Annotated in this window: 308 protein-coding genes, 3 tRNA genes, 1 other RNA gene and 19 pseudogenes (1 of these 331 running past the window's edge); 145 read left to right on the forward strand and 186 right to left on the reverse strand. The window is 68.1% G+C overall.

Annotation, left to right across the window (positions count from 1 at the left end):
- On the forward strand, window positions 1-468 hold the 3' portion of the coding sequence (locus F1643_RS00270) for a CocE/NonD family hydrolase (protein ID WP_194909711.1). Its footprint begins 909 nt before the window's first position; the window shows 468 of its 1,377 coding nt (coding positions 910-1,377); its start codon lies off the left edge, out of view; its stop codon occupies window positions 466-468.
- 69 nt (window positions 469-537) lie between these two features.
- On the opposite strand, the gene infC is transcribed toward F1643_RS00270, so the two are convergent.
- Together infC and thrS are read right to left on the reverse strand one after the other, a co-directional pair.
- Window positions 538-1,101, reverse strand: a complete 564-nt coding sequence (gene infC, locus F1643_RS00275; RefSeq protein ID WP_370540421.1) for a translation initiation factor IF-3 — start codon at window positions 1,099-1,101, stop codon at window positions 538-540.
- A 48-nt stretch (window positions 1,102-1,149) separates the two neighbouring features.
- A complete protein-coding gene (gene thrS, locus F1643_RS00280) occupies window positions 1,150-3,114 on the reverse strand; it encodes a threonine--tRNA ligase (protein WP_194909712.1) in 1,965 nt (654 codons plus the stop codon).
- 202 nt (window positions 3,115-3,316) lie between these two features.
- Here thrS and F1643_RS00285 point away from each other — a divergent pair, with 202 nt between their 5' ends.
- Window positions 3,317-3,562 (forward strand): AbrB/MazE/SpoVT family DNA-binding domain-containing protein, encoded by a 246-nt coding sequence (locus tag F1643_RS00285; RefSeq protein ID WP_194909720.1) that lies wholly within the window; start codon window positions 3,317-3,319, stop codon window positions 3,560-3,562.
- Window positions 3,559-3,906 (forward strand): type II toxin-antitoxin system PemK/MazF family toxin, encoded by a 348-nt coding sequence (locus F1643_RS00290; protein ID WP_194909728.1) that lies wholly within the window; start codon window positions 3,559-3,561, stop codon window positions 3,904-3,906. Before F1643_RS00285 ends, F1643_RS00290 begins: the two co-directional genes overlap by 4 nt.
- 10 nt (window positions 3,907-3,916) lie before the next feature.
- On the opposite strand, the gene F1643_RS00295 is transcribed toward F1643_RS00290, so the two are convergent.
- From F1643_RS00295 to F1643_RS00305, 3 genes are read right to left on the reverse strand one after another with little or no spacing between them, the layout of a single operon-like run.
- On the reverse strand, window positions 3,917-5,140 hold the full coding sequence (locus F1643_RS00295; RefSeq protein ID WP_194909729.1) for an EAL domain-containing protein: 1,224 nt from the start codon (window positions 5,138-5,140) through the stop codon (window positions 3,917-3,919).
- A gap of 36 nt (window positions 5,141-5,176) precedes the next feature.
- The gene (locus F1643_RS00300; RefSeq protein WP_194909730.1) at window positions 5,177-6,250 is read right to left on the reverse strand and encodes a quinone-dependent dihydroorotate dehydrogenase; all 1,074 of its coding nucleotides are present in this window, start codon (window positions 6,248-6,250) and stop codon (window positions 5,177-5,179) included.
- Window positions 6,247-6,621 carry a DUF952 domain-containing protein gene (locus F1643_RS00305; RefSeq protein WP_194909731.1) on the reverse strand — a complete coding sequence of 125 codons (375 nt, stop codon included), beginning with the start codon at window positions 6,619-6,621 and terminating at the stop codon, window positions 6,247-6,249. The genes F1643_RS00300 and F1643_RS00305 overlap by 4 nt, the downstream gene beginning before the upstream one ends.
- Window positions 6,622-6,976: 355 nt before the next feature.
- On the opposite strand from F1643_RS00305, the gene F1643_RS00310 reads away from it, so the two are divergent.
- Window positions 6,977-7,195 carry a hypothetical protein gene (locus F1643_RS00310; protein WP_063635317.1) on the forward strand — a complete coding sequence of 73 codons (219 nt, stop codon included), beginning with the start codon at window positions 6,977-6,979 and terminating at the stop codon, window positions 7,193-7,195.
- Between the two features lie 29 nt (window positions 7,196-7,224).
- On the opposite strand, the gene F1643_RS00315 is transcribed toward F1643_RS00310, so the two are convergent.
- The 10 genes from F1643_RS00315 to F1643_RS00360 all read right to left on the reverse strand — a co-directional run bounded on the left by F1643_RS00315 (window position 7,225) and on the right by F1643_RS00360 (window position 16,789).
- Complete coding sequence (locus tag F1643_RS00315) at window positions 7,225-7,545, reverse strand: hypothetical protein (protein WP_149222382.1); 321 nt, start codon at window positions 7,543-7,545, stop codon at window positions 7,225-7,227.
- Between the two features lie 233 nt (window positions 7,546-7,778).
- Window positions 7,779-9,299 carry a phage terminase large subunit gene (gene terL, locus F1643_RS00320; protein WP_194909733.1) on the reverse strand — a complete coding sequence of 507 codons (1,521 nt, stop codon included), beginning with the start codon at window positions 9,297-9,299 and terminating at the stop codon, window positions 7,779-7,781.
- The gene (locus F1643_RS00325; RefSeq protein WP_194909735.1) at window positions 9,296-11,326 is read right to left on the reverse strand and encodes a glycosyl hydrolase family 28-related protein; all 2,031 of its coding nucleotides are present in this window, start codon (window positions 11,324-11,326) and stop codon (window positions 9,296-9,298) included. The genes terL and F1643_RS00325 overlap by 4 nt, the downstream gene beginning before the upstream one ends.
- A gap of 32 nt (window positions 11,327-11,358) precedes the next feature.
- Complete coding sequence (locus F1643_RS00330; protein ID WP_194909737.1) at window positions 11,359-12,129, reverse strand: hypothetical protein; 771 nt, start codon at window positions 12,127-12,129, stop codon at window positions 11,359-11,361.
- A gap of 20 nt (window positions 12,130-12,149) precedes the next feature.
- Window positions 12,150-14,045, reverse strand: coding sequence for a hypothetical protein (locus F1643_RS00335; RefSeq protein WP_194909738.1), 1,896 nt, complete (start codon window positions 14,043-14,045; stop codon window positions 12,150-12,152).
- Window positions 14,046-14,058: 13 nt separating this feature from the next.
- Window positions 14,059-14,628 carry a hypothetical protein gene (locus F1643_RS00340; protein WP_194909740.1) on the reverse strand — a complete coding sequence of 190 codons (570 nt, stop codon included), beginning with the start codon at window positions 14,626-14,628 and terminating at the stop codon, window positions 14,059-14,061.
- 78 nt (window positions 14,629-14,706) lie between these two features.
- On the reverse strand, window positions 14,707-14,979 hold the full coding sequence (locus F1643_RS00345; protein ID WP_194909742.1) for a hypothetical protein: 273 nt from the start codon (window positions 14,977-14,979) through the stop codon (window positions 14,707-14,709).
- A 57-nt stretch (window positions 14,980-15,036) separates the two neighbouring features.
- On the reverse strand, window positions 15,037-15,855 hold the full coding sequence (locus F1643_RS00350) for a phage capsid protein (RefSeq protein ID WP_194909743.1): 819 nt from the start codon (window positions 15,853-15,855) through the stop codon (window positions 15,037-15,039).
- A 290-nt stretch (window positions 15,856-16,145) separates the two neighbouring features.
- On the reverse strand, window positions 16,146-16,370 hold the full coding sequence (locus tag F1643_RS00355; protein WP_194909746.1) for a hypothetical protein: 225 nt from the start codon (window positions 16,368-16,370) through the stop codon (window positions 16,146-16,148).
- On the reverse strand, window positions 16,367-16,789 hold the full coding sequence (locus F1643_RS00360) for a Fur family transcriptional regulator (protein WP_149222391.1): 423 nt from the start codon (window positions 16,787-16,789) through the stop codon (window positions 16,367-16,369). Before F1643_RS00360 ends, F1643_RS00355 begins: the two co-directional genes overlap by 4 nt.
- Before the next feature lie 142 nt (window positions 16,790-16,931).
- Between F1643_RS00360 and F1643_RS00365 the strand changes: the two genes are divergently transcribed.
- On the forward strand, window positions 16,932-17,486 hold the full coding sequence (locus F1643_RS00365; RefSeq protein ID WP_194909748.1) for a superoxide dismutase family protein: 555 nt from the start codon (window positions 16,932-16,934) through the stop codon (window positions 17,484-17,486).
- 296 nt (window positions 17,487-17,782) lie between these two features.
- Entirely contained in the window at window positions 17,783-19,318 is a 1,536-nt protein-coding gene (locus F1643_RS00370; protein WP_194909751.1) for a DEAD/DEAH box helicase, read from the forward strand.
- 175 nt (window positions 19,319-19,493) lie between these two features.
- Here the strand turns inward: F1643_RS00370 and F1643_RS00375 are convergent, their stop codons facing one another.
- The 6 genes from F1643_RS00375 to F1643_RS00400 all read right to left on the reverse strand — a co-directional run bounded on the left by F1643_RS00375 (window position 19,494) and on the right by F1643_RS00400 (window position 25,719).
- A complete protein-coding gene (locus tag F1643_RS00375; RefSeq protein WP_194909754.1) occupies window positions 19,494-20,315 on the reverse strand; it encodes an acyl-ACP desaturase in 822 nt (273 codons plus the stop codon).
- Between the two features lie 259 nt (window positions 20,316-20,574).
- Complete coding sequence (locus tag F1643_RS00380; protein ID WP_194909756.1) at window positions 20,575-20,991, reverse strand: F0F1 ATP synthase subunit epsilon; 417 nt, start codon at window positions 20,989-20,991, stop codon at window positions 20,575-20,577.
- A gap of 146 nt (window positions 20,992-21,137) precedes the next feature.
- Window positions 21,138-22,559: a F0F1 ATP synthase subunit beta gene (gene atpD / locus F1643_RS00385; RefSeq protein ID WP_109075929.1), complete on the reverse strand. Its 1,422-nt coding sequence runs from the start codon at window positions 22,557-22,559 to the stop codon at window positions 21,138-21,140.
- A gap of 86 nt (window positions 22,560-22,645) precedes the next feature.
- Window positions 22,646-23,533, reverse strand: a complete 888-nt coding sequence (locus F1643_RS00390; protein ID WP_194909758.1) for a F0F1 ATP synthase subunit gamma — start codon at window positions 23,531-23,533, stop codon at window positions 22,646-22,648.
- A gap of 87 nt (window positions 23,534-23,620) precedes the next feature.
- Entirely contained in the window at window positions 23,621-25,150 is a 1,530-nt protein-coding gene (gene atpA, locus F1643_RS00395; protein WP_014248784.1) for a F0F1 ATP synthase subunit alpha, read from the reverse strand.
- Complete coding sequence (locus F1643_RS00400) at window positions 25,150-25,719, reverse strand: F0F1 ATP synthase subunit delta (RefSeq protein WP_194909760.1); 570 nt, start codon at window positions 25,717-25,719, stop codon at window positions 25,150-25,152. Before F1643_RS00400 ends, atpA begins: the two co-directional genes overlap by 1 nt.
- A gap of 383 nt (window positions 25,720-26,102) precedes the next feature.
- On the opposite strand from F1643_RS00400, the gene F1643_RS00405 reads away from it, so the two are divergent.
- Window positions 26,103-26,498 (forward strand): hypothetical protein, encoded by a 396-nt coding sequence (locus tag F1643_RS00405; RefSeq protein ID WP_194909762.1) that lies wholly within the window; start codon window positions 26,103-26,105, stop codon window positions 26,496-26,498.
- A gap of 141 nt (window positions 26,499-26,639) precedes the next feature.
- On the opposite strand, the gene F1643_RS00410 is transcribed toward F1643_RS00405, so the two are convergent.
- Together F1643_RS00410 and F1643_RS00415 are read right to left on the reverse strand one after the other, a co-directional pair.
- Entirely contained in the window at window positions 26,640-27,155 is a 516-nt protein-coding gene (locus tag F1643_RS00410) for a cache domain-containing protein (RefSeq protein WP_194909770.1), read from the reverse strand.
- A 187-nt stretch (window positions 27,156-27,342) separates the two neighbouring features.
- Window positions 27,343-29,559 (reverse strand): primosomal protein N', encoded by a 2,217-nt coding sequence (locus F1643_RS00415; protein ID WP_194909772.1) that lies wholly within the window; start codon window positions 29,557-29,559, stop codon window positions 27,343-27,345.
- Window positions 29,560-29,753: 194 nt separating this feature from the next.
- On the opposite strand from F1643_RS00415, the gene fsa reads away from it, so the two are divergent.
- The 4 genes from fsa (at window position 29,754) to F1643_RS00435 (ending at window position 34,591) form a co-directional block, all read left to right on the forward strand.
- Window positions 29,754-30,410 (forward strand): fructose-6-phosphate aldolase, encoded by a 657-nt coding sequence (gene fsa / locus F1643_RS00420; protein ID WP_085090287.1) that lies wholly within the window; start codon window positions 29,754-29,756, stop codon window positions 30,408-30,410.
- 17 nt (window positions 30,411-30,427) lie between these two features.
- Window positions 30,428-31,150: a DUF484 family protein gene (locus F1643_RS00425; protein ID WP_194909774.1), complete on the forward strand. Its 723-nt coding sequence runs from the start codon at window positions 30,428-30,430 to the stop codon at window positions 31,148-31,150.
- The gene (locus F1643_RS00430; RefSeq protein WP_194909775.1) at window positions 31,147-32,097 is read left to right on the forward strand and encodes a tyrosine recombinase XerC; all 951 of its coding nucleotides are present in this window, start codon (window positions 31,147-31,149) and stop codon (window positions 32,095-32,097) included. The genes F1643_RS00425 and F1643_RS00430 overlap by 4 nt, the downstream gene beginning before the upstream one ends.
- Window positions 32,098-32,410: 313 nt before the next feature.
- On the forward strand, window positions 32,411-34,591 hold the full coding sequence (locus F1643_RS00435) for a methyl-accepting chemotaxis protein (RefSeq protein WP_194909777.1): 2,181 nt from the start codon (window positions 32,411-32,413) through the stop codon (window positions 34,589-34,591).
- A 103-nt stretch (window positions 34,592-34,694) separates the two neighbouring features.
- Here the strand turns inward: F1643_RS00435 and lpdA are convergent, their stop codons facing one another.
- Window positions 34,695-36,092 carry a dihydrolipoyl dehydrogenase gene (gene lpdA, locus F1643_RS00440; protein WP_194909779.1) on the reverse strand — a complete coding sequence of 466 codons (1,398 nt, stop codon included), beginning with the start codon at window positions 36,090-36,092 and terminating at the stop codon, window positions 34,695-34,697.
- A gap of 264 nt (window positions 36,093-36,356) precedes the next feature.
- Between lpdA and F1643_RS00445 the strand changes: the two genes are divergently transcribed.
- Window positions 36,357-36,515, forward strand: a complete 159-nt coding sequence (locus tag F1643_RS00445; protein ID WP_014248797.1) for an entericidin A/B family lipoprotein — start codon at window positions 36,357-36,359, stop codon at window positions 36,513-36,515.
- 174 nt (window positions 36,516-36,689) lie between these two features.
- Here F1643_RS00445 and F1643_RS00450 read toward each other — a convergent pair whose 3' ends face one another.
- The 3 genes from F1643_RS00450 to rfaE1 form a co-directional block, all read right to left on the reverse strand.
- Window positions 36,690-37,064, reverse strand: coding sequence for a DUF6481 family protein (locus tag F1643_RS00450; protein ID WP_255542262.1), 375 nt, complete (start codon window positions 37,062-37,064; stop codon window positions 36,690-36,692).
- A 188-nt stretch (window positions 37,065-37,252) separates the two neighbouring features.
- A complete protein-coding gene (locus F1643_RS00455) occupies window positions 37,253-37,462 on the reverse strand; it encodes a cold-shock protein (RefSeq protein ID WP_194909781.1) in 210 nt (69 codons plus the stop codon).
- A 196-nt stretch (window positions 37,463-37,658) separates the two neighbouring features.
- The gene (rfaE1, locus tag F1643_RS00460) at window positions 37,659-39,104 is read right to left on the reverse strand and encodes a D-glycero-beta-D-manno-heptose-7-phosphate kinase (protein ID WP_194909783.1); all 1,446 of its coding nucleotides are present in this window, start codon (window positions 39,102-39,104) and stop codon (window positions 37,659-37,661) included.
- Window positions 39,105-39,227: 123 nt separating this feature from the next.
- Here rfaE1 and F1643_RS00465 point away from each other — a divergent pair, with 123 nt between their 5' ends.
- From F1643_RS00465 to F1643_RS00475, 3 genes are all read left to right on the forward strand, one after another.
- Entirely contained in the window at window positions 39,228-40,703 is a 1,476-nt protein-coding gene (locus tag F1643_RS00465; RefSeq protein ID WP_194909784.1) for a HAMP domain-containing sensor histidine kinase, read from the forward strand.
- Window positions 40,704-40,822: 119 nt separating this feature from the next.
- On the forward strand, window positions 40,823-41,011 hold the full coding sequence (locus F1643_RS00470; protein ID WP_194909785.1) for a hypothetical protein: 189 nt from the start codon (window positions 40,823-40,825) through the stop codon (window positions 41,009-41,011).
- Window positions 41,012-41,103: 92 nt separating this feature from the next.
- Window positions 41,104-41,886, forward strand: a complete 783-nt coding sequence (locus F1643_RS00475) for a methyltransferase domain-containing protein (protein WP_194910126.1) — start codon at window positions 41,104-41,106, stop codon at window positions 41,884-41,886.
- Window positions 41,887-42,108: 222 nt separating this feature from the next.
- On the opposite strand, the gene F1643_RS00480 is transcribed toward F1643_RS00475, so the two are convergent.
- Both F1643_RS00480 and F1643_RS00485 read right to left on the reverse strand, forming a co-directional pair.
- A complete protein-coding gene (locus tag F1643_RS00480; protein ID WP_194909787.1) occupies window positions 42,109-42,732 on the reverse strand; it encodes a ParA family protein in 624 nt (207 codons plus the stop codon).
- 11 nt (window positions 42,733-42,743) lie between these two features.
- Window positions 42,744-44,348 carry a CYTH and CHAD domain-containing protein gene (locus tag F1643_RS00485; RefSeq protein ID WP_194909788.1) on the reverse strand — a complete coding sequence of 535 codons (1,605 nt, stop codon included), beginning with the start codon at window positions 44,346-44,348 and terminating at the stop codon, window positions 42,744-42,746.
- Window positions 44,349-44,641: 293 nt separating this feature from the next.
- On the opposite strand from F1643_RS00485, the gene pgk reads away from it, so the two are divergent.
- From pgk to F1643_RS21925, 9 genes are all read left to right on the forward strand, one after another.
- Window positions 44,642-45,835: a phosphoglycerate kinase gene (gene pgk / locus F1643_RS00490; protein ID WP_194909789.1), complete on the forward strand. Its 1,194-nt coding sequence runs from the start codon at window positions 44,642-44,644 to the stop codon at window positions 45,833-45,835.
- A gap of 215 nt (window positions 45,836-46,050) precedes the next feature.
- Window positions 46,051-46,479 (forward strand): hypothetical protein, encoded by a 429-nt coding sequence (locus F1643_RS00495; protein WP_194909790.1) that lies wholly within the window; start codon window positions 46,051-46,053, stop codon window positions 46,477-46,479.
- Complete coding sequence (locus tag F1643_RS00500) at window positions 46,454-47,236, forward strand: hypothetical protein (RefSeq protein WP_194909791.1); 783 nt, start codon at window positions 46,454-46,456, stop codon at window positions 47,234-47,236. The genes F1643_RS00495 and F1643_RS00500 overlap by 26 nt, the downstream gene beginning before the upstream one ends.
- A 151-nt stretch (window positions 47,237-47,387) precedes the next feature.
- Window positions 47,388-47,485: signal recognition particle sRNA small type (ffs, locus tag F1643_RS00505), an RNA gene on the forward strand.
- Window positions 47,486-47,589: 104 nt separating this feature from the next.
- Entirely contained in the window at window positions 47,590-49,464 is a 1,875-nt protein-coding gene (locus F1643_RS00510) for a DNA polymerase III subunit gamma/tau (RefSeq protein WP_194909798.1), read from the forward strand.
- 3 nt (window positions 49,465-49,467) lie between these two features.
- On the forward strand, window positions 49,468-49,791 hold the full coding sequence (locus F1643_RS00515; RefSeq protein WP_085090301.1) for a YbaB/EbfC family nucleoid-associated protein: 324 nt from the start codon (window positions 49,468-49,470) through the stop codon (window positions 49,789-49,791).
- A 181-nt stretch (window positions 49,792-49,972) separates the two neighbouring features.
- Window positions 49,973-50,566, forward strand: coding sequence for a recombination mediator RecR (gene recR, locus F1643_RS00520; RefSeq protein WP_149224030.1), 594 nt, complete (start codon window positions 49,973-49,975; stop codon window positions 50,564-50,566).
- 335 nt (window positions 50,567-50,901) lie between these two features.
- The gene (locus tag F1643_RS24210; RefSeq protein ID WP_304488765.1) at window positions 50,902-52,539 is read left to right on the forward strand and encodes an NAD(P)/FAD-dependent oxidoreductase; all 1,638 of its coding nucleotides are present in this window, start codon (window positions 50,902-50,904) and stop codon (window positions 52,537-52,539) included.
- Complete coding sequence (locus tag F1643_RS21925) at window positions 52,470-53,069, forward strand: NAD(P)/FAD-dependent oxidoreductase (RefSeq protein ID WP_255542263.1); 600 nt, start codon at window positions 52,470-52,472, stop codon at window positions 53,067-53,069. The genes F1643_RS24210 and F1643_RS21925 overlap by 70 nt, the downstream gene beginning before the upstream one ends.
- Window positions 53,070-53,202: 133 nt before the next feature.
- Here the strand turns inward: F1643_RS21925 and gluQRS are convergent, their stop codons facing one another.
- Together gluQRS and F1643_RS00535 are read right to left on the reverse strand one after the other, a co-directional pair.
- Complete coding sequence (gene gluQRS / locus F1643_RS00530) at window positions 53,203-54,069, reverse strand: tRNA glutamyl-Q(34) synthetase GluQRS (RefSeq protein ID WP_194909800.1); 867 nt, start codon at window positions 54,067-54,069, stop codon at window positions 53,203-53,205.
- 60 nt (window positions 54,070-54,129) lie between these two features.
- Window positions 54,130-54,297, reverse strand: coding sequence for a hypothetical protein (locus tag F1643_RS00535; protein ID WP_014248815.1), 168 nt, complete (start codon window positions 54,295-54,297; stop codon window positions 54,130-54,132).
- A gap of 411 nt (window positions 54,298-54,708) precedes the next feature.
- Here F1643_RS00535 and F1643_RS00540 point away from each other — a divergent pair, with 411 nt between their 5' ends.
- Window positions 54,709-55,272 carry an HNH endonuclease gene (locus F1643_RS00540; RefSeq protein WP_194909802.1) on the forward strand — a complete coding sequence of 188 codons (564 nt, stop codon included), beginning with the start codon at window positions 54,709-54,711 and terminating at the stop codon, window positions 55,270-55,272.
- A gap of 44 nt (window positions 55,273-55,316) precedes the next feature.
- On the opposite strand, the gene F1643_RS00545 is transcribed toward F1643_RS00540, so the two are convergent.
- Entirely contained in the window at window positions 55,317-56,069 is a 753-nt protein-coding gene (locus F1643_RS00545) for a class I SAM-dependent methyltransferase (protein ID WP_194909804.1), read from the reverse strand.
- A gap of 184 nt (window positions 56,070-56,253) precedes the next feature.
- Here F1643_RS00545 and F1643_RS00550 point away from each other — a divergent pair, with 184 nt between their 5' ends.
- Window positions 56,254-57,210, forward strand: coding sequence for an acetyl-CoA carboxylase carboxyltransferase subunit alpha (locus F1643_RS00550; protein ID WP_149224026.1), 957 nt, complete (start codon window positions 56,254-56,256; stop codon window positions 57,208-57,210).
- Window positions 57,211-57,369: 159 nt separating this feature from the next.
- Here the strand turns inward: F1643_RS00550 and F1643_RS00555 are convergent, their stop codons facing one another.
- On the reverse strand, window positions 57,370-58,830 hold the full coding sequence (locus F1643_RS00555; RefSeq protein WP_255542264.1) for a DNA polymerase Y family protein: 1,461 nt from the start codon (window positions 58,828-58,830) through the stop codon (window positions 57,370-57,372).
- A 257-nt stretch (window positions 58,831-59,087) separates the two neighbouring features.
- On the opposite strand from F1643_RS00555, the gene F1643_RS00560 reads away from it, so the two are divergent.
- From F1643_RS00560 to F1643_RS00600, 9 genes are all read left to right on the forward strand, one after another.
- Complete coding sequence (locus F1643_RS00560; protein ID WP_194909806.1) at window positions 59,088-59,651, forward strand: hypothetical protein; 564 nt, start codon at window positions 59,088-59,090, stop codon at window positions 59,649-59,651.
- 122 nt (window positions 59,652-59,773) lie between these two features.
- The gene (locus F1643_RS00565; protein WP_194909808.1) at window positions 59,774-60,268 is read left to right on the forward strand and encodes a HupE/UreJ family protein; all 495 of its coding nucleotides are present in this window, start codon (window positions 59,774-59,776) and stop codon (window positions 60,266-60,268) included.
- A 95-nt stretch (window positions 60,269-60,363) separates the two neighbouring features.
- Window positions 60,364-61,608, forward strand: coding sequence for a TAXI family TRAP transporter solute-binding subunit (locus tag F1643_RS00570; protein ID WP_194909809.1), 1,245 nt, complete (start codon window positions 60,364-60,366; stop codon window positions 61,606-61,608).
- Between the two features lie 117 nt (window positions 61,609-61,725).
- Window positions 61,726-62,187, forward strand: coding sequence for a GNAT family N-acetyltransferase (locus tag F1643_RS00575; protein ID WP_194909811.1), 462 nt, complete (start codon window positions 61,726-61,728; stop codon window positions 62,185-62,187).
- A gap of 134 nt (window positions 62,188-62,321) precedes the next feature.
- Complete coding sequence (locus F1643_RS00580) at window positions 62,322-62,990, forward strand: glutathione S-transferase family protein (protein ID WP_194909813.1); 669 nt, start codon at window positions 62,322-62,324, stop codon at window positions 62,988-62,990.
- Between the two features lie 95 nt (window positions 62,991-63,085).
- Window positions 63,086-64,735 (forward strand): hypothetical protein, encoded by a 1,650-nt coding sequence (locus F1643_RS00585; RefSeq protein WP_194909815.1) that lies wholly within the window; start codon window positions 63,086-63,088, stop codon window positions 64,733-64,735.
- A 280-nt stretch (window positions 64,736-65,015) separates the two neighbouring features.
- Window positions 65,016-66,896: a molecular chaperone HtpG gene (htpG, locus tag F1643_RS00590; protein ID WP_194909817.1), complete on the forward strand. Its 1,881-nt coding sequence runs from the start codon at window positions 65,016-65,018 to the stop codon at window positions 66,894-66,896.
- Window positions 66,897-67,137: 241 nt separating this feature from the next.
- Window positions 67,138-67,389, forward strand: a complete 252-nt coding sequence (locus F1643_RS00595) for a hypothetical protein (RefSeq protein ID WP_194909819.1) — start codon at window positions 67,138-67,140, stop codon at window positions 67,387-67,389.
- Window positions 67,390-67,470: 81 nt separating this feature from the next.
- Window positions 67,471-68,007: a hypothetical protein gene (locus tag F1643_RS00600; RefSeq protein ID WP_194909820.1), complete on the forward strand. Its 537-nt coding sequence runs from the start codon at window positions 67,471-67,473 to the stop codon at window positions 68,005-68,007.
- 3 nt (window positions 68,008-68,010) lie between these two features.
- On the opposite strand, the gene F1643_RS00605 is transcribed toward F1643_RS00600, so the two are convergent.
- On the reverse strand, window positions 68,011-69,219 hold the full coding sequence (locus F1643_RS00605) for an ATP-binding protein (RefSeq protein ID WP_194909824.1): 1,209 nt from the start codon (window positions 69,217-69,219) through the stop codon (window positions 68,011-68,013).
- A gap of 382 nt (window positions 69,220-69,601) precedes the next feature.
- On the opposite strand from F1643_RS00605, the gene F1643_RS00610 reads away from it, so the two are divergent.
- The 4 genes from F1643_RS00610 to F1643_RS00625 all read left to right on the forward strand — a co-directional run bounded on the left by F1643_RS00610 (window position 69,602) and on the right by F1643_RS00625 (window position 71,904).
- Complete coding sequence (locus tag F1643_RS00610) at window positions 69,602-70,033, forward strand: Fur family transcriptional regulator (protein WP_194910129.1); 432 nt, start codon at window positions 69,602-69,604, stop codon at window positions 70,031-70,033.
- Window positions 70,034-70,229: 196 nt separating this feature from the next.
- A complete protein-coding gene (locus F1643_RS00615) occupies window positions 70,230-70,613 on the forward strand; it encodes a hypothetical protein (protein WP_194909826.1) in 384 nt (127 codons plus the stop codon).
- Window positions 70,614-70,705: 92 nt separating this feature from the next.
- Window positions 70,706-71,452 carry an HAD family phosphatase gene (locus F1643_RS00620; protein ID WP_194909828.1) on the forward strand — a complete coding sequence of 249 codons (747 nt, stop codon included), beginning with the start codon at window positions 70,706-70,708 and terminating at the stop codon, window positions 71,450-71,452.
- 77 nt (window positions 71,453-71,529) lie between these two features.
- The gene (locus tag F1643_RS00625; RefSeq protein ID WP_194909830.1) at window positions 71,530-71,904 is read left to right on the forward strand and encodes a response regulator; all 375 of its coding nucleotides are present in this window, start codon (window positions 71,530-71,532) and stop codon (window positions 71,902-71,904) included.
- A 28-nt stretch (window positions 71,905-71,932) separates the two neighbouring features.
- Here F1643_RS00625 and sigJ read toward each other — a convergent pair whose 3' ends face one another.
- The 8 genes and pseudogenes from sigJ to F1643_RS00665 all read right to left on the reverse strand — a co-directional run bounded on the left by sigJ (window position 71,933) and on the right by F1643_RS00665 (window position 77,610).
- A complete protein-coding gene (sigJ, locus tag F1643_RS00630; RefSeq protein ID WP_194909832.1) occupies window positions 71,933-72,832 on the reverse strand; it encodes an RNA polymerase sigma factor SigJ in 900 nt (299 codons plus the stop codon).
- The gene (locus tag F1643_RS00635; RefSeq protein ID WP_194909834.1) at window positions 72,829-73,281 is read right to left on the reverse strand and encodes a carboxymuconolactone decarboxylase family protein; all 453 of its coding nucleotides are present in this window, start codon (window positions 73,279-73,281) and stop codon (window positions 72,829-72,831) included. The genes sigJ and F1643_RS00635 overlap by 4 nt, the downstream gene beginning before the upstream one ends.
- A gap of 105 nt (window positions 73,282-73,386) precedes the next feature.
- Window positions 73,387-73,644 carry a hypothetical protein gene (locus tag F1643_RS00640; RefSeq protein ID WP_194909836.1) on the reverse strand — a complete coding sequence of 86 codons (258 nt, stop codon included), beginning with the start codon at window positions 73,642-73,644 and terminating at the stop codon, window positions 73,387-73,389.
- 42 nt (window positions 73,645-73,686) lie between these two features.
- Window positions 73,687-74,166 (reverse strand): DsrE family protein, encoded by a 480-nt coding sequence (locus tag F1643_RS00645; RefSeq protein WP_194909838.1) that lies wholly within the window; start codon window positions 74,164-74,166, stop codon window positions 73,687-73,689.
- 34 nt (window positions 74,167-74,200) lie between these two features.
- Complete coding sequence (locus F1643_RS00650; protein WP_194909840.1) at window positions 74,201-74,989, reverse strand: molybdopterin-synthase adenylyltransferase MoeB; 789 nt, start codon at window positions 74,987-74,989, stop codon at window positions 74,201-74,203.
- 94 nt (window positions 74,990-75,083) lie between these two features.
- Window positions 75,084-75,875, reverse strand: coding sequence for a hypothetical protein (locus tag F1643_RS00655; RefSeq protein ID WP_194909842.1), 792 nt, complete (start codon window positions 75,873-75,875; stop codon window positions 75,084-75,086).
- Window positions 75,876-76,028: 153 nt separating this feature from the next.
- A pseudogene (gene cysK / locus F1643_RS00660) lies at window positions 76,029-76,989 on the reverse strand (cysteine synthase A).
- Window positions 76,990-77,154: 165 nt separating this feature from the next.
- A complete protein-coding gene (locus tag F1643_RS00665) occupies window positions 77,155-77,610 on the reverse strand; it encodes an Rrf2 family transcriptional regulator (protein WP_111067213.1) in 456 nt (151 codons plus the stop codon).
- Window positions 77,611-77,968: 358 nt separating this feature from the next.
- On the opposite strand from F1643_RS00665, the gene F1643_RS00670 reads away from it, so the two are divergent.
- The 6 genes and pseudogenes from F1643_RS00670 to F1643_RS00695 all read left to right on the forward strand — a co-directional run bounded on the left by F1643_RS00670 (window position 77,969) and on the right by F1643_RS00695 (window position 84,794).
- Window positions 77,969-79,897: a hypothetical protein gene (locus F1643_RS00670; protein ID WP_194909843.1), complete on the forward strand. Its 1,929-nt coding sequence runs from the start codon at window positions 77,969-77,971 to the stop codon at window positions 79,895-79,897.
- Between the two features lie 25 nt (window positions 79,898-79,922).
- Window positions 79,923-80,954, forward strand: a complete 1,032-nt coding sequence (gene trxB / locus F1643_RS00675; RefSeq protein WP_255542295.1) for a thioredoxin-disulfide reductase — start codon at window positions 79,923-79,925, stop codon at window positions 80,952-80,954.
- A 282-nt stretch (window positions 80,955-81,236) separates the two neighbouring features.
- Window positions 81,237-82,247 carry an ABC transporter permease gene (locus F1643_RS00680; RefSeq protein ID WP_194909845.1) on the forward strand — a complete coding sequence of 337 codons (1,011 nt, stop codon included), beginning with the start codon at window positions 81,237-81,239 and terminating at the stop codon, window positions 82,245-82,247.
- Window positions 82,244-83,165: pseudogene (gene nikC / locus F1643_RS00685) on the forward strand (nickel transporter permease). The gene F1643_RS00680 and the pseudogene nikC overlap by 4 nt, the downstream one beginning before the upstream one ends.
- Before the next feature lie 2 nt (window positions 83,166-83,167).
- Window positions 83,168-84,013, forward strand: coding sequence for an ABC transporter ATP-binding protein (locus tag F1643_RS00690; RefSeq protein WP_194909846.1), 846 nt, complete (start codon window positions 83,168-83,170; stop codon window positions 84,011-84,013).
- 1 nt (window position 84,014) lies between these two features.
- Window positions 84,015-84,794: an ABC transporter ATP-binding protein gene (locus F1643_RS00695; protein ID WP_194909847.1), complete on the forward strand. Its 780-nt coding sequence runs from the start codon at window positions 84,015-84,017 to the stop codon at window positions 84,792-84,794.
- A gap of 28 nt (window positions 84,795-84,822) precedes the next feature.
- Here the strand turns inward: F1643_RS00695 and F1643_RS00700 are convergent, their stop codons facing one another.
- On the reverse strand, window positions 84,823-86,691 hold the full coding sequence (locus F1643_RS00700) for a GGDEF domain-containing protein (protein WP_194909848.1): 1,869 nt from the start codon (window positions 86,689-86,691) through the stop codon (window positions 84,823-84,825).
- 218 nt (window positions 86,692-86,909) lie between these two features.
- Here F1643_RS00700 and F1643_RS00705 point away from each other — a divergent pair, with 218 nt between their 5' ends.
- Both F1643_RS00705 and F1643_RS00710 read left to right on the forward strand, forming a co-directional pair.
- Window positions 86,910-87,047: a hypothetical protein gene (locus F1643_RS00705; protein ID WP_194909849.1), complete on the forward strand. Its 138-nt coding sequence runs from the start codon at window positions 86,910-86,912 to the stop codon at window positions 87,045-87,047.
- Window positions 87,048-87,302: 255 nt separating this feature from the next.
- Window positions 87,303-88,856 carry an ATP-binding protein gene (locus F1643_RS00710; protein ID WP_194909850.1) on the forward strand — a complete coding sequence of 518 codons (1,554 nt, stop codon included), beginning with the start codon at window positions 87,303-87,305 and terminating at the stop codon, window positions 88,854-88,856.
- Between the two features lie 21 nt (window positions 88,857-88,877).
- Here F1643_RS00710 and F1643_RS00715 read toward each other — a convergent pair whose 3' ends face one another.
- A complete protein-coding gene (locus F1643_RS00715) occupies window positions 88,878-89,396 on the reverse strand; it encodes a substrate-binding domain-containing protein (RefSeq protein WP_149223999.1) in 519 nt (172 codons plus the stop codon).
- Between the two features lie 182 nt (window positions 89,397-89,578).
- Between F1643_RS00715 and F1643_RS00720 the strand changes: the two genes are divergently transcribed.
- A complete protein-coding gene (locus F1643_RS00720) occupies window positions 89,579-90,472 on the forward strand; it encodes a LysR substrate-binding domain-containing protein (RefSeq protein WP_194909851.1) in 894 nt (297 codons plus the stop codon).
- A gap of 22 nt (window positions 90,473-90,494) precedes the next feature.
- On the opposite strand, the gene F1643_RS00725 is transcribed toward F1643_RS00720, so the two are convergent.
- From F1643_RS00725 to groES, 7 genes are all read right to left on the reverse strand, one after another.
- Window positions 90,495-91,520, reverse strand: coding sequence for a zinc-binding alcohol dehydrogenase family protein (locus F1643_RS00725; protein ID WP_194910131.1), 1,026 nt, complete (start codon window positions 91,518-91,520; stop codon window positions 90,495-90,497).
- Window positions 91,521-92,161: 641 nt separating this feature from the next.
- The gene (locus tag F1643_RS00730; RefSeq protein ID WP_194909852.1) at window positions 92,162-93,313 is read right to left on the reverse strand and encodes a hypothetical protein; all 1,152 of its coding nucleotides are present in this window, start codon (window positions 93,311-93,313) and stop codon (window positions 92,162-92,164) included.
- 155 nt (window positions 93,314-93,468) lie between these two features.
- Window positions 93,469-94,173 carry a response regulator transcription factor gene (locus tag F1643_RS00735; RefSeq protein ID WP_194909854.1) on the reverse strand — a complete coding sequence of 235 codons (705 nt, stop codon included), beginning with the start codon at window positions 94,171-94,173 and terminating at the stop codon, window positions 93,469-93,471.
- 397 nt (window positions 94,174-94,570) lie between these two features.
- A complete protein-coding gene (locus tag F1643_RS00740; RefSeq protein WP_194909856.1) occupies window positions 94,571-95,488 on the reverse strand; it encodes a DMT family transporter in 918 nt (305 codons plus the stop codon).
- Window positions 95,489-95,502: 14 nt separating this feature from the next.
- Window positions 95,503-95,844: a hypothetical protein gene (locus F1643_RS00745; protein ID WP_194909857.1), complete on the reverse strand. Its 342-nt coding sequence runs from the start codon at window positions 95,842-95,844 to the stop codon at window positions 95,503-95,505.
- 276 nt (window positions 95,845-96,120) lie between these two features.
- Window positions 96,121-97,764 (reverse strand): chaperonin GroEL, encoded by a 1,644-nt coding sequence (gene groL / locus F1643_RS00750; protein WP_194909858.1) that lies wholly within the window; start codon window positions 97,762-97,764, stop codon window positions 96,121-96,123.
- Between the two features lie 48 nt (window positions 97,765-97,812).
- Complete coding sequence (gene groES, locus F1643_RS00755; RefSeq protein ID WP_014248860.1) at window positions 97,813-98,103, reverse strand: co-chaperone GroES; 291 nt, start codon at window positions 98,101-98,103, stop codon at window positions 97,813-97,815.
- Between the two features lie 358 nt (window positions 98,104-98,461).
- Here groES and F1643_RS00760 point away from each other — a divergent pair, with 358 nt between their 5' ends.
- The 4 genes from F1643_RS00760 to F1643_RS00775 all read left to right on the forward strand — a co-directional run bounded on the left by F1643_RS00760 (window position 98,462) and on the right by F1643_RS00775 (window position 100,951).
- The gene (locus F1643_RS00760) at window positions 98,462-98,725 is read left to right on the forward strand and encodes a Usg family protein (protein WP_194909859.1); all 264 of its coding nucleotides are present in this window, start codon (window positions 98,462-98,464) and stop codon (window positions 98,723-98,725) included.
- A gap of 111 nt (window positions 98,726-98,836) precedes the next feature.
- Window positions 98,837-99,145, forward strand: coding sequence for a hypothetical protein (locus F1643_RS00765; protein ID WP_194909860.1), 309 nt, complete (start codon window positions 98,837-98,839; stop codon window positions 99,143-99,145).
- A 136-nt stretch (window positions 99,146-99,281) separates the two neighbouring features.
- Window positions 99,282-99,776, forward strand: coding sequence for a lysozyme (locus F1643_RS00770; protein ID WP_194909861.1), 495 nt, complete (start codon window positions 99,282-99,284; stop codon window positions 99,774-99,776).
- Window positions 99,777-99,877: 101 nt separating this feature from the next.
- Window positions 99,878-100,951 carry a COX15/CtaA family protein gene (locus F1643_RS00775; RefSeq protein WP_194909862.1) on the forward strand — a complete coding sequence of 358 codons (1,074 nt, stop codon included), beginning with the start codon at window positions 99,878-99,880 and terminating at the stop codon, window positions 100,949-100,951.
- A gap of 223 nt (window positions 100,952-101,174) precedes the next feature.
- Here the strand turns inward: F1643_RS00775 and F1643_RS00780 are convergent, their stop codons facing one another.
- From F1643_RS00780 to ccoN, 8 genes and pseudogenes are all read right to left on the reverse strand, one after another.
- A complete protein-coding gene (locus F1643_RS00780) occupies window positions 101,175-101,861 on the reverse strand; it encodes a Crp/Fnr family transcriptional regulator (RefSeq protein ID WP_149223987.1) in 687 nt (228 codons plus the stop codon).
- 158 nt (window positions 101,862-102,019) lie between these two features.
- A complete protein-coding gene (ccoS, locus tag F1643_RS21930) occupies window positions 102,020-102,220 on the reverse strand; it encodes a cbb3-type cytochrome oxidase assembly protein CcoS (RefSeq protein WP_255542266.1) in 201 nt (66 codons plus the stop codon).
- Window positions 102,126-104,576 (reverse strand): heavy metal translocating P-type ATPase, encoded by a 2,451-nt coding sequence (locus F1643_RS00785; RefSeq protein ID WP_194909863.1) that lies wholly within the window; start codon window positions 104,574-104,576, stop codon window positions 102,126-102,128. The genes ccoS and F1643_RS00785 overlap by 95 nt, the downstream gene beginning before the upstream one ends.
- Before the next feature lie 143 nt (window positions 104,577-104,719).
- Window positions 104,720-105,250, reverse strand: a complete 531-nt coding sequence (locus F1643_RS00790; protein ID WP_194909864.1) for a FixH family protein — start codon at window positions 105,248-105,250, stop codon at window positions 104,720-104,722.
- Between the two features lie 231 nt (window positions 105,251-105,481).
- On the reverse strand, window positions 105,482-106,372 hold the full coding sequence (ccoP, locus tag F1643_RS00795) for a cytochrome-c oxidase, cbb3-type subunit III (RefSeq protein ID WP_194909865.1): 891 nt from the start codon (window positions 106,370-106,372) through the stop codon (window positions 105,482-105,484).
- A gap of 3 nt (window positions 106,373-106,375) precedes the next feature.
- The gene (locus F1643_RS00800) at window positions 106,376-106,537 is read right to left on the reverse strand and encodes a cbb3-type cytochrome c oxidase subunit 3 (RefSeq protein WP_014248870.1); all 162 of its coding nucleotides are present in this window, start codon (window positions 106,535-106,537) and stop codon (window positions 106,376-106,378) included.
- A 15-nt stretch (window positions 106,538-106,552) separates the two neighbouring features.
- Window positions 106,553-107,355 (reverse strand): annotated as a pseudogene (gene ccoO, locus F1643_RS00805) (cytochrome-c oxidase, cbb3-type subunit II).
- Window positions 107,315-108,813: pseudogene (gene ccoN / locus F1643_RS00810) on the reverse strand (cytochrome-c oxidase, cbb3-type subunit I). Before ccoN ends, ccoO begins: the two co-directional pseudogenes overlap by 41 nt.
- Window positions 108,814-109,328: 515 nt before the next feature.
- Between ccoN and F1643_RS00815 the strand changes: the two are divergent.
- Window positions 109,329-109,613 carry a hypothetical protein gene (locus F1643_RS00815; RefSeq protein WP_194909866.1) on the forward strand — a complete coding sequence of 95 codons (285 nt, stop codon included), beginning with the start codon at window positions 109,329-109,331 and terminating at the stop codon, window positions 109,611-109,613.
- A gap of 156 nt (window positions 109,614-109,769) precedes the next feature.
- A pseudogene (locus F1643_RS00820) lies at window positions 109,770-110,905 on the forward strand (class I SAM-dependent rRNA methyltransferase).
- A gap of 82 nt (window positions 110,906-110,987) precedes the next feature.
- Here the strand turns inward: F1643_RS00820 and F1643_RS00825 are convergent.
- Window positions 110,988-112,229 (reverse strand): methyltransferase, encoded by a 1,242-nt coding sequence (locus F1643_RS00825; RefSeq protein ID WP_194909868.1) that lies wholly within the window; start codon window positions 112,227-112,229, stop codon window positions 110,988-110,990.
- Window positions 112,230-112,359: 130 nt separating this feature from the next.
- Window positions 112,360-112,782 carry a thioesterase family protein gene (locus F1643_RS00830; RefSeq protein WP_194909870.1) on the reverse strand — a complete coding sequence of 141 codons (423 nt, stop codon included), beginning with the start codon at window positions 112,780-112,782 and terminating at the stop codon, window positions 112,360-112,362.
- Window positions 112,783-112,960: 178 nt separating this feature from the next.
- Here F1643_RS00830 and F1643_RS00835 point away from each other — a divergent pair, with 178 nt between their 5' ends.
- A complete protein-coding gene (locus F1643_RS00835; protein WP_014248877.1) occupies window positions 112,961-113,206 on the forward strand; it encodes a hypothetical protein in 246 nt (81 codons plus the stop codon).
- Between the two features lie 232 nt (window positions 113,207-113,438).
- Here F1643_RS00835 and F1643_RS00840 read toward each other — a convergent pair.
- The 7 genes and pseudogenes from F1643_RS00840 to upp all read right to left on the reverse strand — a co-directional run.
- Window positions 113,439-114,041, reverse strand: a pseudogene (locus F1643_RS00840) (ABC transporter permease); the annotation flags it as partial.
- On the reverse strand, window positions 114,038-114,952 hold the full coding sequence (locus F1643_RS00845) for an ABC transporter permease (RefSeq protein WP_194909872.1): 915 nt from the start codon (window positions 114,950-114,952) through the stop codon (window positions 114,038-114,040). The gene F1643_RS00845 and the pseudogene F1643_RS00840, both read right to left, overlap by 4 nt.
- 120 nt (window positions 114,953-115,072) lie before the next feature.
- Window positions 115,073-115,477 carry a PleD family two-component system response regulator gene (locus F1643_RS24290; RefSeq protein ID WP_370540434.1) on the reverse strand — a complete coding sequence of 135 codons (405 nt, stop codon included), beginning with the start codon at window positions 115,475-115,477 and terminating at the stop codon, window positions 115,073-115,075.
- Between the two features lie 106 nt (window positions 115,478-115,583).
- A pseudogene (locus tag F1643_RS24295) lies at window positions 115,584-115,850 on the reverse strand (Hpt domain-containing protein); the annotation flags it as partial.
- Between the two features lie 130 nt (window positions 115,851-115,980).
- Window positions 115,981-116,538, reverse strand: coding sequence for a hypothetical protein (locus F1643_RS00855; RefSeq protein WP_149223973.1), 558 nt, complete (start codon window positions 116,536-116,538; stop codon window positions 115,981-115,983).
- A 180-nt stretch (window positions 116,539-116,718) separates the two neighbouring features.
- The gene (gene hemA, locus F1643_RS00860) at window positions 116,719-117,933 is read right to left on the reverse strand and encodes a 5-aminolevulinate synthase (protein ID WP_194909874.1); all 1,215 of its coding nucleotides are present in this window, start codon (window positions 117,931-117,933) and stop codon (window positions 116,719-116,721) included.
- A gap of 545 nt (window positions 117,934-118,478) precedes the next feature.
- Window positions 118,479-119,129, reverse strand: a complete 651-nt coding sequence (upp, locus tag F1643_RS00865; RefSeq protein WP_194909876.1) for a uracil phosphoribosyltransferase — start codon at window positions 119,127-119,129, stop codon at window positions 118,479-118,481.
- A gap of 323 nt (window positions 119,130-119,452) precedes the next feature.
- Between upp and F1643_RS00870 the strand changes: the two genes are divergently transcribed.
- On the forward strand, window positions 119,453-120,553 hold the full coding sequence (locus F1643_RS00870; RefSeq protein ID WP_206692252.1) for an AAA family ATPase: 1,101 nt from the start codon (window positions 119,453-119,455) through the stop codon (window positions 120,551-120,553).
- Window positions 120,546-121,256 (forward strand): hypothetical protein, encoded by a 711-nt coding sequence (locus tag F1643_RS00875; RefSeq protein WP_194909879.1) that lies wholly within the window; start codon window positions 120,546-120,548, stop codon window positions 121,254-121,256. The genes F1643_RS00870 and F1643_RS00875 overlap by 8 nt, the downstream gene beginning before the upstream one ends.
- Here the strand turns inward: F1643_RS00875 and F1643_RS00880 are convergent.
- From F1643_RS00880 to F1643_RS00900, 5 genes and pseudogenes are all read right to left on the reverse strand, one after another.
- A complete protein-coding gene (locus tag F1643_RS00880) occupies window positions 121,240-122,211 on the reverse strand; it encodes a diguanylate cyclase (protein ID WP_255542267.1) in 972 nt (323 codons plus the stop codon). The two genes, F1643_RS00875 and F1643_RS00880, sit on opposite strands and share 17 nt — an antisense overlap.
- A gap of 95 nt (window positions 122,212-122,306) precedes the next feature.
- Window positions 122,307-122,951, reverse strand: a complete 645-nt coding sequence (locus F1643_RS00885) for a phosphoribosylanthranilate isomerase (protein ID WP_194909881.1) — start codon at window positions 122,949-122,951, stop codon at window positions 122,307-122,309.
- Window positions 122,948-123,674: pseudogene (pyrF, locus tag F1643_RS00890) on the reverse strand (orotidine-5'-phosphate decarboxylase). The gene F1643_RS00885 and the pseudogene pyrF overlap by 4 nt, the downstream one beginning before the upstream one ends.
- Window positions 123,671-124,312, reverse strand: coding sequence for a biliverdin-producing heme oxygenase (locus F1643_RS00895; RefSeq protein ID WP_255542268.1), 642 nt, complete (start codon window positions 124,310-124,312; stop codon window positions 123,671-123,673). The pseudogene pyrF and the gene F1643_RS00895 overlap by 4 nt, the downstream one beginning before the upstream one ends.
- A gap of 23 nt (window positions 124,313-124,335) precedes the next feature.
- Complete coding sequence (locus F1643_RS00900; protein ID WP_194909883.1) at window positions 124,336-126,228, reverse strand: ABC transporter ATP-binding protein/permease; 1,893 nt, start codon at window positions 126,226-126,228, stop codon at window positions 124,336-124,338.
- Window positions 126,229-126,503: 275 nt separating this feature from the next.
- On the opposite strand from F1643_RS00900, the gene F1643_RS00905 reads away from it, so the two are divergent.
- Together F1643_RS00905 and F1643_RS00910 are read left to right on the forward strand one after the other, a co-directional pair.
- Entirely contained in the window at window positions 126,504-129,026 is a 2,523-nt protein-coding gene (locus F1643_RS00905) for a methyl-accepting chemotaxis protein (RefSeq protein ID WP_194909884.1), read from the forward strand.
- Between the two features lie 114 nt (window positions 129,027-129,140).
- Window positions 129,141-129,332, forward strand: coding sequence for a hypothetical protein (locus F1643_RS00910; RefSeq protein WP_194909885.1), 192 nt, complete (start codon window positions 129,141-129,143; stop codon window positions 129,330-129,332).
- 141 nt (window positions 129,333-129,473) lie between these two features.
- Here the strand turns inward: F1643_RS00910 and F1643_RS00915 are convergent, their stop codons facing one another.
- The 3 genes from F1643_RS00915 to F1643_RS00925 form a co-directional block, all read right to left on the reverse strand.
- Window positions 129,474-130,055, reverse strand: coding sequence for a tyrosine phosphatase family protein (locus F1643_RS00915; RefSeq protein WP_255542269.1), 582 nt, complete (start codon window positions 130,053-130,055; stop codon window positions 129,474-129,476).
- A gap of 125 nt (window positions 130,056-130,180) precedes the next feature.
- A complete protein-coding gene (locus F1643_RS00920; protein ID WP_194910179.1) occupies window positions 130,181-130,339 on the reverse strand; it encodes a hypothetical protein in 159 nt (52 codons plus the stop codon).
- A 66-nt stretch (window positions 130,340-130,405) separates the two neighbouring features.
- Window positions 130,406-131,059, reverse strand: a complete 654-nt coding sequence (locus F1643_RS00925; RefSeq protein ID WP_370540422.1) for a DTW domain-containing protein — start codon at window positions 131,057-131,059, stop codon at window positions 130,406-130,408.
- Window positions 131,060-131,491: 432 nt separating this feature from the next.
- Between F1643_RS00925 and F1643_RS00930 the strand changes: the two genes are divergently transcribed.
- Window positions 131,492-131,674 carry a hypothetical protein gene (locus tag F1643_RS00930; RefSeq protein WP_194909887.1) on the forward strand — a complete coding sequence of 61 codons (183 nt, stop codon included), beginning with the start codon at window positions 131,492-131,494 and terminating at the stop codon, window positions 131,672-131,674.
- A gap of 20 nt (window positions 131,675-131,694) precedes the next feature.
- Here F1643_RS00930 and F1643_RS00935 read toward each other — a convergent pair whose 3' ends face one another.
- From F1643_RS00935 to F1643_RS00950, 4 genes are all read right to left on the reverse strand, one after another.
- Entirely contained in the window at window positions 131,695-132,573 is an 879-nt protein-coding gene (locus tag F1643_RS00935) for an ImuA family protein (protein ID WP_194909888.1), read from the reverse strand.
- Between the two features lie 135 nt (window positions 132,574-132,708).
- Entirely contained in the window at window positions 132,709-133,149 is a 441-nt protein-coding gene (locus tag F1643_RS00940) for an SH3 domain-containing protein (protein WP_244442478.1), read from the reverse strand.
- A gap of 382 nt (window positions 133,150-133,531) precedes the next feature.
- Window positions 133,532-134,959 (reverse strand): oxygen-independent coproporphyrinogen III oxidase, encoded by a 1,428-nt coding sequence (gene hemN, locus F1643_RS00945; RefSeq protein ID WP_194909889.1) that lies wholly within the window; start codon window positions 134,957-134,959, stop codon window positions 133,532-133,534.
- 67 nt (window positions 134,960-135,026) lie between these two features.
- Window positions 135,027-135,464, reverse strand: a complete 438-nt coding sequence (locus F1643_RS00950) for a DUF4112 domain-containing protein (RefSeq protein ID WP_194909890.1) — start codon at window positions 135,462-135,464, stop codon at window positions 135,027-135,029.
- 450 nt (window positions 135,465-135,914) lie between these two features.
- Between F1643_RS00950 and F1643_RS00955 the strand changes: the two genes are divergently transcribed.
- Window positions 135,915-136,133 carry a hypothetical protein gene (locus F1643_RS00955; RefSeq protein WP_194909892.1) on the forward strand — a complete coding sequence of 73 codons (219 nt, stop codon included), beginning with the start codon at window positions 135,915-135,917 and terminating at the stop codon, window positions 136,131-136,133.
- A 209-nt stretch (window positions 136,134-136,342) separates the two neighbouring features.
- A complete protein-coding gene (locus tag F1643_RS00960; RefSeq protein ID WP_194909893.1) occupies window positions 136,343-137,062 on the forward strand; it encodes a TerC family protein in 720 nt (239 codons plus the stop codon).
- A 51-nt stretch (window positions 137,063-137,113) separates the two neighbouring features.
- On the opposite strand, the gene F1643_RS00965 is transcribed toward F1643_RS00960, so the two are convergent.
- Both F1643_RS00965 and F1643_RS00970 read right to left on the reverse strand, forming a co-directional pair.
- The gene (locus F1643_RS00965; protein WP_255542270.1) at window positions 137,114-137,524 is read right to left on the reverse strand and encodes a cyclic nucleotide-binding/CBS domain-containing protein; all 411 of its coding nucleotides are present in this window, start codon (window positions 137,522-137,524) and stop codon (window positions 137,114-137,116) included.
- Window positions 137,525-137,642: 118 nt separating this feature from the next.
- Window positions 137,643-138,932 carry a YbfB/YjiJ family MFS transporter gene (locus F1643_RS00970; RefSeq protein ID WP_255542271.1) on the reverse strand — a complete coding sequence of 430 codons (1,290 nt, stop codon included), beginning with the start codon at window positions 138,930-138,932 and terminating at the stop codon, window positions 137,643-137,645.
- Between the two features lie 172 nt (window positions 138,933-139,104).
- Between F1643_RS00970 and F1643_RS00975 the strand changes: the two genes are divergently transcribed.
- The 5 genes from F1643_RS00975 to F1643_RS00995 all read left to right on the forward strand — a co-directional run bounded on the left by F1643_RS00975 (window position 139,105) and on the right by F1643_RS00995 (window position 143,809).
- Window positions 139,105-140,037, forward strand: coding sequence for a LysR family transcriptional regulator (locus F1643_RS00975; RefSeq protein ID WP_194909895.1), 933 nt, complete (start codon window positions 139,105-139,107; stop codon window positions 140,035-140,037).
- A gap of 148 nt (window positions 140,038-140,185) precedes the next feature.
- A complete protein-coding gene (gene fdxA / locus F1643_RS00980; protein WP_042693590.1) occupies window positions 140,186-140,518 on the forward strand; it encodes a ferredoxin FdxA in 333 nt (110 codons plus the stop codon).
- 386 nt (window positions 140,519-140,904) lie between these two features.
- Window positions 140,905-141,405 carry a CarD family transcriptional regulator gene (locus F1643_RS00985; RefSeq protein ID WP_014248912.1) on the forward strand — a complete coding sequence of 167 codons (501 nt, stop codon included), beginning with the start codon at window positions 140,905-140,907 and terminating at the stop codon, window positions 141,403-141,405.
- Between the two features lie 212 nt (window positions 141,406-141,617).
- Entirely contained in the window at window positions 141,618-142,571 is a 954-nt protein-coding gene (locus F1643_RS00990) for a hypothetical protein (RefSeq protein ID WP_194909897.1), read from the forward strand.
- Window positions 142,572-142,912: 341 nt separating this feature from the next.
- The gene (locus tag F1643_RS00995) at window positions 142,913-143,809 is read left to right on the forward strand and encodes an RNA polymerase factor sigma-32 (protein ID WP_014248914.1); all 897 of its coding nucleotides are present in this window, start codon (window positions 142,913-142,915) and stop codon (window positions 143,807-143,809) included.
- Between the two features lie 116 nt (window positions 143,810-143,925).
- On the opposite strand, the gene purH is transcribed toward F1643_RS00995, so the two are convergent.
- From purH to F1643_RS01015, 4 genes are all read right to left on the reverse strand, one after another.
- Window positions 143,926-145,530, reverse strand: a complete 1,605-nt coding sequence (gene purH, locus F1643_RS01000; protein WP_194909899.1) for a bifunctional phosphoribosylaminoimidazolecarboxamide formyltransferase/IMP cyclohydrolase — start codon at window positions 145,528-145,530, stop codon at window positions 143,926-143,928.
- A gap of 274 nt (window positions 145,531-145,804) precedes the next feature.
- A complete protein-coding gene (locus tag F1643_RS01005) occupies window positions 145,805-147,472 on the reverse strand; it encodes a heparinase II/III family protein (protein ID WP_194909904.1) in 1,668 nt (555 codons plus the stop codon).
- 195 nt (window positions 147,473-147,667) lie between these two features.
- Entirely contained in the window at window positions 147,668-148,963 is a 1,296-nt protein-coding gene (locus F1643_RS01010) for an RsmB/NOP family class I SAM-dependent RNA methyltransferase (protein WP_194909906.1), read from the reverse strand.
- A 164-nt stretch (window positions 148,964-149,127) separates the two neighbouring features.
- Window positions 149,128-149,202: transfer RNA gene (locus tag F1643_RS01015), tRNA-Gly, on the reverse strand.
- A gap of 188 nt (window positions 149,203-149,390) precedes the next feature.
- Here F1643_RS01015 and F1643_RS21935 point away from each other — a divergent pair.
- From F1643_RS21935 to F1643_RS01030, 4 genes and pseudogenes are all read left to right on the forward strand, one after another.
- A pseudogene (locus F1643_RS21935) lies at window positions 149,391-149,768 on the forward strand (enoyl-CoA hydratase/isomerase family protein); the annotation flags it as partial.
- Window positions 149,769-149,826: 58 nt separating this feature from the next.
- On the forward strand, window positions 149,827-150,183 hold the full coding sequence (locus F1643_RS21940) for an enoyl-CoA hydratase-related protein (RefSeq protein ID WP_255542272.1): 357 nt from the start codon (window positions 149,827-149,829) through the stop codon (window positions 150,181-150,183).
- A gap of 318 nt (window positions 150,184-150,501) precedes the next feature.
- Window positions 150,502-151,959, forward strand: a complete 1,458-nt coding sequence (locus tag F1643_RS01025; RefSeq protein WP_194909908.1) for a DHA2 family efflux MFS transporter permease subunit — start codon at window positions 150,502-150,504, stop codon at window positions 151,957-151,959.
- Between the two features lie 282 nt (window positions 151,960-152,241).
- Complete coding sequence (locus tag F1643_RS01030; protein WP_194910142.1) at window positions 152,242-153,132, forward strand: LysR family transcriptional regulator; 891 nt, start codon at window positions 152,242-152,244, stop codon at window positions 153,130-153,132.
- Window positions 153,133-153,467: 335 nt separating this feature from the next.
- Here the strand turns inward: F1643_RS01030 and F1643_RS01035 are convergent, their stop codons facing one another.
- Entirely contained in the window at window positions 153,468-153,656 is a 189-nt protein-coding gene (locus F1643_RS01035; RefSeq protein ID WP_194909910.1) for a hypothetical protein, read from the reverse strand.
- 162 nt (window positions 153,657-153,818) lie between these two features.
- Between F1643_RS01035 and F1643_RS01040 the strand changes: the two genes are divergently transcribed.
- The 4 genes from F1643_RS01040 to F1643_RS01055 all read left to right on the forward strand — a co-directional run bounded on the left by F1643_RS01040 (window position 153,819) and on the right by F1643_RS01055 (window position 157,155).
- Complete coding sequence (locus F1643_RS01040) at window positions 153,819-154,088, forward strand: ribbon-helix-helix domain-containing protein (RefSeq protein WP_194909912.1); 270 nt, start codon at window positions 153,819-153,821, stop codon at window positions 154,086-154,088.
- Window positions 154,089-154,272: 184 nt separating this feature from the next.
- Window positions 154,273-154,920 carry a hemolysin III family protein gene (locus F1643_RS01045; RefSeq protein ID WP_206692223.1) on the forward strand — a complete coding sequence of 216 codons (648 nt, stop codon included), beginning with the start codon at window positions 154,273-154,275 and terminating at the stop codon, window positions 154,918-154,920.
- Window positions 154,921-155,009: 89 nt separating this feature from the next.
- Window positions 155,010-156,560 carry a lysozyme inhibitor LprI family protein gene (locus F1643_RS01050; RefSeq protein WP_255542273.1) on the forward strand — a complete coding sequence of 517 codons (1,551 nt, stop codon included), beginning with the start codon at window positions 155,010-155,012 and terminating at the stop codon, window positions 156,558-156,560.
- A gap of 151 nt (window positions 156,561-156,711) precedes the next feature.
- Complete coding sequence (locus F1643_RS01055; protein WP_194909929.1) at window positions 156,712-157,155, forward strand: MarR family transcriptional regulator; 444 nt, start codon at window positions 156,712-156,714, stop codon at window positions 157,153-157,155.
- Window positions 157,156-157,376: 221 nt separating this feature from the next.
- Here the strand turns inward: F1643_RS01055 and F1643_RS01060 are convergent, their stop codons facing one another.
- On the reverse strand, window positions 157,377-158,366 hold the full coding sequence (locus F1643_RS01060) for a D-glycerate dehydrogenase (protein ID WP_149223941.1): 990 nt from the start codon (window positions 158,364-158,366) through the stop codon (window positions 157,377-157,379).
- 251 nt (window positions 158,367-158,617) lie between these two features.
- Here F1643_RS01060 and F1643_RS01065 point away from each other — a divergent pair, with 251 nt between their 5' ends.
- On the forward strand, window positions 158,618-159,169 hold the full coding sequence (locus tag F1643_RS01065; protein WP_255542274.1) for an SH3 domain-containing protein: 552 nt from the start codon (window positions 158,618-158,620) through the stop codon (window positions 159,167-159,169).
- 109 nt (window positions 159,170-159,278) lie between these two features.
- Window positions 159,279-160,514: an argininosuccinate synthase gene (locus F1643_RS01070; RefSeq protein ID WP_109075188.1), complete on the forward strand. Its 1,236-nt coding sequence runs from the start codon at window positions 159,279-159,281 to the stop codon at window positions 160,512-160,514.
- Window positions 160,515-160,583: 69 nt separating this feature from the next.
- On the opposite strand, the gene F1643_RS01075 is transcribed toward F1643_RS01070, so the two are convergent.
- The 4 genes from F1643_RS01075 to F1643_RS01090 all read right to left on the reverse strand — a co-directional run bounded on the left by F1643_RS01075 (window position 160,584) and on the right by F1643_RS01090 (window position 163,420).
- Window positions 160,584-161,327: an RES family NAD+ phosphorylase gene (locus F1643_RS01075; RefSeq protein ID WP_194909931.1), complete on the reverse strand. Its 744-nt coding sequence runs from the start codon at window positions 161,325-161,327 to the stop codon at window positions 160,584-160,586.
- Complete coding sequence (locus tag F1643_RS01080) at window positions 161,287-161,667, reverse strand: antitoxin Xre/MbcA/ParS toxin-binding domain-containing protein (RefSeq protein ID WP_194909932.1); 381 nt, start codon at window positions 161,665-161,667, stop codon at window positions 161,287-161,289. The genes F1643_RS01075 and F1643_RS01080 overlap by 41 nt, the downstream gene beginning before the upstream one ends.
- Window positions 161,668-161,784: 117 nt before the next feature.
- On the reverse strand, window positions 161,785-162,339 hold the full coding sequence (locus tag F1643_RS01085) for an NADPH-dependent FMN reductase (RefSeq protein ID WP_194909934.1): 555 nt from the start codon (window positions 162,337-162,339) through the stop codon (window positions 161,785-161,787).
- Window positions 162,340-162,379: 40 nt separating this feature from the next.
- A complete protein-coding gene (locus tag F1643_RS01090) occupies window positions 162,380-163,420 on the reverse strand; it encodes an aldo/keto reductase (protein WP_206692224.1) in 1,041 nt (346 codons plus the stop codon).
- 246 nt (window positions 163,421-163,666) lie between these two features.
- Here F1643_RS01090 and F1643_RS01095 point away from each other — a divergent pair, with 246 nt between their 5' ends.
- Window positions 163,667-163,864, forward strand: a complete 198-nt coding sequence (locus tag F1643_RS01095; protein ID WP_194909936.1) for a hypothetical protein — start codon at window positions 163,667-163,669, stop codon at window positions 163,862-163,864.
- Window positions 163,865-163,927: 63 nt separating this feature from the next.
- On the opposite strand, the gene F1643_RS01100 is transcribed toward F1643_RS01095, so the two are convergent.
- Window positions 163,928-164,689 carry an SDR family NAD(P)-dependent oxidoreductase gene (locus tag F1643_RS01100; RefSeq protein ID WP_149223935.1) on the reverse strand — a complete coding sequence of 254 codons (762 nt, stop codon included), beginning with the start codon at window positions 164,687-164,689 and terminating at the stop codon, window positions 163,928-163,930.
- Between the two features lie 221 nt (window positions 164,690-164,910).
- Here F1643_RS01100 and F1643_RS01105 point away from each other — a divergent pair, with 221 nt between their 5' ends.
- The gene (locus F1643_RS01105) at window positions 164,911-165,312 is read left to right on the forward strand and encodes a YkvA family protein (protein WP_194909938.1); all 402 of its coding nucleotides are present in this window, start codon (window positions 164,911-164,913) and stop codon (window positions 165,310-165,312) included.
- Here F1643_RS01105 and F1643_RS01110 read toward each other — a convergent pair.
- The 7 genes from F1643_RS01110 to F1643_RS01140 all read right to left on the reverse strand — a co-directional run bounded on the left by F1643_RS01110 (window position 165,309) and on the right by F1643_RS01140 (window position 172,754).
- The gene (locus F1643_RS01110; protein WP_370540423.1) at window positions 165,309-166,253 is read right to left on the reverse strand and encodes a DMT family transporter; all 945 of its coding nucleotides are present in this window, start codon (window positions 166,251-166,253) and stop codon (window positions 165,309-165,311) included. The two genes, F1643_RS01105 and F1643_RS01110, sit on opposite strands and share 4 nt — an antisense overlap.
- A 240-nt stretch (window positions 166,254-166,493) precedes the next feature.
- Window positions 166,494-168,281, reverse strand: a complete 1,788-nt coding sequence (locus F1643_RS01115) for a sensor histidine kinase (protein ID WP_194909940.1) — start codon at window positions 168,279-168,281, stop codon at window positions 166,494-166,496.
- A 153-nt stretch (window positions 168,282-168,434) separates the two neighbouring features.
- Entirely contained in the window at window positions 168,435-169,115 is a 681-nt protein-coding gene (locus F1643_RS01120) for an ornithine cyclodeaminase family protein (RefSeq protein WP_370540424.1), read from the reverse strand.
- A 370-nt stretch (window positions 169,116-169,485) separates the two neighbouring features.
- Window positions 169,486-169,881, reverse strand: a complete 396-nt coding sequence (locus F1643_RS01125) for a lipopolysaccharide assembly protein LapA domain-containing protein (RefSeq protein ID WP_194909943.1) — start codon at window positions 169,879-169,881, stop codon at window positions 169,486-169,488.
- Between the two features lie 49 nt (window positions 169,882-169,930).
- On the reverse strand, window positions 169,931-170,212 hold the full coding sequence (ihfB, locus tag F1643_RS01130) for an integration host factor subunit beta (RefSeq protein WP_012972825.1): 282 nt from the start codon (window positions 170,210-170,212) through the stop codon (window positions 169,931-169,933).
- Window positions 170,213-170,507: 295 nt separating this feature from the next.
- Window positions 170,508-171,782, reverse strand: a complete 1,275-nt coding sequence (locus tag F1643_RS01135; RefSeq protein ID WP_194909945.1) for a pentapeptide repeat-containing protein — start codon at window positions 171,780-171,782, stop codon at window positions 170,508-170,510.
- A gap of 6 nt (window positions 171,783-171,788) precedes the next feature.
- Entirely contained in the window at window positions 171,789-172,754 is a 966-nt protein-coding gene (locus F1643_RS01140) for a hypothetical protein (RefSeq protein ID WP_194909947.1), read from the reverse strand.
- 258 nt (window positions 172,755-173,012) lie between these two features.
- On the opposite strand from F1643_RS01140, the gene F1643_RS01145 reads away from it, so the two are divergent.
- Together F1643_RS01145 and F1643_RS01150 are read left to right on the forward strand one after the other, a co-directional pair.
- Window positions 173,013-174,155, forward strand: coding sequence for a Do family serine endopeptidase (locus F1643_RS01145; RefSeq protein WP_206692225.1), 1,143 nt, complete (start codon window positions 173,013-173,015; stop codon window positions 174,153-174,155).
- Window positions 174,156-174,217: 62 nt separating this feature from the next.
- Window positions 174,218-174,988, forward strand: coding sequence for a hypothetical protein (locus F1643_RS01150; RefSeq protein WP_149223927.1), 771 nt, complete (start codon window positions 174,218-174,220; stop codon window positions 174,986-174,988).
- Window positions 174,989-175,055: 67 nt separating this feature from the next.
- On the opposite strand, the gene F1643_RS01155 is transcribed toward F1643_RS01150, so the two are convergent.
- Entirely contained in the window at window positions 175,056-175,334 is a 279-nt protein-coding gene (locus tag F1643_RS01155; RefSeq protein ID WP_149223926.1) for a hypothetical protein, read from the reverse strand.
- Window positions 175,335-175,775: 441 nt separating this feature from the next.
- Here F1643_RS01155 and F1643_RS01160 point away from each other — a divergent pair, with 441 nt between their 5' ends.
- Window positions 175,776-176,033 (forward strand): hypothetical protein, encoded by a 258-nt coding sequence (locus tag F1643_RS01160; RefSeq protein WP_194909949.1) that lies wholly within the window; start codon window positions 175,776-175,778, stop codon window positions 176,031-176,033.
- A 138-nt stretch (window positions 176,034-176,171) separates the two neighbouring features.
- Entirely contained in the window at window positions 176,172-176,375 is a 204-nt protein-coding gene (locus F1643_RS01165) for a hypothetical protein (protein WP_194909951.1), read from the forward strand.
- A 26-nt stretch (window positions 176,376-176,401) separates the two neighbouring features.
- On the opposite strand, the pseudogene mtnA reads toward F1643_RS01165, so the two are convergent.
- Window positions 176,402-177,493, reverse strand: a pseudogene (gene mtnA, locus F1643_RS01170) (S-methyl-5-thioribose-1-phosphate isomerase).
- Window positions 177,494-177,665: 172 nt separating this feature from the next.
- Here mtnA and F1643_RS01175 point away from each other — a divergent pair.
- Window positions 177,666-179,312 carry a sensor histidine kinase gene (locus tag F1643_RS01175; protein ID WP_194909953.1) on the forward strand — a complete coding sequence of 549 codons (1,647 nt, stop codon included), beginning with the start codon at window positions 177,666-177,668 and terminating at the stop codon, window positions 179,310-179,312.
- Window positions 179,313-179,410: 98 nt separating this feature from the next.
- Here the strand turns inward: F1643_RS01175 and F1643_RS01180 are convergent, their stop codons facing one another.
- The 3 genes from F1643_RS01180 to F1643_RS01190 form a co-directional block, all read right to left on the reverse strand.
- Window positions 179,411-179,878, reverse strand: a complete 468-nt coding sequence (locus tag F1643_RS01180; protein ID WP_149223921.1) for a Dps family protein — start codon at window positions 179,876-179,878, stop codon at window positions 179,411-179,413.
- 197 nt (window positions 179,879-180,075) lie between these two features.
- Window positions 180,076-181,788 (reverse strand): methyl-accepting chemotaxis protein, encoded by a 1,713-nt coding sequence (locus F1643_RS01185; protein ID WP_194909955.1) that lies wholly within the window; start codon window positions 181,786-181,788, stop codon window positions 180,076-180,078.
- Between the two features lie 65 nt (window positions 181,789-181,853).
- Window positions 181,854-182,336, reverse strand: coding sequence for a cache domain-containing protein (locus tag F1643_RS01190; protein ID WP_194909956.1), 483 nt, complete (start codon window positions 182,334-182,336; stop codon window positions 181,854-181,856).
- A gap of 645 nt (window positions 182,337-182,981) precedes the next feature.
- Here F1643_RS01190 and F1643_RS01195 point away from each other — a divergent pair.
- Window positions 182,982-185,021: an elongation factor G gene (locus tag F1643_RS01195; protein WP_194909957.1), complete on the forward strand. Its 2,040-nt coding sequence runs from the start codon at window positions 182,982-182,984 to the stop codon at window positions 185,019-185,021.
- Window positions 185,022-185,132: 111 nt separating this feature from the next.
- Here F1643_RS01195 and F1643_RS01200 read toward each other — a convergent pair whose 3' ends face one another.
- A complete protein-coding gene (locus F1643_RS01200) occupies window positions 185,133-186,335 on the reverse strand; it encodes an aspartate transaminase (protein WP_194909958.1) in 1,203 nt (400 codons plus the stop codon).
- 435 nt (window positions 186,336-186,770) lie between these two features.
- Here F1643_RS01200 and F1643_RS01205 point away from each other — a divergent pair, with 435 nt between their 5' ends.
- A complete protein-coding gene (locus tag F1643_RS01205; RefSeq protein ID WP_149223915.1) occupies window positions 186,771-187,199 on the forward strand; it encodes a cytochrome c in 429 nt (142 codons plus the stop codon).
- A gap of 94 nt (window positions 187,200-187,293) precedes the next feature.
- Here the strand turns inward: F1643_RS01205 and F1643_RS01210 are convergent, their stop codons facing one another.
- Both F1643_RS01210 and F1643_RS01215 read right to left on the reverse strand, forming a co-directional pair.
- Window positions 187,294-188,397 (reverse strand): cytochrome-c peroxidase, encoded by a 1,104-nt coding sequence (locus F1643_RS01210; protein ID WP_194909959.1) that lies wholly within the window; start codon window positions 188,395-188,397, stop codon window positions 187,294-187,296.
- A 232-nt stretch (window positions 188,398-188,629) separates the two neighbouring features.
- A complete protein-coding gene (locus F1643_RS01215; protein ID WP_370540432.1) occupies window positions 188,630-189,373 on the reverse strand; it encodes a cytochrome b/b6 domain-containing protein in 744 nt (247 codons plus the stop codon).
- A 196-nt stretch (window positions 189,374-189,569) separates the two neighbouring features.
- Between F1643_RS01215 and F1643_RS01220 the strand changes: the two genes are divergently transcribed.
- Entirely contained in the window at window positions 189,570-189,806 is a 237-nt protein-coding gene (locus F1643_RS01220) for a DUF4170 domain-containing protein (protein WP_085090438.1), read from the forward strand.
- Window positions 189,807-189,882: 76 nt separating this feature from the next.
- On the forward strand, window positions 189,883-190,416 hold the full coding sequence (locus F1643_RS01225) for a metallophosphoesterase family protein (RefSeq protein ID WP_194909962.1): 534 nt from the start codon (window positions 189,883-189,885) through the stop codon (window positions 190,414-190,416).
- Here F1643_RS01225 and F1643_RS01230 read toward each other — a convergent pair whose 3' ends face one another.
- The 6 genes from F1643_RS01230 to F1643_RS01255 all read right to left on the reverse strand — a co-directional run bounded on the left by F1643_RS01230 (window position 190,417) and on the right by F1643_RS01255 (window position 196,529).
- Window positions 190,417-192,798 carry a bifunctional diguanylate cyclase/phosphodiesterase gene (locus F1643_RS01230; RefSeq protein WP_194909965.1) on the reverse strand — a complete coding sequence of 794 codons (2,382 nt, stop codon included), beginning with the start codon at window positions 192,796-192,798 and terminating at the stop codon, window positions 190,417-190,419.
- Window positions 192,799-193,100: 302 nt separating this feature from the next.
- The gene (locus tag F1643_RS01235; protein WP_194910151.1) at window positions 193,101-193,880 is read right to left on the reverse strand and encodes a hypothetical protein; all 780 of its coding nucleotides are present in this window, start codon (window positions 193,878-193,880) and stop codon (window positions 193,101-193,103) included.
- A 46-nt stretch (window positions 193,881-193,926) separates the two neighbouring features.
- The gene (locus tag F1643_RS01240) at window positions 193,927-194,211 is read right to left on the reverse strand and encodes a hypothetical protein (RefSeq protein ID WP_149223909.1); all 285 of its coding nucleotides are present in this window, start codon (window positions 194,209-194,211) and stop codon (window positions 193,927-193,929) included.
- Window positions 194,204-195,757, reverse strand: coding sequence for a portal protein (locus tag F1643_RS01245; protein ID WP_206692226.1), 1,554 nt, complete (start codon window positions 195,755-195,757; stop codon window positions 194,204-194,206). Before F1643_RS01245 ends, F1643_RS01240 begins: the two co-directional genes overlap by 8 nt.
- Window positions 195,736-196,128 carry a hypothetical protein gene (locus F1643_RS01250; protein WP_194909967.1) on the reverse strand — a complete coding sequence of 131 codons (393 nt, stop codon included), beginning with the start codon at window positions 196,126-196,128 and terminating at the stop codon, window positions 195,736-195,738. Before F1643_RS01250 ends, F1643_RS01245 begins: the two co-directional genes overlap by 22 nt.
- Window positions 196,125-196,529 (reverse strand): hypothetical protein, encoded by a 405-nt coding sequence (locus F1643_RS01255; protein WP_194909968.1) that lies wholly within the window; start codon window positions 196,527-196,529, stop codon window positions 196,125-196,127. The genes F1643_RS01250 and F1643_RS01255 overlap by 4 nt, the downstream gene beginning before the upstream one ends.
- Window positions 196,530-196,691: 162 nt before the next feature.
- Between F1643_RS01255 and F1643_RS01260 the strand changes: the two genes are divergently transcribed.
- Entirely contained in the window at window positions 196,692-197,324 is a 633-nt protein-coding gene (locus F1643_RS01260; protein WP_194909970.1) for a helix-turn-helix transcriptional regulator, read from the forward strand.
- 216 nt (window positions 197,325-197,540) lie between these two features.
- Window positions 197,541-197,846 carry a hypothetical protein gene (locus F1643_RS01265; RefSeq protein WP_194909971.1) on the forward strand — a complete coding sequence of 102 codons (306 nt, stop codon included), beginning with the start codon at window positions 197,541-197,543 and terminating at the stop codon, window positions 197,844-197,846.
- Here F1643_RS01265 and F1643_RS01270 read toward each other — a convergent pair.
- Window positions 197,822-198,670 (reverse strand): branched-chain amino acid aminotransferase, encoded by an 849-nt coding sequence (locus tag F1643_RS01270; RefSeq protein ID WP_255542276.1) that lies wholly within the window; start codon window positions 198,668-198,670, stop codon window positions 197,822-197,824. The genes F1643_RS01265 and F1643_RS01270 overlap by 25 nt on opposite strands.
- Before the next feature lie 230 nt (window positions 198,671-198,900).
- On the opposite strand from F1643_RS01270, the gene F1643_RS01275 reads away from it, so the two are divergent.
- Window positions 198,901-199,110, forward strand: a complete 210-nt coding sequence (locus F1643_RS01275; RefSeq protein WP_149223903.1) for a hypothetical protein — start codon at window positions 198,901-198,903, stop codon at window positions 199,108-199,110.
- A 66-nt stretch (window positions 199,111-199,176) separates the two neighbouring features.
- On the opposite strand, the gene F1643_RS01280 is transcribed toward F1643_RS01275, so the two are convergent.
- The 5 genes from F1643_RS01280 to F1643_RS01300 all read right to left on the reverse strand — a co-directional run bounded on the left by F1643_RS01280 (window position 199,177) and on the right by F1643_RS01300 (window position 203,105).
- Window positions 199,177-199,953 carry a succinate dehydrogenase iron-sulfur subunit gene (locus F1643_RS01280; RefSeq protein ID WP_014248975.1) on the reverse strand — a complete coding sequence of 259 codons (777 nt, stop codon included), beginning with the start codon at window positions 199,951-199,953 and terminating at the stop codon, window positions 199,177-199,179.
- A gap of 26 nt (window positions 199,954-199,979) precedes the next feature.
- Window positions 199,980-201,764, reverse strand: coding sequence for a succinate dehydrogenase flavoprotein subunit (gene sdhA, locus F1643_RS01285; RefSeq protein WP_194909972.1), 1,785 nt, complete (start codon window positions 201,762-201,764; stop codon window positions 199,980-199,982).
- A 5-nt stretch (window positions 201,765-201,769) separates the two neighbouring features.
- Complete coding sequence (sdhD, locus tag F1643_RS01290; protein WP_111067317.1) at window positions 201,770-202,165, reverse strand: succinate dehydrogenase, hydrophobic membrane anchor protein; 396 nt, start codon at window positions 202,163-202,165, stop codon at window positions 201,770-201,772.
- Between the two features lie 11 nt (window positions 202,166-202,176).
- A complete protein-coding gene (sdhC, locus tag F1643_RS01295) occupies window positions 202,177-202,566 on the reverse strand; it encodes a succinate dehydrogenase, cytochrome b556 subunit (protein ID WP_194909973.1) in 390 nt (129 codons plus the stop codon).
- Between the two features lie 275 nt (window positions 202,567-202,841).
- Complete coding sequence (locus F1643_RS01300) at window positions 202,842-203,105, reverse strand: hypothetical protein (RefSeq protein WP_014248979.1); 264 nt, start codon at window positions 203,103-203,105, stop codon at window positions 202,842-202,844.
- Between the two features lie 199 nt (window positions 203,106-203,304).
- Here F1643_RS01300 and F1643_RS01305 point away from each other — a divergent pair, with 199 nt between their 5' ends.
- Window positions 203,305-203,595, forward strand: a complete 291-nt coding sequence (locus F1643_RS01305) for a DUF6516 family protein (protein WP_370540425.1) — start codon at window positions 203,305-203,307, stop codon at window positions 203,593-203,595.
- Window positions 203,595-203,948 carry a hypothetical protein gene (locus F1643_RS01310; protein ID WP_194909974.1) on the forward strand — a complete coding sequence of 118 codons (354 nt, stop codon included), beginning with the start codon at window positions 203,595-203,597 and terminating at the stop codon, window positions 203,946-203,948. Before F1643_RS01305 ends, F1643_RS01310 begins: the two co-directional genes overlap by 1 nt.
- A 6-nt stretch (window positions 203,949-203,954) precedes the next feature.
- Here the strand turns inward: F1643_RS01310 and rlmN are convergent, their stop codons facing one another.
- Both rlmN and F1643_RS01320 read right to left on the reverse strand, forming a co-directional pair.
- Entirely contained in the window at window positions 203,955-205,124 is a 1,170-nt protein-coding gene (rlmN, locus tag F1643_RS01315; RefSeq protein ID WP_014248981.1) for a 23S rRNA (adenine(2503)-C(2))-methyltransferase RlmN, read from the reverse strand.
- 77 nt (window positions 205,125-205,201) lie between these two features.
- On the reverse strand, window positions 205,202-205,753 hold the full coding sequence (locus F1643_RS01320; RefSeq protein ID WP_194909975.1) for an invasion associated locus B family protein: 552 nt from the start codon (window positions 205,751-205,753) through the stop codon (window positions 205,202-205,204).
- Between the two features lie 232 nt (window positions 205,754-205,985).
- Here F1643_RS01320 and F1643_RS01325 point away from each other — a divergent pair, with 232 nt between their 5' ends.
- The 5 genes from F1643_RS01325 (at window position 205,986) to F1643_RS21945 (ending at window position 211,020) form a co-directional block, all read left to right on the forward strand.
- Window positions 205,986-206,360 carry a response regulator gene (locus F1643_RS01325; protein ID WP_194909976.1) on the forward strand — a complete coding sequence of 125 codons (375 nt, stop codon included), beginning with the start codon at window positions 205,986-205,988 and terminating at the stop codon, window positions 206,358-206,360.
- Window positions 206,361-206,531: 171 nt separating this feature from the next.
- Window positions 206,532-208,544 (forward strand): DUF1272 domain-containing protein, encoded by a 2,013-nt coding sequence (locus F1643_RS01330; protein ID WP_255542277.1) that lies wholly within the window; start codon window positions 206,532-206,534, stop codon window positions 208,542-208,544.
- Between the two features lie 107 nt (window positions 208,545-208,651).
- Window positions 208,652-209,287, forward strand: coding sequence for a glutathione S-transferase family protein (locus F1643_RS01340; RefSeq protein ID WP_194909978.1), 636 nt, complete (start codon window positions 208,652-208,654; stop codon window positions 209,285-209,287).
- A gap of 75 nt (window positions 209,288-209,362) precedes the next feature.
- Window positions 209,363-210,544, forward strand: a complete 1,182-nt coding sequence (locus tag F1643_RS01345) for a M20 aminoacylase family protein (RefSeq protein ID WP_194909979.1) — start codon at window positions 209,363-209,365, stop codon at window positions 210,542-210,544.
- Between the two features lie 326 nt (window positions 210,545-210,870).
- Complete coding sequence (locus tag F1643_RS21945) at window positions 210,871-211,020, forward strand: hypothetical protein (protein WP_255542278.1); 150 nt, start codon at window positions 210,871-210,873, stop codon at window positions 211,018-211,020.
- 208 nt (window positions 211,021-211,228) lie between these two features.
- Here F1643_RS21945 and F1643_RS01355 read toward each other — a convergent pair whose 3' ends face one another.
- Window positions 211,229-212,974: a bifunctional diguanylate cyclase/phosphodiesterase gene (locus F1643_RS01355; protein ID WP_194909981.1), complete on the reverse strand. Its 1,746-nt coding sequence runs from the start codon at window positions 212,972-212,974 to the stop codon at window positions 211,229-211,231.
- A gap of 534 nt (window positions 212,975-213,508) precedes the next feature.
- Between F1643_RS01355 and F1643_RS01360 the strand changes: the two genes are divergently transcribed.
- From F1643_RS01360 to F1643_RS01370, 3 genes are all read left to right on the forward strand, one after another.
- Window positions 213,509-214,348, forward strand: a complete 840-nt coding sequence (locus tag F1643_RS01360) for a universal stress protein (RefSeq protein ID WP_149223890.1) — start codon at window positions 213,509-213,511, stop codon at window positions 214,346-214,348.
- A gap of 327 nt (window positions 214,349-214,675) precedes the next feature.
- Window positions 214,676-215,596: a replication protein RepA gene (locus F1643_RS01365; protein WP_063635493.1), complete on the forward strand. Its 921-nt coding sequence runs from the start codon at window positions 214,676-214,678 to the stop codon at window positions 215,594-215,596.
- Window positions 215,597-215,938: 342 nt separating this feature from the next.
- The gene (locus F1643_RS01370) at window positions 215,939-216,709 is read left to right on the forward strand and encodes a sulfite exporter TauE/SafE family protein (protein ID WP_194909983.1); all 771 of its coding nucleotides are present in this window, start codon (window positions 215,939-215,941) and stop codon (window positions 216,707-216,709) included.
- 19 nt (window positions 216,710-216,728) lie between these two features.
- Here F1643_RS01370 and F1643_RS01375 read toward each other — a convergent pair whose 3' ends face one another.
- A complete protein-coding gene (locus F1643_RS01375; RefSeq protein ID WP_194909985.1) occupies window positions 216,729-217,628 on the reverse strand; it encodes a methyltransferase domain-containing protein in 900 nt (299 codons plus the stop codon).
- Window positions 217,629-217,740: 112 nt separating this feature from the next.
- Here F1643_RS01375 and F1643_RS01380 point away from each other — a divergent pair, with 112 nt between their 5' ends.
- The 4 genes from F1643_RS01380 to F1643_RS01395 all read left to right on the forward strand — a co-directional run bounded on the left by F1643_RS01380 (window position 217,741) and on the right by F1643_RS01395 (window position 220,020).
- A complete protein-coding gene (locus F1643_RS01380; protein ID WP_194909987.1) occupies window positions 217,741-218,007 on the forward strand; it encodes a flagellar biosynthetic protein FliQ in 267 nt (88 codons plus the stop codon).
- A 13-nt stretch (window positions 218,008-218,020) separates the two neighbouring features.
- Window positions 218,021-218,788 (forward strand): ComF family protein, encoded by a 768-nt coding sequence (locus tag F1643_RS01385; protein ID WP_255542279.1) that lies wholly within the window; start codon window positions 218,021-218,023, stop codon window positions 218,786-218,788.
- Window positions 218,789-218,905: 117 nt separating this feature from the next.
- The gene (gene grxC, locus F1643_RS01390) at window positions 218,906-219,169 is read left to right on the forward strand and encodes a glutaredoxin 3 (protein WP_014248998.1); all 264 of its coding nucleotides are present in this window, start codon (window positions 218,906-218,908) and stop codon (window positions 219,167-219,169) included.
- Window positions 219,166-220,020 carry a carbon-nitrogen hydrolase family protein gene (locus F1643_RS01395; RefSeq protein ID WP_194909989.1) on the forward strand — a complete coding sequence of 285 codons (855 nt, stop codon included), beginning with the start codon at window positions 219,166-219,168 and terminating at the stop codon, window positions 220,018-220,020. Before grxC ends, F1643_RS01395 begins: the two co-directional genes overlap by 4 nt.
- 18 nt (window positions 220,021-220,038) lie before the next feature.
- On the opposite strand, the gene F1643_RS01400 is transcribed toward F1643_RS01395, so the two are convergent.
- The 5 genes from F1643_RS01400 to F1643_RS01420 form a co-directional block, all read right to left on the reverse strand.
- Entirely contained in the window at window positions 220,039-220,530 is a 492-nt protein-coding gene (locus F1643_RS01400; RefSeq protein WP_194909991.1) for a DNA polymerase III, read from the reverse strand.
- 7 nt (window positions 220,531-220,537) lie between these two features.
- A complete protein-coding gene (locus F1643_RS01405; RefSeq protein WP_194910002.1) occupies window positions 220,538-222,409 on the reverse strand; it encodes a DUF294 nucleotidyltransferase-like domain-containing protein in 1,872 nt (623 codons plus the stop codon).
- A gap of 267 nt (window positions 222,410-222,676) precedes the next feature.
- Window positions 222,677-224,350, reverse strand: a complete 1,674-nt coding sequence (locus F1643_RS01410) for a cation acetate symporter (protein ID WP_194910161.1) — start codon at window positions 224,348-224,350, stop codon at window positions 222,677-222,679.
- Between the two features lie 50 nt (window positions 224,351-224,400).
- Entirely contained in the window at window positions 224,401-224,703 is a 303-nt protein-coding gene (locus tag F1643_RS01415; protein WP_194910004.1) for a DUF485 domain-containing protein, read from the reverse strand.
- A gap of 366 nt (window positions 224,704-225,069) precedes the next feature.
- Complete coding sequence (locus tag F1643_RS01420; protein WP_194910007.1) at window positions 225,070-225,669, reverse strand: DUF1178 family protein; 600 nt, start codon at window positions 225,667-225,669, stop codon at window positions 225,070-225,072.
- A gap of 200 nt (window positions 225,670-225,869) precedes the next feature.
- Here F1643_RS01420 and F1643_RS01425 point away from each other — a divergent pair, with 200 nt between their 5' ends.
- Window positions 225,870-226,430 (forward strand): bifunctional 2-polyprenyl-6-hydroxyphenol methylase/3-demethylubiquinol 3-O-methyltransferase UbiG, encoded by a 561-nt coding sequence (locus F1643_RS01425; RefSeq protein ID WP_194910009.1) that lies wholly within the window; start codon window positions 225,870-225,872, stop codon window positions 226,428-226,430.
- A gap of 7 nt (window positions 226,431-226,437) precedes the next feature.
- Here the strand turns inward: F1643_RS01425 and F1643_RS01430 are convergent, their stop codons facing one another.
- A complete protein-coding gene (locus tag F1643_RS01430) occupies window positions 226,438-227,019 on the reverse strand; it encodes an RNA methyltransferase (RefSeq protein ID WP_194910011.1) in 582 nt (193 codons plus the stop codon).
- A 79-nt stretch (window positions 227,020-227,098) separates the two neighbouring features.
- Between F1643_RS01430 and F1643_RS01435 the strand changes: the two are divergent.
- Together F1643_RS01435 and F1643_RS01440 are read left to right on the forward strand one after the other, a co-directional pair.
- Window positions 227,099-228,234, forward strand: a pseudogene (locus F1643_RS01435) (asparaginase).
- A gap of 86 nt (window positions 228,235-228,320) precedes the next feature.
- The gene (locus tag F1643_RS01440) at window positions 228,321-229,547 is read left to right on the forward strand and encodes a bifunctional 2-polyprenyl-6-hydroxyphenol methylase/3-demethylubiquinol 3-O-methyltransferase UbiG (protein WP_194910013.1); all 1,227 of its coding nucleotides are present in this window, start codon (window positions 228,321-228,323) and stop codon (window positions 229,545-229,547) included.
- 155 nt (window positions 229,548-229,702) lie between these two features.
- Here F1643_RS01440 and F1643_RS01445 read toward each other — a convergent pair whose 3' ends face one another.
- Window positions 229,703-231,085: an aspartate aminotransferase family protein gene (locus F1643_RS01445; protein ID WP_194910015.1), complete on the reverse strand. Its 1,383-nt coding sequence runs from the start codon at window positions 231,083-231,085 to the stop codon at window positions 229,703-229,705.
- Window positions 231,086-231,308: 223 nt separating this feature from the next.
- Here F1643_RS01445 and F1643_RS01450 point away from each other — a divergent pair, with 223 nt between their 5' ends.
- Window positions 231,309-231,959, forward strand: a complete 651-nt coding sequence (locus tag F1643_RS01450; RefSeq protein ID WP_255542280.1) for a glutathione S-transferase family protein — start codon at window positions 231,309-231,311, stop codon at window positions 231,957-231,959.
- A 167-nt stretch (window positions 231,960-232,126) separates the two neighbouring features.
- On the opposite strand, the gene clpB is transcribed toward F1643_RS01450, so the two are convergent.
- A complete protein-coding gene (gene clpB / locus F1643_RS01455; RefSeq protein ID WP_194910017.1) occupies window positions 232,127-234,730 on the reverse strand; it encodes an ATP-dependent chaperone ClpB in 2,604 nt (867 codons plus the stop codon).
- Between the two features lie 304 nt (window positions 234,731-235,034).
- On the opposite strand from clpB, the gene F1643_RS01460 reads away from it, so the two are divergent.
- Window positions 235,035-235,610, forward strand: coding sequence for an NUDIX domain-containing protein (locus F1643_RS01460; protein WP_194910018.1), 576 nt, complete (start codon window positions 235,035-235,037; stop codon window positions 235,608-235,610).
- 130 nt (window positions 235,611-235,740) lie between these two features.
- Complete coding sequence (locus F1643_RS01465; RefSeq protein WP_194910019.1) at window positions 235,741-236,505, forward strand: MOSC domain-containing protein; 765 nt, start codon at window positions 235,741-235,743, stop codon at window positions 236,503-236,505.
- 10 nt (window positions 236,506-236,515) lie between these two features.
- Here F1643_RS01465 and F1643_RS01470 read toward each other — a convergent pair whose 3' ends face one another.
- The gene (locus F1643_RS01470; RefSeq protein ID WP_194910020.1) at window positions 236,516-236,956 is read right to left on the reverse strand and encodes a DUF4167 domain-containing protein; all 441 of its coding nucleotides are present in this window, start codon (window positions 236,954-236,956) and stop codon (window positions 236,516-236,518) included.
- Window positions 236,957-237,239: 283 nt separating this feature from the next.
- Complete coding sequence (gene prmC, locus F1643_RS01475) at window positions 237,240-238,088, reverse strand: peptide chain release factor N(5)-glutamine methyltransferase (RefSeq protein WP_194910021.1); 849 nt, start codon at window positions 238,086-238,088, stop codon at window positions 237,240-237,242.
- A 134-nt stretch (window positions 238,089-238,222) separates the two neighbouring features.
- On the opposite strand from prmC, the gene F1643_RS21950 reads away from it, so the two are divergent.
- Both F1643_RS21950 and F1643_RS21955 read left to right on the forward strand, forming a co-directional pair.
- The gene (locus F1643_RS21950) at window positions 238,223-238,426 is read left to right on the forward strand and encodes a DUF559 domain-containing protein (protein ID WP_255542282.1); all 204 of its coding nucleotides are present in this window, start codon (window positions 238,223-238,225) and stop codon (window positions 238,424-238,426) included.
- Window positions 238,345-238,584 (forward strand): endonuclease domain-containing protein, encoded by a 240-nt coding sequence (locus F1643_RS21955; protein WP_255542300.1) that lies wholly within the window; start codon window positions 238,345-238,347, stop codon window positions 238,582-238,584. The genes F1643_RS21950 and F1643_RS21955 overlap by 82 nt, the downstream gene beginning before the upstream one ends.
- Before the next feature lie 20 nt (window positions 238,585-238,604).
- On the opposite strand, the gene prfA is transcribed toward F1643_RS21955, so the two are convergent.
- From prfA to F1643_RS01515, 7 genes and pseudogenes are all read right to left on the reverse strand, one after another.
- Entirely contained in the window at window positions 238,605-239,678 is a 1,074-nt protein-coding gene (gene prfA / locus F1643_RS01485) for a peptide chain release factor 1 (RefSeq protein ID WP_194910022.1), read from the reverse strand.
- A complete protein-coding gene (gene hemA, locus F1643_RS01490) occupies window positions 239,653-241,014 on the reverse strand; it encodes a glutamyl-tRNA reductase (RefSeq protein ID WP_194910023.1) in 1,362 nt (453 codons plus the stop codon). The genes prfA and hemA (F1643_RS01490) overlap by 26 nt, the downstream gene beginning before the upstream one ends.
- Before the next feature lie 37 nt (window positions 241,015-241,051).
- The gene (gene ispG, locus F1643_RS01495; RefSeq protein WP_194910024.1) at window positions 241,052-242,221 is read right to left on the reverse strand and encodes a flavodoxin-dependent (E)-4-hydroxy-3-methylbut-2-enyl-diphosphate synthase; all 1,170 of its coding nucleotides are present in this window, start codon (window positions 242,219-242,221) and stop codon (window positions 241,052-241,054) included.
- Between the two features lie 149 nt (window positions 242,222-242,370).
- Window positions 242,371-243,651 carry a helix-turn-helix domain-containing protein gene (locus F1643_RS01500; RefSeq protein ID WP_194910025.1) on the reverse strand — a complete coding sequence of 427 codons (1,281 nt, stop codon included), beginning with the start codon at window positions 243,649-243,651 and terminating at the stop codon, window positions 242,371-242,373.
- A 176-nt stretch (window positions 243,652-243,827) separates the two neighbouring features.
- Entirely contained in the window at window positions 243,828-246,107 is a 2,280-nt protein-coding gene (gene ptsP / locus F1643_RS01505; RefSeq protein ID WP_194910164.1) for a phosphoenolpyruvate--protein phosphotransferase, read from the reverse strand.
- 99 nt (window positions 246,108-246,206) lie between these two features.
- Window positions 246,207-247,233, reverse strand: a pseudogene (locus F1643_RS01510) (NAD(P)H-dependent flavin oxidoreductase); the annotation flags it as partial.
- Between the two features lie 53 nt (window positions 247,234-247,286).
- A complete protein-coding gene (locus F1643_RS01515; protein WP_194910026.1) occupies window positions 247,287-248,522 on the reverse strand; it encodes an aspartate kinase in 1,236 nt (411 codons plus the stop codon).
- Window positions 248,523-248,691: 169 nt separating this feature from the next.
- Here F1643_RS01515 and ubiG point away from each other — a divergent pair.
- A pseudogene (gene ubiG / locus F1643_RS01520) lies at window positions 248,692-249,485 on the forward strand (bifunctional 2-polyprenyl-6-hydroxyphenol methylase/3-demethylubiquinol 3-O-methyltransferase UbiG).
- Window positions 249,486-249,621: 136 nt separating this feature from the next.
- Here ubiG and F1643_RS01525 read toward each other — a convergent pair.
- From F1643_RS01525 to F1643_RS01570, 10 genes and pseudogenes are all read right to left on the reverse strand, one after another.
- Window positions 249,622-250,188, reverse strand: a complete 567-nt coding sequence (locus F1643_RS01525) for a Uma2 family endonuclease (RefSeq protein ID WP_255542283.1) — start codon at window positions 250,186-250,188, stop codon at window positions 249,622-249,624.
- A gap of 150 nt (window positions 250,189-250,338) precedes the next feature.
- Complete coding sequence (gene ptsN / locus F1643_RS01530; protein ID WP_014249030.1) at window positions 250,339-250,797, reverse strand: PTS IIA-like nitrogen regulatory protein PtsN; 459 nt, start codon at window positions 250,795-250,797, stop codon at window positions 250,339-250,341.
- Window positions 250,798-250,831: 34 nt separating this feature from the next.
- The gene (hpf, locus tag F1643_RS01535; protein ID WP_194910027.1) at window positions 250,832-251,422 is read right to left on the reverse strand and encodes a ribosome hibernation-promoting factor, HPF/YfiA family; all 591 of its coding nucleotides are present in this window, start codon (window positions 251,420-251,422) and stop codon (window positions 250,832-250,834) included.
- Between the two features lie 137 nt (window positions 251,423-251,559).
- A pseudogene (gene rpoN, locus F1643_RS01540) lies at window positions 251,560-253,175 on the reverse strand (RNA polymerase factor sigma-54).
- Window positions 253,176-253,208: 33 nt separating this feature from the next.
- Window positions 253,209-254,000 (reverse strand): annotated as a pseudogene (gene lptB / locus F1643_RS01545) (LPS export ABC transporter ATP-binding protein).
- Between the two features lie 165 nt (window positions 254,001-254,165).
- A pseudogene (locus tag F1643_RS01550) lies at window positions 254,166-254,747 on the reverse strand (LptA/OstA family protein); the annotation flags it as partial.
- Between the two features lie 117 nt (window positions 254,748-254,864).
- Complete coding sequence (gene lptC, locus F1643_RS01555; protein WP_194910028.1) at window positions 254,865-255,611, reverse strand: LPS export ABC transporter periplasmic protein LptC; 747 nt, start codon at window positions 255,609-255,611, stop codon at window positions 254,865-254,867.
- Between the two features lie 52 nt (window positions 255,612-255,663).
- Window positions 255,664-256,682: pseudogene (locus tag F1643_RS01560) on the reverse strand (SIS domain-containing protein).
- A gap of 308 nt (window positions 256,683-256,990) precedes the next feature.
- Window positions 256,991-257,617: a ribonuclease D gene (locus F1643_RS01565; RefSeq protein ID WP_194910030.1), complete on the reverse strand. Its 627-nt coding sequence runs from the start codon at window positions 257,615-257,617 to the stop codon at window positions 256,991-256,993.
- Between the two features lie 119 nt (window positions 257,618-257,736).
- Window positions 257,737-257,823 (reverse strand) — tRNA-Leu (locus F1643_RS01570).
- A 288-nt stretch (window positions 257,824-258,111) separates the two neighbouring features.
- Here F1643_RS01570 and F1643_RS01575 point away from each other — a divergent pair.
- The 5 genes from F1643_RS01575 (at window position 258,112) to F1643_RS01595 (ending at window position 262,233) form a co-directional block, all read left to right on the forward strand.
- Window positions 258,112-259,083, forward strand: a complete 972-nt coding sequence (locus F1643_RS01575; protein WP_194910032.1) for a complex I NDUFA9 subunit family protein — start codon at window positions 258,112-258,114, stop codon at window positions 259,081-259,083.
- 73 nt (window positions 259,084-259,156) lie between these two features.
- Window positions 259,157-259,939, forward strand: a complete 783-nt coding sequence (locus F1643_RS01580; protein WP_255542284.1) for a sulfite exporter TauE/SafE family protein — start codon at window positions 259,157-259,159, stop codon at window positions 259,937-259,939.
- 247 nt (window positions 259,940-260,186) lie between these two features.
- Window positions 260,187-261,236, forward strand: coding sequence for an MFS transporter (locus F1643_RS01585; protein WP_255542301.1), 1,050 nt, complete (start codon window positions 260,187-260,189; stop codon window positions 261,234-261,236).
- A 161-nt stretch (window positions 261,237-261,397) separates the two neighbouring features.
- Window positions 261,398-261,754: a hypothetical protein gene (locus tag F1643_RS01590; protein WP_194910034.1), complete on the forward strand. Its 357-nt coding sequence runs from the start codon at window positions 261,398-261,400 to the stop codon at window positions 261,752-261,754.
- 167 nt (window positions 261,755-261,921) lie between these two features.
- Window positions 261,922-262,233: a hypothetical protein gene (locus F1643_RS01595; protein WP_149223851.1), complete on the forward strand. Its 312-nt coding sequence runs from the start codon at window positions 261,922-261,924 to the stop codon at window positions 262,231-262,233.
- A 46-nt stretch (window positions 262,234-262,279) separates the two neighbouring features.
- On the opposite strand, the pseudogene F1643_RS01600 reads toward F1643_RS01595, so the two are convergent.
- Window positions 262,280-263,079: pseudogene (locus F1643_RS01600) on the reverse strand (undecaprenyl-diphosphate phosphatase).
- Window positions 263,080-263,465: 386 nt separating this feature from the next.
- Here F1643_RS01600 and F1643_RS01605 point away from each other — a divergent pair.
- On the forward strand, window positions 263,466-264,914 hold the full coding sequence (locus F1643_RS01605; protein WP_194910036.1) for an NAD(P)-dependent oxidoreductase: 1,449 nt from the start codon (window positions 263,466-263,468) through the stop codon (window positions 264,912-264,914).
- 318 nt (window positions 264,915-265,232) lie between these two features.
- The gene (gltB, locus tag F1643_RS01610) at window positions 265,233-269,759 is read left to right on the forward strand and encodes a glutamate synthase large subunit (protein ID WP_194910037.1); all 4,527 of its coding nucleotides are present in this window, start codon (window positions 265,233-265,235) and stop codon (window positions 269,757-269,759) included.
- Between the two features lie 210 nt (window positions 269,760-269,969).
- Here the strand turns inward: gltB and F1643_RS01615 are convergent, their stop codons facing one another.
- Window positions 269,970-270,500, reverse strand: coding sequence for a GNAT family N-acetyltransferase (locus F1643_RS01615; protein WP_370540426.1), 531 nt, complete (start codon window positions 270,498-270,500; stop codon window positions 269,970-269,972).
- On the reverse strand, window positions 270,497-271,147 hold the full coding sequence (locus tag F1643_RS01620; protein WP_194910038.1) for a glutathione S-transferase family protein: 651 nt from the start codon (window positions 271,145-271,147) through the stop codon (window positions 270,497-270,499). Before F1643_RS01620 ends, F1643_RS01615 begins: the two co-directional genes overlap by 4 nt.
- A 224-nt stretch (window positions 271,148-271,371) precedes the next feature.
- On the opposite strand from F1643_RS01620, the gene F1643_RS01625 reads away from it, so the two are divergent.
- The 7 genes and pseudogenes from F1643_RS01625 to F1643_RS01645 all read left to right on the forward strand — a co-directional run bounded on the left by F1643_RS01625 (window position 271,372) and on the right by F1643_RS01645 (window position 276,494).
- Complete coding sequence (locus tag F1643_RS01625) at window positions 271,372-271,950, forward strand: alanyl-tRNA editing protein (RefSeq protein ID WP_255542285.1); 579 nt, start codon at window positions 271,372-271,374, stop codon at window positions 271,948-271,950.
- Window positions 271,938-272,048, forward strand: a complete 111-nt coding sequence (locus tag F1643_RS21960; RefSeq protein WP_370540433.1) for a hypothetical protein — start codon at window positions 271,938-271,940, stop codon at window positions 272,046-272,048. Before F1643_RS01625 ends, F1643_RS21960 begins: the two co-directional genes overlap by 13 nt.
- Window positions 272,049-272,525: 477 nt before the next feature.
- On the forward strand, window positions 272,526-273,905 hold the full coding sequence (locus F1643_RS01630; RefSeq protein WP_194910039.1) for a M17 family metallopeptidase: 1,380 nt from the start codon (window positions 272,526-272,528) through the stop codon (window positions 273,903-273,905).
- A 190-nt stretch (window positions 273,906-274,095) separates the two neighbouring features.
- Entirely contained in the window at window positions 274,096-275,118 is a 1,023-nt protein-coding gene (fliG, locus tag F1643_RS01635) for a flagellar motor switch protein FliG (protein ID WP_194910040.1), read from the forward strand.
- Between the two features lie 36 nt (window positions 275,119-275,154).
- Window positions 275,155-275,531: pseudogene (locus F1643_RS21965) on the forward strand (AraC family ligand binding domain-containing protein); the annotation flags it as partial.
- A 180-nt stretch (window positions 275,532-275,711) separates the two neighbouring features.
- Window positions 275,712-275,996 (forward strand): helix-turn-helix domain-containing protein, encoded by a 285-nt coding sequence (locus F1643_RS21970; protein WP_255542305.1) that lies wholly within the window; start codon window positions 275,712-275,714, stop codon window positions 275,994-275,996.
- A 42-nt stretch (window positions 275,997-276,038) separates the two neighbouring features.
- Window positions 276,039-276,494: a DUF2000 domain-containing protein gene (locus F1643_RS01645; protein ID WP_255542286.1), complete on the forward strand. Its 456-nt coding sequence runs from the start codon at window positions 276,039-276,041 to the stop codon at window positions 276,492-276,494.
- Between the two features lie 22 nt (window positions 276,495-276,516).
- Here F1643_RS01645 and F1643_RS01650 read toward each other — a convergent pair whose 3' ends face one another.
- Together F1643_RS01650 and F1643_RS01655 are read right to left on the reverse strand one after the other, a co-directional pair.
- A complete protein-coding gene (locus F1643_RS01650) occupies window positions 276,517-277,713 on the reverse strand; it encodes a sensor histidine kinase (RefSeq protein WP_194910041.1) in 1,197 nt (398 codons plus the stop codon).
- A gap of 68 nt (window positions 277,714-277,781) precedes the next feature.
- The gene (locus F1643_RS01655) at window positions 277,782-278,279 is read right to left on the reverse strand and encodes a low molecular weight protein-tyrosine-phosphatase (RefSeq protein ID WP_194910042.1); all 498 of its coding nucleotides are present in this window, start codon (window positions 278,277-278,279) and stop codon (window positions 277,782-277,784) included.
- Window positions 278,280-278,445: 166 nt separating this feature from the next.
- Here F1643_RS01655 and F1643_RS01660 point away from each other — a divergent pair, with 166 nt between their 5' ends.
- Entirely contained in the window at window positions 278,446-279,189 is a 744-nt protein-coding gene (locus F1643_RS01660) for an NAD-dependent deacylase (RefSeq protein ID WP_194910043.1), read from the forward strand.
- Window position 279,190: 1 nt separating this feature from the next.
- Window positions 279,191-279,790, forward strand: coding sequence for a uracil-DNA glycosylase family protein (locus F1643_RS01665; RefSeq protein WP_194910173.1), 600 nt, complete (start codon window positions 279,191-279,193; stop codon window positions 279,788-279,790).
- Between the two features lie 38 nt (window positions 279,791-279,828).
- Here the strand turns inward: F1643_RS01665 and F1643_RS01670 are convergent, their stop codons facing one another.
- The gene (locus F1643_RS01670; protein WP_014249055.1) at window positions 279,829-280,179 is read right to left on the reverse strand and encodes a metallopeptidase family protein; all 351 of its coding nucleotides are present in this window, start codon (window positions 280,177-280,179) and stop codon (window positions 279,829-279,831) included.
- A 141-nt stretch (window positions 280,180-280,320) separates the two neighbouring features.
- On the opposite strand from F1643_RS01670, the gene F1643_RS01675 reads away from it, so the two are divergent.
- Window positions 280,321-280,623: a 4a-hydroxytetrahydrobiopterin dehydratase gene (locus F1643_RS01675; protein WP_194910044.1), complete on the forward strand. Its 303-nt coding sequence runs from the start codon at window positions 280,321-280,323 to the stop codon at window positions 280,621-280,623.
- 51 nt (window positions 280,624-280,674) lie between these two features.
- Here F1643_RS01675 and F1643_RS01680 read toward each other — a convergent pair whose 3' ends face one another.
- Window positions 280,675-282,651 (reverse strand): methyl-accepting chemotaxis protein, encoded by a 1,977-nt coding sequence (locus F1643_RS01680; RefSeq protein ID WP_370540427.1) that lies wholly within the window; start codon window positions 282,649-282,651, stop codon window positions 280,675-280,677.
- A 238-nt stretch (window positions 282,652-282,889) separates the two neighbouring features.
- Complete coding sequence (locus tag F1643_RS01685; protein WP_194910046.1) at window positions 282,890-284,722, reverse strand: extracellular solute-binding protein; 1,833 nt, start codon at window positions 284,720-284,722, stop codon at window positions 282,890-282,892.
- A gap of 164 nt (window positions 284,723-284,886) precedes the next feature.
- Between F1643_RS01685 and ppa the strand changes: the two genes are divergently transcribed.
- Window positions 284,887-285,444: an inorganic diphosphatase gene (ppa, locus tag F1643_RS01690; RefSeq protein ID WP_149223834.1), complete on the forward strand. Its 558-nt coding sequence runs from the start codon at window positions 284,887-284,889 to the stop codon at window positions 285,442-285,444.
- A gap of 23 nt (window positions 285,445-285,467) precedes the next feature.
- Here the strand turns inward: ppa and F1643_RS01695 are convergent, their stop codons facing one another.
- Window positions 285,468-286,535 carry an NAD(P)H-binding protein gene (locus F1643_RS01695; RefSeq protein ID WP_255542288.1) on the reverse strand — a complete coding sequence of 356 codons (1,068 nt, stop codon included), beginning with the start codon at window positions 286,533-286,535 and terminating at the stop codon, window positions 285,468-285,470.
- 43 nt (window positions 286,536-286,578) lie between these two features.
- On the opposite strand from F1643_RS01695, the gene F1643_RS01700 reads away from it, so the two are divergent.
- Window positions 286,579-287,514, forward strand: coding sequence for a LysR family transcriptional regulator (locus tag F1643_RS01700; RefSeq protein WP_255542289.1), 936 nt, complete (start codon window positions 286,579-286,581; stop codon window positions 287,512-287,514).
- Between the two features lie 2 nt (window positions 287,515-287,516).
- On the opposite strand, the gene F1643_RS01705 is transcribed toward F1643_RS01700, so the two are convergent.
- Window positions 287,517-288,467 (reverse strand): L-lactate dehydrogenase, encoded by a 951-nt coding sequence (locus F1643_RS01705; RefSeq protein ID WP_194910048.1) that lies wholly within the window; start codon window positions 288,465-288,467, stop codon window positions 287,517-287,519.
- A 267-nt stretch (window positions 288,468-288,734) separates the two neighbouring features.
- On the opposite strand from F1643_RS01705, the gene F1643_RS01710 reads away from it, so the two are divergent.
- Window positions 288,735-291,431, forward strand: a complete 2,697-nt coding sequence (locus F1643_RS01710; RefSeq protein WP_194910050.1) for a bifunctional acetate--CoA ligase family protein/GNAT family N-acetyltransferase — start codon at window positions 288,735-288,737, stop codon at window positions 291,429-291,431.
- A gap of 363 nt (window positions 291,432-291,794) precedes the next feature.
- On the opposite strand, the gene F1643_RS01715 is transcribed toward F1643_RS01710, so the two are convergent.
- From F1643_RS01715 to F1643_RS01730, 4 genes are read right to left on the reverse strand one after another with little or no spacing between them, the layout of a single operon-like run.
- Window positions 291,795-292,790 (reverse strand): magnesium transporter CorA family protein, encoded by a 996-nt coding sequence (locus F1643_RS01715; RefSeq protein ID WP_194910051.1) that lies wholly within the window; start codon window positions 292,788-292,790, stop codon window positions 291,795-291,797.
- Window positions 292,787-293,704, reverse strand: coding sequence for a bifunctional methylenetetrahydrofolate dehydrogenase/methenyltetrahydrofolate cyclohydrolase FolD (gene folD, locus F1643_RS01720; RefSeq protein WP_194910053.1), 918 nt, complete (start codon window positions 293,702-293,704; stop codon window positions 292,787-292,789). The genes F1643_RS01715 and folD overlap by 4 nt, the downstream gene beginning before the upstream one ends.
- Window position 293,705: 1 nt before the next feature.
- Window positions 293,706-294,047, reverse strand: coding sequence for a DUF167 family protein (locus tag F1643_RS01725; protein WP_188092305.1), 342 nt, complete (start codon window positions 294,045-294,047; stop codon window positions 293,706-293,708).
- Between the two features lie 2 nt (window positions 294,048-294,049).
- Entirely contained in the window at window positions 294,050-294,334 is a 285-nt protein-coding gene (locus F1643_RS01730; protein ID WP_149223829.1) for a YggT family protein, read from the reverse strand.
- A 295-nt stretch (window positions 294,335-294,629) separates the two neighbouring features.
- Between F1643_RS01730 and F1643_RS01735 the strand changes: the two genes are divergently transcribed.
- Window positions 294,630-294,705, forward strand: a tRNA-Ala gene (locus tag F1643_RS01735).
- A gap of 176 nt (window positions 294,706-294,881) precedes the next feature.
- Window positions 294,882-296,423: a site-specific integrase gene (locus F1643_RS01740; RefSeq protein WP_194910055.1), complete on the forward strand. Its 1,542-nt coding sequence runs from the start codon at window positions 294,882-294,884 to the stop codon at window positions 296,421-296,423.
- A gap of 277 nt (window positions 296,424-296,700) precedes the next feature.
- On the opposite strand, the gene F1643_RS01745 is transcribed toward F1643_RS01740, so the two are convergent.
- The 9 genes from F1643_RS01745 to F1643_RS01785 all read right to left on the reverse strand — a co-directional run bounded on the left by F1643_RS01745 (window position 296,701) and on the right by F1643_RS01785 (window position 306,297).
- Window positions 296,701-297,201, reverse strand: coding sequence for a hypothetical protein (locus tag F1643_RS01745; protein WP_194910059.1), 501 nt, complete (start codon window positions 297,199-297,201; stop codon window positions 296,701-296,703).
- Between the two features lie 266 nt (window positions 297,202-297,467).
- Window positions 297,468-297,800, reverse strand: a complete 333-nt coding sequence (locus F1643_RS01750; RefSeq protein ID WP_194910060.1) for a winged helix-turn-helix domain-containing protein — start codon at window positions 297,798-297,800, stop codon at window positions 297,468-297,470.
- The gene (locus F1643_RS01755; RefSeq protein ID WP_194910061.1) at window positions 297,800-298,540 is read right to left on the reverse strand and encodes a M48 family metallopeptidase; all 741 of its coding nucleotides are present in this window, start codon (window positions 298,538-298,540) and stop codon (window positions 297,800-297,802) included. Before F1643_RS01755 ends, F1643_RS01750 begins: the two co-directional genes overlap by 1 nt.
- Before the next feature lie 3 nt (window positions 298,541-298,543).
- Window positions 298,544-301,570, reverse strand: a complete 3,027-nt coding sequence (locus F1643_RS01760; RefSeq protein WP_194910062.1) for a type I restriction endonuclease subunit R — start codon at window positions 301,568-301,570, stop codon at window positions 298,544-298,546.
- A gap of 165 nt (window positions 301,571-301,735) precedes the next feature.
- Entirely contained in the window at window positions 301,736-302,521 is a 786-nt protein-coding gene (locus F1643_RS01765) for a DUF3800 domain-containing protein (RefSeq protein WP_206692230.1), read from the reverse strand.
- Window positions 302,522-302,687: 166 nt separating this feature from the next.
- Window positions 302,688-303,893, reverse strand: coding sequence for a restriction endonuclease subunit S (locus F1643_RS01770; protein WP_194910064.1), 1,206 nt, complete (start codon window positions 303,891-303,893; stop codon window positions 302,688-302,690).
- Window positions 303,890-304,231: a hypothetical protein gene (locus tag F1643_RS01775; RefSeq protein WP_194910066.1), complete on the reverse strand. Its 342-nt coding sequence runs from the start codon at window positions 304,229-304,231 to the stop codon at window positions 303,890-303,892. The genes F1643_RS01770 and F1643_RS01775 overlap by 4 nt, the downstream gene beginning before the upstream one ends.
- A gap of 7 nt (window positions 304,232-304,238) precedes the next feature.
- Entirely contained in the window at window positions 304,239-305,738 is a 1,500-nt protein-coding gene (locus F1643_RS01780) for a type I restriction-modification system subunit M (protein WP_194910068.1), read from the reverse strand.
- A gap of 109 nt (window positions 305,739-305,847) precedes the next feature.
- Entirely contained in the window at window positions 305,848-306,297 is a 450-nt protein-coding gene (locus F1643_RS01785; RefSeq protein ID WP_194910070.1) for a hypothetical protein, read from the reverse strand.
- Window positions 306,298-306,752: 455 nt separating this feature from the next.
- Between F1643_RS01785 and F1643_RS01790 the strand changes: the two genes are divergently transcribed.
- Window positions 306,753-306,971, forward strand: coding sequence for a hypothetical protein (locus F1643_RS01790; RefSeq protein WP_194910071.1), 219 nt, complete (start codon window positions 306,753-306,755; stop codon window positions 306,969-306,971).
- A 271-nt stretch (window positions 306,972-307,242) separates the two neighbouring features.
- Here F1643_RS01790 and F1643_RS01795 read toward each other — a convergent pair whose 3' ends face one another.
- From F1643_RS01795 to trpB, 7 genes are read right to left on the reverse strand one after another with little or no spacing between them, the layout of a single operon-like run.
- A complete protein-coding gene (locus tag F1643_RS01795; protein WP_194910073.1) occupies window positions 307,243-308,325 on the reverse strand; it encodes a DMT family transporter in 1,083 nt (360 codons plus the stop codon).
- 55 nt (window positions 308,326-308,380) lie between these two features.
- Window positions 308,381-309,754, reverse strand: coding sequence for a folylpolyglutamate synthase/dihydrofolate synthase family protein (locus tag F1643_RS01800; protein WP_194910075.1), 1,374 nt, complete (start codon window positions 309,752-309,754; stop codon window positions 308,381-308,383).
- A gap of 34 nt (window positions 309,755-309,788) precedes the next feature.
- On the reverse strand, window positions 309,789-310,802 hold the full coding sequence (gene accD / locus F1643_RS01805; protein WP_194910076.1) for an acetyl-CoA carboxylase, carboxyltransferase subunit beta: 1,014 nt from the start codon (window positions 310,800-310,802) through the stop codon (window positions 309,789-309,791).
- Window positions 310,799-311,263 carry a HEPN domain-containing protein gene (locus F1643_RS01810; RefSeq protein WP_194910078.1) on the reverse strand — a complete coding sequence of 155 codons (465 nt, stop codon included), beginning with the start codon at window positions 311,261-311,263 and terminating at the stop codon, window positions 310,799-310,801. Before F1643_RS01810 ends, accD begins: the two co-directional genes overlap by 4 nt.
- On the reverse strand, window positions 311,260-311,730 hold the full coding sequence (locus F1643_RS01815) for a hypothetical protein (RefSeq protein WP_194910080.1): 471 nt from the start codon (window positions 311,728-311,730) through the stop codon (window positions 311,260-311,262). The genes F1643_RS01810 and F1643_RS01815 overlap by 4 nt, the downstream gene beginning before the upstream one ends.
- Window positions 311,731-311,765: 35 nt before the next feature.
- Complete coding sequence (gene trpA, locus F1643_RS01820; RefSeq protein WP_194910082.1) at window positions 311,766-312,611, reverse strand: tryptophan synthase subunit alpha; 846 nt, start codon at window positions 312,609-312,611, stop codon at window positions 311,766-311,768.
- 8 nt (window positions 312,612-312,619) lie between these two features.
- Window positions 312,620-313,837 carry a tryptophan synthase subunit beta gene (gene trpB, locus F1643_RS01825; RefSeq protein ID WP_194910083.1) on the reverse strand — a complete coding sequence of 406 codons (1,218 nt, stop codon included), beginning with the start codon at window positions 313,835-313,837 and terminating at the stop codon, window positions 312,620-312,622.
- A 237-nt stretch (window positions 313,838-314,074) separates the two neighbouring features.
- On the opposite strand from trpB, the gene F1643_RS01830 reads away from it, so the two are divergent.
- Window positions 314,075-314,953 (forward strand): hybrid sensor histidine kinase/response regulator, encoded by an 879-nt coding sequence (locus tag F1643_RS01830; RefSeq protein ID WP_194910085.1) that lies wholly within the window; start codon window positions 314,075-314,077, stop codon window positions 314,951-314,953.
- Between the two features lie 15 nt (window positions 314,954-314,968).
- Here F1643_RS01830 and F1643_RS01835 read toward each other — a convergent pair whose 3' ends face one another.
- Window positions 314,969-315,178 (reverse strand): cold-shock protein, encoded by a 210-nt coding sequence (locus tag F1643_RS01835; protein WP_109152670.1) that lies wholly within the window; start codon window positions 315,176-315,178, stop codon window positions 314,969-314,971.
- Between the two features lie 288 nt (window positions 315,179-315,466).
- Window positions 315,467-316,888 (reverse strand): sigma-54 dependent transcriptional regulator, encoded by a 1,422-nt coding sequence (locus F1643_RS01840; RefSeq protein WP_194910087.1) that lies wholly within the window; start codon window positions 316,886-316,888, stop codon window positions 315,467-315,469.
- A gap of 207 nt (window positions 316,889-317,095) precedes the next feature.
- Here F1643_RS01840 and coaBC point away from each other — a divergent pair, with 207 nt between their 5' ends.
- The 6 genes from coaBC to F1643_RS01865 all read left to right on the forward strand — a co-directional run bounded on the left by coaBC (window position 317,096) and on the right by F1643_RS01865 (window position 325,455).
- Complete coding sequence (gene coaBC, locus F1643_RS01845; protein ID WP_194910100.1) at window positions 317,096-318,319, forward strand: bifunctional phosphopantothenoylcysteine decarboxylase/phosphopantothenate--cysteine ligase CoaBC; 1,224 nt, start codon at window positions 317,096-317,098, stop codon at window positions 318,317-318,319.
- Window positions 318,320-318,365: 46 nt separating this feature from the next.
- Window positions 318,366-318,821, forward strand: a complete 456-nt coding sequence (dut, locus tag F1643_RS01850) for a dUTP diphosphatase (RefSeq protein ID WP_194910102.1) — start codon at window positions 318,366-318,368, stop codon at window positions 318,819-318,821.
- A gap of 131 nt (window positions 318,822-318,952) precedes the next feature.
- Window positions 318,953-322,315, forward strand: a complete 3,363-nt coding sequence (locus F1643_RS21975) for an ATP-binding protein (RefSeq protein ID WP_370540428.1) — start codon at window positions 318,953-318,955, stop codon at window positions 322,313-322,315.
- Window positions 322,237-322,620: an Hpt domain-containing protein gene (locus tag F1643_RS21980; protein ID WP_370540429.1), complete on the forward strand. Its 384-nt coding sequence runs from the start codon at window positions 322,237-322,239 to the stop codon at window positions 322,618-322,620. Before F1643_RS21975 ends, F1643_RS21980 begins: the two co-directional genes overlap by 79 nt.
- Window positions 322,621-322,793: 173 nt before the next feature.
- Entirely contained in the window at window positions 322,794-325,073 is a 2,280-nt protein-coding gene (locus tag F1643_RS01860; RefSeq protein ID WP_370540430.1) for a PAS-domain containing protein, read from the forward strand.
- Window positions 325,074-325,143: 70 nt separating this feature from the next.
- Entirely contained in the window at window positions 325,144-325,455 is a 312-nt protein-coding gene (locus F1643_RS01865) for a polyhydroxyalkanoic acid system family protein (RefSeq protein WP_194910113.1), read from the forward strand.
- A gap of 230 nt (window positions 325,456-325,685) precedes the next feature.
- Here the strand turns inward: F1643_RS01865 and F1643_RS01870 are convergent, their stop codons facing one another.
- Genes F1643_RS01870 through F1643_RS01880 form a run of 3 tightly spaced genes read right to left on the reverse strand, consistent with a single transcriptional unit; the run spans window position 325,686 to window position 328,792 of the window.
- Complete coding sequence (locus F1643_RS01870) at window positions 325,686-326,687, reverse strand: site-specific tyrosine recombinase XerD (RefSeq protein WP_255542291.1); 1,002 nt, start codon at window positions 326,685-326,687, stop codon at window positions 325,686-325,688.
- Between the two features lie 28 nt (window positions 326,688-326,715).
- Window positions 326,716-328,671 (reverse strand): hypothetical protein, encoded by a 1,956-nt coding sequence (locus tag F1643_RS01875; RefSeq protein WP_194910117.1) that lies wholly within the window; start codon window positions 328,669-328,671, stop codon window positions 326,716-326,718.
- Window positions 328,652-328,792, reverse strand: coding sequence for a hypothetical protein (locus F1643_RS01880; protein WP_167331734.1), 141 nt, complete (start codon window positions 328,790-328,792; stop codon window positions 328,652-328,654). The genes F1643_RS01875 and F1643_RS01880 overlap by 20 nt, the downstream gene beginning before the upstream one ends.
- A gap of 381 nt (window positions 328,793-329,173) precedes the next feature.
- Between F1643_RS01880 and F1643_RS01885 the strand changes: the two genes are divergently transcribed.
- A partial coding sequence (locus tag F1643_RS01885; RefSeq protein WP_370540431.1) for a shikimate kinase occupies window positions 329,174-329,536 on the forward strand: 363 nt, incomplete at its 3' end.

A 329,536-nucleotide genomic window follows, 5' to 3' on the forward strand; every position in this document is an offset into this window, starting at 1 on the left:
GCCAAGTTCCCCACCTATGTCGCGGCCGGCGGCAACAAGGCCTTCGCCGTGTCGCCCGATGGCGCCTATGGCTGGAAATCCGGCCTGCGCAGCCTGGACGCGGCGCAGGAGGGCGCACTGGAGACCTGCGCGAAGCATACCCGCCAAAGCTGCCGCATCGCCTACGTGAACGACCGCCCTGCCGGTGCCGGTGCCGATATGGCCGCCGCGCCGCAGGAAGGACCGCTCGGCACGCAAGTCAGGCTGGAGCCACCGCCCGAACTGTCCGACGCCAATCGGCCGAAATTCAGCGCCTATCTCGGAGCCGCCGGCCGCAAGGCCTTCGCGGTGTCGCGGGACGGCGCCTTCGGATGGAAGTCCGGCATGGCCAACGAGGACGCCGCCCGCCGCGGCGCCCTGGACAACTGCGCCAAATACACCCGCCACACCTGCTATGTGGTGATCGTCGACGACCGGCCGCTGCGCTGAGGCATGAAGCAAAGAAAAAGGCCCGTCCGGCATCCCGGACGAGCCTTTTCCTCAACAATCGCCCCCTCGTCAGCGCGGAGCCAGCACCATGACCATCTGGCGGCCTTCGAGCTTCGGCATCTGCTCGACCTTCGCCAGTTCGGTCAGCTCGTCGCGGACGCGGACAAGCACATTCATACCCAGATCCTGGTGCGCCATTTCCCGGCCGCGGAAGCGCAGGGTCACCTTGACCTTGTCACCCTCCTCGAGGAATCGGCGCGCCGAGCGCATCTTCACGTCATAGTCGTTGTCATCGATGTTCGGCCGGAGCTTGATCTCCTTGACCTCGATGATCTTCTGCTTCTTGCGGGCCTCGTTCGCCTTCTTCTGCGCCTCGTACTTGAACTTGCCATAGTCGAGGATCTTGCAGACGGGCGGTTCGGCCTGGGGAGCGATCTCGACCAGGTCGAGGCCGGCATCCTCGGCGGCCAGCAGAGCATCGCGCAACGACACCACCCCGATCATCTCGCCGTCTGCACCGACGAGACGAACGGAACGAGCCGAGATCTCCCGGTTAACCCGCGGGCCATCGCGGGTCGGGGCGGCTTCGGACGGGATCCTGGCTATGGACGCTTCTCCATGGTCTGAAACCACGTGGAAGCCGGCCGTCCGGAGGAGCAGCCGGCGGCGTCGCGTGGTCGGTTAAAACGGCGAGTCGGTCACGGTTTCGCCGGCGGGCGATCTCGCTTCCTCAACCAGTTTAGCCACGGCGGCGTCGAGGGCAAGAATTTCCTGATCCTTGCCGCCCAGCACGCGGAGCGCGACCGTCCGCTCGTCCGCCTCGCGCTTTCCGACAACCAGCATCAGCGGCACCTTCTGCAGGCTGTGCTCACGGACCTTCAGGTTGATCTTCTCGTTGCGGGTGTCGAGTTCGACGCGCAGGCCCTTGCGCTTCAGCAGCTTGGCCACTTCCTCGGCATAGCCGTCGGCCTCGCTGGTGATGGTGGCGACGGTCACCTGGACCGGCGACAGCCACAGCGGGAACTTGCCGGCGTAATGCTCGATCAGCATGCCGACGAAACGCTCCATCGACCCGAGGATCGCCCGGTGCAGCATGATCGGACGATGGCGGGCGCCATCCTCGCCGATATAGCTGGCATCGAGTCGCTCCGGCAGGTTCGGATCGTACTGCAGCGTGCCGCACTGCCAGGTCCGGCCGATGGCGTCAGTCAGGTGGAATTCCACCTTCGGGCCGTAGAAGGCACCCTCGCCCGGCAGCTCCTCATACTCCAGCCCGGCGTCGCGCAGCGCCTGGGCCAGCGCGCCTTCGGCGCGGTCCCACAGCTCGTCGGCACCGGTGCGCACGTCCGGACGCAGAGCCAGCTTCACCGAGATCTTGTCGAAGCCCAGGTCCTTGTAGACGCCGAGCTGCAGCTTGAAATACTCGGCCGCCTCGCTCTGCACCTGATCCTCGGTGCAGAAGATGTGGGCGTCGTCCTGGGTGAAGGCGCGGACGCGCATGATGCCGTGCAGCGCGCCCGACGGCTCGTTGCGGTGGCAGGCGCCGAACTCCGCCATGCGGATCGGCAGGTCGCGGTAGGAGCGCAGGCCATGGCGGAAGATCTGGACATGGCCGGGGCAGTTCATCGGCTTGATGCCCAGCAGCTTCTCGCCGCCATCGGCCTCCACCTTGAACATGTTGTCGCCATACATGTCCCAGTGGCCCGACGCCTTGAACAGCGAGCTGTCGATCAGCTGCGGCGTCTTGACCTCGACATAGCCGGCACCCTTCAGCTTGGTGCGGATGTAGGTTTCCAGCGTCTGGTAGAGCGTCCAGCCCTTCGGATGCCAAAAGACCGAGCCGACCGCCTCCTCCTGCACATGGAACAGGTCCAGTTCCTTGCCCAGCTTGCGGTGGTCGCGCTTCTCCGCCTCCTCGATCTGGTGCAGGTAGGCCTTCAGCTCCTTCTCGTCGCGCCAGGCGGTGCCGTAGATGCGCTGGAGCATGGGGTTGCGGCTGTCGCCGCGCCAATAGGCGCCGGCAACCTTCATCAGCTTGAAGCCCTGGCCGACCTTGCCCGTGGTCATGGCGTGGGGGCCGCGGCACAGATCCAGCCAGTCGCCCTGGCGGTAGATCGACACCGGCTCGCCCTGCGGGATCGCCTCGATCAGCTCGGCCTTGTAGTGCTCGCCGAGCTTCTTGAAGTAGGCGACCGCCTCGTCGCGGTCCCAGACCTCGCGGACGATCGGGATGTCGGCCCCGACGATCTCGCGCATCTTCGCCTCGATCTTCTCCAGATCCTCGGGCGTGAACGGCTCGTCACGCGCGAAGTCATAGTAGAAGCCGGTGGCGATCGACGGGCCGATCGTAACCTGCGTGCCGGGATACAGCTTCTGCACCGCATCGGCCAGCACATGGGCGGCGTCGTGGCGGATGACCTCGAGGGCGTCGGCGTGGTTGCGCGTGACGACCTCGATCTTGGCGTTGGTAGTGACGGTGGTGGTGAGGTCCTTCACCGTGCCGTCGACCTTGACGGCAAGCGCATCTTTGGCAAGGCGCGAACCGATGGACTGGGCGATCTCAAGCCCCGTCACCGGCCGGTCGAACTCCCGCACGCTGCCGTCGGGCAGCGTGATGGCGATGTTGGACGTCACCGAAGTCACCATTTACTAGTGTTGCGTATCACCCGCATCGGGTGCCCGGACTTGGCCGGGAACGCGAAATTTCCATCGCCGCGTGGGGGAATGTCAAGCGCGGTGGCGGAAATCAAGGGCTCCGGGCAACTCATGGCTTTATTTTTGCCACGCCCGCCGTATATCCTGTGAATATCCGGCATACAGCCATCGCAGCGGCAAGGAGGCCACGCGCATGCAGGTCCAACTCGCAAGATGGGGCAACAGCCTGGGCATCCGCATTCCCAAGGACATCGCCAGTCAGGTGGGGCTGCGCGACGGCGCAAGGGTGGACATTCACGCCGAAGGCGACCGGATCGTCATCACCGCAGATCGCCCCCGTTACAGCCTTGATGAACTCATGAAAGGCGTCACGCCGGAGGCGATGCGGGAGGCGTTCGACTGGGGTCCCGATGTTGGTCGTGAGGTCGTTGAGGAATGACTGAAGAGGACTGGGAACCAGAAGCCGGCGATCTCATCTGGACTGACTTCGATCCACGGACGGGGCGTGAGCAGGGCGGGCGCAGACCGGCACTGATCGTGTCACCCCGTGCATTTTGGCAGGCGACACGCTTTGCAATCGTATGCCCGATCACCACGCGCGTTCGCCCATTTCCAAGCAGTGCCGTATTACCGCCGGGCCCGCCGATCTCCGGCGAAATCCTGACCAGTCATGTTCGCAGCATCGACACCATGGCCCGGCCGCTGCTGTTTTCCGGCGCACGCGCTCCATCGGCAATCCTGGCCGAAGTCCGAGGAAAGCTCGCCGCGCTTATTGGACTTTAGAAACCCAGCCTCACTCCGGCTTCCGGCTCAGCCGCGGTTCGCCGAACAGATAGCCCTGGCCGAAGTCGAAGCCGGTGTCGAGCACCTCGACCAGTTGGTTCTCGGTCTCGATCTTCTCGACGATCAGGTCGATGCCGTCTGCGGCACAGCGGTGGCGCAGTTCGCGGATGCGCCCTGCATTGGCGGGATCCAGCACCAGCGCGCGGTCCAGCTTGATGCAGCGGAACTCGTGCCGCAGCAGGCGGTCCAGGTCGATGGAAAGGTCGGTCACCTGATCCATCGAGAAGCGGAAGCCCAGCCGCGCCAGTTGCGACAGGATGCCCATCGTCACCGCCCCGCCGGCGCGCAGATCGTGCTGGCTCAGCTCGAACACCAGCTTCGGGACCAGAGCGTGGTTCTGCGCCATCATGTTCAGGAACTGGCGCATGAACTCCGCATCGGCCAGCGTCGCGGCGGAGATGTTGGCGAAGAAGCCGATGGCGTGCTGGCGCCGCTCCGTCTCGCGGATCAGCTGGACGCAGCGGACCAGTTGCAGGTTGTCGATGGTGGCGATCAGTCCCTCGCGCTCGGCGATGTCGAGATAGCGGTCGGGCATGATCTGCTGCCCATCGGCGGACCGGACGCGCGAGAACACCTCGTAGAAGCGGTGCTTGCGCTGGGGCAGGCTGACGATGGGCTGGAGATAGACGTCGATGCGGTCGGCCTTCAGCGCGTCGCGCACCGCCTCCAGCACCGCGGCGTCGTCCATCGGGGCGGCGGAGGGGGGAGTCGGCTCCGGAACCGGGGACGGCATCGCCGCCGGACGCCGGACTCCGCTGGGGACGCCGCTGGGGACGCCGCTGGGGGCGCTGCCGGGTGCCGGCGGGCGCGGGGCGCGCCGTTCGGTCAGGCGGGCGACCAGCGACTGCAGGAGCTTCACCTCCTGCATCACCGCATCATAGCGGACGGTGCTTTCCGGCGCGGCGCCCGCATCGGAAGCAAGGCGCTGCTCCAGCAGGTGGGCCAGTTCTTCCACCCGGTCGTTCAGGCGGGCGATGCGGCGGGCGGCCTTGCGCTCGCGCTCCAGCCGGGTCACCACGTCATGGAGCAGCGCCCCAGCCAGCACCACCAGCGCCCCGGCCAGCCACGCCACAAGCGGATCGGCCTCCGGGCGCAGCGCCCAAAGGGCGGCACCGGTCGATATTCCGGCGATCAGGTAAGCCAGCGCATAGACGAGGTGCGTCAGCAGGGTCATCGCGGAAACCACGGTGGTGGAAACGACAGTGCAGGATCAGCGGTGATCCGCCCCCACCGCCTCGGCGACCGAGCGGAAGCCGTCGCGGCGCAGCAGTTCCGCCAGTTCGCGGCGGATGCGGTGGACCACCGCCGGCCCGGCATAGACCATCGCCGAATAGAGCTGAACCAGCGAGGCGCCGGCCCGGATCTTGGCATAGGCGTCCTCGCCGGCCGCCACGCCGCCCACCCCGACGATCGGCAGCTTGCCGCCGGTCAGCGCGTAGATCTCGCGCAGGACGGAGGTCGATGGCTCGAACAGCGGACGGCCGGACAGGCCGCCGGCCTCGCTGCGCATCGCCGCCGGGATGCCGTCGGGCCGGGCGATGGTGGTGTTGGAGACGATCAGCCCGTCGATGCCGGACTCCAGCGCCACCGCGGCGATGTCGCTCTTGTCCTCCACCGTCAGGTCGGGGGCGATCTTCAGCAGAAGCGGCGGATTGCGGGTCAGGCCGCAGGCGGCCCGCGCCTCCAACACCCGCTCCAGCAGGGCGCGCAAGGGATCGCGGCCCTGCAGCGCGCGCAGGCCCGGCGTGTTGGGGGAAGAGACGTTGACGACCAGATAGTCGGCCAGCGGCGCCAGCCGGCGCACGCCGATCACGTAATCGTCGGCGGCGTCCGCGGTGTCCTTGTTCTTGCCCAGGTTGGCGCCGACGATGCCGGGCGCGCGCTTGGCCGCCGCGCGGCGGCGCTCCAGACGCTGGGCGAAGGCTTCCAGCCCCTCGTTGTTGAAGCCCATGCGGTTGATGACCGCCCGCTGCTCCACCAGCCGGAACAGGCGGGGGCGCGGGTTGCCGGGCTGCGGCCGCGGGGTGACGCTGCCGGGCTCGACGAAGCCGAAGCCCAGGTTCAGCATGGCGTCGACCACTTCGGCGTTCTTGTCGAAGCCGGCGGCGAGCCCGACCGGATTGGTGAAGTCCAGCCCCCAGACGCGGGTGTGCAGCGCCGGTTCGTCCTTGCCACGGGCCGGCGGGACCAGTCCGGTCTTCAGCGCCTTGATGGTCAGGCCATGCGCGGTCTCGGGGTCGAAGCGGAACAGCAGTGGCCCGGCAAGCGGATAGAGGTCGATCACGGAACGAGATCCTGGAGGGTAAAGGGAAAGCCGGCCGGGAAGTCGTGGCGCCCATCCGGCCCCAGCGGCAGCGGGTCGGCCCGCAGCACGGCATCCACCGGCAGCGGCCCGTAAAGATGCGGGAACAGCTGTCCGCCGCGCGAGGGTTCCCAACGCAGGGCGGCACCCAGCCGGTCGGCGTCCACCGTCAGCAGCAGCAGGCCGTCCTGGCCGGCGCGATGCTTGGCGGCGCTCTCCACCACCTGTCCGGCGGTGGAGAAATGGATGAAGCCGTCCCGGACATCCTGCGACGAACCCGGGTAGCTGCCGGCCGGGCGGGCGGCGTCCCACTCGTCCGCGCGGCACATGTGGTGGATAATTCGGTCGGTCATGATGGTCGGACACTATCCCAAGGCGCGGCCACCGGCCAGACGCATCAAAGCCGCAGCCCGAAAGCCGCAGCGTCTCCCGGCGCGGCGCGTCCCATGCCTTGGGGTCCGCAAGGAGACGGCCACAACGCAAGATCGACTCCCCGATTGCAATTCCGCACGCGTCGCGCGTTGCATTTTGCAAAGCACACTCGAAACTATTCGGCATTTTGCGGGTATTTTTGAGTTTCCGCCGCCTCCATTCCTGCCGAAACGGCGTGCCATCCAGTTCACCCCCCGCGATTCCAAGGGCCGGAGCCGCTTTCGCCGGTTGGCATTGCTTTTGCTGTGACAGAAGCAAGTCAACGGAGGACCCGTCATGAACGCGATTTCCATGAGCCTGATGAAGAAGACCCAGTCCTGCGACACGGACCTGGGCGCCTCGGTCACCGCCATGGGCGCGCTGTGCGAGCCGGGTCAGACCGCGGTCCCGCTGAAGCCGAGCGCCACCATGCTGGCGGCAGGCGCGCGGGCCGGCGGCGTGTCGGTCGAGGTGGCCTGGAAGATCTACCAGGCGATGATCCACCACGCCGACTGAGCCGCCTCGCCCATTGCGGCCGTTGACGGTCAGCGCCGTCCGCCCTCGAAGGGCATGAAGCCGGAATCGAGCTTGGTCTCGATTCGCAGCAGATGGTCGGTCAGGCGCTGTTCCACATCCTTGAGCGTCGCGAAGGAGACGTAGGTCTTCGCGACCTCCAGCTTGTAAGCGGCAAGATTCTCGCGCACCTGCGCCTGAGCCTCCTCCGCCCGGGCGCGCAATTCGTCCAGCGCGCTGTCGGCATCCTTGCGCACCCGCGCGATCAGCCAGAACAGCCCGCCCATCGCCGGCAGTTCGACCGCGGTGATCCACCAGGCGAGATCCAGGCCTCCGGTCAGGGTGTCGTGCATCGGGGTCTCCTGTGGTTGAGGTGAGTGAAGATCGGAAAGGCCGTTTTGTCGAAGGCACGCCATCGAAGCCGGAACCGCTCATGATCGACCGTCATCCCCGCGAAGGCGGGGATCCAGGTTTTCGATCCAAGCGCCTGTTTCGGATGGATTCCCGCATTCGCGGGAATGACGGTCCGCAAGGGCGAATCGATGGCTTTGACGAAAGAGTCCGGTATCGGCCGCGACAGCCGCTCTCAAAGCTCCCAGTCCGACGGCGCCACCACCGTGCCGACACCCCGCCAGTCGGGGCGGCGTTTGGGGGCAGCGGTCGCTTCTTCGAAGCGGAAAGGTTCGGCATTGAGGCAGCCGGCCACCGCGTCCAAGCCGTCGTCGGACCCGCGGTAGCGGCCGTCCGGACGCCAGTCGCGCATTTCCCGGATCAGCGGCGTGTCCCATACCGACCGGTGGGCCAGCAGGCGGCGGTCGGCCATCAGGGCGTTGAAGGCCTCGGTGATGCGCTGGGCCTTGGGCTTGCGGCTGGTCTGCTCCACCACGCCGACGGGCAGCCGGTCATGGCGCAGCCGCTCGCGCAGCAGGCCGGGCAGGAAGCGGCCCAAGCCGTTGATTTCGATATGGATCGACGACAGATGGTTCTCGGCGAGAAGGCGGGAGACCTGTCCGCACTGCTGATCGGCCTCCGTCTCTTCCAAACGCGGGTCGACCGTCAGATACAGCACCCTGTGCAGGTAGAACATGTTGTCGGTGCCGCCGAAAACCACGGCCACCACGCTGCCGTCGCCGCTTTTCGTCTTGCCGTCCACGTCCAGCCGGGCGAAGGCCGGGTCCCACCAGCAGGAGGCGGAGACCAGCCGTACCCCGTCCAGCGTCAGCACCGCCCGACCCAGAGCCTCGCGATACACCAGCTCCGCGTCGTAGCGGCCGAGCTTTGCGACATCCAGCATGCCATCGGCGACGCTGACCGGGCGCAGCAGCATCTGGCTGGTGAACTTGTTGGGGCCGGTGGATTTGCGAATGCGGGCGACATGGGCCTCGCCGAAGCGCTCCTTCCAGGTGTAGGTGCGCTTGCCGCCCTCATCCTCGGTATAGACCGGCAGGACCAGCCGCTCGAATCCGTCCAGGAACGGCGGGCTGCCGTCGTCGGTCTCCTCGGCATAGAGGCTGTCCTGCGCATGCGGCGTCCCGACATAGAGCTGCGCCCCACCCGGCACCAGCACATATTCCAGCTCCGACAGACGTTCACGCAATGCTGCGCGCTTGACCGCGGTGTCGGCATTGCGCGGCACCTCCACGTCGTCGCAGATCACCACGTCGGCACGGCTGCCGGTGATGTTGCCGCCGATGCCAGCCGCCGCCATCGACGGATCGCGCAGTTCCATCGGCCGCACGACCGTGAACTGGTCGGCCGCCCACTGGTCGCGCTCCCTGGCCGGCGGTTTCAGGTGGCTGCAATCGGGATGGCGTTCCAGGATGCGCTTGACGTTGCGCACCATCTTGGTCGCCAGCCGCATGTCGGCGGCCAGCACCAGCAGCCGGCGGTTGGGATCGCGCAGCAGAAGCCACGCCGCGAACAGCCCGACCAGGGTCGATTTGCCCGACCCGCGGAAGGCCATCAGCAGCATGCGCCGGTTCTGCCCGGCCATGCATGCCTCCAGCCACCCCGCCATCCGCCCATGGTGGGCGGGGGTCTTCAGCTCCACCATCTCGTTCCAGCCCCGAACGAAGGCGCGAAAGCTGTCCTCCTTCCCCGCTCTCATGGATTCCGCCCCAGGATGTGCCAGCCGGCGCCGTTCGACATCACCGTCACCGCATGGCCCTGGGCGGCCAGCGCGATGGACTCGCTGTCCGGTCCGCCGCCGCCGGCCTGGGTGACGGTGACGCGGTTGCCGCCGGTGTCGGACTTCTTGATGGTGACCGTCCGCCCGACCGCATGCGACGCCGAGGGCGCCGGCAGCCGCACCTCCACCGCGCCGCTCCAGGCGCTGACCAGATAGAGCTGCTGGTTCAGATCCGGCTCGAACAGGCCGGGGGTGTCGTGATAGTGGGCATTGCCCGGCTGGCTGTTGCCGGCAACGATCCACCAGCCTGCCCCGTTCGACACCAGCGTCACGAAGTCGTAGCGGTTGCCGAGCGACAGCACCCGCCCGTCCGGCCCCGGCCCGCCGGTCTCCGTCACCGTCAGCGGGTTTGCGGAGGCATCGGTGCGCTTGATCGTCACCGCATGGCCGTTGGCGGTCTCGGCCTTGGGTAGACGCAACTCCACCGGCCCACCATAGGCACTGGCCAGATAGACGGAACTGCGCAGGTCCAGCGCCACCACCCCGCCCTGGACCGGCTCCACATAGTCGGTGTCGTAACGCAGCGCCTCCACCACCAGTTCGGTGATGCGGCTGCGCTGAAACCGGTTCTTCTCCGGATAGCCGGCATTGACCGCGGTGTATTGCCCGCCCGAGCGGTCGAGGATCGCCGGCCCGGCGGCGGCGGAGAACAGGTTGACGATCGCCGTCTCCACCGACCCGGCATCCAGCTGCAGGTTCGGCAGGGCGCCCAGCGACTCGGCATAGAAATTCACGATCAGCGTCTTGTCGGTGACGGCACCGACGCGGAAGCAGGCCTCCGCCCCCGGCCAAAGGTTGGCCTCGCAGTCGAAGAAGGCGTTGTTGTAGCGCCCCTGCTCCACGAAGAAGCCGCAGCCGGTCATCGGCGCCGACAGCGAATAGACCCGCACCGCATGAAACCGGTTGGCGTTCGGCGTGTCGCCCGCTCCCGTCCGCGTCAGCCACACCCCATGGCGCGACGGCCGCGCCACCAGCACGCGGGCGATGTTGTTCCAGTAGCAGGGCAGGTTCGGGTCGATGGAACCGTCGAAGACCAGCCCCACCTCCGGCTCCCACAGGGTCAGGTCGGTCAGGCTGTTCTGCACGCAAGGCCCGTCGCGCCCGAACAGCCGCACCCCCGCCCTGCCCTGCTCCAGCCGCAAGCCCGACAGGGTGGCGTAGCCGTCCGGCAGGTGGACGAGGTCGAAGCCGTTTGACGCCCCGCGGATCACCGATGACTGCCCCGCCCCGTACAGCGTCTGTCCGTGGCCGAGCGTCAGCGTGTTGGCGATACGATAGGTCCCCGGTGGCACGAACACGGCACGGGCGGAGGTCAGCGCCGTTTGCAGCGCCAGCGTGTCGTCGATCAGCCCGTCGCCCACCGCGCCAAAATCCTTGACCGACACGAGGTCGGCCAGCTTGTCGCGCACCGGCCGCGCGGTGGCCCCGGCCCCTGGCGGCACATAGGTCGCCAGCGCCTCCTCGTCCACCGGCGGGCGGACGGTGGGGTTGCCGGCGCTGTCGAAGGCCAGCAGTTTGCCCTGGCGCAGGCCCCGCTCGGGCAGCAGGGGGGAGGCCGGCAGGTCGCTGTCGCCATAGCGCAGCATCAGCTCCTGGTCGCCCGCCACCTGCTGGAGCATTGCGGTCAGCCGGTCCAACTCGCCATTGAGGGCGGAGGCCGGCAGCGGTCCGCTCTCGCCGAAATCGCTGCGCCGTTCGATGGGCAGGCGGCGGCGCAGCAGGACCACGGTCCCCTCGGCCGGTGCCGCGGCGAAGGTCACCGCCCCGCCTGCGGTCGTCCCGGCCCCGGCGACCGCATAGCCGGTGCTCTGGAGTGCGGCGCCCAGGAAGACCTGGAGATCCTCGTCGGCGAAGATCGGAAACGGGTAGGTGAAGACCCGTTGCGCGCCGTCGGCAAGATACTGCACGCGCGGGGTTCCGCGCGGGATGAGAAGCGACGTGGACATCGGGGGCTCCGCGAAAACGGACACAAGCTCGCTCAGAAGAACTTGCTCATGTATTCCAGCCGCTGGCGGTCGGCGAGTTGCGACAACTCCAGCAGGTTGCGGCGCTTGGCCTCGTCCAGGCTCTGCTGGATCGCGGCGCGTTTCAGCTGGTCGGTGGCCTGCGCGTCCTTGCGTTCGGTCTCGCTGGAGTTGGTCAGCCCCAGCAGGATCGCCTCGCCCGAGCCGTCCTGCGCAGTGACGCCGCGCGCGCCCAGCCCGGCGCGGGTCTTGCTGACCGCCTGACGCAACGCGGCCATACGGCGCTGTTCGGCGGCGTCCGCCGCGGCGGTCAGCTGGGCAAGCTGGGTCTGGGCGTCGGTTTCCTTGGAGCGGACGGTCTGCTCCTGGCTGGCGCGCAGTTGGGCCAGCGTCTGCTCCTGGGCGGAGCGGAAGTCGTCCATTTCCTTCGCCCGTGCCGCCGCCGCCGCAGCAGCGGCCGCCTCGTCCTTCTGGCGCTGAAGCTCCTGCTCCCGTTGACGCAACTCGGCATCATGCGCCCACTGGCGGGCCTGCGCTTCGGCCTCCAGCTGGGCCTGCTGCTGGCGGGCGACGGCTGCGGCCTGGGCGTTGCGTTCGGCCGCCGCCGCTTCCTCGCGGTACTTCTGTTCCAGGGCCGCCTGTGCCGCTGCGGCCTGTGCCGCGTCCTGCTGGCGCTTGTACTCCAGTTCAGCAGCGGCCTGTTGTGCGGCGGCACCGGACTGGCCGGCATTGGCGCTGCGCACGGTGCCGATGACCGAGTTCGCCAGCGGCAGTGCCGTGGTCACGAGGGGAGCAATTCCACCCATCAGTCGTTCACCTTCAATTCCATGGTCACGGAAAGCAGCGTGAAGGGCAGCGGCGCGTCCTGTTCGATGCGCCACAGCGGGACATCGGTGTCGTGGCGCCAGCCGAGCGCCCGCAGCCGGCGGTCGCCGGACACGCGCGGCGGTACCCCACCGGTGGGTTGCGGCCCCAACCGGTGAAGCGAAAGTTCCTGCAACCCACGCCCCAAATCGACGCGCAGCGCCGCCGTCTCCTCCAGCCGGAAGGTGACGGCGACCAGCCTGACGATGTCGGCCCCGGTCGCCTGCCCCAGCAGGTTGGGCGGCAGCGGTTCGATCCGGTGGGTGTAGGGCAGTCCGATCTCGACCCTGCGCGCCGGCGGGTCGAGCGTGACGCTGCCGGCCTGGACGGTGGCGGGGCTGCGAATCACCCCGTCGGCGACGATTGCGACCGCCCGCCCCTCCAGATGCGCCATCCCGCCCCAGACTGCGGTTGCGTCCCCCCGCTCTCCGGTGATCGCCGCGTCGAGATTCAGCGCATCGTCGAACCGCTCGACGGACCACACGCCCTGCCGCTCCACCAGCGTATAGACCTCGTCCCCCACCGCGGCGACGGAGCGCACGGCCCCATCGGTTTCCAGCAGGGTCCAGGCGGTGACGTTCTCCGCCCGATAGGCGGTCAGCGCCCCCAGCGTGCCGTCCTCCATCGCCACGAACAGCAGCCGGCGGTTCTGGTCGTAGTCCTGGTCGCGCGGGCTGGACAGCAGATGACGGGCCAGCAGGGCGAGGTCGTTCGCCTGATAGGCCGCCTCGGTGTCGGTATAGAGGAACTCGCGGATTTCGCGCCGGTTGCGCGGCACGAACAGCGTCGCCCCCTCCACGTCGCGCGGCGGGATGGAGCGGTCCATCGGCGAGCCGATGCGCGTCTGGCGGTTGACCTGCATGCTCTGCGGGGTCAGCGGGTCGCCGGTCACCATATATTCGGCGCCCGACGTGAAGACCTGCAGATGCCGGCCGGAGAAGACGGCGCGCACCGCGTTCACCTGATCGGACAGGATGCCGAATTCGATGGCCTGATCGTCCAGCCCCTCGCCCAGATCGAAGTTCCAGATCTGGGCGGAGCGCGACAGCCACAGCCGGTTGGGCAGGTCGCGCGATCCGCCGATGACCAGCCGGTCCTGATGAAAGGCGGCCGACACCGGCCAACCGCGCATTGCCGAAAAGGCCTGCTCCTCCCATTGCGTCGTCGGCGTGGCGTCTGCCAGCGTTTCCTTGACCGTCGCGTTGACCTGGGTGCCCGACACCACGCCGGTCACCTGCAGCTGCTTGCCCTTGATGCGGATGCGGGTGCCGTCATGACGCGGGTCGAACACCGGGGCCGACGCTGTGACGGTGATTGCCCCGCCGGTGCCGGACGGGGTCACCGTCACCGCTGGGTCGCCGAAGCGATGGAAGGGCGTGCGCAGCAACTCCCCCTCCACCGCGAAGGCCCACTCAGACAAAGTCCAAGTCCCGTCATCGCCGCGCGTCAGCTTGCGCGGCGGCAGGTCGGGATGGCAGACCAGCAACGTGTCGGCGCTCTGCGTCCAGGTGATCTGCGCCAGTTGCGTCAACGTCCAGGGTGCGGCAACCGACGCCAGCCTGCTCCCGCCCTGGAACACGTCGATCCAGGCGTCGGTGAAGACCAGCAGATAGGTCTGTTCGCTGTTCCGCTCGAACGCCACCAGCCGCCCGTCGCCGCGGGCCAGCGCGGCGAAGGCGAGGCCGGACCGCCGCGTCACTCCGCCGGTCGGGTCGATGAACAGGTTGCGCAGGGCCAGCGCGCCGTTGTCGTAGGCCTTGAGGTCGCCGCGCCCGAGCAGGCGGCGTGACACCTCGCCGGCGGTGAAGTTGGTCTTGACCTGATGCAGCCGTCCCATCACACCCTCCCCATCATGCTCTGGCGTCGATCAGGGTGAAGTCCTCGAAACCGGGTTGGCTGTCCTGCTGGGCATCGATCTGGCGGGCGCGGCGGAACTCGCTTTCGGCCAGCTGGGCCAGCAGTTCCGCCCGCGTCGAGCTTTCGGTCAGCGGCAGGCAGAACTCGGCGGCGAGCCGGGCGATCAGCGCCTGATCGAAGAAGGCGGGAAACTCCTCCTCCGCCGGACGGCCGATGTAGGACAGGGTGATGGCGCCGGCATCGCACAGCAGCGTCCGCCCGGCGATACGGTAGGACAATCCACGCCCCCGCCCGCCGCCGCCCGCCGCCAGCGCCCGCAGGAAATCGGCCGGCAGTTGGAAGGCGCAGGCATAGTCGGCGACCGGCGGTTCTGCCAGCCGCGGCAGCGTCGCCTGGACGCTGGCGAAGCTCCAGGCGTTGGCCGACAGCAGCGCGTCGCGCGTCGGCGCATAGAGGGCGGCGGCCACCTCCGCCTCGGCTGAGCCGTCGTCGAAGGAGGCGATGGCGGTGGCGCCGAGCTTGATCAGCGCGCGGCCGCACAGGCCGATGGCGGTCAGGGCCATGGGCGGTCTCCCTTTCCAGGGTTTCGGAAAGGCGCCGCCCTCGACGGTCGATGTGCGGCGCCCTTCCCATTCGGCGGATCAGTCGCTGTTGGCGCTGCCGAACGGCGTCAGGTTGGCGACGTCGACCGCCCCGTTGGCGCTGGCCGCCACCACCAGTACGCCGGTCGCCGGCGTGGCGGCGCCGACCGCGCAGTTCGCCAGCAGCATGTCGCCCACCCGCAGCAGGTCGGCCGCTCCGTTGAAATAGCCGATGGTGTCGATGTCGGTCGCCGCATCGGTCGTGGTGTAGTGCCAGAGCGTGAAGCCGTTCGCGTAGGCGAGCACGCTCAAATCCTTGGACGCATAAGCCATGGATCGAAGACTCCGGAATGTGGGGGATGCGAGTGAGAGGGGGGATCGCCCCCCCGCTCAGCTCTCCAGGCAGCGCAGGGTCACCACGCCGGTGGTGTCGATCAGCGCGGCGCCCTGGCTCATCATGTTGTTGACGAAATGCGCTGCACGGTCGCCGTGCCAGGTGATGTCGGTCTTCACGTCGGCACCCGCCGCATGGCCGACCGCCGTCTTGTGATACCAGTGGCAGAGCCGGACATTGCCGCTCAGCGTCAGGCCGGAATGCGGCAGCCACAGCGTGCCGAGCCAGCGCTTGGCCTGGGTGCCGCGCCAGGGCAGCTCGTCGGAACCGACATAGTCGGAGCTGGCGAACTCCTCGATGCCCAGCAGCTGGCTCCACTGCTTCCAGCCGACGACGGCGAAGCGCTGGCCGTCGTCCGGCACATCGGCCTCGCCCATCATCTCGAAGGCGGCCAGGATCTTGGCCTTGGTCAGCCCGTCGGCGGCGCTGCCGGCATAGTTGACGGACTTGTTCAGTTCGGCGATCAGCAGCTCGTCGGTCTTGCGGCCCAGCGCATAGGCGCCGGCATTGGCGATGATCTGCCGCTCGTCGATGTTGGTCTTCAGCTCGTCCAGCCGGTCGACCCAGTCGCCGGCATAGAAATCATACAGCGCGCATTCGACGGGGGTGTGGTCCAGGTTCATCACCGGGACCGCACCGTGGCGCGACTTGGTGGAGGCGGCGCCCTTGCCGACCTTCTGGAAGACGGTGGAGGCGCCCTGCACGTTGTTCTTGCTGCGCACCGTGTTGCGCAGCTTCGAACCCATGCGCTGGTAGGCCTCGTGGACCTCGCGCTCGAACTGCTTGACGAACGCCTGGGCAATGCTGGTCGACATAAGGATTTTTTCCTTTCGCGTTCCTGCGGATCCCGCGACGGCGTGGCGGGAGGAATCGTTCCGCCACCCGGTTGTCGGGACCGCGCGCAAGGCGCAGCGCCGGCCGCGGGCGAAACGCGAAAACGAAAAGGGCCGGCCGGACTTTCGAGTGTCCAACCGGCCCTTTTCGGACCGAAGCGAGGGGAGAGCTTTGGGTCTGTCGGGCATCGAGATCCGGGGGCGGACCTGTCGCCTTGACGAGATTGGTTCTAGGATTTTATTCGGTAATGATCAAGGAGTATTTTCACATATCAGTGCCGGACCGGCCCCGCCACCCAATGGCTGACGATGGTTTCCGCCTGGGCCGGAGGGATTTCCGGATGGTGGTAGCGGTAGACGGTGACCGCAGCCTCCAGCGCATAGCGTTCCGGCTGGCCGCAGCGGCACAGACCGGAATAGCAGCGCTGAACCGCATCGCGGCAGGCGATGGCGTCGACGATCGGCTGCTCCGCCTCGGGAAAACGGGGATCGGTCATGGACGCTCCTCCTCATCCAGGGGCACGCCGTAAATCTCCAGCCGGTGGCCGACGATCCTGTAGCCGAGCTCGCGGGCGATGCGTTCCTTCAGCGCCTCCAGCTCCGGGCTGGCGAACTCGATGATTCGCCCGGTGCGGGTGTCGATCAGGTGGTGATGGTGGTCGGCCGACGCCTCCTCGTACCGCGCACGGCCATCGCCCAGGTCGACACGCTCGATCACCTGCGCGTCTTCCAGCAGCCGCATGGTGCGGTACACCGTGGCGATCGAAATGCGCGGGTCGATCTGCACGGCCCGGCGGTGCACCTCCTCCACATCGGGATGGTCGTCGGCGTCCGACAACACCTGCGAGATGACGCGGCGCTGCCCGGTCATCTTCAGCCCCTTCTCCATACACAACGCTTCCAGACGCGACGTCATCACCCCAACCCTGGTCTTTGCTTCCCGAGACCCCCATCATACTGAAAACCGTTCGCAATCCCAGAGCGGTTTCGCAGCGACGGAAAGTCGCTGAACCCGCCGGCGCCACCCCTGGCCCGGCCAAGATGGAGGACTCACCCGCATGACCCGTGCCCACCCGCCCCGGATCGGGACGACGCAGGCCCTGCTGATCGCCGGCTTGTCGCTGTTCGCCGCCCCGGCCCTGGCCCAGCAGTCGGCCCCGGCTCCCGCTCCCGCCGCCCAGGCCGCCGTCGCCGATGCCCAGGGCAAGCCGCTGGGGACCGTCACCTTCACCCGCTTCCCGCACGGCATCCTGGTCCACGGCCAGCTCGAAGGACTGCCGCCGGGCTGGCACGGCATCCACATCCACGAAAACGGCGCCTGCACGCCCGACTTCAAGGCGGCCGGCGGCCATTTCGCCGCCCAGGGCTCCAAGCACGGGCTCGAGGCCGAAAAGATGCATTACGGCGAGCTTCCCAACATCTGGGCCAACGAGGCCGGCAAGGCCGGGTTCGAGGCTATCACCCACATGGTCACACTGACCGACGGGCCGGACGGCCTGTTCAAGCAGGGCGGCACCTCCATCGTCGTCCATGCCCAGCCCGACGACTATCTCAGCCAGCCCGCCGGCAATTCGGGCGACCGCATCGCCTGCGGCGTCATCAAGAAGCCGTAAGCACCTCCTGAGCAGCTCCGGGGCGCGACTGTTTGCCGCGGCGTCGCGGCGAAGATTCGCGCCCCTTTCCCGCACGCCCCGACCCGCGCACCCCTGCCGCGCGCCGAGTTCGCTTGCCAAATCAAGCCACCGGCCCTATCTGTCCGGGGTCGGACGGCGCCCGGCGCCGCGCAGGACTTGCGCGCGCCCGATCGCCCGCCGCCCGACGGCTCCGCGCCAACCCGCCGCGGAGCGCGCAAGCCCGGCCGCTCCCTCCTGGCGCGGCCCCCATTCTGGTGACCAGGACCATCGCTTCCATGACCGAATTTTCCGGCCTCGGCCTGATCGAGCCTCTTCTGCGCGCCGTCGCGGAGGAGGGATACTCCACGGCCACGCCGATCCAGGCCGGCGCCATCCCGCTCCTGCTGGCCGGCCGCGACGTTCTGGGCCTCGCCCAGACCGGCACCGGCAAGACCGCAGCCTTCACGCTGCCGATCCTGCAGCGGCTGTTCCAGAACAAGAAGCGCGTGGCCGCCAAGTCGCCGCGCACGCTGATCCTGACCCCGACGCGGGAACTGGCGCTGCAAATCGGTGATAGCTTCACCACCTACGGCCGCCATCTGCCGATCCGCCGCACCGTCATCCATGGCGGCGTCGGCCAAAGCCCGCAGGTCGCCGCCATCGCCCGCGGCGTCGAGGTGCTGATCGCCACCCCCGGCCGCCTGCTCGACCTGATGGCGCAGAACCACGTCAATCTCGGCGCGATCGAGGTGTTCGTCCTCGACGAAGCCGACCGCATGCTCGACATGGGCTTCATCCGCGACGTGCGAAAAGTGGTCGCGGTGCTGCCGAAGGAACGGCAGACCCTGCTGTTCTCCGCCACCATGCCCGACGCGGTGGTCGAGCTGGCGCACAGCATCCTGACCGATCCCGAGCGCATCGAAGTGACGCCGCAATCGACCACGGTGGAGCGCATCAACCAGCGCGTCCTGTTCGTGGAGCGCAGCGACAAGCGCCGCCTGCTGGCCGACCTGCTCGAAGATTCGGCGATGGCCCGCACCATCGTCTTCGCCCGCACCAAGCACGGCGCCGACCGCATCGCCGACCATCTGAAGAAGGCCGGCATCGCCGCCGACGCCATCCATGGCGACAAGTCGCAGTCGGCCCGCGTCCGCGCGCTGGAAAGCTTCCGCGCCGGCGAGTTGCGGGCGCTGGTGGCGACCGACATCGCCGCCCGCGGCATCGACATCGACGGCATCAGTCACGTCATCAACTTCGACCTGCCGAACGAGCCGGAAAGCTACGTCCACCGCATCGGCCGGACCGCCCGCGCCGGCACCGACGGCAGCGCGGTGTCCTTCTGCGACCATGAAGAGGTCGGCTACCTGAAGGACATCGAGAAGACGATCCGTCAGCCGATCCCGGCCGACACCGACCATCCCTACCACGCGGTCGACGTGGCTCAGATCCACGCCTCCAGCAAGCCGCCGCCCCGCCCCAAGGCGCCGGGCAGCAACCGCAACCAGAACAACCGCAACCAGCAGCAGGCCCGCCCCAGAAACGCTGGCTCCACCGCCGCGCCGAAGCCGGCGGCCCCCGCCAAGGCTGCACAGCCGAAGCCTGTCGCGTCGGCCGCCAAGGTCCCGCAGAAGGCCGGCAAGCCGACCGGCGCGCCGCGGCCGGATGCCGCCCGCAACGACCAGAACCGGCATGACCGCCGCCCGGCTCCGCATGCCGTTTCGCACGGCAACACCCATGGCAACAACAACCATGGGGGCGGCAAGCAGGCCCCGCGCGCGGCCGACACCCCCGGCGGCAACACGCCGATGCGCCGCAAGCCCAGCGCCGCCTGATCCGGACAGCGTCGGATACGAAAAAGGCCCCGTCTCTCGCCGAGACGGGGCCTTTTTCGTTCAGAAACGCAGTCGTCGGCCCTGGGCTTCCGCGGCATGCACCTCCCACGGCTCGCCTGCGCGGTCCGCCGGTCACTGCCTGGATGTCGGCAACCGACGTGTTGGCTTGACGCGGTCAGACCTGCGCCGCCAGCTTCCGAGCCTGTCGGTCGATAAACCACCAGGCGCCACGCGAGGCCACGCTGCACAGCCGCGTGTGGGGCTTCAGGCCACAGGCCTTGAACACCATGGCGATGGCGCGGTCGACGTGCTTGCGGCGGTAGCGGCCGAATGCGCGGCGTTTGTAGGCGGCGTTGTAGACCTTGTGCTCGTACGCGGCGTCGGCCGGGGCGTTGGCGGCGTAATAGGCGTAGGCCAGTTCGTCATCCTCGGACTCGCCGATGCGCGACAGCGCCACCTTCAGGCGCTGGACCTTGTTCAGCCCTTCACGGTCCAGGTACTTCTTGGCGTAGGTGTAGAAGATCTTGTAGTGGCGCAGTTCGTCGGCAGCGATGTTGCGGCAGATCTCCTTCAGAACCGGCTCGTCGGTCGAGTCGCCGATGGCGGCGTAGTAGGAACTGGTGCCGGTCTCCACCATGCAGCGGGCGATCATCTCGCCAGTGCGCGATCCACGGACCGAGGCGTCCAGATCGATGGGCACGCGGTAGCCGGCGCGGAAGCGCTCCACCGCCGCCCGGAAATCGAAGGTCGGGTCGACCAGCTCGGCCCAGCGGCCCAGCGCCTCGCCATGCTGGACCTCCTCGACCGCCCAGCCGCGGGCGACCTCCTGGAACTCCGGATCGTCGTTGAAGACGTTGCACAGATAAGCGGTGTAGTCGTCGGCGTTGAATTCGACCAGAGCCGCCGCCTTGATCAGAGGGACCAGATCGGGATCCACCCGGCCGGCATCGAAACGGTCCCAGGGAAGCTCATCGATCCGCCAATGCGCACGCGCCATGATCCGCTCTGCCGCCTCGTCTTGGGCCGCCCTGCCGGCGGCCGTGTCCAATATCGGGTAAGGTCTGTTCCCCGTGTCCCCACCAATGCCGTCGGGGTGCGGCGGGGTTTGCGGTTCAGGCCTTCGAATGTAAGTCGTCTTTTCGGCGATGCAACCGAGTCGCAACGGAAACGGGCGGCCTGGAAGCCCAAGCCGCCCGTTCGACCGAAGAGATGCATGCCGCCTGCCCCGGAAAACCCTGGGCCGACGGACTTTCCGCTCAGTGAGCGGAGGACTGGCTCAGCGCGTCCAGCTTTGCGCGCGCGACGGCCAGCTTGGACTCCGCGGCGGCACGCTCGGCGTCCGACTTGCTGTCGTCCAGATCCTCGGACAGGTCCTTGATCTGCTTCTCGACCGCGGCGCGGTCCAGCTCGGTCAGCGCCACCGCTTCCTCGGCCAGCACGGTGCAGCGGGCCTCGGTGACCTCGGCGAAGCCGCCGGCGACGAAGACGCGGTCGACCACGCGGTCGCCCTCATAGACGTCGATGACACCCGGACGCACGGTCGAGATCATCGGCGAATGACCGGCGAGCACGCCGAAATCGCCTTCCGAACCCGGCACCACGACCATGTCCACGGGCTGCGACTTCAGCAGCTTTTCCGGCGAGACCAGCTCGAATTCGACTTTATCGGCCATGGGTTTCCTGGTGCCTCTTCATAGGAACCCCCTCCCCCGATGACGGGGGGAGGGGGTGTGCTGATGTCGATTTCCACCCGGCCCTCTCACGCCTCTTCACAAGGGCGATGGGGCCGGGTCGGAATGCCGCAATCCCTGGTGAGGGATCAGGCGGCGGCCAGCTTCTTGGCCTTGGCGATCGCCTCGTCGATGGTGCCGACCATGTAGAAGGCGGCCTCCGGCAGGTGATCGTAGTCGCCGTTCACGATGCCCTTGAAGCCCTTGATGGTGTCTTCCAGGCTGACCAGCACGCCCGGCGTGCCGGTGAACACCTCGGCGACGTGGAACGGCTGCGACAGGAAGCGCTGGATCTTGCGGGCGCGGGCGACGACCAGCTTGTCCTCTTCCGACAGCTCGTCCATGCCCAGGATGGCGATGATGTCCTGCAGCGACTTGTAGGTCTGCAGAACCTTCTGCACCGAACGTGCGACCTGGTAGTGCTCCTCACCGACGACGCGCGGGTCGAGGATGCGGCTGGTCGAGTCGAGCGGGTCCACGGCCGGGAAGATGGCCATTTCGGCGATCGAGCGCGACAGCACCGTGGTGGCGTCGAGGTGGGCGAAGGAGGCGGCCGGGGCCGGGTCGGTCAGATCGTCGGCGGGCACGTAGATGGCCTGCACCGAGGTGATCGAACCCTTCTTGGTCGAGGTGATGCGCTCCTGCAGGGCGCCCATGTCGGTGCCCAGCGTCGGCTGGTAACCCACCGCCGACGGGATGCGGCCCAGCAGAGCCGACACTTCCGAACCGGCCTGGGTGAAGCGGAAGATGTTGTCCACGAAGAACAGCACGTCCTGACCTTCCTCGTCGCGGAAATATTCCGCGAGGGTCAGGCCGCTCAGCGCGACGCGGGCGCGGGCGCCCGGCGGCTCGTTCATCTGGCCGTACACCAGGGCCACCTTCGAACCCGGGCCGTCGAGCTTGATGACGCCCGACTCGATCATCTCGTGGTAGAGGTCGTTGCCCTCGCGGGTACGCTCACCCACGCCGGCGAACACCGACACGCCGCCGTGCGCCTTGGCGACGTTGTTGATCAGCTCCATGATCGTCACGGTCTTGCCGACGCCGGCGCCGCCGAACAGGCCGATCTTGCCGCCCTTGGCGTAGGGAGCCAGCAGGTCGATGACCTTGATGCCGGTGATCAGCACTTCGGCGTCAGTCGACTGGTCGACGAAGTCCGGGGCCTGACGGTGGATCGGCAGGGAGCGGGCGGCGTTGACCGCGCCGCGCTCGTCGATCGGCTCGCCGATGACGTTGATGATGCGGCCGAGCGTCTCCGGGCCGACCGGCACGGCGATCGGGGCGCCGGTATCCGACACCTCGGCGCCACGCACCAGACCGTCGGTGCTGTCCATGGCGATGGTGCGGACCGTGCTCTCGCCCAGGTGCTGCGCCACTTCCAGAACGAGGGTCTTGCCGTCGTTCTGGGTGTGCAGCGCGTTCAGGATCGCCGGCAGGTCGCCGTCGAACTGCACGTCCACGACGGCGCCCGTGACCTGCGTGATCTTGCCGACAGAATTGGTGGTGGCCATGGAGTAAAGCTCCCTAGGAACTCGGTAAGTGTCGGTATGCCGTCGCCGGCGCAAATAGGCTGGGCCCTACGTGTCGGATGCGGCCGTTACAGGGCTTCGGCACCGGAGATGATCTCGATCAGCTCCTTGGTGATGTAGGCCTGGCGCGTCCGGTTGTAGGTGATCGTCAGCTTGTTGATCATGTCGCCGGCGTTGCGCGTCGCGTTGTCCATCGCGGTCATCCGGGCGCCCTGTTCGGACGCGGCGCTCTCCAGGAGGGCGCGGTAGATCTGGATGGACAGGTTGCGCGGCAGCAGTTCGGCGAGAATCTGCTCCTCGTCCGGCTCGAACTCGTACATCGCCTTGGCTTCCGAGCCGGCGGCCTCGGCGGCCTCGGTGGCGACGGCGAAGGGGATGAGCTGCTGAACCGTGACGACCTGCGAGATCGCCGACTTGAACTTGTTGAAGATGACCGAGCAGACGTCGAACTCGCCGGCGTCGAACATCGACAGCACCTTCGTCGCCACCATGTCGGCGTCGCTGAAGCCGAGCCGGCGGCGGCCGACATCCTCGTAGCTCTCGACGATCAGGGAGGCGAACTCGCGCTTCAGCTGGTCGCGGCCCTTGCGGCCGACGGTCAGCAGCTTCACGGTCTTGCCCTCGCCCTGCAGGCGAACGATCTGGCGCTTGGCCTCGCGGACGATGGAGCCGTTGAAGGCGCCGCACAGACCGCGGTCGGAGCTGATGACGACCAGCAGATGCACCTTGTCGGCGCCCGTTCCGGTCATCAGCTTCGGGCCGTTGCCGCTGTCCTGCACGTTGGCGGCCAGGGAGGACAGCATGCGGCCCATACGCTCCGCGTAGGGACCGCTGGCCTCCGCCTGCTCCTGGGCGCGGCGCAGCTTGGAGGCCGCGACCATCTTCATGGCCGAGGTGATCTTGCGCGTCGACTGGACGCTCGCGATCCGGTTCTTTAGGTCCTTGAGGTTAGGCATGCCGGCCCTTCAATTCCGCTCGAGGTCGTTCCGTGCCCGTCTCTGCAAGACGGTGGGGGGCGGTTTCCCGCCCCCGCGCGCGGTCGGTCAGGCGAAGACCTTGGCGAAGCCGTCGAGGAACGCCTTCAGCTTCTCTTCGGTCGCCGAGGTGATCTGCTTGTCGGTGCGGATCGCCGCCAGGATATCGGCGCCCTTGGCGCGGATTTCCGACAGGAACTTGGCCTCGAAGCGGTTCACGTCCTCGACGCGGATGGCGTCCAGGTAGCCCTTCACGCCGGCGAAGATCGACACGACCTGCTCTTCGACGGGCAGCGGCTGGAACTGGCCCTGCTTCAGCAGCTCGGTCAGACGGGCGCCGCGGGCCAGCAGGCGCTGGGTCGAGGCGTCCAGGTCCGAGGCGAACTGGGCGAAGGCGGCCATCTCGCGGTACTGGGCGAGTTCCATCTTGATGGTGCCGGCGACCTGCTTCATCGCCTTGATCTGGGCGGCGGAACCGACGCGGCTCACCGACAGACCGACGTTGATGGCAGGGCGGATGCCCTTATAGAACAGGCCGGTTTCCAGGAAGATCTGACCGTCGGTGATCGAGATCACGTTGGTCGGGATGTAGGCGGACACGTCGCCGGCCTGGGTTTCGATGACCGGCAGGGCGGTCAGCGAGCCGTTGCCATGGGCGTCGCCCATCTTGGCGGCGCGCTCCAGCAGGCGGCTGTGGAGATAGAACACGTCGCCCGGATAGGCTTCGCGGCCCGGCGGACGGCGGAGCAGCAGCGACATCTGGCGGTAGGCGACGGCCTGCTTGGACAGGTCATCGTACACGATCAGGGCGTGCATGCCGTTGTCGCGGAAATACTCGCCCATCGTGCAGCCGGTATACGGCGCCAGGAACTGCAGCGGAGCCGGCTCCGACGCGGTGGCGGCGACGACGATGGAGTATTCCATGGCGCCGGCGTCTTCCAGGGTCTTGACGATCTGGGCGACGGTCGAACGCTTCTGGCCGACGGCGACGTAGATGCAGTAGAGCTTCTTGCTCTCGTCGTCGCCCTGGTTGATCGGCTTCTGGTTCAGGAAGGTGTCGATGACGACGGCGGTCTTGCCGGTCTGACGGTCACCGATGATCAGCTCGCGCTGGCCGCGCCCGATCGGAACCAGGCTGTCGACGGCCTTCAGGCCGGTCTGCATCGGCTCGTGCACCGACTTGCGCGGGATGATGCCGGGGGCCTTCACCTCGACGCGCTTGCGCTCGACGTTGACCAGCGGCCCCTTGCCGTCGATCGGGTTGCCGAGGCCGTCGACCACGCGGCCCAGCAGGCCACGGCCGACCGGAACGTCGACGATGGTGCCGGTGCGCTTGACGGTGTCGCCTTCCTTGATGCCGCGGTCGTCGCCGAAGATCACGATACCGACATTGTCGGTCTCGAGGTTCAGCGCCATGCCCTGCAGGCCACCCGGGAACTCGACCATTTCGCCGGCGCGGACGTTGTCCAGGCCGTGCACGCGGGCGACGCCGTCACCCACCGACAGGACCTGACCAACCTCGGCGACATCCGCCTCGGTCCCGAAATTCGCGATCTGCTGCTTGAGGATCGCAGAGATTTCTGCGGCGCGGATATCCATCAGACTGATCCCCCTGAGGCCTTCATGGCGAGTTGCAATTTGTTCAGCTTCGTGCGCACCGAGGTATCGACCATGCGCGAGCCGAACTTAACGATCATGCCGCCGATCAACTCCGGATCGACGGAGGTGTTCACCAGCACCTTGGAACCGATGGACGCCTTGAGCGCGTCGATGACGGCGTCGCGCTGGGCGTCGTTCAGCGGCTGGGCCGTCGTGACATGCGCCGTGACCTCGCCGCGGCGCCGGGCCAGCTCGGCCAGGAAGCCTTCGATCATCCCGTCGATCGAGAACAGGCGGCGGTTGGCCGCCACCAGCCCGATGAAGCGCTTGGTCAGATCGGACACGCCGGCGCTGTCCAGGACAGCGGCCATGGCCCTGCCCTGATCGGCGCGGCTGATGACGGGGCTGCGGACGAGGCGACGGAGGTCAGCGCTCTCGGCCAGGATCTGCTTCAGCGTGGTCAGGTCGCTCGCGACCGTGTCCAACGCCTGGTTTTCGTCCGCAAGCTCGAACAGCGCGATGGAGTAACGCGCGGCGAGTTCGGATACGCCTGTTCCTTCGGATGCCACCTGATCCCTCGAATTGAGTTCGGTAGACGGTGAATTCGGCGGCCTTATAGGGTGTCAACCCGAGGCACAAACACCCCGGCCGCGAAAGCGAGCGGTCCAATATCACAGGAATCGCGCCTACGCAACGGGGTCTGGACAATTTGACTGCGGCGTTTTGAGCAACTGCGGAATCATTGGTCGCAACTGCGTTCGCCAATGACTCGAGTCGGCCTCGACTGGTCATACCGGCTGTGACTTCGATGTGGCCCCAATCTCGGCTTAATTCAAGGTTAACCAATCTGATCCACGGTCGTATCGAACCGCCCAGCCGGCCGATCCGCCACCGTTTCCGGTCGTTTCGCCATGCTCGAGGCCGGTCCAGAGAGACCAGGGGCCCTTCCGCCATGACCATCATGCCGACGTCCGATCCTAGTGCCGATGCCGTTGCCGACACCGTTGCGATCGCCGATGCCGGCACCGGATCCCGGCGGTCGAACGTCATCCAATTCTGCCGCGCCCGTTTCACTCCGGAAGACCTGGACGCCTTCTCCGCGGTCGCCGAAGCGAAGCTGAGCCACGGCCATTGGGCCGGTCTGCTGCGCGAGTCGGGCCGCGACCACGACCGCCTGCTGGTGCTTCTGCCCGAGGTGGACCGCCCCGTCTTCCGCTTCGAACGCGACGCCAAGGGGCGCTACAGCCTGTCCTTCCACGACCGTTCCGGCTGGTACGGCATCGGGGCTGGCGACAGCGCCGCGGAATGCCTGTCGATCTGGCGCCCGCGTCGCCCGCGGACGCCGTGACCACCGGACGGACTCCGGCCGGCTTCCGAACGCCGTCCGCTGAATTCCACCATGTAAAAAAGTGACGTGCGGCAGGATGCCGCACAAGTTCCACTGACAAGGCGGACCGTCGAACCGGACATTCGTCCGGCCGGTCTCCTCTTATCGATAGACCCCGACCGCCAGCATGTAGGGCTTGCCGTTCAGCACCAAGCGGCGGGCGTGCATCGTCTTGCGCGCGACCTGTCCGGTCAGCGGATCGATCCACTGATAGGTGACGTCGGTGCGCCCGTCGCGCGCCACCCCGGCCAGCGCCTCGCGGATGAAGGGCTTCCCGTCGACGTCGCGCAGATCCTGCAGGTCCGACCCGTTGAGCGTCGCGGTCCAGCCATGGGCGATCATCACGCCCTTGTCGTCCAGCAGCATCGGGTAGAGGTCGCGGTCGATGTAAGCGCTATCATGGCCGGCAAAGGCTTCGGCCGCAGCGTCCGGACCGATGCGCTCCAGCAGATGCTGAGCACGGTCGATCATGGTCAGCGCCTCCGCATCGGTGCCGCGGGTGTGGGCCGGCGCGCCGGCGGCGAAGGCGATGACCACCAGCAGCAGCAGAACCGGCAGCACGGTCAGCAGGGTTTGACGCTGTACGCGCAGACGAAGCTTGGAGATCATGCCGACCATCAGCCTGAACCTGTGCCTGTGGTGTTTGGGTCCGGGAAGGATGTTTCGATTCGGAACCATCCCGGCCGTGGTAATACCGTGCCCGCCGCCGCGCAATGGGCCAAACGTCACAGGTGCCATGCCCGGCCGTCGCGGCGACCAATTCGGGTCAATTCGCCGCAGCTTCGCCGGACGGCACTAAGGACGCCTAAAGGAAGCTGTAGGGGTCGACATCGATCTGCACCCGAATGGCCGGCGGGATCTCCACCCGGTCCAGCCATTCCGCGATCAGCGGCTGCACCTGGGTGCTGCGCGGCGCCTTCAGCAGCAGGCGGCGGCGGTGCCGTCCGCGCAGCAGGGCCAGCGGCGCCGGGGCGGGTCCCAGCACATGGACGTCGTCGCTGCGCGGAGCCGCGCGGCCCAGCGCCATCGCCACCCGCTCCACCAGCGTCGGATCCTCGCCCGACACGATCAGCGCGGCCAGCCGGCCGAAGGGCGGCATGCCGGCCTCCAGCCGCATCTCCGCCTCCAGCTGGTAGAAGCCGTCGCGGTCGCCGGCGGCCAGAGCCTGCATCACCGGATGTTCGGGCATGAAGGTCTGCAGCATCACCCGTCCCGGCCGCTCGCCGCGCCCGGCGCGCCCGGCCACCTGATGCAAAAGCTGGTAGGTGCGCTCCGCCGCCCGCAGGTCGCCGCCGTTGAGGCCGAGGTCGGCATCGACCACCCCCACCAGGGTCAGCATCGGAAAATGGTGGCCCTTCGCCATCACCTGGGTGCCGATGATGATGTCCAGTTCGTGCCGGCCGATGCTCTCCACCATCTCCTGGATGGCGCGCGGGCCGTGCAGGGTGTCGGACGCCATGATGGCGGCGCGGGCCTCGGGGAACAGCTCCGCCACCTCCTCGGCGATGCGCTCCACCCCGGGGCCGCAGGCCGCCATCGTGCCCTCCTCCCCGCATTCCGGGCAGGCATGGGGCAAGGGCTGCTGCAGGCCGCAATGGTGGCATTGCAGCTTGCGGGCGAGCCGGTGCTCGACCAGCCACGCCGTGCAGTTCGGGCACTGCATGCGGTGGCCGCAGGCGCGGCACAGGGTCAGCGGGGCATAGCCGCGGCGGTTCAGGAACAGCATCGCCTGCTCGCCCCCCGCCAGCGTGTCGGTCAGCGCCTTGCGCAGGCTGGGTGCCAGCCAATGGCGGGCCGGCGGGCGGTCGCGCCGCAGGTCGACCAGCTCGACGTCGGGCAGCACGGCGCCGCCATGGCGGGCCGGCAGGGCAATGCGGGCATAGCGGTGGCTGTCGGCGTTGACCTTGGTCTCCAGCGACGGCGTGGCCGAGACCAGCGCGATGGGCACCCCCCCCAGATGCGCTCGCGCCACCGCCATGTCGCGGGCGTGGTAGATCGCCCCCTCCTCCTGCTTGTAGGCGGAGTCGTGCTCCTCGTCGACGATGATGACGCCGAGGTCGGGATAGGGCAGGAACAGGGCCGAGCGCGCGCCGACCACCACCGGCACCTCGCCCTTCGACACCGCGCGCCAGGTGTCGCGGCGCTGCGCCCCGGTCAATTCCGAATGCCATTCCGCCGGCGGCGCGCCGAAGCGCCGGGCGAAGCGGTCGAGCCACTGCGCCGACAGCGCGATTTCCGGCAGCAGCACCAGCGCCTGTTTGCCCTGCTCCAACGCCGCCGAGATCGCCTCGTAATAGACCTCCGTCTTGCCCGACCCGGTGACCCCGTCGAGCAGCACGGTGGAGTAGCGGCCCGACGCCACCCGTTCGCGCAAATCGTCGGCCGCCGCCCGCTGGTCGGCGGACAGGGTGGGTCCGGGCCGCTGCCAGTCCGGCCGGCCGAGCCGCGTCGGCTGCAGCATGACGGGCTCCAGCAGCCCGGCCTCCGCCAGCCCGCGCACCACGGTGACGCCACAGCCGGCCTCGTCGGCCAGTTCCGCCGGGGTGCGCGGCGGTCCATCCTCCAGCAAGGCCAGGATGCGCTTGCGCGGGTCGGTCATCTTGAAGCCGGGCGGCGGCTCCGCGCCCTGCCTGCGCAGATAGGCCAGCATCGCCTTGGGCGGCTCCAGCGCCGCCGGCACGCTGACCGCCATGCGCAGAACGAAGCCCGGCGGCGTCATGGTGTAGGCGGCGACCCAGTCGACGAAGCGGCGGCCGACCTCGGTCATCGGCGGCACGTCGAAGCGACGCACCACCGCCTTCAGCCGGCCGGACTCCAGGGTCCCGGCGCCCGGCCCCCAGACGACGCCGATGACCCGGCGCGGCCCCAGCGGCACCTCGACGTAATCGCCGGCGACAAGCTCCATCCCGTCCGGCACGCGGTAGTCGTAGGCCTCGCGCAGCGGCAGCGGCAGCAGGACGGCGACGCGGCGGTCCGGCCCGCGAAGCTGCGGCTTTGCCGGAAAATCCGTGGTTTCGCGCATGGAATCGCCTTCGGGCTGCCCCGTTTCGGGCGTGTCCCCAAGAAGATCCCCCTGAATGCCCGGGCGGAACTGGCGGAAGTCGAACGCATCGGCTAGAGTGGCCTCATGTCCCGGGCACCGGGCGGGACGGCGCGTCGGTCAGCTTTCCGGCGCGGCCGGTTCCGGTCAACATCAGCAAGCATGGACCCTTCGTCATGAAGTTCTTCGTCGACACCGCCGACATCGCCGAGATCCGCGATCTGGCCGATACCGGTCTGCTGGACGGTGTTACCACCAACCCCTCCCTGATCGCCAAGTCCGGCCGTCAATTCCTCGACCTCGTGGCCGAGATTTGCGACGTCGTCAACGGTCCGGTCAGCGCCGAGGTGGCATCCACCGACTTCGAGACCATGCTCGCCGAGGCCCACAAGATCGCCAAGATCTCCCACCGCGTCGCGGTGAAGGTGCCCCTGACCCCGGCCGGCCTGAAGGTCTGCAAGATCATCTCGTCCGAAGGGACGATGGTCAACGTCACGCTGTGCTTCTCCCCCGCCCAGGCGATCCTGGCGGCCAAGGCCGGCGCCAGCTTCGTGTCGCCCTTCGTCGGCCGGCTGGACGACATCGGCCAGGACGGCATGGGCATCATCAAGGACATCTGCGAGATCTATAACAACTACGACGCCTTCAAGACCGAGGTGCTGGTCGCCTCGATCCGCAACCCGATGCACATCGTCAAGGCCGCCCGCCTGGGCGCCCATGTGGTGACCGCCCCGGCGTCGGTGCTGAAGCAGCTGTTCAACCACCCGCTGACCGACAAGGGTCTCTCCCAGTTCGTCGATGACTGGAAGAAGACCGGTCAGTCGATCCTGTAAGGCGGGCCGGAGCGATCATGGCCGACAGGGGCCGCGAACCGGGCCACCCCCCGCGTCAGGCGTCGACGCTCTCCTCGGAGGATGTGCGCGCCTATCTGCGGAGCCACCCGGACTTCCTGGCCCAGAACGCCGATCTGGTCCACCACCTGACCCCGCCGTCGGTCGACCGTGGGCGTGGGGTGGTGGACCTCCAGGCCTTCATGGTCGACCGGCTGCGCGCCGAGGTCCGCACCCTCAAGGACCAGCAGCGCGAGTTGATCGGCACCAGCCGGGCCAACCTGAACAGCCAGAACCGCATCCATGCCGCGGTGCTGTTCCTGCTCGACGCCCAGAGCTTCGAACAGCTGATCCAGACCATCACCACCGACCTCGCGGTCCTGCTCGACCTCGACGTCGCCTGTCTGGTCATCGAATCCAACGGCAGCGACATCCCCCATGTCCACCGCTCCGGCGTGCGGGTGGTGGAGCCGGGCGCCATCGCCGAGCGGCTGGGCCGCGCCGACGTGGTGCTGAACACCGACATCCAGGGCGATCCCGAGATCTACGGCCCCGGCGCCGGCCTCGTCCGGTCGGAGGCGCTGATCCGCATCCAGGTCTCCAGCGAGACGCCCGACGGCCTGCTCGCCTTCGGCAGCCGCGAGCCCGACACCTTCCACAGCGGCCAGGGCACCGAACTGGTCGGCTTCCTCGCCCGCGTCATCGAGCGGGTGATCCGCGGCTGGCTGGAGCTGCCGGCGTGACCGAGCCTGTTCTGGGTTTCTCCGCCAAGCCCGACGTTCAGGACGCGCTCGTCCACTGGCGGCGCTGGATGGAGAGCGAAAAGGCGGTTTCCCGCCACACCCTGTCGGCCTACACCGCCGACGTTGCTGAGTTCCTGCGCTTCCTCACCGAATTCCGCGGCGGCACCCCGCCCTCGCTGAACGATCTGGGCGACCTGAAGGCGGCGGATTTCCGCGCCTGGATGTCCAGGCTGGCGATGGATGGGCTGGTCGGGGCCAGCCGGGCGCGGAAGCTGGCGGCGGTGCGCAACCTGTTCCGCTGGATGGACCGCAGCGGCCGCCTGCACAATCCCGCCATCGCCACGCTCGCCACACCGAAGGTCAAGCGCCCGGCCCCGCGCCCGCTGACGGAGATCGACGCCGACCGCCTGCTGGAGGAGGCCGAACGCGACCGCGAGGAGCCCTGGATCGGCAAGCGTGACCGCGCCCTGTTCACACTTCTCTACGGCTGCGGCCTGCGCATTTCGGAGGCGCTGGGTCTGGCCCGACAGGACGCACCGCTGGGCGACACGCTGCGCGTCACCGGCAAGGGCCGCAAGGACCGCATGATCCCCGTGCTGCCGGCGGTGACGGAGGCTGTGCGCGCCTATATCGACAGCTGCCCCTTCACGCTGGCGCCGGACGGCCCGCTGTTCGTCGGCACCCGCGGCGGCCGGCTGAACGCCAGCGTGGCCCAGCACCAGATGCAGAAGCTGCGCGCCCTGATGGGCATGCCGGACAGTGCCACCCCGCACGCCCTGCGACATAGTTTCGCGACCCATCTTTTGGCGGACGGCGGCGACCTGCGTGCCATCCAGGACCTGCTCGGCCACGCTTCACTTTCCACAACCCAGCGTTACACGGATGTGGAGAACGAGCAGTTGATGAACGTGTACCGCAACGCCCATCCTCGGGCGCGCAAGGGCTGACCGACGCCGGATTGCTCAACCCAATCGGCATATTCCAGTATGCGCCCCAACGTCTGGCCGAACTCTCCATCGAAGCACTCGCGGTCACGCTGCAAACCGCGCAACAATCGAACTGACGGCATTCACTTTGCCGTCAATCAAACGTGTTCTGCACATTGCAAGAATACCCAATGATAATGATTGTCAAGCTCTCTGAGCCTATCAGACTTTTGTACAGGATATCGGTGATAAACCCTTACAAGCTGTTATCTGTTGTTTAATATTTCAATTTTCTAATGCTATCCCAGCGCGCAGCTCACGCGGGGAAACCGACATGCAAATAAAATCAATCCAATCGAAGATATCCATCCTATCTGGACTTTGCTTGGCCGGCACGGTTGCCGTACTCGTCGGTTTCGGAATCCTGTCGACACGCTCCAGCAACGAATTCGTCACGGACAACGTAGAGCGAATTCTTGAGAGCAAGACGACGGAATCCCTGCAGAACCTCGCCGCCACCCAGGCCGGTCTGCTTCGGTCGGAGTTCGACACCGCATTGAACGCCGCCCGGACCATGGCCGCCAGCTTCTCCAGCCTCGCCGATGGCAGCGCGGGCGGCCATGTCCCGTCCGACCGGCGCCGCGACGCCTTCAACGGCGTGCTTCTGTCGGTGCTGAAGCGCAACCCGCTGTTCAACGGCACCTATTCGGCATGGGAGCCCAACGCCCTTGATGGCCGGGACGAGGAGTTCCGCAACCGCCGCGAAACCGGCACCGACGCTACCGGCCGCTTCATTCCCTACTGGAACCGCGACCAGAGCGGCCACATCGCCATGCAGCCCCTGGTCGAGTATGACAGCCGCGAACGCCATCCCAACGGCGTCATGAAGGGCGGCTGGTACATCGGCCCGCAGGAGAACGGGCGTGAAAGCGTGCTCGACCCCCTGCCCTACATCGTGCAGGGCAAGCAGGTGTTCCTGGCGACCCTGTCGGTGCCGGTGGTGATCGACGGCAAGTTCCGCGGCGTGGCCGGCGCCGACTTCAACCTCGATTTCGTCCAGCAGCTGTCGACCAAGGTCAGCGCCGCGGTGTTCGACGGCCGCAGCCAGGTCGTCATCATCAGCAACATGGGCCTGATCGTCGCCCACAGCGCCCGGCCCGACCTGATCGGCCAGCCGATCTCCACCTTCGACACCTCCTGGCAGGCCGATCTGGCGAATGTCCAGGCCGGCAAGGCCCATGTCGACATCGAATCCTCCACCAACATGCTGCGCAGCTTCGCCCCCATCACCATGGGTAACACCGAGAAGCCGTGGGCGGTGCTGGTCCAGGTGCCTAAGGACATCGTGCTGGCCGACGGCATGGCGCTGTCCTCCGCGCTCGGCGAGCGCGCCAACTCCAACATCCTGTGGCAGGTGACCGTCGGCGCCCTGGTCGCGCTTGGCGCCGTCGCGGTGATGTGGATTGTCGCCGGCGGCGTCGCCCGGCCGATCCGCGCCAGCGTCGCCTTCGCCGAGGGCATCGCCGCCGGCCGCTTCGACCAGACGCTCGACATCCGCCAGTCCGACGAGATCGGCGCCCTGGCCGATGCCCTGCGCAAGATGCTGGCCGACCTGAAGCGGATGATCGACCAGCGGGCGGAGGATCAGGCCAAGGCCGACGCCGAACGCCGCGCCGCCATGCTGCAACTGGCCGACACCCTGGAGGCCCAGGTTATGAATGTGGTCGACGGCGTCGACCGTGCGGCCCAATCGATGACCGGCACGGCCCAGACCATGACCGCCACCGCGACCCAGACCAGCCAGCAGGCCGGCGTGGTCGCCAACGCGTCCCAGGATGCCAGCAGCAACGTCCAGACCGTCGCCAGCGCCACCGAAGAGCTGTCGGCGTCGATCCAGGAGATCGGCGAGCGGGTCAACCGCTCCGCCCAGATCGCCCGCGAGGCGGTGGAGGCCGCCCAACAGGCCAACGGGCAGGTGCTGAGCCTGACGGAGGCGGCAGAGAAGATCGGCACGGTGGTGCAGTTGATCCAGGACATCGCCAGCCAGACCAACCTGCTGGCGCTGAACGCCACCATCGAGGCCGCCCGCGCCGGGGAGGCCGGCAAGGGCTTCGCCGTCGTGGCGCAGGAGGTGAAGAGCCTCGCCAGCCAGACCGCCCGGGCGACGGAGGAGATCGCCGGCCACGTCACCGGCATGCAGCGCGTCACCGACGAAACTGCCGGCGCGATCAAGGGCATCGGCGGCATCATCGCCCAGATCGACGAGATCTCCACCGCCATCGCCGCTGCGGTGGAGGAACAGGGATCGGCCACCGCCGAGATCGCCCGCAACGTCCAGCAGGCCGCCAGCGGCACCCAGGAAGTGACCAGGACCATCGCCGACGTTCGCAGCGCCGCCGTCGAGGCCGGCCATTCCGCCGAGAACGTCCTGTCGGTCTCCGGTCAGCTCGCCGGCGACGCCGGCCGCCTGCGCACCGCGGTGAACGGCTTCCTGTCGACCATCCGCGCGGCCTGACGAGCGACCCGGGCGCCGGAACGGAAAAGGCTCCCCCGCCAAACGGCGAGGGAGCCTTTCGTCGTTACGGACCTTGCGGACCGCGGATCAGATGGGCAGGAAATCAGATGTGCAGCGGACGCCCGTCCACCGCCAGCGCCGCTTCCTTGACCGCTTCCGACAAGGTCGGGTGGGCGTGGCAGGTGCGGGCGACGTCTTCGGCGGACGCGCTGAACTCCATGGCCAGAACCAGCTCGCCGATCATCTCCGACACGTTCGGGCCGATCATGTGGACGCCCAGCACCTGGTCGGTGGAGGCATCCGACAGGATCTTCACGAAGCCGTCGGTGTTGCCGCCGGCACGCGCGCGGCCGTTGGCGGTGAACGGGAACTTGCCGGTCTTGTAGGCGACGCCCGCGGCCTTCAGCTGCTCCTCGGTCTTTCCGACGGCGGCGACTTCCGGCCAGGTGTAGACGACGCCGGGGACGAGGTCGTGGTTGACGTGGCTCTTCTGGCCGGCCAGCTGCTCGGCCAGCGCCACGCCCTCTTCCTCGGCCTTGTGGGCCAGCATCGGGCCTTCCACCACGTCACCGATGGCGTAGATGCCCGGCACGTTGGTCTGGAAATGGTGGTCGATCTTGACGCGGCCGCGCTCCAGCTCGACACCCACCGCCTCCAGGCCGAGACCCTCGGTGTAGGGACGGCGGCCGATGGCGACCAGCACGGTGTCGGCCTCGATGGTCTGCGCCTCGCCGCCGGCGGCGGGCTCGACCGTCAGGGCCACGCCGGTCTCGGTCATCGACGCGCCGGTCACCTTGGTGCTCAGCTTGAAGTCCATACCCTGCTTGGCGAAGATGCGCTGGGCCTGCTTCGACAGCTCGTTGTCCATGGTCGGCAGGACGCGGTCGAGATACTCGACCACCGTCACCTTGGCGCCCAGCCGGCCCCAGACGGAGCCCAGCTCCAGCCCGATCACGCCGCCGCCGATGACGACCAGATGCTTCGGAACCTCCGGCAGCGACAGGGCGCCGGTGGAGGACACCACGCGCTTCTCGTCGATGGCGATGCCCGGCAGCGGGGTCACGTCCGAACCGGTGGCGATGACGATCGCCTTCGACGCGGTGATGGAACCGACGCCCTCGACCTCGACGGTGTTCGGGGCGGTGATCTTGCCCGCACCCTTCAGCCAGGCGACCTTGTTCTTCTTGAACAGGAATTCGATGCCGCCGACGTTGTCCTTAACGACCTTGTCCTTGTGGGCCAGCATGCCCGGCAGGTCGAGCTCGACGCCGCCGACCTTGATGCCGAACTTGGCGAGACCGTGGGCCGCTTCCTCGAACTTCTCCGACGCCGCCAGCAGAGCCTTGGACGGGATGCAGCCGACATTCAGGCAGGTGCCGCCCAGCGTCCCCCGCTTCTCGACGCAGGCGACCCTGAAGCCGAGCTGCGCCGCGCGGATCGCGCAGACATACCCGCCGGGGCCGCCGCCGATCACAACGACGTCAAAAGTGCTTTCAGCCATGAGAGGCTTTCCTTTCGCCATTCTTGCTCGTTGCCAAAAGCCGTCCCATCCAGCGGGGAGGGCAAGCGGGATGTTCCGCGGGGCGATTTATGCCCGCGCTCACGCCCGGTGGCAACGGGACACTTCGTCTCTGCGGCTACGGACGATGCGCAAGCGAAGGGCACCCCTTTTGAACAAGCCCCCTCCCCCATCGGATCGGGAAACCTTTACGGCTCCGCTTGCGTTCCAGTGGACATCACACAGCCACCGCAACGGAGACCGACCATGACCACCGTCAAGAAGTTCGCCCTGCTCGCCGTCCTGGGCACGCTGCTGGGCACCACGCTGGCCGCCTGCAACACCATGGAAGGGGCCGGCCAGGACGTGCAGGCCGGCGGCCGCGCCATCGAGCGTGGCGCCGACAACGTCCAGAAGAAGATGTGAGTCGTTAGTCAGGACGGCTCCGGAAACCGATCCACCCGGAGCCGACAATGAAAAAGCCAGGGGCCCCATGCGTTCGATCCGAACCGCATGGGGGCCCTGGCTTTGTTCAACGACCGCTTTGTTCAACGACCGGATTCGCGGTTCAGTCCGATTTCCGACTTTCCGCGATCCGATTCAGCGGTTCCTGGCCTTGCGGGCGGCATAGCGGGCGTCGCGGGCGGCTTTCGCCTCCGCTGCCGCCGCCACTTGGCGCTTGGCCTGCTCGGCAAGTTCCTGAACCGCCAGCGCCTCGCGGGCGGCCAACTCGGCCTGTTCGGCCTGCAACATTTCCTGTTCGGCTGCCTTGCGGGCTTCGCGCGCTGCATTGCGTTCGGCCTCGCGGGCCTCACGGGCGACGCGGATGGCCAGTCGCGCCTCTTCGCGCTCGGCGAAGACCGGATCGTTCACACCGGGTTGCGCCTTGAACTTTTCCAGCAGTGCCTTTTTCGCGCCGGCGGCCGCGCTCAGACGCTCCGAAAGCCCTGCATTCTTAAAGCCGTTCATATCCATCCATTTCGTGAATTCGGTCGTGATTCGGCCGTGCCCGCAGGCAGGCCATCAAGCAAGTCCCGTATCGGACGGGGCCGCCAAAGACGGCGATGCGGCGCCGGGGATCGGTGATCCCGGCTGCGGCGCTCCCGATTTCCGGTACGAAAAAGGGCGGCCGGAGCCGCCCTTCCTCTTCGAAGCTGCTGCGCTCAGAGCGCGCGCAGGTTCTCGGCCGCAACCTTGCCGCGGCGCGGATCGCGAACGGCATCGAAGGACAGCTTCTGGCCTTCACCGAGGTTGTTGATCCCGGCGCGCTCCACCGCGGAGATGTGGACGAACACGTCGGCCGTGCCGTCTTCCGGCTGAATGAAGCCAAAGCCCTTGGTGGAATTGAAAAACTTGACGGTACCGATAGCCATGGGTCAGTTCCCTTCCTGGCGTTGCCCTGCGCGAGAGTGCGCAGGCGCATCAATTTCACTTCGGGAAGAGACCCAAATCCGTGTGAGGGACCGGGATAACAAAGCCCAGAGCAACGTCGATCGCCCTTAGATGGGCCATGCATCGGCAGCATACAAGTGACAATCGATACCGGCGGCGATGGCCCGCCGGATTGTCTCAGCTCTTCATGCGCTTGATGGTGTTGGTCGTACTCTGGCCCTGGACCAGATCGGCCAGCACCACTTTTCCGCCATAGCTCTGGACGAAATCCGCCCCCACCACGGTCGCGATGGTGTAATCGGCGCCCTTGACCAGCACGTCGGGGCGCAGCGCGCGGATCAGCGTTTCCGGCGTGTCCTCGCCGAAGATCACCACCAGATCGACGCAACCCAGCGACGCCAGCACCGTGGCGCGCGCCGTCTCGTTCTGCACCGGCCGGCTTTCGCCCTTCAGCCGCTTCACCGAGTCGTCGCTGTTCAGCCCGACGACCAGAATGTCGCAGGCCGCCCGCGCCTGCTTCAGCAGCGCGATATGGCCGGGGTGCAGCAGGTCGAAGCAGCCGTTGGTGAAGCCGACGCGCTTGCCGCGCAGCCGCCAGCGCTCCGCCCGCTCGGCCGCGGTGTCGCGGGTCGCCACCTTCTCCTCGCCCTGGCGCCACTCCTGCTCGTGCAGGCCGGACAAGAGCTCGGCCGAGCGGACGACCGCGGTGCCGACCTTGCCCACCACGATGCCGGCGGCCAGATTGGCCAGCCGCGCCGAATCCACCAGATCGATCCCCACCGACAGCGCGGCGGTCAGCGTCGCCACCACGGTGTCGCCGGCACCGGAAACGTCGAACACCTCGCGCGCCTCGGCCGGCAGATGCACCGCGTCCCCGGCCGTGACCACCGACATGCCCTGCTCGCTGCGGGTGGCGACGACGGCGCCGATGCCGCAGGTGGCGATCAGGTGGCGGGCGGCGGCGATCACCTCCTTGTCGGTGCGCGCCGGCAGGCCGGTGGCCTCCATCAGCTCCTTGCGGTTGGGCGTCACGATGTCGGCGCCGCGATAGCGGCGGTAGTCGCGCCCCTTGGGGTCGATCACCACCGTGCGCCCTGCCTCCCGCGCGGCGGCGATCACCGCCGTCACCAGGTCGTCGGTCAACACGCCCTTGCCGTAGTCGGACAGGATGACGCCGCCCACGTCGGGCAGCAATTCGCGCACCCGTTCCAGCACGCGGTCGGCGACGGTGATCGGCACCACCGTCTCGATGTCCGTGCGCAGAAGCTGCTGCTGGCCGGCGATGAAACGGGTCTTCACCGTGGTCTGGCGCCCGTCCTCGATCACGATTGCGCCGTCGCTGACACCTTCGCGCCGCAGCAGGGCCAGCAGGTCGGAGCCGATGCCGTCGCGCCCGACCACCGAGACGAAGCGGCAGGCCGCCTCCAGCGCCACGAGGTTGGCGGCGACATTGCCGGCGCCACCCAGCTTGGGCACATCGCGGTCCACGCGCAGGACAGGGATCGGCGCCTCCGGCGACACCCGGTCCACCGAACCATAGACGAAACGGTCGAGCATCACGTCGCCAATGCACAGCACGTTGGCGCGCGACAGGGAGTCGATGTGACGGGCAAGGTCGCTCATGGCGCCTGTCTTACCAACGCCAAAGCGGTAACGCCAGCGGATCGGGGGCTTGGCGGGGGTGACGCTCGTTTGTCACCGTCGTAGGATGGCGTTCCTGCAACACACGCGCCGTTCCCCCCGCCCATGCCCCGTCCCACCATCGCGACCAGCCTGTCGGCCAAACTGCTGGTGCTGACCATCCTGTTCGTGCTTCTGGCGGAGGTGCTGATCTACACCCCCTCCATCGCCCGCTTCCGCATGGGCTATCTGGAGGAGCGGCTGGCCACCGCCCACATCGCCGCATTGTCGGTGGAGGCCGCCCCCGACCTGATGGTGACGAAGGAGCTGCAGGCGAAGCTGCTGGCCTACACCGGCACCCATGTCATCGACCTGATCCAGCCGGGCGCGCGGGTCTACATGCTGTCGCGCCCGATGCCGCCGCAGGTCGATGCCGTGTACGACCTGCGCACCACCGGCATGGGCATGCAGATCGTCGATGCCGGCCACGCCCTGCGCCTTGCCCTGGAAGGCGCCTTCGGCCAGCCGCGCGACCGGGTGATCCGGGTGATCGACCGTTCGCCCAACGACCCGGCCCAGCGCGTCGAGGTGACGATGGACGAGCGGCCGCTGATCGATGCGATGGTGGAGTTCTCCCGCCGCATCCTGGCAGTGTCGGTCGCCATCTCGGTGATCGCTGCGCTCCTGGTCTATCTCACGCTCCATGCACTGCTGGTGCGGCCGATGCGGCGGCTGACCGCGGAGGTCGTCGCCTTCCGCCGCGATCCCGACGGCGCTCCGCCGCTGGTGCCCGGCAGCCGCAGCGACGAGATCGGCGTGGCGGAGCGCGAGCTTGCCGCCATGCAGGGCACGGTGCGCGCGGCCCTGCGCCAGCGTGAACGGCTCGCCACGCTGGGCACCGCGGTGGCGAAGATCAACCACGACCTGCGCGGCATCCTGTCCACCGCCTCCCTCCTGTCGGAGCGGCTGACGGAGAGCGCCGACCCGGAGGTGCGGCGGGTGACGCCGCGGCTGGTCGCCTCGCTGGACCGTGCGGTGGAGCTGTGCGGACAGACGCTGTCCTTCACCCGCGACGGCGTCCTGCCGCTGTCCCCCGCACCGGTCGACCTGCACCGTGTGGCGGAGGAGGCCGGCGCGGAGGTCCTCGCCACCGTCCACCCCGATGGCGGACGGGTCGAAGCGGAGTGGATCAACGACATCCCCGCCGGCACGCCGGCACCGGTGGATGCGGCACAGCTTGGCCGCGCGCTGGTCAATCTCGGCCGCAACGCGGTGCAGGCCGGCGCCGGCCGGGTGCGGATTGCGGTCGAGACGGGTGTCGGACCCGCGGGCCTGCTGATCCTGACGGTCGCCGACAACGGCCCCGGACTGGCGCCGCGGGCACGGGAAAACCTGTTCCAGCCCTTTGCCGGATCGGCCCGGGCCGGCGGGATCGGGCTCGGTCTCGCCATCGCGCGGGAGGTGCTGCGCGCCCATGGCGGGGAGTTGCGGCTGGTGCGCAGCGATGCGGCCGGAACGGTCTTCGCGCTTGACATACCGCAAGGCAACAAGGAAACCGATCCGGTAGATGTTGCATGGCACAAGTCGTTTGTGTCGCATTGATTCCGCGGGTTCCGTCCCGCAGAATCCCTTCAATGACGAAGCGTTCGCGGGAAGCCCGGCGGGGCGGGAGGCGGGCGCTTTCCCTCCACCAATGCCTTGTTCTGAAAGGACTTCGGGACGTGAAAGCCTTCTCCTACTGGATCAATCCCATCCTCGCCGGCATCATGGCTTTCGTCGGTCTGCTCGCCTCTTCGCGGGCGGCGGACGATGCTTTCGCCATCGGTGGCCTGATCGTCTTCCTCGGCTGCGTGCTTTTCATCTTCGCGTCGATCGGCCGTTATTTCGACCGCATGGGCTCCGCCCACTGACCTGAAGGGGCTTCCATCGGCGAAGCCCCGCCGGTCGACGCGATGGCTGGAGGGCATGAGCCCAACAGAGCGGGTGCCACATGACACACAGCATGGCATGGGAACCTGACGCCTTCGCGACGCTCGATGTCCTGCGCCGCCGTCCCGTCATCGACCTGACGGCGGCGCTTCCCTCCTCCCTCACACCACGCTCGGTCGTCGATCTCGGCTGCGGTGCCGGGCAGTTGTCCCGGCTGCTGGCGGCGCGCTGGCCCCAGGCCGACGTGCTGGCGGTCGACCATTCCCGGGCGATGCTGCGCTGGGCCGCCGACACGCCGTCCTCCGTGCGCTACCTCCACGCCGATCTGGCGGTCTGGCGTCCGCACTGGCCGACGGATCTCGTCATCTCGGCCGGCGGGCTACAGCATGTGGCCGGGCATGACCGGCTGTTTCCCGAACTGCTGCAATCGCTCGGCCCCGGCGGCGTGCTGGCCGTCGCCCTGCCCCGCCCGCAGGACCAGGCCACCCACAGCCTGCTTCTGGAAACCGCCGCCGACGGCCCCTGGGCGGACCGGCTGCATGGCGCCTGGCCCGCAGCTCCGCTGACCGAGGGCCGGGGGTACGATGCCCAGGACTATTACGACTGGCTCGGCCCGGAAGGAGCGTCCATCGAGCTGTGGGAGACGGAGTATTTCCACGTCCTCGACGGCGACGTTCCGCTTCTGCAATGGCTGCATCAGGCGGCACTGGCGCCGGTGATGCATCGGTTGACCGGTCCCGAACTCGACCGATTCCTCGCCGCCTACCGCCGCCGCCTGGAGGCCGCCTATCCGGAGCATTCCAGCGGCAACACGCTGATCCCGACCAAATGGCTGTTCGTTGTGGTGCGGGTGTAGGGGAGAAGGCCTCTCCGCTGCAAGAAGCCCTTCTCCCCTTGCGGGGCGGGATCGGCCAAACGCCAACGGCGTTTTGCCGACCCGCGGGTTGGGATGAGGGGTGCGGCGGCCGCAGGCCGGAGGGAATATTAATTTGCGCCCCTCACCCCAACCCCTCTCCCGCAAGGGGAGAGGGGCTTGTCACGGAGCATCCATCACAAACTGAATGGTATCGGCCCCCGCTCAAACCCCGTCGATGTAGCTCAGCAGCGGCTGCCAGTCGCCGCGATGCTCGGCGGCGCGCTTGCCCGGCATGTCGAACAGGCTGAGGCCGCTTTCGGCCGCGTCGGCGTAGATCTGGCTGTCGCGCAGGCGGGTCACCACCTGATGGCCGATGCCGTCGAGGAAGCGGTCCAGCCGGTCGGCGGCCCTGGTGCGGGCACGCATGCGGTTGCCGACCACCGCCACCGTGGTCTTCTTCTTGGCGATGCGCTTCAACTCATCGAGCTTGCCGAGGAAGCGCTGCGTCGCCTGCTCGTCGAAGGCGCCGGGCAGCACCGGCAGCACGACGACGTCGGCCATCTTCACCAGATCCTCGATCTGCTTGGTCTTCAGCGCGGCGGGCGCGTCGATCACCAGCCGCTTGGTGCCGCGCGGCGTGTCGGTGAAGTCCTTGGCCCAGTCGAGCCCGACCAGCGCCGGCGCCTGTCCCGGCCGGCGCTCCAGCCAGCCGAGCGAGGAGTGCTGACGGTCCACGTCGGCCAGCACGGTGGGCAGGCCCGCCGCGGCGGAGGCGGCGGCGAGGTGGGTGGCGACGGTCGTCTTGCCGCAGCCGCCCTTGATGTTGGCGACGAGGATCGTGAGCATAGCTGCGGACTCTACACCGCAGGGTCCGGCTTCGACCAGAAATGCTTGGTGTCGATGAAATCATGCCACAGGGCGACCAGCGCCGCTTCGGTGTCGGCGACGCCGCGGGCATGCCAGCCGATGACGATGCCGGCGGCGCGCGGCTCGCCGGGGGCGGAGCGGCTGCCGTCGTCATGCAGCTCGTGCAGAAGCCGCGTCGCCGTCGCCACGTCGTTCAGATGCCCCAGCGCATCCTGGAAGGCGGCAAGCTGCTGGATATAGCGGCGCACCGGCTTGTCGTCATACAGGCTGCGGAAGAACTCCACGGCATAGCGCAGCTTCTTCAAGGCGATTCGCAGCTGGTGGCGCTGGGCCACCGGCAGATGGGCGAAGCCGTGCCCGGCCCGCTTCGCCTTCTTGTGGCGCTTGTTCAACAGATGGTCGGCCAGCCCGATCACCGGCTGGAACAGCCGCACCGATTCCTCGCTGACCGGCTGGTCGCGCCAGCCGCGCTTCTCCACCCAGCTGCCGACGCCCAGCAGGAAGGCGGTGTAGCGGTCCGAGCGGATCGCCTCGCGCACCCCCTCATAGGCGCGCAGCCGCTTCGCCTCGGCAGCGGCGGCCAGCGTGTCCAGATCCTCCACCGCCGAGCGGCCATGCCCGTCGGCCTTGTGGAAGGCGTCGCGCACCGGGGCCAGCAGTTCCTCGCCGAACACGTCCCAGTCGCGCGCCGGCCCCAGGCTGCCGGCCAGCCATTTGATCTCGCCGACCAGCCAGAGATATTGCGCGGCCGGAATGAATGGCCGGAACAGCGCGATGGCCGAGCGGAGCCGGCGCAGCGCGACGCGCATCTGGTGCACGCCCTCCGGATCGTCGCCGGCCAGCGTCACCGCCTCGTTCGCGACCATGTGGGCAAGGCAGGCGCGCACGATGCGGGCGACCGCCCCTTCCACCGTCGTCTCGGGATCGAGCAGCAGCTTTTCCGCCTTCAGCGCCTTTTCGGTCGCTCCATTCGCCAGCGCGTGGCCGCGCTCCGCCTTGCTGCGCATCTCCAGCCGCAGCGGTGCCGCCTTCGTCAATTCCTGCGCCAGATCGTAGAGCGCGGCGGGCTGACCGCTCTTCAGCTCCAGTTCCACCTCGCACAGATCACTGGACCGGCCATCGGGCAGCTGGATGCGGCCACGGTCGAAGGCGACCTCGATGGAGGCGGCGTCATCCCCCTCGCCCAGCGTCACATCCTGGATCGTCCGTTCGACGACCGAGGTGAAGACCGGCTGCAGCTCCGATTCGCCGAGCGTGCCCAGCAACTCGATTGCGGCGGCGTCGGTGATCAGCGTCAGGTCGGGCACGGCGGAGGTCACCGCGCATTCCCATTCCCCGCGTCCCAGCCCGTCCTCGTCCGGCGCGGACTTGACCGTCTGGACATAGCCGTCGCCGGTCTTGCGCACCCGCAACGTCACCTTGCGCGCGGCGAGCCGGCGGTCTTCGGTGTCGTAATAGGTGCTTTCCAGGGTCTTCGCCGTTGCCGGTCCGGTCGTCCGGTCCGCAATGGCGGGAGCGGCACGCAGCGTGTCGAAGTCTTCAGGCTTCGCCGCCAGCTTCAATTCCGTCTCGCGGTTGATGTCCGCCTCAGCCATCGCCTGCGCTTCAACCCCCGTTTTGCGGCCCACCGGCCTACAGTTGGGTGTTTGCACAGGCAATGGACAGGGTCAAGTTACGGAAATGTTGCAGAAGCCTGGGGTTGCAGTACCCATCGTCCCCGCATCTTCCTTTCGTTCGCAGCGCTTTGACAGGGGTTGCAGGGTCAATATGCCCCATTTCACCCCACCCTTGGGGCGTTGCAATGCGGTCGGCGCTGTGATTGGGTTTCGGCAAATCGACCGAGGGCCGATCCCGGACGGGAAACGGCCATATTAGGGGAAGTGTGAAGATGACCGATTTCAACACGATCGACGACCTCGAGGTCAGCGGCAAGACGGTGCTGGTGCGCGCCGACCTGAACGTCCCGATGCAGGACGGCAAGGTGTCCGACACCACCCGCATCGACCGCCTCGCCCCGACCCTGAAGGAGCTGTCCTCCAAGGGCGCCAAGGTCGTCGTCCTGTCGCATTTCGGTCGTCCGAAGAACGGCCCGGACGCCAAGAACTCGCTGCGCAACGTGGTGGACGCGCTGAGCGCCGCCGTCGGCCAGAAGGTCGCCTTCGCCGAGGATTGCGTCGGCGAGAAGGCCAAGGAGGCCATCGCCAAGGTGCATGACGGCGCCATCGTGCTGCTGGAGAACACCCGCTTCCACGCCGAAGAGGAAAAGAACGATCCGGCTTTCGCCAAGCAGATGGCCGATCTGGGCGACATCTACGTCAACGACGCCTTCTCCGCCGCCCACCGCGCCCATGCCTCGACCGAGGGCGTCGCCCGCCTGCTGCCGAACGCCGCCGGCCGCCTGATGGAAGCGGAACTGAAGGCGCTGACGCTCGCGCTGGAGAAGCCGGAGCGCCCGGTGGCCGCCGTCGTCGGCGGCGCGAAGATCTCCACCAAGCTGGAACTGCTCGGCAACATGGTCCGCAAGGTGGACCTGCTGGTTCTCGGCGGCGGCATGGCCAACACCTTCCTGTTCGCCCAGGGCACCGACGTCGGCGCCTCGCTGTGCGAGAAGGACATGGCCGACCAGGCCCGCGCCATCATGGCGACCGCCAAGGAAGCCAACTGCGAGATCCTGCTGCCGAAGGACTTCGTCGTCGCCAAGGAGTTCAAGGCCGGCGCCGCCAACCGCGTCGTCGCCTTCGACGCCATCGGCGCCGACGAGATGGCTCTCGACATCGGCCCGGCCACCGTGGAGTTCCTGGGCGTGAAGCTGCAGGGCGCCAAGACCGTCGTGTGGAACGGCCCGCTCGGCGCCTTCGAAATCCAGCCCTTCGACGCCGGCACCAACGCGGTGGCCGGCCTGGTCGCCGCCCGCACCGAGGCCGGCGGCCTGCTGTCGGTCGCCGGCGGCGGCGACACCGTCGCGGCGATGGCCCATGCCGGGGTCGAGGACAAGTTCACCTACGTGTCCGCCGCCGGCGGCGCCTTCCTGGAATGGCTGGAAGGCAAGGAACTGCCGGGTGTGGCGGCGCTGAAGAAGTAAGCGGTTTCAGGAGAAGCGTAACCGAATTTGAGCTACGCTTCTCCCCCATGTTTTTGCCTGTAACTCGATATTTGACCGATTCATAGCCAGTTTGGCGGAATTCAGCTTATATCGCAGAAATTCCCGGTGGGTTGTTCGGGTATCACCGAATTGCGTTCCCCTAAGGTTCTTATTTATGCTAAGATTTCTTTCTTATCAAGCCAAGGAGGGACCAGATGAATCGCGAGGAAATTGTGCTGGCTGCCCTCGCCGCAGGGGGAGAGAACGCCATCTTTGAACCAGTCCATGTTCAAAAGTTGCTTTATATAATTGACCGGGAGGCGCCACATCTCACTGGCGGCCCACATTTTAACTTTGCTCCATATGACTACGGTCCTTTTGATAAGGAAGTATACGACACTTTGGATCGTCTAAACTGTCAAAATACAGTAAATATAATGAATAATGGAAGATACAGAATTTACACCCTTAACGGAAATGGATATCAAGTTGGAAGAAATATTCTCGCGCAAACCAGCCCAGCCACACAGAAATATTTGCAGGAATTGGCTTATTGGGTAAAAAGTCTTCCATTTGAAAAACTCGTTTCTGCTATATACTCACGGTATCCAGAAATGCGTGCAAACAGCGTTTTTCGAGGGTGATTTTATGACTATTGTTATTGCCTTCTTATGCTCCGATGGGATTGTTATAGCTGCTGACAGCATGCTAACTCCTTCAGTAAATGGAATTAGCGTTGGACACCACAAAGGAAAGAAAGTCGATATTTTAGATTCTGAGCAAATATTTGCCTTCGCAGGCGATCATGGACAGGCCAATAGATTTAAGTTCATCGCCGAAAAATGTAAAGGTAGATCAGACTCTTACGAGAACGCTTTTGAATTTACAATAGCAATTTCCGCAGAAATCCTTGGTAATTTTAATGACACTGGCATTGCCGACCTGGTGGATGTCAACACTGCGCTTGGATTTGCCCATAACGGTAAATATGATTGCTGCATATTTGAAGGCAACCTACAACCAAGACTTCTTGATGCAAATCATTACTTTGCCGCTTTGGGTTCGGGAAAAATGTCAGCCGATCCATTTTTGCGATTTCTTGTAGACACTTTTTGCCAATCATCTCCACCAACCGTTCGGTTGGCGCTATTGATGAGCGTATGGACCATACAACATGTGATAGAAACTACTCCAGGCGGAGTTTCTGGTCCAATAAGAGCTGCAAAGCTGACGCAAGATTCAGGGCAAACAAAATGCCATGAGCTTACGGAAAGAGAAATTGAAGACCATAGACAGGCCATGGAAAGCGCTATAGGCGCCTTAAGGAATTGGTATAATTCCCCAATGATGCCGGGCAATATTCACGACACACCAAGCATGCCTGAGCCGCCGCCAGAATAGTTAATTTAGCGTTAATTATATTGATTTCAAATTTTACGTTGCCGCCCGGATATTTACGAAAAAATTCTTTCAAGAAAGCTCTATGGCAGGCAGATAGCGAGTTTGAATTTCTCCCTTGCATCCGCCCGCGCAAATGCCCATAACAGCGGCGGGAGACTGGCGTCGGACGAGTCCCTCGCCAACCCGGTCAGGTCCGGAAGGAAGCAGCCGCAACGAGTTACGGCTCGGGTCGTTCGTCCAGTCTCCCACCCTCTTCAAAAATTGCCAGCACGAAACAGACGGCGACAGCGCGGCGCCGGGACGCTATCCTGCGGCCCGAAATTCCCCTCCCGTCGTTTCGACAGGCCAGCCGCGTGACCGATACCACAGTCGACACTCCCGCTTCCGCACCCGCCACGGCTCCTGCCACCGGGCAAGCCTATCGGGTGCTCGCGCGCAAATACCGGCCGAAGACCTTCGACGAGCTGATCGGGCAGGACGCGCTGGTCCGCACCCTGACCAATGCCATCCAGTCCGGCCGCATCGCCCAGGCCTTCATGCTGACCGGCGTGCGCGGCGTCGGCAAGACCACCACCGCCCGCATCATCGCCCGCGCGCTGAACTGCACCGGCCCCGACGGCAAGGGCGGGCCGACGGTCAGCCCCTGCGGCGTCTGCGACAATTGCCGCGCCATCGCCGAGGATCGCCACGTCGACGTGATGGAGATGGACGCCGCCAGCCACACCGGCGTCGACGATATCCGCGAGATCATCGACGGCGTGCGCTACTCCCCCGTCTCGGCCCGCTACAAGCTCTACATCATCGACGAGGTCCACATGCTGTCGAAGAGCGCGTTCAACGCGCTCCTGAAGACGCTTGAGGAACCGCCGAGCCATGTGAAGTTCGTCTTCGCCACCACCGAGATCCGCAAGGTGCCGGTCACGGTGCTGTCGCGCTGCCAGCGCTTCGACCTGCGCCGCGTCGACGCCCAGGTGCTGAAGGATCATTTCACCCGCGTCACCGCCATGGAAGGCGCCGACATCGAAGGGGATGCCGCGGCCCTGATCGCGCGCGCCGCCGACGGATCGGTGCGCGACGGGCTGTCGCTGCTCGATCAGGCGATCGCGCTCGCCGCCGGCACCGTCACGGCGCAGCAGGTGCGCGACATGCTGGGTCTGGCCGACCGCACCCGCGTGATCGACCTGTTCGAGGCCGCGGTTTCCGCCCGTCCCGCCGAGGCGATGGACATCCTGGCCGACCTGCACCGTGTCGGCGCCGATCCGGTGGTGATCCTGCAGGACCTGCTGGACCTCGTCCACAATCTGACCCGGCTGAAGGTGGTGCCGGACAGCGCCAACGACCCCTCCCTGCCGGAGGCGGAGCGCACGCGCGGCGCCACTCTGTCGGGCAAGCTCGGCATGCCGGCGCTGACCCGCGCCTGGCAGCTTCTGTTGAAGGGGCTGAACGAGGTACAGGCCGCCCCGGTGCCGCAGCAGGCGCTGGAGATGGTGATCGTCCGCCTGTCCTACGCCGCCGATTTGCCGACACCGGGCGAGTTGATCCGTCAGTTCCAGGCCCAGCAGGCCAACGGGGGAGGCGGCGCGCCGATGGGCCGCGGTCCCGGCGGTGGCGGCGGTCCCGTCGCGGTCGCCAGCCAGTCGACGCACGCGGTTGCCCGCTCCGTGGGCTCGACCCAGCCGCAGAGCGCCCCCGTTGCGCAGGTTGCCACCACCCCTGCCCCCGCAGCCGCTCCCGCCGGCGAGGAGCTGTCGCCGATGCCGCACGACTTCCGTGCGCTGGTGCAGCTGTTCTCCGACCGGCGCGAGGGCGCGCTTTACGGCTACCTGATGGAGACGGTGCAACTGGTCCGCATGGAGCCGGGCCGGCTGGAGCTGAAGCTCCGCCCCGCCGCTCCGCCGACGCTGCCGGCCAAGGTCGGGCAGCTCCTGACCGAATGGACCGGCCACCGCTGGATCGTCGCCCTGTCGGAAGGCCACGCCCAGCCGACGCTGGCCGAGCAGGGCCAGGCCGAAAAGCGCCGCGCGCTGTCGGAGGCGGAAACCAACCCGGTGGTGCGCGCCGTGCTCGACGCCTTTACCGGTGCGAAGATCATCGACATCCGCGACCTCGCCGAAGTTGCCGCGGCGGAGAGTGCGGCGGTTGCGGATGACGGCGAGACACCCGATTTCATGGTTCAGCAGCAGGACGACGGGGTCTACTACCCCCTCGACGACGAAGGAGAGTACTGACCGATGAAGAATATCGGCAACATGATGAAGCAGGCCCAGCAGATGCAGGCCAAGATGCAGGAAATGCAGGCGAGCCTGGAGCAGGTCGAAGTGACCGGCCAGAGCGCCGCCGGCATGGTCGTCGTGACCGTCAACGGCAAGAGCGAGATGAAGAAGGTCAAGCTCGACAAGTCGGTGGTCGATCCCGAGGACGTCGAGGTTCTGGAGGACCTGATCGTCGCCGCCTTCAACGACGCCAAGAAGAAGGTCGAACAGCACGTCGCCGAGGAGACCTCGAAGATGATGGGCGGCCTGAAGCTGCCGCCGGGCATGAAGCTGCCGTTCTGATCTTTCTTGCCCTCTCCCGCCCCGGGAGAGGGAGGGGACCCGCCGCAGGCGGGGAGGGTGAGGGGCAATCCGGAAATGGAGCCCCTGATTCTCGCATCACCCCTCACCCTTCCCAAGCTCCGCTTGGGCCCCTTCCCTCTCCCGGGGCGGGAGAGGGAGATATGTGTCGGCCGCCAAGTGAATGATCGGACCTGAAATCGAACGCCTGATCCAGTTGCTGTCCAAGCTGCCGGGGCTCGGTCCCCGGTCGGCGCGTCGGGCGGCGCTGCATCTGATGAAGCGGCGTGACAGCCTGCTGGTGCCCCTGTCGGAAGCGATGGCGGCGGCCGGCGAATCGATCCGCGCCTGCTCCATCTGCGGCAACCTGGACAGCCGCGATCCCTGCACCGTCTGCTCCGACCCCACCCGCGACCGCTCGGTCATCTGCGTGGTGGAGGATGCCGGCGACCTGTGGGCGCTGGAACGCACCCGCGCCTTCCGCGGCACCTACCATGTGCTGGGCGGCCTGCTGTCGGCCCTGCAGGGTGTCGGACCCGACGACCTGAACATCGCCGGCCTCGCCGAACGCGCCAAGGACCCGGCGGTGCGCGAGGTCATCCTGGCGCTGAACGCCACCGTCGACGGCCAGACCACCGCCCATGTGGTGACCGACCGCCTGACCGACTCCGACGTGTCCGTCTCGCGTCTGGCGCATGGCGTCCCGGTCGGCGGTGAGTTGGACTATCTCGACGACGGCACGCTGACCGCGGCGTTGAAGGCACGGCGGCCGTTGTAGCCGCGGCCGCGCGGCCCCTCCCTAACCCTCCCCCGCCCTTGGCGGGAGAGGGGACTGCCGCCTCATTGCGAATCTTCCCCTCTCCCGCGATCGGATCGACCTGCGGTCGACCGAGGGCGGGGGAGGGAGGGACCCGCGGCAAAGCCGTGGGAGGGAGGGGGCACGCGTACACACCAGCTACACCCCGTACACCCCCGCACTTCACGCATCGCGAACCGCCGTACGCCGCAGTTCACGAAGCCGACCCTGCGCCCGGCGTACCCGCGCTGGCACGTACACCCGCCTCCCGCCGATGGTCCTTCGCAACACCCACCACCCGCGAAGGCACCATCCCCATGCACAGGCCCGCCAAGCTCCCCATCGCGTTCCGTATCCTGCTGGGCTTCTCTCCCTGGATGCTGTTCGGCGCCGTCCTGCCGCTCGCCGGGCTGTTGCCGGCCTCCCTCACGGCGCTGGCGGCCAGCCTCGCCCTCTGCGTCCTCGACAGGCTGCGCGGCTCCCTCAAGGCGCCCGAGCTGGTGGCCGCCGCCTTCTTCGCTATCCTGCCCGTCTGCGGTCCGCTGGGCTGGGACTGGCCGGTCCACAATCTCGGCCTCGCCATCCATCTGGCTCTGTCGTCCATGGCCTTCGGCAGCATCGCCGCCGGCAGCCCTTTCACCTTGCAATATGCCCGCGACGACTGGCCGCGCGAGTATTGGCACCTGCCGCAGTTCGTCGCCGTTAACCGGCTGATGACGGCGGTCTGGGGCGTGCTGTTCCTGATCGGCGGTCTCGGCTTCGCCGCCCTGCCCGGCTGGGAGGCCGCTTTCTCCATCGGCAGCAGCGCACTGGGCATTGTCGCCAACCGGCTGCTGCCGGATTTGATCGTCGGGCGGGCAATGCGCCGCCGGCTGGCGGAGGCCGATCCGCACCCCTGGCCAGCTCCCGCGATCCTGAACCGCACGCGTACCGTCCCGAATGAGCGCGACGTGGTGGTGGTCGGTTCCGGCATCGGCGGCCTGACGGCGGCGGCGCTGCTGGCGCGGGCCGGCGCGCGGGTGACGGTGCTGGAGGCGCATGACCGCCCCGGCGGCTTCTGCACCTCCTGGACGGTCAAGGCGCGCAACCGCCGCGAACCGGGCACCGAGCCTTTCTGTTACGTCTTCGATGCCGGCGTCCACGACATCAGCGGCGCCCATCCCGGCGGTCCGGTCGACCATCTGCTGCGCTCGCTGGGGGTCGCGGACCGGGTGGACTGGCAACCGGTGAACCGCGGCGTCGCGCTGGACGGCAAGTTGCGTCTACTGGCCGACGATGCCGATGGACTGGCCGCCCAGATCGCCGCCGACCACCCGCCCAGCGCCGCCGGAGCCGCCGCCTTCCTGGCAGAGATGCGGGCGGTCTATGACGACATGTATCGCGGCTGCACCGAACGCGGCCTGCCCAACATCCCGCAATCGGTGGCTGCAATGCGGCGCTATGTGACGGAAAGCCCGCACGCCATGCGCTGGATGGCCCGGCCGTTCCATGAGATGCTGGACCATTACATCCCCGACCGCGCCGGCCAACGCCTGCTGACCGTGCTGACCGGCTATCTCAGCGACCGGGCGGAGTTGCTGACCGTCGGCCAGATGGCGCCGATCTTCGGCTATTGGTTCTCCGGCGGCTTCTATCCGGCCGGCGGGTCGCAGGCGCTGGCCGACGCACTGGCCCAGTCGATCCGCGCCGACGGCGGTGAGGTCCGGCTGCGCACCCCCGTCACCCGCATCCTGATCGAGAACGGCCGCGCCGCCGGGGTGGAGACCGCAGATGGCCGCGTCTTCCGCGCTCCCGCCGTGATCTCCAACGCCGACGTGCGGCGGACCATGCTGGAACTGGTGGGGACGGAACATCTGCCGGCTGCCTATGCCGCCCGCTGCGCGCGATGCGTCCGTCCGCCTCGGCCTTCATGGTCACGCTTGGGCTGGACATCGTCCCCGACCTGCCGGCGATGACCTTCCTGCCGCGGGATGAGGCCGGCTTCGGCATGGCCATCGCCGTTCCCTCGGTCCACGACCGCAGCCTCGCACCCGAAGGGCATGCCGCGGTGGCGCTGCTGCGGCTGGCCCCGGCCGATGCCGGCTGGAACCGCGCCGATCCGTCCTACAAGGCGCGCAAGCGCGCGGAGGGCGACGCGATGGTCGCCGCCGCATCCCGCCTGATCCCCGATCTGGAACGGCACATCACCACCCGGCAGGAGGCCAGCGCCGCCACCTTCGCCCGCTATGCCCACACCAGCGCCGGTAGCATCTACGGCATCGCTCCCGACCAACGGCGCCTGACCCGCCGCAGTCCGATCCCCGGCCTGTGCCTGACCGGCGCCGGCGTGTTCCCCGGTCCCGGCGTGGAGGCCTGCGTCATCTCCGGCCGGCTGGCCGCCGAAGCCCTGCTGGGCAAGGAGAGCCTGACGCCCGAGTCCCTGCGCAACGCCGCCGGGCGGAGCGCCGCCTGCGCGTCTACTCTGCCGGTGGCGCAGATGGGGTGACGCTGAAAAAGGCTGGCGGAAATCCCTCTCGGCCGTCATTCCCGCGAAGGCGGGAATCCAGCTTACCCACTGATCCAGCTATGGAAGCGCCTGGATCCCCGCCTTCGCGGGGATGACGGCCGAGGAACCTTGCTCAAAAAGCGGCTATGTCAGGCGTTCCCGCAAACCCCGCCAGCGCCCGGACCTCGGCCGGGCTGCGGCCTTCGTCGCGGAGCGAGCGCAGGGTCTGGGCGCGGTCGCGCTTGGCCAGCCGCTCGCCCGCCGCGTTCCGCAGCAGGCCGTGATGGTGGTAGTCGGGCGGATCGTAGCCCAGCAAAGCCTGCAGCAGGCGATGCAGATGGGTGGCGAAGAACAGATCCTCGCCACGGGTGACCAGCGTCACGCCCTGCAGATGGTCGTCCACGGTGACGCTGAGATGGTAGCTGGTCGGCGTGTCCTTGCGGGCCAGCACCACGTCGCCCAGCAGTTCCGGTGTCGCGTCCTGCCAGCCCTTGGCGCGGTCGTGCCAGCGCAGCGGTCCGGTCAGCCGGCAGGCGGCGGCCACGTCCAGCCGCAGTGCCCAGGCATCGCCACGGGCGATCCGCTCCGCCCGCTCATCGGGCGAGCGATGGCGGCAGGTGCCGGGATAAAGGGGACCGTCGGGGCCGTGCGGCGCTGCACCGGCCCGCGCGATCTCGGCGGCGATGTCCTTGCGGGTGCAGAAGCAGGGGTAGAGCACGCCCAGCGACTCGAGCCGGGCGAGTGCCGCGCGGAAATCATCGAAATGATCGGACTGGCGCCGAACCGGGCCGTCCCAGTCGAGGCCGAGCCAAGCCAGATCCTCGATCAGGTCGCGCTCGTATTCGGGGCGGCAGCGGTTGGGATCGATGTCCTCGATCCGCAACAGGAAGCGGCCGGCGGCGCTGCGGGCGGTGGTCCAGCCGAACAGCGCGGAATGGGCATGCCCCAGATGCAGGTGCCCGGTGGGGCTCGGGGCGAAGCGGGTGACGAGATCGCTCATTCCCGCTTTATAGCGGATCGCGCGCCGGACAGGGCGCGGGATGTAACGATCCGGTTGGTCTCAGATGTAGGGATTGTCGCGGATCGGCTCGACCGGGATCTCTTCGCCTTCCAGATACAGCGCCAGACGGCGGCGCAGCTCGCGGTCGAAAGCGTCGATGCGGATCTGGCGCTCACGCTCCTCGCGTTCACGGCGCTTCTGGGCGAGGTCGATGATGACGGCGGTCATGGCGGACTTTCCTCGGGGTCGCTTCCGGCCAGCTCGGGCCGGCAGGATTGGCTTGGATCAACGAGCCCCACCATGGCTCCGGTATGGTTAACGAGGGGTAAGCGTGCAAGGCAAGCGCGAGTCTTTTTTCCCGATGTCACAGCCGCCGCGCGTGGTGCCGGATGACCGGTTCCCGCCCCTGCCGGTAATGCCCTCAGCGCGAAAAAGGTTACACAACGGTGAAGAAATTCGGCCGCGCCGGGTCAAGATGTTGAGTCCGGGCCGCCGATCCACTATGTATCTGGTTGTCCCGGATCGGCGATCCAGCAGTTGGGCCGGCCGCCGGGGCGGAGTAGACACGCCCCCGCGCACAAAGCCGCCTCAGTGTCGCGTGCCGGGATCCAGACACGGTTTCAGACAAGGGAGTGGCCATTGGCTCCACCACCCGATCACTGTCCGGCTCTGGTGCTGAACGCGGATTTCCGCCCGCTCAGTTACTTCCCCTTGTCGCTATGGTCCTGGCAGGAAGCGGTCAAGGCGGTCTTTCTGGAACGGGTCAACATCGTATCGCACTATGACCGGGTCGTCAGATCCCCAAGTTTCGAAGTCCGGTTGCCCAGCGTCATCTCTCTGAAAGAGTTCATCCCGGCAACGCGCCGCCCGGCCTTCACCCGCTTCAACGTCTTCCTGCGCGACCGCTTCACCTGCCAGTATTGCGGCCGCCCCTTCCCCACCCACGATCTGACCTTCGACCATGTGGTTCCGCGCTCCCGCGGCGGTCGGACGACGTGGGAAAACGTCATCACCTCCTGTTCCGCCTGCAACCTGGCGAAGGGCGACCGCCTTCCCCATGTCTGCGGCATGATCCCGCTCAGTCCGCCCTTCCAGCCCACCGCCTACGAGCTGCAGGAGAACGGACGCGCCTTCCCGCCAAACTTCCTTCACGAGAGTTGGCGGGATTTTCTTTATTGGGATTCGGAACTGGACCCGATGTAGGGCCGCGATACGGGTGGGAGTGGGGGCGGGGCCGCGCCTCCACTCTACTCCACCCGCCCCAGCCTGACCGTCAGCGGCCAGCGGATCCGCCGCTCGCGTTCCGGCTCGCCCCACAGCGGCGCGATCTCCTCCGCGAACGCCTCCAGCGGGTTGCGGCCGAACGCCCGGGTCGCCGCCTTCACACCCGACCAGGTGTTCATGTAGCCGAGCAGCCGGGGCAGCGACCACGCCGCCTCCATCGCCAGCGGCGGCGCCGGCACTGTCGCGAACGGAAAATCCAGGTCGCGGTAGCCGTTCACCACCTTCCAGCGGTCGGCCGGCCAGTGGGGGCCCAGCATGTCGTTGTGAAAACACTCCACCACCGCATCCAGAACCGGATCATCCAACTTCTGCAGCGCGTAGCAGACCAGCGCCACCGCCGCCCCCGGCTTCGCCACCCGCCGCACCTCGGCATAGAAGCGGTCGAGATCGAACCAGTGCGCCGCCTGCGCCGCGACGATCAGGTCGCAGCAATCGTCGGGCAGGCCGCTGTCTTCCGCCGGGGCGACGGCATAGCGGAGATTGGGATGCGGTTCGGCCTGGGCGATCTGCTCCGCGCTGGCGTCGGTGGCGTGGACCGTTTGGAAGCGGGCGGCGAGCGCGACGGAGAACTGCCCGTTGCCGCAACCGACGTCCCAGGCCAGCCCGCGGGCCGGAGCCGCATCGGCCAGCGCCGCCGCCAGCCCATCCGGGTAGGTCGGCCGGAAGGCGCGGTAATCGCCGACATGGCCGGAGAAATGGTCCTTGAAGGAGGTCATCGGTCTGGAGTCGCCCCGGAATGATTAGGGTTGGAATTCCGCGGCGGATGAGGATAAACCCTGTGGGTTCGTCGCGGAACCCTTCCCAGGCCGTCCCGCATCTTTCCGCTGTGGCGCAGGCGCGCCGGGCGTGCTAACCAAGCGCGCGCTTTTTCGTGCGCCCCGCCAACCACCCGTGTCCGGCATGCAGACCTTCCTGGAATTCGAAAAGCCGATCGCCGAGCTTGAAGGCAAGATCGAGGAGTTGCGGCACCTGACCAACGCCGGCGACATCAACATCGCCGACGAGGTCGCAAAGCTGCAGGCCAAGGTCGACAAGCTCCTGCGGCAGACCTACGCCAAGCTCACGCCCGCGCAGAAGGTTCAGGTGGCCCGCCACCCCAATCGTCCGCACTGCCTGGACTATGTGCACGGCCTGATCGAGGACTTCACGCCCCTGGCCGGCGACCGCCATTTCGCCGAGGACCGCGCGGTCATCGGCGGGCTGGGTCGCTTCCGCGGCCGCTCGGTGGTGGTGATCGGCCAGGAAAAGGGCAACGACACCGAATCGCGCGTCCGCCACAATTTCGGCATGGCGAAGCCGGAAGGCTACCGCAAGGCCCAGCGTCTGATGGATCTGGCCGACCGCTTCAAGCTGCCGGTCGTCTCGCTGGTCGACACCGCCGGCGCCTTCCCCGGCGTCCAGGCGGAGGAGCGCGGCCAGGCCGAGGCCATCGCCAAGAGCATCGAGCGCTGCCTGCGGCTGAACGTGCCGATGGTGTCCTCGGTCATCGGCGAAGGCGGATCGGGCGGCGCCATCGCGATTGCCACCGCCGACCGCGTGCTGATGCTGGAACACGCCATCTATTCGGTGATCTCGCCGGAAGGCTGCGCGTCGATCCTGTGGCGCAGTTCCGACATGGCGGGCGAGGCGGCCATCGCGCTGCGCCTGATCAGCCAGGACCTGAAGGAACTGGGTGTCATCGACCGCGTGGTGAGCGAGCCGATCGGCGGCGCCCACCGCGACCCGGCCGAGACCATCAAGAAGCTCGGCGACTGCATCGAGGAGTCGCTGGGCGAACTTGACGGCCTCGACGGCGTCACGCTCCGCGCCAAGCGCCGCGAGAAGTTCCTGGAGATGGGGCAGAAGGGGCTGGGGTGATCTGATCCCTGTACTGGTGCCCTGGCATTGCCCCCACCTAACCTCCCCCGCTGGGCGGGGGAGGGTCTGCCGCCACTCCGCACACAAGCACTTGTCCCCTCCCCCGCCCAGCGGGGGAGGGTTAGGGTGGGGGTCTAACGCCTCCATCCCAAAAGCACCTCACCCCAGAAACCCGTGCAGGAACCAGCGCGGCCATTCCCCCGGCCGGTACAGTCCGGCGCGGAACAGCCAGAAGCGGCGGCCGGCGCCATCCTCCACGCGGTAGTAGTCGCGCACGGCCAGCCCCAGCGATCCTTCCGGACGCCACCATTCGCATTCGATCCGTTCCGGCCCCTCGGCCCGGCTCACCCGGTGGCGCAGGCCGCGCCAGACGAACTGCAGTGGCGGGTCGTCGGGCAGCGGGGCGGTGGCCTCGATCGGTTCGGGCGGGGTCAGCAGGCGCAGGGGCCGCGGCCGGCCGGCCGGCCAGGGCTTCGGCAGCGGGAAGACCTCCACCGGCGGCAACGGCGCTACACAGCGCTCCGGCAGCCAGCTTTCCCGCGGCACCAGCCGCAGCACCGCCCGCTCCCCCAGACGCAGAGCCAGCCGGTCGACCAGTGCGGCCAATCCGCCGTCAATCCCCTCGCCGTCGATTCCGGTCTGGATGGCGGTGAGCGGCCCCGTCTCCGTCGCGGACAGCACCAGCGTCTCCAGCCCCGGACCGGGTTCGATCCGCTCCAGCAGCGGGGCGGCAAGCCGGGCCAGTGCCGCCGGATCGCGGGTCGGGCGGCTGGTGCCGAGCGTCAGGCTCTGCGGTTCGTCGTCCACCCGCTGGTCGGTGCGGTGAGCGTCCAGCCGCAGCCGGCGCACCCCCTGCCCCGCCGCCTCCAGCCCCTTGCACAGCCGGCCCAGCAGATGGCGGAGCGCCCCGGCGATCGATTCGGGCGTGGCGATCGGTTCGGCGAAGGTCAGGCGCTCGCGGTGCTCCGGCACCGGCCGGCCCGGGGAGATCGGCTCGTCCAGCCGGCCGAAGGCCTGATCGTGGCGTTGCAGCAACCTGACCCCGAACCGCGCCGCCAGCCCGGCCCGCGGCATGGCGTGCAGGTCGCCGATCCGGCGCAATCCCAGCGCATGCAGCCCCTCCACCGTCTCGGCAGGCAGCCGCAGGGCGGCCAGCGGCAGACCGTCCAACCGCTCCTGCCGCCGATCCTCCGGGCTGCCGAACCGCACCAGCCCCCAGGCGGCGGCAGGGGTATCGGCGACGGCGGCGCGGGAACTGAAGCCGGCGGCGCGCAGCCGGCCGGTCAGGTCGGCGACCAGCGCCGCCTCGCCCTCGCATAGATGGTTGGCGAACAGATGGGCACAGCCGGTGATGTCGATCACCACCCCGTCCGGTTCGTCCGCCGCGGTCCAGGGGCTGTAGCGCCGCGCCCAGTCGGCGATGCGGCCGAGCAGGGCCGAATCGGCCTCCGGCGTCGCCTCCGCCACCTCCAGCGCGGGCTCCAGGGCACGGGCGTCGCTGAGGGTATCGCCGGGGCCGATGCCGGCCGCCGCAGCCGCCCGGTTGACCGCGACCACCATCCGGCGCTGGCGCTCCGTCCGCAGCAGGGCGAAGGGGCGCGCCCGCAACTCGGGCGGCATGCTCCGCTCCCGCGCGTCGGTGGGAAGGCGTGGCAGCCACAGGGCGAGGATACGGCGGCGTCCCTTCTCCCTCGCATCTTGAAATCCCCTCTCCCCCCGGGGAGAGGGGGATAAGGGCGGGTGGCGAGGGAAGCGCGTCATACGGGAACCAACAATCGGAACAAAGAAAGAACACTCTAGCGCCAGCTTGGCTGCGGGGGGAGTCCCTCCTTTAGGGTCATCTTGCCGAAACGTTCGGCAGTGCCGACATTCCGTTCATGACCCCACATCTCCCGCCTCTCGCCGTCCGCCGTCTGGCACCGCTGGCTTTTCTGCTGGCCGCAGGCGCCTGTGCACCGTCGGAGTGGCGCGACGATACCCCCGGCCGCGCCCAGGCCTTCCCGCCGGTCTACAATCAGACGGTCATCCCCGGCGGTGGAGAGCGGCGGACCTGGAGCCAAATCCAGGCGGATCAGTCGCCTGCCGACTCGAGGTCAGGCACTACCGCCCGGCCGCGGCAGGCAGAGGAGCCGCAGCCCCGCGCCAACTCCAGAGACACCGACTCGAGAGACACCGACCGGCCGCCTCCCAAACGTCCCCGCGGCAGTTCGTCGCCCCCGCCCGACCCGGCGGCCCTGCCGCAGCCGCCGCGCCCGATACCGGTACCGCCCCCGCCCTCGTCGCAGAGCGCCACCGATGCCTTCAAGCGCGACCTGATCCGGCCGGAGGTGGACCGTATGCGCACCGACGACGCCATGGGGCGGCTCGACCCGCTGGGCCAGCGCGATCTGATGAAGCGCGAGAACGACCTGCGCCAATGGGGCGACCCGCTGGCGCGCTGATCTCCTGGCAGCATCCCTTCGGCAGCACCTTCCCGGCAACCTCCGCCCTGGCGGCTTGACCCCGCACCCGCTCTGCCGCCATACCGGCCCCGTGATTCGGAACGGACGGAGGATGCGGGCGCATGACGACGGTGACGGGGGCCTTCGGCAACGGGCTGACCACGCCGGTGTGGGTGCTGCAGCATCTGCTGGGCATCCTCGGCATCGGCCTATGGGCGGGACAGGCCGGCGGCACCGCGGTCTGGCAGGTGCCGGCCGCCGCCGTGACCGCGGCGCTGGCGGCGGGCTTCGCGGCGCAGATGGGGCTGCGGCTGCCCTATGCCGGGCCGGGGCTGGCGGCGTCGCTGGTCGTGATCGGATCGCTGGTGGCGCTGGGGGTGCGGGCGCCGGCCGTGCTGGCGGTTCCGGTCGCCGCGGTCGCCGCGGTGTTCCACGGCCACGCCCACCAGGGGCCGCCGCTCTACTGGGCCGGCTTCGCCGCCGGGCTGATGCTGGTGGCCTGCGGCGGGCTCGGCCTGTCGATCGCGGTGACGCAGGCCGAATCGGAGCGGGCGGTGCGCGTGTGTGGCGGTGCGGTAGCAGTCGCGGGCGTTCTCGACCTCGTCGGCGTGATTTGACCGGTTGCGCCTTGAAATGACGGGGTTGCGCGGAAATCTTTGAAGGCACCCCCTTCCCAGCCCGGATGACCGGGCCAGACGAACGGAACGCCCCGGTGCCCCGCGCAGCCGCCAAAGCCTGCCTTACCCCGCCGGGGCTCCCCTCTCCGGGGCTTCAGACGCATTCCGATGCGGCTCCCCTGAGCCGCCAGTTAACCCGCCGCCGCCTGCTGGGCCGCCTGCTGGGCGGGTTGGCGCTGCCGCCGCTGCTGGCCTGCGCCGGCGGTCTGGCGTTGGGCGGAGGACGGCCGGCGGCGGCGCAGGACCTGCGCTATTTCCGCATCGGCACCGGCACCACCGCCGGCACCTATTTCCCGATCGGCGGGCTGATCGCCAACGCCATCTCCAACCCGCCGGGATCCCGCCCCTGCGACAAGGGCGGAAGCTGCGGCATCCCCGGCCTGATCGTGGTGGCGCAGGCCAGCAACGGCTCCGTCGACAACATCGAGCTGCTGCGCGCCGGCACGGTGGAGGCCGGCTTCGCCCAGGCCGACGTCGCCTTCTGGGCCTACAGCGGCACCGGCAACTTCACCGGCAAGCGCCCCTTCGCGGAGCTGCGGTCGCTCGGCATGCTCTATGCGGAAGCGATCCAGATCGTCGTCCGTTCCGACGGCTTCATCGACCGCATGGCCGACCTGAAGGGCCGCAGCATCTCGCTGGGCGAGGAAGGATCGGGCACGCTGGTGGAGGCGCGGCTGATCCTGGACGCCTACGGCCTGTCTGAGACGACGATCACGCCGCACTACCTCAAGCCCGGCATGGCGGCCGACCGGCTGGCGAAGGGCGAACTGGACGGCTTCTTCATGGTCGGCGGCTATCCGGTGTCGGCGGTCGCGGACGTGGCGGCGCGCGTGCCGATCCGGCTGGTGCCGCTGGACGGCGAGCCGGCCGACCGGCTGCTGCGCACCCAGCGCTTCTATATCGAGGACGAGATCCCCGCCAACGCCTATCCCGGCAGCGCCCCCACCCCGACGCTGAGCCTGGGGGCGGAGCTGCTGACCCGTGCCGACCGCGACCCGAACCTGATCTATGGCATCGTCCGCGCGCTGTGGCACGAGAACACCCGCCGTCTCCTGGCCGACGGACATCCGCAGGGCCGGAATTTCGACCCCGCCCGCGCGGTCGCCAACGTCTCGGTCCCCCTGCATCCGGGAGCGGAGCGCTATTACCGGGAGGTCGGCCTCCTGGGCAATGCCGCCAACGAGGAGAACCGCGCGCCCGCATCCACGCCGGAGACCGGCGCCGGCACCGGGGATAAAGCCGTCAGAGACAAGCCGGCCGGGGAGAAGACGGCACGCTGAGGCTCCGTTCTCGGGACGAGACGAAAGGAGCGTTCCCCGCCGCCCCACCGAGGGAATATCCTGTTTCCCATCCGGTCGATCCAGACGATCGATCGCAACGGGCAGAGGGGAGGAGGCATGCCGGCCGGCGAAGGGAGGGGCATCGCGATCCGTTCCGTCCGCAGCGCCGACGCGCCGCGTTGCGCCGAGATCTTCCTGCATGGCCGCCGCCAAGCCTTTTCCTGGCAGCCCGCCGACCGCTTCGGACTGGACGATTATTACGACTGCGTGCGCGAGGATGCGGTGCTGGTCGCCGAGGCGGACGGGACGGTGGTCGGCTTCGTCTCCCTCGATCCGCAGGCCCGCATCATCCACAACCTGTTCATCGACCCCGGATGGCACAAGCGCGGCATCGGTTCCGCCCTGCTGCGCGAGGCTCTGGGCCTGCTGCGCGGCGGCCAGCGCCCCGCCGAACTTGCCTGCGCCGCCCGCAACGCCGCCGCCCGCGCCTTCTACGAACGCAACGGCTGGACACCGGTGGACGCGCCGTCCAACGAAGGGGACGCACTGGTGCTCTACCGCCTGTCGCGGGCGGGGTGAGGCGCCTGCTCTTCCGCCATCTTTCCTTGCCGCCCCTCTTGCCGGAATCCCCGGCAACCCTCCCCCAACGAGATGAGCAAGCGCCGATGCGCGGACTGTTTTCGCGTGCCGCATTGCGGTAAAGTCCCGCCGCCATGCGAACCCTGTACCACCACCCGATCCACCCCCTGTCGCGCGTCGCGCGCGTCATGCTCGCCGAGAAGGGACTTCCCTTCGACCCCGTGGTCGAAAAACCATGGGAGAGGCGCGCCGATTTCCTGAAGATGAACCCCGCCGGCGAGGTGCCGGTGCTGGTGGAGGAGGATGGGACCGTCGTCGCCGGCGGCCTTGCCGTGATCGAATATCTGGAGGAGGCCTATCCCGACACGCCCCTGCTGCCGCGGGAGGTTGCGGCGCGGGCGGAGGTGCGGCGGATCGCCGACTGGTTCCTGCACAAGTTCGAACGCGAGGTGGGTGAGAATCTGGTGGGCGAGAAGCTGATCAAGCGGCTGTCCGGCCAGGGCCATCCCTTCGCGCCGGCGATTCGCGCCGGTCTGGCCAACATCACGTATCATCTCGACTACATCGCCTTCCTGTCCGAACGGAGGCCCTGGCTGGCCGGAACCGCCTTCACGCTGGCCGACATCGCCGCCGCGTCCCAACTGTCCTGCCTGGACTATATCGACAACGTGCCGTGGGACCGCAGCCCGGAAGCCAAGGACTGGTACGCCCGGATCAAGTCGCGCCCCAGCTTCCGCGCCCTGCTGGCCGACAACATCACCGGTTGCCCGCCACCCCGGCACTACGCCGACCTGGATTTTTGACGCCATCTTGGGAACCGACGCATCAGAGGCATGGACCGGCCTCGCGTATCAGGCTTAACGTGCTCCCAAAATCGTAAGTTGGGAGTGGTTCCTCGATGCGTCTGCGCCGTCTTTCGTCCGTCCCGGCCCTGCCGGTCCGTTCCCTGCGGCCCGCCCTGATCGCCGGCGGCATGCTGGCACTGGTGGCCGGCTGGCCACTCTCCCAGGCCGCCCATGCCGCCCCCGCGGTCGACGAGGCCGGCGCCAAGGCGCTCGCCGCGTCGCTGAAGAAGGATCTGCCCCGCTGGTTCCCGCCGCCCACCGAGGACGGCGAGGGCATCGGTTTCGAATGGCAGGGCGACCCGACCGTCAAGCCGGCCGGCGACCATTACGACGTCGCCCTGCCGCGCCTGTCGGCCGAGGATGCCGAAGGCACCCTGTTCGACATCGGCACCGTCCTCTTGTCGGTGACGCCGAAGGACGACGGCCAGTATGGCGTCTCTATCACGCTGCCCAGCGCGATCAAGGTGCAGAACCTGGACGACAACGACGAGTATGTCGACGCGGCCACCATCTCCATCGGCAAGCAGTCCTTCACCAGCACCTGGTCCGGCACGCTGGAGACCCTGCTGGCCGTGGACGGCGCCTTCAACGACATCGCCGTCAGCGCCGCAGACGGCAAGGGCAAGATCTCCATCGCCTCCATGACCATGGTCCAGGACCTGAAGCCGGAGGCCGGCGCCGGCGGCGCCACGCTGTGGAGCGGCCCGGCCGCCTTCGCCTTCGGCGGCCTGTCGGTGCTGGACGAGAAGAACAAGGAACTGATGAGGATCGGCGGGGTCACCGCCGAGGCCGCCTACAGCCGGGTCGACCTGACCAAGGTCAGCGCGCTGCAGAAGCTGTCGGAGCAGGCCGCCGCCCGCGGCGTGCCGCCGACGCCTTCGGAGCTGCTGCCGAAGATGCAGGGCATGTTCGGCGGCATCACCGGCGCGATGCGCATGTCCAACCTGTCGGTCGTCAATCCCGAGGACGGCATGACGATCACGCTGGGCCAGCTCGCCTTCCGCAGCGGCCTGACCGATCTGGACCAGGCGCAGTCGACCGTCAGCATGGGCATCGAGGCCCGCGACTTCGTCATGACGCCGTCGCCGGCCCCGGCCGCCTTCACCCCGCGTGCCTTCGAGATGAAGCTGTCGGTCGCCAAGCTGCCGAACACCGCCCTGTGGAAGGCCTTCACCGAACTCGCCAAGACCGCCGAGGCGGAAGAGGCCCCGCCGCCGAAGAAGGGCGCCAAGCCGGCCAAGGCCCCGCCGCCGCCGTCGTCCGAGGTCATCATGCAGCAGGCGATGGCCGCGATGGGCGAGGCCGGAACCGAGCTGCGCATCGACGCGCTGAACCTCGACACCCCCGCCACCGCCGGCACCGCCACCGGCGCCCTGAAGGTCGCCACCCCGGCCGCCTTCGGCGTCACCGGCGGCGCCACCGTCCTGCTGCGCGGCATCGACGCCGCGGTGAAGGCGATGCAGCCGGCGCCGGGCACCAAGCCCGACCAGGAGACGCAGGATCTGCTGGCCGGTCTGGCGATGGTCCAGGCCCTGGGCCAGGCCGGCAAGGACGACACCGGCGCCGAGATCCGCACCTACAAGATCGACGTGACGGAGGCCGGCCAGCTGCTGCTGAACGGCGCCGACATGACCCCGCTGCTGGCCGGCGGTGCCGAGCCCGAGCCGGCTCCGGCGCCGGCACCGGCACCGAAGAAGAAGTAAGGGAAAGTTAGACCCCCACCTAACCTCCCCCGCCCAGCTCTCGCACAAAGCTATGCTTTGTGCTGACGCGACAGGCGGACCGAAGGTCCGCTGAGAGCGGGGGAGGGTCAGGGTGGGGGCATCGTCAGCCGACACCTCCCCACTTCCACACTCCCTACCGCGACACCCCGCCGCACACCTCCCGCGGTTGCACGGCACAAGCCTCTTGAACGGCCGGGACGCTTTCACATATCTCCGCCGTCTTGACGCCCACCCGTGCAAAACCAACGAAGGTGCCCCCATGACCGAGGAACGGCTCAGTTTTCAAGCCGAGGTCAGCCGTCTGCTCGACATCGTCGCCCACTCGCTCTACAGCGAGAAGGAAGTGTTCCTGCGCGAACTGGTCTCCAACGCGTCGGACGCCTGCGACCGCCTGCGCTACGCGGCCCTGACCCAGCCGGAACTCTCGGCCGACGATCCGAACCTCAAGGTCCGCCTGCTGGTCGACAAGGACGCGCGGACCCTGACCGTCGCCGACAACGGCATCGGCATGAACCGCGAGGATCTGGTCGAGAATCTCGGAACCATCGCCCGCTCCGGCACCGCCGCCTTCATGAAGTCGCTGGAAGGTGCGGAGAAGGGTGACGGCAAGAAGGACGTCAACCTGATCGGCCAGTTCGGCGTCGGCTTCTATTCCGCCTTCATGGCCGCCGACAAGGTCACCGTCCTGACCCGCAAGGCCGGCGAGGCCCATGGCTGGCGTTGGGAATCCGACGGCAAGGGCGAGTTCACCATCGCCGAGGCCGACGGCCTGCCGCGCGGCACGAAGATCGTCCTGCACCTGCGCGACGGCGACGACGAGTATCTCGACGAAGCGCGCCTGGGCGGCATCGTCCGTAAATATTCCGACCACATCGCCATCCCGATCCTGTTCGGCGAGGGCGAGGACGCCAAGGCGCTGAACAGTGCTTCGGCCCTGTGGACCCGGTCGAAGTCGGAGATCACCGCCGACCAGTACAAGGAATTCTACCACCATGTCGGCCACGCCTTCGACGACCCGTGGCTGACCCTGCATTGGCGGGCCGAAGGGGCGCTGGAATACACCAACCTGCTCTATGTGCCCTCGACCAAGCCCTTCGACCTGTTCGATCCGAAGCGCGCCCACCGGGTGAAGCTGTACGTCAAGCGCGTCTTCATCACCGACGCGGCGGAGGGGCTGATCCCGCCCTATCTGCGCTTCCTGCGCGGCGTGGTCGACAGCGAGGATCTGCCGCTGAACATCAGCCGCGAGATGCTGCAGCACAACCCGATGCTGGCCAAGATCAAGGCCGGCATCACCCGGCGCGTCCTGTCGGAGCTGTCGAAGAAGGCCAAGGACAGCGAGAACGCGGCCGAATACGACAGCTTCTGGGAGAATTTCGGCGCGGTGCTGAAGGAAGGCCTCTATGAGGACTACGAGCACCGGGACGAGCTGCTGAAGCTGCTGCGCTTCCGCACCACCGCCGGCGAGGATCTGGTCTCGCTGGAGCAGTATGTCGCCCGCATGAAGGAGGGCCAGGACGCCATCTACACCATCAGCGGCGACGACATCGACACCCTGCTGCGCAGCCCGCAACTGGAAGGCTTCAAGGCCAAGGGCGTCGAGGTCCTGCTGCTGACCGACCCGGTGGACGAGTTCTGGATGCCGTCGGTCGGCGTCTATGACGGCAAGCCGTTCAAGTCGGTGACCCGCGGCGGCGCCGATCTCGGCAAGATCAAGGGCGAGGAGCCCGAGAAGCCGGAGGAGAAGACGCCGGAGAGCGAACTGACCGACCTGCTGGCCCTGCTGAAGCTGACCCTGTCCGACGTGGTGAAGGATGTCCGCAAGTCCGAACGCCTGACCGACAGTGCCGTCTGTCTGGTCGCCGACGACAACGACATGGACATGCATCTGGAACGCCTGCTGAAGCAGCACAAGCAGCTGAACGGCGAGGTCGGCAAGCGCATTCTGGAGATCAACCCGTCCCACGCCCTGATCAAGCGGCTGGCCGAACGGGCCAAGGGCAGCGGCGCCACCGACGCGCTGGAGGATGCGGCCTGGCTGCTGCTGGATCAGGCCCGCATCGTCGAGGGCGAACCCCTGCCCGACCCCGCCGCCTTCGCCCGCCGCCTGGCGAGCGCGATGGAGAAGGGACTGGCGTAAGGCAGCGTCACCAAGTCATATGGCGGCGGCATCGGCCCCTGCGGTATCGATGCCGCCGCCATACATACCGAGGAATTTTCATCCAGCGCCCCAATGTATGTATTTCGCGAGTTCTTCGCGCAATGAATGGCCTACATGGATGTTCACTTCATTTCGAGTGAGGGCACGCTCTCCAACTGGGTTGTTCATTAAACTAATGTCTTGAATCCTCTCCTGACCTTCTCTATAAGAGAGGGGTAAAGTGATCGGCTTTGTGACGGGGGACGATTCACTCTGTTCCCGGGTTACTTTTCCAGCAGCATCGGTCAAACTCATGCCCCACGACACTCCCAAGCCCGCAGCGGCTGATCGCCGGGAGCGCACTCTCGACGATCTGAAGATGAAGAATTTCTCGCGGGAGCATGACGATGATCGCGTCCTGGATTATCTGGCACGCAACAGGCAAAAGCTGATTGAAGCTGGTTTGCGCCGCTATGATGAGATCACGAATTAATACGTCGCGTATTTAATTCAACGTGCAAATGGCAGCCCATTACGGCTGCCATTTTTGCAAATAGGCTCAGGAATCCTACACTTGTGTTCTGTCGACGATTTCAAGCCGTCTGACTCCAAGCGCCTTAAGCGCATCCAGGCTGTTCGGGAAACAGCAGAAATCGCCTTGGAGTTGTACAATGCGATCTCCACAAGAGACCGCAAGCTAGGCGAACCAATTCTACTGAAAGAAAGCGGAATTGAAGCGCTTGTCGAAAAATACTTTCGAAATGTTGCAGCATTCAAAATCAGAAATGATTACAAGCTGACTGACCGCATTAATCAGGAAAAAATATGCGCCCTTCTTCTAAGGACATGCGCTCACGGAAGATGGGATGATATCTTCGGTATTAAGCAAAAATACCCTCCACATGACTTTATGGAAAAGCTGTATAATGAATTTTCCTTTATACTGATATGTGCCTTTGCAGGGGTTCCGGATACTGCAGGCATGGGGTCTATACAACGAGACTTTCAAATCTGCATGCACCAGAAACAATTCATGCCTGACGAATGGGCCTGCCTGATGATGACGGCGTTTGTCAAAGCTTACGGCCAGCGACTCGACAATACCGACTGATAATTACCCCCGCCCGACCCGCTCCGGCGGGAAGACCAGCGACATGACGGTGCCCTCGTCGCGGCGGCTGACGACGTCCAGGCGGCCGCCATGCAGTTCGATCAGGCGCTTGGTCAGCGGCAGGCCCAGCCCGGTACCGACCTGGGTGCGAGCCAGCGCGCTGTCGATCTGGCCCCAGGGTTCCAGCGCCTTAGCCAACTCCTCCCCGCTCATGCCGATGCCGGTGTCGTGCACCGACAGCCACAGCGTGCCGTCGGCCGCCACGCGGGCGCCCAGCGTCACCACCCCGTCGACCGGCGTGAACTTCACCGCATTCGACAGCAGGTTCAGCAGCATCTGGCGCAGCTTGCGTTCATCCGCGCGCAACGGCGGCAAGTCCGTGGGCACGGCGGTGACGATGCGGACGCCATGGCGCCCCGCCCGTTCGGCCAGCAGCCGCCCCGTGCCGATCGCCACCCGCACCACGTCCACCGTCCCGTCCACCAGCTCCAGCCGGTCGGCATCGGCCTTGGACAGGTCGAGCAGGTCGTTGATCAGCTCCATCAGGTGCCGGCCGCTCTCGGCGATGTCGCGGGCATAGTCGCGGTAGAGCGGGATGGCGTGCGGTCCTGCCACCTCCTGCTCCAGCAGCTCGGCGAATCCCATCATCGCGGTCAGCGGCGTGCGGATCTCGTGGCTCATGTTGGCGAGGAAGGCGGTCTTGGCCCGGATCGCCCGTTCAGCCTGCCGGCGCGCCTCCTCCAGCTGGCGGGCACGCAGATCCGTCTGTTCGGCGGAGCGCGCCATCAGCCCGGTCACCGTGCCGACCCCCAGATAGCGGCCCTGGTCCACCACCAGGAAGCCGGTCACCAGCGCCGCCGGCTTCAGCCGGGCCAGCCGCCGTCCGATCTCCGCCAGCGGGGTCGTCCCCTCCACCAGCAGGGGATGCCGGTCCATGAGAGCGGACACCTCTACAATCGTGGCATCCATTCCCCCGTCCGGCGGAAGACGGCTGCGCTCCAGCAGGCCGACAACGCAGCCCTCGCCGTCGACCACCGGCAGGGCGGGCAAATCGGGCTGGCGGTTGAAACGGGCGGCGGCGGCGGCACAATCCTGTCCGTGCACCAGCGGCGGCACCGGAACCGCCAACCCGGCGGCGGTGAAGGCGGGTTCGTCCATGTGCGCCTCCGGCATGGCGGCCGCGGCGGGAAGCGGCGGATCGAATGGCGTCACGGCGTCTCACCCCCTCCCGTCTCCGGCGCGATCATGCCCGGTCGGCACCGGTCGCAGGATGCGCGGCGCTCCACCGGCAAAACCTAGCAGCGGATTATGAGCAATTGGTTTCCGCTCCGACCATCCACGCCGCCACAGGCCCATACAAAAGTCCTATAACCATGGAAGGAAAGGCTTTTGCACGTTCGTCCGTCCGGCCGTGACCTGGGCATTTGAGAATGGTTCCGAAACACAGTATGATGGTCGGGTATTCGGGGTGCCGCGTTCGGCCGACCGGGCTTGTCCGTCCGGCCGGCCTTCGCTGTCGGCATCCCGGGCATCAGGGAGACCCGGAGGGGCGATCCGCCGCCCGTCACACAGAACAGGATTACAGGGGATGTCCATGCCCTCGCGCCTCGAAGAATTGTGCGTGAAGAAGGGATTGAAGATGACCGACCAGCGCCGCGTGATCTCGCGCGTGCTGTCGGAGGCGACGGACCATCCCGACGTGGAGGAGGTGCATCGCCGCGCATCCGCCATCGACCCGCGCATTTCCATCGCCACCGTCTACCGGACGATGCGGCTGTTCGAGGAAGCGCATGTGATCGACCGCCTCGATTTCGGCGATGGACGCGCGCGCTATGAGGAAGCAAGAACCGATCACCACCATCATCTGATCGATGTCGATTCCGGTGAAGTCATAGAGTTCACCAATGATGAAATGGAACGGCTGAAGGAAAGCATTGCCCGCGAATTGGGCTATGACCTGATCGGCCATCGGCTGGAACTGTACGGCGTCCCGCGCAAGCGACGTGGCGATAAATCTGAGTCTTAACTATACACCGGGCTCTGCGGCGTTGCGCACAAGGGGTGGCGGCTGATTTCGCCCCCACCCGGAATCGCCACACGCGCAACGGGCGGGTCAGGCGGCCATCGCTTGCGGGGTGCATCGGGTGCCGGTCTGGACCTTGCGGGCCGACGGCCCAAGGTTAGGCGAGGAGCAAACCTCACTGACCGGAACCGGCCGCACCATGGATGACCGCCACGACGACCGCCCCGACACCCGGCCCGAAAGCCCGCCGATCCCGTCCGGGGCTGAACCGATCAACGCCCAAATCACCGCCGCGGCTCCTGTTGGCCCGGATCCCGTTCTCGAACGGCTGGACCGCCTGTCGGACCTGCTGCTGCGCCGCATCGACCGGCTGGAGGAGCGGGTCCGCAGCCTGGAGCAGGACAATGGCGAGATCATCAACCTGCTGATCGCCGTCAAGGCCGGTCTGGAGGAGGCTTCCGGCGACCTGATCGCTCAGCTTGAGGACGCCGAGGATGCCGCAGAGGGCGATGAGGGGAGCGAGGACGGGGCTGAGGACGGCCCGCTGTTCGAAACGCCCTGCGGCCCGACGATGCTGCATTGACGGCTCTGCGGCTCGCGGCAGACCGGGATCCGTCCCCAGGGTTGCCGTAAAAGACCTTGCCCGCCGTGCCACGGCGGCCGGATAAACGGCGCATGCAGACCACCCACCTTCCCGATCCCGCGCCCCGGACCAGCCTCGCGCAGCCGGCGCTCCTGCCGGCGCAGCATCTCGAATTGCCGGCCTCCGATTCGCCGGCCTCCGATTCGCCGGTATGCGGCCCGTCCGGCGTCGCGTTCTTCGACTTCGACGGCACGCTGATCCACGGCGACAGCCTGCCGATGTTCGTCGGCGAGGTGATCGGCCGGCGCCGCGCCGCGCTGGCTCTGGCCGACGCCATCCGCTCTGCGATGCACCGTCATGTCCGCGGTCGCGGGCCGGGCTGCGATTTTCCCGGATCGGTGAAGGCCATCTATCTGAAGCGTACCCTGCGCGGCCTGCCGGTGGCCGACGCGCTGGCCGCGGCGGAGCGGATGGTCCCCCGCGTCCGCTGGCACCAGCCCATGCTGGAGGTGCTGAAGGAGCATCGCCGGCAGGGGCGCCGGGTGGTGGTCGCCACCGGCGCGCTCGACCTCTACATGCCCGCACTTCTGCGCGGGCTGGAGGTGGACGACCTGCTGGCCACGGGGATGGAGGTGGCGGACGGCAAGCTGACCGGCAGGCTCAGCACCGCCAACTGCGTGCGACTGGACAAGGCGGAGCGGGTGACCGCCTGGATCGCCGGCAACGGCCCGGTAGCCGCCACCTGGGGCTACGGCAACCACCCCAGCGATCTGCCGATGCTGGCCCTGATGCACAAGGGCGAAGTGATCCGCATTCGACGAAGGTCGAACCGCAGGTAGCAGCCGTTTACAACCCGCCTGCCGCCCCGCATACTCCCAGACGTCCATAAAGAAAACATGATGGACGGAGGGGAAACGTGAGCTTCAGCATCGATGCCGACATCCGGATGCCGGGCTATGGCGGGCGCCGGGCCGTGGTGGCCGATGCCGACCGCATCCAACGCGAGGCGCTGGCCGGCCATCTGTCCGGCCGCGGTTTCCAGGTTTCGCAGACCGACGACGCACTGGAGGCGCTGACCATCATCGGTGCGGAGGCGCCGGTCGTCGCATTGCTGCCGCTGGAGCATGAAGGCGACGAGGGCGACCGTGCCGCGGCGCTGGCGGCGATGCTTTATCCGCAGACGCGCATCCTGATGACAGGCCGGCGCGTGCAGAATGCCCCCTTCCCCATCCTGCCCCGCCCCGTCGACCTGACCGCACTCGACCGCTGGCTGGACGAGACGACGGCATAGGCACAGCCATGAGCCCTGCCGCTTTTCCCTATTGGACGCCGGTGTCTCCGAATCCCGCCACATGCTCCAGCTTTTGCGGGTTGGCGATCTGGTAGATCCGCCGGATGCGGCCGCCGGCTATGTCGAAGGCCAGCACGCTGCGGAAGGATCCGCCCAGTTCGGCCAGCAGCCCCGGTCCGCCATTCACCCGCACCGGCACGAAGCCGAATCCGACACCCCGCTTGCGCTGGACGCCCATCAGGAAGCGGGCGATGCGGTCGGCGCCGAAGAGCGGATTGACCGCCGTCCGCACCATGCCGCCGCCGTCGCTCAGCCATTGGGCATCGTCCGACAACAGGGCCACGATGGCGGCGTAGTCGCGCCGGACGCTGGCCTCGGCGAAGGCATCGGCCAGACGGCGCCCCGCATCCGGATCGCTTATCGTCGCGGCCGGTTCTGCCAGCCGGGCTCGGGCGCGCCGCATGATCTGGCGGCAGGCCTCCACCGACTTGCCGAGGATCGTCGCGATCTCCGCATAGTCGAGGTCCATCGCCTCGCGCAGGACGAAGACCGCCCGCTGGTCCGATGCCAGCCGTTCCAGCAGCAGCAGCATCGCCAGCGGCACCGACTCGGGATCGGCCCCGTCATGCGTGCCGCTCTCCCAACCGGACACCTCCGGTTCGGGCAGCCAAAGCCCGTAATAGCGTTCCCGCGCCACCCGGGCGGAGCGCAGCCGGTCGAGCGCCAGCCGAGTCACCAGGGTGGTCAGAAAGGCGGGGGCCGACCCGACGCTGCCGGGAGCCACCGCGGACCAGCGCAGCCAGGCGTCCTGCAGCGTGTCCTCCGCCTCCGCCACCGACCCGAGCAGCCGGTAGGCCAAGGCGCGCAGCCGCGCCCGCTCGCCCGCGAAGGCGGCGAGCGCAGTCTCCGGGTCGGCCAGCGCCGTCACGCCGCCATCCCCACGGCGGTGCCCTCGATATGCTGGGCGATGCCGATGCGGTTCCAGGCGTTGATCTGCGCAGCCGTCACCGTCAGTTGGGCGATCTGCTCGGCGCTGAAATGGCGTTGCAGTTCCCGGTAGGCTTCGTCGATGCGGTCATGCTGGGCGCGGGTCAGCACCTCGGCCCAGGCGAAGGCGGCGCGTTCGTCGGGCAGAAACAGATCCGACCGCTCCCACTCGGCAAGGGCGGCGATGCGCTGTTCCGACTGGCCGTCGTGGCAGGCTTCCTTGCTGTGCATGTCGATGCAATAGGCGCAGCCGTTGATCTGCGACACGCGCAGGTCGATCAGATGGATCAAGCCGGTCGGCAGGCCGCTGCCGCGGATGGTCTTGGCTGTGGCGTACAGCGTGGCGAACAGGGACGGGGCGTCGGTGGCGACGGTGAAACGGAAAGCCATGGTTCGCATCCTCGTATGGAGTGTCATCGCCCCCATGACGGGGCGACCCGCTCCGGCGTGACGCATGGCAGCCTCGCGCCACGATCAAGGCTGCCATCGCGGTCCTCAGCTCTCCGTCAGCAATTCCACGGCTTCCTGCAGGATGGCGATCTTGGCGGCGAAGCGGCCTTCGGGATCGCTTTCGCCGATCAGCCGTATCATCACGCCCAGGGCATGGGCGACCTGCGGCGCCAGCCCGGCATGGCCCCGCACATGATGGGCAAGACCGGCCAGCGCCGTCCGGTAGGAGCGCCCTTCGAACCCGTCGGTGGCGATCGACTCGAAACGGTTGGCGAGGTCGAGGATCTCGCGGTTGTCATTCATGGTCTTTCCGCCAGATCGGATGAACAGATTCGGAGAATGGTGTCAGACGAACAGCATGGCGCCGCCCTTCGGCGCGTCGTTCAGGAAGGTGACGACCCCGCCGGTGGCGACCGGCACGTCGGCGCGCATCTGCACGCCCTGCGGCAGGCCGAGAGCGCGCAGCCCCATCTCGCAGGCCATCACCGTCACGCCCATGGCGACGCAGGCCTCCAGCAGTTCCTCGAAGGTGGCGAGGCCGTGGGCAGCGAAATAGCGGTCGCGCGCCACCGGCGAGCTGCCGTCGTCGGCGGGGTCCAGATCGTGCCAGCCCAGCACCCCCGGCTCGCTCTCATGCACCAGGGCGCGGAGCGCACGGCCGGTGAAGAACAGCGTGACCTTGCGGTTGGTGGCCGCCGCGGCGCTGGCCATCACCAGCGCGTAATGGACGCGGTCGAAGCCGCCGGCGAACAGGACGATCGACAGGGCCGAGGTGCTCTCGGCCAAGGTGCTCTCAGCCGAGGATTGCGACATGGTGGTGGACATGGTGGGCCGCCTCCCGTCTTTCCCGTCGCGCCCGTCAGTGGGCGGAGAGGTCGTGGATGGTCGGATGATCGCCGCAAAGCGCGCAGTCGGGATCCCGCTTGATGGCGATGCGCTGATAGGACGCATAGAGCGTGTCCATCATCAGCAGACTGCCCGACAGGCTCTCGCCCAATCCCAGCAGTTCCTTCAGCACCTCCGTCGCCTGCAGCGAACCGACGAAACCGGCCAGCGCCCCCAGCACCCCGCCTTCCGAACAGGACGGCACGGTGCCGCGCGGCGGCGGTTCCGGGAACAGGCAGCGATAGCAGGGGTGCGGCGCGCCCAGATGGGCCTTGAAGGTGCTCAGCTGTCCGTCGAAGCGCAGGATCGCCGCCGACACCAGCGTCTTGCCGGCCAGGAAGCAGGCGTCGTTCAGCAGGAAGCGCGTGGCGAAATTGTCCGACCCGTCGGCGACCAGGTCATAGCCGCCGATCAGGTCCATCGCGTTGTCGCGGTTCAGCCGCATCCGGTGGGCTTCCACCCGGACATCGGGGTTCAGCGCGTGGATGCGGGCGGCGGCACTCTCCACCTTCGGGTGGCCGAGCGTCGATTCGTCGTGGATCACCTGCCGCTGCAGGTTCGACAGGTCGACCGTGTCGTCATCGACGATGCCGATGGTGCCGACGCCGGCCGCCGCCAGATACAGGAGAAGGGGCGCGCCAAGGCCGCCGGCGCCGACGACCAGCACCTTGGATCGCAGAAGCCGCTCCTGCCCGATGCCGCCGACTTCCGGCAGCACGATGTGGCGGGAATAGCGGTGAAGCTGGGTGTCCGTGAAGTCCATGGCCGGCAGCATAGCGCAAGGCCGCACCGTTGCGGCAACATTCGATGCGGCATTTTCCAACCGTGGGCGCAGGCCGGCTGCCTTGATGGCCGTGTCAGACCCTGGTCGAAGTGGGCTTCGCTTCCGACGCCCATTGCCGCAGCCGGGTCTGCCGTTCGCGCAGAGTCTTGGAAATGGCGCTTTCCTGGTTCAGTCCCGTCTCGGACAGCTCCGTATTGCGCGGCACGAGGCTCAGCATGAAGTCGGACGGCGACTTCAGGTCGGAAGGCGGGACCACCACCATCGTGTATTGGCCGGGCTCCAGCTTGTAGGTCGGCTTCTGCAGGAAGGTCTGCTGGGAATCGGGCTTGCCCGAGTCGCTGGCGGCGACGACCTTGCCGTCCTTGTCCATCATCGCCCAGCGCGTGTTGGGAAGCGATATGTTGGCGGTGAAGCTGCCGCCCTGCAGGACGTTGAAGGTGTGCTTCTGCACGCCGGTGTCGCCGTTGCCCGGCGGCTGGGCGGTGCCCTTCAGCGTCGCGCCGGCCCCGGTCACCAGGATGTTCTGCCGTTCCGTGACGTCCAGCGAATAATCGCGCACGCCCGCCGCCCGGTTGGCCTGCGAAATGGTCGCCGTATAGGTGCCCGGCCCCAGCCGCGCGGTGGCGTCCGACGCCGATTCCTTCGACCGGATGGTCGTAACCACCTCGTTCCGGTCGTTGCGGATCTCGACGTTGGTGAAGGTGTTGTTGACCTTGAAATTGAACTCGCCGGCCTTGCTGACCGTGAAGGTCTGGGTGTCGGCATTGGCCCCGTCGGCGCCGATCTTGGTCGTCTGCCCCTTCAACTGCGAGAAGGAACTGCTCGACAGGTTCGGGACATAGGTGGCGGCGGTCACATCCGACATGGCGGTCACTCCCCGGCGGCGCGGACGGAAATTGCTCTGCTGACGCCGGAGAGAATAGCGCAAGCCGCGAATTCCGTCAAATTTCGGGCCGGAATTTCGCGGATAGGCTGCGGAGCGGGAGGCGGCATTGCCCCCGCTCCGCAGCGTCGGCGGTTACTCCAACCCTTCGAACAGGGCGGTCGACAGATAGCGCTCGGCGAAGGACGGCAGGATCACGACGATCTGCTTGCCCTCGTTCTCAGGACGCGCGCCGACCTCCAGCGCCGCGGCGAGCGCCGCACCCGACGAGATGCCGACCGGAACGCCTTCCAGGCGGGCGACCTTGCGGGCGGTTTCGAAGGCGCGCTGGTTGGAGATGCGCACCACCTCGTCGATCAGCTCCTTCTTCAGGATGTCGGGAACGAAGCCGGCGCCGATGCCCTGGATCTTGTGCGGGCCCGGCATGCCGCCGGACAGGACCGGGCTGTCCTCCGGCTCCACCGCCACGGCCTTGAAGGAGGGCTTGCGCGACTTGATGACCTCGGCGGTGCCGGTCAGGGGTGCCGCCGGTGCCGACGCCGGAGATCAGGAAATCGACCTGACCGTCGGTGTCCTTCCAGATTTCCTCCGCCGTGGTGGCGCGGTGGACGGCCGGGTTGGCGGTGTTCTTGAACTGCTGCAGCAGGTAGGCGTTCGGGTCGGCGGCCAGGATTTCCTCCGCCTTGCGGATGGCGCCCTTCATGCCTTCCGACGCCGGGGTCAGCACCAGCTCGGCACCCAGCAGCTTCAGCATCTTGCGCCGCTCGACCGACATGCTTTCCGGCATGGTCAGGATCAGCTTGTAGCCCTTGGCGGCGGCGACGAAGGCCAGCGCGATGCCGGTGTTGCCGGAGGTGGGCTCGACCAGCGTCGTGCGGCCGGGGGCGATGGTGCCGGCGGCCTCCGCAGCCTCGATCATGGCGCGGCCGATGCGGTCCTTGACGCTGGCCAGCGGGTTGAAGAACTCCAGCTTGCCGAGGATCTGGGCCTTGACCCCGGCATCCTCGGCGAGGCGGTTCAGCCGCACCAGCGGCGTGGCGCCGATCGTATCGAGGATGCTGTCATAGATCTTGCCACGGAATTCGGGTGCAGCCATGATTCCACCTCTGCGATTTGTGTTATAAGTGAGTTCAACACCCCGGGCCGAGCATTATCCAGCGCGGGTGGCCTGTCAAACGGGAAGTAGGGTTCAAACGGGAAGTGGGGTCGCCGGCCCGGCCGTGCGACCCTGCTGATTCCAGTTGAAGCCCCAGCCGAGGTTTCAGATCGTGAAGTCGATCCGGTCTTCGGTTTCGCTTTCCACCCCGGCGCGTCGGGCGCGCATGCACAGATCCTCCACCGTGATGGTGTCGAGCTTCGCCATGCATTCCTCCTGCAGCTCGCCCCACAGCGGACGCACGACCTGATGGCCGAGGATCGAGCCCGCCGGCTCCTCGATCGGGTCGGTGGCGGTCTCCATCGACCGGACCACCCGCACGATCTCGCCCAGCGTGATCCGCCGCCGCTCGCGCGCCAGCCGGTAACCGCCGCGCGGCCCCCGCACGCCGGCCAGCACGCCTTCGCGCACCAGCTGCTGCAGCACCTGCTCCAGGTAACGCTTCGGGATGCCCTGGCGCCGGGTGATCTCCCCGGACTGAACCGGCTCGGTGCCCGCGTTGTAGGCGATGTCGAGGACCGCCTCGATGGCGAACATCAGCTTCTTGGAGATGCGGAGCATCACGAGCGACTCCCGGTATTCTGACTGTGCGTGTCGCGGCAGCAAGGGAACCGACGGATCCTGCCGGCACCGGCCTCGTACCGGTCCGCAGGTGGAAACGTCGTCATCTCCCCCAATCCCGCCTGTTGGTTAAAAGCGTTTTACACCTCGGATGCGGGAATTCACAACAGGATTTGTCGCAGACAGACTCGGGAAAAAGCCCTCCTACACACACGGCACGTCCGGCAGTGCCGCCGTCACGGTACGGCGGTCAAGATGCGCTCCGACAAATTCCGGTCGCCTGCAAATCACTGTCGCCTACCCGGCCGAAGGGGCTATAACCGACGCCCCGGCTTTGCTATCGCGCGTGTGTGCCCTGATGTCCCTTCGGATCGAGACCTTTTCCAACGTCACCGGCGGCTCCAGCTTCTTCAAGGCGGTGGGCCATCCGCTGGCGGCGCCCAAGGCCGCGATCCTGATATCGCGGCTGGCCTCCTACGGCCCGGTGGCCGTCTATGATCCGTTGGGCCTGCTGTCCGGTCTGACCGAGTTCTACGACCTGTCGGCGGTGCCGGTTTGCGGCATCTATGTCCAGGACGTGGAGCAGGTGGGGAAGGAGGTGTTCGGCCACGCCGCCCGCCCGGTGACCGACCTGCCGGCCAGCGGCGCCCGCACCGTCTTCATCGTCGCCTTCGATTCGCAGCGCTTGGAAGGCCACATCGCCCACCTGATCCCGAAGCAGGCGGGTGTCGTCTCGCTGGACGCCATGCGCGTGCCGGAAGACATGCTGAACGATCCCGGCCATTATCTGTCGAAGTTCAACTGGGCGACCAATTTCGCCTGGTTCCGCGACGGAGACGGCCACCATACCCGCGTGGTGTCGGCCAACTACTGGCCGCGCTACGGAGCCAAGGGCACCCGGCTGTGGGCCTGCCTGTTCGACGGCGAGGGACGCCCGATCGCCGACTGGACGGAGCCGATGCCGCCGACCGACGGCACGGTGGTGATCGACAGCCGGCAGGTGCGCGAGCGCTTCAACCTGTCTCCCTTCTGCGGGTCGCTGTTCCTCCACATCATCGGCGCCGCCGGGCATGACGTGGTGAAATACGCCCTCGACACCTATGGCGACGACGAGACGGTGCTGTCCTGCACCCACGACGCCAACGCCTGGCCGGCCGATCTCTATGCCGGCCTGCCCGCCCCGCGCGAGGGCGAGCGGGTGTCGTTGTGGGTCCAGAACAGCCACCCCACCCCGATCCCGGCCGGCGCTGTCGGGCTGAACCTGATGGGGTCGCCGGAGATCCGCGTGCTCGACCGCGCCGTCCCGGCCTTCGCCACCATCGAACTGGACACCGCCAGCCTGTTCCCCGAAGCACGCTGGCCCCAGCAGTTCGAGGTGCAGGCCGGCAAGCATTTCGTTCGTCCGCGTTACGAGATCGTCGCCGCAGACGGCCGCCGCCGCATGGCCCACGCCAATGTGGAACGCACCGATCTGAAGCCGGACCCCAAGCTGCCGCTGCTGACCGGCGGCGCGGTGGACAAGGGCGTGGTCGGCAAGGGCCACATCCTGCCGGCGCCGCTGCTGCCGATGGGCCGTTGGCGCACCACCCTGCTGCCGACGCCGATGAGCACGGCGCAGATCGAACTTCCGGTGAAGGCCGTGGTCTACGACCGCAACGGCGCCGCGGTGGCGGAACACCGCTTCGGCAACCTCAAGCGCTCCGACAGCAGGGCGCTGGACGTCACCGGGCTGGTTGCCGACAAGACTGTCGTCGATGGCTGGGGCCACGTCGAACTGGTCTATGATTTCGAGGCCGGAACGGTTGCCGACGGCTGGCTGCACGCGCTGGTCCGTTACGAGGACGTAAAGACCGGCCATGTGGCCGAGACCAGCTTCGGCAGCCACATGTTCAACATGGCGATGGTCTACCGCGACGAACCCCAGAGCTACCATGGCCGCCCGCCCGGCCTGTCGACCCGCCTGTTCCTGCGGCTGGGCACCGATCCGTGGGACACGCTCTGCCACCTCGTCTACCCTGCCTCGACGCCATGGCATGCCCTGTCGGACACCAAGCTGATCCTGCGGCGCCGCGACGGCGTGGAGGTGGCGCGGAAGCGGCTGGAAATCCCCTGTGGCGGCTCACGTTTCTGGCGCTATCACGAGATGTTTTCGGAAGCGGAACGGATTGCGGCGGGCGATCATGCCTATGTGCTGATCCGCGACACCACCTGCCGCCTGTTCGGCTACCATGGCTGCCTTGCTGCCGGTGAAAGCGCCTTCAGCCTCGACCATATGTTCGGTTTCTAGAACCGTTCCAATCGCAAACTCCCTTCTGCCGATCACTGCGGGATCAGACCCATGGCCACCACGCACCACACCAAGGGTCCTCATCATCGGCGCCGGCCCGGCCGGCTACACCGCCGCCATCTATGCCGCGCGCGCCAATCTGGAACCGCTGATGGTCCAGGGCATGCAGCCGGGCGGGCAGCTGATGATCACCACCGATGTGGAGAATTTCCCCGGCTTCGCCGATCCGATCCAGGGCCCCTGGCTGATGGAGCAGATGCAGAAGCAGGCGGAGCATGTCGGGACGAAGATGGTGTTCGACCTGATCACCGACGTCGACTTCACCCGGCGCCCCTTCGTCTGCAAGGGCGACAGCGGCGACACCTACACCGCCGACAGCGTCATCATCGCCACCGGCGCCCAGGCGCGCTGGCTCGGCATCTCGACCGAGGAGATCTATCGCGGCTTCGGCGTGTCGGCCTGCGCCACCTGCGACGGCTTCTTCTTCCGCGGCAAGGAGGTGGCGGTCATCGGCGGCGGCAACTCCGCCGTCGAAGAAGCGCTGTACCTGACCAACCACGCCACCAAGGTGACGGTCATCCACCGCCGCGACAGCTTCCGCGCCGAACGCATCATGCAGGACCGCCTGTTCCGCCATCCGAAGATCGAGGTGGTGTGGGACAGCACGGTCGAGGAGATCGTCGGCGAGGGCGACGGGACGATGGGCAACCCGCGCGCCGTCACCGGCGTGCGCATCAAGAACGTCAAGTCGGGCGAGGAGCGCGTGATCCCGGTGGCCGGCGTCTTCGTCGCCATCGGCCATGTGCCGGCGACCGGCATCTTCCAGGGCAAGGTGGAGATGGACGAAGCGGGCTACATCGTCACCGTCCCCGATTCGACCGCCACCGACATCCCCGGCGTCTTCGCCGCCGGCGACGTGAAGGACAAGGTCTATCGTCAGGCGGTCACCGCCGCCGGCATGGGCTGCATGGCCGCGCTGGAGGCCGAGCGCTGGCTTGCCCACCACGAACCGGCCGCCGGTGCCCATGGCGATCCCAGCCCGGCCGGGACGTGGTGAGCTGAGGGGGCGTTAGACCCCCACCTAACCTCCCCCGCTCTCAGCGGACCTATGGTCCGCCTGTCGCGTCAGCACAAAGCATAGCTTTGTGCGAGAGCTGGGCGGGGGAGGGACTGCCTCCACTCTCCCGCATCTGCACTTGTCCCCTCCCCCGCCCAGCGGGGGAGGGTTAAGGGTGGGGGCACGTACGACCACCTCCCCATACCCCCCTATGCCCTTGACGGGCTTTGCACAAAGCCCCGACTGTGATCCCCTAGCGCGTCCAACCGCGAGGGAGTCCTCTTGCCTACGCTGAAACGCGGCCTGACCCTGCTGGTCACGGTGGCCGCCACCCTGCTGGGCCTGCTGCTGGTCACATTCCTGATCGGGCGCGTGGTGCCGACCGACCCGGTCCTGTCGGCGCTCGGCGACCGGGCGAATGCCGAAAGCTATGCGCAGATGCGCACGCAGCTGGGCCTCGACCTGCCGCTGTGGCAGCAGTTCCTCCGTTATGTCGGCGACGTGGCTCAGGGCGACCTCGGCACCTCGGTGCTGACCTCCCGCCCGGTGCTGGAGGATGTGCTGCGCGTCTTCCCGGCGACTCTCGAACTGGCGACGGTCGCGGTCGTCATCGGCGCGGTGCTGGGCGTACCGGCCGGGGTGTTCGCCGCCGTCAATCGCGGGCGCTGGCCCGACCATGCCATCCGCCTCCTCGGCCTGATCGGTCATTCGCTGCCGATCTTCTGGCTGGGACTGATGGCACTGCTGCTGTTCTACGCCAAGCTGGACTGGGTGCCTGGACCGGGCCGGGTCGACGTCTTCTATGAGGGAATGGTCGATACGGTGACCGGCATCGTCACCGTCGACGCCCTGCTGGCCGGCGAAACCGACATCTTCTGGAATGCCGTCCAGCATCTGGTGCTGCCGTCCGCCATCCTCGGCCTCTACAGCGTCGCCTACATCGCGCGGATGACGCGCGGCTTCATGCTGGACCAACTGCGCCAGGAATACATCACCACCGCCCGGGTGAAAGGAATGTCGGAGACCCGCGTGGTCTGGGGCCATGCGCTGCGCAACATCGCGGTGCCGCTGATCACCGTCATCGCCCTGTCCTATGCCGGGCTGCTGGAGGGGTCGGTGCTGACCGAGACGGTGTTCGCCTGGCCCGGACTGGGGCTCTACATCACCAATTCGCTGCTCAGCGCCGACATGAACGCGGTGCTGGGCGGGACGCTGGTGGTCGGCGCCGTCTTCATCGCGCTGAACCTGCTGTCCGACCTGCTCTACCGCCTTCTGGATCCCCGAGCCCGATGACCGCGCGCACCGACACCCGATCCGCCGGCTGGCGCGACTGGCTGACCACCGACACGCCGCAGTCCCGCACCCAGGCCCGGCTCGGCCGCGCCTGGGCCGGTTGGACCGCCTTCCGCCGCAACCGGCTGGCCGTCGCCGGGCTGCTGATCGTGCTGGCCCTGGTCGTCGTCGCGGCACTGGCCCCGGTGCTGGCGCCCTACCACCCCTATGCCCAGGATCTGAACAACCGGCTGCTGCCGCCGAGCGCCGCCCATTGGCTGGGCACCGATGCCTTCGGGCGCGACATCCTCTCCCGCCTGATCCACGGCGCACGGCTGACGCTGATGATCGTGGCGCTGGTGGCGGCGACGGCGCCGCTGGCCGGGGCTGGTGATCGGCACGGTCGCCGGCTATTTCGGCGGCTGGGTCGATACCGTGCTGATGCGCATCACCGACATCGCGCTGGCCTTCCCCAAGCTGATCCTGGCGCTGGCCTTCGTCGCCGCGCTCGGCCCCGGCATCGAGAATGCGGTGATCGCCATAGCCATCACCTCCTGGCCGCCCTATGCCCGCATCGCGCGGGCGGAGACGCTGACCGTCCGCCGCGCCGACTTCATCAGCGCCGCCCGGCTGCAGGGCGCGTCCAGCCTGCGCATCATCCTCGGCCACATCATGCCGCTGTGCGTCGCCTCACTGATCGTGCGGACGACGCTGGACATGGCCGGGGTGATCCTGACCGCCGCCGGCCTCGGCTTCCTCGGCCTCGGCGCCCAGCCGCCGCTGCCGGAATGGGGGGCGATGATCGCCAGCGGCCGGCAATATGTGCTGGAGCAATGGTGGGTCGCCGCCATGCCGGGATTCGCCATCTTCATCGTCAGCCTGGGTTTCAACCTGCTGGGCGACGGGCTGCGCGACGTGCTGGACCCGAAGGGGGACTGACGATGACCGATGACACTCCCCTGCTCGAAGTCTCCAACCTCCGCGTCGCCTTCCCCACCCGCACCGGCATGGCCGAGGCGGTGCGCGGCGTCTCCTTCACCCTGGGCCGGGAGAAGCTGGGCATCGTCGGCGAGTCGGGATCCGGCAAGTCGATGACCGGCCGCTCCATCCTGCGCCTCGTGCCGCCGCCGGGCCGGGTCACCGCCGACCGGCTGGCCTTCGACGGCGGGGATCTGCTGGCGGCGTCACCCAAGCGCATGCGCGACATCCGCGGCCGGCGCATCGCCATGGTGATGCAGGATCCGAAATACTCGCTGAACCCGGTGATGACCGTCGGCCGCCAGATCGCCGAGGCCTACCGCGTCCACAGCAAGGCCGGCGCCGCCGAGGCGAAGCGCCGCGCGCTGGAGATGCTGGCCGCCGTGCGCATCCGCGATCCGGAGCGGGTCTATGACCGCTACCCGCACGAGGTGTCGGGCGGCATGGGCCAGCGCATCATGATCGCGATGATGCTGATCCCCGACCCCGACCTGCTGATCGCCGACGAGCCGACCTCGGCGCTGGACGTCACCGTGCAGATGCAGGTGCTGGCGATCCTGGACGACCTCTGTTCCCAGCGCGGCATGGGCATGATCTTCGTCAGCCACGACCTGAACCTCGTCGCCTCCTTCTGCGACCGCATCCTCATCATGTATGCCGGCCGGGTGGTGGAGAGCTGCCGCGCGTCGGAGCTGCACGCCGCCCAACACCCCTACACCCGCGGCCTGCTGGCCAGCCTGCCGAAGATCGACGAGCCGCCGGGCGACCTGCCGGTGCTGAGCCGCGACCCCGCCTGGCTGGAGGCGTAGGATGATGATCGATATCCAAGATTTGCGGGTCAGTTTCGGCGATGGCGCCGACGCCGTCACCGCGGTGGACGGCGTCACCCTGTCGGTGCGGGAGGGGGAAAGCTTCGGACTGGTCGGCGAGTCCGGCTCCGGCAAGTCCACCGTCCTGCGCGCGGTCAGCGGCCTGAACGACGATTGGACCGGCCGCATCGCCGTCGCCGGCGCGGAGCAGGGGCCGAAGAGGCAAAAGGGCTTCTACAAACTCTGCCAGATGGTATTCCAGGACCCCTACGGCTCGCTGCACCCGCGCCACACCGTGGACCGCATCCTGGCGGAACCGATCGCCATCCATGGGCTGGGCGATGCCGATGCCCGCATCGACCGGGTGCTGCGCGATGTCGGTCTGGGTCCCTCCTTCCGCTTCCGCTACCCGCACCAGCTGTCGGGCGGCCAGCGCCAGCGCGTCGCCATCGCCCGCGCCCTGGTGCTGGAGCCTCGCGTCCTGCTGCTGGACGAGCCGACCTCGGCACTCGACGTCTCGGTCCAGGCGGAGATCCTGAACCTGCTGCGCCGCCTGCGGGCCGAACATGGCCTGACCCTGGTGCTGGTCACCCATAACCTCGCCGTCGTCGCCAACCTGTGCGACCGGCTGGCGGTGATGAACCGCGGCCGGCTGGTGGAGGAAATGACGGTGGAGGATTTGCGCCGCGGCGCCGCGCGCGAGCCCTACACGTTGCAACTCCTGCGCGCCAGCCAGGGCTACGACCGCGCCACTGCGGAGAGCTTCCGGGATTATGCGTGAGGGAGGGGCAACCGCACCCTGACTCCCCTCACGCCAGCCGCACCACGCACAGCTTGTCCTCCGCCCCCTTGGCGGTGGCCTTGTGGTCGGCGATGGCGGCGTTGACGGCGTCCGGGGTCAGGCCGTGGCAGCCGGGCGGGATCACCACGGCGACGCCGCTGGCCGCCAGCAGCGGAAAACGCCGCACCGCCCCGTAGCGGTCCTTCGCCAGGAACCCGCCGCTGACCCGCGTTTCGGCGTCGTACAGGCTTTCGGCGTCGGAGCGGAACAGGGCCAGCAGCTCCGCCAGCCGGGCCAGCACCTCCCCCTCCTCCCCACCACTGACGCCCAGGAAGAAGTCGTCGCCGCCGATGTGGCCGGCGAAGGCGTCGGCGTCGATGGCCGCCCCGGCGCTGCCGGCCCAGGCTTTCAGCCGCTCGCTGAACATCAGGATGGCGCGGTCGCCCTGGCGGAAGCCGAAATTGTCGTTGAACGGCTTGAAGTTATCGAAATCCAGATAGGCCAGCACATGGCCGCGCGCACCATCGGCCAGCGCCCCTTCGATGTGGCGCAGGATGGCGGCGTTGCCGGGCAGGCGCGTCAGCGGGTTCTGGTCCGTCGCCATCGCAAGGTTGCGCTCATGCACCAGCCGCAGCAGCGCGCCGCCCGACAGCACGCCGGCATACGCGCCGCCCTCCACGATCACGATGCCATCGGCGGCGGACTCGGTGGAGAAGGCTTCGATCACCCGGTCCAGCGGCATGGAGATGTCGCAGACCGGCGAGCGGATGACCAGATCGTCCAGCCGATCGCCCAGCCCACGATTGCGCAGCAGCTCTCCACCGAAGCGTGAATAGACGAAGCGCTTGAGATCGCGTTCCCGGATCAGCCCCAGTGGCCGGTCTTGTTCGTCCACGATCGGGGCGATGGAGGCGCTGCCGTCGCGGCGGAAATAGTCCAGCAGCTCGGTCTTGCGCGAATCGACCCGCAGCGGCGGCAGCCGCTCGATCACCTCCGACAGGCGGCGGTGCGATTCGCTGGGCTGGCGCCGGTCCTGGCGGTTGAGATCCTCGACGATCGCATAGCGGTTGGGCAGCCCGGTCAAATCCACCCGCGGCCGGGCGATCAGGAAGCCCTGGGCGAAGTCGCAGCCGAGATCCCGGCAGGTATAAAACTCGGCGACGGTCTCCACCCCCTCCGCCACGATCTGGATGCCCAACGCATGGGCGTGCCCGGCCAACGCCGCCACCAGTGCCCGCTTGCGCGAATCCGCGTCGATGCCGGCGATGAAGAAGCGGTCGATCTTCACATAGTCCGGCCGCGCCTCGTACAGGGTCCGCAGGCCGGAATGGCCGACGCCGAAATCGTCGATGGCGATGCCGACCCCGCCATGGCGGTAGCGGTCCACCGCCGCATCCACCGCGACGCCGCTGGCGACCGGACGGCTTTCCGACAGCTCCAGCACGATGCCGCTGCTGCGCGCGGCGGCCGGATCGCGGGACAGCCAGGGCGAGTCCGGCTGCCCGATCAGCCGGGCGTCCAGGTTCAGGAACAGCTTCGCCTCGCTCCAGCCCGCAAGCGCGCGGTAGGCGGCGACTGCCTTGGCGTGCAGCGCGGTCTCCACCGTCGCCAGCAATCCCGCGGTCTCGGCGGCATCCAGCAACTCGCCGGCATTGGCGAAGCCGGTATGCTCGAACCCGCGCAGCAGCGCCTCGTAACCGTGGCAGCGGCCGGAGCGCAGTTGGACGATGGGCTGGAAGGCATAGCGCAGGGCACCGACCGCAGACGCCCAGTCGAACGCCGCAGCATCGCCGTCGGCGGAGCGAACGGCGTTCCAGCGTGCACCATGGGACTCGGCACGGTCGCTTTCCGTCAGTCCCGCCATGGTCCCGGCCTTGGTGGTGGTCAGCACAGTCATCGCTTGGTCCGCCAGCGCCGATCCCGCAGTAAATCGGCATCTGCTTGTAACAGAGCTTGTTTGCGTTTTCATGACCACAGCCCGGCGTTGTCGCGCGACACCGTCACCCGCTGCAGACGCGGATGGCTCAAACCCTCTGGAGCACGGGTTGACTGCGGAATACATCCCACACGGTGCGGTGGAATGCGCGTTGCCCGCACCACTATGCATCGCTATGCATGCAGCGGTGGGAACCGGGCGGCGGACAGGCCACCGCCCGGTTCCCACCTACCTGGGAGCACGGAGTGGAAAAAGCACTCGTCCTCCTGGTCCTGGTGCTTCAGCAGATCAAGGCGATCCTCGATCTGCTGAAGTAACCGGACCGGACGGGGGGTGCGGCTGGCACCGCACCCTCCTGTCCGCCAGAATATGGTCAAACCGCCCTCCGCCGCAAGACCCACCCCACCACCGGAACGCTCATCCGGACCATCGCCGCTCAATCGGCCGGAGAGTAGTTTCCCCTCCGCCGCCCGCCCGTCCCGAATCGAATCCTCGTATCGCCGCGCCCGCCTGCGCTATAGGAAGGCCCCGCCAGCGTTGGAGGCGGTTCGGGCGAGTGGGAGGCGAGCGGGATGAAGGTCGGCATCGACATGGGGGCGACGAACGCGGGCGGTGCCGCGACGCTCGACCTGGAGGAGCTGCTGGCGACCCGTCTGCTGGTCCAGGGCAATTCCGGCTCCGGCAAGTCGCACCTGCTGCGCCGGCTGATCGAACAGAGCGCCCAATGGGTGCAGCAGGCGGTGATCGACCCGGAAGGCGACTTCGTCACCCTGGCCGAACGCTTCGGCCATGTGGTGGTGGAAGCCGACGAGCACAGCGAGGCCGCGCTGCAATCGGTCGCCGCCCGCGTGCGCCAGCACCGCGTCTCCGTCGTCCTGAACCTGGAAGGGCTGGATGCGGAAATGCAGATGCGCCATGCCGCCGCCTTCCTGGGCGGGCTGTTCGATGCCGACCGCGACTTCTGGTATCCGATGCTGGTGGTGGTGGACGAGGCGCAGCTGTTCGCCCCTTCGGCCGCCGGCGAGGTGTCGGACGAGGCGCGCAAGGTCTCGCTCGGCGCCATGACCAACCTGATGTGCCGCGGGCGCAAGCGCGGGCTTGCCGGGGTGATCGCCACCCAGCGTCTGGCGAAGCTGGCGAAGAATGTCGCCGCCGAGGCGTCCAACTTCCTGATGGGCCGCACCTTCCTCGACATCGACATGGCACGCGCCGCCGACCTGCTGGGCATGGAGCGCCGGCAGGCGGAGATGTTCCGCGATCTGGAGCGCGGGCATTTCATCGCGCTCGGCCCCGCTTTGTCGCGCCGGCCGCTGCCGCTGCGCATCGGCGCGGTGGAGACCCAGGGCCGCACCGGCAGCCCGACCCTGATGCCACCCCCCGCCACCCCGGTGGCGGACGCCCGCGACCTGATCTTCACCACCACCGAACCTGAGCCGCCGCGCTATGTCCGCCGCCCCTCGACCTCCGCCAGCGCCGACCTGATGGCGCAGCTGGCGCGTGGCCGTCCCGCCGCCCCGCCGCCGTCAACCGACGACAGCGCCGCCGAACAGCCGGCCCTGCTGCCCCTGGAGCCGGAGGAAACCGCCGAACAGGCTGCCGAGCGCGAGGCGCAATACGATCAGGTTCTGGCCGAGGTGCTGGCCGATCCGGAGGCGCCCTACCGCTCGCTGGCCGTGCTGTACCAGGATTTCCTGGTGCGCTGCCGGGGCCGCGGGGTGGATGGCGACCGGCTGGCGCTGCCCGCCTTCCGCCGTCGTCTGGCGACCGCCCGCGCCGGGGCCGGCAGCGGCGACGATCCCGCCTGGCAGCGCGCGACGGAGGTCGCCGCCACCCTGGCGGAGGACATCCAGCCGGTCTTCCTGCTGCTGGCCCGCGCCGCCCTCGACCACGCCCCCTGCCCATCGGATGCCGACGTGGCCCGCGCCTGCGGCAGCCGGTCGAAGGGACGCGGCCGCCGCCTGCTGACCTACATGGAACAGCGCGGCTTCATCACCAGCCGCAGCGGCCTCGGCAACACCCGCGCCATCAGCCTGCCGGCACTGGGGTGGGAAACCGCGCTCGGCGATCCGAACGCCGACGACGCGGCCGACGCCCCCGACGAGGGCGGATTGTTCGCGGCGGGGTAATCCTCCCTCGACCTCCGCCTCTCAGCTCCCCGCGGTCGGCGCGCTCACCGGCTTGCCGCTCTGGCCCCAGCTGGCGACGAAGTCGTTCACGCCGGGGACAGCCATCATGTGCGAGTCCTTGACGTAGACGAAGCGCTTCGGCCCGAAGGCGTATTCGGTCAGCGTGATGCCGGCGGTGCGGCAGCGCTGGTATTCGGCCGCGCCGATCGGGCGGTCGGAGGCCACCATGTCGGGATGGTCCAGCCCGACCCCGCCGCAGAAGGCGCGGAAGCCGGCGGCGGTGCCGCGGGCATCAAGACGCGGCTTGGTGTCGGGTCCGCCGTCATACTTGGCTGCCGCCTGATCAACGGTGCCGCGCAGGGCCGGGCTGCCGACGATCCAGATACCGCGGGCCTCGGGCGGCGGCTTCGGCACTGCCGGCGGCGGGAGGGCGGCGGTCTGTTGCGGCGGCATGGTGCCCGGCATCTGGCAGCCGGCAAGCAGGACCGCGGCGGCGAATGCGAGGGCCAAACTACCGGCCGGCGCGGGAAAACGGGTCATCGGACGTCTCTCTCCTCGGGATCATCGGGCATCCGGGCGGCAAGGCCCGGAGGGCTGACAATGAGAATGCCCACGTCCCGGTTCAACGGCTTGGCCGCCGCTTGTCCCAATGCGCCGCTCGCCATCCATGAACGATGCCGATAGGATGCGCACTAACGATCATTGTTCGGAATGAATCTCTCATGTCCCTGCCCGACCTGGAGATCGACGCGCTGCGCGCCTTCGTCACCGTGGCGGAGGCCGGCGGCTTCACCGCGGCGGCCGAACGGCTGGGCCGGACGCAGTCGGCGATCAGCGTCAAGATCAAGAAGCTGGAGGACATGCTCGGCCGCCGGGTGTTCGAGCGGACCAGCCGGTCGCTGGCGCTGACCCATGACGGCGAGCTGCTGATGGGCTATGCCCGCCGCCTGCTGGACCTGAACGACGAAACGGTGCGCCGCTTCGCCGAACCGGCGGCGGAGGGCGAACTGCGCCTGGGCGTGGCGGAGTATTTCCTGTCCGACCATCTTCCCCATGTCCTGCGCCGCTTCGCCAAGCTGCACCCGCGCCTGCACATCGACGTACGGGTGGGTCTGTGCGGCGAACTGGTCTCGGCGCTGGATGGGGGTGACCTGGACCTCGTCATCTCCCGCCGCGACGCGGGCGACAGCCGGGGACGCGGCATCTGGACCGAACCGATGCGCTGGGTCGCGGCCCCCGGGCTGGAGATCCCTGCCGACGGCCCCCTTCCCTTCTGCGCCCTGCCCGCACCTTGCGTCTTCCGCAACCGCGGGCTGGCGGCGCTGGGCGAGGCCGGGCGCCCCTGGCGGGTGGTCTACACCAGCGGCAGTGTCATGGGGGTTCAGGCCGCCGTCCGCGCCGGGCTGGGCGTGGCGGTGCTGAGCGAATCCTCCATACCGGAGGGCGTCCGCCGGCTGGGCGTGGAGGACGGCCTGCCCGAACTGGGCAACGTCGAAATGGCGATCTTCGGCGAGACGGCGCGCAACCGCCGCCTCGCCGAACCTCTGGTCGGCTTCATTCTGGACAGTCTGTCGACCATGTACCCGGCCCGCCCGCCGCTTGCCCTGGCGGGTTGAACGGGCAGGGCGAGCCGGCCGGTCAGAAGCCTTCCAGCACCACCTTGCCGCGGGCCTTGCCCGACTCGATCAGAGCATGGGCCTTGCGCAGGGTTGCGGCATCGATGCGTCCGAGCGTCTCCGTCAGCGTCGTGCGCAGAATGCCGGCATCGACCAGACGCGACACCTCGGTCAGCAGCTCATGCTGGGCGATCATGTCGTCGGTCTGGAACAGCGGACGGGTGAACATCAGCTCCCAATGGAGCGAGACGCTCTTGCGCTTCAGCAGGCGGACGTCGATGGGCTCGGGGTCGTCGATCAGGCCGATGCGGCCCTGCGGCGCCACCAGTTCCACCAGATCCTGGAAATGGCGGTCGGTGGCGTTGGTGGAGAAGACGCAATCGACGCCGGCCAGCCCCAGCGCCTTCACCTGCTCCGCCATCGGCCGGCTGTGGTCGATCACGTCATGGGCGCCCAGCTCGCGCACCCAGTCGGCGGTCTCCTGACGGGACGCGGTGGCCAGCACGCGAACCTTGGTCAGCCGGCGGGCCAGCTGGATGGCGATGGAGCCGACGCCGCCGGCCCCGCCGACGATCAGCAACGATTTGCCCTCACCATTATTTTGGGCGCCCCCGTCGCGCGGAAGGCCCAGGCGGTGGAACAGCATCTCCCAGGCGGTGATGGCGGTCAGCGGCAGGGCGGCGGCCTCGGCCACGCTCAGGCTGGCCGGACGCGCGCCGACGATGCGCTCGTCGACCAGATGGAACTCGGCGTTGGTGCCCGGGCGGTCGATGGAGCCGGCATGGAACACGGCGTCGCCTGGGCGGAACAGGGTGACATCCGGTCCGACCGCCTCGACGATACCGGCGGCGTCGAAGCCCAGGATGCGCAGATCGCCATCGGCGGGAGCGGCGTTGCGGCGCAGCTTGGTGTCGACGGGATTGACGGAAACCGCCTCCACCCGGACCAGCAGGTCGCGGCCGGTGGGGGTCGGGCGGTCGATCTCGACATCGATCAGCGCGTCGACGTCGGTGACGGGCAGGCTCTTGCGGTAACCGATGGCTTTCATGATGGCCTCGCCTTCAAGGATGGAGAAGAAGTCGAGGCGCAGGATGGCGGCGTCCACAGGATATGTTAAATTCATAGTTCTTGTTTCATCCATCCCTTTCCATGATCCATCGCTCCATGAATCGCCCGATGAACCGCTGGGCGAACGGATTGACGCCAAGGGGGTATGGAATAGCCGGGCGCGCTGAGGTGTTTGTACCGATGACCAGCCTCACCGCCGAGTCCGGTCCCTGCACTACGGAAAGCAAGGCCATGAGCATCGTCCGCCCCAAGATCCTGACCGCCCTGCTCCTGCCGCGAGCGCCGCCGCACTGTCGGGCTGCGTCGCCACGGGCGGGTACGATCCCTACTACCCGGCCTATGGCGAGACCGTGGTGGTGCCGCCTCCGACCGTATACGCGGTTCCGCCGCCGGTCGTCGTGCAGCCCGGCTATCGCTATCGCACATGGGATGACAACCGCAGCTGGCGCGGGCGGGGCTGGGAAAATCGCAGGGATTGGGGAAACCGCGGGGATCGGGGCAATCGAGGGGATTGGGGCAACCGGGGGAATTGGGGCAACCGGGGCGGAGGCGACCATAACGGCGACCCGCATGCGTGGGAACGCCCCGGCGGCCCGCACGGCTGGGGCCGCTGACGGACACTCAGCCGACGGAAGCGGAAACGCGGTCGACGCGGTTTCGCAGGACCAGGATGGTGTGGTCGTCGTCGCGCACGACACCGTCGCGCAGCAGGACGAGTGCCGCCAGGGTGGGATCGACCTTGTGCAGGTCGCGGTGGATGAACAGGGCCGGCAGCCGGGCGCATCCGCTGGTGTAGAGGACCACATGATCGCCCGGTCCCCACAGCAGATGGACCGACGCCGGAGCCCGCGGATTGAATCCCACCATCGCCCAGCGGGCACCGAGCGCCAGCATCTCCTGCGGGCGCACCACCGCGCCGGCCAGGGTGCCGAGCGCCGTGTAATCGACCGCCTTGCCGTCGAATCGCAGAATCGCCAGGGCGGACCGGCCGATCCGTTTCAGGACCGGATCGTGGGACAGCCCCAACTCGGGCCGAATCCTCAGGTCGCGCCGGATGGCGTTGACCACCACGGGGGCGGGCAGATCGGGCACCGTCGCGGCGACCACCGTCTCGACCTGCGCGATCACCTCCGGCGTCATCCTGGTCAACGGCCCGGCCGGCGCCTTCTCACCGGCTCCGCCTGCCTCCTGATCGGCCGCCTGATCATCCGGCTCGGTCTCGCCGTCGATCATCAGCGCGATTCCACAGGGACCGTCCGGCCCGCGGGCGGAGGAGCAGCGGACGAACCAGTGGTCGATGAAGGGCCCGCGCCGGACGGTTTCGCCACCCTGTCGCTCGACCATCACCGCTCCGGCCTCCGCCATGGCGTCGGCGGGCGGCGAATCGTCGGCACCGGGGCGCAGCACGCGGACCAGCAGCGCCGACCCGATGCCCGGCGTGGCGTGGATGTGGAAACGGTCGGCCAGCCGCCGCGCCGCCTCCAGATCGGCGCCAAGCCCCTGGACCGGGTCCGGCGGCAGTTCGGTCGTTGCGGGATCGCGGTCGTACGCCAAGCACTCGACCCCGGCTCCGGACCGCATGCGGGCGATCAGCAGCGTCCCATCGGGACGGTTCAGCGCATATCCGCACAGCGACGCCACAAGACGGTCCAAACGGGCCGCCTCTTCGGCAGCCAGCACGCCATCGGCCCGCTCCGCCGCGATCCGCCGCGCCGTGGCGATATCGTCGGGCGACGCCACGGAAATGCGACGGTGACCATGGTCGGGGAACATCGGACCGCTCCTGTCGGCGTTCTGGTTGCTCTTCTCCAGAACTTTACAATCCTCTGGCCGCCGATCCCAACGAGAAGGACCGGACCGGCACCGATTTTCGAAGCTTCGGTCCCGGCAACGTCATTCCGCCCGGAAAGCCGCACCCGGATGGACTGTCAGGATGCGATCGCTTCCATCATCGCCGGCTGGCGGATGGGCAGCGCACGCGGCAGGTCGCGGCCGCGCAGCATCTCCGCCGCTTCCCACAGGCGGCCCAGCCCGACGATGGACCGGCAGCCGGTCTTCTCCATGATGCGGGCGCGGTGGACCTCCACCGTCTTGATGCTGATGCCCAGTTCCCAGGCGATGGTCTTGCTCTGCTTGCCGTCGACGATCAGTTCCAGCACCTCCGACTCGCGGCGGCTCAGCAGGGCGAGCCGGCGGACGGCGTCGCGGCTGCGGTCGCGCCGCTCTGCATGGGGATTGCCCGACGCCAGGCAGGCGCGCAGCCGATCCAGGAAGGCCGGGACCGCGAAGGGCCGGGCGATGCAGTCGGACGCCCCGGCCTTCATCGCGGCCACGGCGGCGTCGACATCGCCCTGTCCGGTGACGACCAGAACCGGCAGGTCATGGCCGTGCAGCGATGCCTCGGCCATGAACTCGATGGCGGTCATGTCCGGCAAGTCGTTGCGCACGACGATGCAGGAGGAGGCGGTGCCCAGCACGGCCAGCGCGTCGGCGCCGGTGCTGTGGACGCGGCAGGCAATGCCGACGGCACCCAATGCCCGCGAGAGAGTGCTGCGCGACAGCAGGTCCCCGTCGACGATATGAACGAGGCAGGCGGTATTCACGGAAACCGGCACAGGCATTTGCAGGGGCATCTTGGGACCTCCACCACGGCGGACCGGCGGACAGCGCCGGCTCCTCATGGCGACCGATCGATCTGCGAACCGCCGCCATGACCTGCATTTTAGCGGTCATCCCTTATTGACCGCCGCTGGCGCGAGGGATAGCGGGTGTGTCTAAAAGGATATCGGGGATAGTATACGCGCGAACATCCGCTCGGCACACCCAATCGGGGCACTATCCCACCACATACCGTAAAACCAATCGGCGAGATTCAAGAATATCTTCGCTAAAATCCAGACGATCCGAAGAACCGATGGAAGAATACCACCGGGCCGACGCCGCCTTGCGAGACAGAACAACTCTCGAACAATATCGTTTCGATACGGAATAAAGAAAATTACTCGGCGCCGGAAACGATCCGGCAATCCGTCAGACGCGGCGGCGGGTCGCCAGGACGATGCCGGCGGCGATCAGGGCGATGCCGATCCCGTGATAGAGATGCGGCTGCTCGCCCAGGAACAGAATGGCAAGCAGGCTGCCGAAGACGGGCACCAGATGGATGGCGAGACCCGCCGTGTTGGGGCCGAGCAGTTCCACCGCCCGGTTGAAGCAGAGATAGGCGGCGATGGACGGGAACAGCACGGTATAGCCGACCGCCAGCAGCGTGATGCCGCTCGCCTGCACCGGATGCCCGCTCAGGCTTTCCCAGATGTAGAAGGGCAGCAGCTCCACGGCACCGATGGCGAAGGTGACGACGACGAAGCTCAGGCCATGGATCGCCGGCCGGCGGCGCAGCAGCGTGGTATAGGCGGCATAGATCACCACCGCCGCCAGCATCCAGACATCGCCTGCGTTCAACTCCAGTCCCAGCAGCGTCGCCGGATCGCCATGGGAGATCAGCGTCATCGCACCGACCAGCGAGACGGCGATGCCCAGCCCCTGCATCGCCCCGATCCGGTCGCGGAACAGGACGAGGCTCATCAGGACGATCATCACGGGCATCGACGACTGCAGCATCACGCAGTTCAGCGCGGTCGTCGTGTTCAGCGCGATGTATTGGAAGGTGTTGTAGATGCCGATGCCCAGCGTGCCCAGCAGCAGCACGCTCTTCCACCGCGCCAGGATCGGCGTGATGTCATGGCGCAGGTGCGGCCAGGCGAAGGGCAGCACGATCAGCACGCCCAGGCACCAGCGCCAGAAGGCCAACCCGATGGGCGGCACGGCCCCGGCGACCGCACGCCCCAGGACCGCGTTGCCGGCCCAGAACAGAGGCGGCAGCATCATCAGCAGCCAGGCCTGATCGGCGAGACGGGATCCTTTGACGGGAGCGGTGCGGTCGGCAGGCATGGCGCTGTCCGTCCTCAGCTGCGGCGGCGGGGTGAGGCGAAGACGCTGGATGCGGACACCGCGGCGCTGCGGTCGGCACTGTCTTCGGCACGGAAGACGCTGGGACGCGATTCGCGACGGGGGGGACGCGGCGCGTCCTCGCGACCCTCGCGGCCCTCGCGGGGAGGCTTGGCAGGCTGGCGCAGTTCGGCGTCGAGTTCGGCGATGCGCTTGACCAGCGCTTCACGGATGGCGGGGGCCGCGTGGGCTTTCAGCGTCGCCAGCTGCTCCTTGAGCTGAACCAGCTGGCGCTGCTTCTGCTCGCGGGTGCGCTTGATGGCGACGTTGTCGGAATGCTGGCCCTCGAAGGAGCGCATGGAACAAGCCCTCGTTAAAAATACGGAAGTCAGAGGCCGGCGCCCCCCATTGGGGCGCCCGGCGAGAGGGGCGGATTATTGGGAGGCGCCCGCGCCAAAGCAAGGCGGACTTCGCCTTGACTTTTCCGGATGGCGGAGGGTGGCTGCAACCTGCCAACGTATCCCCGGCGCATCCCCGGGGCATCCACGGCCCCAAAAGAAAAAGGACGCCCCCTTGCGGAGGCGCCCCTTTCCCGAACCGCGGAACGGTCGGCAGATAGACGGACTGCGGGCTGATTAGAAGCCCATGTCGTCCATGCCGCCCATGCCACCCGGCATGCCGCCCGGAGCAGCCTTCTTCTCCGGCTTCTCGGCGATCATCGCCTCGGTGGTGATCAGCAGGCCGGCGATCGAGGCCGCATCCTGCAGGGCGGTGCGGACCACCTTCACCGGGTCGATGATGCCGGCGGCGACCAGATCGGTGAACTCACCCTTCTGGGCGTCGTAGCCGTAGTTGGCGTCGTTCTGGTCCAGCAGCTTGCCGACCACGATCGAACCGTCGGTGCCCGCGTTGTAGGCGATCTGACGGACCGGGGCCTGCAGGGCGCGGCGGATGATGTCGATGCCGACGCGCTGCTCGTCGTTGACCGGGACGAGCTTGTCCAGCGCCTTGCCGGCGTACAGCAGGGCCGAACCGCCACCGGCGACCACACCCTCTTCCACCGCGGCGCGGGTGGCGTGCATGGCATCGTCAACGCGATCCTTGCGCTCCTTCACCTCGACCTCGGTCGCACCGCCGACGCGGATGACCGCGACGCCGCCGGCCAGCTTGGCCAGACGCTCCTGCAGCTTCTCGCGGTCGTAGTCCGAGGTGGTCTCCTCGGCCTGGGCGCGGATCTGGCCGCAACGGGCTTCGATGTCGGCCTTCTCGCCGGCGCCGTCGACGATCGTGGTGGTCTCCTTGGAGATCACGACCTTCTTGGCGGTGCCCAGCATGTCGAGGGTGACGTTCTCGAGCTTGATGCCGAGGTCTTCCGAGATGACCTGGCCGCCGGTCAGGATGGCCATGTCCTCAAGCATCGCCTTGCGGCGGTCGCCGAAGCCCGGGGCCTTGACGGCGGCGATCTTCAGGCCGCCGCGCAGCTTGTTGACGACCAGGGTGGCCAGGGCCTCGCCCTCGATGTCCTCGGCGATGATCAGCAGCGGACGCGACGACTGAACGACGGCCTCGAGGACCGGCAGCAGCGGCTGGAGGCCCGACAGCTTCTTCTCGTGCAGCAGGATGAACGGGTTTTCGAGGTCCGCGATCATCTTGTCGGCGTTGGTGATGAAGTACGGCGACAGGTAGCCGCGGTCGAACTGCATGCCCTCGACGACGTCCAGTTCGGTGTCCAGGCTCTTGGCCTCTTCCACCGTGATGACGCCTTCGTTGCCGACGCGCTCCATCGCCTGGGCGATCATCTTGCCGATTTCGGCTTCGCCGTTGGCGGAGATGGTGCCGACCTGGGCGATCTCGTCGTTGGTCGTGACCTTCTTGGCGCGGGCCTGGATGTCGGCGACGACGGCGGCGACGGCGATGTCGATGCCGCGCTTCAGGTCCATCGGGTTCAGGCCGGCGGCGACCTTCGTCACGCCTTCGCGGACGATGGCCTGGGCCAGGACGGTGGCGGTGGTGGTGCCGTCACCGGCCAGGTCGTTGGTCTTCGAGGCGACCTCGCGGACCATCTGGGCGCCCATGTTCTCGAACTTGTCCGACAGTTCGATTTCCTTGGCGACCGACACGCCGTCCTTGGTGATGCGCGGAGCGCCGAAGGACTTCTCGATCACGACGTTGCGGCCCTTCGGGCCCAGCGTGACCTTCACGGCGTCGGCGAGGATGTCAACGCCACGCAGCAGCTTTTCGCGCGCGGTGGGGCCGAACTTGACGTCTTTGGCAGCCATGTCTCGATTCCTTTAACTTGCAAATTTCGAAGGATACGGGCGGAGGACTTAGGCCTCGATGACGCCCATGATGTCGGATTCCTTCATGATCAGGTAATCGACGCCTTCGATCTTCACTTCCGTGCCCGACCACTTGCCGAACAGGATGCGGTCGCCGGCCTTGACGTCCAGCGCCACGACCTTGCCGGCCTCGTCACGGGCGCCGGGGCCGACGGCGATGATCTCGCCTTCCTGCGGCTTTTCCTTGGCCGTGTCGGGGATGATGATCCCACCCTTGGTCTTGGTGTCGGACTCCAGACGCTTGACGACGACGCGGTCGTGCAGCGGGCGGAACTTCATGGAATGCCTCCTTGGATCAAGGCTTGGTTCTGAATGACGTGATTTGGCGCGGGCGGCGGCTGTTAGCACTCCCACCCGGCGAGTGCCAGACAGCTAATCGAAGCAGTTTGGGGATTCAAGAGGCTCGTTTCGGAATTTGGCGCAAATGCCGGCGGCACTCGTCGCTCCATGCTTCTAACATATTGTCGGAGAACGATTTTCCGTCTTGCGGGAGGGATCGCCGCCGGGCAAGATTTCTTCAAAGGGTCACATGGGGATCCGACCTTCCCGGTATCGGCGCACCGCCATCGGGATCGCATGAGAGCAACCGGACACCGCGCAGTCCCGACCGATCAGCCGACCGCATGGGAGACCACGCATGGCCAATCTCGTCCGCCAGCTCCGTGATTTCCGCCTGACCACGGCCGAGATCCTCTATCACATGCCGGAGTATCCCGGCCTTCTGCAGTGCTATCTCTGGCCGGATCTGGATCAGGCGCCGGAGTATCCCGTCCTGCGGCGCTCCCTCGATTTCTGGCAGCGCAACCTCGACGGCAAGCTGCATTCGGTGCGGCTGGCGACACAGACCCTGATCACCCCCGGCGCTCTGCGTCACGCCGCCGTGGATTTCCGTATTCATTGACGCCCTTCCGGGCTTTTGCAGCAGCCCCCGACGTCACGCCCTCCGCGCCCCTGTGACAGCCGTCACAGCGCCCGCCATCCCGGATCGCTAAAATTTTAGCGAATTCCGGCGATGGAGATTGCGGAGGGCGCGATGATGGCGGAGCGCAGGACAAAGTCCTGGAACGAAGGCTGGAGCGATCGTGATGCAGCCGGCAGCCTGTCCGGCGAGGTGGCGGACGAGGCGGCAAACGGCACCGGCGCCAGTCCCGCCATCGGGCAGCGGACTTGCAAGCCTCCGAGTTTTAGGCTTCCGACCTGCCAGGATCGCGAGGGCAGGCTGGTGGAGGCGCTGCTGGAATGCACGACCATCGCCGGACTGTCCGCGCTCCTGTTCGTCCTGTTCGTGCTGTTCGGGGCGGCCCACACCCTCGCGCCCTGAGCCTCACGCCTCGCCCCGGTAGCCGTTTGCGACAATTTGAAATCTATACTTCCCGCTTCGCGAGCATTTTGCCTAAAATAGCCTCCTTTGAGGGCGTATGTTGCCCTCCTGGCGCGCGAAGCGGGAGTTCTCAATCATGACCACCAAGCCGGTCTGCCAAGCCGCGGTCGACCTCGTGAAGCATTTCGAAGGTCTGTATCTCAAAGCCTATCGCTGCCCGGCGGGCGTCCCCACCATCGGCTACGGTCACACGGCGGGCGTGAAGATGGGCCAGACCATCACTGCCGATCAGGCCGACAGCTTCCTCGCCTCCGACCTGACGGATGCCGCCGGCCGCGTCGACGCGTTGGTGAAGGTGCCCCTCAACGACGACCAGCGCGGCGCCCTGTCCTCCTTCGTCTTCAATCTGGGGGCCGGCAGTCTGCAAAGCTCGACCCTGCTGAAGCTGCTGAACGCCGGCGACTATGCCGGGGCCGCAGGCCAGTTCGGCCGCTGGGTCTACGCCACGGTGAACGGCAAGCCGACCCAGCTGCCGGGCCTCGTCGCCCGCCGTGCGGCCGAGGCGGCACTGTTCCAGAGCCAGACCGCCCAGGCCCAGGGCGGCATCGCCACGGTCGACGGAACCGCCTGAGCGGACACCGCCCGCCCCATACGGGACAAGAGGCGTTTGACGGAGCGGGATGTTCGCACCACATTGGCGAACATCCCACCGCCGTGCTCCGGATTACCGCCGTGACCGCCTTTGCCTCCGACAGCCTCGCCTCCTCCGCCCGCCCCAACCCGAATCGGCCGATCGCCGTCTGGCTTCTGGTCTGCGCCGCCATGGTGCTGGCCATGGCCGTGATCGGCGCCATCACCCGGCTGACCGAATCCGGCCTGTCGATGGTGGAGTGGAAACCGTTGATCGGTATCCTGCCGCCCTTGTCGGAGGCGGAGTGGAACCGGGTCTTCGACCTCTACAAGCAGACGCCGGAGTTCCGCATCTACAACAGCCACATGGATCTGGCGGGGTTCCAGTCGATCTTCTGGTGGGAATGGTTCCACCGGCTGTGGGGCCAACTGATCGGGTTCGTCTTCCTCATCCCCTTCCTGCGCTTCTGGATGCAGGGCCGCATCTCGGCCGAACTGTGGCCGAAACTGATGGGCCTGTTCCTGCTGGGCGGGCTGCAGGGCGGCATCGGCTGGTTCATGGTGAAGAGCGGGCTGGTCGATGCGCCGAACGTCAGCCATTACCGGCTGGCCCTGCATCTCGGCACCGCGATCCTGATCTACGCCTTGCTGCTGCGCACTGCGCTGGGGTTGCTCGACCCGCTGCCGCTGGCGGGGTGGCGTCCGGAGGCTGCCGGCCTGCGCCGCCTTGCCGGCTGGGCGCTTGGGCTGGTCGCCGTCACCATCGTCTGGGGCGCCTTCGTCGCCGGATCGGACGCCGGCCTCGCCTACAACACCTTCCCGCTGATGGCCGGCCACTGGATTCCGCCGGAGGTGAACACGCTGACCCCCTGGTGGCTCAATCCGTTCGAGAACACCGCGTCGATCCAGCTCATCCACCGCGCGCTGGCGATCCTGACCGGAGTCGTGGTCCTGGTGCTGTCCGCCCGCATCCTGAACGCCCGCCTGCCCGGCCGGGCCAGCCGCGCCGCTGTGGCGTCGGCCGCCATGATCCTGCTGCAGATCGCGCTGGGCATCGTCACGCTGCTGACCGTGGTGTGGCTCCCGGTCGCCGCCGCCCACCAGGCCGGCGCGATCCTGGTGGTGTCGATGCTGGTGTGGCTGCAGTTCGAGCTGCGGCCGGTGCGGCGGGAGTAACGCGCGCCGTAGTCTTGCCGGCGCGCGGACAAGCGATGGCAAGATTTACACGGATGTCACGGATTTAGACACGGATTACACGGATTTTCCTATGGCTTGCCGAAGCGGATGCTCTCAGGAAGGCCAAGGCCTTGCAGAAGAACATCCGTGACATCCGTGTTCAAATCCGTGACATCCGTGGAAAAATTGTCGAACACACCCGCATCCCGCAAAAGCGCGAGGCTCACGCCCCTTCGGCCAGATCGTACATCGCGTCGATGTCCGCGATCAGGACCTTGTTGCCTTCCTGCAGCGAGATGACGCCCGCGGTCTTCAACTGGGTGAAGGTGCGGCTGACCGTCTCGGTGGTCAGGCCCAGATAATCGGCGATGTCGGCGCGGCTCATCGGCACGAAGACCGGGTTTTCCTTGTGACCGCGGCGGGCGGCCCGCTGGGACAGCATCAGCAGGAAGGAGCAGATCTTCTCCTTCGCCGTCTTGCGGCCGAGCAGGAGCATCTGGTCCTGCGCGGCGGCCAGCTCGTTCGACGCCATGGAGAACAGGCGCCGCTGCATCTTGGGGAATTCCTCCAGCAGAGCGTCGATCTTCTTGCGCGGAAAGCGGCAGAGCGAGGCGCTGGTGACGGTCTCTGCGGTGTAGGCATAGCTGTCGTTGACGGCCAGCCCCAGGAAGTCGCCGGTCACCAGGAAGCCGGTGATCTGGCGCCGGCCGTCCGGCAGCAGCTTGTACAGCTTCACCGTACCGGAGGTGACGTTGTAGAGCGCGTCGGCCGCGTCGCCTTCGGCGAACAGGGTGTGGCCGGCATCGATGCGCACATTCTGCAGAATGTCGGCAAGACGGCGCAGCTCCTCCGGTTCCAGCGCGGCGCAAACCGTCAGGCTGCGCACGGGACAGGCCCCGCAGGGATTCATTTCCGTCGCAGCGCTCTTTTCCCGAGCGCGAACCGTATCAAAAGGTGGCATGGACGAACCCAGCCTTTCATTCCGCATGGGCTCATATTGGTGGCAATCGCCGAGAATCGCAACCTCGCACGCATACAACCTTTTCTTTGCCCATACGGGCTTTGGCACTATTGCCTCCGGACAGCCTCCGGGGCGGGCGGCTCGGTCCCGGACCGGGGAGCCGCCGGCAGGTCGTCGTCGAACAGGACGCGGTGCGCCGCGCCGTCGAGATCGTCAAACTGGCCGGACTTCAGCGCCCACAGAAAGGCCGCCAGCCCCAGACCGCCCAGGCTGAGCGCGATCGCGATCAGATAGAGAAGCTCGTCCATCACCCGAATCCTTACCCGGCAGATCCCGCACAGTCATATCCTGGACGGGAACATCCTTGACGACGGCACCGCGGGCCAGCCGCAGCGCGTTGAGAATGACGATCAGCGACGACGACGACATGGCGAGCGCCGCCAGCAGCGGCGTCAGCATTCCGCCCATCGCGAGCGGCACCGCGAAGAGGTTATACACCAGTGCGATGCCGAAATTCTGCCGGACCAGGCGGCCGGACCGGCGGGCGACCTCCACCGTCTCGACGATCGGGCGCAGCAGGCGGCCCTGGAACACCACGTCGGCCGCGGTCTGGCTGACGTCCACCGCGGTGGAGGGCGACATCGACACCGCCGCCGCGGCCAGCGCCGGGGCGTCGTTCAGCCCGTCGCCCACCATCAGAACGGTGCGTCCCTCGTCGGCCAGTTCCGCCAGCACGGCGGTCTTGTCGGCAGGCGTCTGCTCGGCCCGCCAGTCGGCGATGCCCAGCCGCTCCGCCACCGCCGCAACAGCGCCACGGCGGTCGCCCGACAGCAGCCGCACCTCCAGCCCGCGGGCCTTCAGCGCCGCCACCACGGCCGCGGCGTCCGGCCGCGGAGCGTCGAGGAACACGATTCGCCGCGGCTCCTCGCCCGGACGGGCGAGCCACAGCTCCGGACCGGCGGCGTCCTCCGCCTCCAGCGGCGCACCGGTGAAACGGCGGCTGCCGAGCCGAACCTCCCCATCCGGGGTATGCAGCGACAGGCCGGCACCGGCGATCTCGCGGACGCCTGCGGCCACCGGCACCTGTGGCGCGGCTGCAGCGAGGGCGCGGGCGAGCGGATGGCGGCTTGCCGCGGCGAGCGAGGCCGCCAGCGCCAGATCCTCGGCCGCCAGCCCGTCCAGCTGCGGAACCGGGCGCCCTTCGGTCAGGGTTCCGGTCTTGTCGAACACCACCGTGTCGATGGCGGCTAGTCGTTCCAACGCGGTCGGGCTCTTCAACAGGGTGCCCTGGCGCATCAGGCGACCGCTGGCGATCACTTGCACCACCGGCACCGCCAGCGCCAGCGCGCAGGGGCAGGTGATGATCAGCACGGCGATGGCATTCATCAGCGCGTCCTGCCACATCGCCCCGCCCAGCAGCATCCAGGCGGCGAAGGTGCTCAGGGCGGCCAGATGCACCACCGGGGCATAGAGCCGCGACACCCGGTCGGCGATGGCGACATATTTGGCGCGCCCCTGCTCCGCCACCTCCATCAGCCGGACGATCTCGGCCAGCAGCGTGCCCTCCCCCACCGCGGTGACGGTCAGGCGCAGCGGCGCGGTCAGGTTCAGCGTTCCGGCGAAGACCTGGTCGCCCGGCCTTGCGGTGCCCGGCACCGTCTCGCCGGTGATCAGGCCGGTGTCGAGGTCGGAGATGCCGTCGGACACCCGGCCGTCCACCGGGATGCGCTCGCCGGCCGCGACCAGGATGGTGGATCCGCTGGTGACCTGTTCCGGCGGAACGACGGCGCTGGTGCCGTCCTCGCGCAGGATGGTGACGGCGTTGGCGCGCAGTCCCAGCAGCTGTTCCGCCGCCGAACGCGCCCGGCCACGCGCCCGCTGGTCGAGATAGCGGCCGACCAGCAGGAAGAACAGCAGCATCACGCCGCCGTCGAAGTAGGCATGGTCGCCGCTGTGGATCGTCTCGAACAGGCTCATGCCGGTGGCGAGCAGGACGCCGATGGTGATCGGCACGTCCATGTTGGTGCGGCCGTGGCGCAGCGCCGACAGCGCCGAGCGCGCGAAGGGACGCAGCGCATAGGCGATGGCCGGCATGCAGATCAGCGCCGAAATCCAGTGCATCAGGTCGCGGGTGGCGCTGCCCATGCCCTGGCTGTGTCCGGCCCAGACCGACACCGACAGCAGCATGACGTTGCCCATGGCGAAGCCGGCGACGGCCATGGCGCGCAGAAGCTCCTTCTCGCTCCTCGCCTGGGCACTGCCCAGCCGGTCCGGATCGAAGGGCACGGCGCGATAGCCCAGCTGCGCGACGGTGCCGACCACCGTGTTGGCATTGGTGACCTTGGGGTCCCAGCGCACCGTCAGCCGGCGCGTGGTCATGTTCATGCGGGCGTGGCCGACGCCCGGCTGGCGGCTGAGCGCCGATTCGATCAGCCAGACGCAGGCGGCGCACTGCATGCCATCGACCATCAGGTGCAGGCTGCGGGTGCCATCGGACTCCTCGCGCGCATGCGGTTCGTAATCCACCGTCGGGGCGTCGTCGGGGCGCAGCGGGCGCGCGGTGGGATCGACGCTGCGGCGCTCGTAATAGCGCTCCAGCCCCAGGCCGCGGACGAGATCGTAGGCGGCGGCGCAGCCTGTGCAGCAGAAGGGGCCCGGTCCCATCGGTGGCGGTCGTGGCGGCGTTGGAGTTGGCAGCAGCGGCGGCTTGCTCGCCCAGTTCCTGTCCGCAATGGAGGCAGACGCTCATCTCACAGCACCCCGATGATCCCGGCCCGGCAATCGCTGCCGATTGGCCCCTTCAAAGCTCACTGCACCCAGACGCGCTTCTGGTCCTGATAATCTCCGGTGGAGTGGGTGATGACGAAGCGCATGTCCCACTGGCCTTCCAGGTCCAGTTCCACCGGAGCGCCGTAACGGCCTTCGCCCAGATACGGCAGGGTCAGCGTCTTGTCGTGGCCGACGGTGGTCGGACGGATCATCGACACGGTGACGCCGGCATCCTTCAGGACGCGGCCTTCCTTGTCGCGGGCGGTGATGGCGACCAGGGCCTTGCGAGGCTCGGTGCTGGTGAACTCCGCCTGCACCTGCCAGCCGCGTTCGGCCTGGGCGCGGGCGCCGGCGAGATCCTTGTTGTAGCTGATGCCCTTGATGAAGTGGTTCTCGGTCTGCACCCCGGTCCAGCTCGACATGGCGAAATGGACCATGATCGCGTTCACCGACAGAACGATCATGAAGAGGCCGACGAAGATCCAGGGGATGTACCATCCCTTCTGGCGCGGCGGCTTGACACGCTTCGGAGCGGTGGGGCGGTTTCCGGTGGTCGTGCTGATGGTCATGGTCGCTGGCTGCCCTTCGACTGGTCGGCGGCTTCTGGTCGGCAAATCCTGCTGGCCGGTCGGGGCACTATGGCGACCGATTGCCGCAGGTACATTGCGCTGGATCAAATGACAGGAAGTTCACGGAACCGCCAGCCGGCAGGCCGTTTCCCATAGGAAAAGGGCGCCGGGGAGCGAACTCCCCGACGCCCTCCCGGTCGGTTCCGAACCTGTTCCCGGATCAGGATCGGCTTACTTGCCGCCGCCCAGGTTGTGGACGTAGACCGCCAGCGACTTGATCGTCGCGTCGTCCAGACGCTTCGACCAAGCCGGCATCATGCCGGCACGGCCGTTGGTCACCGTGTCCATCAGCGTGGCCTTGTCGCTGCCATAGAGCCAGTTGGCCTGCTTCAGCGGAGGAGCGCCGACGCCGTCGAGACCGGCGGCGACCGAACCCTGGCCCGCGTCGCCATGGCAGGCGGCGCAGTTCTCGTCATAGACGGTCTTGCCCTTGGCGACCTTGCCCGCATCGGCGGTCTTGCCGTTCAGCGACAGCACATAGTCCGTGACCTGGTCGATCTGGTCGCGGTTGAGGATGCCGTCCTTGCCGAAGGCGGTCATGCCGACGTTCGGCACACCACGGGTGTCGCCGTCGTCGGCGCGGATGCCGTGCTGGATGGTCTTGTAGATGTCGGCCGAGGAGCCGCCCCACAGCCAAACGTCGTCGGCCAGCGTCGGGAAGCCCTTGGCACCCTGACCGCCGGCGCCGTGGCAGGCGGCGCAGTTCTCGTTGAAGTAGGACCGGCCGCCGGCCATGGCGAAGCCCAGCAGGTCCTTGTCCTTCTGGATTTCGTCGACCGACTTGGCGGCGATGGCGGTCAGGAACTTCGCCTGGCCGGCCTTCGCCTCCGCCATCCTGGTATCGAGTTCCTCACGCTGCGAATAGCCGAGGATGCCCTTCGTGTAGGTCTTGCCCAGCGGCCAGGCCGGGTAGAACACGTAGTACACCAGCGACCAGGCGATGCAGACGTAGAAGAGGTACAGCCACCACTTGGGCAGCGGGTTGTTCAGTTCGCGCAGTCCATCCCACTCGTGGCCGGTGGTCTCGACGCCGGACAGCTCGTCCTTGTAATTCTGTGCCATGGTCTAAAGCTCCTGACCATCATCCTTGAGCGGGATCTGGGCGGCGTCGTCGAAGGTGCGGCGGTTGCCGGGCCACATGGCGTAAACCAGGATGCCCGTCAGCAGCAGCGTCAACCACACCGTCCAGAAGGACCGAAGCATCACCGTGATCGAATCCAAGTCCATGGATTCCTCCCCCGATTACTGCTGCAGCTGCTTCGGCGACTGGTACTTGGTGAAGTCCACCATGGTGCCCAGCACCTGCAGGTAGGCGACGAGAGCGTCCATTTCGGTGACGGTCTTGTTGCCGGTGAAGTTCGCGACCACGGCCTTCGGATAGCGCTTGGCCAGGCCGGCGGTGTCGCCGTCCGGGTTCTTCTGCGCTTCCAGGTCGGCCTTGGCGTTGGCGATCTGCTCGTCGGTGTAGGGAACGCCGACGATCTTCAGCGCCTTCAGTGATCGGCGATGTCGCCGTAGCTCAGCGGACGGTCCTTCATCCAGGCATAGCCCGGCATGATGGACTCCGGCACGACCGCGCGCGGGTCGACCAGATGGGCGACCTGCCAGTCGTTGGAGTACTTGCCGCCGACGCGGGCCAGGTCCGGACCCGTGCGCTTGGAGCCCCACTGGAACGGATGGTCGTACATCGACTCCGCGGCCAGCGAGTAGTGGCCATAGCGCTCGACCTCGTCACGGAACGGACGGATCTGCTGGCTGTGGCAGTTGTAGCAGCCTTCACGGTAGTAGATGTTCTGCCCGGCCAGTTCGAGTGGGGAGTAGGGACGGACCCCCTCCACCTTCTCGATGGTCGATTCGATGGTGAAGAGCGGAACGATCTGGACCAGACCGCCGATCGACACGGTGATCAGCACGAGCACGATCAGAAGAAGCGTGTTCCGCTCGATCAGATCGTGGCTGAATCCCTTTTTTTTCCTGAGCCATTTCTCGCATCCTTCCCTAGCGTCAGGCCGCGCCGACCGCCGCCTTGTGCGGGGTGGTGACATAGGGCTTCTCGATGCGGACATCGCCCTTCGCCGTGCGCCACAGGTTGTAGACCATGATGAGAGCGCCGATGACGAACAGGACGCCGCCCATCGCGCGGATCACGTAGAACGGGTGCATCGCCGCGACGGTCTCCACGAAGGAGTACTGCAGGAAGCCCAGGTTGTCGTAGGCGCGCCACATCAGACCCTGCATGATGCCCGACACCCACATGGCGGTGATGTAGAGCACGATGCCGATGGTGGCGGTCCAGAAGTGGTAGCTGACCAGACGCATGCTGTAGAGCTGCGAGCGCTTCCACAGCACCGGCACGAGATAGTAGATCGCGCCGAAGAGACGAAGGCGACCCAGCCGAGAGCACCGGAGTGCACGTGGCCGACGGTCCAGTCGGTGTAGTGCGACAGGGCGTTGACCGGCTTCACCGACATCAGCGGGCCTTCGAAGGTCGACATGCCGTAGAAGGCGACCGAGGTGACCAGGAAACGCAGGACCGGGTCGGTGCGCAGCTTATCCCAGGCGCCCGACAGGGTCATGATGCCGTTGATCATGCCGCCCCAGGACGGCATCCACAGCATGACGGAGAAGGTCATGCCCAGCGTCTGCGCCCAGTCCGGGCAGGGAGGTGTAGTGCAGGTGGTGCGGGCCGGCCCAGATGTAGAGGAAGATCAGGGTCCAGAAGTGGACGATCGACAGGCGGTAGGAATAGACCGGCCGCTCGGCGCGCTTGGGCACGAAGTAGTACATGATGCCCAGGAAGCCGGCGGTCAGGAAGAAGCCGACCGCATTGTGGCCGTACCACCACTGCACCATCGCGCTCTGCACGCCCGACACGAAGCTGTAGGACTTCATGCCGAACAGCGACACCGGGATGTTGACGTTGTTGCCGATGTGCAGGGATGGCGACGGTCAGGATGAACGCCATGAAGAACCAGTTCGCCACGTAGATGTGCGACTCGCGCCGCGTCATCACGGTGCCGATGAACTGGACCGCATAGAGCACCCAGACGACCGTCAGGTACAGGTCGAGGATCCACTCGGCTCGGCGTATTCCTTGCCCTGGGTGTAGCCCAGGACATAGCTCAATGCCGCGAGCACGATGAAGACGTTGTAGTTCCAGAAAACGAACTTCGCCAGCCCTTCGCCCCCGAAGAGATGCTGACGGCAAGTCCGTTGAACCGAATAGAGCGAGGGTGGCGAAACAGCACATTGCCGCCGAACGCGAAAATCACGGCCGAGGTGTGGACGGGGCGCAGGCGCCCGAAGCTCGTCCACTCCAACCCGAGATTCAGCGCCGGGAAGGCCAGCTGCAGAGCGATGAAGGTGCCGGCCAGGAAAACCGACCACGCCCAGAACACTGCAGCGATCACGAAGAGTCGGATGGCGTCCTCATGGTAACGCACGTCTTCCGACACCCGCTGGCTGCCCAGGGTGGCCCCTGAAGTCAGAGTCGCTGATGTCATACAATCTCTCCCGTTTGCCCCGGGCGGCCGTGAGGCCGCGCCGTCTGGGTTGCCACCACCACTGGGTACGTACTGTTAAGGAGCGGGACAGGTTGCACTCGGGAATGCCAAGAGGGACGCCGGGCGCGCCTGTCTCCAATGGGCCCCCACTATTGTGTAGGGGGGGCTTGTACAACATTGATCTACGTCAACGACCCTGGCGGGCCCGCCCTGCCATCGTTCAGTGTCCTTGCAATCGGCCGGACTGAAATGGACGATAGTTTCATCGCGAAACCCCTTGGTCGACGCCAGATCGACCAGGCCTACCCGCTGGTCTGCGCAATCTCGCCTGGACTGGGGGTCGAGCAATGGCGCGCATTTGCCGCAGCGGTGTTGGGCACCGCAAGCAAGGGTGGTGGCGCCGGACGCTCCGGGCCTGCCCGCGGATGCCGGCATCATCACCGTGCAGAACGCCCAGGGCTACATGCACGGCCTGTTTTCCTACGCGGTGGAGCCGCACCTGCGCCACGGCCGGGGTGCTGAGCGTCGACAACTTCGTGGTGCTGGACCTGTTCGACGTGGCCGGGCATCGCCGAGACCCTGCTGCGGGCGATGGAGGCGCTGGCCCGGCGGCTCGGCTGCTCCGCCATCCACACCACCCTGCCGGAGCGCCATATCCCGCTGGACACCCGGCGCAGCCCGATCCCGACTGTTTCCGCACCGAAGGGCACCGGCAGGAGACGATCCGCTTCTGCAAGGACCTGGCCGTGGTCAACGACAATGCCCCTGCCGTGGCGGAGGGCCTGCGCGGGGTGGAATAGCCACCGGCCTCCGGGACTTTCAGGGATCCGTTGCCAGCGATCCGTTGCGCGGCGGCGATTTGCCGTTAGGATGCGGCCCCATGAGCGACCACCGGCACCAAACCCGTCAAGAAGTACCCGCCGATCCACCTGCAGGCCGGCCGCCAGCGGCGCGTCATGCAGGGGCATCCCTGGGTCTATTCCAACGAAGTCCAGATGGACAGCATCGCCAAGGCGGTTCGCCCGGCAGCCCGGTGCGGCTACTGGACCCCGGCGGGACGCCGTTGGGCATCTACACCTTCAATCCGCACACGCTGATCGCCGCGCGGCTGCTGTCGAGCGATCCGGCGACCGTGGTGGATCACGCCTTCATCACAGACCGGCTGCGCCGCGCGGTCGAGCTGCGCGAGCGGCTGTTCTCCCGTCCCTTCTACCGCGTGGTCCATGCCGAGGCCGACGGTCTGCCCGGCCTGATCGTCGACCGTTTCGACGACGTGGTGACGGTGCAGGCCAACTCCGTGTTCATGGACAACCATATCGACGACATCCTGGCCGCCGTCGACGAGGTGATGGCGCCGCGCGCGGTCATCCTGCGCAACGACGGCAGCCAGCGCGCGCTGGAAGGGCTGGCGGAGGAGACCCGGCTGGCGAAGGGCGAGCTCGACGGCCCGATCCGGCTGGAAGAGAACGGCGTGACTTTCTTCGCCAATCCGCTGGACGGCCAGAAGACCGGCTGGTTCTATGACCAGCGCGACAATCGCGCCTTCATCGCCTCGCTGGCAAAGGGCGGGCGGGCCATCGACTTCTACAGCTACAATGGCGGCTTCGGCATCCAGTGCGCGGTGGCCGGCGCCACCCAGGCGATCGCGGTCGACCGCTCCGCCCTGGCGCTGGAGAACGCCACCCGCGCCGCCGAGGCCAACGGCGTCGCCGACCGCTTCGAGGCGCGCAAGGCCGACGCCTTCCAGGAGATGGAGCGGCTGGGCGCCGCCGGCGAAACCTTCCAGGTGGTGGTGACCGACCCGCCGGCCTTCGTGAAATCGAAGAAGGATCTGGGAGCCGGTTGCCGCGCCTATCGCAAGATGGCGCGTCTGGCCGCAAAGATCACCGCGCCCGGCGGCTTTCTGCTGTGCGGGTCGTGCAGCCACAATGTCGATCCACCGACTTTTGCCGAACAGGTCGCCCGCGGCCTGCACGATGCCGGCCGCACCGGCCGCATCCTGCGCAGCGCCGGTGCCGGCCCGGACCACCCGGTCCACCCGAACCTGCCGGAATCGGCCTATCTCAAGGCGATCGTTCTGCAGCTGGATTGATGGCGTTCGGCTTCGATTGTCCCCCACCTATCCTCCCCCGCCCAAGAGGGGGGAAGATTAGGTGGGGGCTAACGCCGTACCCTCACCGTTCGAACAGGCCCACCACTTCCACATGGGCCGACCACAGGAACTGGTCGACCGGCCAGACCTTCACCAGACGATAGCCGCCATCCACCAGCACCCGCGCGTCGCGGGCGAAGCTGGCGGGGTTGCAGGACACGCCCACCGCCCGCGGCACCTTGCTGCCGGCGAGCGCCGCCGCCTGGGCCGCGGCACCGGCGCGCGGCGGGTCGAACACCACCGCGTCGTAGCGGTTGAGCTCCTTGGCGCTCAACGGATTCTCGAACAGGTCGCGACGCTCCACCGTCAGCCGCAACCCCTGCACCGAGCGGCCGAGCGCCGCCACCGCAGGCTCGTCGCCTTCCACCGCATGAACCGCGGCTTGTTGAGCAAGAGGAATGGAAAAGGTGCCGATGCCCGCGAACAGGTCGGCGATGCGGGCCGCCGGCCCCACCCCCTCGCGCACCGCGGCGACCAGGGCGGCTTCCCCCTCGGCACTGGCCTGCAGGAAGGCGCCGGGCGGCGGCTGGATCGGAACGCCTGCGAAACGAATGAAGGCCGGGCGGCGGTTCGCCACCGGTTCCGGCGCCGCGCGGTCGGTGGGTTGCCAAGCGATGCGGGCGACGCGCTCCGGCTCGAAGGCGACCAGTGCTTCACGGGCGGCACGGTCGAGGCTGCGCGGCCCGACCAGCAGCAGGTCGGTCCCGCCCTCCAGATCGGTCAGCACCACATCGGCATCCCCGCCATCCGGCAGCAGGTCGGACAGCAGGATGCGCAGGGGCTCCACCAGGGCGAACAGGCGGGGCGCCAGGATCGGGCATTCCTCCAGATCAACCAGCCGGTGGCTCTGCCGCTCGTTGAAGCCGAACCAGACCCGCTTGCCGCGCTTCAGCGCGGCAAAACGGGCACGGCGACGGGCGGCGGTAGGCGTACGCGCCAACGGCTCCAGAGCGACATCGCCAAGCCCGACCCGCTCCAGCGCGCCGCGCACCACACCGGCATTCCAGGCGGCGTACGTCGGATCGTCCATCTGCTGGAGCGTACAGCCGCCGCAACGGCCGAAATGGCGGCAGGGCGGCGTTTGGCGATCGGGGCCGGGTTCAAGAACCTCAAGCAGGTCCGCCCGTACGCCCTCCCCTTTGCCGTCGCCATCGGCCGCACGTACACGCACGCGGTCGCCGGTCACCGTGTAGGGAACGAACAGACGCAAGCCTTCGACAAAGGCAATCCCGTCACCGCGCGCACCGACATCGGTGATGGTCACCTCAAGTTCCCGCGTTTCGGCGGGAGCATGGGCGGGCTTGCGGGCGGGCTGGCGTCCCTTGGCGTAGGGGCGCTTTTGCGGGGCGCGTCATGTTGAAGGTCCGTTGGATGCGGGTCTACAGCGCCCCCCTTTACGCCTCCAGCAGCTTGGCGCGCAACGGTTCCGGGATCGGGGTCGGGCGATGGGCTGCCTTGTCGACGATCACCGCCACCGCCTCCTGGGTGGCGGTGCAGCGGTCGCCCAGGAAGATGGCGCAGCCCAGCGTGATGGAGCTGGTTCCCAGCCGCAGGGTCCGCGCGCCGATGCGCACCGTGTTGGGGTAGAGCAGCTCGGCCTTGTATTCGATCAGGCTGCGGGCCAGCACGACGGTCCAGGGGTCCTCCTCGCGGAAGCCGCCCGCCCCGTGCAGCAGGGCGATGCGCGCCTGTTCGAAATAGACGCCGATGGCGTTGTTGTTGACGTGCCCGACCGCGTCCAGATCGTTGAAGCGCACGCGCTCCTCCCACCAGAAGCGATAGAGGTCGGGGCTGGTCAGGTCGGGCGTGCCGGTCATGCTGTTCCCTTGCCGTATAGGTCAATCCGCTTCCGGACTGTGGCGTATGGTCGGGGGGCGGCGCAAGCCCGGCTTCCGTTTACGGGCTCTATTTGCGGCGGACCCCGCGAATTCCCGCGCCAATCGCCGATTGGGCGTGTTATTGGAGTCGGACCAACCCTCCGCAACGGACCGGACGATGAGCAAGGACACCACCAACCAGACGGCCGAGGCGCTGTTCGAAAAGGCGCTGTCGATCGCCGAAAAGCATCTGGATGAGGCGATCAAGGAAGGTGGCCCGCTCGGCCCCTACATCGCCGTCGCCATGATCGAGGCTGCGGTGAACGCCGCCGTGGACGAGACCAGCCACGAAGACGTGATCGACATGCTGCGCGACCTCGCCGCCCAGATCGAGGCGGACGCCGACGAGGCGGAAGAGGACTAAGTCTCAGGCCGACTCCAAGGCTGCTGCGGACCCTGCCTGCCGGCGCGCCTCGCGCCGGCGCAGGATCTCGTAGGCGACGGCGCCCAGGATGGTCAGCGCGATCAGCACCAGCGACCAGCGCGTTGACCGCCGGGGTCAGGCCGGTGCGCACCTTGGTCGCGATGTAGACGGTCAGGGTGGTGTCCAGCCCGCGCACGAACAGCGTGGTGTTGTAGTTCTCGAAGCTCTGCAGGAAGGCCAGCAGGGACGCCGACAGGATCGCCGGCATCAGGTACGGCAGCGTGATGCGCCGGAACACCTGCCCATGCGTGGCGCCGAGGTCGAGCGCAGCCTCCTCCAGCACCGGGTCGAACCGCTCCAGCCTTGCCGAAAACAGCAGCATGGCGTAGGCGGCAATGAAGCTCGATTGCGCGACCACGGTCAGGAACAACCCGCCGCTGACCCCGAACCACTCCCGCCAGAACACCAGGGTGGAGATGCCGACGATCACCCCAGGCGTCAGCAGCGGCGACACCATCAGCGCATAGAGGAAGGTCCTGGCCCGGCTGTGCAGCCGGTCGAGCAGCAGCGCCGCCGCCAGCCCCAGCGGCACGGCCAGCGCGATCACCCCCGCCCCCACCACCAGGCTGGTGCCCCAGCGCCCGCCCACATGCGCTGGTCGTCCCACAGCGCCTGGAACCAGCTCAGCGTGAAGCCCATCCACGGCGTCACCGTGGGAAAGCGGCTGCTGTTGAAGGTGGCCGCCCGCCATGATCCCGAGCGGCAGGAACAGATAGCCGAAGAACAGCACCAGATAGGCGCCGGTCAGCAGACGGCGGAGGCGGGCGGCGGTCATGTCTGCCTTCCCATGGACGGCGGGCTCACTTCGCGATATCCGCCAGCCCCGACGCGGAACAGCCGCATCGCGCCCAGGATGAAGCCGATGCACAGCACCAGCAGGATGAAGGCGTAGGCCGCCCCCTGGTTCCAGTTCCCGCCCTCGAAGAACCAGTTGTAGATGATCTCGGTGAACCAGCGGCTGTTCGGCCCGCCCAGCAGGGCCGGCACGGCGTAGCTGCCGGCCGCCAGCATGAAGGTCATGATGCAGCCGACTGCGATGCCGGGCTTGGCATGGGGAAGCACGATGCGGCGGTGGATGCGCAGCCAGCCGGCGCCGAGATCCCGTGCCGCCTCGATCTGGTTGCGGTCCAGCGATTCGATGGCGTTGTAGAGCGGGAAGACCATGAACAGGATGTAGACATACACCATGCCGACGATCACCCCGCCGTCGCCGCCCAGGAAGCGCCGCGGCTCGTCGATGATGCCGAGATTCAGCAGGATCGCGTTCAGCGGCCCGTTGAAGGCCAGGATGATGTACCAGGAGAAGGTGCGCAGCAGCTCGTTGATCCAGAAGGGAACGACCAGCATCAGGATCAGCAGCGGCAGCCGCCGCTTCGGCGCCACCTGCGCCAGATAGAAGGCGACCGGATAGCAGACGGCCAGCGTGGTCGCCGTGACCAGGGCGCTGGCCCAGATCGTCTTGAGGAAGATCGCCAGATGGATGCTGTTGGTCCACAGGGTCAGGTAATTCCTGACCGTGAACACGTCCTCCGGCCCGCCGAGCTTGGACGGCGGCAGCGACGGCCGGAAGGAGAAGCCGATCATCATCAGCTGCGGCAGCACCACCAGCAGCGCCAGCCACAGCGCCACCGCCAGCAGGATCGCCCCGGTCAGGACCGGGCCGTACCGGCGAAGAACCTCCGTCATTCGGGCGCTGCTCCAGCCTGTTGGACCGGTCCGACGCCTAACATGGGGATTCCCGCCGGCGCAAGCGCGGCTATATGACGATGACGTTCAGACGAGGGGCAGCTTGGCCGATTTGGTCGGTCAGCCGAGATTGTGCTTGGCCACCACCGCGGCGAAATCGTCGCCGAAATGCTCGCCGACGCGGATGACGGAGACGCCGTGCGGGATCTCCTTCAGCGACGGGTGGTCGAGGTTCAGCGAGGTCAGCAGCGCCATCGGCACATGGTGGGTCACGCTCATGGCACGCAGGCCGCGGATCAGGTCGAGGCCGGACAGGCCGTCCATAACCATCGACGCGATGACCATGTCCGGGGGCACGCGGACGGCAAGGCTGATCGACTCGATCGGGTCGGTCACCGTCATGGTGCGGAAGCCGCAGGCCGCCAGTTCCGTCCCCAGCTTCTTGGCGACGACCTTGGACGGGGTGACCAGCATGATCTCGACGTTGCGGACTTCGACGTCGGTGATCTGGAACTCGTAGCGCACCGGCAGCGCGCGGATGATCCGGTTGGTCTCTGCCAGCAGCGGGCTGTTCGGCGCGGTCGACCAGTTCGGAGATGCGGTCGATGAAGATCTGGGCGTCGATCAGCTGCTTCTCGTCCAGCCGCTTCAGGCCGCTGAGGTAATCCTCCAGACGGTGGGCGACGAGGCTGACGGTGGGATAGCCGAAGCTGGTGCCCATGCCCTTGAAGTTGTGGGCTTCCAGCCGCAGGACGCCGATGGTCTCTGCATCGCTGCGCTGGCCCTTCACGCGGTCGCCCAGCGTCGCGTTCATCAGCTCCAGCCGATCGCGCGCGTCGTCCACGAACTCCATGCGCAAGCGGTCTTCGAGGTCGTCGGTCGACAGGTACGAGGCCATGGAGCGGATTCCGGCGCGAGGAAAGAGGTACCCCGAACGTACACCAAAACCGTGCGCCGAAACAGACGCGGCGCGCCCCTATGTGCAAGGGCGCGCCGCGCGTAACGAAATCACCGGGTCGTGTAGGATGTCAGAGCCGCGCCAGCAGCCCCTGGAACCAGGTCAGGCGGTCTTCGGCCTGGGCGATATCCAGATCGAGCCAGGAGGCGAAGTGGGTGTCGCTGCCGACGTCGCTGCCGACATCCGCCCGCTTCAGGTCGCCCAGCCGGGCCAGTTCGGTCTCGCAGAGCGCCACGAGATTGTCGATCTGGTCACGCTGCGACTCGACGTCCAGGAGGTGCAGGAAGCGCAGCTTCAGCGCGATGACCAGCTTGTTCAGCCCATCGGCCGAGGGCGCGCGGACATTGGCGCGCATCAGCGTCTCGAACTCCGCCCGGCCGGTCTCGGTCGGCCCCAGCAGGGCGTTGTCTTCCATGCCGCTGCCGTCCAGCGCCTCGATCAGCCCCTCGTAGCGCAGCATCTCCAGCGAGGTGCCCATCAGATCCAGCGACGGACCCATGATGCGGTCGAGGAAATGACGCACGGAGCCGGCCAGATCGGCGTAGCGCAGCGGCCCGCCCTGGATCAGGGTGCCCAGGACGACGAGGCGCACAGCCTCCTTCGGCATCAGCGAGTTGTCACGGTACATGGCGAACCCCCTGGGCGATGCCCCGGAAAGACAAAAGGACGGCACGGCCGCAGCCGGCCCGCAGCGAAGAAACTGCGAACCGGTCGCAACACTATCCCTAAGTTAGGGATGGTCGATCCATATGTCCAGAGGACAAAATGTCCCCACCGCCAAAGGGGGCTTCTGAGGGGAGCTTTCGCCTCAGGCCGCGAGGCGCAGATCCAGCCGGCTCCACACGTCCAGCAGCGCGTCCACCAGCATGCCCATCTGCGTATCGGTGTGCAGCGGGGTCGGAGTGAAGCGCAGCCGCTCCGTCCCGCGCGGGACGGTGGGATAGTTGATCGGCTGGACATAGATGCCATGCCGCTCCAGCAGCTCGTCCGAGGCGCGCTTGCAGCGGTGTGCATCGCCGACCATCAGCGGAACGATGTGGCTGACCGACGGCATCACCGGCAGGCCGGCGTCGGCGAACATCCGCTTCAGCGTCGCCGCACGCTCCTGATGCTTCGTCCGCTCGGTGTCGCTGTTCTTCAGGTGACGGATGGAGGCCAGCGCGCCCGCCGCCAGGACCGGCGACAGCGAGGTGGAGAATATGAAGCCGGCGGCGAAGCTGCGGACGCAGTCGATCAGCGCGGTGGAGCCGGTGATGTAGCCGCCCTGCACGCCGAACGCCTTGCCCAGCGTGCCTTCGACGATGGTCAGCCGGTCCATGGCCCCGTCGCGCTCGGCCACGCCGGCGCCGCGGGCGCCGTACATGCCGACGGCGTGCACCTCGTCGAGATAGGTCATGGCGCCGTGCTTGTCGGCGACGTCGCACAGGTCATGGATGGGGGCGATGTCGCCGTCCATCGAATAGACGCTTTCGAACGCCACCACCTTCGGCCGGCCGGGAGCGATGCCGGACAGCAGTTCGTCCAGGTGCTTGGGGTCGTTGTGGCGGAAGATGTGCTTCTCGGCGCCGGAATTGCGGATGCCGGTGATCATCGAGTTGTGGTTCAGCGCGTCCGACAGGATCACGCAATTGGGCAGGATCTTGCCCAGCGTGGTCAGCGTCGCATCGTTCGACACGTAGCCGGACGTGAAGAGCAGCGCCGCTTCCTTGCGGTGCAGGTCGGCCAACTCGCGTTCCAGCAGCACATGGTAGATGTTGGTGCCGGAGATGTTGCGGGTGCCGCCGGCACCGGCGCCGACCTGGTCCAGCGCGTCGTGCATCGCCTTCAGCACGTTGGGGTGCTGGCCCATGCCGAGATAGTCGTTGGAGCACCAGACCGTGACCGGACGCTCGCGCCCGTTGGAATCGCGGAAGGTCGCCGTCGGGAAATTGCCCGCATGGCGTTCCAGATTGGCGAACACCCGATAGCGGCCGTCCTGCTTCAGGGTCGCAATCTGGTTGCGGAAGAAAGTTTCGTAATCCATCGCGCGTTCCCGTTCGCGTTCATTCACACGGTCGGCTGCACCGGTTGAAGGCATATGGGCTAGGCCATTCGGTCGGCGCATCGAAGAGGATGGCATGATCCTTACCGTCACGCCACCCGGCATTGATCGAAATCAAGCCGCCGTCGCATGGGACCTTCGCACAAGTGGGATGATACCATGCCCTGTGGATGGCGCATGGCCGCTTCCCGCAATCAGGCCGGCAATTCATCAGGACTTGGAACCGACACGGCAAATGTGGGCTGTACTTCCGCAATGACCATGTGCTCCGTGCGGGAATACGTGCGCATGCCCGCCTTGACCCGCCGGTCACTGGGCCGGTCACTGAAAGAGTTGCAGGATCGCCCATACCGGCAGAATGGCATGGCCCCCGTTGCAACAGGGTGCCGGACGCGAGAAACCAGCGCAAAAAGCCCCCATCGCGCGCATCCGCCGGATCTGCCCCAAGGCAGCCGGCCCCAAGGCAGCCGGCCCCAAGGCAGCCGGCCCCAAGGCAACCGGCCCGGCGGATGCGGACGGGGTTATCCTTACTTGGTGCCGAACATGCGGTCACCGGCATCGCCAAGGCCGGGGACGATGTAGGCGTTCTCGTCCAGATGGCTGTCGAGAGCGGCGGTGAAGACCTTCACGTCCGGGTGCGATTCGTGGAAGCGGCGCACGCCTTCCGGTGCCGCGACCAGTGCCATGAAGCGGATGTCGTGGTCGTCCACGCCATGGCGGTTCAGCACGTCGCAGGCATGGGCGGCGGAGTTGCCGGTCGCCAGCATCGGGTCGACGACGATGAACAGCCGCCCCTCGGCCGGCGGCAGCTTCACCAGATATTCGTGCGGCTGCTTGGTCTCATGGTCGCGGTAGAGGCCGATATGCCCCTCGCGCGCCGACGGCACCAGTTCCAGCAGGCCGGCCGACATGCCGAGCCCGGCGCGCAGCACCGGCACGACCGCCAGCTTCTTGCCCAGGATCACCGGCGCGTCCATCGGCTGCAGCGGCGTCTCGATCCGCTCGGTGGTCAGCGGGATGTCGCGCGTCAGTTCATAGCCCATCAGCAGCGAGATCTCGCGCAGCAGGGTGCGGAACCCGCCGGTCGACCGTTCCTTGTTCCGCATATGGGTCAGCTTGTGCTGGATCAGCGGATGGTCGAGGATGAACAGGTTGGGGAATTCGGGCTGAGTGCGCATGGAATCCGGATCGCGGCTGACGGTTGGGTTGGCCCGATCCTAGCGCGCCCGGGGTGTCGGGGCCAAGCCCATGCCTCATCACCCGAAAGGCGTCCCGATGCGAAAGCGGTCATCGCCTGGAAACACCTTTGATTTCACGGTCGCTTGTTCCAAGCTTGCCGAAACGGTACACAGCCGTCTCTGCCGACCATCAGGCCTCTGAAGAGTATGCGCAGCGAGGAGAAATCGAGGAATGCTGCGAAACATAAAAATCACGAACTTCAAGTCGCTGGCGAAAATCGAGATCGAACTTGGGCGTGTGAATTTATTCATCGGCGCCAACGGTGCCGGCAAAAAGCAACCTTCTCGAAGCGCTCGGAGTGCTCAGCGCGGCAGCGTCGGGGCGCGTCGACGATGAATCGCTTTTACGTCGCGGCGTTCGTCCCGGCGTCCCCAGGCTCTACAAATCAGCTTTTCCGCAAACCAGCCTGGCACAGCACATCGCTTTCGCCGGAGAGGACACGAACGGCGCATCCTATAGCGTCACTCTGTGGAATCCGTCGACGGATCCGAGCCCGGCCTGGAAGTTCAAGCATGAGAATCTGATCCAGCCCGGCAATGAAAAGGCGCTGACCCGTGGTCCGCGAAGCAACACCGGGCTGGAGTTCCAGCAGGGGCTGGCGGCGCTGAAAGTCGCCGATCTTCCCGCGGACTCTCCGGCGGTGCATCTGATGCAGCGGTTGCGGCACTTCGCCATCTACAGTCCGAACACGCCAACCCTGCGCATGCAGGTCACGGATATCCAGTCGCGCGCTCCGGTCGGCCTGTCCGGCGGACGGCTGCCCGAAGCCGTGAACGAACTGCTCCTATCGGCCCGGCGGTCGGACAGCACGGCCCAACTGCTGGACGACGTCGTGGAAATGGTCGATTGGAGCCAGGATTTCTCCGTTGTGCCGTCGACATCGGTCCCTCTGTCCCCTTCGGCGGCGCGGTCGCCTCTGGTCGTCCAGTTCGTGGACCGCTACATGGCGAATACACGCAACCGCCTGTCCGGATACGACGCAAGCGAGGGCGCGCTCTACATCCTGTTCTGCGCCGTCCTGGCCCTGCATCACAGGGCCCCGGAGCTTCTGGCAATCGATAATTTCGATCAGGCGCTCAATCCACTCCTGGCGCGCAAGTTGACCTCGGCGCTGTGCAGGTGGACGGCGTCCTCCAGTTTGCAACGGCAGTGGCTGTTGACGGCCCACAACCCCTCCGTGCTCGACGGTCTGCCTCTGGGCCAGCCGGATGTCAGGCTGTTCGCCATCGAACGTGACAGCAACGGTCACACATGCGTCAATCGGATCGATCTGGCCGAGGCCCTTCGCCGCCGCCCGAACGATGAATGGACCTTGTCGCGGATGTGGGTGAACGGCTATCTGGGAGCCGTTCCCAATGTCTGAACCGTTACGGATCGGCCTCATCGTCGAAGGTCCGACGGACCAGATCGTCATCGAAGCGGTATTGGCCACGGTGCTGCGGGAACGCAGCCGGATCGTCACGCGGCTTCAGCCGGAAGTTTCAGAGGCGTTCGGAGAGCGAGGCACCGGATGGCCCGGTGTCTACAAATGGTGCCGTCAAACCGCCGTCCAGGCTGGCGGAAGCATATCGGGGAACAAGCTGCTCCTCCATTACGATCTCCTGATCATTCATCTCGATGCCGATGTCGCCGACTTGGACTATAGAAGCGGCAACATCGATCCGGACCCCACCGATCTGGCCTTGCCATGCGCGCGCCCGTGTCCCCCGCCGGCTGCGACGACCGATGAATTGCGCCGGGTTTTGCTCAGCTGGTGCGGTGAACCGGCGGTACCCGGGACGACGGTCATCTGCATGCCGTCAAAGAGCACGGAAGCCTGGGTCGTCGCCTCGCTTTTTCCCACCGACCGGGAACTTCTCAGGGTCAATCCCTTCGACTGCTTCGCCAATCCCGAAGGACGGCTGGGCCAGCAGCCCAAGAGACAGCGCATTCGCAAGAGCGTAAGCGACTACCGCACCCACCAGTCGGAACTCGTGAGCCAGTGGCCGCGGATTGCGGGACCGGGTGGTTTGATCGAAGCCGCCCGCTTCGATGGAGAGCTCAGGTCCGCTATAGCCCGGCTTTAACTCCGACGATCCTCGCCCGATCCTCCTCGCCGATGACCGTCGGCATCACCCCCGACCCGCCTTCACCGGAACGGGCTTCGGCTCCGGACGGTCGATGCCGTAGCGGATCACGCGGTTGCGGCCGGAATTCTTGGCCTGATAGAGCGCCCGGTCGGCGCAGACCACCAGATCGTCGACGGTGAAGGTCGGACACCGCCTCCACCAGCCCGAAGGAGGCGGTGACGGGGATCACCCGGCCGTCGGGCAGCATCACCGGCGAGCGCATCAGATCGACGCGCAGCCGCTCGATCACCGCATAGCCCTCGTCCAGCCCGGTTTCCTTCAAACAGACCAGGAACTCCTCGCCGCCCATGCGGAAGGCCTCGTCGAAGCTGCGGACGCCGCGGCTGATGACGGCGGCGGTTGCGGCCAGCACCCGGTCGCCGATGTCGTGGCCGTAGCTGTCGTTGATGCCCTTGAACTTGTCGATGTCGCACAGCGCGACGCAGAAGGGCTGTCCGGTGCGGCGGTAGCGGTTGTGCTCACGCTCCAGCGCCTCGCCCATGCCGCGCCGCGTGCGCAGACCGGTCAGCGGATCCAGGCCGGAGGCGGCGGCGGCGAAGGCGCGCTCCATCCGGCGCAGATGCAGCATGAACTCCTCGAACCGGCCGATCACCCCTTCATACTCGGCCTCGGTCGGCGGCTCGCCGCCGGACGCCTTCAGCAGGATCAGCCGGGCCTGCCGGTGCATCTGCTCGTGCAGGTTGGCCAGCTTCTGCACCGCCGGCTGCTGCAACAGGTCGTCGCGGCTGGCAGCCTGACACCAGGCGGCGAAGGAGGCCGGGGCCGACGACCGCTCCCCGCCGCGGCCCTCACGGTAGAATACGGCGCGCTGCCACTGGCCGATCCAGCGCAGGTGCTCGTCGAGCACGGCGCCGAGCGCCTCGGTTGTGGACGGAGTGGTCGAATCGCTCATGGGCGCATCCTACCCGATGGCGCAAGGTCCCGCCATGCGATCAAGATAAGCCGAAGCATTCGTCTAAAACAGGTCGCTTTCGGGCAAGACCGGCCCTAAAGCCCGGCGACCGTCGACAGGAAGGCGCGGACCAGCGCCGGATCCTTGCGGCCGGGACGATCCTCCACGCCCGAGGACACGTCGACCTCGGTGGCGCCGGTGACGCGCACCGCCTCCGCCACATTCTCCGCCGTCAGGCCGCCCGACAGCATCCAGGGGCGCGGCCAGCTGCGGCCGGCCAGGATCGTCCAGTCGAAGGCGATGCCGTTGCCGCCGGGCAGCGCCGACACCTTGGCCGGCGGCTTGGCGTCGAACAGCAGCCGGTCGGCCACCTCCGCCGCCTCCAGCGCCGCGGTCAGGTCTTCCGGCCCGCCGACCCGGATCGCCTTCATCACCGGCAAGGCATAGCGGGCCTTGATCTCGGCGATGCGGCGCGGCGTCTCGGCGCCATGCAGCTGGATCAGGTCGAGCGGGACCTGCCCGGTGACATGCTCCAGAAACTCGTCGTCGGGATCGACGAACAGCCCGACGGAGCGCACGCCGGTCGGCAGCAGCCGCGCCAGTTCCGCCGCCATCGGTGGGGCGATGGCACGTGGACTGCGCGGATAGAAGACGAAGCCGACATAGCGCGCCCCACCGGCGACGGCGGCGCGCAGGCTCTCGGGCTCGGTCAGGCCACAGATCTTGGCGGCGACGGTCATGCGGTCCCCCCAAAATTGTCATGGATTTCTGCAACGATGCGGCGGGCGGCGGCGGCCGGGTCGGGATCGGCGGTGATCGGGCGGCCGATGACCAGATGGTCGGCGGCCGGCAGCCAGCGCCTCCGCCGGGGTCATGATGCGCTTCTGGTCGTTGGTGGCGGCCCAGGCCGGGCGGATGCCGGGCACCATCAGGATGAAATCGGGTCCGCAGGCCGCGCGGACCAGCGCCACCTCGGCCGGAGAGCAGACGACGCCGTCGACCCCGGACGCCTTGGCGAGCTTGGCCAGCCGCACCACCTGATCGGCCACCGGCACCGACTGCCCGACCGCACCGAGGTCACCCTCGTCCAGGCTGGTCAGGACGGTGACGGCCAGGATCTTCGGCCGATCGGCACCGGCGCTCGCCGCCGTCTCCGCCGCCGCGCGCATCATCGCCGGCCCGCCGGAGCTGTGGATGGTCATGAAGGCCGGCTTCAGCGGCAGCGCCGCGCGCACGCCGCCCGCCACCGTGTTGGGGATGTCGTGCAGCTTCAGGTCGAGGAACAGCGGCGGCCCGTCCTCCCCCACCACGGCGCGGACGCCGGCCGGCCCCTGGGCGATGAAGAACTCCAGCCCCAGCTTGATGCCGCCGACGGCCCCGGCCACCTGCCCGGCGATGCGGCGGGCGGCTTCGATTTCGGTGGTGTCGACGGAGCAATAGATGCGCGAGGCTGGCGCGGTCATGGGAAGGCGGTCTCCAGAACCCGGATGCGGATGGTCCGGCACCCTAGCAAGGGATGGGGCGATGCGCCAGTTTCAACCCTCTGCTCCCCCATCCGCTGCTCCGCCATCCACCGCTCCAGCGCCGCGAACAGGCCGGCGGCGGTGGCGCAGGCGACCGCAAGTGCCGCCGGATCGGCAAGCTCCCGCTCCAGCCTCACCACCAGGGCTTTCCAGGCGCCCGCCATGTCCAACCCGTCCGACGCCAGGAAACGGGCTCCGCGCCGGGCGTCATACCCCAGCGCGCGGGTGATCCCCGGCAGCATCGCCCGCCCACCATGGGCCGAGCCGTCCAGCACGTAGCGCGCCGCCAGCCGGGCCGGCGCACTGTCCAGCGGCGGCAGCCCCACCATGTCCGGCAGCGTATCCGGATCGGTGCCGAGCACCCGCAGATCCTCGCGCAGCAGCGCCATCCGCGCCGAACCAGCCTCCCCCAGCGCCCGTTCGACCGGCGCGTTGAAGCCGTAGAGCAAGGCCAGCGCGCGGGCATACTGGTCGGCCGTGATGTCCGGCCGGACCAGCGGCTGCAGCACTGCCGCCTTATCCAGCCGGTCGTGGCTTTCCCGCGTCGCGGCGCGCAGCGCCTGCCTTGCCGGTCCCATGTTTCCTCGATTCCCAGTTCCGGTCAGGTCGGCGCCAGCACGCCGGGCAGCGGCGTCGGATCCCCGGTCGAGCCCTGGCTGGATTCCTGCTGCCGCGCCCACAGGGCGGCATAGGCGCCGCGGGCGGCCAGCAGGTCGGCGTGGCGGCCGCGTTCGATCACCCGGCCGGCCTCCAGCACCAGGATCTCGTCGGCGTCGATCACGGTGGACAGCCGGTGGGCGATCACCAGCGTTGTGCGGCCGCGGCTGACTTCGCGCAGGTTGGCCTGGATTTCCCGCTCGGTGTGGGTGTCCAGCGCGCTCGTCGCCTCGTCGAACAGCAGGATCGCCGGGTCCTTCAGGATGGTGCGGGCGATGGCGACGCGCTGCTTCTCGCCTCCGGACAGCTTCAGCCCGCGCTCGCCCACCGTGGTCTGATAGCCATCGGGAAGCGCCATGATGAAGTCGTGGATGTGGGCCAGCCTTGCCGCCCGCTCCACCTCCGCCGGGCTGGCGCCGGGGCGGCCATAGGCGATGTTGTAGAAGACGGTGTCGTTGAACAGCACGGTGTCCTGCGGGACGATGCCGATGGACGCCCGCAGCGAGGCCTGTGTGACGTCGCGGATGTCCTGCCCGTCGATCGTCACCCTGCCGCCGTTGACGTCGTAGAAGCGGAACAGCAGCCGGCTGATGGTGGACTTGCCCGCCCCGGACGGGCCGACGATGGCGACCGTCTTGCCGGCCGGCACGGTGAAGCTGACATCCTTCAGGATCGCCCGGCGCGGATCGTAGCCGAACTCCACCCCCTCGAAGCGGAGTTCCGCCCCGTCGACCTCCAACGGCTTCGCGTCGGGACCGTCGGCCACCTCGCGGTCGACCGCCAGCAGGGTCACCATCGATTCGATGTCGATCAGCGACTGCTTGATCTCGCGATAGACGACGCCGAAGAAATTCAGGGGCTGGTAGAGCTGCAGCAGATAGGTGTTCACCAGCACGAAGTCGCCCAGCGACATGCTGCCGTCGACGATGCCCTTGGCGGCCATGCCCATCACCACCGCCAGCCCCAGCGAGATGATCGCCGACTGGCCGACATTCAGCAGCGACAGGCTCTGCTGGCTGCGCACCGCCGCCGCCTCATAGCTCTGCAGGGCTCCGTCGTAGCGGCGGGCCTCATGCTCCTCGTTGCCGAAATACTTGACCGTCTCGTAGTTCAGCAGGCTGTCGATGGCCTTGGTGTTGGCCTTGCTGTCGGTGTCGTTCATCAGGCGGCGGAACTTGATCCGCCATTCCGACACGAAGAAGGTGTAGAGGATGTAGCCCATCACCGTGACGAAGGTAGCCAGCGCGAACCAGATGCTGAACAGCTTCCACAGGATGGCGCAGACCAGGGCGATCTCCACCAGCGTCGGCACGATGGAGAACAGGGTGTAGCGCAGCAGCGATTCGATCGCCCGCGTTCCGCGCTCCAGCGAGCGGGTCAGGCCGCCGGTCTGGCGTTCCAGGTGGAAGCGCAATGACAGCGCATGCAGGTGCCGGAACACCGACAGCGCCACCTTGCGGATGGTGCGTTGCGCCACCGTGGCGAAGACGGCGTCGCGCAGTTCGGCGAAGATCAGCGAGGTCACGCGGGCAAGGCCGTATGCGACGATCAGTCCCAGGGGGATGGCGACAACCGCATTCACCCCCGGCACCGCCCCGCCGGCCGGCGTCAGGGCGTCCACCGCATGCTTGTAGAAGATCGGCACATAGACGTTGGCGACCTTCGCCCCCACCAGCAGGAGCATCGCCAGCACCACCCGCACCCGCGTTTCCATCGAATCGTGCGGCCAGATGTAGGGTGCCAGCGAGCGGATCGCCGCGCGCAGATCGCCGGAAGGACGGGAGAATGCGCCGGAATCGGAGCTGGCCGGGGTGCTTGGCGGAAGACTGCGGCGCATCGGTCTGTTCGGGTCTCGGGGACTGTTCGGGAAATCGCGGCGGGGATGGCGCCGTTCCGAAGAGCCGTCGCAAGGGATTGGGGTCAGGCGACCTAACCTAGGAACCCGTGCGGCGTCGTCAAAGGGGCATGTCGCCTCTTTGGCACGTTTTTGGCGCGGCCCTGGTCAGCCTGCGGTGCATTTCCTGTCGCCATGGCAACGGACTGGAAACCATCTTCCTCTACCCTGCCGGGCGTATCGCGTTCGATCCGCACCGCAGACCAAGGCATTTGACCATGCAGAACGCCAGTTTCGCCGGCCGATTCAAGGTGGGCACCCGCATCCAGGTGGGTTTCCTTCTGATCCTCGCCCTTCTCACCCTGGTGGCCGCACTGGGCGTCCGGTCGCTGTCGACGGTGGAGGAGGGCTTCACCCGTTATGCGTCGATTTCCGACAACTCGATCAAAATCTCGGACATCGACAGCCTGGTCGCGAACATGCGGCGCAACGTGGTCAACTATTCCTTCTCCGGGAACAACGCCCTGGTCGCGCCGATCCAGGCGCAGCAGAGGACTCTGTCGGAGATGCTGAGGACCTCGCGGGACACTACGCTGGATGAAGGGCGCCGCGCCCTCATCGCGCGCATGTCGCAGAAGGTCGACAGCTACAGCGCCAACTTCGCCCAGCTGGTGAAGCTGCGCGAGCAGCGCGACCGGCTGGTGTCGGACGAGCTGGTGCCGCTGGGCGTCAAGGCGCGCGAAGAACTGAGCCAGGTGATGGCCGCAGGGATCGCCACCGGCGACTTCGAGGCCTCCGCCTACGCCGGCCAGGCGCAGGAATCGCTGATCCTCGCCCGCCTCAGCGCCCAGCGATTCCTGACCGATCCGACGGCGAAGGCCGAGGAGGAGGTGCGCACCCGCATGGAAGGTTTCATCAAGACCGCCGGCGCGCTGGCCGCCCGCCTGACCGATCCGGCGCAGAAGCGCGCCGCGGAGGATGCGGTGCAGAGCGCAACCCGTTACCTGGACAGCTTCAAGCGCGTTGTCACCGCCGTCGGCGACGCCCAGACGCTGGCCTTCGTCACCATGGTGAAGGAGGCGGAGGAGTTCGGCGAACTGGTTGAGAAGACCGTCGCCTCGCAGTCCGATGCGCGCAAGGCGGTGCTGACCGGCGCGCAGACCGACATGGAGCGCACCTCCACCCTGCTGATCGGCATGGCGGTCGGCGCGTTCGCCATCGGCATCCTGATCGCCCTGGTCACCGCCCGCTCCATCGTCCGCCCGGTGGTGCAGATGACCGGCACGATGACGGAGCTGGCCGCCGGCAACCTCGCCGTCGACGTTCCCGCCCTTGAGAACCGCGACGAGATCGGCCGCATGGCCAAGGCGGTCCTGGTGTTCAAGGAGAACGCCATCGAGAAGAAGCGGATGGACGAGGCCGAGCGCGAAAGGCTGGAGGCCGAACGCCGCACCGCCGAGGCCCAGCGCGCCCGCGAGCAGGCCATCGGCGAGGAGATCGCCGGCCTGATCGACGCCGTGTCGAAGGGCGACCTGGAACGCCGCATCGATCTGGCCGGCAAGGACGGCTTCTACAAGACGATGTCGGAGGGCATCAACCGCCTGACCGACACGGTGGAGGCGGTCATCGCCGACCTGGGCGAGGTGCTGAGCGCGCTGGCCCAGGGCGACCTGAACCGCCGCGTCACCCGCGACTACCAGGGTGCCTTCGAGCGGGTGAAGACCGACGTCAACGCCACCTCCACCCGGCTGGCCGAGATCGTCGGGCAGATCACCCAGGCGGCCGAGACCATCGCCGCCGCCGCCGCCGAGGTGTCGCTCGGCTCCTCCGACCTCGCCGACCGGACCGAGCAGCAGGCCTCCTCGCTGGAGGAGACCGCGGCCAGCATGGAAGAGCTGGGGGCGACCGTGCGTTCCAACGCCGACAATGCCCAGCGCGCCAACGTGATGGCGACCCAGGCCCGCGGCTCCGCCGAGTCGGGCGGCGGCGTCGCCGGCTCCGCCATCGAGGCGATGCGCCGGATCGAGGAATCCAGCCGCAAGATCACCGACATCATCGGCGTGATCGACGAGATCGCCTTCCAGACCAATCTGCTGGCGCTGAACGCGGCGGTCGAGGCGGCGCGCGCCGGCGATGCCGGCCGCGGCTTTGCCGTGGTGGCGCAGGAGGTGCGGCAGCTCGCCCAGCGCTCCGCCCAGGCGTCGAAGGAGATCAAGGGCCTGATCCTGGACAGCGACGCCCAGGTGAAGGACGGCGTCGATCTGGTCAGCAAGGCCGGCGACGCGCTGCAAGGCATCGTGTCGGGCGTGCAGCAGGTGGCGACCCTGATCGCCGAGATGGCCTCGGCCTCGGCCGAGCAGGCGACCGCGCTGGACGAGATCAACTCGACCGTCGCCAACATGGACGAGATGACGCAGAAGAACGCCGCCCTGGTGGAGGAGACCACCGCCGCCGCCCAGGCGATGAGCGGTCAGGCCGGCGACCTGAAGGCGCTGGTCGGCTTCTTCAAGTTCGATCAGGCCGTCGGTTCCGGCTATGCCGCGGCACCCCACGCCATGACCGGCGCCTACTCCGCCCCGACCACCCGCCGCACCCCGGCCCAGCCCCCCACCCAGGCCTCGGCCCGCGGTACGGCCGCCAAACCGGCGGCGAAGCCTGCCGCCCGCGGCGCCGGCACCGCCCACGGCAATGTTTCGGCCAAGCCCGCCGCCCGCACCGACGCCCCGGCGCGCGGCACGGCGACGGCGGTCCCGGTGCTGAAGCACAGCGTCAGCGACGACGACGACTGGAAGGAATTCTGAGCGGAGAAGATCAGCCGGCCTTTGCGCTAAAAGCCTGGATTAACGAATCGGTGGGGATTGCGTGCTGCAATTCCCGCCGATTTCTTTTTTGCGCTTTCGTCCTTGGAGGACTCCATGTCCCGCCGCCCCCTCAGGCACCGCCTTCTCCCCCTCGCCGCCCTGCTGCTGCTCGGCGGTCCGCTGGCCGGCTGCGGTGCCGTCACCGGCGTGGCCGGCGGCGCCGTAAGCCTCGCCGACACCGCCGTGGACGTCATCGGCACGGTGGCCGAGACGTCGGTCGACGTGGTGACCGCGCCGCTGCGGTAAAGGGCTGTGGGTTTTCAGGCGGTACTTTTCCATCGTCATCCCCGCGAAGGCGGGGATCCAGGCTTACCCATTGGTTTTCACTGGGAAAACTGGATTCCCGCCTTCGCGGGAATGACGGCCGAGAGAGTTCCCACGCTCTTCTCAGTCGATCAAATCCTCGACCTCGCGGATGCGGCCGTTGTCGATCATGAACTGGACCAGTTCGGGGCGCTGCTTGCCCAGCGTGAAATGGCGCTGGCGCACGGCGGCGACCAGTTCGCCCCGGCGGCCGAGGATGTCGTCGGCGAATTCGGTCATGCGCAGGTTGGGCCAGGTCTGGGCGCGGATGGCGACCACGGCGGCGACCGCGTCGGCGGCCGGGCGGTCGGGCTGGGCCTGGGCCAGGATCATGGTCAGGGCGGCGGTGGAACGCGACACGCCGGCATGGCAATGGACCAGCAGGTGCCGGCAGTCCACCGGATCGGCCAGCAGGTCGCGGCCGAAGGCCAGGATGCGTTCGACGTCCGCGCGTTCCGGCGCGATCTGGCCGCGGGTCGGCTCGATGATGTCATGGAAGCGCAGTTCCAGCCGCTCATGCTCGCCGTAATCGCCGAAGTCGCTCGGCTCGGTCATCTCGGGATCGAGGATGGACAGCACATGGCTGACCTTGCCGCCGCCGAAATTGCAAAGCTCGCGGAGACCGCAGACGGTCAGGCCGAAGGGAACGAAATCGCTGGCCATCATTCTCTCGTTCGATTGCGGATAAGGGGGAAAGCGCGGGGCCGGGGGCCGCATTTGGCACCCCGCGCCGCGCCCCCGTCAACCCGGCAACCGTTCGTATGCGGGCCACTTCGCCCGGATAAGGCCGATCAGAACACGTTGAACAGGTACAGCAGGATGATGATCGGGATCGGAATGCCGACCAGCCACAGCAGGATGCCTCGCATGGCGCGTCTCCTTCCTTCGCTCTGATGGATGTCTTGGCCGGTGCTCTTGGCCGGTGCGGTCCCGGCCGTCTCATCCATCATCAACAGCCCAGGTGCCGGTTCGTTGCAGCGGCGCGACCGACTGATAAGGAGATGCGCCGAAGGAGATCAGTCCTCCCCGCCTCCATCAGCGCCATCCGCCTCGCCGCCATCCGCAGCGCCGCCGGCATCGTCGCGCGGGGGCTGCGCGGCAGGGCGCGGGCGGGGCTGGCGCAGCTTCTTCAGCAGCAGGGAGAAGGGCTTCAGCGCGGTGTCGAGGATCGCCTGATCGCCCTCCAGCCGCGACAGCAGGAAGGCGCCGGCCTCCAGGGTGGAGACGCTGTCGCGCCGCGGCTCCTTGCGCGCCTGCCCGTAGAGCGAGCGGAACTGCGGGTTCAGCACGATGCGGCGGCATTTCAGCAGCCAGGCATTGCGCCACCACAGGGTCTTGGCCTGGCTCCAGGTGCCGTCCAGGACGATGACGCCCTCCAGGTCCTCCAGGATCTCGGCGCTGTCGCGGAGCGGCTGGCCGTTCTTGTCGACCACCGCCACCTCGGCCCGCGGGGCGCCGCCCTCCTGCACCGGGCCGAGATACAGCACGCCCCAGCGCTTGGGATCGACCTCGCGCCCCAGGATGCGCTTCAGCCCCGGCCAGCTCAGCCCGACCTTCACCATCGAATTGGCGAACTGCAGATGGGCGATCTGGGCGGTGCCGAGATTCTCCCGCTTCTCCTGCGGGTGCTGCAGGATCAGCAGGAACACGCCGTTGTCGATCGGCTGCACTGCCTCGCAAATGCACAGGTGATTAGGTTTTAGGCAGTTGGGGCAAGACTCGGGGGCGGGGGCGCTGTGCATGGGAGGTACGCATTCCTTGAAGAGGATTGGCCGCGAATATGGGTTGGAATGGCGCGGAAGGGAACACATCTCACTCGCAGAGCGGCGGCTGCCAACCGAACGGTGACCGCCGCCACGGCATGTACGACAGATCCCCCCGACCACACCCCGTGTCATACCGGTTCATCTGGGTTCAAAGTGGCTTCGTATAAACCGTTTGTAGAGACTTATTCGTGTGTCATGGACCTCGTGTGACGCGCTTAACAGCTGGCCTGGAACTTGCGTAATTAGTATCCAGGCAAACAGGACGACGGGTGGGCCAGGACCGGCCTTTGTCAGGCTGATCCACGGTGCCATCCGGCGCTCAGAAGGAGACCTGCCATGCTGCCCGCCCACCTTGCCGACCGCCTGCTGAAGCAGCGCCGCGATGCCGACACGGCGGAATTCGCCCGCCAGCTGCCGCTCTATGCGCCGCTGGACGCTGACGATCCCCGCTGGATGACCGAGCCGGACGACTCGGAGCAGGCCGCCCGCCGCGAGCCCGATTGGGCGACCGACTACTGAGCGGCACCTCCTGACGGCACTCACCGGCCGGCGGCAGCCGGGCGGTGACCCGACGGGCCGCTTTCCCGGCTTGACTGTCGGGTGTCGGACATCTGCCACCGGTTTCCGACCCTGGGATCTCCGATGTCGGGATCTCCGGCATCGCGCCAACCCTCCTCCTCCCGGACGAGGGTCCAGCGGCCCGGACGTCCGCCGCGGCAACGTTCCAGCGCGACGGACCAGCGCGGCGCCCCCAATCCTGGCAGGCCTCCGGCCGGGCGCGGGGCCCTATCCTCCTCCTCATCCGAACTGGGTGCCGCATCCAGCCGCCAGCGCGTCACCGCGGCGCTGAGCCCTTCCGGCCTTCCGCCTCTGCGGCCCGGCATGCCTGCGCCGAGATCCAGCAGGAAACCGGTCACCCCCGACGACTCGGCGGCCAGCTGCAGCCGCCGGCTGGCGGTGAGGTCCAGCCCCTCCAACTCGCCCAGCACCGCCGACAGGGCGGAACAGCGCAGCGCCTCCTCCATCGCCCACAGCGCGTCGACCGCCCGCACCGCCCGCACCGCCACCAGCCGGTCCGGTGTCAGCCCATAGGCCGCCAGACCCGGCGCATGGAGGTCGCGTCCCCGCAGGATCCACAATGCCGGAGCCTTCGGCGTCGCCAGCCGGCCCAGCAGAGTGGCGGCGAAGCCGGTGCCCGCACCCGGATCCTCCGCCGTCACCGCATGCAGGCAGCCCAGCGGCAGGCCGCCGTCGGGCAGATGCGCGTCGATGGCCTCCACCCCGAACGGCAGGGTCCGCCCTCCTTCACCGCCCGCCCCCTCGATCCGCCGGATGCGCGCGCGCAGGTCGGCCAGCACGCCGGCACGGTCGCGCGGCGCAGACTCAGCGGGCACGGAAGGGGACGGCAGGCTGGACATGACTCGGCTCCGCTCGACAGGCATATGTTCCTGATATGTTCTATCACGAAGCCTTGTCGAGGGGGAGTCTGCGACTCCTGTCTTGTGATGGGATAGGATCCTGGGACCGGATGTGCCGGGACCAGAGCGCCCGGGTCAGTTGGCGATGGGCGTGGCGCCGATCTTGCCGCGCGGTGCCGCCTTGATGGTCGGGCCGGCATTGTCGACGGGCTTTTCCAGGGTGGTTGAGGTGCCGCGGCTGCCGCGCGGCGTGTTGCCCTTCAGGCTGAGCAGGTGCAGCCGGACATAGGCGGTGGAGCCGCCGGCCTTCACCGCGACCCAATCGCTGTTGCGCACCCGGCCCAGCGTGCTGACCGCCTGCCCGGCGCCCAGCGTGGCGACGACGCCCGACCCGGCGGCGGGCTTTGCATAGACCGGTGTCGGTCTGTCCACCTGCCATTCCCCATACATCGGCTCCAGCCCGGCCCCGCTGTCGGGCGCGGTGCGCACGGTCGGGGGGTTGGGGATGCGCTGGTACGGCATGCAGCCGGGAACCGTCAGCGTGACCAGGGCCACCATCAGCGGAAGGGTACGCACGCGCCGGATCATCGCTCACCTTGAACGGGGCAGAGTGAAGGCAGGAAGGCCATCGGCCTTCGGCGCGACCCATACAGGAGGCGGGGCTTCCTTCGCTACCGCAGCGCAACCGGGATCGCCATGCGCTTTTTGGGGCGGCCGGACCCGGAGCCCGACCCGAAGCCGGAGCGCAGGAGTTCACCCCCGGCCTGCGTATCTCGACAATCGGGCACAGCTCCGACACCGGCCGGACAGCCATGTCGCAGAGCGAACTTCGATACAGGGCATCGACGAGGTTGCCGCGTAGACGTGTGGGTTCGGATGCGCGGCACGGGAAAAGGCGGTCGGCGGGTGGCGCCGGCCGCCTTTTCTTTTGAAGAGCGCCCGTCAGAGCGCCCGGCCCTCAAACCGCCCGGCTGTGCCGGCCGGCGCCCTTGGACAGGTGGGTGTCGAAGCGGGCGGCGACGATGCGCATCAGGGGGCGGGCGCTCTCCGGCACATGGACGCGCCGTCCCTCAACCACCGCGACGCCATCGGCGATCAGATCGGCCATGCCCTCCAGTTCGGCGTCGAAGGCGGACTCGTCCAGGCCGTGGCTGCTGGCAATGGCGGCGGTGTCGACCGACAGGTCGCACATCAGCCGCATGATCAGGTCGCGCCGTACCTTGTCGTCCTGCGTCAGCGCAATGCCCTTGCCGGTGGGCAGGCGGCCTTCCTCGACGGCGGCGGCATAGTGGTCGAAGGGCACGGCGTTCTGCACATAGCCCTGCGGCAGCGCGCCGATGGAAGAGGAGCCGAAGCCCAGCAGGACCTCGGCGTCGTCGGTGGTGTAGCCCTGGAAGTTGCGGCCCAGCCGCCCTTCCTCCTGCTGCACCGCCAGCTCGTCGCCGGGACGGGCGAAATGGTCCAGACCGATGGCGCTGTAGCCGGCGGCGGCCAGCGTGTCGCCGATGGCGGCGAACTGCTCCCACCGGCCGAGCGAGCCGGCCAGCACGGATTCGTCGATCTTCTTCTGGTGGGTCTTCATCCACGGCACATGGGCGTAGCCGAAGACCGACAGCCGGTCGGGCGCCATCTCCAGCGCGATCTCGGCGGAGCGGGTGACGCTCTCCACCGATTGGTGCGGCAGGCCGTACATCAGGTCGAGGTTGACGCTGGCGATACCGGCCTCCTTCAGCCAGGCCAGCGCCTGTTCGGTCACGGCGCGCGGTTGGACGCGGTTGATCGCCTGCTGCACCGTCTCGTCGAAATCCTGCACGCCCAGCGAGGCGCGGTTGACCCCGGCGCGGCCAAGCGCCGCCGCCATCTCCGCCGTCAGGGTGCGGGGGTCGATCTCCACCGCCAGCTCGGCATCGGCGGCGACGTCGAAGCGGGTGCGCAACAGCGCGATCATCGCCTCGAAATCGTCGGGCGCCATCATGGTCGGGGTGCCGCCGCCGAAATGGATGTGGCGCACCGCCAGCCGGCCGGGAATTCGGTCGGCCACCATGGCGATCTCGCGCCGCATATGGCCGAGATACTCGGCGATCGGCTCATAGCGCGCGACGATCTTGGTGTGGCAGCCGCAGTACCAGCACATCTTCTGGCAGAAGGGCACATGCAGGTAGAGCGACCCGGAGCGCGCGGGATCGATCGCCTCCAGCCAGCCGCCATAGACCTCGCCGTTCACCTCGGGCGTGAAGTGCGGTGCGGTCGGGTAGCTGGTGTAGCGCGGCACCCGCAGCCCGTCATACTTGGCGAGCAGCGCGGCATCCACTCCGTGGGCGACACCATGGGAATGGGACGGATTGGCGGGGGCCGGCTGTACGGCCAGGGCGGTGATGGCGTTCATGAGCGACAGAGTGCCGCAGCCACCCCACCCCCGCCTTGATCCACGTCAAGACCGCAGGGGCCGTCCTTCAGCGCTTCGCTGCCGCGGCGGCCAGACGCTGCTCCAGATGCTCGTGCAGCAGGTTCAGGTTGGCCCGGTTGGCCTTGAAGGCGATGTCGAACACGGTCCCCACCACCGGGATCGACCCGGCCGCCCAGTCCAGCGCGACGTTGAAGGCCATGCGGGCCAGCAGCGACTTGGGCAGGTCGAAGCGGGCCGCTTCCATGATGATGTAGGCCGAGACCACGGCGGTCGCGGTATCCCCCGCCACCGGCACGATGCTGGCGATTCCGTCCAGCCCGATGGGGATGCGGGTGAAGGGAATGCGCCAGCGGCTGTCCATCAGACGGGACAGGCGGCGAAGCCGCTCCAGCCGCTGGAAATCGATGGGGACGCTGCTGCCGGAACCGCCCGGCGGGAGGTCTTCGGCAAGGTTGCGCCGGCGTGTGCGGATGGCGTCGATCATCGCAAGTCCCCCGATCAGTCGGTCCCGCGCCTGACGCGCGAATCCCCGCAAGGGAAGAACCCCTCACCGCCCCCGCGGGTTCCGCACGCGACGCGCAAAGTTCGCACTCCCAGCAGATACCATGGCCGGATATCCTTGCCGACAATCTTCAACCGCTGCGGCCTTCAACCGCTGCGGCTTCAGATGTCGGTGGCCGCCGGGACGGCAATGCCGCCCCCGACAGACACGACGCGGCGAATTGACGCGCAAGATCATCTAAGCCTCTGCCTCTGCTCGGATTTTCCGAATCGAATACTTTCCGCTCCCGCGGCTTATGCCCTTTGAACGCTGGCAGCGCCCGCAACCCCTGGACACAATACAGCCAACGCATCAGCAAGGCCGCGGGGACGTTCAATCCCGCGGCGCGGGGGCAAGGCCGGCAAACGGCCGCCCGTTTCGGAGGAAACGACCATGACCACTCTCTATTGCGCCTGCTGCGGCAGGCCGTTCGTCCGCACATCCGCGCGCGGTCCGGCGCCGCGCTACTGTTCTCAGGACTGCCGCCTGCAGATGGCGGTGCGTCGCCGTGCCTGGACTCCCCGGACGGAGGCCGGCAGGACCGACAGCGGACGGATGGAGACCAACCGGACGGAGGCTGCGGCCTGGGGGCACCGGGCCTTCGGATCCTGATCGGCCCCCGCATCATTCCTCTTGCATCAGCCGCCCGGCATCCCATCTCCGCCGGACAGGCTATAACCGAATTCCTGCGGCTAAATCGCTCCCGCCCCTCTTGCAGCGGGCGGGAGGCGACCTCATCTGCGCGCGGTCACGCTGGCGCCTTACGGTGCCGGCGCACAATCCCCTGACTGCGCCAACGGCCGCCGGAGCCCCGCTTCTTCATGCTCGACCTGCTCGCAGACCCGAATGTCTGGGCCAGCCTTCTGACGTTGACCGCGTTGGAAATCGTGCTGGGCATCGACAACATCATCTTCATCTCGATCATGGCGTCGAAGCTGCCGCCCGAACAGCAGCAGCGCGCCCGTCAGGTCGGTCTGGCGCTGGCGCTGCTGACTCGCCTGGCCCTGCTCGCTTCCATCGCCTGGGTGGCGCAGTTGACCCAGCCGCTGTTCACCGTCGCCGGATGGGACGTGTCGGGCCGCGATCTGATCCTCGTCCTGGGCGGCCTGTTCCTGCTGGCCAAGGGCACGCTGGAGATCCACCACACCGTCGAAGGCCACGAGGAAGGGGGCACGGCGCCGAAGCACGCCACCTTCACCTCGGTGGTCGTCCAGATCATGTTCCTGGACATCGTCTTCTCGCTCGACAGCGTCATCACCGCGGTCGGCATGTCCGACCATCTGCCGGTGATGGTCACGGCCGTGGTCATCGCCATGGCGGTGATGCTGTTCGCCTCCGGCCCGGTCGGCGACTTCGTCAACCGTCACGTCACGGTGAAGATGCTGGCGCTGTCCTTCCTGCTTCTGGTCGGCGTGGCGCTGGTGGCGGACGGCCTGGGCTTCCACATCCCCAAGGGCTACCTGTACTTCGCCATCGCCTTCTCCACCCTGGTGGAGGCGCTGAACCTGCTGGCCAAGCGCAAGGCAACCCCAAAGCATTGAGTGAAGAGGGGCGCCTTGCGCGGCGCCCCCTCTTCTCCCATCACGCCGCCATCACGCCTCGGCGCGTTCGGCCATCATGTGCTCGTAGGCGACCTTGAACAGGTCGCGGATCGACACGATGCCGACCGCGCGCTTGCCCTGGGTGATGGGCAGGTGCCGGTAATGCTTGTCGTGCATCAGCTTCAGCGCATCGACCGCGTCGGCGTCGGGCGGCAGGCTGTCCGGGTTGCGGGTCATCACCGCCCCCACCTCCACCGCCGACGGGTCGAGGTCCTTCGACAGCACCTTGTTGTTCAGGTCGCGCTCGGTGACGATGCCGATCAGCGCGCCATGGTTCACCACCAGCACCGCGCCGATGTTCTTGTCGGCCATCATCTTCGACACGGTGGCGACGGAGGTATCCTCCGGCACCAGGATCAGTTCCTGCGCCTTCACGACGTCCGGAACCAGCTTGCGTTTCATGGAGTCCCCCGGGATCTCGTTGTTGTGGGCCAGACTGTAGCCAAAGCGGACGATGGGGGAGAACAGCGGTATTGCTGCGGGCGCGGCGCCGATTGTCGCAGGCAAGCCTTACGAATACTTACGAAGCATTGGGCGAAGCATTGGGCGACGCATTGGGCGAAGCATTGGGCGAAGCATTGGGCGAAGCATTGGGCGAAGCATTGGGAGCGTCCAGCGCCGGCCCCGCCGACGACCGCCGCCCGGCGATCACCATGCCGACCGCCAGCAGCAGCGCGCCGAGCAGCACGGCGGCGGCGGCCCCCAGCAGCGCGGCGTTGAAGCTGCCGGTGTGCGTCACCACCAGCCCGGCGGGCAGCGGCCCGATGATCTGGCCCAGCCCATAGGCGGCGGTCAGCGCTCCCACCACCTTGGCCGATGCGCCGGCCGACAGCTGCCGTCCCAGCGCGAAGGCCTGCGACACGATGCCGACGAAGGTGCCGCCGAACAGCAGGGCGGAGATGACGGCGACCGTCGGCGAACCGGTCATCGGCAGCAGGATGGTGACGGCCTGCGTCAGGTGCGCCAGGATCAGCGCCCACCAGCTGCCGGTCCGCCGGGCGACCGCGGCCCAGAACACTCCGGCGCCGATCGCCCCCAGCCCGGCCACCATCCAGGCCGCCTCGCCCACCGCTGCGGTGCCGGGATCGGTCTTCAGGATCGACACCAGGAAGGTGGCGGACACGATGTAGCCGCCGCCCTCCAGGAAATAGGCCAGAGTCAGCAGCAGAAGCGGGGCCGACAGCCCGCCCGCCCGCGCCGCCGCGGCGTTCCCCGCCGTCCCTGCCGCGGCGGCTTGCGGCTGCGGCGCCGGATCGCGCACCCAGAGGCCGGGCAGCAGCCCCAGCACCGCGCAGATCGCCCCCAGCGCCAGCCAGTCGCCGGCCCAGCCCAGCCGTCCGCCGAACAGCGCCACGAACAGCCCCGACGAAGCGATGCCGAGCCCCACCCCGGTGTAGAGCCAGCCGGCGAAGCGTTCCCCGCCCTGGCGTGCCAGCGTGTCCAGCACCATGGCGATGCCCAGGATGAAGATGCCCGCGCTCGACACCCCCGACAGGAAGCGCAGGACCAGCCAGACCGGCATCGCCTGCCCGGCATCGCCCAGGTCGAGCCCCATCGCCGCGGTGGTGGCGACGCTGAGCAGCAGCGACAGCCGGAACACGGCGGTGCGCGCGGCACCATGCGGCACGAGACCCATCCCCAGCGCGCCGACGAAATATCCCAGATAGTTCAGCGAGGCGAGCAGCCCGGCGCCATCGGCCCCCAACCCGGTGGCCGCCTGCATCGCCGGCAGGATCGGGGTGAAGGCGAAGCGCGCAACCCCCATCGCGATGGCAAGCCCGATCACGCCGCCGACCAGCACCCGAACCATGATCCACGCCCTCTCGGTTTTCGGCCGGCTCGTTGGACTAGGGACTGTTCGGCCAGCCGATTGATTTGATCGTTCATCATGGCTGCGGCCCGGCCCTCATTTCCAATGAATTGTTCTGATGATAAGCTCCACTTCCAGTGATGGGTGCCATGCGTTTGCAGGAGGCGTCGCGATGGATCTCGCCGGTTTGCGGGTGGTGAAGGCGGTGGCCGATACCGGCAGCGTCAGCCGTGCGGCCGAGGCGCTGAACTGCGTGCAGTCCAACGTCACCGCGCGGGTCAAGCGGCTGGAGGAGGATTTGGGCGTCGACCTGTTCTTGCGCCTCAGCCGCGGGATGGAGCCGACGCCGGCCGGGCGCGTGCTGGCCGGCTATGCCGACCGGGTGCTGCGGCTGGTCGCCCAGGCCCGCGACGCGGTGGCGGAGGCCGCCGGGCGCGGCGGGCGGCTGGCGGTGGGCAGCATGGAATCGACCGCCGCGGTACGGCTGCCGCCGATCCTGGCCCGCTTCCACCGCGATCATCCCGACGTGGAACTGACCATCGCCCCCGGCCCGACCGAGACCCTGCTGGCCGAGGTGCTGGCCGGGCGGCTGGACGGCGCCTTCGTCGGCGGCGCGGTGGAGCATCCCGACCTGATAGCCCGGCGCATCTTCGACGAGGAACTGGTGCTGGCCGAACCCGCCGCCGGCCTGACCACCGACAGCGCGCGGCGCACCCTGATCGTCTTCGGCCGCGCCTGCGCCTATCGCGGCCGGGCCGAGATGGCGATGCGCGAGGCCGGGCGCGTGCCCTTCCGCGTCATGGAATTCGGTGCGCTCGACGCCATCCTGGGCTGCGTCGGCGCCGGCATGGGGGTGACGGTGATGCCGCGGTCGGTGGTGGAGCGCGAACCCTGGCGCGAGTTGCTGGCGGCCCGGCCGCTGCCCGACGCGCTGGCGCGCATGCCCACCCAGTTCGTCCGCCGCGCCGACTCCATCGAGACGGGCAGCCTGCGCGCCTTCCTGGCGGCGGTGTCGGACGGTGCCCCCCTAAATGACGCCATTGGCGGTGCGACAGGGTCGCCCACATCACGCGCAGGGTTGAACGGCTTGTCGGCGGCGTGCTAGGCAGGCGCGGGTTGGCCATCCGGCCCGGTGCCACGCGCGTGACCTTTTGGAAACGGCTTCGATCCGCCCCCCAGGAATGTCCTTTGGGGCGATACCGGAACAGCGACGCGCGGCCGACACCGCAGGCCGGAACAGCGGAGAAGAGATCATGCCCTACGTCGTCACCGACGGCTGCATCAAGTGCAAGTACACCGACTGCGTCGAAGTCTGCCCCGTGGATTGCTTCTACGAGGGTGAGAACATGCTGGTCATCCACCCCGACGAGTGCATCGACTGCGGCGTGTGCGAGCCGGAATGCCCGGCCGAGGCGATCGTCCCCGACACCGACGACCGCGCGACCAAGTGGCTGGAGCTGAACCGCGACTATTCGGGCCAGTGGCCGAACATCACCCGCAAGAAGGACGCGCCGGCGGACGCCGACGAGTTCAAGGGCGTGGACGGCAAGTTCGAGAAGTTCTTCTCGCCCAAGGCGGGCGGCTGAGACCGGACCAGCGGATGCGGCCCGGCTCGCCGGGCTCTCCCTTAGGGGAAAACCCGCGACTCTTCCGAGTCGGGCCGCATCAACCGATTGCACCCGCCGATGTTGCCATGCAAAATCGACGGGTCGGCCATGGCCGGGCGATGGACGATTTCCGCCCGGGTGCTTGCGCGTTCCCTTTGTAACTCGGGCGTAACATCGCTATAATACGCGCCCGGAGCCGGCCTCCGCGCCATTGCCGGTTTTCCCTTCGCTCAAGGACTCGTGGCTTTTGTGATCGTCGTGGATGGGCACCACCCCCACGGCGCCATAACTGTCCGGGGTCCTTTTTCGTCCCTTCCACCGGGACGGCAAAATGGCGTGATCGCGAGAAGTGAGAGCCAATCCAAATGTCGAACAAGCTTGACTTCGAAGCCGGTGACTTCGTCGTTTATCCGGCTCATGGCGTCGGTCGGGTCGAAGGGATCGAGACCCACAGCATCGCCGGACTCGAGGTTCAACTCTACGCGATCACGTTCGAGAAAGAGCGGATGACGCTCAAGGTTCCCGTCACCAAGGCCCGCAACGCCGGCCTGCGCCGCCTGTCCTCCAAGGACCGCATCAAGGTCGCGCTGGAGACCCTGCAGGGCCGTTCGCGCGTCCGCCGCACGATGTGGAGCCGCCGCGCCCAGGAGTATGAGGCCAAGATCAACTCCGGCGACCCGGTGTCCATCGCCGAGGTGGTGCGCGACCTCTACCGCGGCGCCGACCAGTCCGACCAGTCCTACAGCGAGCGCCAGATCTATCAGGCCGCCCTGGAGCGTCTGGCCCGCGAACTGGCCGCCGTCGAGAAGATCGACGAGACCAAGGCGACGGAGCGTCTGGAGTCGGTGCTGTCCAAGGCGGCCTGACGCCGGATCGGGATACGTCCCGAAAATCCGTCCGTGACACGAACGGGCGCGCGGCTGCTACGTCAAGCCGCGCGCCCGTCTCGTTTTTTCACCTTTGTTTCGGCGGCATGACACGCCTAAACTCCCCGCCGCCTTCCGGTCCCGCCATTTGCCGGCACCACCGGGCGGGCCGCCGGCAACGGCTTCGCGAACGACGTCGAAGGGGATCGAGTTTGGGTCTGCCGCCGCGCCTTGGTCATCCCGCCCGCCATGCCGGGACCATCGTCGCCGCCGTCGAGGACGACAGCCGCTTCGCGTCGCTCGGCCGTCCGCGCCGCGTCTGGGCGATCGGCGCGATCCATGCCCAGCCCGACCGGCTGGACGTGATCCACCATGCCATCGCCCAGCGCTTCCGCCCCGGCGACCGTCTGGTCTATCTCGGCAACATGATCGGCTTCGGCGACGAGGTGGTGGAGACCATCGACCGGCTGCTGGCCTTCCGCATCGCACTGCTGGCGATGCCGGGCATGATCGCGTCGGACATCGTCTACCTCCGCGGCCAGCAGGAGGAGATGTGGCAGAAGTTGCAGCAACTTCACTTCGCCCCCGATCCCCGCACCGTGCTGGACTGGATGCTGCGCCAGGGCGTGGCGCCGACGCTGGCGGCCTATGGGGGCACCCTGGAGGCGGGAATGGCGGCGGCGCGCGGCGGCGCCGTGATGCTCGGCCGCTGGACGCGCGAACTGCGCCAGTCGATGGCCGCCCATCCCGGACACGAGGCGCTGTTCAACGCCCTGCGCCGTGCCGCCTACACCGGCGGCCCGGTCGGAAGCCCGGCCTCTGGCGACGGGACGGATGACGGAACTCCCGGCGCCGACAGCCGGAGCGCCGGCAGCAGGGGCGGCAGCCTGCTTCTGGTCAGCGCCGGCATCGACCCGCGGCGTCCGCTGACCGGCCAGGGCGATGCCTTCTGGTGGGGCGGCGCCGCCTTCGCCCGACTGGATCAACCCTATGGCGCTTTCCGCCGCCTCGTGCGCGGCTACAACCCTCTCTGGTCGCCCGAAGACCCAAGCGTCGATGTCGGCCCGGTGACGGTGACGCTGGACGGCGGCTGCGGCCGCGGTGGGCACCTCGTCTGCGCCTGCTTCGATTCTTTCGGCGAGATGCTGGACCTTTTCCAGGTGTGATCCACCCTTAGGTCCAGCCCAGACCTTCCGCCCGTCCACCTTCCGCCCGTCCACCTTCCGCCCGTCCACCTTCCGCCCGTCCACCTTCCGCCCGTCCATCCTGCCCGCGCATACCGCTCCCGCCATCCTCCGGAACGCCATGGAATAGGCCACCGGCAAAAATCGTCCATCCCTTGTGATCCGTTCCCCCTACACCTGCGTATGATTCCGCAACAGGGCGCGCTCATGCTTGTTGTGTAACCCGACGGCATCGACCGGGGGCAGGCGGCAACGGCGAAGACCCGAAAGTACGGGGATATGCAAAGGAACACGATGCCGCCCAGACGGGAAGGAAGGGACGGATGGCATACATCGACGATCCGGAGACTCAGCGTGCGAATCTGAGCTTCATCAAGGCATCCATGCGCGAACCGTTGCTGTCGCGCGACCATGAATTCGACCTCGCCCGAAAATGGCGCGAGGGCAACGACGAACGTGCCCTGCATCAGCTGGTCCGGGCTTACACCCGTCTGGTGGTGGCCACCGCGTCCCGTTTCCGCAACTACGGCCTGCCGATGGGCGATCTCGTCCAGGAGGGCAATGTCGGCCTGATGCAGGCGGCCAGCCGCTTCGAGCCCGACCGCGAGGTGCGTTTCTCCACCTATGCCGCCTGGTGGATCCGCTCGGCCATGCAGGATTACATCCTGCGCAACTGGTCGATCGTGCGGACCGGCACCACCGCCGCGCAGAAATCGCTGTTCTTCAACCTGCGCCGCCTGCGCGCCAAGATCGACAGCGCCACCCGGAACGGCAGCGGCGCGCCCCTGACCAGGGAAGGCCGCGAGTGGATCGCGGGCGAACTGAATGTCGACGTCGCCGAGGTCGAGGCGATGGAGATGCGGCTGTCCGGGTCAGACCAGTCGCTGAACACCCCGGTGGCCGACGGCTCCGACGACGACTGGCAGGATTTCCTGGCCGACCAGCGCCCCTCTCCGGAGGACGTGGTGATCGGCATGCGCGACGCCAACACGCGGTCGCAATGGCTGGCGGAGGCGTTGGGCGAACTGAGCCCGCGCGAGCGCACCATCATCCGCGAACGCCGGCTGCGCGAGGAAGGCGCCACGCTGGAGGAGTTGGGCCGCGAACTGGGGGTCAGCAAGGAGCGCGTGCGCCAGCTGGAGCACCGGGCGCTGCTGAAACTGCGCCAGTCGATGCTGAAGCGGGTCGAGGATTCCGACGACCTGCTGGCGGAGGCGTGAGGGTTTCGCGCTGGTTGCCCCCACCCCGACCCTCCCCCGCCCTCGGCCGGCCAAAGGCCGGTCCGATCGCGGGGGAGGGTTAGGGTGGGGGTCTAACCTCCCCACCCCCCATCACCTCAATGCCGGAAGTGCCGCATTCCGGTCAGCACCATCGCCAGACCCTTCTCATCCGCGGCGGCGATCACGTCGTTGTCGCGGATCGAGCCGCCCGGCTGGATCACCGCAGTCACACCCGCTTCCGCCGCGGCCAGCAGGCCGTCCGCAAACGGGAAGAAGGCGTCCGACGCGACGACCGAGCCTTTGGTCAGCGGCTCCGACAGGCCGGCGGCCTTGGCGGCCTCCGCCGACTTGATGGCGGCGATGCGGGCCGAGTCGACGCGGCTCATCTGGCCGGCGCCGACACCCACCGTGGCGCCGTTCTTGGCATAGACGATGGCGTTCGACTTGACGTGCTTGGCGACGCGGAAGGCGAACAGCAGGTCGGCCAGTTCCCGTTCGGTCGGCGCGCGCTTGGTGACGACCTTCAGCTCGGCCGGGTTGACGCGGCCGCTGTCGCGGTTCTGCAGCAGGAAGCCGCCCGACAGCTGCTTGATCATCATGCCGGGCTCGGCCGGGTTCGGCACGTCCTTGGTCAGCAGCACGCGCAGGTTCTTCTTGGTCGCCAGCAGCGCGCGGGCGGCCTCGTCGGCGTCCGGGGCGATCACCACCTCGGCGAACAGCTTGGAGATCTCCTCGGCCGTCTCGGCGTCCAGGCTGCGGTTGACGGCGATGATGCCGCCGAAGGCGCTGACCGGGTCGCACAGCAGGGCCGACTTGTAGGCCTCCAGCAGGTTGGACCCTTGCGCCACGCCGCAGGGGTTGGCGTGCTTGATGATGGCGACGGCCGGCTGCTCGAACTCCGCCACCAGCTCGAAGGCGGCGTCGGTGTCGTTCAGGTTGTTGTAGGACAGCTCCTTGCCCTGCAGCTGCACGGCGGTGGCGACGCCCGGACGCTTCTCGCCGGTGACGTAGAAGGCCGCCTGCTGGTGCGGGTTCTCGCCATAGCGCAGGGTCTGGGCCAGCGCGCCCGACAGGGTGGTGCGCGGCGGGAAGGTCTCGCCCAGCTGGCCGGCCAGCCAGGTGGAGATGGCGGCGTCGTAGGCGGCGGTGCGGGCATAGGCGCGCTGGGCCAGCTTGCGGCGCAGGGCCAGCGTGACGCAGCCGTCATGGGTCGCCAGCTCGTCCATCACCGCCTCGTAGTCGGACGGCTCGGTGACGATGGCGACGAAATCGTGGTTCTTGGCGGCGGCGCGGATCATCGCCGGCCCGCCGATGTCGATGTTCTCGACGCAGTCGTCATAGGCCGCGCCCTTGGCGACCGTGGCCTCGAACGGGTAGAGGTTGACCACCACCAGATCGATGCCGGGGATGTCGTGCTGGGCCATCGCGTCGGCATGGATATCGCGGCGGGCCAGGATGCCGCCATGGACGCGCGGGTGCAGCGTCTTGACGCGGCCGTCCATGATCTCCGGGAAGCCGGTGTGGTCGGAGACCTCCTTCACCGGCACGCCGGCCTCGGCCAGACGCTGGGCCGAACCGCCGGTCGACAGGATCTCGACGCCGCGGGCGGCGAGCGCCTTGCCCAGTTCCACCAGACCGGCCTTGTCGGACACGGAGATCAGGGCGCGGGCGATGCGGACCTTGTCGGGGGCGGGGGCGTGGTTGGGTTTGGGCGGGCTCATGGCGTCATCCTGATCGCTGCGGGTGTTGCGCAAGGCCGCAGGCAACCGGGGAGACCCGGACAAGCACGGAAGAAGAAAAGCACGGACGGCCACGGAAATGCCGCTCATCCGTGCTTATCCCCGCCCGTCCGCCCGCACACTGTCGGCCCGGACGGACATGGATAAGCACGGCGTGAAGAGTCCCGTGGTCGTCCGTGCTCCAAATTCCGTGTTCATCCGTGTTTCCACGCCTCTCCCGAAGGGTATAGGCCCGGCCACCGCGGATGCGCGCGATTTACGCCGCCTTGCGCTCGCGGCGCAAGGCCCATTTCACCGTCAGCCCCTCGGGGCCGCATTGTCCCTGCATCATGATCTGCCGGGTGCGGCGCGGCTCGTCCCCGCTGCCGAGATAGACGCTCTCCGCCACCTCCAGCACGGCGCCGGTCACCCGCATGCGCCAGGCATTGCCGCTGGGCAGGCGCAGAAGCACCTGGTCGTTGCTTCCATTCCCCTGCGCCTGAACCGGCACCACCTCGACATTCGGATGCAGGTGGAAGCGGATGGCGTAGGGCTGCGGCTGCGGCGTGGCGCCGATCACCGGTTCCAGCGTGTCCTCGCCGCGCAGATCCTCGCCATTGTCGGCCAGATAGACGCGGCGGCGGTGCAGCAGGCCGAATCCCTTGCTGTAGCCGTTGTGGCTGGCGACCACCAGCATGGCGCCGTCGGATTCCTGCCGCTCGCAATTGACGTTCGTCGGCCGGCGGCCCAGCCCGCCCTTCTCCAGAACCTCCGACGAGTTGGTGTCGGCGACCACCATGGTCGAATGCGCCGATGTCCCGGCCAGCGCCGCGCGCCAGGCGCCGCGCTGGGACGGGTGGCTGCCGCAATTGACGATCAGCCGCTCCTTGTTGACGGAGACCTCCATCGACAGGGTGCCGGCGTGGGCGCTGCGGTCCAGCCCCACCGGCGGCGGCGCGCCGGTGTCGAGCAGAACCAGGGTGCGCCCGGCAAGCAACCGCTCGAACCCGGTGTGCGGCGCGCTCTTCAGCGGACGGCCGCGGGCGTCGGCCTGGGCCAGAACCGTGTCGATCAGCGCCGGGTCCTCCTCCCGCCCGCCGTTGAACAGGGCGAGCCCGCCATCGACATGACGGAAGAAGCGCAGCGCCGGCGTCATGCGGTCGATGGCATGCTGGAGGCTTTCCGGCACCTCCTCCCGCGCGACGCGCAGAACGGCGCGCATGTCGATCAGGTCGCGCAGCACCCGCATCTGGATCGACGGGTTGCGCTCCACATGGCCGCCGTCCGGCAGGATCTGGCGCGGCAGTTCCTTGTCGAGCAGGCGCAGGGCCTCCCGCGCCGCCTTGTCCTGGTCGGGCAGGCAATAGCCGCCATAGAGCAGCCCCTTGATCGCGCCGATCAGCCGCTCGCCGTCCAGCTTGGCCGGCGCCACGCGCAGCAGATGGCGGAGCTGGCGCGCCATGCTCTCGAACACGCGGGCACGGAACTCGTCGTCGGCCGAGGCGCAGTAGAAGTCATGCAGGCCGATCCAGCTGGCCAGCCGCGTGCCCAGCACGTCGGGCGCCCAGCTCTGCGCGTGCCAGCCGCCATTCTGGTCCAGCCACGACCACACCAGCACCCGCGCCCGCCGCCGCGCCGTGTCGCCGCCGACCGCGCGCAGGTCGCGCAGCCATTCGAAGCCATGGGCGGCGCGCAGCCAGCCGGGGCTGGCGCCCTGGGGCCGCCAGTTGGGCGCGCCGTTGGGATCGACCATGATAGCCTGCCCGGCGAAGCCCATCCGTCCGGCCAGAATGGCGTTGCCGTTGCCGGCGTCGCCCGGCCAGGGATCGGGCGGGACCACCGCCAGCGCCCCCGGCGCCTTGCCGCCCAGCATCAGGGCGTAGAGGGGGTTCCCATAGGCAAGGCGCGCCATGCCGCTGCGAAACCGTCCGTTCCCGTCGCCCATCAGCGCCGACTCCTTCAGGACCGCGAGCGGCGTCGGCGGCCGGCGGAGGGTGATGATGCGGTGCGGGAGAACACGGACGAAAGCATAGGTCGTGTCGTATCAATTCGCCGCCCGCACCGCAAGACGGGCCTGGGATTTATCCCTCGCTGCGGAACGGATACGGCCTCAGTCCGGGCGCCGTTAGTTTGGGCGCCGTTAGTTTGGGCGCCGGCGCAGCCTTGCGACGAAGAAGCCGTCGATCCCACCGAGATCGGCCAGCATCCCCGGGAGGCTGCGGACCTCGCCGGCCTCGTTGATCGGCTCCGACAGGCCGCCAAGCTCCTCGGCGGTGACCGGCCAGCGCTCCACCCGCTTGTCCTGCTGCAGCAGGCGGGCGATCTGCACCTCCCCCTCATCCGGCTGGATGGAGCAGGTGCAGTAGATCAGCGTGCCGCCGGGCTTGACCAGCTCGACCGAGCGCGCGAGCAGCCGCGCCTGGGCGCGGGCCAGCTTGGCGATGTCGTCGGGCGTCTTGACGCGCAGGATGTCGGGATGGCGCCGGATCGCCCCGGTCGCCGAGCAGGGCGCGTCGAGCAGCACGGCGTCGGCCGGCTCCTCCGGCTCCCAGGTCGCAGCGTCGGCGGCCAGCACCTCTGCCTGCAGCTTGAGGCGCTTCAGGTTCTCGGTGACCCGCTCCAGCCGGCGGGCGGAGCGGTCGATGGCGGTGACCTGCGCGCCCTGCACCACCAGCTGCGCCGTCTTGCCGCCGGGGGCGGCGCACAGGTCGAACACCCGCTTGGCCCGAAGATCGCCGAACAGCTTGGCCGGCAGCGAGGCGGCGAGGTCCTGGATCCACCACTCCCCGTCCTCGAAGCCCGGAAGCTCGATCACCGATCCGCCGGGCGGGCGGCGCAGCGATCCGGTCGGCAGCAGGGTGGCGCCCAGCCGCTCGGCCCAGCCCTCCGGGTCGGACTTGACCGTGATGTCCAGCGGCGCCTCGTGCAGGTGCGCCTCGACGATGCCGCGGGTGCGGGCGGTGCCGTAGGCGGAGCGCCAGGACAGCCACAGCCAGTCCGGCGTGTTCAGCCGCCCGGCATCCTGCCGCGCCGCCATCTCCACCCCTTCGCGTCCGATTCGGCGCAGCACGGCGTTGATCAGCCCCTTGTAGGGAGCCGCGTTGCGCGCCGCCGCCAGTTCCACCGCGGTGTCGACCGCGGCATGGGCAGGGGTGTTCAGGAACACCAGCTGCGCCGTTCCCAGCCGCAGCATGTCGTGGATGGCGGCCTTGGGCAGGCCCGGCTTGGCGAGGCTGGACTGGATCAGCTCGTCGATCTGGCCCAGGCGGCGCAGGACGGTGGCGACCAGCAGGCGGACGAAGCCGCGGTCGCGCGGCTGCAGCGCCGCCAGTTCGGGATGCGCGTCGAACGCGTCGTCGAAGGGAACGGACTTGCGCAGCACGTCGCGCAGCAAGTCGAGCGCAACGCCGCGGGCGGCGAGGGAAGTGTCGGTCATGGATTAGGATCTAGCGCGCCGGACGGCCGGTGTCGATACGGGATACCCTGCGATTTCAAACAGCCCGTGGCGAGCCTATGGGAAGGAAAAGACAGGGCCGGAAAAAGCGAAGGGCCGGTGCGTCGCCGCCCGGCCCTTTGAACTTCGCTTCATCACCGGAGAACTGGAGCGGGCGAAGGGATTCGAACCCTCGACCCCAACCTTGGCAAGGTTGTGCTCTACCCCTGAGCTACGCCCGCGCTCCCGTCGTCCGGGAGCCGCTTTCTACGGAAACACGGCCTCCGCCGCAAGAGGAAAATTCACCGTCCCATCACTTTTTTCGTGGAGGTCCCATCCGTCTTTGCCGCGCTGCGGCGCCGGGCGTCTTGCGTCCCTTCGGCAGGGCGCTATGGTGTGCGGCCATACGGCAACGGATGGAGATTGCGGCATGGCCGGCACCATCACCCTGACCCGCGATGGAGCGGTCGCGACCCTGACCCTGTCCAACCCGGACAAGCTGAACGCCTTCGACAAGCCGATGTGGCACGCGCTGATCGGCCATTTGGGCGCGCTGGAAGCCGACGAGGGAACCCGCGTCGTGGTGATGCGCGGCGGCCCCGGTTCCACCGGCGCCCGCACCTTCTCCCCCGGCGCCGACATCTCGGAGTTCGAGAGCGAGCGCAACAGCCCCGAACAGGGCGCCGACTACGGCGACCTGATGGACGAGGGGCTGGACGGACTGCGCGGCCTTCGCCACCCGGTGCTGGCCGCAATCGACGGCCCCTGCTGCGGCATCGGGCTGGCGGTGGCGCTGGCCTGCGACCTCAGGGTCTGTTCGGAGAGCAGCCGCTTCGGCGTGCCCGTCAGCCGGCTCGGCATTTCCCATGGGCCCGACGGAGCTGAAGCTGGTCGCCGACGTGGCCGGCGGTCCGGCGGCGCTGGAGATCCTGCTGGAAGGCCGCGTCTTCGGTTCGGCGGAGGCCAAGGACAAGAACCTCGTCCACCGGGTCGTCGCCGACGAAAACTTCGAGGCGGAGATCGCCGCCACCGTCCAGCGCATCGCCGCCGGCGCGCCGTTGGCCGCCACCCTGCACAAGCGCTATGTCCGCCGCCTGTCCGACCCGGCCCCGCTGACCGAGGCCGAGATCGCCGAATGCTACCGCTGCTTCGGCACGCAAGACTTCCGCGAGGGCTACCGCGCTTTCCTGGAGAAGCGGAAGCCGGTGTTCACGGGGCGCTGATTTTGGGGAAAGTGCAGTTGCGGTTCACAAGATTCACACGGATGTCACGGATTTAGACACGGATTACACGGATTTTTCTTGAACATGGCGACGTTCCGGCCGTTCCCGGCAGGCATGGACCCGGGCAACGCCGCATCCGTGACATCCGTATCGAAATCCGTGACATCCGTGTCGATCTTGCCCGCCGATCCCGCACTTCCCAAAAGACGGTCTATCTCCGACCGCGCTTACGCATGGCAGGGCTTTCGCACGCGCGATGGTCATGGCGGCGGAGCGGCTCACATTCGTAGGGTTCCGCTTCCTGCCTGACGGTCCGTCATGTCGCGTGTCACCCCGCTGATCATCGCCTGCGCCCTGTTCATGGAGAATCTCGACGCGACGGTGATCGCCACCGCGCTGCCGGCGATCGCGCGGTCGATGGGCGAGGATCCCCTGCGGCTCAGTCTGGCGATGACCTCCTACATGCTGGCACTGGCGGTGTTCCTGCCGGTCAGCGGCTGGGCGGCGGACCGCTACGGCGCGCGCACCGTCTTCGCCAGCGCCATCGGCGTCTTCACGCTGGGCTCTGTCGCCTGCGGCCTGTCGAACGGGCTGGCGGAGCTGGTCGCCGCCCGCATCGTCCAGGGCATCGGCGGAGCGATGATGGTGCCGGTCGGCCGGCTGATCCTGCTGCGCACGGTGCCTAAGGACCAGCTGGTGACGGCCATGGCGCGGATGACCCTGCCGGCGCTGATCGGCCCGGCGCTGGGGCCGCTGGTGGGCGGAGCGATCACCACCTACGCCTCCTGGCGTTGGATCTTCTTCATCAACGTGCCGATCGGGCTGGTCGGCATCGCGCTCGTTCTGGCGCTGATCCCCAACCTGAAGGAGGAGCAGCGCGACCCCTTCGACGCCCGCGGCTTCCTGTGGAGTTCCATCGCGCTGGCCGCCTTCATGTTCGGCTTCGAGAACATCGGGCGCGACCTGCTGCCGGCCTTTGCCGTGGCGGGGCTGCTGGGGGCGGCGCTGCTGGCGACGCTGGCATATCTGCGCCATGCCCGGCGGGTGGCGCGGCCGGTGCTGGATCCGTCGCTGTTCCGGCTGCCGACCTACCGCGCCTCGGTTTTGGGCGGCACGCTGTTCCGCATCGGCATCGGTGCCGTCCCCTTCCTGATGCCGGTGATGCTGCAGATCGGCTTCGGCCTGACCGCCTTCGAGTCGGGTGCCCTGACCTTCGCCGGGGCGGCGGGGGCGCTGACGATGAAGGCGCTGGCCGGCCCGATCCTGCGGCGCTTCGGCTTCCGTCTGGTGCTTGGGCTGAACGCGCTGGTCAGCGGCGTCATCCTGGCCGGCTACGGCGCCTTCCGGCCCGACACGCCGCATCTGGTGATCCTGGGCGCGCTGCTGCTGGGCGGCTTCTTCCGGTCGCTGCAATTCACCGGCATGAACACGCTGAGCTATGCCGAGGTGCCGCAGGCGATGACCAGCCGGGCCAACACGCTGGCCAGTGTCATGCAGCAGCTGTCGCTGAGCCTCGGCGTCGCCGTCGGCGCCACGGCTCTGCACCTGACCGTGCAGTGGAGCGGCGGCGCCCTGACCCCGGCCTCCTTCGTTCCGGCCTTCCTGACGGTGGGGCTGATGGCCTGCGCCTCCAGCCTGCCCTTCTGGCGCCTGCCCGCCGATGCCGGCGACGAGATCAGCGGGCACATAGGCGGCGGCCGCAAGGCGGTCGTGGCCGACGGGAATTCCCGCGGCGCGGCGGTCAAGACCGCCGCCTTGACCGATGCGGCGGATTAGCGCCGCCCTGACGGGCGCGGCGGATTAGCAAAACTGGGTCGAACAGCCGGCCGGCCATTTCCGAGCATCGGCAACAGCCCTATCCATTCTACGGATATCCCCGGATCGCTGAGACTTCGGATGAGAATAATTCCGGCGATCATGATTAATTTTCGTGCGAGTCCCTTTCGGTAGAGCGTGCGTTCCGGGCGCGTTCCCGCTATAAACATGCATGGCGGCCATGCGCCGTCCTCAAGATAATGGGAGGCTCCGGGCGGCTGCGCACCGGGGCGGGACAGCATGATGGATTGGGACAAGCTGCGGGTTTTCCACGCGGTGGCCGAAGCCGGCAGCTTCACGCATGCCGGCGAGACGTTGAACCTCAGCCAGTCGGCGGTCAGCCGCCAGATCAGCGCGCTTGAGGAAAGCCTGGGCGTTCCGCTGTTTCACCGCCACGCCCGCGGGCTGATCCTGACCGAACAGGGCGAGTTGCTTCACCGCACCGCCCGCGACGTCTTCGCCAAGCTGTCGATGACCGAGGCGATGCTGACCGAAAGCCGGGAGCATCCCAAGGGCCCTCTGCGGGTGACGACGACCGTCGCCTTCGGATCGACCTGGCTGACGCCGCGCATCAACGAGTTCATGTCGATCTACCCCGACATCCAGTTGACGCTTCTGATCGACGACGACGAGCTGGACCTGGCGATGCGGGAGGCGGACATCGCCATCCGCATGAACACGCCGCGCCAGCCGGACCTGATCCAGCGGCACCTGATGTCGATTCGCTTCCATCTCTATGCCAGCCAGAGCTACCTGAAGAAGAAGGGTACGCCCAAGACGCCGGCCGAGTTGGACAGCCACGACCTGATCACCTATCCGCCCGACGTGCGGGCGCCGATCCCCAACGTCAACTGGATCATGGAGATGGGCGATCCCTCGCCCAACCGGAAGCCGATCCTGCAGGTCAACAGCGTCTACGCCATCTACCGCGCGGTGGAGAGCGGGCTGGGCATCGGCGCGCTGCCCGACTTCCTGGTCGACAGCTTTTCCAAGGACGTGACCCGCGTCCTGCCCGATGTCGACGGCCCGAAGGTCGACGCCTACTTCGTTTATGCCGAAGAATTGCGCCATTCCAAGCGCATCGCGGTCTTCCGCGACTTCCTGGTTAAAAAAGTGGCAGAAACGTCGTTCTGATCCGGGGCGCTTTCCGACAGTTTGCAAGAGAGTTGCCGAAATCGACCGCGCTGCACCATCTTTCGAGGGCAGCCCAGCCGATTTCGGCATTTTTATTAGCCTTCTAAGCGTTCTTTCAAGCCATGCGTGGCTTGCATGGTAGATTTATTCATTTGTGCCTGGAAAGTTGGCAGCAGAATGGTCAAATTTTGACCGTTGGATGCTGCGACGCAGCACCCGATGTTTCGTCCCGGAGGTCTCCCCTCCGGGGTTGGGTCCTAGGACCCAGCGTCTCCCAGACGTGAAGCCTCCCTGTTCAACTCGCCGCTAATCCATCGGATTAGCGGCGGTTTTTTTTATGGGCAGGGCGTCCGGCGGACACTTTGGGCGGGGTGCGGCATTTCGTCCCCCTCTTCCTCCTCCAGCGCTGCCCGTGCGATGGCCAGGATGTTGTCCAGGCGGATGACCAATTCGTTCTCGCACAGGGCCGAACGCGCTGCGGCGGCTTCTTCCATGATGGAACACAGGGCATTACGTCGGGTCATCGCAACCTCCGATCTAATGGAGCGGGCCGGCATCCACCCGGCCGTCCGCTGCTCCTGTAACGTGTCCAGCCCACCGTCGTTTTCTCGCCTGTGAAAAACTTCACAGCAAGGTCGCAGCAGTTTCGCATACCTGTTTATGCACCAGCAACGGAGGGCTCCCACATGCAGATGCGCAACATCAGGGTGAACGGCAAGCGGACCAGCATGAAGCTGATGCCGGTGGAGTGGGAGTCGCTGGAGGAAATCTGCACCCGCGAGCACATGACGATGAGCGAGTTGGTGTCGAAGATCGATGCCGAACGCCAGGACTGCGACAATCTCACCGGCTGCGTCCGCGTCTACGCGCTCTGCTACTTCCGCAAGGCCGCCACTCTGTCGGAGCCGATGCCGCGCCATCGCGCGCCGGAAACCATCGCCTACGCGGCTGAATAAAGACGCCAAGCAACGACGCCGGGAAGCCAGCCGCATCTTCCCGCATAAACGGTTGGCCCAAACACTCCACGTCCGCACCCCACCATCGGACGGTGGCGCAGGTGCGGCAGGCACACCATTTTCGACGCAGGGCCCCTTTCCGGCGGCCGCCTTCCCTCCACGCGTCGATCGAGGTGATGTGCCGATGCCGGATGCCCACCAGTTTCCCGTCTACAGCGTCGGCGAGCGGCGGGCGGATGCGGCCGTTCATGCCGTCGGCGTCACGGCCGGGATCGCCGGATTCGTCTGGCTGCTGAATGCCGCGGTCCTCTCCGGCGCATTGCCGGTCCGGACCGCTCTGGCCCTGGCGATCTATGGGCTGGGGCTGGTCGGCATGCTCACCGCGTCGGCCGCCTACAACCTCGCCCCGCCCGGCTTCGGCAAGGCACTGCTGCGGCGGGTCGACCATGCCATGATCTTCGTGATGATCGCCGGCACCTACACCCCATTCACGCTGGGGCTGGGCCAGGGCGTCGTGCTGGGCGGGGCCGTCTGGGGCGGGGCCGCCTTCGGGGCGGCGCTGAAACTGCGCTTTCCCGGACGATTCCACCGGCTGGGACTGGCGCTGTATCTCGGGCTGGGCTGGGCGATCGTCACCGCGCTGGAGCCGCTGGGGTCGGTGCTGTCGGCACCCGCGCTGTGGCTGCTGGTTGCCGGCGGTCTGATCTATACCGTGGGCGTCGTCTTTCACCTGATGGAGCGGATGCCCTACAACAACGCGGTCTGGCACCTGCTGGTGCTGGCCGCCGCCAGCTGCCATTTCGCCGCCGTCTCGGTTGCCTTCCTGCCCTGAGATCTTCCTGCACCGAGATCTTCCTGCCCTGGGACGGGACAAACGGTTAGGGATTCCGTATCTTCCCCGGGCCACAATCCCAGGGAGAGATGATGGGCCAGCTGGACCTTACGGGACCGTCGAGCCGCCTGACGCTGCGGCCGCATGGACGGATCGCGCTCGCCGGCGCGGCGCTAGCCCTGTCGGTCATGGTCGCGGGCGGTACGGCCCGGGCACAGCCGTCCTTCGACTGCAAGGCGGCCTCCACGCCGGTGGAAAAGGCGATCTGCGCCGACCCCAAGCTGGCCGATGCCGACACTGAGATCGCCGACGCCTACAAGACTCTGCAGGCCCTGTCCGGCACCGCCGACCGCGAGCGGCTGCGGGCGGAGCAGAAAGCATGGCTGGCCCAGCGCAACCAGTGCGCCACGGCGGGCTCCGGCCTCGCCGCGTGCCTCGCTCCGGTCCTCGACGCCCGGCGCACCGCGTTGGCCGAGTCGGTGCCCAAGGCGGTCGCCGCGCTGTCGGCCATCGTCGACGGCATCGCCGCCGACCCGGCCGGTGCCGGGAAGCGGCTGGCCGAGATCCGCGGCGGGCTGGGCAAGGGGTGGACCGCTTATGCGCTGCGCTTCGGCCCCTCCCCCGACCGCGCCAAGGCCGACGCCCTGCTGCGCGACGCCATCGAGGGCATCGAGGATCCCTATTCGCGCGAAACCGCGTCGGGTGTCGACCTGACGACCGACGAAGGCTTCCTCACCGCCCTGCGGGTGGTCAGCGACGATGTCGAGATGGCGTGGCCCTGCTCTGTGATGGAGCGGCGCGGTGCGGCGGCCTGGAAGGCGATGGAGCCACTCTACGGCAGCAGCCGCGACAATTTCGGCGCCCATCCCGCCTGCCCGGACGACGACGCCCTGCTCGCCTCCCCCGCCTGGAAGGCGGTGGACGACCTGCTCGCCCCGATGCTGGAGGCCGCGTCCAACCGCACCGGCACCATCCGCTTCGCCACCTACCGCCAGATGGGCATCGACCGCATGAAATCGGCGGTCGACCCGCGCCTGTTCCTCGCCGACGCGCCGGAACTGGCGGCGCTGGTCAAGGATGCCGCCGGCTGGAGCAACCCGCGCTGGATCGCGCCAGGCTGGGGCGAGCGTCTCCGCGCCGCGGTGGACGGGGCGGTGACGGCCTGGACGCCGCAGATCACGGGGCGCTACGCCATCGGCACCGCCGAGGCCCGGCGCATCGCCGAGGCGGTGGCCGCCCAGGGGTTGGGCGGCAGCATCGGCCTGATCGCCGACAATCTCGAACTCCAGAAGGACACCCGCCTCCCCGATTGGCTGCGCGGCCACTGGAGCTGGACAGGCGCTGCGGAGGACACGCCCTTCAACGCTCCCGCCGGCAAGGCCCGCATCGACTCCACCAGCATCTGCGTCGGCAGCGAGTGCGGCGGCTATGAGGTCGCCGGCCAGGGCGAGGACGCTCCCTTCGACCCGAAGGAGGTCAAGGCGGCCGGCGTCTCCCCCGCCCCCAATGCGGCGAAGCAGGCGGTCAGCCTCGCGCCCGTGTCGGCCGGCTTCAGCCTGACCATGGTCCCGCTGACCGGCGGCAACCTGCTGGTCACCGGCACGACGAAGCCGCTGCTGTTGAAGCGCGAAGGAAAGTAGAAGCGGAATGGAACAAAGGGGATTGGGCGGCCGGCCGCGCGGCTTCTCCTGCCCGGTGAACGCGAATCTCTTGCCTGCATCGTTCGGGTAGGCGACACTTCCCGGCGCGTGCTCCGGTTGCGGAGCCGGGCGCGGCTTTCCGGGGGGAGGCATGGCACGGAACCTGAAGGCGCTTGGGTTGTGGCGCACGGCGCTGGTCGCCAGCGTCCGCCAGGACGGGCCTGACCTGTCGGCGCGACAGCTGGCGATCCTGCTCCAAGTCTATCTGACCGATCCGCCGCACACCGTGCGCGGCCTCGCATCCCTGCTGAACATCTCCAAGCCCGCCGTGACCCGCGCGCTGGACCGGCTGTCGGTGCTGGGTTTCGTCAAGCGCAAGCGCGATGCGGAGGACAAGCGCAACGTGCTGGTCCAGCGCACGGTGAAGGGCAGCGTCTATCTGTCGGACTTCGCCGAACTGGTGATCGCCGCCGGCGCCGTGACGCCGGAGGACATGAGCCGCATCCAGGCCGACGAGGAACTCGCCGCCGCCGCCAAGGCCAGGCTGGAGGCTGAACTGCAGGACGTGCCGGCGCTGGAGACGTCGTCACTGTAATCAGCCGCGTTCCCCACTCAACGAACTGCTGCTGACTTCAAGGCAGCAGGTCTTAGCGCCAAAGCCCTCTCCCGCCCCGGGAGAGGGAGGGGACCCGCCGAAGGCGGGGAGGGTGAGGGGAATGGCAAAAATCCCGAACCGCATGGTTCCTTGGATCACCCCTCACCCTTCCCAAGCTGCGCTTGGGCCCCTTCCCTCTCCCGGGACGGGAGAGGGAGCTTTTACAGCAGCGCTTCCAGCACGCGGTCGGGCGGGGTGTGGCCGTCAATGAAGGTCTTGATGTTGATCACCACCTTCTCGCCCATGTCGATGCGGCCCTCGATGGTGGCGGAGCCCATGTGGGGCAGCAGGACGACATTGTCCAGCCGCAGAAGCTTCGGATTGACGGCCGGTTCATGTTCGAACACGTCCAGGCCGGCCCCGGCGATCTCGCCCTTCGACAGCATGCGGGTCAGCGCCACCTCGTCGATCACCTCGCCGCGCGAGGTGTTGACGATGTAGCAGTGCGGCCGCAGCAGCTTCAGCCGGCGTTCCGACAACAGATGATAAGTGGCCGGCGTGTGCGGGCAGTTGATCGACACGATGTCCATCCGCGCCAGCATCTGGTCCAGGCTGGACCAGTAGGTCGCCTCCAGCTCCTGCTCCAGCTCGGGATGGACGCGGCGGCGGTTGTGGTAGTGGATCGACATGCCGAAGGCGCGCGCCCGGCGCGCCAGGGCCGAGCCGATGCGGCCCATGCCCAGGATGCCCAGCCGCTTGCCGCTGATGCGGTGGCCCAGCATGGTGGTGGGCCCCCAGCCGGTCCACTGGCCGGAGCGGACCAGCCGCTCGCCTTCCGCCACGCGCCGCGCGGTCGCCAGCAGCAGCGCCATGGTCATGTCGGCCGTGTCGTCGGTCAGGACGCCGGGGGTGTTGGTGACGATGATGCCTCGCTCGCGCGCCGCCTTCAGGTCGATGTGGTCGACGCCGGTGCCGAAGGAGGCGATCAGCCGCAGCTGAGATCCGGCGGACTCGATCAGGGCGCGGTCGATGCGGTCGGTGACGGTGGGCACCAGAACCTCGGCGACGGCCATCGCCTCCTGCATCTGGGCGGGGGTCAGCGGAACGTCGTCCGGATTGAGCCGGGTGTCGAACAGCTCCATCATCCGCGTCTCGATGACGTCCGGCAGCTTGCGGGTGACGACAACGAGCGGCTTCTTCTTGTCGGTCATCGGTGCTGGTCCTCCCTTGCCCCGGCCCGCCCGCATCCCAGGTTCTGCGCGGCTGCTCCGGTCCATGGTTGCCATACCAAGCGGTCGTTGGACTGTCCAGAAGTCCGTCGCGAATGCCCGTCCTGCGGCAGGGCGCCCGAGGGTCGGACCGCATCCTGCGATTGGGGGTGGCGGCGCTTGCCCTATCGAACGGGTGGTCTCTATAGTGCGGCCCGATTTCGCCGCTCCCTTCCGTCAACACCGGTGCCGTCATGCTCGTCCGCCGCTCCGTCCTCGCCATGCTGGCCCTGATGATGGGGCTGGGCGCGGCCTGCGGCAGTTCGGCCTATGGCGGCACTGCCTGGGCCGCGGAGAAAGGCACGGAGAATCGTAAGGACCCGACCCACGCGTCGGGCCTGCCGATCCCCCGCTTCGTCACCGTGCGCGTCGGCGAGGTGAACCTGCGCTCCGGCCCCAACGGCAGCTACCCCATCGAATGGGTGTTCCGCCGCAAGGACATGCCGGTGGAGATCATCCAGGAATTCGACACCTGGCGCCGCATCCGCGACTGGGAGGGGGCGGAAGGATGGGTGCACCAGAGCGCCCTGTCCGGCCGCCGCGGCGTTCTGATCGTCGGCCAGACCCGCAGCGTGCACGAGGCGCCGCGCGGCGACAGCGCGGTGGTGGCGCGGGCCGAGCCGGGCGTGATCGGATCGCTGAAGAAGTGCCGCGACGACTGGTGCGAGGTGGAGTTGAAAGGCTATCGCGGCTGGATGAAGCGTGCCGATTTCTGGGGCACCTACGCCGGCGAGAAGATCGAGTAGGCGCTCTCCATAACCGTTCGGCGCCTGAACGGCGCCCGCGGGGCTTGAAGGTGGGCGGGAAAGGCCGTACGGTCGCGGCCTTACCTTTCTCTACTGCAAGAGCAGTCCCATGAGCGGCGCGTCCGGCAAACAGATCAAGAAAGTGGTGCTCGCCTATTCGGGCGGCCTCGACACCTCGGTCATCCTGAAGTGGCTGCAGGAGACCTATTCCTGCGAGGTGGTGACCTTCACCGCCGACCTCGGCCAGGGCGAGGAGCTGGAGCCCGCCCGCAAGAAGGCCGAGCTTCTGGGCATCAAGCCGGAAAACATCTTCATCGACGATCTGCGCGAGGAATTCGTGCGGGATTTCGTCTTCCCGATGTTCCGCGCCAACACGCTCTATGAAGGCACCTACCTGCTCGGCACCTCGATCGCCCGGCCGCTGATCGCCAAGCGCCAGATCGAGATCGCCAACATGGTCGGCGCCGATGCCGTCGCCCATGGCGCCACCGGCAAGGGCAACGACCAGGTCCGCTTCGAGCTGGGCTATTACGCCCTGCGCCCGGACATCACGGTCATCGCGCCGTGGCGCGAATGGACCCTGAACAGCCGCACCACGCTGCTGGACTACGCCGAGAAGAACCAGATTCCGATCGCGAAGGACAAGCGCGGCGAGGCCCCCTACTCCACCGACGCCAACCTCCTGCACATCTCCTACGAGGGCAAGGCGCTGGAGGACCCGTGGGTCGAGCCGGACGAGGACATGTACACCCGCTCCGTCGCCCCGGAAAAGGCGCCGGACACCCCGACCTACATCGAGGTCGAGTTCAAGAACGGTGACGCGGTCGCCATCGACGGCAAGGCGCTGTCCCCGGCGGCCCTGCTGACCGAGCTGAACCGCCTGGGCGGCGAGAACGGCATCGGCCGCCTCGATCTGGTCGAGAACCGCTATGTCGGCATGAAGTCGCGCGGCGTCTACGAGACCCCGGGCGGCAGCATCCTGCTGGTGGCGCATCGCGCGATGGAGAGCATCACGCTCGACCGCGGCGCCGGCCACCTGAAGGACGAACTGATGCCGCGCTACGCCGAGCTGATCTATTGCGGCTATTGGTGGAGCCCGGAGCGTCTGGCCATCCAGGCGCTGATCGACCAGACCCAGTCGCTGGTCAACGGCACGGTCCGCCTGAAGCTGTTCAAGGGCAACGTCACGGTCGTCGGCCGCAAGTCGCCGAACTCGCTGTACCGCATGGACTATGTGACCTTCGAGCAGGACAGCGTCTACAACCAGAAGGACGCGGAAGGCTTCATCAAGCTGAACGCGCTCCGCCTGCGTCTGGGCGCGATGGCCAAGCAGAAGATCGGGTAAGTCATCGGAGTTGCGGGAGGGCCGGTGGCTCTCCCGCAGTTGTTTTTTTCTGCCGGCCGGTTCCAGTCTTTACAGGCGCGGGTCGTTGAAGCCGGATTTTTCGAAATGCAGGGTCTGGTGCGGGAATTCGCACAGGGCCTGCACACTGTCGCGGCGCAGAAAAAGCCGCCAGCTCTGCCAAGCCGTCGGCTCCGATTTGCGGAACACCGCACAGTCCAGCAGCGCCAGATTGGCGCCTCCCCGAGGATCGCGGATCGACGCATAACGGATGGCCTGGACGCCCGCAGCCCGCGCCGCCTCGGCCAGATCCTGGCACGCACCATAGTCGGTGGGATGGGTCCAGCGGGCGCCATCCTCGTTCAGCGGTTCCGCCGTCAGGTCCAGCCCGCCATCGGTTCCATAGAGGACGCAGAAGGCCGTGTACTCGCCCGGGTTGGCCGGCAGCGGGGTATCAGGGGAGTCGGCGAAGAACAGCAGCCGGTAGAAGGCCAGTTCGGCCACGGCGCTTGCCACCGCCTCCGCGGCATAGAACACGCCGGGCGTCCGCCCAGCCCGGCGGAAGCGCGATCCGACCGGATACTCGGCATCGTAGCGGAACGGCGACGACAGCAGGAAATGCAGCCCCCGGCAACCGGCGGGAACCGGCGGCTTGGTCTGTTCCAGCAACTCCTCCAAAAGCCCCTGCTCCTCCCAGTCATCGACCAGCTTGAGGGTGGAGACCCTGTGCTGCGCCTCGACCAGCCGCCACGCCTCGCCCGCCAGCGGGCGCCGCTCAGACGACAGCGCGCCGGCTGTCCAGATACGCGATGACATTCATCAATCCGGGAATGGTCTGGATCTGCTCCAGCGGTTTGCCGCCCAGCGCCCGGTTGTCGTTGCGCAGCCACGCGGCGGCGACCTCCGCCTCGCCGCCGACGATGCTGTCGAGCGAGCGGTAGAGCCGGATGAACAGAAGCGCCAGTTCGAATTCCTTGCTGCGCTCGGACAAGGGCAGGCCCTTGGTCCGCATGCGCGACAGGGTCGGTTCGGATACGCCGATGACCTTGCCAAGCACGCTGTTGGAAACGCGCAACTGCTCCGCAGCCCGCAACACCGCCTTGGTGACGACGGAAGCCGCCGCGGGAGCCCTGGTCGCCTGCACCTGAGAGGTCATGGCACGCCTCCTTCTCTTGAAAGAAATACTTACATTTCTTTCAAGAGAAGGCAACGACCCATCATTGATGAGGTTCCGGGCAGCATGACGGCGAAGACACCCGGCACCCCTGTCCGGTCACTTCCCCGCCGCCGCAACCACCTTGTCGATGGCGCCCAGCGCGAATTTCAGCACCGCCTCGTCGGCCAGCTTGCCGTCCCTGATCTTCTCGCCGACGGTGCCGATGACCACCTGGGCGCCGCCGATCAGCTTGGCCGGGATCGCCAGCAGCGTGTCGTTCACCTGCTGGTGCGCGCGCACGCCGCCGGTGAAGGCGGGGGAGTTGGAGATGACCAGCACCGGCTTGCCGTTCAGCGCCGACTTGCCGTAGGGACGCGATGCCCAGTCGAGCGCGTTCTTCAGCACGCCCGGCATGCCGTAATTATACTCCGGCGTGACGATGACCACCCCATCGGCCTCGGCGATGGCCTGACGGAAGGCCTGGACCTCCGCCGGGGCGTCGGGGGTGTCGATGTCCTGGTCGTAGAGCGGCAGGCGCAGGTCGCGGATGTCCATGCTGAGGCCGGCCGGCAGGGTGTCCTGCAGCCCGCGCAGGACGGCCAGCGAGTTGGAGTTGCTGCGCAGGCTGCCGGGAAGGCCCAGCAGTTTGGCACGCACCGTTGCATCGGTCATGAAGCGGTTGCCTTTCCTCTTATGGTCGAACCCGTCGATATCAGGCGCGGTTGGGATGCGACGGGCCGCTGCCCGCCCCGGTCCGGGCGATGGAGTCGGCGATCTCGTCGAGATCCTCCGGCGTCAGGGTCAGGGTTGCGGCGTCCAGCCAGCCGTCAACCTGGGCCGGCGTGCGGGCGCCGACAATGGCACCGGTGATCGCCGGCCAGGACAGCACCCAGGCCACCGCGACGGCGGCGATGGTGGTGTCGTGCCGCTCCGCGATCGGCGCGAAGGATTGCGCCAGCGCCAGATTGCGCTCCAGCGCCTCGCCGGTGAAGTTGGCGTTGCTGGACCGCCAGTCGTCGGCCGGCAGGGCCTTCGCCCGCTCCACCGTGAAGCGGCCCGTCAGCAAACCCGCCTGCATCGGGCTGTAGACGATGACGCCGGTGCGGTGCGACAGGCACCAGGGCAGCTCCGACGCGGCGACGTCGCGGCGGATCGCCGAGAAGGGCGGCTGCAGCGTGTCGACATGGCCCAGCCGCTCCGCCGCCTCCAACTGGGTGGCGTTGTGGTTGGACAGGCCGACGGCGCGGACCTTGCCCTCCGTCTTCAGGTCCAGCAGGGTCTGCCAATACTCCTCGACCGCCTCATGTTCGGCCGGCCAGTGCATCTGGTAGAGGTCGATCCGCTCGACGCCCAGCCGCTTCAGCGACGCTTCCAGTTCGCGGCGGATGCTGTCGGGCTTGCCGATCCGGCGCGGCATCGCCTTGCGGTCGGCCTCGTCCCATACCAGACCGCATTTGGTGAAGACATAGGGGCGCTCGGCCTCGGGCATTTCGGCCAGAGCGCGCCGCACGATCTCTTCGGAATGGCCGAGACCGTAGACGGCGGCAGTGTCGATCCAGTTGATGCCGCGTTCCACCGCATGGCGGATGGCGGTGACCGACTGGCTGTCGTCCTGCGCGCCCCAGCCGGCGGCCCAATCCGGCCCGCCGATCGCCCAGGCGCCGAAGCCGACGCGGGTGATCGCCATGTCGGTGGTGCCGAAGCGGCGGGTCGGCAATCCCGTCCTGCTGACGCCGTTGCTTGTGGTGCTCATGGTTGCCTCCTCGATGATGGCGCTGACATGGGCTCGACCAGCTCAGCTTTCCAACAGGTCATGGCCGACTTGCACCCGGGCGGGGTTGGCGCACGCTGGCGCTCCCCTTGTGACCATCTTGGGCTCTGACTGTTGGTGGAGGCGACGGCTACCTAATTTGAGGCTACACAAAGGGTGCCCAGCCGATGCCGGCGGGCACCGACTGGGTTGACGACAGGCTCGACCGGAGCGGAGACGGGAGGCGACATGGCGACGCGGCGACTGGATCGGGAAGACCACGTCCGGAAACATCTGGCGCTGATGCTGCAGGATTGGCAGGAGCAGACCGGCCGCGACATGGCGACTGCGACCGCCGACCAGCGGCTCCAGCACTGCACCACCCTGCTGATCGACCTGCTGGGTGAAGCGGAGCGGGCGGACGAAGCCGCCGTTGCCGAAAGCTGAGATTTCAGGAAGCGAAGGAACGGCCCCGGTGCGGGGCCGCTCCTTGAATTGCGCTCCCGATCCTTACTGCGGCGCCATGCGGATGGCGCCGTCCAGGCGGATGACGTCGCCGTTCAGCATCTCGTTCTCCAGGATGTGCTGGACGAGACGGGCATACTCCTCCGGCTTGCCGAAGCGCTTGGGGAAGGGGACGGTGGCGGCGAGGCTGTCCTGCACCTCCTGCGGCATGTTCAGCAGCATCGGCGTGCCGATCAGGCCGGGGGCCACCGTCATCACGCGGATGCCGTTGCGGGCGAGGTCGCGCGCCGCGCAGATGGTCAGGGCGACGATGCCGCCCTTCGACGCGGCATAGGCGGCCTGCCCGATCTGCCCCTCATAGGCGGCGACGGAGGCGGTGTTGACGATCACCCCGCGCTCGCCGCTGTCCAGCGGATCCAGCTTCGCCATGTCGGCCGCCGCCAGCCGCAGGATGTTGAAGCTGCCGATCAGGTTCACCTCGATCACCGAGCGGAAATTCTCCAGCGGCATCGGGCCGTCGCGGCCGACGATGCGCTGGGCCGGCGCGATGCCGGCGCAATTCACCGCGATGCGGGCCGGCCCATGGGCGGAGCGCGCCTGATCGAGCGCCCGCTCGGCGGAAGCGCCGTCGGTGACATCGCAGACCAGGCCCAGCCCGCCGATCTCGTGCGCGGTCTTCAGCACCGCGTCCTCGTTGACGTCCAGCACGGTCACCTTGGCGCCGAGCCCGGCCAGATGACGCGCCGTCGCCGCTCCCATGCCCGAGGCGCCGCCGGTGACGATGGCGGACAGACCCTGGATGTTCATGGCATCTCCTCCTTAATTGCGGCCGGTCCGTACGGGGCGCCGGCCTTGTGTCCAACAGGCTGTGATCGCACTTGTTGTTTGCCGGATGGCTTTGTTTACCAGATGGCCGCCCGACCATACCACACCGTATGGTCGGGACGCATCAGGGTGGCGATCCGCGCCGGCTATGACGCCGGCGGTTTTCTCGAGAAGGGACCAGATCCCGGAGGGTTTCAGCGTCCATGACAGCATCCGTTCCCACCAGCACCGCGCTGACGATTCCCGATCCCGAGCGGGTCGAGCAGGACGAGCGGCTGGTCCGCCGCCGCTTCTGGCCGAAGCTGCGCGCCAACCTGCACCGCATTCCTTTCCTGGAAGAGCTGCTGGCCGCCTATTTCTGCGCGACCGATCCGGCGACGCCCTACCGGGCGAAGGGGATCTTGCTGGCCGCCTTGGCCTATTTCGTGCTGCCTGTGGATGCCCTGCCCGACTGGCTGCTGATCGCCGGCTTCACCGACGATGCCGCGGTGCTGGCTGCCGCCATCCAGACGGTGCGCGCCAACCTGACCCCGGCGCACTGGACCCGCGCGAAGGAGACGCTGCGCGCCGAGGCGGCCGGCGGCGAAACGGCACAGCCCGGCTAACCGGCCGCCGTCCTTGCGGCCTTGCGCCCGTCCGCCGCGTCGCGGTGCATGGTGTAGAGCGCGGAACCGGCGATCACCAGCGCACCCACCCAGCCCCACGGATCCATGGTCTGGCCGAAGGCGAGCCACGCCACCAGCGCGGTGAAGGGCAGCCGGGCATAATCGTAGGGCATCATCGCCGAGGATTCGGCCAGCGACAGCGCCTTCGTCATCGCCAGCTGGCCCGCGGTCAGCAGCCCGCCCAGAAGCGCCAGCGCGCCCAGCACGCTCCAGCTTGGCCAAGTCCAGACGAACAGCGCCGGCACCAGCGCCATCGGGGTGACCAGCAGGCCGAGAAAGGTGACGATGACCGGCGCGCTGTCCCTGCGGCTGAGCATCCGCATCTGCAGCACGGTGGCGGCGGCGGCAAGGCAATGCGCGAACAGAGCCAGGAAAGCCAGATCGACCGGAGTGGCGCCCGGCCGCAGCACGATCAGGACCCCGGCGAAGCCGGCACACACCGCCGCCCAGCGCCGCAGCCGCACCCGCTCCCCCAGGATCAGCGCCGCACCCACTGTGACGAACAGCGGAATGGCGAAACTGACCGATGTCGCGGTCGGCAAAGGGATATGGGCGATGGCGTAGAACCAGCCGGCCATCGCGCACAGGCTGGTCACCGCCCGCGTCACGTAGGGACGCAGCCGCCCTTCCGCCAGCACCGACCGGCAGGCCGGCGCCCCCGCCGTCAGCGCCCAGGGCAGCATCCACAGCAGGCTGAACAGGTTGCGGAAGAACACGACCTCCAGCGGGTCCATGACGGTGGAGGCCCATCGCACGGCCGAATTGCCGATCCCGAACAGCAGCGCCGACAGCAGCATGAAGCCGGCACCCAGCAGCAGACGGTTCGTCGGCGCCCGCAGACCGGGCCCCGCATTCATGGGGGGAGAGGCTGAGACGGTCACGGTCAGTCGTCCCTGGAGAGCCGCTTTGGTGGACGGCGTTCGGTGGAAGCTGTTTGGGGCCGGTTGCGGCAGCAGGGTCGGGGCCGGTCCGCCGTCTGGCGCGTTAGCGCAAACATGAACCGCGCAGAACAACCCCCACCTCCTGTGCCGAGGCGATGATCCTCCGACGATAACCGGGGTGACGCAAGCGAAATGCAACCGACCCTTACGTCCATACTCCCGTATGACGTGTGGCGGTCTTCACGATATGGAGCCCGATTGGACCGGCCGGTGCGGCAGGCAGATGGTGAACCGCACGCCGGGGCTGGTGTTCTCCACCGTCAGGGTGGCGCCCAGCTGCTTGGACAGGGTGTGGATCAGGCGCATGCCCAGGCTGCGGCTGCGGCGCCAGTCGAAGTCGGGCGGCAGCCCGACGCCGCGGTCGCCGACGACCAGGCGCAACGCATCGCCATCCGACCGCAGGCTCACGGAAATGACGTTGGCGGCCTCGCAGCCGCTCCCATCCGGCCGGCCGTCACCGTTGCCCGCCTCGGCGGATACCGGGGTGGCGAGCAGCCGGTAGGCATGCTTGATGGCGTTCATCACCAGCTCGTTGGCGAGCAGGCCCAGCGGCACGGCATGATCGGTCGGCACCTCCGCCGGCTCCACCGCCAGTTCCAGCCGCCAGTCGCCGCCTTCGGACCGGGCGGAGCGCTCCAGCTCCCGGCACAACTCGGTCAGATAGTCGTGGAAGGGGATGAAATGGACGTCGTCGACGCGGTAGAGCAGCCGGTGGATGTCGGCGATGGCCTGTACGCGCCGCCCCGCCTCCAGCAGATGGTCGCTCAGCCGCGGATCGCCCACCGCCTGTCCCTGCAGGCCCAGCAGGCTGGACACCACCTGCAGGCTGTTCTTGATGCGGTGGTTGACCTCGCGCATCAGCAGGTCCTTCTGCGCCAAGGCCGCGTCGCGCTCGCCGATGGTGCGCTGGAGCGACGCGGTCCGCTCGACCACCCGGCGCTCCAGTTCGCGCTGCACCTGCCGGGCGGCGCCGGCCTGCCGGAAGCCGAAGACCGACAGCGCCGCCAGCGCCAGCGCCGCCGCCGCACCCAGGCCGGCATAGGGCGCGATCAACCGGTGCCACGACGCCAGGACCGGGGCCGTATCAAGCCGGACGACCACATGCACCGGCCAGCTGTCGACCCGGCGATGGGCGACGATGACCGTGTCGTCGCGCGCCGCCCCGCCTTCCGGCCGCGTCTGGATAGCCCGGCGGGCCAGATCCGACAGCGGTGCCGGATCGGCGGCATCGTCGGGCTCGCGCACCAGGACGTCGAGATCGCCGGCCCGCACCAGGATGGTCACCGGCCGATGGGGGACGTCCAACTCCTTGTAGAAGCCCGACAGATAGGAGGGATCGATGGTGACCGAAGCCATGCCGCGGAAACGGCCGTCCGGTTCCGACAGCCGGCGGCTGAGCAGGAAGGTCGCCTTGTTGGTCACCCGGCCGATGATGCGCGGGCCGATATGGGGCTGGTCCACCGCATCGCCCACCCCGGTCGCCCGGCTGTGGAACAGGAAGACATCGCGGTCGGACGCATCGGAAAAGGGCGCCGGAAAGGCCAGCGTCGTCAGCCGCAGCAGCCCCGCCCCGTCGTTCAGCCAGATCGCATCCAGGAAAGGCAGGCGGGCGCGCTGGCCGTTCAGCTTGTCCCACAGGGCACGCGACCGGGCGATCTCGTCCCACGGGCGCCCGGCGGTTTCCTGGGCGGCATATTCCACCAGAAGGTCGGCTGCGTCGAACAGGCGGGCCGCATGTTCCGCCAGCACCCGGACGGCGGCCTCGGCGCGCTCCTGAGCCCCGTTCAACGCCCGCTCGCGCGATTGCACCCCGACCACCGCAGTCACCACCGCGAGGAACAGGAAGCCGCAGGCCGCCAGCCAGCCGATGGCCGCCTCCAGCCGCGGCTTGCGGTAGGGATGGACGATGTCCGCGGCCGGAGTCGGGCTCCCGGCGGGCTCGTCGGATGAGTGGGCAGGCGGAACCATGAAAGCGGCCGTTCCCTTTCCGCAGTTGCGGATCGCCGCGCCGGACGGCGGGCAAGCGGCAAGAATCGCGGAATAGTAGCGCAGGACGGACCGCCGGTAACCCTGTCTTTCTGAGACGCAGGTCCCGATGCCGGGCGGCCCTGTTCTGCCCGCTCAGCGAATGGAATCGTTGTGCAGAACCATCTCCACCGCCATCTGGGCGGCGCAGAGGTCGGCCAGCGCCGTGCCCACCGATTTGAACAGGGTGATCTGGTCGTAGAAGCGCCGGCCCGCCCGCTCGCCTCGGCTGAGGTCGAACAGGTCGCCGGCGATGTCGTCCGCGGTCAGCAGACCGGATGCCAGCGGTTGGGCGATGTCTCCCGCCTCCACCGGCGTGCGGTCGCGGCAATCGACGAAAACGCGGGAGCGGCGGATGCAGCCGTCGTCGGCCTCACGCATCTCCTGAGTCACCCCGCCCAGCAGGTCCAGATGCTGGCCCGGCCGCAGCCAGTCGCCGCGGATCAGCGACTCGCGCGCCGTGGTGGCGCAGGCGACGATGTCGGCGCCGCGCACCGCCCCCTCCAGGTCGCCGGTCGCCTCGATCCGGAACTTCGGCCGGTGGAACCGGGCGGCGAGGCGGTTGGCCTTCTGCAGGTCGCGGCCCCAGACCAGCACATGGCGGATCGTCCGCACGGCGGTGTGGGCCTCCACCAACTCAAGCGCGAGAGGGCCGGTGCCGACCACCAGCAGGCGCTCCGCATCCGGCCGCGCCAGATAGGAGGCGGCGAGTGCCGAGGACGCGGCACCGCTGCGCCGGCCAAGCGCCGCGGAGGACTCCAGCAGCGCCTGCGGCACCCCGGTCTTGCCGTCGGCCAGCAGATAGACGCCCTGGGTGGTCGCAGGTCTCCGCCGGCATTGTCGGGAAAGACCGTGTCGATCCGCAAGCCGACCGACTGGTTCACCTGCCAGGCCGGCGCCAGCAGCAGGGTGGCGTCGCCGGACCCGTAGGTCTCCACCCGGTGGCGATGCGGCGGCGGAGCCTCCACGCCGGCGCGGAAACTCTGCCGCAGCCGTTCGATCAGCATGCGGTGGTGCAGGACGGACCGAAGCTCGGCGGCGCTGACCGTGCGCATGGGACCTCCTCCCGCCGACCGGCACCCTCCCCCGGCCCCTCGTAATGAGACGGGCTGGGAGAGGTGGAAAACGACCTCCGGCTACGCCGGCCTCAATGCACCGTCGGCGCGCTGGTCTCGGCGGCCGGGACCGGCAGCCCGCCGCTGGAGCCCGGCAGCGGGCCGGAAACCGGACGGGTGCTCTCGGCCAGCCGCTTCTCGGCGGCGGCGGCGCGGGCCTGCGCCTCTTTCAGTTCGCGTTCCAGATACAGCACGCGGTTGCTCTCGCGCCGGGCGCGGCGGCGGTGGCGGCGCTGGCTGTTCCAGACGATGAAGCCGCCGGCCAGGAAGCCCAGCACCAGCGCCACCAGCGCGGCCAGATAGACCGGGGTGTCGAGCGTGAAGGGCAGCGGCCACAGCGACAGGGTCACGATGCCGCGGTTGGAGATCGCGAACAGGATCGCGACGAGGGCCACCGGCAGGGTGACGATCCAGGAAATATGGCGCAAAGCGAAGGTTCCTCAGAAATTCGGCGGGGAGAGACGGCCGGCCCGGCGCTCAGTCCGTGTTCAGGCGTTCCCGGAGCTGCTTGCCGGTCTTGAAGAAAGGGATGCATTTCTCGCCGACGTCAACCGATTCTCCGGTCCGGGGGTTGCGACCCGTGCGCGCGTCCCGCTTCTTGATGGAGAAGGCGCCGAAGCCGCGCAGTTCCACCCGGTCGCCGCGCGCCAGAGCTTCCGTGATCTCGTCGAAGATGGTGCCGACGATCTTCTCGATGTCGCGCTGGTAGAGATGCGGATTGCGTTCCGCCAGCCGTTGGATCAGTTCCGACTTGGTCATGACCGTTGACGTTCCCCCATTCGGTGCGGGCGCTTATGGTCGCGGTGCGCCGCGCTTGAGCATCAGCGTGCCACCGGCCCGCCAAGGCGTCAAGCCCCACCCATGGCGCTAAACCGTTACGGTACAACCCTTTTTCAGTTCTCCATCTGCCCGGTCAGGGAAGAAGCCGCCTCTTGCGGACAGTGCCGTCCGCGGCAGCGGCGGCAATCTCCGGTACGGATCGTGACGGAAATTTGAAAGCAATCAACGGCTTCGCGAAAGGAATCCCGCTGGTCGGAACGCTCCGCCGAAGGGATCAGGCCCCGCCAAGCCGCGTCCCCTCCAGGATGGCGCCCTCCAGCACCGCCGACGAGCGGTCGCAGCCGCTAAGGTCGGCCAGCGTCAGGTCGCTGCCCTTCAGGTTGGTCTCGGCCAGCGAGGCGCCGGCCAGCCGCGCCCGCACCAGCGACGCCCGCATCACCTTGGCCCCGGCGCTGACCAGCAGCATGCCGAGATTGGCGCCGTCCAGCCGGCTGTCGATCAGGATGGCGCGGTCCAGCTTCACCCCGCGCAGGTCGGCGGAGCGCAGGTCGGCGGAACGCAGGTCGGCGCCGTCGAACTGGGCCGCCTGCAACTGGGCGCCGTTCAGCCGGGCATGGCGCAGCCGGGCACCTGTGCCCTTCGCCAGGGTCAGGATCTTGCCCGTCAGGTCGGCCCCCTCCAGGTTCAACCCGGTCAGGTCGAGCTGGCATCCCTGCTTGCCGCTGGTGCCCAGCCAGATCATGTGCTGGCGCAGCATGCCGTCCAGTTGTTCGGCCGGCAGGGCCGGCAGTTCGGCGGCGGCAGACTCTTCCGGTTCCGGTTCGGCCGCCGCTGCCTGCGGCTGCGCCTGCCGGGCGGCATGGGCCTGCTCGTCGGTGCGGATCGCCTGCTCCAGCCCGCCGTCGTCCAGGCTGGCCCCGTCCAGGATGGCGCCGCGCAGGTCGGAGCCGTTGAGGTCCGCCCCGCGCAGGTCGGCGCCGGAGAAATTGGCGTCGCGCAGGTCGGTGCGGTCCAGCCGGGCGCCGGCCAGCCGGGTGTTGGTGAAGTCGGCCGCCCGCGCAAAGCTGCCCGACAGCTTGGCCCGCGCCATGTCGGCGTTGGTCAGCCGGGCGGACGCCATGTCGGCCGGGCCGGGGTCGAAGCCCACCACCTTCAGCTCGCCGGCGCTGTTGCGGTTGACCATGCTGCCGTCGCGCAGATCGACCTCCACCATGGTGGCGCCGTCCAGCCGGGCGCCGCGCACGTTGGCGCCGCGCATGTCGGTGCGGAACAGCCGCGCCTCCGACAAATCGGCCCCGCGCAGGTCGGCGCCATAGAGATCGGCATGGTCCAGCACCGTCCCGCGCAGGTCGGCGTCGCGCAGGATGGCGCCGGCAAGATGGGCGCCGGTCAGGTTGCGGCCGGCCAGCGACAGGCCGGACAGGTCGAAGAAGGGAAGGTTGGCGCGGGCGCCGTTCGGGCGCCCCTCGGCGAACCGGACATGGCGCTCGCACACGCGGTCGAGCTGGTCCTGGGTCAGGCGGATGCGGGATTTGCCGTCTTGCGCCATGGCCGGTCACGCGAACAGGGCGTCGATGTCGGCCTGGGAGATCGCACCGCCGCCATCGCCGCCGCCGGTATCGGCAGGCGGAGGGGGCGGCGGCGGGGCCGGCTTCGCGACAGGGGGCGGAGGAGGTGGGGGTGGGGGTGGGGGTGGCGGAGGAGGAGAGGGCTCCACGCCGGCCGGTAGCGGCTCCGCCCGTTCCGCCACCTCGGGCACGCTGGCGAACAGCGCGTCGATGGCGTCCTGGCTGACCTCCGGTCCGCCCAGCTGCGGCCCGTTCAGCAGATGCGCATCGGGACGGGTGTCGCCCATCTTGCGGTGCGAGGCGACCTCTCCATGATGCTGCTCCGGGGCGGCGGTCAGGCGTTCGACGCCCCAGATCTCGATCATCGTGTTCACGCGCTCTTCGATGTAGCGCAGCGTGTTGACGACCTTGGTGGTGCGCTGGCCGGTGATGTCCTGGAAGGAACAGGCGGTCATGATCTCGATGCACCACGCCTCGATCGCGTCGATCCGCTCGGCCAGATCGTCGTCGTCGCGCGGCATCGACATGGTGATTTCCTGGATCTTCTCCGTCGCGTTCAGGATGTCGGTGGTGGCGCGTTCGGTGGCGGCGACGATCTCGTCCAACTCACCGGTCGCCGCCTCGATCCGGTTGGATCCGGTGTCGGTGGCCTTCAGCGCGGCGATGTCGCTGCGCGCCTCGCGCACGACCTGGGTGATGGCGGTCAGTTCCTGCTGGATGCGCGGGTCCTCGCCCGGCGCCAAGGCGGTGAAGGCGCTGGGAGAGGCGCCGCTCAGCCGGTCGACCTGGGTTTCCAGCTTGTCGACCAGCCGGTGGAAATCGTCGGAGGCGACGACGCGGCTGCGCCGGTCGCGCATGCGCAGGAAGGCCCGGCCCCGTGCCGTCTGCGACAGGGCCTCCTCCATCTGCAGATACTCTTGCTCGGTCAGTTCGAGCAGTGACCCGCCGCTCATCGCGCTCAACCCATCGTCCTGCCGCCACGCCTCCCCGCCATCCCGGGGGCTGCGCCGGCCCTGTCCTATACCACCGAATTTCTTTACCGGGAGTTTCCGCCGCCGCCACGCTATCATTCCTCCCTGTGGATTCGATCATCGGCGGATGCCGGAAGCGCCGGGGGACGGACAGGCTTGAACCCCCTTCCCTTTTGTCCCAAATCAGCCCGGTCGATGACGGTCTTTGACAAAAATTCCCCTCCAAGAAAGGAAGAAGCCATGAAAGCGGTGGTGCGTCCGGTGGTGTTTGCGGCTGCGGTCGGGATGGCTGCGCTGGCCGGCGGCGCGCTGGTCGCACCGGTCGATTCGGCCCTGGGCCGGGCCGCGTCCGCGGTCGGGCTGGGCGCTTCGCCCGCGGCGGCGGCGCTGCCGCTGGGTGCGGTCGGCGGCGGCACCATCGCCCCGATGCTGGAGCAGGTGACCCCGGCGGTGGTGAACATCTCGGTGCTGAGCCAGGCGCCCCAGGCGGAAAACCCGCTGCTGCGCGACCCGTTCTTCCGCCGCTTCTTCAACCTGCCGGACCAAATGCCGCAAGGCCGCCCGCAGGTCAGCGCCGGGTCCGGCGTGATCGTCGACGCCGCCAACGGCTATGTCGTCACCAACAGCCATGTGGTGGAGAACGCGCAGGAGATCGCCGTCACGCTGAAGGACCGCCGCCGCCTGCGCGCCAAGCTGATCGGCCGCGACGCCGCCACCGACATCGCGCTGCTGCAGATCAAGGCGGAGAGCCTGACCGCCCTGCCGCTCGGCGACTCGGACCGCGCCAAGGTCGGCGATTTCGTCGTCGCCATCGGCAACCCCTTCGGGCTGGGCCAGACCGTGACCTCCGGCATCGTCTCGGCGCTCGGCCGCAGCGGGCTCAAGATCGAGGGGTACGAGGACTTCATCCAGACCGATGCCTCGATCAACCCCGGCAATTCCGGCGGCGCGCTGGTCAATTTCCAGGGCGAGCTGATCGGCATCAACACCGCCATCATCGGTCCGGCCGGCGGATCGGTCGGCATCGGCTTCGCCGTGCCCGTCACCATCGTCCGCTCGGTGATGGAACAGCTGCGCGAATATGGCGAGGTGCGGCGCGGCCGACTGGGCGTCGCCATCCAGGACCTGACGCCCGATCTGGCGGAAAGCCTGAACCTGAAGGGCGACGAGGGCGCGCTGATCGCCAAGATCGAGCGCGGATCGCCCGCCGACAGCGGCGGCCTGCGCAGCGGCGACGTGGTGGTGGCGGTCGACGGCCGCGCCATCCGCAGCGCCACAGATTTCCGCAATCGCATCGGTCTTCTGCGCGTCGGCACGCCGGTGCAGTTGACGGTGGTGCGCGGGGGCGGGCAAAAGTCGGTGACCGTCCGCACCCAGCGCTAGGGCCTGACCGGCAGAGGCCCGGCGCCGGGTCGCGGACAGCAGAGGAGCCACCCCGTACCGGCATGATGCGTTCCAACCCACCCCGCCGCCCGGCCGCCCCGCCGGCACCCACGCCCGGCCGCAGCGCCGCCCAGCGCCAGCGCGAGATCGCGACGCTGCTGATGCGGCTCGACGCCATGCTGAAGCAGTCGGCGGAGCTGGCCCAGACGGCGCGCGAGCGGGTGTCGGTCGGCGGGCTGGCCCGCTACCGCCGTTTCAGCCGGCGGGTGCGCGACTTCTTCGCGCTGGCGGCGCTGACGCAGGAACGGCTGGATGCCGCGCCGGAGGAGATGGAGGATCTGATCGATCCCATGACCACCGCGCTGGAACGTCTGCACGCCCGCATGGTGGTCCAGTTCGTGGAGGGCAGCGCCGGCTTCTTCTCCAGCTTCGCCCGGGTGAAGGCCCTGCCCATCGGCACCCACGAGATGTGCGGGGTGGAGCTGCGCGGCGTCCTGGAAATCCGCAAGTTCCTCGACGATCCGCTCTATGAGGGGGAGCGCGGGCAGGCCCTGCGTGCCGAGACCGACCGCATCGCCGCCCTGATCCGCCGCGTGATGGACCGCATCCCGCCGCTGCCCGACTTCGGCGACGAACCCAGCATCGGCCCGCGCGGCACGCTGAACAGTCCGTTGAAGGGCCCCAATGCCCATATGCCCGCCGGCCGCAGCGTCGCCCGGCCGGCCGCGCCCCGGCCCGCCGGCATGCCGCCCGCAGCCCCGCCGGCCCCCAACCCCAGCACCGAGGTCCGGTCGCTGAGCCTCGACCAGTTCGAGGACGACGAGGACGAGTGAGCGCGAGGACGAGTGAGCGGCAGAGGGGAGCAGGAGTACCGCCCTTCGGCCGCTCACCGTCGATGCCTCAGCGGCGATGCTTTTTCCCGTCCTCCGCGGTCAGGGCGCCGACAGCAGCGCCGGCGGCACCGCCCAGCAGTCCGCCGTAGACCGCACTGCCGCCGGTGACCGCACCGATGGCGGCACCACCGGCCGCACCGATCGCTCCGCCCGTCAGGGCACGGTTTTCGCGGTGGTTCAGGTTCGAACAGCCGCCGAGCAGGGTCGCACCGATCAGCAGCGCCATCGCTCCGGTGGTGGCCCTGGTGGTGGCCCTGGCGGTGAATGTCCGCATGGTCGTCTTCATCGCTCTTTTCCTTCAAACACAGGCGTGGCCTTCGGGTGCCCTTCCCAGGCTCCCTCTGCGGCCATGCTTATGTTTGGTGAGCGGCGCCGGGCGTTGCTGTGACCATTTCGGGGTAACGGCGCTACCCGTTCGGCGAGACTCACGTCGTTTGCGTAAGAATGATTTTCAAAGACGACGGGGAATGGACGGCAAGATTTCCCGGAGCCAAAACGACCCTTTTTCCCTGTTTTCAATATGGTTACCGAAAGGTGTGGTAAGACCATTCGGATTGCTTCCCTTAGACAACAAATAATTACAACTTTCCGAATGAAATTCCGGCGCGACTTGGTTAGGACATTGCTTTCCCTCTGAAGCATCGTGCTCATGGGGAGACAGAGATCGGCTCGTTGCGCGGGCATGTCGAAGCCACGCAAAGAAAGGCCGGCACAGGGAAGTGCAGAGATGACGTTCAACGAAAAGCACCATGACGATGCCCGTCCACCCGATCGGGACCGGTCTACAGCCCGACCGATGGGCCGAATCATCGAGATGGCGTTCAGCGGCCTGTGGGTGATCAAGCGGCAGGGAGTGCTGACGGAGGCCGGCGGCCGCCTCTATTGGCCCGACCGCCAGTCTCTGGAGCGGGCAGCCTCGCAGGCCGGCATTCCGCTGTCGGATGTCGTGGTCCATACCGGACGCCTCGATGCCGACTCCCGATAGGGGGACGGGCTCCACCCCTTCCGGGGGATGGAACCGCGACGAAGGGACAGTTGCACGGGCAGGGGGCTTCTTCCAATATCCGGAGTGCGGACAAACATCCGGTATGGACCGTCCACAATCTCCGTTTCATTGGGGCCCATGGAAGACATCGACCGCCAAAGAACGCTGGATTATTTCGAAAGGCTGGGGAAAAAGCGCGTGCGCCTTTACACCGCCATCGACTGCGAACGTTTCCTCGGCGACTGGCAGGTCCGCGAGCTGGCGGACCAGTGGCTCGATGCCAAAAATGCGGAAGACATGCCGCAGCCGCTGTGGCGGCGGCTGCTCTCCGACCGCCGCTGACGCTTTCCCCTCCCCCCCTGTCCGGCCTACGCCCGTTCCGGAAACAGCCCGAGCAGCCCGTCGCGCGTTGCGGCGCAGACGCCGCGTTCGGTGATCAGGCCGGTCACCAGCCGGGCCGGCGTCACGTCGAAGGCGTAATTGGCGACCGGACTGCCCTCGGGGTGACGCGCACCGTCTCGATCCGGCCATCGGCGGTGCGGCCGGTCAATTCGCTGACCTCGCGGCCGTCGCGCTCCTCGATGGGAATCTCCCGCACGCCATCGGCGATGGTCCAGTCGATGGTCGGCGACGGCAGCCCGACATAGAAGGGAACGCCGTTGTCGTACGCGGCCAACGCCTTCAGATAGGTGCCGATCTTGTTGCAGACGTCGCCGGTCGCCGCGGTGCGGTCGGTGCCGACGATGCACAGGTCGACCTTGCCATGCTGCATCAGATGGCCGCCGACATTGTCGGCGATGACGGTGTGGGGAACGCCGTGGTGCTTCAGCTCCCAGGCGGTCAGGCTGGCGCCCTGGTTGCGCGGGCGCGTCTCGTCCACCCAGACATGCAGCGGGATGCCCTGCTCGAAGGCTGCATAGACCGGGGCCAGCGCCGTGCCCCAATCGACCGTGGCGAGCCAGCCGGCATTGCAGTGGGTCAACACATTCACCGGCTCGCCCGGCTTTTTTGCGCTCCGCCGCGGCCCGGATCAATGCTGCGCCATGCAGGCCGATGGCGCGGTTGATCTCCACATCCTCGTCGGCAATGGCCGCCGCTTCCGCCTCGGCCGCATCGACGCGCTGCGACTCGGGGAGCGGCGCCAGCAGGCCGCGCATGCGCTCCAGCGCCCAGCGCAGGTTGACCGCGGTCGGCCGGGTCGCCATCAGGGTGGCGCAGGCGCGCTCCAGCCCCCGGTCGCTCGCGTCGCTGCGCAGGGCCAGCGCCACGCCATAGGCCGCGGCGGCACCGATCAGCGGGGCGCCGCGCACCAGCATGGCGCGGATGGCGTGGGCGGCCTCCTCCAGGCTGGTCAGGCGGACGACGGCGAAATCATGCGGCAGCTTGGTCTGGTCGATGATGGCGACGGTTCCCCCGCCTTCCGGCCAGATGGTGCGATAGGCCGTCCCGTCGATCCGCATAACACCATCCTCCAGCTACCTGCCGTTACACCCGACAAAGCAGGATGACTTTGTCGGCACCTCACAATAGGTGGTGGCCGCTGCCGCTTCAACACGGGTAGCGTTCGGCGGAACCGTCACCCGCCGGACGGTGTTACCGTTTCCGGCCAAGCATGAATGGCCGCACCCCCACATGGTTTCCGACACGATGCCGTTGCGCGCGCTGCGTTCCCAATCCTCCCCGCTCTACCGGCTGCCCGGTTCGGCGCTGGTCCTGATCGCCTGCACGGCGGCCGTTCTGCTGACCGTCGGGCTGTCCGCCGTCTTCGCCTGGCGCGACCGCAACGAGGCGGTGCAGCAGGCGACCGGAGTCGCCGGCAACATCGGACTGCTGGCGGCGGAACATGCCGCCCGGCTGATCGAGTCGGGCGACCTGCTGCTGACCCAGACGGCGACTCTGGCCGGCGCGGCCGGTACGCCGCTGCCCGACGACCAGGCGACCCGCGACCGCATGGCCCTGCTGGCGGCCAGCGCCCCCCATGTCGTGGGGCTGGAGATCCGCGACCCGTCCGGCGCCCTGCGCCTGTCCAGCCTGCCGGATGCGCCGCCCGCCGCCGCACCGGCGTTGATGCCCGATGGCCGGGCCATCGGCGACGGTCGGATGGGCGGCCGGGCGGTGGTCACGCTGGCACAGCCGCTTCCCGGCAACACGCCGCGCGGCTGGGCGGTCGCCGGGCTGGACGCGCGCGCCTTCCGCGACGTCTACCGCGCGCTCGACGTCGGCTATGGCCACAGCATCTCCCTCCTGAAGTCGGACGGCACGCCGCTGCTGCGCGAGCCGGAGGGTGGCGGCACCATGGGTGGGCGCAATGGCGACGACGATACGGCCAGCCATGCCGACGACATCACCGTGACGCGCCCGATCGGCGACACCGGCCTGTCGGCGGTGGTGACCATCGCCACCGGCAGCGTTCTGCAGCGCTGGACGGAGAGGCTGTGGATTTACGCCGCCTTCGCTGCGGCGGCCTGCGCCACGGTGGCGGTGATCGGCGCGCTCGCCATCCAGCGGGCCCGGCGCGAACGCGAGGCGGAGGACGCTCTTCAGCACGCCTACGACACGCTGGAGGAGCATGTCCACCAGCGCACCGCCCAGTTGGAGCGTGCCAATGCCCAGCTGGAGGCCGCGGTGACCGACAAGGAGGTGCTGTTGAAGGAGGTCCAGCACCGGGTGAAGAACAACCTTCAGGTCATCTGCAGCCTGCTGCGCCTGCAGGCGGCCCGCATCGACGAACATGCCCGCCGCGGCTTCGACGAAAGCCTGCGTCGCATCCAGACCATGAGCCTGCTGCACGAACTGCTCCACCGGTCCGACGAGCCGGCCCACATCAACTTCGCCGACGCGTTGCGCCAGATGTGCGACGGGCTGGTCCGTTCCGACAACCCGACCGCCGCCCGGCTGGAGCTGGAGACGCAGGACTGGATCGTCGATGCCGACCGAGCCACGCCGCTGGCCATCGCCACCAGCGAACTGGTGTCGAACGCGCTGCTGCATGCCTTCCCGCACGGCCATCCCGGCACCGTGCGCGTGATGCTGGAGCGCGAAGAAAACGGAATGCGGCTGATCGTGCGCGACAACGGCGTCGGCCTGCCCGCCGGCATGCCGAGCCAGCACAAGCGACCCAGCCGCGGCGCCGCCAGCAGCGGGCTCGGCCTGAACCTGGTGCAGGCCCTGTCGCATCAGGCCGGCGCCACCCTGAAGATCGAGCGCGACGGCGGCACCATCTTCACCCTGACCATCCCCAACCTGCCGGTGCGCCAGCAGGCCCGGAACGCGGCGTAGGGCAAGAAGCGGCCCGAGTTCAAACGGAAAGGGCCTCCCCGTCCATCCGACGGGGAGGCCCTTTCCGTTAACGGCGCGTCGGACAATCGTCCCCGCGGCTACTCCAGCATGCTGCGCAGCATCCAGGCGGTCTTGTCGTGGATCTGCAGGCGCTGGGTCAGCAGGTCGGCGGTCGGCTCGTCGCTGCCCTGCTCGGCCGCCGGGAAGACGCTGCGGATGGTGCGGGCGGCGGCCTCATGGCCTTCGACCAGCTGGCGGATCATGTCGTTCGCCTTCGGAACGCCGACCTCTTCCTTGATCGAGGCCAGTTCCGCGAACTGCGAGAAGCTGCCCGGCGCCGGATAGCCCAGCGCGCGGATGCGCTCCGCGATCTCGTCCAGCGCGGTCCACAGCTCCGTGTACTGGGTCATGAACATGGTGTGGAGCGTGTTGAACATCGGCCCGGTGACGTTCCAGTGGAACGAATGGGTCTTGATATACAGCGCGAAGGTGTCGGCCAGAACCTTGTTCAGCCCTTCGGCGATGGATTTGCGGTCTGCGTCCGAGATCCCGATGTCGATCTTCATCTTTCGATCCTTCTTGTTGGGTCCTGCATCATACCCCGGCGTTGGCACGGCCGTCACCGGCCCCCAACCCGCCGTCCGGGACATCAGCTTGGGCGCGGGCGAATGGTTTCAAGGCTGATGCGACCAAACTTCGCGGGCAACCCTCGCGGAAGACAAGGCAGACCAACGAAAGGAGAGTGGCAGGACCGGCGCCCTCCTCACCCTGCCCGCAATCGCCCGATGAAGTGCTTCACCTCGCGGCTCAGCGTCACCGCCTGCCCGTCGAGCAGCTCCGCCGCGCGCAGGACCTCGCCGGCGGCGGTGCCGGTCTCGCCGGCGCTGGCGGAGACGGTGGCGATGGTGCGGGAAACGTCGCTGGTGCCGGCGGCGGCCTCCTGCACGTTGCGGGTGATTTCCCCGGTGGCGGCGGCCTGCTGTTCCATGGCGCCGGCGATGGAACCGACGATCTCGTCGATGCCGACCACCGTCTCGCCCACCCCACGGATGGCGGCGACGGCGGCGCCGGTCACCTGCTGCATGGCGGCGATCTGCGTGCCGATGTCCTCGGTGGCCTTCGCCGTCTGGTTGGCGAGGTTCTTCACCTCGCTTGCCACCACGGCGAAGCCCTTGCCGGCCTCGCCCGCCCGCGCCGCCTCGATGGTCGCGTTCAGCGCCAGCAGATTGGTTTGCGCGGCGATGGAGTTGATCAGGCCGACGATCTCGCCGATGCGGTGGGCGGCGTCCGACAGGCCGACGACATGGCCGTTGGTCTCCTCGACCGCCCGCACGGCACCGCGCACCATGTCGAAGGATCGGCGGACCTGGGCGCCGATCTCGGCGATGGAGGCCGACATCTCCTCCGTCGCGGCGGCGGCGGTCTGGACGCTGGAGCCTGCCTGGGCGCTGGCGGCGGCGACGGTGGCGGCCTGCCGGGTGGCGCCGTCGGCGCGCTCCAGCATGCCGGCGGCGTTGCTGCGCACCTGATGGGCGCCGGCCCCCACCTGCTGGACCACCTCGGACACGCGGGCCTCGAACAGCTCGGCCAGCTCATGGATGGCGCGGTGCTTCTCCGCCTCGGCCTCCGCCTTCTGGCGCTGCTGGTCGGCGGTCAGCCGCTCCACCTCGCGGGCGTTGGTCTGGAACACCTCCAGGGCGCGGGCCATGGTGCCGATCTCGTTGCGCATCCGGCCGCCCTCGACCACGCCGTCCAGCTTGCCGGCGGCGAGTTCCGTGGTGGTGCGCGAGAGTTGCTGCAACGGCCTTGTGATGGAGCGGGCGAGCACCAGCCCGGCCGCCATCATCGCCAGAAGCAGCCCGCCCATCACCAGCGCGAAGTCGCGCCGCGCCGCGGCGGTGGCGTCGCGGGTGGCCTGGGTGGCGGCGGCGGTGGACCGGCCGATGGCGGCCTGCGTCTCCATCACCTTGTCCGTCAGGGCGGCGAACTGGGCGTCGGTATGGGCCATCATCGGGATGCCGATCAGGCGGTCGATGGCCGCCATCTGGTTCATTTCGTCCACAGCCTTGGCATAGGCGCCGAGCCGGACCGACACCTCGTCCAGCATCGCCCGCTCCGCCTCGGCCAGCGGCAGGGCGCGCAATTCCGCGATTGCGGTGCGCGCCTTGCCCAGGTTGGCGGCGATGGCGTCGCGCATGGCCTGGAGCTTCGCCTCCTCGATGCCGGACCCGGACAGGGCCAGATGCCGCGACACGTCGCTGTGGATGACATAGGCGATGGCGACCAGCCGGTCGACGCGGCCCAGCCGCTCCGCCGCCTCGCTGTGGATGCCGTCCACGGCGGTCAGCGCCTGCTCCGACTCGCGGTCGGCCAGGACCAGAGCCGCCACCGTCAGGACGATCCCCATCAGGGGCGCCGCGAACACCCGGCCCGCCACCGACAGGCCAGACAGACGCGCAATGACACCGCCGCTCATCCTCATTCCCCCCTCAGCGTCGCCGGACGGTCACCGCGTCACGCGGCGGCCGTCACTTGCCGTCGTCACTTGTAGATCCCGACATAGGCGACCAGCTCCTGGCCGGGCACGCGCTTCACGTAGGTGATCTTCGGCTCGATCCTGTTGCTGGCGGGGTTCAGCCAGCGGTACTCGACCCAGCCCTCGCCCTTGTCCTTGGCGACGGCCAGCACGTCCTGGACGATGAAGCGGCCATCCGGGTCCTTGACGTTGATGACGCTCTGCCCGACGCCGGCCGGACGCGGCGGATAGACCTTCCACACGCCGGCGAAGTCGATGACGTTGACGTAGATCTCGCCGTACTTGAACGGCCCGTCGGCGTTGAAGACCTTCGCGGCCTCGTCCAACCCCTGGGCGGCGATCAGGTCCGCCGCCTTCAGGGTGATGGATTTCGCGTCCTCCTGCGTCGGATTGGCCCCCTGTGCCGCGGCGGGGGTGGACAGCGGGGCGGAAACGGCAGTCCCGGCGACGATCAGGCCGGCCACCAGCAAACGAAACCACAGGCGCATGTGCATTTTCCCCAAGGACTGGCGGCCTGCCGGCGGATGCCGGGCGGCCCGTCGATTGTCGTCCGGCCGTCGTCGCATTTGCGCGCAGCCATTTTCGGATCAAGCTACTAGCAGAAGGTTTCATGCATTTGTCCGCTCCATTTCGTCGCGGTCATATCGCATTGCAACATAGCAATATTGAAGGCAAATCTCATTCTAAAACATCCTTGAGACGCAATTCTTTTAATTTGAACGCCTTAGCCGCGCAAACCACCGATCGGCACCGGAATTGGCATGGCTGCCGCAAACCGATGCGGCCTATCGACGCATTGAATGCACCCTCCCCTGCCGTGCCTGCGCTGCCGAATCCCCGGCGCAGACAGCGGCTGCGTGACGGTTTGCCGCCCCTTTTTTCCATCGACAGCCGCGCCGTTCGGGTGGAGCATCGAAAGTCCGATGCGGGCGTTCCGCCGGCCCCGGACCCGATGCGCCATACCCGCACCCGTCCGCCGCCGCCCGCCGCCCCACCCGGATGTGCCTGTCTAGTGCCACACGCGAACGGGCCGCCACGGCGGCCGGCACCAGCGCCCCATCCCCGGCGCGGCCCGGCAGCCCGGCCCCTCCTAGAACGGCCGGAATGGCCAGAAGCTTCCACGGGAGGTGTGAATGCCGCATACGCAAATCCGGACGGCGCGCTGCGCGGCGCTGGTCGGCCCCTATCTCGCCGGCAAGACGACGCTGCTCGAAAGCCTGCTGTTCGCGGCGGGGGCCGTCACCCGCAAGGGCAGCGTGCGCGACGGCAACGCCGTGGGCGACAATTCGCCGGAGGCGAAGGCCCGGTCGATGAGCACCGAGCTGAACGTCGCCTCCTTCGATTACCTGGGTGAACGCTGGTCGATCCTGGACTGCCCCGGCTCGGTGGAGCTGGCGGGCGAGGCGCAGGCGGCGCTGATGGCCGCCGACATCGCCATCGTGGTGGCGGAGGCGGCGCCGGAGAAGGCGGTCCTGCTGGCCCCGCTGTTCAAGGTGCTGGACGACCACCGCATCCCGCATCTGCTGTTCATCAACAAGATCGACACGCTGGGCGACCTGCGGGTGCGCGACGTCGTCGCCGCCTATCAGGAGGTCTCGGCCCGCAAGCTGGTCCTGCGCGAGGTGCCGCTGCGCGAGAACGGCCAGATCACCGGGCTGGTCGATCTGGTCAGCGAACGGGCCTGGCGCTTCAACCCGCACAAGCCGTCCGATCTGGTGGCCCTGCCCGACAGCGTCCGCGACTGGGAGGCGGAGGCGCGGCAGGCGATGCTGGAATCGGCCGCCGACTTCGATGACGCCCTGCTGGAAAAACTGCTGGAGGACATGGCCCCCGACAGCGCGGAGCTGTACCAGACGCTGGCGCACGAGCTGGCCGACGACCTGATCGTCCCGGTCTTCTTCGGATCGGCGGAGAACGACAACGGCATCCGCCGCCTGCTGAAGGCCCTGCGCCATGACGGGCCGGAGGTCGGCGTCACCGCCGCCCGCATCGATATCCCGTCGGATGCGACGGTGGCGGCGCAGGTGGTCCGGACCATGGTGGGCTCCCATGCCGGCAAGCTCAGTCTTGCCCGCATCTGGCGCGGCACCGTCACCGATGGCATGACGCTGGGCGGAGAGCGGGTGTCCGGCATCTTCCAGCTGTTCGGCCGCGACCAGACCAAGGTGCCGCAGGCGGTGGCGGGCGATCTCGTGGCGCTCGGCCGGCTGGAAAAGGCGGCGACCGGCGACCGCCTGACCGAGAAGGCCAATCTCGGCCCGCCCGCCGACTGGCCGGCCGCCGCCCCGCCGGTGCATGGGCTGGCTCTGCGCGCCGAGAACCGCAATGACGAGGTGAAGCTGTCCGCCGCCCTGCAGAAGCTGCGGGAGGAGGACCCGTCCCTGACGCTCGACCAGTCGCCCGAAACCGGGGAGCTGGTTCTGTGGGGACAGGGCGACGTGCATCTGAAGCTGGCGATGGACCGGCTGCGCAGCCGCTTCAACGTCGCGGTGAAGGGCCAGCCGCCGCAGGTGCCCTACAAGGAGACGATCCGCAAGAGCACCAGCCATCACGCCCGCTTCAAGCGCCAGACCGGCGGCCACGGCCAGTTCGCCGACATCCATGTGGAGGTCCGCCCGCTGCCGCGCGGATCGGGCATCCAGTTCGAGGACGCGGTGGTCGGCGGCGCCGTGCCGCGCCAGTACATCCCGGCGGTGGAGGCCGGCGTGCGCGAGGCGTCGGTCCGCGGGCCGCTCGGCTTCCCGGTGGTCGACTTCGCCGTGCGGCTGACCGGTGGCCAGTTCCATGCCGTCGACAGTTCCGACATGGCCTTCAAGACGGTGGCGCGGCAGGCGATGGCCGAGTCCCTGCCGGCCTGCGAGCCGGTGCTGCTGGAGCCGATCCTGACCGTCACCATCGCGGTGCCCAGCGCCTTCACGCCCAAGGTGCAGCGTCTGGTCAGCGGCCGGCGGGGCCAGCTTCTGGGCTTCGACGCGCGGCCGGGCTGGCCGGGCTGGGACGAGGTGAAGGCGTGCATGCCGCAGGCGGACATGCAGGATCTGATCGTGGAGCTGCGGTCGCTGACCTTCGGCGTCGGCAGCTACAGCGCCGAGTTCGAGCGCCTGCAGGAGGTGGTGGGCAAGGCCGCCGACCGCGCGGTGGAAATCCGCAAGGACATGCTGGCGGCGCTATAGGCGGGCGGAGGGCGAGGGGAAAAGAACAGGACCGTCCAAACTCTCAAACGAAAAGGGCCGGCACCCTTGCGGCGCCGGCCCTTTCCTTACTCAGTCACCGCGGCGGTGCGGTCAGCGCAGGTTGCCGCAGGCGCGCTGGATGCGCTTGCACGCCTCTTCCAGCGCTTCCGTCGAGGTCGCGTAGGAGATGCGGAAGTGCGGGGCGAGGCCGAAGGCAGACCCCTGGACGACGGCGACGCCTTCCGACTCCAGCAGGTAGGTGACGAAATCCTCGTCGGTCTCGATCACCTTGCCGTCCGGCGTCGTCTTGCCGATGGTGCCGGCGCAGGACGGATAGACGTAGAAGGCGCCTTCCGGCTTCGGGCAGCTGATGCCGGTGGCCTGGTTCAGCATCGACACCACCAGGTCGCGGCGCTGGCGGAAGGCCTCGCCACGCTCCTTGATGAAGTCCTGCGGACCGTTCAGCGCCTCGACGGCGGCGGCCTGGGCGATGGAGGTCGGGTTGGAGGTCGACTGGCTCTGGATGACGCCGATGGCCTTGATGAGATCCTTCGGGCCGCCGGCATAGCCGATGCGCCAGCCGGTCATCGCGTAGGACTTCGACACGCCGTTGACGGTCAGGGTGCGGTCGTACAGCGACGGTTCGACCTGGGCCGGGGTGACGAACTCCAGGCCGTCATACAGCAGGTGTTCGTACATGTCGTCGGTCATGACCCAGACATGCGGGTGCTTGACCAGCACGTCGGTCAGCGCCTTCATCTCGGCGCGGGTGTAGGCGGCACCCGACGGGTTCGACGGCGAGTTCAGGATCAGCCACTTGGTCTTCGGCGTGATCGCCTTCTCCAGGTCGGCGGGCTGCAGCTTGAAGCCCTGCTCGGCCGGGCAGGAGACGAAGACCGGCGTGCCTTCCGCCAGTTCCACCATGTCCGGATAGCTGACCCAGTAGGGGGCCGGGATGATGACCTCGTCGCCCTGGTTCAGCGTCGCCATCAGGGCGTTGTACAGCACCTGCTTGCCGCCGACGCCGACGGTGATCTGGTCGGGCGTGTACTTCAGGCCGTTCTCGCGCTCGAACTTGGCGCAGATCGCCTTCTTCAGGGCCGGCGTGCCGTCCACCGCGGTATACTTGGTGTCACCGGCCTCGATCGCCTTGATGGCGGCGGCCTTGATGTTGTCGGGGGTATCGAAATCCGGCTCGCCGGCACCCAGGCCGATCACGTCGCGACCGGCCGCTTTCAGCTCGCGGGCTTTGTTGGTCACGGCGATGGTCGGCGACGGCTTGATGCGGGACAGGCGGGACGCGATGATCGACATGGCGATGGGCCCCCTCAGGGCTATGGAGACGGTGTGGCGGAGACGTCGTGCGACGCCTGCCCCTCCGGGTGGAAGGCGCGAGGCGGGACCTTACTTCCGCTCCACCCCGGTTGCAAGGCCGGTCGGCCGGTGAAAACCGCCCGGTTCCGCGGATTTTCCGCCCTGTGGCCGCACCGTACCGGCGCATCGGCCAAGCCGTATCGGGTCATCGTTGGCGGGCAGCCTTGCGCCGCTTCGCCGGTATTCCCGACACCCTTCGGATGGAGCCTGCGGAATTACCAAATACCACCCTCATCATGAGCAGCATTATTTCTTACGATACAAATGAATACCATGATGGTCCAAAACCTTTCGTTCCTACTCCACTTGACATTTTCGGCCTAACCGTGTGTAAAGTCTCGCGTGGGGAACTGAATTCAAGAAGGGATAAGAACCGTGTTTTCCCGTATAGTGCTTGCGGCCTCGGCCGCGCTGATGCTGACCGGCGGCGTCGCTTTCGCTCAGGACGTCATCCAGACCCGCAAGGCCGGGTTCGAGGACTACAAGAAGGCGATGGGCGAGATCAAGGACGCGGTGGGCAAGGGCGATCTGGCTGCCATCGGTCCGGTGGCCGACCGCATCGACGCCTTCGCCGCCAAGATCCCCGGCCTGTTCCCGCCCGGCTCCGACAAGGGCAAGACGGCGGCCAAGGAAGTGATCTGGGCGAACTTCCCGGACTTCACCGCCAAGGCGCAGGACACGCAGACCGCCGCCAAGGCGCTGAAGGTCGCCGCCGCCTCGGGTGACAAGGCCGCGACGGGCAACGCGTTCGGCGCCATGGCCGACACCTGCAAGGCCTGCCACCAGCGCTACCGCTCCGAATAAGCGGCAGTTCCGACGGACGCCGGCCAGACGGAAAAAGCCCTTCCCCACCGACGTGGGGAAGGGCTTTTCCATTACCGGAGCCCTGCCCGAACCTTTACTTGAACACGGGCTGCGGCGTGGCCGGCGTGCTGGCCGGCAGCAACGGATACTCGACGCGCGGCTGCTGGCCGGTCAGCGCCGTCAGGAAGGCAGTGATCTTGTCGATCTCCTGGTCGGACAGGGTGGCGCCGAGCTGGCTCGACCCCATCACCGCCACCGCCTGGCGCAGATCCCACACCTTGCCGGAATGGAAATAGGGGGCGGTCAGCGTGACGTTGCGCAGGGTGGGCGCGCGGAAGACATATTCGTCGTCGGCGGTCTTGGTGACGGCGAAGCGGCCCTTGTCGCCCGGCGGCAGGATCTCCGCCCCCGGACGGGTCACCACGCCGAAGGGGAAGTAATCATGACCGCCGACATTGACGCCGTTGTGGCAGCCGGCGCAGCCCTTGTCGATGAACAGCTCCAACCCGGCCTTCTGCGTGCCGGTCAGCGCATCGGCCTTGCCCTCCAGATACTGGTCGAAGGGAGAGGCGGGGGTGGTCAGCGTCGCTTCGAACGCCTCGATCGCCATGGCGACATTGTCGAAGGTCACCGGATCCTTCTCGTTCGGGAAGGCGTCGGCGAACTTGGCCTTGTAGGTGGGCATGCTGTTCAACACGGCCATCACGCGGTCGGGCGTGCTGTTCATCTCCACGCCGGCCTGGATCGGCCCCTTGGCCTGGGCCTTCAGGTCTTCCGCCCGGCCGTCCCAGAACTGGGCGACGTTCAGCACGGCGTTCAGCACGGTCGGCGCGTTGCGCGGACCCTTCTGCCAGCCATGGCCGACCGAGGTCTCCAGCCCGTCGACGCCGCCGAGGCCGAGATTGTGGCAGCTGTTGCACGAGAAGATGCCGCTGGCCGACAGGCGCGGATCGAAGAACAGCATCTTGCCGAGTTCGATCTTCTCGCGCGTGACCGCATTGTTGCGAATCGCCGGCAGGGTGGCGGGCAGCGGCTTGAACATTTCGCGCGCACGGCCCATCAGGGCGTCGCCCGCTGCTGGCGGATCGGCCGCCGGTGCCGTACCGGCGGTCGCGGCAAGGATGCCCAGGGCGGCGGCAGTGCCGATCAGCAGGCCTTTCAGCGCTGCGGTCGGGCGATGTCCGGATTGTGCGTGCATGGCTGGCTGTCCCCCGGCACGGCCGACATCCTCTACAACCTTCGGCTTCAAAAAAGCAAAGGTCGATCGATCCCGGAAGTCGGGCCGGCGTCATTGGTTCGTTGAGGTTTGGCTCGGATCAATCTGGAGTCATTCTAGACAAGCAGGCGTCCGGCCATAGACGACGAGTTGTCGCACACAACCAATGGCATATGGCTGCCACTTGAGGAAAACGCCCGGCGAAGACGCAGGCTCAGCCGGCGGCGCGCAGCACCAGGAAGACCAACCCCGCGGAAGCGGCCAGGATCGCCAGCGCCAGCGCCGCCGGGGCGCGCCGCGGTTCCGACGTCGCGACACGGCCGGGCAGACTCTTGCGGCCGGTCACCATCGGCCGGATCAGGTTGTCCTTCTTGACCAGCAGGTAGAAGAACACGGCCACCACATGCAGACCGATCAGCACGAAGATGCCGTTGGCCAGCAGGCGGTGGACCGAGCTCAGCGCCGCCACCGTGGCGCCGGAGGCCATCGGCACCAGCGGACCGTCGACCAGGATGTCGTCGCTGGTGAACAGGCCGCTTGTCGCCTGGACCAGCAGGATCAGCAGCAGCGCCACCACCATCAGTGCGCCCAGCGGGTTGTGGCCCAGGGTGAAGGCGGCTTCCCCACCCGCCCGCGACCGCTTCAGATAGTCCAGGATGGCGCCCGGCCCCTTGACGAAATCGGCAAAGCGCGCGGTCTGGCTGCCCACCACGCCCCAGCCCAGCCGGAACAGCACCAGTATCAGAACTGTTTCCCCCGCCAACATATGAATGGAAAGCATACCAAGCTCGGCCGACAGAATCGCGACAGCCACCGCGGCGACCAGCCCCCAATGAAACAGCCGGGTCGGCAGGTCCCAGACCCGAACCTCACGCCCATGTTTCTCCCGAGTCGCGGTATGACCACTTGCCATCGCTCGATCCTCGCAGTGTTCAGCCGTATTTCCGGCGCTTGTCATCTGCGGCAAAGGGACGGATTCTTTGTCCTGATCCTGGAAACGCCGCAGTCCCGTGGTGGCATCGGTCGAATGGCCTGTCAACAGGCTTGAAGCACCGCCCGGCCGGCGGATATGAGAATGCGACGCATCAGCCGGCCTGCCGGCGCAAAGACAGCCGTAATTCCCCCTCACCCCCGGTTACAAGGACTCATAGGCCATGCCCGACAAACAGCTCCTCCACCTCGTGTTCGGCGGCGAACTCGTGCGTCCGGACACGGACCAGTTCGTCGATCCGTCGAAGCTGCACATCGTCGGCATCTTCCCGAGCTACGAGGACGCCTACAAGGCATGGCGCGGCGCCACCGGCCAGACCATCGACGATGCCCACACCCGCTACTACATCGTCCACCTGCACCGCTTCCTCGATCCGGCGGCGGACGATCACAAGCACTGAAGCCGTCGAACCGGCGCGCGGCGGGCGAGACCCTGGTACAGGGAACCGCCCGCCGCGCAGCGGCGTTGACCGGTCGATGACCGTCTATTTCACCTCCGACACCCATTTCGGCCATGGCGGCGCCCGCGGGCGCTTCCGCCGCCCCTTCGACTCCACGGCCGAGATGGACGCGGCGATGGAGGCCAACTGGAACGCCACCGTCGGCCCCGGCGACGAGGTCTGGCACCTCGGCGACTTCGCCCTGCACATGCGGCCGGACGCCATGGCGGACCTGCTCGGCCGGTTGAACGGCGCCAAGCATCTGGTCGCCGGCAACAATGACGGCGCGGCCACGCTTGCGCTGCCGGGCTGGGCCAGCGTGCGGCATTACGCCGAACTGACGCTGGACGGCGTCGATCTGGTGATGTGCCATTACGCCTTCCGCACCTGGAACGGCATGCACCGCAAGGCGCTGAACCTGCACGGCCACAGCCACGGCCAATTGAAGCCGCAGCCGCGGCAGATCGACGTCGGCGTCGATGTCTGGAATTTCCGTCCCGTCACCCTGGCCGAACTGACGGTCCCGCGTCCGCGGCGCAAGAAGGCGCCTGAGGACCAAGCACCCTCCTGACTACGCGGTCTGGCGCAGCCGCTCCGTCAGCAGGCCGCAGGCGGCGTCCGCCGGCACCGGGCGGCCGGTCAGCCAGCCCTGCACCTGGGTGCAGTTGTGGTGGCGCAGGAAATTGGCCTGCTCGGTCTTCTCCACCCCTTCGGCGACCACATGCAGGCCCAGCATGTCGGCCATGGCGATGATGGTGGACACGATGCCGGCATCCTCGCGCTCGTTCGGCACGCCGTTGATGAAGGAGCGGTCGATCTTCAGCGTGGTGATCGGCAGCCGCTTCAGATAGCTCAAGCTGGAATGGCCGGTGCCGAAATCGTCCACCGCCACCCGGATGCCCATCGCCTTCAACGCCGCCAGCACCCCCAGCGCATGGTCGAGGTCCTGCATCACGGCCCCCTCGGTGATCTCCAGCTCGATCAGGCCGGGGGGCAGGCCATGGCGGTCGATGATGCGTTGGAAATCATCGGCGCTGCGGTTGCGCAGATGCTTGGGCGAGATGTTGACGGCGACCGGCACCGGCTCGATGCCCGCATCCAGCCACTCGCGCATCTGCCGGCAGGCCTCGTCCAGCACCCAGTCGCCGAGCGGCACGATGAAGCCGGTCTCCTCCGCCACGGGAATGAACTCGCCGGGCGGGATCATCGTTGCCCGCTCCTGATCCTGCCCCGGCTTTTCCCAGCGCAGCAGCGCCTCGAATCCCTCCAGGGAGAAATCGATCAGCGACACCTTCGGCTGGTAATGCAGGCGGAACTGCTTCAGCGCCAGCGCCGCGCGCAGGTCGCCGTCCAGCGCCAGCTGGCGCCGCGCCTGTTCGGCCAGTTCGGGGCGGAAGAAGGCATAGCGGCGCCCGCCCATCCGCTTGGCGGCATAGAGCGCCGTTTCGGCGGCGCGCAGCAACGCCTGCGGGTCCATGATGTCGCCCGTCGCATCCCAGCCCGCCGCACCCGCCAGATTGTCGGGGTAGACGGCGATGCCCACCGCCGGGCGGACATAATGTTCGCAGCCCGGCAGGGTAACCGGAGCGTCGAAGGAGTCGAGGATGCGTTCGGCGATGGCCGCAGCCTCCTGGGCACCGCGGATCTCCTCGATGATCACGGCGAAATCGTCGGTGCCGATGCGACCGACGGGATCGTCGGGGCGGACGGCGGCGGCGACCCGCCGAGCCACCTCCTGCAAAAGCGCATCGCCGGCCTGATGGCCCAGCGTGTCGGTGATCAGCTTGAAGCGCGACAGGTCCAGGCACAGCACGGCGAAGGGGCGGCGGTCGCGATGGCTGCGCTCCACCGCCGCCTCCATCAGCGACTCGATCATCGCCCGGTTGGGCAGGCCGGTCAGCCGGTCGCGGGTGGCCAGCCTCATCAACTCGCGCTCATGCCGCAGCCGGTCGGTCACGTCGGCCAGCGCGCAGACGAAGCCGCGGCGCCCCCGCACCACCAGCGGCGAGACGCTGAGCGAGGCGTCGATGCGGTCGCCGCCTCCGGGACGTTCGATCCCCAGCGCATGCTCCCGCACCGGCGCCGCAGTCTCGGCGTCACCGATAAGGTCGACAGCCATATCGGCCAGCAGCGAATCGATCCGGGCGCGATCGGGAGCGGCGAACAGGCTCGACAGCGGACGCCCGCGCAGGTCTTCGGCCGGAACGCCGAGCAGGGCGACGGCGGCGGGATTGTGCTCCTCGATCCGGCCGCGGGAATCGACCAGCAGGATCGCCTCGCTGACATTGTTCATGATGCCGGCCAGCCGCTCGTCCCGTTCGATCAGGGCAATGGCGGCGCGGCGGAAGAACTCCATGGCGCGGGCCATCGCGCCGAATTCGTCGCGGCGCTCGCGGCCGGGAATGTCGATGTCGGTCCGACCCTCCGTCAGCAGGCGCATGCGGTCGGACAGCATTTCCAACGGGCCGACCACATGCTGCGACAGGAACAGCGATCCGGGCCAGCTCAGCACCAGCAGCACCGTCAGGAACAGCAGGAATCCCGACGCCTCCACCAGGAAGGCCCGGTCGAGATCGCCGACGTCGCCGGCGGCGGCGATGGCCCAGCCCCAGGGCTCGAACCGGCCTTCGGCGGTCACGGAGCGATCCATCGGCGGCCAGCCGGGCGGGACGATGCCGTCGGTGAAGATCGTGACATGGAAAGGCTTGGCCGCCAGCGCCCGCAGGGCCGTCCGCGCCCGGTCGCGCGCCTCCTCGGCCGACATGGCGCCCGACGCCGCCGACCGGTCCAGGTCGCGCAGAAGCCCGCCCGCCGAATCCACCAGCGCGGCCGCGACCTGTTCACGTTCGGCGATCATGCCCTGGCGCAGCAGGTAAAGCGCCGGGATCGCCGCCATCAGGCAGCCGATCAGGCCGATCCAGGTCAGCCAGCGAATCTTGCGGCGCAGCGTCATCGTGCCTGGCGTCGCTCTCTTGTCCGTTAGGTTAACGGACGGTTAGTCATTTGTGGAAAGTGGCGACTTCATTTCAATCGCGCAATGCAATTTTTTCTTCGCATGCGCAACAGACAGCTGTCCAACCGATACGAAGGTTGCAGGCTGCGACGCTTTGCCCCACAGGCAGCATTATTACCGATCATGGGGAGCGATGTTTCAAGCGGACTTGCCCGGCCGTCTCCTTCCGCGAAAGCGGAAAGACGGCCGGGCAAAAGGCGATCGGCGTTGACGGTCAGAGCCTTACCGGCCCGGCCCTCGGCTCATCCGTGGCTGGGATAGAGCCGCTGGAAGCCTTCGGTGACACGGGCGATCAGCGCCGGGTCGCGGTCGCGCCAATAGCGGGGATCACGCATCAGGGTGCGCAGTTCCGCCTCGCCATCCCCGCCGCCGGGGCGGGCTCCCGCCATCGACAGGGCGGACGGCTCGCTGCCGGTCATCATCGAATAGAGCGCCATGACACCTTCGTAGGAGGTTGTCAGCCCTTCGACCGCGGCCGGCGGCAGGGTCTTGCCGGCCCAGGCCAGCAGCTGCCGCGACACCTCGCGCCAGCGCTCCTCGCCGCCGAAACGGGCGACCAGCCGTTCGACCTCCCGTTCCGCCTGGAACTCGGCGGCGACGGTCTGGATCAGCGGGACCATCCGCTCGGCGGCAAGGTCGTACAGAAGCTGGGCCTGCGCCGGAGTATAGCCGGCCTCGAACAGGCGGCCGTTGATCTCCGGGTCCGGCTGGAACAGGCCATGATCGCAGGCGATGCAATAACCCTCCGCCGACTCCGGCGCCCCCATCAGACGACGAAGCTGCACCGGATCGAGGCTGGCCGGATCGAAAGCAGCCGGTTCGGGGGGCGCCGCCGGGCCGGCCGTCTGCGCCGAAGGCTGCTGGGACAGGCGCCGCTCAAGCTCCAGATAGGATTTCAGCAGCGCCTCGACGCGCAGTTCGCCGGTCTTGGGATCCCTGAACTTTTCGGGGATCGGCAGCAGCGGGACCGCGTCGGCGGCGGGTGCGGCGGCGGGTGCCGCGGTCAGCAAAGTGTCGGCCATCATCAACTCCTGCAGGATAGGGAAAGGGGGAAGGGCATGCCGCCGGTCAGCCCGCCCGCCCGCGCGCGACGAGCGCGAGGATGGTGGCGACCAGCTGGCGCTGTCCTTCGAGGTGGCGCAGAGCCGCCTCCGGCGCGTCGGGTCCCAGCGCGCGGTCGAGCGTCATCGCCCGCAACACCGCCAGCACCCGCGCGCCATCGGTCCCGGCGAAGCAGCGGGCGAAGCTGGGCGCCGGATCGGTCCCGGCCGCCGCTGTGGGGATCGGACCGGTCAGGGGCGGCGCCTCCAGCCAATCCCAGCCGGCCCGCTCGACCATCGGCGGCTCAGCCATTGGACAACTGGGCATTGGACAACTCGGCATCCGGTGCCGCCGCGGGTTCCGCCCGCATCAGCTTGGCCGGCACGCCGAAGGCCTCGCCCAGCCAGCGGGCGGTCGCCGCCGCGTCCACCGCGGTCTCTGCCTCCGGCCCCAGCGCCTTGACGCTGTCCAGCCAGCGCAGGGTCGCCTGGACGTCGCGCTGGGCCTGTGCCTGGGCAAGCGGGGAGCGGTGCTGCAACTCCACCAGACGGCCATCGACGGTGATGTCGGGGATCTCGCCGCGCCGGCGCAGGATCGCCACCGCCCGCAGCAGGAGCGGCGTCATCAGCTCCGCCTGGAGCCGCCCATAGGTGGCGCCGAGCAGCCGGGCCATCTCCACCGAGCGTTCCAGCACTTCGGTCGCAGTCATGCGCGCCGACTCCACCGGCCCCAGCCGGTCGACCAGCAGCGCGTGGCGGATGCGCCCGCGCAGGTCGTCCAGCACCAGCTGCGACACGTCGAACCGGCCGGGATTGGCCAACGGCGTCAGCCCGGCCGACCCCATCGCCTTCGGGATGATGGTGCCGGGGACCAACCGGATGGTGGCGGGATTCAGCACCCCGTCATCCTCCGCCTGCCAGATGCCGGTGACGGCAATGGAGGCGTTCTTCAGCACCAGCTCCACCACCTTGTTGGCGGTCTTGATGTCGGGCAGCGCCTTCATCACCGGCGAGCGGCCATAGGTTTCCCCCGGCGCCTTCAGCCAACGGAAATTGACGAAGGGCGACTGGGCGAAGCGCCCCTGCGCCAGCCAGGACGGCTCGGTGAGCCCGCTGTCCAGCACCACCCCCCAGCGATAGGCCGTACCGTCGGGCAGCACCGCCTCGACCAGAGGGAAGCGGCTGTCGGGTTCGTCGGCCGCCTGTTTGCGCAGCTCGTCGGGCAGGTCCGCACCGGGGAAGCGCTGGAGGATCTGCGCCAGCGTCGCCTCGCTACGGCGGAAGGTGGCGTCCAGCCGGCCGTCCGGCCCCTCTTCCAGCACCGCTTCGGCCAGCGGCACGGCGGTAAAGCGCAGGCTGGACGGGGCGCCGGGTGCGGCCTCCTCCATCAAGAGGCAGGCGGTACCGACGCTGACGAGGTCGAGGAAGGCCTGATGCACCTCCACCGCGAAGTTGGAGCGGTCGAAATGCGCCTGCACGATCCCGGCGGCACGGTCGAGCAGCGGAGCGATGCGGTCGCGCTCCGCCCCCACCAGCGCCGGACCGGGCTGGAAGCCGAACCAGCGCGACCAGGGCGGTGTCAGTTCCGACAGCAGGCTGGCCGCCAGCTGTTCCACCGCATCGGGGGCGGTGCCGTCGAACAGCCGGTCGACGCGCCGCTCGCCCGGCGTTCCGCCGCCGCGGAAGGGCCGGCCGTTGGGCAGCGCATGGTCGTAGCAGTCCTGCCAATGGCTCTCCCAGACGGCCCGGCTCTCGCGGGCGAGGCGATAGCGCTCCAGCAGGGCTTCCGGCTCCGACAGGTCCTTCGTCCTGCCTGCCGACCTGCCTGCGGCGGGTTTCACGGCTGCGGATGCGGGCATGCGCGGTCTCCTCCGGTCAGGTGGCGGTGCAGTTGCCAGGGGGTCAGCACCCAACGGGCGCGCAGGCCGATCAGGCGCTTGACCGCCTCGACGCAGGTGAAGGGGCCCCAGGGGGCGGGGCCGGCGGGACGGCGCAGCGGGGCGGGGTCCACCGTCAGCCCCTGGGCGCGGTACCAGCCCGGCAGGTCGAAGTCGGCCGGCAGGTCCAGCACCGCCACGTCGGTGAAACCCGCCAGCGGATCGACCGCCACCCAGCGCCGCCCGTCGTTCAGCAGGGCCAGGCAATGGCGGAAACCCGGCTTCAGCAGACGCAGCCACCACAGCGGCGCCTCTCCCCGGTACACCACCCAAGCGATCGGGGCGGCTGTCATCGGGCGATGCCCTTGTCGCGCAGGGCCGGTGCGATGACCTCGAAAGCCTCCTGCCACAAGGAATGGGCGCGCTGTTCGCGGAAGCGGTCGGGCTCCGGCGCGCTCTGGCGGCGGCCGTAATGGACCAGCACATGCAGATGGTCGCGCAGCAGCTTGCGCGTCCGGTACAGCCGGTCGACCACCCGCAGCACGTCCTGGGGCTCGCAGGGTCGCTCGACCAGCCCACGCCCGGCGACGACGCGGGCGCCGGCCGCCTTGGCGTCCTGCGCCTGCACCGCCCAGAACCACGCCTCCTCCGCCCCGGCGAAGGGCTCGCCATCGGCACGGTAGGGCTCCGGACCCAGGGGAACGGTGTGAGACAGGCGGGCGGCGGGCAAAGCGGGGGCGGCCGGACTCAGCATGCTGGTCTCCTTGCGGCTTCGGATTTTTGAAAGAGAGCGGCGCCGGGCCAGGATTGCGGCCGCGCCATCTGTTTGCGTTATGTTCCCGCCAATGAGGACGGTCAACAGTTTTATGAAAAAGTTCCTAGGGACGCTGTCGCCCGTTTATGAGATTATCGTCCCATGCTGAAACATACGGACATCTGGCGGGCCATCGACCGCCTCGCGGCACAGCACGGGCTCTCCGCCTCCGGGCTGGCGCGGCGCGCCGGACTGGACCCGACGACCTTCAACAAGAGCAAGCGCACGACCAACGACGGCAAGCTGCGCTGGCCATCGACCGAAAGCATCTCCAAGGTGCTGGATGCCACCGGCGCATCGTTGTCGGAATTCGTGTCGCTGGTCGGCGACGGCGCCGGCACCACCCCGCTGCAGCGCGTTCCGGTGATCGGCTATGCCCAGGCCGGATCGGCCGGCTATTTCGACGACGCCGGCTTCCCCGCCGGCAGCGGCTGGGACGAGCTGCTGTTCCCCAGCCTGGGCGACCCGCACGCCTATGCGCTGGAGATTTCCGGCGACAGCATGGAGCCGGTCTACCGCGACGGCGACACCATCATCGTGTCGCCCGCGGCACAAATCCGCCGCAACGACCGCGTCGTCGTCCGCACCAAGGGCGGCGAGGTGATGGCCAAGCAACTGATCCGCGAAACCGCGACCAAGATCGAGCTTCTGTCGATCAACCGCGCCCACTCCGACCGCATCATCCCGATGGCGGACGTCGCCTGGATGGCGCGGATCATCTGGGCGAGCCAGTGAGGATGCGGAGGCAAACCCCCACCTAACCTCCCCCGCTGGGCGGGGGAGGAACTGCCGCCGCTCTCCCGAACAAGCACCAATCCCCTCCCCCGCCCAGCGGGGGAGGGTTAGGGTGGGGGCAAGAGACTGGTGGGGGCAAACACCTCCCAACCCGGCCCACGATCCTAGGAAAATTTCCCTTTACCACCCACCCCGGCAGGCGCTACCGTCCATTCCATGGACCGCGCCGCCCGCCTGGACAGCCTTCACCGCACCCATGACGCCCGACCGCCGACGCCCGAGCTGCGCACCGCCCTGCTCGGCGGCGGCGCCCGCGCCAACGCCGTCAAGCGCGCCGCAACGCTCCGCCTGCACTCAGACCTCGCGGCCGAGGCTCGCCTCGCCACCGCGCGGCGCCGCGGCAGCCTGACCGCCGCGACCTGCCGGACCGATGCGTGGCTGGCCCGTTTGGCCGCCACGCTGGCCCATCACCGCCGGGCGGCGGTTGCTCTGCTCGATCAGCGGAACGCGTATTCCCAATAGAGCGCCCGCGCCCGCTGGAAGAGCGGACCGGCCGCGAAGCTGCGGTCCTCCACCTTGGTCACCGGCACGCATTTGGCGTGGTTGCCGGTGGAGAAGACCTCGTCGGCCTCCAGCAAGTCCTTGGGCGTCAAGGTGCATTCCTCCACCGTGACGCCGTCGCCCCGCAGCAGGGCGATGACGCGCTGTCGGGTGATGCCGTTCAGGAAGCAGCCGTTGGGAACCGGGGTGCGCACCACGCCGTCCTTGGCGATGAAGATGTTGGACGTCGCGAACTCCGCCACATTGCCGATGGCGTCCAGCATGATGGCGTTCTGGAAGCCGCGCTTGCGCGCCTCGGTCAGCGCCAGACCGGCATTCGGATAGAGGCAAGCGGCCTTGGCCTCGGTCGGGGCCATGGTCGGGATCGGGCGGCGGCGGGTGGAGATGCAGGCGGCGAAGCCGGTCGGCTGCGGCAGCGGGTCCTCGTAGATAGACAGGACGAAGCGCGTGCTCTCCGGCGCCGGGGCGACGAAGCCGTCGTCGGCGTAGAACATCGGGCGGATGTACAGCTCCGCCTCCTTGGGGAAGCGGCGGATGCCGTCCCAGCACAGCTCCTCGATCTCGCCGGCGGTGACCATCGGCTCCAGGCCCAGCACCTGGGCCGAACGGATGGCGCGGGCGCAGTGGAGGTCCAGGTCGGGGGCCACGCCCTGGAAGGCGCGCGCGCCGTCGAAGACCGTCGAAGAGAGCCAAAGCGTGTGGGACAGCGGTCCGACGATCGGCGGATTGCCCTCCACCCACTCGCCCTGGATCCAGCTCCACGCCTGGCCTGCCATGCCGCCCATGATTGGTCCTTCCCTAGGATAGAAATGCGTTCACCCGCTGGGCGACGCCGGTTCGCGCCGCCCATTGGTGGTTCGTCGTCGTTGGTGATCTCCCGAAGAGCATACCCCCTCGCCGCCGCCGGTCAACCGGTCCGCACGCAATTGTCCCGTGCGATGGAGCGGATTGCGGACTCGCCCGTTGATAGGGGAGAGCAAGCAACCGCCAACGACCCGCAGAGGGGAAGCATTCCATGCCGACCACCGCCCCCGGCCTCAGCGCCACCCCGTCCATCCTGTCCGCCGGCCCGTTCCCCGGCCCGCACGAGGATGCCCCCGTCGTCGACGTGCCGGTAACCGATGCCCCCGACCTGCCCGATCCCGGCGGCCCCGGCACCACCGACAGTCCGGCCCCCGGCAATGACCTGCCGCCGTCGCGCCCGACCGATCCCGACTTCGTCTGACGCTCCCAAACAAAAAAGGCGCCCCCGAAGGGGCGCCTTTTCCGGTGTCGCAAAGCCTGTCCGCGATCAGCGGCGCACGACCATCAGCTTCTTGATCTCGGCGATGGCCTTGGCGGGGTTCAGACCCTTCGGGCACGCCTTGGTGCAGTTCATGATGGTGTGGCAGCGATAGAGACGGAACGGGTCCTCGAGGTTGTCGAGGCGCTCGCCCGTCATCTCGTCGCGGCTGTCGACGATCCAGCGATAGGCCTGGAGCAGGATCGACGGGCCGAGGTAACGGTCGCCGTTCCACCAGTAGCTGGGGCAGGAGGTCGAGCAGCAGAAGCACAGGATGCACTCGTAGAGGCCGTCCAGCTTGGCGCGGTCCTCCGGCGACTGCAGCCGCTCGCGGCTCGGCGCCGGCGACTGCGACTGCAGCCACGGCTTGATCGAGGCCAGCTGGGCATAGATGTGCTTCAGGTCGGGAACCAGATCCTTCACCACCGGCATGTGCGGCAGCGGGTAGATCTTGACGTCGCCCGGAACCTCGTCGATCGCCTTCAGGCAGGCCAGCGTGTTCGTGCCGTCGATGTTCATCGCGCACGACCCGCAGATGCCCTCGCGGCAGGACCGGCGGAAGGTCAGGGTGCTGTCGACCTGGTTCTTGATGTAGATGATCGCGTCCAGGATCATCGGCCCGAACTTGTCGAGATCGACCACATAGGTGTCGACGCGCGGGTTCTGGCCGTCGTCCGGGTTCCAGCGGTAGATCTTGAAGCTCTTGGCCCGCTTGGCGCCGTTCGCGACGTTGACGGTCTTGCCGACGCCGACCTTGGAGTTGGCTGGCAGGTTGAATTCAACCATGGCTGATTTCCTTTATCCGGCGGGCCTTAGTACACGCGGGCCTTGGGCGGGAAGACCTCGACCTCGTCGGTCAGGGTGTACATGTGGACCGGGCGGTAATCGATCTTCGTCTCGCCATTGTCCGCGACCCAGATGACGGTGTGCTTCATCCAGCCTTCGTCGTCGCGGTTCGGATAGTCCTCGCGGGCATGCGCGCCGCGGCTTTCCGGACGGTTCTGGGCGGAGTGCAGGGTGGCGACCGCCTGGCCCAGCAGGTTGTCCAGCTCCAGCGCCTCGACCAGATCGGAGTTCCAGACCAGCGAGCGGTCGGAGATGGCGATCTCGCCCTTCTTGGCATAGACCGCGTCGATCTTCCTGACGCCCTCGTCCAGGACCTCGCCGGTGCGGAAGACGGCGCAGTTGTTCTGCATCGTCCGCTGCATGTCCAGCCGCAGGTCGGCCGACTTGATCGAACCCTTGGCGTTGCGGATGCGGTCGAACCGCTCCAGCGCCTTGTCGCAAGCATCCGGCTTGACCGACGGGGCCTTGCCCGGCTTGACGATCTCGGCGGCGCGGATGGCGGCCGCGCGGCCGAACACCACCAGATCGAGCAGCGAGTTGGAGCCCAGGCGGTTGGCGCCGTGCACCGACACGCAGGCCGCCTCGCCGATCGCCATCAGGCCCGGCACCACCTGGTCCGGGTTCTCCGGCGTGGGCGACAGCACCTCGCAGTGAACGTTGGTCGGGATGCCGCCCATGTTGTAGTGGACGGTCGGCAGAACCGGGATCGGCTCCTTGGTCACGTCCACGCCGGCGAAGATCTTGGCCGTCTCGGCGATGCCGGGCAGGCGCTGGTGGATGATCTCCGGCGGCAGATGCTCCAGGTGCAGGTGGATGTGGTCCTTGTGCTCACCCACGCCGCGGCCTTCGCGGATCTCGATGGTCATCGAGCGGGACACGACGTCGCGCGACGCCAGATCCTTGGCCGACGGGGCATAGCGCTCCATGAAGCGCTCGCCGTTGGAGTTGGTCAGGTAGCCGCCCTCGCCGCGCACGCCCTCGGTGATGAGGCAGCCGGAGCCGTAGATGCCGGTCGGGTGGAACTGCACGAACTCCATGTCCTGCAGGGGCAGGCCGGCGCGCAGGATCATGCCGCCGCCGTCGCCGGTGCAGGTGTGGGCCGAGGTCGCCGAGAAATAGGCGCGGCCGTAGCCGCCGGTCGCCAGCACCACCAGCTGGCCGCGGAAGCGGTGCAGCGTGCCGTCGTCCAGGTTCCAGGCCAGCACGCCCTTGCAGACGCCGTCCTCCATGATGAGGTCGAGCGCGAAGTATTCGACGAAGAACTCCGCCTCATGCTTCAGCGACTGCTGGTAGAGGGTGTGCAGGATGGCGTGGCCGGTGCGGTCGGCGGCGGCGCAGGTCCGGTAGGCCTGGGTCTTGCCGTACTGCGCGGTCATGCCGCCGAAGGCGCGCTGGTAGATCTTGCCTTCGGGCGTGCGCGAGAACGGAACGCCGTAATGCTCCAGCTCGATGATCGCCGGGATGGCCTCGCGGCACATGTACTCGATGGCGTCCTGGTCGCCCAGCCAGTCCGACCCCTTGACGGTGTCGTACATGTGGTAGCGCCAGTCGTCCTCGCCCATGTTGCCGAGAGCGGCCGAGATGCCGCCCTGCGCCGCCACGGTGTGGGAGCGGGTCGGGAACACCTTGGTGATGCACGCGGTCTTCAGGCCCTTTTCGGCCATGCCGAAGGTGGCGCGCAGACCGGCGCCGCCGGCGCCGACGACGACGACGTCATAGGTGTGGTCGATGATGTTGTAGGCGGTCGCCATGGTCGTCAGGCTCCGATGAAGATCTTCACGACGGCCAGCACGCAGGCCGCCGCCAGGGCGAAGGACAGGAACTTGACGCCGATGATCAGCGCCATCTTCTGCCATTCGACATGCACGTAGTCCTCGATGACCACCTGAAGCCCGGACTGGGCGTGGTGGAAGGTGACCACGGCGGTGAGGACCATCATGACGGCCGAGAAGGGCGACTTCATCCAGGCGACGAAGGCGGCGTGATCGGCACCCAGATGGCCGATGACCCCGAAGACGAACCAGACGGTCAGCGGGACCAGGGCGATCGCGGTCAGGCGCTGCGACCACCAATGTTCGGTGCCATGCTTGGCGGAACCCAGACCGCGCGCGACCTGCAGCGGCGAACGGAGGGTCTTGCTATTGGACGCCATGTCTTATCTCCTCACCACGCGGCCAGGCCGACGATCCAGGTCAGCACGGTCAGCACCGCCGTCGCGCCGAGGACGACCTTGTTGTTGCGGTCGGCATCGGTCAGTTCGAACGCCTTGCCGGCGTCCCAGACCAGATGGCGGATGCCGTTGCACAGGTGGTAGTACAGCGCCGCCGTCCAGCCGAACATCAGGAGCAGGCCGAAGAACGACCCGATGAAGCCCTGCGCGCGCGCGAACGCCTCCGGACCGGTGGCGGCGGCGACCAGCCACCAGACCAGCAGAAGCGTGCCCACAGCCAGCCCGACGCCCGTGATGCGGTGCGTGATGGACATGACTGCGGTCAACGGGAGTTTGTAGACTTGAAGGTGCGGGGAGAGCGGCCGACCGCTGCCGTTTGCCATTGCGTCGTCCTCTGTTCGCGGCCGGGCGCGGCGCAACATGACGATTGCCGCGGCGGCTGGGTGGTGCGTGCCCTTTTGGGACGGCTGTCCGTCCTATTGGTTGGCGCAATGAATTACGCTCCCGCAGCAGCCGAGTCAACGGCGGGGGGTGGCCGAAAGTGCTGGTGTGACGATTTTGGCGCAGCGCGGGAAGTGGCTGAAAAGAAACGGCCTTCGGGTCCTGTGGTAATACCAGCGAAAGCGGCCAGTCGGAGGCTGTCCAGCTTGAGCCGCCGCTACTTGTCGAAGCGGCGCACGTTCTCCACCATCATCGAGTACATCTGCGTAATCAGTTCCGCCGGACGAAGACGGCCGAACGGAATGTTGTCCTTGGCCCATTCGACCAGCCCCGGCGGCGGCTTCACCGGCGCCACCTCGTACCCCGCCTTCTTCAGCGCGGCGGTCACCGCCTTCGCCTGCTTGGCATAATCCTCGTTGAAGAAGGACTTGTCGGCGTCCTTGATCGCCTTGGCGATGATGTCCTCGATGGGGGCGGGCATGCCGATGCGCGGGCCGGGGCTGTTGGCGGAAGTGCCGACACCCTGTCACAGCACGTCTCCGTCCGCAATTCCCTGGGGAGGAGGCCGGACTTGAGCCCAGGGCCATCGCGGTCCTTCCCTTCGGCGCTTGAATCAATGGCGCTTGGCGCCATATGACACTTGATGTCATAGTCGTCGGCAGGACCATCGGGGAAAAGCCGTGCCGAAGGCTGAACTGCTTTTCAAGGAACGCCGGGAGATGGTCAATGGGGCCATCCTTCAGGCGGTAATCTGGCGTGTACCATCGCCGGTGCCACCGTCCGGACACTTTCTGAAATACAGTCTTGTCTACATCGTCGACGGGGTGCGGGTCGTCGGTTACGACAACGAGCGCGGCAAGGGTGACCACCGTCATTACGGAACGCGGGAGGAGCCCTACCGTTTCGTGACGCCGGAGCGACTGATGCAGGATTTTCTGGACGATGTTCGGGCCGCCGGAGGAGAGGTGTGATGACGGACCTGAAGGTTCATGTTGGCGACGACGCCCGCGATTTCGGCAGCCGCTTCGTCGACGCTTGGCATCGGGCCGAGCGGAGCGAACCGGTGAACGAACGCCACCTGTCCTTCGATTCATTCGAGACGCTGGCGCGCGTCCTGACGCCGAAGCGGCTGGAACTGCTGCGCCACCTGCACCGCCATCCGGCGGCGAGCATCAATGCGCTCGCCAAAGCGGTCGGCCGCGACTACAGGCGGGTGCATGAGGATGTCGAGGAACTGAGCAAGGCCGGTCTGGTCGAGCGGGACGAAGGCGGGACCGGGCTGACGGCGCCCTATGACGCCATCGCGACCCGGATCGCTCTCTGATCTCCCTCACGACGCCAGCGCCGCGTCCTTCTCCGCGATGACGGCGGCGATGGCGGCGCGTTCGGCGGCGGTCATGCGCAGGCTGGCGCTCTTCAGCTGGCCGCAGGCGGCCATGATGTCCTCGCCGCGCGGGGTGCGCACCGGGCTGGCATAGCCGGCATTGTTGACGATGTCGCCGAAGACCTGGATCGCCCGCGCGGTCGACCGCTCGTAGGGAGCGCCCGGCCATTCGTTGAAGGGGATCAGGTTGATCTTGGCCGGGATGCCTTCCAGCAGCTTCACCAGCGCCCGCGCGTCGGCCGGCGTGTCGTTCACGCCCTTCAGCATCACATATTCGAAGGTGATGCGCCGGGCGTTGGACAGGCCGGGGTAGTTGCGGCAGGCCTCCATCAGGTCGCGCAGCGGGTATTTGCGGTTGATGGGCATGATGAGGTTGCGCAGTTCGTCGGTCACCGCATGCAGGCTGACCGCGAGGTTGACGTTCAGCTCCTCGCCGCAGCGCTCCATCATCGGCACGACGCCGGAGGTCGACAGGGTGATGCGTCGCTTGGAGATCGAGATGCCGTCGCCGTCCATCACGATCTTCAGCGCCTTGGCGACGTTGTCGTAATTGAACAGCGGTTCGCCCATGCCCATCATGACGATGTTGGACAGCATGCGCCCGTCGGGCGGCGCCGGCCATTCGCCCAGCATGTCGCGCGCCAGCATCACCTGCGCCACGATCTCCGCCGAATCCAGGTTGCGAACCAGACGCTGCGTGCCCGTATGGCAGAAGCGGCAGGTCAGCGTGCAGCCGACCTGGGAGGAGACGCAGAGCGTGCCGCGATCCTCCTCCGGAATATGGACGCTCTCCACCTCCTGCCCGTCGGGCATGCGCAGCAGCCACTTGCGGGTGCCGTCCGCCGATTTCAGGTCCTTCACCACCGTCGGCCGCGCCACGATATAGGCGTCGGCCAGCTTTTCCCGCACCGGCTTGGCCAGCGTGGTCATCTCGGCGAAATCGGTGGAGCCGCGGTGATAGATCCAGTGCCAGAGCTGGCGTGCCCGGAATTTTTCCAGGCCGACGGCCAGCATCTCGGCTTCCAGCTCTTCGCGGGACAGGCCGACAAGGTTCTTGCGTCCGTCGGCGTCGGTCGCCGGCAGAACGAAGGCGGAGGCATGATTGGAGGCGCTCATGGCCCCATTACATAGGGCCATGAGCGTGCGGAGTCAAAAGACTCGAGGGGAAAAACCCGAGTAAACCGCTGCGGCGATCAGCGCTTCACGCCGCAGGCCTCGTTGATCGCATCGTAGGCCTGCCCGACGCCGGCCAGGCTGTAGGTGTCGGTGGTCCTGGTGCCTCGGCTGGACAGGCCCTTCACCACCATCTGCCTGCCGTCGCGAAGCGCCGCCGTCACCGCGCGGTCGCTCTCGGCATCGCGGGCCCAGGCGGTCTCGCCGTCAGTGAACAGCTTGAACTCCTTGCCGTCGACCGAGACCTCGGCTTCGCTGCCCTTCTTGAACGGATAGCCGACGATGATGCTGACGACGTCCAGGGTCTTTTCCGATGGGCGGTGGGTGACCAGCGCGTAGATGTCGCCGCGCTTGGCCTTCGGCTCCGTCTTCTTGGGCTGGCTGGAAATGTAGCAGACCTTCTGCCCCTTCTCCTCGAACGCGAAGGCGTTCCAATCCTTGAAGGTGCCGAGATGGCGCGGGTCGGCGGCGGCGGCCGGCGCGGCAGTCAGGCCGGCGGCAAGAAGCGCGGAGAGGACAGAACCGGCAAAGGCGGCCCCGGCAAATCGGCGGACGGCGTTGGGAAGCAACATCGGTCTTGCGTCTGCTCGTTGTTGGTCCGTGGGGTGCGGGCGGACACTACCCCAAACGGACAGACCATTCCAAGACCGGCTGGCCGGGACCGGCCCGTTTCTCACAGCCGGCCCTGCACGCCGCGTGACATTTCGACACGCCTGAGGACAATGGGGAGTCACAAACTTGCCGCTGGCGTAACCCTGGGTTCACGCTATACCTGCGCCCGGCATGACCGCGACGGGGATTGGCATGGCCAAGCTACTGGTGGTGGACGACGATCCGGTCACGCGCAACCTGATCCGCGCGATCCTGACCCGCGATGGCCATGAACTGACCCTGTGCGCCAGCGCCCCGGAAGCCATCGGCATCCTCTATGTCGAGAAGTTCGACCTCGTCCTGACCGACATCATCATGCCGGACCATGACGGTTTCGAGGTGATTCAGGCCGCGCGCACCCTGCGGCCGGAGATGCCGGTCGTCATCCTGTCGGCCATCGAGGACAAGGTTCCGGCCGAGTTGGCCGCCGCCGCCTTCGCCAGGCTGGGTGTGACGCGCGTCATCTCCAAGCCGGTCAACCCCACCCTTCTCGCGTCGGAGGTGGTGGCAGCCATCGTCGCCGGCTGAGGGCGCGGGCTGGCGTCTCCGGCCGGGCGGCGCGATTCGGCGCCGCAGGCGTGGATACATCGTCGCAGGCACGGATATCGCCGGCCAACCTTTCGTCATCGGTTGAATGAATGGTCGTATGAGATTACTTTGGCGAACGCGCAGCACGCACGCGCAACCGCTGAGAATGCCATGCTCCACGACGATGCACGGCCGGAGATGGCCGGTCCGGTCGCCAAGCCGCCCTTCAAGGTTCTGGTCGTCGATCCCGACCCGTCGCTGCTGGCGGCATCCATGTCGGCGCTGGACGGGCTGTCCATCGAAGGCGCCGGCATCGCGCTGGTGGGCGCCGCCTCCGCCGCCGAGGCGCGCAATGCGTTGCAGCAGCATCCCGACACCGCACTGATCCTGCTGGAGATCGCGCTGGAAAGCGAACGGGCCGGCCTGGATCTGGTCACCCACCTGCGCCGTGAACTCGGCAACCAGCGCACCCGCATCCTGGTCTGTGCCGGCAATCCCGAGATGACGGCGGAGGATGAGGCGATCGCCGCCAACGACGTCGGCGACTGGCGCGTGAAGGCGGAACTGACGCCGCGAGCGCTCCGCGCCGCCGTGGCCGGACAGCTGCGCACCTTCGCCAGCCTCCAGGCGCTGGCCGCCGGGCGCAAGGGGCTGGCCCGCATGCTGGTCGCCACCACCGGCCTCCTGGAGATGCGCACGCCCGACGTGCTGTTCCCCAACATCCTGCCGCGCGTGGTCGGGCTTCTCGGCATCGGCCACCATGCGCTTCTGTGCATCCAGGGCGACACGCTGCCGCGCGACCGCAGGATCCGCGTGCGCGCCTCCACCGGCCGCTTCGCCAAATGGAAGGACGTGGAGGTCTCGGATCTCGGCGAACCGCGGGTGGAGGCGGCGCTGGAACGGCTGTCGCCCAGCAGCGAAACCATCATCGAGCCGGATTTCTGCGCGCTGCGCCTGCGCGCCAACGGCGGCATCACCGGCATGATCTATGTCGAGGGCCGCAACGACGGCACCGCCCGCGAATGGCAGCTGCTGGAGCTGTTCCGCAACAAATGCTCGATCGCCTTCGAGAACGCCCTGCTGATCGAGGAGCTGAACACCTCGCAGAAGGCCACCGTCCTGGCGATGGGGGCGCTCGCCGAATACAAGGACAACGCCGCCAGCGGCCATTTGCAGCGCATCGAGAGGCTGGTGGGGTCCATCGCCCGCGAGTTGCACCAGCGCGGCAAGTTCGGTGACGAGCTGGACGCCGATTTCGTCGAGAAGGTCGGGCTGGCCGCCTTGCTGCACGACGTCGGCATGCTGAGCGTATCGGACGAGACGCTGGGCATGCCGGGCGAGCTGACCGGCATCGACATGCAGATGATCCAGCGCCATACCGAGATCGGCCACCGCATCCTGGCCGAGGCGGCCGTGCCCCTGCGTGGGCGGTCGCTGCTGTCGATCGCGGCGGAGATCGCACGCTACCACCACGAACGCTATGACGGGTCGGGCTATCTGGAAGGATTGAAGGGCAACGCCATTCCCATCGGCGCCCGCATCATGGCCGTGGCGGACGTGTTCGACGCGCTTGATCACCAGCCGCCAGTACCGCAGCGCCTGGGCGGTGGAGGACGCCATCTCCTGGATCGTCGAACGGGCCGGGCGCGACTTCGACCCCGACGTGGTCGACGCCTTCGTCCACGTCATCCGCCGCTTCCAGACCGACGATCCCGGCTGGTTCCCCAAGGCGGGCGGCGGCCACGGCATGCTGGGCGGCACCATCGGCCGCAAGCTGCGCGCCCTCTTCGGCCGCCGGGCGGAAGCAATGTGATTCCTCCGGGGGAGGGCGCATCGCTTTTGGCACGATCTTCACGCCCATCGGCAACCGCGCCACTCTCCATCCGCCGTGTCAGCGGCTATCCTCGTGGCGCATCCCATACCGGAGACCGCGCCATGCTGGACCTGCGCCCCAACTGCGAATGCTGCGACCGCGACCTGCCGCCCGCGGCGGAGAACGCCTACATCTGTTCCTTCGAATGCACCTTCTGCGCCGATTGCCGTGCCCGGCTGCCGGGGCAGCGCTGCTCGAACTGCGGGGGCGAGCCGGTGCGGCGGCCGATCCGTCCGGCGTCCAAGCTGGCGGCCAACCCGCCCTCGACCATCCGCATCGTGAAGCCGGACGGCTGCGCCCCTCGGTTCTGAGTCCCCGAATTGCCAGCGCTGTCGCTGGCGTTCGCCGCGCAAATCGGCCAGACTGTGCCATCGCTCCCGGGGAACCGCCCCGTGCAGAGCGCAGGGACCGTCACCGCATGCTTACGCTCTACAGCTTTCCCACGCCCAACGGACGCAAGGCCTCCATCCTGCTGGAGGAGTTGGGGCTGACCTACGCCGTCCATCGCGTCGATCTGGCCGCCGGCGAGAACAAGCGGCCGGATTTCCTGGCGATCAGCCCGATCACCAAGATCCCCGCCCTGGTGGAGGAGTTGCCGGGCGGCCGGGTGCGGCGCCTGTTCGGCTCCGGCGCCATCCTGCTGCATTTCGCCGAGCGCACCGGCCGCCTGCTGCCCGAGGACGAGGACGAGCGGGCGGAGGCGATGAGCTGGTTCATGCTGGGCGTCAGCGACCTCGGCCCCACCGCCATCGACATGCAGCGCTTCGCAGCCCGCGCCCCCGACCGCATCCCCCACGCCATCGACCTGTACAAGGGCGAGCTGATGCGCTGCTATTCGGCGCTGGAAGACCGGCTGGGCGTCGCGGAGCATCTGGGCGGCACCATTTACTCCATCGCCGACATCGCCTGCTTCCCCTTCATCGCCGCCGCGGCGGTGGCGGGCGGCGGGCTGCTCGACCGCTTCCCCAACCTGAAGCGCTGGCACGACGCCATGGCCGACCGGCCGGCGGTGCGGCGCGGCATGGCCGTCCCCGAGACGGCGGCTCCCGGTTAGCCATTCCGCTCCCGTAACGACAATTGCACCACCTTCCCCGAGCGGCATCCGGCCGTTCCAACCAGCGTTAGAGACATGCCGATCAACAACCGCATCGCCGCTTTCCAGGACGACATGACCGCGTGGCGCCGCGACATCCACGCCCACCCGGAACTCGGGTTCGAGGAGGAGCGCACCTCCGACATCGTCGCCGCGAAGCTGGCGGAATTCGGCATCACGGTGCATCGCGGCCTGGGTGGAACCGGCGTGGTCGGCACGCTGAAGGGGCTGGGCACCGGCAGCGGCCGGGCCATCGGCCTTCGCGCCGACATGGACGCGCTGCCGATGCCGGAGGCCAACGACTTCGACCATGCCTCGCGCCATGCCGGCAAGATGCACGCCTGCGGCCATGACGGCCACACCGCCATGCTGCTGGGCGCCGCCCGCTATCTGGCGGAGACGCGCAACTTCGACGGCACCGTCCACTTCATCTTCCAGCCGGCCGAGGAAGGGCTTGGCGGTGCGAAGCGGATGATCGACGACGGCCTGTTCAGTCAGTTCGACTGCGAGCAGGTCTATGGCCTGCACAACTGGCCGGAGCTGCCGGCCGGCCAAATCGCCGTCCATCCCGGCCCGGTGATGGCTGCGGCCAACCAGTTCGAGATCCATGTGACCGGCCACGGCGCGCACGCCGCCATGCCCCACCGCGGCATCGACCCGGTCCTGGTGTCGGCCCACATCATCACCGCGGCGCAGAGCCTGGTCAGCCGCGGCACCAACCCGGCCGACAGCGCGGTGGTGTCGATCACGGTGGTGGATGCCGGAACCGCGGCCAACGTCATTCCCGACGGTGCACGGATGCTCGGCACCATGCGCACCTTTACGGAAGAAAACCACCGCCGCATCCAGGAGCAGTTCGCCCGCCTCGTCTCCAGCATCGCCGAAGGGCTGGGCGCCAAGGCCGAGTTGCGCTTCCGCCCCGGCTACCCCGCCACAGTGAACAGCGAGCCGGAGGCGCGCGTCGCTGCGGCGGCGGCGGCCAAAGTGGTGGGCGATGGGAATGTGGTCTGGGCGCCCTCCCCGACCATGGCGGCGGAAGACTTCGGCTATATGCTGAAGGAGCGGCCGGGTGCCTACATCTGGCTCGGCCATGGCGGCCACCGCGGTCCGTCCTGCCGCCTGCACAACCCGCATTACGATTTCAACGACGCGATCCTGACCACCGGCGCCAGCTATTGGGCGTCGCTGGTCGAGACGATCCTGCCGCGGAGCGCCTGACCGTCCCATGAAGCTGCCGTCCCGTCTCCGCCTGATCCCGCTGGTTCTCGCCCCCACCCTGATGCTGGCCGGCTGCCAGACCGGTACCGACCGCGCCGAGGGCAATCTGCTGCCGGCCCAGGCGGAGGCCGGCACCGTCTGGCAGGGCAACCACAGCAGCGCCGCCGAGCGCGCCTATGTCGTCGCCCGCGACGGCGCCGAATGGACGGCGCTGTGGGCACGGGTCGGCGAACCGGCCCCGACTTCCCTGCCCGGCGGCCGGATGGCGGTGGCGGTGTTCCTGGGACCCCGCGACACGGCGGGCTACGGCGTCACCCATCGACAGCGTGCAGCAGACGGGCGCCGATCTGGTCGTCGGCTACCGCGAGACGGTTCCCGGCCCGGCCCAGGCGGTGGCGCAGAGCCGCACCAGCCCCTACGCCGTCCGCCTGCTGCCCAGCGCGGCGGGAACGCCGAAGTTCGTTCGGGGGAAGTGAGTTCGGGGGCGAAGTTAGACCCCCACCCTAACCCTCCCCCGCTGGGCGGGGGAGGGAACAAGTGCTTGTACGGAAAGGCAGCGGCAGTCCCTCCCCCGCCCAGCTCTCGCACAAAGCAGAGCTTTGTGCTGACGCGGCAGGCGGACCGTAGGTCCGCTGAGAGCGGGGGAGGTTAGGTGGGGGCCTAACTCCGACGCCTTAACCCCCCTCACCGCGGCATCTGCCACGGCAACTCCCCGCCCACCAGCTTGCCCGCTTGGTCCGGCGGCAGCGGGCGGGCGAAGTGGTAGCCCTGGCCGTAGTCGCAAGCCAGCGCCCGCAGCAGATTGGCGTCGGCGCTGGTCTCGATGCCTTCGGCGATGACGTCGAAGCCCAGCAGGCGCGCCAGATCCATGATGATGCGGACGATGGCGCGGTTCTCCTCCGACTGGTGCATGGCCGAGACGAAGGAACGGTCGACCTTCAGGCTGTCGATGGGCAGCTTGTGCAGGTAGGACAGCGACGAATAGCCGGTGCCGAAATCGTCGATCGACAGCTTGATGCCCAGTGCCCGCAGGTCGCGCAGCAGGCGGATCGACTGCTCGGCCTTGTCCATGACGGCGCTTTCCGTCAGCTCCAGCTTGATCCAGGACGGCTCCACCCCGGTCTCGCGCAGGACCTCGCGCACGACCTGGACGAAGTTGGGGTCGGACAGCTGGTGGGTGGACAGGTTGACGCTCATGAACAGCGGGGCGGAGCCCGGTTCGCGCCGGTCCTGCCACGCCGCGATCTGCAGGCAGGCCTGCCGCAGCACCCAGGTGCCGAGCGACACGACAAGGCCGGTGCTCTCGGCGATGGGGATGAAGATGCCGGGCGGAATGTTGCCGCGTTCCGGGTGGTTCCAGCGCATCAGCGCCTCGAACCCGGCAAGCCCGCCGGTCACCATCTCCACGATCGGCTGATAGGCCACCCACAGGTCGCTGCCGCTGGCCAGCGCGCCGCGCAGGTCATGCTCCAGCCGCACCTGTTCGACCACATGGGAATGCATCGCCGGATCGAACCAGGCCTGCCGGCCGCCGCCCTGTTCGCGGGCGCGGGCGGTGGCGATCTCGGCGTCGCGCAGCACGTCCTCCGGCCGCTCGTGGCCGGGCTGGGCCTCCACCACGCCGATGCTGGCCGACAGGAACACCGTACCGCCGGAGCTGGAGCGGGCGGAGCGCACCACCGCCGCCAGCTCGTCGATGGCGGCCTCCAGCGCCGGCCGGTCGCAGGTGCCGCCGGCCAGCAGGGCGAAGGCATGGTCGCTGACCCGCGCGATCAGGTCGAAGGCGGCGGCCTGCGCGCCCATCCGCTGCGCCAGATCGTCCAGCAGCTCGTTGGCGAAGCCCTGGCCCATGCTGCTGCGGATTTCGGCGAACCGGTCGATGTCCAGGATGACCAGCGTGAACGGCTCGCCCATGTTGCGGTAGTCCGCCATGTGCTTCAGCAGCATCAGGCGGTTGGCCAGCCCGGTCACGGGATCGTAGTAGGCGAGGCGGAACAGGTCGTCCTGCACCTGCCGGCGTTCGGTCATGTCCTGCAGGATGACGAAATAGCCGGAGATGGCGCCGCCGTCCGACCGGTGCGGGGCGTGCAGCCGCGTCACGTAGCGCTGCTGCCCGTCGGCCTGGGTGATCCACCCCTCCGTCTGCACCGTCTCGCCCGACAGCGCCCGTTCGGCCAGCGCCTTGGTGCTGCGCTGCAGTTCCGGTCCCAGATGCTGACCGATGGTGGTGCCGACCGCCTTTTCCAGGCTGGTCCCCATCATCTCCAGATAGGCACGGTTGGCGTAGATGTGCCGCCGCTGCGGATCCATCAACGCCACCCTCACGGTCATGGCGTCGAGAATCTGACGCAGGGCGTCAAGCCCCGGCGCACCGGAGGCGGCACCCGACAGAGCGTCGGCCAGCGCGGAGATTCGGGGATCTGGACTCATGGCGAGGTTAGAGCGGGGTACTCATCAGGAAATCGATACCCAACACTTACGCGAATTGTCACCCGCACGTCAAAACCAAAGGCGCCCGGCGGCAGCAGAGCTTGGAGGTTTCTACAGCCGGTGCGACGAAGACACATCCGCATATTATAGTATTCACTCAAGTGCGGGTTGCAGGTCGAATCGAACCACAATCCCGGCTTTTTGTTTCGTTGGGTGCATTCGTTCGCGGCGGATGACTATATGGTTTGCGCTCCTTGCCATATTCCTTGCGGCCTGGGATTGTATCCTTGTACAGCCATCCGCTCCGAAGTCGTTTGTGTGCAGTGCAGGAACGCGAAGAGGGCATGGCTGTACCCTGTAAAGGAAAGACATCGGCGACCGTCGGCGGCCTTATACTGCCAAGGCAAGTGGGGCCAACGCGTGCGGGCCACCGCAAGTGAGGTTATCCCGCCCGGCACCGCCCCGCCCGTGCATCGCCCCCGCTTCGATTGGCGATGGCGGCAACGATCACAATCAATGGGCAGGAATTACGTCATGGCTCTCAAGGACATTCTGGTGGTCGTCGACGATACGCCCGCGTCCGCAGCGCGTCTCGACCTCGCGGCCCAGCTCGCGGCCCGGTGCGATGCGCATCTGACCGCGCTCTACGCCTTCACCGACGTCGTGTTCCCCGGCTATATCGAATCCCAGTTTCCGCAGGAACTGCGTGAGAGCCGCCGTCAGTCGCGCAACGACCAGACGGCCCAGATGGCTGCGGCCTTCAACGACGCCATGCGCCACCATGGCCTGAGCGACCGTTCGGAATGGCTGGTTCAGGAAGGCGACCCGACCATTGCCGCCGCCGTGCGTGGCCGTTACGCCGATCTGGTGGTAGTCGGCCAACCGGCTCCGGACCGTGACCGCGACCAGCCGGTCGCGCAGCCGGCCGACCTGCTGTTCGAATGCGGCCGGCCGCTTCTGGTCGTGCCCTATGCCGGACGCTTCTCCTCCATCGGCGAACGGATCCTGGTCGGCTGGAACGGCAGCCGCGAGGCTGCGCGCGCCATCGGCGACGCCATGCCCCTGCTGTCCACCGCCAAGCGGGTCGTGGTGATGGCCGCCAATCCGAAGCGCGGCCCCGATGGCCTGGGCGACGAACCCTGCGCCGACATCGCCCGCCACCTGTCCCGCCACGGCTGCCGCGTGGAGGCCACCCACGTCGCCACCGACGTGGTGGAACCCGGCGACACCGTGCTGAACATGGCCGCCGACGAAAGCTGCGACCTGCTGGTGATGGGCGCCTATGGCCGCTCCCGATTCCGCGAACTGGTGCTGGGCGGCATGACCCGCTTCATGCTGCAGCACATGACGGTTCCGGTGCTGATGAGCCACTGAGGGGGATGGGGCGTCGCCCGCCGACGCCCCCACCCGTGGGGTTAAGCGACCACCCGCCTCCCGAGTCCCTCCGCAACCGCCCACGAGTCGCCCCTTGGCACCCGTGGGGAAAAGCGACCACCCCCATGTGTCCACCCCGTTCCCCGTGGGGCAAAGCGGCGGATTCGTGGGGAAAAGCGGCGCGACTCGGGCTTTCCCCATGGGGTTAAGCGGCGACTCAACTAATAAGTCTAACAACTAACCGTCGATTAGCCCGGTCGCCTAACCCCACATTGACTCCGGCGCCCGCCGCTCACCAGGATGCCACAACATCCGGGCGGGGCGGCGATGGGCGACATACACAGGCTGGTGATCGAACATGGGCGGGACAAGGCGCGCGCCCTGGTTCGGCCCGAGGATCGGACGCTGGTGGACATCGCCGCCGACATCCTGGCGGACGAGAACCAGCATCTCGGCATCACCTACAGCGGCTTCTGCCTGACCAGCCTGCCGCACAAGAAGCTGGCCGACGACGCCCCCTGGGAAAAGCGCGGCCATCAGGTGACGCTGCTGGTCGAACCGGGACGGCTGAAGGTGAACGGCAAGGTGAAGCTGTTCGGCGTGCCCTATGGCGCGCGGGCGCGGATGATCCTGATCTATCTGCAGACCCAGGCGGTGCGCACCGGCCGGCGCGAGGTGGAACTCGGCCGCTCCATGCGCGACTGGCTGACCCGCATGGGCATCAGCGTCGGCGGCGAGACCTTCCGCGGCTTCCGCGAGCAGTCTCTGCGCATCTCCGCCTGCACCCTGAAGTTCTTCTGGGACGGCGAGAACGCCGACGTGTTCGAGAAGGGCGGCATCGTCAAGCGCGGCCTGATCTTCCACGACGATCTCGGCGACGACCGCCAGGGCACGCTGTGGAACGACGTGGTCCAGTTGGACGAGACCTTCTTCCAGGCCCTGCGCGACCACCCGGTCCCGCTGCTGGAGGAGGCGGTGCGGCAGTTGAAGGACCGCTCGCTCAGCCTCGACCTCTATGTCTGGCTGGCCTACCGGCTGCATTCGCTGAGCCGGCCGCAGCCGATCTCCTGGCCGTCGCTCTACGCCCAGTTCGGCGCCGGCTACGACCAGATGAAGCACTTCAAGCCGCGCTTCGTGCAGGCCCTGCAATATGCCCTGGCCGCCTATCCGGACGCCAAGGTCGAACCGGCCGACGACGGCGTCGTCCTCCACCCCAGCCGCCCGCCCATCGCCCGCCTGCTGGCTTGAGTGCGTGGGGTTAAGCGACCGACCATGAGGTGTCGGCTGGCGAATGCCCCCACCTAACCTCCCCCGCTCTCAGCGGACCTACGGTCCGCCTGCCGCGTCAGCACAAAGCATGGCTTTGTCCGAGAGCTGGGCGGGGGAGGGACTGCCGCTGCCTTTCTGAACAAGCACTTGTCCCTCCCCCGCCCAGCGGGGGAGGGTTTAGGGTGGGGGTCTAACTCAGCACCACATGCCCTTGCCCGGTCGCTTCCCCCCACACCCGCCGATCCATTGACACACGTCATTGGACCGCCCTCCCCTCCCCCCTAAGATCGCCGCCAGTTCCCGATTCGGAGAGGCTCTGCCTTGGACGCCCTGTCGCTGCTGGATGCCGGACTGAACCAGTGTGCCGTGGTCATCGACCGTGACGGCGGACTGCTGCTGGCCCTGCTGACCGCCGGGCTGGTCGGCGGAACCACCCATTGCACCGGCATGTGCGGCCCCTTCGTGCTGGCGCAGGTCTCGGCGCGGCTGGAGCGGGTGCCGCTGTCGGCGATGTCTGAGTTCCGGCGCCTGACCGGGGCGGCCGTGCTGCCCTACCATGCCGGCCGGGCGACGACCTATGCGCTGATCGGTGCGCTTTCAGCCTCGGTGGCCGGCCATATCGGGGCGCTGCCCGGACTGCGCTGGCTGTCGGTGGCGCTGCTGGCGCTGGCGGCGCTGTTCTTCCTCGGCTACGCCGCGCGCAGCGTCCTGTCCTGGTTGCCGAAAGCGCCGTCGCTCGGTAAAGGCCGGCTGCAGAGCTGGTGGGGGAACCGGGTGTCCGGCCTCGCCCGGCCGCTGTTCGGCAATCCGACCGGCTGGCGCGGCTATGGGCTGGGGGTGGCGCTGGGCTTCATTCCCTGCGGGATGCTCTATGGCGCCATCGCGGTCGCCGCGGCGAGCGGCAGCGCCCTGACCGGTGCGCTCGGGATGACCGCCTTCGCGCTCGGAACGGTGCCGAGTCTGCTGGCGGTGGGGCTGGCCGGCCATGTCGCCGGCCGCACTTGGCGGACCGCCGTCGCCCGCGTCGCCCCGGCGATCATGCTGGTGAACGCCGGGGTGCTGGGCTGGATGGCCTGGAAGCTGGTTGCGTAAACCAGCCTCTCAGCCTGCTTCAGTGAATGCCGCCGCCCTTCAGCGCGTCGCCGAGCGGAAACTGCCCGCTGCCGGGCTTCAGCGGCTGCTGCTGGCTTTCGTGCGGCGACCAGCCGGCGAGATAGAGCACCTCGAAGGTCACCGGGATCCGCCCGTCCGGCTCGGCATAGAGCTGGGCATAGCGTTGGGCTGCATCGAACAGCATGGCGCGCGTGGCGGGAACCTTGCGCCGCGCCAGCACCGCGTTGGTCTCGCCCATGCCCCGCAGTTCGCGCATCAGGGCGAAGGCGTCGGAATAGGTCACGGTGATGACGTCGCTGTCGACCACCGGCAGGGCGAAGCCGGCACGTTGCAGCAACCCGCCGGCATCCTTGATCTCGGCGAAGGGCGACACGCGGGGGGAGACGCCGCCGGCCACCTCCATCTCCGCCTCGTACAGGCAGCGGCGCAGCTCGGCCAGCGTCTGGCCGCCCAGCATGGAGGCGCAGAAGAAGCCATCGGGCTTCAGCGCCTGCCTGATCTGCACCAGGGCACCCGGCAGGTCGTTGACCCAGTGCAGGCTGAGATTGCTGACCACCAGATCGAAGCTGCCGGGGGCGAAGGGCAGAAACTCCTCATCGGCGGCGATTGCGGGGTTGCCCGGACCGCCGGCGGCACGGGCGAAGTCCGGCGACAGGTCGCAGGCGACCAGCCGTTCGATCCCCTTGCGGCCTTTCAGGATGCGGCCCATCGCCCCGTCGTGGCAGCCGACGTCCAGCGCCAGCGGGAAGGGACGGATCACGTCCTCCAGCCGGTCGGCCAGCCGGTCGGCGATCTCCTCGAACAGGAAGGAATGGTCGGAGAATTCGGCGACGGCGCGGTCGCGGCGGCGGCGGACCAGCGCGCGGTCGAAGACGGTCATGCTGTCGGGGCTTGTCATGGCCGCACTATACCCCAGCCCGGCGGCACCACAACCGTGCTACACTCGCAGCCCAGCCACCATCTCCACGGCACCACCCCCGAACGGGTCGGCAAACCGGACAGGCATCCGTATGGGCATCGACGAGGCCATCGCCGTCAGCCACGAAGCGCTGATGGTCATCCTGAAGATCTCGCTGCCGCCGCTGGGTATCACCGCCCTGCTGTCGGCGGTGCTCATGCTGTTCCAGAGCGCCACCCATATCAACGAGCCCTCGCTGCAGCAGGACACCAAGTTCTTCGCCACGCTGCTGATCCTGTTCGTCACCGGCCCGGCGATCTATCTGGCTCTGCGCGACTACACCGGCGTGATCTTCGAACGCATCGCCATGCTGCAGTGACGGGACCGTCCGGATGCAGGCACCCGCCCCCTTGGCTGGACCCCTTGCCGGATTGGGCCGCGCCGCCGCAGGTGCCGCCGCCAGGCTGCTGGACGCGCTTCTGCCGCCGCGCTGCCTCAGCTGCGGCGAGGCGGTGGACCGGCAGGGGGGCCTGTGCGCGCGCTGCTGGAGCGGCCTGACCTTCATCGCCCCGCCGCTGTGCGCCTGCTGCGGCCTGCCCTTCGAGTATGAGGCGCAGGAGGGCGCCCTGTGCGGTGCCTGTGTGGCCGCCCGTCCTCCCTTCGCCCGCGCCCGCGCCGTTCTGGTCTATGACGACGGCAGCCGGCCGCTGGTGCTGGGCTTCAAGCATGGCGACCGCATCCATGCCGCCAAGGCCTACGGCGTCTGGCTGGCCCGCGCCGGGCGGGAGTTGCTGGAGGACGCCGACCGGCTGGTGCCGGTGCCGCTGCACCGCGGCCGGCTGTTCCACCGCCGTTACAACCAGGCCGCCCTGCTGGCGCAGGCGCTGTCGCGGCACAGCGGCGTGCCGGCCATCCCCGACCTGCTGGAACGGCGGCGTGCCACCCCGACCCAGGGCGGGCTGGACCGCCAGGGACGCCACCGCAACGTCAAGGGCGCCTTCCGCCTGCGGCCGGGCCTTTCGGTCGCGGGCAAGCGGCTGATTCTGGTCGACGACGTGCTGACCACCGGGGCGACGCTGGCGGAATGCACGCGCGTCCTGCTGCGCGCCGGGGCGGCCCGGGTGGATGTGCTGACGCTGGCCCGCGTGGTGCACCGCTGACGCTTGAAAAGGGCCGGGTTCGGCGATGCTGACCGGCGTTGCGCGCGGGCTGCAACGTCTGGCGCCCCTCGTGGGTTGACCTTATAGTTTCCCAACGTCCAAAAGGAGCCCAGCGGCATGGCCGACGTCGTCATCTACACCACGCCCTTCTGCCCCTACTGCATGCGGGCCAAGAGCCTGCTCGACGGCAAGGGCGTGACATACGAGGAAATCGACCTCTACGCCCAGCCCGGCCGCCGCAGCGAGATGATCGAGCGGTCGGAAGGCCGGACCACCGTCCCGCAGATCTTCATCGACGGGAAGCCCTATGGCGGCAGCGACGACATCCACGCGCTGGACCGCGCCGGCAAGCTCGATCCGCTGCTCGGCATCGCCGCATGAGCGAAGGCATCGTCGGCAGCGGCGTGCTGAAGGCCGCCTGCGTCCAGGTGAATGCGGGCACGGAGCTTGAGCCGAACCTGCGGGCGGCGGGCGACCTCGTCCGCCGCGCCCGCGACGCCGGAGCGGCCTTCATCGCGCTGCCGGAGAATGTCGGCTGGATCGTCCAGGGCCGCGACAAGACGATGCAGCGCGTCCGCAGCGAGGCGGAGCATCCCGGCATCCCCTTCTTCGCCGATCTGGCGCGGGAGACCGGTGCCTGGATCCTGGGCGGCACCCTGCATGTCCTGCTCGACGACGGGCGCGCCGCCAACCGCAGCCACCTGTTCGACGCCGGCGGGCGGATCGTCGCTTCCTACGACAAGATCCACATGTTCGACGTCACGCTGAAGAACGGCGAATCCTATCGCGAATCGGCCAGCTTCCGGCCGGGCGAGCGGGCCGTGGTGGCGTCCAGCCCGTGGGGCGGCATCGGCATGACCGTGTGCTACGACGTGCGCTTCGCCTATCTGTACCGGGCGCTGGCCAAGGCGGGGGCGTCGATCCTGACCGTGCCGGCCGCCTTCACCGTGCCGACCGGCCGCGCCCACTGGCACACGCTTCTGCGCGCCCGCGCCATCGAGACCGGCTGTTTCGTGATCGCCCCTGCCCAGACCGGCAGCCACGACCAGGGCCGCCAGACCTACGGCCATTCCCTGCTGATCGCGCCGTGGGGCGAGGTGCTGGCCGATGCCGGCACCGATGTCGGCTTCATCACCGCCGACCTCGACCTGGACCGGGTGGCGGAAGCCCGCGGCATGGTCCCGTCGCTGACCCACGACCGTGGCTTCGAGGTGGAGCGGGTGGGGTTCTGAGGCATCGGTTCCGATTCCTCAACGCCCCTCCTGCGTCAGCCGCAGCCACGCCATGGCCACGGCCAGCGCGGTGCCGATTGCCCCCTCGGGGCGGACCGGCAGGTCGAGATCGCGGATCATGCTGTCCAGCCGCAGGTCGACCGCATGCTTCACCGCGTTGCGGATCTTGCGGTCGTAATAGAGGCCCGACACCTCCACCCGCTCCTGCATCAGCGGGCGGCCGGTCAGCCGCTCCGCCATGGCGATGGAGAAGTCCAGGTAATAGCCGACCAGCGGCCGGTCGCCGATGAAGGCGTGCAGCCGGTCGCCGGCCTCCCCCAGCCCGCTGTCGCTGCCGGGATGGAGCAGCAGGGCGCTGCCGGTCAGGATGCGCGGCCCGCGGATGCGGATGGCGGCGAAGGCCAGCGGCCTTGCGGCCTCCAGGTCGAAACCGGTCGCCTCGCAATGGATCGCCACGCGTTCGCGCCTGTCGCCGTGACGGTCGATGTCGGTGTGGGTTGACTGGACCATCGCCGCCTCAGTGATTCAGGCGGAAATGGTGGGCGATCAGCTCCTTGAAGCTTTTCACCAGCGCCAGACAGTCCTTGAACTGGTCGTGGTCGAGCTTGCCCAGCCGGTCGGGGTAAACGAGGTTGTCGATCGCCAGCTCCGCCCCCTCCTCCGCCCCTTCGGTGTCCTGGGGCAGATCGACGCGCGCCTTCAGCCGGATGGTCGACAGGATGGTGAAGGCCTCCACCAGATCCCCGGCCATCTTGCGGTCCAGCGCCCCCAGTTCGGCCAGCACCTGGATGCGCTCCACCGTGTTGGTCTCCGCCCGGTGCTTTTCCAGGGCCAGCGCCCGCACGCCATGGACGATGGGGAAGATGCCGGCCTTCTTGATGTCCACCGGCTCCCCCCGCCGCCGGTCGAACAGGGCGGCGAACAGGCCGCTCGGCGTGTCGAAGGACAGGGTCGGGCGGGCGAACTGGGTGAAGAACATCTGGTTGTCCTGCAGCCGGCCCAGCAGATAGTCCTTCGCGTCCTGCAGCAGCGCGGGATCGCCGGCCACCGGGGCGGCGTCGTAGAAGATGGCGAGGTTCATCTGCGCCGTCTCGTCCGGGCGATGGATCCAGCTGAAGATCGCATCCTTGTAGCCGGCGAGCGGCCGCGTCCACTCCGGGTTGGACAGCATGATGTTGCCCGGACAGGGCGGATAGCCGAACTCCACCAGATGGCGGGTGAACTCGGCGGCGATGCGCGGCAGGTCGGGGCAGTCGAAGCCGTCGCGCAGGATCAGGCCGTTGTCCTGGTCGGTCTTCAGCAGCTGCTCGCCGCGCCCTTCGCTGCCCATCACGATCAGGCAGCTGTTCGCCAGCAGCTCCGGCGGGGCCAGCAGTTCGAACAGCTTGCGGAAGATGCGGCGGTTCAACTCCGTCACCAGATCGGCGATGAAGGACACCTTGACCCCGGTGGCGTGCAGGGTGCGGATCAGCTCGACGATGGAGCGGCTGGCCCGGCGCAGGTCGTCGGGCCCGGTCGCATGCTCCACCTGCACGCCGATGACCTGGGAATGGTTGGACAGCACCGCCAGCAGGTCGCTTTGCCCCAACAGCCCGACGACGGCCCCGTTCTCCGTCACCACGACGCGGCGCACCGCATGCTTGGTCATCAGGACCAGCGCGTTGAACAGCAGGTCGTCGCGGTCCAGCGTCAGCAGGCCGTAGCGGGCGAGCGGCCCGACCGGGTCGGTCACCGGCCGGCCGTCCAGCACCACCAGATCGCGCAGGTCGGTGCCGGTCAGGATGCCGGTCTGCCCGTCAGCCCCGCGCACCAGGACGCTGCTGGCGCGGTTCTGCCGCATCGCCTCGGCCGCGTCGCGCAGGCTGGCGGCGGCCTCCACGAACAGCGGCGGGTGCAGGTAGGCCTGCCGGATGCGGGCCATGGTCAACGCCGCCATCTCGCGGTTGGACCTCTCGGCCGCCAGATCGCGCATGCGCTGGGCGAAGTCGCCGAGGATGGCGGTGCCGAAGGCGGGATTCTCGGCGGCCAGCGCCTCCAGCGCCGCACGCGGGATCAGATGGCAGACGCACTCCTCGACCGCGACGAAGCGGCGGGCGCCGGCGCCGATGCCGTCCCCTCCCACCGAACCATACAGCGCCTGCAGGCCGAAGCGGTCACCCGGCCCATGGAGAGCCGTCACATCGCCGCCGCGGCGTTCCTGCACGGTCCCGCGCAAGACGACGAACAGCGAGTCGGTCGGCTCCTCCCGGCAGAGGATCACGGCCTCGCGCGGATAGAGCGCGATGTCCAGCGCGCCGGCCAGCGCCGCGCGCTGATCCGCCGTCAGCAGATCGAAAGGGTGCCGGCCGAAATCGAAGTCCGGGGAGGCGGTCGGCGTCGCGTGCTGCACGGGCGGGCTCCGTCACAGGAGGGCGGGGCATAAAAAAGCGCCCCCGGATCGCATCCGGAGGCGCTTTTCAGGATACACCCGCCGGGCGTGATGCCGGAAGCGGGTGCGACATTTGGCGGCGTGGTTCGCTCACCGCACGGGCTGGAGCTTTTTCCCGGAGGGGAAGGGATGCCTCCCCCGGTGGGAGGAAGGGATGCGGTGCGAGACGCGATCCCTTCCGTTCTTCTTCTTGGCGCTTTGCCCGTTTTCTTCGTTCGGCAGGTGGCCTTAGTGGGCGGAGGCACCCTCGGCACCCAGGCCGGTCTGCGACCGGATGTACTGGGCTTCGAAGTCTTTGCGCTCCTTCTGGGCCTGCGCGCTGTTGTCGGTGATCGAGAAGAACCAGATGCCGACGAAGGCGATGATGATCGAGAACAGGCCGGGGTTGTCGTAGGGGAAGAGCGCGGCCGGGTTGCCCAGAACCGCCTTCCACACCGTCGGACCCAGGACCAGCATCGTGACCGCCGACACCAGGCCCAGCGTGCCGCCGATGACGGCGCCGCGGGTGGTCATCTTGTTCCAGAACATCGACATCAGCAGGATCGGGAAGTTGGCCGAAGCGGCGATGACGAAGGCCAGGCCGACCATGAAGGCGACGTTCTGGTTCTCGAAGGCGATGCCCAGCACGATCGACAGGATGCCGATGACGACCGTGGTGATCTTCGAGACGCGGATTTCGTCGGCCTCGTTCACGCGGCCCTTGGCGAAGACCGAGGCGTAGAGGTCATGGGAGACAGCAGAGGCGCCGGCCAGCGTCAGACCCGCGACCACCGCCAGGATGGTGGCGAAGGCGACCGCCGAGATGAAGCCGTAGAACAGGTCGCCGCCGACCGCATGGGCGGTGTGGATGGCCGCCATGTTGGTGCCGCCGATGACATTGGCGATCACCGCCTTGGCGCCGGCCGCCGGGGCCGCCGTCAGGAAGGGATAGGCGCCGGTGGCGTCGGGGGCCAGGATCATCAGGATGGCGCCGAAGCCGATGATGAAGGTCAGGATGTAGAAGTAGCCGATGAAGCCGGTGGCGTAGAAGACCGACTTGCGGGCTTCCTTGGCGTCGGCGACGGTGAAGAAGCGCATCAGGATGTGCGGCAGGCCGGCGGTGCCGAACATCAGCGCCATGCCCAGCGAGATGGCCGAAATCGGATCGCTGATCAGCGCGCCCGGCGACATGATCGCCAGACCCTTCGGGTGGATGTCGACGGCGGCCTTGAACATCGCCTCGGGGCTGAAGCCGAACTTCGCCAGGATCATGAAGGCCATGAAGGAGGCGCCGGACAGCAGCATCACCGCCTTGATGATCTGCACCCAGGTGGTCGCCAGCATGCCGCCGAAGGTCACGTAGCCGATCATCAGCACGCCGACGATGATGACGGCGACCAGATAGTCGAGGCCGAACAGCAGCTGGATCAGCTTGCCGGCACCCACCATCTGGGCGATCAGGTAGAAGGTGACGGTCGCCAGCGAGCCGCAGGCCGACAGGGTGCGGATCGGCGTCTGCTGGAAGCGGTAGGAGGCGACGTCGGCGAAGGTGTACTTGCCGAGGTTGCGCAGCCGTTCCGCGATCAGGAACAGGATGATCGGCCAGCCGACCAGCCAGCCCACCGAGAAGATCAGGCCGTCGAAGCCGTTGGCGTACACCAGGCCGGCGATGCCCAGGAAGGACGCGGCCGACATGTAGTCGCCGGCGATGGCCAGACCGTTCTGGAAGCCGGTGATGCCGCCGCCGGCGGCGTAGAAGTCCTTGGCCGACTTCGTCCGGCGGGCGGCCCAGAAGGTGATGCCCAGCGTCAGGAGGACGAAGATCAGGAACATGATGATGGCGGACCAGTTCGTCGCCTGCTTGGTCACCGGGCCTTCGACGGCGGCGGCGTAAGCGGAGGCGGGAACCAGCGCGCCCGCCATGGCGGCCAAGGCGGCAGCCGGGGCGGCGATGCGGGTGGTGGCTGCGCGGATCACTTCGATTCCTCCAGGATCTGGCGGTTCAGCTCGTCGAATTCGCCGTTCGCCCGGTAGACGTAGATGCCGGTCAGGATGAAGGCGGACACGATGGTGAAGACGCCGACCGGAATGCCCCAGGTCGTGACGCCGGAGCCGATCGGCGTGCCCAGGAAGGTCTTCCCGAACGCCACCAGCAGAATGAAACCGAAATAGATGACCAGCATGGCAATCGACAAAGTCCAGGCGAAGGCGGACCGTTTCGCCACCAGTTCCTGGAACTTCGGATTGTTCAAAATCCGTTGTGCGCTTTGATTCATGTGCGTCCCCTCATCGAGTGCCGGCAATTTTTCGGCTGTCCTTCAGACACCGTCTGCGGAACAGTCCGGCATTTGCCGTCCGGGCGGTCGCGTCCGGGTTTCTCCCCGTAATTCGTACGCCCTTGACCTGCCCAATTGTTTGATACAGATCATTGTTGGGCGCACCCCCTACCTTGGTCGATGGGATGGCGCGTCGGGCGGGGGCGATCTCCCGGTAATCCCCGGGAATTCAAGCTCGGGCCGGGCTGCGGCGGCATACGGAAAAGGCGCCCCCGTTTCCGGGCGCGCCTTGCAAATTGTCAGTTTTTCAAATGGTTTCGTTCGGAATCAGTGGTGCCGCCCCATCCGGTCCGGCCGCCGCATCCCTCAGGAATCGCTCCGCGGGATCCATGGAATGCGGTGAAATGTCACACCTTCCTCGTGGAGTTCGGCGACCTCGTCGTCCGACGCCTCGCCATAGATGCCGCGGGGGTCCGTCTCGCCGTAATGGATGCGCCGCGCCTCTTCGGCGAAGCGGTCGCCGACATAATCGCAGTTCTTCTCCACGCTGCGCCGCACCTCGGTCAGCTGCCGCATCACCTCGGCCACCGCCTCGCGCTGGGCGTCGTTCAGGCTGGGCGGCAGGGCGGCGACCATGTCGGCGGCGCTGGGCAGCGGAACCGGGGCGGGAATCGGCACCGGCATGGCGGCGGGCGCAAGGGAAGGGGCATGGCCGGGAACGGCGGCGGAAACGGCCGCCGGCGGGGCGGCGGCCGCGACGGCTTCGGCCTGTTCGCGCGCACGGTCGGCGGCCTTGGCGACGCCCTTGGCGATGCGCGGGGCCATCGGCGCCTTGCCGACGACGGTGTCGCCGCAGATCGGGCAGGCGATCTGGTGCGCCGCCGCCTGTTCGTCATAGGCGGCACCGTTGCGGAACCACGCCTCGAACCGATGGTCGGCCGAGCATCTCAACGCGAAGAGGATCATATCCCCACAAGCCCCAAACTAACCCGCAGCAGGAAGGTCCGCCCCGGTGCGCCGGTCCGGGTTGCGGCGCGACTCGGGATTTGTCCTAATTCAGCACGGCCGGGCCGCGCCGTCAAACGCCGCCCGGTCCTGTCGTCCATACCACCTGTGATATCGTTTCCGCGACCGCCAAAGGAAAGTCCGCAAAGGGAAATCCGACCATGCCCACGCCCCACCCGCTTTCGCCTCCCTCCCCCTGGGTGGAGCGCTTCGCCCCGCTGGTGCGGGCGGGCGGCCCGGTGCTCGACCTCGCCTGCGGCGGCGGGCGTCATCTGCGGCTGTTCCACCGGCGCGGCCATCCGGTGGTCGGGCTGGACCGCGACCTCGGCGGCGTCGCCGACCTGGAAGGCGGCGCGAACGTCACCCTGATCCAAGCCGATCTGGAGAACGGCGACTCGGGCAGCCACACCCCCTCCCTGCCGACCGCCGGCCGCTTCGCCGGGATCGTCGTCACCAACTACCTGCACCGTCCGCTCTTCCCCGCCATCCTGGCGGCGCTGGAGCCGGGCGGCGTGCTGATCTACGAGACCTTCGCCGACGGCAACGCCCGCTTCGGCCGGCCGTCCTCCCCCGACTTCCTGCTGCGCCGCGGCGAGTTGCTGGAGGCGGTGCGCGGCACGCTTCAGGTGGTCGCCTTCGAACAGGGCGAGATATCGATGCCCAGGCCCGCGGTCGTGCAGCGGATCTGCGCCGTCGCCGGTGACGATCCGCTGCCGCTCTGACGCATCCTTACTCGTCGCTGTCGTCGGCGGGCTTCTGCTCTCCACGGATGCGGCGGCGACGGTCGGCGTTGCGCATGATCTGCCGGCCGTGGCGGTGCTGGGCCGGCGCCTCCAGCGGGCCGCCGGGACGCACCGGACGCTCGGCGAAGCGACCCAGCGAGATCATGCGGTCGTACATCACCAGCGCCCCGGCGACGCCGACATTGATGCAGAAGGACATCGGGATCTTGACCACATGGTCGCAGCGCGCCAGCAGGGCCGGTGACAGGCTGTCGCGCTCCGGCCCCAGCACATAGGCGGCGCGGGACGGGTGGCGGAAGCTGGGCAGCTCCACCGCGTCGTCGGTCAGTTCCACCCCGACCAGCATGCAGTCCCTGGGCAGGGTGAAGTCGGAGACCCGCTCGTGGATGTAGAGCGGCAGGTGCAGCGTGGCGCCCGAGGTGTCGACCAGCTTCGTCTCCCGCAGATCCGGCTCCGGATCGATGGCGAAGAAGAAGGAGGCGCCGAAGGCATGGGCGGTGCGCATCAGGTTGCCGACATTGCCCGGCTTGCTGATCCGCTCCACCCCGATTCCGAAATAACCACGCATGAAGAACCCGCTGATCTAAGTAGGGAGATGACCGGGCGGGAGCTTGCCGCCACCGTCCGCCCGAGGCAAGCTTGCCGGCATGAGCCAAGACCATACCCACGACCACTCCTGCTGCGGTGGGGATCACCACCACGGCCATTCCCACCACCATGGCCATTCCCACCCTCATGGTGAGGGCGCCGAGGGCCGCGCCGACCTGTCCGGTCCTGCGGAAAGCCCGATCACCGTCGAGGTGACGCGCGGCAGCCTGGTGGAGTCGGTCCACCGCGCCCGCGCCTGCATCGTCGATGCCGGCGGCCATGTGCTGGCGCGCTGGGGCGACATCGACGCGCCCGTCTACCCACGCTCCGCCATCAAGTCGCTGCAGGCCATCCCGCTGGTGGAAAGCGGCGCGCTCGACGCCTTCGGGCTGGGGGACGAGGAACTGGCGCTCGCCTGCTCCTCCCACAATGGCGAGGCGCGGCATACCGAACTGGTGCGGTCCTGGGCGGAGCGGGTCGGGTTGACGCTCGACGATTACGAATGCGGCGCTCAGATCCCCTACGATCCCGCCACCGCCGAGGATCTGGTCCGTCGCGGCGAGGCGCCGACCGCCTTCCACAACAACTGCTCCGGCAAGCACAGCGGCTTCCTGACCACGGCGAAGCACAAGGGCGAGCGGCTGAAGGGTTATGTCCGCTACGAACACCCGGTCCAGCAGCGTATCCTGGGCGTGATGGAGCAGATGACCGGCCAGGACCTGTTCGGCGCGCCTTGGGGCGTCGACGGCTGTTCCATCCCCACCGTCGGCATCCCGCTGGGCGCCATCGCCTATGCCATGGCCCGCATTGCCGACCCGGTCGACCTGCCCGACGCGCGGGCCGCGGCCGTCACCCGCATCGCCGCCGCCTGGGCAAGCACCCCTTCCTGATCGGCGGCACCGGCACCTTCGACACCGCGCTGATGGAGGCGGCCGGCGGCGCCGTCCTGGTCAAGGGCGGGGCCGAGGGGGTCGGCTGCGCCGTGATCCCGGAGCAGGGCATCGGCATCGCGCTGAAGATCGAGGACGGTGCCGCCCGCGCCCGCGAGGTGGCTCTGGCCGCGCTGATCCGCTCGACCGGGGCGCTGACCGACGCGCAATGGGCACAGGTGCCTCAACTGCTGACCGCGCCCCTGCTGAACCGCGCCGGCGCCCGGGTTGGCGAGGTGCGTGCCGCGGCGGGGTGGCCCGTCTGAGGCACCGACGGAACGTCATCGGGCGGCTGTCATCGGATGGGCGCGGTGCTATGGTCGCCGCGCCCGTTCCTTATGAGCAGTCCCCCATGAGCATCGACGACCTGCGTGCCCAGTACGAAGCCTATCCCTACCCGGCGCGCAACCCGGCCGACGAGTCGAAGCGCCTGATCACCGGCTCGCCCAGCCATCTGGACGAACTGGTCCATCATGTCTTCGGCGGCCGGATCGACCATTCCAAGCCGCTGCGCGTGCTGGTGGCCGGGGGCGGCACGGGGGACGGCACCATCATGCTGGCACAGCAGATGGCCGATGCCGGCAACCCCGGCCGCATCACCTACATCGACCTGTCCGACGCCAGCCGCGCCATCGCCGAGGCGCGGGCCAAGGCGCGCGGCCTGACCAACATCGACTTCCAAAGGGGCTCGCTGCTGGAACTCGACGGGATGGGGCCGTTCGACTACATCGACTGCTGCGGCGTGCTGCACCATCTGGACGACCCGTCGGCGGGGCTGCGCTCGCTGGCCGGCGCGCTGGCGCCCGGCGGCGGCATCGGCATCATGGTCTACGCCCCCTATGGCCGCACCGGCGTCTACCCGATGCAGGAGGCCCTGCGCGGCATGACCGAAGGCTTGCCGCCGGCCGAGAAGGTGGCGCTGGCCCGCCGGCTGATCCAGGCCTTGCCGCCGACCAACTGGCTGCTGAACAACCCGCACATCAGCGACCACCGCTTGGCCGACGCCAACCTCTACGACCTGCTGCTGCACAGCTGCGACCGTCCCTACAGCGTGCCGCAACTGGCGGAGCTGGCGGACAGCGCCGGGCTGGCCATCGCGACGCTGATCGACCCGCTGCGTTACGAGCCGTCGCTGTGGGTCAAGGACGCCCGCGTGCTGAAGCGGCTGGAGGGGATGGACCCGCTGGAGCGCGCCGCCTGGACCGAGCGCATCACCGGCGCCTTCACCAAGCACATCGCCTATCTGCTGCGCCCCGCCGACCTGGACGCCGCCCGCATCCTGCCGGACGGGCCGGAGGTGGTCCCGGTGCTGCGCGACATCGACGGCCCCACCGTCGCGAAGAATGTCCCGCCCGGCGGCAGCCTGGAATTCGACCTGATGGGCAGCGTGGTGGCGCTGCCCCTGCCCCGGCTGGCCGGCCCGATCCTGTCTAGGGTCGACGGGAAGACCAGCCTGGGCGCCCTGCACGCCGCCATCGAACCGACGACGAAGGTAACCTGGGAGCAGTTCCTCACCCAGTTCCGCCAGCTGTTCGACGCGCTGGGCGGCCTGGGCAAGATGCATCTGCGGCAGGATTGATCCCCCTCTCCCGCCCCGGGAGAGGGAGGGGCCCGCCGAAGGCGGGAGGGTGAGGGGCATTCCGAACATGGATTTATGATCCTTGTCCAACCCCTCACCCTTCCCATGCTCCGCATGGGCCCCTTCCCTCTCCCGGGGCGGGAGAGGGTATCAACTCACCCCCGCAGCACGGACACCGCGGCGTCCAGCGCCTTGGTCAGCCGGTCGAAGGTCTCGTGGATTTCCGCCTCGGAGATCACCAGCGGCGGGCAAAGCGCGATGGAATCGCCCATGGCGCGGACGATCAGGCCATTCTCCTGGGCGAGGCCATTGACCAGCGCACCGGCACGGCCGGGCGGATCGAAGGGTGTCTTGGTCGGCTTGTCCGCCACCAGTTCCAGCGCGCCGATCAGGCCGGTGCCGCGGGCCTCGCCGACCAGCGGATGCTCCGCCAGCGCCTTCAGACGCGACTGGAAGGCCGGGGCGACCGAGCGGACATGGCCGACGATGTCGCGCTCCTCGTAGATCTTCAGCGTTTCCAGCGCCACCGCCGCCGCCACCGGGTGGGCGGAGTAGGTGTAGCCATGGCCGAAGGTGCCGATCTTCCGGCTCTCGTCGACGCAGGCGCGATAGACCGCGTCCGACACCATGACGGCGGAGATCGGCAGATAGCCCGACGACAGCTGCTTGGCGCAGGTCAGGATGTCCGGCTGCATGCCCATGGTCTGGCTGCCCCAGAAATTGCCGGTGCGGCCGAAGCCGCAGATCACCTCGTCGGCGACCAGCAGGATGTCGTATTTCTTCAACACCGGCTGGATCTTGGCGAAGTAGGTCGCGGGCGGCACCACGACGCCGCCGGCGCCCATGATCGGCTCGGCGAACATGGCGGCGATGGTGTCCGGCCCCTCGGCCAGGATCAGCGCCTCCAGCTGTTCGGCGAGGCGGGTGGCGAAGGCATCCTCGCTCTCGCTCTCAAGGGCGTTGCGGTAGTGGTGCGGGCAGTCGCCATGGAGGATGCGGGCGATGGGCAGGTCGAAGTCGCGGTGGTTGTTGGGCAGCCCGGTCAGGCTGGCGGTAGCCACCGTCACGCCGTGATAGGCACGCTGGCGCGAGAGGATCTTCTTCTTCTCCGGCCGGCCGAGCGCGTTGTTGTAGTACCAGATCAGTTTGATCGCGGTGTCGTTGGCTTCCGAACCCGAATTGGCGAAGAAGACCTTCGACATCGGCACCGGCGCCAGCCCGATCAGCTTTTCCGCCAGATCGATTCCCGGCTCATGCGACTTGTGGCCGAAGATGTGATAGCTGGACAGCTGCCGCATCTGCTTGGCGGCCGCCTGCACCAGCCGCTCCTCCCCCCAGCCGAGCGAGACGCACCACAGGCTGGCCATCCCCTCGATGTAATCCCGGCCGCCGTCGTCGAAGACGCGGACACCCTCGCCGCGCTCGATGATCATCGGCCCCTGCGTCTCGTGGACGTCCAGGTTGGTGTAGGGATGGAGGATGAATGCCTTGTCGCGACTGGCGGCGGAGTTGCCGACGGTGCTGCCCGGAGCGGTCATGGAAAGGGTCTTCCTGTTCGGTCTTGTCGGGTTCGTTCCCCCGCCGTCCGGTCGAGGTCCGCCGGGGGTGTTCGATTTGTTAAACAGTACCGCCGATCATACGCACAGTTCGGCCACTCCACAAACCTGCTTCCTGGTCATCCGTGCCATGCGTGCAAGACGCTGGCGGGAGGTTCGACCCGATGGGACAGCTTGACCCGAACGACCGGAGGGAGAGACCGCCTTGCCCACGCTTTATGGCCCCACGCTCTATGGCATGCCCAGCACCGCCGCGATGGCCCCGCACATCCTGCTGCGTGAGATCGGCCGGCCCTTCGACCTCGTGCTGCTCGACCGCGAGAAGGGGGAGCACAAGAGCGCCGCCTATCTGGCGCTGAACCCGCACGGCCGGGTGCCGACGCTGGTGGACGGCGATCTGGTGCTGTATGAGGCCGCCGCCATCTGCCTGCATCTGGCCGACACGCACCCGGAGGCGAAGCTCGCCCCGGCGGTCGGCACGACCGAGCGGGCGGAGTTCTACAAGTGGCTGGTCTACCTGACCAACAGCGTCCAGGCGGAGATGCTGCTGTACTTCTACCCCGAACGCCATGTCGAGGGCGCAGAGGCGCAGGCCACCTTCAAGGCGGCGACGGAGGCCCGGCTGAACGGCCATTTCGATGGGCTGGACCGGGCGCTGGCGGGGCGTACGTGGCTACTAGGCGACACGTACAGCGCGGCCGACCCGTACCTGTTCATGCTGTGCCGCTGGACCCGCTTCATGGGACGGCCGGCACGTACGTTCGCCAACCTGGGTCCGTACCTCGCCCGTGTGCTGGAGCGCCCGGCGGTAAAGGCGACGTTCGAGGCGGAAGGGCTGGCGGCGCCGTATTACTAAAACGCCCTCTCCCGCCCCGGGAGAGGGAAGGGGCCCAAGCGAAGCTTGGGAAGGGTGAGGGGTGATCCAAGGCTCAGTAATCCATGTCCGGATCGCCCCTCACCCTCCCGCCTTCGGCGGGTCCCTCCCTCTCCCGGGACGGGAGAGGGGATTTCAATGTCGACCGCTCACCCCTTGCGAACCAACCCGCTGACCGGCTGGCCGTCGATGGTCAGCGAACCGCCTTCCGCACCGACCGTCACGGTCTGGCCATCCTTGATGCGGCCTTCCAGGATCAGGGTCGCCATCGGGTTCTGCAACTCGCGCTGGATCACCCGCTTCAGCGGACGCGCGCCGTAGACCGGGTCGTAACCGGCCTCGGCCAGCCATTCGGTCGCGGCCTCGTCCACCGTCAGCGTGATCTCGCGGTCGGCGAGCATCTTGGTCAGGCGGCCGAGCTGGATCTTGACGATGCCGCCCATATGCCGGCGGTCGAGCCGGTGGAACAGCAGGATCTCGTCCAGGCGGTTCAGGAACTCCGGCCGGAAATGGGCGCGGACGGCCTCCATCACCTCCTCGCGCACGGCGCCGCTGTCCTGGCCCTCCGGCTGCTCGGCCAGCGCCTGCGAGCCGAGGTTGGAGGTCATGATGATGACGACGTTGCGGAAATCGACCGTGCGGCCCTGCCCGTCGGTCAGACGGCCGTCGTCCAGCACCTGCAGCAGCACGTTGAAGACGTCCGGGTGGGCCTTCTCCACCTCGTCGAACAGCACGACCTGATAGGGCCGGCGGCGCACCGCCTCGGTCAGCGCCCCGCCTTCCTCATAGCCGACATAGCCCGGAGGCGCGCCGATCATGCGGGCGACGGAGTGCTTTTCCATGTATTCCGACATGTCGAGCCGGACCATCGCCGTCTCGTCGTCGAACAGGAATTCGGCCAGCGCCTTGGTCAGCTCGGTCTTGCCGACGCCGGTCGGACCGAGGAACAGGAAGGAACCGATGGGACGGTTCGGGTCCTGCAACCCGGCCCGCGCCCGGCGCACGGCGTTGGACACGGCGACGATCGCCTCGTCCTGGCCGATGACCCGGCCGCGCAGCTTGTCCTCCATCGCCAGCAGCTTCTCGCGCTCGCCGGCCAGCATCTTGTCGACCGGCACGCCGGTCCAGCGGCTGACCACCGCGGCGATGTCGCCGTCGCGCACCTCCTCGTTCAGCATGCGGCTGCTGGCATGCTCCTCGGCTTCCTTCAAAGCCTTTTCCAGGCCCGGAATGACGCTGTAGGTCAGCTCGCCCGCGCGGCCCCAGTTGCCGTCGCGCTGCGCCGTCTCCAGCTCGGTGCGGGCCTTCTCCAAATCCTCCTTGATCTTCTGCGCGCCCTGCAGTTGGTCCTTCTCGGCCTGCCACTTGGCGGTCAGCTCGGCCGACTCCTGCTCCAGGTCGGACAGCTCACGCTCCAGGTTGACCAGCCGGTCGCGCGACGCGGAGTCCTGCTCTCGCTTCAGCGCTTCACGCTCGATCTTCAATTGGATGATGCGGCGGTCCAGCTCGTCGATGGCCTCCGGCTTGCTGTCCACCGCCATGCGCAGGCGGCTCGCCGCCTCGTCGATCAGGTCGATGGCCTTGTCGGGCAGGAAGCGGTCGGTGATGTAGCGGTTGGACAGGGTCGCCGCCGACACGATGGCGCTGTCGGTGATGCGCACGCCATGGTGCACTTCATAGCGCTCCTTCAGGCCGCGCAGGATGGAGATGGTGTCCTCCACCGTCGGCTCCGACACGAAGACCGGCTGGAAGCGCCGGGCCAGCGCCGCGTCCTTCTCGATATATTTGCGGAACTCGTCCAGCGTGGTGGCGCCGACGCAGTGCAGCTCGCCGCGCGCCAGCGCGGGCTTCAGCATGTTGGAGGCGTCCATCGCGCCGTCCGACTTGCCGGCGCCGACCAGCGTGTGCAGCTCGTCGATGAAGACGACGATCTCGCCGGCCGCCGCCTGGATTTCCGACAGCACGGCCTTCAGCCGCTCCTCGAACTCGCCGCGATACTTCGCTCCGGCCACGAGCGCGCCGAGGTCGAGCGACAGCAGCTGCTTGTTCTTCAGCCCTTCCGGCACGTCGCCCTTGACGATGCGCTGGGCCAGCCCCTCGACGATGGCGGTCTTGCCGACGCCGGGCTCGCCGATCAGCACCGGGTTGTTCTTGGTGCGGCGGGCCAGCACCTGGATGGTGCGGCGGATTTCCTCGTCGCGGCCGATCACGGGGTCGAGCTTGCCGTCGCGTGCCGCGGCGGTCAGGTCGCGCGCATACTTCTTCAGCGCGTCATAGCCCTGCTCGGCACTGGCGCTGTCGGCGGTGCGGCCCTTGCGGATGTCGTTGATGGCGGTGTTCAGCGCCTGCGGCGTCACGCCGGCCGACTTCAGCGCTTTGCCCGACGGGGTGCCGTCGGCCATGGCCAGCGCCAGCAGGATGCGTTCGGCGGTGACGAAGCTGTCGCCAGCCTTCTCGGCCACCTTTTCGGCCTGCTCGAACAGGCGGGACAGCTCGGGCGTCAGGTAGAGCTGACCGGCGCCGCTGCCCTCGACCTTCGGCAGCTTGTCCAGTTCGGCATCGACCGCCGACAGGGCCGCCTTCGGGTCGCCGCCCGCCGCACGGATCAGGTTGGCGGCAAGGCCTTCCTTGTCGTCCAGCAGGGTCTTCAGCAGATGTTCCGGGGTCAGGCGCTGATGCCCGCGGCGCACGGCCAGGGTCTGCGCGGCCTGGATGAACCCGCGACTACGCTCGGTGTATTGCTCGAAATCCATGATGCTCCCCTCATCTCCCGTCGACCGTCCGCTAGGCAGCCCGGTCAACTCGATCCACATGTCAGTGCGATCCGCAAGGATGCTGCGGGAGATGTAGGCAGGGCCGGAGGTCATGCAAGACCATCGGCGTGGAAAGGTTATCGGGAGAGAAAAGCCGCCATGCCCACCTCGTCCCGACCGCTTAGGACCGTAAGAAAGGGGTAGTGCGTGACCCGCCGATTGCCCCCCTACACGGCGACTGCCCGCCCCGGCTAGACTGCCGCCTGCCTGCCTTCCGCCGGTCTCCCCGCCCCGGATACCCACCATGACCGATCTGGCCAGTTCCGCCACCCGCCCCACCACGCGCACCGCCACCGACGTGAAGCCCGCAACAACGCCCGCGGGCCAAGCCATGCCGCGGACCATGACGGCGCGGCTGCTGCGCCTCGCCTGGAGCCTGCGCGGGCTCTGGCACCGGATCGCACGCCCGCTGACCATGGGGGTGCGGGCGATCATCCTCGACGAGTCGGACCCGGCAGCCCCGCGCGTGCTGCTGATCCGCCACAGCTATGTCGGCGGCTGGCATCTGCCCGGCGGCGGCGTCGGGCGAGGGGAGACGTTGGTCGACGCCATGCGCCGCGAGGTGCGGGAGGAGGTCGGGCTGATCGCCGACCGGCCCGCTCAGCCTTTCGGCATCTATGCCCGCTTCCGCAACGGGGCGAGCGACCATGTGGCGGTCTTCGTGGTGCGCGGCTGGAGCGGCACGCCGAAGGCGGACGGGGTGGAGATCGTCGAGACCCGCTTCTTCCCGATCGACCGGCTTCCGGCGGAGCTATCTCCGGCCACCGGGCGGCGGCTGGAGGAATTTCTCGGGCACCACCCCGTCGCCGAACGCTGGTAGCGGCACCAGATCATTGCGGTGGAGTTGGCGGTCCCGGGATACCCCCACCGCCTTTCCCCCAGCCGTAGCGTGAGAAACAGGCACCGCATCGGTTGACAGGGACGCTCCGGCCCTTTCATTGTGCAGTGCAATGAACGCCACACTGACCGCCATCCGCCGCTATCCCGTCAAGGGCATGAGCGGCCAGAACCTGACCGCCACCGACCTGACCGCCGGACAGGCGATCCCGTTCGACCGCCGTTACGGGCTGCTGCACGGCCCGGCCGCACTGGACACCGAGACGGAAGGCTGGCGCTTTCCGTCCGATTTCTTCACGCTGGACCGCACGGAAAAGCTGGCGGCGCTGCAGACGGAGTTCGACGAGGAGACGCGCGCGCTGATCATCCGCCGCGGCGGCCGGCAGGTGTCGCGCGGCCGGCTGGACCAGCCGATGGGCCGCACGCTGCTTGAGCAGTTCTTCGCCGCCTATCTGGCCGGCATCGTCCCCGGCATGCCCCGCCTGATCGAGGCGCAGCACGGCGCCTTCGGCGACAGCGAGGAGCCGTCGGTCACCCTGCTGAACCTCGCCAGCCTGCGCGATCTGGAGGAGCGGATCGCCAAGCAGCCGGTCGATCCCCGCCGCCTGCGCGCCAACCTGCTGCTGGACGGCATCGATCCGTGGACGGAACGCGGCTGGATCGGCCGGACCGTGACCGTGGGTGCCGCAACGCTGGAGGTGGTGGAGGCGCTGGACTGTACGCCCGGCAACGATGTGAACCCGGACAGCGGCGTCGCCGACCTCAGCCTGCCGACCATCATGGAGCGCGGCTACGGCCACGGCCAGATCCTGCTGCGCGCCCGCGTGACCGGCGGCGGCCGGATCGCAGTAGGCGACCCGGTCACGCCGGCCGAATAACCACAGGGTCTCAGGCGTTGACGGCCGCCCGTTCCTCGCCGTCCGTCTCGTCCTCGCCCTGCTGGTCGTCATCGTCGCCGACCTGCGAGGACCCCTGCTGCTGGTGGCCGTGCCCGATGCTGGGCTGGCCGCCGCGCTGGCGGTTTTCCGATTCCTGGATCTGGTTGATGATGCGCAGGTAATGCTCCGCATGCTGCAGGTAGTTTTCCGCCTGCACGCGGTCGCCGGACGACATCGCGTCGCGGGCCAGCGCCTGATACTTTTCCTGCACCTGCCACGCATTGCCGCGAATGCGGACGTCCGGGCCGTTGCTGTCGAAGGTCTGGTGACGCAGCGGAACGTTCTGGCGCCGGCCGGCACCACCGCCGCCCCCGCCACCACCGCCGCCGCTGCCCCCGCCGCCGCTGTTGCCACGACCACGCGAACGCCTGGAGTTCGGTCCCTGTCTCATTCGGCTCTTAAGGCCCCATGCAAGAGAAGCGCAGTCCCCGGAACGCTCCGGCGGCCATCCGGCCTTCCGGCCCGGCCGCCCGGTCTGCCATGGACGATTTCCATGGGTCGCTCACGGGGTTCAAACGACGCGTCCGCATCGCGTGCGGAGGGCCATGGCGGTCAGCGCTCGGCAGAAAACCATCCGAGAATCATGCTCCGCAGGCCGTAGGTTCGCGGTCGTGTACCGCACACTACCCGGCAAAGCCCGGCGATCCAACCGTTTTTTTGGATAAGCGGCCGGCTCACAGCGCCTTTCGTGCCCTGACGCAGCGCTTTACCCCACCGAGGTCACACAGGATCGCGGTCTCCCCCAATCCCTGCGCCTCAACCAGCGCCGCCACATCCTCCGCCTGACCCTGCCCGACCTCGAAGGCCACCAGCCCGCCGGGCTCCAGCAGGCGCGGCAGCTCGGCGGCGAGGATGCGGTAGGGCTCCAGCCCGTCCGGGCCGCCGTCCAGTGCACGGAGCGGGTCATGCTCCCGTACCTCCGGCTCCAGCGTGGCGATGTCGGCGCTGGGGATGTAGGGCGGGTTGGACACCACGATGTCGAAACGATCCCCGATCCCCTTTGCCCAATCGCCGCTCTGGAAGCGGACGCGGTCCGCCAGCCCGTTGCGCTCGGCATTGCCGGCCGCCCCCTCCACCGCCAGCGGGCTGAGATCGACGCCGACACCGCTGGCATTCGGCAGCTCCGACAGCAGCGCCAGCAGGATGCATCCCGTTCCGGTTCCGAAATCGATCAGGTGCAGCGGGGCCTTCCGGTCGGGAATGGCGGCCAGCACCGCCTCCACCACCGTCTCGGTGTCCGGCCGCGGCTCCAACGTGTCGGGGTTGAGGGCGAGGTCGATGGTCCAGAACTCCCGGTGCCCCAGGATGCGCCCCACCGGCTCCCGCGCGGCGCGACGCTCGACCAGCGCCAGGGCGCGGGCGGCATCGGCGTCGGGGATCAGTTGTTCCGCCTTCGTAACGAAGTCGGTGCGGGTGAGGGTCAGCGCATGTTCGAGCAGGTAGCGGGCGTCGAGCTCCGGCGTATCGACACCGGCCTCGCGCAGGCGAGCTTCGGCCTGGGCGCGCAGGGTGCGGAGGTTCATGGATATGCTCCCTTGATCCGCGACAACGGATCCCCTCCCCCGCCCAGCGGGGGAGGGTTAGGGTGGGGGCAAGCCCCCCACACATACGCACTCCCCCGATGCGCAACCCCGTCCTCAAACACCGAGCCCGCGGCATGCGCTCGCTGCCGACCGACGCCGAACGGCGCCTGTGGCAGTACCTGCGCAACGGCCAGCTTGGCGGCTGGCGGTTCCGGCGTCAGCATCCGATCCCCCCTACATCATTGATTTCGCCTGCCTGGAGGTCTGCCTCGCGGTCGAGGTCGATGGCGGGCAGCATGCCGATTCCGGCTATGACGAGGCGCGCACGAAGTTCCTGATGGAGTGTGGCTGGCGGGTGTTGAGGTTCTGGAACACTGACGTGCTGCGCAATCCGGAGGGCGTGGCGGCGAGCGTGCTGGAGGCTTTGGGAGGGCCAAGAAATGCGGACACTTGCCCCCACCCTAACCCTCCCCCGCTGGGCGGGGGAGGGGATTAGGTGTCGCTTGGCAAAGGCAATCACCCCAGCTCCGCCAGCCGGGCGGCCTCGTCCTCGGACACCAGCGAATCGATCAGTTCGTCCAGCGCTTCGCCGGCCATCACCTTGTCGATCTTGTAGAGCGTCAGGTTGATGCGGTGGTCCGTCACGCGGCCTTGCGGGAAGTTGTAGGTGCGGATGCGTTCCGAGCGGTCGCCGCTGCCGACCTGGTTCTTGCGGTCGGCGGCACGCACGGCGTCCTTCTCCGCGCGCTCGCGGTCGTACAGCCGGGCGCGCAGCACCTTCAGCGCCTTGGCCTTGTTCTTGTGCTGCGACTTCTCGTCCTGCTGGCTCACCACCAGCCCGGTCGGCAGGTGGGTGATGCGCACCGCGCTGTCGGTGGTGTTGACCGACTGGCCACCGGGACCGGAGGAGCGGAAGACGTCGATCCGCAGATCCTTCTCGTCGATGTGGATGTCCACCTCCTCCGCCTCGGGCAGCACGGCGACGGTGGCGGCGGAGGTGTGGATGCGGCCCTGCGCCTCCGTCGCCGGCACGCGCTGGACGCGGTGGACGCCGGACTCGAACTTCAGCCGGGCGAACACGCCACGGCCGGTGATGTTGGCGGTGGCCTCCTTGTAGCCGCCGATGCCGGTCTCGCTGACGTCCATCGCCTCGAACCGCCAGCCATGCAGGCCGGCATAGCGGCGGTACATCTCGAACAGCTCGGCGGCGAACAGCGCGGCCTCGTCGCCGCCGGTGCCGGCGCGCACCTCCAGGATGGCGTTCTTCTCGTCCGCCTCGTCCTTCGGCAGCAGCGAGATCTGCACCTTGCGCTCCAAATCCGGGATGCGCTTGGTCAGGACGTGGAATTCCTCCTCCGCCATCGCCTTCATCTCGGGGTCGGCCCCAGGATCGGCGATCATTCCCGCCAGATCGGCGGCTTCGGCGCGGCCCTTCTTCAGCTCCGCGATGGCCTCGGCGATGGGGGTGAGGTCGGCATATTCCTTGGACAGCCGGGCGAAGTCGCCGGACTCGGCAAGGCCGGCCGCAAGCGTGTCGCGCAGCTCGTCGTACCGGGCCATCACCTTATCGAACTTCTCGTCCAGGCTCACGTCGCTCGTCCTTATCCCGTTCAGTCTCTTCGGCCCCGTCACAGGCCATGCCGTCTTGCTCGAACTTGGCCCGCCCGAACCTGTCCAGCCCGAACAGCCGGAACATCAGCCGTTCGGCCGCGGCCCGTTCGGCCAGCCCTTCGCCGCTGCCGTCGGCGGCCAGCGCACGCAGCGCTTCCGACGGGGCGTGCAGCAGCCGGTTGACCAGCAGCCGCGTCGCCGACGCCGCGTCCAGATCGCCGTGCCCGGCGAGCAGGCGCCGCCGCTCCGCCTCGAAATGGGTGCGGAGAGCCGCCACGGCAGGCACCGCGGCGCGTTCGGCCCGATCGCGGGCGAAGGCGGCCACCGCCTCGTCCACGATCATCCAGGCCGCCTGGGTCGCCGCCTCGCGCCCGACGCGGCCCTGCAGCGCCACCCGCTCCAGATCGGCCAGATCGTAGACGAAGGCGCCGTCCATCCCCGCCACCGCCGGATCGACGTCGGCCGGGATGGCCGCATCGACCACGAAGACCGGACGGCGGCGGCGGCGCTTCAGCACCGCCTCCATCATCGGAGCCGTGAGGATATAGCGCCCGAGGCCGGCCGCGGCCACCAGGATATCGGCGCCGGTCATCGCCGTCTCCAGGTCGGCCCAGGGGGCGAAATGCCCGTCCAGCCGCCGTGCCGCCGCTTCCGCCCGCCGGTCCACCGGGGCTGCGACCGTCAGCCGCGGCAGCCCGGCATCGCGCAGCCCCTCCAGAACCAGGGCGCCCATGTCGCCCAGCCCCAGCAGCAGGGCGCCGCAGCGCCGGATGTCGCCGTGCAGGTCGCGCGCCACCTGGATGGCGGCGGCGGCCAGCGAGGTGGCGCCCTCCGCGATCGGCGTCTCGCTGCGCACCCGCTTGGCGGCGGCATAGGCGGCCTGCAGCGCCGCCTCCAGCTCCGGCCCGGTCATGCCGGCCGACGCGGCGCTGCGGTGGGCGGCCTTCAGCTGGCCCAGGATATGCGGCTCGCCGACGATCTGGCTGTCGAGCGAGCAGGCTACCGCGAACAGGTGGCGCACCGCGTCGATGCCGGTGCGGGTGTAGAGCTGCGGCGCCAGATCGGATGTCGGCAGCCCGACGCGGTCGGCCATCGCCTCGGCGATCGCCAGCGCCGCCTCGTTCGGGCGCTCATGGACCGCCTGAACCTCCACCCGGTCACAGGTGCTGAGCCACACCGCCTGCCCCACGCCTGCGGCGCGCAGCCGGTCCAGCATGCCCGCCACTTCCGCCTCGTCGGTGGACAGGCGGTCGCGGACGGCTCCGGAACAAGTCCGGTGGCTGGCGCCGATGACGAGGTAGGAGGTGGTGGTCACGCCGCGAGTCGCTGTCCCTGCTTAAATCGGGGGCAGCTTACTCCGCGGCGGGGGCCACGTCTCGGGTGGTTTCTCGGGTGGTTTCCGCTTCGGCGGCTTCCGCGGCGGCTTTCGCCGCTTCGATCTCGGCCGCCTTCTTCTCGACCAGACCGACCAGATGCTGGACGATGTCCTGGTCCTTCAGCCGGTGGTCGGTCACGCCCGACAGATAGACCTGATGGGTGTTGTTGCCGCCGCCGGTCAGGCCGATGTCGGTCTCCCGCGCCTCGCCCGGCCCGTTCACGACGCAGCCGATCACCGACAGGGTCAGCGGCGTGGTGATGTGGGCCAGCTTCTGTTCCAGCAATTCCACCGTCTTGATGACGTTGAAGTTCTGCCGCGCGCAGCTGGGGCAGGAGATGACGGTGACGCCGCGGCGGCGCAGCCCCAGCGACTTCAGGATGTCGTAGCCGACCAGGACCTCTTCCGCCGGGTCGGCCGACAGCGAGACGCGCAGAGTGTCGCCGATGCCCGACCACAGCAGCATGCCGAGCCCGATCGACGACTTCACCGTGCCGGCGCGCAGGCCGCCCGCCTCGGTGATGCCGATGTGCAGAGGATAATCGCAGGCTTCGGCCAGCCCCTGGTAGGCGGCGACGGCCAAAAACGCGTCGGACGCCTTCACCGAAATCTTGAACTCGCGGAAATCGTTGTCTTCCAGGATCTTGGCATGGTTCAGCGCGCTCTCGACCATCGCCTCCGGACAGGGCTCGCCGTATTTCTCCAGCAGATCCTGCTCCAGCGAGCCGGCATTGACGCCGATGCGCATGGAACAGCCATGATCCTTGGCCGCCTTCACCACCTCGCGCACCCGCTCGGCCGAGCCGATGTTGCCGGGGTTGATGCGCAGGCAGGCCGCCCCGCTCTCCGCCGCCTCGATGGCGCGCTTGTAGTGGAAATGGATGTCGGCGACGAGCGGCACCTTCACCTGCCGCACGATGTCCTTCAGCGCCAGCGCCGACTCGCGGTCGGGGCAGGAGACGCGGACGATGTCCGCCCCCACCCGCTCTGCCGCCTGGATCTGCTCCACCGTCGCCTTGACGTCGGTGGTCGGCGTGTTGGTCATGGTCTGGACCGAGATCGGCGCGTCGCCGCCGACCAACACGTTGCCGACGCGAATCTGGCGCGATTTGCGGCGAAGGATCTGGCGGTAGGCGCGCACGGTCATCTCAGGTCAGCCTCTGGACAGCGAAAGCGGTGGCCGGGAGCCGCATCCTAGCGCAGCCGGCGTCAGGCCAGAAGTGCGGTCCGGCGCCCCGGATTCAAGATCGGGTATTCAAGCCATGCATTTGAGTGGGCCATGCAGGATGGCAGGGATCAGCGCCGCACCACCCCATTGCCGTCGATGGTGATGTCGCGCAGAACCTGCCCGACGGAGCCCAGCGGCGGGCTTTCGCCGCCATCGCTCATCACCACCAGACCGCCGGCATTGCCGGTGCGGATCTTCACGTTGGGCTTGTCGGGAACGCGGAAGGTGTCGCCCGGCTTCAGCACGCGGGTGAAGACGATCTCGCTGCCGTCGCGCACCTGCACCCAGCTTTCCTGGGTGGCCTTCAGGACCAGCTTGGCGTTGGTGTTCAGCGTGCCATAGACCTTGCCGTTGGCCGGCACCGTCGCCGTCGGGGCGGCCGGCGCGGCGGGCGGGTTGGCCGCGGCGTTCAGCGGGGTCGGGTCCTGGGGCGATGCCTCCTCGTCATCCTCAGGCGGCGGGGCCGGAATGTTGACGACCGCTTGTCCCGGGCCCTGCCCGGCTGTCTGGTTCGTGGACGGTGCATTGGCGGACGGCAGCGGCGATTGCGCCGGCGGCAGAACCGCGGGCGGAACGGCCGCGACGGCCGGCGGCTTGCCGGCAACCGTCGAAGCGGCCGGCGTCGAAGCGGCCGGCGTCGAAGCGGCCGGCGCCGGAGCGGTCGGGGCGGTCCCCTGCGGCGGCTTCGCGGCAGAACCCGGAGCAGGGGCGCCGGCTGCGGGAGCGGGAGCCGCCGGAGCCGCGGCGGTTGGCGGGGCGGCGGGCGTGGCCGGGGCGGAGGCGATCGCCGGCGCGGGAACCGACGGCTCGGCTCCCGGCTGCGCCGCAATGCCGGCCTGCTCGGACGCCGGGGCTGCAGGCTTGGACGGCACGCCATCCAGCAGCGAGACCAGCCGGTCCGGCAGGGTGGGCACCAGATCGGTCACCGTCCGGTCGGTCGCCGACAGATAATACCAGCCGCCATAGACGATGCCGGCCAGAACCAGCGTGCCCAGCAGCAGGGTGCCGCCCGAGGCGCGCCCTCCTTCGGCCGCCGGGGTCGGCAGGTACAGCTCCTGCCGGCGGACGGTGCCGGCCGCCTCGTCCTTGTAGCGGGTGACGACGGTGTCGGGGTCCAGCCCCAGGCACTCGGCGTAGGACCGCAGGAAGCCGATGGCGTAGGTGCTGCCCGGCAGCTCGTCGAACCGCCCTTCCTCGATGGCCAGCAGGTACGGATAGCGGATGCGCAGCATCGCCGCGACGTCGCGCAGGTCGTAGCCGTGCGCCATGCGCGTGGAGCGCAGGGTCTCGGAGACGGAGGGGCCGGCCGGAGCCGGGTCGAAATCGTCGAAAACCTTGCGCTTGGCCATGGGCTCGCCATCTGCTCGCAACTAGCGCGCACGCCGAAAGTCATGCGCAACCGGGGCATCCTTGCGGATGCAACAGGCGGAATGGGTACGACATGCCGCCCCCGCGGCGCAACCGCAATGACCGCGGGTCAGGGGCTGCGAGTCGTGACAAGTGGGCGGGGGGCGGGATCGGCCCCTCAGATCAGCACCCCGTGATCCTTGGCGAAGGTCTTCAGCTTGTCGCGCAGGCTGTGGTCGGCGCCGGTGTAGAGCCCGCTCATGTACTGCCGCAGCGCCCCGACATCCATCGAGCGCAGCATGGTCTTCACCGGACCGACCGACGGCGGCGACATCGACAGGGTGCGGAAGCCGACGCCGATCAGCGCCATGGCGTCCAGCGGCCTGCCGGCCATCTCGCCGCAGATGCTGAGCGACACCTTGTGCCTGGCGCACTCGTCCACCAGCCGGCGCAGCACGCACAGCATCGACGGCGACAGCGGGTCGTAGCGGGTCGAGGTGCGGGGGTTGCCGCGGTCGGCGGCGAACAGATACTGGGTCAGGTCGTTGGAGCCGACCGACAGGAAATCCAGCTTGGGCAGCAGGGCCGGAAGTTGCCACAACAGCGACGGCACCTCCAGCATGGTGCCGACGCGCAGGCCGCTCGGCCGCTCGATGCCCTGGGAGTCCAGCCGCTTCAGCTCCAGGTCCAACAGGCGGCGGACGCCGTCGAACTCCGCGACCTCGGCGATCATCGGGAACATCACCGACAGCGGCCGGCCGGCGGCGGCCAGCAGCAGCGCGCGCAACTGCTGGCGCAGCAGCGACGGGTGGTCCAGCCCGATGCGCACCGCGCGCCAGCCCAGCGCCGGGTTCTCCTCCTCGCCGCCGGTCATGTAGGGCAGCATCTTGTCGCCGCCGACATCCAGCGTGCGGAAGACGACCGGCCGGTCGCCGACCTCGTCCAGGATGCGGGAATAGAGGTCGGTCTGCGCCTTCACGTCGGGATACGACGCCCGGACCATGAAGGGGATTTCGGTGCGGTAGAGCCCGACTCCCTCGGCGCCGCTGGCGGTCAAATGCGGCAGGTCGATCAGCAGGCCGCAGTTCAGCTGGATGGAGATCGGCACCCCGTCGCGCGTGACCGAGGGCAGGTTGCGGATCTCCGCATACATCTGCTCCTTGCGGTGCTGCAGCGCGACCGCCTCGGAGAAGGCCATCTGGATGTCTTCGGCCGGGCGGATGAAGACCGACCCATGGTCGCCGTCGACGATCAGCTGGTCCAGCGGCTCGATCCGGTTCAGCGCGTCGGCCGCCTGCACCACCGGGATGTTCAGGGCGCGGGCGACGATGCAGACATGGCTGGCAGGCGACCCCTCCTCCAGCAGCAGGCCGCGCAGCCGGGTACGGTCGTAATCCAGAAGCTCCGCCGGCCCCATGGAGCGGGCGACCAGGATCATGTCGTCGGGCAGGGTGGCCCCGTCGGTGCCGCTGGTCTTGCCGGCCAGATGTTGCAGCAACCTGTTGGTCAGGTCCTCGAAATCCATCAGCCGTTCCCGGATATAGGGATCGGTCAGGTGGCTCATGCGGGCGCGGGTGTCGTTCTGCACCTGCTGCACCGCCGCTTCCGCCGTCAGGCCGACGCGGATCGCCTCGCGGATGCGCGACAGCCAGCCGCGGTCCTCGGCGAACATCCGGTAGGTTTCCAGGATGTCGCGCGGTTCGCTCAAGCCCGCCAGCGACGCCGCTTCCAGCAGATCGTCGATGGCGCTGTGCATGGTCTGAAGCGCGGTGTTGAAGCGCTCCAGCTCGGCGTCGGCGTCCTCCGCCACCATCTGGCGGACGGTCAGCTGCGGCCGGTGGATGACGGCCAGCCCCATGGCCAGCCCGGCGCTCATCGCCGTGCCGGACAGGCGGGCGGGCAGCAGCACGGGATCGCCGGTGGTGGTGACCTCCACCGGGTTGACCAGCTCGCTCTGGGCCACCAGCTCGGCGACGACCATGGCGATGGTCTGGAGGGTTTCGACCTCCTCCTCGACATAGCGGCGGCGGTCCTTGTGCTGGATCACCAGCACGCCGCGCACCTTGCTGCCGCGCAGGATCGGCACGCCGGCCAGCGACTGGAACGGATCCTCGCCGGTTTCCGGACGGTAGGCGAAGCTGGGGTGGGAGGGTGCGTTGTCCAGCGCGACCGGACGGGCGTGGCCGGCGATGTAGCCGACGATGCCCTCGCCCACCCGCAGGCGGGTGTTGTGGACGGCGGTCTTGTTCAGGCCCTCGGTGGAGAACAGCTCCAGCACCTCGCCGGCCCGCATGATGTAGCAGGAGCAGACGTCGGCCTTCATCTCCGCCGCGATCAGCGTGACGATCTTGTCCAGCCGGTCCTGCCCCGACCCCGATCCGGCCATGATGTCGCGCAGCCGGGCGAGCAGCCGGCGCGACGAGCTGCCGTCGAAGCGGGGATGCATTCCCCCGCCCATACCGCCGTCACCGGCTGCCGTGTCGAGGGTGTCGGTCATCGCTACAGCGCTCCCACCGTCGGCTCCGCCATCAGGTCTAACGATGCCGCATCCATCGCCCCGCCGGGCCAGCGCCGATTCGGCCTGGGCGATCAATTCGGCGAGGATGTCGGCCACCGGCTGTTCGCGGGTGACCAGACCGACGCTCTGCCCGGCCATGAGGGAGCCGTTCTCCACGTCGCCCTCGATGACCGCGCGGCGCAGCGCGCCGGCCCAGAAATGCTCGATCTCCAGCATGCCTTCGTCGCGGCTCATGATGCCGGCGTCGACCTTGGCGATGATGTCGCGCTGGAACTCCATGAAGCGCTTGGAGGCATCGTTCGCCAGCGCCCGCACCGGATCACCGGAAAGCGCGGGTCGATCTGCACCGAGGGCTGGGCGTCGCGGGCGGAGGCCCGGATGAAGGCCTGCTTGAAATTGGGATGGGCCACGCATTCGGTGGCGCAGACGAAGCGGGTGCCGACCTGCACGCCGGCCGCCCCAATTCCAGATAGGAGAGGATCGTCTCGCCCCGGCCGATGCCGCCGGCGACGAACACCGGCACCTCGCGCAGGTCGGGGAGGATTTCCTGGGCCAGCACGGTGGTGGACACCGGACCGATATGGCCGCCGGCCTCGGTTCCCTCGATCACCAGCGCGTCGGCGCCGTGCTTCGCCAGCCGGCGGCCGGCGGTCAGCGTCGGCGCGAAGGCCATCGCCTTGGCGCCGCCGTCCTTGATCCGGCGCAGGGTGGCGCCGGTCGGCAGGCCGCCGGCGACGACCACATGGCCGACGCCCTGCTCGCGGCAGACATCGATCAGCTGGTCCAGCGCCGGGTGCATGTTGATCAGGTTGACGCCGAACGGCTTGTCCGTCAGCGCGCGGGTGCCGGCAATCTCCGTCGCCAGCTGGTCCGGAGCCATCGAGCCGCAGGCCAGCACGCCGAAACCGCCGGCGTTGGAGATGGCGGAGACCAGGTGCCGTTCCGACACCCAGCTCATGGCTCCGCCCATCACGGCGGTGCGGGTGCCGAGGAAGTCCCGGCCCCGCTGCCAGAGCCGGTCGAGCCGGGCCGATGCTGCCGCCGCGTATGATGTGGCGTCGGTCATGGCCGGCCCTTTCCTGATGTTCCCGTCCCCGGCACCCGGGTCGCCGCCTGCGCTCAGGCGGCGTCCAGGCCGTAGGCGGTGTGCAGGGCGCGCAGCGCCAGCTCCGCATACTCCTCGGCGATCAGGACCGAGATCTTGATCTCCGAGGTCGAGATGACCTGGATGTTGATGCCCTTGTCGGCCAGCGCCTTGAACATGCGCTGGGCGACGCCGGCGTGGCTGCGCATGCCGACGCCGATGACCGACACCTTGACCACGTTGGCATCGGACACGATGCGCTTGTAGTTCAGGGTGGACTGCGCGTCCTCCAGCACCTTCACGCCGCGGGCCAGATCGGCCTTGCCGACGGTGAAGGTCATGTCGGTGGACTTGCCGTCTTCCGACACGTTCTGGACGATCATGTCGACGTTGACGGCATTGTCGGTCAGCGGACCGAAGATGGCGGCGGCGACGCCCGGCCGGTCGGCGACGCCCACCAGGGTGATCTTCGCCTCGTCGCGGCTGTAGGCGATGCCGCTAACAACTTCCTTTTCCACGATCTCGTCCTCGTCAACAACCAGGGTTCCGGGAAGCGAGCTGCCCGCCGCCGCTTCGAAGCTGGACAGCACCTGCACGCGCACGCGGTGGTTCATCGCCATCTCGACCGAGCGGGTCTGAAGCACCTTGGCCCCCTGCGAGGCCATCTCCAGCATCTCCTCGTAGGTGATCTTGTCGAGCTTGCGCGCCTTGGCGACGATGCGCGGGTCGGTGGTGTAGACGCCGTCCACGTCGGTGTAGATGTCGCAACGGTCGGCCTTCACCGCCGCCGCCAGCGCCACCGCCGAGGTGTCGGAGCCGCCACGGCCCAGCGTGGTGATGCGGCCCTCGTTCGACACGCCCTGGAAGCCCGCGACCACGGCGACTTCGCCGGTCTGCAGGGACTTTTCCATTTCGCTGGTGTCGATGGAGACGATGCGCGCCTTGCCGTGCGTGTCGTCGGTGCGGATCGGAATCTGCCAGCCCGCCCAGGAGCGGGCGGGAATGCCGAGCGACTGCAGGGCGACGGCCAGGAGACCGGAGGTCACCTGCTCGCCGCTGGCGACGACCGCGTCGTATTCACGCGCGTCGTGCAGCTTGTCGATGTCGTTGCAGTATTTGACGAGCTGGTTGGTCACGCCGGACATCGCCGACACGACGACGGCGACCTGATGCCCCGCCTTGACTTCCTGCTCGACCTTCCGGGCCACGTTCTTGATGCGGTCGATGTCGCCGACCGACGTGCCTCCGAACTTCAGGACGATCCGCGCCATACCTCACACCATGTCTGGCCGCCCGGTCATGCCAAATGGATCATGCGGGTCGGCGGAGCGCACCCCCGCTCCACCGTTGCCGGCGCGGGGCGGCGTATCCATACTCCGTCAGTGGAAGCGAGGCAAGTTGCCCGCACCCGTCCCGCCACCCTGTTTACGGATTTTCACCATGACCGCCTCATCCTCCGCCTTCCCGCATGCGTCCGCAACCGCTCCGGCGGGTGGAGTCGGGGGTGGAACCGTGGACCCGGAGGATGTCGCCCGCTTCTCCGCCATCGCCGCCGAGTGGTGGGACCCGACCGGCAAGTTCAAGCCGCTGCACCGGCTGAACCCGCTGCGCCTGACCTACATCCGCGACGCCGTGTGCAAGCGGCTGGACCGCGACCCGCTGGCGCCCAATCCGCTGGCGGGGCTGCGCGTGTCGACATCGGCTGCGGCGGCGGCCTGCTGGCCGAGCCGATCGCGCGGATGGGCGCCACCGTGGTCGGGGTCGATGCGTCGGAGAAGAACATCAAGACCGCCGCCACCCATGCCGCCGAGACCGGCACGACGGTCGATTACCGCGCCACCACTGCCGAGGCTCTCGCCGCCAGCGGCGAAAAGTTCGACGTGGTGCTGGCGATGGAGGTGATCGAGCATGTCGCCGACGTGAACCTGTTCGTGAAGTCGCTGTCCGACCTGCTGGCGCCCGGCGGCGTCCTGTTCCTGGCGACGCTGAACCGCACGCCGAAGTCCTTCGCGCTGGCCATCGTCGGGGCGGAGTACATCCTGCGCTGGCTGCCGCGCGGCACCCACAACTGGCGCCAGTTCCTGCGCCCGTCCGAACTGAACGCCGCCGTACGCACGTACGGGCTTAGCGTACGCGACCTGACCGGCATAACGTACAACCCGCTGAGCGACGAGTTCCGGCTGAACGCGCGCGATCTGGACGTGAACTACATGGGCTGGATGGAGCGGGGGTGAGGAAGGTTACTGAAACAAAGTCACTTCTTTCGACCGTCATTCCCGCGAAGGCGGGAATCCAGACTTGTGCCCGCCCTTGCACTGGAAACTCTGGATCCCCGCCTTCGCGGGGATGACGTCCGAGGAGAGTAAGGCTTCATGAAACGCGGCTAGCTTTCAATCCTCGTACACCGCCTCCAGCGGAATGGTCAGATCGAGCGAGACCAGCATGACCGGCCCGTCCCGCAGCACATCGACGATCCAGCCGCGGCCGTCGCGGCGGTATAACCTCCACCAGACGCTCGGTCTGCGAGACCAGGACGATTTCGCGCAGGGACGGGATCTTCTGGTAGTTGGTCCGCTTCTCGCGGCGGTCGATGGCTTCCGTGCTGTCGGAGAGAACCTCCACGACAAGGACCGGATCCTTGACGACATGGGGGTCGTCGTCACCGCCGGCGAAAGTCGCAACGAGGTCGGGGTAGTAGAAGGCATTCGCCGCTTCTACCCGGACCTTCACGTCATTGGCGTAAGCTTGGCATCCGCGGGCGCGGGCGGTCTGCCGCAGGGCGACGAACAGGTTACCGACGATGGTCGCATGCCGGCGGCTCGCCCCAACCATGGCGAAGATCTCGCCGTCCACATACTCATGGCGCACCTCAGCCGTCCGTTCGGCGGCAAGATAATCCTGCGGCGAAATCCACGGCTTGCGCGATATGCCCGCCATGGCTTTTGCCTCCGTCGGTCGTGTCGGCTTGCCGGTATCCTACCAGCCCACCGGCCCCACACCAATCGGTGCATCCGCGCCAAAGAAAAAGGGCCGCGCACAGCCCGTGCGACGGCCCCTTCGGCATCCTGTTCCCGCACTGGCGGCCCGTCAGTTGGACGGGCTCGGCTCGTGCTGGGTCAGAAGCGCGTACATCGCGTCGCCGGATTGGGCTCCGCGCAGCTTTTCGCACATGGACTGGTCCCGCAGAAGGCGCGAGACGCGGGCCAGAGCCTTCAGATGGTCGGCACCCGCCTGTTCCGGGGCGAGGAGGAGGAAGATCAGATCGACCGGCTGCTCATCGATCGCGTCGAAATCGATGGGCCGCTCCAGGCGGGCGAAGACGCCGTGGACGCGGTCCAGGCTGGACAGCTTGCCGTGCGGGATGGCGATGCCATGGCCCACGCCGGTCGTGCCCAGCCTTTCGCGCTCCAGAAGCACGTCGAAGATCGCCCGCTCGTGCTGACCGGTCAGCTCGGACGCTTTGCGCGCCATCTCCTGCAGGGCCTGCTTCTTGTTGCTGGCCTTCAGGTTCGGGAGGATGGCGTGCGGAGAGATGAGGTCGAGCATGACGCTTCTTGACCAGAGGGACGGGTCGGCGCCGTCAGGCGCCGGCCTTCTCCGCCGGATCGACCCAGCCGATGTTCCCGTCGGCGCGGCGATAGACCATGTTCAGGCGGCCATGCGCACCGTTGTGGAACATCAGGGCGGGGGCCTGCGCCAGCTCAAGGCGCATCACCGCCTCGCTGACCGACAGGGTGGCGATGCTCGTCTCCATCTCCGCCACGACCATCGGCTGATGGGCGCCGTCGGCAACCGTTTCGACCTCGTCATGCTGTTCGTCGGCATCGGCCTCCAGCACGCGGTAGTTCGCGGGCAAAGCGGCGCCGTTCTCGGCCGCGTGGTGGTCGCGCAGGCGGCGCTTGTAGCGGCGCAGGCGCTTCGCCAGCTTCTCGCAGGCGATGTCGAAGGCCGGATACGGCTCGGTGGCGTCACCGGCGCTCTGCAGCATGATGCCGCGACCCACATGGGCCTGGATGTCGGCCTTGTAGAGGTGCGCGTCCTTGGTCAGGATCACGGTCGCTTCGATCGGCTTGTCGAAGTACTTGCCGACGACGGCGTTCAGGCTATCGGCCACATGGGTGCGCAGAGCGTCGCCCACATCGAGCTGCTTGCCTTTGACGGTGAGTTGCATGGTGGAACGTTTCCAAAAATTGGTCCGCTGGGACGGTGTAGAGACGACGTGTGGAGATGCGGTCCACCGCGTGCGGGCCGGGACGATAGGCAAGGGCTATCGAACTGTCAATCGAGCCCTCCCCCGCCCCGAACTGCCTACATGCGTGACATCTTGGCACGGCGTCGCTGCACCGATGACGGTATTTTCATCGCTTCACGATACTTCGCGACCGTCCTTCGCGCAATGTCGATCCCTTCGGCACGGAGAATCTCCACCAGTTTGTCGTCCGACAGCACGTCGTCGGGCTTCTCGGCATCGATCATCGTCTTGATGCGGTGCCGAACCGCTTCCGCGGAATGGGCGGCCTGGCCGTCCGCACCCTGGATGGCGGAGGTGAAGAAGTATTTCAGCTCGAAGACGCCGCGCGGGGTCGCCATGAACTTGTTGGTGGTGACGCGGCTGACGGTGCTCTCATGCATGCCGATGGCCTCGGCGATGTCGCGCAGGATCAGCGGCCGCAGATGCGAGACGCCATGGATGAAGAAGGCGTCCTGCTGGCGGATGATCTCGCTCGCCACCTTCAGGATGGTGGTGGCGCGCTGGTGCAGCGACTTGACCAGCCAGTTCGCCGACTGGAACCGCTCGGAGAGATACTCCTTGTCGGCCTTGGATTTGGCGCTGTCGGAGATGCGGGCGAAATAGCGGTGGTTGACCAGCACCCGCGGCAGCGTGTCCGGGTTCAGGTCGATCAGCCAGCCGCCGCCGGGGTTGGCGCGCATCAGGATGTCGGGGGTGACCAGCTGGGCCGGGGTGTGGTCGAAGGCGAGCGCCGGCTTCGGGTTCAGCTTGCGGATGTCGGCGACCATGTCGGCGACGTCCTCGGCATCGACGCCGCAGACCTTCATGATGGCCGGCAGGTTGCGGGCGGCCAGAAGCTCCAGATTGTCGAGCAGCGCCGCCATCGCCGGGTCCAGCCGGTTCTTCTCGCGCAGCTGGATCGCCAGACATTCCTTCAGCGAGCGGGCGAAGATGCCGGGCGGGTCGAAGCGCTGGCAGGCGGCCAGAACCCGCTCCACCCGGTCCGCCCCGCAGCCCAGCTGTTCGGCCATCGCCTGGGCGTCGAAGCCGATCAGCCAGCCGGATTCGTCCAGCATGTCGATCAGCGCCAGCCCGATCAGCTGGTCGCCGAGATCGGGCAGGTCGATCTTCAGCTGTTCGGTCAGGTGTCGCGCAGGTTCTTTTCGCTGGTCAGCGTCGCTTCGAGGTTGCTGTCGTCGTCGTCGAAGCCGCTGCGGCCGCCACGCTCGCCGTAGGAGCCGTAGACCTCGCTGCCGCCGTCCGAGCCATCGGAAAAGCGGTCGTCGCCGTAGACATTCTCGAAATCGGTGTCGAGCGGCGCCTCCGACGAGGAGGCCAGCGTGTCGGAGGACGTCATCTCCACAGTGTCGCGGGTGCGCCCGTCGGACGGGACCAGCCCCGGCCCGTCGTCGCGGCCGTTCAGCCCGTCGATGCTGAGGCCGTTCGCCTCCATGCCGCCGGGACCGTCGAGCCCACCCGGCGCCTCGCCGCCGGCCCCGTCGCCCACAGGGTCGCTGCCGCCGTCACCGGGGCCGCTGTCGCGCTCCAGCAGAGGGTTCTGCTCGATCTCGCGGTCGACGAAGTCCGACAGTTCGATGTTCGACAGCTGCAGCAGCTTGATCGCCTGCTGCAGCTGCGGCGTCATCACCAGGGTCTGGGCTTGTCGAAGGTCGAGACGTTGAGCAAGCGCCATGGCTGTTGAACCGGGACCAGTGGAAACGGAGGGCTACAGACTGAACCGGTCGCCGAGATAGACCCGGCGCACGCCCTCGTGCGCCACGATCTCGTCCGGTTGTCCCTCCATTAGTACCACACCATCGTGCAAAATATATGCCCGATCGACGAGGTCGAGCGTTTCACGCACGTTGTGGTCGGTGATCAGCACGCCGATGCCGCGGTCGCGCAGATGCCCGACAGTTCGCGGATGTCGTTCACCGCGATGGGGTCGATGCCGGCCAGCGGCTCGTCCAGCAGAATGAAGTGCGGCTGTCCGGCCAGGGCTCGGGCGATCTCCACGCGCCGCCGCTCGCCGCCCGACAGCGCCAGTGCGGCGAGCGGCCGCAGATGCGTCAACGAGAATTCGGCCAGAAGTTCGTCCAGCATCGCCTCGCGCGCGTCGCGGGTCGCTCTCCACCACCTCCAGCACGGAGCGGATGTTGTTCTCCACCGTCATGCCGCGGAAGATCGAGGCCTCCTGCGGCAGATAGCCGATGCCGAGCCGGGCGCGGCGGTACATCGGCAGCGCGGTGATGTCCTGCCCGTCCAGCGTGATCGTGCCGGAATCGGCGGCGATCAGGCCGGTGATCATGTAGAAGCAGGTGGTCTTGCCGGCGCCGTTGGGGCCGAGCAGCCCCACCGCCTCGCCGCGCTGGACGCTGATCGAGACGTCGCGCACCACCGGCCGCTTCTTGAAGGACTTGCCGAGATGCTGCGCCACCAGCCCTTCGACCGGGGCGGATGCTGCGGGAGTGCTGCCGGCGGGAGCGGCGCCGGGTCCGTTGGCGGTCAGCACGGTCACGGCTTCTTGCCTGCCGCGCCGGGCTGGCCGCCGGCCTTCTCGGCGGGAATCAGCAGGCCGCTGACCCGGCCGCCGGCGTCGCGGGCCGGCGATGACGCGGTTGATCTTGGTGTTCATGTTCATCTCGGCGGCTTCGCCGTTCAGCTGGTTGTCGCCGCGGGTGATCCGGACATTGCCCATCAGCACCGCGACATTGTCGGCCACCGAATAGACCAGCTTGTCCGACAGCGCCACGTCGGTGGGGGTGGTGACGACGACGTTGCCGGATCCGTCGATCCGCTCCATCTGGGTGGTGCCGTCCGGCAGCTTCTTCAGCCGGCCGATCAGCACGTCGGCGCGCAGCCGGTCGGTGCCGCGCACCGCCACCGCGTCGCCGCGCGCCACCGTCAGCTCGCGCGCCTCGTAATATTCCAGGCTGTCGCGGGCGGTGATCACATCCTTGGTGGTGACCAGCTTCAGATCCTTGCCGGTGACGACGGCGATCTGCTTGTCGACGTCATAGACGCCATGGTCGCCGAACACCTGCTGGGTCGGGCTGACGATCCGGACATTGCCGTCGGCCACCAGCTGGAACACCTCGTTCCCCTTGCCGGGCACCTCGCGGTAATAGGCGGTCAGCACGTCGGCGAAGACGGTCGAGTCGTTGCGCTTGGCCGAGGCGTTGCCGCGCGCCACATAGGCGCGCACGTCCTGGTGCCATTCGATCGCCTGGTCGGCGTTGATCTCGACCGGCTGCTTGCCGCCCATGCCGGGCAGGCCCCTGGGCGAAGGCGGGAGCGGCGAGCAGCAGCCCGGCGGCCAGCGCCGCCACGGCCGGGATCGCCGACAGGGAGAAAACGGTTCTGAACGGCGACCGTCTGGACGTCACGGCTTCTTGCTCCCGGGGCGTTCGGCGGCCTGGACCTCGGCCTTCGACTGGTTGAGGAAGACGACATTCTTGCCGCGGTCCGTCATGCGGAAGCCCTTGGCGTTGATCTCGCCCTGCGGACCCTGGCCGGCCACCGCCTGGTCGCCCCAGGCGTTGCCCTTGCGGATGTCGGCCTCGGCCTCGCTGGTGGTGAACTCGTTGCCGTCGTCGCGCAGGACATGGACGTTGCCGCGCATCAGCAGGATGCCGGTGACCTGATTGTACCAGCCCTTGTCGGACCGCATGGTCACCCAGGTGCCGGCGGTCTCGGTCATCTCCGCCTGCGGGTCGTCCAGCAGGACGATGTCGGGCTGGTCGGTCGACTTGTCGGCCTTGGCCGCCACCAGCGAGAAGGGCTGGTTGTGTTCGTCCAGGCTGAAATAGCGCGGCTTCAGCATCTCGCTCTGCCCGGCATCGGCGGAGATGCGCGGGGTCGGCGGACTGTTCAGAGACGGCCAGGCGGCCAGCAGCGCCATCATCGCCAGCGCCGCCGCCGGAAGCGCGAACTTCAGGGCCGAGACGAAACGGCTGTGGAACCGGCTGACCGGGCGCGTGTCGCGCCGCCGGTGCGCGCGCAGCACGGCCGGCGGCTCAGCCGGGCCCTGGGCGGGAGCGGACGCGCGGCGGTCCTGCCCGCCCGCAGGCGATGCTGCATGCGGGGCGGTTCCGGTGCGGTCGGGGCTGCGCAGGTCGTCCAGGCTCAACTCTCTGTCCCTCCGGCTCGGCGCTTGGCTTCCATAATGGACAAGAACGCGGTCAGGCCGCACCTGCGCGCAGGCAATCGTGGATGTGCACGATGCCCAGCGGCCGGTCGTCCTCGATCACGAACAGGGTGGTGATCTTCTTCTCGTTCATCTCCCGCAGCGCCTCGACGATCAACGCCTTCGGGCGGATGGTCTTTGGCCGCGGCGACATGATGCTGTCGGCGCGCTCTGCCAGAAGCTCCGGCGTCAGATGACGCGCACGTCGCCGTCGGTGATGATCCCGACCAGCGCGCCCGCCTCGTCGGTCACCCCGACGCAGCCGAGCCGCTTGGCCGTCATCTCGAAGATGACGTCGGACAGCGGCGAGTCAAGGCGGCACAGGGGCAAATCGGTCCCCTTGTGCATGATGTCCGTCACCTTCAGCAGGGCGCGGCCCAGCTGTCCGCCGGGGTGGAACTCGCGGAAATCGGCGGCGGAGAAGCCGCGCCGTTCCAGCAGCGCCACCGCGATGGCGTCGCCCAGCGCCAGCATCATGGTGGTGGAGGTGGTCGGCGCCAGCCCCAGCGGGCAGGCCTCCGGCACCGGCGGCAGGATGAGCGCCACGTCCGACTGCTCGGCCAGCGAGGAGGAGGCCCGGCGGGTCATGCCGATCAGCGGGATGCCGAAGCGGCGGGTGAAGGCGATGATGTCGGCCAGCTCGTGCGTCTCGCCCGAATTGGACAGCGCCACCACCGCATCGTTCTTCGCGATCATGCCGAGGTCGCCGTGGCTCGCCTCGCCCGGATGGACGAAGAAGGCCGGCGTGCCGGTGGAGGCCATGGTCGCGGCGATCTTGCGGGCGACATGGCCCGACTTGCCCATGCCGGTGACGACCACGCGGCCTTCGATGCCGTTCAGCAGGTCGAGCGCCCGCAGGAAGGCTCCGTCGAGGCTGTCCGCCAGGGCCACCAGCGCATCGGCTTCCGTCCGCAGCACGCGGGTGGCGCAGGCGAGGTCGCGGTTCTCCACGGCACTCGTTTCGGTCGAAGCGGCGGTCAGGCTGGACGTGATAGCGCTGGTCAAGGCGGTCATGCCTTCCGTTCAAAGGCCCGATAGGCAGGCCGTTCACAAACACGCGCCCGCCCGGATGGCTCCCGGCAGGCGCGTCGTGCAGTATGCCCGCCGGGGGACGCCGGGTCAAATCCACGGCCGGTCAGGGGAGGCGGTACGGCTCCCTCTCCCGCCCCGGGAGAGGGAAGGGGCCCGCCGCGAAGCGGTGGGAAGGGTGAGGGGGGAGGCACGAAGCCATGCGCTTCGGGATCCTTGCCCTACCCCTCACCCTCCCCACTTCGTGGGTCCCCTCCCTCTCCCGGGACGGGAAAGGGCGATGATCAGGCCGTTCAGTGCGCCAAAATGTCCGGGGTTTCCCAGCCGCCGAGATCCAGCTCGCCGCGGGCGGGCAGGAAGTCGAAGCAGGCCTGGGCCAGATGGGTGCGTCCCTCGCGCGCCAGCATGACGTCCAGCTTCGCCTTCAGGTCGTGCAGGTGCAGCACGTCCGACGCGGCATACTTCATCTGGTCGGTGGTCAGTTCGGGCGCCCCCCAGTCGGAGGACTGTTGCTGCTTGGAGATTTCCACCCCCAGCAGGTCCTTGCACAGGTCCTTCAGGCCATGGCGGTCGGTGAAGGTGCGGACCAGCTTGGAGGCCACCTTGGTGCAATAGACCGGCCGGCAGTCGACGCCCAGATAGGCCTTCATCACCGCCACGTCGAAGCGGGCGAAATGGAACAGCTTGGTCACGCCGGGATCGGTCAGCAGCCGCTTCAGGTTCGGCGCCTCGTACCGGCCGGGACGGAACTGCACCAGATGGACCGCACCGTCGCCGGCCGACAGCTGCACGAGGCAGAGGCGGTCGCGGTGGGGGTTCAGCCCCATGGTCTCGGTGTCGATGGCAACGCAGTTGTCGTGGGCGCCGGCGGCGAGGTCGAGGCCGTCGGGGAGGTCGCCGTCATGAAGGTCGATGGGCATGGTCGTTTCCCGGTGGTCAGGCCCCCGGCCACGGACCCTAGAAACGACGAACGCCGCTCTGCACTGCCTCCCTCTCGATCGAAGGAGCTGTGCATGCGGCGCAGCCGGGTAGAAAGAAATGGTGCCCAGGAGAAGACTCGAACTTCCACGACATTTCTGCCACAGGTACCTGAAACCTGCGCGTCTACCAATTCCGCCACCTGGGCTCGGTGCTCGGTGTGTGGGCGGTTGTTTAATGATCCGGCCGGGGGGCGTCAACAGCTTTTTTCCGGCCCCTTCATTTTTTTGCCGCATCGCGGGTTTTCACCCCATCGCCGGCCGGCGCGGCAATGCAGTCCCTAGATTGGCGGCGGCCCATTCGCTATAAGCATGCCCGCAGTTCCAGCAGTCCTCATGGCGACACACAGTCGGACGACGCGCGGGGGCGCGCGGAAGCGGGTCAGCCGCCGCGTGAAAGCCCCGGTTACGGCGCGCAACGACACGGGAGACGGTCGATGTCCTATCGCACTCAGGTTATCACGGTGTTCGGCGGTTCGGGCTTCATCGGCCGCCACCTGATCCGGCGCCTCGCCAAGTCCGGCGCCCAAATCCGCATCGCCACCCGCAATCCGGGCAAGGCCACGTTCCTGAAGACGGCCGGCGCCGTCGGCCAGATCGTCCCCTTCGCCACCGACTGCACCAAGGACGAGTCGGTCGCCCGCGCCGTGCAGGGCGCGGACGTCGTCATCAACCTGCTGGGCGTGCTGTACGAGCGCGGGAGCCAGAGCTTCCAGGGCGTGCATGTCGATGCCGCCGCCCGCATCGCCCGTCTGGCCGCCGCCAACGGCGTCAACCGGCTGATCCACGTCTCCGCCATCGGCGCCGACGCCAACTCCGCCTCCTCCTACGCCCGCTCCAAGGCGGCCGGCGAGCAGGCGGTGCTGTCCGCCTTCCCGGCCGCGACGATCCTGCGCCCCAGCATCGTCTTCGGGCCGGAGGACAACTTCTTCAACAAGTTCGCCGCGATGGCGCAGAAGGCCCCCGCCCTGCCGCTGATCGGCGGCGGCAAGACCCGCTTCCAGCCGGTCTATGTCGGCAATCTGGCCGACGCCGTCGTCGCCTCGCTGGAGAACGACGCCAGCCGCGGCAAGACCTACGAGCTGGGCGGTCCGCGCGTCTACAGCTTCCGGGAGCTGCTGGAGCTGACCCAGAAGGACATCCAGCGCCACCGCCCGCTGGTGACCATCCCCTGGAATATCGCCGAATCGCTGGCCGGCATCCTGGAGAAGGTGCCGGTGCTGGCCCCGGCGCTGACCCGCGATCAGGTGGCCCTGTTGAAGCAGGACAACGTCGCGTCGCCGACCGCGCTCGGCTTCAAGGATCTGGGCATCACCGAGCTTGCCACCTGCGAGGTGATCCTGCCGACCTACCTGTCGCGCTTCATCGTCGGCGGCAAGTACAACAGCCTCACCGGCAACGCCCACTGAGCGGCGGAGCCGGTCTCGTGGCTCGCGAAAGCCCCGGCCCCTGCGCCGGGGCTTTCGCATTGGAGCTTTTGCCTTGAAGAGGCTGCGTGCGCTTGCCTCCTTCATCAGCGGCGCCGTCATCGGCACGCTGGGCGGCCTGATCGGGCTGGGCGGGGCCGAATTCCGGCTTCCCCTGCTGGTCGGCGCCTTCCGCTTCGCGGTGCTCGACGCCGTCATCCTGAACAAGGCGATGAGCCTCGTCGTCGTCGCCGCCGCCCTTCCCTTCCGTGCCGGAACCGTCCCGCTCGGCCTCGTCGCCGCCAACGGGACGGTGATCCTCAACCTGCTGGCCGGCAGCCTGCTGGGCGCCTGGATCGGGGCGGGCTGGGCGATGCGGATGGACCCCGCCCGGCTGCACCGGGTGATCGCCCTGCTGCTGGTGCTGATCGCCGGTGCCCTGCTGTTCGGCCACGGTGCCGCAGGCGGCGGACCGCCGCTGGACGGGCTGGCGCTGATCGCCGCCGGGACCGCCGCCGGCTTCGCCATCGGCGTGGTCGCCTCCATCCTGGGGGTGGCCGGCGGCGAGTTGCTGATCCCGACGCTGGTCCTGCTGTTCGACGTCGACGTCAAGCTGGCGGGCAGCCTGTCGCTGGCGATCAGCCTGCCGACCATGATCGCCGGCTTCTCCCGCTACGCCCGCGACCGCAGCCTGTCCGTACTGGCCCGGAACCGGGGATTCGTGCTGCTGATGGCGGCGGGATCGCTGGCCGGCGCCTTCATCGGCGGCCGGCTGCTGGGCGTCGTGCCCGAGTCGGTCCTGCTGCCGGTCCTGTCGGCGATCCTGCTGCTGTCCGCCGCCAAGATGTGGCGGCACTGAGAGGATCTGCCGGGTTCCGCCCGGTTCGGGCATGGCACGCCTGCCCCTTCGCTGCTTGATTTCCCCGCCGGCCGCCGTCATGTCGGCAGTTCAACAGCGACGGGACGGGTGATGACAGGGGCAGAGGATATCCGCGGCGGCGCGGGCCGGGTGGTGGAGCAGGCCGCCGCCGCGCGCTGGGCGACCGTCACCGCCTTTTTTCCTGAACGGCACCGTCTTCGGTGTCTGGGCGACCCAGATCCCGCTGCTGAAGAACCGGCTCGACCTCAGCCCGGCGGTGCTGGGGGTGGCGCTGCTCTGCCTTGCCGCCGGCGCGCTGACCGCGATGGTCGCCAGCGGGCCGCTGCTGGGACGGCTGGGCAGCGCCCCGGTGACGCGGGTGACCGCCCTGCTGTTCGCCGCCTTCCTGCCTCTGCCGGCGCTGGTGCCCGACGTGGTGACGCTGTGCATCGTGTTGGCGCTGTTCGGCGCGTCGGGCGGCACCATGGATGTCGCCATGAACGCGCAGGGCGCGCTGGTGGAGCGGCGGCTCGGCCGGCCGATCATGTCCTCGCTGCACGGCATGTGGAGCCTCGGCGGGCTGGCCGGCGCCGGACTGGGCGGGCTGCTGCTGCCGCTGATGGAGCCGGCGGCACAGGCCGCGCTGGTGTCGGTCGGGCTGGTCGCGCTGTTCCTGGCCTTGCAGGGCCGTTTCCTGCCCGACCGCAACGCCTCGACCGGCGGGCTGGTCCTGCCCGACCGCAAGACTCTGCTGCTCGGCTTGCTCGCCGCCCTGTCCTTCATGAGCGAGGGCGCCATCCTGGACTGGAGCGCCATCCACCTGCGCGACGATCTCGGCGCCCCGGCATCGCTCGCCGGCATGGGCTTCGGCGTGTTCTGCGCCGCGATGGCGGCGGGACGCTTCAGCGGCGACCGGCTGCGCCACCGCTTCGGCGGGGCGACGCTGATGAGCGTCGGCGGGCTGCTGGCCGCGGCCGGGCTGGGGCTCGTGCTGGCGGCCGGTGCGGTGGCGGACGGATCGCCGCTGCTGGCGATGGCCGGGTTCGGGCTGACCGGGATCGGCCTGTCGAACATCGTCCCGGTGCTGTTCAGCACTGCGGGCGCGGTGGACAGCGGCCACGCCGACCATGCCGTCGCCGCGGTGTCGACCATGGGCTACACCGGCGTTCTGACCGGCCCGCCGCTGGTCGGCTTCATCGCTCAGGCGACCAGCCTCGCCACCGCCTTCGCGCTGATCGCCGTGCTCGCCCTGTTCGTGGCCGTCGCCGCGGCGCGGGCGGTGCCGCGGTCGCACTGATCCGAGGGGCCGAGGCCGCGACAAAAGTAAAGTCGCAGCGTTGCCTATTTGACAGGCGGCGACACCATTTCCTATTGTTTGGGAATCGCCCACATTTTGGTGCGGCTCGGCCGACGTGGTGTTTTGAACGCCCGATGTCCGCATCACATAGGGAGTTGGCAGTGGTTCGGAACAAGCAGCTGCGCGACGAGATGATGCTCTGCTTCCAGGGAAGCCCGACCGGCCACGAAAGCTCGGACGTTCGGGATGACTGTGGGGCATCGGCACCGACGCTTGTCCGTCCCTCGAAGCCGCTGAAGGCCCAGACCCTCGTTCTGCGCAAACGCAGCCCACGTTCGATACCGGACGGCTCCCCCGCAATTCCTCCCGGCTACCGTTTGGCCACGCGGGAGGAGCTTTACGATACCGGCCGCGGTCACTTCGACCCGAGCGAAGTGAGCGTTTGTCCGCCGCAGAGCCGCGAAGAGATCGAGGCACTTGGCCGTGTTGTCGCCATGCTTGAGGCGCAGCTTCGCTGAACGAGGTGTGAGCGGAGTCATCTCTCAGCGCCGTCTCTTGGTTCCGGCGGCACGTGGGGCGTGCAGAGCGTGGCTTTGATGCGGCCCTTCGTCGCCAAGGCCAATGCCCATTGCAATCGGCGGAGACTTCCGGAAGAGTCCTTGCAAGACCCCGGCAATCCGCATGCATGATGATCAGACCTGTCCTTGTAGACTACAACGGCATCGCGTTTCCGGCGGACGATGACGACGCGGCGGCGCTTCATGCAGTTCTGCTGAAAGCGGTTCGCAGTCCGATGCACCCGGACGATGTCCGGCCGATTGCCGGAGAGACGGTGCTGATCATGTCGGTCAATCACGGCAGACGTACAGCCGGCGTCGCTTACCGCTGTGCCGTCATATCGCCGCCTGCGGGGACGGTCTACCGCATCGGCAACCGGCTTACGGATGAGCCATACATCCTCTTGTCGATACGGCACATGGTGGTCGGGAAACGCTGAGCCCGGCAGTTTCCCGCCGGGCGACGTCGCAGGACCATCCGCCGCATCACAGATACAGGAAGGCCAGCATGCCGGTGCCGATGACGATGCGGTACCAGCCGAAGGGGTGAAGCCGTAGCGGCCGACGAAGTCGACCAGCGTCTTCACCACCAGGGCGGCGGCGATGAAGGCGGTGACGAAGCCGACCAGGATCAGAAGGCCACTGTCCAGGCTCATCACCGACCAGTTCTTGTAGAGGTCGTAGACGGTGGCGCCGGCCATGGTCGGCACCGCGAGGAAGAAGGAGAACTCGGCCGCCGCCTTGCGGTCGACGCCCATCAGCAGGGCGCCCAGGATGCTGGCCCCCGACCGCGACACGCCCGGCACCAGCGCCAGGCACTGACAGAAGCCGATCTTCAGCGCCAGCGGGGCGGAGAAATTCTCGATCTTGTGATAGCGGGCGACCGGGATCAGCCGCTCCACCAGCAGGATGGCGACGCCGCCCAGGATCAGGGCGATGCTGACCACCGTCGGGTTGAACAGCAGCGTCTTGATGACGCCGTGCAGGGCGGCGCCCAGCACCATCGCCGGCAGGAAGCCGATCAGCACCGCCATCACGAAGCGCCGCGCGCCGGGATCGTCCTTCAGCCCTGTGGCGACATGCCACAGCCGCTGGAAATACACCACGCAGATCGCGAGGATGGCGCCGAGCTGGATCACCACCTCGAACACCTTGCCGGGCGGCCCCTGGAAGCCCAGCAGTTCGTCCAGCATGATGAGGTGACCGGTGGAGGAGACGGGCAGAAACTCGGTCAGCCCCTCCACCAGCCCCATCAGGGTGGCGTCCAGATATTGATCGATCATCATCGTGGCACGGAGCCTTCGGCACGGTTGGATGTTGCGGTGCTTATAGCAGGCGGGGCCGGTGCTTGGCGACGGCGAGGGTCGGTACCCCTATTTGCGAGATAGTCTCATTTGTGGACTAATTTTCTGTCTCGTTTTTGTGACGCTATGCCGCACCGCTCACGCATTCCAGCCTTGCGGGAGAAAAGGTCAACAAAACGGACCTATCGGTTCTTTTGTGCTTCCGCCGCTCTCGCGCATGCGTTATATGACGAGCGTCCGCCACTTTGCGGACGTTCGATTTCAACCCAGCCGGTCGGTGTAGGCCAACGCCGCAGCCCCCGGTCAGGCCCAGCAAGGCGATGTCCCCGCTGCAGACGACGGGGCCGCGAAGCGAAGGAGCAGACGTCATGGCGAACCAGAAAATGTTGGGCTTCGTGCACACCGCGCAGAAGATGCCCGACAAGCGGTCTGCCGCCGACCGTCGCCAGGACTTCGCCGAGATCTACGCCCGCTTCAGCGACGAGCGCGCCGGCGAGCAGGCCAACCGCTGCTCGCAATGCGGCGTTCCCTTCTGCCAAGTGCATTGCCCGGTCTCCAACAACATCCCCGACTGGCTGAAGCTGACCGCCGAGGGCCGCCTTGAGGAGGCCTACGAGGTCTCCCAGGCCACCAACAACTTCCCCGAAATCTGCGGCCGCATCTGCCCGCAGGACCGTCTGTGCGAGGGCAACTGCGTCATCGAGCAGTCGACCCACGGCGCCGTCACCATCGGCTCGGTCGAGAAGTACATCAACGACACCGCCTGGGAGAACGGCTGGGTCAAGCCGCGCAAGCCGGCCCGCGAGCTGGGCCTGTCGGTCGGCGTGATCGGCGCCGGCCCGGCCGGCCTCGCCGCCGCGGAGGAGCTGCGCGCCAAGGGCTACGAGGTTCATGTCTACGACCGCTACGACCGCATGGGCGGCCTGCTGGTCTACGGCATCCCCGGCTTCAAGCTGGAGAAGGACGTCGTCGCCCGCCGCGTCCAGCGTCTGGCCGATGCCGGCGTCATCTTCCATTCCAACTTCGAGGTCGGCCGCGACGCCTCGCTGGCCGAGCTGCGCGAGCGCCATGTGACGATCCTGGTCGCCACCGGCGTCTACAAGGCCCGCGACATCGAGGCCCCCGGCGCCGGCCTGAAGAACATCGTCCCGGCTCTCGAATACCTCACCACCTCCAACCGCGTCGGCCTGGGCGACTCCGTCGAGGCTTACGAGGACGGTTCGCTGAACGCCGCCGGCAAGAAGGTGGTGGTGCTCGGCGGCGGCGACACGGCGATGGACTGCGTGCGCACGGCGATCCGCCAGGGCGCGACCTCCGTCAAGTGCCTGTACCGCCGCGACCGCAAGAACATGCCGGGCTCGCAGCGCGAAGTGGCGCATGCCGAGGAGGAAGGCGTCGAGTTCGTCTGGCAGGCCGCTCCCGAGGCCTTCACCGGCAACGATGTCGTCACCGGCGTCCGCGCCGTGCGCATCCATCTGGGTGTCGCCGACGCCACCGGCCGGCAGACCCCGCAGGTGATCGAGGGCTCCGAGTTCACCGAGCCGGCCGACCTCGTCATCAAGGCTCTCGGCTTCGAGCCGGAGAATCTGCCGGGCATGTTCGGTTCCCCGGACCTGACCGTCACCCGCTGGGGCACGCTGCTGGTCGACCACCGCACCAAGATGACCAGCCTGGACGGCGTCTTCGCCGCCGGCGACATCGTCCGCGGCGCCTCGCTGGTGGTCTGGGCCATCCGCGACGGCCGAGACGCCGCCGAGGCGATGCACGCCTACGCCCAGACCGTCGGCGCGCCCAAGCTGGCGGTCGCGGCGGAGTAAGGTTTCCTTTCCACCGCTTCACCCGTGCCTTCACCCCTACCCTCCCCCGCTCTCGGCGGACCTAGGGTCCGCCTGCCGCGTCAGCACAAAGCAAGGCTTTGTGCGAGAGCTGGGCGGGGGAGGGAGTTTGGGGCGGAGCAGCGGCAGTCCCCTCCCCCGCGATCGGACCGGCCTTCGGCCGGCCGAGAGCGGGGGAGGGTTAGGGTGGGGGCACCGCCTCCACGACCTTGTCTACACCCCAGGGGGCCATCCCTTCCGCCCCCAGGTCAACGTCCAGACTGTGAAAGGGTCGTTCCATGACCACCGAGTTGAACCAGGGTGGAGCAGTTCGTCGCCGATTTCCGCGCCAACGCCGCGGCGCTGACCACTGCGCACGCCTACAATCCGGCCGACGAGCACGACGCCTGCGGCGTCGGCTTCATCGCCGCGATCGACGGCAAGCCCCGCCGTTCGGTGGTCGAGAAAGGCATCGAGGCCCTGAAGGCCGTCTGGCACCGCGGCGCGGTCGACGCCGACGGCAAGACCGGCGACGGCGCCGGCATCCATGTCCAGGTGCCGCAGAAGTTCTTCAAGGACCACGTCAAGGTCATCGGCCACACCCCGCCGGAGAACAATCTGGCGGTCGGTCAGGTCTTCCTGCCGCGCATCAGCCTGGACGCGCAGGAAGCCTGCCGCTGCATCGTCGAGACCGAGATCCTGGCCTTCGGCTACTACATCTACGGCTGGCGCCAGGTGCCGATCAACGTCGACATCATCGGCGAGAAGGCCAACGCGACCCGGCCCGAGATCGAGCAGATCATCATCGGCAATTCCAAGGGCGTGTCGGACGAGCAGTTCGAGCTCGACCTCTACATCATCCGCCGCCGGATCGAGAAGGCGGTGCATGGCGAGCAGATCAACGACTTCTACATCTGCTCGCTGTCGGCCCGTTCGATCATCTACAAGGGCATGTTCCTCGCCGAACAGCTGTCCACCTTCTATCCGGACCTGACCGACGACCGCTTCGAGTCGTCCTTCGCCATCTACCACCAGCGCTATTCGACCAACACCTTCCCGACCTGGCCGCTGGCCCAGCCCTTCCGCATGCTCGCCCACAACGGCGAGATCAACACGCTGAAGGGCAACGTCAACTGGATGAAGGCGCACGAGACCCGGATGGAGCATCCGGTGTTCGGCGCCAACATGGCGGACCTGAAGCCGGTGATCGGCGTCGGCCTGTCGGACTCGGGCGCGCTGGATTCGGTGTTCGAGGTGATGGTCCGCGCCGGCCGCAGCGCGCCGATGGTCAAGATGATGCTGGTGCCGCAGGCGCTGACCAGCTCGCAGACCACGCCGGAAAACCACAAGGCCCTGATCGCCTATTGCAACTCGGTGATGGAGCCGTGGGACGGCCCGGCCGCGCTCGCCATGACCGACGGCCGCTGGGTCGTCGGCGGCATGGACCGCAACGGCCTGCGCCCGATGCGCTACACCATCACCACCGACGGCCTGATCATCGGCGGGTCCGAGACCGGCATGGTCAAGATCGAGGAGAACCAGGTGGTCGAGAAGGGCCGCCTCGGCCCGGGCGAGATGATCGCCGTCGATCTCCAGGCCGGCAAGCTGTTCAACGACCGTGAGCTGAAGGACCATCTGGCCACCCAGAAGCCCTGGGGCCAGTGGGTCAAGAACACCACGCATCTGGACGAGCTGGTCAAGTCCGCCGCGCTGAAGGGCGAGGCGTCGGAAATGGAGAAGGAGGAACTGCGCCGTCGCCAGATGGCCTTCGGCCTCGCCATGGAAGACATGGAGCTGATCCTCCACCCGATGGCGGAGGACGGCAAGGAGGCCGTCGGCTCGATGGGCGACGACAGCCCCATCGCCGTGCTGTCCGACAAGTACCGCGGCCTGCACCATTTCTTCCGCCAGAACTTCTCCCAGGTCACCAATCCGCCCATCGACTCGCTTCGCGAGCGCCGGGTGATGAGCCTGAAGACGCGGCTGGGCAACCTCGGCAACATCCTGGACGAGGATGAGAGCCAGACCCGGTTGCTGCAACTCGACAGCCCGGTGCTGACCACCGCCGAATTCCGCGCCATGCGCGCCTACATGGGCGAGACGGCGGCGGAAATCGACGCCACCTTCCCGGCCGATGCCGGCCCGGACGCGCTCCGCGACGCGCTGCGCCGCATCCGCCAGGAGGCGGAGGACGCCGTGCGCGGCGGTGCCAACCACGTCATCCTGACCGACGAGGCGATGGGTCCGGCCCGCGCCGCCATCCCGGCCATCCTGGCGACCGGTGCGGTCCACACCCATCTGATCCGCTCCAACCTGCGCACCTTCACCTCGCTGAACCTGCGCACGGCGGAATGCCTGGACACCCATTACTTCGCGGTGCTGATCGGCGTCGGCGCCACCACCGTCAACGCCTATCTGGCGCAGGAAGCGGTGGCCGAGCGCCAGCGCCGCGGCCTGCTCGGCTCGCTGTCGCTGGAAAAGGCGATGACGAACTACAAGAAGGCCATCGACGACGGCCTGCTGAAGATCATGTCCAAGATGGGCATCTCGGTCATCAGCAGCTACCGCGGCGGCGGCAACTTCGAGGCCATCGGCCTCAGCCGCGCCCTGGTCGCCGAGCATTTCCCGGCGATGGTCAGCCGCATTTCCGGCATCGGCCTGAACGGCATCCAGAAGAAGGTTCTGGAGCAGCATGCGCTGGCCTATGCCGGCGAGGCGCTGCCCCTGCCGGTCGGCGGCTTCTACCGCTTCCGCAAGTCGGGCGACCGCCATGGCTGGGAGGGTGGGATCATCCACACCCTGCAGCAGGCCGTCACCAACGACAGCTACACCACCTTCAAGAAGTATTCGGAGCAGGTGAACAAGCGGCCGCCGATGCAGCTGCGCGACCTGCTGGAGTTCCGCACCACCAAGGCCGCCGTTCCGGTGGACGAGGTGGAGAGCATCACCGCGATCCGCAAGCGCTTCATCACGCCGGGCATGTCGATGGGAGCATTGTCGCCCGAGGCGCACGGCACGCTGAACGTCGCCATGAACCGCATCGGCGCCAAGTCCGACTCGGGCGAGGGCGGCGAGGATCCGGCGCGCTTCCGCCCGGACAAGAACGGCGACAACTGGAACTCCGCCATCAAGCAGGTGGCGTCGGGCCGCTTCGGCGTCACCGCCGAATACCTGAACCAGTGCCGCGAGCTGGAGATCAAGGTCGCCCAGGGCGCCAAGCCCGGCGAAGGCGGCCAGTTGCCCGGCTTCAAGGTGACGGAGATGATCGCGCGGCTGCGTCACTCGACGCCGGGCGTCATGCTGATCAGCCCGCCGCCGCACCACGACATCTACTCGATCGAGGATCTGGCGCAGCTCATCTATGACCTGAAGCAGATCAACCCGGACGCCAAGGTCACGGTGAAGCTGGTCAGCCGGTCAGGCATCGGCACCATCGCCGCCGGCGTGGCGAAGGCCAACGCCGACATCATCCTGATCTCCGGCAACTCCGGCGGCACCGGCGCCAGCCCGCAGACCTCGATCAAGTTCGCCGGCCTGCCCTGGGAGATGGGCCTGTCGGAGGTCCATCAGGTCCTGACGCTGAACAAGCTGCGCCACCGCGTGCGGCTGCGCACCGACGGCGGCCTGAAGACCGGCCGCGACATCGTCATCGCCGCCATGCTGGGCGCGGAGGAGTTCGGCATCGGCACCGCCAGCCTGATCGCCATGGGCTGCATCATGGTCCGGCAGTGCCATTCCAACACCTGCCCGGTCGGCGTCTGCGTCCAGGACGAGAAGCTGCGCGAGAAGTTCGTCGGCACGCCGGAGAAGGTCGTCAACCTCTTCACCTTCCTGGCCGAAGAGGTCCGCGAGATCCTGGCCCGCCTGGGCTTCCGCTCGCTGACCGAGGTGATCGGCCGCACCGACCTGCTGCATCAGGTCAGCCGAGGCGGCGCCCACCTGGACGACCTCGACCTCAACCCGCTGCTGGCCCAGGTCGATCCGGGCGAGAACGCGCGCTACTGCACCCTGCAGGGCCGCAACGAGGTGCCGGACACGCTGGACGCCCGCATCGTCGCCGATGCCCGCCCGCTGTTCGAGGAAGGCGAGAAGATGCAGCTCGCCTACAACGCCCGCAACACGCAGCGCGCCATCGGCACGCGGCTGTCCTCGATGGTGACGCGGAAGTTCGGGATGTTCGGGCTGCAGCCCGGCCACATCACCGTCCGCCTGCGCGGCACCGCCGGCCAGTCCTTGGGCGCCTTCGCGGTGCAGGGCATCAAGCTGGAGGTGATGGGCGACGCCAACGACTATGTCGGCAAGGGCCTGTCGGGCGGCACCATCGTCGTCCGTCCGGCGACCAGCAGTCCGCTGGAGTCGAACAAGAACACCATCATCGGCAACACGGTGCTGTACGGCGCCACCGCCGGCAAGCTGTTCGCCGCCGGCCAGGCGGGTGAGCGGTTCGCGGTGCGCAACTCCGGCGCCACCGTGGTGGTGGAGGGCTGCGGCTCCAACGGCTGCGAGTACATGACGGGCGGCACGGCGGTCATCCTGGGCAAGGTCGGCGACAACTTCGCCGCCGGCATGACCGGGGGCATGGCCTACCTGTACGACCCGGAAGACTCGCTGCCGCTGCACATCAACGAGGAAAGCGTCATCTTCCAGCGGATCGAGGTGCCCCATTACGAGGCCCAGCTCCGTGCCCTGATCGAGGAGCATGTCGCCGAGACGCAGAGCCGTTTCGCCGCCGAGATCCTCAACGACTGGCAGCGCGAACTCGGCCACTTCTGGCAGGTGGTTCCGAAGGAGATGTTGCACCGTCTGGCCGTGCCGGTGACCCTGCCGCGCGCCATCCCGGCGGAGTAAAGCCCCCTCCCGCAAGAGCGGACCATCCCCTCTCCCCCCCGCTCACGCGCAAACGGAGTTTGCGCTGACGCGACAGGCGGACCAAAGGTCCGCCGAAAGCGGGGAGAGGGTTGGGGTGAGGGGGGTGCACGGCGGGGATCTTCAAGAGTCGCGTACGAAAACGGCGCGCCATCCGGCAGGACGGCGCGCCGTTTCTCATTCAGGGTTGCGTCAACCGGCGGGTGGAGACAGCTCCAGCGTCATGACGATGCTGTCGAACTGGACGCCCGGCGCCAGGATCACCGACCGCGTTCCAACTGGGCGGAAACCAGCCGACGCATAGAAGCGTTCGGCGACGAGGCTGGACAGACAGTCCAGCCGGCGGACGCCGGCGACCCGCGCCTCCGCGATGCAGCGGCCGAGAAGGGCGGTGCCGACGCCCCGGCGCAACCAGCCGGGATGGGTGGCGAAGTGGCGGATGTGGCCGACCGTTGGATCCACAGGCTGGCAGGGCGCCCCCGGCGGCTCGCGGGTCCAGCCGCCGCAGCCGATGACGGCGCCGTCCTGCGCCACCGCCAGATGATAGGTGCCCGACCGCAGCAGCAGCGGGTTGGCCCGCATCATAGCCGGCAGGGCGCGCTCCAGCACGTCCGCCGGATAGCCTGCGGCCATCAGCGGCGGATACGACGCCTGGAGCAGTGCGCCGACCGCCTCGGCATCCTCCGGCCCCGCCGGCCGGATGGAGACACCGGAATCGCTCACGGCTCGAATTCCCACGGCTCATCCTTGGCCGCCGCGATCCACTCCCGCATCGCCGGCAGGGCCAGCACGGCGTCCATGTAGGCGCGCGACGTCGGTGACACCGCGACGCCGTAGGTCTCCAGCCGCGTCACCACCGGGGCGAACATGGCGTCGGCGATGGAGAAGGGACCGAACAGGAACGGCCCGTCCCTGCGGTCCCCGAAGCGGGCGCGGGCGTCGGCCCACAGCGCCTCGATGCGCGCGATGTCGGCGGCGGTCGTGTCGGTCATTCCCTGGCCCTTGCGGTCGCGCTTGAGGTCCATCGACATGGTGGTGCGCAGGGAGACGAAGCCGGAATGCATCTCCGCCGACACCGAGCGCGCCACCGCCCGCGCCGCCCGGTCCGCCGGCCACAGCCGGACCTCGGGCGCCAATTCCGCCACATACTCGCAGATTGCCAGCGAGTCCCAGACGGTCAGCCCGTCATGGATCAGGGTGGGCACGCGGCCCGATGGCGAATGCTCGGCGATTCGGGCGGCGGTGTCGGGCTGGCGCAGGGGAATGACGGTCTCGGTGAAGGCCAGACCGGTGTGCTTGAGCGCCAGCCACGGGCGCAGCGACCAGGACGAATAGGTCTTGTTCCCCATCACCAGGGTCAGGTCGGACATCGGACGGCACCTTTCGAAGCGGGCAAACAGCGGGGGCGTGAGCATGACCCACCTCACGGACCGCAACAAGCCTTCCGGTTGCGCCGGGGCAGGCATCCGCCCTACCCGCGCGACAAACCTCCTCCGGATGTTTCCTTGGAGCGGCTATACTGAGCAGCTGAATGGGCGAATAGGCCATCCATTTGGAAAACGTCGTTGATCTGTGGCTTTCCGCGAGGCACTCCATGACCCGGAAACTGTTCTGGGACGATCCCTACCGCACCCGCCTGGAAACCCGCATTGCCGGGGTGGACGGCGACGAGATTACGTTGGAGGCCACCATCCTCTACGCGCTTTCCGGTGGGCAGGAGAGCGATGCCGGCACCATCGGCGGCTTCGAAGTGCTGGAAGCCCGCAAGGACGGCCGCGAGATCCGCTACAGGCTCGCGCCCGGCCACGGCCTCGCCCCCGGCGACGCCGTTGCGGTGGCGATCGACTGGGAGCGCCGCTACCGGCTGATGCGCCTGCACTTCGCAGCCGAGATCGTGCTTGAACTGGTGATGGGCCGCCTGCCCGGCATCCACAAGGTCGGCGCCCACATCGCCGCCGACAAGGCGCGCGTCGACTTCGCCTTGAACGAGCCGATCACCCCGCTGCTGCCCGAATTGGCCGAACAGGCGGCGCGCATCGTTGCCGCCGACACCCCCATCCTGAGCGGCTTCAGCGACGAGGCCGCCGAGCGCCGCTTCTGGGAGATCCCGGCTTCGCCCGGGTTCCTTGCGGCGGCACGCATCTGCGCCGAACGGGCGAGATCGGCGCGCTGACGCTCAAGCGCCGCAACACCGGCAAGGGCAAGGAGCGGATCGAAATCGCACTGGTCGACGCTCAGCCGACAGCCGTGGCCCGGTCGGGAAGCCAATAGACTCCTGATGGACGATTGAAGGCCGGAAAAGGCCATCGTGGTTCATTCAAGCACTGGCAGCTTTGACTCCCTATGATAGGATAGTTTGCCTAGATCGCCGGGGAGGCCGTGGTATGTTTCGATGAGTCGTTTCATTGGAGCCGTTCGTTCGCTCCGCCATTCCGGCGTTATCGCCGAACCGCCACGTCCCCGGCGTTTGAGACAATGGAACATCACCGGAAGGCTGTTTCACAGTGTTTCATCCGTTCCATTCGTGCCTGTCGAAACGACGCGACGGGTGGAGCATGGCGGCCGGATGGAACAGTGGAACATGCTTGGAAAACCGTTCCACACTGTTCCACACCTCGGCTTTCACAGCCCGCCCATGCCTGCCCGGCGCATGCCACCCCTTTCCAGCCGCCCACCGGCGCGCCATCCTTGGGGGATGGGCATCCGCATCGGATGCGTGACGTGATCTCGCAAGAAGGATCCTCAGTCTTGCTCGCCACCCTGCTTGCCGTCGACGGCCCCGACACCGTCGCCCTCACCCCCGTGACCAAGGCCGGGCTACCCGACTGGCTGGCCGCGCAATCGCCGGCCACAGCATCCTGGGTCAAGGCGGTGGGCTTCACCGGCGAGGCCGGATCGACCGTCTTCCTGCCGGGACCGGACGGGGGCGTCGCCCATGTGCTGGCCGGCGTGTCGGCCGTCGACGATCTGTGGGCCTTCGCCGGCCTGCCCGCCTCGCTGCCGGCCGGCTCCTACAAGATCGATGCGGCGCTGGACGCCCGGGCGGCGACGCGGGCGGCGCTGGGCTGGGCGCTCGGCAGCTACCGTTTCAGCCGCTACAAGAAGCCGCCGGAGAAGGGCTTCGCCAATCTGGTCTGGCCGGCGGAGGCCGACCGCGGCGAGGTGGAGCGGGCGGCGACCGCCACCTGGCTGGTGCGCGATCTGGTGAACACCCCGGCCTGCGACATGGGACCGGCGGAACTGGCCCAGGCGGCGCAGGATCTGGCCGCCGAGTTCGATGCGGCAGTCGAGGTGATCATCGGGCAGGACCTGCTCGACCGCGACTATCCCGCCATCCATGCCGTCGGCCGCGCCAGCCCGCGGGCGCCGCGGCTGATCGACCTGCGCTGGGGCAACCCGAACCATCGCAAGGTGACCATCGTCGGCAAGGGCGTGTGCTTCGACACCGGCGGGCTGGACCTGAAGCCATCGTCGGGCATGCTGATGATGAAGAAGGACATGGGCGGAGCGGCGCATGCGCTGGCGCTCGGCCGGATGATCATGATGGCCGGGCTGCCGGTGCGGCTGCGCGTGCTGGTGCCGGCGGTGGAAAATGTCGTGTCGGGCGACAGCTTCAAGCCATTGGACGTGCTGAAGACCCGCAAGGGCCTGACGGTGGAGGTCGGCAACACCGACGCCGAAGGCCGCCTGATCCTGTGCGACGCGTTGGCCGAGGCCGATTCGGAAAAGCCGGAGCTGCTGATCGACTTCGCCACCCTGACCGGCGCGGCCCGCGTGGCGCTGGGTCCCGACCTGCCGGCGCTGATGTGCAACGACGACGCGCTGGCCAACGACCTGACGGAGGCTGGGAGCGCGGTGGACGACCCGATGTGGCGGCTGCCGCTGTGGGCGCCCTACCGCAAGGGGCTGGACAGCAAGGTGGCGGACATCAACAACGTCACCACCAACGGCTTCGCCGGCGCCATCACCGCCGGGCTGTTCCTGCAGGAATTCGTGTCGAAGGACACGCCTTGGGCGCATCTGGACACCTATGCCTGGAACGGTTCCGCCCGTCCCGGCCGTCCGGAAGGCGGCGAGGCGCTGGGCCTGCGCGCCGCCTATGCCGTGATCGCCAAGCGGTTCGGCTGAGGTTACAGCCGGCGGGGGCAAGGGGCGGCAGGAAGGGTGGGGAATTGGCTGAATTCGTCCCCGCCCCTTTCCCCTGAAGGGATGGAATGCGCAAGCGGATCGTATTAAAACGGAAGAATAGGAAACCTGACGTGCAAGAATGAACCGCCCGCCGTCGGCGCGAGGTGGGCGGATCGGTGGAGGCGGACAGATGGCGTTGAAGGTTCGCGAGGATTACCGGACCCTCACCGGCCCGGAAAAGGCCGCCATCATGATGCTGGCTCTGGGCGAAGAGCATGCCACCAGACTGTTCTCGCTGATGGACGACGAGGAGATCAAGGAGCTGTCCCAGGTGATGGCGAACCTGGGCACCGTCTCGGCCAACCTGATCGAGCGCCTGTTCGTCGAGTTCGCCGAGCAGATGTCGGCCACCGGCTCCCTCGTCGGCTCCTTCGATTCGACCGAGCGCCTCCTGATGAAGACCCTGCCGAAGGACAAGGTCGACCAGATCATGGAGGAAATCCGTGGTCCGGCCGGCCGCACGATGTGGGACAAGCTGGCGAACGTCAACGAGTCGGTGCTGTCCAACTACCTGAAGAACGAGTATCCGCAGACCGTCGCCGTGGTGCTGTCCAAGATCCGTCCGGAACATGCCGGCCGGGTGCTGACCCAATTGCCGGAAAGCTTCGCGATGGAAGTCGTCATGCGCATGCTGCGCATGGAGGCGGTTCAGAAGGAAGTTCTGGACGATGTGGAGCGCACGCTGCGCACGGAGTTCATGACCAACCTCGCCCGCACCAGCCGCCGCGACAGCCACGAAATGCTGGCGGAGATCTTCAACGGACTGGACCGCACCACCGAGCATCGCTTCATGGCGGCGCTGGAGGAGCGCAACCGCGACAGCGCCGAGCGCATCAAGTCGCTGATGTTCACCTTCGAGGATCTGTCGAAGCTCGACCCCGGCGGCGTCCAGACGATGCTGCGCACGGTGGACAAGCAGAAATTGGGCACCGCGCTGAAGGGCGCGTCGGAAACGCTGAAGGACCTGTTCTTCTCCAACATGTCCGAGCGCGCGGCCAAGATCCTGCGCGAGGACATGGCCGCCATGGGTCCGGTCCGCGTCCGCGACGTGGACGAGGCGCAAATGTACATGGTGCAGTTGGCAAAGGATCTCGCCGCCCGCGGCGAACTGGTCATCTCCGAAGGCGGCGGCGAGAACGAACTGATCTACTGACCGGCGATCCGGCCATGGAGGTGCCGCATGGGAGACATGGCGGACGGAAAACGGGATTGGGTGGCGGTCCGCCGCGACGCGGAAACTGGCATCGAGACGATCCGTGCCCATTTCCGCGGCCATGCCTATGACCTGCACGACCATGACGAACTGCTGGTCGGCGTCACCGAACAGGGGGTGCAGGCCTTCCGCTGCCGGCGGCGGCTTCACACCAGCACCCCGGCCGCGTCATCCTGATCGAACCTGGCGAGGCCCATGACGGCCATAGCCCCGCTGAGGACGGCTTCACCTATGCCATGCTCTACCTGCCGGTGCCGCTGCTGACCGCGCGCACCGATGCCTTGAACGGCTTGATGCCGCGCGCCGCCGGCTGTCTGGGCTTCCGCGACACGCTGGCCGACGATCCCGGACTCGCCGCGACGATCCTGACCGCCTTCCTGGCCCTTCACCGCGGGGAGGGGCGGCTTGCCCGCGACCTGTCGGTGGACCGTCTGGCGGCGAGGCTGGCCGGCCATCTTGCCCCGCCGCCGGACCGCCAGCGCCTGCGCCCCGACCGCGCCGCTGCCCTGGCGCGCGACCTGCTGCACGCCCGCATGGCCGAGGATGTCGGACTGGACGAGTTGTCGGCCGCGGCCGGCGTCGACCGTTTCCGTCTGAACCGCGCCTTCCGTGCCGCCTTCGGCCTGTCGCCGCATGCCTATCTGGTCCGGCTGCGCCTGCGCGCCGCCCGGCGCCGGCTGGCCGACGGCGAGGCGCCGGCCCTGGTCGCGGCAGAGGTCGGGTTCGCAGACCAGAGCCATCTCGGCCGCTGGTTCCGCCGCGCCTACGGCATGACGCCCGCCGCCTACCGCGATCTGTGCACGAACGTTCCAGACTGAGACGCGATCATCCGGCATCTGGATGGGCGAAGGAGAACTCTCATGCCCGATACCCAGATGACCGAACCCATCGCCGCTGACGCACCCGTCCGCTTCGACACCAAGGTCGCGCTGGTCATCCGCGCTGATCTGCCGGTGTGGCAGAAGCTGAACGTCGCCGCCTTCCTGGCCACCGGCATCGCCGCCGCGGCCCCCGAAGCGCTGGGCGAACCCTATGTCGACGGTGCCGGCCGCCGCTATGGCCGGATGCTCGGCCAGCCGATCATGATCTTCGCAGCCGATGGCGACCGGCTGCGGGCGGTCCGCGACGGCGCCTTGGAACGGGGGCTGACACTGGTGCCCTACGTCGCCGCCATGTTCGCCACGGGGCACGATGCCGCCAACCGTGCCGCTTTCCGGGCCGAGGATCCGGCCGGCCCCGATCTGGTCGGGCTGGCCCTGCGCGGGCCGAAGAAGGCGGTCGACAAGACGGTGAAGGGGCTCGTCCTGCACGGGTAGAAGGCGACGGCCGTTTCCGCCCTCACAGCTCCTGCGGCAGGGTGATCGTCACCATCGTGCCGGCTCCCGGCGTGCTGTCGAAGGCGATCCGGCCGCCGAGCGGGCCGGTCACCGTGTTGAAGACGACGGCCAGACCCAACCCCTTGTGGCCGCGGGGGCGGGCGGTGGTGAAGAAGGGATCGGTCAGGAGCGGCAGATGCTCCGCCGGAATGCCGGCACCGCGGTCGCGGACGATCAGGTTCCAGGCCGGGACCGCATCCAGCATCGCCGGCTCCACCGCCACCTCGACGGCGCCGGGACCACCGGCATAGCCATGGGCGGCGGCGTTGGCGAACAGGTGGTGCAGCACCCGCTCCAGCGGTTGGGTGCAGCCGATCCAGGGACAGGGGGCACCCGGCATCACCCGCAAGGCCAGCGGCAGGTCCGGATGCTGGACGGCGAACAGCGCCGCGATGTCGGCCGCCGTCTGGCGCAGGTCCAGCGCCTCCAGCGGTTCGGCGTTCTGGCAGGCGGCGATGGCGGAAAACGCCTCCACCAGATCCACCGCGCGCGCGAGATTGGCGTCGAGCAGGGCGGCCGGCTCCCGCAACTCCTCTGTCGCGAGCGGGCCGTTGCCGGGACGGGCCAGCTCCTGCAGGTGGCTGGCGGCGGTGACGCAGACGCCGAGCGGCGTGTTCAACTCGTGCGCCAGCCCGGTCACCGCCTGGGTGATGGCGCGCTGGCGGGCCAAAGCCGATTCGGCGATGCGGGTGCGGCGCTCCAGATCCTCGCGCACCACCCGTTCAGACACCTCGCGGATCATCCGGCTGAGTTCGCGCAGCAGCTTCGCCAGCAGATCGGGCGAGGGGGAGATCAGCGCCAGGAACAGCTCGCGTTCCAGCTCGAACACCGTCACCGGCGTGGCGGCGATCACCGAGGCGGAGCGGGCGCCGCCGTCGATCAGCGCCATCTCACCGAAACAGTCGCCGGCGCGGCGGAATCCGACCTCCACCTGACCGCCGAACTGGTCGTTGCGCACCACCCGCACCGTGCCGTCCAACAGCACGTAAAGCGAGCTGGCGCCGTCGCCTTCGCGCATCAGCACCGTGCCGACCGGTGCATCGAACACCCGCCCGCGCGAGGCCACGGCCGCGCGCTCCTCCGGCGAGAAGGCCTCGAACAGCACGATGCCGTCGAGGATTCCGCCGGGCGTGGTGGTGCCGGTGGCTGCGCTGGTCATGGCGGACGGATGCTCCCAAAGGGCTAATCCCGGCAGCATAAACCAAGCAACCGGGGCACAGCGAGACGTTAACCGATGCGTTCGCGAATCGGAAACTTGCTTTCGCGCATCAGGCGGTCCAGCAGGCCGCGCGACCCGGTCTCGCACAGGTCCAGCACCTCTTCGAAGCCGTCGGGGCCGCCGTAGTAGGGATCGGGAACCTCGCGGCCCTCAAGTCCCGGCGCATCGTCCAGGAACAGGCGGAGCGCCGCGGTGGTACCCGGCGGAGCGATGCGGCGCAGCTGGGCCAGATGGCCGCGGTCCATCGCCAGGATATGGTCGAAGCGGGTGAAGTCGGCCACAACCACCTTGCGGGCGCGCAGAGCCGACAGGTCGACGCCGCGGGCCAGCGCCGCGCGTTGCGTGCGCGGATCGGGCGGCTCGCCGACATGATAGCTGTGGGTGCCGGCGGAATCGGCGGTCACATGCGGCCCGAGACCGGCGCGCTCGGCCAGATGGCGGAACACCCCCTCGGCAGTCGGCGAGCGGCAGATGTTGCCCGTGCAGACGAACAGGACCTTGACCACCTGCGGTATCCCCCTTCCTTCTTTTCAGCGGCTTTACATCCGGGCGCGACGAGCGTACGCCGCAGCAGTTTTCCACATGACCGGTTTCCGAACCGTTAGATCGGATCGCGTAAAATCGGACTCGATTTGAAGCGTGAATCCGATCGCCAGATATCAAGGGGATGCCATGCCCTCACCCGCGCTGACCAACCGCCTGCGTCCGACCGACTCGATCGTCATCCTGACCGGGGCCGGAATTTCCAAGGAGTCGGGGCTGGACACCTTCCGCTGCGCCGGCGGCATCTGGAGCCAGGTCGATCTGGAGGATGTGGCGACGCCGCAGGGCTTCGCGCGCAACCCCGACCTCGTCCACCGCTTCTACAACGACCGCCGCCGCGGCCTCGCCGACCCGGCGGTGCAGCCCAACGCCGCGCACCGGGCGCTGGCGGAGCTGGAGCGGCGCTGGAAGGGCGATGTCCTGCTGGTGACCCAGAACATCGACGACCTGCACGAGCGCGGCGGATCGACGGCGCCGCTGCACATGCATGGCGAACTGCTGAAGGCCTTCTGCCTGCATTGCCGCACGGTGACGGAGGTGCAGGGCGACCTGTCGGTGCACGACCATTGCCTGACCTGCGGGCGCAAGGGCGGCATGCGGCCGGACGTGGTCTGGTTCGGCGAGATGCCCTACCAGATGGAGCGCATCCAGCGGGCGCTGGAGGAATGCGACCTGTTCGTGTCGATCGGCACGTCGGGCCATGTCTACCCCGCCGCCGGATTTGTGGCAGAGGCGCGGTCGGCCGGCGCCTATACGGTCGAGCTGAACCTGGAACCCTCGGAAGGCGCGTCCTATTTCCACAGCTCGATCAACGGCCCGGCGACCGAGGTGGTGCCGGCCTTCGTCCAGGATTTGCTGTCGATTGTCCGATGACATGATTGAGGGCGGCTCGACGCTCGACCGCCTGTTCGCGAGGGTCCGCGCCTGCACGCTGTGCGCGGGCGTCCTGCCGCACGGTTGCCGCCCGGTCCTGCGCGGCAGCCCCACCGCCCGCCTTCTGATCGTCGGTCAGGCTCCCGGCGCGCGGGTGCATGCCAGCGGCATACCCTGGGACGACGCGTCGGGCGACCGGCTGCGCAAATGGCTGGCGATGGACCGGACAGCCTTCTACGACGAATCCCGCATCGCCGTGGTGCCGATGGGGCTGTGCTATCCCGGAACCATGCCGAAGGGCGGCGATTACCCTCCGAGGCCCGAATGCGCGCCCCTGTGGCACCCGCCGGTGCTGGAGGCGTTGTCGGGTGTCCGGCTGACCCTGCTGATCGGGCAATACGCCCAGACGCGCTATCTGCGCGACCGCCGCAAGGCGACGATGACGGAGACGGTGGCAAGCTGGCGCGACTACGGCCCGGCCACTATCCCGCTGCCGCACCCGAGTTGGCGCAACACCGCCTGGCTGAACCGGAACCCCTGGTTCGAGGAGGAGCTGGTGCCGGCGCTGCGCCGCCGGGTGGCGGAGGCGCTGGAGGGTTGAGGCGCTGGAGGGTTGAGGCGCGACCCCCTACTCCTCCCCTACTCCATGGTCTCGATCCGCTCCATGTCGTCGTCGGAAAAGCCGAAATGGTGGCCGATCTCGTGGATCAGGACATGGCGGACGATGGCCGGCAACTCCTCCCCCGTCTCACACCAGTAATCCAGGATCGGACGGCGGTAGAGGAAGATCATGTCCGGCCCGCCGCGCAGGTCGGCGACGCTTTGCCGCGTCAGATCCACCCCCCGGTACAGCCCCAGCAGGTCGAATGGACTTTCCAGCTCCATCTCCCGCTCGGTATCCTCATCAGGAAAATCCTCGACATGGATGACGAGGTTCCCGACCGGGGCCAGAAGCTCCGCAGGGATGGTTTCAAGCGCTTCTTCGGCCATGCGCTCCAGGTCTTCGACCGTGGGCGGAACCGTATGGGGACCTGAAGGTTTCCGTATCATGCCGCAGAAGGTAGCGGACCGCCGCCCGTTCGCCAAGAAGCTGCGGGCGGCAAAAGAGGAACGGAAGAAAGGGAGGTCATCATGTCCGATCGTTTGGTCGGCGCGCATCGCCAGACGGCGCTGAAGGAACTGCACGGCTGGTCGGAGGTGCTGGAACGCGACGCCATCCGCAAGACCTACCATTTCGCCGATTTTCCGGCCGCCTGGGGGTTCATGAACCAGGTCGCCCTGCTGGCCGAGAAGACAGGCCATCATCCCGAATGGTTCAACGACCTCGGCCGGGTGGAAGTGATCCTCTACACCCGCAGCGCCGACGCCGTGACCCCGGCCGACATCGACTTCGCCCACCGCCTGGATCAGATGGCCCCGCTGCACGACCGGTAGGGCCGGCAATCAAAAGCCCTTCTCCCGCCCTGGGAGAAGGGCTGGCAAGCGTCAGGCGGCGCGGATGCCGGACAGGAAGGTCTCCACCTCGCGGCGCAGATCCGCCGCCTGACGCGACAGGCCGGTGGAGGCGTCCAGCACCTGCGATGCCGCCCGGCCGGTCTGGGCCGCCGCCTCGTGCACTTGCGCGATGTTGCCGCTGACCTCGCCGGTGCCCTGGGCCGCCTGCTGGACGTTGCGGGAAATCTCGGACGTGGTGGCGCTCTGCTCCTCGATCGCGGCGGCGATGGTGGCGGCGATCTCGTTCATCGTGCCGATGGTGCCGCCGATCCCGGCGATGGCGTTCACCGTTCCCTGCGTTGCGTTCTGCACGCTGTTGATCTGGGCGGAGATGTCCTCCGTCGCCTTGGCGGTCTGGTTGGCCAACTGCTTCACCTCGCTGGCGACGACGGCGAAGCCCTTGCCGGCCTCCCCCGCCCGCGCCGCCTCGATGGTGGCGTTCAGCGCCAGGAGGTTGGTCTGGCTGGCGATGTCCTGGATCAGTTTGACCACCTCGCCGATGCGCGCGACCTCTTCCGCCAGATTGCGGACGGAGCCGGTGGTGTCCTGCGCCTCGCGCACCGCCTGGGCGGCGACGCCGTTGGAGCGCGAGACCTGTTCGCCGATCTCGCGGATCGAGGCGGTCATCTCCTCCGTCGCCGAGGCCACGGTCTGCACGTTCACCGACGTCTGCTCCGCCGCGGAGGTGGAGGCGGAGGCCTGACGGCTGGTCTCCTCCGCCAGCGCCGCCATGGATTCGGCGGTCTCGCTCAACTGCGCGGAGGCACCGGACACGCTGGTCAGGATGGCCGACACCGTGCGGTCGAAGCCCTGAACCATCCGTTCGACGGCGGCGGCGCGCTTCTCGCGGGCGGCACGCTGGGCCTCCTGTTCGGATTGCAGGCGGACGCGTTCGACGGCGCTTTCCTTCAACACCTGGATCGCCCGCGCCATCGCGCCGATCTCGTCCGGCAGCTTGGAATAGGCGATGTCGACGCCGAGATCGCCATCGGCCAGCCGCACGACTGTGGAGGTCAGGGAACCCAGCCGCCGTGTGACCTGGGCCGACAGCACGATCAGCACGATGCCGAAGGTGATGCAGACCGCCGCCAGGACCACCGCGGCAAGGATCAGCTGGGTCCAGGCCTGGGCCACGCTTTCCCGGTTCGTCTCATGCGCCACCGACAGGGCGGCGTCGCGCATCGTCAGGATGTTGTTCAGCATCGGCGTCACCCAGGGGCGCCACTCGGAAAGCGTCACCGGCGGCGCTGCGCCCTTGCGGGCGGCGTCGATCACGCTCTGGAAGCGCTTTTCGCCCTCCGTCATCATGGTGGTGCGCACATGCTCCAGCGCCCTGGTCAGCTCCGGCGGGTTGCCGAGGTTGAGCACCGCCTGCTGCATCATCTGCCAGAGGCCGCCGATCCTGCCGGTCATCTCGGTCGCCGCCTGCAGCCGCTCGGGCCCGAAGGCCATACCGGCGACGAACAGCCCGACGGAGGCGGAGCGTGTGCCGCCGACGTCGCGCATGTCCTGGGCCAGCCGCGCCAGATTGACGTGACCGAACAGGTCGGGACCATTGACGATGGTGGAGCGGTAGGTTTCGTCGATGGCCTTGCCGACATTCTGGTTGGCCGCGGCAATGGCATCGATAGTGGCCGCGGCGATGGTCGCCGGCCGAACCGCCTTGGCCTGCTCCGCCGCCTGACGGGCGGCCGTCCGCGCCGCCTTCAACTGGTTGGTGGCGGTGACGATCGGGGTAGGGGCCAGGCCGGCGGCCTCGATCTGCTCACGAGCCTTGGTCAGCGCCGCATCGCTGGCGGCGATGGCCGCCTCCAGCGGCTGGGCGGTGGCGGCGTCCAGCGGCTTGTCGCTGTCGAAGGCGACCGCCCAGCGCCCCCGTTCGCTCGCCAACAGGGGACCGACCTGCAGAGTCGCCTCGAAAGCCGAAAGCGAGTTTTCCGTCCGGTGGCGCTGCCGGAGATCCGCCACGGCATTCCACGCAAGGACGACGGCCATGCAGATCGGAAAGGCGGCGATCAGAACATTTGCGCACAAAATTTTTGCGCGGATATTCATCCGGTGTCCCCCGCATGGCGCGATAGATCCATTTAGGGGCAATATTAGCAATGAAGATTTGCCGTACGTCAGTCAGGGGCCATCCTGATCGGCCTGCCAGTCATGGATTGTAGAAAATTCATTAATCGAAATCTATGCGTTCAATGATAGCCTAAGGCGCCACCCACCAGCTTTCCATCATCGGTCCATACAGCGGAGTGATTGCCGGACGGTGCAGGGTCGACCGGCGGGCGATCCGGTCCACCGGGCTGTGGAACAGCGGGACCATGTAGTGCCCCCACAGCAGCACCCGGTCCAGCGCGCGCACCCGACCGACCAGTTCCGCCCGCGTGGTGGCCGCGGCGATGGAGCGGGCGAGTTCGTCGACCACCGGGTCGCGGATGCCGGCAAGGTTGCGGCTACCCTCCTGACCGGCTGCGTCGGACCCGTAGTAATAGAGTTGCTCGTTTCCGGGAGACAGGCTGGACGCCCACCAGCGCATAGTCATATCGAAATCGAAACGGTCCAGCCGCCCCTGGAACTGGGCGCTGTCCACTGTCCGGACGCGCGCTTCGATGCCCAGCGGCTCCAGCGAACGGGCAAATTCCAGCGCCACCCGCTCCTCCGATGGATCGGAGAGAAGGATTTCGAAGGCGAAACGATTCCCGGCCGCATCGGTCAGCCGGCCGTCGCGCACCCGCCAGCCGGCCTGCTCCAGCAGTCGCAACGCCTCGCGCCGGCCGGCGCGCAGGCCCGCCGGGCCGTTGCCGGTCCCGCCATCCGGCAGGGCGAAAGGGTGGGTGAACAGGTCAGGCGGCAACCGGTCGCGGAATGGCTCCAGCGCCCGCAACTCTTCCCCCTCCGGCAAGCCGCGGGCGGCGAGGTCGGAGTTGGGGTAATAGCTGGCGGTGCGGGTCAGCAGCCCGTGGAACAGGCTGCGGCCGATCCAGTCGAAGTCGGTCGCCATGCCCAGCGCCCGGCGCACCCGCACATCGGCGAAGATCGGCCGGCGGGTGTTGAAGATCAGGCCGCGCGCCGGCTCCGGCCGCCGGTTCGGCAGTTCCTCCCGCACAATGCGGCCGTCGCGCAGGGCCGGGCCGTCGTAGCCGCTGGCCCATTTGGCCGGATCGCTCTCGTAACGAACGTCGCCCTGTCCGGCCTTGAACGCCTCCAGCGCCACGGAATCGTCGCGGTAATAGTCGAATTCCAGCCGGTCGGCGTTGAACTGCCCGACGCGGGTCGGCAGGTCGCGGCCCCAATAGTCGCGCACCCGCTCATAGACGATGCGGCGGCCCGGATCGACGGCGGCGATGCGATAGGGGCCGCTGCCGAGGATCGGTTCCAGCGTCGTGCGGTTGAAGTCGCGGCCGGTCCAGAAGGCCTTCGAATGGATCGGCATCAGTCCCATCAGCAGCGGCATCTCGCGGTCGATGGCTCCGTCCGGGTTGGAAGCGAAGGCAAAGCGGACGGTCTGCGGATCGGGTGCCTCGGCCGCCGCGACCTTGGCGTAGAACAGGCGCCGGTTGGGCGTGCCGTGCCGCCGCTGCATCTCCAGGGAGAACAGCACGTCGGCGGCGGTCACCGGCGTCCCGTCGTGCCAGCGCGACTTGGGATCGATGCGGAAGGTGACGGCGGAGCGGTCGCCGGCCACCTCCACCCGATCGGCCAGCAGACCGTAGAGCGAGAAGGGCTCGTCCCACGACCGCGTCAGCAGCGTTTCGAACACATAGCCAAGGCCAAGCGCCGGCACGCCCTTGACGATGTGCGGGTGGAGGCTGTCGAAGCTGCCGGTCACCGCCTGCCGGATGGTCCCGCCCTTAGGCGCGTCCGGGTCGACGTAGGGGAAGGCGGTGAAGTCCGGCGGCAATGCCAGATCGCCATGCATGGCGATGCCATGCGTTACACTGGCGTGCGTGGCGATGCCGTGTTCGGGAGCCTCCGCGCATGCCGGACGGAGCGCCGGCAGAGCCAGAAGGATGAGGAGCAGGATGATCGGGCGGGCCATGCCCGGCAGGGTTGCCCCTTTGCCGCACCTGCGCAAGAGCCCACGCAAGTTCCTTGGCCTTGATCGGCGTTCCGCCTAAACTCCGGCCCCGCGTGGCGCCGGACCGGGCATCGGCGCCGAAACAAGAACGTGCCCTGAATACGCCAGTCGAAGGAACGCGATACATGGATCTGAGCAAGCTCGCCGCGGGTAAGAATGCCCCCTGGGACGTGAACGTCGTCATCGAGATTCCGATCGGCGGCCAGCCGGTGAAGTACGAAGTCGACAAGGAATCGGGCGCGGTGTTCGTCGACCGTTTCCTGCACACCGCGATGTTCTATCCGTGCAACTACGGCTTCATCCCGCACACCCTGTCGGGTGACGGCGATCCGGTGGACGTCTGCGTCGTCGGCCAGCACGGCGTCGTCCCGGGTGCGGTCCTGCGCTCGCGTCCCATCGGCGTCCTGTACATGGAGGACGAGGCCGGCGAGGACGAGAAGCTGCTGGCCGTTCCCGTCGACAAGCTGCACCCGTTCTACACCGACGTGAAGGACTACACCGACCTGCCGTCGATCGTGATCGAGCAGATCGCCCACTTCTTCGAGCACTACAAGGATCTCGAAAAGAACAAGTGGGTGAAGGTCCGCGGCTGGGGCAACGCCGAAGAGGCGGCCAAGAAGATCGAGGAAGGCCTGGCCCGCGCCCTGGAAGCCAACAAGGGCACTCCGGGTCCGGTGGTCTGAGGATTGGTTTGAACCGTGAGGCCTCAGCCCAGGCGGCTTGAGGCCACATGGTCGGGTATGCATTTCCCCGCCTCCGGCGATCCCGCCGGCTGTGCGGGGAGATGTCCCAGCTTGAGATATCCCAACCCGGCAAGCGTCCTGCGCACCGCCAGATCCAGCGGTGTGTGAGGTTCCTCGCCCAGGAAGGCCAGCAGGCGGCGATTGTCGAGCCGCACCGGCTCCTGCCACAGATAACGCATCTCGCTGAGTTCGCGGAACAGCGGCACCGCCGGACCGGCCAGCCGCAGCACCCACCAGGGCATCCGCCGCACCGGCAGGTCGGGCTCGCCCAATGCGCGGAGGATGGCCGCGACCATCCGGCCGCCATCGGCATCCCAGTGTCCATCCATGTGGAACATCGCGTCGTCGCTCAACTCCGCCTCGCGGTCGAGCAGGCGCATCGCGGTTTCCGCCACATCGGGCAGATAGGCCCATTGATGGCCGATCCCTGGCCGGCCCGGCTGGTTGATCCGGGTCGGCGGCTTGCCGGGCGTCAGCAATCCCTGGCTGAACCAGCTGTTGCCCGCCTGCGGACCGAAGAAGTCGCCGCAGCGCAGGATCAGCAATCTCGCCCCCTGCCCCACCGCGCGATGCAACCGACGCTCCATCTCCACCCGGATGGCACCCTTGCGGGTGAGCGGGTTCTGCGCCGCCGTCTCCGGGATCAGCGGGAAGACGTCGGGGCCATAGTTGTAGACGGTGCCGGGCAGCAGGATGCGAGCACGGTTGACGCAAGCCGCGGCGATGCTGTTGTCCAGCATGGGTAGAACCAACCGGTCCCAATGACGGTATCCCGGCGGGTTCACCGCGTGGACGATCAGCGCTGCGCCCTCGGCCGCCGCCGCCACGTCGGCGGCATTCATCGCATCGCCGAACATCCACTGAACTCCGTCAGGTCGCAGCCGCTCCGCCGGTTTGCAGCGCAGACCGCGCACCGTCCAGCCGCGTGCCGCCAGCGCCCGCGCCATCTCCCCGCCAAACCCGCCGGTCGCACCCAGAACCAGGGCGGTCCTGCCCGTGCCGGTCGCCTGCCGTTCCATTGTTGTCCCCATCGCTTTTCGCTTCATGACGGCGGAAGGATGGGCCGGGGATCGGATGAACGGAATTGTCGAACTGTGGCGGGTTGCTATACTGAAATCGATGAACCCGCCACCACCCAGCTGGGACCTCTACCGCAGTTTCCTTGCGGTGATCCGTGAAGGGTCGCTGTCTGCGGCGGCACGCGCCCTGGGGTTGACGCAACCCACCCTCGCCCGCCATATCGCGGCGCTGGAGGAGGCGGTCGGCGGCTCCCTGTTCGTGCGCTCTCCGCGCGGGCTTGATCCGACCGACGCGGCGCTGGCCTTGCGTCCGCAGGCGGAGGCATTGGATGCGGCGGCGGCCAGCCTGTGGCGCACGGCGTCAGGATGGGGAGCGGAGGTACGCGGCACGGTGCGGGTCACCGCCAGCGAGGTGGTGGGCGCCCGCATCCTGCCGGCGATCCTGGCCGGCCTTCGGAGCCGCCATCCGGCGCTGGAGGTCGAGCTGGTGCTGTCCAACGGCATCGACAATCTGCTGCAACGCGATGCCGATGTCGCCGTGCGGATGGTGGAGCCCGACCAGCAGGCGCTTCTGGTGCGGCGGGTCGGCAGCATCGCGCTGGGTCTGCACGCCCACCGCCGCTACCTGGAGCGCCACGGCACGCCACGCAGCCTGGAGGAGTTCGACGGCCACAGCCTGATCGGCTTCGACCGCGAGACGCCGGACATCCGCGCGATGATGCAGCGCGTGCCGGGCCTCACCCTGCCCCGCTTCGCCCTGCGCACCGACAGCCATCTGGCGCAGCTGGCAGCGATTGAGGCCGGGTTCGGCATCGGCATCTGTCAGGTCCCGCTGGCGCGGCGGAACCCCGATCTGGTCCGCCTGCTGACCGAGCGCTTCGAGTTGCCCATGGGGGTGTGGGTCGCCATGCACGAGGATCTGCGCTCCACCCCCCGCTGCCGCGCCGTCTTCGACGGGTTGGCGACGGGCCTGGCGGATCACGTGAAGTAGCGTCAGCTGCTCCAGCCCATCCGGCGCTCCACCCCGTCGGCGGCCTCCTTCAGGATTTCGGCGCTGCGGCGCAGGGCCGCCTGCTCCTCCGCCGACAGGTTGGGCAGGACGGTGTCGAGCACGCCGCCGGCGCCGATGACGCGCGGCAGGGACAGCACCACCTGCGGCACCCCGCAGACATCGTCGGTCAGCATGGCGCAGGTCGCCACCATCCGTTCGTCGGCGCCGATGGCCGACACCAGCCGGGCCAGCCCGCCGGCGATGCCGAAGGCGGTGTGGCCCTTGCCGTTGATGATGCGGTAGGCGGCGCGGCGCACCCCCTCGTCGATGGCGGCGCGGTCCTCCACCGTCAGGCTGCGGCGGAGCTGGTCGGCCGCCTGCTCGACAGGCAAGCCGGCGACGGTGGCGCTCGACCACAGCAGAACCTCCGAGTCGCCATGCTCGCCGACGACATGAGCATGGACGGACCGCGGGGTGACTGCCAACTGCTCGGCCAGCAGGGCGCGAAAGCGCGCGGTGTCGAGAACGGTACCCGACCCGATGACCCGGTTGCGCGGCAGACCGCTGATCCGCGTCGCGATCTGCGTCATCACGTCCACCGGGTTGCTGGCAACCAGCAGGACGGCGTCGGGGGCGGCCTTCAGCACCTCCGGAATGATGGCGCCGAACACCTTGGCGTTGCGCTCCAGCAGCTCCAGCCGGGTTTCCCCCGGCTTCTGGGCGACGCCGGCCGACAGCACGACCACGCCCGCCCCCTCCAGCGCGGCATAGGAGCCGGCGCGGACGGTGACCGCATGGGTGAAGGGCACGGCATGGGCGATGTCCTGGGCCTGGGCTTGGGCCAGCGCCTCGTTCATGTCGACCAGCACGACCTCGCTCGCGGCGCCGGTGGTCACCATGGCGAAGGCCGCAGTGCTGCCGACGAACCCCGCCCCGACGATTCCGACCTTCATGAACAGGCTCCTTTGCGCAAGTTGGCGTCCGGTGGGTCGACAGCTTGGCGACGGTCGGCGTCCCGCCGCAAGTGCGCATCCTGTCAGTTGGGCGGTTTTGCATAGGCGCGACGAAACGCCCCTTGCCCAATGGTCATACCAGCCCGTAATGTTGCGGCGCAGCAAATGGCGGGGATGAAAGTCCGGGCCGGCGCTGTTCGTCATCAAAACCGTCGGCGACCCGTGGCAGACTGGGGCCGGCGCCCTACCCCAGCACCGGATCCGGTCATGACCGTTCGCAACCTCGACAAGCTGTTCAAGCCCGCCTCCATCGCCCTGATCGGCGCCAGCCGCAAGCCGGGCACGGTGGGGGCCGTGGTGGCCCGCAACCTGTTCCAGGCCGGATTCGACGGACCGGTGATGCCGGTCAACGCGACCGAGCGCGCGGTGGAAGGGGTGCTGACCTACAAGACGGTGGACAGCCTGCCGATCACGCCGGACCTGGGCGTCATCTGCACGGCACCCGATACGGTGGCGGCGACCATCGACGCGCTGGGCAAGCGCGGCACCAAGGCCGCCATCGTCATGACCAACGGCATGTCCGCCGACCAGACCCAGGCGATGCTGGACGCGGCGAAGCCCTATCTGATGCGGGTGCTGGGCCCCAACAGCCTGGGCGCCATGGTGCCGGGCCGCGGCATGAACGCCAGCTTCGCGCCGGTGGCGCCCCGCAAGGGCGACGTGGCGCTGGTGGCGCAAAGCTCGATGGTGCTGACCTCCGTCGCCGACTGGGCGACCTCGCGCGGGATCGGCTTCTCGCATCTGGTGTCGCTGGGCGACCGCGGCGACGTGGATTTCGGCGACCTGCTGGACTATCTGGCCTCCGACGTCACGGTGCGCGCCATCCTGCTCTATATCGAGAGCATCACGCAGGCCCGCAAATTCATGTCGGCCGCCCGCTCCGCCTCGCGCCAGAAGCCGGTGATCGTCATCAAGGCCGGCCGCTCCGACGAGGCACAGGAGGCCGCGGCCTCGCACACCGGCGCCTTGGCGGTGTCGGATGCGGTCTATGACGCGGTGTTCCGCCGCGCCGGCGTGCTGCGGGTGAACGATCTGGCCGAACTGTTCGACGCCGCCGGCACGCTGGGCACCGGTGTGCCGATCACCGGCGACCGGCTGGCGATCCTGACCAACGGCGGCGGCATGGGCGTCATGGCCACGGACAAGCTGATCCAGGCCGGCGGCCAGCTCGCCGCGATGGCGCCGGAAACGCAGGAGGCGCTGACCAAGGCTCTGGGTCCGCAGCCGGGTGGCGCCCCCTTCCGCAATCCGCTGCGCATCGGGGCCGACGCCACGCCCAAGCGCTATGCCGATGCGTTGAACGCGCTGATGCAGGACACCGGCAACGACGCGGTGCTGGTCCTGCACTGCCCGTCCGCCCTGACCGACAGCGAGGCCATCGCCCAGGCGGTGGCGGAGACTGTGCAGGCCAACAAGGCGCGCCGCCACCCGGTGCTGACCAGCTGGATCGGCGACCAGTCGGCGGTGAAGGCGCGCAAGCTGTTTGCAGACGCCCGCATCCCGACCTACAACGGCCCGTCCGACGCGGTGCGCGCCTTCATGCATCTGGTGCGCTACCGCCGCAGCCAGCAGCTTCTGATGGAGACCCCGCCATCGGTGGCGGAGGATTTCCAGCCCGACGAGATCACCGTGAAGAAGGTGATCTCCCGCGCCATGGCCGAGAAGCGCGAGTGGCTGAGCGAATATGAGGCCAAGCGCGTGCTGGCCGCCTACGGCATTCCGGTGGTCGACACCCGCGTCGCCGAGACGCCGGAGGAGGCGGGGAACGCCGCCCGCGTCATCGGCGGCCCGATCGCGCTGAAGATTCTGTCGCACGACATCACCCACAAATCCGACGTCGGCGGCGTGGCTCTCGGCCTAACCAGCCCGGAGGACGTGAAGGCGGAGGCCGAGGCCATGCTCGCCCGCGTCGCCGAACTGGCGCCCGAGGCGAAGATCGAAGGCTTCACCGTGCAGGAGATGGCCGTCAGCCCCGACGCCTACGAACTGATCGTCGGCATGACCGAGAACGAGATGTTCGGCCCGGTCCTGCTGTTCGGCGAGGGCGGCATCGGCGTGGAAGTGGTGGAGGACTACGCACTGGCCCTGCCGCCGCTGAACATGAAGCTGGCGGCCGAGCAGATGAGCCGGACCCGCATCCATCGCCAGCTGCAGGGCTACCGCTCGCGCGCGGCGGTCGATCTCGACGCGGTGGCGCTGACGCTTAACAAAGTCAGCCAGTTGGTCGTCGATTTCCCCGAGATCGCGGAGATGGACATCAACCCGCTTCTGGCCGACGCCAACGGCGTGATGGCGCTGGACGCCCGCATCAAGGTCGGCGTGCCGACGCTGGCCGGCGCGGCACGGCTGGCGATCCGGCCATATCCCAAGTCGCTGGAGGACCGCATCACCATCAAGGACGGCCGCCAGTTCTTCGTCCGCCCGATCCTGCCGGAGGATGAGCCGCTGGTGCACCATCTGGTGGAGAACCAGACGGCGGAAGACTTGCGCCTGCGCTTCTTCGCGCCACTGAAGCGGCTGTCGCACCAGGCGGCGGCGCGGCTGACCCAGATCGACTACGACCGCGAGATGGGGCTGATCGCCGTCGGTCCCGATCCGCAGACCGGCGACACCATCATGTACGGCGTGGTTCGCATCACCGCCGACCCCGACAACCGCCGCGCCGAATATGCGGTGATGGTGCGGTCGGACATGAAGGGCCAGGGGCTGGGGTATATCCTGATGAACAAGATCCTCGATTACGCCCGCTCGCGCGGCATTCGGGAAGTCTATGGCGAGGTTCTGCGCGAGAACACCAACATGCTGAACATGTGCCGCGCCCTGGGTTTCGTCCGCAAGGAGAACCTGGACGAGCCCGGCGTGGTCGAGGTCCGCATCGAACTGGGTGGCGGGCTGGCGGCGTGAGTCGTCCTATACCGGCGGTTGACTACGAGCGTGGATGAGGCAATATCAGGCTTGGCGGGCAGGGGCGCCTCTCCCCTGCCCGCCGGCCCGATCCTTACCGGTAGAGGTCAAGCAGCCGCTTGACGATCTCCAGCACGAGGATCAGGAGCTTGAGGATTTGCATCATCCTCTTCACTCCTCGTAAGCGGCGGGGATGGCGGCCAGTCCGCCATCCCGTCCGCGCCGCCACTCTGGCGCACGCATAGGTATTGCGGAAGCGCTTTCGCTCGCAAAATCGGGACTTCAAGGAACTGCGACGCGCCGTCGCGGGCGCACCCCGCCGACATCGAACTCGGTGAGGCGCGCCGGTGGCTTATCCTTGACTTATAGCCAGCCGCGCCGGCGGAAGTACCAGAGCGGGACCACGGCCGACAGCACCATCAGCAGGATGGCCATGGGATAGCCGAAACTCCATTCCAGTTCCGGCATATGCTTGAAATTCATGCCGTAGGCGGATGCGATCAGGGTCGGCGGCATCAGTGCCACCGAGACGACCGAGAAGATCTTGATGATGGCGTTCTGCTCGATGTTGATCAGACCGAGCGTGGCGTCGAGCAGGAAGTTCGCCTCGTGCGCCAGGAAGCCGGCATGCTCGGTCAGGGAGCGCAAGTCGCGCGTCATCGTCTTCAGCGCGGTCTTCTGTTCCTTGTTCAGCCGGCCGCCGCTGACCGAGGTCATGAACACCACCAGCCGGTCGAGTCCGGCCAGGCTGTCGCGCACCTTGTGGGTCAGGTCGCCGGCCCGGCCGATGCCGCGCAGCACATCCTGCAGTTCGTCCGGTTTCTTGGCCGCCTTGCCGAAGCCGCCGCCATCCAGCGAATCGTCGAAGATGCGGGCCGACAACTCGTCGATGCGGGCGCCGACCAGTTCCAGCACGTCGGCCACCCGGTCGATCACCGCGTCCAGCAGGCCGAACAGCGCGCTCTCCCCCGTCGCCAGCAGCTCCGGCTGGCGGACGCAGCGGGCGGCGAAGGTGATGACCGGAAGCGGTTCGGTGTAGCGCAGCGTGATCAGGTGACGCGGGGTCAGCACGAAGGTCAGTTCGCCCTGCTCCGGATGGGGCGAGGTCGCGCGCGAGATGATGGAAGAGGTCATATAGATCCCCTCCCCTTCCACATAGAGCTGGCTGGAGGCCTCGATCTCCTTCATCTCCTCGCGCGTCGGCAGGTCGCAGCCGGTCAGCGCGCCGACATGGGCACGCTCCGCTTCCGTCGGGCGCAAAAGGTCGATCCAGACCGCGCCGGCCGGCAAATCCTCGCCGAGTTCGAGCGGCTGGCGCACCACCCGCCCGTCTTCGGCACGGGCATGGACGGTGATCAAAGGGCAGCCCCGATCATGGCCTCTGCCGGCACCGGCGCGCCGGCGGCGCGGCAGGCGGCGGCAAGCGTGTTCAGCATCAGGCAGGCGATGGTCATCGGGCCGACACCGCCGGGCACCGGGGTGATGGCGCCGGCGACCTTCACCGCCTCGTCGAAGGCGACGTCGCCGACCAGCCGGGTCTTGCCGGGCTCCCCCGCCGCGACGCGGTTGATGCCGACGTCGATCACGGTGGCGCCGGGCTTGATCCAGTCGCCGCGCACCATTTCCGACTGGCCGACCGCCGCCACCAGGATATCGGCGCGGCGGCATTCCTCCGGCAGATCCACGGTGCGGGAATGGGCCATCGTTACCGTGCAGTCGGCCTGCAGCAGGAGCTGCGCCATCGGCTTGCCGACGATGTTGGAGCGGCCCAGCACCAGCGCGCGCTTGCCCTTCAGGTCGCGGCCCAGCGTGTCGCGGATCAGCAGGAGGCTGCCCAGCGGCGTGCAGGGCACGATGGCGCCCGGCTGGCCGGTGGCGAGCAGGCCGGCGTTGACCACATGGAAGCCGTCGGCGTCCTTTTCCGGCACGATGCGGGCCAGCACCTTCTGGCTGTCGATATGCCTGGGCAGCGGCAGTTGGACCAGGATTCCGTGCACGGCCGGATCGGCGTTCAGGCGGTCGATCAGGGCCAGCAGGTCGGGTTCGGCCATGTCGGCCGGCTCGTGATGGTCGAAGCTGTTCATGCCCAGTTCGACCAGGGCCCGTTCCTTGGAGCGGACATAGACCTGGCTGGCCGGATCCTCGCCCACCAGCACGACGGCCAGACCGGGGGTGACGCCATGGCTGGCCTTCAGCGCCGCCACACCGTCCGCCACCCGCGCGCGCAAGCCGGCCGCAAAGGCCTTGCCGTCGATGATCTTCGCGTCCGCCATGCTACTCTCCACCCTCGGTGCCCACATCGTCGATCAGGGCCGACAGCCGCGGCAGGAGAGCCGCCGGGTCACCGGCCACATGCAGTATCTTGTTCCGGTCGGTGGCGCCGGCCACCACCGTCAGGCTGGTCTTGGGCAGTTTCCATGCCTTCGACAACAGTTTTATGACAGCCTCGTTGGCTTTGCCGTTTTCCGGCACCGCCGTGACCGCCAGCTTGAGAACCTTCCCGCCTCCGGCGGTCTCGGCCGTGCCGGTCACCGCGTTGCGCGACGCCTTGGGCGTCACCCGGAGGGCCACCCGCAGGCCGTCGGCCACCGCTTCGAACGGAGAGGACGCCGCCACGGTCAGAAGCGCGGCCAGTACTGGGCCATCAGGTTCTGGATGAAGGAGATCGCCAGCAGAACCACGATCGGCGACAGATCCAGACCGCCCATGTTGGGCAGGACGCGGCGGATCGGGCGCAGCACCGGTTCGGTGATGCGATACAGGAAGTCGCCGATCACATAGACCGCGCGGTTGCGCGTGTTCACCACGTTGAAGGCCACCAGCCAGCTGAGGATCGCCGACAGGATGAGGACCCAGAAGAACAGGTCCAGAATGGTGTTGATGAGCATATACAGCGCGATCATGCCGGCCCAGCTCCATAGCGGTTCTTTGGGATGGCCGCGCGCAACGCACTGCGAAGCGGGCGCCAGCCTTTTCCGGGCACCCTAAGCACAAGCGGAGAGACCTGTCCAGTACGGCGGCCCGCCGATAGGCCGGGTGGCCTGCGGTGCATAGACCGGTACGCCGCCGACGCAGGGGTCGGTCCCAGGCCATTGCGCCCACGCTTCATTTTTTCTGAATCAAGCGCTTGACAGCCCCCCCCGTCATGGACAATATCCGCGCCACGCCGGGGCAACGAAGACGCCACGGTGTGAGTGTGGGGCCGTAGCTCAGCTGGGAGAGCGACGCGTTCGCAATGCGTAGGTCGGGAGTTCGATCCTCCTCGGCTCCACCATTAATTGTGTTCCCATTGATTTGGCTGGGAAATCCGCCCCGAACGGGGCGTCTGACCCGGTGTGTGACACAGCCCTGTCGCACACGGTGTCGGCCGAATCGCCTCCATCCCCTTCAAAATCCGCCGTTTCTGCCCGCCCTGGGTGTCGCACATCCCTGTCGCCCAAGCGGCGTTCCATGGGGCTGTGGCTGCGGGGAGCCGTCTGGCAGTTCCGGACGCGGGTTCCGGCCGACCTCCAGGCGGTTCTGGGCCGGACGCACATCAACCGCTCCCTCAGGACCAGCAACTACCCCGACGCCATCCGGGAGGCTCGCCGAGTGGCCTTCGAGATCGAGGGCCTGTTCGATGCGGCTCGCGGGGGCACCGGAAGCGACCCGGCCCACGCCGCGTGCGACAGGGCCTGCCCGTCGCCGCTGGTCCCCTCGGTGACGGCCAACACCGTCCTGCCCGATCCCACCGGCCCCGCCATCCACATCGACCTGGACCTGCTGGCCAGCCGCATCGCCGAAAAACTCCAGGCCGCCCAACCGGTCGCCAAAGAGGCGGTGGTGCCCACCGCTGAACCCGCCAAGGCGAAGACCATCCAGCAGGTCTACGACGCCTACATGGCCGATCCCGGCGTCATCCGCTCTGGAAAAACGGTCCTGGCCTACGAGACCGTGTTCGGGCTGCTGATCGAGATCATCGGCCAGGACACGCCGGTGTCCGACATCGGCCGGGAGACCTGCCGCGAGGTCATGGACACCCTCCGGTGGCTGCCGCCTAACTCGACCAAGCGGTATCCGAACCTGACCGCCCGCGAAATCGCCCAGAAAACACGCGATGCCGGTAAGGCGTCCGGCCTCAGCCCCGCGACTGTGAACGGCTACATGACGAAGCTGTCCGCCCTCCTAACCTGGGCGGTCAACGAGGGGTTCATCGACCGGAATCCAGCGAAGGGACTTGGCGTCGTGGACACGACCAACCGCAAGGACAAGCGGCAGCCGTTCACCCCGAAGCAGCTTCAAGCCATCTTCACCGCCCCGCTCTACACCGGTTGCCAGGACGACGACTACGGCTACGCCAAGCCGGGAGACGCCCGTCCCCGACGGGGACGCTTCTGGGTGCCGTTGATCGGCTTGTTTTCGGGCATGCGGCTCAATGAGATCTGCCAGATGAACACGGAGGATGTCCGGGTGATCGACGGCACCCTGTGCTTCGTGGTCACGGCCGAGGCGATCAAGGGAACCGACGATAAGCGGCTCAAGACCGGCAGCAGTGAGCGGGTCATCCCAGTCCATCCGACGCTGCTCGCGGCGGGATTCGAGGCGTACGTCAGCGAGCAGCGGCGAAAGAGGAATGCCAAACTGTTCCCGGAACTACTTCCAGCAAAAACTGGATACTACTCCGACGTTTTTTCGAAGTGGTTCCGCCGGTTCCTTCAAAAGGCAGGGGCGTCGGCTGGCCGGACTTGCTTCCACAGCTTCCGCCATAATTTCCGGGATGCTCTTCGCGAAGCTCGGGTTGATCGTGAACTTGCCTTGGCTCTTGGCGGTTGGGCTGGCGATAACGGCGACATGGGCTCTGAAAGTGCCGAGTTCTATGGTCGAGGGTTCCGGGCATCAACCCTGCTGGAGGCTATCACCAAGGTCAGCTACCCAGAACTCGACCTCAGACACCTGATCAGTCCCAAGGATGTCGGCTCCTCGGCTTTCGGGAACCTCGGGCATGTTCGATAAACCGCCGCCGCTGTCGCTTTGTGGTACGGAAGGCCGTCGTTGCCGCTTCCCCACTGGTAGCCACAAAGCCGCCTATCAGAGCATGCAGTCGCGACAACTCCTTTCGGACCTGCTGCTCATATCTCCGCACGTCCCGTTCCAGCAGGATGATGCCCTCGGCCGTCGCGGTGCCGTACTCCAAAATGGCACGAAGGTCGTCCTCTCGAAGGCCTCGTTGGCGGGCACGAGCAGTGGCATGGGTGGTGAACTCGAAGTTGCTGGCCATGGCCTGCCCCCTTTATTGTTGGCGGCGGAGTTCATCCGCCAGAGTCCAGTCCCGATCCATTGGACGCTTGATCCAAAGATCCCGCCATGCATTCCGCTGCGTGTTGTTAGCAACTTGCGATGCGAATTCCGATGGTGAGTAGTGCCCCTCAAAGAGGGGAGACTCGTTCTCCATGACAACTATCTTCTCATTGGAGACGACTGCATAGTGGTACGCCCCCTTATACTGCATACGTATTCTCGTGCCATTCGGCAGGAAGAGCGTGGACCACTGGTACCCATACTTTGGGTCTCCGAAGAGGTTTACATCCCTCAGCAGATCATCAGCGATCCGCTCTTTGTAGGAATCGCACCAATATTCATCGTGCTTTGTCCTCTCCAGGTAATCTTTGATCACGCTGATGATCCACGAGGTCACGTCCACGCTCTCGCCTTTGCGGAGGATAAACTCGGCGTAGAGGTCTGCGGGGAGGTTGATCCCGACCGTTCCGTTGCTCGACACAGCAGTATCCATCAGTCCGTTTCAGTGCTTCAGATCTACAGCACTGAAACGGACTGGGTCAACTGAATTCGGTTGGGGCTGGCCCGAGCATGTTGGCAATCCAGTGCTACGCAGGCCGCTCGCTGTCTGGCAGACTGAATCCGCTGGAGGACTTCCCTCCGCCAACAACGCCTCAATACGAAGGTGAGCCTGCCCCATCACCCTATCGGGGGTCAGGGGACTCTCGGCAATCGGCAATACGACCTCGGGAACGTCGGAAGCCTCGGCCGTTTTCGGCCTCACCGTCGCACGAATCCCTTAAAGCTCGGGATTTGAATGGTGATCCGCTCCGGCGGCGAGTTCAGCACGTCCCGGCCGGTCGGCGTGATGCGGAAATGTGCCCGCCGGGTGAGGTCCACCAGCCCGGCTTTGGTCAGGTAGCTCTTCGCCCAATGGACCCGGTTGGCAAAGGTCGTCTGCCGCCCCGAAGGCAGAAGCTGGGCTCGCTCCTCGTCGGTCAGGGCGAACACGTCGGCAAGCTGGTCCACCACATCGCCGATGCGGACCTCGCCACCCCCGGCGGCAGCCTTCAGGACGGGGAGCATCAGGGTCTGGAAATCGGGAATGGCCATCAGGTCGGCTCCACGCGTCGCAACGTCAGGAAATGCTCGTTCTGGTCCAGCCACGCCTTCCTGGCCTCCCAGTCCGGCAGGATGGTTCCGACCAGCCCCCAGAAGGCCCGGTCGTGGGTGCGGTGCCGCAGGTGGCAGAGTTCATGGACCACCGCGTATTCCAGCACCGTCCGGTGGGCGAAGACCAACTGCCAGTTCAGGTTTACGACGCGGTCGATCCCGCAGCTTCCCCAGACATGCTTCTGGTCCTTGACCCGGACATCCTTCGGCTTCAGCCCGTTCGGCTCGCCGTGCCGGCGGACGAGGTCGGCGACATCCTGGCGGAGCCGCTTCCTCAGCCACAGCCGCAAGGCCGACTCGATCAGGTCGTCGTGGGAGGCGAGAGCCACGGACCGCGGGCAACCGACCAGGAAGCCGTTGCGGTAGGCGACGCTCACCAGCGTGTCGTCGCACGGCTCGACCCGCAGCCGCATGAGCCGGCCGCGGTAGGGGATCTTGGCTCCGCTGACGAACCGCCGGACGGCATTGGAGCGGGCCATCCGCTCGGCCATGTGGCGGGTCTGCTCGTACAGCCATGCCCTGCGGCGGTGGAGCACGCCGGCAATCTCGTCCTCGGTGGCGGCGGTGGGCACGACCACCTCGACGCTGTCCGGGGTGACGGTGATGCGTGCCCGCGTCGCCGCGTCGGAGCGACGCAGGACATAGGGGATCTCGACGCTCCCGACCGTCAGCATGGGCATGGATCAGACCTTGGCGAACTGCTTGAGGGCGAAGTCCTCGACCTGTTCGGAGACCTCCTTGAGGGTCCCCAGGCCGAATTCGTGGGCCAAGCCGCGGACCTGCTGCCGCAGCGACCGCCGCAGCCCCTCCTTCTCCTGCCACAGTCGCGGGGCGGTCGCATCATCCTCGTAGAGGGCGGCGATCCGCTCCGCCAGCCCGTCCGCTCCTTCACCGGCGTCGAAGGCCAGGAGGACCTGGAGGACGCCATAGGCCCCCTGCGACATTCCGGCGTCCTCATGGGCGGTCGCCTCGGCTTCCAGGTCCTTGGCGAGGTCCTCCGCCATCTTCAGGGTGTCGGCCCAGGAAAGCTGGGCACCCTCCAGCTTCTCCAGCAACTCCCGCAGCCGGTCGGAGAATTTGCCGTACTGGTGGGCGTTCTGGCCCAGCCGCTCGTAGACGACCTTGCGGAGTTCGGTGGTCTTGCGGATCGCCGCCGTCTTGAGGTCGTCCTCCGTCTTGCCCTCGACCTTGAAGTCCTCCCAGAACTCCGGGTCGGTGATGTGGCGGAGCTTCACCGTCACGCTCAGCCCGGTGGCGTCGAGGTGGCGTTCCAGCATGTCGCGGATCTTGCGGCTGTAGGACCGCTGGTCGAACGCCTCCCGCTTCTCGATGGCCTGGGTGGCGTACTGGAGGAACAGGGCCACCCATTTCAGGTCGGCGGTGAACTCCAGCACGCAGGGGTCGGGGCTGACGGCCTCGTACAGGCCGATGAACTCGCGGGCCGCCTTGCGGAACTCGATCCACTGGGTCTCGTCGGGTTTCAGCCGGGCGACAAGCTGGTCGAACTCGGCCTTCAGGCTGTCCTTGTCCAGTCGCCCGCCGGCCCGCTTCACCCCCTTCATCATGTGGAGCACCGCGGCGTGGGCGGCCCGAAGCTGATTGCGGAGGTCGTCCAGATCCCGCATGGCGTTGCGGACATCGTCGGCCCGGTAGGAGGCCAGAGCCTTGTCCAGATGAGCGGACACGCCGATGTAATCGACGATCAGCCCGTTCCGTTTGCGGGCGTCGGCGACCCGGTTGGTGCGGGCGATGGCCTGGAGCAGGCCGTGCTCCTTCAGCGGCTTGTCGAGATACATCACGGATTCGGCGGGAGCGTCGAACCCGGTCAGCAGCTTGTCGCAGACGATCAGGAAATCCGGCCGGACGCCCTTCTTGCCGAACGCCTTCTTCACATCGATCTCGGCCTTGTCGTCCAGATAGTGGGCGACAAGGTCGTCGCGGATCGATTGGGTGTACGCGTCCTCGCTCGGCTTCCCGTCCTCCTGCGATGACGAGTAGACACAGGCCGACATGTCCGCCGCCATCGCCTGGGCGTCCTCGGCGGGCATGCCCTCGGCCACCAGATCGGCGGCGATGACAACGTCCAAGGCCCGCTTGTAGAGGATGACCGCCTCGCGGTCGAAGGCGACGATCTGGGCCTTGAAGCCGTCGGGGCGGGCGTATTCCTTGAAGTGGGTCCAGATGTCGTAGGCGATCAGGTCGATCCGCTTCGGGTGCTTGACCAGATCGGCGACCGTCACGCCCCGCTTCTTCAGTTCCGCCAGCTTGTCGTCGGGCAGGTCGGCGAACCACTGGTCGAACAGGATGTCGATCTTGGCATCGTCGATGTGCCAGTCGGTCTTGCGGCCGGTGTAGTAGATCGGCACCGTCGCCCCGTCGGCCACGGCGTCGTCGATGCCGTACTTGTCGAGATAGCCCTCCCCGACCACGCCGAAGTTGGCGTAGGTGTCCTTGTCGTCCTTCTTGATCGGCGTGCCGGTGAAGCCGAAGAAGCGGGCGTCGGGCAGAGTCTTCCGCAGGAAGGCCCCGAGGTCCTTTTCCTGGGTGCGGTGGGCCTCGTCCACCATGACGATCCAGGTGGCGGAGTTCGCGACCGCCTCTTCCGACCCCTGGAACTTGAAAATGGTCGAGAGGGCCGTCAGCCCGTCGGTGCGGCCATCCATCAGATCCCGCAACTCCCGGACGCTGCCGATGTCCGTCGGGTTCGGCAGGCCGCAATTGGTGAAGGTCTTGCTGATCTGGGTGTGCAGATCCACGCGGTCAGTCAGCACCAGGATGTTGGGGTTGGTCAGTTCGGGCGAGTCCACCGTCCGGTGGGTCTTCAGCTTCAGGGCGGCGAAGGCCATGGTCAACGACTTGCCCGACCCCTGGGTGTGCCACACCAGCCCCCGGCGATGCCGGTTCTCCACCACCCGTTCGACGATCTTGTTGACCGCCCGGAACTGCTGGTAGCGGCACATCTTCTTGACGATGCCCTCCTCGGTCTTCTCGAAGACCACGAAGTGGGCGATCAGGTCGAGCAGGCGGGACGGCTCCAGCAGGCACCACAGCCCCTTGGACAACACGTCGGTGAAGTCGGACTCCCGGCGGGGCCACGGGTCCCGCCACGCCGCGTAGAACTTCGACGGGCTGCCGGTGGAGCCGTAGAGGCAGTTGGTGCCGTCGGTGACGAGGTTGAAGACATTGGATAGGAACAACCGGGGGATGTCCCGCTCATACTGCCGGATCTGGTCGAACGCCTCGCCGGTCTTGTCCTTGTGGTTGATCGGGCTCTTGCACTCGATCACCACCACCGGGATGCCGTTCAGGTGAATCACCACATCGGGAATCCGGGTCCGTTCGGCCTTGACGCGGAACTGGCGGGTGACGGTCAGCCGGTTGTTGGCCGGGTTGGCGAAATCGACCACCCGCAGGGTCCGCCGCGTCACTTCCCCCTGCACCGGCCGGCTGAAATCGCCGCGGAGCTTTTTGAGCCACATTTCGTTGTCGGCGACCGACACGAGGTCGGCGTAGGCGGCCTGGGCGTCGGCCAGGGAGACGCCGTTGATCCGCTGGATGGCCTCGATCAGGTGGGGGCGGAACAGCACTTGGTTCTCGCCGTCCCGCAGGTCGGCATGCTCCTCCGGCGGGACGAAGCGGTAGCCCATGGCCTCAAGGCAGGCGATGGTTGGTCGTTCGGCGAGGTGCCATTCCATGCCAGTCGGCGCCATATGCTCCCCCGGCGGGATGCCGTCCCATCCCGATGCGCAGCGTAACATGTTACGATACGTCTTGACGGCGTCACCCGCATCACACTATGTATCGTTCAAATGGTTCGGGCTTTCTCGAACGGCGTCGAGGCTCTGGAGTGATCCAGGGCCTTTTCGCTTTTACGGCTAGGGGAAGATCTTCAATCCGATCCCCTCATAGCCTTTGATGCGGTAGGCTGGGCGGTTCAGGCGCGCCATCCCGGTCAGACCATCGTTCATCAGTTTCTTCTCCACGATCTCGAAGGCGCGGTTGGGCTGGTCGGGCGCCAGCACATGGCGGGCGATCGGATGCGCCGCCAGATCGGCCAGTTGCAGGCCGGCGGAATTGCAGGCTTTCGACGCGAAGCGCAGCTCGAAACGATGGTTCCAGCCTTCGTTCTCGTCCAGGATGCGGCGGAACTGCAATTCCAGATCCTTGTCTTCCGCCTTGCCGCGCGATTCGGCGATGATGTGGGTGCGCTTTCCCTGCTGCCCCCGCGCGATCAGGAAGCGACAGGTCCGCTCCAAACAGTATTCCAGGGACAAATGATAGGGGTTGTAGGGATTTTTGTATTTTTCCTTATGACGAACCTTGTCGATCGCCGTGACGCACAGGGTGAAGGGTGAGTCCCCGATGACGGCGGACAGGCCGTCCAGGAAGGCCTTGCGCCGCGCGGCGTCGCGCAACACGGCGAAATCCCCCTGCTGCTTGCGGATGTCGCGGCTGTGCAGCACGGTCAGGTCGTGTCCGAACGTATCGAACTTCAAGCGGTCGAGCGCCGGAGCGACGCCGGTCGCGTAATCCGTCTTGCGCAGGATGCAGAAGGCCAGGGCGAACAGGGGAAATTCGGGGTTGATCGAGGTCAGGTTGTGATCGCCGCTCTCGTCCACGAACACGATGAAGTCGCTGAAGTCGCTCTCTGTCTGGCTCAAAATTCCATTCCCGCCGAATGCGATCCGGGAGGTGCCTATTTCGCTCCCGGATCGTTTGCTGCCATCGGGCCTCTCGTCGGAACTGCGGAGGTCCCTTTCCCAATCATCTTAAAGGCTCTGATGCAGAGGGGGCAACCACCGGAATGGAGCGAGGCAGCCCTGTGCGTCACGCTTCGGTCAGGAGGTCGGCGGAAACCCGCTTCCGGCCGGTCAGGAGGTCGGACAGGAGGGCGGATTTGGTCTTTTCCAGTTGGGCCAAGGTGTCCTTGGAACACTGTTCCGATTGGGAAAGAGCATTGAGGCGATGGACAACTTCCTCTTGCTCTCTCTCTGGCGGCACTGCAACAAGCTGACCGGTGATCTCCGACTTATGAACGTGAAGAAGGCTCGCCTTAAATCCATGGGCCTTTGCTTCGATGCGAGCCGTAACCAGCCTCATCGCGTGATAGAGCCAGAACTTATTCACGTCAGGTGACGGATGCACTTTGAAGATATGTTGGTTGAGCACACCGCGGGGGCCATCCCAGATGTAAGGACCAAACGACACTCCTCTGACTCCAGCCCAAGAAAAAAGCAGATCGCCGGCTTCTACAATCCATTTAGGCTTCGGTGTTCCAGCAAAATGATTGAATTCTCTCGAGCCATTGAGGTTCTGAATTCGGATAATCGGCAGGCCGTGGTCTGTCCAATCCGGTGGACGAAATCCATTTCCATTGGTGAGGGAGCACAATTCTCCGAGTGTCTTCAGCCGCCATGTCTCTGGAATGGCTCCGATCTCGGTTTCAATAAAGCGGATGTGTCCGATACCTCTAGTCAACAGTTGGTTTAGGACGCTCTGCCTAACCTTGCGATTCTGTTCAATCACCGCCCTCGTCGCAGTAATAGTATCGTCTACACTGGACAATGCCTCCGCGATGCCGCATTGCTCAGAAAGCGGCGGCAAAAGGAAGCGAAACTCCGCAAGGTGGTCGAAATAAATGCGGACTCGGACACCGCCGTCACCTGCCTGCTCAGTAAACTTTACCCAATCGCGACCTTTCCGCAGATGGTCCAAATACCGGTGGTCCAACTGCCGCGGGTCGCATTCGAAGACCACATAGTCGGGGCTGACAATGACGTTGTCGCTCCCCGTCGAGCACGCGATGGACCCGATGTTCAACCGCATAGGGTTGTATGCGAAAGCCCCCGGCTTCACCACTTTACAGCGTTCGACACTGGCACCGCGGACCCGGTCCCGCGTCGGCACCATGCCTTCATGCTTGAAGACGCCATAGAGTCGCTCGGCATCGATTGCTGAACCATCGTTGCGAAGGCGGGATTCTCTTGCGACATCACCGAGGCGAACGGGCCACCACCCCTCCGGCACCCTCATCGCCCGCTCCCCTTCCGGGTCTTCGACATCTCAGCTTCGATGGCCTTCAGTTCCTCCATTCCCGCCGCGTCGGCGGCGATGGCGTCCTGCTGCTTCCGCTGGCGGTCGAACTCGTCGTAGCGGTCGTGGGCGATGCGTTTCATGGCGTCGTGGCTGATCCGGCCGTTCCCGCTGAGCAGCGGCCGTTCGTTGACAGCGATGGTGCGGGGAGACGATAGCCGCCCCTCGGCGTGAACCGTCAAATGATCTTTGACAGTTGCCCCCTCGGCTCGAACCTGTAAGACGGACTTACAAGTTGCATCTTCGGTCCGGCGAAGACTGACGGTGCTGTCCGGCATGGCGTCCTCACGCTCCGTCCGGCAGGTAGCCGAGTTCCCGCAGGAACCCCATCATCCGGGCCTCGGCGGCGTCCCGCTGCTCCCGCAGTTCCAGGAGCTTCTGGACCTCCTCGGCCACGTCCAGGTCCTCCTCCTCCTCGGTCAGGTGGACATAGCGGCTGATGTTGAGGTTGTGGTCGTTGCCGGTGATCTCCGCCATCGGCACCACGCGGGCGAGGCGATCCACATCGGCATAGTCGTGATACGCCTGGGCGAGCGTGGCGACGTTGGCGTCGGACAGGTGGTTCTGGGCCTTGCCTTCGATGAACTGCTCGGCCCCGTTGACGAACAGCACCTTCCCCCGGCGGTCCTTCGGCTTCGACTTGCGGACGATCAGGATGCAGGCGGGAATGCCGGCCCCGTAGAACAGGTTGGGGGCAAGGCCGATCACCGCCTCGATCAGGTCGTCCTTCAGCATGCCCTCGCGGATGCGGCCCTCCGCCCCGCCACGGAACAGGATACCGTGGGGCAGCACCACCCCCAGCATGCCGTCCTGCCGCAGGCTGGCGACCATGTGCTGGACGAAGGCGAGATCGCCGTAGGATTTGGGCGGGCAGCCGTAGCGGTCGCGGCCGAACCGGTCGCCCTTGCTCCAGACCTCGTGGCCCCAGTCCTTCAGGGAGAAGGGCGGGTTTGCCAGCACGCGGTGGAAGGTCCGGATCGCCTTGGTGCCGTCGCCGGTCAGATGCTTCGGATCCAGCAACGTGTCGCCACGGGCGATGTCGAAGTCCTGGATGTCGTGCAAGAACAGGTTCATCTGGGCGATGGCCCAGGTGTTCAGGTTCTTTTCCTGCCCGCACAGGGTCAGGCTGCGGGCGTTCCTGCCCTGCCGCTCCAGATGGTGGAAGGCCTCCAACAGCATGCCGCCCGATCCGCAGGTCGGGTCGTAGATGGTCGTGCCTTCCTCGGGCCGCAGGCACTCCACCAGCAGCCGCACCACCATCTTCGGGGTGTAGAATTCGCCGCCCTTCTTGCCGGAATCGTCGGCGAACCGCTCGATCAGATATTCGTAGGCTTGCCCCAGAACGTCCGGCTCCACGTCGGCGTTGCGGAGGCGATGCTTCTCGAAATGCTGGAGCAGCTTCTCAAGCGACGCGTCGGGGAACCGTTCCTTGTTGTTGAAGTCCACGTCCTGGAAGACGCCCCGCAGGCGGTGATTGGCGTCTTCGACGGCGTGGAACGCGGCGTTCAGTCGTTCGCCGATGTTGGTCGCCTTCGACCGAACGTCGTTCCAGAACCGCCCCTCGGGAATGTGGAAGCGGTGCTCGTCCGGGTCGGCGGCCAGAGCGGCGTCGCCGTACTTGGCCATCCGCTCCTCGTACTCCTCCTCCCACACGTCGCAGAGCCGCTTGTAGAACAGCAACCCAAAGATGTAGTGCTTGTAGTCCGACGAATCGATGGAACCCCGCAGGATATCGGCGGCTTTCCACAGGTGGGATTCAAGCTGGTCCAGGGTCAGAACGGCCATCGCGAGCCCAACGTCTCTTCAAAGATGTGCAAAGCGGCGGCACTCTATCAGACCGGGTGCGGCAGGCAACGGCGTTGACCGGAAGCGGGGCTGCGGCAGGGTGGCCGGCTCAGTCCTCCTCGTCGAAGTCCTCGTCGGGGTCCGGGTACTGGGGCGGGGCCTTGCCGACCGACGCGACCACTCTGGGATAGCGTTTGCGTGGCTCCCGCTCGCCGAGGGCCAGGACCTCGACCCGGAACCGCCACTCGTCTCCATAGTCGAACAGGAACGTCATCGCCGTCCCGACCTTCGAGAACGCCTGGGCCACCGTCGTCTTCCTGACGCTGAGGGAGTCGCCGCCCTCGCCCATGTCGGCGAAGAGTTCATACCGGGGCTTGGCGTCGTAGATGTTGCCGGTGAGCTTGGGGAAGAACCCGAAGGCGTGGTCCAGGTCGAAATCGTAGGCCCGGACGATGGCCTCGGCGAGGTCGTGGAGGGAGCGGTCGCTCGGGATCTCGATGTCCCGGTAGAGCTTGGGCCGAAGGGCGGCCCGGACGATGTGGGTGGCGGCTTCGGCCATGGTGTTGCTCTCCTGTCAGTGCGGCGGCCCGACGCGTCACGCCTGCGGCAGGCTTTCGCGAAAGTCGGGAACGCCGGCCAGGAAGATGGCGTCGGACTGGTGGTTGACATAGGCGAGGAAAATGTACTCGTTCCAGTGGTTTGCGGTCGGGCCGACCTTCAGCAGGGGTTTCGGCGTCCGCGACTTTCCGGCCGCCAGCCGCGGCCATCCGGGCGACCTCGCGGCCGATGTAGTCCAGGAACCGCTGCTCCGTCCCGTCCAGCACCACGTAGGGCGTGGTGATCACCACATGATGGCCGATGTCCGGGAGCGGTGGGGGCAGCAGGCGGGTGTACCAGAGTTGGCCGGGTTCCCCCGCATACCCCGTCGCGGAGTGGCACCGCCGGACCTGCCGGGTGACGATGTCCTTCAGCAGAACCAGCGGGCCGTCCATGCCCATGTGGACATAGAACCCCATGCGGGACTCCTGCATCGGCCGGACGATGTCGGCGATCCAAGCCGGCATGCCGGTGGTCTCCGCCATCCGCAGGATGCAGGTTCCCATGGTCTCCCGGCTGGCCCCGAACTGGAGGTCGAAGAAGGCCCACATGTTGAAGTGGCTCGCCGTCAGCGGACTGATCGGCGGGCCTTCGGGCATGTACTCGTCCTCGGCCTTCGCCACCGCCTTGGCGTAGCCCTTCGCCTCGGGCATGGCGGAGATCGCCTCGGCGAACATCGACACCAGCGTCAGCCCCTGGGCGTAGAAGGCGAAGGCCGGATCGTAGCCCTGCTCGACAAGGTCCTTGAAGCGGCTGCCGTCGAGACCGGCCTCAACGGCACGCTCCCGGCTCGCCCGAAACGCGGACAGGTCGATGACGTTCGACCGGATCTGGGTCGCCACCTTCCGGGCGATCTTGTCGGCGACGCTTCCCATAGGGGCTCCTGCTGTCGGTTTTGGCCCACGCCTCAGTGCGGGTGGACGTGGTGGGCATCGGGGAAGTGGGCGTGCCGGTGTCGTAGTCGGCCGTGACGATGCTTGTGGGTGTGCGGTTCGGTCACCGGGCCGTCGTGACCGTGCTGGTGATGCTCGTCGTGGACGTGCGGGTGATCGTGCTCGATCTCCTCATGGACATGCTCATGGTCGTGATCCTCGGTCAGGTGCAGCCAGACACCGATTCCCATCAGGACCGCCGCGGCGACCATCCCGGCCGTCAGCGGCTCCCCAAACATCGCCAGCGAGGCGATGGCTCCGACGAAGGGGGCCGTGGAGAAATACGCTCCGGTCCTGGCGGTGCCGATGTGCCGCAGGGCGATCACGAACAGCACGAGGCTGACGCCGTAGCCCAGCAGCCCGACCAGCATGGCCGCGATCATCGTCGGCACGGCGGGCATGCCGTCGCCGAGGGCAAGGGCGATCCCGACATTGACGCCGCCAGCGACCAGCCCCTTGATCGCGGCGATGTCCATGGGGTCGGCCAGCGAGACCTTGCGGGTCAGGTTGTTGTCCACCGCCCACATCAGGCAGGCAGTGGCGACCGCGGCCGGTCCCCAGCCGCTTGCCCAACCGTTTGCCCAACCGTTTGCCCAACCGTTTGCAATGTCCAGCGATCCGCCCCAGGACAGCACGGCCGCCCCCGCGACGATGGCGATCATGCCGGCGACGAGCCGCCGGTCGAAGCCTTCATGGAAGACGAACCATGCCAGGAGAGCGGTGAACACCCCTTCCAGATTGAGCAGAAGCGAAGCGCTCGATGCCGGCGTGACCGCCAAGCCGGACATCAGCAGCACCGGTGCGGCGATCCCCCCGGCCAAGACGGCGCCCAGCAGCCAGAACCACTCGGTGCCGCGGATGCTCCGTTCGCCCCGCTCCGCCGAGACCGCCAGCCCACGGACCAGCCGGACCAGCCCCAGGCCGGTTCCGGAGCCGAGATACAGCAGGCCCGCCAGCATCCAGGGCGACAGGTCATGGACCAGCAGCTTCGCCAGCGGCGTGCTGACGCCGAAGAGCACGGCAGCCAGAATCGCGGTCGTCGAACCCGTGCGAACCATGGGAGCTTCACCCGTCCGGTGGCTGGAAAAACCCGCCTCCCGACAATGACGGATCTCAGCCGTTCTCCGCCAGCACCGTCCCGGCCAGATAGAGCGAGCCGCAGATCAGGACGCGCGCCGGTCCCGGACGATTGGCCACGAGGTCTGCCAGGGCCGTATCCACGCTGTCGGCGGCCGCATGGTCGCGGATGCCGCAGAGCTTGGCGGTCTCGCAGGATTCCTCCGAGGTGAAGCTGGCTTCCTCGCCGGGGATCGCCACCGCGCGCAGGGAATGGGTGAAGGGAGCCAGCGGGCCCAGGAACTCGAACGGGTCCTTGCTGGACAGCATGCCGTAGATCACGAACAACGGGAGGGCAGGAGAGTCCTCCGATCGACCGTTGCCGGGCTGGCCGCGCGACCAGTCGACCGCCTGCCGGGCCAGCACCTCACCCGCCGAGTCGTTGTGGCCGCCGTCCAGCCACAGCTCCCAGCCCGGCGGCAGGCTTTCGGCCAGCGGGCCGCGGGTCAGGCGCTGCAGCCGGCCCGGCCATTCGACGGTGGCGAGACCCTTGCGCACCGCCTCGTCGTCCACGGCCAGCGGCAGGTGGTCCAGGCAGGCGATGGCGACGCCGGCATTGGTGATCTGGTGGACGCCGGCCAGACCCGGCATCGGCAGGTCGAGCTGCCGCCTGGCGCTCTCGAAACGGAAGCCGTCCGGTCGCTCCTGCACCGACCAGCTCTGTATGGGAGCGGCGATGGCGTTGGCGCGCAGCTTCAGCGCCCTGAGCGCGTCGGCCTCCGGCTGCGGGGCCAGCACAACCGGGACGCCCGGCTTGAAGATGCCGGCCTTCTCGCTGCCGATCTCCAGCAGCGAGTCGCCCAGGAACTGGCGGTGGTCGTAGGAGATGCGGGTGATCGCCGTCACCGCCGGCTTCGCCACCACATTGGTGGCGTCCAGCCGCCCGCCCAGCCCGGTCTCCAGCAGGACCACGTCGGCCGGCATGCGGGAGAAGGCGAGGAAGGCGGCGACCGTCGTCACCTCGAAGAAGGTGATCGGGTTGCCGGCATTGGCGATCTCGCACTCCTCCAGCAGGGTGGCCAGATGATCGTCGTCGATCAGCCGCCCACCCTGATGCCCGCCCAGCCGGATGCGTTCGTGAAAGCGCACGAGGTGCGGAGAGGTGTAGACATGGACGCGGTAGCCGGCCGCCTCCAGAATCGCGCGCAGGAAGGCGACCGTCGATCCCTTGCCGTTGGTGCCGGCGACATGGACCACCGGCGGCAGCTTCCGCTCCGGATGGTCCAACGCCGCCAGCAGACGGTGCACCCTATCCAGCGACAGGTCGATGACCTTGGGATGAAGCCCCTTCAACCGGTCCAACACCGGGTCGGAACGGGTCGCGGCCGGCCGGGCGGGCGGATGGGCCAGCGGAAGGGAGGCGTCGGTCATGATCGTCTCTGGTCGGGTGGGCAGGGGGTGCCGGTCAGTCGTCGCCGGCCTGGATCGGAGCCGCCGGCTGAGAGAACGCCTGCTGCGTCGCGACCGGCTGGGCCGCAGTCGCCTGCGTCGCCGATTGGGGCATCTGGGCCGGCTCGCCGTCGGCCGCCTCGGCGGCGGTCAGGTCGATGTCCTCCACCACCGCGTCGATGCGCGGCGTCATCAGCAGGCCGATGGTGCGGACCAGCGTCGGGCGCAGGTCGCGGCGGTGGACGACCATGTCGACCATGCCGTGTTCCATCAGGTATTCGGAGCGCTGGAAGCCTTCCGGCAGGGTTTCGCGGATCGTGCTCTCGATCACGCGGGCACCGGCGAAGCCGATCTGTGCGCCCTTCTCGGCGATGTGGATGTCGCCCAGCATGGCGAAGCTGGCGGTGACGCCGCCGGTGGTCGGGTCGGTCAGCACCACGATGTAGGGCAGGCCGGCTTCCTTGACCATCTCCACCGCGATGGTGGTGCGCGGCATCTGCATCAGCGACAGGATGCCTTCCTGCATGCGGGCACCGCCCGATGCCGGAACCACGATCAGCGGCGCGTTCTTCGCCACCGCCAGACGGGCGGCGGTCAGCAGCCCTTCGCCGACGGCGATGCCCATCGACCCGCCCATGAAGCCGAAGTCGAAGGCGGCGACCACGGCGGCATGGCCGCCGATCCGCCCCTCGCCCACCACGATGGCGTCGGTGCGGCCGGTCTTCGTCTGGGCTTCCTTCAGGCGGTCGGTGTAGCGCTTCTGGTCGCGGAACTTCAGCGGATCGGCGACCGACTTCGGCAGCTCGACACCCTCGTAGGCGCCGTCGTCGAACATCGACTCCAGACGCTTGATGGGGTCCAGCCGCATGTGGAAGCCGCAATGCTGGCAGACGTGCAGGTTCTCTTCCAGATCACGGTGGAACAGCATCGACTCGCAGCTCGGGCATTTGTGCCAGAGATTGTCGGGCACTTCCTTGCGCGCGTAGAGCGCGCGGATCTTGGGACGGACGTAGTTGGTAAGCCAGTTCATGATGCCTCGTTCAGACCGGCGGCGAAGAGCTGGATTTCACGAGCTATCTCCGCGACGTCGATCTCTTCGGTCAGCAGGGTTCCATGGGCGATTCGGTTGCGGATGTCGTAAAGCTCTTTGATGCGCTTGTAAACGTCCCCGCCCTTGTCGGTGAGCAATGCCACCCGCTGCATGAGTTGCATGTTGCGGACCTTATCGTCGAGGAGGTCCCAGGCGCGGCGATCCCGCCACTCCGTCTGGCTCCGCATCCGCTTGATCAAGGCCGATGAATGCGTGTTCAGTTTTGCGTCGAACAGCGCAAACAGCAGAACGAAAAATGCCTGCTGATTGACCAATGCCAAGCGGTCCAAACGCCGGAGAGCATCCGGATCGTCATTCCAGAAAGATGCGTCCTGTTGGATACGCTCCAGGTTTTCGCTGGCAATCTCGAACGCCCGCAAGGTGTCGGCAAAGTCTTTCACCCGACCTCCCGCAGAAGATCGAGCAGGCATTCACGACCCCACGGCTTTCCGCCCGTCTGCCAACTGCCCGTCGTCCAGTATGTCCACTCCGGCCCTTCGGCGTCCGCCTCCTTGGCAAGCAGGCGGTCGCCGGCGCGGATGGTGCCGACATACAGCTTGACCCGCCCGCGGGTGAACAGGACCCAGCGGGCGTCGGGCTGGAACATCAGGATGTCCCGGCCGTCCCGGCGGATCCGCAGCAGCGGGATCTCGTAGCCGGGAAGCTCCAGGATCTTCTGCATGTTCTCGTGCCGGGGGAGCAGGCGCGAGCGGTCGACCTCATAGCCCTCGCCGGGCGGCAGCCAGCCGACGATCTCGTCATAGAGCGCGTCGATCCGCCGCTTCCAATCGGCGATCTCCGCCTCCGCCTCCTCCCGGCTGGGGAGCGGCTTCTCCGGTTCGTCGTCGTCGATGTAGAGATAGGCCATGACAGGTCTCCCGGTGGCGCCCCCCCTATATAGGCTCACCCCCGCGCCGCGCGCACGCCCTTGGCCAGTTCGCCGACGAAGCCAAGCACGTCCTCGACCGCGGCCGCCCCGTCGACCCCGGCGGCCAGGCTGTCGGCCAGACGGGTGACGATGGCGGAACCGACCACGGCGGCATCGGCGACGCGGGCGACCTCGGCGGCCTGATCCGGCGTCTTGATGCCGAAGCCCACGGCGACCGGCAGGTCGGTGTGGCGCTTCAGCCGGGCGACCGCCGCGTCGATGGCGGTGTTCGACGCGCTGGCGGTGCCGGTGATGCCGGCGATCGACACGTAATAGACGAAGCCCGACGTGTTGCGCATCACCATGGGCATGCGCGCCTCGTCGGTGGTCGGCGTGGTCAGGCGGACGAAGCTGACGCCGGCCTTCAGCGCCGGGAGGCACAGCTCCTCGTCCTCTTCCGGCGGCAGGTCGACGACGATCAACCCGTCCACCCCGGCCGCGCGCGCGTCGGCCAGGAAGGGCTCCACCCCATAGGCGTGGATCGGGTTGAAATAGCCCATCAGGATGATCGGCGTGTCGGCGTCCTGCCTGCGGAAGCCGCGCACCATCTCCAGCGTCTTGCGCACCGTCATGCCGGCCTTCAGCGCGCGCAGCGAGGAGGCCTGGATCGCCGGGCCATCGGCCATCGGATCGGTGAAGGGCATGCCCAGTTCGATCAGGTCGGCGCCGGCGGCCGGCAGGCCGTTCAGAACCGCCTGCGAGACGGCGGGATCGGGATCGCCGGCGGTGATGAAGGTGACCAGACCGGCACGTCCCTCCGCCTTCAGCGCATTGAACCGACGGGCGATGCGGCCATCGGCCCCAACATCGGCACTCTTCATGTCGGCACTCACAGTTCCACTCCCAGATGCTTGGCGACGGAGAAGATGTCCTTGTCGCCACGGCCCGACAGGCACAGCACCATCAGGTGGTCCTTGGGCAGTTTCGGTGCGCGCTTGATGACCTCGGCAAGGCCGTGGGCGGATTCCAGCGCCGGGATGATGCCCTCGGTGCGGGCGCAGAGCTGGAAGGCGTCCAGCGCCTCCTGGTCGGTGGCGTAGGCGTATTCGACGCGGCCCACGTCGTGCAGCCAGCTGTGCTCCGGCCCGATGCCGGGATAGTCGAGGCCGGCGGAGATCGAGTGGCCTTCCAGGATCTGCCCATCCTCGTCCTGCAGCAGGTAAGTGCGGTTGCCGTGCAGCACGCCGGGCCGGCCGCCGTTGATCGAGGCGGCATGGTCGAGCGGCCCCTTCTCGATGCCGCGGCCGGCGGCCTCGACGCCGATCATCTGCACCGACGAGTCGTCCAGGAAGGGGTGGAACAGGCCGATGGCGTTCGACCCGCCGCCGACGCAGGCGACCAGACTGTCGGGCAGGCGGCCTTCCAGCTCCTGCATCTGGGTGCGGACCTCGTCACCGATCACCGACTGGAAGTCGCGGACCATGGCGGGGTAGGGATGCGGGCCGGCGGCGGTGCCGATGATGTAGAAGGTGTCGGCGACGTTGGTGACCCAGTCGCGCAGCGCCTCGTTCATCGCGTCCTTCAGCGTGCCGCTGCCCGACGTCACTGGGCGGACCTCGGCGCCCAGCAGCTTCATGCGGAAGACGTTGGGCTGCTGGCGGGCGATGTCGGTCTCGCCCATGTAGATGACGCAGGGCATGTCGTAGAGCGCGCAGACGGTTGCGGTCGCCACGCCATGCTGGCCGGCGCCCGTCTCGGCGATGATGCGGGTCTTGCCCATGCGCCGGGCCAGCAGGATCTGGCCGATGCAGTTGTTGATCTTGTGCGCGCCGGTGTGGTTCAGCTCCTCGCGCTTGAAGTAGATCTTGGCCCCGCCCAGCTGCCCGGTCAGGCGCTCGGCGTAATAGAGCGGGTTGGGGCGACCGACATACTGCTTCAGCTGCTGGCGCATCTCGCCTTCGAAGGCGGGATCGGCCCGCGCCTCGCGATAGGCCTTCTCGACCTCCAGGATCAGGGGCATCAGCGTCTCGGCGACGAAGCGGCCGCCAAAGATTCCGAAATGCCCGCGCTCGTCGGGACCGGAGCGGTAGGTGTTCAGTTTGGTCATCGTCTGCGGCACTGCCTGAAGTCGAAGGAAAGCCGGGATAGGGCTCGGTCTTGCGGGCGGCATATCGGGTCCGGACGCCGGCCGAGCGCGCCACCATACCGGTGGGACGCGCCGATTTGAAGCGCCGGGCCACGGCAATCCATGATTTCCACCCGTCCGCAAACATGGAGCGGGGCTTTGCACGGACAAGGCCGCGCCCTTACACTGGTGCCTCCTTTATTGCGGAGCATGCTTCCGATGACGCAGCGGACGCCGCCGTCGCTTCTCCCCACGGATCTCCAGCCGGCTCCCCGCCGGATTCTGGTGGTGGAGGACAGTCCGCTGAACCAGATGCTGGTCACCGCCATCCTCGCCCAGGCCGGCCACCGCGCCGACACCGCGAACAATGGATTGGAAGCGGTGATGGCGGCGCAGGCCGGCGGCTACGACCTGATCCTGATGGATTTGTCGATGCCGGAGATGGACGGGCTGACCGCCACGCGGCTGCTGCGCGACCTGCCGGGGCCGGCCGGCCGGGTGCCGGTGGTCGCCATGACCGCCGACACCGAGGAGGCCGACCGCATCCGCTGCCAGGACGCCGGCATGAACGACCATGTCGCCAAGCCGGTGGACCGGGCGCTGCTGCTGGAGACGGTGGAGAAATGGCTGCGCGCCTCCCTGTCTGCCGGTGCCCTGTCCGCCGACGCATCAGCCGGCTTCGGCCCCTGCGCAGCGGCAGCTCCCGAAGCGGCGGGCGAGGTGCTGGACCGCGAGGTCCTGGCCGAGCTGGCCCAGGATCTGGAGGCGGAGCTGCTGGCCGACGTGCTGCGGCAGTTCGTGGAGGAAACGCAGGAACGGGTGGCGCGCATCGCGGCGGAGACCGACCGCGCCGTGCTGACGCGCGAGGCGCACACGCTGAAAAGCACCGCCGGGACCTTCGGAGCCCGCGCCCTGTGCAGCGCCGCCCGTGCGTTGGAGATGGCCTGCCGGGCCTCGCTTGGGGCGCAAGGAGCGGAAGGCCAAGGGGACGGGGAGGGAGACGGGGCGGCGGACACGGTGGAAGGGCTGCGCGGCGAGATTCCCCGGCTGGCCGGGGACGCCATCGCGGCCTACCGCGCCGCCGGGTATCCGGTCTGACTCAGCGGGGGCCCGTCACTCGACGACGCTGATGTTCACCGCGGAATCCTTGCCGTTGTTGCCGCGCTCCACCTCGAACTGAACGCGCTGGCCTTCCGACAGGGCATGCAGGCCGGAGCGCTGGACCGCGGTGATGTGCACGAACACGTCCTTCGAACCGGCTTCCGGCGCGATGAAGCCGTACCCCTTGGTGGTGTTGAACCATTTTACGGTGCCGTTGGTCATGAGCCTCCCCCTGGTCACTGCGAGACAAGTCTTAGCAAAACGGATTGGTCCGGAATCGCCGGCATCGGCCGCGCCATGAGGTCTGCCGGGCAAGCGGAACCAAGACATTGTGCGGGGAGGCTAGCCGCATGCTGTGGTTGCGGGCAATTCCGTCTCACGGCATAGGACAAAGGATGACGAAATCCCGAGTGGAATTACGACCAAGGCGACGGAACTTTGTCGAAGGGTATTAGCCCGTTTCTTGGCAGATTCGGCGCTTCGTCAGGAAATTCTTGCTGAAATAAAGGCTTAGAGTTTTCCTTCGGCTTGCCAGGCAAGACGTTTGCGGTAGATCGTCGAGGCGCTGATCTGCAGCAGGGCGGCGGCGCGCGGGATGTTGCCGTCGCAGGCGGCGATGGCATCCTCGATGGCGTCCTTCTCCACCTCCCACAGGGGCTTGATGGAGTCGGGGGAAGGGGGGACATGCGGGCGCGGCGCCGGGGCGGCACCGGCCGCCGCCAGGGCGGGTACTACGGCGGGAACCAGCGGCTGCGGCGCGCCCAGCGGCGGCGGCAGCATCTCCGGCGTCACCGTGTCGCCGTCATGCAGGACCGCGACGATGCGCACGACATTCTGCAGCTGCCGGACATTGCCCGGCCAGTGGTAATGGCGCAGCGCCTGTTGCGCTTCGGGGGAGAAGCTGGTGAAGCCCTTCTTCTCCTCCTTCGCGAATTCCGCCAGATAATGGCGGGCGATCTCCAGCACGTCGTCCTCGCGCTCGCGCAGCGGCGGCAGGTGGATGGGAATGACATGCAGGCGGTAATAGAGATCCTCGCGGAACCGCCCCTCCTCCACCTCGCGCAGGGGATCGCGGTTGGTGGCGCAGACGATGCGCAGGTCGACCTTCTCCAGCTTCGACCCGCCGACGGGGGTGAAGGTGCCGGTCTGGATGAAGCGCAGCAGCTTGGTCTGCAGGTCGGGTGCCAGTTCGCAGATCTCGTCCAGGAACAGGGTGCCGCCATCGGCGCGTGCCGCCGCGCCCTCGCGGTCGGACACCGCCCCGGTGAAGCTGCCCTTCACATGGCCGAAGATCTCGCTTTCCATGAGATCCTTCGGGATGGCGCCGCAGTTGATGGCAATGAAGGGCCTGGCCGCCCGCTGGCTCTGGCGGTGGATCGCCTCGGCGCAGACCTCCTTGCCGGTGCCGGACTCGCCGGTGATGAAGACGGTGGCTCGCGAGGAGGCGGCGCTGTCGACGATGCGGTAGACCGCCTGCATCGCCAGCGACGAGCCGATGAAGCCGTGATAGCGGGCGCGGTTCAGGTCCTTCTCGAAGGTGTCGACCAGCTGGGCCAGCCGCAGACGCTCCATCGCGTTGCGGACCGTCACCACCAGCCGGTCGGCGGAGAAGGGCTTCACCAGGAAATCATAGGCGCCGTAGCGCATCGCCTCCACCGCCGCCTTCACCGAGCCGTGGGCGGTGATGACGATGACCGCGCAGGGCAGGGCCTGGGTGTCGATGCGTTTCAGCACCTCCATCCCGTTCATGTCCGGCAGCTGCAGGTCCAGCAGCACCACCTTGGGCGCGCCGTCGTTCAGCTGCGCCAGCGCGTCGGCCCCCGTCTCCACCGAGATGACGGTGTGGGATTCCTTCTTCAGGTATTCCGCATAGACACGGGCCAGCGACGGCGTGTCTTCGATCAGCAGGACGGGGATGGAACCGGGCGGCATGCTGTGGGCGACACGCAGAGGTAGGGGCGGGGCTGCCCCTATTGTCTAACAGATATTTCTGAAAATCCCACCCCCACGCGCATGCGCGGGGCGTGAACGCATCGATATCACTGCCGGACCGGATAGGTCGCGGTGCCGCCGCTTGCCGGGGGAAGCGCGATGAACTATCAGCAGCGGGCATCGAGGTGTCGGAAGAGGGGGTTCGCCATGGCCGATCACGCCATTCTGGCCGGCAAGCGCGTGCTGCTGGTCATCGCCGGCGGCATTGCCGCCTACAAGAGCCTGGACCTGATCCGCCGCCTGCGCGAACGCGGCGTGACGGTGCGCGCGGTGCTGACCGAGGCCGGCGCCCGCTTCGTCACGCCGTTGTCGGTACAGGCGTTGACCGAGGACACCGTCTACCGGGACCTGTGGTCGCTGACCGACGAATCGGAGATGGGCCACATCCGCCTGTCGCGCGAGGCCGACCTGCTGGTGGTGGCGCCGGCCACCGCCAACCTGCTGGCGCGCATGGCCGCCGGCATGGCCGACGATCTGGCCGCCACCGTCCTGCTGGCCACCGACAAGCCGGTGCTGGTCGCCCCCGCCATGAATGTGCGGATGTGGCAGCATGCCGCGACCCAGGCCAACATGGCGCTGCTGGAAAGCCGCGGCGTCCGGCGCGTCGGCCCGAACGAGGGCGTGATGGCCTGCAACGAATACGGCCCCGGCCGCATGGCCGAGCCGATGGAGATCATCGACGCCATCGCGGGGATCTTCGCGGAGGACGCGCACCGCCCCCTCGCCGGACGCCGTGCCGTCGTCACCAGCGGCCCGACGCACGAGCCGATCGACCCGGTGCGCTACATCGCCAATCGCTCGTCGGGCAAGCAGGGGCATGCCATCGCCGCCGCCCTGGCGAAGCTGGGGGCGGCGGTGACGCTGGTCAGCGGCCCGACCCGCCTGCCCGACCCGCCCGGCTGCAGCGTCGTCCATATCGAGACGGCGCGCGAGATGCTGGCGGCCTGCGAGGCGGCGCTGCCCGCCGACATCGCGGTCTGTGCCGCCGCGGTCGCCGACTGGCGCGTCGAGGGCGCGTCCGACCGCAAGCTGAAGAAGGACGGCGGCGGCCCGCCTGCGCTGGCCCTGGCCGAGAACCCCGACATCCTCGCCACCCTGTCCCGGCCCGGCGGGCGCCGCCCTGCGCTGGTCGTCGGCTTCGCGGCGGAGACCGGCGACGTGCTGGCCTACGCCACCGCCAAGCGCGCCCGCAAGGGCTGCGACTGGATCGTCGCCAACGACGTCTCCCCCGGCACCGGCACCTTCGGCGGCAGCGACAACACCGTCCACCTGATCCGCGCCGACGGGGTCGAGTCCTGGCCGACTATGCCCAAGGACGCCGTCGCCGCCCGGCTGGCCGAGGCGGTGGCGGGGCATTTCGCAGGAAAGTAGCGTCTACCCGGTGCCTCTCTACCACCGCCCAACCACAGGATCCCCCATGTCCCCCACCGTCGCCTTCCTCCGCCTGCCCGGCAACGACGACCTGCCGCTCCCCTCCTATGCCACCGAGGGTGCGGCGGGGTTCGACCTGCGCGCCGCGGTGCCGGCGGATGAGCCCGCCGTTCTGGATCCTGGCAAGCGGATGCTGGTGCAGACCGGCTTCGCCGTCGGGCTGCCGGCGGGGTGGGAGATGCAGATCCGGCCGCGTTCCGGTCTGGCGGTGAAGAACGGCGTCACGGTGCTGAACACGCCGGGCACCGTCGACTGCGACTATCGCGGGCCGGTCGGCGTCTGCCTGATCAATCTGGGGGAAGAGCCCTTCACCATCGCCCGCGGCGACCGCATCGCCCAGGCGGTGATCGCCCCGGCCCCCCAGGCGGCGCTGGTGGAGGTCCCGTCGTTGGACGAGACCGCGCGCGGTACCGGCGGCTTCGGGTCCACCGGCGTCGCCTGAGAACCCCATCCCCCGCCTGCGTTTCTGTGGCATGATCGCCGCGCCGGAAGGGGTATGACGCAGCGGGCGAAGCACCCCCTCCGGCACTGGCGGCAGGCGAGGGGGTGGTCATGCGGAGTCCCCGGCGGAGCGTGGCGTTCCGCATCCTGGCGGGATTGACGGTCATCGGCGGGCTGGCCGCGGCGACCAGCGTCGTCGCCGTCTCGCTGTTTTCCCGCTTCCATCAGGGATACGAGCAGATCGCCACGGCCAAGGTGCCGGGGCTGGTCGCCGCCGCGCAGCTGGTGCAGCAGAGCGGCGCCGTGGCCGCCATCGCCCCCGCCCTGGTCGCCGCCCAGGACCAGACCGCGCGCGAGGCGGTGATGGCGCGGATGGGCGACCAGATCGTCCGGCTGGAACAGTTGATGGCCCGGCTGATCGCACACGGCGGGCAAAGGAACGGCGGCCAGACGAATGGCGGTCAGACGAATGGCGGTCAGGCCGATCTGGGCGAACTCGACCGCCGCAAGAACGAACTGGTCGGCACGCTGCTGACCCTGAACGCCCAGGTCCGGCAGCAACTGGCCCTGACCGCAGAGACCAACGCCCGCGCCCAGGCACTGGCCGCCCTGACCGGCCGGCTCGGCGCCGCCGAGTCGCGGGAGGAGGAGGCGCCCTGGCCGATGGAGACGCGCTCCGGCCTTCCGGATGCCGAGGCGGCGGAGCGCAGCCGCGACGCGCTGGAGCGCTGGCGCCGGGACCTGACCGCGGCGGCCACCACGCTGCTGGCCGCCTTGCGCGCCGACCGCGACAGCCAGCTGGACGGGTTCCAGGCGGAGACCCGCATGGCGCTCGACAATGCCGCCGCGGCGCTGGCCCTGCTGCCGCCGGAGCGTGCCGCCCGGCTGCAGCCGCTGCAGCGCGAGGTGGAGGAGGCGGCCTTCGGGCGATCCCCCCTGTTCACCCTGCGCGCGGCGGAGCTGTCGCTGCAGCGGGCGGTCAAGCGTTCGGCGGCACGCAATCAGGCGGTGTCGGACCAGCTGGTCGGCATCGTGTCCGACTATTTCCTGGCGGTGGAGCAGGACGTCGCCCGCCGCTCGTCCGAATTCGAGCGGGTGATCCGCGACGGCGAGCGGGCGGTGGTCGCCATGGCGCTGCTGTCGATCCTGGGCGCCGCCGCGATTTTCGCCTATATCCACCGCAACGTGGTGGCGCGGCTGCGCCGGCTGCGCAGCGCCATGCAGGCGGTGGAGACGGCCGAGCCGGCGGCAATGCCCGACCTCGACCTGCCCCCGGCCACCCCGTCCGGCAGCCGGGACGAAATCGGCGAGATGGCCCGCGCGCTGGCCTATTTCGTCACCACCATCCGCGCCCGCGAAAGCGCACTGGCCGACGGCGAGCGGCGGCTGCGCACCATCCTGGAACAGAGCCCGGTCGGCGTCTCCATCGGCCGCACCGACGGCACCGTCGCCTTCGCCAACGCCCGCGCCGCCGAGCTGGCCGGCCGGCCGCTGGACGCGTTCGTCGGCAGCCGCCACGCGCTGGCCCTTCCGGGCGCCAGCATCAGCCGGGGTGGGACCGGTCAGCAGTGGGAGGCCGGAAACGGCGGCGTCCTGGTGCGCGATGCGGAGGTCGCGGTCGACCGGCCCGACGGCAGCCGGGTGTGGGCACTGCAGACGCTCCAGCGCACCAGCTTCGAAGGCGAGCCGGCGGTGCTGGCCTGGAGCTACGACATCACCGCGCGCAAGCAGGCGGAGGAGGCGCTACGCGCCGCCAAGGAACAGGCGGAGATCGCCGCCCGCTCGAAGGCGGAATTCCTGGCGACCATGAGCCACGAGATCCGCACGCCCATGAACGGCGTGCTCGGCATGCTGGAGCTGATGGCGCTGACCCCGCTGGACGAGGAGCAGCGCACGCTGGTCTCCACCATGCGCGAGAGCGGGGCCGCACTGCTGCGGATCATCGACGACATCCTGGATTTGTCGAAGATCGAGGCCGGGAAGCTGGACCTGGAGGAGCTCGACCTGCGCCCGGCCGAACTGGTGGAAGGGGTGGCCGACCTGCTGGCGCCCCAGGCCCACCAGAAGGGGCTGGCGCTGATCTGCGACATCGACCGGTCGGTGCCGGCGCGGCTGCGCGGCGATTCGGGCCGGCTGCGCCAGATCCTGTTCAACCTGACCGGCAACGCCATCAAGTTCACCGACCACGGCCGGGTGGTGCTGCGCGTCCATGCCACCGAGCCCATACGTCAGGATCAAGTGCGCCTGCATGTGGCGGTGGAGGACACCGGCATCGGCATCGGGCCGGAGGGGCAGGCCCGGCTGTTCCAGCCCTTCAGTCAGGCCGACAGCTCCACCACCCGGCGCTTCGGCGGCACCGGACTGGGGCTGGCCATCTGCACCCGGCTGATCGAGCGGATGGGCGGACGGATCGGCGTCGAGTCGGTGCCCGGCCGGGGATCGACCTTCTGGTTCACGGTGGACCTGCCGCGGGGGGAGGATCCCGTCTTGCCCGCCCCGGCGCCGCTGGCCGGACTGGCCGTGCTGGTCGCCGACGAGGATGACGTGCAGCGCGACGTGCTGGCCCGCTACCTGGAGCAGGGCGGGGCGACGGTGACCGCCGCCGCCACGGTGGCCGATGCGGCCTCCCGCCTGGGGCGCGGGGGGGTGGGGCTGCTGGTCACAAGCGGGTCGATGGCCGGGCGGCTGGAACCGCTGGCCGGTGCCTGCGGACCCGGGCTGCCGCGGCTGCTGCTGGGCGACGGGCGGGGGAACGGTCCCGCGGTCGCTTCGCCCCACGGCGGACCGGGCGGGCTGGCCCAGCCGGTCCACCGCGCCGCCCTGATCCGCGCCGCCGCCCTCCTGACCGGCCGTGCCGCACCCGACGCGGAGCGGGCCGGTGCCGTGGATACCGAAGCGGAGCGGTCCGGTCCGCCGCTCCTTATCCCCGCCCGCGCCGGAGCGGGAGAGGGAGAGCGGGACAGCCCGCCGGCCCACGGCCCGGTCCTGGTGGCGGAAGACCATCCGACCAACCAGCAGGTCGTCCTGCGCCAGCTGCGGCGCCTGGGCTGCGCGGTGGATCTGGCGGCGGATGGGGAGCAGGCACTGGCGGCATGGCGCGCCGGCCGCCACCGGCTGGTCATCACCGACTGCCACATGCCGGTGATGGACGGCTACGAGCTTGCCCGCCGCATCCGGGCGGAGGAGGACGGGACCGGCCGGTGCACCGCCATCGTCGCCATGACCGCCAATGCGCTGTCCGGCGAGATGGAGCGCTGTCTGGCCGCAGGCATGGACGATTACCTCGCCAAGCCGGTGACGCTGGCCCAGCTGTCGCAGGTGCTGGCCCGCCGGCTCGACACCCCTCCCCGCCCGCCGGAGGCGAAGGAACCGCCGGGGCGCAATCCGCCCGTCCGCCGGACGACTCGGCCCTGCCGGTGCTCGACCTCGACCATCTGCGCGAGACCTTCGGCGGAGGCCGGGAGGACGGCATCGACAGCGGCACGCTGGACATGATGGACTTCTTCATCGAGACGACGCGGCCCACCCTGGACCGGGTACGGCAGGCGCTCGACGCCGGGGAGATGGAGGAGGCGCGGGCGGCAGCCCATTCCGCCGCCGGAGCGGCACGCACCGCGGGCGCGCGGGTGCTTGCCGCCGCCTGCACCGCGCTGGAGCGCGCGATCGTGGAGGCGCGACTGGAGGAGGTGGAACGCCATGCCCATGCGATGGCAGCGGCCTTCCCGGAGGTCGAAAAAGCGATTCACGCGCTGCGCCACACGAAAGAGACGGTGCCCCAGCCGGAAGAGAGCATGGCGTGACCGGACGTGTTGGGGCGAAATCTACCTGGACGGGAACGCCAACCCGAAAAGGCGCACGGTGGACGCGAGTTGCTTGTCGGTGGGGTATGGCTGAACTACTCTGGATATCCTGATTCATTTCGACTGATTCAGCCGGGCCGTCGCCAAGCCCCGGCGATCCGGGGGTGGAAAGCGTGGTCGGTTTCGCTGGCTTCTTTTGGAACAAGGAAACCCGGCGCGAGGCCGAACATGCAGCCGCAGACCGCGACCGCTGGCGGGCGATGCTCGCCGCCTCTCCCTACCCCTGGTGCGCCTGGACCGAATCGGGCGGGGGCGCCCTGTCGGAAGAGACGGCGGTCCTGCTGGGCATCTCCAAGGCCGACGCCCTGCCGGACGCGGTGTCGTCGCCCGACTTCACCGCCGCCCTTGCCCGCCTGCGCCGCGACGGCGAGCCTTTCCGGTGCGAAGGGCTGGCGCCGGATGGCCGGCGGCTGGTGCTGACCGGCCGGCGCGGCTGTGCCGGCGACAGCTGCTGCGACGTGGTGTGGATCGAGGACGTCACCTTAGCCCGCGACGCCGCGCAGGACGCGACCCGCCGTCACGAGACGGAAACCGGGGTTGCCCGCTCCCGCCTTGCGGAGCTGCAGGCGATGGCCGACGCCCTGCCGATCCCGGTGTGGATGCGCGACCGTTCGTTACGGCTGTCGTGGTGCAACCGCGCCTATGCCCGCGCCGTCGACGGCGATCCGGACAGCGTGGTGGCGGAAGGACGGGAACTGACCGCCACCGGCCCGGCTCTGGCCGAACGGGCGCGCAGCGGCGGATTCGCCCAGTCCGACCGCGCACCCGTGGTGATCGGCACCGAGCGCCGCCTGCTGGAGGTGACGGAGGCGCCGCTGCCGCTGACCGATGGCGGCGGCACGCTGGTGGTCGGTTATGCGCTGGACCTGACCCCGCTGGAGGAACTGCGCGGCGAGCTTGACCGCCACCTGACCGCCCATGCGGAGGTGCTGGAACGGCTGGGCACCGCCATCGCCATCTTCGGCCCCGACACCCGCCTGACCTTCTTCAACCAGGCCTATGCCCGGCTGTGGGACCTTGACGAGGCGTGGCTGCGCACCGAGCCTACCAACGCAGAGTTGCTGGAGGAGCTGCGCGCCCGCCGCCGCCTGCCGGAATATGCCGACTACCAGACCTTCAAGCGCGAGCGCCTGACCCGCTACACCCATCTGGTGGAACCGCTGGAGGAGATGCTGCACCTGCCCGACGGCACCACGCTGCGCCATCTGGCCGCCCCCCATCCGCAAGGCGGGCTGATCACCATCCTGGAGGACGTCACCAACACGCTGGCGCTGGAATCCTCCTACAACACGCTGATGGCGGTGCAGCAGGAGACGCTGGACAATCTGGCGGAGGGCATCGCGGTGTTCGGCGGCGACGGCCGGCTGAAACTGTCCAACCCGGCCTTCGCCCGCATCTGGGATCTGGCGGACGGCGACCTGCACGGCGAACCTCACATCGCCGACGTCTTCGAACGCATGCGCCCGCTGCTGGAGATCGCGCTGCCGGACAGGCCGGGGGAGGCCGCCGCCTCCGGCTGGGAAGCCCTGAAGGAGGAGCTGATCGGCGCCACGCTGGAACGCAGCGTCCGCTCCGGCCGGGTGGAGCGCAGCGACGGGTCGGTGGTGGAGTTCTCCACCCTGCCGCTGCCCGACGGGGCGGTGCTGAACAGCTATCTGGACGTGACCGACGGCGCCCGGCTGGAGACGGCGCTGCGCGCCTCCAACGCGGCGCTGGAGGCCGCCGATCAGCTGAAGAGCGAGTTCATCGCCAACGTCTCCCACCATCTGCGCACGCCGCTGAATGGCATCATCGGCTTCGCGGAGGTGCTGGCGAACCAGTATTTCGGCGAACTGAACACGCGGCAGATGGAGTATGTGCGCAGCATGCTGACGGCGGGGGAGCGGCTTCTGGAGCTGATCGACGACGTGGTCGACCTGACCAGCCTGGGGGCCGGCGTGACCACGCTGGAGCGCGAGGCGGTCAGCCTGCCCGACCTGCTCGACTCGGTGGCCAGCCTCACCCGCGAATGGGCCCGGCGCGAAGGGCTGCGCATGGAGGTCGTGGCTCCGGAGGCGCTGGGCGAGATCGAGGGCGACGGCAAGCGGCTGAAGCAGGCGCTGTTCACCCTGGTGGTCGGCGCCATCCGCAACCCGCCGGCCGACCGCCGCATCCGGCTGGCCGGCGAGCGGCTGAACGGCAGCATCACCCTGTCGGTCAGCGGCGCCGCCCCGCCGGACGCCGATCCGCAGGGGGCCGCGGCTCTCGGCGTTTCGCTGGCGCGCAACGTGATGGAGCTGCATGGCGGCCGGCTGGAGCTGGACGAGTCCGGCGGCACCGGCGTCTACCGCAGTGCCCATGTCCGCTGCATCATGCCGGTGCGCGCGCCCGCCAACGGCGTGAAGGCCGGGTGACCGGGACCCAAGACGCGTCCCCGGCGTTAATCTTGTCCATCCGATCCCGTGCAGTGCGGAGCCGCCGACGATGCCCAAGCCCCTGACCCTGTCCATCCCCCATTCGCTCGGCCGGGCGGAGGCCAAGCGCCGGCTGGTCGACGGCATGGGCGAGGCGCGGGCCCGTCTCAGCGCCGTCGCGGCCAGCGTCGACGACAGCTGGACCGACGACCGCCTGAACTTCCGCGTCGTGGCGCTGGCCCAGACCATCGCCGGCCACATCGACGTGCTGGACGACAGCGTCGAGATGGAGGTTCAACTGCCCTGGGCGCTCGCCCTGCTGGCCGACAAGATCAAGAACAAGGTGTCCCGCCAGGGCACGCTGATACTGGAGAAGAAGTAAGGAGCGGGGGAGATGTCGGCTGACGATGCCCCCACCTAACCTCCCCCGCTCTCAGCGGACCTACGGTCCGCCTGCCGCGTCAGCACAAAGCTCTGCTTTGTGCGAGAGCTGGGCGGGGGAGGGACTGTCTCTGCCTTTCCGTACAAGCACTTATCCCCTCCCCTGCGGAGCGGGGGAGGGTTAGGGTGGGGGCACCGCGGAAAGCACCTCCCACCCCATCCTTACCTCCATCACCCCTCCGAAGGCTCTTCCACCCTGCGGCGGGCGAGCGGGTGGTGGTCGTGCATGACCTTCTTCAGTCGTTCCGTCACCACATGGGTGTAGATCTGCGTCGTCGCGATGTCGGCATGGCCTAGCATCTTCTGGACGGAACGCAGATCGGCGCCATGGTCCAGCAGATGGGTGGCGAAGGCGTGGCGCAGGACGTGCGGGCTGACCTTCTCCGGATCGATGCCGGAATCGATGGCCAACTGCTTCAGCAGCTGGGCGAAGCGCTGGCGCGTCAGGTGCCCTTCGGCGGAGATGCGTGACGGGAAGAGGAAGGGACTGTGCCCGGCCTCGGCACCGGCGGCCGGCGGAATGAAGTGGCCGCGCAGCGGAATATAGGCGGCCAGCGCCGCCAGCGCCGGGTCGGACAGCGGCACCATGCGTTCCTTGCCGCCCTTGCCGCGCACCAGCAGGCCGCGCCCGTCGCGCATGATGGCGGCCATCGGCAGGCCGACCAGTTCCGACACCCGCAGGCCGGTGGCGTAGAGCACCTCCAGCAGGGCGACCAGCCGCAGCCCTTCCGGCCCGCCGCGCGCCTCGGCGGTGGACAGCATGGCGCCGACCTCCGCCTCCGTCAGGATCTTGGGCAGCGGACGGCCCTGCTTGGGGCTGTCGAGCGGCGAGGCGGGATCGTCGACCCGCCGGCCTTCCGACAGCAGGAAGCGGTAGAACTGCCGCATCGCCGACAGCCGCCGCGCCACCGTGCGCGGGGCGCCGTCCTTGCTCTGCACCGCCAGATAGGCCCGCAGATCCTCGGTGCCGGCCGCCTCCAGCGCGACGCTGCGCTGGGCGAGCCAGCGTCCCAGGTCGGCAAGGTCGCGCTCGTAGGCCAGCCGCGTGTTCACCGCCGCCCCGCGTTCCGCCGTCAGCATGTCGAGGAAGGCGTCCAGATGCGGGGAGGTGGCGAGCGGGCGCGGCTTGCACGGCCGGCCGCGACGCTTGGCGGGTCTCTTGGGGGCGGTCATCGTGGTGGCAGGCTTTCGGTGCATGAGGTCATTGCGCGCCGCGTTCGGAAAGGGCGGGGGCGGAAGGGGCGGGATCGGGAGCGGCGGGTCCGGCGATGGCCGCCATCGCTTCGCGGGCGAGGGCGCGGGCGTCCGGCTCCAGCCCGACGGCCTTCAGGTTGGCCGCCACCCGCGCGGTGACGACCGGCGGCCGGCCGGCCGGTCCGGCCTCCCCCAGCAGGAGCAGGGCGGCGACCACCGTCTCGCCGACCCGCCCGCCACCGGCGGCATCGCCCAGCCGCTGCCAAAGCGCCGGATCGACCCCGGCGTCGCTGCCGCTGGGCGGCCCGGCGCCGTCGGTGGCCTGCATCCAGGCCTCGTCCGACACCGCGACGCCCGTCGCCTGCAGAAGGGCTAGCTGCCCGGCGATGCGGCTGCGGGCAGGACCGTCGGCACCGCGCAGCGCCTCCTCCAGCCAAGCGATCAGCGCGCGCGGATCTTCGGCGCCGCGCCCTGTCGCCACGACCGCCAGAGGCCACAGCCAGGCGGTGTCGGCGCTCCGCCCGCTGCGCAGGGCCAGATCATGCCAGCGCCGCGCCTGATCGAGCCGGCCCTGCGCGTAATAGAGCCGTGCCGCCGCCGGAGCCAGGGTCGCGGCGTCCCCGATCGGCGACACGGTGTCGAGCAGTCCGGCCGCGGCACCGCCGACCGGCCCGGCGCGCAGGCGCGGATCGACCAGCTCCACCGCCAGGGAGGCCAGCGCGACGCGGCGCTGCCCGTCCATCGCCGCCGCCATCGCCTGATGGACCAGGGCACGGGTGCGGGCGCCGCGGTCGCGCCGGGCGATGTCCCTCACCCGCAACAGCTCGTCGCCGGACGGCGGCACCTGGACATAGAGGTCGAGCAATTGGCGGGCGTCGAGGAACAGGGAGGCCGCCGCGCGTTCCCCGGCTGCGGCACGGGTGGCGGGATCGGTGGACGGGTTGGTGGCGATGGCTGCCAGGGCCGGCAGGTTGTCCAGCGGCAGCCGGTCGGGCGGAACCCCGATCCGCGCCGTCCGCATGGCGGCCAGCGTCAGCGCCAGCCCTTCGGGGTCGCCCTGCAGGACCAGCGAGCGGGCAGGGGGCGGGGCGGCGCCGGCCAGGGCATCGGCCACCATCAGGAACGGATCGGAGCGGCGGGCGCCGCCGTTGCTCAGGCTCGCCAGCGCCTCGTCCGTGCCGGCGCGGTTGCCGACGCGGGCATGGCAGAACAGGGCCAGCCTGGTCCAATAGGCGGAGGCGAAGCTCTTGCCGCGGGCGAGCGCGCGGGTGCAGTCCAGGCCGCCGCGCACCAGCTCCGCATCGGTCAGCGCCTTCGCCGCCGCCTCGTCCGTCGCCAGCGCCGCGGGCAGCAGCGCCGCCAGATCGGCCGCCCCGGCGGGATCGCCGATCCGCGCCAGCTTCTCGATGCGCAGCGCGCCGAACCGGCGGGGTGGCGGCACCTCTCCCTCCGCGACGGCGGGCGACCCGGCGCTCAGCAGCAGCCGGCGTTCCAGCGCCTTGACGGCGGGGGAGGGGGTGTCGACAGGAAGAGCGGCGATCAGCGGCAGAAGCTCCGCCCGGCCGATGCCGCGCCAGGGGTCGGCGCCCAGCCCCTGCAGCCCGCTCAGCGTCCCCGCCCCATCCGGATCGGGCGCGCCCAGCGCCTCGCGGGCGACCGGAGCCGGCCGCGCCACCACGGGGGACACGGGCGGCGGCGGAGTGACCGCGGGCGGGTAGGCCGGGACGACGGCGGGCGCAGGTGCGGCGACAGGTGCCCGTGTGGGAGCAGGCGCATCCGTCCCGGCGTCAGGCGTCAGCCGGATCGGCGGGCCGACCACCTGTGCCGCTGCTGGCGCGATCCAGCCGGTTGCCGTCCAGCCGGCCGCCAGCAGCCCGGCCAGCAGCAGGGTGGCCGGAAGCGGGGAGCCCGATTGCGGACCGGCCCCGGCCGATGGTCGGGGTTCAGCGCGGGAAGCGCTCATCCGGCAGAACCTTCTCCACCGTCTTCGATGGAGCCGGCAGGTCCCACGAGGCGAGGAAAACCATGCCACCGGCGATCACCAGCAACAGCAGGACGATGAGGATCGAGAGAAACCGGCTCATGGCACCAAGGACGCGTTGTGTCGGAAAGCAGCGGATCGGAGCGGAGCTACCACGCCCGGCGGTCGCAGGGCTTGGGACAAGCAATGGCTTTTCTGCTAAAGCATCCGCACCCCGGCCGCGGCGGACCCGGCGACCGGGAGCACCGCCGACGGAGACCCCGTTCGGCGGCGGCGCAGTGTAGCCACAGGTTGGACCGCCGCGCAACCCGCCCACCCGGCTTTCGGGCCGGCTTTTCGGACCAGCTGACGGGACCGGCTTTTCGGAAGGACGGCTGGGAGCGCGCTTGTGCCGGCCAGCTTTCGGCGGGTATGAGTGTTGTCTGTTTCAGCGGTATGACGGCTGTCCCGCTGGATCGGGCGGACAGCGGAGTTGCGGGTACGGGTGGCGGATCAGATGGATGTGACGGGATTGCACAAGGCGACGGCGGCCCTGCTTCCGGAGACGGGGGCCGGAGCGGCGGAGGACAAGGCACCGCTGCTGCCGCGCACCGTGGTGCTGGTCGGGCTGATGGGCGCCGGCAAGAGCGCCATCGGGCGCCGGCTGGCGACACGGCTCCACCTGCCCTTCCGCGACGCCGACACCGAGATCGAGGCCGCGGCCGGCTGCACCATCGCCGAGATCTTCGCCCGCGACGGCGAGCCGGTCTTCCGCTCCGTCGAGCGCCGCATCATCACCCGCCTGCTGAAGGACGAGCCGGTGCACATCCTGGCGACCGGCGGCGGCGCCTTCATGGACCGGACAACC

Origin of the sequence: Azospirillum sp. INR13 (assembly GCF_015390205.1) — a bacterium.
Classification (GTDB): domain Bacteria; phylum Pseudomonadota; class Alphaproteobacteria; order Azospirillales; family Azospirillaceae; genus Azospirillum.

What these genes read in the sequence shown, in the direction of transcription:
- accD (WP_194910076.1), bottom strand. Translation starts at nt 310,802, where the DNA reads ATGAACTGGCTTACCAACTACGTCCGTCCCAAGATCCGCGCGCTCTAC.
- thrS (WP_194909712.1), bottom strand. Translation starts at nt 3,114, where the DNA reads ATGGTGACTTCGGTGACGTCCAACATCGCCATCACGCTGCCCGACGGC.
- F1643_RS00640 (WP_194909836.1), bottom strand. Translation starts at nt 73,644, where the DNA reads ATGAATGACAACCGCGAGATCCTCGACCTCGCCAACCGTTTCGAGTCG.
- F1643_RS01220 (WP_085090438.1), top strand. Translation starts at nt 189,570, where the DNA reads ATGCCCGACAAACAGCTCCTCCACCTCGTGTTCGGCGGCGAACTCGTG.
- F1643_RS01105 (WP_194909938.1), top strand. Translation starts at nt 164,911, where the DNA reads ATGACAGCATCCGTTCCCACCAGCACCGCGCTGACGATTCCCGATCCC.
- F1643_RS01080 (WP_194909932.1), bottom strand. Translation starts at nt 161,667, where the DNA reads ATGACCTCTCAGGTGCAGGCGACCAGGGCTCCCGCGGCGGCTTCCGTC.
- F1643_RS00560 (WP_194909806.1), top strand. Translation starts at nt 59,088, where the DNA reads ATGACCCCACATCTCCCGCCTCTCGCCGTCCGCCGTCTGGCACCGCTG.
- F1643_RS01380 (WP_194909987.1), top strand. Translation starts at nt 217,741, where the DNA reads ATGGGCATCGACGAGGCCATCGCCGTCAGCCACGAAGCGCTGATGGTC.
- F1643_RS00800 (WP_014248870.1), bottom strand. Translation starts at nt 106,537, where the DNA reads ATGGACTTGGATTCGATCACGGTGATGCTTCGGTCCTTCTGGACGGTG.
- F1643_RS00585 (WP_194909815.1), top strand. Translation starts at nt 63,086, where the DNA reads ATGCGTCTGCGCCGTCTTTCGTCCGTCCCGGCCCTGCCGGTCCGTTCC.
- F1643_RS01300 (WP_014248979.1), bottom strand. Translation starts at nt 203,105, where the DNA reads ATGCCCGCCCCCATCGAGGACATCATCGCCAAGGCGATCAAGGACGCC.
- F1643_RS00355 (WP_194909746.1), bottom strand. Translation starts at nt 16,370, where the DNA reads ATGACCGATCCCCGTTTTCCCGAGGCGGAGCAGCCGATCGTCGACGCC.
- F1643_RS00465 (WP_194909784.1), top strand. Translation starts at nt 39,228, where the DNA reads ATGCCCCGTCCCACCATCGCGACCAGCCTGTCGGCCAAACTGCTGGTG.
- F1643_RS01360 (WP_149223890.1), top strand. Translation starts at nt 213,509, where the DNA reads ATGGCTCTCAAGGACATTCTGGTGGTCGTCGACGATACGCCCGCGTCC.
- F1643_RS00610 (WP_194910129.1), top strand. Translation starts at nt 69,602, where the DNA reads ATGCCCTCGCGCCTCGAAGAATTGTGCGTGAAGAAGGGATTGAAGATG.
- F1643_RS01645 (WP_255542286.1), top strand. Translation starts at nt 276,039, where the DNA reads ATGCCCGATACCCAGATGACCGAACCCATCGCCGCTGACGCACCCGTC.
- F1643_RS01755 (WP_194910061.1), bottom strand. Translation starts at nt 298,540, where the DNA reads ATGCCCATGCTGACGGTCGGGAGCGTCGAGATCCCCTATGTCCTGCGT.
- F1643_RS00485 (WP_194909788.1), bottom strand. Translation starts at nt 44,348, where the DNA reads ATGGCTGAGGCGGACATCAACCGCGAGACGGAATTGAAGCTGGCGGCG.
- F1643_RS01470 (WP_194910020.1), bottom strand. Translation starts at nt 236,956, where the DNA reads ATGAGACAGGGACCGAACTCCAGGCGTTCGCGTGGTCGTGGCAACAGC.
- F1643_RS00770 (WP_194909861.1), top strand. Translation starts at nt 99,282, where the DNA reads ATGACCACCAAGCCGGTCTGCCAAGCCGCGGTCGACCTCGTGAAGCAT.
- F1643_RS01625 (WP_255542285.1), top strand. Translation starts at nt 271,372, where the DNA reads ATGACCCGGAAACTGTTCTGGGACGATCCCTACCGCACCCGCCTGGAA.
- F1643_RS00340 (WP_194909740.1), bottom strand. Translation starts at nt 14,628, where the DNA reads ATGGCCCTGACCGCCATCGGCCTGTGCGGCCGCGCGCTGATCAAGCTC.
- F1643_RS01750 (WP_194910060.1), bottom strand. Translation starts at nt 297,800, where the DNA reads ATGGCCATTCCCGATTTCCAGACCCTGATGCTCCCCGTCCTGAAGGCT.
- F1643_RS01710 (WP_194910050.1), top strand. Translation starts at nt 288,735, where the DNA reads ATGACCGTTCGCAACCTCGACAAGCTGTTCAAGCCCGCCTCCATCGCC.
- F1643_RS00315 (WP_149222382.1), bottom strand. Translation starts at nt 7,545, where the DNA reads ATGCACGACACCCTGACCGGAGGCCTGGATCTCGCCTGGTGGATCACC.
- F1643_RS01280 (WP_014248975.1), bottom strand. Translation starts at nt 199,953, where the DNA reads ATGGTTGAATTCAACCTGCCAGCCAACTCCAAGGTCGGCGTCGGCAAG.
- F1643_RS00325 (WP_194909735.1), bottom strand. Translation starts at nt 11,326, where the DNA reads ATGTCCACGTCGCTTCTCATCCCGCGCGGAACCCCGCGCGTGCAGTAT.
- coaBC (WP_194910100.1), top strand. Translation starts at nt 317,096, where the DNA reads ATGGCCGATCACGCCATTCTGGCCGGCAAGCGCGTGCTGCTGGTCATC.
- hemN (WP_194909889.1), bottom strand. Translation starts at nt 134,959, where the DNA reads ATGAACGCCATCACCGCCCTGGCCGTACAGCCGGCCCCCGCCAATCCG.
- F1643_RS01100 (WP_149223935.1), bottom strand. Translation starts at nt 164,689, where the DNA reads ATGAACATCCAGGGTCTGTCCGCCATCGTCACCGGCGGCGCCTCGGGC.
- F1643_RS01840 (WP_194910087.1), bottom strand. Translation starts at nt 316,888, where the DNA reads ATGCCGCCCGGTTCCATCCCCGTCCTGCTGATCGAAGACACGCCGTCG.
- sdhC (WP_194909973.1), bottom strand. Translation starts at nt 202,566, where the DNA reads ATGGCAAACGGCAGCGGTCGGCCGCTCTCCCCGCACCTTCAAGTCTAC.
- F1643_RS01760 (WP_194910062.1), bottom strand. Translation starts at nt 301,570, where the DNA reads ATGGCGCCGACTGGCATGGAATGGCACCTCGCCGAACGACCAACCATC.
- F1643_RS00575 (WP_194909811.1), top strand. Translation starts at nt 61,726, where the DNA reads ATGCCGGCCGGCGAAGGGAGGGGCATCGCGATCCGTTCCGTCCGCAGC.
- F1643_RS01875 (WP_194910117.1), bottom strand. Translation starts at nt 328,671, where the DNA reads ATGAGCGCTTCCCGCGCTGAACCCCGACCATCGGCCGGGGCCGGTCCG.
- F1643_RS01225 (WP_194909962.1), top strand. Translation starts at nt 189,883, where the DNA reads ATGACCGTCTATTTCACCTCCGACACCCATTTCGGCCATGGCGGCGCC.
- F1643_RS01265 (WP_194909971.1), top strand. Translation starts at nt 197,541, where the DNA reads ATGGACCGCGCCGCCCGCCTGGACAGCCTTCACCGCACCCATGACGCC.
- F1643_RS01835 (WP_109152670.1), bottom strand. Translation starts at nt 315,178, where the DNA reads ATGACCAACGGCACCGTAAAATGGTTCAACACCACCAAGGGGTACGGC.
- F1643_RS00765 (WP_194909860.1), top strand. Translation starts at nt 98,837, where the DNA reads ATGGAGATTGCGGAGGGCGCGATGATGGCGGAGCGCAGGACAAAGTCC.
- ccoS (WP_255542266.1), bottom strand. Translation starts at nt 102,220, where the DNA reads ATGGACGAGCTTCTCTATCTGATCGCGATCGCGCTCAGCCTGGGCGGT.
- F1643_RS00695 (WP_194909847.1), top strand. Translation starts at nt 84,015, where the DNA reads ATGATGATCGATATCCAAGATTTGCGGGTCAGTTTCGGCGATGGCGCC.
- F1643_RS01065 (WP_255542274.1), top strand. Translation starts at nt 158,618, where the DNA reads ATGCTCGTCCGCCGCTCCGTCCTCGCCATGCTGGCCCTGATGATGGGG.
- F1643_RS21940 (WP_255542272.1), top strand. Translation starts at nt 149,827, where the DNA reads ATGGGCCCGACGGAGCTGAAGCTGGTCGCCGACGTGGCCGGCGGTCCG.
- F1643_RS01385 (WP_255542279.1), top strand. Translation starts at nt 218,021, where the DNA reads ATGCAGGCACCCGCCCCCTTGGCTGGACCCCTTGCCGGATTGGGCCGC.
- F1643_RS00975 (WP_194909895.1), top strand. Translation starts at nt 139,105, where the DNA reads ATGGATCTCGCCGGTTTGCGGGTGGTGAAGGCGGTGGCCGATACCGGC.
- F1643_RS01500 (WP_194910025.1), bottom strand. Translation starts at nt 243,651, where the DNA reads ATGGCCAAGCGCAAGGTTTTCGACGATTTCGACCCGGCTCCGGCCGGC.
- F1643_RS00955 (WP_194909892.1), top strand. Translation starts at nt 135,915, where the DNA reads ATGACCACTCTCTATTGCGCCTGCTGCGGCAGGCCGTTCGTCCGCACA.
- F1643_RS00555 (WP_255542264.1), bottom strand. Translation starts at nt 58,830, where the DNA reads ATGCCGCCCGAGTTGCGGGCGCGCCCCTTCGCCCTGCTGCGGACGGAG.
- F1643_RS01260 (WP_194909970.1), top strand. Translation starts at nt 196,692, where the DNA reads ATGCTGAAACATACGGACATCTGGCGGGCCATCGACCGCCTCGCGGCA.
- F1643_RS01155 (WP_149223926.1), bottom strand. Translation starts at nt 175,334, where the DNA reads ATGAAGACGACCATGCGGACATTCACCGCCAGGGCCACCACCAGGGCC.
- F1643_RS00895 (WP_255542268.1), bottom strand. Translation starts at nt 124,312, where the DNA reads ATGGGACCGGCAAGGCAGGCGCTGCGCGCCGCGACGCGGGAAAGCCAC.
- F1643_RS00645 (WP_194909838.1), bottom strand. Translation starts at nt 74,166, where the DNA reads ATGTCCACCACCATGTCGCAATCCTCGGCTGAGAGCACCTTGGCCGAG.
- F1643_RS01830 (WP_194910085.1), top strand. Translation starts at nt 314,075, where the DNA reads ATGACGCAGCGGACGCCGCCGTCGCTTCTCCCCACGGATCTCCAGCCG.
- F1643_RS01145 (WP_206692225.1), top strand. Translation starts at nt 173,013, where the DNA reads ATGAAAGCGGTGGTGCGTCCGGTGGTGTTTGCGGCTGCGGTCGGGATG.
- F1643_RS00785 (WP_194909863.1), bottom strand. Translation starts at nt 104,576, where the DNA reads ATGGGACCGGGCCCCTTCTGCTGCACAGGCTGCGCCGCCGCCTACGAT.
- sdhA (WP_194909972.1), bottom strand. Translation starts at nt 201,764, where the DNA reads ATGGCGACCGCCTACAACATCATCGACCACACCTATGACGTCGTCGTC.
- F1643_RS01870 (WP_255542291.1), bottom strand. Translation starts at nt 326,687, where the DNA reads ATGACCGCCCCCAAGAGACCCGCCAAGCGTCGCGGCCGGCCGTGCAAG.
- F1643_RS00435 (WP_194909777.1), top strand. Translation starts at nt 32,411, where the DNA reads ATGCAAATAAAATCAATCCAATCGAAGATATCCATCCTATCTGGACTT.
- groL (WP_194909858.1), bottom strand. Translation starts at nt 97,764, where the DNA reads ATGGCTGCCAAAGACGTCAAGTTCGGCCCCACCGCGCGCGAAAAGCTG.
- trpB (WP_194910083.1), bottom strand. Translation starts at nt 313,837, where the DNA reads ATGACCAAACTGAACACCTACCGCTCCGGTCCCGACGAGCGCGGGCAT.
- F1643_RS00670 (WP_194909843.1), top strand. Translation starts at nt 77,969, where the DNA reads ATGTCCCTTCGGATCGAGACCTTTTCCAACGTCACCGGCGGCTCCAGC.
- F1643_RS01045 (WP_206692223.1), top strand. Translation starts at nt 154,273, where the DNA reads ATGCCGGATGCCCACCAGTTTCCCGTCTACAGCGTCGGCGAGCGGCGG.
- F1643_RS01010 (WP_194909906.1), bottom strand. Translation starts at nt 148,963, where the DNA reads ATGACCGACACTTCCCTCGCCGCCCGCGGCGTTGCGCTCGACTTGCTG.
- F1643_RS01035 (WP_194909910.1), bottom strand. Translation starts at nt 153,656, where the DNA reads ATGACCCGACGTAATGCCCTGTGTTCCATCATGGAAGAAGCCGCCGCA.
- folD (WP_194910053.1), bottom strand. Translation starts at nt 293,704, where the DNA reads ATGGCGGACGCGAAGATCATCGACGGCAAGGCCTTTGCGGCCGGCTTG.
- F1643_RS01800 (WP_194910075.1), bottom strand. Translation starts at nt 309,754, where the DNA reads ATGACCGACGCCTCCCTTCCGCTGGCCCATCCGCCCGCCCGGCCGGCC.
- F1643_RS01055 (WP_194909929.1), top strand. Translation starts at nt 156,712, where the DNA reads ATGGCACGGAACCTGAAGGCGCTTGGGTTGTGGCGCACGGCGCTGGTC.
- ptsN (WP_014249030.1), bottom strand. Translation starts at nt 250,797, where the DNA reads ATGCTCGACCTCATCTCTCCGCACGCCATCCTCCCGAACCTGAAGGCC.
- F1643_RS00295 (WP_194909729.1), bottom strand. Translation starts at nt 5,140, where the DNA reads ATGACCCTGCTGACGCACCTCGTCTATGCGCTGGCTTACCTGATCGCC.
- F1643_RS00745 (WP_194909857.1), bottom strand. Translation starts at nt 95,844, where the DNA reads ATGCGCTCCTTCGAGGGCCAGCATTCCGACAACGTCGCCATCAAGCGC.
- F1643_RS00855 (WP_149223973.1), bottom strand. Translation starts at nt 116,538, where the DNA reads ATGTACCGTGACAACTCGCTGATGCCGAAGGAGGCTGTGCGCCTCGTC.
- F1643_RS01270 (WP_255542276.1), bottom strand. Translation starts at nt 198,670, where the DNA reads ATGGGCGGCATGGCAGGCCAGGCGTGGAGCTGGATCCAGGGCGAGTGG.
- F1643_RS01250 (WP_194909967.1), bottom strand. Translation starts at nt 196,128, where the DNA reads ATGACAGCCGCCCCGATCGCTTGGGTGGTGTACCGGGGAGAGGCGCCG.
- htpG (WP_194909817.1), top strand. Translation starts at nt 65,016, where the DNA reads ATGACCGAGGAACGGCTCAGTTTTCAAGCCGAGGTCAGCCGTCTGCTC.
- F1643_RS00930 (WP_194909887.1), top strand. Translation starts at nt 131,492, where the DNA reads ATGCTGCCCGCCCACCTTGCCGACCGCCTGCTGAAGCAGCGCCGCGAT.
- ihfB (WP_012972825.1), bottom strand. Translation starts at nt 170,212, where the DNA reads ATGACCAAGTCGGAACTGATCCAACGGCTGGCGGAACGCAATCCGCAT.
- F1643_RS00535 (WP_014248815.1), bottom strand. Translation starts at nt 54,297, where the DNA reads ATGACCGCCGTCATCATCGACCTCGCCCAGAAGCGCCGTGAACGCGAG.
- F1643_RS00905 (WP_194909884.1), top strand. Translation starts at nt 126,504, where the DNA reads ATGCAGAACGCCAGTTTCGCCGGCCGATTCAAGGTGGGCACCCGCATC.
- gluQRS (WP_194909800.1), bottom strand. Translation starts at nt 54,069, where the DNA reads ATGAGCGATCTCGTCACCCGCTTCGCCCCGAGCCCCACCGGGCACCTG.
- F1643_RS00450 (WP_255542262.1), bottom strand. Translation starts at nt 37,064, where the DNA reads ATGGATATGAACGGCTTTAAGAATGCAGGGCTTTCGGAGCGTCTGAGC.
- F1643_RS01075 (WP_194909931.1), bottom strand. Translation starts at nt 161,327, where the DNA reads ATGTCATCGCGTATCTGGACAGCCGGCGCGCTGTCGTCTGAGCGGCGC.
- F1643_RS00950 (WP_194909890.1), bottom strand. Translation starts at nt 135,464, where the DNA reads ATGATCGACGCCATCCGCACACGCCGGCGCAACCTTGCCGAAGACCTC.
- F1643_RS00935 (WP_194909888.1), bottom strand. Translation starts at nt 132,573, where the DNA reads ATGTCCAGCCTGCCGTCCCCTTCCGTGCCCGCTGAGTCTGCGCCGCGC.
- F1643_RS01660 (WP_194910043.1), top strand. Translation starts at nt 278,446, where the DNA reads ATGCCCTCACCCGCGCTGACCAACCGCCTGCGTCCGACCGACTCGATC.
- F1643_RS00655 (WP_194909842.1), bottom strand. Translation starts at nt 75,875, where the DNA reads ATGTCGGATGTGACCGCCGCCACCTATGTCCCGAACCTGTCGAGCAGT.
- F1643_RS00405 (WP_194909762.1), top strand. Translation starts at nt 26,103, where the DNA reads ATGACCATCATGCCGACGTCCGATCCTAGTGCCGATGCCGTTGCCGAC.
- fsa (WP_085090287.1), top strand. Translation starts at nt 29,754, where the DNA reads ATGAAGTTCTTCGTCGACACCGCCGACATCGCCGAGATCCGCGATCTG.
- F1643_RS00790 (WP_194909864.1), bottom strand. Translation starts at nt 105,250, where the DNA reads ATGACCATCAGCACGACCACCGGAAACCGCCCCACCGCTCCGAAGCGT.
- F1643_RS00740 (WP_194909856.1), bottom strand. Translation starts at nt 95,488, where the DNA reads ATGCCTGCCGACCGCACCGCTCCCGTCAAAGGATCCCGTCTCGCCGAT.
- F1643_RS00370 (WP_194909751.1), top strand. Translation starts at nt 17,783, where the DNA reads ATGACCGAATTTTCCGGCCTCGGCCTGATCGAGCCTCTTCTGCGCGCC.
- rlmN (WP_014248981.1), bottom strand. Translation starts at nt 205,124, where the DNA reads ATGAGCGCCTCCAATCATGCCTCCGCCTTCGTTCTGCCGGCGACCGAC.
- F1643_RS00335 (WP_194909738.1), bottom strand. Translation starts at nt 14,045, where the DNA reads ATGGGACGGCTGCATCAGGTCAAGACCAACTTCACCGCCGGCGAGGTG.
- F1643_RS01785 (WP_194910070.1), bottom strand. Translation starts at nt 306,297, where the DNA reads ATGGCCGAAGCCGCCACCCACATCGTCCGGGCCGCCCTTCGGCCCAAG.
- F1643_RS00475 (WP_194910126.1), top strand. Translation starts at nt 41,104, where the DNA reads ATGGCATGGGAACCTGACGCCTTCGCGACGCTCGATGTCCTGCGCCGC.
- F1643_RS00920 (WP_194910179.1), bottom strand. Translation starts at nt 130,339, where the DNA reads ATGATGGATGAGACGGCCGGGACCGCACCGGCCAAGAGCACCGGCCAA.
- dut (WP_194910102.1), top strand. Translation starts at nt 318,366, where the DNA reads ATGTCCCCCACCGTCGCCTTCCTCCGCCTGCCCGGCAACGACGACCTG.
- F1643_RS00965 (WP_255542270.1), bottom strand. Translation starts at nt 137,524, where the DNA reads ATGAAACGCAAGCTGGTTCCGGACGTCGTGAAGGCGCAGGAACTGATC.
- F1643_RS00365 (WP_194909748.1), top strand. Translation starts at nt 16,932, where the DNA reads ATGACCCGTGCCCACCCGCCCCGGATCGGGACGACGCAGGCCCTGCTG.
- F1643_RS01140 (WP_194909947.1), bottom strand. Translation starts at nt 172,754, where the DNA reads ATGAGCGGCGGGTCACTGCTCGAACTGACCGAGCAAGAGTATCTGCAG.
- F1643_RS00760 (WP_194909859.1), top strand. Translation starts at nt 98,462, where the DNA reads ATGGCCAATCTCGTCCGCCAGCTCCGTGATTTCCGCCTGACCACGGCC.
- F1643_RS01275 (WP_149223903.1), top strand. Translation starts at nt 198,901, where the DNA reads ATGCCGACCACCGCCCCCGGCCTCAGCGCCACCCCGTCCATCCTGTCC.
- F1643_RS00445 (WP_014248797.1), top strand. Translation starts at nt 36,357, where the DNA reads ATGACCACCGTCAAGAAGTTCGCCCTGCTCGCCGTCCTGGGCACGCTG.
- F1643_RS01880 (WP_167331734.1), bottom strand. Translation starts at nt 328,792, where the DNA reads ATGAGCCGGTTTCTCTCGATCCTCATCGTCCTGCTGTTGCTGGTGATC.
- F1643_RS01215 (WP_370540432.1), bottom strand. Translation starts at nt 189,373, where the DNA reads ATGACAAGCGCCGGAAATACGGCTGAACACTGCGAGGATCGAGCGATG.
- F1643_RS00390 (WP_194909758.1), bottom strand. Translation starts at nt 23,533, where the DNA reads ATGCCTAACCTCAAGGACCTAAAGAACCGGATCGCGAGCGTCCAGTCG.
- F1643_RS01400 (WP_194909991.1), bottom strand. Translation starts at nt 220,530, where the DNA reads ATGGTCCAGTCAACCCACACCGACATCGACCGTCACGGCGACAGGCGC.
- F1643_RS01085 (WP_194909934.1), bottom strand. Translation starts at nt 162,339, where the DNA reads ATGACCGATGCAACGGTGCGTGCCAAACTGCTGGGCCTTCCCGGCAGC.
- fliG (WP_194910040.1), top strand. Translation starts at nt 274,096, where the DNA reads ATGGCGTTGAAGGTTCGCGAGGATTACCGGACCCTCACCGGCCCGGAA.
- F1643_RS00700 (WP_194909848.1), bottom strand. Translation starts at nt 86,691, where the DNA reads ATGACTGTGCTGACCACCACCAAGGCCGGGACCATGGCGGGACTGACG.
- F1643_RS01790 (WP_194910071.1), top strand. Translation starts at nt 306,753, where the DNA reads ATGCGGGACTCCTGCATCGGCCGGACGATGTCGGCGATCCAAGCCGGC.
- F1643_RS00970 (WP_255542271.1), bottom strand. Translation starts at nt 138,932, where the DNA reads ATGGTTCGGGTGCTGGTCGGCGGCGTGATCGGGCTTGCCATCGCGATG.
- hpf (WP_194910027.1), bottom strand. Translation starts at nt 251,422, where the DNA reads ATGCAACTCACCGTCAAAGGCAAGCAGCTCGATGTGGGCGACGCTCTG.
- ccoP (WP_194909865.1), bottom strand. Translation starts at nt 106,372, where the DNA reads ATGGCACAGAATTACAAGGACGAGCTGTCCGGCGTCGAGACCACCGGC.
- F1643_RS00360 (WP_149222391.1), bottom strand. Translation starts at nt 16,789, where the DNA reads ATGACGTCGCGTCTGGAAGCGTTGTGTATGGAGAAGGGGCTGAAGATG.
- F1643_RS21925 (WP_255542263.1), top strand. Translation starts at nt 52,470, where the DNA reads ATGCGTCCGTCCGCCTCGGCCTTCATGGTCACGCTTGGGCTGGACATC.
- F1643_RS00545 (WP_194909804.1), bottom strand. Translation starts at nt 56,069, where the DNA reads ATGACCTCCTTCAAGGACCATTTCTCCGGCCATGTCGGCGATTACCGC.
- F1643_RS01430 (WP_194910011.1), bottom strand. Translation starts at nt 227,019, where the DNA reads ATGCGTGGTTATTTCGGAATCGGGGTGGAGCGGATCAGCAAGCCGGGC.
- F1643_RS01410 (WP_194910161.1), bottom strand. Translation starts at nt 224,350, where the DNA reads ATGGCGGGCGCGCTGGTTCCCGCCTCCGCTTACGCCGCCGCCGTCGAA.
- F1643_RS00350 (WP_194909743.1), bottom strand. Translation starts at nt 15,855, where the DNA reads ATGTCGACCAGCATTGCCCAGGCGTTCGTCAAGCAGTTCGAGCGCGAG.
- sdhD (WP_111067317.1), bottom strand. Translation starts at nt 202,165, where the DNA reads ATGGCGTCCAATAGCAAGACCCTCCGTTCGCCGCTGCAGGTCGCGCGC.
- F1643_RS01340 (WP_194909978.1), top strand. Translation starts at nt 208,652, where the DNA reads ATGCTTACGCTCTACAGCTTTCCCACGCCCAACGGACGCAAGGCCTCC.
- F1643_RS01700 (WP_255542289.1), top strand. Translation starts at nt 286,579, where the DNA reads ATGAACGGAATTGTCGAACTGTGGCGGGTTGCTATACTGAAATCGATG.
- F1643_RS00715 (WP_149223999.1), bottom strand. Translation starts at nt 89,396, where the DNA reads ATGACCCGTTTTCCCGCGCCGGCCGGTAGTTTGGCCCTCGCATTCGCC.
- F1643_RS01415 (WP_194910004.1), bottom strand. Translation starts at nt 224,703, where the DNA reads ATGAATCAAAGCGCACAACGGATTTTGAACAATCCGAAGTTCCAGGAA.
- F1643_RS01515 (WP_194910026.1), bottom strand. Translation starts at nt 248,522, where the DNA reads ATGGCGCGGATCGTCCTGAAGTTCGGAGGCACGTCGGTCGGCGACATC.
- ppa (WP_149223834.1), top strand. Translation starts at nt 284,887, where the DNA reads ATGGATCTGAGCAAGCTCGCCGCGGGTAAGAATGCCCCCTGGGACGTG.
- F1643_RS01025 (WP_194909908.1), top strand. Translation starts at nt 150,502, where the DNA reads ATGTCGCGTGTCACCCCGCTGATCATCGCCTGCGCCCTGTTCATGGAG.
- F1643_RS01795 (WP_194910073.1), bottom strand. Translation starts at nt 308,325, where the DNA reads ATGGTTCGCACGGGTTCGACGACCGCGATTCTGGCTGCCGTGCTCTTC.
- F1643_RS01195 (WP_194909957.1), top strand. Translation starts at nt 182,982, where the DNA reads ATGCCGCATACGCAAATCCGGACGGCGCGCTGCGCGGCGCTGGTCGGC.
- F1643_RS00495 (WP_194909790.1), top strand. Translation starts at nt 46,051, where the DNA reads ATGAATCGCGAGGAAATTGTGCTGGCTGCCCTCGCCGCAGGGGGAGAG.
- F1643_RS01575 (WP_194910032.1), top strand. Translation starts at nt 258,112, where the DNA reads ATGTCCTATCGCACTCAGGTTATCACGGTGTTCGGCGGTTCGGGCTTC.
- F1643_RS00875 (WP_194909879.1), top strand. Translation starts at nt 120,546, where the DNA reads ATGTCTGAACCGTTACGGATCGGCCTCATCGTCGAAGGTCCGACGGAC.
- F1643_RS01330 (WP_255542277.1), top strand. Translation starts at nt 206,532, where the DNA reads ATGCTCCACGACGATGCACGGCCGGAGATGGCCGGTCCGGTCGCCAAG.
- F1643_RS01395 (WP_194909989.1), top strand. Translation starts at nt 219,166, where the DNA reads ATGAGCGAAGGCATCGTCGGCAGCGGCGTGCTGAAGGCCGCCTGCGTC.
- F1643_RS01005 (WP_194909904.1), bottom strand. Translation starts at nt 147,472, where the DNA reads ATGGGCGACGGGAACGGACGGTTTCGCAGCGGCATGGCGCGCCTTGCC.
- F1643_RS00375 (WP_194909754.1), bottom strand. Translation starts at nt 20,315, where the DNA reads ATGGCGCGTGCGCATTGGCGGATCGATGAGCTTCCCTGGGACCGTTTC.
- F1643_RS00635 (WP_194909834.1), bottom strand. Translation starts at nt 73,281, where the DNA reads ATGGCTTTCCGTTTCACCGTCGCCACCGACGCCCCGTCCCTGTTCGCC.
- F1643_RS00650 (WP_194909840.1), bottom strand. Translation starts at nt 74,989, where the DNA reads ATGGACTTCACGGACACCCAGCTTCACCGCTATTCCCGCCACATCGTG.
- F1643_RS01440 (WP_194910013.1), top strand. Translation starts at nt 228,321, where the DNA reads ATGAGCATCGACGACCTGCGTGCCCAGTACGAAGCCTATCCCTACCCG.
- atpD (WP_109075929.1), bottom strand. Translation starts at nt 22,559, where the DNA reads ATGGCCACCACCAATTCTGTCGGCAAGATCACGCAGGTCACGGGCGCC.
- F1643_RS01465 (WP_194910019.1), top strand. Translation starts at nt 235,741, where the DNA reads ATGAACGCCACACTGACCGCCATCCGCCGCTATCCCGTCAAGGGCATG.
- F1643_RS01695 (WP_255542288.1), bottom strand. Translation starts at nt 286,535, where the DNA reads ATGGGGACAACAATGGAACGGCAGGCGACCGGCACGGGCAGGACCGCC.
- F1643_RS00515 (WP_085090301.1), top strand. Translation starts at nt 49,468, where the DNA reads ATGAAGAATATCGGCAACATGATGAAGCAGGCCCAGCAGATGCAGGCC.
- purH (WP_194909899.1), bottom strand. Translation starts at nt 145,530, where the DNA reads ATGAGCCCGCCCAAACCCAACCACGCCCCCGCCCCCGACAAGGTCCGC.
- F1643_RS01090 (WP_206692224.1), bottom strand. Translation starts at nt 163,420, where the DNA reads ATGAGCACCACAAGCAACGGCGTCAGCAGGACGGGATTGCCGACCCGC.
- F1643_RS00620 (WP_194909828.1), top strand. Translation starts at nt 70,706, where the DNA reads ATGCAGACCACCCACCTTCCCGATCCCGCGCCCCGGACCAGCCTCGCG.
- F1643_RS00885 (WP_194909881.1), bottom strand. Translation starts at nt 122,951, where the DNA reads ATGACCGTCGCCGCCAAGATCTGTGGCCTGACCGAGCCCGAGAGCCTG.
- F1643_RS00305 (WP_194909731.1), bottom strand. Translation starts at nt 6,621, where the DNA reads ATGACCGACCGAATTATCCACCACATGTGCCGCGCGGACGAGTGGGAC.
- F1643_RS00910 (WP_194909885.1), top strand. Translation starts at nt 129,141, where the DNA reads ATGTCCCGCCGCCCCCTCAGGCACCGCCTTCTCCCCCTCGCCGCCCTG.
- ispG (WP_194910024.1), bottom strand. Translation starts at nt 242,221, where the DNA reads ATGACCGTGCGCGCCTACCGCCAGATCCTTCGCCGCAAATCGCGCCAG.
- F1643_RS00845 (WP_194909872.1), bottom strand. Translation starts at nt 114,952, where the DNA reads ATGACGGAGGTTCTTCGCCGGTACGGCCCGGTCCTGACCGGGGCGATC.
- F1643_RS00565 (WP_194909808.1), top strand. Translation starts at nt 59,774, where the DNA reads ATGACGACGGTGACGGGGGCCTTCGGCAACGGGCTGACCACGCCGGTG.
- F1643_RS00290 (WP_194909728.1), top strand. Translation starts at nt 3,559, where the DNA reads ATGACTGAAGAGGACTGGGAACCAGAAGCCGGCGATCTCATCTGGACT.
- F1643_RS01780 (WP_194910068.1), bottom strand. Translation starts at nt 305,738, where the DNA reads ATGGCCGTTCTGACCCTGGACCAGCTTGAATCCCACCTGTGGAAAGCC.
- terL (WP_194909733.1), bottom strand. Translation starts at nt 9,299, where the DNA reads ATGAGAGCGGGGAAGGAGGACAGCTTTCGCGCCTTCGTTCGGGGCTGG.
- F1643_RS00720 (WP_194909851.1), top strand. Translation starts at nt 89,579, where the DNA reads ATGTCCCTGCCCGACCTGGAGATCGACGCGCTGCGCGCCTTCGTCACC.
- upp (WP_194909876.1), bottom strand. Translation starts at nt 119,129, where the DNA reads ATGCGCACTCAGCCCGAATTCCCCAACCTGTTCATCCTCGACCATCCG.
- F1643_RS00380 (WP_194909756.1), bottom strand. Translation starts at nt 20,991, where the DNA reads ATGGCCGATAAAGTCGAATTCGAGCTGGTCTCGCCGGAAAAGCTGCTG.
- F1643_RS01040 (WP_194909912.1), top strand. Translation starts at nt 153,819, where the DNA reads ATGCAGATGCGCAACATCAGGGTGAACGGCAAGCGGACCAGCATGAAG.
- F1643_RS00690 (WP_194909846.1), top strand. Translation starts at nt 83,168, where the DNA reads ATGACCGATGACACTCCCCTGCTCGAAGTCTCCAACCTCCGCGTCGCC.
- F1643_RS00345 (WP_194909742.1), bottom strand. Translation starts at nt 14,979, where the DNA reads ATGGCTTATGCGTCCAAGGATTTGAGCGTGCTCGCCTACGCGAACGGC.
- F1643_RS00310 (WP_063635317.1), top strand. Translation starts at nt 6,977, where the DNA reads ATGAACGCGATTTCCATGAGCCTGATGAAGAAGACCCAGTCCTGCGAC.
- F1643_RS00550 (WP_149224026.1), top strand. Translation starts at nt 56,254, where the DNA reads ATGCAGACCTTCCTGGAATTCGAAAAGCCGATCGCCGAGCTTGAAGGC.
- F1643_RS00455 (WP_194909781.1), bottom strand. Translation starts at nt 37,462, where the DNA reads ATGGCTATCGGTACCGTCAAGTTTTTCAATTCCACCAAGGGCTTTGGC.
- F1643_RS00705 (WP_194909849.1), top strand. Translation starts at nt 86,910, where the DNA reads ATGCAGCGGTGGGAACCGGGCGGCGGACAGGCCACCGCCCGGTTCCCA.
- F1643_RS01245 (WP_206692226.1), bottom strand. Translation starts at nt 195,757, where the DNA reads ATGCCCGCATCCGCAGCCGTGAAACCCGCCGCAGGCAGGTCGGCAGGC.
- F1643_RS00480 (WP_194909787.1), bottom strand. Translation starts at nt 42,732, where the DNA reads ATGCTCACGATCCTCGTCGCCAACATCAAGGGCGGCTGCGGCAAGACG.
- F1643_RS01605 (WP_194910036.1), top strand. Translation starts at nt 263,466, where the DNA reads ATGGCGAACCAGAAAATGTTGGGCTTCGTGCACACCGCGCAGAAGATG.
- F1643_RS00285 (WP_194909720.1), top strand. Translation starts at nt 3,317, where the DNA reads ATGCAGGTCCAACTCGCAAGATGGGGCAACAGCCTGGGCATCCGCATT.
- F1643_RS00415 (WP_194909772.1), bottom strand. Translation starts at nt 29,559, where the DNA reads ATGCGCGAAACCACGGATTTTCCGGCAAAGCCGCAGCTTCGCGGGCCG.
- F1643_RS01675 (WP_194910044.1), top strand. Translation starts at nt 280,321, where the DNA reads ATGTCCGATCGTTTGGTCGGCGCGCATCGCCAGACGGCGCTGAAGGAA.
- F1643_RS01730 (WP_149223829.1), bottom strand. Translation starts at nt 294,334, where the DNA reads ATGATCGCGCTGTATATGCTCATCAACACCATTCTGGACCTGTTCTTC.
- F1643_RS00580 (WP_194909813.1), top strand. Translation starts at nt 62,322, where the DNA reads ATGCGAACCCTGTACCACCACCCGATCCACCCCCTGTCGCGCGTCGCG.
- grxC (WP_014248998.1), top strand. Translation starts at nt 218,906, where the DNA reads ATGGCCGACGTCGTCATCTACACCACGCCCTTCTGCCCCTACTGCATG.
- F1643_RS21950 (WP_255542282.1), top strand. Translation starts at nt 238,223, where the DNA reads ATGCGCTCGCTGCCGACCGACGCCGAACGGCGCCTGTGGCAGTACCTG.
- F1643_RS01775 (WP_194910066.1), bottom strand. Translation starts at nt 304,231, where the DNA reads ATGCCGGACAGCACCGTCAGTCTTCGCCGGACCGAAGATGCAACTTGT.
- trpA (WP_194910082.1), bottom strand. Translation starts at nt 312,611, where the DNA reads ATGAAGAGTGCCGATGTTGGGGCCGATGGCCGCATCGCCCGTCGGTTC.
- F1643_RS01150 (WP_149223927.1), top strand. Translation starts at nt 174,218, where the DNA reads ATGATGCGTTCCAACCCACCCCGCCGCCCGGCCGCCCCGCCGGCACCC.
- F1643_RS01175 (WP_194909953.1), top strand. Translation starts at nt 177,666, where the DNA reads ATGGTTTCCGACACGATGCCGTTGCGCGCGCTGCGTTCCCAATCCTCC.
- F1643_RS01345 (WP_194909979.1), top strand. Translation starts at nt 209,363, where the DNA reads ATGCCGATCAACAACCGCATCGCCGCTTTCCAGGACGACATGACCGCG.
- F1643_RS01160 (WP_194909949.1), top strand. Translation starts at nt 175,776, where the DNA reads ATGACGTTCAACGAAAAGCACCATGACGATGCCCGTCCACCCGATCGG.
- F1643_RS01865 (WP_194910113.1), top strand. Translation starts at nt 325,144, where the DNA reads ATGCCCAAGCCCCTGACCCTGTCCATCCCCCATTCGCTCGGCCGGGCG.
- F1643_RS00900 (WP_194909883.1), bottom strand. Translation starts at nt 126,228, where the DNA reads ATGCGCCGCAGTCTTCCGCCAAGCACCCCGGCCAGCTCCGATTCCGGC.
- F1643_RS01670 (WP_014249055.1), bottom strand. Translation starts at nt 280,179, where the DNA reads ATGGCCGAAGAAGCGCTTGAAACCATCCCTGCGGAGCTTCTGGCCCCG.
- F1643_RS01050 (WP_255542273.1), top strand. Translation starts at nt 155,010, where the DNA reads ATGATGGGCCAGCTGGACCTTACGGGACCGTCGAGCCGCCTGACGCTG.
- groES (WP_014248860.1), bottom strand. Translation starts at nt 98,103, where the DNA reads ATGAAGTTCCGCCCGCTGCACGACCGCGTCGTCGTCAAGCGTCTGGAG.
- recR (WP_149224030.1), top strand. Translation starts at nt 49,973, where the DNA reads ATGATCGGACCTGAAATCGAACGCCTGATCCAGTTGCTGTCCAAGCTG.
- pgk (WP_194909789.1), top strand. Translation starts at nt 44,642, where the DNA reads ATGACCGATTTCAACACGATCGACGACCTCGAGGTCAGCGGCAAGACG.
- F1643_RS00730 (WP_194909852.1), bottom strand. Translation starts at nt 93,313, where the DNA reads ATGTTCCCCGACCATGGTCACCGTCGCATTTCCGTGGCGTCGCCCGAC.
- F1643_RS01665 (WP_194910173.1), top strand. Translation starts at nt 279,191, where the DNA reads ATGATTGAGGGCGGCTCGACGCTCGACCGCCTGTTCGCGAGGGTCCGC.
- F1643_RS01355 (WP_194909981.1), bottom strand. Translation starts at nt 212,974, where the DNA reads ATGAGTCCAGATCCCCGAATCTCCGCGCTGGCCGACGCTCTGTCGGGT.
- F1643_RS01210 (WP_194909959.1), bottom strand. Translation starts at nt 188,397, where the DNA reads ATGCACGCACAATCCGGACATCGCCCGACCGCAGCGCTGAAAGGCCTG.
- F1643_RS01565 (WP_194910030.1), bottom strand. Translation starts at nt 257,617, where the DNA reads ATGCCCATCGACCTTCATGACGGCGACCTCCCCGACGGCCTCGACCTC.
- prmC (WP_194910021.1), bottom strand. Translation starts at nt 238,088, where the DNA reads ATGAACCTCCGCACCCTGCGCGCCCAGGCCGAAGCTCGCCTGCGCGAG.
- F1643_RS01745 (WP_194910059.1), bottom strand. Translation starts at nt 297,201, where the DNA reads ATGGATACTGCTGTGTCGAGCAACGGAACGGTCGGGATCAACCTCCCC.
- F1643_RS01365 (WP_063635493.1), top strand. Translation starts at nt 214,676, where the DNA reads ATGGGCGACATACACAGGCTGGTGATCGAACATGGGCGGGACAAGGCG.
- F1643_RS01320 (WP_194909975.1), bottom strand. Translation starts at nt 205,753, where the DNA reads ATGTTGCTTCCCAACGCCGTCCGCCGATTTGCCGGGGCCGCCTTTGCC.
- ptsP (WP_194910164.1), bottom strand. Translation starts at nt 246,107, where the DNA reads ATGGGCGGGGGAATGCATCCCCGCTTCGACGGCAGCTCGTCGCGCCGG.
- atpA (WP_014248784.1), bottom strand. Translation starts at nt 25,150, where the DNA reads ATGGATATCCGCGCCGCAGAAATCTCTGCGATCCTCAAGCAGCAGATC.
- F1643_RS21970 (WP_255542305.1), top strand. Translation starts at nt 275,712, where the DNA reads ATGGCCGAGGATGTCGGACTGGACGAGTTGTCGGCCGCGGCCGGCGTC.
- F1643_RS00710 (WP_194909850.1), top strand. Translation starts at nt 87,303, where the DNA reads ATGAAGGTCGGCATCGACATGGGGGCGACGAACGCGGGCGGTGCCGCG.
- F1643_RS01190 (WP_194909956.1), bottom strand. Translation starts at nt 182,336, where the DNA reads ATGCGCCTGTGGTTTCGTTTGCTGGTGGCCGGCCTGATCGTCGCCGGG.
- F1643_RS01070 (WP_109075188.1), top strand. Translation starts at nt 159,279, where the DNA reads ATGAGCGGCGCGTCCGGCAAACAGATCAAGAAAGTGGTGCTCGCCTAT.
- F1643_RS01235 (WP_194910151.1), bottom strand. Translation starts at nt 193,880, where the DNA reads ATGGCCGACACTTTGCTGACCGCGGCACCCGCCGCCGCACCCGCCGCC.
- F1643_RS01740 (WP_194910055.1), top strand. Translation starts at nt 294,882, where the DNA reads ATGGGGCTGTGGCTGCGGGGAGCCGTCTGGCAGTTCCGGACGCGGGTT.
- F1643_RS01445 (WP_194910015.1), bottom strand. Translation starts at nt 231,085, where the DNA reads ATGACCGCTCCGGGCAGCACCGTCGGCAACTCCGCCGCCAGTCGCGAC.
- F1643_RS01180 (WP_149223921.1), bottom strand. Translation starts at nt 179,878, where the DNA reads ATGAAGATCGACATCGGGATCTCGGACGCAGACCGCAAATCCATCGCC.
- F1643_RS00985 (WP_014248912.1), top strand. Translation starts at nt 140,905, where the DNA reads ATGTCGAACAAGCTTGACTTCGAAGCCGGTGACTTCGTCGTTTATCCG.
- F1643_RS00915 (WP_255542269.1), bottom strand. Translation starts at nt 130,055, where the DNA reads ATGATGGCCAGCGATTTCGTTCCCTTCGGCCTGACCGTCTGCGGTCTC.
- F1643_RS01375 (WP_194909985.1), bottom strand. Translation starts at nt 217,628, where the DNA reads ATGACAAGCCCCGACAGCATGACCGTCTTCGACCGCGCGCTGGTCCGC.
- F1643_RS00780 (WP_149223987.1), bottom strand. Translation starts at nt 101,861, where the DNA reads ATGAATCCCTGCGGGGCCTGTCCCGTGCGCAGCCTGACGGTTTGCGCC.
- F1643_RS01200 (WP_194909958.1), bottom strand. Translation starts at nt 186,335, where the DNA reads ATGTCGATCATCGCGTCCCGCCTGTCCCGCATCAAGCCGTCGCCGACC.
- F1643_RS01230 (WP_194909965.1), bottom strand. Translation starts at nt 192,798, where the DNA reads ATGACGCTGCGCCGCAAGATTCGCTGGCTGACCTGGATCGGCCTGATC.
- F1643_RS00410 (WP_194909770.1), bottom strand. Translation starts at nt 27,155, where the DNA reads ATGGTCGGCATGATCTCCAAGCTTCGTCTGCGCGTACAGCGTCAAACC.
- F1643_RS00725 (WP_194910131.1), bottom strand. Translation starts at nt 91,520, where the DNA reads ATGAAAGCCATCGGTTACCGCAAGAGCCTGCCCGTCACCGACGTCGAC.
- rfaE1 (WP_194909783.1), bottom strand. Translation starts at nt 39,104, where the DNA reads ATGAGCGACCTTGCCCGTCACATCGACTCCCTGTCGCGCGCCAACGTG.
- F1643_RS01460 (WP_194910018.1), top strand. Translation starts at nt 235,035, where the DNA reads ATGACCGATCTGGCCAGTTCCGCCACCCGCCCCACCACGCGCACCGCC.
- F1643_RS01255 (WP_194909968.1), bottom strand. Translation starts at nt 196,529, where the DNA reads ATGCTGAGTCCGGCCGCCCCCGCTTTGCCCGCCGCCCGCCTGTCTCAC.
- F1643_RS01240 (WP_149223909.1), bottom strand. Translation starts at nt 194,211, where the DNA reads ATGGCTGAGCCGCCGATGGTCGAGCGGGCCGGCTGGGATTGGCTGGAG.
- F1643_RS01685 (WP_194910046.1), bottom strand. Translation starts at nt 284,722, where the DNA reads ATGGCCCGCCCGATCATCCTGCTCCTCATCCTTCTGGCTCTGCCGGCG.
- F1643_RS00995 (WP_014248914.1), top strand. Translation starts at nt 142,913, where the DNA reads ATGGCATACATCGACGATCCGGAGACTCAGCGTGCGAATCTGAGCTTC.
- F1643_RS01135 (WP_194909945.1), bottom strand. Translation starts at nt 171,782, where the DNA reads ATGGCGCAAGACGGCAAATCCCGCATCCGCCTGACCCAGGACCAGCTC.
- F1643_RS00960 (WP_194909893.1), top strand. Translation starts at nt 136,343, where the DNA reads ATGCTCGACCTGCTCGCAGACCCGAATGTCTGGGCCAGCCTTCTGACG.
- F1643_RS01705 (WP_194910048.1), bottom strand. Translation starts at nt 288,467, where the DNA reads ATGAAGGTCGGAATCGTCGGGGCGGGGTTCGTCGGCAGCACTGCGGCC.
- hemA (WP_194909874.1), bottom strand. Translation starts at nt 117,933, where the DNA reads ATGGATTACGAAACTTTCTTCCGCAACCAGATTGCGACCCTGAAGCAG.
- lpdA (WP_194909779.1), bottom strand. Translation starts at nt 36,092, where the DNA reads ATGGCTGAAAGCACTTTTGACGTCGTTGTGATCGGCGGCGGCCCCGGC.
- F1643_RS01815 (WP_194910080.1), bottom strand. Translation starts at nt 311,730, where the DNA reads ATGGCCTATCTCTACATCGACGACGACGAACCGGAGAAGCCGCTCCCC.
- F1643_RS01595 (WP_149223851.1), top strand. Translation starts at nt 261,922, where the DNA reads ATGATGATCAGACCTGTCCTTGTAGACTACAACGGCATCGCGTTTCCG.
- F1643_RS01060 (WP_149223941.1), bottom strand. Translation starts at nt 158,366, where the DNA reads ATGACCGACAAGAAGAAGCCGCTCGTTGTCGTCACCCGCAAGCTGCCG.
- F1643_RS01325 (WP_194909976.1), top strand. Translation starts at nt 205,986, where the DNA reads ATGGCCAAGCTACTGGTGGTGGACGACGATCCGGTCACGCGCAACCTG.
- F1643_RS01770 (WP_194910064.1), bottom strand. Translation starts at nt 303,893, where the DNA reads ATGAGGGTGCCGGAGGGGTGGTGGCCCGTTCGCCTCGGTGATGTCGCA.
- F1643_RS00880 (WP_255542267.1), bottom strand. Translation starts at nt 122,211, where the DNA reads ATGAGCGATTCGACCACTCCGTCCACAACCGAGGCGCTCGGCGCCGTG.
- F1643_RS24210 (WP_304488765.1), top strand. Translation starts at nt 50,902, where the DNA reads ATGCACAGGCCCGCCAAGCTCCCCATCGCGTTCCGTATCCTGCTGGGC.
- F1643_RS01165 (WP_194909951.1), top strand. Translation starts at nt 176,172, where the DNA reads ATGGAAGACATCGACCGCCAAAGAACGCTGGATTATTTCGAAAGGCTG.
- F1643_RS01030 (WP_194910142.1), top strand. Translation starts at nt 152,242, where the DNA reads ATGGATTGGGACAAGCTGCGGGTTTTCCACGCGGTGGCCGAAGCCGGC.
- F1643_RS00835 (WP_014248877.1), top strand. Translation starts at nt 112,961, where the DNA reads ATGAGCAAGGACACCACCAACCAGACGGCCGAGGCGCTGTTCGAAAAG.
- F1643_RS01095 (WP_194909936.1), top strand. Translation starts at nt 163,667, where the DNA reads ATGGCGACGCGGCGACTGGATCGGGAAGACCACGTCCGGAAACATCTG.
- clpB (WP_194910017.1), bottom strand. Translation starts at nt 234,730, where the DNA reads ATGGATTTCGAGCAATACACCGAGCGTAGTCGCGGGTTCATCCAGGCC.
- F1643_RS01650 (WP_194910041.1), bottom strand. Translation starts at nt 277,713, where the DNA reads ATGACCAGCGCAGCCACCGGCACCACCACGCCCGGCGGAATCCTCGAC.
- F1643_RS01115 (WP_194909940.1), bottom strand. Translation starts at nt 168,281, where the DNA reads ATGGTTCCGCCTGCCCACTCATCCGACGAGCCCGCCGGGAGCCCGACT.
- F1643_RS00665 (WP_111067213.1), bottom strand. Translation starts at nt 77,610, where the DNA reads ATGCTCCGCATCTCCAAGAAGCTGATGTTCGCCATCGAGGCGGTCCTC.
- F1643_RS01185 (WP_194909955.1), bottom strand. Translation starts at nt 181,788, where the DNA reads ATGAGCGGCGGTGTCATTGCGCGTCTGTCTGGCCTGTCGGTGGCGGGC.
- F1643_RS00830 (WP_194909870.1), bottom strand. Translation starts at nt 112,782, where the DNA reads ATGACCGGCACGCCCGACCTGACCAGCCCCGACCTCTATCGCTTCTGG.
- F1643_RS00425 (WP_194909774.1), top strand. Translation starts at nt 30,428, where the DNA reads ATGGCCGACAGGGGCCGCGAACCGGGCCACCCCCCGCGTCAGGCGTCG.
- F1643_RS01525 (WP_255542283.1), bottom strand. Translation starts at nt 250,188, where the DNA reads ATGGCGGGCATATCGCGCAAGCCGTGGATTTCGCCGCAGGATTATCTT.
- F1643_RS01425 (WP_194910009.1), top strand. Translation starts at nt 225,870, where the DNA reads ATGCCCACGCCCCACCCGCTTTCGCCTCCCTCCCCCTGGGTGGAGCGC.
- F1643_RS01310 (WP_194909974.1), top strand. Translation starts at nt 203,595, where the DNA reads ATGACGGACCTGAAGGTTCATGTTGGCGACGACGCCCGCGATTTCGGC.
- F1643_RS01420 (WP_194910007.1), bottom strand. Translation starts at nt 225,669, where the DNA reads ATGATCCTCTTCGCGTTGAGATGCTCGGCCGACCATCGGTTCGAGGCG.
- F1643_RS01620 (WP_194910038.1), bottom strand. Translation starts at nt 271,147, where the DNA reads ATGTCCGACCTGACCCTGGTGATGGGGAACAAGACCTATTCGTCCTGG.
- fdxA (WP_042693590.1), top strand. Translation starts at nt 140,186, where the DNA reads ATGCCCTACGTCGTCACCGACGGCTGCATCAAGTGCAAGTACACCGAC.
- F1643_RS00615 (WP_194909826.1), top strand. Translation starts at nt 70,230, where the DNA reads ATGGATGACCGCCACGACGACCGCCCCGACACCCGGCCCGAAAGCCCG.
- F1643_RS00735 (WP_194909854.1), bottom strand. Translation starts at nt 94,173, where the DNA reads ATGCCCCTGCAAATGCCTGTGCCGGTTTCCGTGAATACCGCCTGCCTC.